We start from the raw sequence: 446,958 nt of genomic DNA, 5'->3' as shown, positions 1-446,958 counted from the left end.
CAGCGACGCGAGCGACATCGACGCGGCGGTCGAGGCCGCGGAGCGCGCGTTTCCCGCGTGGCGCGATCTGAACGCGACCGCACGAGCCGCACTGCTGTTCCGCTGGGCCGCCCTCATCGAGGAGCACTCCGCCGAGATCGACCAGCTCGAGTCGCAAGAGGTCGGGCGCCCGCACTGGGGGCCGCCGCCGATGGCGGGCCAGCTGCGCTTCATCGCCGGTCAGGCCGACAAGGTGCAGGGCGTGTCGCTCCCGACCTACTCGCCGGATGCTCTCGGGTTCACGCTGCGCGAGCCCTATGGCGTGGTCGGGGCCATCATCCCGTGGAACGCGCCCGGTCCGATGTTCGTGACCGAGGTGGGCGCCGCCATCGCGGCGGGCAACACGATCGTCATGAAGCCCGCCGAGGACGCACCGCTCACGCCGCTCGCGCTGGCGAAGCTGTCGATCGACGCCGGCATCCCCGCAGGCGTCATCAACGTCGTCACCGGCTATGGCCACGAGGCGGGCGCGGCGCTGCCCGCACACCCGCGGATCCGGCGCATGGGCTTCACCGGCTCGCCGTTCACCGGCTCGCTCATCATGGCCGCGTGCGCGAAGAACCTCACACCGCTGCACCTCGAGCTGGGTGGCAAATCGCCACAGGTGGTGTTCCCGGACGCCGACCTCGACGTGGCCGTGCCGGCCATGGTCTCGGGCATCACACTCAACACCGGCCAGATCTGCGCCGCCGGCTCGCGCGTCGTCGTGCTGCGCAGCGTCCACGACGAGCTCGTCGAGCGCTTGGCGACGCAGATGCAGAAGATCACGGTCGGTCCGTGGCATCAGCCGGTCAACATGGGGCCCCTCATCAACGAGAAGCAGCACGATCGCGTTCTCGGCTACATCGAGGCGGGCAAGGATGCCGGCGCCGACCTGGTCACCGGGGGAGGCGTCCCGCGCGGCGGCGACTACGGTGACGGCTTCTTCGTCGAGCCGACCCTGTTCGACGGGGTGTCACCCGACATGAAGATCGCTCGGGAGGAGATCTTCGGGCCGGTGCTCTCGGTCATCGCCGTCGACGACGAGCGCGAGGCGATCGAGGTCGCCAACGGCACCGACTACGGTCTGGTCGCCTCCGTGTGGACCAGCGATGTGGGAACCGCCATCCGCATGAGCAGGGCGCTGCAGGCCGGGCAGGTCGCGGTCAACAACGCTCTCGGCGCCGCTGTCATCGGCGGCCCGTTCGGCGGCTACAAGTCGAGCGGCTTCGGCCGCACCATGGGCGCCGACTCGGTGCTCGAGTGGACCCAGGTCAAGACCGTGTCGATGCGTCCCGCGACGCCGGCGCGCTGAGAGACAGGCAGTTCAGCCATGGCAACCATCACCACACGCGCGGCCGTCGCCCACAGCCCCCACGAGGAGTGGGAGCTCACCGAACTGCAGCTCGACGACCCGAAGGAGCACGAGGTCCGCGTCCGCCTCGTGGCCTCGGGCCTGTGCCATTCGGACCACCACATCACCGAGGGCGACGCACCGGTGCGCTTTCCGATCGTGGGCGGCCACGAAGGCGCCGGCATCGTCGAGTCGGTCGGACCGAACGTGCGCCGGGTGAAGCCGGGCGACCGGGTCGTGCTGTCGTACATCCCCGCGTGCGGCGCGTGCCGCCCGTGCTCCACCGGACACCAGAACATGTGCGTCAAGGGCCTCAACGCCGGGACCGGAATGTTCCTCGACGGCACCTACCGGTTCCACCGCGACGGCGAGGACTACGGCGGGTTCTGCTCGCTGGGCACGTTCTCGGAGTACGCCGTCGTGTCGGAGTGGGCCGTCGTGCCGCTGCCGGGGCACATCCCCTTCACCGTCGCGTCGCTGGTCGGCTGCGGCGTGCCCACCGGCTGGGGGTCGGCGGTCTACGCCGCCGGCGTGAGGGCCGGCGACACCGTGGTGATCTTCGGGGCGGGCGGCGTCGGCAGCAACGCGGTGCAGGGCGCCCGATTCGCCGGGGCCAAGGACGTCATCGTCGTCGACCCCGTCGAGTTCAAGCGCGAGAGCGCGCTCACGTTCGGCGCCACGCAGACGTTCGCGACCGCGCAGGAGGCGCACGACTTCGTCGTCTCCACCACGTGGGGGCAGCTCGCCGACCACGCCATCATGACGCCCAACGCCGTCACGGAGGAGATGGTCAACGCCGCGGTCATGATGACGGGCAAGGGCGGCAAGGTCACCATCACGGCCGTCGGCCACCTCACCGAGAAGGCCGTGCACGTGCACGCCGGCATGCTGATCGGCTACCAGCGGCAGATCCGCGGCGCGCTCTTCGGCGACTGCAACCCGCTGTACGACATCCCGCGCCTGCTGCGGCTGTACGACTCCGGAGACCTGAAGCTCGACGAGCTCGTCAGCCGTACCTACTCGCTCGACCAGGTGAACGAGGCCTACGACGACCTCGTCGCCGGTCGCAACATCCGGGGCGTCATCGTCCACGATCCCGCGCTGGCCTGAGCCGAGGCATCCGCCCGTCCCGCGCATCGCTGCCACTGAAGGAGTCCTCGATGTCCCACGCCATCCTCGATCCGACCGGTCGCGCCACGGCCACCGACGCGGTCTCGCTCAGCGGTCTCGCACCGCGGCGCGCCGACCTGCGCGGTGCGCGCGTCGGCCTGCTCGACAACACCAAGCACAACGCGATGCTCTTTCTCACCGAAGTCGGGCGGCTGCTGGTGTCGGAGCACGGCGCCGCCGACGTGTCCATCGTCGAGACCAAGGCCAGCTTCTCGGTGCCGGTCGGTGACGACATCGTCTCGCGGTATCGCGAGGCCTGCGACGTCGTGATCACCGGCGTCGGGGACTGCGGCTCGTGCAGCGCGGCGGCCGTCGCGGACGGGATCAACTTCGAGCGCGCGGGCATCCCGGCTGCCGTGGTGCTGACCGACGCCTTCCTCACGACGGGCCGCACCATGGCGCGCGTCCAGGGCGCGCCGGACTACGAGTGGATCACGACCGAGCATCCGATGGCGGTGCTCGATCCGGAACAGGTGAAGAGCAGGGCCCGGATGCTGCTGCCCGAGGTCGTCGGATCGCTCGTGGGGAGCGGCCGATGAGCGCCCCGGCCGTCGAGGCCGAGCTCGACGCCGACGCCGCGCAGCGGGCGATCGAGCACTGCTACGAGCAGGGCTGGAGCGACGGGCTGCCTCTCGTGCCGGCGACGCGTCCGCTCGTCGACCGGTTCCTGGAGGCCGCGGGACGACCCGCGGACGAGATCATCGGCCATATGCCGCAGGTCGACCGGACGGTCACCGTGGAGCTCGCCGCGATCAACGCGGCGATGGCGGGATGCCGGCCGGAGTACTTCCCGGTGGTGCTGGCGGCGTGGGAGGCGCTCATGCGCGAACGGGCGGCGAAGGGCGGCGGATGGCAGTCCACGAGCGGCCCGGCGCCCCTCATCATCCTGAACGGCCCGGTCCGCGAGCGCCTCGGGTTCAACAGCACCGGCGGCGTGTTCGGCCCCGGGTTCCGTCCGAACGCCACGGTCGCGCGGGCGATCGGACTCATCGTCCGCAACGCGTTCGGAGTCGTGCCTCACGAGCTGGAGCAGGCGACGCAGGGACTGCCGGGGCGATGGTCGATCTGCTTCGGCGAGAACGAGGAGGACAGCCCGTGGCCGCCGCTCGCCGCCGAGCTGGGAATCGCCGGGGATGCCGTGACCGCCACGCTGCTGCGCACATGCGAGTACGTCGACAACCGGCACACCAGTGACCCCGAACAGCTCCTCGGAGACTTCGCCGACACGATCGGGCGCTCCGGCTCGTGGATCTTCCAGCACGCCGGCGTAGGAGTGGTGCTGTGCCCCGAGCACGCCGACCTGCTCGCCGGTGCCGGCTACAGCCGGTCGGATGTGCAGCGCTGGCTGGCGGAGCACTCGGGCCGCTCGACCGAGGCGCTGGCTCGCGCCGGCAAGGACTACGCCGAGAAGGGCGTGCGCAGGCCGGGCGACGGCACCCCCGGCGACCGGTTCCAGCGCACGATCCCCGAGGGCGCGGAATCGAGCATCCTCGTCGCGGTCGCGGGATCGCGCACTGCGGGCATCTCGATGGTCGTGCGGTTCTTCGCCGACTGGTCGGGCACCGCCGTGCCGATCGTGGCCGCCGCGCCGGCGGATGCCGCATGAGCCGCTCTCGCACCCCATGTCAGGGCCGCATGCCGGCCGAACACCCAACGAAGGCGAGTCGCAGATGACCCAGATGGTGCGTGCCGCGGTCCAGACCGGACCGCGAGCGATCGAGATGCGCGAGTTCGCGCGACCGAGAGTGGGCGCCGACGACGGCCTGCTGCGCGTGGAGGCCAACGGCATCTGCGGCAGTGACATCGAGATCTATCGCGGTCACATCGGCACGAACCGCGATCCGTTCATCCCTGGCCACGAGCCCATGGGGATCATCGAGGAGCTCGGCGAACGGGCGGCCGAGCGGTGGGGCGTGCAGGTCGGCGATCGCGTCGCGCTCGAGGTCATCGTGCCGTGCCGTGCCTGCCACGACTGCCTCAGCGGCAGGTACCAGGCGTGCCGGTTCCGCAAGTACGGGCACGGCGTCACCGGCATCGATGTCGAGCCGAGCCTGTGGGGCGGATTCGCCGAATACCTCTACCTCTCTCCCAACACGGTGCTGCACAAGATCGACAAGACGCTGCCGGTGGAGATCGCCGCGATGTACAACCCGCTCGGCGCGGGTGTGCGCTGGGCCGTCGATCTGGGCGAGGTCGGCCTGGGCGATTCGCTCCTGGTGCTGGGCGCAGGGCAGCGGGGCCTCGCCGCCGTCATCGCGGCCAAGGCCGCAGGCGCCTCCCAGGTGTTCGTGACGGGCCTCGAGAGCGACGCGCACAAGCTCGCCGCGGCGCGAGAGCTCGGTGCCGACCACACGTTCGTCGTCGACGGCGACGATCCCGTCGACGTCGCCGCAGCGGTCCACGATCTCACCGACGGGCGCGGGGTCGACGTCGCCCTCGAAGTGACGCCGATGGCCGCGAAGCCCATCACCGATGCCATGCTCGCGACGCGCCACGGCGGCCGCGTCGTGCTGGCGGGACTCAAAGGGCACCGCGAGATCCCCATCACGACCGACCTCATCATCAATCGGGCTCTCACCATCAAGGGCGCGTTCGGGGTCGACTCCACCGCCAACAAGAAGGCCATCGCCCTCCTGGAGTCGGGCCGCTTCCCCCTCGAGAAGCTTCACACGCACACGTTCGGGCTCGACGAGGTGGGCGTCGCGATCGAGACGCTCGCCGGCGAGACCGACGACAAGACCGCCATCCACGTCTCGGTGCATCCGAGCTTCGCCTGACCGGAGGACGCCCAACGTGATCGTCGACGCCCACGCGCACCTGCTGCCCAAGGACTATCCGGCAGACGCCCCGTCCTGCTTCCCTCACATGGAGCCCATCGAGGACTCGACCGACCGCCTGCTGGTCTTCGGCAAGATGAGGTTCCCCGCGAAGGAGGTCTTCTTCGAGGCGGAGCGCCGCGTCGAGGCGATGGATGCCTCCGACATCGACGCCGAGGTCGTCAGCCCCATGCCGCCACTGCTGCGCTACGACCTGCCCGCCGCCGACGGTCTCGCCCTTGCGCGTCACGTCAACGACTTCGCGGCCGAACTGAGCAGCCACGCACCGGAGCGGATCGTGGCGCTCGGCATGGTTCCGATGCAGGATCCGGATGCCGCGACCGCGGAGCTGGCCGCCATGAAGGAGCAGGGTCTCGCGGGCGTCGAGATCGCCTCGAACATCCTCGGCAGCTCGATCGGGGACGAGAAGTTCCTGCCGTTCTTCCAGGAGGCGCAGCGCCTGGACTTCCCGGTGTTCGTGCACGCGATGCCCTCGCCGATGGACCGGCTGCCGATGTCGGCGATGGGAACCTATGTCGTGGGGATCGAGGGCATGTTCGCCGCGGCATCCCTCATCCTCGGCGGCACCGCCGCGGCGTGCCCCGACCTGCGCATCTCGTTCAGCCACGCAGCCGGAGGCCTTGCCATGATGCTGCCCCGCGCCAACTACTTCTGGGGCGGATCCTGGAACGAGGAGCCGCCTGACCGCGAGCGCGCGGTCATGCCCGACGACGGGCCGTCGCCGCTGGAGTACGCGCGGCGGTTCTACTACGACGCGATGGTGTTCGACCGGCGCACGATCCGCTACCTCATCGACCTCCTCGGGGCCGACCGGCTGCTGGTCGGCTCGGACTTCCCCGCGATGCTCCGCGAGGAGCCGGGAGCCAAGACGCTGCGCGACATGCAGCTGCCCGATGACGAGTGGGCGGACATCAGTCACCGCAACGTCTTCCGCTGGCTCGGTCGAGGCGACCTCGGCAGCGCGACGGTCGCGGCGGGAGCCGCTCGCACGGGCGCCCGCTGACCCACCGCAGCGCCCCGGCGTCACGAGCGCCGGGGCGCTTCGGCGTGCCCGCCGCACGGTGTCGTGCGGGCGCTCACGCCGCCGGCCCCGGGGTCTCTTTCGTCGGGTGGAAGTCGCATGGATCGGGCCCATCCCGTCGGGAAGACTCCCACCAAGTCCGGTCGCCCGAGGGCATAGCGGTCATGGCAGACCCACTCGCCGAACCGCACACCGGTCCACGATCAGGGAGCATCACATGAAGAGAAGTGCGAAAGGCGCACGGTCAGCAGCGCGGCTGATCGGGGTGCTCGCGGTCGTCGCGAGCATGAGCGTGTGGGCGACCGCATGCGGCGCGGGCGGAGCCGATCCCGACAGCGGATCGGTCGACGGAGGCGGCGAGCCGCAGGCCGGGGGAGACCTCACGGTCCTGGTGGACGCCGGCTTCGCAGGCGGGTGGGCCACCGGCCTCGACCCGGCCACCAGCAACACCACCGGCGCGAACCTGCCGCAGAACTCGGCCATCTTCGGCGGGCTGTTCACGCTCGAAGCGGACGAGGACGGCAGCAACGCCCGCATCGAGCCGAACCAGGCCGAGAGCTACGCGTGGAGCGACGACGAGCTGACGCTGACGGTCACGCTGCGCGGCGGAATCACCTTCTCGGACGGGACGCCGCTGAACGCCGAGGCGGTGGTGTGGAACTGGATCCGCGCCCTCAACTCGGGCAGCACCGGCGCACCCCGCATCGACCTCGATCTGACCCTCCCGGCGCCGCAGCTGAGCGAGGACTTCATGACGAGCCTGTGGGCCGCGCTTCCCGCGGATGTCGACCAGGCCGCGGTCCAGCAGCAGCTGGGTGCGATCCGCGCGGTCGACGACCTCACCGTCGAGCTGCAGCTGGCGACCGTCAACGGCTCGCTCGTCAACGGATTCCCCACGTCGAGCTTCAACCTCATCGCATCGCCCACCGCGTACGCGGAGCTCGGCGGCGAGGCCTTCAAGCAGACTCCGGTCGCGGCGGGTCCCTTCATCATCGAGAGCAACAAGCTCAGCGAGCGACTCGAGCTGTCGAAGAACCCGGAGTACTTCAAGGACGGACTTCCGTACCTCGACGCGCTGACCTTCCAGTCCGTGGCGGGCGACCAGGTCGCCTACCAGACGCTGCTGGCCGGACAGGGCGACGTGGTCGAGGGCCTCAGCGCCGTCACGCTGATCCAGCAGGCGCAGGGCAACCCCGATGTGAACGTGCTGCTGTCGCCGCCCACCTCGCCCTACGTCATCCAGCTCAACACCCGCACCGCGCCGTTCGACGACAAGCGGGCTCGCGAGGCGATCTACTACGCGACGGACTTCGCCGCCATCAACAAGGGACTGTTCCAGGACGAGGGCGACATGAGCCAGTCCTTCACGGCATCGGGGGGTCTGTTCTACAACCCCGACGTCGAGGGGTACCGCGAGTACGACCCCGAGAAGGCGAAGGAGCTCGTCGACGAGATGGGCGGGCTCACGGTGCAGCTGGGAACGACGGACATCGTGACGGCGCGCTCGGTGACCACGGCGCTGCAGACGCAGTGGCAGGAGGCGGGCATCGACGTCGAGATCAGCGCCGAGCCGCTCGGCGACGTCATCACGCGGTTCATCGCCGGCGACTGGCAGGCGCTGCTGCAGACGGCGGGTGCGTGGGATCCGTCGGTCGGCATCGGCGTCGCGGTGCGGTTCGGATCGACCTCGCCGTTCAGCGGAACGCCGCTGCCCGAAGGCGCTGCGACGGCGACGGATGCCCTCGCCCAGGGTCTCACCACCGAGCTCGACGATCTCCTCCAGGCGGCGGTCGCGACCACCGACGAGGCGGAGCGCAAGGAGGCGTACGACGCCGTGGCGAAGTACATCTCCGACGAGGCGTACGCACCGTTCGGCATGGCGTTCTCACCCGCTCAGGTCGTCCGCAAGGGCGTGCACGGGCCCGGTCTGACCACCCCCATCCCCGCGCTCGCGGTCAACAGCGGCGTGCTGTACGACCGCGTGTGGGTCGAGGGCGGCCAATGACAGCCACCGTCGAGACGACGTCCATCCGCGCCGAGAAGCCCCGCGGGCTTCTCGGCCGGGTGGCCGGCTCGCCGCTGGTCCGGCTGGTGGTGCGGCGCGTCCTCATCGCCATCCCGCTGCTGCTCGCGGTCAGCGTGCTCACGTTCGCCCTCATGGAGGCGATGCCCGGCGATCCCGCGCGGAACATGGCGGGAATGGATGCCACCGAGGCCGAGGTCGAGGCGGTCCGCGAGCAGCTGGGGCTGGACCGCCCGCCGGTCGAGCGGTATCTCACGTGGCTCGGCGGCTTCGTCACCGGCAACCTCGGCCGCTCGACCGTGAGCGGGCAGACCGTGGCCTCCATGCTCGACGAGCGGATGCCGGTCACGGTCGAGCTGGTGGCGTTCGCGTTCATCCTCTCGCTGGCGATCTCGGTGCCGGTCGCCCTCATGGCAGCCCGGCGCCCCGGCGGGATCTTCGACCGCATCGTGATGGTGATCTCGATGACGCTCCTCGCCGTGCCCAACTACGTGATGGCGCTGCTGCTCGTGCTGGTGTTCGCCGTCAGCCTGCGGGTGCTCCCGGCGATCGGCTACGTCCCGATCCAGGAGGATCTCCCCGGCAATCTGCGCTCGGTCACCCTCCCGGTGCTGGCGCTGGGTCTTCCGATCGCCTGCTTCTACGCGCGCTTCCTGCGGGGCGACCTCGTCGAGCAGATGAACTCCGCCGACTACGTCGAGACGGCGCGCGCCAAGGGCGTGGGCCCGTGGAAGGTGCTGTGGTCGCACGCCTTCCGCAACTCGTCGTTCGGACTGCTGACGCTCGTCGGACTCAACGTCGGGGGACTCATCGGCGGCACGGTGATCGTCGAGCAGATCTTCTCGATGCCGGGCCTGGGAGTCATGATGCTGCAGGGCGTCGGCTCGCAGGACATCGCCGTCGTGCAGGCCTGCGTCTTCATCTTCGCGGCGGTCGCCGTGTTCGCCAACCTGTTCGTCGACGTGATGTACGCCGTACTCGACCCGAGGATCCGCTATGGCAGTCGCTGACGCGGCGACCACCGCCGCCGCTCTCACCCCGATCGACGTCGTCGACCGGAGCATCGTCTGGGCGCGATGGCGCCGTCGGCTGGTGGTGTGGCTGCCGGCGGGATTCGTCGTGCTGCTGCTGCTGACGTGCTTCGTCGGCCCGTATGTGCTGCCGCTGCCCGCGCCCGTCGGAGGGAGCGTCCTGGAGAGCAGCCTCCCGCCGGGCTCGCCCGGTCATCCGCTCGGGACCGACATCAACGGCAATGACGTCCTCTCGAGGCTGATCTACGGCGGGCAGGCCTCGCTCACGGTCGCCATCGCGACGAACGTCATCGGGCTGCTGATCGGCGGCCTCGTCGGGGCGCTCTCGGGATACCTCGGCGGGCGAGCCGACACGTGGATCATGCGCGGGCTGGATGTGCTCATCGCGTTCCCGTCGCTCGTCCTGACGATCGCGATCGCGCAGGTGCTCGGACCCAGCCTCCCCAACACGGTGCTGGCACTCCTGGCGTTCAGCATCCCGGCCGTCGCCCGCATCGCGCGCTCCGCGACGCTCCGCGTGGTGAACATGCCGTTCGTACAGGCGGCGAGCCTCAGCGGCAGTCCGTGGTGGCGCGTGCTGCTGCGTCACATCGCGCCCAACATCACGCCGCAGATGCTCAACTTCGCGCTGCTGGGCATGGGCATCGTCATCGTCACCGAGGGTGCGCTGAGCTTCCTCGGGATGGGCATCCCGGCGCCCAGTCCGAGCTGGGGAAACATGATCTACGAGGGCCAGCAGTCGCTCTCGGCGACGCCGCTGCTGGTGCTGTGGCCGAGTCTCGCGCTGCTGGTGACCGTGCTGGCGTTCAACCTCCTGGGAGAGAACGTCCGAGACGAGATGAGCGGGCGATGAAGCTGGCAGAGCGAATGGATGCCGACACCACGACCGGCACGGACGACCGGCGGGTCGTGCTCGAGGTCGACGACCTGCGCGTGACGTTCTCACGTGCGGGGCGCCGCATCCATGCCGTCAACGGGCTGTCGTACCGGCTGTACGCCGGCCGCATGCTCGCGATCATCGGCGAGTCCGGCTCGGGCAAGTCGGTCAGCGTGCGCGCCCTCATGGGCCTGCTGCCGCCGAGCGCCTTCATCGCCGGCTCGGCACGGCTGGCGGGCACCGAGCTGGTGGGCATGAGCGAGAAGGAGATGCGGCGCATCCGCGGCGACGAGATCGCGATGGTCTTCCAGGACCCGGCACGCTCGCTCAACCCCACGATGAGCGTCGGCGCACAGATCACCGAGGCGATCCGCACGAAGAGCACGATCGACCGCAAGGCCGCCGCGGCGCGCGCCGTCGAGCTGCTCAAGCTGGTGCGGCTCCCCGCCGCCGAGCGGCGGTTCCACGAGTACCCGCACCAGCTGTCGGGCGGCATGCGGCAGCGCGTCATGATCGCGATCGCGCTGGCGTCCAACCCGAAGGTGCTGATCGCCGACGAGGCGACCACCGCCCTGGATGTCACGACGCAGGCGCAGATCATGGAGCTGCTGGTCGACCTGCAGGACCGGCTGGGCACGGCGGTCATCATGATCAGCCACGACCTCGGCCTCGCGGCCAGCTATGCCGACGAGGTGCTGGTGATGTACGGCGGGCGCGCTGTGGAGCACGCCGCGACCGACACGCTGTTCCGCAACGTCCGGATGCCGTACACCAAGGCGCTGCTCGGAGCGATCCCGCAGCTCACGACGCCCCCGCACTCCATGCTCACCGTGATCGGCGGACACCCGCCCGACCTGTCGGCGCTGCCTCCGGGCTGTGCGTTCGCGCCGCGCTGCCCGCGCGCGACGGCGCGATGCGCCGAACGGCCGCCGTTGGACGAGCACGAACCCGGTCACCGTTACGCGTGCTGGCACCCGGTGATGCCGGGGGTCGAGCTGGAGACGCCCGCCGACGGCGTGCCCGCCGAGGACGTCGAGCTGGACGATGCCGAGCAGCTGCGCACCGAGGGCCATGTGGCCGCACCGCCGACGCTGCTCACGGCAGGGGTCATTCCCAGCGAGGACCGCGTTCCGACCAAGAGGGAGCAGGCATGAGCGCCGCGCAGACCGCGACCCCCGAGACCGCGATCGCGGTGGCACAGCACGGCGACGCACTGCTGTCGGTGCGCCACCTCGTCCAGGAGTACGTCAGCAGGGGACCGGGCGGCGTCAAGGCCGGCGTCGTGCACGCCGTGTCGGATATCTCGTTCGAACTCGGCGTCGGTCAGACCCTCGGGATCGTCGGCGAGACCGGGTCGGGCAAGTCCACGCTCGCCCGCGCGATCATCCAGGTCGAGAAGCCGAAGTCGGGCGATGTGTACTTCCAGGGGCGCAACATCGTCGGCATCGGCAAGCGCGACCTGCGCCGCGCGCACGCGCAGATCCAGATGGTCTACCAGGATCCGTTCGGGTCGCTCAATCCGCGCTGGCGCGTCGAGGACGTGGTGGCCGAGCCGCTGCTCGGGCACACGTCGATGTCGCGGCAGGCGCGGCGCGCCCGTGTGCGCGAGCTGCTGGATCTGGTCGGCCTCGAGCCCGACGTGTATCTGCGACGTCGACCGCTCGAGCTCTCGGGCGGGCAGGCGCAGCGCGTCGCGATCGCCCGGGCCATCGCGCTGAACCCCGCGCTGATCATCTGCGACGAGGCGATCTCATCGCTGGACGTGCTGATCCAGGCGCAGGTGCTCAACCTCTTCGAGAAGCTGCGATCCGAGCTCGGACTGTCGTACCTGTTCATCGCCCATGATCTCGCCACGGTTCGTCAGATCAGCGACCAGGTGGCCGTGATGCACCTCGGCCAGCTCGCCGAGATCGGACCGGCCGAGTCGGTGTACCGAGCGCCCCGGCATCCGTATACCAAAGCGCTGCTCGACTCGATCCCGGGCCTGGATCCCGAGACGGGCATCGCCCGGCGGCCGGTCCCGCTCACCGGCGAGCCGCCGTCACCGCTCGCGCCGCCGAGCGGCTGCCGGTTCCGCACGCGCTGCCCCCGCGCGCAGGAGCTGTGCGCGGCCGAGACGCCCGCCCTCACCGAGCACGACCCCGGTCACTTCGCGGCGTGCCACTTTCCGCTCGAGGCCCCCGTCGTCGCATCTGAGGACGCACTGCGTGCCTCGATCCGCTCGACGCCGCAGACGGACACCGTGGCGACGCCGGTCACGACCCGCTGAGACCGAAGAGAGAGGGGATGCCGCGGCATCCCCTCTCTCTTCGTGCGCTGTCAGCGTGTGCCGCTGGCGGCGAGCACCGCCTGGGGACTCTCCGCCGGATCGACGTCGTCGCCGAGGCGGCGCCGGAAGTCCGGCGGTATCCAGAGGTCGGAGCGCCGGAGCTCGTGCACGCTCGATCGGCCCAGGCCGTAGACCGCCGAGTCGAGACCCGATCGCAGGATGTCGAGCACATTCTCGACGCCGGCCTGCCCGTTCGCGGCGAGCCCCCACAGATAGGCCCGGCCGATCAGCACGGCCTTCGCGCCCAGGGCGAGGGCCTTGGCGACATCACCGCCGCGACGGATGCCGCCATCCAGCAGCACCTCGACGTCCGAGCCGACGGCGTCGACGATGTCGGGGAGCAGACGGATGGAAGCCGGGGTGGAGTCGAGGTTGTTCCCGCCGTGGTTCGAGACCGAGATCGCGCTCATGCCGACGTCGACCGCGCGGCGTGCGTCGTCCAGCCGGGTGATGCCCTTGAGCATCATCGGGCCGTCCCACTGCGCGCGCAGCCACGCGAGGTCCTCCCAGGTCGGCGGGGGAGTGCTCATCCACTCGCCGTACGCACCGAAGAACGTCGGCGCCGGCTCGTCGCCGACGACCAGGTTGGGGGCGGACAGATCGGGGATGCCCTGGCGCAAGAAGCGATACGCCCAGCCCGGCCGCGTGATCGCGGCGGGGATGTACTCGACCATCGTCTTCAGCGTGATCCGCTCGGGGATGCGAGGGCTGCCCCAGTCGCGCCCGTTCGAGAACGACCAGTCCAGCGTGACGATGATGGCGCGCGCACCTGCTGCCCGGGCGCGCTCGAGCCGGCGCGCGATCGTCTCACGGCCGCCCTGCCAGTACACCTGGTAATGCAGTGGCGCACCGGCTGCGGCGACCTCCTCGACGGGCTTGCTCGCGAACGAGCTGAGCGACATCGCGATGCCGCGGGCGGCGGCGGCACGAGCGACGGCGACCTCGCCGTCCGGGTGCACCGCCTGGACTCCCGTCGGGCTGATGATCACCGGGAACGAGAGGTCGGTGCCGAGCACGCTCGTCGACAGATCCCGCCGGGCGGGCAGATCGGCGACGTGGGGCGACATTCCGAGCTCGCTGAAGGCCGCCATGTTGTCGGCGTAGGTGACGCCCTTCTCGGAGCCCGCGAGGAGTGCGCCATAGACCGACGCCGGCAGGCGCCTCTTGGCGCGCCGCTGCGCCTCGGCCACCGTCTCGAACCATTCGTTCTTCGCCATCACCGCTCCTCGAGTCGTGCCGCGAACCCGGCGACCGGGCTCGTGTTGCATGCCGACACGGGCGGGGCCACGGGTCGCCTGCGCTCGAGCGTGAGCGGCACGGCGCGGGATCCGGTCGATCGCACGCCGGTGTTTCGCGGTCGCGGCGGCGAGGTGCGATGCGAGCGGTCGACGCTGGGCTTCGGCCGCTCTCGTTCCGCGCTCGCGAGAGCCTCCTCGCCGAAGCCGCGCACGCATTCCGGGTCGGGACCGTCCAGCGGCAGGCCGGTGAAGAACTTGGCCGCCATGCAGCCGCCCTTGCACGTGTCGAAGAACTGGCAGCTCGAGCATGCCCCGCCGGACTGCGGCGAGCGCAGCCGGGCGAACAGCTCGGACTCCCGCCACACCTCGCCGAAGCCGCCCTCGCGGATGGAGCCGGCGAGGAACTCCTCGTGGATCGCGAACGGGCACGCGTAGACGTCGCCGATCGGGTCGATGAGGCACACCACCCGGCCTGCGCCGCACAGGTTCAGACCCGGCAGCGTCTCGCCGAGTGCCGACAGGTGGAAGAACGAGTCCCCGGTGAGGACGTTCTCGCCGTGGCGCAGCAGCCAGTCGTACAGCTCCCGCTGCTGCTCCTGCGTCGGATGCAGCTCGTTCCACACGTCGGCGCCACGTCCTGCCGGGCGCAGGCGCGTCAGCCGCAGCTGCGCGCCGAACCGGTCGGCGATGGCCTTGAACTCGTCGAGCTGCGGGATGTTGGTGCGGGTGCACACGACCGAGAGCTTCAGCCGGGTCATCCCGGCCGACGAGAGCCGTTCCAGCGCCCGCATCGCCAGGTCGAACGACCCGGGTCCGCGGATCGCGTCGTTGACCTCGGCGGTGGCGCCGTCGAGGGAGATCTGGATGTCGACGTAGTCGTTCAGCGCGAGCTTGGCGGCGATCTCCTCGGTGATGCGCACGCCGTTCGTCGAGAACTTGACTCCGACGTCGTGGCTGGTGGCGTAGTCGACGATCTCCCAGAAGTCGGAGCGGACCGTCGGCTCGCCACCGCCGATGTTGACGTAGAAGACCTTCATGCGCTGCAGCTCGTCGATGACGGCCTTGCACTCGTCGGTGGTGAGCTCGCGCGGGTCGCGACGACCGGATGCCGACAGGCAGTGGATGCACGACAGGTTGCACGCGTAGGTCAGCTCCCACGTCAGGCAGATCGGCGAGTTCAGCCCGCTCTCGAAATGGTCGACGAGGCGCTTCGGCCGCACGGGGGGCGCGCTTGCGAGGGCCGACGGTGGAGCCGGCGCGGGGGCGATCAGGGTCATGCGGCACGCTCCACGAGCATCTCGGATGCGCGCAGTGTGTCGAGCGCGCGCAGGTAGGCGGGGATCTCGGCGTCGCGGACGCCGGCCGTCGCGAGGGCTTCGCCGACGGTCGCATCGTCCATGTTCTCGACGACGGCGAGCAGCTGCGGCGACTTCAGGAACGACAGCTGACGCGTGCCGAAGTGATACAGCAGCGCGCCGAACGGCTCCGGCCGGATCGACACGCGAGGGTGCACGCGCAGCGTGCTGTGGAGCGTGAGATCGGACATCGGCGGCTCAGTAGACGCCGCACATGCCGTCGATCGAGACTTCTTCGACCAGCGACTCGGACTCGATCTCGGCGGCCTCGGGGGCGGGGGATGCGGTCGTGCGGTCCATCGTGACTTCCTCTCTGAAGCGGCGGCACCGCGTCGTCGCGGCGTGGCTGAGATATTACTGGCATCCAGTGCCAATTAAAAGACTCTCGAAGAGACGGCCTCTCACACCGCCGACGCGAACCGGCGCAGCCCGGGTCGAGCGTCGAGTACTTCGGCGAGTTCGGGCACCGCGCCGTCCGCCGTCCGCCAGTCCCGGTAGGCCTGCTCGTCTTCGGCGCTGCGCCACTCCTCATAGAGCGTCCACGCCCGCGGATCGTCGCGGTCGACGAGCCAGTCGATGCGCTCCGCGCCGGGGAAGGCGCGCGTCTGGTCGAGCATCGGCCCGAACAGCGCGCGAGCCTGTCCGATCCGGTCCTCGGCGATGTGGAACTCGACGATGGCGACGATCGGCATGAGTCCTCCGGGATCTGTGCCGCGCGCGGCGCGCGGATCGCGGCCACGCTATCGACGGCGACCACGACCCCCGGCGCCCATTCCGCACCGCGGAAGTCTTTGTCCAGCCGGCTCGGCCGGCGTTATCGTCGCTCCCAGGACGATTCGGACGACGTGACGGGGCGTCGGGACGCGGGGAGGCGACTGCGGATGACGGTGATGTCTCCGGACGATGAGTCCCGCGAGGGCCGGCTCACCGCGGCGGGTCGGATGCTCGCCGTCCTGGAGGTCTTCCGTACTCAGCCGTCTCCGCTGCGCATGGCTGAGATCAGCCGGCACTCGGGTCTGAGCACCACCACCACCCATCGCCTGATGCACGAGCTGCTCGACTGGGGTGCCGTCGAGATGGCCGAGAGCGGCGGGTACCAGCTGGGGACCAAGGTGCTCGAGCTCGCCGCGGCATCCGGCGACGCGCTGCGGCTGCGCGAACGAGCTCTCCCGGCGCTGCTGCGGCTGCACCGGATGCTGCGGGTGCTCGTCGTGCACCTGTCCATCCGCGACGGCTTCGACACCGTCTACGTCGAGTCGCTGCGCAGCGCGCACGGCGGGGTGAGCACGAACCGCATCGGGGGCCGGATGCCGCTGCACCTGACCGCGACCGGACGCGTGCTGCTCGCCTACGCCGATGAGGGCGTGCAGGAAGGGTTCCTCGCGCGACCGCTCGAGGTGCGCACGCGGTTCACGACGACCGATCCCGACGAGCTGCGCCGAACGTTCTCCGGCATCCGCGAGCATCAGGTCGTCATGACGGCGCGACAGGTGACGGAGAACACCGGCGCGGTCGCGGCACCCGTCTTCGACCACCAGGAGAGGGTCGTCGCCGCGGTCGGCATCGTGCTGAACCTGAAGGACCATCACCTCGAGGACTACCTGGAGCTGGTGCGAGCCGCCGCGTCGCAGGTGACCGCCTCGCTCGTGCCCCCGGCATCCGATTGATCGCCCTGTCTTCCGGATCTTCGGCCCCGATCTGAACGACTGTTCCGCAGTGCGGAAGTCGTGCCCCGGGACGTTTCGGAGCCGCCGATAGTGGGGGATGCGCGGCCCTCATCCCCGGCCCGCGCATCGCTTGCTCAGGAGGTTCCCCACCGATGACGATCCCCACCGTCGCGCCCGCAGAGGTGCTGTTCGACCCGGCGGTCGAGACCATGCCGTGGGACCGGCTCCAGCAGGCGCAACTGGGTGCGTTCACGGATCTGCTGGCCCGCCTGCGGACTCACGACGTCTGGCGCGCGCGTCTGCGCGACGCTCCCGCGTCCATCAAGGCGCTGACCGACCTCTCCGACGTGCGGATGACCATGAAGGAGGACCTGCGCGCCGCGCAGGCCGAGCAGCGCCCCGGACGGCCGCTCGGCGACTTCCAGCTGGTCGAGACGGAGGAGCTGATCCAGTTCACGAGCTCGTCCGGCACGACCGGCACGCCGGTGTTCTTCGGGCTGACACCGAACGATCTGGAACGCTGGACGTCGCGCATCGCGAACGCATACCGGACCGCGGGAGTCGCCGCCGGCGCGCGCGTGGCGCACACGACGGGCATGGCGATCGTGGCGGGCGGCATGCCGTACGCCGACGGCATCCGCGCAGCGGGCGGGGCGCTCGCATGGATCGGCGGCCAGACCAGCTCACGCATGACCCTGTCGCTCGAGCGGCTGCAGCTGAACGTCCTCGTCGGCACGGCATCGTTCGTGACCCACTTCGCACGGCGCTGCGAGGACGAGCTCGGCCGCCCGGCCACCGAACTCTCGGTGCGCACGATCATCGCGGGCGGCGAGCCCGGCGCCGGCGTCCCCCACATCCGTCAGGGGATGCTCGACGCGTGGGGCGCGACGCGGGTGAGCGAGCTCATGGGGCTGGGCGATGTGCTGCCCGCCATGTGGGCCGAGTGCCATGTCGGCCAGGGGATGCACTTCACCGCGGCGCCGGACGTCCTGGTGGAGCTGGTGGACCCCGAGACGCTCGCCCACGTGCCGTGGGAGCCGGGTGCGACGGGTGAGGCGGTGTATACGACGCTCACGCGCGAGGCATCCGCGGTCGTGAGGTTCCGCTCGCGCGATCAGCTCACGGTCACCGCGGTGGAATGCGCGTGCGGACGGACCTCGCCCACGGTGCGATGCGTCGGCCGCACCGACGACATGCTCATCTTCAAGGCGATGAACGTGTACCCGACGGCGATCCGAGACGTCGTGCTCGATGTCGCGTCCGACCACCTCTCTGGGGCCATGCGCATCCGCAAGGAGCGGGCGGACCAAGTGCGCTTCGACACGCCTCTCCCGCTCCAGGTCGAGCTTCGGGACGACACCGACGCGTCGCGCGCGGCCGAGAAGCTGGCCGCCGCCGAAGAGGCCGTCCGTCAGCTGCTGCGGGTGCGGATCGCGATCGAACCTGTGCCGATCGGCGTCATCCCGGTGGGCGAGTACAAGAACGCTCTCACCTACGTCGACGCGGAATGACGGCCGGTGCCTGCCGGATCGCCGAATGAGGAGGATGCCATGAGCTCATCGATCGCCGCCGCCGCCGCGGTGCGCGCGGACTCGCTCTACGTCGGTGGCGAGTGGATCCCCTCCACGACATCGGAGCGGCTCGAGGTGCGCAACCCGTACGACCTCGGTCTCGTCGGGAGCGCGCCGGACGGTTCGGCCGCTGACGTCGACGCCGCGGTGCGTGCCGCACGATCGGCGTTCGACCGCGGTCCGTGGCCGCGGCTCAGCCCGGCTGAACGTGCGGCGTGGCTGGAGCGGCTGGCCGATGAGCTCGAGCGGCGCGGGGCGGACACCGCCGCTCTGGTGACCGCCCAGAACGGTCAGCCGATCGGGATGTCCCGCGTGCTGAGCGGAATCGTGCCGGCGACGCACCTGCGGTACTACGCCGGTCTCGCCCGCGGCTTCGAATCGGAAGAGATCCGCGAGAACGTCTCGTTCCCGGGTAGCACGGTCGTGCGGCACGAGCCCGTGGGCGTGTGCGGGCTCATCGTGCCCTGGAACTATCCGCAGTCGCTGCTCTCGGCGAAGCTGGCACCGGCGCTCGCGGTCGGCTGCACGGTGGTCGTGAAGCCCGCGGGCGAGACGCCTCTCGATGCGCGGGCCTTCGCCGACGCGGCGGACGCGATCGGCATGCCCCCGGGCGTGATCAACATCGTGACCGGCGGCCGCGACACCGGCCGTGCCCTCGTGGACCACCCGGGCGTCGACAAGATCGCGTTCACGGGCTCGACCGCGGCGGGCCGGGCGATCGCCGCGCGCTGCGGTGAGCGGCTCATCCCCGTCACCCTCGAGCTCGGCGGCAAGTCGGCCGCGATCGTGCTGGACGACGCCGACGCCGCGCAGACCTTGGCGCAGCTGCAGAGCCTGTCGTTCATGAACAGCGGGCAGACCTGCTTCCTCCTCTCGCGTGTGCTTGTGCCGCACGCGCGACTGGACGAGTTCACCGAGGGTCTCGGCGACGTCGCGCGCGGACTCGTGCTGGGCGACCCGCTCGACGAGGCCACGCAGCAGGGGCCGCTGGTCTCCGAGCGCATCCGCTCGCGCGTGCGCTCCCTGGTCGACGCGGGAGCGGCCGCCGGCGCCCGGATCGTGACCGGTGGACGCGACGCGCCCGATCTGGACGGCTACTTCTACGAACCCACGGTCGTGACGGGCGTGGAGCCGCGTGACGCACTGGCGCAGGAGGAGGTGTTCGGCCCCGTCGTGACGATTTTGGGGTACGGCTCCGACCAGGAGGCGGTCGATCTCGCCAACGACACGGTCTACGGCCTGGGCGGTGCCGTGTTCAGCGGTGACGATGAGAGAGCACTCGACGTCGCGCGGCGGATCGAGACCGGCACGATCGGCATCAACGGGTACCGGCCCGACATCGGCTCGCCGTTCGGCGGATACCGGGCGTCCGGGCTCGGCAGGGAGCACGGCCCGGAGGCCCTCGCCAACTACGTGAAGATCAAGGCCGTCTACCGCTGACCGCGGTCAGGAGAACAGGCGCTGCAGGCGCTGCACGCCCTCTCGCAGCGCGTCGTCGCCGAGAGCGTACGACAGGCGCAGATAGCCGGACGGACCGAAGGCCTCGCCGGGAACGACGGCGACCTCGGCCTTCTCGAGGATCAGGTCGGCGAGCTCGAGCGACGTCGTCGGCGTGACCCCGGCCCACTCGCGGCCGAGGAGGCCTCGCACATCCGGGTACGCGTAGAACGCGCCCAGCGGGGTCGGCACCGTGACGCCGTCGATCTTCGACAGCTCCTCCACGATGATCCGACGTCGCCGATCGAAGGCGAGGCGCATCTGCTCGGCCTCGTCCTGCGGACCCGTGAGTGCGGCCAGCGCCGCGCGCTGAGCGATGTTGTTGACGTTCGAGCACAGGTGCGACTGCAGGTTGCCGGCGATCTTGATCGCGTCCTTCGGCCCCACCATCCAGCCCAGCCGCCACCCGGTCATCGCGTAGGTCTTGGCGACGCCGTTGACGAGGATCGTCTGGGCCGCGGCATCCGGAACCGCCTCCACGATCGAGACGGCGCGCGTGCCTTGGTAGACGAGGTTCTGGTAGATCTCGTCGGAGATGATCCAGATGCCGTGCTCGACGGCCCACTCGCCGATCTCGCGCGTCTCTTGCGCGGTGTACACCGAGCCGGTCGGGTTGGAGGGCGACACGAACACGAGGGCGGTCGTCTTGTCGGTGCGTGCCGCCTCGAGCTGCTCGACGGTCACCTTGTAGTCCTGATCGGCGCCGGCGAAGACCTCGACGGGGATGCCGTCGGCCAGCGCGATCGCCTCGGGATAGGTCGTCCAGAACGGCGCCGGCAGCAGCACCTCGTCGCCCGGGTTCAGCACGGTCTGGAACGCCTGGTAGACGGCCTGCTTGCCGCCGTTGGTGACGATGACCTGCGACGGGTCGATCTCGAGCCCGGAGTCGCGGAGCGTCTTGGCGGCGATCGCCTCGCGCAGCACTGGGAGGCCGGCCGCCGGCGTATAGCGGAAGTTCGCGGGGTCGCGCAGCGCCTCGGCGGCGGCGTCCACAATGAACGACGGCGTGGCGAAGTCGGGCTCGCCCGCCGCATAGGAGATGACGGGGCGGCCGGCGGCCTGCAGCGCCTTGGCCTTGGCGTCGACCTTGAGGGTCGCCGACTCCGCGATGGCACTGAGCTTTCGGGAGAGAGGGGACTTGCGGGAGAGCGGTGCGCGTTCGGTCACGCCTTCGAGCGTAGTCCGGGCGCGCGGCAGCGCGAGCATGCCGATTCCGGGCACGTGGTCCCGGTACGCGAGACGGATCAGGCGACTCCGGCATCCACCGAATGGGGGATGCCGCCTCCTGCGGACGACGGCTGGGCGCGGCGTCCCGCAACGGCAAGGCTGGAGGCATGCAGACACAGGCGGTGCGGGTGCAGAACCTGCGCAAGACGTACGGCGACCGGGCGGTCGTGGACGGAGTGACCTTCGACATCGAGCGCGGCGAGACGTTCGCGCTCCTCGGACCCAACGGCGCGGGCAAGTCCACCACCGTGGAGATCCTCGAGGGATACCGCCGCCGCACCGGCGGAGACGTCGAGGTGCTGGGAGTGGATCCCATGACGGCGGGGCTTGATCACAAGGCGCGGATCGGCATCGTGCTGCAGTCCACGGGCGAGGCAGGACCGGTGACCGTGCGCGAGCAGCTGCGCCAGTTCGCGGGGTTCTACCCGAATCCGCGCGACGTCGACGAGGTGATCGCCGCGGTAGGACTCGAGGCACAGGCGAGGACGCGAGTCTCGAAGCTCTCGGGCGGGCAGCAGCGGAGGGTCGACGTCGCATTGGGCATCATCGGGCGCCCCGAGCTGCTGTTCCTCGACGAGCCCACCACCGGGTTCGATCCACAGGCGCGACGGGAGTTCTGGGACCTCATCCGGCGCCTCAAGGCCGAGGGCACGACCATTCTTCTGACGACGCACTACCTCGACGAGGCCGCGCAGCTCGCCGACCGCGTCGCCGTCATCGCGGGCGGGCGCCTGCGTGCGATCGGCCCGATCGAGGGGTTCGGAGGCGAGGCTGCGCGCGTGCCGGTCGTGAGGTGGACCGAGGAAGGGATGCCGCGACACGAACGTGCGACGGATCCGTTCGCGTTCGCCACGGCGCTCGCGACGCGCCTGGGCGGCGCCCCCGCCGATCTCGAGATCGTGCGCCCGAGCCTCGAGGATGTCTATCTCGATCTGGTCAGCCGACCCGAAGCCAATGCCGTCACCGAAGGAGCAGCACGATGAGCGTCACCGACCCGCGCGTCCTGAGCCGAAGCGATACCCGGCCCGCGGCACCGCGCTCGCGGCGACGCAACGTCGTCGCCGTCGGGGTGTGGCGTGCCCGCTTCGAGCTGCTGCAGTACTTCCGATCGGGCGACACGCTGTTCTTCACATTCCTCTTCCCGATCTTCATGCTGGGCCTGTTCAGCGTCGCATTCGGCGCGGACGGCGACGTGCAGATCGCCCCTGATGTGCCCGCGGTCCCGATGGCGCAGATCTTCCTGCCGGGGATGGTCGCTGCCGGCATGCTGCTGTCGGGCTTCCAGAACCTGGCGATGGACATCGCCGTGGACCGGTCAGAGGGCGTGCTCAAGCGGCTCGGCGGCACGCCGCTGTCTCCGGTCAGCTACTTCCTGGGCAAGATCGGCCAGGTCGCTGTCACCGGCACCTTGCAGGCCGCCCTCCTGCTGGTCTTCGCCGCCACGGCGCTGGGAGTGCCGTTGCCGACCGATCCTGCCGCGTGGACGACGTTCGCGTGGGTGTTCGTGCTGGGCATCACGACGTCGGCCCTGCTGGGGGTCGCTTTGTCGTCGGTCCCGCGTTCGGCCAAGAGCGCGACCGCGGTGGTCGTGCCGATCGCCCTCGCCCTGCAGTTCATCTCGGGCGTCTATCTCACGTTCTCGCAGCTGCCGGAGTGGCTGCAGGACGTCGCGGGGATCTTCCCTCTCAAGTGGATGGCGCAGGGCATGCGGGCGGTGTTCCTGCCCGACGAGTTCGCGGTGCTCGAGCAGAACGGCGCGTGGGACCTCGCCGGCGTCGCCGTCGCGCTGGGAGCCTGGCTCGTGGTCGGACTCGTGCTCTCGCGCCTCACCTTCCGCTGGATCCGGCGCTCGGCATAGCTCGGCCGTCGCCGGGCCGCATACCCTGGCGGGAACGGTGAGGAGGACACATGCTCAGCAGACGCCGATGGGATACGGTCGTCGCGCTCGGCTCGCTCGTCATCCTGGCGGGACTGCTCCTTCCCTTCCGTACCGACGACGCGGTCCGCATGATGGTCGCCGTCGCAGCCGTCGCCCTGTTCCTGGTCGGCTACGCCGTGGCCGGCCGGCCCGCGATCGGACGCGTGGCTCTGGTCGACCTCGCGGCCGGCAGCGGATTCGGCGGAGGTGACGGCGTCGGCATCGGGCCCATCGCCGCGTGGCGCTTTCCTGTCTTCCTCGCGGTCTCGGCCGTCGCGGTCGGCGTCGGGGCCGCGGCGGTGCCGTTCATGGCGATGCTGCAGACCCTGGCCTATCCGCTGGTGTGGGTGGTCGGCGACACCCGCCGGCGGGGGATCGGAGGTTCTGCCGTCATCGCGGCGAGCGTGTTCACGGGCACGTGGCTCGGGCACGGTGCGAACGCCGACTCCGCGCTCGCGGGCGGGGCGACGGGGGTGTTCTCGCTCGTCTTCGCGATCGCGATCGGCCTGTGGATCGCGTCGATCGCCGAGTGGGGTGAGGAGAGGGAGCGGCTGCTCGCCGAGCTGACCGCCGCGCAGAACCAGGTCGAGGCACTCAGTCGCGAGCGGGGCGCGGCGGCCGAGCGCGAGCGTCTGGCCCGCGACATCCACGACACGCTGGCGCAGACCCTCGCGGGCCTCGTGATCTTCGCGGAGCGCGCCGGCCGGCAATCGCGTGAAGGGCAGCCGGATGCCGCGGCCACGACGATCGCGACGGTCGAGCAGGTCGCGCGCGACGCGCTCGCCGAGGCGCGTGCTCTCGTGGCGCGCACGGCTTCGGTGCCGCGCGAACCCGCGTTCGAGGCGGCGATCGAGCGGCTCGTCGAGCGCTTCCGGGCGCACGGCGCAGCACGCATCGACCTCGACGCGGCCGGCATCGTCGGCGATCTCGACCGCGAGGCGCAGGTCGTGCTGCTGCGGTGCCTGCAGGAGGCGCTGTCGAACGTGATGAAGCACGCCGCTGCCGGTCGCGTCGACGTTCGCGTGGCCGTGTCGGCCGAGGGATCCGCCGAGCTCTCGGTGGCCGACGACGGTCGCGGGTTCGACCCTGCGCAGCCGAATCGCGGATTCGGGCTCGAGGGGATGCGCGAGCGGGTGACGCTCGCCCGCGGCGAGTTCGCCGTCTCGTCCGCGCCGGAGGCCGGGACGAAGCTCGAGGTGCGTCTTCCCGCCGCGACGATCACCGATCGGGCCGAACCGCTGACCCCTGGAGGTACCGCATGATCCGGCTGCTCATCGCCGACGATCACCCCGTCGTGCGCGCCGGTCTTGCCGGGCTGCTCTCAGACGAACCGGGATTCGAGGTGGTGGGCGAGGCATCCGACGGCGGCGAAGCCGTGCGGCTCGCGGCCGCGACGCGCCCGGATGTCGTGCTGATGGACCTGCGGATGCCCGTCGTCGACGGGGTCGCCGCGACGGCCCGCATCACCGGCGGCGAAGCCGGTGACCCGCCGCCGCGCGTGCTGATCCTCACCACCTACGAGACCGACGACCAGATCCTCGCCGCCATCGAGGCCGGCGCATCCGGATACCTTCTCAAGGCCGCACCGCAGGCCGAGATCGTCGCCGGCATCCGGTCGGTCGCTGCCGGGCAGTCCGCCCTGTCACCGCAGGTCGCGGTGCGTCTCGTGGAGCGGATGCGGCGGCCGGAGGCATCCGCCGTGCTCACGGCCCGTGAGACCGACGTGCTGCGCCTCGTCGCCGCGGGGCATTCGAACAAGCAGGTGGCCACGGCGCTCGGGATCGGCGAGTCCACGGTCAAGACGCACCTGCTGAAGGTGTTCGAGAAGCTCGGCGTCGCCGACCGCACGCGCGCCGTCACCCTCGCGATGGAGCGCGGCCTGCTGCCGTGACCGACGGATGCCTCGGGCCGGCGTCGAAACGCGGGCCCGAGGCATCCGTTCTCTCGGGACTCAGCCGAACTGGTTCATCGTGTTGTGCTTGCCGCCGGCCTTGAGGGCCGCGTCCCCGGCGAAGTACTCCTTGTGGTTGTCGCCCAGGTCGCTTCCTGCCATGTTCTGGTGTTTGACCGTGGCGATGCCACCGCGGATCTCGCGGCGCTGAACGCCCTTGACGTAGGCCAGCATGCCGTCGTCGCCGAAGTAGCCCTTCGCGAGGTCATCGGTCGAGAGGGCGGCCGTGTGGTACGTCGGCAGCGTGATGAGGTGGTGGAAGATGCCCGCCCGCGCCGAACCGTCACGCTGGAACGTGCGGATCTTCTCGTCGGCCAGCCGGGCCAGCTCGGTGTCGTCGTATTCGACACTCATCAGGTCGCTGCGGTCGTACGTCGAGACGTCCTCGCCCTGCTCCACGAGCAGGTCGTAGGCCTGCTGGCGGAAGTTGAGGGTCCAGTTGAACGACGGGCTGTTGTTGTAGACGAGCTTCGCGTTCGGGATGACCTCGCGGATGCGGTCGACCATGCCCGCGATCTGCTCGACGTGCGGCTTCTCGGTCTCGATCCACAGCAGGTCGGCGCCGTTCTGCAGCGACGTGATGCAGTCGAGCACCACCCGGTCCTCGCCGGTGCCCGGACGGAACTGGTACAGATTGCTGGCGAGGCGGCGGGGGCGCAGCAGCTTGCCCTCGCGGCGGATCACCACGTCGCCGTCCTTCAGCTCGGACTCGGAGATCTGCTCGACGTCCAGGAACGCGTTGTACTGGTCGCCGAGGTCGCCGGGCTCGTTCGAGACGGCGAGCTTCTGCGTGAGTCCCGCACCGAGCGAGTCCGTCCGGGCGACGATGATGCCGTTGTCGATGCCGAGCTCGAGGAACGCGTACCGCACCGCGTTGATCTTGGCGAGGAAGTCCTCGTGCGGGACGGTGACCTTGCCGTCCTGATGGCCGCACTGCTTCTCATCCGAGACCTGGTTCTCGATCTGGATGGCGCAGGCCCCCGCCTCGATCATCTTCTTGGCGAGAAGATACGTGGCCTCGGGATTGCCGAAGCCCGCGTCGATGTCGGCGATGATCGGCACCACGTGGGTCTCGTAGTTGTCGATCTGGGACTGCACGAACTCGGCCGCGGTCTCGTCGCCCGCCGCGCGTGCCTGATCGAGCTGCGTGAACAGCAGATCGAGCTCGCGGGCGTCGGCCTGGCGGAGGAACGTGTACAGCTCTGCGATGAGAGCGGGCACCGACGTCTTCTCATGCATCGACTGATCGGGGAGCGGGCCGAACTCGGAGCGGAGCGCGGCGACCATCCACCCCGACAGGTACAGGTAGCGCTTGTCGGTGCTCTTGAGGTGCTTCTTGATCGAGATCAGCTTCTGCTGCCCGATGAAGCCGTGCCAGACACCCAGCGACTGGGTGTACACCGACGCGTCGGCGTCGTATTCGGCCATATCGCGGCGCATGATGTCGGCCGTGTACTGGGCGATCTCCAGTCCCGTGCGGAACCGGTTCTGCGCCCGCATGCGGGCGGCCGACTCGGGGTTGATGCCGGCCCAGCTGGAGCCGTGCTGCTCTCGGAGGGCGCGGATGGCTTCGATGTCGTCTTGGTAGGCAGTCATGTCAATCTTCCTTCTGGAGCCGGGTGCGGTCACGGGGTCTCGGTCAGGTGACGCGAGTAGGCCGAGAGCGTCAGGAACGCCGGGAAGTCGTTGCCCAGCGCCACGTCGCGGAACACGGCGGCGGCGTCGTCGTAGCGGTCGTCATCCCTGCGCTCCACCTCGGTCAGCACCTGCGTGATCAGTCCTTCGACGTACTCACGTGTGATCGGGGTCCCGTCCTCGGTGGTGCGGTCCTGGTGGATCCACTGCCACACCTGCGACCGAGAGATCTCGGCCGTGGCGGCATCCTCCATGAGGTTGTCGATGGCGACGGCGCCCAGACCGCGCAACCACGCCTCGATGTATCGGATGCCGACCGACACGTTGCCGTGGACGCCTGCTGCCGTGATCGGGCGGCCGATGTGCACGTCGATCAGGTCGGCGGCCCCGACCTCGACCTCGGGGCGCTGGCGGTCGAGCTGGTTCGGGCGCTCGCCGAGCACCGCGTCGAACTCGGCACGAGCCACGGGGATGAGGTCGGGGTGCGCGACCCACGTGCCGTCGAACCCGTCGCCGGCTTCCCGCTTCTTGTCGGCGGCGACCTTCTCGAAGGCCCGCTGCGTCACTTCGGGGTCACGGCGGTTCGGGATGAAGGCACTCATGCCGCCGATCGCGAAAGCCCCGCGCTTGTGGCACGTCTTCACGAGCAGCTCGGTGTAGGCGCGCATGAACGGCACTGTCATCGTCACCTCGCTCCGGTCGGGCAGCACGAAGCGCGCACCGCGGCCGCGGTAGTTCTTGATGATCGAGAAGATGTAGTCCCAGCGTCCGGCGTTCAGGCCGGCGCAGTGGTCCCGCAGCTCGAACAGGATCTCTTCCATCTCGAAGGCCGCCGGCAGCGTCTCGATGAGGACCGTGGCGCGGATCGTCCCGTGCGGGATCCCGATGTAGCGCTCGCTGAAGGTGAACACGTCGTCCCACAGCTTCGCCTCTTCGCTGGACTCGAGCTTGGCGATGTAGAAGTACGGTCCGCGCCCGTTCGCGATCAGCTGCTGCGCATTGTGGAAGAAGTACAGGCCGAAGTCCACGAGCGAGCCCGATGCGGCCATCGTGCGGCCGGCTCGATCGGTGAAGCCGATGTGCTGCTCGGGGAGGTGCCACCCCCGCGGCCGCATCACGATCGTGGGGGTCTCGGTCGCGGTGACCTCGTAGCGCTTCCCCTCCGGGCTCGTGAACTCCAGCTCGCCCCGGATCGCGTCGCGCAGGCTCAGCTGGCCCTCGATGACGTTCTTCCAGGTCGGGCTGGTGGCGTCCTCCTGGTCGGCCAGCCAGACCTTCGCACCTGAGTTCAGTGCGTTGATCGTCATCTTGGGGTCGGTCGGCCCCGTGATCTCGACGCGTCGATCCTCGAGGCCGGGTCCGGCTCCGGCGACCTTCCACTCCGCGTCCTCGCGGATGTGGCGGGTGTCGTCACGGAACTGCGGATCGTGGCCGTTGCCGATCTCGAACCGGCGGCGCATGCGGTCGGCGAGGCGGTCGTGGCGGCGGGCGCCGAAGCGGTGGTGCAGCGCCGTGAGGAAAGCGAGGGCCTCGGGGGTGAGGATCTCGTCGTAGCGGGGCCCGAGGCGCCCCGAGACCTCGATCGACGGCTCGTGGGTCTGCGTCGGGATGGGACCGGTGCGGATGCGCATCGGGGTGGCGGTTGCAGGTGTCATTTCTCTGTCTTCCTATGACCAGTGCTGGAGAGTCGGGGGATGCCGCGTCCCGGCGTGTGCGCTGGGTGGAGGCGTCCCGTGATCCGCGTTCTGGATCAATCGGCGGTTCGTCGTGTTCTCACTATCCGGTGAAGATTCCGGTCGATCACGACAGATTCCGCTGTGAAGTTTCGTGAAAGTTCTGCTTTCATGACAGAATCGCGCCATGACGACGACGTTCACCGGTCGGCCCGCGGCAGAACTCCCCGACGATGAGGGTGTGGACGCACTCACGATCGGCCGGCGCATCCGGCAGCTGCGCAGCGACCGCGGCATGCGGCTCGAAGAGCTGGCGGCGGCCGTCGATCGTGCTCCGAGCCAGCTGTCCATGATCGAGAACGGCCGGCGCGAGCCCAAGCTCACCCTTCTGCAGGCGATCGCTCGCGCCCTCGGAGCGTCGATCGACGCGCTGCTGGAGTCGGAGCCGCTCGACGAGCGCGCGACCCTCGAGATCTCGCTCGAGCGGGCCATGCGCGGTCAGACGTTCCAGGCGCTCGGCATCCCCCCGTTCCGCATCGGAAAGACCGTGCCGACCGAGGCGCTGAAGGCGATGCTCGCGCTGCAGGGCGAGATCGAACGGCTGCGCGACGAGCGCGCCGCCACGCCTGAGGAGGCCCGGCGCGCGAACGTCGCTCTTCGCAGGCTGATGCGGACCCAGAACAACTACTTCGCCGAACTCGAGGACCAGGCGCGCGCCCTGCTCGAAGCCGTCGACCACCCCGGTGGGCCACTGACCCAGCGCACCGCATCCGACATCGCTGCTCACCTGGGCTTCACACTGCACTACGTGCCCGATCTGCCGCAGACCACCCGGTCAGTCGCCGACATCAAGAACGGCAGGCTCTATCTCTCCAGCCGCCTCGCGTCGAAGGGCGACCCGCGCACGGCGGTACTGCAGGCGCTGTCGAGCCGGATCCTGGGGCATCGCGAGCCCACCTCGTATGCGGAGTTCCTGCGCCAGCGCGTGGAGACGAACTACCTCACGGGTGCGCTGCTCATTCCCGAATCGCACGCGGTGCCGTTCCTGCAGGAGGCGAAGAAGGATCGCGCCATCTCGATCGAAGACCTGCGCGACGCGTACTCGGTCTCGTACGAGACCGCCGCGCACCGCTTCACCAATCTCGCCACCGTGCACCTCGGCATCCCGGTGCACTTCCTCAAGGTGCACGAATCCGGCACGATCACGAAGGCGTACGAGAACGACGACGTGAACTTCCCGACCGACCGGCTCGGCTCGATCGAGGGGCAGATGTGCTGCCGTCGCTGGACCTCGCGCGTCGTGTTCGACGTCGACGACCACTTCAACCCGTACTACCAGTACACCGACACCGGGAACGGCACGTACTGGTGCACGGCCCGCGTCGAGCTGTCAAGCGAGGGGGCGCATTCGGTGTCGGTGGGGGTGCGCTTCGACGACACGAAGTGGTTCCTCGGGCGCGACACCCCGAACCGCGGGGTGTCGAAGCACTCCGTCGAGGTGTGCTGCCGCCGTGCGCCCGCCGAGCTCGAGGCCGCGTGGCGTGAGAACTCGTGGCCCAACGTCCGCACGCCGCGCACGCTGCTCGCGACGCTGCCGACGGGCGCCTTCCCCGGCGTCGACACGACGGACGTGTACGAATTCCTCGAGGCTCACGCCCCGCGCTGAGTCCCCGGCCCGTCCGGGGCAGCCTCATCGCTCGCCTGATCCGGTGGCGGGTGCTACCGGCTCGGCCTCCGTGAGAACAGCGTGAGAGAGCGGATGCGGCTCCTTTCGCCAATACCTGCCGCGTGTTAGGTTTTGCGCACCGACGGTTCCGCCCGGGCGGAACCGCTTTCGACGAGGAGAGCGCGATGAAGCGATGGGTGAGCGCGGTGGCCGTGGCCGGGATGATCGCCACAGGACTGACGATCGCAGTGCCTGCGGCAGCTGAGAACGGCCAGGGCAGACCGGGGAACGATCTGCTCGAGCGGTGGGCGATCGACACCTGGACCTCTCTGGACGCCATGACCGACGAGGAGACCGGGCTTCCGTCCGACAACATCACCGGTGATCTCGCGACCGTGGGCGCGTACACGTCGCCGACCAACATCGGCGGATACCTGTGGTCGACCGTCACCGCCCGTGACCTCGGCATCCTGTCTGCCGACGAGGCCCGAGACCGAATGGCGACGACGCTCGCGACACTCGGGACGCTCGAGCGCAACGGCGCCAGCGGCATGTTCTACAACTGGTACGACCCGGCCACCGGCGCCAAGCTGACGACGTGGCCGGACTCGGGCGACGCGGTGCACCCGTTCCTCAGCACCGTCGACAACGGCTGGCTCGCCGCGGCGCTCCGCATCGTCCGCGAGGCGGAGCCATCGCTCGCGGGGCAGGCCGATGCGCTCTACGACTCGATGGACTTCTCGGCGTTCTTCAACCCCGAAGGCGCACCGGGACTGCCCGCCGGCACGAACCGCGGAGGGTTCTGGGAGGCAGCGCCGCCAGACTGCAGCACCGCAGCGCCGATGTACAACGGGTCGGGCGAGACGGTCTACTACACGTGCCACCACTACGACACGACGGTCAGCGAGAGCCGCATCGCCACCTATCTCGGCATCGCGAACGGGCAGATCCCCGCGACGGCGCTGTACGGAACGCACCGCACCATGCCGCCGGGCTGCGACTGGGACTGGCAGGAGCAGCTGCCGACCGGCGAGTACCGCACGTACGACGGATTCGAGGTGTGGGAAGGCGTGTATTCCTACGCCGGCATGTCGTTCGTGCCGGCATGGGGAGGCAGCATGTTCGAGGCGCTCATGCCCGATCTGCTGGTGCCGGAGGAGAAGTGGGGGCCGCGGTCGTGGCGCCTCAACCACCCGATCACCGTCGCCGTGCACAAGCACCACGGCCTCGATGACGCCGGCTACGGCTACTGGGGCTTCTCGCCCGCCAGCAACCCGTTCGGGGGCTACTCCGAGTACGGCGTCGATCTCGCGGGCATGCGCTCGGACGGGTACTTCTCGGATGCCGAGCACACCGATGTGGACATCGACCACCCCGGCTGCAGCATGGGCGCGAACGCCGAGCCGGAGTTCGGCGACGGCGTGGTGACGCCGCATGCGGCGTTCCTCGCGCTGCCGTACGACCGGGAGGGCGTGCTCGACAACCTGAGCCGCATCGAGGACGAACTCGGTGCGTACGGGCCGGGTGGATTCTATGACTCGGTCGCCGTCCGCAGCGGGACCATCGCCGAGCGGTACCTGTCGCTCGACCAGTCGATGATCATGGCGGCGATCGGCAACGCGCTGACCGGGGATACTCTGAAGGACTACTTCGTCGACCGCGACATGGAGGACCGGCTGCGCCCCGCGATGCGGCAGCAGGACTTCGGATCGTCCTGGCGCGGACCGGCACACGGCGACGAGTGAGTGGACGGCGCCCCGGCGCGGACGGGAGGAAGCGGTGAGCGCGGAAGAGAGCGCGGCAGCGGCGCCTGCGCCGTCGACCGGGACCCCGCGCGGACCCCGCGGCAGCTATGCCAAGGGCCAGGCGCGCCGGCAGGCCATCGTCGACGAGGCGCTGGCGGTCTTCTCGCGCACCGGCTTCCACAGCGGGTCGTTGCGCGAGATCGCGAAGCGTGTCGGGCTCACTCCCGCGGGCCTCATGCACCATTTCGCCGACAAGGAGGAGCTCTTCGTGGAGGTCCTCCGCCAGCGCGACGAGAAGGTGCGGCAGGCCGCGGGGGATCCCGCCGAGCACACGCTCGTGCAGCAGGCCGAGAAGGTCGTGGCGTACAACCAGACCACGCGCGGTCTGACGTCGCTGTATGCGATCGTCTCGGCGGAGGCGACCGATTCGGAGCATCCATCCCACGCCGACTTCGCCGAGCGGTACCGGTCGGGCGCGCGGAACGCCGAAGAGCTGCTGCGCGCCGGTCAGGAGGCCGGCGAGGTGCGCGCCGACATCGATCCGGCGCTGGCCGCTCGCCTGATCAGCGCCGTCATGGACGGCATCCAGCTGCAATGGCTGCTCGACGAACAGGTCGACATGGTGCCGCTGTTCGAGGAGTTCGTGCGCGGGTACCTGCTGCCGCCGCCTCGTCGTTGAGCGAGGAGACGAAGGCCGTGGACCGCTTGGCGCGTTTCGTCTCGCTTTGCTCGCTCAACGACCGGGGGAGAGCGCGTTCGCGCGCGCCACGCGCCCCAGCCAGCCCAGGCTCGGCTTGGGGTGCCGTTCGAACGTCTCGGGATCCCAGCCGATGAGACCGAACGTCGGCCGGAAGCTGCCCCACTCGTAGTTGTCGAGCGCACTCCAGTGCAGATAGCCGCGCACGTCGACGCCGTCGGCGATGCACGAGAGCACGGCCTCCAGGGCACCGGTCGTGTAATCGATGCGCCGCTGGTCGTCGGCGGTGGCGATGCCGTTCTCGGTGACGTAGACCGGCGCCTTCGCGCGCTGCCACGCATGGCGGATGCCCTCGCCCACCGCGGGCGGGTAGTACTCCCATCCGGTGAGGGTTCGCTCGGCATCCTCCGGGATGGGCAGCGGTCCCTCGGGGCCGATCTTCGTGCGGGTGTACGCCTGCACGCCGATCCAGTCGTCGCCTTCGGCCGCATCGAGGAAGACGTCTTCGCGGGATGCCCCGTACTCGGCCGCGACCGCTTCGGCGCCCGGCTCCGGCTGATACGCCTGGGTCGCCACCGACCAGCCGGCGGCCGCTCCCGCCGAGCGCACCAGGTCGAGGGCTCCGCGGTGAGCGGCGATGAGCCGATCCGTGACCGCCGGCACGCCCGGAGGCAGCCCGATCGACGGGAAGCCCACGTCGGGGTCGGCGAGCACCGACACCATGTTCGGCTCGTTGATCGTGCACACCAGCGACACGTCCTCGAGGACAGGCAGGGCCGCCTCGACGTAGCGGCGGAACGCGTCGACCGCAGCATCCGTCAGCCATCCGCCGTCGCGGGCGAGCCAGATCGGATTCGTGAAGTGGTGCAGGGTCACCACCGGCTGCAGTCCGGCGTCGCGCGCGGTGTGCACCATACGCCGGTAATGGTCGATCGCCGCGCGTGAGAACCAGCCCCGCTCCGGCTCGATCCGCGCCCACTCGATGCTGAAGCGGTAGGCCGCGAGGCCGGCGTCCGCCAGCAGCGCCATGTCCTCGGGGTAGCGGTGGTAGCTGTCGGCCGCGTCGCCCGAGGGCGCCTCCACCGGTGCGCCGGGCAGGTGCCCCCACTCTCGCTGCCACCAGTCGGAGTTGACGTTGCCGCCTTCGATCTGGTGGGCGGCGGTCGACGCGCCCCACAGGAACCCTTCGGGGAAGCTCATCGTGGCGATGATCCTTTCGTTTCGAGGGACGGATGCCGCAGCATCCGGTCTCCGCTTCATTTGATGCCGGTGAGTGCGATGCCCTGCACGAAGTACCGCTGCAGGATCACGAAGACAGCGAGCACGGGCACGACCACGACGACGGCGCCGGCCATCATGAGGCCGTAGCGTGCGGCGTTCTGACCCACCGAGTAGAGGGCGAGCGCGACGGGCAGCGTGTACATGTCCTCGGTGGTGGCGACGACCAGCGGCCACAGGAAGTTGTTCCAGCTGGCGAGGAAGGTCAGGATCGCGAGCGTCGCGACAGCCGGACCGCAGAGGGGCATGATGACCCGGAGGAAGATGCGCCATTCGCTCGCTCCGTCGATGCGCGCCGCCTCGATGAGCTCGTCGGGGAGGCTCAGCATGAACTGCCGCATGAGGAACACCCCGAGCGGCGAGATGAGGAACGGCAGGATCAGCCCCGGGTACGAGTTGACGAGCCCGAGGTTCGCCGTGAGGACGAACAGCGGAACGAACGTCACGACTCCCGGGACCATGAGCGTGCCCAGCACGAGCGCGAACAGCAGCTTCTTGCCGCGGAACTCGAGTTTGGCCAGCGCGTACCCGATCATCGAGCAGAACACGATGTTGCCGAGGGTCACGAACACCGCCACCACGATGCTGTTGATGAAGAACGTCGTGAAATCCAGGCGCCCGAACAGGGTCTCGTAGTTCTCGACGGTGGGCTCGCGCGGCAGGAACTCCGTCGGGTACTGCCGGATCTCGGCATCCGTCTTGAACGACCCGAGGATCATCCAGATGAAGGGCATCACCATCGCGACGAGGCCGAGGAACAGCACGATGTAGAGCCACCAGCGGGTGTTGCCGCGGCGGCGCGTGCCCGCGGGCCGCGAATCCGTCTCGCGCGGCGTGGACACGGCGGTAGGGGCGACGGTTGCCACGTCAGTCCTTCCTTCCGAGGAAGCGGAACTGGATGAGCGACAGGATCACGATCGCGATGAACAGGACGTAGCTGGCCGCCGAGGCGTAGGCGTAGTTGCCGAAGCCGAACTGGTCGTACGTGTACATCGCCGTCGAGAGCGTCGCGTCGAGCGGTCCGCCCTGGGTCATGACGTACGGCTCCTCGAAGAACTGCAGGAAGCCGATGCCCGTGATCACCGCCGCGAACAGCAGCGCCGGCCGCATCGCGGGGATCGTGATGTTCGTGAATCGCTGCCAGACGTTCGCACCGTCGACCATCGCGGCCTCATGGTGCTCGCGAGGCACGCCCTGGAGCGCCGCGAGGAAGATCACCATGAGCGTGCCGATGTTGCGCCAGACCGCCATCATGATGAGCGACGGCAGTGCCCACGTCGTGCTCTGCAGCCAGTCCGGACCCTGGATGCCGAGAAGGGACAGGAAGCCGTTGAGGAGCCCGTCCGGCTGCAGGATGAACCGCCACACGATCGCGATCGCGACGATGCTGGTGACGACGGGGGCGTAATAGCCGACGCGGAACACCGTGCGGAACCGGCGGATGCCCTTGTCGAGGGCCAGCGCGACCGCCAGGGCGAGCGCCATCGTGAGCGGCACCGCGACGATGACGAACACGAAGGTGTTCAGGAGCGACCGCAGGAACCGCGGATCCTGGAACAGGCGCACGTAGTTGTCGAAGCCGACGAGGTTCACCTGGAACGGCGTCTCGAGGTCGCGCGTGGTCATGTCGGTGAAGCTCATGCCCAGCGAGGCCACGATCGGCCCCGCCATGAACACCAGGAACAGCACGACGAACGGCAGTGAGAACAACCATGCGGTGAGCGTCATGCGCCGGCTCCGCCGCGAGGCGCGCACCCGGGGGGTGCGGCCGCGCGACGGTGCCGATGCAGGAGGTGCCGATGCCGGCGCCGCCGGTGTCGAGAGCGTGGACATGGGTCGCGGTCCTACTGCCCGGTGCCGATCGACGTCGCCTGCTGCTGGATGGTCGCGACCGCGTCGGCGGGCGTCGTCTCACCCCGCGTGGCCTTCTCGAGCTCCTGATCGATGACGGCCGAGACCTGTGCCCACGTGGGGATGGCCGGCGGAGCCTTCGAGTCCTGCAGCTGATCGCCGAAGACGCTGAGGTAGGGGTCCTCGGCGAAGGTCGGGTCCTCCCACGCCGCCTGCACGCTCGGCAGGTCGGTGGAGATGTCGTACCACTGGATCTGGGTCTCAGGCTGGCTCAGCCACCGGACGAACTTCCACGAGGCATCCCGGTTGTCGGTGTCTTCGAACACCGCGAGGTTGCCACCGCCGGTGAAGCTCGTGCGACTGTCGGCACCGGGCACCATGGCCACTCCGAACTTGTCGGCGAACTCCTCGCCGCCCTGTTCGAGCAGCAGGCTCACGTGGAACGGCCCGCTGTAGAACGCGCCGACCTCGCCGTTGATGAACGCCTGCTCGATCTCGCCGCCCTCGAGACGCCGCGGTTCGGCGATGCCCTCCTCGAAGAAGCTCGTGTAGAACGAGAAGGCCTCCTCCCACTCCGGGGTGTCGAAGGTGAACTCCGCGCCGTCCTCGTTCAGGATGTCGCCGCCCTGCTGCCATGCGAGCGGAGTGATGTACTGCCACGAGTCGAAGCCGCCGGGCGGCAGCGAGACGCCCCACTGCGCGCCGGCCGACTGCAGCGCCTGCGTGAAGGACTTGTACTCGTCCCAGGTGGTCGGTGGCTCCAGGCCGGCCTGCTCGGCGAGGTCCGTGCGGTAGTAGAGCACGCGCGTGTCGACGTACCACGGCACGCCGTACGCGACGTCGTCCACGACGGTGGTGTCCCACGAGCCCTCGAAGAACGAGGACTCGTCGACGAGCCCGTCGGGCGTCGGCTCGAAGGCGCCGGTCGCGGCGAACTCGCCCACCCACGTCGTGCCGACCATCGTGACGTCCGGGGTCTCGCCGCCCGCGATGGCGGTGGCGATGCGGTCGTGGGCGCTCTCCCACGGAACGGCTGTGACCTCGATCGTGACGTCGGGGTTCTCCTCCTCGAACTGGGCGGCGAGCTCGTCGAGCACTTCGCCCTCGTTCCCCATCGCCCACACCTGGACGGTGCCGGACGCGGGGGAGTCGTCGATCGCCTCGCCCCCGCCGTTGTCGCCTCCGCCGGTGGGCCCGTCGGTGCGCCCGCATCCGGCGAGGACGAGTGCGCCGGCGAGCGCGGCCGCTCCGGCGGCCACCCAGCGCGATGCCCTGCGTGAGGTCTGACGTGCAATTGCTCGTGTCATCGGTCTGACGCCTCCATCGGTCGTCGCCGCGCCTGCGCGGCGTCCTTGCCTCGGCTGTGATCGGCGCACGAGGGCGCCGTGTGCACGAGTGTAGGCCAAAAACCTAACACCCGAAAGGTATTAGCGAATGAGAAACGCCTCATGCAGGGCATGCCGCGACCTGCACCGGGAGCTTCCTACGGCGAGATCACCCGATCCCGCGGCGGACGCCGCGGCGGGCAAGGAGGGGCGGGGCGGCGTCAGTGGCGGCCGGCGACGACGTCGGCGACGTGCGCGGGCCACGCCGTGCGCGAGGACGCACCGGATGCCTCGGCGCGGTCCGCCATCCGATAGGCGGTGTAGATCGCGTTCACGGCGATCCATCGCAGCGGCTCGGGCTCCCAGCGCCTCGCGCGGTGCCCGACCCACGGGAGTCGCACGAGCTCGGTGTCGCGTCCGAGCACGAGATCGGCGAGCGTGCGCCCGGCGAGGTTCGTCGCCGTCACGCCGGTGCCCACGTAGCCGCCCGCCCAGCCGAGACCGGTGCCCCGGTCATGGCCGACCGTCGCGGCCCAGTCCCGCGGCACGCCGAGCACTCCGGCCCAGGCGTGCGCGACGGGCACGCCTGCGGCATCCGGAAAGAAGTCGCGCAGCAGCCCCGCGAGGGACTCGACGGTGCGCTGCTGCGTCGAGCCGTCGGTGTCGACGCGCGAGCCGTAGCGGTAGGGCACGCCGCGTCCGCCGAACGCGATGCGATCGTCGGCGGTGCGCTGCGCGTACATGTAGACGTGGGCGAAGTCGCCGAGCGTCTCGCCGCCGTCCCAGCCGACGCCGTCCCAGAAGGCGCGGGGGAGCGGCTCGGTGACGATCATCGACGAGTTCATCGGCAGCCACGTGCGGTGCTGGCCGGCGAGGTCGGCGGTGAAGCCCTCCGTCGCCCGCAGCACGTGCGTCGCCCGCACCGTCCCGCGGTCGGTGACGGCTCGTCCCGGCGCGATCTCGCGCACCCTGGTCTGCTCGAGGATCCGCACGCCGAGCCGCTCGACGGCCGCCGTGAGTCCCCGGACGAGCTTCGCGGGATGCACACGTGCGCAGTGCGGATGCCATGTGCCGCCGAGCGCGCCGTCGATGCGGATGCGGGATGCCGTGGCCCTGGCATCCAGCAGCTCCACATCGGTGTGGGGCCAGGACTGCTCGGCGGTGACGGCGGCCTGAAGCCGTGCGAGCTGGGCGGGAGAGCGGGCGACCCCGAACTCGCCGCCTTTGACGATGTCGGCGTCGATGCCCTCTCGGGAGGCCACCGCGACGACCTCGTCGACGGTGTCGTTGAGCGCGCGCTGCTGGGCGATCGCCGCGTCTCGGCCGTGGCTCTCGGCGTATCGCTCGCGTCCGCCGGTCACCGTGTTGGTGAGCCACCCGCCGTTACGGCCGGATGCGCCGAAGCCGGCGAATCGCTGCTCGAGCATGACCACGCGCAGGTCGGGCTGCGCACGCTTGAGGTAGTACGCCGTCCACAGCCCGGTGTAGCCGGCGCCGACGATCGCGACGTCCGCGTCGAGATCGCCCGCGAGCGGTGGCCGCGGCGCCGGCGTGCCCCCGAGGTCGCGCCACCACCACGACACGTCGCCGTTCGGCACGGAGCCGGTGTCGATGCGTGTCCCTTTCATGCCGCCCATCCTGCCCGCACGCCCGCTGCGCGCGTGCCCGCAGCATCCGTCGATCCGTCCCGTTCCCCTGGTTCGTTCGTCACATGTGTACGCCAAGACGGCCGAAACGCGTACACAGGTGACGAACGAACCGTCGAGGGCGGGGTGCGCGGGGCGGCGGGCGGACGGGCGGGCGGGGGTGCGGGGTCAGGCGGGGGCGTCGAGGGCGCGCAGCGCGGCCCACAGCTCGGCGCGCGTCGCGAACGAGGACAGGTCGCGCCCGAGCACGCGCTCGACGAGCGCGAGGCGCGTGCGCACGGTGTGCCGGTGCACGCCGAGGGACTGAGCGGATGCCTCGTGCGAGCAGTCCTGGTCGAGCCACACGCGCAGCGTCTCGAGCAGGCGCGTGCCGTTGGCGCCGTCGTGATCGAGCAGCGGCGCGAGGTCGGCGCGGGCCAGCGTACGGGCGTCCGCGCCGAGCGCGGAGAGCACGCCGATGCGCGACACCTCCGCGAACGCCGAGACCGGCTCGCTGCCGCGGTCGCGCGCCACGCGAGCCTGGCCCAGCGCGCCGGCGATGTCGTCGTATCCGGCGGGATCCGAGAGTCCGATGTGCACGTCGAAGCGCTCGGCGAGCTCGCGCACGACGCCGATCTCCCCGGCCGGGACGACGAGCACGAGCCCGTCGTCGCCGCGGCCGAAGAACAGCCCGCCTCGGTTCTCCTCCACCCGCAGCTCGAGCAGCTCGGCGATCGCGTCGGCGCGGGCGGCCGCGGCATCCGTCACCGCCACGGTCACCGGCGCGGCCGGCAGCGGTCCCCACAGATCGCGCGAGATGCGGCGGGCCAGCCCCGGGTCGCCCGTCAGCAGCGTCTGCAGCAGTCCCGATCGCAGCGCGCCGCGAGCCCGGCTGAGGCCCTGCTGCTGCTCGAGCGCGAGGCCGGCCATCGCGATCACGGCCGTCACGACCCCGCGGCCCTCCTGGTCGAGGTCGCCCGCGGCGATCGCGATGACGCCGCGGAGGTGTCCGCCCCGGCCCAGGGTCTGCAGGGTGAAGGGGGTGCCTCCGAGGCGCAGCGACGAGCCGGCGCGCGCCCCGCGGTGCAGCACTCCCGTCACCTCGCGCTGCAGCGCGTCGGCGGTGTCGGGCTCGAGAGCGCCGACGGGATGCTCTCGCGAGAGCTCGCCGGCCGCGTCGAACATGCCCACCCAGGCGTCGAGCTGCCGCGCAAGCTCGGCGACGGTCGCGCCCAGCCCGTCCGGCCGCAGCGCCGCCAGGGCGATGGCGCGCTGGGCCGCGAGTGCCCAGCTGCGCCGCGCGTACGTCTCGGCCGCGATCGCCTCGGCGTTGGCGCGGGCGACGGCGATGAAGGGTGTGCGGTACGGCACCTCGAAGAGCGGCATCCGCTCCTCGCGGCACGCGGCCGCGAGGGCGGGCGGCATGCCCGTGCGGGCGACCTCGGTGCCGAAGCCGAGTCCGAGCACGCCGCGTGAGGCGAGCCGGTGCACGTACGCGCGGTAGGTCTCGGGCTCGTCGCCCTCGATGCCGGGCGGGAACTGCGTGCCGGTGGTCAGCAGGACGAGCCCCTCCGACAGGAACGGCGTCGGGTCGGCCAGATCCGTGCTGTGCACCCAGCGGATGGGCCGGTCCAGGGCACCGGGCTCGAGGCCGTGCTCGTCGGCGAGGGTCAATCCCAGGTCGCGTCGGGAGAGCAGTGCCCGCAGCGTGGGGGAGTCGGCGGCGTCCATGATCCCTCGGGTCCTCCGGTGTACGTCTCGTATAGCGGGCTATAGAGAATGTACAAGCAGGAAGGTGCGACCGTCCGCCTGGTCCACATACGCTCGCCGTCATGACCGCCACCGACACCGCCGTCCCCGCCGAGAACCGGGTCGACACGCCACTGGCCGGACCGACACTGGGCGGACCGACCCTGCCGCAGGAGCGGCGCCTGGTCACCAGCATCCCCGGTCCCCGCTCGCAGGAGCTCGTGGATCGCAAGGCCGCCGCCGTGGCCGCCGGCGTGGGCCACACCGCCCCCGTGCACGCCGTCGCCGCCGGCGGCGGAGTCATCGTCGACGCCGACGGCAACTCGCTCATCGACCTCGGGTCGGGCATCGCCGTCACGACGATCGGCAACGCGCACCCGAAGGTCGTCGCGGCGGTGCAGGAGCAGGTGGCGCAGTTCACGCACACGTGCTTCATGATCGCCCCGTACGAGTCCTACGTCGCCGTCGCCGAAGCGCTCAATCGCATCACCCCGGGCGACCACGCCAAGAAGAGCGCGCTGTTCAACTCCGGCGCCGAAGCCGTCGAGAACGCCGTCAAGATCGCCCGCAAGTTCACCGGCAAGCAGGCTGTCGTCGCGTTCGACCACGGCTACCACGGCCGCACCAACCTCACGATGGCGCTCACCGCGAAGTCGATGCCGTACAAGAGCGGGTTCGGCCCGTTCGCCTCGGAGATCTACCGCGCGCCGTTGTCATACCCGTTCCGCGACCGCCTCGACGGCGTCATGGCCGCCAAGAAGGCCATCTCGGTCATCGAGAAGCAGGTTGGCGCCGACAACCTCGCCGCCGTCATCATCGAGCCGATCCAGGGCGAGGGCGGCTTCATCGTCCCGGCCGACGGCTTCCTTCCGGCGATCGCGGAGTGGTGCCGCGCCAACGGTGTCGTCTTCATCGCCGACGAGATCCAGACCGGCTTCGCGCGTACTGGCGAGATGTTCGCGAGCGAGGTCTTCGGCGTCGTGCCCGACCTCATCACGACGGCCAAGGGCATCGCCGGCGGCCTGCCGCTGGCGGCGGTCACCGGACGTGCCGAGATCATGGATGCCGCGCACGCGGGCGGTCTCGGCGGCACCTACGGCGGCAACCCCATCGCGTGCGCGGCGGCGCTCGCGGCGATCGATGTGTTCGAGAACGACGGCATGATCGAACGCGCCCGCGAGATCGGAGTCATCCTCACCGAGCGGCTCGGTGCGCTGCAGGCGGCGGACCCCCGCATCGGCGACGTGCGCGGCCACGGCGCGATGATCGCGGCCGAGTTCGTCGACCCCGCGACGGGGGAGCCGGATGCCTCGCTCACGGCCGCGGTCGCCAAAGCCTGCATCGCACAGGGCGTCATCGTCCTGACCTGCGGCACCTACGGGAACGTGATCCGCTTCCTGCCGCCGCTGAGCATTCCCGACGACCTGCTCCACGAGGGCCTGGACGTCGTGGCCGCGGCGCTCGCCGCTGCCTGACCCCGAATTGCGGTTCGTCTCGCTTCGTTCGTTCAACGACCGGAGCACAACCGGTCGTTGAGCGAGCGAGGAACGAGCGAGACGAAACGCCCCCAGCGGCGCACACACATCATCGAAGGAGCTGAAATTGGTGGAGATCACCCGTGACGTCGTCATCGTCGGTGCCGGCGCCGCCGGCACGACCGCGGCCAACGAGCTGAAGAAGGCGGGACTCTCGGTCGTCGTCCTCGAGGCGCGCGACCGCGTCGGCGGCCGGCTGTGGACCGACGTCGTCGACGGCGCGATGCTCGAGATCGGCGGGCAGTGGGTCTCGCCCGACCAGGAGGCGCTCAAAGAGACGATCTCCGAGCTCGGGCTCGAGACCTACCGCCGCTACCGCGAGGGCGACTCCGTCTACATCGGGCGCGACGGCGAGCGCCGGCGGTTCACCGGCGAGATCTTCCCGGTCGCACCCGAGACCGAGAAGGAGATCGTGCGCCTCATCGACGTGCTCGACGACATGGTCGCCCAGGTCGACCCCGACCGGCCGTGGGAGCACCCGGATGCCGAGGCGCTCGACCGCGTCTCGTTCGAGGCGTGGCTGGAGGAGCAGACCGGCGACCAGGAGGCGCGCGACAACATCGCGCTCTTCATCGCCGGCGCGATGCTCACCAAGCCCGCGTACGCCTTCTCGGCGCTGCAGGCGCTGCTGATGGCCGCGAGCGCGGGCAGCTTCACGCACCTCGTCGACGCGGATTACATCCTCGACGAGCGCGTGGTGGGTGGACTGCAGCAGGTGCCGCTCCTGCTGGCCGAGCGCCTGGGCGACGACGTCATGCTCGAGCAGCCGGTGCACACGATCCTGTGGGATCAGGACGGGGTGACGGTGCTGACCGACGGCGGCCTGACCGTGCGGGCGCGCTTCGCGATCCTCGCGCACGCACCGATCCTGTACCCGTGGATCGACTTCACACCGGCGCTGCCGCGCCTGAAGCAGCAGATGCACCAGCACATCTCGATGGGCTTCGTGATCAAGGTGCACGCCGTCTACGACCGGCCGTTCTGGCGCGAGCAGGGCCTGTCGGGCACCGCCTTCAGCCCGTACGAGATCTCGCACGAGGCCTACGACAACACCAACCACGGCGACGAGCGGGGAACCCTCGTCGGGTTCGTCTCGGACCGCGACGCCGACGACCTGTTCCGCGTATCGGCCGAGGAGCGCAAGGCGCGCATCCTCGAATCGCTGTCGCACTACTACGGCCCCGAAGCGCTCGAGCCGCTCGTGTACTTCGAGAGCGACTGGGGCGCCGAGGAGTGGACCCGCGGCGCGTACGCCGCGAGCTTCGACCTCGGCGGCCTCGCCCGCTACGGTGCGGACCTGCGCACCCCGGTCGGCCCGATCCACTTCGCGTGCAGCGACATGGCTGGCGCCGGCTACCAGCACGTCGACGGCGCCATCCGGATGGGCCGCCTCGTCGCCGCCAACATCGTGGAAGCGGCCCACCGATGACCGGCCGTATCGTCGTCGGCTACACCGCCACCGACACCGGGGCCGATGCCGTGGCCGTCGGCGCTCGCCTGGCCGCAGCATCCGGATCCGCCCTCGATCTCGTCGTCGTGCTCCCCTCGGACCAGCGCAGCGTGATCACGCCGCCAGATGCGAGCTACGACCGCTACCTGCAGCAGCAGGCGCAGTCCTGGCTCGCCGAGGCCGCCAAGGGGATTCCGGATGCCACGGCCCGCGCTCTTCACGTGCGGTTCGCCGATTCGTTCGCCGAGGGCCTGATCGCGCTCGCCGACGAGCTGGGCGCGTCGCACATCGTCGTCGGCGCGGCCAACGGGGGACTGCGCGGCCGGCACCGCCTCGGCACCGTCGCGAACGAGCTGCTGCATTCTTCCGATGTGCCGGTCGTGCTTGCGCCGGAGGGCTCACGCCGGACGACGGCCACCGGTGTGACACGGATCACCGCGGCCATCGGCACGCGTCCCGGTGCCGACGCGCTGCTGCAGGAGAGCATCGCGCTCGCGGGGGCCACCGGTGCCGAGCTCCGCCTGCTGTCGCTCGTCTCGGTCGACCTGCCCGCGAGCGTCGACACCGGCGTGATCCGCATCGCGGGCGCCGCGCACGCCGATGACGTGCTGACGAAGGCGCTCGACGCCCTGCCGGACGGCATTCAGGCCGAGGTCGTCGTCGCGCGCGGCGACAGCATCGAAGACGCGGTCGCGCACCTCGGCTGGGAGCCCGGCGAGCTCGCGGTCGTGGGCTCCAGCCGCCTGGCTCAGCCCCGCCGGCTCTTTCTCGGCTCGACGGCGGCGAAGATGCTGCACGAGCTTCCGGTCCCGATGGTCGTCGTGCCCCGAACGCGCGATCACTCGGCCGGAACGAACACGGAAGGAGAGCGCGCATGAGCGCTCCTCAGAGTGCGGCGGCGCCGATCGCCCCCGCCGCCGGCAGTCACCCCGGCGAGCTGTCGAAGAAGGGCCTGAGCGCAGGGACGGTCGGCATGGTCGGCGCCGTCGTGATCGGCATCTCGACCATCGCGCCCGCGTACACGCTCACGGCGTCACTCGGGCCGACCGTCTCGGCCGTCGGCGTGCAGGTCCCCGCGATCATCCTCGTCGGGTTCATCCCGATGCTGCTCGTCGCCCTCGGCTATCGCGAGCTCAACCGCGCGATGCCCGACTCCGGCACCTCGTTCACGTGGGGCGTGCGCGCCTTCGGCCCCTGGATCGGCTGGATGACCGGGTGGGGCCTCGTGGCCGCGACAGTCATCGTGCTGTCGAATCTCGCCGGGATCGCGGTGGAGTTCCTGTTCCTGCTGATCGCACAGCTGACAGGCCGGCCCGAGATCGCAGACCTGGCGTTCAACCCCTTCATCAACGTCGCGGTGTGCCTGCTGTTCATGCTGGGCGCGACGCTCGTCTCGTACCGCGACATGCAGACCACGCAGAAGTTCCAGTACGTGCTGGTGGGCTTCCAGGTGATCGTGCTCGTGCTCTTCTCGGTGACGGCGATCGTCAAGGCCGTGAACGGCGAGGCGATCGAGCCGACGGCGTTCGACTGGTCGTGGCTGAACCCGTTCGCGGTGGACTCGTTCTCGTCGTTCGCAGCGGGACTGTCGCTGTCGATCTTCATCTTCTGGGGCTGGGACGTCGTCCTGACGATGAACGAGGAGACCAAGAACCCGGAGAAGACCCCGGGCCGTGCCGCCACCGTGACGATCGCGCTGATCGTGTGCCTGTACCTCATGATCTCGATCGGGCTCATCATGTTCGCCGGCGTCGGCACCGGCGAGTACGGCCTGGGCAACGAGGACATCTCGGCGAACGTCTTCTTCGCGCTCTCGGACCCCGTGCTCGGACCCCTGGCGTTCCTCGTCTCGCTCGCGGTGCTGTCGAGCTCGGCCGCATCGCTGCAGTCGACGGCGGTCGGCCCTGCGCGGACCCTGCTCGCGATGGGGCACTACGGAGCGCTCCCGCCGAAGTTCGCGACGGTGAGTCCGCGGTTCTTCACGCCGGGATACGCCACGATCGTGGCGGCCGTCGTGGCATCCGTCTTCTACGCGGTGATGCGGCTGGTCAGCGAGAACGTGCTCACCGACACGATCATCTCGCTCGGCATGATGATCTGCTTCTACTACGGGCTCACCGCGTTCGCGTGCGTCTGGTACTTCCGCAAGCAGTGGTTCGACTCGGTGCGCTCGTTCCTGCTCACCTTCCTGAGCCCCCTGGTCGGCGGCGCGATCCTCGCGGTGCTGTTCGTGACGACTCTGATCGACTCCATGGACCCCGCGTACGGCAGCGGTTCGAGCATCGGCGGCATCGGACTCGTGTTCGTACTCGGTGTGACTGTCATCCTCGTCGGCGTGGTCATCATGATCTGGCAGGCGATCAAGCGTCCGGCGTTCTTCCGGGGCGAGACACTCGGTATGGACGCCCCCGAAAGCCTTCGACGCCGACGCTCCTGAGGAGCAGACTGGCTGAGCGGCAGACTGTGAACACCCACCCCCGATCGGAGACAACACCATGAGCGACTACGCCGTCGTCAACCCCGCAACGGGCGAGACCCTGGCCACGTACCCGACCATCGCCGACGACGCGCTCGAGGGCGTGATCGCGGGGGCGGATGCCGCCTTCCGCACGTGGCGCGATGTGCCGGTCGCCGAGCGGGCCGCACGCATCCGCAAGGTCGCCGACCTGCACCGGGAGCGTCGCGACGAGCTCGCCGCGATCATCGTGCGTGAGATGGGCAAGCCGCTGTCGGCAGCCCTCGGCGAGGTCGACTTCGCCGCCGACATCACGGAGTACTACGCCGACAACGCCGACAGGATCACGGCCGATCAGCCGATCGACATCCTCGGCGAAGGCTCCGCGGTGATCCGCCGCTCGCCGCTGGGCGTGCTGCTGGGCATCATGCCGTGGAACTTCCCGTACTACCAGGTCGCGCGCTTCGCCGCCCCGAACGTCGTGGTGGGCAACACCATCCTGCTCAAGCACGCCCCGCAGTGCCCCGAGTCGGCGGCAGCCATCGAGAAGATGTACGCGGATGCCGGCCTCGGCGACGGCGTGTACACCAACGTGTACGCCACCAACGAGCAGGCGGCCACGATCATCGCCGACCGCCGCGTGCAGGGCGTCTCGGTGACCGGTTCGGAGCGTGCCGGATCGGCCGTCGCATCGCTGGCCGGTCAGCACCTCAAGAAGGTCGCGCTCGAGCTCGGCGGCTCCGATCCGTTCATCGTCCTGTCCACCGATGACCTCGACGCCACCGTGGCCGCTGCGGTCGAAGCCCGCATGGACAACAACGGCCAGTCTTGCAACGCGCCCAAGCGCTTCATCGTGCAGGAGGACCTGTACCAGGACTTCCTCGACAAGTTCACCGCCGCCATGACCGAGAGCAAGATGGGAGACCCGTTCGCGGAGGACACGATCCTCGGTCCGCTGTCGTCGGTCGCCGCCGCACAGCGCCTGCAGGAGCAGGTCGACCGTGCCGTGGCACAGGGTGCGCGCCTGGTGGCCGGGGGGACGCGCGACGGCGCGTTCTACGAGCCCACCGTGCTGACCGATGTCACGCCCGACATGGACGTCTACCGCGAGGAGCTGTTCGGACCCGCGGGCGTCGTCTACAAGGTGGCGGACGAGGACGAGGCGGTGAAGATCGCGAACGACACGACCTTCGGCCTCGGCTCTTACGTCTACACGACCGACCCGGAGCAGGCCGAGCGCATCGCCGACAAGATCGACGCCGGCATGGTCTACGTGAACATCGTGCTCGCCGACTCGCCCGAGCTGCCCTTCGGCGGCGTGAAGCGCTCCGGCACCTCGCGCGAGATGGGTCTGCTCGCGGCTGACGAGTTCGTGAACAAGAAGCTCATCCGCGTCGCCCCGTGATCGACCTGCCCCTCCCCGAGCCGTCGCGAGAGGCTGTTCGCGCTCGCGAGAACCGGCGTTCCGCGACGGTTCGGCGGGCGCCGCACGGCCGGGCGGGACAGCTGGGCCAGTTCGCGGGGTCTGCGGGCATGCCGTACACTGGATCGTGCAGTTGAAGTCTGCATTCTTTCGCCGTGCCCGTCGTTCGGGTAGGCCCCTCTCGCTCAGGTGAAGGGGAAGAGTGCGGGTTTCCCGAGACCTCCGGGTCTCTAGGGCGGTAGCTCAATTGGCAGAGCAGCGGTCTCCAAAACCGCAGGTTGCAGGTTCGATTCCTGTCCGCCCTGCGCGTCAGCGCAACGCCGGTGACATGCCGGTGGTTGACAACACAGTGTGTCGGCCCACGTCGACTCACGGAAGGTAATCAGGTGGCATCGATGGTTCAGGACGAGCCGAAGGGCGAGGTCGTCCCCGCAAACGGAACGACCGCTCCCCGCGAGAAGAAGCCGAACGTCTTCGCTCGCATCGCCCTGTTCATCCGCCAGGTCTTCGCCGAGCTCCGCAAGGTGGTCACACCGACGCGCCAGGAGCTGCTGAAGTACACGGCGGTGGTGCTCGGCTTCGTCGTCGTGATGATGGGCATCGTCTACGGCCTGGACGTGCTGTTCGTGTGGCTCACGTCGTACGTCTTCGGAGTGCCGGGCGCCTGATCGCCGAGCGCTCCCTGAGTGCATCGAGGAGCGCGTCGCGGACGGACCGCGGGTCCGAGCGCGGATGGAACGGAAGAGAATTCACGTGACTGAAAGACATGTCGACGACGCCGATTGGGCGACCGCCGCCGAGCAGTCCTCGGAGGACGACGAAGCCCAGGAGGGCAACGTGCTGGCCGCTGAAGAGCGGTCGGTCGAGGCGGCCGAGCACGTCGCGATCCACATCGTGGACGACAACGACGAAGGCGACGCCGACACCGACGACATCGACATCGACGACCCGGAGGCCGACGCGATCGTGAACGACGCACTGAACCTGGACGAGGCGGCCGAGACCGAGGCTGCTGCTGAAGTGATCAACGACTCCATCGCGGAGGAGGTCGCGGACCGCGAGGCCGAGGCCGCCGACGAGATCGCCCCCTACGACGGTCCTGACGTGAACGGCGACGAGGACGAGGCATCCGACTCGGACGAGTCCGACGACGAGGACGAGGACCCCTACGAGGCGTTCCGCGCCGAGCTGCGCAGCCTCCCGGGCAAGTGGTACGTCATCCACTCGTACGCGGGCTTCGAGCGCAAGGTCAAGGCCAACATCGAGCAGCGCAAGTCGACGCTCGAGGTCGAGGAGGAGATCTACCAGATCGAGGTCCCGATGGAGGACGTCGTCGAGATCAAGAACGGGCAGCGCAAGATGGTCACGCGCGTCCGGATCCCCGGCTACGTGCTCGTGCGCATGGAGCTCAACGAAGACACGTGGTCGGTCGTGCGTCACACGCCGGGTGTCACCGGCTTCGTGGGCAACGCGCACAACCCGACCCCGTTGCGCTTCGAAGAGGCCTTCAACATGCTGAAGAGCCTCGTCGAGGTCAAGGAGGTCGCCACCGCGAAGGGCGGTGCGGCCAAGAAGGGCCAGGCCGCTGCGGCGCGCGCCATCCCCGCCGAGGTCGACTTCGAGGTCGGCGAGACCATCACGATCAAGGAGGGCTCGTTCGCGGGTCTTCCCGGCACGATCAGCGAGATCAAGCCCGAGAGCGGCAAGCTCACCGTGCTCGTCTCCCTCTTCGAGCGCGAGACCCCGGTCGAGCTGTCGTTCGACCAGGTCACCAAGCTGTAGCGCGAGAGCGCCCCAAGACCACCGCGGTCCGGAACGGCCGGAACTGCGGGAGAACCGGATCAGATCTCTTTACCGCTTGTAAAGGGCACTGCATCCGGTTCGCACGAAAGGAAAACAAGAATGGCACCGAAGAAGAAGGTGACCGGCCTGATCAAGCTTCAGATCAATGCCGGTGCCGCCAACCCGGCGCCGCCGATCGGGCCCGCGCTCGGTCAGCATGGCGTCAACATCATGGAGTTCTGCAAGGCGTACAACGCCGCGACCGAGTCGCAGCGCGGCAACGTCATCCCCGTGGAGATCACCGTCTACGAGGACCGCAGCTTCACCTTCATCCTGAAGACCCCGCCCGCCGCCGAGCTCATCAAGAAGGCCGCCGGCGTGCAGAAGGGCTCGCAGACCCCGCACACGACCAAGGTGGGCAAGCTCACCAAGGAGCAGGTGCGCCAGATCGCCGAGACGAAGCAGCCCGACCTGAACGCGAACGACATCGAGGCCGCCTCGAAGATCATCGCCGGCACCGCCCGTTCCATGGGCATCACGGTCGAGGACTGAGGGGGATAGGAATCATGGCAACCAAGTCCAAGGCCTTCCAGGCCGCTGCCGCCAAGATCGAGGCGGACAAGTTCTACACCCCCACCGAGGCCGTCGCGCTGGCGAAGCAGACCGGTTCGGCGAAGTTCGACTCGACCGTCGAGGTCGCGCTGAAGCTCGCCGTCGACCCCCGCAAGGCCGACCAGATGGTGCGCGGCACCGTCATCCTTCCGCACGGCACGGGCAAGACCGCCCGCGTCATCGTGTTCGCGACGGGTCCGGCCGCTGAGGCCGCGATCGCCGCGGGTGCCGACGAGGTCGGCGGCGCCGAGCTCATCGAGCGCGTGGCCGGTGGCTGGACCGCCTTCGACGCGGCCGTCTCGACGCCCGAGCTCATGGGCCAGGTCGGTCGCCTGGGTAAGGTGCTGGGTCCCCGTGGCCTCATGCCCAACCCCAAGACCGGCACCGTGACCCCCAACCCGGCCAAGGCCGTCGAGGAGATCAAGGGCGGAAAGATCGAGTTCCGCGTCGACAAGCACGCCAACGTGCACTTCGTCGTCGGCAAGGCGTCGTTCTCGGCCGAGCAGCTCGACGAGAACATCAAGGCCGCCCTCGAAGAGATCGTGCGGCTGAAGCCGTCGAGCTCGAAGGGCCGTTACATCCAGAAGGGCGCCGTGTCGACCACGTTCGGCCCCGGCATCCCGCTGGACGTCAACGCGATCGCCTGAGTTCGCTCACGCACGAAGCCCCGCCGCTCTCCGGAGCGGCGGGGCTTCGTCGTTCCCGCCGCCCCGCCGGTCCGCAGCCTGCCCCGGCGGCCCCTCGGGTGTTTCGAATCACGCACTTTGCAGCTTTCAAGCCTGCCCGGCTGCAAAGTGCGCGATTCGAACGCTCACACGACGGCGGCCTCAGCGGCTTCGGGAGTAGCGTCGAGGCATGGCGGCGACACTCCAGGACCTGTTCAGCATCGACGCACCGATCGTGCTCGGCCCCTTCGGAGGGCTGTCGTCGGTCGAGCTGACGGCAGCGGTGAGCGATGCCGGCGGCCTCGGGTCATACGGCCTGTACGGGTACTCCGCCGATCGCATCAGCGACACGGTGGCGGCGCTGCGCTCGGCGACCGACCGCCCGTTCGCGGTGAACGTGTGGCTGCCGACGGGCGACGAGGTCGCCCCGGCGGACGTCGACCTCGCCCCGGTGATCGAGGCGCTCGCGCCGCTGTACGACGAACTGGGCCTGCCGCATCCGACCCCGCCGACCGAGTTCCTCCCCGACATCGACGCGCAGCTGACCGCCATCCTGGACGCGGCGCCGGCGGTGCTCAGCGTCGTCTACGGTGTGCCGTCCGAGCGTGTGGTGGCGGCGGCGCACAGCCGCGGCATCCGTGTCATCGGCACCGCGACGACGGTCGCCGAGGCGGTCGCGCTGGCAGAGAGCGGAGCGGATGCCGTCGTGGCGAGTGGCGCGGAGGCCGCGGGTCACCGGGTGTCGTTCCTGGCCCTGGCCGAGGATTCGCTCGTCGGCACGTTCGCTCTCGTGCCGCAGGTGGTCGACGCCGTCGACGTGCCCGTGATCGCGGCAGGCGGCATCGCCGACCGGCGCGGCGTCGCTGCCGCCTTCGCGCTCGGAGCCGTCGGGGTGCAGGTGGGCACCGCGTTCCTGCGCACCCGCCAGTCGGCCGCGACAGAGGCACACCGTCGGGCGATCGCGGAGGTGCCCGACACCGGCACGGTGCTCACCCGGGCGATGAGCGGGCGACTGGCGCGCGGCATCCCGAATCGCGCCATGCGCACGATCGAGACAGCCGGCGTCATCGCACCGTTCCCCGCCCAGAATTGGCTCACGGGCCAGTTCCGCGCCGAGGCGGGACGCCGCGGCGACGGCGACCTCGTCTCGCTGTGGGCGGGCCAGGCAGCAGGCCTCGCGAAGCACGACGACGCCACGGACGTGTTCGCCGAGCTCGCCGCCGGCCTTCCGGGCTGACACGGCCGGCGCGGTGCACCGCGCCACCGGGTCACGCCGTCGGGAGCACCTCGAAGCCGCTGCCACCGGCCGGAGTGGCATCCTCGACCGTCGCGGTGTCCACGCGGGACCCGGGCGGTCCCTCGGCCATCCACGCGAGCACCTCGTCGACCCTGTCGGAGTCGCCCTCGATCTCGGCCTCGACGCTTCCGTCGCGACGGTTGCGCACCCAGCCGACGACGCCGGCCCGTCGAGCGACCAGGCGCATCGTGTAGCGATAGCCGACGCCCTGCACCTCGCCCTGCACCACCACGTGGACCCGCCGCATACCTCCATCGTGCCGTGCACGGGTATCGCCCGCGAGGGTGGGATGGCAGGATGCCGGGATGGGAACCGTCGACGACTACCTCGAGAGCCTCGCACCCTCGGACCGCGACGCGATCTCGCACGTCTTCGATATCGCGCGCGCGACTGCGCCCGACCTCGAGCAGGGAACGAGCTACGGGATGCCTGCCCTGATGTACCGAGGCAAGGCGCTGATCGCCGTCATGCGGACGAGGAAGCACATCGGTGTCTACCCGTTCAGCGGTCGCGTGCCCGACGTCGTCGCCGACGCGCTGCCCGAGGACGAGCGCGCGGCGTTCGAGCACGACAAGGGGACGATCCGCTTCCAGTCCGATCGGCCGTTGACCGACGACACGATCCGCGCGATCGTGTCGGCGCGCATCGCCGAGATCGAGGATCCCTCGCTGCGCAAGAGCTGACAGGCGCCACAGCCGTGCGGTGAGCGCCACGGCGGCGAACGCTCAGTGCGGCAGCACGAGCGAGATGCCGAGCCCGACCATGACGACCGCGATCACGGCGTCGAGGATCCGCCAGGCCCGCGGCGTGGACAGCCACCGTCCCAGGAGTCGGGCTCCGTAGGCCAGACCGAAGAACCAGAGGACGCTCGAGAGCATCGCCCCGACGGCGAACAGCCAGCGCATGTCGCCGTGCGTGTTGGCGATCGAGCCGAGCAGGAACACCGTGTCGAGGTAGACGTGCGGGTTGAGCCACGTCAACGCGAGGCACGTGAGTACGACGGGGAGCAGCCGGGTCCGGGCAGCGGCAGGTGCGGCGGTGCGGATGCCAGTGGCTTGACGGCCCACGGAATCGAGCGACTCCGCACCGTCGCTGCCGGCGGCTTCCGGGACGCTCTCCGCGGTCAGAGCCTCGCCGGTCGGCCGCCAGGCTCGGCGCGCCGCCAGCACGCCGTAGGCGACGAGGAAGATCGCGCCCGCCCAGCGCACCACGTCGACGAGCCACGGCACCGCCTGCAGGACCAGTCCGATGCCCGAGACGCCCAGCAGGATGAGGACGGCATCGGATGCTGCGCAGATGGCTGCGACGGCGAACACGTGCTCACGACGCAGACCCTGTCGCAGGACGAAGAGGTTCTGAGCGCCGATCGCGATGATCAGCGAGAAGCCGAGGCCGAGGCCGGCGAGAAGGGAGGTGAGCACGGTTCGACGCTACGGACCATCGCTCCCGTAGTCCAGCTCATGATTCTTCAGTACCATTAGCCGAACTGATGAAGATTTCGTTCGAGCTCGCCGAGACCGTCGCGGCCGTCGTCGACGAGGGCACGCTGGATGCCGCGGCCCGGCGCCTGCACGTCACGCCGTCGGCGGTCAGCCAGCGCATCAAGGCGCTCGAAGAGCAGCTCGGCCGGCTGGTGCTGGTGCGCTCCAAACCCGTGCGGGCGACCGACGCGGGCCGCGCGATCATCCGCCTCGCGCGGCAGGCCGCGCTCCTCGAACACGACACGCTCGCCGAGCTCGGCGCCGATCCCGAGGACCGATCGCGTACGAGCGTGCCACTCGCGGTGAACGCCGATTCCCTCGCGACGTGGTTCCTCGGTCCTCTCTCACGGCTGTCGCAGCAGCATCCTGTCGTGTTCGACCTGCATCGCGACGATCAGGATTTCACCGCCGGGCTCCTCGAGTCGGGCACGGTCATGGGCGCTGTGACGTCGCGCTCTGCGCCGGTGGCGGGATGCCGCGTCGCCACACTGGGCGCGATGCGGTACGAGGCGGTCGCGACTCCCGCCTATGTCGAGCGCTGGCTGCGCGGCGACCGGGCCGCCGCGCTCGCGGACGCGCCACTGGTCGACTTCGACCGGCGCGACGACCTGCAGAAGACGTGGCTGGCGGGGGAGGGCGTGGATCCGGCGCGGCCGCCGCGGCACTACGTGCCGGCCTCGAACGATTTCGCCACCGCGGTCCGGCTCGGCCTGGGCTGGGCCTTGCTGCCCCTGCTCCAGTCGGCGGACGCGATCGAGCGCGGCGAGCTCGTGCCGCTCGGCGGCGCACCCGTGGACGTCGCGCTCTACTGGCAGCAGTGGAACCTGAGCTCGCCCCTGCTCGACGCGATCGCGGACGAGATCGTCGCGCATGGTCGCCGGGTGCTCGCACCCGTGTAGGGGTCAGTCGTCGCTGACCCGGAGCACGAGCTTGCCGCGGGTGTGGCCCTCCTCGATGCGGCGATGCGCGGCGGCGACGTCGGAGAGGTCGAAGACGGCGTCGACGTAGACCTGTACGGAGCCCGAGTCCAGCAGGCGCGCGATCGTCGCCAGTGACCCGCCGTCCGGGGCGACCTTGAACGACGTGGCACGCGCGCCGACCGCGGCTGCCGCCTCGGCGTAACCCGGCCAGGATCCGGTGGGCACGACGACGTAAAGGCCGCCGGGCCGCAGCACCTTCAAGGACCGAGTGCCGGTATCGCCGTTCACGTTGCCGACCAGGTCGATCACGACGTCGACGTCCGCCACGACCTCGTCGAAGCGCGTGGTGGTGTAGTCGATCACGACGGCCGCGCCGAGCTCGCGCAGCCACGACGCGTTGCGGCCCGATGCCGTCGCCGTCACGTGGGCACCGAAGTATGCGGCGAACTGCACGGCGAAGTGCCCCACGCCGCCACTGCCGGCGTGGATGAGGATGCGCTGTCCTTCATGGGCGTGCGCCGTCTCGACGACCAGACCCCAGGCGGTCAGGGCGGCCAGGGGAACGCCGGCGGCCTCGACGTGCGACAGCGCGTTCGGTTTGCGGGCGACCGACAGCGACGGCACCACGGTGTACTCGGCGTACGTTCCACCCGACCGCGGGAACGGCGCCATGCCGAAGACGGGCGTGCCGGGCGCGAGCGGGTGCGCCTCGTACGGACTCCTGACCACCACGCCGCTGAAGTCGTAGCCGAGCACCGCCGGCCGGTGATCGACGCCGCTCCACACGCCGCGACCGGCGCGGGTCTTGGCATCGATCGGGTTCACGCCGGCGGCGATCACGCGCACGAGCAGTTCGCTCATCACGGGGGACGGGACGGGGACGGATGCCGCGCGCAGTGCCGCCGCGTCACCCGGCGTCTCCACGACCATGGCACGCATCTGGTCGGGCGGTTCTGGCACGGCACCGTCATCGGTCACCGGAGCGGCGGCCGATCTCAGCGGTCGGAATCTCATGGGGTGCTCCTTCCGCGTGCGTGTCGTCGGCGACAGCACAGGTCGTGGTCAGGCCAGTCAACCGCGCGAATGTCTCGCCGGTGTTACGTCGCTGCTACCACTGGGCGAAGCGTGGCGGCGGTCAGGCGAAGCCGACCGCCAGCGCCTCGGGCGAGAGGGCGTGCTCGACGGCCAGCATGCTGGCGCCGAGGATGGCGGCGCGCTCGGCCGTGACCGACTGGACGATGGCCAGATGCTCGGTCGCCAGAGGCGTCGATCGGGTGTACACGATCTCGCGCACGCCGGCGATGAGGTGTTCGCCGACGCGGGCCATGGACCCGCCGATCGTGATCACGGACGGGTTGACCAGGCTCACGCATGTCGTGAGCACCTCGCCGATGTCGCGGCCCGCCTGCCGGACCGCCTGGATCGCTTCGATGTTGCCGCGCTTGACGAGGTCGATGACGTCCGAGCCGGTCTGCGCCTCGACGCCATGCTCGCGCAGGCTCCGGGCGATCGCCGGGCCGGAGGCGAGAGCCTCGAGGCAGCCTCGGTTGCCGCAGCGGCACGGCACCCCTGCACCACGGGCGACCTGCACGTGGCCGATGTCGCCGGCGACGCCCTGCGCTCCGCGCTGCAGCGCGGAACCCGAGATGAGGCCGGCGCCGATGCCGGTGGCGATCTTGACGAACATGAGGTGCTCCACCCCGGGCCACGCGACCGAGCGCTCGCCGAGCGCCATGATGTTCACGTCGTTGTCGACGAGCACCGGCACCTCGAGATGCTGGTGGAGCCAGCCGGGGATGTCGAACCGGTCCCATCCGGGCATGATCGGCGGATTCACCGGCTGTCCCGTGGAGTGCTCGACCGGGCCGGGCACCCCGATCCCGATCGCCGCGACATGGGTGTGGTCGCGTCCGACCTGTTCGAGCAGCCTCGTGGCCCCTTCGACCAGCCACGAGAGCACGGGGACGGGCCCGAGCGCGACGTCGAGTGGTTCGGAATGCTCCGCGAGCACGCTGCCGGTCAGATCGGTGACGGCGACCGTCGCATGCGAGGCGCCGATGTCGGCCGCGATCACGACCTTCGCCGCCGGGTTCAGCGCGAACTGAGAAGGCGGGCGTCCGCCCGTCGACACCGCTTCGGCGACCGGCGTGATCAGACCCATGCGCATGAGCTCGTCGACGCGCGCGGCGATCGTCGATCGCGCGAGACCGGTGGACTTCGCCAGTTCCGCGCGAGTGCGTGGCACGCCGTCTCGCAGGAGCTGGAACAACTGGCTGACGCCGGTCGCGTTCGTCGTCGTTTCGCTGCCCATATTCGTCACATCTCAGTATTGCCGCGGCGCAGGACGCCGACGTTCGCGGGAACGGCTGACAACGGGCCGCAGCCCGGTCGAGCGAACCTTGCAGAGGCGCGCTCGACCGGGCCGCAGCATCCGATCATGTCGCGCGACCCGTGGGCTTCGCGAACCGCTGCTGCAACAGCACCGCGACGACGATGATGACGCCCTTGACGACCGCCTGGACCGACGAGCTGAGGTTGTTCTGAACGAAGACGTTCGTGAGGGTCGCGAAGATCAGCACGCCGAAGACCGTGCCGGTGATCGTGCCTCGGCCACCGATCAGCAGCGTGCCGCCGACGACGACCGCGGCGATCGCGTCGAGTTCATAGAGCGTGCCGTTCGTCGAGCTGCCGGCCGTGGTGCGGCCGAGGATCATGACGCCGGCGATACCGGCGCACAGGCCCGAGATCGCGTACAGCCACATCGTGTGGCGCTTGACGTTGATGCCCGCGAGACGTGCGGCCTCGCGGTTGCCGCCGATGGCGATCGTGCGCCGCCCGAATGTGGTGCGGTTCAGGATGACCCAGCCGAGTGCGGCGACGATCGCGAAGATCCAGATGAGCATGTCGACGCCGATGATGTCGAGATTCATGAAGGTGATGAAGTCCCGGTCGCCGACCTGCAGCGTGCGCCGGTTGGCGAGGATCTCGGCCAGGCCGCGCGCCGCCACCAGCATCGCGAGCGTCGCCATGAACGCCACCACCTTGCCGTACGCGATGACGATGCCGTTGATGAGGCCTGCGCCGATGCCGACCGCGAGCGCGATGACGACCATGACGATCCAGTGCAGCTGGTCGGCGAGGTCCTGGATGGCCGCGAGAGCCGCGACGACCGAGGCCAGCCCCATGACGGACCCGACCGAGAGGTCGATCCCGCCCGCGATGATGACCAGGGTCATGCCGATGGAGATGACGCCGATGATCGAGGCCTGGCGGAGGATCGTCAGGATGTTGCTGACGCTCGTGAACGTGTCGGGCGCGGTGACGGCGCCGACGACCACGAGCACGAGGAGTGCGAGGACGAGGCCGAGGTTACGACCGACGGAGCCGGACATGAAGCGCTGGAACCCGGACTTGCCGGAGCCGTTGGCGGGCGCCGGGCCGGTGGGCGACGGCGCCTCGCCGGCGGTGGGGACCCCTGCGGTCCCGGTGGTCTGCTCGCTCACGCGGCGTTTCCTTTCATGACGAGATCGAGCACACCGTGCTCATCGATCTGGGACGCGGGAAGGGTGCGAAGCACGCGGCCGTCGGAGACGACGAGGACGGTGTCTGCCAGGCCGAGCACTTCTTCGATCTCACTGGAGACGATGACCACGGCGTTGCCCGCGGCCGCCAGCCGGCGGATCAGGGCGTAGATCTCGGCGCGGGCGCCGACATCCACGCCGCGGGTGGGCTCATCGAGGAGGAGTACGCGCGTGCCGTGGACGAGCCACCGGGCCAGGAGGATCTTCTGCTGGTTGCCGCCCGAGAGCGTCATGGCGGGACGGTCCGGATCGGCCGGACGCAGCTCGAGGGCATCGATCTGCTCGCTGGTCACTTTCCGCTCGGCGCGCTCGTTGAGGAAGCCGGCTTTGGCGAACCGGGACATCGACGACAGCGTGACGTTGACGTAGATGGGCTCGTCCAGGACGAGGCCCTGACTCTTTCGTTCCTCGGGGGAGAGCCCGATGCCGGCGGCGACGGCGTGGACGACGGAGCCGCGGCGCAGCTGCTTGCCGGCGACCTTGACTGAGCCGCTGGTGGATCGCCGTGCGCCGTACACGGTCTCGAGGATCTCGGAACGGCCGGAACCGACGAGGCCCGCAAGGCCGATGACCTCACCCGCGCGTACCGAGAACGAGACGTCCTCGAACACGCCCGCCACAGAGAGGCCTTCGACCTCGAGGACAGTGGGGGCGTCGTCGGGCACCGGCACGGCGGGAGGGAACACGTTCTCGACGGACCGCCCGGTCATGAGACGGATCAGATCGGGAGTGGGAGTGTCGGCGACCGACAGGCCGCTGGCCATCGAGCGCCCGTCCTTGAGCACCGTGATCCGGTCGCCGATCTGGCGGATCTCTTCGAGGCGGTGGGTGATGTAGATCACGGCGATGCCGGCCGAAGTCAGCTCGCGGACCACATGGAAGAGGTTCTTCACCTCTTCACCGTCGAGCACCGCCGACGGCTCGTCCATGATGATGAGCTTGATGTCGTGCGAGAGCGCGCGTGCCATGCTCACGATCTGCTTGTTCGCCGCGCTGAGCGACCCCACCTCGGCGTGCGGGGACAGGCCTTCGTGGCCCAGCCGGCGCAGCAGCTCGCGAGTCTGCTTGGCCGCCTCGGATCGCTTGGTGAATCCGCCGCGTGCGAGCTCATGGCCGAGGAAGATGTTCTCGGCGATCGTGAGCCCGTCTACGACGTCGAGCTCCTGGTACATCGTCGCGATGCCCAGTTCGATCGCCGCTTCGGGCGTCGGGATCTCGACCGGCTCTCCGAGCCATGAGATCTCGCCGCTGTCGGGGCGATGGACTCCGGCGAGGGTCTTGATCAACGTCGACTTGCCGGCGCCGTTCTGGCCCAGGACGCAGTGGACCTCGCCGGGAAGCACCTGCAGGTCGACGCCGCGCAAGGCATGGACGCCCGCGAAGGACTTCGTCACACCTCGGACGTCGAGTAATGCCGATGGATGGTCAACTTTGATCACGCGACGAACATAACACGCCAGAGCCTCGTGTGCCGAGCATCCGATCACGACCGCCGTGGCTGCGATTAACCGCCAACGGAAGCTGCCCGACGGCTCTTCCGGCCGAAGGGATTGCCGAAAAGAACTTCTGCCGAGGGAAAAACAAAAGATGACGGATGCTGCAACACTTCTGCTACGGTGGTCCCGTCAGCGTGGACCTCGAGTGCCGGCATACAGCATCCCTGCCCGGGACGGCGCGTTGTCACAGCTGCATCACATTTCAAGGAGGAAACAATGCGCTCACACCTGAAGGCGCGCACGCGACTGGTGCTCACCGGCACCGCCGTCGTCGCCGCCATCGGACTTCTCGCCGGATGTACGGGCGGAGGCGCCGAAGAAGGCGACGTCGTCGACCAGGGCACCACGACCGAGGAGAACGCGGAGTCGGGCGACACGGTCGTCATCGGCTTCTCGGGCCCCGCGGCCGACCACGGCTGGCTCGGCGCGATCAACTCGGGGGCACAGGCCGCCGCTGACAGCTTCGACGATGTCGAGCTGCGCGTCGCCGAGGGCACCAACGACCCGATCGCGCAGATCGCTGCCGTCGAGACGTTCGTGAACGAAGGCGTCGATGCGATCGTGCTGCTGCCGTCGGACGGCGCCGCTCTGACCGAGGCTGCCATCGCCGCCATGGAGGCCGGCATCCCGGTCATCAACGTCGACCGTGAGTTCTCGAGCCCGTTCGCGGCCCGCGCCACCGTGCTCGGCGACAACTACGGCATGGGCGTCAGCGCCGGCACGTACATCTGCGAACAGCTCGACGGCAACTCCGACGCCGTCGTCGCCGAGATCGCCGGCATCGACTCGCTGCCCCTCACGCAGGACCGCTCGCAGGGCTTCGCCGACGCGCTCGAGGACTGCGGCCTGGAGGTCTCGGCGCGCGTCGCCGCCGACTTCACCGTCGCCGGCGGTGAGTCCGCGGCCTCCCAGCTGCTGGCCGCCAACCCGCAGATCGACGCCATCTGGAACCACGACGACGACCAGGGCATCGGCGTCCTCGCGGCGATCGACTCCGCCGGACGCGACGAGTTCTTCATGGTCGGCGGCGCCGGAAGCCGCAGCGCCATGGAGGCCATCGAGGCCGACGACTCGGTGCTCAAGGCGACGATCATCTACCCGTCGACCCAGGCCGCTGACGGCGTCGCGCTGGCACGTCTGATCGCGCAGGGCAAGACCATGGGCGACCTGATCACGCCCGGCATCCCGAACCGGATCGTCCTCGACGCTCCGGTCGTGACGAAAGACAACGTCGACCAGTACATCGACCTCTCGTTCGAGTAAACCTGGAAGACGAGCGGGGCGTCCGCCGCACGGCGGGCGCCCCGTTCCTTGACTCCCGAGAGAGAGGACACGCGATGACAGACACGCTTCGCGTCGCCATGATCGGCCACGGCTTCATGGGCGCCGCACATTCCCAGGGGTGGCGCGTCGCCCCCCGATTCTTCGACCTCCCGCTCGAGCCCGAGATGGCCGTCGTCGTCGGCCGCAGCGCCGCCGGCGTCGAGGCATCCGCCCGCAAGTGGGGCTGGACCGAGAGCGCCACCGACTGGCGCGAGGTGGTGGCCCGGGACGACATCGACGTCGTCGATATCGTCACTCCCGGCGACACGCACGCCGAGATCGCGATCGCCGCGCTCGAGGCCGGCAAGCACGTCCTGTGCGAGAAGCCGCTCGCCAACACCGTCGCAGAGGCCGAGGCGATGAACCAGGCGGCGACCTCTGCCGCCGAGCGCGGAGTGCGCTCCATGGTCGGCTTCACCTACCGGCGCGTTCCCGCCGCCACCTTCGCGCGCGACCTCGTCGCGGCAGGGCGCATCGGCGAGGTCCGCCAGGTGCGCGCCGAGTACCTGCAGGACTGGCTGATGGATGCCGAGGCCCCGCTCACCTGGCGCCTGAAGAAGGAGCACGCCGGATCCGGCGCGCTCGGCGACATCGGGGCCCACGCCGTGGACCTCACCGAGTTCATCACGGGCCAGCACCTCACCTCCGTGTCGGGCATCATCGAGACACTCGTGAAGGAGCGTCCGCTGCTCGGCGAAGGCGTCGGGCTGTCGGGCACCGCGTCGGCCGAGCGCGGCGAGGTGACCGTCGACGACATCGCGCTGTTCACCGGCCGGCTCGACTCCGGCGCCCTCGCCTCGTTCGAGGCGACGCGGTTCCGCACCGGCCGCAAGAACGCCCTGCGCATCGAGATCGCCGGTTCCACCGGAGCGATCGCATTCGACCTCGAGCGCATGAACGAGCTCGAGTTCTACGACGCGACGCAGCCCGGACTGGAGCTCGGATTCCGCCGCATCCTGGTGACCGAGCACGACCACCCCTACCTCGCCCCGTGGTGGCCGACCGGGCATATGCTCGGCTACGAGCACGGGTTCTCACACCAGGTCCGCGACTTCGTCACCGCCATCGACGAGGGCTCGGCACCCCGTCCGTCGTTCGCCGACGGGCTGCATGTGCAGCGCGTGCTCGACAGCGTGGAGCGCAGCTCGGCCGCGGGCAGCGTCTGGACCCCCATCGCCGGCTGAGCTCCGGCATCCCTCAATGAAAGGTGCAACGCGATGACGCGACCGGTCACTCTGTTCACGGGCCAATGGGCCGACCTGCCGTTCGAGGAGGTGGCGCGCCTCGCCGGCGAGTGGGGCTACGACGGACTCGAGATCGCCTCGTGGGGCGACCACCTCGACGTATCGCGCTGGGATGACGACGCGTACGTGCAGTCCCGGCTCGACATCCTCGAGCGCAACGGGCTGAAGGTCTTCACGATCTCGAACCACCTCGCCGGACAGGGGGTGTGCGACGACCCGATCGATCAGCGGCACCGCGACATCCTGAATGACCGGGTGTGGGGCGACGGTGACCCGGAAGGCGTGCGGCAGCGTGCAGCCGAGGAGCTCAAGCTCACCGCGAGGATGGCCGCGGCGCTCGGCGTGAAGACGGTGACCGGCTTCACCGGGTCGTCGATCTGGAAGGCCGTCGCGATGTTCCCGCCCGCGTCCGACGAGTTCATCGAGGCCGGCTACCAGGACTTCGCCGACCGGTTCCACCCGATCCTGGATGTGTTCGACGAGGTGGGTGTGCGCTTCGCGCACGAAGTCCACCCGTCCGAGATCGCCTACGACTACTGGACGACCAAGCGCACCCTCGAGGCGATCGGCCACCGCGAGGCGTTCGGCCTCAACTGGGACCCGTCGCACATGGTGTGGCAGGACCTCGACCCGGTCGGATTCCTGTGGGACTTCCAGGACCGGATCTACCACGTGCACTGCAAGGACACGAAGAAGCGGACGGGCAACGGGCGCAACGGGCGGCTGTCGTCGCACTTGCCGTGGGCCGACCCCCGCCGCGGCTGGGACTTCATCTCGACCGGCCACGGCGATGTGCCGTGGGAGGACGCGTTCCGCATGCTCAACGCGATCGGCTACGACGGTCCGCTGTCGGTCGAGTGGGAGGATGCCGGCATGGATCGCCTCGTCGGCGCGCCCGAGGCGCTCGAATTCGTGCGCCGGCTGTCGACGTACGAGCCGTCGGCCGCGGCGTTCGACGCCGCGTTCTCGAACAAGTAGCACGCGGCCAGAGCACGAGAGGTGCCCGCGGCGATCATGCCGCGGGCACCTCTGCTGTCCGCCCGGCGGCCCGGGTCAGACTGCGGGCGCTTCGCCCGCAGTGAGAGCGTGCAGCAGCCGCGTCAGATTGTGGATGTCGTCGAGCGGCCACTCCTCGAGGGCATCCACCAGCGCGTTCTCCTGCGGTGCGCGCGCGGCCGTCAGGCGCTCCAGCCCTTCCGCCGTGGGGGAGAGCAGGCTCGAACGGCCGTCGTCGGGGTCGGGCGTGCGCTGGATCAGGCCGAGCTGCTCGAGCTCGCGGACCGTCCGGCTGATCTGCCCCTTGTCGGCCATGAGGCTCTCCGCCAGCGCTGAGAGCGTGATCGACTCACGCCGCACGATCGTCGTGAACACCTTGTAGGCGCCGGGCAGCATGCCCGGGCTGACCCTGTTGGCGTTCTCGGTGATGATGCGGCGGAAGCGGTTGATCAGCTCGCCGAACTCGGCCTCGAGGGCCCGCACCGCCTCGGTGCGCGCCTCTCGGGTCGTCTCGGCGGTCATCGTGCTCGACATTAGCGGGCGGATCCCGTCCCGGTGGCCCTCGTGACCTCGGGAGTCTCAGCGCCGGCGGGGGAGGCCGGTGCGGTACCGGTCGCCGTCAGCGCCTCCATGCCCTCAGCGGTCGAGACCGTCGCGAGGTCCGCCTCGCTCGCTGAGACGCGCTCGCTCGTCGTCATCCGGGTGAGCGGGTTGTTGGGGAGGAAGACGATCGCGATGAGGCTGATCACCGCGAGCGGGACCGCGATGAGGAACGAGTTCGCAATGGCCTGCGCGTAGATGTCCTCGAAGATGACGCGGACGGCCTCGGGCAGTTGCGCGACGTTCGGGATGGCGCCGGACTGCAGCTGCTCGGCGACCGATGCGCCCTTCTCTCCCAGCGACAAGACGGCCGCGGTGATGTCGTCCGTACGGGCGGCGACCAGGTTGGTCGCCGAGCTGGCAAGGGCGGCGCCCATCACCGACACGCCGATCGTGCCGCCCAGGCTGCGGAAGAACGTCACTCCCGAGCTGGCGACGCCGATCTCGGTCGGCTTCGCGGTGTTCTGCACGATGAGCACGAGGTTCTGCATCGTCATGCCGACGCCGGCACCGAGCAGGAACATGTACAGCGAGACGAGCACGAAGTTCGTGTCGTAGTGGATCGTCGACAGCAGGTACGAACCGGCGATGAGCAGGACGCCGCCGACCACGAGGTAGGGCTTCCAGTGCCCGTGCTTGGTGACGAGCCCACCGATCACGATCGACGCGATGAGCAGACCGGCGATCATCGGGATGGTCATGAGTCCCGCCTCGGTCGGGGTCGCGCCGCGTGCCATCTGCATGTACTGGCTGAGGAACACCGACGTGCCGAACATCGCGATGCCGATCGAGATCGACGCGATCACGGCGAGCGTGAAGGTGCGGTTGCGGAACATCGTGAGGGGGACGAGCGGCTCCTTCGAGCGCAGCTCGACGATCACGAACACCACCGCGGCCAGGAGGGCGCCACCCACCATGAGAATGGTCTGCGTGCTCCACCAGTCGTAGTCCGTGCCCGCGTTCGTGACCCAGATGAGCAGCAGCGAGACCGCCGTGGACAGCAGCACGATGCCGAAGTAGTCGATGCGCGCCTTCTGCTTGGGGCGGGCGGGCAGGTGCAGCGTGCGCTGCATCATGATGAGGGCGGCGACGGCGAACGGCAGGGCGATGAAGAAGTTCCAGCGCCAGTCGATGGTGTCCGTGATGAAGCCGCCGAGCAGCGGGCCGCCGACGGTCGCCACGGCCATCACCGCGCCGAACAGGCCCATGTAGCGGCCGCGCTCGCGCGGGCTGATGATGTCGGCCATGATGACCTGGCTCAGCGCCGCCAGTCCGCCGGCGCCGATGCCCTGCACGGCACGGAAGGCGATGAGCGTGCCGGGATCCTGCGAGAATCCGGCCGCGGCCGTCGCCAGCACGAAGATCACGATCGCGATCTGGATGAGCAGCTTGCGATTGAACAGGTCGGCGAGCTTGCCCCAGATCGGCGTCGAGATCGCGGTGGTCAGCAGCGTCGCCGTGACCACCCATGTGAACGCCGCCTGGTCGCCACCGAGGTCGTGGACGATGACCGGCAGGGAGGTCGAGACGACGGTGGATGCGAGCATCGAGACGAACATGCCCAGGAGCAGGCCGGTGAGCGCCTGCAGCACACGACGGTGCCGGCGCTGGTCTTCGGAGGAGGGAACCGTCTTGTCGGCGGCGGAGGTTGCCATGGAAATCCTTCGAACAGCGGTACGAGTGCGACGAACGCACGAAAGTCTTTGACTGGAGTCAACAGTTGTGAGAAGTCAACTATATACAAGTCGTTGATGTGTGTCAACTATTTGTTGCATCAAGATGGACTCGTGTTCAGTGTGGAACTGCTTCCGGACGGCCAGATCGATGCTGCCGTGCGCGAGGAATGGCGGCGCCTGCTGGACGCCGGTCTGCCGAGCGCCGGGATGCATGCCGCTCCGACGAATCGTCCCCACGTCACGGTGGCCGTTCGCGACGTGGTCGACGCTGCATCACTGGTTCCCCTTGCGGCCCTGCTTCCGATCCCACTGGAATTGGGAGGCGTCGTGCTGTTCGGCCGAGCGGAGAGATTCGTCCTGGCCCGCGCTGTGGTCGCCACGGAGCAGCTCCTCGAGTTCCACCGAGCCGTGGCCCATACGGTCGGCGCCCCCGAAGCGCGGTACGAGAACACCGCTCGCGACCGTTGGTCGCCGCACCTCACTCTGGCCCGACGGCTCCGCTCGGATCAGGTCGCGTCAGCCCTTCGTGCGCTCGCGATGCCGGCGCTGCAGGGCGCGCTCGACGGGCTTCGCGTGTGGGACTCGGCGGCCAAGCGCGTCACGGCCCTCCGCTGAAGCAGGCCCGTAACCTCGGGCCGCGAAGGGGGGAGGGGCAGCGAGGTTCAGTCGGCCAGGGCGAGGGCGCGGAACGGCTGCCGGGGTGCCGATGGCGGCTGCGGCGCGCGCTCCTCAGCTCGTCGTGATCGGGTCGTTCTCACGTAGAGCTCGTCGATCAGCGCCGTGGCCAGCCGTACCAGTTTGGCGATCTCGGCCTCGTCGCGGTCGACCCACGCGCACCGCGGCTCGTCGCCGACGGGGACGAAGCCGTTGTGCTGCTCCCACGCGACGAGCGTCCGCTCAGCGCCGAGAACGTGCTGCTGCCACCACACCTGGCGCAGGTAGGAGCGGGGGATGCTGCGCCACGACTTGTTGGTCGTCTTGATCTCGGCCAGGATCACACGCCCCGACGTATCGACGGCGATGCCGTCCGGCGTCGCGAGATGCCGCTTCTCGATGACGGCGTGGAAGAGGGCAGACGAGGGCTGGATGCCGTGGGTCGCCGCGACCCATGCGGCGATCTCGGGTTCACGCGCGCGCCCGTGGGCGGTGTAGGCATTGCCCGAGAACCCCGAGCCCATCAGCTTGGCGTCGGCGGCACGTGCGATCGCTCGCTCCGACGTGAGGGCTGCGACATCCGTCGCCGTGATGCCCCGTGACCTCGCACGGACCCAGGCCACACGGTCGCGGGAGTCCGCGACGATGCGGGCGGCGAGTTCGGGTGTCACGGATTCGAGCGTACGCCCGACCCGCGACGTCGCATGCCCGACATGCCTGCGCTCGCGGTAACCCCCTTGTTTTCGCGCGGTGTCGTGCCATCGTCGAATCATGGACACCATCACGAGCGAAGAGTTCCGTGCGCATCCGGGTGTCGAGGACTGGACTCCCGGCGCAGCCGGTGCCGTCGCCCACTTCCGTACCGGGAACTTCGCGACCGGGGCGCAGCTGTTCGCCGCCATCGCCGAACTCGCCGAGGAGGCCGATCACCACCCCGACGTGGACATCCGGTACGCATCGGTGCGTGTGACGCTCATGACGCACTCCGCCGGCGGACTGACCGCGAAGGACGCCGAGCTCGCGGCGCGCATCTCGGACGCCGCGCGGGAGCTCGACATCCCCGTCGAGCGGGCTACCTGATCCGACTCAGAAGGCGGCGGCGCCGGCCTCCGCGACGGTCTGGTCCTGTTCGCCGGAGCCGCCGCTGACGCCGACGGCGCCGATGACGACGCCGTCGCGGGAGAGTGGCACGCCGCCGGCGAAGATCGCGACCTTGCCGCCGTTGGTGGCGTGGATGCCGTAGAACTGCTGGTTCGGCTGGGCGTTGTCGCCGAGGTCCTTGGTCTGGATGTCGAAGGCCTTCGATGTCCACGCCTTGTTGATGGAGATGTTGACGCTCCCGATCCAGGCGCCGTCCTGACGGACGTGTGCGACGAGGTTGCCGCCGGCGTCCACGACGGCGATGTTCATGGGCTGGCCGATCTCGTCCGCGCGCTTCTCGGCGGCGGCGATGACGCGGCGGGCGTCTTCGAGGGTGACGGACATGTGGGTGTTCCTTTCGTGGGACGGATGCCTCGGGCCGAGGCATCCGGTGCCTGTCAGGTGGTCTGGATGTAGCCGTTGGGGTTGAGCACGTACTTCTTCGCCGCACCCTGGTCGAAGTCGGCGTAACCCCGCGGGGCATCCTCGAGCGGGAGAGAGGTGGCGCCGACGGCGTCGGCGATCGCGACCTTGTCGTGCAGGATCGCCATCATCAGCTGCCGGTTGTAGCGCATGACGGGGCATTGGCCGGTGGTGAACGAGAGCGACTTCGCCCACCCGAGTCCGAGGCGCAGCGAGAGCGATCCGACCTTGGCGGCCTCATCGATGCCGCCGGGGTCGCCGGTGACGTACAGACCAGGGATGCCGAGCGCACCGCCGGCCGCGGTGAGGTCCATGAGGGAGTTCAGCACGGTCGCTGGGGCCTCGTGGCTCGCGTCGGCGCCGTGGCCTCGGGCTTCGAAGCCGACCGCGTCCACGCCGGCATCGACCTCGGGAACGCCGAGGATCTGCTCGATCTGGTCCTTCGGGTCGCCCTGCGAGACGTTCACGGTCTCGCAGCCGAACGACCGCGCCCGGGCGAGCCGGTCCTCGTTGAGGTCGCCCACGATCACCACGGCGGCACCGAGGAGCTGCGCTCCGACGGCCGCAGCCAGCCCCACCGGTCCGGCGCCGGCGATGTACACCGTCGAGCCGGGACCCACGCCTGCGCTGTAGGCGCCGTGGAAGCCGGTGGGGAAGATGTCGGAGAGCATCGTCAGGTCGAGGATCTTCTCCAGCGCCTGGTCGCGGTCGGGGAACACCAGCAGGTTCCAGTCGGCGTAAGGCACGAGCACGTATTCGGCCTGGCCGCCCACCCAGCCGCCCATGTCGACGTACCCGTACGCGCTGCCGGGCCGGTCGGGATTGACGTTGAGGCAGATCCCGGTCTTGCCCTCCTTGCAGTTGCGGCACCGTCCGCACGCGATGTTGAACGGCACCGACACGATGTCGCCGACCTTGACGAACTCCACATCCGGACCGACCTCGACGACCTCGCCGGTGATCTCGTGACCGAGCACCAGCCCCGCGGGCGCCGTCGTGCGGCCGCGGACCATGTGCTGGTCCGAGCCGCAGATGTTCGTCGACACGGTGCGCAGGATCGCGCCATGCGGCACCTTCCTGCCGACGTTGGCCGGATTCACTCCGGGCCCGTCTTTCAGCTCGAAGGTCGGGTACTCCGTGTCGATGACCTCGACCTCGCCCGGGCCCTTGTAGGCCACCGCTCTGTTGGCGGACATCGTCGTCCCCTTCCGCCGCGCGACGGACATCATCGTGCGACTCTGTCGTGGTTGTGGCTCGATGCGAGCCTGTACCCAGAACAGCCGCGGCGCAACGGGGCGCGGTGCAGCAGCGGATGCCGCGATTTGGCCGTCGGCGCGGGATCACGTATCCTGGTGGAAGCCGAAGACCGCCGGTCATCGACGTGCGCGCAAGTGCACGAAGATCGAAGCTCTGCATCGCAGGGGCCCGCGCAGGTGTACGAACTTCATTGCTCCGTGCGCTTGCGCCGGAGCTTTTTCTTTGCCGTGAACCGATCGATGACCGGATGCCGAGGCCGACGCCCCGCCATCGTGGAGCGTCTCGTACACACAAGGAGTGGCCATGGCGCAGAAGGAAGCATCGGTCGCCGAGCTCACGAAGAATTTCGAGGACTCGACCGCCGTTCTGCTGACCGAGTACCGCGGTCTGACGGTTGCCCAGCTCAAGGAGCTGCGCAACAGCATTCGTCAGGACGCGGAGTACGCCGTGGTGAAGAACACGCTGACCAAGATCGCCGCGAACAACGCGGGGATCACGTCGCTGGACGACGACCTCAAGGGTCCGTCGGCCATCGCGTTCGTGCACGGCGACCCTGTCGCCGTCGCGAAGGGTCTGCGCGCCTTCGCCAAGGCACACCCTCTTCTCGTGATCAAGGGCGGCTACTTCGACGGTAACCCCCTGACCGCGGATGAGGTCACCAAGCTCGCCGACCTCGAAAGCCGTGAAGTCCTGCTGGCGAAGCTCGCCGGCGCGATGAAGGCCTCGCTGTTCGGCGCCGCCTATCTGTTCAACGCTCCGCTGTCGAAGGCCGTCCGTACGGTCGACGCGCTGCGTGAGAAGCAGGAGTCCGCGGCCTGACAACGGGCCACGGCATAGCAAATCCCCAAATCAAGGAGAAACATCATGGCTAAGCTCAGCACCGCAGAGCTGCTCGACGCGTTCAAGGAGCTCACGCTCATCGAGCTGTCGGAGTTCGTCAAGGCGTTCGAGGAGACCTTCGAGGTCACCGCTGCCGCTCCCGTCGCCGTTGCCGCCGCCGGCGCACCGGCCGGTGGCGCGCCCGCCGAAGAGGTCGAGGAGAAGGACTCGTTCGACGTCGTCCTCGAGGCTGCCGGCGACAAGAAGATCCAGGTCATCAAGGTCGTCCGCGAGCTCACCTCGCTCGGCCTCGGTGAGGCGAAGGCCGTCGTCGACGGTGCTCCCAAGGCCGTCCTCGAGGGCGCCAACAAGGAGACCGCCGACAAGGCGAAGGCCGCTCTCGAAGAGGCCGGCGCGACGGTTACCCTCAAGTAATCTCGCCCATTTCCACGAAGGCCCCGGATGCTGCGCATCCGGGGCCTTCGTCATGCCCGGGTACGATCCCAGAGATGAGATCGGACATGTTGCGAAATCCCTTTCTCACGGTTTGATCACGGCATAGGCCTGATTTTCCGGTCATGCTTGCGCTCCAGCATCCGGTGTGGTCATACTGAGAAAGCGCATTCCAGAATGCGCATTCTCACCCATCGACGACGATGACCGGAGGACACGGTGACGATGTCGCACCGCCCGAAAACGTGGCTGCCGCGCCGCGATCGCGGGGCCGCCGCATGAGCGCGATCAGCGAACTCGGAAAGCTGAAGTCGGCCAAGTCCGACGGCAAGAAGCAGAACAAGGCGGCCTATCTCTTCCTGGCTCCGTGGTTCGTCGGCCTGGTCCTGATCACGATCGGGCCGATGGTCGCCTCGTTCGGACTCTCGTTCACGCGGTACAACCTGCTGAGCCCGCCGAAGTGGATCGGGTTCGACAACTTCGCCCGGATGTGGGAGGACGAGCGTCTCCACAACGCCCTGCAGGTGACCTTCACCTATGTCTTCGTGTCGCTTCCTCTCCAGCTCGCCGTCGCGCTGTTCCTCGCGATCGTGCTGGACCGCGGGCTGCGCGGTCTGGCCTTCTACCGATCGGCGTTCTATCTGCCGTCGCTCCTCGGTGCGAGCGTCGCCATCGCCATCCTGTGGCGCCAGATCTTCGGGGTCGACGGACTGGTCAATCAGGTGCTGGCGTTCTTCGGCATCGAGGGTCAGGGGTGGATCTCGAGTCCCGACACGGCGCTGGGCACGCTCATGATCCTCAACGTCTGGACATTCGGCTCGCCGATGGTGATCTTCCTGGCGGGCCTCCGTCAGATCCCGACGATGTACTACGAGGCAGCCGACGTCGACGGGGCGAGCCGCCGGCAGCAGCTGTTCCGGATCACGGTGCCGCTGCTCACCCCGATCATCTTCTTCAACGCGGTGCTCCAGCTCATCGGCACGTTCCAGTCGTTCACCCAGGCCTACATCGTCTCGGGCGGCACCGGCGGCCCGGTCGACTCCACGCTCTTCTACACGCTGTACCTGTACCAGCAGGGCTTCACCAACTACAACATGGGCTACGCCTCGGCGATGGCGTGGCTGCTGCTGATCATCATCGGCATTCTGACCGTCCTGATGTTCTGGACCTCGAGGTTTTGGGTTTTCTACGATGACCAAGATTGACGACACCGCCACGACGGCCCCGCTCGCGACCGAGGCGATCGTGACCGGCCGCCCGCCGCGCTCGCGCCGCCGCAGCCCGTTCCGCAAGCCGGTCACGAGCGTCGTGCGCCACACGCTGCTCATCGCGCTGGCGCTGGTGATGCTCTATCCGGTGATCTGGATGGTGGTCAGCTCGCTGCGGCCGAACGCCGAGATCTTCCGCGACCCGACGATCTTCCCCGACAGCTTCGAGGTCTCCAACTACACCGACGGCTGGAACGCGCTGGCGTATCCCTTCAACGTCTACATGTGGAACTCGGCGATCATCGTGATCGGATGCATCGTCGGCAACCTGGTGTCCTGCTCGATGGCCGCGTACGCGTTCGCGCGGCTGCACTTCACCGCCAAGAGGTTCTGGTTCGCCGTGATGCTGCTGAGCATCATGCTCCCCATCCACGTGATCATCGTCCCGCAGTACGTGCTCTTCTCTCAGCTGGAATGGGTGAACACGTTCCTGCCGCTCATCGTGCCGAAGCTGCTGGCGACGGACGCGTTCTTCATCTTCCTGATGGTGCAGTTCATCCGCGGCATCCCGAAAGAGCTCGACGAGGCGGCCCGGATCGACGGCGCCGGCCACCCGCGCATCTTCCTGCAGATCATCCTGCCGCTGATGGTGCCGGCGCTCGCGACGACCGCAATCTTCACCTTCATCTGGACCTGGAACGACTTCTTCTCGCAGCTGATCTTCCTGACCAAGCCGGAGCTGTACACCGTCCCGCTGGCGCTGCGGTCGTTCGAAGACGCCCAGAGCTCGACCAACTATGCCCAGATGTTCGCGATGAGCGTCGTGTCGCTCATTCCGATCTTCCTGATCTTCCTGTTCGGCCAGAAGTTCCTCATCAAGGGGATCGCGACGACCGGGATCAAGTGACGCACGCGTCACGCACTGCTTCGCGGGCCGCCCGGCCCACCCTCATCACACGCACCAACACCCACTCACCGACTTCGGTCGAAAGGATGCAAGACATGCGACGCACCACAACCGCACCGCGCTGGTTGCTGCTGACCTCCGTCGGCGCAGCGACGATGCTGACGCTGACGGCATGCGCGGGGGCGACGGAGACGCCTGCCACCGGGCCGACGCTGTCCGACGAGCCCGTGACGCTCAGCTTCACATGGTGGGGCAACGACGTCCGCCACGGGATCACCGAGGAGCTCATCGCCGCCTTCGAGGCGGAGCACGAGAACATCACCATCGAGCCGCAGTACACCGACTGGGCCGGCTACTGGGACAAGCTGGCCACCACGGTGGCCGCCGGCGACGCCCCCGACATCATCCAGATGGACGAGAAGCAGCTGTCGACCTACGCGGCCAACGGCGTCCTGCTCGATCTCGGCACGCTCGGCGATTCGCTGCCGACCGACGACTTCCCCGAGTCGGTTCTGGGCACCGGCGCGCTGGACGGCACGCAGTACGGGATCCCGGTCGGCATCAACACCTACACCTACATGGCGAACGCCGACCTGCTCGAGAGCCTGGGCATCGAGATGCCCGACGACGAGACCTGGTCGTGGGAGGACTTCGCCGCGCTGGCGGAGGAGATCACCGCCGCCAGCGGCGGCGCGGTGATCGGCTCGCAGTCGTGGGGCTTCGAGGACGGCGGCCTGAACAACTGGCTGCGCCAGCACGGGGAGTCCCTGTACGCCGAGGACGGCTCGCCCGAGGTCACCGCGAGCGAGGAGACCCTGGCCGAGTGGTGGCAGCTCCTGCTCGACGTGACAGAGGCGGGCGGGACACCCGACCCGTCGGCCACCATCGAACGCGAGTCTGCGGGCCTCGCCGAGTCGTTCACGGCGACCAACCAGTCCGCCTTCGGCCCGTGGTGGTCGAACCAGGTCGCGGCGCTGCGCGACGCGAGCGGCCAGAATCTGGAGCCTCTCATGGTCCCGACCCCCGACGAGGGCGAGAGCGCAGCGGCCTACTACAAGCCGTCGATGTTCTGGTCGGCCTCGGCGAAGACCGAGCACCCGGGAGAGGTCGCCCTCTTCCTCGACTTCCTCGCGAACAGCGAGGAGGCGGCTGACCTGCTGCTGGCCGAGCGCGGTGTGCCCGCGAACGACAAGATCCGCGAGTACATCACGCCCAAGCTCGACGAGGTGAACCAGGAGGTCGTCGACTTCCTCGACAAGATCGCCCCGCGCGTCGGCGACGCGCCGCCGGCGACGCCCCCGGGCGGTGGCGCGATCGAGACGATCATCGATCAGCACACCCAGCGCGTGCTGTTCGGCGAGCTGACCCCGGAGGATGCGGCGGCGAGCTTCATCGAGGAGCTGCAGCGCGCGCTGGACGACGCCGCGATCTGACAAGGCCGGGTCGCGCCTGCCCGAGGCGCGACCCTCATACCCCGCACGGGGCCGGATCGAAGTGATGAGGGATCCGGCCCCGCGCGGCCCGCGCAGTGCGACGCGAATGCGCCGCATGCCGCCCCCGCACGCCCATGATGGAGACCAGGAGGAGGTCGCGTTGAGCGAGGTCACTTCGCGCCCGATCACGATGGCGCAGGTCGCGCAGTACGCCGGAGTGTCGCAGGCGTCGGTGTCGCGCGTCCTCAACGGCGTCGCGACGGTGGACCCCGCGATCGTGGCGAAGGTCAATCGCGCGGTCGCGGCGTTGAACTACTCGCCGAGCGAGGCGGCCCGCAGCCTGGTGCGCGGAAGCAGTCACACGATCGCGCTGCTGGTGCCCGATCTCGAGAACCCGCTCTTCCAAGGGGTCCTCAAAGGGCTGACCGTCGCCGCGGCACGCGACGGCTATCGCGTCCTGGTCGCCGACAGCGCCGAGGCGGTCGGTGTGGAAGCCGAGATCGCGAGCGAGGCGCGCAGCAAGTGCGATGCGCTCGTACTGGTGTCGCCCCGGATGCCGGATGCCGAGCTTCGCGACCTCATCCAGCGGACCACGCCCGTCGTGGTGGTCAACAGGCGCGTCGACGACAGCCCGGCCGCACAGCTCTCGGTCGACTACGTCTCGGCCGTCAAAGAGCTGGGCGTCCACCTGCGCGGCTTCGGCCACCGCCGGATCGCCTACGTCGCGGGACCCGCGCTCAGCTACGCCAACGAGCAGCGTGCCCAAGGGCTCGGCGAGCTCGCCCGCGAGCATCCGGATCTCGAGTTCCTCACCATCTCGGCCGGCTCGAGCATGGAGGCCGGCTACGACGCCGCCGACGCGGTGCTCGAGACGGGGGCCACTGCGGCGATCGCCTTCAACGACCTCGTCGCGCTCGGCCTGCTGTCGCGATTGCGCGAGGTCGGCGTCGAAGTCCCCGAGCAGTTGTCCATCGTCGGGATCGACGACATCCCGCAGTCCCGTTTCGCCGCCCCACCGCTGACGACCATGTCGGTCCCGCGGATCGAGATCGGGCGGCAGGCTTGGAATCGCATGCGTCAAGCGCTGGAAGGCGAGAGCGCCGACCACCCCCTCTTCTACCGTCCCGTCCTCGTGCCGCGCCGCAGCTCCGGCCCCGCCTCCCACGCCAGCGGCTGGGTGGGCCCGGCCCGTCCCGTGCTGCGCCTGGGGTCCACTGTGGTGGCTCAGTACGAGGAGGGCACCAGCGTGGACTCGGTGCTGTCGCCGCGCCCGTTCCTCGACCGCGTCGTCTCGCGTGCCGGCACGCCGTTGTCGGTCACCGAGCCCACCGACCACCCGCACCACCTGGGCGTGAGCCTGGCGATCCCCGATGTCAACGGCACCTCGTACTGGGGTGGGCGCACATACGTGCGCGGCGAAGGGTCGATCATGGTGCCCAACCACGGCCGGCAGCGCCGCGACAGGCTCCACATCGACGGGCATTCGCTCGACGAGCGCCTGAGCTGGGTCGACGAGCACGGCACGACGCAGCTCGTCGAGGTGCGCGAACTGCGCTCGGCCGAGCTCGCGAACGGCTGGGCGCTGCGCTGGCGCAGCCGGCTCAAGGCCACGCTCGACGCGATCACGTTCGGATCGCCGGCCACGAACGGTCGCGAGGGCGCCGGCTACGGCGGCATCTTCTGGCGATTCGCGCCGGAGATCGCGCGCGTGTTCAGCCCGGCGGGCGACACCGAACGCGACGTTCACGGTGCGACCACCCCGTGGCTGGCCTTCACCTTCCCGGACCGGGGCACGACGACCGTGCTGCTGCAGGGCGAGGAGCGGCTGCCGTGGTTCGTGCGCTTCGCGGAGTACCTCGGGGCAGGCCCTGCCGTGGCGTGGGATGCGCCGCGCATGATCCCCGAGGGCGGGGAGCTCGCCCTCGAGCTGACGGCGTTCGTCCTGGATGAGGAGCTCGCCGACGCGTCCGCCGTCGAGGCGGTGCTTCCCGGCCTGCGTGCCGAGGCGGGACTGTGACCGGTCGTCTGCGCGTGGGCGTCGCCGGTGTGCACGGGCACGGCCGGAGCCACGTGGACGCCGCGCTCGCGCTGCCCGCGGATGTGGAGCTCGTCGCCGTCGCCGACCCCCGGGGCGGCGGCGACGTTCCCACGTCGACGAGGGTCTTCGGCGACGCCGCGGACATGATCGACGAGGCCGGTCTCGACATCGTCGTCCTGAGCACGCCGATCCCTACGCATGCCGAACTCGCGCTGCGGGCTCTCGCCGGCGGTGCGCACGTGCTGCTCGAGAAGCCGCCGGTGCCGTCGGTCGCCGATCATGTGAGGCTGACGAGCGCAGCGGATGCCGCAGCCCGCGCGGTGCAGGTCGGCTTCCAGTCGCTGGGGAGCACCGGGGTGCCCGCGACGGCGGCGGCCGTGGCATCCGGAGCCATCGGCGACGTGCTGCACTACGGCGCGGTCGGGCTGTGGTCGAGGTCGGAGCAGTATTGGCGTCGCACGGCGTGGGCGGGTCACCGGGTGCGGGACGGCCGGCTGGTCGCCGACGGCGTGGTGACGAATCCTCTGGCGCATGCCGTGGCGACGGCGTTCGCGATCGCGGGTGCGCACGCGCCGGCCGACGTCGTGACCGTCGAGACCGATCTGCGTCGCGCGAACGACATCGAGACCGACGACACCTCTTCGCTCGTGGTCGAGCTGCGGGCCGGGTACCGCATGGCCGCCGGGCTCGCAGTGACAGCACCCCGGCGGCACGAGCCGTACGTGCTGGTGCGGGGCACGCGGGGGCACCTCGTCTACCACTACACAGCGGACACGCTGCACGTGTTCCGTGACGGTGCGCCGCTGCCCCGCACGTACGAGTTCACGCGCACCGGGCTTCTGGCCGATCTCGTGGCGCACGCTCGCGGGGGAGCGCCGCTCCTGGCACCACTGCATCGCACCGGCGCGTTCACCCGCGTTCTCGAGGAGATCGTCGGCTCTCCGGCGCCGGCTCGCATCGATCCGGCACTGGTGCGGGTCGCCACCGCGGGCGACGAGACCTTCCGCATCGTCGACGGGATCGAGGATGCCGCGGAGCGCGTGGCCTGGGAGGCCAAGACGTTCCGTGAGCTCGGCGCTCTCTGAGCGTGCCGGTCAGCGGCGCGGGCCCACGCCGACGATCGCGGAGGCGTCGTCGTCGACCGAGGCGGTGGAGTTGCGCACCACCAGGGGCGATGCCTCGTAGATGCGGTGCGTCGGCGCGGCGGGATCATCCAGCTGCCACATGAGCAGCTGCACGGCGGCGCGCCCTTGCTGGTGCGGTCGCTGCTGCAGCGTCGTCAGCGAGAACATGTCGGCGTAGGCGTGATCATCGATGCCCACGACGCTCAGCCGGTCGGGCACGCGGATTCCGAGCCGGCGCGCGGCGATGATCGCTCCGACGGCGACCTCGTCGCACACGCCGACGATGCCGGTGGGACGCGTCCGGCGGTCGCCGAGCAGTTCGACGGCCGCACCGTACCCGCCGGGCAGGGTGACCTCGGAACTCACATGGCGGGCGGATGCCTCGAGCCCGGCATCCCGCATCGCCGCCAGGTACCCCTCGCGGCGGCGTGCGTCGCCGAAGCTCGTCCGCCGCCCCTCCGGGTCGCCGCCGAGGAACGTGATGGACCGGTGCCCGAGCCCGATCAGGTGGTCGGTGGCGATACGTCCTGCCGCTTCGTCGTCGATCGAGATGGCATTGGTGCCGGCGTCGTAGCCGCCGACGCTCACGACGGGCTTGCCGAAGGCCACCAGTCGTTCCAGCTCCCGGGCGTTCGGTTCGATGCCCACCGCGATGAGGCCGTCGAACCTCTTGCGCGCGAGGAAGTGCTCGAACATCTGGCGTCGCGCGACCGATTCCGGCGGAGCGCCGTAGAGGGCGAGGTCGTACTGGCGCTCCAGCAGCGCATCCTGGATGCCCTCGAGTACCTGAGCGAAGAACCAGCGGTCGAGCGAAGGCATGACGACGCCGACGGTCTGGGTACGACCGGTCACGAGGCTCACCGCGCTGGTGGTGGGGACGTAGCCGAGGGCGGCCGCGGCATCCTGCACCCGGGACCGGGTCGCCTGCGAGACGTACCCCGCTCCGGTCAGTGCGCGGGACGCCGTCGACTTCGACACGCCTGCCAGACGCGCCACGTCGGCGATCCCCGCCATCGGGTCCTCCTCGCGGTCCCGCGGACGCCGCCGTCACGCGGGTGAATGGAACCGGTTCCAGCGACCATTGTGCCGCGTGCCCTGGTAGCGCGCCACCCTGATCCCGCTGTTTACCGAGTTGTGATCCTGAGAGATTGTGCCGTTCCCGCACATCCCCTAGCGTGAGCATGGAATCGGTTCCCGAAGGAACGCGCGGAGGCCGGCAAGGACGCTCCGCGATCTCGACGAGGAGGACGCATGAGGATTCACAGACGCGGTCGCGTGCTTGCGGCGGTGGCGGGCGTGGGCATCGCGACGCTCGCACTCGCCGGCTGCACGGGCGACATGGAAGAGGGCGGCGGCGAGGCCGACTGCTCCGATTACGAGGAGTACGGCACCTTCGAGGATGCCGCGGTCACGATCGGCGGCACGATCCTCGACCTCGAGGCTGACCGCCTGGTGGAGTCGTGGAGCGACTTCGCCGAGTGCACGGGCATCGAGATCGACTACCAGGGCTCGAGCGAGTTCGAAGCTCAGATCGCGGTGCTCGCCGAGGGCGGCAACGCGCCCGACATCGGCATCGTGCCGCAGCCCGGTCTGCTGGCGCGTCTCGCCCAGGGTGGCTGGCTGATCCCGGCGTCCGAAGCGGTCGAGGCCAACGTGGACGAGTTCTGGTCCGAGGACTGGAAGACCTACGGCACGTACGACGGCACGTTCTACGCGGCGCCGCTGATGGCGAGCATCAAGGGGTACATCTGGTACTCGCCGACGGAGTTCGAGGAGAACGGCTGGGAGATCCCCGCGACGCTGGACGACCTGTCGGCGCTGTCGCAGGAGATCGCTGACGCCGGCGACCACAAGCCGTGGTGCGTGGGCCTGGAGTCCGGTGAGGCCACCGGCTGGCCCGGCACCGACTGGATCGAGGACTACATGCTGCGCCTGCACGGCGCCGACGTGTACGACCAGTGGGTGACCCACGGGATCCCGTTCAACGACCCGCAGGTCGTCGAGGCGTTCGACGCCGTCGGGGAGTACCTCAAGAACGACGACATGGTGAACGGCGGCATCGGCGACGTGTCGACGCAGATCAGCGAGGCCTTCCAGACGGCTGGCTTGCCGATCCTCGACGGCGAGTGCTCGCTGCACCACCAGGCGTCGTTCTACGAGACGTTCTGGAACCCGGAGGGCGGCGACGAGGTCCAGGTGGCGTCGGACGGCGACATCTTCGGCTTCCTCCTGCCTCCGGCGAACGCCGAGGACCCGCTGTCCGTCACCGGCGGTGGCGAGTTCCCGGTCGCGTTCCGCGACGCCGAAGAGGTGGAGGCGGTGCGCGCCTACCTGTCGAGCGACACGTGGGCGAACAACCGCGTCAGCCTCGGCGGCGTGATCAGCGCCAACACGGGCGTCGACCCCGAGAACGCGTCGAGTGAACTGCTCGTGCAGTCGATCGAGATCCTGCAGGATCCCGAGACGACGTTCCGGTTCGACGGATCCGACCTGATGCCCGGTGCCGTCGGCGCCGCGTCGTTCTGGCAGGGCATCGTCGAATGGGTGGGTGGCGCAGACACCCAGTCGGTGGTCAACGAGATCGAGGCGAGCTGGCCCGCCAGCTAGCTCGCCGGTGAGATGTCCGAGGCGGGACGCTCCCGCCTCGGACATCTCCCACCCCTCGCGCGGCCGGCGGCCGTCGCGTGCTCCCTTCGAAGACGAAGCAAGAGAGGCGATCGATGACTACCGGCGATCTGCTGGGCAAGATCCTCCAGGTGGTGATGGGCCTCGCGGTGTTCGCCGCGATCGTGGGGGTGCTCATCCTGCTGATGGGTCGCTCACCCAAGAAGGGCCGGGACTACTGGCAGCTGCTGTGGTTCCTGCTCCCCGCTCTCGTCCTGCTCGCGATCGGGCTGGTGTGGCCGGCGATCCGCACGACGGGGCTGGCGTTCCTCGACTCATCGGGCAATTTCAGCTGGACGAACTTCGTGTGGATGTTCACCCAGCCGGCCGCGATCCGCACGCTGATCAACACGGTGGTGTGGGTGCTGCTGGTCCCGACGTTCTCCACCGCACTCGGCCTCGCATACGCGGTCTGGATCGACAAGTCCCGCGGTGAGCGCTATTACAAGGCGCTCGTCTTCATGCCGATGGCGATCTCGTTCGTGGGCGCCGGCATCATCTGGCGCTTCGTGTACGAATACCGCTCGGGCGAGCGCGAGCAGATCGGCCTTCTCAACGCCCTCGTGGTGGCGTTCGGCGGAGACCCGGTCCAGTGGATGCAGTCCGACCCGATCAACACCGTGCTGCTCATCGTCGTGATGATCTGGATCCAGACCGGATTCGCGATGGTGGTGCTCAGCGCCGCCATCAAGGGCATCCCGACCGAGCAGATCGAAGCGGCCATGCTCGACGGCACGAATCCCTGGCAGCGGTTCCGAAACGTCACGGTCCCCGGCATCCGCGGATCGCTGGTCGTGGTGCTGACTACCATCTCGATCGCGACGCTGAAGGTCTTCGACATCGTCCGCACCATGACCGGCGGAAACTTCAACACCAGCGTCGTGGCCAACGAGATGTACGTGCAGGCCTTCCGCGCGAGTGAGATCGGCCGAGGATCGGCGCTCGCGGTGATCCTGTTCATCCTCGTGCTGCCGATCGTCATCTACAACGTCAACGTGCTCCGCAAGCAGAGGGAGATCCGATGAGCAGCGTGGCCCCCGTCGACCTGCCCGTCGACAAGGATCAGGATGCCTACCAGGAGGCCATCGCCGGAACGAAGGGCGGGCGGGCCAAGAAGCGCCTGACGTCCCGCACGGCCACCGTCGCCGCGCTCATCATCGCGGTGCTGTGGACGATCCCGACGTTCGGGCTCCTCATCTCGTCGTTCCGGCCGGCCGAGCTCATCCAGACGACCGGCTGGTGGACGATCTTCCAGAACCCCGGCTTCACGCTCGACAACTACCGCGACGTGCTGCTCTCGCCGTCGCAGTCGTCGCCGCAGCTGGGCGCCTACTTCGTCAACTCGCTCGCGATCGCGATCCCGGCGACGATCTTCCCGCTGGTCTTCGCATCGATGGCCGCTTACGCGTTCGCCTGGATCCGGTTCCGCGGTTCGGGGTGGCTGTTCGTCTTCATCTTCGCGCTGCAGATCGTGCCCATCCAGATGGCGCTGGTGCCGTTGCTGCAGACCTTCTCGACCTGGCTGCGGCCGGGCCAGGAGTGGTTGCACGACATCATTCCCATCATCCCGGTGCAGAACTACCTTCCGCTGTGGATCGCGCACACGATCTTCGCGCTGCCGCTGACGATCTTCCTGCTGCACAACTTCATCTCCGAGATCCCCGGCGAGGTCATCGAGGCCGCGCGCGTGGACGGGGCCAGCCACACCCAGATCTTCCTGCGCATCATCCTCCCGCTGGCGACGCCGGCGATCGCGTCGGTGGCGATCTTCCAGTTCCTGTGGGTGTGGAACGACCTGCTGGTCGCGCTGATCTTCTCCGGCGGCACGCAGGACGTGGCGCCGCTCACGCAGCGGCTGGCCGAGATGGTCGGATCGCGAGGACAGGATTGGCAGCGCCTGACGGCGGGTGCGTTCGTCTCGCTGGTCGTGCCGCTGATCGTGTTCTTCTCGTTGCAGCGCTACTTCGTACGGGGCCTGCTGGCCGGCAGTACGAAGGGGTGACGTTCAGCCCGCGCAGCCCAGCCGCGCCTGGATCGACTGCATCGCGTCGATCTCGGCGGTCTGACCGGCGGCGATGCTCTCGGCGACGGTGAGCGCGCGGGCGTCGGTGCCCAGCTCGATGAGCGCCTCGGCCATCGGGATCGCTCCCTCGTGATGCCGGATCATCAGCGAGAGGAACAAGCAGTCCGCCTCCTGACCTGTCGCGTCCTCGAGCGCGTCGAGCTCGTCGTCCGACGCCATGCCCATGGCTTCGCGCGCCTCTTCGTCGGTCATCGGCTCGCCGGCGGGCACGCCATGTGCGTGGCCCGCGTCGGAGTCCGACATCCAGGCCATCATCGGTTCGGAGCCCGCTTGCGAGAGCCCCCACTGCACGAGCCAGTCGTACATCTCGCCGCGCTGGCCGGACTGGCCGGTGGCGATGTCGTACGCCAGGACGCGCACTTCCTCGTCGTCGGTCTTCCGGTAGATCTCCATCGCCATCTCGATGGCCTGCGAGTGGTGCACCTGCATGTCGCGCGCGAACCCCGCCTCGGGCGAACTGGTGCCGGGGGCGGCCGCCCCCTGCGCGCCGAAGGTCGAGAACCGGCCGACGGCGAACGCGATCGCGCCGATCGCGAGGAGCACGAGCGCGATCGCCCACCAGCGCAGCGGACGCTGCGCCGGCGTCGCGTCGTCGCTCACGCCGCTACTGCTTGCCGGGGGCGTCGAGCGCGCCGCTGCAGGACGCGTTCGGCTCGGGCACGTTCTGGCTGCGCCAGTACTCCTCGAAGAACTGGCCGACACGCTCGTCGTCCGCGGAGTCGAGCTTCAGCTGATGGTTCCAGGCGGACAGCACGATGGGCGAGTCGAGCCCCTCGTACGGTGAGAGGACGACATAGCTCGAGGGCAGTTCCGCCCTGAGCGTCGAGAGCTCGTCGTCCGACAGGGCGTCGGCGTCGTACGTGACCCAGATCGCGCCATGCTCCATGGAGTGCACGGCGTTCTCGTTGGGAACGGGCTGGTCGTAGATGCCGCAGTTGAGCCACATCGCGTTGTGCGGGCCGCCGGCGGGCGGCGACTGCTCGTAGTCGACCTCGCCGTCCACGTGCTCGGTCGTGTTCTCGAACGTCTCGACACCCTCGATCTCGACGCCGTCGCTGCCTGCCTCGTACTCCTTGGGCGGCGGCGGTGCGAAGACGATGGATGCCACGATGAGGCCGATGATCACGATGGCGGCCGTCGAGCCGACGATCCACCACACCAGCTTGCTGCGGCGGCGCTTGGCGAGCTGCCTCTGGTACTCGGCCAGCTTCTCCTGGCGCTTCTGCTCGCGCTGCTGCTTGACCGTCAGGTTGATCTGAGCCTGGGTCGCGGGGTTGCCGCTGTTGCGCTTGTCGGCGGGGGTCATGTGTGCGTGATCTCCACTATCGGCGAAGGGCTCGGGCGCCCGGCATGGCAGTCCGCGGGCAGGAGACGGACTGCCCTCATCCTATGCGAGCGCATGCGATGCCGACTGGGAGGCGACCGACAGTGCGATAGCATCGAACTTCGAATCGATTCGAACCCGCCGCCTCTCTCGAAACGACACACGTTGCTCGATACCGCCTCCGTTCCCGTTCAGCGCCCCGACGACCGCGCACCCATCGTCGACCGCCAGCCCACCTCGACCGGCGCCATCCGCACCCTGGGGAGCAACCCGGCCACCGCGCCGATCGTGCTCCACCCCGGCGACTCCATCTCGACGCGTCGCCGCGTGCTCTACATCATCCTGCTCGGAGCGCTCACGGCCCTCGGTCCCTTCACGATCGACCTCTACCTGCCGGCGTTCCCCGCGCTGGAGGAGGACTTCCAGACGACGGCCGCCGCGATCCAGCTGACGCTCACCGGGACGATGATCGGCTTCGCGCTCGGCCAGCTCATCGTGGGTCCGCTCAGCGACAAGGTCGGCCGGCGGCTGCCGCTTCTCGTGGTGACGGCGCTCCACGTGGTGGCGAGCGTCGCGGCGGCCCTCGCGCCGTCGCTCGAACTGCTCTCGGTCGCGCGCGTCTTCATGGGCGCCGGCGCTGCGGCCGGCGGGGTCGTCGCCGCGGCGATCGTGCGCGATCTGTTCGGCGGACGCCGGCTCGTCGTGATGCTCTCGCGCCTCGCGCTGGTCTCGGGCGTCGCGCCCGTCCTGGCGCCGCTCGTCGGCTCGGCCCTGCTGCTCGTGGTGTCATGGCGCGGAATCTTCGTCGTGCTCGCGATCTACGGGGCGGTGATGCTCGTCTCGGCGATCGTCTTCCTGCCCGAGACCCTGCCCAAGGCTCGCCGGCACGAGAGGGGCGCGACCACCATCTGGCAGCGCTACCGCAGCGTCTTCAGTGACCGCGTGTTCATCGGCGTGCTCATCATCGGCGGAATGACCTTCTCGGGACTGTTCTCGTATCTGTCGGCCTCGCCGTTCCTGTTCCAGGTGACCTACGCCTTCGACCCGCAGCAGTACGGCGTGCTGTTCGCCGTCAACTCGCTGGGCGTCGTGCTCGGCGTCCAGGCGGCGGCCCGCCTCGCGGCGCGGTTCGGGCCCCAGTGGGTTCTCGCCTGGTCGACCGCGGTGCTGCTGGTCGCGGCATCCGTCATCATCCTCGCCGACCAGCTCGGCCTCGGTCTGTGGGGCACGGTCGTGCCGCTGTTCGTCTTCATGACGGCGTGCGGGTTCTCGTTCCCGTGCGTGCAGGTGCTCGCCCTCGACCGGCACGGCAAGGCTGCCGGCACGGCCCAGTCGGTCGTGGGCGCGACGAACTTCGGCGTCGCGGGACTCATCTCGCCGCTCGTCGGCTGGATCGCGAGGGATGCCGGCATCACGGCGACCACGATGGCCACGGTGATGGTGGGGTGCGCAGTGATCGGCGTGCTGGCGCTGTGGCTCATCGTCCGGCCGCGTTCCGTCGCGCGGCTCACGCCGTGACTCAGGCCTGCGACTCCCGCACAGGCTGCAGCCGGAACAGGCGCACCTGCCGCCCGGATGACCGCTCGTAGTTGCGGTAGCCCGGCCACTGCGTCTCGATTCGCGCCCACACCGCATCGCGCTCGTCATCGGGCACGAGGCTGGCCCGCACCGGCATGCGGCGTCCGCGCACCGTGATCGCGGCATCCGGATTCGCGATGAGATTCGAGGTCCACGCGGGATGCCGGGCGCCGGCGAAGTTCGTGCCGGCCACGATGGCGCGTCCCTGACCGTCGGGCGTGTACATGAGCGGGGCGTCGCGCGGTTCGCCGGATCGCGCCCCGACGGTGTGGAGCACGAGCGAGGGCACGAGCAGCGCGCTCACCTGCACGCGTCCGCGCGAGACCCACGTGACGAATCGCTCGAGCGGCGGGAGCAGCGCGGGTCCGAGCACGCGGCGGAACAGCCGGGTGCGCGTGAGAGGCGCGATGGCGGCGCGCACGACATCGACGACGGAGGTCATGGCACTCATCATCACAGATGGTCTCGACCGGCCGCACTGCTGCGAAAACACGGGTCGGTGACCGCGACGCGCCGCTGGCGCGGCCCTGGCGCGGCGTGTCGCCGTGACGGACTGGTGTTTTCGCACGTGGGACGGGAAGGAAGCGAGGTCGAGGGGACCGGATGGCCGAGGTGGCGGGAGCGGATTGTGGGCCTGGACAGGCAGAATGGGGCGATGACGGAAGGGCAGCGGCGGATCGGGGGGACCGTTACGGCGCTCCTGGTGGTCGGCGGCGCGCTGACCGCGCTCGCCTGCCTGCTCGGATGGTGGATCCTCGCGCGCGGTGATCAGCCGTTCGGCATCGACGTGTCGTGGAACGCGCAGGTGACGGCGTGGTTCCACCCGGCGCTGCTGGGCTTCTCGCGCGTCATGAACTGGGTCGGGGGCGGCTGGTTCGGCGTGCTCGTGGTGCCGATCGGCGGCGCGATCGGGCTCGTCCTGCTGCGAAGGCCCTGGGCGGCGGCGTACTTCCTCGCCGCGGAGGCCGTCTCGGCCGGCGGGGTGCAGGTGCTCAAGCACCTGTTCGGCCGGGTGCGCCCCGAAGAGATCCTCGTCGTGTCGGACTACGGGTCGTATCCCTCGGGTCACGTCGCCAACGCCGCGACGCTCGCGGTGGCCGCGGTGGTGATCTTCCCTCGGATCTGGGTCGCCGTGGTCGGGGCCGCCTGGGTGGTGCTGATGGCGTTCAGCCGCACGTATCTGCACGCGCACTGGCTGAGCGACACCCTCGGCGGGGCCCTCATCGGGGCGGGAGCGGCCCTGCTGGTGGCTGCGGCATTCGCCGTGCCGATGGCGCGGGAGAGAACGGATGCCCCGGCTAAGAGCCCGTGGCTAGGCTGAGCGCATGATCCCCACGCCCCCACCAGCCGCCGCTGGCGCGTCGCCCGGAGCCTCCGGGCGCGTGGGCCCAGCGCCCGAGTCGCCCGCATCGTCCGATCCCGTCGCCCCCGCCGCCGACAGCGCTGTCGCCGCCGCCGAGGCTGAACTGGCCCGCCTGCGCGCCGAGGCCGAGGCGGCCGAGGCCCAGCTGAAGGCCGCCCAGGCCAAGGCCGCCCTCGCCGCCGCCGAGGCCGCCGCCGCCAAGTCCCGCGCCGCCACCCCCCAGCCCACCCAGCCCCCCTCGCCCGCCACCACTTCGACCCCCGCAGACGCCTCTGAAGCGCAAGCAGGGGGTCCAACCCCGGCCCCCACGACATCAGGGCCCGCGGGAGCGCCCGCCGGTCCCGAAGCAACGCAGGAACAATCTCCCCAACCAACCATTCCGGCTACTGAAGAAGCTGCTCCCGAATCAAAGCAGCAACAAACTCCCCAACCAACCACTTCTCAAACCGAACCCGGCCCACTGAACCAGGAGCAGATCCAGAAGATCACCAACGGGTACACGTTCGACTCAGAATCTGCCACCCTCGACCTCGGCGCCCTCGTCAACGGCGACCCCGTCCCGTCCGCGCAGATCCGCATCCCGCTGGGCATGATGAACCGGCACGGCCTCGTCGCGGGCGCGACGGGCACGGGCAAGACACGCACATTGCAGGGTCTCGCCGAGCAGCTGGCCGCGAAGGGCGTGCCGGTGTTCGCCGCCGACATCAAGGGCGACCTGTCCGGAGTGGCGACTCCTGGTGAGCCCAGTGAGAAGCTGCTGTCGCGCACGCAGGGCATCGGGCAGGACTGGAAGCCCGAGGCCTCGGTCACCGAGTACTTCGCTCTCGGCGGCATCGGCAAGGGCGTGCCGGTGCGGGCCACCGTCTCGGGATTCGGACCGCTGCTGCTGAGCAAGGTGCTCGGACTCAACGACACGCAGGAGTCGAGTCTGGGCCTGGTCTTCCACTACGCCGACGCCAACGGCCTCGCGCTCGTCGATCTGTCCGACCTGCGCGCGGTGCTGACCCATCTCACGAGCGACGAGGGCAAAGCCGAGCTGAAGGACCTCGGCGGCCTGTCGGCGGCGACGGCAGGCGTCATCCTGCGCGAGCTCATCACCTTCGCCGACCAGGGCGCCGACGTGTTCTTCGGCGAGCCCGAGTTCGAGGTGACCGACTTCCTGCGCACGGCGCCGGACGGCCGCGGAGTCATCAGTCTGCTCGAGGTGCCGGGTGTGATCGACAAGCCCGCGCTGTTCTCGACGTTCCTGATGTACCTGCTCGCCGAGCTGTTCGAGCTGCTGCCCGAGGTGGGCGATCCCGACAAGCCCAAGCTGGTGTTCTTCTTCGACGAGGCGCACCTGCTGTTCAAGGACGCGTCGAAGGACTTCCTCGCCGCGATCGTGCAGACGGTGCGGCTCATCCGCTCGAAGGGGGTCGGTGTGTTCTTCGTGACGCAGACTCCCAAGGACGTCCCATCGGATGTGCTGGCACAGCTCGGCTCGCGGGTGCAGCACGCGCTGCGGGCGTTCACCCCCGACGACGCGAAGGCGCTGAAGGCGACGGTGGGCACGTATCCGAAGTCCGGCTACGACCTGGAGCGCGTTCTGCAGGAACTCGGCACGGGCGAGGCGATCGTCACCGTGATGAGCGAGAAGGGCGCGCCGACCCCCGTCGCGTGGACGCGCCTGCGTGCGCCGCTCGGCCTGATGTCACCGACCCCCGACCCCGTGATCGAGGCCGCCGTGAAGGCGTCCCCGCTGCTGGCAAAGTACGGCACCGCGATCGACCGCGAATCGGCTCGTGAGATCCTGACGGCCAAGATGAAGGCGGCCGACGAGGCGGCCGCGGCCGAGGAGGCGGCGCTCGAGAAGGCCAGGATCGACGCCGAACTCGCCAAGCAGCAGGCTGCGATCGACAAGGCGAACGCCGCCGCGGAGAAGAAGGCGCAGCAGGAGTACGAACGCCTGCTCAAGAAGACCTCGGGCACCACCCGCACGTCGAGCCGCTCACGGGCGGCGGAGAAGTCGCCGATCGAGCAGATTCTGAACTCCAAGACGACCCAGACGATACTGGGCGGAGTGATCCGCGGGATGTTCGGCACCGGCAAGCGCTGAACCCACTCGCCCGTGGGCCGTTCCCGGAGGTCTTCGCGTGCGCCGAGCCGTCGCCGTCGTGGCGCTGTCGCTCGCCCTCGTGACGGCCGGCGCGGCCGTCGCGATCGCGATCGCGGCGGGGACGGATGCCGCGGGTCGGGCCGCATCCGAGCCCACCACGCCGGGCGGCGCCGAGTCGCTCGGCGGAGCGACGGCGACCGCACGGGTGACCGCCGACGACTACTGCTACGTCGAGGCGATGATCTACTACCGCGTCGAGGAGACGGAGCTCGCGCAGTCGCTTCTCGCGAAGGACGGCGTCGCCCCGGAGGCGCGGGCGTTCGCTGCAGAGACGGCGGAGCGGGATGCCGCCGAGCTCGAGCACCTGCGCGAATGGTACGTGTCGTGGGCCGATGCCCGGCCGCTCGAGCCGCCAGCCGACGGGCCGTGCGCGGGGCACGGTGCCGATCACGCCCAGATGCCCGGGATGCCGTCGTGGAGCCGGCAGCTCGCGCTCGCCGAGGCGGTCCCGCCCGTCGCCGAGCGCGAGTTCATCGGCATCCTTCAGGCGCAGACCACCGGCATGGTCGCGCTCGTGTCACTCATCCTCGATGGCGACCCGCATCCGGATGTGCGGGAATCGGCGGAAGGTGTCCTCGCGCGCGCGTCGGAGGACGCCGAGATGCTGGACGAACTGCTCGTGGGACTGCCCTGAGCGCAGCGCTCGGCAGCTCCACCGCACGATCGGATGCGTCGTGGCACGGATGCCCGGAGCCGCGGCATCTGTCACCACCGGCTGAGGGGAGCCGACTGCGCGAGCGCCGCCGCGGCCTCCCGCAGCGCACCGATATGGCGGGCGGCGACCGAGAGCCGGACGAGGGCGATGGAGAGGGTCACGGCGCCGAGCGGACGGGATCGCTCGTCGCGGATGGGGACCGCCAGGCAGCCCCGGTCCGGCGCGAGCGTCGCGACCTGCTCGGTATAGCCGCGCACCGCGAACGCGTCCTCGATCCCTTGGAGTTCGTCTGCGGAGGGGTGCACCCGCCAGTGCGGGGCGCCGGGGAGGTCACGCTCCGGATGCGCGAGGAGCCAGAGGTGCCCGCTCGCCGACCGGGCGGGGTCGGCGAGGAGCAGATCGCGATCGGCCAACGGCTGGGCGGGGTCCTCGTCGAGGATCGTCAGCCCGGTGCGGTGGAAGCCGAACAGATGCACCGCCTCACCCGTCTCGGCACGCAGCTTGTCCACGATCGGCGCGTAGTCGGGGCGTGCGTGGGCGCCCACCACGGCGGCGAGGTCGAGCACGCGCGCGCCCAGCATGAAGCCGGAGAAATCGGCCCGCCGCACCAGATACTCGTCGCGGACGAGCGAATTGACGACGCGGTACACGGTGGCGCGCGGTGCGCCCACGGCGCGTGCGATGTCGGCTGCCGTCGTGCCGTGGTCGTGCCGCGCCACCTGCTCGAGGATCTCGAGCGCGAGGCCCAGGCCCCTCTCCGGCAGCCGCCCCTGCTCGGGAAGCCGCGTGTCGCGCTCGATGGCCGGCCCGCTCATCCGCGGACCTGGCCGTCGATGCAATCGGAGTCCACGGGCCAGTCGTGCACGCCGATCCGCGCGGCGACGGCGGGATGGCGTGCGAGCCGCACCGCCCCGGCGACGACGAAGGCTGCGAGGACGCCGGTCGCCCACAGCAGACCGGCGGGATTGTCACGCAGCGTCGCGGCGAGGTAGAAGCCGAGCACCCCCGCGAGCCCTGTGAGCGGCAGCGTGCACAGCAGGGCCGTCCGCAGCGTCAGCTCACCGATGCGGGCGAGGAACACCGGCGCCGCGGCGCACACCAGGGCGTAGGCGAGGACGAAGCCGATGATCGAGGCCGGCGAGGTGACCAGGCGCAGGCCCTGCCGGCTGCCGCTCAGCGCGACGACGGCCACCGGCACGAGGGTCACGAGCGCCGCGAGGAGGATGCCGCCGAGCGCCGGCACGCCGCGCTCCGAGGCGCGTCCGAAGACCGGCGGCAGCAGTCCCTCGCGGCTCATCGCGAACGCGAGGCGGGCGGCGGCGTTCGTCATCGCGAGGGCGCACGCGAGGAACGAGACAGCGACGATCGCGTCGATGAGAGAGGCCAGGCCCGTCACCGCCGACAGTGATGCGGCGCCCGGCCGGTCGGCGACGATCGACAGCTGTGCCGCCGTGCCGACGAGCATGACCACGCCCGTCGCGCCGACGCTCACGAGGATCGCGCGCGGTACCGCAGCGAAGGGTCGTCGCGTCTCCGGTCCCAGCGCCGCACCGCTCTCGAAGCCCACGAAGCCGATGAGGGCGAAGGCGACACCGGTGAGGATCGCTTCGAGCGAGAAATCGGAGGGATGCGGAACGAGCAGGCCGAAGTCCCACCGGGTCAGGCTCAGGGCCGCGATCGACAGGCCGAGCACGGTGACCACGGCCACGGACTCCAGGACGAGCAGGATGCGCGTCGACATGCGCAGACCCCGCGCGACGACGAACGCGATGACCGCGCCGAAACCCACCATGAGCGCGCACATGAGCGACGCGGGCGGCTCGCCGCTGCCCGTCATCAGCTGTGCGACGCGGCTCGCTCCCGAGCTGAGGGTGTTCATCGCGACGGCGAGGTAGCCGATCCCGAGCGCCGTGCCGGTCAGGAGGCCGACGTGCGTGCCGAGGCCGCGCACCGCGAAGGTGTAGAGCGACCCGGTGCTCGCCACGCGGCGCGCGAACATGCCGATCACGAGCGCGACCCCGACGACCAGCGTGATCGTGATCGCGATATCGAGGAACGCGAAGGATCCGCTGCGCGCGTAGGCGGCCGCCGGGTGGATGAGCAGCACTCCGGCCGGCGCGGTCGCGGCGACGGACTGGGCCACGACATCGACGGTGCGGGCATGCCGGCGTCGCAGGCCGGCGAACGGCGAGCTCGGGCCGAGGTCCGTCCTCGTCCGTCCCTGCCTGATCGCATCCGCGAGTGCGCTCACGCGTCCTCCTCGAGCCGGTCGGCCTTGCTGCCGCGAGGCTATCCGCCGCGCGTTGCGGGCGACCGGCGCCCGTGTTTCGAGCGCGTGACGAGGCGTGAGATCGGATCGGCGGGGTGCGGCGGCACTGTCTCACCGGGATTTCGTTCCGCGTTCGCGTGCGCACACCGCGGCGAAACGGCGACCGCGAAGAATCGGCCCCGACGTGAGCGCGAGCCGCGTCCTGGCCATCGAAAGGAATCCTGTGACTGACACACAGCTCTCTCCCGAGGGGGACTCGCCACCCTCGTCGGGCCGGCGCCCCTCGAAGTTCCGGCGACTCATCACGCCGCGCACGCTCGGCATCGGATCGGCCGTCGCTGCCGGCGCAGCGGCGGTCGCTCTCGTCTTCGCCACCCAGACGGCGGTGCAGGCGACCTCCTCGCCCGAGGCGCCCGAGTCCACGCCGATCGCGGCCGACAGCACCGACGAAGGCGCACCCGAGAAGGCGGAAGAGGTCGCGAAGCCGGCGGCGATCGCCGCCGCGTACGACCAGCTGTCGGGCGCCGAAGTGGAGTACGTCCGCTTCGTCGGAGCTCAGGACCCGGCATTCGCCGCCGGGGTCGACCTCTTCGGCGAGCCGGGGCTGCAGTTCCTCTCGACCGACGTCGCCGACCCGCAGGCCTACGCCGACGGGCAGCGCCGGCTGCTGTCGCTCTACTACGACTACGGCACCAACGAGACCGTCAGCATGATCGTGAACGTCACGACGGGTGCCGTCGAAGCGGTCGACAGGGCGTCGGGCACCCAGCCCGCCCCGACCGACGCCGAGACCGCGCGGGCGTGGGAGCTGCTCCTGGATTCCGAGTCCTCCCAGCCGATCGTCGATGAGTTCGCAGCCCTGACCGGCGGTTCCGCCCTGACCCCGGCATCCGCCGAGGTCCTCCTCACCGCTCACTCGTTCATCACCGATGCCGGCTCCTTCGGCGCAGAGTCGTGCGGCGTCGACCGCTGCGTGCAGCTGCTGGCCCAGATCGACGGCGGCGCTTTCCTCACCACCAGCACGTTCGTCGTCAACCTGTCCACCCGTACCGTCCTGACCGTCTCATGACCAGAGAGAGAAACCGAATGAAGCGAACACTCAGCGCGGCCACCGCGGTCGCCCTGCTCGCGGGGGGCCTGGTGGTCCTGTCCGCTCCCACCGCGGCATCCGCCCAGACGATCACCGAGGCATCCTGCTCGGGCGACTCGCTCGTGTCCGAGACGCTCGAATCCGGCTCGGGCTGGCAGATGTGCTGGCGCATCGACTCGTATCGCGGCCTCGTGCTCGACAAGGTCGCGTATCAGCCGCGCGACGATGAAGCGCCGATGCTCGTGCTCGACTCCATCGCGCTCGCGCAGCTGAACGTGCCGTACGACACCGGAGCCACGGAGTACAACGACGTCACGACGTATCAGGTCGGTGGACGTCGCCTGCAGGCCATCGAAGCGGTCGACTGCCCCGTCGGCGAGGTGCGGACCTCATGGGTCGACGCGACGCGCGGTGAGATCCCGGCGATCTGCATCGGCGAGGAGGACTCCGGTCTCGCCTACCGCTCGAACATCGCGCGCGATGCGCTGTACGCGGCGCAGGGCACCGACCTGGTGCTGCACACCGTGTCGCGCATCGGCTGGTACGAGTACCAGACCGAGTACCGCTTCCACGACGACGGCGAGATCTCGGTGCGCCTGGGTGCGACCGGCGACCTGTCGCCGAACGACTACGTCAACGTCGTCAACCAGGGCTGGCCGCTCGCGCCGGGTCAGGAGGACTTCGCGGTCAACCACTACCACTCGGCGTTCTGGCGTGTGGACTTCGGCATCGACGCGGGTGAGAACCAGCTGGTCGAGAAGTTCGCGACGACACCGACGGGGGAGTACGGCACCACGGGTGACACCGGCCACACCGCGATCCTCGAGACGCAGATCTCGCAGGTCACGAACGAGACCAAGACCGTCGGAGCGAACCGCGAGGCGTACCGGGTCGTGAACCCCGAGAGCCTCAACGCGGACGGGCACGCCCGCTCGTACGAGATCATCGTGCCGCGTGACCAGGCGTACAACCTCAACCCCGAGACCGACTACGACATCGCGTTCACGTCGGCCAAGTCGGATGAGGTTCACGCGAGCCACAACCTGATCCCGTCCAAGGCGGGGCAGATGGTGACGGACTACATCGCCGACGGCGAGACGCTCGAAGACCCGGTGGCGTGGGTCAACGTCGGGTTCCATCACATCAACCGCGATGAGGACCAGAGCCCGATGCCGATCCACTGGCAGGGATTCACGCTGTACCCGCGTGACTTCGCCGCCCAGGCCCCGAACATCCCCGAGGGCCGCAAATGGGTCAACGGCGACATGCGCGGGGTGCCCAACCCGAACATCACGCCCACCCCGACGGCATCGCCGACCGCGACCCCGACTCCGACCACGGAGCCGACCGCCGAGCCCACGCCGACGCCGACCACGACGCCCGGAAACGGGAACGGGAACGGCAACGGGAACGGAAACGGCAACGGGAACGGAAACGGCAACGGGAACGGCGGAGAGACGCCGACGGCCGCGCCGGTGACGTTCGGCAGCGCCGAGGTCGCGCCGGGCGCGACGCAGACCGCGACCGCGGGCGGCTTCACACCCGGTGAGACCGTCAGCGCCGTGCTGCACTCCGACCCGGTCGACGTCGGCACGTTCGTCGCCGACGACGAGGGGACGGTGACCGCGCAGTTCATCGTGCCCTCGAGCACCCCGGCCGGCGAGCACACGCTCGTGCTGACCGGGCAGACGTCGTCGCTCGTCGCCGAAGGCACCTTCACGGTGGCGTCGGCCTCGCCGTCGGCGATCCTCGGGGCGCTCGCCAGCACGGGCACCGACGCGAACCGCTGGGCGCTGTCGGGCCTCGTGCTCCTGGTCGCCGGCGCGGGACTCGCCGCCACGGCGTGGAAGCTGCGGCGCCGGGACGTCAAGGTGCTCGCCTGATCCGACCGCGGGGCGGTGCGTCGAGGACGCGCCGCCCCGCGGCATCCCTTCGCCGTTCCATCGAAAGGACACCCGCATGCGCAGTCGCGTCGCCGGCATCGGGGTGGTGCTCGCCGCATCGATCGGACTCCTGGGAGCCGGCGTCGTGACGCTGGGGCTCACCTCGCCGCCCGCCTCGGCCCCGGTCGCGGCGGCGAATGTCGATCCGGCGGTGACGGATGCCGCGACCGCCGCCTATCCCACTGTCGAGGACCACTGCTACATCGAGGGCATGATCCCGCACCACGAGCAGGCGCTCGAGCTGAGCGCCCTGGTGCTGGACGCGAATGACGTCAGCGAGCGCACCCGGGCCCTGGCGGAGTTCATCGTCGCCGACCAGTCCGCCGAGATCCAGACGATGCGGGCCTGGCAGGACGCATGGCGGCAGGCGATCCCCGCGGGCGGCGTCAGCGAGGGCGGGCACGGCGACCATGCACCGGCATCCGGTGCCGTCCCGTCCGGATGCGGCGACCACGCGCACTCCGGCATGCGAGGCATGGCCACGCCCGAGCAGCTCGCCGCGCTCGATGCGGCGGAGTCCGTCGGCGCCGAGCGCCTCTTCCTCGAGCTGATGATCGTCCACCACGAGGGCGCCCTCGACATGGCGACCCGCGCCGTGACCGAGGCGTCCAACGCGTTCGTGCGTACGTCGGGCAAGCACGTCCTCGTCGAGCAGGCGCGAGAGATCGCGGCGATGACCGGTCTGCTCGAGGGCATGCCGTGAGGCGCATGTCGGCGGCGCGCCTGGTTCTGGCCGTCGTCGCGCCCGTCGTGGCGGCGGCGCTGACCGTGGCGGCGCTGGGCACCGCGACCGTCCGCAACGAGTCGATGAGCCCGACGCTCCACGGCGGCGACGTCGTCGTCTTCGACCGGTGGAGCACGCCGCAGCGGGGCGACATCGTGCTGTTCGCCGACCGCGAGGGCTGGTCGGGTCACGAAGACGCGGTGCTCGTCAAGCGCGTCGTCGGCGTGGCCGGAGACGTCGTGGTCTGCTGCGAAGCCGGCACGGGACGTCTGCTCGTCAACGGCGATCCCGTCGACGAGGCCTACGCCGGTGGCACGCGTCCGGGCGGCGACATCCCGTTCCGCGTCGAGGTTCCGGACGAGACCGTCTGGGTCATGGGCGACAATCGCGCCGAGTCCGCGGACTCGCGCCTCTCGGTCTCGCACCCCGGACGCGGAGCCGTAGCCCGCGCCGACGTGCGCGGCACCGTGCGCGCGTGGTGGGGCGGCTGACGCGCCGGATGCCGGTGCCCCGGCATCCGTTCACGACAGCCTGACTTCCACCCACTGAGAATCGCGGAGCCACCCCTCGCGGCGGAGGCTTAGCCTGGGACCATGGCGACGAAGCCCCCGAAAGCCGATATCGACGAGAGCCGAGTGCGCTCCACCCGACCCAAGAAGGTCGCGGTCGGCGTGCCCGCCGTGCTCCACGCCCTGCAGATCTCGCAGGAGCAGATGGGCATCGCGCGCTCGGTTCAGACGCTGCTGCGGGTGAACCAGAAGGACGGCTTCGACTGCCCCGGCTGCGCGTGGCCGGAGGAGGACAAGCGGCATATCGCGGAGTTCTGCGAGAACGGCGCGAAGGCGGTCGCCGAGGAGGCGACGCTGCGGCGCGTCGGGCCGGAGTTCTTCGCGGAGCACTCGATCGACGAGCTCCGCGGGCACGACGACTGGTGGCTGGGGCAGCAGGGCCGGCTGACGCATCCGATGATCCTCGAGGAGGGTGCGACGCACTACCGCCCGATCTCGTGGGACGACGCGCTGCGGACGATCGCCGACGAGCTGAAGACGCTCGACGACCCGAACGAGGCCGTGTTCTACACGTCCGGTCGCACCTCGAACGAGGCCGCCTTCCTGTACCAGCTGCTCGTGCGCGGCCTCGGGACCAACAACCTGCCCGACTGCTCGAACATGTGCCATGAATCCAGCGGATCCGCCCTGACCGAGACGATCGGCATCGGCAAGGGCACCGTCTCGATCGAGGACGTCCACGAGGCCGACCTGCTGATCGTGGCGGGCCAGAACCCGGGGACCAACCATCCGCGCATGCTGTCGGCGCTCGAGAAGGCCAAGCAGCGCGGCGCCACGATCATCGCGGTCAACCCGCTGCCCGAGGCCGGGCTCATGCGGTTCGAGAACCCGCAGACCATCCGCGGTGTCGCGTTCGGCGGCACCAAGCTGGCCGACGGGTTCGTCCAGATCCGTCTCGGCGGCGACCAGGCGCTGTTCCAGGCGATCGGCAAGCACCTGCTCGAGGCCGAGGCCGCCGACGGCGGTGTGCTCGATCACGACTTCATCGCCGAGCACACCAGCGGCTTCGACGCCTATCGGAAGGCGATGACGGATGCTCCGTGGCGCGACTTCGTCGTCGCCACCGGCCTTCCCGAGAAGGCGCTGCGCCGGGTCGGCGAGGCGGTGCGCACCTCGAAGGCGACGATCGTGTGCTGGGCCATGGGACTCACGCAGCACAAGCACTCGGTGGCGACGCTGCGCGATGTCGTGAACGTGCTGCTGCTGCAGGGCAACATCGGCCGGTCGGGCGCCGGCGTCTGCCCCGTGCGCGGGCACTCGAACGTCCAGGGCGACCGCACCGTCGGCATCTACGAGAAGCCGTCGACAGCATTCCTGGACGCGCTCGACGCCGAGTTCGCTTTCGCCGCACCGCGCGAGCACGGCTTCGACACCGTGCAGGCGATCCGCGCGATGCGCGACGGCGGCGTCCGCTTCTTCATGGGGATGGGCGGCAACTTCGTCTCGGCGACGCCCGACACCGCCGTCGTCGAGGCCGGCATGGCCCGCGTCGGACTCACCGTGCAGGTGTCGACCAAGCTCAACCGCTCGCACGTGGTGACGGGTCGACGGGCCCTGATCCTCCCCACGCTGGGCCGCACCGACCGCGACCGCCGTGGCGGTCGCGAGCAGCGCGTGACCGTCGAGGACTCGATGGGCGCGGTGCACGCCTCGCGCGGCCGGCTGGCGCCTCCCGCGGAGGATCTGCTCAGCGAGGTCGCGATCATCGCCCGGCTGTGCGGGCTCGTGTTCGATTCCCGGTCGTTGAGCGAGCGAGGAACGGGCGAGCCGAATCGCGCTGACCAGTCTCCGGGCGTCGCGTCTCGCGCACCGGTTGCTGAGCAAGGGGACGCCAGCGACCGCGACGAGAGGCGCTCGACGACCGAAGGCGCCGACCGCGGTCTGCCCGAGCACGGCGCCGTCGAGAGCGTGGACGCGCTGGCCTCGGCCGGGTCGCGGCATCCGTCCAACATCCCGCACGCCGATTGGGCCGAGCTCGAAGCCGACTACGCGCTCATCCGCGGCCACATCGCGCGGGTGATCCCCGGATTCGAGGACTACGACGAGCGCATCCAGAAGGGGCGCACGTTCTTCCTGCCGAACGGTCCGCGGGATGCCCGGCGTTTCGCCACCGCCGACGGCAAGGCGCGGTTCACGGTCAACCCGCTGGAGTACCCGGTGATCCCGAAGGGACGCCTGCTGCTGCAGACCCTGCGCTCGCACGACCAGTACAACACCACCATCTACGGCAAGGACGACCGTTATCGCGGCATCCACAACGGGCGTCGCGTCGTGCTGGTGAACGCCAAGGACATCACCGCCCTCGGATTCGTCGAGGACGAGATCGTCGACCTCATCTCGGAGTGGACGCGCGCCGACGGCACGATCGAGTACCGCCGGGCTGAGGAGTTCCGCATCGTCGCCTACCGGACGCCGCGGGGCAACGCTGCGGCGTACTACCCGGAGACGAACGTGCTCGTGCCGCTGGACTCGGTGGCCGACGTCTCGGGCACGCCGACCTCGAAGTCGGTCATGGTGAGGCTCGAGCATCGGCGCTGACTGCCGCGTGCCACCCCGTACCGGTCGGTCTTAGGCTGGTGCGGTGACCATGCGTGCCGCCGTCCTGACCGTCTCGGACCGCTCCGCCGCGGGCGAGCGCGAGGATGCGAGCGGCCCGATCGCCGTCGCGGCGCTGCGCGAGGCAGGGTTCGACTGCGCGGATGCCGTGGTCGTGCCGGACGGCGCCGACAACGTCGAACGTGCCCTGACCGCCGAGATCGTCGCGGGCGTCAAGCTCCTCGTCACCACCGGCGGCACGGGCGTCTCTCTCCGCGATCAGACGCCAGAGGGCACGGCCCGTGTCATCACGCGTGAGGTCCCGGGCATCGCCGAGGAGCTGCGTCGTCGCGGTGCCGCCGAGAAGCCCGCGGGCATGCTGACCCGGGGACGTGTCGGCGTCGTCGACCCGCACGGCGTGCTCGTGGTGAATCTTCCTGGCTCGCCGGGCGCCGTGGCATCCGGGATGCCGGTGATCCTGTCCGTCGCCCGACACGTGCTCGATCAGCTCGGCGGGGGCGATCACTGATGGCGGCCGTCCGCGTCGCCGCGATCAGCGCCGAGCCGCTCGACCTCGACGCGCATCTGCGGGCCGTCGACGACACGACAGCGGGCGCCGTCACCACGTTCGTCGGCCGCGTGCGCGATCACGATCCGGATGCCGCCACCGCCGTGGTCGCACTCGAGTACTCCGCCCATCCCGACGCCGAGGCCGCCCTGCAGCGCATCGCCGAGAGCGCCGTGGGGTCCTCGGGGGCAGTGGTCGCCGTGTCGCACCGGATCGGGCGCCTCGATGTCGGCGATGCCGCCGTCGTGATCGCGGTGGCCGCCGCGCACCGCGGCGAGGCCTTCGACGTGTGCCGCGCGATCATCGAGACGATCAAGACCGAGCTGCCGGTGTGGAAGCGGCAGGTCGAGGCCGACGGCACCGCCACGTGGCTCGGCCTCGGCGGCTGAGTCCGCCCGGCGCCCGGCCGCTCGGCACCTGTCTGCGCGGCGCCGCGCGCACAGAATCGGATCCGCAGGTGCGGATGGGAGTCGCGACACGCGGGCGTGAGGCATCCGTCACCGGCGTGTCGCCGTGGTGGTCCGCAGGTGCGGATCCGATGTTGTGGTCGCCTCGGCGCTGACCGACGCCGCGTTCCCGGGTCAGCCGCCGGCGAACGGCGGAAGCACGTCAACCAGATCGTCGTCGGCCAGGGGCGTGGCGTCGTCGACGCGCGCGCCGGCCACGAGCACCGCGCAACGCGGCAGGATGCCGCCGAGCTCGGGATACGCGTCCGACACGGCGCGCCGCAGGTCGCCCAGGGTCGATTCGGCACGCCGTTCGGTGTCACGGCCGGTGGCGTCCTGCGCGGCCGCGAAGTAGCGGACGACGGCCACTACTGCTCCCACCCGGCCGCCGCCTCGGCGACGGCGTCCAGGGCGGCGCGGATCTCGGCCGGATCGGTGCCCGCACGTCCGGCGACGAGACCGGCGACGAAGGCGCCCAGCGGCGCAGCGGGACGGGCGACGCCGTTCGCGACGTCGCGCGTGAGATCCAGCACCGCGGCGACCGGCACGTCGTCGTCGGCGAGGCCGAAGCGCTCGCGCAGCGCGGCGGCCCACGCGTCGAGGGCTTCGGGCGGAAGGGTACGGGACTGCTCGCTCATGACGGCTCCTCAGCTCTGCGGTCGGCTGTCTGTCCGGTATCGCGTGTTGCGCTGTACGGCGGCGCGGCGGATCGCGCCTGTTCCAGATCCTCCCACGTGTCGACGTCGCGGGTCAGGTCGTCGGCCATGGTGACCACCGTGATCGCGAGGTCGTCGACGAGTGCACGCACCGCTGCATCTCGTCCGTGATCAGGGAGAGCGGATGCTGCCGCCCGCAGCGCGCGCGTGCGATAGACGCCGGTCAGCCACTGTGGAGTGCTCGACACGTCGCCGAGGCACACCCCGTCGGCGTCGGCGGGGAGGAGCACGATGTCGTCGACCAGCCGCCGCACCGCCGCGTCGGCGCGGGGGAGGTCGCATGCGAGCACAAGTGTCCACTCGGGATCGGCGTCCGCCCACGACTCCAGTGCTGCGACGATCCCCGCGGCCGGTCCGGTGAACGGCGGGTCCTCGCGGACCCATGTGACGTCCAGGCTGTCGTCGAGCACCGGCGCAGCCACCGTGATCGGTCGGGCTCCTGCATCCGTCGCCGCCTCCACGGCGGTGCGCAGCAGCGTGCGTCCGCCGATCTCGAACAGCGGCTTGGTCGCGCCGTCGACGCGCGTGGCACGACCGCCGGCGAGCAGGATCGCGCCCAGGCCGCCGGGCACCACGGGCACGCGCGGGCCTGCCATCACGCCTCGTCGGGACGCAGCTCCCCACGGCTGCTCGGCTCGCCGCTGTCGCGTCGTGCCGAGCCTCCGGCCGCGGGGCCCCAGTCGCCGCTCTTGCCGCCGGTCTTCGCGACGATCCGCACGCTCTCGATCGACGTCCCCTTGTCGAGGGCTTTCACCATGTCGATGACCGCGAGGGCCGCGACCGTCACAGCGGTCAGTGCCTCCATCTCGACGCCGGTGCGGTCCGCCGTGCGCACGGTGGCCTCGATCGCGACGCCGTCGTCGTCGATGGCGAGGTCGACCGCGGCGCCGTGGACGCCGATGACGTGGGCGAGGGGGAGCAGGTCCGGCGTGCGCTTGGCCGCCTGGATGCCCGAGATGCGTGCGACGGCCAGCACATCGCCCTTCGGCACCGAGCCGTCGCGGAGGGCCGCCACGACGTGCGGAGCGCAGCGGACGAAGCCCCGCGCGGTGGCCGAGCGGACCGTCGGCTGCTTGTGCGTCACGTCGACCATGCGGGCGTGCCCGGCCTCGTCGAGATGCGTGAATCCGTGGGATGGTGCCGTGCTCATGAGATCAGCATGACATCGACGACGTCGCCCTCGGACACCGCTTCGACGTCGGCCGGGATGACGGCGTACGCCTCCGCCCTGCCGAGTCCGCCCGCGAGGTGCGATCCTCCGGAGGTCGCCGGAAGCGCCCGCCATCCACGGGGATCGGTTCGATCGATCGTGACGGGAAGGTACTGGCGACGCGCCGGGGGCGTGCGCCAGGCCGCACCGGCCCGAATCGCGATGATCGGGCGGTGCAGGACAGTCCGGCCCTGCATGCGCAAGAGAGCCGGCCGCACGAACGCCTCGAACGAGACGGCCGCGCTCACCGGGTTGCCGGGCAGACCGAAGAGCAGGGCACCGGCCGGCAGCCGGCCGAACCCCTGAGGCTTGCCCGGCTGCATCGCGATCTTCGAGAAGGCCATCGACTCGGCGAGGGTCGTCTTGACCACCTCGTACGCACCGGCGCTGACCCCGCCCGAGAACACCACGACGTCGGCGCGATCCGGGCCGGCGGCATCCGTCACCTGCGCCAGCACCTGTTCGAGGCCGCCGCCCTCGTCGCGCACGCTCGCCCGCCGCACCACGACGGCCCCCGCCTCGGCGACGAGACCCGCCAGCAGGTGACTGTTCGATTCGGGTATCTGCCCGCGGCGCAGCGGAGCGCCGGGCTCGACGAGCTCGCTGCCGGTCGAGATGACGGCCACGCGAGGCTGCGCCGCGACGACGACGTCCGCGACTCCGCACGCTGCCGCTGCGGCGATCTGGAGCGGCCCGAGCAGCATCCCCGCCGGCAGCACCTCGTCGCCGCGCCGGGTGTCCTCGCCTGCGCGCCGGATATGGGCGCCTGCCCGGCGGGGTGCTGCCAGCACGCGGATCGTGCCGAGGGAATCGGCCAGCCCGCCTGCGGTGTCTTCGAAGGGCACGATCGCGTCGGCGTCGGCCGGCACCGGCGATCCCGTCATGATGCGTGCGGCCTCCGTCGCGCCGAGGGCCGGATCGGCGTCGGTGCCGGCGGGCAGATCCGCGACGACCCTCAGCGACACGGGCGCCGACGGCGAGGCATCCGCAACATCCGCGAACCGCACCGCGAAGCCGTCCATCGCCGAGTTGTCGAACACCGGGATGTCGACCGCTGCCCGCACCGGCTGGTGCAGCGTGCGGCCATGGGCTCGGTCGAGCGGCACCGTCTCTGAGGGGAGGGCCGGGGTCGCGGCCAGAACACCGTCGAGGTGCTCCTCGACGGTGCGCAAGCCGCTCACGCGGGCACCACTGCGGCTTCGCCCGCACGGCTCCAGGCATCCATGCCGCCGGCGAGGACGGATGCCTCGACCCCGGCCGCGCGCAGAGCCCGCGCGGCGCGCTTGGCCCGCGCACCGACCTGACAGACGACCACCACCGGTCCGGCACCCGCCCGCGACGGATCGGCGAGCAGGTCGCCCAGCGGCACCAGCACCGACCCGGGGATCACGCCGAGGCCGGTCTCGAACGGTTCGCGCACGTCGACGAAGATCGCGCCTGCGGCCTGTGCGGCCCGCGCCTGGACGACGTCGACGTGCAGGATCGTCTCAGGCGCCGCATCCGTCGGTCCCGACGCCGCGTGGTCGCGTGTGCGTGCGCCGGACGCCGCTCCCGCCGCCCGCAACGGCACCTCGTCGGTACGACCGCGCAGCGCGTCGATCACGAGCACGCGCCCCAGCAGCGGCTCGCCCACGCCGGTGAGGAGCTTGATCGCCTCGGTCGCGAGCAGCGCTCCGACCTGCAGGCACAGCGAGCCGAGCACGCCGACCTGTGCACACGACGGGACCTCGCCGACGTCATCGGGGGGATACAGGTCGGCGAGGACGATCGGCGCCACACCGGCCGGCGGTGCGGACCAGAACACGGTCGCCTGTGCGTGGAACTCCTGCACGACCCCCCACACGAGGGGCACGCCGAGCCGCTCGCACGCCGCAGCGACGACGGCGCGCGTCTCGAAGGTGTCGGTGCCGTCGATCACGACGTGCGCGCCGGCGAGCAGCGACGACGCCGACTCCGGCGTGATCCGCGAGGCCACCGCCTGGACGACGGTCGTCGGCGACAGCTCGCCCGCGACGCGCACCGCAGAGGCGACCTTGGGAGCACCGACGTCCGACACGCGATGCATGACCTGGCGCTGGAGGTTGGATGCCTCGACCACGTCGTCGTCGATCACCGTGATGGTGCCCACCCCTGCGGCGGCGAGCGCCAGCACCGCCGGCGATCCGAGGCCGCCGGCGCCGACCACCGCGACGTGGGAGGCGGCAAGCCGGCGCTGAGCGGACTCGCCGAAGCCGGCCAGCGCACGGTGGCGTGCGGTGCGGGTGCGCTCGGCGTCCGCCAGCTCGGCGACCGGCTCCACAAGCGGGGGAAATGCCATGCCCACAGGCTACGCCGGGCGCGGGGGAGCCGGGCCGAGCGGTGAAGCCGTGCCCGGCTGCAGGCGGGGCTGCCTCCAGTGGCCGAGCGACCCCGTCCGCGCTTGCGGAGAAATGGCCGAGATTCAACCGCAGGTGCGGATGATAGATTGCCGCCATGCCCAGCTACAAGATCGCCGAGGCCGCCCGCCTGCTCGGTGTCAGCGATGACACCGTCCGGCGCTGGGTGGAGGCCGGTGCGCTGCCCACCACGGGCGCTTCGCCGGCCGAGGTCCCGGGCGAGGCGCTCGCAGCCCGCGCAGCCGAACTCGCGTCGGCGCCCGCCGATCCCGCCGATGTGCTCTCGAGCGCCCGCAACCGGTTCGTCGGGCTGGTCACCCGCATCCAGCGCGACGGACTCATGGCGCAGGTCGACATCCAGTCCGGGCCGCACCGCGTCGTCTCGCTCATGTCGGCCGAGGCCGCCGACGACCTCGAGCTGCAGGTGGGATCGCTCGCGGCGGCGGTGGTGAAGGCGACCCACGTCATCGTCGAGACGCCGAAGGGCTGACCGATGCCGCACGCTCGCATCGTCCTCACCTCGGCCGCGCTCGCCGCAGCGGTCGGTCTGACGCTGGGCGGCTGCGCGGCCGCCGGCCGCCCCGGGGGGACGTCCGCATCCGACCAGTCCGCTTCCGATGACGGCGGTGAGCTCGCCGGCGACCTGAGGATCTTCGCCGCGGCCTCGCTCGCGGCGGCGTTCGACGAGCTCGCCGCGCGGTTCGAGCAGCGGCATCCGGCTGTCGACGTCCTGCCCATCGCGTACGACGGTTCGGCCACGCTCGCGACCCAGCTGATCGAGGGGGCGCCTGCCGACGTCTTCGCGGCGGCCGATGAGCGGACCATGCAGCAGGTGGTCGATGCCGGACTCGCCGCAGCGCCCGTGCTGTTCGCGGGCAACACCCTCGTGATCGCCGTCCCGAGAGACAACCCCGGCGGAGTGAAGACGATCGAGGACCTCGGATGGTCCGACACGACCGTGGTGCTCTGCGCCCCCCAGGTGCCGTGCGGTGCCGCGACCGAGACGCTTCTCGCCGACAACGGCGTCTCGGTGACCCCCGTGAGCCTGGAGCAGAACGTCACCGCGGTGCTGACGAAGATCGCCGCGGGCGAGGCGGATGCCGGTCTCGTGTACGCGACGGACGCTCGGGCGAGCGACGAGGTCCGCGCGGTGCCCGCCGCCGGGGCGGAGCGTGTCGTCAACCGCTATCCGATAGCGGCGATGCGCGAGGCCGCCAACGCCGCGGCGGCCGAGGCGTTCGTCGCCTACGTACGCTCCGACGAGGCGCAGGCGCTGCTCGCATCCCTCGGGTTCGCATCGCCGTGACCGCATCGCAGACGGCGACGACAGCACCGCAGGGCGCGGCGAGGCGCTCCGCGCGGGGTCGCCGTGAGGATCGCGCCGGCTTCGTGCCGCGCCTGCTCGCGCTGCCCGCCCTGCTCGGACTGGCGCTGCTGGTCTTCCCCCTCGGGGCACTCGTGCTGCGCGTGCAGTGGGCGACGCTGTGGACGGATGTCACCTCACCCGAGGCGATGTCGGCGCTCGGGCTGTCCCTGACGACCGGTCTGATCGCCACGGCGGTGTGTGTCGTGCTCGGGGTGCCGCTCGCGCTCCTCATCGCCCGCAGCGCCGACCGCACGGCGGCCGTGCTGCGTGCCGTGGTGACGGTGCCCCTCGTGCTGCCGCCGATGGTCGGCGGAGTGGCCATGCTGTTCCTGTTCGGCCGGACGAGCCCCGTGGGCGGCATGCTCGCCGAGTGGGGCATCCGCGTGCCGTTCACCACAGGAGCAGTGGTGCTCGCGCAGACGTTCGTCGCGCTGCCGTTCCTCGTGCTCGCGCTCGAGGGATCGCTGCGGACGACCGGCGTCGGGTACGAGCAGACCGCCGCCGGTCTCGGCGCCGGGCGATGGACCATCCTGCGCCGTGTCACCCTGCCGTTGGCGGCTCCCGGCCTCATCGCGGGCATCGTGCTGTGCTTCGCGCGGGCCATCGGCGAGTTCGGGGCGACTGCGCTGTTCGCCGGCAACGCTCCCGGGGTGACGCAGACGATGCCGCTGGCGATCTACACCGCGTTCAACGGTGCCGGCGTCTCGCAGGGCACCGCGGTCGCGCTGTCGCTGCTGCTGCTCGTGACCGCGGTCGCCGTGCTGCTCCTGGTGCGCGCATGGCGCGCGGAGCCGCCCCGATGAGCGCGGCCGACTCGGCGGGGCTCGACGCCCGCATCGTGGTGCAGCGCCACGGGTTCCGGCTGGATGCCGGGGTGCGGGCGACGAGCGGAGAGGTGATCGCCGTGATGGGCCCGAGCGGGGCCGGCAAGTCGACGCTGCTCGGCGTGCTCGCCGGCTTGACGCCCCTCGACGACGGGCATGTGCGGCTGAGCGGGCGGACGCTGGATGCCGCCGGCACGCACATTGCTCCCTCGCGCCGGGGGATCGTGCTGCTCGGTCAGGACCCTCGGCTGTTCCCCCACCTCACGGCGCACGCGAATGTGGCCTTCGGCCTCCGCGTGCACGGCGCCACCAAGGCCGAGGCGGCGACGACCGCGCGCGAGTGGCTGCGGCGCGTCGGCCTCGCCGACATGGCCGACCGCCGGCCCGCACGGCTGTCGGGCGGCCAGCAGCAGCGGGTCGCGCTGGCCCGGGCGCTGGCCACGACGCCGGCCGTGCTGCTCCTCGACGAGCCCCTCACCTCGCTGGACGCCGAGACCTCGGCCGACGTGCGCGCGCTCGTGCACGAGCAGCTCGTCGCGACGCGCACGACCGCGATCGTCGCGACCCACGACGCCGTGGACGCCGTCTCGCTCGCCACCCGTCTGGTCGTGCTCGAGGCAGGGAGGGTCACGCAGGAAGGTCCGGTCCGCCAGGTGCTCGCGGCCCCCGCGACCCGCTTCGCGGCGGCCGTCGCCGGACTCAACCGTGTCGAGGTGCGTCTGGAGGGCGACGGCTGGCGCAGCGGTGCGCTGACGCTGGCGCGCGCGGTCGGGGACGCGCCATCCGCCCTGCCGCCGACCGGCTCGCGGGCCGCGGTCTTCGCTCCGGGTGCGGTCTCGCTGGCACCACTCGGCTCCGACGGGCCGCACGAGCGGCCGGGACGCGAGGGCGAATGGATCGCGCGCGTCACACGGCTCGAGCAGACGCCCGCCGGCGTGCGCGTGCGCACCGCCGAACCCGACGTCGCCGCCGACATCCCGGCGGACCGCGCGGCAGCGCTCGACCTGACTCCGGGCACTGCGGTACGGCTGTCGGTCGCACCCGGAGCGGTGCGCTTCGTGTGACGGACGTGCCCCCACGTCGCCGGGGACGCCACGCGGTCGTCGCAATAGACTCGCCCGGTGACCCGCATCCGTCCGTTCCATCCCGGCGACGAGCCGGCGCTCGCTGAGATCTGCGTGAAGACGGCGGATGCCGGAGCCGACGCGACCGGAGTCCTCGACGACGACGATCTCTGGGCCGAGATCTTCGTGCTGCCCTATGTCGCACGTCATCCCGACTTCGCATTCGTGGTCGAGGCCGAGGACGGGCGGGTCGTCGGCTACATCGTGTCGGCGCCCGACACCGCGGCGTTCGAGGCGTGGTTCGAGACGCAGTGGTGGCCTCGGCACGCGGTGCGGTGGCCCCAGCCCGGTGAGGAGGACTCGCGGCAAGCCGGCATCCTCCGCTACGCATATGCGCGGAGGGGTGCGGGCGAGCAGCCCTTCGGTGAGGCCTACCCCGCTCATCTGCACATCGATCTGCTCCCCGAGGCGCAGGGCATGGGGCTCGGCCGGCAGCTCATCGCGCGGCTCGAGCTGGCTCTGCGAAGTGCCGGCGTGAGGGGGCTGCACCTGGTCGCGTCCGCCGAGAACACCGGAGCGATCGCGTTCTACCCGAGAGTGGGTTTCGAGCCGCTGGCGTCACCGGAAGGCACTCAGGCGTTCGGCAAGGTGCTCTGACCGCTCACGTCCCGATCAGTGGTTCGTCCGACACCAGACGCTCCAGCACGGAACCCTGCGGGACGGCATCCGGGTCGTACTTGTAGCTGAGCTTCTGCACGATCGACGCGTCCGCCACGAACGCCATCGCTTCGGGGTTCCAGGGCTGCATCATGCCGAGCTGCAGCAGGTGACTGGCGGCGCTCGAGAGCGTCGGCACGGCGTCCCACTGCCCGCGGAACTCGGGTACGAGGTCCTGCAGCACATCGAAGACGCGGTGGTAGAGGAAGTAGTCCGGAATGCCCCCGTGCTCGGTCCACCACGCCCTCAGGGCCAAGCGCTGCAGCCTGATGAGCGGGGTGCCCGCCACGGCGGCGATGAACCAGTTGCCGATCTGGCGGTGAGTCCAGCGGGGATAGAGGGCGCCGGCCGACAACAGCGGCTCGACCGCCGGCGGAAGCGGCCGGGGCGCCCAGCAGGTGGCGTCCACCCAGATGCCGCCGTGCTCATCGAGCACGCTCACCCGCACGAAGTCGGAGAAGTGCGCGGGATGGTCCTCCTCGAGCGCTTGGGCGACGGCATCCGGAATCTCCACCAGCTCGCGTGCCGTGCGGCCGTCGAGCACACGCAGATCCGGATGATGCCGGCGCAGATCGGCGATGCAGGCCTGCACCAGAGGCGGCGCCTGGTCGAGCGGCGCGTTCCAGAATGTGTAGAGCCGCAGGGCCTCGCGGTCGACGCGGGCGCCGTCCCGCGCGGCGATGTCGCGTCCGCCGGCGCGCGTGCCGTGCTTCGGCAGGCCCGCGGCAGCGCGGAGGCCGCCGATCCGCGGAGCGAGGAAGTCCGACAGTGTGCGGCGTGCGGCGAGTGCGGCGACGGGATCGACGCTGTCACGGAAGCGGTCGGCTCGCCGCAGCTGCGCGTCGAGGCCCTCGAGAACGGGCTTGGCGTTCGACGGGGCCATGGGGCGAGCCTACGCCCGCCGTTCCGGACGCTCCGAGAGCGCTTCGGCGAGGTCACGCACACGGCGGCGTTCGTGCAGCGTGAACGCGGTGTGCCCTCCGATGACGCGCTCGTCCACCATCACGCCGCCGTCCTCACGCCAGGCATGGCGCTCGTAGAAGCCGGCGGCACGCTCGTTGCCCTCGAGCACCCAGAGGTGCGCGTGGCGGAATCCGGCTGCGCGCAGCATCTCCTCCGCCGCGAGCAGCAAGGCGTGGCCGACGCCTCGCGACCACTCTGAAGGGACCGCGTAGAGCGCGTAGAGCTGTCCGTCGTGCGGGCGCTCGCGATCGTCGGACGGGCCCGCGGCAGCCCAGCCGACCGGTGTGCCGTCGCGCTCTGCGATCAGGTCGAGCATGCGCGAGTCGGCATGTCGCCGGGTCCAGCTCACGATCCGCCGCTCGGACTCGCTCTCGGCATCGAGCTGATCGAGCACCTCCTGGGCGATCAGCCCGGCGTACGCGGCACGCCACGTCTCGACGCGGATGTGCGAGATCGCACGGGCATCGTCGCGCGTCGCCGTCCGCACGCGGATCTCACCCGTCATGCACTCAGCCTGCCAGCCACGATGAGCCGCAGGCTACGTCCGGATGCGCCCCTCGTCGATGCGCACGACGCGGTCGATGCGGCCCACCGGCGCGGCCACATGCGAGATCAGGACGACGGACTGATCGGGGCGCACCGCGTCGAGCAGATCGGCGAGGAGCAGGTTGGATGCCTCGGGGTCGACCCCCGCCGTCGGCTCGTCGAGCACGAGCACCGGGAAGCCCCGCAGCAGCGCCCGCGCGAGCGCGATGCGCTGCGCCTGACCACCCGAGACGAGAGCTCCGCGCTCACCGACGCGCGCGTCGAGTCCGCCGCGCTCGCGCAGCCAGCCGCCGAGTCCGACTCGATCGAGGACGGCTTCGAGTTCGGCATCCGTCGCCGTCTCGCGCGCGAAGAGCAGGTTCTGACGGATGGCCTCGTCGAAGAGCATCGGATGCTGCTCGCACAGACCGACCGTGAGCCGCACGTCGTCGCCGGCGAGCTCGTGCACCGGGCGTCCGCCGATCTCATACGTTCCGTCGGTCTCGAGGAAGCGGACGAGGGCGTGGGCGAGGGTGGTCTTGCCCGCGCCGCTGGAGCCGGCCACGAGGAGGCGCTCACCAGGGCGGATGTCGAGGTCGATGTCGCGCAGCGACGCAGACGTCGCGGCCGGCCACCGCACGGAAGCGCCCCGCAGGCGGATGCCGTCGCGGAGCGCGGGAGCGACCCCCGTCGCCGCGGCATCGCCTTGCACGAGTCCGCGAGGAAGCTTGGCGGGAAGCGCCGCCGCGATCCGTTCGGCCGAGGCGTGAACCTGACGCCATGCGGCTGCGGCCAGCGGCACGGCGCCGAACACCTCGAACACAGCCATCGGCACGAGCACGACGACCGCGAACGCCGGTCCGCTGAGCCCCGCGGTCGTGATGCCCGGAGCCGCGGCCAGCACGGCCCCGATCGACGCGGCACCCGCGAGCAGCGAGACCAGAGCAGTCGTCCCCGCCTGTGCGCCGGCGCGGCGGACCACAGCACGGCGCAGCAGCGCGTCGGCGTCGGCGATGCGGGTGCGGCTCTGCTCCTCCGCACCGAACGCGGCCAGCACGTCGAGGCTGCCCAGATGGTCGAGGATCGCGTCAGCGAGCCGCGCGCGCAGCGGCGCGATGGATCGCTCGGCACGCGCACCGGCGAGCCAGCCCCACAGTGTGGCGGTGCCGGCCGCGGCGACCAGGCAGACGAGCAGGGTCAGCGCCGCGGGCCACCACACGACGGCGACGAGCACGACGGCGGCGACTGCCACGAGCGCAGACGAGACGAGCGGCTGCACGACACGCAGCGGGAGGTTCTGCAGGTCGTCCACGTCGTCGACCAGCGCGCCGAGCACCGACCCCCGGCGCGTGCGTGCCAGTCCGTCGGGTGCGAGAGGAACGAGCCGACGGACGAGGTCGGCCCGCGTCGAAGCGAGACGGCGCAGCGCGGCGTCGTGACCGGTGAGGCGTTCGAGGTAGCGGAAGACGGCGCGCGAGAGCGCGAAGAAGCGCATCCCGACGACAGCGGCCGACAGGTAGAGCACCGGTGGCTGCTCGCTCGCGCGGACGATGAGCCACGCGCTCACGGCGAGCAGGGCGACCGCGGATGCCTCCGAGGCGAAGCCCGCAGCGAGCGCCCACCAGAACCGCCGCGCCGGCGGCATCGCCCCGCGCAGCACCGTCCGGGCTGTCACCGGGCTCGGCGCAGAAGTCCCGGCATCGGCCGTCCACCGGGCGGTCACGCGAGGACCTCGTTCGGTTCGAGGCGCACGACGGCGTCCGCGATGACGCGCGCCGACGCGCGGTGCGAGATGAGCAGCACTGTCGCGCCGGCGTCGGCGAGCTGACGGATGCCGCGCCACAGGCGTGCCTCGGTGTCTGGGTCCAGCGCCGAGCTCGGCTCGTCGAGTGCGATCACCCGTGCGCGACCGCGCAGGTACCGATAGAAAGCCCGGGCGACGGCGACCCGCTGCGCCTGCCCGCCCGAGAGACCGGCGCCCTGCACGCCGAGCTCGAAGTCGGGGTCCAGCCCTTCGCCGCAGGCCAGGTCCAGCGCGCGGCGGACGAGCGCGGCATCCGGTGCCGTGTCTCCCAGCGTGACGTTGCCGGCGATGCTGCCGGTGAGCAGGCCCGGCTGCTGGCCCGCCCACGCGAGCCAGTCCGACGGTGCGAGCTCGCGCACGTCGGTGTCGCCGACGAGCGCGGTCCCCTCGAACGCGGCCGCCCGGCGCAGCGCCGCGAACACACTCGACTTTCCGGCGCCGCTCGGCCCCTCGAGCAGGGTCACGGTGCCGGGATGCGCCGTGAAGCTCACGGCAGGCAGCTGGCGGTCTCCCCGCTGCACCCGCACGTCTCGCAGCTCCAGCTCCCCATCCCCGCGCTGAGCGGGTGCGGAGCCCTCCGCCGAACCAGCGGAGCGGGATCGTCCGGAGAGCGTGCGGCCGGCTGCTGGTGTCGTCGGCCGCGCGGCATCCAGCACCGCGAAGATGTCCTCGGTCGCCGCGACGCCCTCGGCGGCGGCGTGGAACTGCACGCCCACCTGACGCAGCGGCAGATACGCCTCGGGGGCGAGCAGAAGCACGAACAGACCGACCGCAAGCGTGAGTGCACCGTCGATCAGACGGAAGCCGATCGACACGGCCACGATCGCGACCGAGATGCTCGCGAGGAACTCCAGCGCGAAGCCCGAGAGGAACGAGACCCGCAGGACGCGCATCGTCTCGCGCCGGTACTCGTCGGTGACGCGTTCGATGGATGCGGCAGCCCGGTGCTGGCGTCCGAAGACCTTGAGAGTCGCCAGGCCCTGCACGGTGTCGGCGAAGCGCGCGGCCAGCCGTTGCAGTGTCTGCCACTGCCGCTGCTGCACCGCGCGGGTCGCCAGCCCGATGAGCACCATGAAGACCGGGATGAGGGGGAGGGTGAGCAGCACCGTCAGCCCTGAGATCCAGTCCTGCCACCACATCACGGCGAGGATCAGCGGGGTCGCGACGACCGTCTGCACGAGCTGCGGGAGGTACCGGCCGAAGTACGCCTCGAGCGCGTCGAGCCCGCGTCCCGCTGTGACGGCGAGCTGCGCCGAATTGCGGGAGCTCAGCCACTCCGGCCCGAGCATGCCGACGGCTTCGACGAGCGCCCCGCGCAACTGCGACTGCACGCGGGCGGCGGCACGGATCGCGACCGCTTCGCGCGCCCACACCAGCCCGGCGCGCAGCGCGACGACCACTGCCAGCGCTGCGAGCGTGCTCGCGAGCTCGGGTTCCGGCATCCCGTCGATCGCTCCGGTGATCGGGCGCGTCAGCAGCCACGCGAACGCCACGACCACCGCCGTCTGCGCGACGGCGATGGCGCCGATCGTCACGAAGAAGCCGCGGGAGGCGCGGGCGTATCGCAGCAGCCGGGGGTCGACCGGACGGATGCCGGTGGCGGGCGGTGCGCTCACACTCAATGCACCGCAGCCGACGCGGCCTCGATCCGAGCGCGGGTGATCCGCTTACGGAAGATCCAGTACGTCCAGCCCTGGTAGGCCAGCACGAGGGGCAGGAAGATGAGGGCGGCCCACGACATGATCGTGAGGGTGTAATCGGTGCTCGAGGCGTTCTCGATCGTGAGAGAGAACTCCGGGGCGGTCGCGGAAGGCATGACGTAGGGGAACAGCGCGAACCACAGCGCGAGCACGGCGGACACGATCGTGAAGGCGCCGAATCCGAATGCCCAGCCCTCGCGCCCGCGGGCGTTCGAGATCCACGACGCGATGAGCAGCACGGCGGCCACGGCCGCGAGGACCGCGGTCATCATGGCCAGCTCCCTGCCCTGCGCGAAGGCCATCACGACCGTCCATACCAGGAACGCGGCGCCCACGATGATCGTGAGGAGCCCTGCGCGACCGGCGAGCCGGCGGGCGTCGGCGGCGACCTGGCCGTCGGTCTTGAGCGCGACGAAGTACACCCCGTGCGTGAAGAAGAGCAGCAGCATCGTGACGCCGCCGAGGAGGCCGTACGGGTTGAGCAGCGTGAGGAACGAGCCCGTGAACTCCATGGCGTCGTCGATCGGCACGCCCTGCACGATGTTCGCGACGGCCACGCCCCACAGCAGCGCGGGCAGCGCCGAGCCGATCACGATCATCCTGTCGAAGCCGCGCTTCCACTTCGGGCTGTCGCGCTGGTGTCGGTACTCGAACGAGACGCCGCGCAGGATGAGAGCCAGCAGGATCATCAGCAGCGCGAGGTAGAAGCCGCTGAACAGCGTCGCGTACCAGTGCGGGAAGGCGGCGAACAGGCAGGCGCCGGCGACGATGATCCACGTCTCATTGAGATCCCACACGGGCCCGATGGTGTTGACCACCTGACGGCGGCTGACGTCGTCTTTGCCCAGGAACGGCAGCGACATGCCGACGCCGAAGTCGAATCCGTCGAGCACGAAGTACCCGACGAACAGGAATCCGACGATCCAGAACCACAGGTAGGCAAGGTCCATCTCGAGCTCCTAGTAGACCGTCGTCGGGGTGTGCTCGACCGCGAGGTCTCGCGGATCGGGATCGTCGGGACCGGGCAGCGGGTCGGGGCCCGTCTTGGCGGTCTTCACGATCAGGCCGAACTCGACCACGGCCAGCGCCGCGTAGATCGCGGTGAAGGCGAGCAGCGAGACCAGCACGCTCCAGCCGGGGACGCTCGGCGAGACGCCGTCCTCGGTGAGCATCAGGCTGAACACGATCCAGGGCTGTCGTCCCATCTCGGTGAAGACCCAGCCGACCAGGATCGCGAACAGTGACGCGGGCCAGGCCCACACCGCCAGCCTCCAGGCCCAGGCCGGCACGTCGCGCTTCGCGCGCTTGCGTGTGAGCCAGAGCCCGACCACGGCGGTGAGGGCAGCGACGCCGCCCAGGCCGATCATCCAGCGGAACGCCCAGTAGGTGACCCATACGATCGGGGCGAAGTTGCCGTCGACCTGGTCGGCGAACTGCGGGAACAGCTCCGTCGTGTATTGCATGTTGAGGTCGTTGATGCCCTCGACGCAACCGTCGATGCTGTGGGTCGACAGGAACGCCAGCAGGTACGGCACGCGGATCGAGAACAGCTCGCTCGTGCCGTCGGGCGTGCCCAGCGTGAAGATCGAGAACGACGCATCCGCCCCGCAGGCGCTGTCGAACATCGCCTCGGCCGCCGCCATCTTCATGGGCTGGGTGGCGACCATCACGAGGCTCAGCTGGTCGCCCGAGAGCGCGACGCCGGCGAAGGCGACGATCATGCCCCACAGCCCGTACTTCAGCGACGAGCGCATCATCTCGATGTTCTGCTTGCGCAGCAGATGCCAGGCCGAGATCGAGATGATGACGCCAGCCGTCATCATGAACGCCGCGAAGAGGGTGTGGGGGAGAGCGGCGAGGGCGACCGGATTCGACAGCACGGCAAAGAAGTCGGTCATCTCGGCGCGCGAGCCGTCTTCTGCCATGCGGAAGCCGACCGGGTTCTGCATGAACGCATTGGCCGCGAGGATGAAGTACGCCGAGAACCACGCGCCGATCGTCGCTATCCAGATGCTCGCGAGGTGCACAGCGCGCGGAAGCTTGTCCCACCCGAAGATCCACAGCCCGATGAAGGTTGCCTCGAAGAAGAAGGCCATGAGTCCTTCGAAGGCGAGCGGGGCGCCGAAGACGTCGCCCACGAAGCGCGAGTACGACGACCAGTTCATGCCGAACTGGAACTCCTGCACGATGCCCGTCACGACGCCCATTGCGAAGTTGATCAGGAAGATCTTGCCGAAGAACCGCGTGAGATGCAGCCACTTCACCCTGCCCGTGCGGAACCACGCGGTCTGGAAGATCGCGACCGTCAGCGCCATGCCGAGCGTCAGTGGGACGAACAGGAAGTGGTACAGCGTCGTGAGGCCGAACTGCCAGCGGGCGAGCAGCAGAGGGTCCAGCAGATCCACGATGCGTTCTCCGATCGCTTCTGAATGCCTGTGGTCTGACCACACTAACATGTGGTCGGACCACAGGCGAGCGCTATCGAGCCGGCTCGAGCATGGCGTCCGCAGAGCCCGGTGCCCGGTGGCACGACTACCCTCGAGAGCATGGCGAGCAACGCGGCGGCAGCGGCAGCGGGGCGGCGCGCATGAGCGCGATCCCGGTGACCATCGGGCGACGCCCCGCGGTGTCCGTTGACTCGACACCCGCGCGCGCGGGGTCACCGCTCATCGACACCCACGGGCGGGTGCACCGCGACCTGCGCATCTCGCTGACCGATCGCTGCTCGCTGCGCTGCACCTACTGCATGCCGGAGCAGGGCAACGAGTGGCTGGCGAAGACGAGCATCCTCACCCTCGACGAGATCGAGCTCATCGCGCGGATCGCCGCCGCCGACGGCATCACCACGTTCCGCCTCACCGGAGGTGAGCCGCTGCTGCGCACCGACATCGTGGAGATCGTGCGGCGCCTGGCGGCGATCGAAGGTCCGGACGGCCGACCGGTCGAGATCGCCATGACCACGAACGGGATCCGGCTGCCCGAGGTCCTTCCGGGGCTCGCCGCGGCAGGTCTCGGGCGCCTGAACATCTCGATCGACACCCTGCGCCGCGACCGGTTCCATGAGCTGACCCGCAGAGATCGGCTCGACGATGTGCTCGAGGGGATCGCGGCGGCCGCGGCATCCGGTCTTCGCCCTCTCAAGCTCAATGCCGTCGCGATGCGCGACGTCAACGACGACGAGCTGGTCGACCTCGTCGAGTTCGCGATCGCGCACGACGCGCAGATGCGGTTCATCGAGCAGATGCCGCTGGACGCGGGACACACATGGGATCGCTCGCGCATGGTCACCCAGGACGAGATCCTGCAAGCCCTCGCCCGGCGCTGGGAGCTGACGCCCGTCCCCGGTCGCGGGGGTGCGCCGGCGGCGCGGTGGACGCTCGACGGCGGCCCCTACACGGTGGGCGTGATCGCGTCGGTCACGGCGCCCTTCTGCGGCGACTGCGACCGGCTGCGCCTCACCGCCGACGGCCAGCTGCGCAACTGCCTGTTCTCCACCACGGAGTACGACCTGCTGCCGATCGTGCGAGGCGCCGCGGGAGAGCGGGAACAGGACATCGACGGGATGCTGCGCGCCTGCGTGCGCGGCAAGCTCCCGGGTCACGCGATCAACGACCCTTCGTTCCTGCAGCCGGCACGCGGCATGAACGCGATCGGAGGCTGACCATGGGACGCATCACCTCGCGCAGTCCCGTCACGCGCATCACGCTGGGCGACGGCGGTGCCGCGGTGCGGCGCCGCGCCGACACGCTCGCCGTGGAGGAGCCTCTCGAGATCCGGCTCGCGGGGGAGCCGCTCACGGTCACGATGCGCACGCCCGGTCACGACATCGAGCTGGCCGCCGGCTTCCTCGTGTCGGAGGGCGTCATCTCGGCGGGTGGGCACTTCCGCTCCGCCATCCACTGCGGCGGCCCGGGCACCGGCGCGGTCGGGATCACGTCGACCGAGAACACGTACAACGTCCTCGACGTGACGCTTGCGCCGGGCGTCGAGTCGCCCTCGACCGACATCGCGCGCAACTTCTACACGACGAGCTCGTGCGGCGTGTGCGGCACGGCGTCGATCGAGGCGATCGAGAAGCAGTCGCAGTACGACGTCGGCGCCGACGACGTCGTGGTCGACGCTGCGCTGGTCGCCGGCCTTCCCGACGCGCTGCGCGCGGGCCAGGCGGTCTTCGACAAGACCGGCGGACTGCATGCGGCGGCGCTGTTCGACGCCGTCAGCGGGGACCTGCTCGTCCTGCGCGAAGACGTCGGCCGGCACAACGCCGTCGACAAGGTGGTCGGATGGGCCGTGCTCGAGGACCGGCTGCCCCTCACCGGCACGGTGCTGCAGGTATCGGGTCGGGCAAGCTTCGAGCTCGTGCAGAAAGCCGTGATGGCCGGCATCCCGATCCTGTCGGCGGTGTCTGCACCGTCATCGCTGGCGGTCGAGCTCGCCACGGCATCCGGACTCACCCTCGCCGGGTTCGTGCGAGGCCCCTCGATGAACCTGTACTCACGTCCCGACCGGGTGCGAGAGCCCAGCCTCCAGGTCTGAGACCTCGAGACCGGCCATTCTCCCCGAGCCGGCTCCGGCTCAGAAGACGAAGAGCTGCCCGAGCACCATCGTCGCGATGAAGAACAGTCCGACGATCGCCGCGACGATCGCGAGAGTCCTTCCCGACAGCTTCGCCACCGCCCAGCCGACGAGGAAGGGGAGTGCGAGGAGGAAGATCGCCACGATCCACCAGAACGTGACGTAGCCGGCGGTCGTCGCCTCGGACAGGCGTCCGCCGAAGAGCTGCTGCGACAGCGGGTGGGTCGCATAGCGCACCGCTGCCGAGATCGGCACCGCGACGAACGCGAACACGATGAGTCCGACCAGGGAGCCCCACAGGGCTGGGCTGCCGTTACCGGAGAGGACGCCGCCGTGGAGCTGCGGCTCGTCCTTCTGCTGCTGCGAGCGTGATGACATGCGCCTGAGCCTAGTGGGCGCGCAATACGCCCGGTGCCGGACATGGCGCTGCCCGCCGGTCCGGGGGGAGGGCGGGCAGCGTCAGGGCGCCAGGGATCACCGTCTGGGGGTACGGTTCTCCGCGCTCACCATCCACGAGAGCTGCTCGACGCGTTCGAGGATCGCGTGGAGGATGTCGGCACTCGTGGGGTCTTCTTCGTCGACGGCGTCATGCACGTCGCGGCAGGTGCCGGCGACGGCATCCAGCCTCTCGGTCATGAGATCGATCACCTCAGTGGTCGCGATCTCACCCTGAGGGAATTCGGGGAGGGTCGTGGTCTGCGCGACCTGGTCGCTGCGCCCGTCCGGCAGGGCGTGAAGCGCGCGCATCCGCTCGGCGACATCGTCTGCGAACCCGCGTGCGGCCTCGATGATCTCGTCGAGCTGCAGGTGGGTGTCGCGGAAATTGCGGCCCACGACGTTCCAGTGGGCCTGCTTGCCCTGCAGCGACAGCTCGATCAGATCGACCAGCACCTTCTGAAGGTTCTCGCCGAGCGTCTCGGACGCCGTGAAGCCGCGCTCGGCGTTCTGCTCGCGAGTCAGCTCCGCTCCGGCGCCACCGCGGGCGGCGCGGCGCGTGCCGGAACTCGTCGCCGATGAACGCGCGCTGGTCTTCTTCGTCGCGGTGCTGCTGCTCGAGGCCGTGCTCTTCTTCGCCGTGGTGGGGGCCACTGTCGCTCCTTCGTGGGGTGCTTCAGAGGCTAGTGACGTCGGCCCTTTCGCGCCCGGGGATTGCCCTCCCGTCTTCGACGTGCTAGTCCGATGTGCTGTCGTGGGTGGATGCCGGTGCCGCGACCTGCTGTGCCGGGACGTGGTGGGATGGGACGGTCATGTCTGCCGACAGAACACCCCGCCACGAAGCCGCCGGGCGTCCCGCCGCCGTCGAGATCGCCACCGCGGTGCGGCGCGGTGAGACCACCGCCGCGGAGATGATCGACACCCACCTCGCGCGGATCGCGAGCGTCAATCCGACGGTCGACGCACTCACCGTGGTCTTCGCCGATCGTGCACGCGAGGCGGCGGAGCGCATCGACGCGACGGTCGCGGACGGCTGTGATCCCGGCCCTCTCGCGGGTGTGCCGATCTCGGTCAAGGAGAATATCGACCTGACCTGGTCGGCGACGACGAACGGCTGGCAGGGTCTGTCCGGCGCGATCCCCGGCCGTGACGCGACCATCGTGCGGCGCCTGCGCGATGCCGGGGCCGTGCCCATCGGCCGCGGCAACATGCCCGACTTCGGCATGCGCTGGGACACCGACAACGATCTGTTCGGACGCACCCTCAACCCGTGGGATCCGGCTCGCAGTGCGGGCGGGTCCAGCGGGGGTGACGCCGTCGCGGTGGCGACGGGCATGAGCGCGATCGGGCTCGGCAACGACTTCGGGGGGTCACTGCGGCTGCCCGCTTATGCGGTCGGCGCCCTTGGCCTGCGGCCGTCGCGGGGAAGGGTTCCGCGGGCGGCCGTGCAGCGGCATCCGGTCGCCCTCACGCTGCAGCAGTTCTCGGTCAACGGTCCTCTCGCGCGGAGCGTCGACGACCTCGCTCTCGCGCTGCGTGTGATGGCGGGGTGGGATGCCGACGATCCGGTGTCGATCGATGCTCCGCGCGTACGGCTCGAGGAGGTGCCGCGACGCGTCGGCGTGGTGCGCGACCCACTCGGCGGCGGCGTCGCTCCAGAGGTGGCGGCCGCGATCGTTCGCGCCCAGGCATCCCTCGTCGATGCCGGCTGGGAAGTCGTCGACCTCGACCCGCCCCTGCTCGAGGAGGCCGCCGTGCTGTGGCGGCGGCTGTCATGCACCGACATGCTCGTCTCGCTCGACCCGAAAACGCTGGGCCGGCCCCTCGGCCGATCGGCCACGAGGTTCCTGCGCGACAGCACGGCGGCCGCCAGACCATACGAGTCGGCGAGCGACTACGCGACGGCCTGGGCCCGGCATGCCGTCATCGCGGCCGAGTGGCGCCGGCTGCAGGTCGACGTCCCGCTGATCCTCGGACCTGTCTCGACGTCGCGTATGCGCGAGCCCGACTACGACCTGGGTGGGACGGATGCCGCGGACCGAGCCTGGCGCGACCTGCGGCTGACCGTCGTGGCGAACTTCCTGGGTCTGCCGGCCCTCGCCCTGCCCACCGGCCTGGCTGCCGACGGAATGCCCACGGGAGTGCAGCTGATCGGGCCGATGTTCGGCGAGGACATCGTCTTCGCGGCGGCCCGCGACGTCGAGTCGCGCGTGGAACGGATGCCTCTGCCCGCGGCGGCGTGCTGAACACGACGGCTAGGGGATCGGGGTCTCCGGCGCGGTCGGGAAGGTGGGCTCCTCGGGGTGGGGTGCGAGGGGCTCGTCGGGGTACGGTGCGAAAGGCTCGTCCGGGCCAGCAGGGCGCTCGGGGGTCGGCGTCGGGGCATCAGGCGTGCCGGGCGTGCCAGGCGCTCCAGGAGTTGCGGGTCCGGGAGGCATCTCGCCGGGTGAGGGCTGGGGCAGGGTGGGGTCGGTCATGCACGTCAGCTTGCGCTCGGTGGTGAGCGGTCGGGAGGCCCTTGACCCTCCGTCCGCGGTGCGGTAGCCGGGGCGGGAGGCGGCAGCCTGGTGCGCTTAGGCTGGAGGCCGTGGCATCCGTTCTCAACGTCTCGGCGTATCTGTTCACCCGCCTCGACGACGCTCACGGTCTGCGCCCCCTTCTGCGGGATCGCGCCGTCGCCGCGGGGCTGAAGGGGACGATCCTCCTCGCAGAGGAGGGCATCAACCTCTTTCTCGCCGGTGATCCGGCTGCGCTGCGCGGCTTCATCGACGACCTCCGTGACGACGCTCGATTCGCACAGCTGGCCACGAAAGAGAGCTGGTCGCCGCGTCAGCCGTTCGGACGCATGCTCGTGAAGGTCAAGCGCGAGATCATCCGCATGGACCACCCCATGATTCGCCCCGAGACCGGACGCGCTCCCGCCGTGGACCCGGTGACGCTGCGCCGCTGGCTCGATCAGGGAAGCGACGACGACGGCCGTGAGGTCGTGGTGCTCGACACGCGCAACGCCTTCGAAGTCGACTACGGCGCGTTCGCCGGTGCCCTCGACTGGCGTCTCGAGCGATTCACCCAGTTTCCGGATGCCGCGGCCGCAGCTGCTGCCGATCTTCGAGGCAAGACGGTCGTGAGCTACTGCACGGGCGGGATCCGGTGCGAGAAGGCCGCTCTCTACCTGCGTGAGGAGGGCGTCGACGCGTTCCAGTTGGACGGAGGGATCCTGGGCTACTTCGAACAGGTGGGCGGCGCCCATTGGAACGGCGAGTGCTTCGTGTTCGACGAGCGCGAGGCGCTCGCCCCCGACCTGTCGCCGCGGTCCGAGGCGGCATGACCCCCGCCCCTCTTCCGCGCACGTCGACCGGCGCGATCGTCGTCGCCATCGTCCTCGACGTCGCGCTGGTGGTCGGGTTCGCTGCGATCGGCCGCGCCAGCCACACCACCGACATCTGGACCGGACTCTGGCAGACGGCGTGGCCTTTCCTCGCGGGTCTGGCCGTCGGCTGGGCGGTGACCGTCGCGTGGCGCACTCCGCTGGCCCCGGTGCGCACCGGACTGGGCGTATGGGCGGCCACCGTGCTCGTCGGGATGCTTCTGCGGGTGGCGTCCGGCCAAGGGACCGCGATCCCGTTCGTCATCGTGGCGTCTGCGACCCTCTTCGCGGCGCTCGTGGGCTGGCGCCTCGTCGCCGCGCTCGCGCGCATGGGACGCGGGGCACGAGCAGAGAATCGGAGCGCCGACCCGACACGCGGCTGAACGGACGCGGCGACCGGCGTCCTACGCGGCAGCTCCGATCGGGTGCGCGGCACCCCGGTCGGGCGTGGACCGTACAAGCGCTCGTTGTCAACGCCCTGTCTGGTCGCGAGGGGAACGTCTAGCTTCGCGATGTGGACAGCATCCGGGCGATGACATGGAACGTGTGGTGGCGATTCGGGGGCAATTGGCGAGAGCGCGAGCCGGGACTGCTCGACGTCTTGCACCGCGCTGAGCCTGACGTTGTCGGCATCCAGGAGTGCTGGGGAACGGCGGATCGCACGCAGGCCGACGTGTTCGCAGAAGCGCTCGACGCTCACGCCGCTTTCATCGAGGTCGGACTGCCGCCGGCACCCGACCCCGTCGAGGAAGAGACGCAGAGTGGAGCGGTCATGGGTCTCGGGCTCGTGAGCCGCTGGCCGATCGAGTCCGCCGAGAGCGTAGAGCTGCCGTCCGACGGCCGGCGGAACGCCGCTCTTGTGGCGACCATCGCCCATCCGGTCGGAGCCGTGCGTGTGGTGGTCGGTGCGACGAGCTGGGAGCCGGAGCGGATCGAAGAGACCGCAGTCCAGGTCCAGGAGTTGCAGCGACTCACGAGGGATGGGCACTCGCTGCGTCCGGGGCCCAGCATCCTGCTCGCCGATCTGAACTACGACCCGACGCAGCCGCCGCTCGCCGGGCTGCACCTGCAGGACGCGTGGACCGCAGCGGCTGACAGCGCGGACCCCCGGACCCTCAGTGCGACGAACCGCTTCGCGCCCGCGGAGTGCCGCGACCAATACGACCGGCGCATCGACCACATCCTGTACTTGCCGGGGTCGGAGGGAGCGGCAGCCACTCGCGCGTGGATCGTGCGGGATGAGCCGAACGGCATGCCGCCGTCCGACCATTACCCGGTTCTCGCCGACATCGCGATCGGCGCCGGTCCTCACCCACGGGAGGACGATGCTCCGAGCGCCTCGTGGATGAAATGAGCGAGCCGGCCAGTCGGTCGGTGGGCTAAGCGGTATGACGCAGGCCGGTCTCGATCACGATCCGGTTGCCGTCGATGACGCCGGGGCCGTCTCCGGGAACGGGCGCAGGCGCCGGGACGATCTGCTCCGCGTCCCATACCGCACGCGCGTTCTCAGCGCTCGGATGCCAGATCTCATCCATCCCCAGCAGCCCGCCCGACGAATGGCTCACTTCCTCGCCACGGCGCCGCCTGCGGTGCGTGTCGAAGGCCATCCACAACATCGAGACCGGGAGCACGATGAGCATCGCGAGGAATCCCCACATCACGACTTCGCCGATCTCCATGGGCCCATGCTAAGTCGACCATCGTGACGACCACATCCTCCTGACGGCGGAGATCGCCCGCGCCCCGGATTACGCCGTACCGCGCACGGCTGCGCGGATCCGTTCGATTGGGATCTTCGGCGTGCGATCCGCGTAGAGCAGTCCGTTCGTCTCCTGGCCGGTGTCGGTGAGCTGCGTATAGCAGAATCCCGCGAGGGGACTCGCGGACCCGACGGCTCGGATGATGGCGGTTACGCGGGCTTCGAACGCCGCGGGGTCGGTTTCGGTGGAGTATCCCCAGTCACCCTCGCCCCCGGTGCTCAGGCTCACCCCGCCGAACTCGGTGACCATGACGGGCAGCCTTTCCGGCCGACCGGCGGCTGTCATGCGGCGGCCGGCGGGCCCGAATCCCTCGAGCATCGTTCGAAGGCGGCGATCGTCCCCATAGCGGTCCGCCAGGACCTGCGGGTCGGACTCGTAATCGTGGATCGTCCAGATGTCGGAGGCGGTGTGCTCCCAGCCATCGTTCGAGACGACTGGACGTGACCCGTCCAGGGCCCTGGTGAGATCGGCGATCGAACGGCTGAATGCCTGCTGCCGCTCATCGTGCGCGATGTGCTGAACACCCCAGCTCTCGTTGAGCGGCACCCACACGACGATGGACGGATGCGAAAGGTCCCGCTGCACGATGGTCGTCCACTCCTGCATGAGCGCGCTCACCGCGCGCGCGTCGAAGGCGTACGCGTTGGCGGTCTCGGCCCACACCATGAGGCCCAGCCGGTCGGCCCAGTACAGGAACCGAGGGTCTTCAGCCTTCTGGTGAACCCTTGCCGTGTTGAATCCGAGGTCGATGATCAGCTCGACCTCACGCCTGAGCATCTCGGCGGAGGCCGCGAGGTGGGTCTCTGGCCAATAGTTCTGGGCAAGAATCGCGCGCACCGCGATGGGACGGTCGTTCAGCAGCAGATGCTCCGTCGAAACGGCGACGGTGCGCAGACCGAGGTAGCTTCCGACGACATCGATCGGGGTTGCGTCGGTCTGCTCGAGGACAACCGTCGCTGCGATCAGCGTCGGATTCGACGGCGACCACAAGAGTTCCTCGTACTGCTGGCCGTTGAGCTGACGAGGGATCACGACGCGCATCAGACACGACCGTTCCCCCATCGTGCGCACACGACCCTCGACGAGCAGTCCGCCCTCGTGCTCGAGGACGACGCGTACCCACGAATTCCTGGGCACGTCGCCGTGTAGACGCACGGCGAGGTTCACTGTCGCCGACGTGATGTCGCTGCTCCAGGTGACGGACTCGATCGAGCAGCGAGGCACGCACTCCAGCCAGACCGGCTGCCAGATGCCCGTCGTGCGGTGGTACCAGATCGAGTGCGGCTCTTCGCGCCAGTCTTGCTTGCCGCGCGGTACCGACACGTCGTCGGGCAGATCGACCGCGCGGACGACGACGACGTTGTCAGATTCCGGACGTAGCGCGCTCGACACGTCGGCGGTGAACGGCGACTGGCCGCCCACGTGCGTGGCGACAAGCTCGCCGTTGACCCAGACCTGCGCGGCGTGGTCGACGGCCCCGAAGTGCAGGAGCGTGCGTGTGCGCTCCGAGTCGAACCCGGCGGCGCGGAGCTCCTCCACGCCGAAGGTCCGGCGGTACCAGACACACGGAAGGAAGCCCGCCTCATTGATGCCGGATGCCGGTGACTCGGGCGGGAAGGGCACCACGATGGATCGGTCGAAGTGGACGTCCGCGAGGGTCGCCGTCATGTCGTCGTCCCGGGCGAAGTCCCAGTCGCCCGACATGTCGTGCCACGCAGCACGCACCAACTGCGGACGCGGATAGCCACCATCTTGGCGAGTGGCGTCGACGGCTCCTTCGAGGGAGGTCATTGAGCGGGTCCTTTCGTGCTCGCGCGATGCGCGATGGTGAAGCCGACGGTGTGGATGCCGGGGGCAGGCGGTTGCTCGAATACGAGGTCGATCGCTTTGCGGGCCAGCGCTGCGGTGTCCGGCGAAACAGAACTCAGGGCCGGCGTGCTGTATCGCGCTTCCTCGATGTCGTCGAAGCCGATGACGGCCATGTCGTCCGGCACGTGCACCCCGGCCGTCACGAGCACATGCATCGCCCCGAGCGCGAGCAGATCGTTGAAGGCGAAGACAGCGTCGGGACGTATCCCGGACTCGAGGATCATCTCCGCTGCCCGTGCCCCGTCACCGCGATGGAACTCGTCCACCGAGAAGATCAGGCGCTCGTCCACCTCGATCCCGGCTTCCTCGAGCGCGGTGCGGTAGCCGGCGAGCCGGAGCTGCGATGTCTCATTGGGCCCGGAGTGCTGCGCCCCGATCGCGGCGATCCGGGTCCTGCCGAGCGACAGCAGGTGCTCGACGGCGCTCTTGGCGGCGGCAGTGTTGTCGACGGTGACGTGAGGGAACACTCCGTCGCCGATGTGCTCGCCGAGGAGAACCAGCGGGGTTGAGTCGAGTCGACCCTCGAGATCCCGTGCGCTCAAAGCCAACGGGCTGAGGATGAGGCCGTCCATCACCGGAGCGTCGATGCCGTCGCTGATACGACGCTCGGCGTCGGCACGACCGTCCGTCTGGTTGATCAGTACGGTGATCGACCGTTCCTGCGCCGCTCGCACGAGTTCCGACGCGAGCTCGGCGAAGTAGGGCTGGCTGAGCTCCGGGAGAGCGAGCGCGATCATCCCGCTTCGGCCGCTGCGCAGCTGCCGTGCCGCGGCGTTCGGCCGGTATCCGAGTTCGACCAGGGCTTCCCGTACGCGAGCCGCAAGCTCTTCGGTGACCCAGCCGGTGCCGTTGACCACGTTCGACACCGTCTTGGCCGAGACCCCGACGCGTGCCGCGACATCCTTCAACGTGGTGCGAGCCATCGTCGTCCTTCCCTCCGCGTCATCGCGTCGCTCACAATGTCACGACTTCGTGCCTTGTTCAACGATTACCGGTCATGTATAACAGTAATCGATCCGTTCGTTCAACGTTGAACGGTACTTCGAAGGGGAAAGATCGATGACGACACAGCATGGGCCCCGGGTCGCACGGCGCGGCCGCGCCCGCATTCTCTTGGAAACGACGGCGGGCCTTGTGCTCGTCGGATTGACGATCGCCGGCTGCGCCGGTCAGGGCGCCGGGGGCGGTGACGACACCAACGCCGACGGCAAGATCGTGCTCGACTTCTGGAACGGCTTCACCGGGCCTGACGGACCGGCGCTCCAGCAGGTGGTCGATGACTTCAACGCGTCTCAGGACGAGATCGAGGTCAAGACGAACATCATGCCGTGGGACACCCTGTACCAGAAGGTGCTCACCTCGGTGGCCAGCGACGGCGGGCCCGACATCATCGCGATGTCGGCATCGCGCATTCCGCAGTTCGCGGACGAGGGCCTGTTCATGCCCGTCGACGACTACTACGAGAACGCCGACAACGATTCGGCCGCTCTCGCAGAGGCTGCTGTCGAGGCATCGATCTATGACGGGCAGAACTACGGCGTCCCGGTGAACTACGCCCCGATGATGATGTACTACAACAAGGATCTGTTCACGGCCGCCGGGCTGGATCCGGAGGCGCCGCCTGCCACCTGGGACGAGTTCGCCGCGATGGTGCCGCAACTGTCGAAGGACGAGAACGGCGACGGCAAGCCTGAGCAGTACGCCATCGCGCTCGCCGATCACGAGACAGTTCCGATCTTCCCGTCGCTGCTGTGGGGCACTGGAGGCGGCATCGTGTCGGAGGACGGCTCGACATCCACCCTCGGAGACCCCGAGACGATCGAGGCACTGGAGTTCTGGGTTTCGCTCGTCACTGAGCAGCAGGCCAGCCCCATCGGGCTGTCGGGTGCGGACGCGGACAAGCTCTTCCAGACCGGGAAGGCCGCGATCGAGATCGTGGGCCCGTGGATGACAACCGGCTTCGACGAGGCGGGGCTCAACTACGGCCTCGCGAAGCCGTTCGCCGGCCCCAGCGACGATGCCGTGCTGGCAGACGTGGTCTCGATGGGAGTGCCGTCGAATGCGAGCGAAGATGTCAAGAGCGCTGCCTACGAGTTCTTCGCCTTCTGGAATTCGCCCGAGGGTCAGGTCACGTGGGCGAACGGCTCCGGATTCCCGCCCACGCGCGCGGACGTCGCGGACCAGGTGACCGAAAGCCCGTACCCCGCGATCTTCGGCGCTCCCGAGGTGGCGGACAGCGCCCGCGTGCTGATGCCGGGGATCGCCGCCGGCGGACCCATCCTTGAGACGGTGTTCACACCCGCGCTGCAGCGGGCGCTGAACGGAGAGGGCACCGTGGCGGACATCTTCTCCGAGGCATCCGCACAGGTTCAGGCTGAGCTCGACAAGTGACGCCGCCGACGGGCGGGTGACCCTATCGCCCGCCCGTCGGCCCGCGAAAGGGTCCCGATGACTACCGATACCGTCGCGGCCGCCGCACTGCCGGAGGTCGAACCACGCCGATCGCGCGGTCTGCGAGCGAACGGGCGCCGTGCGATGACAGCGTGGCTCTTCTTGACGCCGGCGCTGATCATCCTCGCCGCTTTCACGCTGTACCCGATGATCCAGGCGGTGTACCTGTCGCTCACCGACTACAACCTGATCCGGGCAGCCGAGTTCATCGGCTTCGAGAACTACGTCGAGCTGTTCCAGGACCCGTCGTTCTGGAACGCGTTCAGCAACACGGTCCTGTATGCCGCGGTCGTGACCCCGGCGACGGTGATCCTGGCGCTGCTGTTCGCCGTGATGCTCAATCAGGCTTTCGTCGGTCGGGCGTTTGCGCGGACAGCGATCTTCCTGCCGTTCATCGTGTCGCTCGGGATCATCGCGATCGCGTGGGCATTCCTGCTCGACCCGAACATCGGTTTGCTGTCGTACTGGCTCAGCTTCGTCGGGATCGTTCCCGAGCAGGGTTGGCTGAGCGACCCCCGCTACGCCATGGCAGCGGTGATGGTCGTCGGCGTGTGGAAGAACGTCGGCTTCTACATGGTGATCTACCTGGCGGGACTGCAATCCATCCCCGTCGACATGTACGAAGCGGCGCGCCTCGACGGCGCCGGTGCCTGGCAGCGATTCCGCAGCATCACGCTTCCGCTCCTGTCGAACCAGACGCTCCTGGTCACCGTGCTGGCGCTCATCGCGACACTGCAGGCGTTCGACCAGATCTACGTGATGACGCACGGCGGACCGTTCTTCCGTACGGAGACGCTCGTGATGCTCATCTACCGGGAGGGTTTCCAGGAGTTGCGCTTCGGCTACGCCTCGGCCATATCGTTCGTGCTGCTCGTCTTCGTCTTCATCCTCTCGATGATCCAATTCGGCTACCTCCGTCGGAAGCAGGTGACCTACTGATGGCCGTGACGACCCTTCCCGGAACCAGCAACGTCGAGGTGTCGGCCGGCAGCGCCCGGTCGGGGAGGCGGCCGCCGCGAGCCGCCGCCCACCGCGCCGCGTCCTGGCTCCTCGCCGTGACGGCGATCCTCGTCGGCCTGATGATGCTTCTGCCGATCATCTGGATGCTGTTCACGGCGTTCAAGCCCGAGGCCGACATCGTCACCTACCCGCCGACGCTGTGGCCGCGCGAGCTCACCATCGACCACTTCATCGACGTGTGGAACCGCATCCCGTTCGCGCGTCTCTACGTGAACACCATCATCTTCGCGGGCGGCGTGACGGTCATCTCGCTCCTCTTCGACTCGATGGCGGCCTACGCCCTGGCCCGCATCCCGTTCAAGGGGCGCGGGATCGTCTTCGTCGGAATCCTGCTCCTGCTCATGCTGCCGTTCCAGGTCACGCTGATCCCGCTCTACGACATGCTGAACGGGATGGGGCTGACGAACACGCTCCCGGGACTCATCGTCCCCAGAATGACGAACGCCTTCGGCATCTTCTTCCTGACACAGTTCTTCCTCTCGCTGCCGAAGGATCTGGAAGAGGCGGCCCGCGTCGACGGGGCTTCCGAATGGCGGATCTACTGGGGCATCATCATGCCCCTGGCGCGCCCCGCTCTGCTGACGCTCGGGCTCTTCCACTTCCAGTACAACTGGAACGATCTGCTGTGGCCCCTCGTGATGTCGTCGGAGGTCGAGACGTCGACGCTGCCGGCAGGACTCGCCTTGTTCATGGGGCAGCATGTCGTCGAGTACGGCCTGCTGATGGCCGGTTCGCTCCTCGCGTTGGTGCCCGTGATCCTGTTCTTCCTGCTGATCCAGCGAAGCTTCGTCGCCGGTATCGCGACCACAGGGCTGAAATGACTCCCCACGCCCGGGAACGAGGCGTATCCACACAGAACGGAGACGAGAACGCGTGAGCAGCAGCCGCTGGTACGGTGACGACCGATTGCACTACGGCGTCGGCATCGAAGACACATTCATCCCGCACGAGCGGGTCGGCCACCGCAAGCTCGACGAGTACGAACTGACGCAGCACTACTCCCACTGGGAGGAGGATCTCGACCTCGTCGCCGCGAGCGGCGCCGAGTTCCTGCGCTGGGGCATCCCGTGGTACCTCGTAGAACCCGCGCCCGGGCAGTTCGACTGGTCGTGGATCGATCGCGTCGCTGAGCGCATGCACGAGCTCGGGCTGCGCTGCATCGTCGATCTCATGCACTACGGGACGCCGCTATGGCTCGAGAACTCCTTCCTGAACGCCGAGTACCCGGAGCGTGTCGCGTCGTATGCACGCGCCGTCGCCGAGCGATACCAGGCGGTCTGGTCCGACTTCACGCCGCTCAACGAACCAGTCGTCAACGCCGAATGGTGCGGCCAGAACGCAGCGTGGCCGCCGTACCTGGAGGGCCAGGACGGCTTCGTCAAGGTCATCATGCAGCTTGGGCGGGGCATGGTGCGCACGCAGCAGGAGATCGCCGCGGTCCATCCCGACCCGACCTTCGTCCATGTGGATGCCGGCTTCCTCTTCGAGGGTGAGACGTCGCCGCTCAGCCGGGGACTGCTCGAAGAGCGGCGGTTCGTCGCGCTCGATCTGATCACGGGACGCGTGGACGCGGACTCGCCGATCACGGGATGGCTCACCGCGAACGGCGTGACGGACGCGGAGCTGCAGTGGTTCCGCGACAACGCCGTGACACCCGATGTCGTCGGGGTCAACTACTACCCGAGGTTCTCGAAGGCGAGGATCCGTGACGGTGTCGTCGACCCTGTCCGTGCGGATGCCGCGGGCTTACGGGAGCTCGTCGAGGCGTACTCGGCTCGGTATCAGCGGCCGATGGCAATCACCGAGTCCTCGCTCGTGGGCACACCGGAAGAGAAGATCGAGTGGCTGCAACAGTCTGCTGCCGAACTCGCGGCGCTGCGTTCCGAAGGACACGAGATCGTGGCCTTCACATGGTTCCCTTTCTTCACGCTCGTGGACTGGCTGTATCGCTTCGACAGTCAGTCACCGGACGCGTGGTTCCGCGAGTTCGGTCTGGTGGACCTGGTGCGGGGCGCCGATCAGTCGCTCGATCGAGTGCGCAACGCGTCGTTCGATGTCTTCCTAGAGCTGGCGCGGGAGGGTCGCGCCGACGACCAGTGATGGAGATGAGCGGATGCCCCGGCCCGGGGCATCCGCTCATCACATGTCGCGTGGATCGACCTCAGCGATCGACCTCGCCGCGCCAGGCGCCGGTCTCGCGATCGGTGTTCTCGATGAACTCCTTGAAGTTGCGCAGATCCTTCTTCACGGCATGGGTGCCGGCGCCGACGAGAGACCCGAGGTGCTCGAGCGCATCCGAGGGGGTCCAGTCGATCTGGACCGTGACGCGCGAACTGGTGTCGGAGAGCTTGTGGAACGTCACGACCCCGGCATGGGCGGTGTCGCCGCCGATGCTGCGCCACGCGACGCGTTCGTCGGGGTGCTGCTCGGTGATCTCGGCGTCGAACTCGCGCGTGAACATGCCGACCCGCACTTTCCACCGCAGGTGGGTGTCGTCGATCTGTGTGATCGACTCGACCTCATCGAGGAAGTTCGGGAAGCTCTCGAACTGAGTCCACTGGTTGTACGCCATCGTGACGGGAACGTCGACGTCGATGCTCTCGATGATCTGAGTCATGGCTCTCTCCTCTCGCCCGGACGCCGGGCGTCGGATGGGCTTCGTGCGTTGGCCTCCAGCATCTCCGGCGGCGCCGGCAGACCCCACCCCCTTGACCTCGGAGGGGTCTTCGGGATAACGGATGTCGCGGCCCGGAACATCCGATGACGTTTCAGGTCGCTGCGCCCGTTGCGCTCGGCTCGGCGCGGCGCGGTACATAGGGTGTCGGCATGTCCGCCATCGACGAGCCCCTCGCCGCGACCATCCGCGAACTGGAGCTGCCTCCCGTGATCGCCACGATCGCGACCGAGGGAGGCACGGCGGTGCACCCTGCCCTGCGGTATCGAGCGCAATCGGTGCACCCGGCGGCATGGTCGCTCGTCGAGCGGTCGCCGGGGCTCGTGCCGCTGTGGTCATGCGGCATCGACAGTGCGTTCGCCGACGAGGACGGCACGTTCCTGATGTGGTCGGCCGAGGAGGCCGGGCCGAGCAGCAGGTTCCCCGACTACGCCGGACTCGTGCGATCGTTGCTGACCGACTTGCGCGAGGATGACGAGGACGAGGACGACCTTCGTGTCATCGCCGGCCTGCTCCTGCCCGGCCGGAAGACCGGCAGGGGTCAGACGCGGCGGTAAGTGGCCTCGACGGGGCAGTCGAACGGATCGCGGGCGGCCAGGCCGACACGGTTGAGGTAGTCGATCACGATGCCGTAGGACTTCCACATCGTCGTCTCGACGTAAGGCACCTCGAGGGTCTCGCAGTGGTCGCGCACGATCTCACGCGCGCGGGCCAGGTGCGGGCGCGGCATGTTCGGGAACAGGTGGTGCTCGATCTGGTAGTTGAGCCCACCCATCATCCAGGTGGCCCACCAGCCACCCGAGACGTTGCGTGAGGTGCGCACCTGCTTGCTGAAGAAGTCGAGCTTGGCGTCCTTGGCGATGATGGGCATGCCCTTGTGGTTGGGAGCGAAGGAGGCTCCCATGTAGACGCCGAAGACCGCCAGCTGCACGCCGAGGAAGGCGAAGGCCATGCCGAGCGGAAGGAACAGGAAGACGGGGGTCCAGATCACTCCGAAGCGCACGGCCAGCATCGCCAGCTCGATCCAGCGGCCCTTGACGGGCTCACGGCTGAACAGGTGGCGGAAGGCGATGACGTGCAGGTTCAGGCCCTCGAGCGTCAGCAGTGGGAAGAACAACCACCCCTGGCGCTGCGTGATGAACCGTCGCAGTCCACGGGCGCTCGCGGCATCCGTCTCGAGGAATGAGATGGTGTCGATCTCGATGTCGGGGTCCTTCTCGACCCGGTTCGGGTTGGCGTGGTGCCGCGTGTGCTTCGTGGCCCACCACGAGTAGCTCATGCCGACGATGCCGTTGCCGAGGATGCGGGCGAGACGGTCGTTGGCCGGTCCTGATGACAGGATCTGCCGGTGCGCGGCCTCGTGCGAGAGGAAGGCGACCTGGGTGAACAGGATGCCGAGGGCCGCGGCGATGAGCAGCTGGAACCAGCTGTCGCCCAGCAGGATGAACCCGGCGATGCACCCGGCGAAGCCGAGGGCCAGGACGGTGCCCACCATGGCGTAGAACCAGGGGGTGCGCCGCAGCAGGCCGGTCTCGCGCACGATCTGCGAGACATCGGTGTACGCCCGGGCGATGGGGGGGAACTCCGCTGTTCCCGCGTAAGTCTGACGAACGGGGCCGAGCCGGGGCTCGAGGGTGGTGGAGGAGATGACGGGGACCTGGTTTCGATCGGGGACCGCGTTGGCCTCGGGAAGCCAAAGGCGGGTGCCGATCGCTGATGCCAGGCTACGCGCCCTCACATGGGGCGATCGGAATACGTCGTGACCTCCCAGGCATTGGTCAGGACTCGTACATCGTCCGGACACACGAAAGCCCGGGATGGCGGATGCCATCCCGGGCTGACGAGAGATCAGGGGATCAGAGCGGCCGGATGTTGGCTGCCTGCATGCCCTTCGGACCGCGCTCGGCGTCGAATTCGACCTTCTGGTCTTCGCGGAGCTCCTTGAAGCCCTCGCCGGTGATCGCGCTGAAGTGTGCGAAGAGATCGGCCGAGCCGTCATCGGGAGCGATGAAGCCGTAGCCCTTCTCGGAGTTGAACCATTTCACGGTGCCAGTGGCCATCGTGTCTTTCCTTTTACTTTTCGGGCCGCGTGAGCGACCAGGGGTGCCGTTCCAACGTGTTCGGAACGGACAGTGGGAGCACGCGTGCGGAAGGATGCGACGCGGCGAGTCTGGTGACGAAGGTCAAGAAGTCTTTCGGGGAGATGCGCCGGCTGCGAGATGCTCGTGCGCGGAAGTCGAGGGGATGGGAGCCGGTTCTGCTGCGGCGGTCGGGCGTCAGGCGGTCTGCTTCTCCACAGTGAGGCAGAGGCTTTTCGACGCGGTGACCCGATTGGGCAATCGCCAGCGTAGCATGCCGGGCTGTGCGCACGTCGACCTCTGCACCGCGAGGGTGCGGGGACGGGTCGTCCCTGCACCCTCGCGAGAGCGATTGCTGATCAGTCCAGGCCGTTCTCGGCCAGCCAGTCGGTCGCGATGTCCTCGGCGGAGCGCTCGTCGACGGTCGACTGCACGTTCAGCGCGACGAGACCCTCGGGGGTGAGGGCTGCACTGACGGCGTTGATGACATCGGCGATCTCGTCGGCGATGTCGGCGTTCACGACCGGCACCACGTTGGAGGCGAGGAAGAGCCCCTCCGGGTCTTCCAGCGTGACGAGGTCCTCGGTCTCGATGCGCGGGTCGGCGCTGTAGACGTTCGCCACCTGGATGTTGCCGGCGACGAGCTCGTCGACCGTGGTGTCGGCAGTCGCCTCGAATGCGACGGTGACACCGTAGACCTCCTCGAGGCCGGTCGGACCGTACGGGCGCTCCTCGAGCTCCGGGGCGCCGCCGAGCACCAGTCCTTCGATACCGGCGAGGTCGCCGATCGAGGTGAGGCCGTTCTGCTCGGCGAACTCGGCCGTGACGTTGTACGAGTCCTGGTCGGTGGCCGTCGACTGCTCGAGCACCGCGAGGCCCTCCGGGAGCGCCTCCTGAAGGGCGGCGTAGACGTCTTCGGAGGTGGTGGCGGTCGCGTCCTCATCGAAGTACTGCAGCAGGTTGCCGGTGTACTCGGGGAAGAGGTCGATCGAGCCGTCTTCGATGTCGGGCATGTAGACATCCCGCTGGCCGATGTTGAACTGGCGGTCGACCTCGAAGCCGGCCCCCTCGAGCGCCTGTGCATAGATCTCGGCGATGATCTCGTTCGAGTAGTAGGCCTGCGAGCCGATGACGATGGTCGACGAATCGCCGGTCTCGCCGCCGGGGTCGCCGCCCTGGAGCGGGTCGCTCGAGGCGCAGCCGGCGAGTGCCAGCGCTGCGACGGCGGTCGCGCTCAGCGCGAGCGACAGTCGTGTGCGTGTGGTGAGCATTTCGGATCCTCCGGTGTTGGGGTGGGGGTCAGGTGAACGAATCTGCGACGACGACGGGAGTGCGCGTGCTGGCCGTCAGGCGAACGCGTGGGCCGTCGGTGCGCGGGACGGCGAACCGAGCGAGGAGAGCGAAGATCCCATCGAGCACGAGGGCCAGCGCTACGACGATGATCGAGGCGCCCAAGACCTCGGGGAAGTCTCTCGTGTTAATGCCCTGGATCATGAAAAAGCCGAGTCCGCCGAGACCGACGTAGGCCGCGATGGTGACCGTCGCGACCACTTGCAGCGTGGCCGAACGGAATCCGCCGATGAGAAGAGAGAGTCCAAGAGGCACCTCTATCTTGAAGAGGATCTGCCACTCGGTCATTCCCATCGCACGCCCCGCGTCGATGACGGAACGATCGATGGCCTCGATGCCGGCGTACGCGCCGGCGAGGATCGAGGGGATTGCGAGCAGCACGAAGGCGACTATCGCCGCCTCCGTTTTGAGCGTCACGCCGATGAGCATCACGAGCAGAGTGACCAGACCGAGTGCGGGCAGCGCTCGAGCGGCGCCCGACAAGAACACCGCGATCTCGCGTCCGCGGCCGGTGTGCCCGATGAGCCAGCCGACGGGAACCGCGATCACGGCGGCGATGACGACGGAAAAGAATGTGAAGGCCAGATGCTGCAGGATCGCCTCGGGAAGAGGCAGCGATCCGGTCAGCCGCTCGGGGGAGAAGATCCACGCCAGAGCATCGGCGAAGATGTTCACGCGGTCACCGCCCTGGGCTGGCGCGCCGGCCGGACTTGCGTCTGCCGCACCCACGGCATGAGTGCGCGCCCGAGCAGGATCAGGAGCAGGTCGATGACCAGGGCGATGAGCACGACGGCGACGACGCCGGCGAGCACCTCGGCCAAGATGCGGCGCTGGTATCCATTGGTGAACAGGTAGCCCAAGTTCTGGACGCCAACCAGAACCCCCACCGTGGCGAGCGAGATCGTGGAGACTGCGGTCACACGCAGCCCCGAAAGGATCACGGGTCCGGCGAGCGGAAAATCGACGGTCCAGAACCGTCGCCACGGTCCGTAGCCGACCGCGATCGCGGCGCCCCGTGCTGTCTCTTCGACGGACGCAAGGCCTTCCGTGACGGACCGGGTCATGATCGCGACGGCGTAGATCGCGAGCGCGATGATGAGTGTGAGCTCTGCCCGGAGCGGGATGCCGATGACGGTGGCGACAAGGGGGAGCAGTGCAAAGGAAGGGATCGTGAAGAGGAGCCCCACGACCGCGAGCACGGGTCCCCGCAGCTTCGTGTAACGGAACGCTGCCCAGCCGATCGGCAGCGAGACGAGGAACCCCAGCACGATCGCGATGCTGCTCTGACGGAGGTGGTCCACCGTCAGCCCGCCGATCAGATCGAGGTTGTCGAGGACCCAGTTCACGCGGTGTCCTCGACGAGCACGCCCTGCGTACGCCCGACGCCGTCGACCAGCACGATTCCGTGGGCCGTCTGCTTGCGGTGCAGAGCCCGGGCGCCCCGTTCAGCGCCGATGAACTCCGCGACGAAGGCGCTCGCCGGGTTCTCGATGATCTCGCTCGGCGAGCCGACCTGGGCGATGCGCGCGCCCTTCTCGAGGATCACGACCTGGTCGCCCAGCAGGAACGCCTCGTCGATGTCGTGCGTGACGAAGACCACGGTCTTGTCGAGCTCCTCCTGAAGGCGCAGCGTCTCGGTCTGCAGCTCTTTGCGCACGATCGGATCGACGGCGCCGAACGGCTCGTCCATCAGGAGGATGTTGGGATCGACCGCGAGTGCGCGGGCGACGCCGACGCGCTGCTGCTGCCCGCCCGACAGCTGGCTCGGGTAGCGCGGGGCGAGCCCGCGGTCGAGGCCCACGACATCCATCAACTCGAGAGCGCGCTGGCGAGCCCGGGCGCGCGGCACGCCCGAGAGGACCGGAACGGTGGCGATGTTGTCGACCACCGAGAAGTGGGGCAGCAGTCCGGCGTTCTGCAGCACGTAGCCGATGCCCCGTCGAAGCTTGACCGGGTCGCGATCGGCGATGGGCTCGTCGTCGATCGTGATCTGGCCGCTCGTGGGCTCGACGAGCCGGTTGATCATGCGCAGGAGCGTCGTCTTGCCGCACCCGGACGAGCCGACGAAGACTGTCGTCTTGTGGGCGGGGATGACGAGGCTGAAATCGTCGACAGCGAGCGTTCCGTCGCCGAATCGCTTCGAGACCGCCCGGAATTCGATCGCCATGCTGTCCTTTCGGCGGGATTCCAGAAAACCACAGGTCGCCGACATCGGGCCGGAATCGACGCATCGTGACGCCCCTGAGATGGTTCGTGGCAGTCCGCGTGACGGACTGCGAGCGCCGCCCTCGGGATCCATCCGTCCCGCTACCGTGGGCGTATGAGCACTCGCGAGTACGACCTCGTCGTCATCGGAGCTGGCCCCGTCGGTGAGAACGTCGCCGACAGAGCAGTGCAGGGAGGTCTGTCGGTCGCGATCGTCGAGAGCGAGCTCGTCGGGGGCGAATGCTCGTACTGGGCGTGCATGCCGTCCAAGGCCCTGCTGCGAGCCGGGTCCGCGCTTCGCGCCGCGCGCGATGTCGGCGGCGCGGCGCAAGCGGTGACCGGCCAGGTCGATGTCGCGGCCACGCTGAAGCGGCGCGATGCGATCGTGCACGAGTGGAATGACGCATCGCAGGTCGAGTGGCTCCAGTCCGCGGGGATCGATCTGGTGCGCGGCCACGGCCGGCTCTCGGGGGAGCGGCAGGTCACGGTGACCGACGCCGACGGACGCGCGACGGTCCTGGTCGCCCGGCACGCGGTCGCCGTGAGCACCGGCACCGCCGCGCTTCTTCCGGACATCCCGGGCCTTCGCGATGCCCGGCCCTGGACGAGCCGCGAGGCGACGGGCGTGCGCGACGTGCCGGCATCCCTCGCCATCCTGGGCGGCGGCGTCGTGGGCAGCGAGATGGCGACGCTCTTCGCCTCGTTCGGCACCGCTGTGACCGTGATCGCCCGTTCGGGACTGCTGGGCGGTGTCGAGGCGTTCGCGGGTGAGGCCGTCAAGCAGGCGTTGACGGATGCCGGAGCCGACGTCCGTACGGGCGTCGAGGTCGAAAGCGTCGAGCGCATCGCCTCGGGCGATGTGGTGCTGTCATTGTCGGACGGATCCGAAGTGCGCGCGGCCGAGTTGCTCGTGGCGACCGGACGGGTGCCGCGCAGCCAGGACCTCGGCGTCGACGCGGTCGGCCTCGAGCCTGGTGCGTGGCTCGATGTCGACGACACACTGCGTGTACGCGGCTTCGACTGGCTCTACGCCGTCGGTGACGTCAACCATCGGGTACTGCTCACCCACCAAGGCAAATACCAGGCGCGGGCCGCGGGGGATGTCATCGCGGCACGGGCGCTCGGCCGGGCGGTCGACGAAGCGCCGTGGGGCGCCCACGTCGCCACGGCGGATCACTCCGCGGTGCCGCAAGTGGTGTTCACCGACCCCGAGGTGGCGGCGGTGGGCCACACCGAGGCGTCCGCCCGCGCCGCCGGTATCGGCATCCGCGTCCTCGACTACGACCTGTCGTGGGTCGCCGGGGCGAGCACGCACGCCGATCACTACCGCGGCCAGGCGCGCGCGATCGTCGACGAGGAGCGCCGGGTGCTGATCGGTGCCACTTTCGTCGGACCTGACGTCGCCGAGCTGCTGCACGCCGCGACCATCGCGATCGTCGGCGAGGTGCCGATCGACCGGCTGTGGCACGCCGTGCCCTCGTACCCGACGCTCAGCGAGGTCTGGCTGCGCTGGCTCGAAGCCTGGGGTCGCTGATCTGCGTCACGGGCTGGTCCGGCGACCCACGGCATCACGCTGCGGATCGGCCGGTGAGCTTGCCCCGCTCGGCCCGCGTGAGCGGCGGGATCGACGCGAGCAGGCGCTTGGTGTAGTCCTGCTGAGGGTCGTCGAAGATCTCCGCGACGTCGCCGGTCTCGACCTGCTCGCCCTGGTACATCACGAGCACGCGGTGCGCGAGATTTCGCACCACCGAGAGATCATGCGAGATGAACAGGATGCCGAGTCCCAGCCGGTCCTGGATGTCGGTGAGCAGATCCACGACCTGCGCCTGGATGGTCACATCCAGGGCCGAGACGGGCTCGTCGCAGACGAGGATGTCGGGATCGCGCATGAGCGATCGCGCGATGCCGATGCGCTGCCGCTGCCCACCGGAGAACTGGTGGGGGAATCGGTGCATCATGTCGGGCTTCATTCCGACCAGCTCGAGGAGATCCGCCACCCGATCCCGGCGTGAGGAGGGTGTTCCGGTCCTCGTCACCGTGAGCGGCTCGGCGATGACGTCGCGCACGCGCATGCGAGGGTCGAGCGACGTGTACGGATCCTGGAAGATCATCTGGATGCCCGGCTGCGACGGCGGACGCGGACCGCGCGCTCGACGTGTGATGTCCTGGCCGCGATAAAGGACCTGACCCTCGTCAGCGCTCTCGAGGCCCACGATCATCCGGGCGAGCGTCGACTTGCCGCTGCCGGACTCTCCGACTATCCCGAGCGTCTCGCCGGGTCGGAGCACGAGGTCGATGCCGTCCACCGCGACGACGGCGCGTCGCGCGAGCGCGTGCCCGGTCCGGAACCGCCGTCGCAGCCCCGTGACCTGGAGGATCGTGTCGTCGGTGGGTTCGAGTGCGGGCTCGGGTTCACTGAGCACGCGTGCCGGCTCGGGATGCGGCGCCGAGGCCAGCAGAGTGCGGGTATAAGGCTTCTCGGGGTTGGAGAAGACGCGATCGGCGTCGCCCGCCTCCACGATGCTTCCATCGCGCATGACGATGACACGGTCCGCGACCTCGGCCACGACGCCGATGTCGTGTGTGATGAGGAGAACGGCCATGTCGAGCCGCTCGCGCAGATCGTGCAGGAGCCGCAGGATCTGCGCCTGCACGGTCACGTCGAGCGCCGTCGTCGGCTCGTCCGCGATGAGCAGGTCGGGTTCCAGCGCGATGGCCATGGCGATGAGGATCCGCTGCCGCATTCCGCCGGAGAACTGATGGGGGTAGTCGTCGATGCGGGTCAGCGGCGATGAGATGCCGACGAGATCCAGCAGGTCGATCGCGCGAGCCCTCGCCTGGCGGCGGCCCATTCTCCGGTGCACGCGGAAGACCTCGCCGATCTGGTCGCCGATCGTCAGCACGGGGTTCAGGGCCGACAGCGCGTCCTGCATGACCATGCTCATCCGCTCCCCACGCAGGCGTCGTCTGCCCTCTTCGTCGAGATCCAGCAGTGCGATGTCGTCCAGGCGCATCTCGGCCGCGGCGATGACAGCCGCGGGATCCTGCACCCCCATGATGGCGCGCGCAGTGACGGTCTTTCCTGACCCGGACTCGCCCAGAAGCGCCACCAGCTCACCCGGCCGCACGTCGATGTCGATGTCGCTCACGGCGCGTGTATAGCCGTCCTGCGACTGGAACCCGACCTCGAGACCGCGCACGGTCAGGATGGGTGAGCGTTGAGCGGTGTCTGTCTCCACTGCTCCATTGTGCACCCACGCGAGCGCCGAAATGTTACATGTATGTAAAGAAAGTCGCCGGATCTGCTCACCGAAGTTGACATACATGCCGGATCGGCGAGAAGGTCTACACCAACCCGACGCGAGTATCCAATGTCTCGTTGCGTCGGGGGAGCCCGTTTCCACGAAGGGAGAAGCCCGTGCTCGAATCTGCCGAGCGATACACCGGTTACACCGCCTACGAGTACCTCGAGGCTGGCGTCGACTACCGCGCGTTCGAATACGCCAAGCAGATCGGCCGGGTGCCCGCGTACGCGGGTCTCGAGCTGACTGCCTCTCAGGCCGAGCGCGCCGAGCGACTGCTACGCGAAGAGACGGTGATCTCGCTCCACGAGCACGTCCAGGTGTTTCCCGAGAACATGGATCACCTCAGGGACCACATCCGCCAGGGCCGCGAACCCACGGGCTACGCAGGGCTGGCACGCTCGGGTCTGACCGCCGTCTTCGACAACGGCATGGACGGCACCTGCTGCATCTCCAGCGACGCCGGCTGGAAGTACCAGGACGTGCTCTTCGACCTCGGCGTGCGCATGGCCGACCTCGCCCACCAGGACTTCGTCATCAAGGGTGAGTCCTTGAAAGACATCAAGTACGCGAAAGATACCGGTCGCATTGCCCACATCTTCGCTCTCGAAGCGGCGACCATGATCGAGAACGAGGTCGACCGGCTCGACGTCCTCTATGGGTTCGGCGTGCGCCAGATGGGCATCGCGTACTCCGAGGCCAACACTCTGGGCAGCGGGCTCAAGGAGCGCGGAGACGGGGGATTGACTTACTTCGGCGAGCGAGCGGTCGCGCGCATGAACAAGCTCGGCATCGCGATCGACATATCGCACTCCGGCGACCGCACCTGCGTGGATGTCATCAAAGCTTCGACCAAGCCGGTGTTCATCACGCACGCCGGAGCGCGGACGGTCTGGCCGACCAACCGCATGAAGACGGACGAGACGATCGTCGAGTGCGCGAATCGGGGCGGGGTGATCGGCATCGAGGCTGCGCCTCACACGACGCTGTCACCGGCGCATCCCCGCCACTCGCTGGAGTCGGTCATGGACCACTTCGTCTATTGCGTCGACCTCGTGGGCATCGAGCACGTGAGCTTCGGCCCGGACACTCTCTTCGGCGACCATGTCGGCCTGCACCATGCGTTCGCAGCGCAGCTGTCACTGGGCCAGGCTCACGGGCAGGTCGAATTCGACGAGGTGCCTTACGTCGACGGGGTGGAGAACCCCGCTGAAGCGATGGGCAACATCATCGGCTGGCTGGTCAAGCACGACTATTCCGACGACGAGATCCGCGCCGTCGTCGGGGGCAACACGATGCGGGTCCTAGAGGAGGTATGGGTGTGAAACGTCACAGCAGATACGCCGTTCTCGGCGCCGCAGCCGCACTGGTCGCTCTCGCCTTGAGTGCCTGCGCCCCGCAGGCGCCCGAGGCAGCGAGCACCGGTTCGCCCGAAGCGGGCCAGGACACCTTGACGATCGCGACGACGACGGACGTCGTCAACTACAACCCGCTGATCGGCAACAGTCGCAGCGACTACTGGATCACCAACCTGATGTATCCGCATCTGCTGAGCATCGGCGACGACGGCTCGAAGGAGGCCCAGCTGGCCGTCGAGTGGGGCTATGTCGACGACACGACAGGGTTCTACGAGATCCGCGACGATCTGACCTGGAGCGACGGTGAGCCGCTGACCGCCGAGGACGTCGCCTTCACGATGAACGCCGTCAAGCGGGATGCCCCTGCCGGAACCTTCTACGGTCAGCTCGGCAACTTCGAGTCGGCCGAGGCCGTCTCCGACACGCGCGTAGAGATCACACTCACGCAGCCGGACTCCTCCATCGTCGAGGAGATCGGCTTCTGGGGCAACGTGGTGCCGCAGCACGTGTTCGAGCCGGCCGGTTCGGTCGCCGAGTTCGCCAACGACGGGTCGGACGGCGGATGGGTCAGCGCGGGTCCGTTCCTGCTGACGGACGTGCAGGTGGGCCAGTCCTACACGATGGAGCGCGTCGAGGACTATCCGCTCGTCGAGGGTGGCACGCCGATTCCCGCGAAGATCGTCTATCGCGTCTTCCCCGACGTGAACACCGAGATCCTGGCGCTGCAGAGCGGCGAGGTCGACGTGATCGCGAACTCGCTCCCGCCGTCACAGGTGCAGCAGCTGCAGAACGCCGAGGGCATCGAGGTCATGGAGGTCACCGGGCTGGGATATGCGCACATGACGTACAACATGCAGAATCCCGATCTCGCCAAGACGGAGGTGCGTCAGGCGCTCGCCCACGCGGCGGATTACGAGGCGATTCGCGACGTCGTCCTGCAGGGGCAGGCGGTCTCGACCGGTTCCAGTCCGCTGATGCCAGTGCTTTCGAAGTACTACGACGCATCCGTTTCGGAGTACGAGTACGACCCGGAGCTCTCACGCGAACTGATGCGGGAAGCCGGCTACACCGAGGGCGCCGACGGCATGTTCCCCGTGTCGTTCCGCCTGATCTACTCGCTCCAGGACCCTGTCACCAGCCAGTGGGCTCAGCTTGTGAAGGATGGGGCGGCAGAGGCCGGCATCCCGATCGAACTGCAGGGCATGGAGCGCAACACGTATCTCGCCAGGACGAACGAGGGCGACTACGACATCTACGCCGGCAACTTCGCGATCATGGACGACCCGGTGACGAACTTCACCCTGTCGTACCTGCCCGACGGAGCGATCAACTACACCTTCGTCGACGACCCTGAGCTGAATGCGCTCATCGCCGAGGCCTCGGCCACGTTCGACGAGGACGCGAAGATCGAGCTCATGCGGGAAGCGGCGAAGATCGTCCACGACGAGGTCTACGACAACGTGATGTACACGCAGAACCTCTACGTCGCTTACAGCTCGGATTGGGAGGGATTCATCTCCAAGCCCAGTGAGTTGCTGTCGATCGTCAATCCGGTCTCACTCGCCAGCGCCCGCAAGGTCTCCGAGTAAGCCCAAGGAGGGCCTCGCGCGTGTCCATCGCTCTGTTCATCCTGCGGCGTCTTGCCCGGGGAGTGTTCACGATCCTGTTCGCCGTGACCGTGACCTTCCTGCTGCTTCGACTGCTGCCGGGTGACCCCGCTCTCGCCGTGGCGAGTCCGAACATGACCGATCAGGCGCGCGAGGCCCTCCTTACCCAGTACGGACTGGATCGGCCGCTGTTCATCCAGTACTTCCTGTACCTCGGCCAGTTGCTTCAGGGCAATCTCGGCACGTCGTTCACCCAGTCGATCCCCGTGGTCGACGTGCTCATGCAGCGCCTGCCCTGGACCCTCCTGCTCACCGTCACCTCGCTCGTGTTGACGATCGTGATCGGCATACCGCTGGGCGTTCTCGCGGCCTCCCACAAGCACCGGTTCCTGGACCGGCTCGTACAGGTATTCGGGGTCACCGGACAGTCCCTGTTCGTGCCGTCGGTGGGCATCGTGCTGCTCTTCGTCTTCGGGCTGAACCTTCGGTGGTTCCCGATCGGCGGCGCCTACGACGAGGGCGCGTACGGCATGCAGTGGTACGGCTCGGTGCTGTCGCACCTGGTGCTTCCGGCCATCTCACTGACGCTCATCCAGCTCGGCTCGTACGTGCTGACCATGCGCGCGACGCTGATCGAGGCGTTGGGGGAGGACTACATCACCCTGGCGAAGGCGAAGGGCGTTCCACCGCGGACCATCCTGTGGAAGCACGCGGTGCGCAACGCGATGCTTCCGGCGATCACGTTGATCGGGTTGCAGCTCGGGTTCGTCGTCGGTGGCGCGGTGCTCACCGAGACGGTCTTCGCCTACCCCGGCATCGGCCGGGGCATCTACGAAGCCGTCACACAGCTGGACTTCCCGGTGCTGCAGGGTGCCTTCCTGCTGCTGGCCGTGACGGTCGTGATCGCGAACATGCTCACCGACATCGCCTATGGATTCCTCGACCCGAGAGTGCGGACCTCATGACCTCTCCCATTCCCGAGAGCGAGCTCGCGCCGGTCCTGGTCGACCCTGCGGCCGAGGACGGCCGTCGCGCGAGCCGCCAGACCTGGCTCGCGTTCCGCCGACAACCGCTGGGCATGATCTCGCTGGCCATTCTTGCGCTACTGATCCTGGTTGCGGTGATCGCGCCCCTGCTCGCGCCGTATCCGGCCAGCTACGGAACCGAGGTTCTGAGCCCGCCGAGCGCCGCTCACTGGTTCGGGACGGACTCGCTCGGCCGCGACGTGTACGCCGAGGTGATCTGGGGAACACAGCAGTCGGTCCTCGTCGCGCTGGCCGCCTCTGCGATCGCGATCGTGTTCGGAACGCTCGTCGCCGTGATCGGCGCTTATGTTCCGAAACTGGATGCCGTCGTCAGCGTCGTGGTCGATCTCACGCTCTCGCTGCCCGTGCTGCCCCTGATGATCCTGGTGGCGGCGCTGGTCGGGCCGAGCACGACGACGATCATCCTGGTGGTCGCGGCCTTCTCATGGCCGGAGGTCACGCGCCTTGTGCGTTCGCAGGCGCTCGCGGTGGTGAAGCTCCCGTACATCGACGCCGCGCGCCTCATGACGCGCCGGTCGTCCTGGATACTCGGGCGGCATGTCATCCCAGCGGTCACACCTGTCATCGTCGTGTCGGTCGTGGTGACTGCCTCGCGTGCCGTCCTCTCGGCAGCGGGACTGGCCTTCCTCGGCCTCGGCGATCCGACGACATGGTCGTGGGGCCGCATCCTTTACGAGGCGCAGCAATCAGGCGCGATGGTGAGCGCCTGGTGGCTCACGCTCTTCCCATCGCTGGCGATCCTCGCCCTCGTCCTGTCCGCGACACTGCTCTCCATCGCCTACAACGACGCACGTAACCCGAGGAGTCATGAACGCTGACACTGCACCGACGCTGTTCTCGCAGCGCTTGAGTCCCGACGTGTACGACCGCATCCAAGCCCGCGTGCGCGGCCGGATCGACGATGCCGGCTTCGACGGGATCTTGACCGATGACCCTGAGGACGTGTCGTACCTGACCGGCTTCTTCCATCATCCGGGCGAGCGGCCGGTGGCGGCCTACCTGGACGGCGAGCGTGCCCTCCTGATGGTGCCCGTACTGGAACGCCAGCACGCCGAGGAGCAGCACGCGCGGGCCGACATCGTCACCTACGCCGAGTACCCCGGCGTGGAGAATCCGTTCATGGCGCTCGCGCGGGCCATACCGGCCGCCGCCCGCCTGGGCGTGACGACGCTGGTGACCCAGCATCGTCTGGCGATGATGTCGCGCGCATTGCCCGATGCGGTTTTCGTCCCGACCGAGGTTGTCACGCTCGCTCGATACGTGAAACTGCCTGAAGAAGTCGCGCTGCACCGAGAGGCTGCCCGCATCACCGACCTCATGCTCGAGGCCGGCCTCGCACTGATCAGCGACGCGATCGCGGCCGGAGGAGAGCTGCCCTCCGAGGCTGAGCTCGCGTCGCACGTCGGCGGGGTGGGGGTCGGCCGCATGTACGCCGAGCATCGCGACGTCGTCGTCATCTCCTTCATGGCGGGCGGGTTGGTATACGCGGGCGCCAACTCCGCGATCCCGCACGGGTTGCCGTCGTCGTACCGGCTGCGGCCCGGCGACACGTTCATGCTTTCGCTCGGTGCCGCCGTCGGCGGCCGCTTCGTGGAGGGGGAGCGGACGTTCGTGCTCGGCGAGCCGACCGCGGAGCAGCGCCGGTATCACGACACGATCCGACTCGCTCAAGCCGTCGGCTCCGACGCGATCGCGCCGGGTGTGCGGTGCGCCGACAGCAACGCGCGCTGCCTCGATGTGATCCGAGAGGCCGGCTTCAGTCAGTACCTGCGTCATCGTCAGGGTCACGGCATCGGCCTCGGGATGCACGAGCCGCCGTGGCTCGAAGACGGAGATCCCACTCCGCTGGAGACAGGGATGATCGTCTCCAACGAGCCGGGCATCTACATCCCCGGCCACGCCGGTTATCGCATCAGCGACAGCATGCTCGTGACCCCGACGGGGTCCGAGCCGCTCACCAGTTTTCCGCGGTCGCTCGACGACTGCGTCGTGTCCTTCTGACCCATTCATCGAGAGGAGCCATCATGGCCCAGGACACCGTCTCGCCCGAGTTCGCGCGCGCCACCAGTACCGCGCAGCGCGTGCGCATCAACGACAACGAACTCGCCGTCGAGGTGCTGGGGCCCGAGGGGGCGCCGGTCATCATCACGCATCACGGTGCACCGGGGCTTGGCTCTCGTGCGGAACCACGTGCGAGCTTTGGGCGACTCGCCGACGAGTATCGCGTCGTGGTGTTCGATGCGCGCGGGAGCGGCGAGAGCGAAGGCTCGGGCGTTTTCAGCCACGAGCAGTGGGCAGCGGACATTGACGGGCTGCGTGAGTGGGTCGGAGCCGACTCGATCGCCATGGCGGGCGGGTCCTATGGCGGCTTCATGGCGATGGAGTATGCCATCCGCTACCCCCAGCGCGTGCGCGCACTGGTGCTTCGCGACACGTCTCCGGACAACTCGAACGCCCACTTGGCGCGCGAGAATGCGCTCGCAAGCGATCGCGTCACGATCGACATGGACAAATTCGACCGCATCGACGAGGGTCGCGTTCGCGACAATGAAGATCTCAAGGACTGCTGGCGCGAGATCCTTCCCCTCTACGACTTCGTCTACGACCCTGAGGCGACGGAAAGAAAGGTCCAGGCCACGCCTTACCGGTACGAGGCTCACAACTACGCCTTCTCGGTCAACCTGCCCGCCTATGACGTGAAGCCCCAGTTGCCCTCGATCGCCGTGCCGACACTCGTCACGGTAGGACGCACGGACTGGATCACGCCGGTATCGTGCAGTGAGACCATCGTGGAACTGATCCCCGGCGCACGGCTCACGATCTTCGAGGAGTCGGGACACTCGCCCCAGATCGAGCAGGCGGAGGAATGGACGAGTACGGTGAGAGGCTTCCTGAACGAGGTCTATCCGCCGAACGCGCGCGTATGACGGACAGCGCTCTCGACAGGCTCACCGACCTCGACAAGCGCATCATCGTCGCGCTACAACGCGACGGCCGCGCGAGCTGGCGCGCGATCGCCGAGGCGGTCTCGGCACCCGTTTCGACGGTGTCGCGCCGCGGTCAGCAGCTCATCGCCGAAGGCGTCGCGCGGATCGTCGCGGTGCCGGCGCTGGACGCTGACGGCCCGCATGCGCAGTTCTTCGTACGGATCAACTGCGCGCCCGGCACCCAGATGGCGGTCGCAGAACAGCTCATCCGCGATCCCGATGTACGCTTCTGCACCGTCGTGACGGGAAGCTACGACATCATGGCCGAACTCGTGGTGCGCGGCGGAGCCACGCACTATCCGCAGTTGGCCGTCGCCCTCCAGCCGATCGCGGGCGTGGAACGCTGGCGCAGTGACCTCGTCATGCACGTGTACAAAGTGAGCTTCGACTGGGGACGCCAGCTGTACGAGGAGCTCGTCGGGCCGTCGGAGGAGGCCGGGAGGCCGCATGCCGGGGAGCCTGAGACGTGCTCGCCCGATCACTTCGACCAGGCCGATCGCGACATCTTGGCGATGCTGAAAGAGGACGGTCGCGAAACCTTCCAGCGGATCGCCGATCGTCTGGGTCTCAACGAGTCGAGCGTGCGACGCCGCTTCGAGCGGTTACGGGCCTCGCGGTGCGTCGACATCGTCACGCTGGTGCAATCGGCGGCGCTGGGAATGGGGGCTGAGACCTTCCTCACCGTCAAGGTGAGTCCGGACCGCATCGATGCGGTCGCTCAGGAGCTGGCGCGCTATCCGTTCGTGAGGTATTTGGCGGCACTCCTGGATGACAACGCCCTCCTGTGCGAGGTGATCACCACCTCTGTCGACGATCTCTTCCGCTTCGTGACCGATTCGCTGGCGCACCTGGAGGGCGTGGAAGGGTGGACGGCCAACATGGAGCTCCTCTTCCTCAAGCGCGGATTCGTTGAAACGCCTTGGTGGCGGGCGCAGGTCGGAATGGCGTGATCGCCGACAGCACGCCTGCCGTCACGCCGGCGGCGCCGGATACGGGCGCTCCTTCAGCACGGTGGCCAGGTGCGCCGCGTTGCGCGCGAGGGTGGAGATGGTCGAAGCGACCTTCTCGGGTGTGCCTGGCAGGTCTTTGTAGTCGGTCGTCTGCATCGCCTCGCCGTTCCAATACACGCCGCCCTGGGACGGGATGCTGAAGCCGACATCGCCGAGCGCCTGGTACAGATCGGCTGTGATGGCGTGCGCGCCGTCCTCGTTGCCGAGCACGACGGTGACCGCGACCTTGCCGGCGAGGATCGCACGGCCCTCGGCATCCGTCTCCGAAAGCTCGGCATCGAGGCGCTCGAGCACTCGCTGAGCGACGCTGGACATGTGACCCATCCAGGTCGGCGTGGCGAAGACCAGGATGTCGGCTGCCATGACCTTGTCTCGGAGCTGCGGCCACTGGTCTCCGCCGCCCATGTCGGCCCTCACTCCCGGTTTCACGTCGAAGTCCACGACCCGCATCTGCTCGCCGGTGGCGCCGTGGCCGGCGAGTTCATCGAGAACCTGCTGTGCCATCAGCTCGCAGCTGGAGGCGTCGGGCGACGGCTTCAAAGTGCAGTTGAGGGCGAGTGCGCGGAGCATGGCAGTCCTTCCGTGTGCGAATGCTCCGCACGCTACGCAGTGATGGCGAGACGCGACACGGGCTTGACACAGTTGACGCGCTCGCCGCGGCCGTGGCGTTCACCCATGCGCTCGACGTGGATGGGAGAATGCGCGCATGTCGACTGCCGAGCCGTTCATGCCTGTTCATCTGCCCACATCTCGCGACACCGAGGCCGCCGAGATCGACCTCGATCACGATGTCGACATCCTCGAGCCCACCGGGCATGAGCCCGACGACATGGAAGCGCCCGAGTTCCCCGCGAACGGGGTCTTCCGTCCTCCGGTGCCCGGCGACGCCCTCAGCGAGGCGGAGCTCAACGACGACCTCGCTGCGGAATGACAGGGCGGACCACACGTGAAGATCGACTTCAAGAAGGAACTCGCCGCCTACTCCGCTCGTCGGGGCGTCTTCGACGTCATCGACGTCCCGCCGCTGCGTTATCTCATGATCGACGGTCACGGTGACCCGAACACGAAGGCCTACGGGGATGCCATCTCGACCATCTTCCCGGTGGCGTACAAGCTCAAGTTCCTCAGCAAGCGGGAACTCGAGCGCGACTACGTGGTGATGCCGCTGGAAGCGCTCTGGTGGTCCGCCGACATGTCGTCGTTCACGACTGATCGCGACAAATCGCAGTGGGACTGGACCGCGCTGAACATGGTGCCCGACTGGGTCACCGACGAGCTCTTCGACCGCGCCGTCGCCGCAGCCCCGGAGGCGCCGGCGATCGAGCGGATACGGCTCGGCACCCTCGATGAGGGTCGTTGCGTGCAGACCCTCCATCTCGGGTCGTTCGACGACGAGGGGCCCGTGCTCGCCGAGATGCACGATGAGTTCATTCCGTCGCGCGGGCTGCGCATGACCGGCAAGCACCACGAGATCTACCTCAGCGACATCCGGCGCACTGATCCCGCGAAGCTGCGGACGATCCTGCGGCAGCCGGTGGCGAGTGCCGGGACCTGACAGTTCGCCGAGATCCTTGCCGAACGATATATCGCTATGTATCGTCGGGGTATCGGCAGGCACTCGTTCGAGGAGGTTCTCATGAGCGGTTTCACAGGAGATCAGTTCGGTCCGCGACACAGGGGACAGGGATCCGGTCTGCCCGGTGGCCTGTGGGAGGCGATGGATCAGCTGCGCGAGACGTTCGAGCAGAAGTTCTCGCCCCGCATGGCCCGCGGCGATGTCCGGGCGGCGGTGCTGGCGATCCTCGCCGAGAAGCCCATGCACGGCTACCAGATCATCCAAGAGATCGAGACGCGCAGCGCGGGTGCATGGAAGCCGAGCCCCGGCTCGGTGTATCCGACTCTTCAGATGCTCGCCGACGAGGGACTCATCGTCGCCGAGGAGTCCGCCGGCAAGAAGACGTACTCGCTGACCGAGGCCGGGCGTGCGGAAGCCGCCGCGGCCGAGGGCACCTCCGCTCCGTGGGAGGCGGCCGGCGCGCGGGATTCGGCTCGCGCCACGGCACTGCCGAAGGCAGGTGCCAAGCTGGCGCAGGCCACCGCCCAGGTGGCGAGCAGCGGCAGCCCCGAGCAGGTGCAGCAGGCCGTCGACGTGCTGGACGAGGCCCGTCGTAAGCTCTACTCGATCCTCGCTCAGGACTGACCGGATGCGCCTGACTCGTCGGCGCGGTCCCCTGGGGATCTAGGAGATTCGATGCCCGACGTCGGCAGTTCGCGCGCGCGCTATCGCCGCATCCTGCGCTTCGCGGCGCTCTACATGGCGCAGGCCTGGTGGTTCGAGCTCTTCCTGCCGCGCATCGGACTCTCGGGACTCGCGGCGCGGGGCCGGGCCCGCCGGCTGCGTGGCGTCGCGCGCAGCTTCCATACCCTCGCGGTATCGCTCGGCGGTCTCATGATCAAGGTCGGCCAGTACATGTCGTCACGACTGGATGTGCTGCCTCCCGAGATCACGAAAGAGCTCGAGGGCCTGCAGGACGAGGTGCCCCCCGTCGAGTTCGGCGCGATCCGTACCCTCGCCGAGTCCGAGCTCGGCGTCCCGCTCGACGTCGCCTACGAGTGGGTCGACCCGACGCCGCTCGCCGCGGCATCCCTCGGTCAGGCCCACCGTGCCCGCCTTTCGGCCGCCGACGCAGCGGAGGCCGGATTCGCGGATGTCGTCGTGAAGGTGCAGCGACCGGGGATCGACGAGATCGTCGACGTCGACCTCGCCGCGTTGCGCAAAGTGGCGCGCTGGCTCAGCCGTGTCGCGGTGGTGCGCGAGCACGTCGATCTGCCGGCGCTCATCGAGGAGTTCGCGCACACGAGCATGCTCGAGATCGACTACCTCCACGAGGCGCGCAACGCGGAACGGTTCGCCGAGAACTTCGCGGACGACGCACGCGTGACTGTTCCCGAGATCGCGTGGGAGCGCACCACGCGGCGCGTGCTGACCCTCTCGGATGTGACCGCGATCAAGATCAACGACCAGGCCGGGCTGCGCGCCGCCGGCATCGACCCGTCCGAGGTGGCCGCCGAGTTCGCCAAGGTCATGTTCGACCAGCTCTTCGTCGACGGCTTCTTCCACGCCGATCCGCATCCCGGCAACATCTTCGTCACGCCGCGGCCTGCGAGGACGGATGCTGCGGCCCGGCCGTGGACCCTGACGTTCATCGACTTCGGGATGATGGGCGAGGTGCCCGACTCGCTGCGGCAGGGTCTGCGGCAGCTGATCATCGCGGTCGCGGCGCGCAACGGCCGCCAGCTCGTCGAGAGCATCCGCGAGGTGGGACTGCTGCTGCCCTCTGCCGACACCGTCGAGCTCGAGCGAGCGATGACGGCCCTGTTCGCCCGTTTCGGAGGCATGGGCTTCGCCGAGTTGCAGAAGGTGGATCCTCGGGAGTTCCGCGACTTCGCCGTCGAGTTCGGCGATGTGGTGCGGGCGATGCCGTTCCAGTTGCCCGACAACTTCCTCCTCATCGTGCGGACGGTGTCGTTGACGTCGGGCATGTGCAGTTCGCTCGACCCGGCATTCAACATGTGGGATGCCGTCGAGCCGTACGCCGATCAGCTGCTGCGCGACGAGAGCGGCAACACGGTCAAGGCGTTCGCGCGCGAAGCGCTCTCGATCGCGGGTGTGATGGTGCGGCTGCCGCGTCGTCTGGACGACGTGGTGACGCGCATCGAAGAGGGCCGGCTCACCGTCGACACTCCCCGGCTGGATCAGCGCATCCGCGGCCTGGAGCGCATCGGGCGCCGCGTGATCTCGGCCGTCCTCTTCGCGGGACTGCTGATCGGCGGGACGGTGCTGCGTGCCGATGAGCAGGTCCTGGGCACCGTGCTGATGGTCGGATCGGTGGTTCCGCTGCTGCACGCGCTGTTCGCGGGGTGGGCCGCACGCCGCGGTCCGCTCGGCTGAGCTCGATTCCGGACCGGACACGGGGGAAATCCCCCGTCGACCTTTCGGGTCAGCGGGCTGGGGCGTGGCCGGCGGGACTCCTAGCGTCGGAGGCATGTCTTCTCCGCAGCATCCCTCTGCGTCCGCGCCCGCAGTCCGCGCCACGGGACCTGCGCCGACGATCGGCGTGCGTCGCTCCTCGCGCGGGCTGGGCCTGCCGCTGGTCGTGATCATGGGTCTGGCGGCTCTCGCGGTGCCCCGCATCATCGCCCACGACCTCGGCCTGGTGGACCCCGGGTCGCTCGCGAACACGGCTCTCGCCGTGCTGCCGCTCGTCGTCTGGGTCGTCGTCGCGATGCTCTGGTCTCGCCGCCCGCTGCTGTCGCTCTTCGTCGCGGGCGGCCTGCTGGGCGTCGCCCTCGCCCTCATTCACAACCTCTCGTGGGGTGCCGTCTTCGGCGACGACCCGCCGAGTCTCGGTGGCGCGCTGCAAGGGGTGCTCGCTCCCGGTCTCGAAGAGGCCGTGCTGCGCGGTGCGGGCACGATCAGCAGTCTCGTGACCGGCCTTGCCACCGGCGTCGTGTGCGGCTTGATCGCGTGGGGCCTGCAGGCTCTTGTGCGCGCCTCGGGTGGGCGCCTCCCGGTCTGACACGTCTCGCGGCCGTCGCCGGGAGTCTGCCGCCGGGTTGCTCCCGCTCTCTAGACTGCGACCGTGAGCCTGCGCGACGACGTACGCGCAACGGAAGCTGAGCGAGACGAGGAGCGGGGCAGATGCAACTGGGAATGGTGGGACTCGGCCGGATGGGCGCGAACATCGTGCGGCGCCTGATGCGAGACGGTCACGAATGCGTCGTCTTCGACGTGAATCCGGATGCCGTGGACACCCTCGCCGGCGAGGGTGCGGTGGGCGCGACGAGCCTGGCCGACATGGTCGCGAAGCTCGAGGCGCCGCGGGCGATCTGGCTCATGATCCCGGCCGGACTCACCGGGACGGTGGTCGACGAGGTCTCGGCCGTCCTCGATCCCGGCGACATCCTCATCGACGGCGGCAACTCCAACTATCGCGACGACGTGCGGCGCGCAGCGAAGCTCAAGGACACCGGCATCCACTACGTCGACATCGGCACGAGTGGCGGCGTCTTCGGACTCGAACGCGGTTACTGCCTCATGGTCGGCGGACCGGACGAGGCGTTCGCGCGCATCGAGCCGATTCTCAAGACGATCGCACCGGGTGGCGGCGATGTGCCGCGCACGCCGGGTCGATCCGGCGATCCGGCGCCGGAAGAGCTCGGCTACCTCCACTGCGGCCCCTCGGGCGCTGGGCACTTCGTGAAGATGGTGCACAACGGCATCGAGTACGGCGTGATGGCTGCCCTCGCCGAGGGTTTCAACATCCTCGAGCATGCCGACGCCGGCATCACGCAGGCCGAGCACTCCGCCGAGATCGCTCCGCTGGAGGAACCCGAGTTCTACCAGTTCACGATCGACACGCCGAAGGTCGCCGAGCTCTGGCGGCGTGGGTCCGTCATCTCGTCGTGGCTGCTCGACCTCACCGCGGCCGCTCTTCACGGGAACCCGACGCTCGAGGGCCTCGCCGGTCGCGTGTCGGACTCGGGCGAGGGCCGGTGGACGGTCAAGGCAGCGGTCGACACCGGCGTGCCGGCGCCGGTGCTCGCGGCATCACTCTTCGAACGGTTCGCCTCGCGCGACGAGGACCAGTTCGCGAACCAGATCCTGTCGGCGATGCGCTTGCAGTTCGGCGGGCACCAGGAGCTCCCGGCGGGCGACGTGCTCGAGGCCGGCGGTGAGAAGGCCGAGTCGTCCTCGCGCGGACAGTCCGAGACGGCGGGGGAGTAGCGGCCGCCTCACTGAGAGGCCGCGACGGATGCGGCGGTCGGGATCGACCGATCGCCGGCATCCGTTCGCCTACGGGGTGGGTGCCGCGTCCCGGTCCCGGCCTGCGGCTGCTGAACGCTGTTCGGCCTCCAGACGCTCCGCCTCTTCGCCGCCGATCGCCTCGCCTCGGGCCACGAGGCCGGCGACGTCTGACAGCGGGATCTCCTTGAGGAACAGCGAGAGGACGAACGCGACCGCCATGAACGGCACGAGGTACCAGAAGACGGGTGCGAGCGCGTCGGCGTACGCCGTGACGATCGCGTCGCGCATCGGGCCGGGAAGCTCGTTGAGCGCCGCCGGGTCGATCGTGGCAGCCGCCTGCGAGGCCTGGTCGGCCGGAACACCGCCGCCGGTGAAGGCGGCGAGCAGGTTCTCGGTGAGGCGACTGGTGAAGATCGCGCCGAACACCGCGATGCCCAGCGCCGCACCCGCCTCGCGGAAGTAGTTGTTCGAGCTCGTCGCGGTACCCACCTGCGTCGCGGGCACCGAGTTCTGGGCGACGAGCACGACGACCTGCATGACCAGGCCCAGCCCGGCGCCGAACAGGAAGAGGTAGACGCAGATCAGCCAGATCGGGGTGTCGGCGGTGAGCGAGGTCATCAGCACCATCGTCAGACCCGTGATGAGGGTGCCGAGCACCGGGAAGATCCGGTATCGGCCCGTCTTCGTGATGAGCAGACCGGACACGATCGAGGTGCCCATCACGCCGATCATCATCGGGATCATGAGCAGACCGGATGCCGCGGCCGAGGTGCCCGACGACATCTGAAGGAACGTCGGCACGAACCCGATCGCGGCGAACATGCCGATGCCGATCACGAAGCCGATGAGCGTGGTGTTGACGAACACCGGGTTCTTGAACAGCGACAGCGGCATCACCGGATCCGCCGCGCGCGACTCGGTGAGGATGAACAGCCCCACCGCCACAACGAGGCCCGCGCCCCACATCCAGGTCGCCGGGGCGTCCCAGCCGTGCTCGCGGTCTCCGCCGAAGTCGGTGAAGAAGATGAGGCAGGTCGTGGCGGCGGAGAGGAAGACGACGCCCAGCCAGTCGATGGGCTTCGTCGCCTTCTTGCTCGGCAGCTTCAGCGCGAACACGGCGACGAGGAACGCCGCGATGCCGACGGGGATGTTGATGTAGAACGCCCACTGCCACGTGAGGTGGTCGACGAAGAACCCGCCGAGCAGCGGGCCGGCCACGGCCGAGAGGCCGAAGATCGCGCCGAGCGGGCCGAGATACTTTCCGCGTTCGGAGGCGGGGACGATGTCGGCGATGATCGCCTGCGAGAGAATCATGAGTCCGCCGCCGCCGAGGCCCTGCATGGCGCGGAAGACGACGAACATCCAGAAGTCCGACGCGAAGGCGCAGCCGATGGAGGCGAGTGTGAAGATGGCGATCGCGATGAGGAACAGGTTGCGCCGGCCCAGCACGTCGCCGAACTTGCCGTAGATCGGCATGACGATCGTGGTCGCCAGGATGTAGGCGCTCGTGATCCAGACCTGGTGCTCGACTCCGCCGAGCTCGCCGACGAGCGTCGGCATGGCCGTCGAGACGATCGTCTGGTCGAGACTCGACAGCAGCATGCCGGCGATGAGGGCGGAGAAGATGATCCAGATGCGCCGCTTCGTGAGGAGCATCGGGGCGTCGCCGGGCGCGGCGACGGGCGTGGGGGCGGTGGCGGTCATCGGGTGCTTTCCGGGGTCGTTCGGGAGGGGAATGGATTCAGGACGAAGGCGACTGCGTTGCGAACACCTCGCGAGCGGCGTCCAGCGACGCCTCGAGCACCTCCGCGAAGGTGCGGGGATCGTCGGGGTCGAGTGAGGCGGGCACGGCGAGGCGGGCGAGATGCCCGACGATCTGCACGGCGGCGGCGGCGCGCGGGTCGTCTTCGGAGAGGCCCTCGCGGCGGGCGACGAGGGCGACGTCCTTCTTCTCGTCCTCGTGGTGGCGCTCCAGCATGTGGGTCACGAGCCGGGGCTCACGTTCCGCGGCGGCCATGAGCTCGTGGGCGGACGCCTGATCGAACTCCAGCGCCGCCCAGCGGCCTTCGATGAGCGCGGCCAGGTCGGTCAGGAGCGATGCTGAGAGGGTTCCGGGCGCCGTGCGGGGACGCATCCCGACGAACAAGGCGTTCGCCTCTGCGTCGTCGGTGTGCAGCGGGATGCCAAGGACCGCATCCTCCTTGGATGCGAAGTAGTTGAAGAAGGTGCGACGCGAGATGCCGGCCTGCTCGCAGAGTTCCTCGATCGTGAAGCCGTTCAGGCCGGCGGCAGCCGTCGCCTGCCGAGCGAGGGACACCAGGATGCGCGTGGTCTCGGCGCGTCGACGTTCTCGCGTCGGTGTTGCACTTTCGGTCACGGAGTGCATTATTGCACTTTGTGCATTGAAGTGCACATACGACGAATGCCGCGACCCGGCGGGGTCGCGGCATCCGTTCTCTTGCGGTGTTATGCCGTCGCGGCGGCGTCCTCGCGCTTGGGCAGCACCCATCCCGCGCGCGGGAAGTGGCAGGTGTACCCGTTGGGGTAGGTGATCAGGTAGTCCTGGTGCTCGGGCTCTGCCTCCCAGAACGGGCCGGCGGGCTCGATCGTGGTGACGGCCTTGCCCGGCCACAGCCCCGAAGCGTCGACGTCGGCGATGGTGTCGCGCGCGACCCGCTCCTGCTCGGGTGAGAGCGGGAAGATCGCCGAGCGGTAGCTGGTGCCGATGTCGTTGCCCTGACGGTTCAGGGTCGACGGGTCGTGGATCTGGAAGAAGAACGCCAGGATGTCGCGGTACGACGTCTCGGTCGGGTCGAACACGATCTCCACGGCCTCGGCATGGCCGGGGTGGTTGCGGTAGGTCGCGTGGTCGTTCTCGCCACCGGTGTAGCCCACGCGCGTGTCGAGCACGCCGGGCTGGCGGCGGATCAGGTCCTCCATGCCCCAGAAACAGCCACCGGCGAGGACGGCGGTCTCGGTGTCGGGGTTCTGGGTGATGGCTCCGGTGTCGGTGGGTCCACTCGTCATGATGCGTGCTCCTGGTCGTTCGTGGTGGGCTCGAAGAGTCCGCGGTATTCACCGTATCCCTCGGTGACGAGGTCGGTGGCGGGGATGAAGCGCAGGGCGGCCGAGTTCATGCAGTAGCGCATTCCTCCGGCATCCCGCGGTCCGTCACGGAAGACGTGACCGAGATGGCTGTCGGCGCCCGACGACCGCACCTCGGTGCGGGGCATCAACAGCTTCCAGTCGGTCTTGGTCTTCACGGCGTCGGCATCGATCGGCTTGGTGAAGCTCGGCCATCCGGTGCCGCTGTCGTACTTGTCGTTCGACGAGAACAGGGGCTGCCCCGAGACGACGTCGACGTAGATGCCGGGCTCGTGGTTGTTCCAGTACGCGTTGCGGAAGGGCGGCTCGGTGCCGTCCTCCTGCGTGACGCTGAACTGCAGATCGGTGAGGCGACTCAGCGCCTCAGGGGTGGTGCGGTAGTCGGTGCTCTTCACTTCGGATTCCTCCTCGGGTGACGACGCTGGCTGCGGCGTCATAGGAGAGAACGGATGCCGGTTCCCATTTGGTCCCGCGAACCTGGGAGCGCGCTCTGAGTTCGGCGATCGGCAGTTCGCTAGATGTCGAGAAAGTCGCGGAGCCACATGCGCACTTCGCGTAGACAGCTCTCATCGACGCGCCCGGAGACGCGCGTGAGTCTCTCGCGAGCCAGCGTGCGCGGCTGCTCCGTCATCACCCAGGAGGGCCTGTCGAGCCCGCTCGGTCCGTCCACACGCACATGATTCGGCCAGCCCGCTTCGTCGGCGGTCACCACGACCGGCAGGTCGAGCGCACAGGCTTCGAGGTGTGCGCGCAGGCCGGTTCGTGCCAGGCGAGGGAGGTCGTTCACGACAGAGGCCAGGATCCCGGTCTCGCGCGCTGATGCTCGCTCGGTGACGAACGACTGCTCGAGGGAGCGCTGGGCGGCTCCGAGGTCGAACACGTCGGGATCATAGGAGCCCCACGGTCCGACGGTCTGCTGGATGCGCGTGCGCACAGCGTCGTGCCGCGGATGGCCCGGATCATTCAGCATGGCCGTCAGAACTTCGTGTTCGTAGGGTCCTCGGGCGCAGAAGAAGGGGGATCGCCCATCGCCGGAGACCACCCGGGCGCGCGGCTCGGACGCCATCGACAGGGCGATTCCGCTGTGCGCTGCGATCTGGGGATAGCGGGGCCCGGGCAGGGACTGGGGAGGAACGGCGGACCGTGACAGGTCTCGCCGCCGTGCGCAACCCCCTCCTCGATCTCGAGCCGGGCGGCGAAGGTGTCGGGGACACCTCTGGAGGCATGGATGAAAGCGATGACGTACCGCGGACCTTACAAGCTCCGCGTCGAGAGCAAGCCCGAGCCGAAGATCGAGCACCCGAATGACGCGGTCGTCCGAGTCGAGCTCGCGGCGATCTGCGGGTCTGACCTGCACCTGTACCACGGCATGATGCCCGACACGCGGATCGGGCACACGTTCGGTCACGAGTTCATCGGGACCGTCCAGGAGGTCGGCGGCTCGGTGCAGAACCTCAAGGTCGGCGATCGCGTGATGGTGCCGTTCAACATCTACTGCGGCTCGTGCTTCTTCTGCGCGCGCGGTCTGTTCTCCAACTGCCACAACGTGAACCCGAATGCGACGGCGATCGGCGGCATCTACGGCTATTCGCATTCGACAGGCGGCTACGACGGCGGGCAGGCAGAGATGGTGCGTGTGCCGTTCGCGGATGTCGGACCCGCGGTCATCCCCGACGACATCGCCGACGAGGATGCGCTGCTTCTCACCGATGCATTCTCGACCGGATACTTCGGTGCGCAACTGGCCGACATCACGGAGGGCGACACCGTGGTCGTCTTCGGGGCGGGCCCCGTCGGGCTTGCCGCGGCGCGGTCGTGCTGGCTGATGGGGGCCGGACGCGTGATCGTCGTCGACCACCTCGACTACCGCCTGCGCAAGGCCGAGCAGTTCGCTTTCGCAGAGACTGTCGCATTCGGGCAGGTCGACGACGTCGTGCGCGAGCTCAAGAAGCTGACGGACGGACTGGGTGCGGATGCCGCGATCGATGCGGTCGGCGCGGAGGCTGACGGGCACGTGCTCCAGCATGTGACTTCGGCGAAGCTCAAGATGCAGGGCGGTTCGCCGGTCGCGCTGAACTGGGCGATCGACTCGGTGCGCAAGGGCGGGACCGTGTCGGTGATGGGCGCGTACGGTCCGCTGTTCAGTGCCGTCAAGTTCGGGGATGCCATGAACAAGGGCTTGACGTTGCGTATGAATCAGGCACCGGTGAAGCGGCAGTGGCCGCGCCTGCTCGAGCACATCCGCGCCGGATACGTGAAGCCGAGCGAGCTGATCACCCACCGCTTCCCGCTCGACGAGATCGCGGAGGGCTACCACGTGTTCTCGTCGAAGCTCGACGACATCATCAAGCCGGTCATCACGCCGGCGGCCTGACGAACGCCCCTGACGATTCCGCGAAGGAGAACATCATGCCGTACACCGCTGACAAGCCCGAGCGAACCCCGACCGTCGATCAGCTGCGTTCCCGGATTCCGGGCTGGGGCGCCGACCTCGATCCCGCCGACCGTCCCGCGTTCCCCCGGGAGCAGCCCGGTCTGGTGACCGGTGCGCACTGGCACATGCCCGAGCAGCAGCCGTCGCGGGGTGGCGAGCGCGAGAAGTCGGTCGAGCACGAGCGCCTGACGCCCGTGTTCGGCACAGCCCAGCCGCTTCATGGCGTCGCCGGCAGGGTGCGCCGATTCGCGTACGACCGGTACAGCGAGGGCCAGATGGCTCATTGGCTGCTGCTCGTGGTGGGTGACCGGATCGATGCCGTGAGCGCGCACGCGAAATCGCTCTTCTCGAGGCATCCGGACGACCCGATCACGCAGTCCGGGATGCTCGGTGAGCGTGGTCGCCGTCCGTTCGCCTCGCGCTTCGGGCGCGGGCGGGTGGATCTCAAGCACACGTGGCTCGACCCGATCCTTGTGATCGGACCTTGGGTGCTTGCGACCGTGCTCGTGTTCAAGCTCGGCCGCGCGATCGTGCGGCCGCGGTCCGCACGAGGGTGAGTCCTGCCACTCCGCGCGTGGTGCGGGTGCGACGCGCGCCGTCCCGCCGACGGGCGTCCGCTATCGTGCTGAGGTGCTTCCCCGAGATACGGCAAGGCTTCGTTTTCGTCACATGAGGCCGGCGGACCTCGATGCGATGGCGGCCCTCTTGGGCGACCCCGACGTCATGCGGTTCTACCCCGCGCCGAAGACCCGCGAGCAGGCGGCGGCGTGGATCGCATGGAATCAACGCAACTATGCCGAGCACGGCTACGGACTCTGGATCATCGAGACGCACGCCGGGGAGTTCGTAGGAGACTGCGGCCTGACATGGCAGCAGGTCAACGGAGCGAGAAAACTCGAGGTGGGGTACCACGTCGTCCCGGCGTGGCAAGGTCGCGGCATCGCGACCGAGGCTGCCGCAGCGTGTCGCGACTTCGTACGTGAACACCTCGAGGTGCAGGAGCTGGTCGCCATCATCCACCCGGACAATCGCGCCTCCGAACGAGTGGCCGAGAAGATCGGCATGCACCGGGTCGCAGACGACCACGCCGGAAGCGACGCCCGCCGGATCGTTCTGAGCGCCGTTCTCTAGCAACGCGTCCTCGTGAACGGACTCCTGTCGGTCGGGCGCTGTCAGCGACGAGAATCGGGGCATGGCGACGCAGCTGCTGATGATCTCCGATACGCACATCCCCGGGCGCGCGCGGCGCCTTCCGGAGGCGCTGCTCCGCCAGGCGGATGCCGCGGATCTCATCATCCACGCCGGCGACTGGGTCGTGGCATCCGTACTCGATGAACTCGAGGAGCACGCGCCGGTCCTCGGCGTGTACGGCAACAACGACGGCGCCGATCTTCGCGCGCGGCTGCCCGAGATCGCTGAGCGCACGATCGGCGGCCTGCGGCTCGCGGTGATCCACGAGACCGGTCCCTCCCAGCGCAGGGAGATGAGGATGGATGCGGCGTTCCCCGGGATCGACGTGCTCGTGTTCGGCCACAGCCACATCCCGTGGGACACCACGACGCCGCGGGGCCTGCGACTGCTCAACCCGGGCTCGCCCACCGACCGCCGCCGGCAGCCCGTGCACACGATGATGACCGCGCTCGCCGACGATGGTGCCCTCCGGGATGTGCGCATGCTCCCGCTGTGAGCCCCGGCGAGTACGCCTCCCGTAGCCTGGAACCTCCGCCGACCCGAGGAGACTGCCCGAAAAGCTGGCGCCCGGGCTGACGTGTTCGTAGGGTGAACGCGTGCGAGCCGTTGTGTATGAGCGCTACGGCGGCACCGAGATGCTCGAGCTGCGCAACGTGCCGACACCCGTCGCGGGGCCCGGCGAGGTGCTTGTCGAGGTCGTCGCGACGTCGATCAATCTCTCGGACTGGGAGAACCTCCACGGCTCGCCCGCGTACGCGCGCATCGGCGGGCTTCGGCGACCGCGCCATCAGGTGCTGGGTTCCGACATCGCCGGCCGCGTCGTCGCACTCGGGCCAGGGACGAGGCGCTTCACGGTCGGTGACGAGGTTTTCGGCGACACGCTCTCGACCGGCAGCGGCGGATTCGCGGAGTTCGTCGTCGTGCCCGAGACCGCTCTCGCCGCCAAACCCGCTCGGCTGTCGTTCGCCGAGGCATCCGCGATCCCGCAGGCGGGCGCCATCGCCGAGCGCGCAGTCGCCCTCGCAGAGCCAGGATCGCGGATGCTGCTCAACGGCGCGGGCGGAGGCTCGGGCTCACTGGCGATCCAGCTGGCGGTGGCGAAGGGTGTGGCGGTCACGGCGGTCGACAACGCCGGCAAGCTCGACTATCTGCGCGAACTCGGTGCGCGGAGGGTCATCGACTATCGGCGCGAGGACTTCACTCGCACCGGCCCTTACGACGTGATCGTCGACCTGGTCGCGCGGCGTTCGATCTTCGCGTACCGGCGTGCGCTCGCGAAGCACGGGCGCTGCGTCATGGTGGGCGGAACGGCGCGGACCCTCGTGCGCATGCTCACGGCCGGTCCCCTGCTGGGAGCGGTGACGGGCACGCATCTCGGGGTGCTGTTCGTTCACCAAGGTCCGGCCCACTTCGCGACCATTGCGGAGAAGTGCGCGAGCGGTGAGATCACCGTGCGGATCGACCGTGTCTTCGGTCTGGACGAGGTGCCGGCCGCGCTCACCTGGCACGGCGAGGGCAGGGCGCTGGGCAAGGTCGTCGTCGCGGTGAGATCGCACTGAGCTTCGCCTCACCAGGACGGGCGGTGGAGCCGGTCCGCATACGCTGACGCAACATCGCCTCGCGTGGACTGGACCCAGGCCGGCTGTACCCGACGCCGGCCAGAAGGGCCTCTCATGACCGACATCACCACGACTCGCCGTCCCGGCATCCGGTTGCTCGTCGCCGGACTGGTCGCCGCCGTCATCACGATCCTCACCCTCGCCCCGCCGTCGATCGCCGCGCCCGCGCGCCGCGCATTCATGCAGGTGGCGGTGGCGGTCGCCGAGCCCGTCGTGCGGTGGATCCCGGCAGGTGACTCAGAGCAGGTGCTCAACACGCTGCTGTTCGTACCCCTCGGCGCCACGATCGCACTGCTGCTGAGCCGCCGGCTATGGCCGATCGCGATCCTCGCGGGGTTCGCGCTGTCGGCGTCGGTCGAGTACGCGCAGGCCTCCATCCCCGGGAGAGTGCCAGACCCCGCAGACGTGCTGTGGAACACCGTCGGCGGCGCCATCGGTGTCCTGCTGGTCACAGTGCCGCGTCTGATCGGCGCCGCCGTGCAGCGCGCACGCCGTCGATCGAGCGCACACGTCGATGCGCGCGTCAGCGCGGGAGTGTGACGCGCGCTTGAAGACCGCCCTCGGGAAGAGGGGTCAGGTCGAGCGATCCGCCATGGGCGCGCGTGATGGAGGCGACGATGGCCAGGCCCAGGCCTGCGCCGTCGCGGCCGTCGCCGCTGCGGGTACGCCCGGCGGCGCGCACGAAGGGCTCGGTCAGCGTCGCCACCACGCCCCGGTCGAGCAGTGCCCCGCTGTTCGCGACCACGAGTGCGGCGGGCGAGGCCGAGACCGAGACGCGCACCCACCCTCCCTCGAGGTTGTGCACCACCGCGTTGTGCACGAGGTTCGCCGCCAACTGCCCCAGCAGTGCGCGATTGCCGGTCACGACAGCGGGCGCCAGCGCCGTGTCGATGCGGATGTCGCGGGCCGCGGCATCCGCCCGCTCGTCGTCCACGCACTCGGCCACGACCGTCGCGAGATCCACCGAGTCGGTCTCCAGCGCCGACCCGCGGCCCACCCGGGCGAGCATGAGCAGGGCCTCGGTCATCGCGATCGCGCGATCGTTTGGTGGTGCCGATGCGCTGCAGCACGACATCGATGTCACGGCCCTCGGGGTCGGCCTGAGCCACCTCGACCATCGTGCGGATGATCGAGTGAGGGGTTCGCAGCTCGTGTGAGGCGTTCGCAGCGAAGCGCCGCTCCTCGTCGATGGTGTGCTGCACGCGCTCGAGCATCGCGTCGAACGTGTCGGCGAGTTCGGTGAGCTCGTTGCGCGGTCCGGGAAGATCGACCCGCTGCGCCAGCTGCCCGTCGCGGGCGCGGCGGGCGACATCCGTGATGCGGTCCAGCGGGCGCAGCATCACGCCGGCGAGCAGCCAGCCGCCGACGAGCCCGAACACGAGGAGTCCGCCGATCGCCCACCAGGTGTAGCGGATGAACACCTCGAGCAGGTTCGTGCGGTTGGGTGCCGCGCCGCCGCCGACCACGTAGACGGCGCCCTCGGGCACGAAGCGCAGCAGCAGGAACCCGACGGCGAAGAGGGCGAAGCCGGCGACCACCAGAAAGCCGGCGTAGCTCAGAGTGAGCTTGATCCGTACCGACAGACCCGGCTGGCGCTCCTGCCCGGGCGAGGTCACGTGCTCATCCGATATCCGACGCCCGGTACGGTCTCGATCACCCACGGTTCGCCGAGGCGCTTGCGCAGCGTCGAGATCGTGATGCGGACGGCGTTGGTGAACGGATCGGCGTTCTCGTCCCACGCGCGCTCCAGCAGGTCCTCGGCGCTCACGACGCCGCCACCGGCGGTCATGAGCACGTCGAGCACCGCGAACTGCTTGCGGGTGAGGGCGACGTAGCGACCGTCACGGAACACCTCGCGTCGAAAGCGGTCCAGGCGCACGCCGGCGACCTCGACGATCGGAGGCGTACCGGCCGCCGGCCTTCTGCCCAGCGCGCGCAGTCGCAGCACCAGCTCGCGCAGCGCAAACGGCTTGGTGAGATAGTCGTCGGCACCGCTCTCGAACCCGGTGGCCTTGTCGTCGAGTCGGTCGGCCGCGGTGAGCATGAGCACCCGGGGGCTTTCCGCTTCGCCCGCGAGGTGGCGGGCGATCGCATCCCCGTTCGGACCCGGGATGTCGCGATCGAGCACGACGACGTCGTAGCTGTTGATCGACAGCTGCTCCAGCGCCATATCGCCGTCGCCCGCGATATCGGCTGCGATCGCCTCGAGGCGCAGCCCGTCGCGGATCGCCTCGGCGAGGTAGAGCTCGTCCTCGACGATCAGCACGCGCATGCGCCCAGCCTAGGCGGCACGGCATATCGCCGAGATATGAGTTTTCGCGTACGGTGCGGCAACGCGCGCACGCGTGGGATGGGAAGCATGCCGCGTCCCGTCGTCGACTCGCCCGCACCCGTCCTGCCGGCCCGGCAGCCGTCACCGCGGGCTCGCCGCCTCACCGTTGCTGCTCTCGGCGTGTGCGTCGCCGCGCTTCTCGCGGCCCTGGTCACCGTGCTCGTGCACGTCAATGCCGCGTCGGCGGGAGCCACGTCGGCGCTCACCGCCGATGCCGGGCACATCCCCGAGGGGACGATCGTCACACTGCACGACAGCGACGTCCCGGCGATCGCACGACTGGATCCCGCGCTTCTGACAGCACTGCGCCAGGCGGAGGCGGACGCCGTGGCCGACGGCATCCCGTCCTTTCACGTGACCAGTGGCTGGCGCAGCCCGGGCTATCAGCAGTGGCTGCTCGAGGACGCCGTCGAGCGTTACGGGGACCACGACATCGCGAGCCAGTACGTGGCCACCCCCGACAAGTCGCAGCACGTCACCGGCGACGCCGTCGACATCGTGCCGCTCGACGCCCAGCTGTGGCTCATCGAGCACGGTGCACGGTACGGACTCTGCCAGACCTACGCGAACGAGCGCTGGCACTTCGAACTGGCCACCCCGCCGGGGGGAGTGTGCCCGGACATGAAGCCGGATGCCACGGCCTGACCTGCTGCCCATGGCGTCTCCGCGCCCGCTCGTCAAGGGGATCCCGGAATTAACCTTGCCCGCCTAGCCTGGCTGTCGTGGGAGAGCGAGTAGATGCCCAGCCCGACCACTCGGGCTTCCGGGCCGACATCCAGGGGCTGCGCGCGGTCGCGGTCGGGGCGGTGCTGCTCTACCACGCGGGAGTCCCGTTCCTGCCAGGCGGCTACGTGGGCGTGGACGTCTTCTTCGTCATCTCGGGCTTCCTGATCACGTCGCACCTGCTCGACCAGCTCCAACGGCACGGCAAGCTGCGGTTCGGGGAGTTCTACGCTCGCCGGGCCCGCCGCATCCTTCCTGCGTCGTTCGTGGTGCTGATCCTGTCGGTCATCGCGGCCCTCATCTGGTACCCGCCGCTGCTCATGCGCGACGTGTGGGCGGGGGCTGTGGCGACGGCGCTGTACGTGCCGAACTACTTCTTCGCGGCGGCGGACGCCGACTATCTCGCCGAGGTGTCGACGCCGTCGCTCTTCCAGCACTACTGGTCGCTCGGCGTCGAGGAGCAGTTCTACCTGCTGTGGCCGGCGCTGCTCGCGCTGACGTGGGCGCTGATCCGCACCCGGCGCGCCCTCACGGGCGTGCTGGTCGCCGTTGTGGTGACCTCGTTCGCCCTCTGCGTGGGGCTGACCTTCCAGTCGCAGCCATGGGCGTTCTTCTCGCTGCCGACCCGCGCGTGGGAGCTCGGCGTCGGAGGCATCGTCGCCGTCCTCCTGCAGCATCGGGCACGTGCGGTGCCCGAGCGGTTCGCGCCGCTGCTCGGGTGGGCGGGGATCACGGCGGTCGCCGCATCCGTCGTCTTCTTCTCGGGTGAGACCCTCTTCCCCGGGGCCGCCGCGGCGCTGCCCGTTCTCGGGACGGCGGCCGTCATCGTCGCAGGAGAGACGGCCGGCGGGCCCACGCGCATGCTGTCGACCCGCTCGATGGTCTTCGTCGGCGCGATCTCGTACTCGCTGTATCTCGTGCACTGGCCGGCACTCGTGCTGCCCGAGGCGGCGATGCCGGGCCGCCTGCCGCTGTGGGCGACGCTCCTCATCGCCGCTGTGTGCGTGCCGGCGGCGTGGCTGCTGTATCGGTACGTCGAAGATCCGGTGCGCAAGGCGCCCGTGCTCACGCGAGCCCGTGCGCGGCTGACACTCATCGGCGCCGCTGCCGGGTCGGTGGCGTGCCTGGGCATCGCGACCGGAGCCTACGCGCTCGCCGACACCCGGCCGCTGAACGTCGAGCGGGCGGCCTCCGAGACGGTCATCGTCGACTCGCCGCGCGGCACCGACTATGTGCCTGAGAACCTCGCGCCCGAGCTGCGCGAGGCGCGCGAGAGCCTTCCCGAGATCTATGACGACGGGTGCAACCGAGGCACGGGAGTGACGGATGCCGAAGGCTGCGTCTACGGCGATGTCGACGCTCCGCGCATCGTGCTGTTCGGCGATTCGCACGCGGCGCACTGGTTCCCCGCGGTCGAGGGCTTCGCGACGGACGCCGGGTTTGCCGTCGAGGTGCACACGAAGAGTTCGTGTCCGGCCGCCGACATCGAGACCCTCCGGCAGGGCAGTCCGTATCCGCAGTGCCCGGAATGGCGTGATGCGGTGATCGACCGCATCAACGATTCTCAGCCGGCGCTGGTGCTGCTCGCCACGTTCTCGGACGCGGAGCTCGCGCCGGACGTGGAGGATGAGCCGGCGATGTGGGATGCCGCGTGGGGGCGCACGATCGATGCGATCGACGCGCCGGTGGCCGTGCTCGCCGACACGCCCGACATGCTCGAAGATCCCGCGCCCTGCCTGTCGGCCAACCTGTCGGCGGCCGAAGCGTGCGGTCAGCCGCGCGATCGGGCGCTCGAGGGTGCGTCGCGCGAGGCCCAGATCTCGGCGACCGCGAGCAGAGGCATCCCGCTCATCGACCTGAACGAGTACCTGTGCGACGACGACTGGTGCCCGCCGATCATCGGCAACACGCTGGTCTACCGCGACTCGCACCATATGACGGCCGAGTTCAGCGCCGACCTCGCTGACGTGCTGGGCGAGGCTATGCGTCCGCTGCTGAAGCAGACGCAGTAGCCCGGCGCCGATCGCGCACCGCCCCGGCGACCGACACGGCTGCGTACAGGAAGAGTCCACCCGCGACGATCGCGAGGACGACGGTGCGGTTCGCGCCGTTGAGGATGCTGTTGACCCAGCCGAGCAGCGGCAGGCTGTACCAGAGCGTCCCGCGGATCTGCACCTCGCGTACCGGCTCGGGATCGACCGCGTCGTTGTTGTCGCCCTTCGTCACGAACGTCAGCTCGCCGTCGGTGTAGGTCTTGGCGGTGACGCGGTGACTGACGACAGCCGATTCACCGGAGCGGATCTGGTACGTGACGACGTCGCCCACGCGGATGTCCTCGACCGGGGTCGGACGGATGACGACGAGCGTGCCCGGCGGAAGCCCCGGCTCCATCGATTGCGTGAGCACGGTCATGGCGCTGCCACCCACGAGCGTGGGGAGCCCGATGACGGCCACCGCGATCGCGAGGAGCAGCACCAGCACCGATGCGCTGAGCGACACAGCGAGGTAGTGCAGGAGGCTCTGGCCCTCGTTCCTGCGGCGCAGCTCGGCACGAAGACGGGGCGCGGCGGGGATCCGAACGCCGGCGGTGGATGTCAGAGGAGTGGAGGCGGTCATGAGCAGTGGTATCCGGGGAAGAACTGGAGGGGATCGAGAAGACCGGTGGAGCGCGTCACACTGACCGTGGCGCTGGCCGGCGCGGTGGTGCCGGAGCCGGTCGTCTCCCTCGCCTCGACGGCGAGGGCGTGGCGACCGTTCGAGCTGATCGCATGGCCGCTCAGCACCGTCGACACGGTCGAGCCGGCGCTGTTCACGGTGGCGACGGTCGCCCCCGACGCGGTGTCGTACACGCGGTAAGACAGGGATGCCGCATCCGCCCGGTTGAGGGGAGCGCTCCATGTCAGCCTGACGTCATTCGTGAATGGCACCGGCGCGCACATCGGGGTGCCGGCTGCGGCCAGGCGATACACGGATTGGGTCACGGCAGCGGTGGTCGCCGACGTCGTCCAGCTGGTGCCGACGGCGCCCTTCACACCGAACGTCGCCGTGACGCTCTGGCCTTGCAGCGAGGCGTTGGAGGCTCCTTCGACCTGGGTCGACACGCACACGACGACAGAAGCGCCGGGAGCGAGCGTGCGGGCGGCTGCGGGCAGCGCCGGCGCCGCGTCGGCCAGAGTCGTGATGACCGCACCGAGTGGTGCGGTCGCGCCGCACATGCCGGTCCACAGACGGAGCATGGTCTTCTGAGCGAGTGTCGCGTGCCCGGTGACGCTGCTCGTGAGGCTGTACGACAGCGGGGCCCCGCCATTGTTCCGGATCGTCAACTGGCCGGCGGCAGCGGTGGACGTGGTGCCGGCGTAGCGGTAGCTCGTGCTGAGCGCACCGGTCTGCTCGATCGCGGTGGCGATCGTGGTCGACGAAGCCGACGCCGAGACCGAGGCGCTCGCCGTCCATCCGGCGACCGCGGCGCCCGAGCCGCCGAGCACAGCAAGGGTGACGAGGGCGGCCACCGCTGCGGGGATACGGGGGCGGATCACGGCCGGACCTGCGTTCCCGAGATCGTGAGGGCGAGACCGGATGCTGCGGCGCCGGCGGCCGTGGCGGGTGCGTCGTGCGGCATCCCGACGCCGATGCACAGGAGGGCGGACGCTCCGGGGCTCAGAGTCACACGAAGGTCGGCGGCTGCACTTGCGGCCACGCGCGTCGTGGCGCCGACGGGGACGCGTCCGGCGGTGCAGTCGCCGGCCGAGGCGATCTGTGCCGCCGAGATGACCAGCGACGTGGTGAACGGCGTGGGAGTCGCCGGTCCCTTGGCCGGCTCGAGTGCCAAGGCGAGGGGCGTGGTGCCGGTGTTGCGGACCGTCGTCGCGCCGTACGTGGTGAGGCCCGGATACAGCCCGGTCGCGTTCAACTGCAGGCCGGTCGTGGTGAGGCTCGCCGATCCGGTCTGCAGGGTGGTCGCCGCCGCGGCCGGTGCCGCCACGCTCCAGGCAGCGAAGGTTCCCCCGCCGGCAAGCACGCCCACGATGATCGCGCCGGCGGTGGCGAGCGCGCCGAGCAGCAGCCGAACCGGCGCCGATGTGCGGCGTGGTTCGCGCTGTGCAGCGTGGCGGCGGGCGCGGCGGCTCATGCGGGCTCCTCTTCGGTGGTCGCGCGGAGGAAGGGCTCGCCCCGTGGGGGCGAGCCCTTCGTCGTCACTTGGTGTTCTGCGTGAGGCTGACGGTGAGGGCGTCGAGCGTGACGGCGCCGTTCATCGCGTTGTTGTTGCCGCCCACGGTGTCGCCGTAGGGGAACGTGATCGTGACGGTCACGGTGACGTCCTGGCTCACCGCACCGGCGCCGGGGGCGACCGTGAAGGTGGGGCCCGTGCCGGTGATGCCGGTTCCCGACGCGGTGAGCACGGCGGACTCGGTCAGGTAGCCCGCCAGCGCGACGTCCGCAGGCTTGGTCGCGTCTGCCGGCGCGATCGACGCCTCACTCAGTGCGAGCGTCGCCTGCAGGCTGTCACCCTCCGCACCGACCTTCATGGTCTTGGTGTAGGTGAGGACGTCGCCGGGGGCGACGCGGTAGGAGGCGATCGAGACCGGCGCGCCGTTGGCCGTCCAGGTGGCCGGGGTAGCCGAGTTCTCGACGACGAGGTTGCCCGCGACGATGGACGCGCCCTCTGCGGTCGCGGAGGAGTTCCACGTGGCGAACGTCCCTGCGCCACCGAGGAGCAGAATGACGCCGGCGGTGGTGGCGATCGAGGCCTTGACGATCTTCTTCATGGTGATGTCCTTCTGCGGGCTCCGCCCGCCGTGATGGGGAGTATGAGGTGCCGACCAGGAGACTGCTGGGGCGGCTCCGGGCACGTTCACAGTCTCGGACTCCGACCGCAACGCTCCGTTGAGTCACGGCCAGGGCCGACGCAAGATCACGGCAAGATCGGGCCCGGGGTGGGAGCGGTTCCATTCGAAGCGCAAGGACAGCGCAAGATCTCGCTGAGACGCGGCGCGGCGGCGCCCGTGGCCCCTGTCAACCCCGCTCCCGACGAAGGCGCGCACGTGCAGGCTGGGCGGATGGACACAGATCGCGATCCGCGTCACCAGGGCGACGACGAGAATGACACCCTCGCCGGTGGTGACTTCACCGATGAGCTGACCGACGGGCAGGCTGAAGCCGACGACGAGAGCGGGAGCACCGGCGGCGCCGCAGAGCGCCGCGCACAAGGTACCTGAGACACCGGCGACCTCTCGGGCATACCCTCAGGGCATGGGTGTCATCGAGTTCGAGCTGTCGCGCGTCGTTCCCGCGGGCATCGCCGACGTCTTCGCTCGTCTCGCCGACATCGAACGCTACAGCGATTGGATGCCCGTGAAGGGGAGCATGCTTCGGCGCACCCGGCAGACATCCCCTGGCGCACCCGGACTCGGAACGACCTACCTCGACGACACGTCGTTCGGACCTACCCCTGGCGAGATCTCGGAGTTCGAGCCACCCCACACCCTCGTCTACCACTGGTGGGACAAGACCAAGAAGGGGACGCTCCAGCTCGAGGGCTGGCCGGCATACCGGCTCGAGGCCACGGACGAAGGGTCGACGCTCGTGCATCATCACGCCGAGGTGCGCACGTACGGCATGTATCGGCTCGCGACCCCTGTGCTGCGACGAATCGCGGTGAAGGAACGCACCGCGACGCTCGAGGCGCTGGCGATGTCCTTCGGGGCCGCGGAGCGGGCGACCGGCTGAAAGGGAACGCGCCCCGGATCGGCGGGAAAGGCGCCGGAGCGAGCGGTCGAGGCGACGTAATCGCCCCCCCGGCGGGTCAAGCCGACCCGCTCCACGGCGCCGGCACGATCACCCAGACCACCGTCGCCGGCTTGCCGCCCTCGACGTTCCACGTGTGGGGCTCCCGGCCGGGAAACGTGAGCGCGTCCCGGCGCTGAGCCCGACGGACCGGTCCGCGAAGCGCACGGTGAGGTCGCCGGCGAGCACGTGCACCACCTCGACGTCGCAGTTGATCGTGTAAAGGTCCGAACCGCCGTGGGCGTCGGGTTCGAGCTCGGAGCGCAGCAGCTGAACGCGGTGCTCGCTGCGAGGCGACATGAGGCGCTCCTCGGCGTGGATGCCGCCGAGATTGATCCGAGGCGCGTCCGAATACGACACGCGCTGGATGGCCGGCTCGGTGAACAACGCGCCGACCGGAAGCGACAGCACCTGGCACAACTGCACGAGAGTCGAGACACTCGGCGACGTCTCCTGCCAGCGTGCGTTGCGCTTGCTCGAAGCGCGAGTCGCGTTGATTTGCCATGTCGCCGCAGTCATCTTGCCCCGAGCCACTGGCGTGAGAAACGGGACCCCCGCGCGCAGGGGCGTCGTCCTGCTGGAAGCTAGGACCCGGTCGCGAATCACCACAATCCAGGTCAGGTAGTCTGCGAACATCAATCTCGGCGGCCTTGATCGCCAACACGATGGAGTCCCGGTTGCTGCTCAATACCGTTCAACCGCATAAATCGATCACTGCCACGCCCAGCGCTGACGACCTTCCTTCATTCACTCTGATCACGGGCTTGAATGGATCGGGCAAGTCTCACCTTCTAGAGTCCATTGACATCTTTCACACGCAGTGGCCGGGTATTGACGATCGAGGTCGCCGCCCCAAGCTGTTGACGACGGCGTCCCTCCAGCAAATCGACGCGCTGATGTCCGGTCCAGAGACACGTGAGCAAAAAGTCACACGCTTTCAGCAGCAGGTCTCTGGCATAGTCGAGGCCTTCCGTGGTCGACCCCAGTTCGAGGTTGAGTTACGCGCACGTCTCGTAAGCGACGGGGTTCTAACAGCGGCCGCTCTCGAGCGAGCCGAAGCAGCGGCCGGGCGCGCGGTGTTCGAATGGACACCTCAGGACTTCGGTCGGTACACGCCGCGCGAACTCGGGCACCTTGACCTGTTTGCGGTGTTAGTTGCAGACGTCTTTCACAACTATTCGTACCTCGAGACTATGAACTCGTTTCGTCAGTGGATGAGCGAGACGCGAGGTCAGGACGCGTCGTGGCTGCCACCCGATGAGTTTCAGACTCTGTACGGTCCACCTCCTTGGGACACCCTCAACTCGGTCCTTGAGGACGTTGAACTGAACTACCGGTAGGCGACACCGGAGCCTACGACGACGGAGCTTGTGACCGCGCCGCCTCGCCTCGTTGACGTCGGAAGCGGATTCGAAGTTGCCCCTTCTAACCTTTCCACAGGAGAGAAGACGCTGCTTACGATCGCCCTCTCCGCGTACTCGGCCTCAAGTCGGCGGGACGGCGTTCAGCTTCCAAGCGTGATTCTGCTTGACGAGCCTGACGCTGCGTTGCATCCGCGAATGGTCGCGAGCTTGCTTCGTCTCGTGCAGTCGCAATTGGTTGGCGACCTCGGAGTCCCCGTCATCATGACAACTCATTCCCCAGCGACCGTCGCGCTCGCGCCAGAGGAATCCCTGTACGTGATGCGGAGGACAGAGGAACCGCGCCTGACGAAGGCCAGCAAGGACTCTTCCCTCAAGTCGCTCCTGGTCGGCGTTCCCACCGTGAGCGTGGTTGCGGAGAACCGGCGCGTGGTCATTGTCGAGAGCCCCAACGACGAGCGAATCTATACTCGGGCGGCCGCGGTCCTCGGAACAGATATCTCGCCTTCTCGATCTCTACAGTTCATGGCCGCCGGCAGCACGAATCTTCCGAACGGGTCTGCTGCCGTGGTCGACCTTGTCACACGGCTGCGCACCAATGGAAACAATCAAGTGTGGGGTCTAATCGACCGTGACTATCGAACATCGACGCCGCATCCGGCGGTGACCTTCGACCCGAGCCGCCACTCCATCGAAAACCTCTTTCTAGATCCTCTCGCGGTCGCGATCCTTCTTGTGCGAGACGGCGATCCGCGAGCTATCGCGGCGGGACAGCAGCGATACACGGGACTGCAGTTCGGCTCGGCGCAATTGCTCATCGACTGGATAACCGGCGAGGTGGTTGAGCCTGGCGACGACACAGACACCGCCACCGTCGCGTACGCGGGCGGCTCGGCCACCGTCTGCAGATTCTGGTCTGAGTTACGCGGCCACGACCTGAGTGCTCGCTTGCTCAATAAGTTCCCGTCGCTTCGAGCTCACCGGGATCGGCTTCTTGACGATGTTGCTCAGCACGTTTGGGCGGACCATCCTTGGTGCGTACCAAATCCGTTCGTCGAGACACTTCGAAGACTTGCCCACGACTGACCACGTTCGATCAACGGTCGTTCACCGATCACTCGTGCAATCTCGCTAGATGAGGCAAACTCCCAGCTGGCTTTTGATCGTCGGATGCACGAATACCCCCCTCGGCTCCGTTGTTCGCTTAGGTGCCTTATACGGCCGACCCTCCCAGCAGCGTGCGGGAGGGCAACGACGACGGGGCGGGCCTGCGAGAGCGGCCGCCTGAGGTCGCGCGGGGCACGATCGAGGGCGTGCGGTTCGCGATGTTCGCGCATACCTATTCCGTGGAATACCGTAACGCCGGCGGGCGCGCGGGCTGCTTGGCGCCGGGGCGGACCGATCTGCGACGGCGGCCCCGTGCACAAGGATGACCGCAGGGGTGGATGCCGGGCAGCTGCGGGATGTCGAGTTGCGCACTTCGACCCCGGCCTGGGCAGTTTGAGCGACGCGATGCCTTGATCGTGTCGGTGGTCTGCGCAAGCCTCGGGGTATCCGCATCTGATCACAAGGAGGACGAGCGATGTCCAAGGTCGTCTGGTTCGACATCCCGGTAGCCGACATGACTCGAGCGATCGCATTCTATGAGGCGCTCACCGGCGATCAGCTCGTCCGGCTTCCGGTCGGTGAGGGGAGGGAGACCGCGATCTTCGCCGCCGAGGACGGGGGAGCAGCGGGCTGCCTGTTCGCGGCGCCGGAGGATGAGCCGTCGCACTTCGGATCGCGGGTGTACTTCGATGCCGGACCCTCGATCGACGGATGGCTGGAGCGGGTGGAGCCAGCGGGCGGCCGCATTCTCATCGGTAAGACTGAGATCAACGGCGGGCGCGGCGTCTTCGCATACATCGAAGACAGCGAGGGCAACCGAGTGGGGTTGAACGCGCCGTCCTGAGCGACGCTCTCGTCTCTGCCCGCGTGACCCGCGACGACGTACTCGCGCAGATCAGCTCAGGGCGCCGACGTCCAGCGTGAACCGGTGCGCGCGCAGACGCTCGGCCAGCGACGAACCCATCGCGACCATCGGCGTCAGCACGCCGGCGCGGTCGGGGAGGTCGTCGAACGCGAGGCTGAGGGCCGACTCGGCGAGCATGATGCCCGTGCCTCCGTAGCCGGGGTCGTACGGAGCCGCGACCCGCGTGCGAACCGGCTGACCCTCGACAGGGTAGACGTCCACGTCGATCACGAACCGGCCGCGCTCGATCGCCTCGGCGCTCGGTCCGGTGCCCGGTGCGGGCAGAACCCGGTCAAGGAGCGCCCGAGTCGGTGGGAACGCCAACCCGGCGACCAGGGCCGCAGCTCCGGTGTTGATCGCTCCCGCTCGTGCGAATCCGGCGAACCCGCGACCGGTCGCCACGACCTCGCGGTACTGCATCAGCTGGCCGTAGCCCCAGCCGGTCAGGTAGTTGCTGCGCTGCACGATCTGCTGGTTGTACGCGCCCATGACGAATGGCGCCTGCCACGCACCCCGCACTTTGCCCCAGCCGCTGCCGCCGCGGCGGGGCAGCCGGACCGACGGCCCCGGTGTGAAGGCGTAGGGGTTGCCGATGAAGCGGCGGGTCGAGGCATCCGTCTTCGCCTCTTTCATCTGCTGGCGCAGGGAGTCGATGGTTCCTCCGCTGACGCCGCCGCGCAGCGACCGCACGCGCAGCGTCGCGGCGACGATCGGCACGCTGCCGGCGGCCTCATGGGCGAGACCGAGGCCGAGGTCGGAGGGGATGGAGTCGAAGCCACACGAGTGGACGATCCTGGCGCCGCTGTTTTCGGCAGCGTCGTGATTTCGCTCGATGCTGCGCGCGACGAAGATGCTCTCGCCCGAGAGGTCGGCGTACGAGGTGCCCGCGCGAGCACACGCGGAGGCGACCCTCATGCCGTAGCGCAGGTACGGCCCGACGGTCGTCGCGACCACCGATGTCGAGGCCGCGAGCCGCGCGACGGCGTCGTCGGCAGCGGTGTCGACCTCGAGGATCGGCCAGTCGACGCCGAGTTCGCGTTTCACATCTTGCAGCCGTGCGTTGGAGCGGCCGGCGATCGCGATCCGCGCGCCGTCTGGTGCCGAGTGCGCCAAGTGCCGAGCGGTGAACCTGCCGACGAAGCCTGACGCGCCGAGGAGGACGATGTCGTAGTCGCGGTCGTTCGTGCTCATGCCATGGGAGCGTACGGGGAACGGGCCGCCCTGGAAGCCCTCTTGCTCCACGCGAGCGGGTCGTCTATGCGCTCAGGTGACGTTGACGACGAACAGCGCTCCCGTTCCCACCGCGCAGACGGCGACCGCGACCACTGACCACGCGGCGATGCGGGGGACATCGACGTAGCGTCGGGTCCGAATGCCCGGACCGAAGCCGGCGGCGTCGGCTTGACGCACGAATTCCTCGAACCGAAGCGTATGCCGCGGCGGGGGTGGCTTCGTGACCGTCGACGATTGCTGCGGGTGCGTCGACGCGCTTGCCGCAGGTCGTGCCTCGCGTCGCGTCGTGGGAGGTGTTGTCGAGAAGGGCGCGGGCCCGGGCCCGGGCGCAGCAGCCGCTGGGCGGCGGTGTGTCGTATCGGCCGGAGGCGATCCGCTCCCATCCGGTCCTGGTGGCGGTGTCGTGATCGGATCGAGGAGAAGGAGGATGTCTCGTGCCTTGCGAGTCTGGTCGAACTGGCGCGCGAGTCGCCTCTTCTGCGCCTCGTCGGCGTCGGGGTGCAGGTCAGGGTGTAGCTCTCGAGCGCGCAGACGGAACGCTTCGCGTATCGCCGCATGGGTCGTGCCGCGCTCGACATGCAGGATCGCTCGTGCTTCGTCGAGGGTCACGGCGCCTCCAGAAGGTACTTCTGATAATTGCGCACCAGACGCTTCTCGCGCTCTTCCAGGGCGACGCTCGCGATTCGTTTCATCGCGGAACGAGTCTGCCGCGCACGGAGCCCTTCAGCGATGATCAGGCACGCGAGCGCCGCGAGCGCGCACGTGATGCTCAGAACGTTCAGGGCCGCGAGTGGCGGCAGTGAAAGCCGAACGATCAGGAGGACGATCCATACGATCACCAGCCAATCGCCAACCCGGCGGAGCGCATTGACGCGGCCGAACAGCCGAGCGCTCATGCGGTTCCACGTCGGATTCGGCCTCCAGTACTTCCAGCCGGTAGGCGCGGGCCGCAGGTGGTCGAGAGGCACCCATCCTTCGGGCGGATTCCAGAACGCGTTGGCGCGGATCCAGGCGTTGGTCGGTGCCGGCCATCCCGGCGGAACGCGGAAATCCGCCGCGACGTTGGGTACCCGGATGACACGCACGCCGAGATGCTATCGGCGGCGTCGACGGTCGAGCCCAAGGGGACGGCGCCGCGTCCCCAAGTTTCATCCAAAGATTTGACCGACCAGGATCAGGCGTGCGTCAGGACTTCGCGGCAGGCTGACACTACTGAGCGTTGACGGCAGACGCAGGCTGAACCCAGCCGGATCAGCGCAGCGCGTCGGCCTTCGCCTCCAGCACCTTCCGTTGCGCGGCGTTCGCGGTGAGTCCCGCGGCGGTCAGCAGCTCCGATCGAGCCTCGTCCACACGCCCGAGCTGGGCGAGCAGCTCGCCGCGCACGCTCGGCACGAGATGCGAGCCCCGTAGTTCGCCGGATGCTTCGAGGGCATCGACCAGCGGCAGGGCATCGGCCGCGCCGTACGCCATCGACACCGCCACCGCGCGGTTGAGCTCCACGATGGGGCTCGGGGCCAGGCGTCCGAGCACCTCGTAGTGCAGCACGATGCGCTGCCAATCGGTCTCTTCGACGCTCGGCGCCACGGCGTGGCACTGCGCGATCGCGGCCTGCAGCGCGTAGGAGCCACGACCGATGCCTCGCGCTGCGGCAGCGGCATCCGCCTTCTTCAGGACGTCGACGCCCCGCAGGATCTGGCCGCGATCCCAGCGCGAGCGATCCTGGTCGGCGAGCAGCACGGGTTCGCCCGTCCGGGTCTCGCGCGCGGCGAAACGCGAACGCTGGAACTCCATGAGCGCCACGAGTGCGAGTGGCTCTGGCTCGCGGGGGAGGAGGCCTGCGACGATACGGCCGAGGCGCAGAGCCTCGTCGGCCAGGTCGGGGCGGACCCAGCGGTCGCCACCCGTGGCGGCATAGCCCTCGGTGAACACCAGGTACACGACGCCGAGCACCGCCGAGAGGCGAGCCTTCCACTCGGCAGGGTCGGGCGTCTCGAACGGCACGCGCGCTGCGGCGAGGGACTTCTTGGCCCGGGTGATGCGGGCCTGCACGGTGGGGACAGTGGTCAGCAGCATCCGGGCGATCTCTTCCGTCGACAGACCGGCGACGACCCGCAGCGTCAGCGCCACCTGAGATTCGCGCGACAGCGCCGGGTGACACGCAGTGAAGATCAGGCGCATCACATCGTCGTCGATCGGCTGCCACTCGTCGTCGGTGGCTTCGTCGAGCGTGTGCGCGATCGCCGCGTAGCGATCGTCCAGCCTCTCGCGGCGCCGCCACGCATCGATCACCCGCCGCTTGGCGACGGCGGTCAGCCACGCCCCCGGATTGGAGGGGATGCCGTCCCTCGGCCACGAGCCGAGGGCTTCGAGCAGCGCCTCTTGGGCGACATCCTCGGCGAGGCCGAGGTCGCCGGTCATCTTGGCGACGGATGCCACGATCCGAAGTCCTTCGATGCGCCAGACGGCCTCGACCGTGCGCCGGGTGTCGTTCATGATTGCTACGCGTTCCGGTCGGAGCTCACTCGGTGCCGAGCTCGGCCCGCCAGCCCTTCTCCTTCTCGACGTACTCGTTGTCTTCGAAGCCGGCGAAGTCGGTCTCGTCGGTCACGCGGCGCACCTCGAGCTTGCTGCCGGCGGTGAGCGGCGCGCGCTTCGCCCACTCGAGGGCCTCTTCGGGGGTCGCGGTCTGGATGATCCAGAACCCGTTGAACAGCTCGTGCACCTCGCCGTAGGGGCCGTCGCTGACGATCGGCGTCTCACCGGCGAAGTCGACGACGTAGCCGGCCTCCTGAGCGAGTCCCTCGCCGGCGACGAGCACGCCGGCCTTGATCATCGACTCGTTGTAGGCGCCCATCGCGTTGATGATGGCCTCGAAATCCATGTTCTCGTAGTCCTCAACGGCCTGCTCCGTCGCCCGCATGATCAGCATGTGCTTCATTGTTCGCTCCTTGTTCCGGTTCCCTCTGAAGGAACCGTTCGCTCCTTCTCACTATCGCGTCGAACGAGCGAGAACGAAATCGACATGCTCCGAGAATCTTTTTCGGGCGGTCTCACGATTCCGGTGCGAAGCGGTCCACGAGTCGCACGAGCGTCGGAAGGCCGCGGGAAGAGGCCCGCCCGCCGGTGAGCTGTTCGATGACCGGGGTGGCATTGCCCTCGCCCTCCCGCTGATTGCGCGTGAGGGTCCATCCGGGGCCCGAGCCGACGATCTCGCAGCGCCGGTACGCCGCGGCCTCGACAACGCCCGCATCCCCGATGTCGATCGTGCCGCCGCCGTGGACCGTGAACTCGAACCGGCGCGGATCGCTGGTCGCCCCGTGAGCGTCGACGACGCCCACGAGCTCCTCGAGCGGCAGCCAGAACCCGTCACGGTCCAATCCCGTCCGGGCGGCGATCGATGCCACCACGGTCTCGATCACGTCGTCGGGGTCGTCGGCCTCGAACACGACGGTGCCGTTGCTCTGGAACGGCACCGCGTCGGGGCATCCGGCGTCCGCGAACCCCGCCAGGATGTCGGCGGTCGACGGGTGACCCCGCTGACCCTGGTTGACGTTCCGGAGAAACGCGACACAGCGCATGCCTCGACGCTAGAGGACCGCCGCGATCGCGGCACCCCCTCGCGTCAGACTCAGTGCACGGGCGGGATCGTGAATCCGGCTATGCGGTCGCCGTCGAGTTCGAAGATCCCGTCGGACTCGCCGTTGAACACGTCGCTGCGCCAGTCGAAGTGGATGCGCACGGTGCTGCCGTCGACGGATGCCGAGAGTACGGTCATACGCGCGCCTGCGCCGATCGCATCCGAACCCGCCCAGCTCCGTACGCCGTCGTGGCCACGCAGCACGCGACCCCAGTCGTCGACGAAGCCGTCCTCGGTGAACGCCGCGACGAAGGCGTCGGTGTCGGCGGAGTTGATGGCATCCACGAACTGCTGGACGGGAGCCGGAAGAGAGAGCGTCGTCATGGTCTTTCCTTTCGTCTGCGCCTCATTGTGCCCTCACGCCGCGGCGTGAGGGTCGTGGGCATTGAGCGTCGCGACCACGTTCGCGTAGTCGCCGCGAGCCTCGCCGTAGCGCAGGAACTTGACGCGTTCCACCTGCACCTCGGTCGCGTCGGGCTCGTCGCGCAGGATCTGCATGACCTCGTCGGCGAACTCGTCGAGTGGCATCGCGAACGCGCTCTCGCGCTGACCGGCCATGAGATCGGTGGCCACCGACGGCGGCTCGAGCTCGACCACTCGCACCGACGTGCCGGCCAGTTGCAGCCGCATCGACTCGCTGAGCATGTGGATGGCGGCCTTCGTGGCGTTATACGTCGGCGTGACACGCAGCGGCGCGAAAGCGAGCCCCGACGAGACCGTCATGATCGTGGCATCCGGCTGTGCACGAAGGTGCTCGATGAATGCGCCGATCAGCCGGATCGGACCGAGCAGGTTCGTCGTCACCGTCGCCTCGGCGGTCTCGACGAAGCCGGCGGGAGTGGTCCAGTCCTCGAGGCGCATGATGCCCGCCATCGTCACGAGCACGTTGAGCTGGGGATGGCGGGCGATCACCTCGGCAGAGGCCGCCGCCATGGACGCGGCATCCGTCGTGTCGATCTGGATCGTGTCGATGCCGGGATGCTGCTGCGCGATCTCGGCGAGCAGTTCACGGCGACGGCCGCCGACGATGACGGTGTTGCCGGCATCGTGCAGGCGCTCGGCCAGCGCAAGGCCGATGCCGCTGGTGGCTCCCGGAATGAAGATGGTGTTTCCGTTGATTCGCATGCTTCGAGTGTTCGACGCCCGCGCGCCTCGTGGCAGAGAGCGCTTATCGGGGGAGCGGGAGTCCCTGGATGCCGCAGCCCGGCGCGGTCATGATGGACCCATGGATCGCGAAGCCCTCGCCGAGTTCTTGCGCACGCGCCGCGAACAGCTGCAGCCCGCCGATGTCGGACTCGCCGCAGGGCCGCGACGACGCGCGCCCGGCCTGCGCCGCGAGGAGGTGGCGCAACTGGCGCTCATGTCGACCGACTACTACACGCGACTCGAGCAGCAGCGCGGTCCTCAGCCGAGCACGCAAATGCTGGCGTCACTGGCCCGTGCGCTGCGGCTCACCGCCGACGAGCGTGACTACCTCTATCGCATGGCCGGCCACGCGGTGCCCGACCGCCTGAGCTCGACCGGCCACGTGGCACCGGCTCTGCAGCGCGTGTTCGATCGGCTCTCGGACACTCCGGCGCTCGTGATCTCGAACCTCGGCGAGACCCTCGTGCAGAACGCGCTCGCCGCGGCTCTGCTCGGCGACAACGCCGGTGCGTCCGGGTGGGACCGGTACGAGCCGTACCGCTGGTTCGTGCGGCCGGACGTCGAGCGCAGGCGCTACCCCGAGCAGGACCACGCGCGCCACAGCCGCGCGCAGGTCGCCGGCCTGCGAGCCGCCATCGGAGCGATGGGGTCGCAGTCGCGCGCGGGCGAACTCGTCGCCGAACTGATCCAACGCAGTGCCGAGTTCCGCGAGCTGTGGGACCGGCAGGAGGTCGCCCAGCGCTTCGCCGACCACAAGGTCCTGATCCACCCGGAGGTAGGCGCGATCGAGGTCGACTGTCAGGTGCTCTTCACCGAGGACCGCGCACAGGCGCTGCTCGTCCTCACGCCGGAGCCGCGCAGCGAAGACGAGGACAAGATCCGGCTCCTCAGCGTGCTCGGCGTGCAGCAGTTCACGGCAAGCGAGCGCTGAAACCCTGACAGCGGTGGGGCCCCTAGCAGTTCGCGCGGGTGCGAGTCAATGGTCCGACCGTTCCTGCGTCCCCTCCGTACGCTTGCAGAGCAACACACGCGGGACGGTCGAGCATCGGCGTTCGGGTCGCTGGCAGCCTCCTGTCACCGCGCGATGGTCCCGGTGGGCGGGCTTCCCACCGGGACCATCAACTCGATCGCCGCGGCCGTTGAGCCGGTCGGCCGGGCATCCGTCAACCCCTTGCGGGGCGGCGCTCAATCGGCCGACCCTGGATTATGGCCATCGACATCACCGAACTACTGCGCCTCGAGCAGGCAGGCTGGACGTCGTTGTGCGACGGCACCGGCGACGCCTTCTACGGCAGGATCATGACCGAGAACGGCGTGATGGTGCTCGCCGACGGCTCGGTCCGCGACCGCGAGGGCGTCGTGGCCTCGCTGCGCGACGCTCCCACGTGGAACAGCTTCGAGATGACGGACGAGCGCCTGGTCGAGATGGCGCCGGATGCCGCAGCCCTCGTCTACACGGGGCGCGCGTTCCGTGCGGCCGGCGGCCCCGCGTTCGTCGGCGCGATGACGAGCGTGTACGTGCGCCGGGGCGACCAGTGGCGGCTCGCGCTGTACCAGCAGACGCCCGTGCCCGAGGCGGAATGACGGGTGACGGCTGCGGTCACTCTGTCTTGCGCGGAGTCATGAACCACTCCACGAACTTCTTCGCGCGCCCGTCCGGGGCGAACCACACCTCCCACATGTTCGAGTAGTGCTCGTGCCCTGGGTAGTCGACGGTGCCCTTGATGACGGCGAGCTCTTCGTTCTCGATGAGCACATCGAGGTCGTGCACCGGGTCGGTCGGCTCGGGGTCGCGCCACATCTCGACGATCGCGTCGATGCCGATCACGGGGGAGTCGTCGTCAGGCCGGAACCAGCACTCCGCGTCGTCGGTGAAGATCGCACGGACATCGGTCTCGTCCTTCGAGGTCCAGGCGGTGAGGTAGCCGTTCAGCCAGTCGCTTGCCTTGGTCATTCCTCGGTTCTACTCCGGGGGTCGGACGCCCACCAGACCATCCTCTAGAATCGTGGGCATGGGAACTCTGTGCAGCGCGCCGACGGTGGCGTGCGACTGGTACATCCGCGACCGCCGCGCCTGACGGCGACCTCGCGGCCATCCGCGTAGCGCGCCGTCGTCCCGGGAGTCCTCGCACCCCGGTCGCGCGCCCCTCCGACATGGTCGGGATCCACGGTCCTTCTGACGATCGTCCTCCTCGAACCACAGCCGCACGCAGCGTGCGTCGGGGTGCTCCATCCTTCCTCTCTGGAGCGCCCTCATGCGTCACCGTTCCCTTCACGGCGGCCGACACGAACTCGGCCAGAACTTCCTCACCCACCGCCCGACGATCCACGGGATCGTCGACCTCGTCGCCGCGACCCGTGGGCCGATCCTCGAGATCGGCGCGGGCGACGGCGCGCTGACGATTCCGCTGGCCCGCCTCGGGCGCGAGCTCGAGGCGATCGACATCGACGAGCGCCGCGTACAGCGGCTTCGGCAGCGGCTCCCGCACGCTCGCGTGCAGCACGGCGATGCGCTGCGGCATCCGCTCGACCGCCCTGTTGTCGTCGGAAACGTGCCCTACCACCTCACCACGCCGATCATGCGGCGCCTGCTGTCGCACGGAGCCTGGTGTCACGCCGTCCTGCTGACGCAGTGGGAGGTGGCGCGCAAGCGCGCCGGCGTCGGCGGCGGCACGATGATGACCGCGCAGGCCGCGCCGTGGTTCGAGTTCGTCCTCCACGGACGCGTGCCCGCGCGGCACTTCAGCCCGATGCCGAGCGTGGACGGCGGCATCCTGAGCATCACGCGGCGGGGCTCGCCCCTGGTCGATCCGCACCAGCGGCGAGCCTATGACCGGTTCGTCCACGACATGTTCACCGGCCGGGGAAGCGGGCTCGCGTCGATCCTGCAGCAGCGAAACGGCATCAGCCGGGCACGGGCGCGGGCGGCGCTGCGTGAGATCGGAGTCCCCAACCACGCGTTGTCCCGTGATCTGCGGCCCGAGCAGTGGGCCGCGCTGTGGGCGACGGTCGGGGCGGGCGCGGGAACGAGGAAGGGCAGGTGAGATCGTCTGCGCTGCGAAGTACGCTTGCCGCGTGCACCGCATCTTCGGCATCAGCTTCGCCTCGGTCTACCCGCTCTACATCGAGAAGGTGGAACGGAAGGGACGCTCGAAGGAAGAGCTCGACCAGGTGATCGAGTGGCTGACGGGCTTCGACGAAGGCGAACTGCAGCGCCATATCGTCGAGCGGACCACGTTCGAGGACTTCTTCGCCGACGCGCACCTCAATCCGAACGCCTCGCTCATCACGGGCGTGGTGTGCGGGGTTCGCGTACAAGAGATCGAGGATCCGCTCATGCAGAAGATCCGCTACCTCGACAAGCTGGTCGACGAGCTCGCCAAGGGCAAGGCGATGGAGAAGGTGCTGCGCGCCGCCTGAACCCGTGCTGATACCGTCGTGAACGCGCCCGAGAGAGAGCCGGCGCGGAGCGAGGCGGAACATGGCGGAGCGCATCAGCTGGGTGCTGGTCGACGGCGAGAACATCGACGCGACCCTCGGCGGACAGATCCTCGGCCGGCGACCGCAGCCCGAGGAACGGCCCCGCTGGGACCGGCTGCTCAGCTTCGTCATCGACCGGTGGAACCAGCCGGCGCGTGGTCTGTTCTTCCTCAATGCCAGCTCGCACCTGCCGATGCCGTTCGTGCAGGCACTGCTCGCGCTCGGCTACCAGCCGGTGCCGCTGTCCGGCCCCGCCGACGAGAAGATCGTCGACATCGCCATCCAGCGCACCCTCCGCGAACTGGCAGCACGTGAGGGCGATGTCGTTCTCGTCAGCCACGATCGCGACTTCGTCGAGGACGTCGCGCGCCTCGCCGACGGCGAGCGGCGCGTCGGACTGATCGCGTTCCACGAGTTCCGCAGCAGCGAGTTCGCGGGACTGCCGGGTGTCGAGTTCTTCGACATCGAGTACGACGCCGAAGCGTTCGACGCGCCCCTGCCCCGCGTGCGTGTCATCCCGATCGACGAGTTCGATCCCGCCGACTTCCTGAGATGACGGATGCCCCGGCCATTGGTCGCCGCGCCGCCCGGGTGTCTGCGACCGGGGCTAGCCTGAACGGGTGCCCGCCGATGCTCGTTCGCAGACCGCCCGGGATCAACGGAGTGCCCGGGACCAGCTGGCGGCCGTGGTCGAGGCCGCGTCGGCGCCCGGCACCCACGGCTTCGAGGCGTTCGCTGGATTGCCCACGCCCACCGACGCCAGGCCGGCGGCGGTTCTCATCCTCTTCGGCGTGCTCGACTCGCTGCCGAGCGACCACGACGCGCAGGCCCGCGCGGTCTCACGTGACCTCGATGTGCTGCTGCTCGCTCGCGCGGCGACCCTGCGGTCCCACGCCGGTCAGGTCGCCTTCCCGGGCGGGCGGCTCGACCCCGGTGATGACGGGCCGGTCGCGGCCGCGCTGCGCGAAGCGTGGGAAGAGACCGGGCTCGACCCGTCCGGCGTGGATGTGCTCGGCACCCTCGAGAACATCCCCCTCGAGTACTCGCTGCACCTGGTCACTCCGGTGCTGGCCTGGTGGCGGCATCCGTCCCCCGTCCGCGTCGTCGACGAGGCCGAGTCCGCCGATGTGTTCCGCGCTCCTGTCGCCGACCTGCTGAACCCTGCGAATCGCGGTGCGACCGTGATCCGCAGGGACGGACAGGAATGGCGAGGTCCGGGATTCCTCGTGCCGCGCTTCGATGCGCAGGGCCACAGGGTGGGCGAGCACCTGGTGTGGGGATTCACCGGGATGGTGCTCGACGGCCTGTTCGACCGCCTCGGCTGGACCGAGCCGTGGGACGACACCCGCGAGCTGCCCCTCGCGCTGCCCGACTGACCCGCGAGCCACGGCAGGATGGGTCCATGCCTTCTGTCGACGAGATCGTCCCCGCCAACCGCCGCCATCTGCTCGACCTCGCTGTGTACGGGCACCTCGGCACCGTCCGCCCGAACGACACCGTCCAGGTGAACCCGATGTGGTTCGAGTTCGACGGTGAGCACGTCCGCTTCACGCACACGAACTATCGCCAGAAGTACCGCAACCTGCAGCACAACCCGTCCATGTCACTGTCGATCCTCGATCCCGACAACCCGTTCCACTACCTCGAGGTCGCTGGAAACCTGGTCGAGGTGATCCCCGATCCCGAGGGCGCCTTCTACGTCCGGCTGCAGAACCTCTACGGCAATCCGAGCACGACGCCGCCGCGCGACAAGGCCGACCGCGTCATCCTCGTGATGTCGATCGAGCGCGCGACCACGCAATAAGTCCAGAGAACGAACGAGCGGATGCCGCAACGCGGCATCCGCTCGATTCAGGGCGTCTGGGGTCAGTACCAGCCGACGGACTGGGAGTGCGACCAGGCACCGCACGGCGTGCCGTAGCGGCCCGAGATGTAGCCCAGGCCCCACGAGATCTGAGTGGCGGCGTTGGTCTGCCAGTCGGCACCGGCCGTGGCCATCTTGCTGCCGGGGAGCGCCTGCGGGATGCCGTACGCGCCGCTCGAGCGGTTGTGCGCGAGCGTGTTCCAGCCCGATTCCTTCTGCCACAGCGACACGAGGCACGCGAACTGGTCGTCGCCCCAGCCGTAGCCGGCGATCATCGTGCGTGCGATGGCCTGGGCGTCGGCGGCGCTCGTGCCGGCAGCGGCGTAGACGGGCGAAGGTGCGGACGAACCCGACGAACCCGACGACGTGGACTGCTTCGCTGCGGCTGCCTCGGCGGCAGCGGCAGCCGCAGCAGCTGCTTCGGCCTCGAGACGGGCCTTCTCGGCGGCCTCCTGCTCGGCCTTCAGCGCGATGGCGGCGTCGAGGCTGCCGCGAAGAGCCGCGACGTGCTCGTCGACCGACGCGATGAGCGTCGTCACATCCTCGGTCAGGTCGGGCACCAGGGGTGCAGGCAGAAGATCGCCCGCTTCGAGGCGCTCGGCGGCTGCTTCGAGCGCCGCGGTGTCGACCGAGGTGTCGGGCCGGCCGATGTCGAGGCCCGACGCGGCGATGTCGGCGGCGACGGTGGCGGCGGCCGTGACCGAGGCGTCTGCGGCGACCAGCGCGTCGCGTGCGGCGGTCGAGATGTCGTCGGCGCCGATGCCTGCGGCCGCTCCATCCGATGCGATGGGCGTGCTGAATGACGCGAGTGCGAAGTCGCCGAAGGATCCGGATGCCTCGGCCTGCGCGGTCGGTGCCGTCGCGGTCACGCCGGCAGTCACGAGAACGGCGAAAGCCAGACCCGTCGCGAGGATCGCGGGGCGTCGGCGGGAGCGGCGGGCGGCCTGTCGGCGCAGGCGGCGGATGGGGGCGGAGGACGTGATCGAGCGCATGAAAACCTGAGTTCCGTATAGATCCACGCCGTCGGGTACGGCGCCGTGCAACCGCTCCGGCGGGCACAAGTCAGCGAGTCTGCCGGGGTTGTCTGGACGGTTCCGGTGTGTTTCCTGAACGTCCGGTGAGAGCGCGGCCGCGGAAAAAGGGCCGATCAGCGGCTCAGGGCCGCCCGATCGGTCGTCAAATTCAGCGGTAGCGGTAGTGCTCGGCGCTCGTGTTGACCCAGCTTGCAAAGCGTCGGGCCGGAGCATCCTGCCTCTGAGGTACGGTCGTCACCCACACCTGTTCCGTGCCTGTGATGACGAGGTACAGCAGGGGCCGCTGGATGATGCGGTTCAGGGTTCGCGGAGTGATCGCGCCGGCCCGGCCGACCAGGCGACGATCCACGGCGCTGCGGGTGAACGCGGGCCGCCGCAGCAGCGCATCGCCCGTCTCGACGGATGCCTGCGCTCCGGCCACGGGCTGGCTCGACTCGCCGAAATGGATCCAGCGGCCGTCGATGATCACGTCGGCGAACTCCTGCTCTTCGCCGCTGTACCGCACCGCGGTCGTCCATTGCCGGCCGTCCCACCAGCGGAGCCGTCCGCGCTGGTCGTCGTACCAGCCGGCAGCGGCCGCGCCCGCGGCGGGAGCGGCATCACGGTGCAGCTCGATGTCGTGCTCGCGCAGGTCGATGTACTCCTCGGTCCAGCGCGTGCCGTCCCACCACCGCTGCTTGCCGGTGCCGTCGTCGTACCACCCAGGATCGGCGTGCGTGGTCATGGTCAGAGCGTAGTTCGATCCGCTCCGAACAGGTCAGCGCAGTTCGGCGAGCGTCTCGCGCACGTACCGGATATCGGAGAACGTCGCGGTCGCGGAATCGCCGAGCGGCGCCTGCGCCAGGAATCCGGCCTGTACCGGCTTGTCGGTGAGGAGTCGGAACAGCCGCACGAACCGCCAGACGCGGCCATCCGGTGACGAATGGAACGCGAACGCCGGACCGATCTTCGACACCCTCAGCCAGACCTCCTCCGTGTCGACGTCGATGGCGTTCGCATCGTCGGAGTACTGGTTGGTGACGACGCTCACCACCATCGCGGCGCCATGCGGTGACCATTCGAAGCACAGTTTCGCCCAATGGTCCTCGTCCGCCCAGAGCGAGAGCACTCCGGCATCGAATGTCGTGCGCGGGTGTCCGACGCGGACGCGTGCCGAGAGCTGGAAGTCGTCGTGCACGGTGAATGCCAGGCTCGTGGCCCTGTGCTGGGGTTCGGTGCCCGACGCGTCGTTCGTCCAGTCCACACCGGCCGCGGCCGTCAGCTGAAAGCCGCCGTCCGCAACTGCCGTGAACCCTCCGATTCCGTTCGTCCATTCGAGAGCGGGCAGACCGGGGAGGTGCGTCGTCATGGTGCCCGATCGTATCCGGCCGTCGGGCAGCCTCTGGCGACGAGCTCGTTCAGCCGAGCGCCCGCATCTTCTGCAGCAGAGGCTCTGCGACCTCGGCGAGGAAGCGGTCCTGCTGCTCGTCGCCGATCTGGACGATCGCGACGTCGGTGAATCCGGCGTCGATGTACGGCTGCACGCTCGCCGCGAGTTCGTCCAGGTCGGGGCCGCAGACGATCGAGCCTGCGACGTCTTCGGGCCGTACGAACTGGCTCGCGGCTTCGAATCCTGCCGGCGTCGGCAGCTCGGCGTTCACCGGCCACCCGCCTCCGAACCAGCGGAACTGGTCATGCGCGCGCTGGATCGCGGCATCCCGATCCGGATCCCACGAGATCGGCACCTGGCCGATCTTGCGCGAGGAAGCGCCCTCCGCGGCGGCCCCACGCGCCTCGTCCCATTTCTGCACCAGGTCGGGCTTGGGCTCGACGGCGATCAGATGGTCGCCCAGGGGCGCGAAAGACTCGATCGATTCATCACCCGAGACCGCCACGCCGATCTCGACCGGTGCGTCAGGGGCGTCCCACACGCGCGCAGAGTCGACGCGGAAGTACTGGCCGTCGTAGGTGACGAGGTCGCCCGAGTGAAGTTCGCGGATGATCTCGATCGCCTCGACGAGCATCGACTGACGAGTGTCGACGCTCGGCCAGCCCTCGCCGACGACGTGCTCATTGAGATTCTCGCCGGATCCCAGCCCGAGGAGGAAGCGACCTTCGCTGAGCAGCTGGAGTGTCGCCGCCTTCTGAGCCACGACGGCGGGGTGATATCGCATCGTCGGGCAGGTGACGTAGGTCATGAGCTCGACACGGGACGTCGCTTGTGCGACCGCACCGAGCACCGTCCAGGCGTAGGGGGAGTGCCCTTGGCTCACGAGCCACGGCGAGTAATGGTCGCTCGACACTTCGAAGTCGAAGCCTGCCTCTTCTGCAGACCGGGCGTAACGGACGAGTTCGCGAGGCCCGCTCTGCTCGCCCATCAGGGTGTAGCCGAATCGCGTCATGGGCGCGACGATACGCGCGGGCCGCCGGGACGACCCGGGGATTGCGGGCCCCGGGGCGCCGTGCTAATCCCGGCTCCGAACGCGATGGCGTGAACACGGGCGCCGCTGCTCCGGATAGCATCGTCCGGTGTCGACGAGGCAGAAACCGGAGCCGTTTCACCCCGACCTGCGCCTCGCGCGCTGGCTGCCGCTGGTGAGCGCGGGGCCGCGCACACTGTGGATGTTCCGGCTGTCGCCGCCCGGCATCCGTCCCGTCTCGGATACGAACGTCGACACGGTGCCCTTCGCCGGGCCCGCGGGCGACATGCCCTACCGCGTATTCCGCCCCCTCGATGCCGCGACCCCACGTCCCGCTCTGCTGTGGATCCACGGAGGCGGCCTGATCCTGGGCACGCCGCAGCAGGACGACGCCTCGAATCTCGCCCTCTCGCGCGAGCTCGGCATCCCGGTGTTCTCGGCGGCCTACCGGCTCGCCCCGGACCACCCTGCCCCGGCCGCGCTCGACGACCTCGTCGCCGGGTTCCGGGCGCTCGTCGAGCGCGCCGATGAGTTCGGCATCGACCCGTCCCGCATCGCGATCGGGGGAGCGAGCGCGGGCGGCGGGCTGGCGGCCGCGCTCGCCCAGCGGCTCCACGACGAAGGCGGCACCCAGCCGGTGTTCCAGCTGCTGGTCTACCCCATGCTCGACGACCGCACCGTCCTCCGTGACGACATCGACCGTCGGCACCTGCGCATGTGGTCTCCCGAGAGCAACCGCTACGGGTGGTCGGCATATCTGGGGACGGATGCCGGAGCCCCCGGCATCCCCTCATCCCTTGTTCCGGCACGTCGGGAAGACCTCAGCGGCCTGCCGCCGGCGTGGATCGGCGTGGGCACGCTCGACCTCTTCCACGACGAAGACCTCGAGTACGCACGCCGTCTGGAGGAGGCGGGCGTGCCGTGCGAGCTGCGGGTCGTGCCCGGCGCGTTCCACGGGTTCGACGCGGTGTTCCGCAACGCGGGCGTGACTCGCGCCTTCCATTCGGAATGGGCCCGCGTGCTGCGCGAGGCGTTCGCGCGCGCGGGCACTGCCTAGGGTGGAGTGAGCGCCCGGGAGGAGCACCCAGCGATGGCAGCGGCACAATCCGGGTCCGACGGGTCCTTCACCCGCTACTGGGTCGCAGCCACCATCAGCTCGTTCGGCACCGCCGTCACGGCGGTCGCGATGCCCGTGCTCGTGGTCCAGGTGCTGGGTGCGTCGCCGGTCGAGGTCGGGATCGTGAACGCGGCGCAGTTCGTTCCGTACGCGGTGCTCGGCCTTCTCGCCGGCGTCTATGTCGACCGGTGGCGCCGCCGCCGCGTACTGGTGTGGGCGAGCGTCGGCCGCGGCCTCGCTCTGGGGCTCATCCCGGTGCTGTGGCTCACCGGCGTCCTGGAGATCTGGTCGCTCGTGGTGCTGCTGCTGATCTTCGGGTCACTCGCGGTATTCGGGCTCGCGGCATCCCAATCGCTGCTTCCGCAGATCGTGCCGCGGGCGCGCCTGCTCTCTGCGAACTCGCGACTGGATCAGACGGATGCCGCGGCCCAGACCGCCGGCCCTGCCCTCGGTGGTGGGCTCGTCGGGCTGCTCGGTGCTCCGGTCACGATCGCGATCGACGCGGTGAGCTATCTCGTCGAGGCCGCCCTCATCGCGCGGCTGCGGCTGACCGAGCCCGCGCGTGCGTCAGCGGCGGACGGACCGCCGCAGCCGCGCAGCGTGCGGCGCGAGATCGGGCAGGGGCTGCGCTGGACCTACCGACACGTCTCTCTCGCGCCGCTCGCGATCTCGACTCACTTGTGGTTCTTCGCCAACGCGGGCGCGCTGACCGTCCTCGCGCTCTTCGCGCTGCGCGACCTCGCACTGTCGCCCGCTGCCTACGGACTGCTGTTCGCGGTCGCCGGAATCACGACGCTCGTCGGCGCAGCGGTGGCGCCCTGGGCCGGCCGCTCGATCGGCGCCGGTCGCTCGATCGTGATCGCGCGCGTGGTGTATCCGGTGGCCTGGCTGCTGATCGCCGCGACCGCTCTCGCGGGGGTCGGGGGAGCTGGAGCCCTCGTAGCGCTCTTCGTCGCATTGGCCCTGCAGGGCTTCGTCGCGGGCCTGGAGAATCCGAACGAGATGGCGTATCGCCAGGCGGTGACTCCCGACGCGCTCCTCGGACGGACGAATGCGACCATGCGCTCGGCGAACCGCACGATGGCCGCCCTCGGCGCGCTGGTCGCCGGAGTCGTCGTGGCGGCCACCGGGATCGCACCTGCCCTTGTCGGAGTGGTGGTCGTCTTCATCGCCGCCGGTGTCGTCGCCGTGGCATCCCCGCTGCGGCACGCCCGCCACGATGATGGAGACGCCGCGGCGTGACGACATCGCAAACGTCTGCGGGGCCGAGACCGCGAGCCGAGAGCTGATCCGTATCACGCGCGGCCCAGATCTCCTCGCTGCGCGCGATCCGTGGGTCCCAGCGCGTCCGCGAGCTCGGACCGCGAGCTGATCCCGAGCTTCGTGTACACCTTCCGCAGGTGATACTCGACGGTTTTGGGGCTCAGGAACAGCGCCGCGGCGGCTTCGCGCGTCGTCCTGCCCTCGGCGAGCAGCAGGCTCACCTGCAGTTCTTGCGGGGTGAGGGCGTCGAGCACGCTTGCGCCCGCCGCCCGGACATGCTCACCCGTCGCCCGCAACTCGGCCGCCGCTTCGTCGCGCCACACGACCGCGCCGAGTTCGTCGAAACTGTCGAGCGCCTCGCGCAACTGTGCGCGCGCGTCAACGCGCCGCCCGGCGCGACGCAGCCGCGACCCGAAGGCGAGGTGCGTGCGCGCCGTTTCGAACCTGTCGAGCGTCGCCTCGTGCGATTCGAGCGCCGAACGGAAGACCGCGTCGAAATCGCTCTCAGCGACCAGCCCGCGCGCGCGGTCTGCGCGGGCGAGTGCCCACGGCTGTCCTTTGCGCGCGGCGCGCTCGTGATAGTCCGCGGCCGCGGCGGCGGCATCGGGTCTTCGATTCATGCGAAGCAGCGCGTCGACCAGTTCAGGGGCCGGCGAGAGGTCGACGTCATCGAGGCCGAGTCGAGCCAGAAGCGCCACGAGGCCCGACAGGTGGTCGACCGCTGCCCGGGTATTTCCGAGCGATAGTTCGAGATCGCCCACGGCGTGAGCGACCCAGACCTCGCCGACGTGGATGTCGCGCGCGACGCAGAGCGCGCGTGCCTCGGCTGCGTGAGCGCGGCACTCCGCGGCGCGTCCGGCGCGCGAATCGAGCCAGGCGGCCCCAGCCAGCGACATCGCGAGTTCGGTCTGCTGACCCGTTTCGATCGCCAGCCGGATCGCCTCGGCGTAGTTCGCCTCGGCGCGAGCCCAAGACGCCCCGGTCGTCGACTGGTCGCGGGCCACGTGGAAGAGAACGGCCGGCAATGCGCCGACGCCGGCAGCGCCGCGCACCTCCTCGACGAGCCCGCGCAGGTGCGCGCCCCCTGTCGAGTCGCGCAGGAACAGCGGCGCCAGAAGCAGCCAGGACAGGCGACTCGGATCGTGTCGCAGTCCGGGGTCGGCTTCGAGAAGAGGAACGGCGGCTCGGATCTCGGCTGCGCCACCGAAGCCGGCGAGCGTGCGGGCCATGCCGGTCGCCATCAGCCCCAGAGCCTGGGCGCGGGAACCGACGATCCGCGGCTGAAGCGCATCGATCCGATCAGCGAGGCTCGCTGCGGTCCCCGCGTCCCCGAGGTAGTAGGTCGCGTGCACAGCGTCGGCGAGCGCGAGTGCCTCGGCATCCGTGGACGGTGCGTGGTCGGCAGCGGCGACGAGCAGCTCGAGCGCCTCGCGCAGCGAGCCGCTGCGTGCCGCGATCGACGCCCGCAGCTCGATCTCGCGGACGTCGCCGTCGTTCAGCGGAGACGATCCGACGGCGCCTCGCTGGTCGAGCAGGGCCAGCGCCCGCGCTCCGTCTCCGGCGGTCCAGGCTGCGTCCGCGGCGCGCAGCAGGCGGACGCGTCGCACCTGCGCGTCTGACGTCAGACTCGCCGACCGCTCGAACGCGCCTGCCGCGACAGAGTACGCGGCACGGGCGACGGCGTGATCGCCTGCCTGGGCGAGGAGGGCGGCGACGCCTTCGTCGGCATGCCAGACGGCCTCCGACAGATGCCACGCACGTCGGTCGACATCCGTTGCGGGTGTCGCGTCGGCCGCCGCACGATGCGCGGCCCGCCGTTCCTGGGCGGACGCGCTCGAATACACGGCGGATCGCACGAGCGGATGCCGGAACTCGACCCGCTCCCGGCTCAAGGTGACCAAACCCTCGTCCTCCGCTTCGCCGAGATGGCTCACATCGATTCCGAGGATCTGGCACGCGTCGGTGACGAGGCGGATGCCTCCGCCGCACACGGCCGCCACCAGCAGCGCTGCGCGGCACGGCGTACCCACTCGCTCGAGCCGACGGCCGAACGCGGTGACGAGTGCCGGTGGAACCCGCAGCGGAAGTCCGCTCTCGAGGCTCTCGACGAGGTCACGGTCGCTGCTGCCCAGCTCGAGGAGGGCGAGCGGGTTGCCCGCCGTTGCGCGGTGGAGAAGACGGACGTGTGCGTCGGACTCTTGACGCCCGGTTGCGCGCCCGATCAACACCCGGGCGGCTTCGAGGTCGAGACCGGTGACCCGCAACGTCCGTACACCCGCAACCAGCTCATCGCCGTCGGGACTGCGCACGCCGACGAGCACCACGACCGGATCGGCGGCCAATCGGCGGGCGGCGAACAAGAGCGCGTCGCTGGACGGCGTGTCGGCCAGATGCAGGTCGTCGACGACGACCGCGACTGGGCCGTCCTCCGCGTAGCGGCAGATCAGGCTCAGCACCGCCGCTCCGATGGTGAACCGGTCGCGTCCTGTCGGGAGGGCGCCGGCGGCGCGGCCCGGGAGCGCTAGTGCGGCCGCCAGCGCATCGGCCTGAACGGACGGGATGGCATCGAGCACACCGAGTGCGGGGCGGAGCAGTTGCAACAGCATCGCGAACGGGATCTCGCGCTCGGACTCGATTCCCGTCGCCCGCAACACGCGCGTCGCGGGGGCATGGTCCACGGCCGCATCCAGCAAGGCGGTCTTGCCGACACCGGCCTCGCCGGTGACCGCGAGCACCCCGCTGGTGCCCAGACGAGCGCCCGCCAAGACCTGATCGATCGCCTGCTGTTCGGCTCGCCGACCCACCAGCATGCCCTGATTCTAGGCACGTGGCCGGAAACGACCAGGGGGGTCTCCGGATGCGGCGTGCAGCGAGGACTTCCTACGGTCGAGTCATCCGGACATTCCACGAAGGAGACGATGATGTCCACCACCGAAACCGCCGCCGGCACATCGGCGGACGCTCCCGCGATCGACACCGACAAGCTCATGGCTTTCGTATTCCGGGCCGTCGACGAAGTAGGGGCCACTCTCAACGCGGCGCTCGTCGTCATGGGCGACAAGCTGGGCTACTACCGCGACCTCGCGGCGCATGGCCCGACGACGCCGGCCCAGCTCGCGGAGCGCACGCAGACTGCCGAACCGTACGCCCGCGAGTGGCTGAACGCACAGGCCGCGGGCTCCTACGTCGCGTACGACCCCACCACGAAGCGGTACACGCTGCCGCCCGAGCACGCCCTCGCGATGACGGATGCCGACAGCCCGGCGTTCCTGCCGGGCTTCTTCCAGATCGCGCTCGGCACCGTGCACGGCACGCAGCACATCGTCGACGCCGCGCGCAGCGGCGCAGGCTACGGCTGGCATCAGCACGACACCGACGTACACGTCGGCTGCGAGCGGTTCTTCCGCCCCAGCTACCACGCGAACCTCGTCGACGCCTGGATCCCCGCGTTGGAGGGCGTGCAGCACAAGCTCGAGGCAGGTGCGCTCGTCGCAGACGTCGGCTGCGGGCACGGGGCATCCACGATCCTCCTCGCGAAGGCATTCCCGAACTCGACGTTCGTCGGCTCGGACTACCACGCCGAGTCGATCGAGACTGCTCGGGCGCGCGCCACCGAGGCCGGCGTCGGCAACGTGCGCTTCGAGGTCGCGTCCGCTCAGGAGTTCGGGGCGGCGCCGGGCGGACGGCGGTACGACTTGGTCGCGATGTTCGATTGCCTTCACGACATGGGCGACCCCGTGGGGGCTGCGCGCCGCGTGCGAGAGGTCATCGCCGAGGACGGCACGTGGATGATCGTCGAGCCGATGGCAGGCGACCACGTCGAAGACAACCTCAACCCGGTCGGGCGCGCCTATTACGGGTTCTCGACGCTGCTGTGCACGCCTTCGTCGCTGTCACAGGAGGTCGGCCTCGCGCTCGGGACGCAAGCCGGGCCCGCGCGCATCCGCGATGTGACCGCCGCGGGAGGATTCACGCGATTCCGCAGTGTCGCCGAGACGCCGTTCAACCGGGTGATCGAAGCAAGGCCCTGACGCGACGGGGCCGAGGGGGCACACTGGGACGCGTCGGAGGAGTGAGGGATGGCGACCATGGGGACGAGCCATACCTGGGTGCGGGCGCAGCGCCGACCGAAGAAGGCCCTGTTCCTCTCCTCCCCGATCGGGCTCGGGCACGCGCGGCGTGACATCGCGATCGCCCGCGAGCTGCGTAGGATCCACCCCGATCTGCATATCGACTGGCTGGCGCAGCACCCGGTCACGCGCGTGCTGGCGGATGCCGGAGAACCTGTGCACCCGGCATCAGCGTTCCTCGCAAATGAGTCCGCGCACATCGAGGACGAGTCCGCCGACCACGACCTGCACGCGTTCCAGGCGATCCGGCGGATGGAAGAGATCCTGGTGAACAACTTCATGGTCTTCAACGACGTCGTCGACGAGACCTATTACGACCTCGTCATCGGAGACGAGGCATGGGACGTCGACTACTTCCTGCACGAGAACCCCGAGCTGAAACGCTTCGCGTTCGCATGGATGACCGACTTCGTGGGGTGGTTGCCGATGCCGGAAGGCGGGGATGCCGAAGCCGAACTCACTGCCGATTACAACGCCGAGATGATCGAGCAGCGAGCGCGCTACCGGCGTCTTCGCGATCGTTCGATCTTCGTCGGCAACGCCGATGACGTCGTCGGCGCCTCGTTCGGTCCCGGACTGCCGCGGATTCGGGAGTGGACGGAGGCGAACTACGACTTCGCAGGGTACGTGACCGGGTTCATACCGCCGTCCGAGGAGGAGCGCGAAGCAGTCCGCGCGCGCCTCGGAATCGAGCGAGGCGAGCTGCTGTGCGTTGTGACCGTCGGCGGATCGGGCGTCGGCGGCGCGCTCCTGCGGCGTGTGATGGATGCCGTGCCCATCGCACGACGGATGCTTCCGGCCCTACAGTTTCTCGTGGTCACCGGCCCGCGGATCGATCCGGCCTCGATGCCGCGCCGGCGTGCGGCATCCGTCCACGGCTTCGTTCCCGATCTGTACCGCACACTCGCCGCGTGCGACGTCGCCGTCGTACAGGGGGGATTGACGACCTGCATGGAACTCGCGGCCGCGCGGCGTCCGTTCCTCTACGTGCCGCTCGAGAATCACTTCGAGCAGAACTTCCACGTGCGCCATCGCTTGGAGCGTTACGGCGCGGGCACGTGCATCCGCTACGCGGAGGCGTGCGACCCCGACGCACTCGCCGCGGCACTCGTGACCGAGGTTTCGCGTGAGGTGCACTATCGCCCCGTCGAGACCGACGGGGCCGCTCGCGCCGCCGAACTGCTGGGGGAGCTGATCTGATGCGTGCCGCAGAGCCTCGCGAAACCGGCTTCGTCGATCGGGGCGATGTCTCGATTCATTACGAGGTGTACGGTGCCGGTACGCCGGCCGTGTACCTCCTCATGCCCGACACGATCGTGGAGAGCCGCGGCTGGAAGGCGCAGGTCCCCTTCCTGGCTCGCCAATTCCGCGTCATCGTGAGCGATCCGCGCGGAAACGGCGGGAGCGGCACGCCTACCGTGCACGAGGGATTCGCCGACCGGCTCATGATCGACGATGCGTGGGCCGTGATGGATGCGGTCGGCGTCGAGCAGGCGGTGCTGGTCGGGCTCTGCACCGGGGCCGGGTACGCGGTGCTCATGGCGGCAGAGAAGCCGGAACGGGTGCTCGGCGTGTGCGCGATCAACCCCGGACTGCAACTCGGTCCACCGCTGCCCCACAAGGTGGAGTTCGACTTCGACGAGCCACGCGAGCGCTACACCGGCTGGCAGAAGCTGAACCGCCATTACTGGATGGCGGACTGGCCGGACTTCGCGCGGTTCTTCTTCGCCGAGATGTTCCCTGAGCCCCATTCGACGAAGCAGCGCGAAGACTGCGTCGAGTGGGCGCTGCAGACCACACCCGAGGCCATGATCCTCGCCGGCTACGCGCCGCCGTATCCGGGCGACGAGGCGCAGACGGTGGCGATCGCGGAGGCCGTGCGCTGCCCGGTGCTCGTGATCACCGGTTCGCTCGACCGCTGCCAGAATCCGGAGCGCGGCGGTCGGCTGGCGCAGCTCACCGGCGGGAAGCATGTGATCATCGACGGGGGCGGGCACCTTCCGCAAGCGCGTGATCCAGTTCGGGTGAACCTCCTCCTCCGCGACTTCGTCCGTCGCGTGGCATAGCCTCGTCGGGATGAGCACCCCGCACCGGCTCACCCGCGACGACGCGCGACGGCTCGTCGTGCGCGCACAGCTGCTCGACGCCGACCGACCCGGCGACGTGGTCGAGGTCGCCGAGCAGCTGGGCTACATCAAGATCGACCCGACGGCCACGATCGCGCCGTGCGAGCAGACCGTGCTGTGGTCGCGGATCGGCTGGTCGTACGAGCCGGGTCAGCTCACCAAGGCCGTGGAATTCGATCGTCTGCTGTTCGAGTTCGAGGGCGCCTTCCGCCCGGCGAGCCTGCTGCCGCTCATGCTCCCCGGCATGCGGCGGTGGCCGCAGCGCGAGAGCAGCCGGCAATGGCTCGACGCGAACGCGCGATTCCGCGCCGACGTGCTCGCGCGCTTGCGCGCCGAAGGTCCGCTGCTGACGAGCGCGATCCCCGACACGGCACAGGTCAGTCGCGCGCCCGACGGCTGGTACGGCACGAACCAGGTGCCGCACATGCTCGAGTTCCTCATGCGGCAAGGCGAGGTCGCGGTGGCGCGCCGTGAGGGCCGCAACCGCATCTGGGATCTCGCCGAGCGCGTCTATCCGCAGAACCTGCCCGAGTACGACGAGGTGGAGACCGCACGCCTCCTCGATGAGCGACGACTCCAGGCGGCCGGCATCGTGAAGCAGAAGTCCCCGTGGACGCCCGTCGGCGAGGCCGGCGAGCCTGCGACGGTCGAGGGCAGCAAGTGGAAGTTCCGCGTCGACCCCGCCGCACTGGCAAGCCTCGGCCAGGAAGAGGGTGGGCGTGTGGCGCTCCTCAATCCGTACGACGGCATCCTCTTCGATCGCCCCCGCCTGTCGGAGATCTTCGAGTTCGACTACGTGCTCGAGCAGTTCAAGCCGAAGCCGCAGCGCAAGTACGGATACTTCGCGCACCCGATCCTGATGGGGGATCGGTTCGTCGGGATGCTGGACGCCCAGGTCGATCGCAAGCGCGACGTGCTGCAGATCGACGCGATCCACGAGTTCCTCCCGTTCGAGGAAGAGGAATCCGAGATGGTGCGTGCCGAGATCTCCGACCTGGCGGAGTGGCTCGGCGTCACCGTCACCGGACTGCCCTGAGCGAGGGCGGCTGACTCAGGGCACGTCGTTCGAGACCGTGAGGAGAACGACCGAGTCCTCGATCGCCAAGAGGCTGTGTCGCTGGGGCGGGATGGTGAGGTGATCTCCGGACGCTCCTTCCCATGCATCCGCGCCCGCGATCAGCCGCACTCGACCGCGCAGCACCTGCAGCGTCGCCTCGTGCGGCGCCGCGTGCTCGGCGAGTTCGTGCTCGGCGCGGAGAGCGATCACCGTCTCGCGGAGCGCGTGCTCGTGTCCGCCGCGGATCGTGCGCGCCGCGCGCCCGCTGGACGTCACGAGCGCTTTCGCCATGAGCTCTTCCATGAGATCGGCCAGATCGGTGCTGTTCATCCGTCCTCCGTCGGTCGGTGGCCGGAGTCTATCGCTGCGGCCCCGTCGCAGAGCCGAGCGCGCTTCTCAGAATCGCGGCTTGACAGATCGGCGCACTCCTTCGTACCCTTTATTCACGACTTAACAAAGGGGTGAAGTAATGACGCCAGCGCGACAGGCCGACGTGCATCGCACGGCGATCCTCGCCCACCTGGGGGCGCACGGGTCGGCGTCGCGGGCAGACCTGGCGCGAGCGCTCGACGTGTCGCCCGCACTGGTCACGCAACTGACGCGCGACCTCCTCGCCGACGGCCTGCTCGAAGAGCTCGAACAGACCAGCAGCAACGGCGGACGTCCGGCCCGCATGCTCGGGCTCGTCTCTCAGGACCTCACGGCGGTCGGCGTCAAAGTCGCCCCCGATCATGTCGCTCTGGTCGAGGTGGGCATCGACGGCACCGTCCGTCGCTCAGAGACCAGCCCGTTCGACGCTGTCTCTCCGCTGGCGACCTCCGCCCTCGTGGACCTCGTGCGGACCTTCGTCGATGCCCCGGGGGCAGGCAGCATCCTGGGCGTGGGCGTCGGGCTGCCCGGCACGGTCGCCGAGCGTGGAATCGGCATCGTCGACTCGACCCAGCTGAGCTGGAATCAGGTGCCGCTCGGTGAGCTGCTGCGCCGGGCTCTCGATCTGCCCGTCGTCGTCGAGAACAACGTCAACGCGCTCAGCGTGGCCGAGCAGCTCTTCGGCCAGGGCCGCTCGTTCCGGAACGTTCTCGTGGTCACGATCGGCAATGGCGTCGGCGCCGGCCTGGTGTCGGACGGGGCGATGGTGCGCGGACGAGCCGGTGGCGCGGGGGATCTCGGCCATGTCCCGGTGCGTGAGGACGGCCCGCTGTGCCAATGCGGCAATCGCGGATGCCTCGAAGCGATCATCGGCCAAGCCGCCCTGGTCAACGACGCCCGGTCGATCCGTCTCGTGGGTGCCGATGAGGGCATCGACGAGGTGCGCGCCCTCGCGGACGCCGGGAATGCCGACGCGCGCGAGATCTTCGCGCACGCCGGGCACCAGCTCGGCCGAGCGCTCGCCGGAGCGGTGAACCTTCTCGATCCCGAGATCGTCGTCCTCCTCGGCGAAGGCGTCGAAGCATGGAACCACTGGGCCGGGTCGTTCGACCGCGCGCTGCGCAGCGCCCTGGTCCCGGGTAAGCGGGGGACGCCCGTCGTCGTCGAGCGCTGGCAGGACGACCGGTGGGCCCAGGGTGCCGCGGCGCTCGTGCTCGCTACCCCGTTCGACGCGCAGGGCGTCGCGGGCGATCAGGGCCGCCTGGTGCGCGAGCGGCTCGTGGCCTCGATCGAGGCGAAGCCATGACGACCCTCGCCGTCGTGGCCGAGGCATCCGACTCCCCGCCCACCGACCTCGCCGCCGCACCTCGCCCTCGCTCGCGACGTCGCCGAACCGCTTATGCGCTCACGGTCGCGGTCTTCCTGCTTCCGAGCCTCATCCCACTGCTGGCGTTCGTGATCGGCCCGATGATCTCGGCGGCCTGGACGAGCCTGCACTCGTGGAACCTGATCGGTCCGATGCAGTGGGTCGGGCTCGACAACTACGTCCACCTGCTGACCGATCCCGCGACGCACCAGGCGTTCCTGCACACCGTGTACTACATCGTCGGCTATCTGCCGCTGGTGTACATCGGCGGACTCGCTCTCGCGCTGGCGCTGAACACGCGACTGCGCGGGCGCGCCTTCCTGCGGGGCGTGTACTTCCTTCCGGTGATCACGAGCTGGGTCGTGGTCGCCCTGGTCTGGCGCTGGCTGCTCAACCCGAGCACGGGCGTGGTCAATACGGTGCTCGCGTGGTTCGGGATCGAGGGGCCGGGCTGGTGGGCGGACCCCGCGTGGGCGATGCCCTCGATCATCCTGGCGTCGGCGTGGAAAGACCTCGGGTTCGTCATGGTGATCCTGCTCGCCGGGCTGCAGGCGATCAATCCCGACCTGTACGAGGCCGCCGAGATCGACGGTGCCGGATGGTGGCGGCGCCTGTTCGGCATCACGCTGCCGATGCTCTCACCGTCGACGTTCTTCGTCATCGTGCTGTCGCTCATCAACGGCTTCCAGGTGTTCGACCAGGTGTTCGTGATGACCGGCGGCGGTCCCAACAACTCCAGTCAGGTCGTCGTGCAGCAGGTGTACGACCTCACCTTCCGCTATGGGCAGGCGGGCATGGCGTCTGCGTTGTCGTGGCTGCTCTTCTTCGTGATCCTCGTCGTCACGCTCATCCAGTTCTACGGCCAGCGCAGGTGGGTGAACTATGACTGACACGCGCACCACGGCTGGCGCGGTCTCGCGCAGGCCGTCCCTCCGCCGCAGCGTCCTCTATGTGGTGCTGATCGTCGGCGCCCTCATCATGGTCTTCCCGTTCGTATGGACGATCGTCACGTCGATCACGCCTGGGGCGACGCTCACCACGACACCCAAGCTCATCCCAGACAACCCGTCGCTCGCCCCCTACCTCGAACTGTTCGATCGCGTGCCGTTCGGCCAGGTGATCGTCAACTCGCTGCTCATCGCGGTCGTGAGCACGATCCTGCAGCTGGTGACGAGCGCGATGGCGGCCTACGTCTTCTCGCGGATGCCGTTCCCCGGCCGCGGTGCGATCTTCGTCCTCTACCTGGCGACCATGATGATCCCGTTCCAGGTGCTCATCGTGCCGCTGTTCGCCGAGATGAAGGCGCTCGGGCTCATCAACACCTACCTCGGCGCGATCCTGCCCACGATCGCCTCGGCGTTCGGTGTCTTCCTGCTGCGGCAGGCGATGAACACCGTCCCGCGTGACCTCGACCAGGCAGCGACGCTGGACGGCGCCGGACACTTCCGCGTCTTCTTCCAGATCGTGCTTCCGCTGGTGCGCCCTGCGCTCGCCACGCTCGCGGTCTTCGCGTTCCTCAACACATGGAACAGCTTCCTGTGGCCGCTCATCATCCTGCGCGACCCGCTGATGCAGACCCTGCCCGTCGCCCTGTCGAGCCTGCAGGGCCAGTACTCGACCGAATGGGACGTGCTCATGGCGGGATCCGTCATCAGCATCATCCCGATGTTCGCCCTCTACGTCTTCGCACAGAAGTACATCGTGCAGGGCGTCGCGGGCACCGGACTCAAGTAGGACGCCCGGCATCCGCCCCTCATTCCACACCCGACCCCGCACCACACAGATCGAAGGAGATTGCACTCACATGAAGAAGACACTCATCGCGACGACGACCGTCGCGACCCTCGCGGCGATCGGCCTCACCGGCTGCTCGACCTCCGGAGGAGACGCCGGCGAGGGTGACGGCGTCACCATCACGTACTCGAACTTCATCGCCAACGGCGGGAACGAAGAGAACCTGCAGACGATCGTCGACGCATTCGAGAAGGAGAACCCCGACATCACCGTCGACGTGACGACGTCGGCCTACGCCGACTACTTCACGAAGCTGCAGACCGACCTCGCGGCGGGCACGGCGGCCGACGTCTTCGACGTGGACGCCGGGAGCTTCGCGAACATCCAGGCCAGCGGCGTTCTCGCCGAACTGGAAGGAGTGGATGCCGCGGCCTACCGCACCTCGGTGCTCGACGCGTACAACGTCGACGGCGCGCAGTACGGCCTGCCGACGTCGTTCTCGAACGTCGTGCTGTTCTACAACAAGGAGCTCTTCGACGCTGCGGGCGTCGAGTACCCGACCGCCGACTGGACGTGGGCCGAGGAGCAGGCCGCGGCCGACCAGCTGACGGATGCCGCAGCCGGCGTCTGGGGCGACTACCAGCCGATCTCGTACCACGAGTACTACAAGACGGTGCAGCAGGCCGGCGGCCAGTTCGTCGAGGACGGCGCCGTGGCCTTCGACTCCGAGGCGGGCATCGCGGCCGCTGACTGGCTCGCGGGCAAGTCGGGGACGGTCATGCCGACCGCCGCCGACGGTGCCGGCACGCCCGACTTCGACCTCAACCTGTTCAAGGACGGGAAGCTGGCGATGTGGCACACCGGCATCTGGATGATCGGTCTCGTCGGCGACCTGCCGTTCGAGTGGGACATCGCCGTCGAGCCTGGTGACTCCCAGAAGGCCAGCGCCACCTTCTCGAACGCCGTGGTGGTCTCGGGTGACTCCGAGCACAAGGAGGCCGCGCAGAAGTGGGCCGAGTACCTCAGCAGCTCCAAGGAGATGGTCGACGTGCGTCTCGAGGCGGGCTGGGAGCTTCCGGCGATCAGCGACGAGGCGCTGCTCGCCCCGTACCTCGAGAAGACGCCGCCGGCCAACCGGCAGGCAGTCTTCGACTCGCTCGACGCGGTGGCCGTGGCACCTGAGCTGGGCGCGAACGCGCAGCAGATCCAGGATGCCGTCACCAACGCGCTCGGCGAGATCGCGGCGGGACGCGCCACCACCGACGAGGCCATCGCCGCACTCGCCGAAGAGGTCGGCGCACTTCTCCCGTAACACCCACGGTCGCGTCCGCGGCGGCACTTCCGCCGCGGACGCGACCCGTTTCGAAGGACCCCCGTGACTGACACACTTCCCGCAGCGCCCTCTCCGGTGCCCTCCGCGCCTGCTGCCGTCGAGCAGCTCGCCGTGCGCAGCATCCGCCTCATCACCGAATTGCAGACACCCGAGGGCGCCTATCCCGCCAGCCCCACGTTCTCGGCGTACGTCGGGTACAGCTGGCTGCGTGACGGCGCGTTCATCGCGGACGCCGCGTCGGCTGCCGGTGAGGTCGACTCGGCGAGCCGGTTCTACGACTGGTGCGCTGAGGTGCTGGTGCGCCGGGCAGATCACATCCGCTGGATCGTCGCTGAGACGCGCGCAGGCCGGCCGCCCGGAGCCGAGCAGATGCTGCCGGCCCGCTTCACCTTCGCGGGCGAGGATGGTGCGGACGAGTGGTGGGACTTCCAGCTCGACGGCTACGGCACATGGCTGTGGGCGCTCGTGGAGCATCTCGAGCGGCACGGTGTGGAGGGCGACCGCTACCGCGAGGCGGTGGCGCTGACGGCCGACTACCTGCTCGCCTCCTGGCAGCGCCCCTGCTACGACTGGTGGGAGGAGCACGCCCAGCACGTGCACGTCTCGACCCTCGCCTGCATCGCGGCGGGCCTCGACGCGGTCGCGCGTGCGCGGCTGGTCGACGACGCGCGATCGGCGGCCATCGCGGCAGCCACCGATGAGATCCGCGATCTCGTCGCCGCCCGGGGGACGGCGGACGGGCACCTCATCAAGTGGCTCGGCAGCACGGCCGTCGACGGCAGCCTGGCCGCAGCGATCGCGCCGCTCGGGTTCGTGGGCGCCGCAACAGACCTCGGCAGGGCCACGATCGATGTGCTCGAATCGCACCTCGCGGTCGACGGGGGCGTGCACCGCTATCTGGGCGACACGTTCTTCGGCGGCGGCCAGTGGCCCCTGCTCACGTGCTTCCTCGGACTCGCGCACCTCGCTGCCGGTGATCGGGAGCGCGCGGAGGAGTACTTCGACTGGGTGGCCGGCACCGCGACGATCGACCTGCACCTGCCGGAGCAGGTCACGCACCACCTCATCGCTCCTCGCATGCAGCAGCCGTGGATCGACCGCTGGGGCACGGTGGCCACACCTCTGTTGTGGAGCCATGCCATGTTCTTGCGGCTCGGGCTGCAGCTCGGACGGCTCCGTCCCGAAGACCTCACGTCACCCGCCGCCCGCCCGCAGGAAGGCCTCAGTCGATGATCCGCCACCGGCCCGCCGGCTCCGGCCACCCGTACTCGGTCGACACGGAGCAGCGATGGCCCGTCGTCCCGCTCGAGGGCGAGACGGCGACGCTCGGCCTGCGTGCCGACGCCGATGTCGTCGCGGCGAGCTGCACCATCGAGTGGAGACCGGATGCCGCCCCCGCCGACGCCGAGACCGTCGAGCTGCCTCTCGCCCGGGTGGCGACGACCTCGCGCGGCCGTCTGTCCGACGGCGGCCACCTTGCGTCGGCGGCGAGCAGACTCGCGCGTGCCGTGGGCGGATGGCAGGCCACCACGCCGTCGCTGCGGTTCGGCGGCACGTACCGCTCCCGTTTCACCGCCACGCACGGCGACGGCAGGATCGAGCGCACGCGGTGGTTCGAGTTTCGCGCGGCCAGATGGGCCGCTGCTCCTGAGGCGCTCGTCGAACACGGCCGGGGCCGCGTCATCCCGGGCTCGGTCGAGCAGCTGCACGACGGCCGGCGCGCGTGGCGCGTGCGGTTCGCCCTGCCGCTGGGCGCGAACGAGCATGTGACCGGGTTCGGCGAGCGCTACGACGCCGTCGACCAGACCGGCGCCGAGCTGGACTCGGTCGTGTTCGAGCAGTACAAGAGTCAGGGCGCCGAGCGCAAGACGTACCTGCCGATGCCGTTCGCCCACGTGATCGGCGGCGACGGCTGGGGCTTCCACGTCGACACGTCCCGTCGCGTCTGGTTCGATGTCGGCCGGTCCGACCGTTCCCGGCTCGCCGTCGAGGCCGAGGTCGGAGAGCGCGAGCCGCTGGCTCTTCGAACGTTCGACGGCACGCCGGTCGAGGTGCTCGGGGCGTTCCTCGACCGCGCCGGTCGCGCGACCGAGCTGCCGGCGTGGGTGTTCCGGCTCTGGGCCAGCGGCAACGAGTGGAACACGCAGCAGGAGGTCTTGCGACAGGCCGAGCTGCACCGTCGCCACGACATCCCCGTCGGCTCGATCGTGATCGAGGCGTGGAGCGACGAGTCGACGTTCACCGTGTTCCGCGACGCGGAGTATGGCGTGAACGAGGACGGCGCGCCGCACCGCTTGTCAGACTTCACTTTCCCGCCCGACGGCGCCTGGCCCGACCCCAAGGGCATGACCGACGACCTGCATGCCCGCGGCATCCGTCTGCATCTGTGGCAGATCCCGCTCCTCAAGATGCGTCCGCACCCGCGGGGGCAGGTCGCCGCCGACGCCCGCGCGGCGATCCGGGAGGACGTGCTGATCCGCGAGCCCGATCCCAAGGGCGGCACACGTCCGTATCGCAATCGTGGCTGGTGGTTCCCGCTGGGCCTCATGCCGGACCTCACCGACGAGCGGGCGGCGGCCTGGTGGACCGAGAAACGCCGCTACCTCGTCGAGGAGATCGGCATCGACGGCTTCAAGACCGATGGCGGAGAGCACGCGTGGGGCTCCGAGCTGGTCTATCTCGACGGGCGCCGGGGAGACGAGAAGAACAACACCTTCCCCGTCGCCTACGCTCACGCCTACGGCCGGCTGCTCGAGTCCGCCGGCAAGGCGCCCGTGACCTTCAGCCGTGCCGGCTTCACCGGCTCGCAGGCGCACGGTGCGTTCTGGGCGGGTGACGAGAACTCGACGTGGGAGGCGTTCCGCTGGTCGATGAACGCCGGCCTCACCGCCGCGGCCTCGGGCATCGTCTACTGGGGCTGGGACATCGCGGGGTTCTCCGGCGAGATCCCGACGGCCGAGCTGTTCATCCGCGCGACGCAGGCGTCGGCGTTCGTGCCGATCATGCAGTACCACTCCGAGTTCAACCACCACCGTTCGCCGTCTCGCGACCGCACGCCGTGGAACATCGCCGAGCGCACCGGCGACGAGCGGGTGATCCCGCTGTTCCGCCGGTACACCAAGCTGCGCGAGCGCCTCGTGCCGTACCTCGAGCACTCCGCTGCCCGCGCGATTGCGACGGATGCGCCGCTCATGCGCCCGCTGTTCTTCGATTGGCCCGGCGATCCCGCCGTCTGGACCGGTGAGACGCAGTGGCTGCTCGGCGACGACCTGCTGATCGCACCGGTGCTCGCGCCCGACGCCGCGGAGCGTTCGGTGTACTTGCCGGACGGCGAGTGGACCGACGTGTGGACCGGCGAGAGCGTCGCGGGAGGTCGGACGATCACCGTGCCGACGCCCATCGATCGCATCCCGGTCTTCGCGCGTGGCGTCGAGGCGCAGAGTTATGTGGAGCTCTTCCGGCTCGAGGAGGGACGCGCCGGGCTCAGCCGGCCGTCGGTTCCCACCCCAGGCTGGGCGCCACGAGCTTCGCGAACGACTCCACGACGCGCAGGTTGAAGTCGACGCCCAGCTGGCTGGGGATCGTGAGCATGAGCGTGTCGGCGCTGGCGATCGCGGCGTCCTCCTTCAACTGCTCCACGAGTACGTCGGGCTCTGCCGCGTACGTCTTGCCGAAGGTCGAGCGGATGCCGTCGATCACGCCGATCTGATCGCCGTCCTGGCGGCCGCCGAAGTACATCGCGTCCTCGGCGGTCGTGATCGGGAAGATCGAGCGGCTCACCGACACGCGGGGCTCGCCCTCGTGACCGGCCTCGCGCCAGGCGGCGCGGAACGAGTCGATCTGCTGCGCCTGCAGCAGATCGAACGGCGTGCCGTCGGCCTCGGTGAGAAGTGTCGACGACATGAGGTTCACGCCGCGGCGACCGGCCCACTCGGCCGAGTCGCGGTTGCCGGCGCCCCACCAGATGCGCGAGCGCAGACCGGGGGAGTGCGGCTCCACGCGCTGCAGCCCGGTGCCGCCGCCGAACGGCGAAGCCGGGTCGCGCTCGGCCAGGCCCTCGCCCTCGACGGCGCGCAGAAACAGCTCGAAGTGCTCGCGGGCCAGGTCGGCGCCGCGGGGGTCGCGCGAACCGGTGTAGCCGAATGCCTCGAACCCGCGCACGACCGACTCGGGTGAGCCGCGGCTGACGCCGAGCGCGAGCCGTCCTCCCGAGAGGAGATCGACGGATGCCGCCTCCTCCGCCAGATACAGCGGGTTCTCGTAGCGCATGTCGATGACGCCGGTGCCGACCTCGATCCGCTTGGTCCGGGCCGCGATCGCCGCGAGCAGCGGCATCGGCGACGACTGCTGTCGCGCGAAGTGGTGCACGCGGAAGTACGCGCCGTTCACCCCGAGCTCGTCCATTCCCTGGGCCAGGTCGATGGCCTGGAGCATCGAATCGGCAGCGGTGAGCTGCCGGCCGCCGCCGAGGGGGCCGTAGTGTCCGAACGAGAGTGTTCCGAAGCGCTGCATACCTGCGTGCAACCGTACGCCTCCAGCATCCATTCCGGTGAATGAGTCGTCGGTGCGGACGGGCGTCGGCCATTAGTCTGACGCGGTGACGACGATGCGGCCCGCTGTGCCCGCCGACGTGCCGCGCATCGCGGAGGTGTGGGAGGCCGCGTGGCGCGACGGGCACCTCGGACACGTCCCCGACGAGCTGGTCCGCCATCGTGGCCCGGATTCCTTCCGCACTCGTGCGGCCGACATGATCGAGCGGACGGTGGTCGCCGAGATCGACGGTGTGATCATCGGGTTCGTCACGCTCAAAGGCGACGAGCTCGAACAGCTCTTCGTCGACGCGGCGGCACGGGGGACCGGGGTCGCGCGCGAGCTCCTTGCCGAGGGAGCACGGCGCCTTCTCGCGGACGGACACGCGCATCCATGGCTCGCCGTCGCGACGGGCAATGCGCGGGCGCGGCACTTCTACGAGCGCGAGGGCTGGCGTGATGCCGGGCACATCGCCTACGCCGCTCCGGTCGACGGCGGCGTCGTGACCGTATCGTGCCATCGCTACGAGCTCATCGTCCCGCGGTAGGCGCAACCCCTGTCCCGTGCCCGTGAGCCGTGCTTACGATGGCAGGAGAGGCAATCGCAGCACTGCGGTCGAGAGGAGCACGATGGTCCAGGTTCGCGTGGCCGGTGTCGCGCTCGACGCCACGGGGCAGCACGTGCTGCTCTTGAAGCCCGTGGACGAGATCCCCGGCGACGGAATGGTGCTGCCCATCTGGATCGGCCAGCTCGAGGCGACCTCGATCCTGGTCGCCGTCGAGAAGGCGCCCGTGCCGCGGCCGCTCGCGCACGACCTGATGCGCTCGCTCCTCGAGACCCTCGGAGCCGAGGCGACGCGGGTGGAAGTGACCCGCATCGACCAGGGCACGTTCTACGCCGAGATCACGCTCACCACCGCACTCGGCGATCGCGTGGTCGACGCGAGGCCATCGGATGCCGTCGCCCTCGCTTCGCGTGTGGGCGCGAGCATCTGGGTCGCTGAGGCCGTCATGGCCGAGGCGGGCGTGCCGGACGTGCTGACCGAGACCGATGCCGCCGAGAAGCTCGACGAGTTCAAGCGCTTCCTGGACGACGTCGAGCCCGAGGATTTCGAGCCCTGACGGCGGAGCGCCGAGCGCTCAGTCGAACTCGACGCTGGTGTGCCGCGGGTACGCACCGCCGGCGAGCTTGACCAGCTGAGCGTGGGCGTACTCGCACACCAGCGCGTGGCGATAGACCATGCGCGGCACGTCGACGTTCGAGTCCATCCACAGGCTCATGCCGGCGAGCTTCCAATGGCGGAACGTGTCGTCGTCGCACACGAGGGCGAGGATCTCGAGGAACGAGTCGTCGAACCGGATCGAGTGCACCGCGCGCCGGTACTCCTCGACGGTGAGGGCCATCGAGAACGGGATGTTCATGAAGCACAGCGCGGTCTGGATGTCGAGCCGCAGCAGCCTGCGCCGCCCGCGTTCGGCGTCCAGCCGTGGGATGTCGAGCTGCGCGAAGTCGAGCGTCTCGGGCGGAGTCAACGGCACGCCGTCCAGCGCGATGAGCACGTCGTACACGTTGACGTCGTGCTCGACGACCGCTTGGTCGCCGAGGCCCGCGAGCGTCTCGGGCCGCAGCGTCACCGGGTCCATCTCGACCTGCGTGTTGCGGATGATGAAGTTGACGAGGTTCGTCTCGACGACGAAGTGCCGGATCAGCAGCTCGACGGCATCGGGAGACACGAATCGCCGCAGGAACCACACGCACAGCCGGTCCATGACCGGCAGCGGCATCCAGCGGAACGGGAGCACGCGCTTGACGATCGAGATCAGCGCGACGAGCACGCGGGAGAGGACGCGGGCGATGGGGTACAGCCAGCGCCGCGACATCCGTCGCTGGTCGTCGATGATCTGCCGTACGAGTGCGCGGTCCAGCGGCACCGACGGATCGGCGTAGATCGCCTCCCACATGCTCGGGTCGGAGCGGACGAACTCCGGGACCGTCGGTCGCGGCGACGGCATGTCAGCGATCCAGTTCTTCCAGCTGCAGCGCATACAGCCGCGCCACCACCTGCGCGCAGCGCACGATCTCGTCCGCTGCGCCATCGTCGATCAGGCCCGAGGTGAGGATGGCCTCGAGGTCGCCGGTGTGCGCGCTGTCGGCCTCCTGGTGGTACGTCATGAAGTGGACCTGGCTGTCGGCGAGTCCCAGCACCTCCTGGAACCGGGCGGCCCATCCGGCCGCACGCTGAGCGCCCAGCCCCTCGATGATGAACATCGCCCCGAGCAGCCCGACCGGGTTGGGCCGGTCCGCGTAATGGAACATGTAGCCCGAGAGCGCTTCGGACCCGACGTTCTTGCGGCCGGAGCGCAGCTCGTCGAGCGAGCCGCCCACGGCGACGTAGTCGCGCTCGATCATGAGATAGTCGCGGTGCTCCTCCTCGGCGTGACGGATCGCTGCCGCGCGCAGCTCGAAGTGGTCGATGTCGAAGTTGGAGGCGGCCCGCGAGATCCAGGGCGAGCCGTCGACCACCTGCTGGCGCAGGTTGAACAGCAGGCGCTTGTAGTCGTCGAGGGTCACGGTGCCCTCGGCGAGCCGGCTCAGCACGGGCACGCGGTCCAGGTGCTCTTCGAGCTCGGTCCAGACCTCGGCGAGGCGTTCGAACAGCGTGTCGGTACCGGAGGTCGAAGCGTCGCCGGTGGTGGTGGTGTGGGTGTTCGTGGTCGAGCTGATCGTCACGTCGGGGCTCCTTGCGATGAGGGTGGCGCGACCACCGTCAGGTGGGCGAAGGCGAACGAGAACCGGCCGGACTCGGGAACTGCCAGCAGGACGGTGTCGCCGGGCGCGAAGCGGCCGCTGCTCCATGCCTCCTCGAGGGCGATGAAGATGCTCGCCGATCCGGTGTTTCCGCGCGTCTCGAGGTTGGAGAACCAGCGGTCGGTGTCGAGGGTGGGCACCCGACGGCGCAGTGCATCGAACGCGACGTCGCGGAACGCGTTCGTGCTGTAGTGACAGATGACGTGGTCGAGGTGACGGACGTCGACGAGTCCGATGTCGACGAGCTCCTCGAACTGACGGATGCCGGCATCCGCGAGATCGTCCAGGACGCTCACGTCCTGCCGCAGCAGGAACATGCCCTCAGCGTCCGCCTCGGCGATGTCGACGTCCTGCCACGTGCGGCCCACGACGGGATCGACGCCGCTCATCCCCGCCCGCATGCAGACGTCGTATTCGTGCGCGAGCGAGACCTGCCGCACCCAGTCGACGCGCAGCGATGGTCTCGTCGGGTGCGGCTGGAACTCCACGACGACGGCGCCTGCGCCGTCCGAGAGCATCCAACGCAGGAAGTGAGAGTCCATGCCGGCCCGGATGCCGTCATACCGGCGCTGACGCAGGCTGCGGCTGGCCAGTTCCGAGCCGACGACGGCGGCCCGCGGGTGGTCGCCGAGGCGGATCTTGCTGACCGCGGCGTCCAGTGCGGCAAGGCTTGAAGCGCACACTCCGGACGCTGACAGCAGCTGCATCGGCCCACCGCCGAGACGGCCATGCACCATGGAAGCGAAACCGGGCACGAGTACATCGCCCATCGTCGTGGCGCAGGCCAGCATCCGCAGATCCGCCGCGTCGATGCCTCGATCCGCCAGCGCCGCACGCAGCGCCTTGACCGCCAGTTCCTCGTTGAGCTCGGTCGGCTCGCCGTGCTCGTCGAGTGCATAGTGCCGCTGCCGGATGCCGTTGGCATCGAGCACACGGCGCCGGATCCGTTCCGTCACAGGGTCGTCGCCGCCGAGCCGCGACGCGATGCCGTCGTTGTCGACCGGATCGCCGGGGAGATATCGACCGAAGCCGGTGAGGTACGCCGTCGCGGTCGTCGCCATGACATGACACTAGGCCACGGACGCGCCGGCACCGCGACACAATGCACCGCGCGGATTTGACAGTCAGAGGACATGCGCCACAAGATGATTAATGAGAATGATTCTCACTCTCATCCACCTGATCTGAGATTCCGTGATGCCCCTCCCGTCTCGCCACGGCCGGCGCTTGTTCGCCGTCAGTTCCGCCCTCATCGTCGGCGCGCTCACGTGCGGCGCCGCCGCGCTCGGTGTGCCTCTGACCCCCGAGCCGACGCCGACCCTCACGCCAGAGTCGACGCACACGCCGGTTCCGACCCATACTCCGACCCCGACTCCCGAGCCCACCGCGACCCCGACTCGCGAGCCCACCGCGACGCCGACACCGAGCCCCACGCCGGCCCCCGGTCAATGGGATGTCCGAAACGGGACGATCAACGATCACGGGGCGGTCGTGCTCAACGACGGGCACGTCGACGTGGCGGCGACGCTGGAGGCGGACCGGCTCGTCTCGCGGATCAAGGACACCACCGAATCATCTGATCCGGTCTGGCGCGATCCCGGTGACACAGTGCTGCAGATCCTTCCACACGCCACGGCGACGGTTCCGACCGGTGCTGCGTGGGACTTCCTCGGACCTGCGGGCTCCTCCTTCTTCCAGGTCTCGCAGACCCAGCAAGAGGGCCTGCTGTGGCCGGGATGGTCGACGGAGTCCATTCCCAGCGGTGCGACGTCGGGCGGTGTCGCCTGGTCGCTGGCCGACATCGAAGGGCCAGGCGAGTTCGCGCTCTACGAGTCCGACTCGTTCGGTCAGCCGCGTGTGCTCCTGAACTCTCGCGATGGGGTCTCCAGTGCGGACGCGTTCACCATCCCGAAGAACACCCATGCCCATGGCTCATGGGCATTCTCGGCCGAAGGCGTCTACTGCCTCGCGATGCAGCGCGCCGCACAGCTCAGCGACGGACGGGCGGCATCCGAGTCGTTCGTCCTGACCGTCGCGGTCGGAACAGTTGACGTGGTGGATCTCGATCCTGTGGCGTGCGCGGACTCGGTCGAACCGGACCCCGGTACCGTGCCATCGCCGCCTCCTCCCGTCGATGGGACCCCAGGCGCCGTTGCCCCTCCCGTGCAGGAGGTGGCGGCGACGCAGTGCACCGCTGCCGCGACGATCCTCTCCGCGGGGCACATCGACTACGCGAGCCGCCTCGTCGACGGACGGCTGCAGTCGCTGATCGGTGACGACACGTCGGGGAGCAAGGTCTACCGCGAGCCCGCGGGCACGGTGCTGTGGCTGAAGCCGTCGGCACGGGTGGCGCTTCCCGCCGGCTTCGGTCAGATCGGCGCGCCCGGTCAGACCGTGTGGCAGGTTCCGCAGACGCAGAACGCCGAGCTGATCTGGCTGGGGTGGAATACCGAGTCGCTCAACGCCGGCAACGCCCGCGGCCCGGTGCGCTGGACCATCGATGCTGTCAACGGCCCCGGCGCCGTCAAGGTGTACCTGTCCGGCTCATTCGGTGGCGTGCAGCAGATGGTGTTCGACGGGGGCGGGACCTACGGCATCCCCCTCGGGGTCCATGCGCATGCCAACTGGGCCTTCACGGCCGAGGGCGTGTACCGCATCACCTCGACCCAGACGATGACCCTCGCCGACGGGAGCGTCAGCTCCGACACCGAGACCATGACGATCGTGGTCGGCGACGTCGATCCCCGCTCGGCGACCGGCGGTGTCTGTGGAGCCCCGGCAGTGCTGGCTCTCACCGACGACGACAGCGGGCAGCTGCAATCGGCGGTGCAGTCACCGGTCGGCCTCGCCGCGTGGGCCGTCGACCCTTCGGATTCCGGATCCGGACCGCAGGCCGACGGCGCGGACCCCGAGGCGGTCATTGCCGCCTCGCGCGGCGCCGCGACGCCGACTCTGCTCGGCGTCCTCGGAGCGCTGCTGCTGCTGGCCGCCGCGGCGTGCGGCTTCGCCTGGCGGCGTGCGCTGATCCAGCCGTCGGGCAGGACCTCGTGAGACGGTACCGGTCCGCGGCCGTCGCGGTATCGGCGGCAGCGGCCCTGATCCTGAGCGGCTGCGGGGCGAAGCCCGTGCTCGCTGCGGACGGCCGAAACCTCCAAGTGCTCACCACGACCGGGTTGCTGCGCGACATGGCCGAGCAGGTCGGCGGCGCTCATGTCGACGTCGCGTCGCTGGTTCCGGATGGCGCCGACCCGCACACGTATGAACCGACTCTGCGGGACGCCCGAAACGCGGTCTACGCCGACGTGGCTTTCAGCAACTACGCGTTGCTGGAGGAGCACAACATCATAAAGACGCTCGACGCGAATCTCCGGCCCGAGGCTGTATCCGTTTCGCTGGCCGAGGAAGCGGTGAAGTACGCAGCGGAGATCATCCCGCTCGTCGAGAACGTGAACCTCGACACGCTCTGGCTCGGCATGCGGTCGGACGGCACCGGGGAGCGCTTCGGAGCGACCCGGTCGTCGAGCGTGATGGTGTCGATGACGGACGCCGAGGGCCCGGGCGATGTCTTCGCGTATCTGACGGGCACGTTCGGTGACACCGACGTGTATTTCGACTCGAGCGACGGCTTCGACGCCGCCGACGGGTACCGCCACGACACGATGACCCTCCCGACGGACGCCCACACCCACATGTCGTGGGCATTCTCCGCGCCGGGGATCTACCGTCTCACCTTCTCCTCCCGGATCCAGGTGGACGATCTGTCGCGCCCGCACGACCTCGCGACCTCGACGTTCACCTTCGCTGTCGGCGTCGATCCTGCGGAAGCGGGCGTTCCCGACGCGGTCGTGCTGGACGACGGGCACGCCGACATGACGGTCGACCTCGATCGTGAGGCTCTCGTCGTCCGCCACGATCCCGCCGGGGGAGACGATCACAGTCAGCGAACGCTCGACGCGGCCGACGTCGTGATCGACGTGCCGCCGCGAGCGCTCGCCGAGGTTCCCGTCGGGGCGGCGTTCGGCTTCCTCGGGCGACCGGGCGCGCAGATCTATCAGCTCCCTCAGGCGGTGCTCGGAAAGCACGTCCACGGCGAGATCGATCCTCACCTGTGGCAGAACGCTCGCAACGGAATGGCGTACGTGCAGCTCATCCGCGACACGCTTATCGACGCCGATCCGCCGAATGCCGCGGCCTACCGCGACAACGCTGCTGCGTACCTCTCGGAGCTGGAGGAGGTCGACGCCTATGTGCGCGCCACGATCGCCGACATCCCGTCCTCCCGCCGGTACCTCGTCACCTCTCACGATGCATTCGGCTATCTCGCCGAGGCCTACGACGTCGAGATCGCCGGGTTCGTCACACCGAACCCGGCAACCGAGCCGTCGATCGCCGACCGGAGGAAGCTCACCGAGACCCTCCAGACGCTGCGCATTCCCGCCGTCTTCCTCGAGCCCAACCACGCGGCGCGCGCGTCCGCGCTGACGGAACTGGCCGCCGAGCAGGACGTGGAGGTGTGTCTGATCTACGGCGACGCCTTCGACGACACCGTCACCAGCTACACGCAGCTCCTGCGCTTCAACGCCGACTCCCTGCACCGATGCCTCGCCGGATGACGTCGGCCGCAGCATCCTCTCACCGAAAGATCGATACCCACCCGACATGAACGCATCATTGCTGCCCAGGCTGTCGTCCCCGTCGGTCCGCGTCGCGGCCGTCCTCGCCCTCACCGCCGTGCTGACCGTCTCAGGGGCCGCGACCGACGACGACGGGCTGGATCAAACGCTCGACGCCGATATGGCTGTCGTGGAGGGTGCCCACGTCCTGGACGCCGGCCATGTCGACATGGGCCCGAAATTCGTCGACGGTCGATGGTCGTTCCTCATCCACGACGACGCCGCGAGGGCGGATGCGAACGCTGCCAGCGTGTGGCGGCACCCCGAGCAGACCGTTCTTCATGTGCTGGACGCGGGGCAGCTCACGGTTCCCGATGACAGCGCCTATGAATTCGTCGGGGCCGGCCCCGGCGAGACGGTGTGGGTCGTGCCGCAGACGCAGCACCCGGATGTGGTCTGGCTCGGGTGGAACACGCAGGATCCGGAGGTCATGCAGGCGATCGACCGAGGAGTGACGCTCTCGCTCACCGGCGTGCAGGGACCGGGGATCATGACGACGTACCTTCAGTCCGGCTCGTTCGGCGAGCCCCAGGTGCTCTTCGACTCCCGCGTCACGGACTCCCAGGAAGCCTGGGTCGACGTCAACACGCACACGCACGCGAACTGGGTGTTCACCGAGCCGGGCGTCTACCTCGTCCGGGTCCAGTCCTCCGCCGACCTCATCGACGGAACGACGGTCAGTGACAGTCGAGTGCTTCGTTTCGCCGTCGGATCCGCCACCGATCCGGCCGAGGCACTCGCGGCCCCGTGGCAGGGCGACGGCGCGGACCCGTCACCGACCGCGACCCCGCCTGCCGCGGAAGCCGCCGGCACCGCCGTTGCAGACTCTTCCGAAACTGCGAGAGATCCCCTCGTGCCGCTCCTGCTCGGCGCCATCGGCGTCGTCGCAGCGGGCCTCATCGTCGGGATCGCCGTGGCCGTGCTTCGGAGTCGCGGCGCTCGCCGCCGCGCGCTCGCTTCGGCGCCGGCATCCGGAGCAGACGGCACGCACGAGGAGACGGCGCGATGACCGCGGCGACACTCGAGGTGACCGACGTCGACGTCGAGCTCGCGGGACGACCCGTCCTGCATGACGTGAGCCTCATGGTCGAGCGAGGCGAACTCGTGGGACTTCTCGGTCCGAACGGGGCCGGGAAGACCACCCTGCTGCGCACGATCCTCGGGCTCGTGCGCCCGTCCAGCGGGCAGGTTCTCGTCGAAGGCCGCCCATCGAAACCCGGGCGGTCCTCGCTGGGCTACGTGCCGCAGCGCCACGACTTCGCGTGGGACTTTCCGATCAGCGTCGCCGAGGTCGTCGCCACCGGGCTGACCGGGCGTCTCGGGGTACTGCGGCGCACCGGCGCCGCCGAATGGGAAGCGGTCGCCGACGCCCTGCACCGCGTGCGCATGACGGACCTCGCCGAGAGACCGGTCGGACAGCTGTCGGGCGGGCAGCGGCAGCGGGTGCTCGTGGCACGCGCGCTCGTGCTGCAGCCGGCGGTGCTGCTGCTGGACGAGCCGTTCACCGGCCTCGATATGCCGACGCAGGATCTGCTGTCGGAGCTCTTCGCCCAGCTCGCGCGCGAAGGCCGAGCCGTGCTCATGACCACGCACGACATCCCCTCCGCGCTGTACACGTGCGACCGGATCGCCCTGCTCAACCGCACCGTTGTCGCCACGGACAGCCCGCAGAAGCTCGCAGCCGATCCTGCCCTGTGGATGTCGGCGTTCGGGGTCGCCGCCGATTCGGCTCTGCTGCGCATGCTGAAGGCGGCGTGACGATGAACCCGCTGGACTTCCTCGCCGACCTCTTCAATCCCGACCTCGCCTTCCTCCCCAAGGCGCTCGCCGTCGCCGTCATGTCGGCGATCGTGTGCGGCGTCGTCGGCACTTACGTCGTCCTGCGCGGCATGGCCTTCATCGGCGATGCCGTGGCCCACGCGGTGTTCCCGGGTCTGGCGGTGGCCTTCGTCGTCTCGGGCAACCTCATCCTGGGCGGCACGCTCGCGGGCATTCTCACGGCGGTACTCATCGCGGTGTTCTCGCAGAACAGGCGCCTGAAGGAGGACTCCGTCATCGGCGTGTTCTTCGTCGCCGCCTTCGCCCTCGGCATCGTCATCATCTCGCAAGCGCCCGGTTACGCCGGGTCGCTGCAGCAGTTCCTGTTCGGGGCGATCACCGGCATCCCCGACTCCGACCTGTATGTCGTCGCCGCGACCGGCGTCCTCGTCCTCGGTGTGGTCTTCGCGCTCCACAAGGAGCTCGTGACCATCAGTCTCGACCGCGAGTCGGCGCTCGCGATGGGAGTACGGGTGTTCTGGCTGGATCTCGTGCTGTACGTGCTGGTGACGCTCGCGGTCGTGATCAGCGTGCAGACGATCGGCAACATCCTCGTGCTCGCGCTGCTCATCACCCCGGCAGCCACGGCGAGGCTGCTGACGGATCGCCTCGGCATGATGATGTTCCTCTCGCCGCTCGTCGGCGGACTCTCGGCCCTCGTCGGTCTGTATCTGTCGTGGTCTTGGGATCTTCCCACCGGCGGCACGATCGTGCTGGTGCTGACCGCGGCGTTCCTCCTCGCGTGGTTCTTCGCGCCGCGACAGGGGCTGGTGTTCAAGGCGCGTGTGCGTCCGGCCAGACTCCGCGTCACCACGGCTGCGAGACGGGACGAGGCACTCGCCGACGAAGAGCCGGTCGATCAGGCGCTGACGGGAGTCGCGCGATGACCGATACGAATGAGAGCTTCGACGATCTCGTCGACGCCGGGCCGGCTCAGGCATCCGTCGAGCCTCCGCCGCCGCGTCGTTTCCCGTGGATGTGGGCGACGACGACGATCGTCCTCGCGGTGCTGGGAATGGGTGCGCTGACCGCCGCGGTCTGGCCGACCGGGCCGGCCGACGCGAACTCGAGTGCGGCCGCGCCGACGCCGTCGACCGCCCCCTCGTCGACCGCGCGTGCGACAGAGGCGCACCCGACCCAACGACGGCAGACGGATGCCGCCACCGCACGCCCCGACGAGCGCTGGGTGGAGCGGATCTCACGCGACGCCGGGATTCCCGAGCGCGCTCTGCTCGCGTATGCCGGCGCGGCCTTGTCGGTGGCCGACACGCACCCGGGATGCGGTCTCGGTTGGAACACCCTCGCGGGCATCGGGCTCGTCGAATCTGAGCACGGCACCATCGACGGCTCGGCGATCGGCACGGACGGTGTGGCGCGGCCCTCGATCATCGGCATCCCGCTCGACGGCAACGGCACGGAGGCGATCAGCGATACCGACGACGGGCGCCTCGACGGTGACGTCACGTGGGATCGCGCGGTCGGGCCGATGCAATTCATCCCCGAGACGTGGGCGGCGTATGCCCAGGACGGCGATCGCGACGGTGAGACCGACATCCACCAGATCGACGACGCCGCGCTCGCTGCGGCTGTCTACCTGTGCGACGTCGGGGGCGATCTGACCGCTCCCGACCGCTGGATCGCCGCCATCTCGGCGTACAACCCCAGCGTCGAGTACAACAACCGCGTCGCTGCAGCCGCGGAACAGTACGCCGCGATCCCGTGAGCCGAGAAACCCGGACATGACACCAGAAGAAAGGACGATCCCCGTGATCACCGATTCCCCACCCCGACGCAGATCGGCGGCAGTGCTGACGGCACTGGCCGTCGCCGCCGCCGCCGTCGTGCTGCCGACCGGCGCGGCCGTCGCCGCGGAAGGCCCAGCACCGGCACCAGACGACAACCGAGTCATCGCCGGCATCCACACCGACGCCGTCTCGACGTTCCTCGACGACGGCCGGCTCACGCTGGGCAGCAAGGCCGACGTTCCCGAGGGCAACGGCACGCGCTTCGAGCCTGACGACATCTGGTTCCATCTCGAGAACGCGGCACAGATGGAACTGCCGGCCGGTGGCTTCGAGTTCATCGCGCCGGGCGGCTCGACGGTCTGGATCGCACCGGAATCGAACCCAAACGCAACGGGACGACTCTGGCCCGGATTCTCCACCGAGTCGATCGCCCCGAGCGGGGTGGACGGCGACAAGACGTCGTTCACGCTCGTGGATGTGCAGGGACCGGGCGATCTCGAGCTGTTCACAATCGGCGGATTCGGCACTCCGAACCGGCTCTGGTCGTCGGACGAAGAGTTCAAGACGTTCGATGTCGGTCGCACCCACATGCACGCCAACTGGGCTTTCACCGCTGCCGGCACGTACGAGATTACGGTCGAGGGTGCGGTCACGGTCGGCGGTCAGTCCCAGACCGACCGGGCGACGTACACGTTCGTCGTCGGGGATGCTCCCGAGGCGGTGGCCACCGCGACGTCCCTGAGCGCGAGCACAGCGACGGCGGTGCTCGGTGAAGCAGTCGCGCTCGACGCCACCGTGTCGCCGGCCGGTGCGGTCGGATACGTCGAGTTCCTCGACGGTGAGACCGTCCTCGGACACGAGCCTGTCGTGGACGGCACGGCATCCTTCGTCACGAGTTCGCTCGGTCTCGGAACGCGCGCGCTGACGGCGCGCTTCGTTCCCGAGGTTGCGAACCTCGCGTCGGTGTCGACGTCGGCGGCGGTGACCGTCACCGTGACGGAGGAGGGAGCCGAAGAGGAGTTCGGTGTCTACGGCCTGGCCGATAGCTACCGCGCCGGCGAGATCATCGACCTCCGCGTCGGTGGCGCGACCCTCGCCGAGGGTCAGCAGTGGCGATGGTTGGTTCGTTCGGGCGAGGGTCTGACGGAGTACACCAGCGCCGCCCTCACCGGCACCGAGCGCATCACCAGAGACGCCACGGTGGCCTTCGACGGGACACAGGTCTCGGTGAGGATCGTCGATGCCGACCGCAAGACGGTCCAGCAGACGGGCTGGTACACGGTGAATGTGGAGGGTCCGAACGTCGGTGAGGGAGAAGCCATCGCCGTGACCCCTCTCGCGGAGTCGTACTACCGCGGCGACGACATCGAGGTGACCGTCGACCATCGTCCGCTCGCGGACGGCGAGATCGGCCGCTGGGTCGCACGTCCGACACCGTACGTCATGACCTGGAGTGCGACGTCCGAGTGGAACACCCCGCTCGGGGGGAACCCGTATCTCATCGACCCCGCGGTCTTCGGCTACAGCGAGTTCGCGTACGAGATCATCGACGCCGACGGCGCACTCGTCGGGCGCTCGGCGGCGATGTCGACGACCATCCAGGACCGCGAGCTGCAGGTCTCGGGCATCCAGTCGGTCTACCGCGTCGGCGACACGGTAGAGGCGAGTTCCGATCTGCATCCCGCCCGCGACGGGCTGGCGTACCAGTGGTACCTCCAGCTCGGTGGCGGATGGGAGGCGATCGAGGGCGCCACGTCGCCGGCGGTCTCAGTGCCCATCACCGAGGGAATGGACAACTCCTACCTGATCCTCGAGGTGGCCGATGCGTCGACCGGATACGCGGTCGCCTCGTCCACGCAGACACTGCGGGTGACGGATGCCGCCCCGGGCGAGCAGCTCGTGCTCATGGACTCCCTCTCCGGGCACTATCACCAGGGCGGCACGATTCGCCTCAACGCGACGGCCGATCCGGTCGCCAGCGACACCGACACGTGGCGTTGGCTCTGGCAGCGACCCGATCAGGCCGAGTTCGTCCCGATCGAAGGTGCCACCGGCTCGAGCCATGAGGTGCGAGCCCAGCAGGCGCTCGACGGCACTCTCGTCAAGGCCGAGCTGCGATCGGCCGCGGGCGAACTGCTCGCGACCAGTGGGACGGCCACCATCCACGTCGACGACCACGGAGCGGCGCCGCAGGAGAAGGCGACGATCAGTGGTCTGGCCGAGCAGTACCAGGAGGGCGACGAGGTCACGTTGACGGCATCCGCTTCGCCCGACTCCGTGCTCAGTCGATGGGAATGGTACGTCCAGAAGCCGGGCGACGACGTGGCGATGCTGGTCGAGGGTCAGCACGACGCGGAGCTGTCGTTCGCTGCGACGACCGAATACGACGGGGCGGCGATCTTCGCGCGTCTCACGTTCGAGGATGGGCGTTCGTATATCGAGGCGCCGCCGGTGCTGCTGAAGGTCGTCGAAGATGGCGATCAACCGGGAACCGGTGGGCCGCAGGACCCCCAGAAGCCGGGCGAGGCGCCTCAGCCGCGCACGGGAGACGAGCTCGACGGTGCGGCCGAGACGGGCTTCGGGCTAAGCAACACCACCCTCACCCAGGGGCAGGTCGTCACACTGCAGTTGGGTGGGGACTACGCGGGTCAGTGGACGGCTGCGTGGCTGTTCTCAACGCCGACGCTGCTCGGGGGCGATTGGACGCAGGTGAACGCCGCCGGCGCCGTGGCCGTGCGGGTGCCGCTTGACGCCGCCCCCGGAGAGCACCGTCTCGCGGTGTTCGCCGCAGACGGCACCGTGATCGGATGGACGCCGGTCACCATCGTCGCGGCAACGGGCGAGACTCCGGTCGGGGCGCTTCCTGCGACCGGCGGCTCGCTGAGTCCGCTCTGGATCGGCGGTGGAATGCTGTTCGTCGCCGCCGGTGCCGCAGCGGTGCTGATCGGTCGTCGTCGAGCAGTCGCGGCGCGACGCTGACCCACAGGGGGCCCGGGCGCACACGCGCCCGGGCCCTCACCCTCCGGCGACGACGGGCTCGGGCGCCGCGACCGGGAACAAGAAGCGGACCGCGGCCCAGCCCAGTGCCGCGCCCACCAGCTGGGCGGCGATGAACGGCAGGACGGATGCCGGGGCGATGCCGGCGAACGTGTCGCTGAACATGCGCCCGATCGTGATCGCCGGGTTGGCGAAGCTCGTCGACGACGTGAAGAAGTACGCGGCGCCGATATAGGCCCCGACGGCCGGCGCGGCGAGGTGTGAGCGGCCGGTGCGGACCAGGGCGAAGATGACCAGGACGAGACCCGCGGTCGCGACCACCTCCGACAGCAGCAGCGGCCACGACAAGCGATCCGTCGTGCTCCACGCCACGGCGGGCTCGGCGAACATGGCGTTCGCCAGCATCGCGCCCGCGATGCACCCGACCACCTGGACGGGCAGGTAGATCGCCGCCGTCGACCACCGGCGGCGATGCAGCGCGATGTCTGCGAGGGTCACTACGGGATTGAAATGCGCGCCCGAGACGGTGGCGAAGACCAGGATCAGGACGGCCAGACCGAGCGCCGTGGCGAAGGCGTTCTCGAACAACTGAAGTCCGGTGTCGGCAGGGGAGAGGCGCTGTGCGGCGATCCCGGAGCCGATGACGACCGCAGCAAGGCCCGCGCTGCCGACGAATTCCCCCGCCGCAGCCCGCGCGGGGCGGTTCACGAGCCGACGAAGAGCTGCGAGACCCGGTCCAGCGCACCGGGCACGAGCTTGAAGTATGCCCACGTCCCGCGCTTGCTGCGCGTGAGGAAGCCGGCGTTCATCAGGATCTTCAGGTGATGCGACACGGTCGGCTGGCTCAATCCGACGGGCTCGATCAGATCGCACACGCAGGCCTCCGCGCCCTCCGACGCCGCCACGATCGACAGCAGCCGCAAGCGCGCCGGGTCCGCGAGTGCTTTCATGGTCGTTGCGAGCTGGTCCGCCTCGGCAGCGCTCAGCGGCTCGCGAACGAGCGGTGCGCAGCAGGTGCCGGCAGAGATGTCGGTCACGTCGAGCATCGTGGTCATATATCGATGCTAATAGATATTGACAGGCATCAATAGACCGTTGCAGAATCGGGCATCGAAGTTCATCGATATCTTTCGGAGGATGCTGTGACCCTGCTCGACCTGACGCCCCGCGGCGTGACCACCGACCGTCTGTCGACGCTTCCCGTCGCGATCATCGGCGCCGGTCCGATCGGGCTGGCCGCCGCCGCGCACCTGACTGAGCGCGGCATCGACTTCGTCGTCTTCGAGGCGGGAGGCGAGGTGGCGGCGAGTGTCCGGGCGTGGGGTCACACGCGGCTGTTCTCGCCGTGGAAGCACCTCGTCGACCCGGCATCCCGTCGGCTTCTGGAACAGCATGGCTGGACGCTGCCCGAACCCGAGCGTGCACCGACGGGGGCCGAGCTCGTCGAGCAGTACGTCGCGCCTCTCGCTGACGTGGAGGAGATCGCTACGCGGGTCCGGCTCGGAGTCCAGGTCATCGGCGTGACGCGCGAGGGGATGGATCGCACGCGCACCCGGGCTCGCGCCACGACGCCGTTCGCCGTGAGGATCCGCACCGCCGCGGGCGAGGTCGAAGAGATCGCCGCGCGCGCCGTGATCGACGCCTCGGGAACGTACACCTCACCCAACTCGCTCTCTTCGAGCGGGCTGGAGCTCTTGGGAATGAGTGAGGTCGCGGATGCCGTCGCGCCCGCCCTTCCGGATGTACTCGGCCGCGACCGTGCCCGGTTCGCCGGGCGCCACACGACCGTCGTCGGTGCCGGTCACTCGGCGGCGAACACCCTGCTGGGACTCGTCGAGCTGGCCCGTCAGGAGCCCGGCACCACGGTCACGTGGCTGATCCGCAACGCCCAGGCGGTGCGCGTCTCGTCCTCCGCCGACGACGAGCTGGCCGATCGCGCCCGTCTGGGCAGCCGCGTGGACAACGCCGTGGCCGATGGTCGGATCACGGTCCTCGACGGATTCGAGATCATTCGCGGCCGCCGCGCCGCGGAAGGCGTCGAACTGATCGGTCACCGCGATGGCGACGTCGTCATGCACCGCACCGACATCGTCGTCAATGCGACGGGCTTCCGTCCTGACCTCGACATGCTGCGAGAGATCCGCCTCGAACTCGACGAGATCGTCGAAGCGCCCAAGAGGCTGGCCCCGCTCATCGACCCGAACGTGCACTCGTGCGGCACCGTCGAGCCTCATGGGTTCCGTGAGCTGCAGCATCCTGAACAGGGGTTCTTCATCGTCGGCATGAAATCGTACGGACGCGCGCCGACGTTCCTCCTCGCGACCGGCTACGAGCAGGTCCGGTCGGTCACGGCCTGGCTTGCGGGCGACGCGGCGTCGGCGTCGAACGTCGAGCTCGTCCTCCCGGCGACGGGAGTGTGCTCGACGAACATCGGCCAGGGCGGCGGCTGTTGCTCATGATCCGTCTCCGCGCCATGGCCTCGGAAGACTGGCCCTCCGTCGAGCGAATCTACGCGCAGGGCATCGAGGACGGTGAGGCGACTTTCGAGGTGGCGACGCCGTCGTGGGAGGCGTTCGACGCGGGGAGGCTGTCGGTGGGCCGAATCGTCGCCGTGGATGAATCGGATGCCGTGCGGGGCTGGGTCGCGGCATCCCCGGTGTCGTCCCGCCCTGCCTACCGGGGCGTCGTCGAGCATTCGGTGTACATCGACAGAGAAGTGCGGGGCCGAGGCGTCGGCAGGCTCCTCCTGGACGCGTTCCTCGCCGCGGCCGACTCGGAGGGCATCTGGACCATCCAGTCCAGCATCTTCCCCGAGAACGCCGCCAGCCTGCGGCTGCATGAAGCGGCCGGCTTCCGCGTCGTCGGTCGGCGCGAGCGCATTGCTCAGGCTCAGATCGGTCCTCACGCGGGCCAGTGGCGGGACACGATTCTGATCGAGCGCCGCACGCCGTCAGGGGAGGCATAGACTTTCGTCTATGGATCGGACGGCTCGTGCGCGGGATCTCACGACGCTCGCAGATCCGACGCGCGCCCGCATCCTGCGCCTGATCCGCGAGTCAGACAGTGGGCGGATGCTTGTCGGCCGACTTGCGGAGACCCTCGAGCTGCGGCAGCCGACCGTCAGCCATCACATGAAGGCGCTGCACGACGAGGGACTCGTAGTGCGTGAGCCGGATGGCCGGAAGGTCTGGTATTCGATAGCGCCGGACCACTTCGAGCGGATCGATGCGCTCTTGGGGGGAGCGCCGACCTCGGCCGCGAAGCCCGACCTGGATCGGATCACCAAGGATCTCGTCGTCCGCTTTCGAGGGACGTTCAGTCCGGAGTCGATTCGCGCCAAGGTGGTCGAGAGCTACGAACTCCTCGCGGGAGGCTCGCAGTCGCCCATGCTCGCGAGCCGGACCGCGGCGTTCGTGGCCACGCGGCTCGCCGCCATGAGCCGCGCCGCGGCACTGCCCGACGGCATCCCGACAGTGCTGTTCGTATGCGTGCAGAATGCCGGGCGATCACAACTCGCCGCGGGGATCCTGCGCCAGCTCGCCGGCGAGCGCGTCAGAGTGCTGACCGCCGGCTCGCAGCCGGCGAGCGATGTGCGCCACACGGTCACCTCAGCGCTGGATGAGATCGGGGTGCCGTTGGGTGGTGAGTTCCCGAAGCCGCTCACGGACGAAGCAGTACGGGCGGCGGATGTCGTCGTCACAATGGGCTGCGGCGACGCGTGCCCCATCTATGCAGGGCGGCGGTACCTCGACTGGGATCTCGAAGATCCCGTCGGCAAGCCGATCGAGCAGGTGCGCGCCATTCGGGACGACATCGAAGCGCGCGTCCGTCGTCTGCTGAGCGAACTCGTCACCGAGGGTTCAGCCGCCGTTCCCTCCAATTGATAGATCATGGTCTATGCTTTCTCTCAGAGAGAAAGCGAGGCCATCATGGCTGACAACCCGACTGCGGTGAAGCCCACCGTCCTGTTCGTCTGCGTGCACAACGCGGGCCGTTCGCAGATGGCCGCCGGGTATCTCCGCGCCCTCGGCGGTGACTCCGTCGAGGTTCTCTCCGCCGGGTCGGCACCGAGAGACACGATCAATCCGGTCGCGGTCGAGGCGATGGCTGAAGAGGGGATCGACATCAGCGACAACACCCCCAAGGTGCTGACCGTCGACGCGGTCCGCGAGTCGGATGTCGTCATCACGATGGGCTGCGGTGACGCGTGCCCGATCTTTCCGGGCAAGCGCTACGAGGACTGGGAGCTGGACGACCCCGCCGGTCTGGGCATCGAAGCCGTCCGCCCGATCCGCGACGAGATCCGCACGCGCATCGAGGCGCTCGTCGCCGAGCTGCTGCCCGCACGCGGTGCAGCGTGACCAGCTACACCGGGCAGGGTGCGCTGCTCTCGCCGGACTCCGTCCTGCATCGCGCCGCCGAGCGACTGGCGCATCAGTTCGCCGGCATGGTCAACGAAGAGACGGTGGAGCGGGTTGTGTTCGAGTCCTATACGGCCCTTGCGCGCACGGCGGCGGTGCAGACCCATGTCGCCAGCCTGGCCGAGAAATTCGCACGAGATCGGCTGACGGCCCTCGCTCAGTCGAGGGGCCTGATCGTGAAGCAGGTGCCCGAGGTCCTCTTCGTGTGCGTGCAGAACTCGGGCAGGTCTCAGATGGCGGCCGCACTCACACGCCAGATCGCCGGCGACCAGGTGCACGTGAGGTCGGCCGGGTCGCAGCCGGGTGAATGGATCCTCCCGGAGGTCGCCCTCGTGCTCGCCGAGATCGGTCTGGACGTCACCGACGAGTTCCCGAAGCCGCTCACCGATGACGTGGTGCGTGCCGCGGATGCCGTCGTCACGATGGGCTGCGGTGACGCCTGCCCTCTCTATCCGGGCAAGCGCTACGTGGACTGGCAGCTGGACGATCCGGCCGATCTCGACCTCGACGGAGTGCGGCGCGTGCGCGACGATATCCGCGACCGCGTCGAGCAGCTCCTCGGTGAATTGACCTCCGCCTGACCGTACGCGGCTGACACGGACTCCACGGCAAGCCTGTACCTGGGTATCGGTTGCAAGCGCGAGTCCGGCTGTTCAGGGTTCGCTTAATTCAGCATGGCATGTATTGTCGCAGTCATGACGTCGGCGACCGCAACCCACACTGGTGCACTCGCGCGGCTCGGCTACGCACTGTCGGACGCCACGCGCACCGGCGTGCTGCTCGAACTGCGCAACGGGCCCGCGTACCCCTCTGACCTTGCCGAAGCGCTCGGTGTGTCCCGCCAGGTGATGTCGAACCAGCTGGCCTGTCTGCGTGGCTGCGGGCTTGTCGAGGCCGTCCGGGAAGGCCGCCGGTCCTCCTACCGCCTCGCCGACGAGCACCTGGCGCCAGCCCTGAACGAGCTCCTTCAGGTCGTTCTGTCGGTCGATCCCGAATGCTGCACGGGCGAGAGCTGCCGTTGCACATGACCACGACACTCGCTCCGCAACGCCGGGAGATATTGCAGCGTCGGGTTCGCTGGATAGTGGCCGCCACCATCGGCTACAACCTCGTCGAAGCTATCGTCGCCATCACCGCCGGCACCATCGCTTCCTCGGGTGCGCTGGTCGCCTTCGGATTGGACTCCACGATCGAAGTCCTGTCCGCGGCCGCGGTCGCCTGGCAGTTCACGCGCCGCGACCCAGAGCGCTGGGAGAAGGGGACGCTGCGGGTCATCGCGGTCGCGTTCTTCGCCCTTGCTGTCTACGTCGTCGCCACCTCGTTGCTGACCCTCGCTGGACGCGTGGAGGCTGAGCACAGTCCCCTGGGCATCGTCATCACGGCGCTCAGCGTGATCGTGATGCCGTTCCTTTCGCTCGCCGAGCGCCGCGCCGGGCGAGAACTCGGCTCGGCCACGGCTGTCGCCGATTCCAAGCAGACACTGATCTGCACGTACCTGTCCGCGGCCGTCCTGATCGGACTGCTCCTCAACACGTGGTTCGGCTGGTGGTGGGCCGATGCGGTCGCCGGCCAGGTGATCGCAGCATTCGCGATCCGTGAAGGAATCGAAGCCTGGCGAGGCGACGCCTGCGCCACGTCCGTCGGGATGCTTCTCGACGACGAGGGCGACCATGACGAGCACCGGCACGACGCCGGCTGAGTCGCCGCGGAGTATCGCCGACAACAAGACGGTCGGGTCGTCACCCACGGTCTGCGGAGTCAGCCGCGCCGTGCATCGTCAGCCGCAGTCACATGGCTGTGGACGCATCGCCACCCCGCATCGTCGCGGACGAAGACGTCAGTCGTCCATTCGTCCGCTTCGAACACTTCGCCGTCGAAGCGTGCGGTGTTGACGACGCGCGCGAGGACCACGGCGGTCGATCCGTAGACCTGGACGTCGATCTCACCCGAGGCACGCATTTCTGAATGGGTGAGCCGCCCGCTGGCCACTACCTCGAGGAAGTCCTGCCGCGTCGTTATTCCGTCGGCGTCGACGAGGCGCCATTTCTCGGCGAGGTACGCGCCGATCCGTGCCGGATCGTTGGAGACGATCGCGTCGCTCAGGGCGACCGCGGTCGCGCGCACCTCGGCCTCGCCCCGGGGAGCATCGGGTGTTCCGGCGCGCCGGACCGCAGACTCTGCATCGATGTCCGGCATGGGGCGACGGTATCGCGCCGCGTCAGTGCGCAACAGACGTGGCCCTGCAGTGGCGGTGGCGGCGCTAGATGTACTCGAGGTCGGCGATGGTGTCGAAGGGGTTCTCGACGTCTCCGGTGTCGCGGTGATCCTCTTCGTCTGCGTCGAGAAGCTCGGAGGTGAAGATCACCGGCACGCCCGGTGAGACGAGCACCGAGACTTCCTTGTTCCCGAAAACCACCAGGTTCACCAGGTCCCCGTTCGCGCGCATCGCGGCGACGGTGGCGGCCTTCACGTCGTCGATGCTATGGCCCTGTGCGAGCACGAATCTTTCGTTGCCGATCCTGACAATGTCTTGTCGCATGCGTTCTCCACCCTGGATGCTCGAGTCCACCCGGGTGTGCCCCCAGAGCAAACCGATTCTGGAAATTTACGCCCGATCGTCACGAGATGCGAACGCCCGGCGGCTGGAAATCGGCCGTGAAACAGTAAGCGAAGATTTCGGACGCAGTTCAGATTTCGTGCGCCTAGCGCCTAGTGCCCGTCGCCGTGTCCTGTGGATGATGGAACGATGAGTTCGATGCGTGATCCGGAGGACGCTGCGACGCACTTGTGGGGTCTCGCGAGCGAACGCGAAACTCTTGCCGCTTCGATACTGGTTACGCGGGCTGCAGCCCCGGACCTCCTGCTGGCGTCGTACCTCTGCGCCGTGAGACCTGCAGATCTGGCCACGTTCGACTCCGACCTGGGTATCGCCAGGGCGCGTGGCATCCGGAGAGTCGTGTTGGAGCGAGACACTCCGAAGTGGGTGGAGGCCGAGCTACGGCTGCGGGGATGGACGGTCGAGGACGAACTGCGCCTGGAGCTTGCCGGCGACGCACAGCTCGCAGGTTCGCCGCCGCAGGTCGACGTTCGCGCGGGAAGCCAGGTAGACCCCGACTGGCGCGCCCGCGGCGAGTTGCTGCGCGCGGACCATATCGAAGAAGACACACGGCACGGGGTCCCGGCGCGTGCTCCGGCGCAGACCGCCGCGATCGTGGAGCACCGGCGCGCCCTCGAGGGATTTGCACCGTACCTGTGCGCGATGGAGGATGACGAAATCGCCGGGTTCCTGTGCACCTGGACATCACCCACCGGCGTGGGTGTGATCGAAGACGTCTACGTGCGGCCGAGCAGCCGCGGCGCCGGGATCGCGACCGCGCTCCTGCACGCCGCAGTCACCGCGCTGCGGACTGCCGGTGCCGGCCGCATCGTGATCGCGGCCGAGATCGGAGACACCCCCGCACAGCGCTACGCTCGGGTCGGATTCCGCCCCGATCACGTCGTCCGCTCCTGCGTACTCGCCGGCAGCTGAGCGGGACGACTCAGGGCGGATCGACCTGCCGAGCGACAGCGTTCAACGCTGGTTCAGCACCTCGCGGAGTTTGGCGGCGAAAGCCTCGGGCTGGCCGGCGTAGCCGAATTCGCCACCCATGAAGCCGCCGTGGTGGCTGGGGAACACGGTCGCCTGCTGGCCGAGGCGTTCGGCCAGAGCGATCGCGGTTCGACCGGTGTACACGCGCACCGACTCCTCGCCGACGGCGATCACGATCCGAGTAGGCGCCGACTTCAGAGCCTCGAGATCGGGCTCGTAGTGGGGCACCGCCCAAGAACGGTCCGACAGCAACGGGTCGCCGCGAGTACCGTCGTCGTGGGTCGGCATCCCGAATGCGGCGGGGTCGGGAGCCGGCCGGGCGAGGTATTCATCCGTGATCTCACCCTCCCACGAGGTCATCGCGATGAACGCGGCCATTCCCGCGCCCCAGCCCTTCTCCTCGTACATCTGGGTGTACGCAACCCGGGCGCGCTGGACGGCCTCCGCATCCGGCAGCACACAGTCGATCGGCGGCTCGTGTGCGACCAGGGTCGACACGTCTTCCGGATGGGACGTGACCAACGCGAGCGCGGTCACCGCGCCGCCGCTGCTGGCGAACATCTCGACTGGTCCGCTGCCGAGCGCCTGGATGATGGCGTGGACATCCTCGGCCTGAGTCTCCGGCTCGTTCGTGACGCCGCCGTCCTTGCGCTTGCTCCTGCCTAAACCGCGAGGGTCATAGGTCACGACGGTACGGTCCTGGAACAGCTTGACCTGTGCCTGAAACCCGCTCGCGTCCATCGGCTGCCCGATCATGACCAGGGGCGGTCGGCCGTCCGCGGTCGGAAGCGGCCCGTGGACGTCGTAGACCAGGTCGACGTCCGGCAGATCGAGGGTGTGTTGAGTCACTGAGGGCCTCCTGCATCGCGAACGGGCACACCGGATGCTACGACGAGCGATCTGCGGTGCGCTAGCGATCGCCGGAGGATCTTGAAGGGCCGATAGCGTCGAGCTATGAGCGACGTGCTGCCTTTGACCCCCGACGAGTTGCTGACGACAACCCGCTCCGTGCGGCGTCGGCTCGACCTCGAACGGCCGGTCCCGGTCGACGTCGTCCGCGAGGCGCTCGAGGTCGCGCTCCAGGCGCCGACGGGGAGCAATGCTCAGACGTGGCACTGGATCGTCGTCACCGATTCGGAGAAGCGTGCGGCGATCGCCGGGCTGTATGCGCGATCGTTCGCCCGGTATCGCGCCTCGGGGCGCCGGACCTACGCCGACCCGACGCGCCAGGCGGTCCAGCAGCGGGTGTCGTCTAGCGCCGACTACCTGGCCGAGCACATGGGAGAGGTTCCGGTCCTCGTGATCGGCGCGATCTTCACGGGTGCCGAGGAGTTCGAGACAGGAAGTCAGGCCGGTCTGTGGGGGTCACTTCTGCCAGCCGCATGGAGCCTGCAGCTCGCACTGCGGGCACGCGGCCTCGGCAGCGCGTGGACGACCCCGCATCTCGCGTACGAGCGTGAGATCGCCGAGCTCCTCGGCATCCCTCCCACCGTGCGCCAGGGCGTGCTGCTGCCCGTCGCGTACACGGTCGGGACGGACTTCCGCCCCGCGCATCGCGCGCCCCTCGATGAGGTCCTGCACGTCGACGGCTGGTGAGCCGCCGATCTACAATCGCGCCGAACACTCGTGGAGTGAGGTTCGCCGTCACGGTGGACCTTGTGACTTACCGCCCGATGGGGTGACGTCGGCCGAGGAGGAATCCCGCGATCACGCCCAGCCCGACAAGACCGGCGACACCGATTGCGATCCCGACCGCGGACGGTTGTGTCAACACGATGAGCGAGCCTGGGAAGAAGGCAGCGCCTGAGAGTGGCTGATATGCGAACCAGCCGAAGGACGCCGTGCTCGTTGGACTGTTTGCGATGAACAAGGCGACACCGCCGAGAACGAGCAAGCCCGAAACGATCGAGGCGATGACAAGGCCGACCGGCTTCGGACGCATGACACCACGATATAGACGGAAGCGGATCGACTATTGGTCCACGCGAACAGGCTCGCCGGCCGGATGGTGCTTCGGCGCGGTCATGGCCTCAGGTCATCGGACGGGGCGCAACAGCGTGACAGCTCGAGTGCCGACTTTGAAGCTCGCGAGTCGTGGTATCCGTTCATCCAGCAGCACCTTGCGGCCGCGGGTCGCGATTGCGATCACCACGTCGTCGTCCAGCACCGATGAGATGGAACGAAGCATGCCGGTCAGCCCCTGATCTGCCCTTGGGCCTGCCCACGTCGTCTGTTCGCCGTAGGGAACGTCGGTGATCACCATCTTGGGTCGCTGGCCGTCGAGTGCCCTTCTGAGCTGCTGAGGGTCGAACGCGTCTGCTCTGGCGAACGAATAGGGCAATGGTCCACCTCGTGCGGTCAGCTGGTGGGCGAGTCGTTGAGCCGCCTCGGCAGCCCGGGTATAGGAGGGTTTGTCGAACTCCGCCGCCCGTTCGCGAAGCTCTGCTGACCTCTGCATCAATCCGCTTTCGCTCAGAAGATCCAGATTCTGCTTTGCCAGGTCCAATGCTGCATCGTCCACGTCCGAGCCGATGATCCCGGCGATCTCGTCTCGGTGCAAGAGCGAGAGGACAGTCAACAGGTAGCCGCTGCCGCAACAGGGATCCCACACGATCAGGGGGCCATCCGATACCGCGGTCATCGCACGGCGAAAAGTCTCGCTGGCCAATCGCACGGGAAATGCAGGGAATCCCGGTGCGGAGAACAGCACCCGGCCGGCTGACAGGTCCTCGTGATTTTCACGGCTGAGCGCGAAGCGGTAGCCCACGGAAGCTCACCGGGCGCCGCCGCGCTGGCGTGCGGCCTCATAGAGAGTGACAGTCGCCGCACTGGCAGCGTTCAGCGAACTGGCCGCACCGCCCATCGGGATGCGCGCGATCAGGTCGCATCCCGCTCTCCACCCCGAACTCAAGCCGGACGTCTCATTGCCGACGACGAGGAGCGTCGGGCCGGTCAGATCGAGATCCGAAAGATCGACGGCGCCGTTTTCGTCGGTACCGATGATGGTGAGGTCAAGCCCCGCCGATCGATTCGATTGCACCCATGCCAAGACATCCTGATGTGAGCGCACTCGGACCGTCGGCACGGCGAACAGCGACCCAGTGGATGCGCGCACGGCCTTGGGATCGTACGGGTCTGCGGCATGTCCGGTGATGATCAGCCCCGCGCCGCCGAACGCATCCACCGACCGCACGATCGAGCCGATGTTCCCAGGCACAGCGGGGCGGTCGAAAACCACCCCCAGGAATCCCGGCGCGACCGCTATGCGCGACAGGTCGTCTGCCGGAAGGGCGACGACTGCAACGAGCTCTGGCGCGTCATCTTCTTTCTCGCCCAGCTCGCGGACCAGATCCGTTGCCATCGCGACGCGCTCGCCCCCGGCGTGGCTCAGCATCCGCGCGGCCCAAGGTGAGAGTGATCGCTCGGCGTCGAAGATCAGGGCGTTTATCCGCCAGCCATGCTCGATCGCGAGGCTGATGGGGCGGACGCCCTGAACCAGAAACTCTCCCGCTCTCTGGCGCTTGTTCCGATTGCGTAGCAGCGCCTCCCACTGCTGGAATCGCGCGTTACGGCGTGAGATGCGCGTGTCAGTACTCAATCGCAGCCTCCTCTCTTCCGAAGCAAGCGGGTTCAGGCTCTCACTGTGCGGCGCAGGCCTTCCCGATCAGATCGGACGGAAATTGTCGGGTGAGCGTGAGGATCGATCCGCGACAGTGGGCGCTCCGACTTCGCATCCTGACCGGAAGGACGACGCAATGGACATCCGCATCGCAGACCGCCCGGCTTTTCGATTGATCGGCTACTCGACCCGCGTGACTGTGGTCTCTGGACTCCTCAATCCGGGCGTGCAGGCGCATATCGAGTCGGTGCCTCGGACCAAGTACATGGAGTTGCTCAGGCTGGGTGGAAGCGAGCCGGCGGGCGTGCTCAATGTGAGCTCCGGCGTCGACGCCGACTATGCCGTGGGCACCGAATTCGAGTTCATGTGCGGTGTCGCGGCAAGCGCTCGGACACGGGCTCCCGACGGCCTCGGACTGCTGGATGTTCCCAGGGGCGACTGGGTGATCGTCCGTGAGACGCCGCCTCACCCCGTCGGCGCCATCCCTGAGTGGATGGCCGCGGTGTGGTTCCCCTCACATCCCTGGCGGCTGCGACCGGGCCCCTCCATCGTGGCAAGCCGCGCCGAAGGCCGCGGTCCCGCGATGCACGATCTATGGCTCCCTGTCGAGCCCGCTTAGTCATCCTGGCGGGCGGTTGCGTTCATCGATGCGTCGTGGCCGGCGCCCCGCCGCATTCCGCTCGGAGACGACCGAGCGAATCGCGAGGTATTGCCGGACGCGCTGAGAGTCTGCGGATCGTCGTCGCCTCGTGCTAGTTCGCACACCTTCGTCGGGGCCGTCTGATGCAGATCAGGCGAAGAGCTCGTCGAACGCGTCCGTGCGCACCCGCGGCGCCGTGGCGGCACGTTTGATCGCGGGCTCGGGGTTGACGGCGGCGGTGTGGACCGGCTCCATGAGAGCGCGGGCCGGCTCGGTCAGGAACCTGCTGGGCTTGGCGGCGACGTGCCTTGCCAGGAACGCGGTGGGGTGCGTGGGCAGTTGCGAGGGCACGTATACGTCGAGGGTGTCGCGTGCGCGGGTGAGCGCAACGTAGAAGAGGCGCTCCTCCTCAGCCAGCCCGGCGCGAGAAGCGAGTGCCATGTCTGAGGGCATTGCGCCGTCGTTCACGCGCAGGAGGTGCACGATGTCCCATTCCAGGCCCTTCGCGGAATGGATCGTGGACAGGGTGAGCCAGTCCTCGTCCAGATGTGGTTGCTTGGCCCAGTCGCTGGTGACGTTCACCGGGTCGATGGCCTGCTCGCTCACGAACGTGCGGAGGTCGCTGTGCCCAGCGGCGGCCTGCGCGATGGAGTCCACGTCCGTCACCCGCCGCTGCCAATCCGGGTAGTGCGCGCGCAGCAGCGGATCCACCGCGCCTCGGCATGCCTCGACCAGCTCCGGTACCGCGGTCGTGGAGTCCACGGCGCCGAGCAGCGACAGGGTGTTGGCAAGCCCGGTGCGCGCCTTTGCCGGTGCCGCCGCCACCGCGTCGGCCGCGCGATCGACGCCTCCGCCCGCGAGGATCCTGGCCAGTACGCGCGCGCTCGCTTTGCCGATCGCGCGATGCCGGGTGAGCAGGCGGTACCAGGACACCTCGTCTGTCGGGTTGAGCACCACTCGGAAGCCTGCCAGCAGGTCGCGCACATGCGACGTCTCCAGGTAGCCGATCCCGCCGAACTTGTGGAACGGGATCGCCCGCACCTTGAGCTCCACCTCCAGCTGCGCGCTGTGGGATCCGGTGCGCATCAGCACCGCCTGCGAACGCAATGGCGTGCCATCGATGTGCGCGGCGAGGATGCGGTCCGCGATCGTGCGGGCCTCGTCGTCGGCGTTGCGGCAGCTGACCAGGGTCGGCCGGGCGCCCGGCTGCGAGCGGTCGGCGACGAGCCGTAGCCTCAGTTCGCCGGGGCGCACCTGGTTCGCAACATCCAGAATCTGCTGCGTCGATCGGAAGTTGCGTTCCAGGCGCACCAGCGTCGCGTCGGGGTACGCCTCGACGAGCTCGAGCAGGTGCCCGGCGCTCGCCCCCCGGAACGCGTAGATCGCCTGTGCGTCATCGCCGACGACGGTCAGCCCGCGGCCGTCGGGACTGAGCCCGCGCACGATGTCGACCTGGAGCTGGTTGACGTCTTGATACTCATCCACCAGCACCCAGTCCCAGCGCGCCCGCAACCGTGCGCCGACATCGGGATCGGTGACCAGCGCCCGCCAGGCGATGAGCAGATCATCCAGGTCGAGCAGGCCGCGCTCGCGCTTGCGGTCGCGGTAGTGACGCAAGAGACCGGCGACCTGGTCGGCGTGCTCAAGCGCCCACGGAAACTGCTCTTCGATGACGATGCGGGCCGGGGTCGCGGTGTTCATCGCGCGGGAGGCGATGTCCGCGATGGTGCGTGTCGTGGGCAGCCGCACCTCCGTGCCGTCCAGGCCGTGCTCGGCGCGCAGCAGGTCGATCAGGTCGATGACGTCGTCGGGATCGATGACAGTCACGTCCTGCAATCCCAGGTGCTGTGCGTACTCGGCGACGATGCGGTGCGCGACGGCATGGAACGTGCCCCCGGCGATGCGCTGCGCAGCCTGCGCGTCGCCGCACATCACCGCAGCGCGGGAGAGCATCGCGGATGCCGCGCGCCGCGTGAACGTCAGCAACAGGATCCGTTCCGGTGCGACCCCCGCCTCCAGCAGCCGCGCAACACGTGCCGTGAGTACACGCGTCTTCCCTGTGCCGGCCCCCGCCGCGACAACCAGCGGCCCGTCGCCATGCTCGACGGCCTTGAGCTGCGCCGGATCCAGCCCGGCGAGCGCATCAGAAGTTGCCACAGAGGGGACGGTAACCAGACCCCCCGACATCCAGCCGCCATCGCGAGCGTGCGGACATGCCAAAGAGGTCCGCGGGATCACCCTCGAGCGGTACGCGAACTGCGCCCACGCTGAGACGGCTCACTCCGAGGGGTGGGCGTGCCAGCGGCGGCTCGGCCTCGGTTTCGCTCAGTCGACGAGCGCGGCTCGCGCACAGCACGCGCCAGTGGGGCATGCTCAAAGCTATGGCGGGTGCTCCGAGTGGATTCGAGTTCACGGTGATGGGCGACCGTATCGAGATACGCCACCACGGTCGCCTGGCGGCGACGCTTCGCAAGTCAGCGGCGGTCAAGTTCCTCGCCGATGTGGACCGCGGCGATCCTCAGCAGTTGATGGCGCGAGTCACCGGCAACTACAGGCGCGGCAACGAACGATCAGGCATTCACCGGCCGTAACTCCGGCGACGCGATGACCTTGCCTGAGCGGCAGGATGTCGCTCTTCGCGGCATCGGCGGACCGACGCCGGCACACGAAGGTCCTGGGCCGCGACACGGTCGCGGATGATGTCGCGACTGAGGACAGTGGCGGAGGATAAGGGGGTTTCGAATCGTACTCGGATGCGAGTGCGTCTCGCTTGGCGCTCGAGGTGCTTTGTCTCGGTCGAGTGGTACCATATCTTGTACAACTCTGGAGGCATGATGGCAATCACCACGAGCGAGGCCCGTCGCGACCTGTTCGGTCTCATTGAGCGCGTCAACCTTGATCACACCGAGGTGGAGATCACGTCGAGACGGGGCTCGGCTGTACTCATGTCGAAGGACGAGTACGACTCCCTGGTGGAGACCAGCTACCTGCTGCGCTCGCCCGAGAACGCCCGCCGGTTGCTGAGCGCGATGGAGAGCGCGCGAGCGGGTGCGGTCACGGAGCGCGAACTGCTGGAGCCGTGACGGACCGAAAGCTTGCGTGGACCGCTGAAGCCTGGGAGGACTACGTCTACTGGCAGACGCAGGATCGCAAGACGCTCAAGCGCATCAACGCACTCATCGAAGACATTCTCCGAGGCGATCCTTTCGAGGGGATCGGCAAGCCTGAACCCCTCAAGCACGCCCTGGCCGGAGCGTGGTCGCGACGAATCGATGAGAGCAACCGCCTCGTCTATGTCGCTGACGTTCAACACGTGACGATCGTGCAAGCTCGATATCACTATTAACCACACTGTGAGCTATCTCATTGCGCCGGTAGACCGCCGGACGACGGCACGAGGCTGAGTGCGCGTCAGATAGACCGAGCGGTGAGGCGGCCGGAGGCGATGGCCGCGACGAAAGCTGCGTGGTCCTTCTCGTTCTGATCGGCGTATGCCTCGGCGAAGGCAACGATCGCGTTGTCGAATGCCTGAGAACGACCGAGATAGGCCGCGATCTGTACTCTGTCTCCGGTGCGTGCGTGACCACGCGCCAACGTCTCGCCGCAGAGCCGGGCGTAGAGCATGGCACCTCGCGGGACCATGACCTCTGGGTCGACGGAACCCTTCCAATCGTGCAGTTGGCGCAGATAGAAGTCGCGCTCACCGCCGCCTACCTCAGTTGTTCGATGCCATCCGAGAAAGATGTCGCTGGCGGCCTGGAGGAGACGCTGCCCGCGCACTACCCGTTCACCATGATGGGAGTGCTTGCTCGGGGGCAGAAACCTCTCAAGCACGGATGCCTGCGCTTCCTTCGCCTGCAGGATCAGCGGGTCGGTGTCGTCCTTACCTGTGAGGAGGAGTATCCAGCAGCGGGTTCCGACACTCCCGATCCCACCGACGCTGCGCGCCATGTGTACGTATCGGTACTCCGCGAGCGGGTGGCGCTCGGCGGGAAGCGTCTGCCTGTAACCCTCAAGGAAGTCACGCATCCATACCTCCGTGGCGTGAATTCGCTCGTCATCAGGGAAGAGTTCTTCGACCGGCACGACCAGGGGAGGGTCGGACATAATCCGCAGCCGCCCGCCCTCCGTCACGACAAGCCTCGAGAAGGCCCGATTCCGGTCCTTCGTCTGCGCCTTGGCAACGATCGAGTCCCAACCCTTGATCTGGCTCTTTCCGGCGCGCTCGGCCTTGCGTTCATCTCGCAACCAGGAGGCGATCTTGCCGGCATCAAGCCGGTCGTACCAGGCATCCAGTACCGATGATTTCGCCAGATCGATCATCCGCTCGCGGTACGCGAGAGCCGCCGCACGGAGGATCGGCCTCCTCTCGTTCTCGGAGAATCCGCGGTGGCGCCCGGCGATCTCGAAGCTGGTGACAAGGCGTTTGAGGTCCCATTCGAACGGCCCGGGGAGAGTCTCGTCGAAGTCGTTGATATCGAAGACGAGTTGCCGCTCAGGTGAGGCGAACAGCCCGAAATTCGACAGGTGCGCGTCGCCGCACAGCTGGGCGTTCAACCCGCTGCTCGGCGCCGTGGCCAGGTCCGCCGCCATCAGCAACGCTGCGCCGCGGAAGAACGCGAAGGGCGATGCCGTCATTCGGTCGTAGCGGAGGGGGACGAGCTCACGCACCCGCGACGCGGATTGCTGTTCGAGCAACGAAACCGGATCGAAGCGGTCTGCCATGACTGCCCCGGCGCCGTGGCCAGATCGGGGGCTTCGGCTTCTAGCCGCCCGGCCGGCTCTGCGCCGCTCCTCGAAGGCGCCGGCCCCAGGCGTCGATGAAAGGCTGGCATCGTCTACGGTGGCGCTCATCTGTTTGGTCATGACACGTCCTCAACGGTCGCCACTGCTCGACGATCATCGAGGCGAGCGTCACGAATCGGGATCGACTGTCTCGAGCCGAGTACGCGGGCGAGTAATCACGAACGGTACGCCGGTGCAGACTCATCCGACAAGAGATCGGGACCGCCGGGCCGGCATCCGGCGCACTCGGCATCGACGCCGCGACCGTGCGCGATTGCTCGTGGAGCATCCGAGGTATTGAATGTGAGCAGTCAGGTCCACGCCTCCCTCATCGAGAGCCGGTTCAATGAAGAAGTGGTCCGTCCTCGTAATCCTGGGATGCGCGCAGTTCGTCATGGTGCTCGATGGCACGGTGATGAACGTCTCCATCTCTGCCGTGGTCGAAGATCTTGACAGCACGGTTGCTGCGATGCAGACCGCCATAACGTTCTACACCCTCACAATGGCCTCGCTCATGCTGCTGGGCGCCAAACTGGGCGACGTGTGGGGCCGCCGCCGGGCGCTGGTCATCGGATCGATCGTCTACGCCCTCGGGTCGCTACTGACGGCGATAGCCCCGAACATGCCGGTGCTCTTCCTCGGCTGGTCCGTCATCGAGGGCCTTGGCGCGGTTCTTGTGATCCCGGCCATCGCGGCGCTCATCGCCGACAACTACCAAGGCAAGGACCGCATCACGGCCTTCGCGATGATCGGGGCTCTTTCGGGCGCGGCGGTCGCCGCCGGCCCGCTCATCGGTGGATTCGTGACGACCTACTTCAGTTGGCGTTACGTCTTCGTCGCCGAAGTCGTCATCATGGCCGGCGTTGTCCTCTTCGCCCGGGGAATCGCTGACCGCGCAGATCGCCGGCCCATCCGCATCGATGTGCTGAGCGTCCTGTTGTCGGCTGCTGGGCTGCTTCTCGTCGTCTATGGGATGCTGCAGAGTAAGGTCTGGGGTTGGATCCGGCCGCTCAACTTTCCTGAGATCAACGGGGTACCTATTGCGCCGTTGGGCATCTCCTTGACGGCGTGGTTCATGGTCATCGGCATCGCCTTGCTGGCCCTGTTCTTCTCCCGGCAGCGCCGCCTGCTCGGGCAGGGCAAGGAGCCCCTGGTGCACGTGTCTATGCTCGCGATCCGGCAACTGCGGAGCGGTCTCACCGTGCTGGGCGCGCAGTACGCGATGACCGCCGGCCTCTTCTTCATGGTGCCGGTCTACCTGCAGATGACGCTCGGGCTCGACGCCCTCGAGACCGGCATCCGGATCTTTCCGCTTTCCGTCTCGCTCATCGTCTTCTCCATCGCGGGCACCCGGCTGACGAGGGTGTGGTCGCCGCGACGTATCGTGCGCGTCGGCCAGTGGATCCTCGTGGTCAGTGCGGTGGTGCTCCTCTCGGCGATCGACCCCGAACTCTCTGGCTGGGTCTTCGGGATCGGGATGTTCTGCGCCGGCGCTGCTCTGGGACTGCTCGCTTCGCAATTGGGGAACGTCAACATGTCGGCGGTGACCGAGAAGGACACCAGCGAGGTGGGCGGACTGCAGGGAGTGTTCCAGAACCTGGGGTCATCGTTGGGCACGGCGCTGATCGGCTCGATCATGATCGGGGCCCTCGCAACATCCTTCTCTGCCGGTGTCTCGAGCAGTACGTTGCCCGCCGAAGTGCAGCAGATCATCGCCGAGCGTACAGCGGGCGGCGTCGAAACGGTCCCGGCTTCGACGGTCGAGCAGATCGGGATCGACGCCGGACTCGAAGCCGCCGAGGCCGAGACGTTGGCAAGGCTCTATGTCGAGTCGCAACTGTCATCGCTGCGCGTTGCGTTCTTCGCGCTCGTCGTCATCGCGCTGTTCTCCCTCTTCTTCTCGCGAGGGATCCCGAACGAGGTCGTGGGAGGACGCGCCACACTAGCCGCGACCAGAAGACCCCAATGACCATCAGAGGGTCCAGCACCTCTACAGGCACCGAGTGCGAGTAGGCGCCCAACCGGGCGCCGAGCGATTAGTCCGTCTGGACTGCCGGAGTGCCTGTCCAGGCTTCCTATGGGGGAGTCAGAGGCGTCCCCGCGGCAGCCCGGAACGATTGCAGCATGTATCGCCCAGCTTCTTCCACGCGACTTTCGACGGACGAGAAGCGCCGATAGATCGTGTCGACGCCGATGCCCGCGACCTCAGTGATGTGTTCAAGAGCGACGCCGGTCCTCTCCCGGCGAAGACGTCGACGTAGGAAAATCCCTTGAAAACACTGGGATCTGACTGGCGGAGGGTAGGGTGTCTGGTTTCAGGACATCGTTGACAGTTGATCCCGCTGATGACCCTGAAACGCTTCCTCGCCGCCCGCCCCCACCCGGACACCATCGACGACCTCCAGGCCCTGCTGACCCAGTTCCAGACCTGGTACAACACCCAACGCCCGCACCGTTCCACCGGCCGCAGAACACCACTCCAGGCCTACACCGCGCTCCCGAAAGCGACCCCGACCGGCGCGCACCGCTCAGAGTGGCGCTCCCGCACCGACAGAGTCGACAAGCACGGGAAAGTCACCCTCCGCTACGCCGGACAACTCCGCCACCTCGGCATCGGCAAAGCCCACGCCGGCACCCCCCGTGCTCCTACTCATCCACGACCGCCACGTCGTCCACCAGCAACGCGAACACCGGCGAGATCATCGCCGCGAGCACACCATCGACCCCACCCGGAACTACCAACCCCAGAAGCGATGATCCGGGTGTCAACGATGACGCGACTCACCGCCACGGCGTCACCGTCAACCCACCGAACCCACAAAAAAGTCCTGAGCCGCGACACGCTCGTAAGCGATGTCGCGACTCAGGACGGCGGCGGAGGATAGGGGATTCGAACCCCTGAGGGCTTGCACCCAACACGCTTTCCAAGCGTGCGCCATAGGCCACTAGGCGAATCCTCCAGCAGCCCCGGAGGGCCAGCGACCATCCTACCCGACGCGACTACTGCGCCTTCACGGGCGCATTGCCCGCGTACACGCTGCCCGGCCGGATCACGAGCGAGCGCGGCGCGAGCAGCGCGAGCACCCGGCGTGCGGGCGGGACCGACGCGAGCAGGGCGACCCGGACGGATGCCGCGGCCTCGGCCGCGGTATCCCCGATCCAATACGACCGAGTGCCCGCACGCGAATAGCTGACGCGCTCGATGGCGATGAGCACCACGTTCATGTCGGACGCGGGCACGCCGTGCTCGGTGATCAAACGCTGGGCGAACGCGCGCGGCGACTCGCTCGACGGGACCGGGATGCCCACGTCGATCGCGGCATCCTGAACCGACTGCCAAGCCGCTGCGGCATCGCCGCGCCGCGCGGCCGTGTCGAGCTGGCGGCGGCGCAACTCGCGGAACAGCAGCGGGAGCGACAGCACGAGGAGGACCAGCAGGGCCACGCCGGCCAGCGGCAGGGCGTCGGCCGGGGAGCCGTTCTGCCCGCTCGCCGTGCCGCCGCGCTGTGCCTCGGGGCTCTCTTCCTCGAGTCCGGCGGGCGTCGACGGCGTGGGCGTGGACTGCGGCGACGTGGCACCCGGGTTGTCGGCCTGACCGGGAACCGAGGCGGCGGGGGAGAAGGATGTCGGAACGCCGAGCCCCGACGTCGGCTCGAACGCGACCCACCCGATGCCGTTGAAGTGCACCTCCGGCCACGCGTGCAGCTGCGAACTGCCGACCGAGTAGACCGGCTGCGAGTCGACCGCGTCGGTCGTCGGCTCGCCCGGGAGATAGCCGACGACGATCCGCGACGGCATGTTCAGCGTCCGCGCCATGAGGGCGAACGCGGAGGCGAAGTGGACGCAGTATCCCTCCCGCTGCTCGAGGAACCGGGCGACCGCCTCGGCGCCGCTGCCGTCGAACCCGTCCTCGACCGGCGCCTCGAGCGAGTACGCGAAGTCGCTGCCACGGAACCACCGCTGCAGCGCGGTGAGACGGTCGTAGTCGTTCGTCGCCCCTGCGGTCACCTGTGCGGCGAGCTCGGCGATGATCGGGGGTGTGTCGGGGGGCAGCTCGGTGGTCTCGTCCCGCACCTGGTCGCCGCCGCCGGCGGAGCGCGACCGGATCTGCTCGAGCGTGGGTCGCGGAAGGGTCGAGACCACGTCGTACGACTGGCCTTGCGTCGAGCTCGCCCGTGCGACGACGGTGCGGTTGTAGGGCACAGCGCTCCACGCGCCGTCGAGGCCCGAGATGGTCACCGCGGGGAACGGAACCGGCGCCCACGGCGACTCGAGGTTCACGACGTCGACCGAGGTGGTGTACTCCGCGATGCGGATGTCGGGGTCGGCGGCGACATCGCCCAGAGCACGGTCGCTGTCGAGGGCGACGGTCTGACCGCCGTCGGGCTCCCACGTGCCGCCGTCGAACCGCGACAGGGTCGTCGCCCGCAGGTAGGGCACCGTGGGCGAGTCGGTGCGCAGCCTCAGCACCTCGACCTCTTGCGGGCGGCGCAGGTCGTCGCCGAGCTGGAGCGTCGCATCGATGCCCGGGCCCGGGCCCACACCCGAGCCCGCCCGGGCGACGGGCTGCGGCAGCAGGGGAGTCGCCACGACGGCCACGACGATCGCGATCGCGGCGATGCCGAGAGCGGTCGCCGGCACGCCGGCACTGCGCTCCGCCTCCTGTTCGATGGGCTTCTCGCGCGAGCGGGTCTCGGCGCGGATGAGGAAGAGGATCGTGATGGCCAGGAACACGAATCCCATGAGGTCCACTTCGCTGGGCACCGCGATCGCCGGGATGAGTGACACGGCGACGATGCCGACCGACGCGAGCAACGGCATCCGCGCGGTCACGACCACGTGGTCGATGACGATCGTGAGGAGGCCCATCGCCCCCACCACGACGAACGCGAGAGACGTCGACGGCTCGAGCGGGGCGGCTCCGAGTGTGATCTCCTGCATCGCGCCTTCGACCAGCAGCGGGACGGTGCGGAAGGTGTCAAGGCTCGGGATGATCCACAGCAGCGCGGTGTCACGCAGGAACACCACCGTCATGAACACGACCCAGATGGCCGCCTCGATGAGGGTGACGGCGACCGCGGGCAGACGGAACCGGCGTGCGTTGTACCCGGCCACGAGCACGAGCACCGAGAGGATGAGGGCACCGACGAGCCACGCGCCGGACTCCACGACGCGAGCGACCGGGAGCAGTGCGGCCAGGAGCGCCGCGAGCACCGCCGACGCGAGCAGGCGCTCGCCGCCGCGTCGCGGCGCGGCAGGTCCACGTCGACCGAAACGGTCGGCGCGGACGGCTGCGGCGCTAGGCGAGGACATGACGCGTTCCTCGTCCGACGGCGTTCGCCCACGCGACGCCGAGGTCGGCGTCCGCGTCGATCGCAGCGATGTTCCAGCCGTGGTCCGCCGCTCGATCCAGCGCGTCGCCGACCGGCGCCGCGGCGAGCACCAGCGGGAGCGTGCTGTGGTGGGCGACGGGGCCGATGGCGTCGGCGTCGGCCGGGTCGAGTCGCCCGACCACGAGCACGACCGGGCCCGTGGACACCCCCGCGAACAGGCGTGACAGGCGCGGCAGGCTGTCGTCGCGCCGCGCCGTCACGGTCGCGAACTGCACCAGCATCGCCTCGACCTCGGTCATGTCGCCGCCGTCGATGCGCTCGGCGATCCCGGGCGCGCCGTACAGGTGGGTTCCGTCACTGTCGATCACCTCGACGGCGTACCCGTCCCGCACCAGCCGCGAGACGGCCGACACGCACGCCGAGACACCCGCCTCGAACCCAGGGTCGGCCCCGGGGGTCTGCAGAGCGTCGATCGACCACCGCAGCGCCGCCCGGTCGAGGATCACCGTCGCCTCAGGTGTGGACTCCTGCTCCTCCTGACGCACCATGAGCGCGTCGCGGTGCGCCGTCGCCCGCCAATGGATGCGTCGCATCGAGTCGCCCGGGGCGTAGGGCCGGGCCACGAGATTGTCGGCGCCCTGTCCGAGATGATTCGTGGTGGCGTGCAGCGTGCCGCCCGTCGCGCCGGCGTAGTCGATCAGCGGCGACAGCTCGGCGACGGCCGGCGCCACCGTCACCGGAGTCCGCCGCCCGAACACCATCGTGCGCCGTGCGAGGCCGAACGGGTCGGTGGAGCGCACCGTCAACGGGCCGAGCGGGTGCACCCCGCGTCGTGCTCCCGTGACCGAGTACGTGAGATCGACCACGCGTTCCCCGCCACGAAGCCCCGAGCCCAGCGCCGGGAACGCGCCCTCGGCCTTTCCTCGGAGGCCCGCCGGAAGCGTGTCCTGCCACAGGCCGGGCGGGGTGGGAACCGCCGTGCGCACGCCGACGCGCACCGACACGGTCGTCTCGCGACCCACGGCCACGACGTCGGGCACAAGCGAGCGGGTCACCACGTCGGAGCGGCGTCCGACATACAGTGAGCAGACACTCGCGGCCACGACGGCGAGCAGCAGGATGCCGAAGTACATCAGCTCGCCGATTCCCACCTCGTTCGCCACGATGAAGCAGAGCACCGCGAGCACGACCGCGCCCGTTCCCCGGACGGTCAGCGGCCACAGTCGTCTCATCGCAGTCTCACTGACGGGCGGCGATGGGCACGCGGACGCTCGCCGCGATGCGTTCAAGGATCGTCGTGATGGCGTCGGCCGCGGTGCGGGCCCTGGCGCCTCCTGCTGATCGTGTCGGGATGAGCCGATGGGCGAAGACCGGCACGAGCAACGCGGTCACGTCGTCGGGGATGACGAACGCGCGGCCGTCGAGCGCGGCCCAGACTTTGGCTGCCCGCACCAGCTGGAGCGTCGCCCGGGGGCTCGCCCCGAGCCGCAGGTCGGTGTGCACGCGGGTGGCCTGTGACAGTGCCACGGCGTAGTCCTCGATGGCCGGGGCGACGTGCACGGCACGTGCCCACGCGATGAGTCCGGAGACCTGTTCGGCCGAGACCACGGCAGCGAGCTGATCGAGCGGGTTCACCGTGTCGCGCTGGCGCAGCATGAGCGCTTCGGAACGGGCATCCGGATAGCCCATCGAGATGCGCATCATGAACCGGTCGCGCTGGGCCTCGGGCAGCGCGTACGTGCCCTCCATCTCGAGCGGGTTCTGCGTCGCGACCACGAGGAACGGCTCCGGCACGAAGTGGGTGCGCCCGTCGACGGTGACCTGGCGCTCCTCCATGGCCTCCAGCAGCGCCGACTGCGTCTTGGGGGAGGACCGGTTGATCTCGTCGGCGATGACGATGTTCGCGAAGATCGCGCCCGGCTTGAACTCGAATTCCCGCTCGACAGGGTTGAACACACTCACGCCGGTGACATCGCCCGGCAGCAGGTCGGGGGTGAACTGGATGCGACGCACCGTCGCGTCGACGGAGGTGGCCAGCGCCCGCGCGAGCATCGTCTTGCCCACGCCCGGAACGTCCTCGATCAGCAGATGCCCCTCTGCCAGCAGGCACACCAGGGCGCTGCGTACTGCTTCGGGCTTGCCGTCGATGACCTTGCCGACCGAGTCGAGGATCGCATCGGTGACGCGGGCGAAGCTCTCGGCTGTGAGCGCCCTGGACGTCTCGGGAACGCCGGGCTCGGCATCCGTCATCGCTGTATCGACCATCGAGGCCTCCTGTTCCGCCCGCTCGCGCGGATGGGTGGCGGGTGGCGGGGGCATCCTCGCCCCACGGCTCGATCCTAACCGCGGCGGTGCGAGGGCGGCACTGGGAGAACCCTGGGGACGACGCGCCTGCGCGAGCGGGTTAGAATGGACGCAGCTCTCCGCGAGGCGGCATCCAGGCCAAATCCCCCAGGACGGAAACGTAGCAAGGGTAACCGGGCTCTGCCGGGTTCGCGGAGAGTCTTAATTTCTCTGTGCGGAATCGGCGAAGGGGCCGTCCAGCACCGCCCACTGCAGCAGCATGATCGTCTTGGCATCCTGGATGCGGCCGTCCCGCACCATCGCGAGGGCCTCTTCTATCCCGAGTTCGAGCAACTCGATGTGCTCGCCCTCTTCTGCCAGGCCGCCACGGTCGGCGCGCAGCGTGGAGCCGTCGAACGGCGCCGCGAAGAAGTGGATCCGCTCGGTCACCGAGCCCGGACTCATGTAGACGTCCCACACGTGCTCGAGCTCGCCGATGTCGACGCCGGTCTCTTCGGCCGCTTCGCGCCGGATCGCCGTGGCGGGGTCGTCGTCGTCCAGCAGGCCGGCGGCGGTCTCGATCAGCATGCCGTCGGGGTGGTCGTTGACGTAGACCGGGTAGCGGAACTGGCGCGTGAGCAGCACCGTCCGGCGTCGCGGGTCGTAGAGGAGGACGGTCGCGCCGTTGCCGCGATCGTAGGTCTCGCGCTGCTGCGTCTCCCACTCGCCGGACGGCCCCCGGACCTGCAGCGTCGTGCGGCGCAGCACGTGCCAGCCGGCCGCGAGCAGTTCGACGTCGGCGACCCGCACATCGGGATTGCGGTCGAGATCGCGCCCTGCGCGATCGAGGCCGGTACGGCCGCGGTGGTCGGGAACGTCGATGCCGGGGCGAGGGGCTGTCATGGACCGGAGTGTACCGACGCGGTTCCCATGGATCTGCTGTGCAGCATCGGCGGCCTGGTGACGGTGTCGGGCGCGCCCATAGGCTGGGTGCGTGGCTCGGAGCATCTACATCACGTCGGCAGAAGGCCACTCGGGCAAGTCCACGGTCGCGCTGGGCGTGCTCGACGCGCTGAGCCATGCGGCAGCGCGTGTCGGAGTGTTCCGCGCGATCGCCCGCTCGACGGTCGAGCCCGACTACGTCCTCGAGATGCTGCTGGATCATGACGGCGTCGACCTGCCCTACGACGAATGCATCGGCGTCACCTACGACGACGTGCGGCGCGATCCGGATGCCGCGCTCGCGACGATCGTCGAACGGTACAAGGCCGTCGAAGCCCAGTGCGACGCGGTCGTCATCGTCGGGAGCGACTACACGGATGTCGGCAGCCCGGCGGAGCTGGCGTACAACGCCCGCATCGCGGCCAACCTCGGGGCGCCCGTGCTGCTCGTGCTCGGCGGTCGCTCCGCCCAGGGTCAGACGCAGCCGGAGCAGCTCGGATCGTCGCTGGCCCGTACGCCGGCCGAGATGGGACAGATCGCAGATCTCGCTCTGACCGAGCTGGAGCACGGCCGCGCGCAGCTGTTCGCGGTGGTCGCCAACCGTGCCGACCCCGATCGCGCCGACGAGACGATCGCGGCGGTCCGCGCCTCGGTGCAGTCGGCGCTCGCCCGCGCCGCCGTCGTGGCCGCCGCCGGCCCGCAGACCACGGTCCCGGTCTGGGCGATCCCCGAGGACCGTTACCTCGTCGCGCCGTCCATCCGCGGCATCATGCGCTCGGTCGGCGGCAGGCTCCTCGCAGGCGACCCCGACCGGCTCACGCGCGAGGCCCTGGCGATCGTCGTCGCAGGAATGTCGATGGTCAACGTGCTGCCGCGCCTGCTCGAGGGTGCCGTCGTGGTGATCCCGGCCGACCGGTCCGAAGTGCTGCTCGCGACGCTCATGGCCAACGCCTCGGGGACGTTCCCGTCGATCTCGGGCATCGTGCTCAACGGCGGGTTCGAGCTTCCCGAGCCCGTCACGCGGCTCCTAGACGGTCTCGGCTCGAATGTTCCCATCATCACGACCGATCTGGGCACCTTCGAGACGGCCGTGCGTGTCATGGGCACACGCGGGCGCCTCGCCGCCGACTCGCAGCGCCGCTATGACACCGCGCTCGCCCTCTTCGAGCAGAGCGTCGACACCGACGAGCTGCTCCAGGCGTTCGGAGTCGCGCGGGCGACGGTGGTGACACCGCTCATGTTCGAGTTCCAGCTCATCGAACGGGCGCGTGCCGAGCGCAAGAAGATCGTCCTGCCCGAAGGGGACGACGACCGGGTGCTGCGTGCCGCCGCCACCGTGCTCAAGCGTGGAATCGCCGACCTGGTGATCCTGGGCGAGCCGTTCGAGGTGCGTGCCCGCGCGATCGAGCTCGGCATCGACATCCAGGCCGCCGAGGTGCTCTCGCCGCTGGATGCCGTCCACGTCGCCAAGTTCGCCGAGGAGTACGCGCGCCTGCGGGTGCACAAGGGTGTGACCCTCGCTCAGGCAGCCGACACCGTCACCGACGTCTCGTACTTCGGCACGCTCATGGTGCACCTCGGGCTGGCGGACGGCATGGTGTCGGGAGCGGCGCACACGACCGCTCACACGATCCGGCCGGCCTTCGAGATCATCAAGACCAAGCCCGGCGTCTCGGTCGTCTCGAGCGTGTTCCTCATGGCGCTCGCCGACCGCGTGCTGGTCTACGGCGACTGCGCCGTGATCCCCGACCCGACGAGCGACCAGCTCGCCGACATCGCCGTCTCGTCGGCGGCGACGGCGGCGCAGTTCGGCATCGAACCGCGCATCGCGATGCTGTCGTATTCGACCGGCGAGTCCGGATCCGGCGCCGATGTCGAGAAGGTGCGGGATGCCACGGCTCTCGTCCGCTCGCGCGCACCAGAGCTGCTCGTCGAGGGGCCGATCCAGTACGACGCGGCCGCGGACGCCGCGGTGGCCGCGGCGAAGATGCCGGGGTCGGAGGTCGCCGGACGCGCGACGGTGTTCGTGTTCCCCGACCTCAACACCGGCAACAACACGTACAAGGCGGTGCAGCGTTCGGCGGGAGCCGTGGCGATCGGTCCCGTCCTGCAGGGCCTCAACAAGCCCATCAACGACCTGTCGCGCGGCGCTCTCGTCGACGACATCGTCAACACGATCGCCATCACGGCGATCCAGGCGCAGGGGGAGTGACCGTCGCATGACACCGGTCCTGGTGATCAACAGCGGGTCGTCGTCGTTCAAGTATCAGCTGCTCGACATGGACACCGCGTCCACCCTCGCGTCGGGACTCGTCGAGCGCATCGGCGCCCCGGACGGCGTCGCCAGCCACACCGTGTACGCGCAGCCCACCGACGGTCCGGCGCCGACCTTCCTCGACGCGACGCGCTCGCGCGAGCTGCCGATCCCCGACCACACTGCCGGCTTTCAGGTGATGCTCGACGCCTTCGCCTCCGACGGTCCGTCCCTCACCGAGCACGCTCCCATCGCCGTGGGCCACCGCGTGGTGCACGGCGGCGCGCGGTTCTTCGAGCCGACGCTCATCACCCCGCTCGTCGAGATCAACATCGACGAGCTGTCGGTGCTGGCGCCGCTGCATAATCCGGCGAACCTCGCCGGCATCGTTGCCGCGAAGAAGGCGTTCCCCGACGTTCCCCACGTCGCGGTGTTCGACACGGCCTACCACCAGACCCTGCCTCCGGCGGCGTACACGTATGCGATCGATCGCGAGGTGGCGGCAGCCCACCGCATCCGCCGCTACGGCTTCCACGGCACGTCGCACAAGTTCGTCGCAGAAGAGGCGGCGGCGTTCCTCGGTCGCCCGCTCGACGAGCTGAAGCAGATCGTCTTCCACCTCGGCAACGGGGCGTCGGTGACCGCCGTCGACGGTGGCCGATCGGTGGACACCTCGATGGGTTTCACCCCGCTCGAAGGCCTCGTGATGGGCACGCGATCGGGCGACATCGATCCGGCAGCGCTCTTCCACCTCGCGCGGCGGGCCGGCATGTCGATCGACGAACTCGACGATCTGCTCAACAAGCGCAGCGGACTGCTCGGGCTCGCCGGCTCCAACGATCTGCGCGACATCCAGGCCGGCATCGAACGAGGCGACGAGGACGCGCGGCTCGCGTTCGACGTGTACGTCCACCGGCTGCGCGCCTATGCGGGCGCCTATCTCGCGCAGCTCGGCGGTGCCGACGTCATCTCGTTCACCGCCGGCGTCGGCGAGAATGCACCGCTGGTGCGTGCCGCCGCGCTCGAGACGCTCGGCTTCGCCGGCGTGCAGATCGACCCCGAGCGCAACGAGGCGCGCGCACGCGGCATCCGGATCATTTCGACGGATGCCTCGACCGTGACGGTGCTCGTGGTCCCGACCGATGAGGAGCTCGAGATCGCGCGTCAGACGCTGAGCGTCGCACGCCCGTAACCGGCTGCGGGGTGTCGGCCCGGCGCCCCATGACATTACGCTTGCCTGGCGGCACGAAGGCGAGCCGACCCACGACCCGTACTCGTTCCCCGGAGGTTCTGTGGCACCCGACGCCCTGCCCGATCTCAGCTCATACGACGCTGTGCTGTTCGACCTCGACGGCGTCCTGACCCCGACCGCCGAAGTGCACATGCACGCGTGGCAGTCGATGTTCGAAGAGCTCTTCGCGGCGTGGGACATCACGCCGCCCTACACCGAGCGCGACTACTTCGACTATCTCGACGGCAAGAAGCGCTACGACGGTGTCGCGAGCCTGCTGCGCTCACGCGATGTCGAGGTGCCCTGGGGTAACCCGTCCGACCCCGTCACCGCAGACACGGTCTGCGGCATCGGCAATCGCAAGAACGCGGTGTTCGAGCGCGTGCTGCGGGCCGAGGGGATCGCGCCGTATCCCGGATCGCTCCGTCTGCTCGACGCGCTCGCCGCGGCAGGGACCCCCGTCGCGGTCGTGTCGAGTTCGAAGAACGCCGAGGAGGTGCTCGCGGCGGCCGGCATCCGGGACCGCTTCACGGTCGTGATGGACGGAGTGATCGCCGAGCGCGACCATCTGGCGTCCAAACCGGCGCCCGACGTGTTCGTCGAGGCGGCGCGCATGCTGCAGGTGGATCCGGCGGCCAGCGCGGCGGTGGAGGATGCCATCAGCGGCGTGCGCTCCGCGGCCGCCGGTGGTTTCGGGCTCGTCGTGGGCGTCGACCGCGGAGTCGGCGAACAGGATCTCGTGGACGCGGGAGCCCATGTGGTGGTGCAGGACCTGGAGGACTTCGTACGATGATCGATCGCGACCGATTCCCCGTCGACCCGTGGCGCCTCGTCGAGACGTCGTTCGGTCTGGACGACGCCGGCGTCACTGAGACGCTGTTCGCCGTCGGCAACGGCTATCTCGGGCTGCGCGGCAATCACCCGGAAGGGCGGTTCGCGCACGAGCACGGCACGTTCATCAACGGGTTCCATGAGACCTTCCCGATCCGTCACGCCGAACAGGCGTACGGATTCGCCGAGGTCGGGCAGACGATCATCAACGCGCCCGACGCGAAGGTCATGCGCGTGTACGTCGACGACGAGCCGCTGTCGCTGGACGTCGCGGACGTGCGCGAGTACGAGCGCGTCCTCGACATGCGTGAGGGCGTGCTGCGCCGCCGCATCGTGTGGGTCACTCCGTCGGGCAAGCACGTGCGCATCGATTTCGAGCGGCTGGTGTCGTTCGAGGAGAAGCACCTCGCGCTGATGTCGGTGGAGGTGACGGTGCTCAATGCCGACGCCCCGGTCACCATCAACTGTCAGATCATCAACCGGCAGGACGGCGAGGACGTCTACGGCGGCACGCCGACCGTGCCGCGCAAGGCCGGCTTCGATCCGCGCAAGAGGGAGAAGCTGGAAGAGCGGGTCCTGCAGGCTCAGGAGTACTGGCAGGACAAGCTGCGTTCGGCGTTGTCGTACCGGGTGACCGAATCGGGGATGACGCTCGCGGTGGTCGCCGATCACATCGTCGAGACCGAGAACGAGTACACCGCGCGCACCCTCGTCGAGCCCGACATCGCCAAGAACGTGTTCCGCGTGCAGGCGAAGTCCGGGGTGCCCGTCCGCGTCACGAAGCTGGTGAGCTACCACACCTCGCGCGGCGTGCCCGCTCGCGAGCTCGTCGATCGGGGTCGTCGCACCCTCGATCGCGCGATGAGCGAGGGCGTGGCACGTCTCTACGAGCGGCAGCGGGTGTGGCTGGACGGCTTCTGGAACCGCTCCGACGTGCGCATCGGCGGCCACGACGACCTCCAGCAGGCGACGCGCTGGTGCCTCTTCCAGCTCGCGCAGGCGACTGCCCGCGCCGACGGCCTGGGCGTCCCGGCGAAGGGCATGACGGGGTCGGGATACTCGGGCCACTACTTCTGGGACACCGAGATCTACGTGCTCCCGTTCCTCGCGTACACGACGCCGCTGTGGGCGCGGAACGCGCTGCGGATGCGGTACCTCATGCTGCCCGCCGCCCGGCGTCGCGCGTTCCAGCTGAACGAGGCCGGCGCGCTGTTCCCGTGGCGCACGATCAACGGCGAGGAAGCATCCGCCTACTACGCCGCCGGCACGGCGCAGTACCACATCAACGCCGACGTCAGCTATGCGCTCGCGAAGTACGTGCGCGCCACCGGCGATGACGAGTTCCTCTTCCGGGAGGGGGTCGACATCGCCGTCGAGACGGCCCGGCTGTGGGCGACGCTGGGATTCTGGCGCTCCAGCGACGGCGTGGTCGACGGCGAAGGCGAGTCGTTCCACATCCATGGCGTCACCGGCCCCGACGAGTACACCACCGTCGTCAACGACAACCTGTTCACCAACGTGATGGCCCGGTTCAACCTGCGCTTCGCGGCGCGGACCGTCCGGGACATGGCGGAGGCCGACGGCGAGGCCTACCGCGAGATGGTGGACCGGCTGGGCCTCGAGCCGGGTGAGGAAGAGGGGTGGGAGCGCGCCGCGGAGGCGATGCACATCCCCTTCAGTCCGGCCCTCGGCATCCATCCGCAGGATCACGTGTTCCTCGAGCGCGAGATCTGGGATCTGGAGAACACCCCGCCCGACAAGCGCCCGCTGCTGCTGCATTTCCACCCGCTGGTCATCTACCGCTATCAGGTGCTCAAGCAGGCCGACGTCGTGCTGGCCCTGTTCCTGCAGGGCAACCACTTCTCGGACGAGGACAAGCTCGCCGACTTCGAGTACTACGACGCGCTGACGACGGGCGACTCGACGCTCTCGGCCGTGGTCCAGGCGATCCTCGCCGCGGAGGTGGGATACCAGGACCTCGCGCTGGAGTACTTCCGTCAGTCGATCTTCGTGGACCTCGCCGACCTGCACCACAATGCCGCCGACGGCGTCCACGTCGCATCGGCCGGTGGGGTGTGGACGGCGCTGGTCTCGGGCTTCGGCGGTATGCGGGATCACTTCGGCGAGCTGTCCTTCGACCCGCGTCTGCCGGTCTCGTGGCCGTCACTCGAGTACGTGCTGCACTGGCACGGGACCAGGCTCGAGATCACGATCACGCGCGACCAGTTGCGGCTGAGGGCCGATGCCGACGGCGACCCCGTGGGCTTCAGCGTGCGCGGCACCGGGTACATCGTCGGCCCGGGCGAGGAGGTCGTGGTCGCCCTCGACGGGCAGGGTCCCGTCATCGCAGGGAGACCCAGCCTGCAGGAGCTGGGCGAGGCCCGCCGCGAGGACGGATCGCTGCTGTCCGCTTCGGTGCCGACGGTCACTTCGTCGATCCCGATCATCGCGGGCGTGGCGGATACTGAGCACGGCGCCGATGCGTAGCGAGTGCCATGCCGGTGGTCATCGCGGACGACTCCGGCGGCCGGCCGGATGCCCGAGTCTGATGTCACAGCCACGCCGTAGGCTGTGGGGGTGACCACCGCCCTCTATCGCCGCTACCGGCCCGAGTCGTTCGGCGAGATGATCGGCCAGTCGCAGGTCACCGAGCCGCTCATGACCGCATTGCGGAGCGATCGCGTCGGCCACGCGTACCTGTTCTCAGGTCCGCGTGGATGCGGAAAGACCACGTCAGCGCGGATTCTCGCCCGTTGCCTCAACTGCGCCGAAGGACCGACCGACACCCCGTGCGGAAAATGCGACAGCTGCATCGAGCTCGGGCGCGGCGGCGGCGGATCGCTCGACGTCGTCGAGATCGACGCGGCGAGCCACAACGGCGTCGACGACGCCCGCGACCTGCGCGAGCGAGCCGTGTTCGCCCCCGCACGCGACCGCTTCAAGATCTTCATCCTCGACGAGGCGCACATGGTGACGCCCCAGGGGTTCAACGCCCTGCTCAAGCTGGTCGAAGAGCCGCCCGAGCACGTCAAGTTCATCTTCGCCACGACCGAGCCCGAGAAGGTCATCGGCACGATCCGCTCGCGCACCCACCACTATCCGTTCCGGCTGGTACCTCCCGCGGCGATGCTCGAGTACGTCGAGCAGCTGTGTGAGCAGGAGCGCGTCGAGGTCGAGCCCGGCGTGCTTCCGCTCGTGGTGCGCGCGGGTGGGGGCTCGCCCCGAGACACGCTGTCGCTCCTCGACCAGCTGATCGCCGGCTCCGACTCGGCCGCCGTGCCCGACGACGGGACGACGGGCACCGTCATCGTTCGATACGCGCGCGCCGTCGCGCTTCTGGGGTACACGCACGCCGAGCTGCTCGACGAGGTGATCGACGCCTTCGCCGCGACCGACGCGGCAGCGGCTTTCGCGGCCGTCGACCGCGTGGTGCAGACCGGCCAGGATCCGCGCCGCTTCGTCGACGACCTGCTCGAGCGGCTGCGCGACCTCATCGTCGTGTCGGCCACGGGTCAGGGTGCGGCAGCGGTGCTGCGCGGCATCTCGGCCGAAGACCTCGCGCGCATGCAGGGTCAGGCAGACCTGTTCGGCACCGCACGGCTCTCGCGCATCGCGGACCTCGTGATCGCGACGCTCGACGATATGACCGGCGCGACGTCGCCGCGGCTGCAGCTCGAGCTCATGGTCGCTCGCGTGCTGGCGCGAGGGACGGTCCCGTCCTCGCACGGTGCGGCGCCTTCGCAAGACGCGCCCGCGGCGACCCGGCCCGCGTCCGCTCCTGCCCAGCCCGCCCCGGTCCCGGCCCCGGCCGCAGCCGCTGCGTCGACTCCGTCCGAGGCCCCGAGCCCGGTCACCGAACGCGCGACCGCCCCCGACACAGGCGTGCCACGCCGTGACGAGTCGCCCGCGGCCGAGGAACCGGCATCCCCATCGGTACCCGTGCCGTCGGGTCCGATCACGCTCGAGCGCATGCACGAGGCGTGGCAGCAGATCCTCGGAAGGCTCGAGGACATCAGTCGGTCGTCGTGGATGCTCGCGTCGGGCGCGCGCATCGTGTCGCTCGAGGGCGACGTGCTCACACTCGCGTTCGCAAGCCAGGGCGATGTCGCCAAGTTCAAGCAGCTGGCCGCCGGAAAGGGCCCGAGCGAAGACCTGCGCCAGGCGATCCTGGCCGTGCTCGGCATCCGCGTGAAGTACATCGCGCGCCACGACGCCGGCGGCGGGCCGAGCGGAGGCGCCCCCGGCGTCGACGGAGGACCCGGCCCCGGCAACAGCGGTGCGGGCGCGCGACCGGCACCGGCGAAGACCATGGCGGACGCGGCGGGGGCCGCATCCGCCCCCGGCGCGTCGCCCGCTGCCTCGACTGCGGGGTCGTCGACGCGTGCCGGAGGCACCTCAGCGGCTCCCGCATCCGCGGCACCGCGGGCAACCACCTCGGCCTCGCGGCCGCCGGCGCCGACGTCAGCCGCCTCGGCCGCGCCCGTGACGGAGTGGGCAGTCGCACGCATCCCGTCGGATGCCGATGCTCCGCCTCCCGACCCTGGCCCCGCGGCGGTGCCCGACGATCCGAGCGGGCCTGCGACACCGCCCGCGCCCAGCCAGTTCGCCGTGGACGACGAACCGGAGGATGCCGCTTCGTCGGCTTCCGTCCGCGTGGCCACTCTCGCGCCCGTCCGCGAAGGCGAGGTGCTGAGCGAGGCCGACATCGCACCGTCGCTCACGCCGGACAGCGATGAAGAGGATGACCTCGATGTGCCCGCGGATATCGCGCGCGATGCGCCGGTGCCCCCGACCGTCGCTCCGCCGCTGAACCCGATCACCGCGACCGCCGCGGATCCGGCGTCTCGCCCGGGGCCGGCTGCACGGACCAACGGCGTGCAGCGGTACGGCGAGGCGGTGGTGCGCCAGATGCTCCACGCGACCTTCGTGCGTGAAGAGCCGTACGAGCCGCCGACGAGGTTCAACTGAGCATGTACGACGGCATCGTTCAGGACCTCATCGACGAGTTCGGCCGCCTTCCGGGCATCGGCCCGAAGTCGGCGCAGCGCATCGCGTTCCACATCCTGCAGACCCCGAATTTCGACGTGTCCCATCTCGCCGAGCTGCTCAGCGTCGTGCGCGAGAAGGTGCGCTTCTGCGAGGTGTGCGGCAACGTCACCGAGCAGGACCGGTGCTCCATCTGCCGCGATCCCCGGCGCAATCAGACCGTCATCTGCGTCGTGGAGGACGCCAAGGACGTTGCCGCCATTGAGCGGACGCGGGAGTTCCGGGGGCTCTACCATGTCCTCGGCGGCGCCATCAGCCCGATCGCGGGCGTCGGCCCCGACGATCTGCGCATCACGCAGCTCATGCAGCGCCTCGCCGACGGCACCGTGCAGGAGGTGATCCTCGCGACGAACCCCAATCTGGAGGGCGAGGCCACCGCGACCTACCTGAGCAGGCTCCTGCACTCGCTCGAGATCTCGGTCACCCGCCTCGCGTCCGGTCTCCCGGTGGGCGGTGACCTCGAGTATGCCGACGAGGTCACGCTCGGCCGCGCCTTCGAAGGCCGACGGTCGGTATGAGGGCCCGGGCATGAACCCCTTGCAGCGTTTCGACGCCCGCGCGTGGCTGCTCTTCGCGGCGATGGCGCTGTTGTGGGGCATCCCGTATCTGTTCATCAAGCAGGCGGTCGACTCGTACTCGCCGGCGGCCGTGGTGGCAGGACGCACGCTGCTGGGTGCTGTGATCCTGCTGCCGTTCGCGCTGCGCAGCAAGGCGCTCCGACCGGCGTTCGCGAAGATCGGCTGGGTGCTCGCGTTCGGTGCGATCGAGATGGCGGGGCCGTTCCTGCTGCTCAGCCACGCTGAGCAGACGCTGCCGTCGGGGCTGACGGGTCTGCTGGTGGCGACCGTGCCGCTGTTCGCGGCTCTCATCGCGTTCGGCGGCGGCGATCGTTCGGTGCTCAAGCCCTCCAGGGCGATCGGGCTCTTCGTCGGTTTTGCCGGCGTCGCCATCATCGTCGCGGGTCCGGGCCTCGCCATTGAAGGCGGCGGCGGGATCATCGCGGCCGCCGAGGTGCTTCTCGTCGCTCTGCTCTATGCGATCGCGCCGTTCGTGATCGCGACCAAACTGCGCGATGTGCCCGCCCTCGGCTCGATCACGCTGGCGCTGTTCGCGGTCGGGATCTTCTACACCCCGATCGCCTTCCTGACGCAGCACGAGGTGCCGACGGTGTCGAGCACGGTCGCCTTGGTGGCGCTGGCCGTGCTGTGCACCGCCCTCGCGTTCATCGTGTTCTTCGCGCTCATCGCCCGCGTCGGGCCGGTTCGCGCACCGTTGTTCACGTACGTCAATCCCGTGGTCGCGATCGTGCTCGGCCTGATCGTGCTCGGTGAGCCGCTCACGCCGGGCCTGCTGGTGGGCTTCCCTCTCGTGATCGCGGGCTGCTGGCTAGCCGCGACAGGTGGCACTCTCCGTGAGCGCAAGCCGGCCGAGTCCGAGCTGCCTCCCGTCGCCCCGGGCTGACCCCCGCCACCCGCGGCTGCCGGCCCGCGCCCGCCGTGCCCTGGACACAGAATCGGATCCGCACGTGCGGCGTTTCCGGGCGACACGCCGTTGTCAGTCGCCTCCCGCCGGCGTGTCGCAGTTCGCGTCCGCACCTGCGGATCCGAGGTTGTGTCCGCCCGCCCGCCCGCCCGCCCGCCCGCCCGGCTGGCAGGCCAGGGGTCAGCGGAGCACCTCGACGAGGACGATCCACGACATCACCAGCGCAGTGATGATCGCGATGACACAGCCCGCCGCGACCCACATCAACCCGTCCGGGCTTCCCGCCGCGAGGAGCGCGCCTCCCGCGACGTAGGCCAGAGGTGCGACGAACCCTACCGCGGACTTACCGAACCTGAGGCGGTCCGGAGGGTGGCGGTGCTGGTAGATCCGGCGCGTCGCCTGCACCTGGAACGCCGCCGCGCACAGCGCGAGCGCGATCAGCGTGACGCCGTAGGGCAGTGCGCCGATGCCGGGGACGAGGCCGAGCGCTGAGCCGGCGAGAGCGAGCACGAGGCTCGCGATACCGGCGGCCAGGCGGGCCGTGAGGGATGCGGATTTGATGATGTCGCCGATGTTCACACTCGCCGCGACGATCACGAGTCCCGCGAGCGCCGCCGTCGCGCCGACCATCGCGACGTTGAACTCCGACCACGCTTCGATCTGCTCCACGCTCGGATGCTAGCGGTGCCCCGCCCCGCGGCACACGTCACATGGCCGGGCGCGCATGAGCGCATCCGTAAGATGGAGCGTCGGGTGCGGCATCCGTTCTCGCCCGCCCTCACAGACACGCGTGCCGCACGCGCGGCACCTCCGGGAGTTTGATCGTGGCGCTGATCGTCCAGAAATACGGTGGGTCGTCGGTCGCGGACGCCGAGAGCATCAAGCGGGTCGCGAAGCGCATCGTCGACACGCGCCGTGCCGGCCACGACGTCGTCGTCGCCGTGAGCGCGATGGGCGACACCACCGATGAGCTGCTCGATCTCGCCGCGCAGGTCGCGCCGATCCCCGCCCCGCGCGAACTCGACATGCTGCTCTCGAGCGGCGAGCGCATCTCGATGGCGCTCCTCGCGATGGCGATCCACTCGATGGGCTTCGAGGCTCGGTCGTTCACCGGCAGTCAGGCCGGCATGATCACCACCGCCGACCACGGCTCCGCGCGCATCGTGGACGTGACGCCGGTGCGTCTTCGTGAGGCGCTCGACGAGGGTGCGATCGTGATCGTCGCCGGTTTCCAGGGCTTCAACCGCGATACCCGAGACATCACCACACTCGGCCGCGGTGGCTCCGACACGACCGCGGTCGCGCTGGCCGCCGCGCTCGACGCCGACGTGTGCGAGATCTACAGCGACGTCGACGGCATCTTCACCGCCGACCCGCGCGTCGTGCCGAAGGCCCGCAAGCTGAGTGTCGTATCGGCCGAGGAGATGCTCGAACTCGCTGCGAACGGTGCGAAGGTGCTGTACATCCGTGCGGTCGAGTACGCGCGCCGCCACGGTGTGCTGATCCACGCCCGTTCCACGTTCAGCTCGGGAGTGGGTACCTACGTGCTCGGCCCCGGCATGAGCGTTCCCGACGGCCAAGAGGGAGAACAGATGGAAGAGCCGATCGTCGCCGGAGTCGCCACCGACCTCGGCCAGGCCAAGATCACCGTCACGGGCGTCCCCGACGTTCCCGGCAAGGCGGCCGAGATCTTCAAGGTCGTCGCCAAGTCGGGCGCGAACGTCGACATGATCGTGCAGAACGTGTCGGCCGCGACCACCGGGCGCACCGACATCTCCTTCACGCTGCCGAAGACCGATGCTGCGATCGCACTCAAAGCCCTCGCCGGCGACCAGCCCGAGATCGGGTTCGAGAACCTGGTCCACGACGACCAGATCGGCAAGCTGTCGGTCGTGGGCGCGGGCATGCGCACGCACTCGGGGGTCTCGGCGACCCTGTTCGAGGCGCTCAGCATCGCCGGCATCAACATCGAGATGATCTCGACGTCTGAGATCCGCATCTCGGTGGTCGTGCGCGGCGACGACCTCGCCGACGCCGCGCGGGTCGTCCACCGCGCCTACGGCCTCGACGGCGATGCGGAAGCCACCGTGTACGCCGGCACCGGCCGCTGACCCGCACAACTGGAGCGGACGGATGCTGCCGGCTCCGGCAATCCGTCATCGTCCTGAACCGCGGCGCCAGAAGGCGTTTTGGCAGAGAATGCCGCATCACTGCCGCTGTAACGCGGGCCGGACCGCCATACCGCGGCGGTAGAATCGGGCAGATCCCGCGCGTCCGACGGTGCCCGCGCGTCCGTTCCACGCATGTGCCCACGCTGAGGACTCACCCATGACCCGCATCTCCGATTCAGGAATCTCCGTCGCCGTCGTCGGCGCCACCGGCCAGGTCGGCACGGTGATGCGCGAGATTCTCGCGGAGCGCAACTTCCCGATCGGCGAGCTGCGCCTCTTCGCGACCGCTCGCTCGGCGGGCACGGCTGTCGAGTTCGCCGGCCAGACGGTGATCATCGAGGATGTCGCCACCGCCGATCCGTCCGGGATCGACATTGCGCTGTTCTCCGCCGGGGCGACCGGCAGCCGCGCGCACGCGCCGCGATTCGCCGAGGCCGGCGCGATCGTCATCGACAACTCGAGCGCGTGGCGCATGGACCCCGACGTTCCGCTCGTCGTGAGTGAGGTCAACCCGCACGCCATCGCCGAGGCGAAGAAGGGCATCATCGCCAACCCCAACTGCACCACGATGGCCGCGATGCCGGTGCTGAAGGTGCTCGATGCCGAAGCCGGCCTGGAGCGTCTGATCGTCTCGACCTACCAGGCCGTGTCGGGCTCGGGTCTGGCGGGCGCCCAGGAGCTCCTCGGCCAGGTCGAGGGCGTGATCGCACAGGGCCACACGCTCGATCTCGTCCACGACGGCGCCGCCGTCGACTTCCCGCAGCCCGAGAAGTACGTCGCCCCGATCGCGTTCGACGTGATCCCGTTCGCGGGCAACCTCGTCGACGACGGCTGGAACGAGACCGACGAAGAGAAGAAGCTTCGCAACGAGAGCCGCAAGATCCTCGAGCTGCCCGACCTCCGCGTCGCGGGCACCTGCGTGCGCGTGCCGGTCTTCACCGGTCATTCCCTGTCGATCAACGTGGAGTTCTCGCGCGACATCACTCCCGAGCGCGCACGTGACCTCCTGGCGTCGGCTCCGGGTGTGTCGCTCGAAGAGGTTCCGACGCCTCTGCAGGCTGCCGGCAACGACCCGAGCTATGTCGGCCGCATCCGCGCCGACCAGTCCGCACCCGAGGGCAAGGGTCTCGTCCTGTTCATCTCGAACGACAACCTCCGCAAGGGCGCGGCCCTCAATGCCGTGCAGATCGCGGAGGTCGTCGCGGCCAGCCTCGGCGCAGGTGCTGTTCAGAAGAGTGCCTGACGCAGACCGCAGAGCGCAGAATCGAGCGGATGCCCCGGCCCGGGGCATCCGCTCGATTCATTCCGCCGGGGGAGTCCCGGTCAGGCTCTCGATAGCGGCCTGGGCGGCCGGCCCGAGGTAGCCGGAACGACGGGTCACGAGATGCACCGCTGCGCCGACCGGTTCGCCGGCCCACGCGATGGTGCGCAGCTGCCCCGCCTCCACAGCGTCCGCCGCGGCCTCGGGCGGGAGGAACGCGAGCCCGTACCCCGCCGCGGCCAGCGCCCGCTGCGCGCTGAGGCTGTCGATCGGCCGGATCCGGTGCTCGGGTACCGCATGCGCGCGCAGCAGCCGGCGGGCGGCCGCGTCCGAACTCTCGGACTGGTCGGCACGCTCGGGGAACAGCAGCCACTGCTCGTGTTTCACCTGCTCGAGATCGGTGAGGCGCTCACCCGCCAGCGGATGCGAGGGGTGACACACCAGGACCAGGCGTTCGTCGAAGAGGGAGCAGCTGCGAAGGTCGTCGTCGACCGGACGCACGTACGAGATGCCGGCGACGGCATCCCCGCGGGCGACCTGGGCGATCACCTGGCGAGAGGTCCCCGTCGACACGATGAGCTCGACTGCCGGGTGCGCCGCCCGTACGTTGGCGAGGACTGTGCTGAACCATCGTCCGGCCAGTGAACCCACGATGCTGAGCCGCACTGCGCCTCCCGGTTCGCCGAGGTGATCGGCGAGCGCCTGCGTCGCGTCGCGGTGAGCGGCCCGCACGCGCTCGGCGTGCGGCAGGAGCACCTCTCCCGCCGACGTGAGGCGCAAGCCGCGCCGGGTGCGTTCGAACAGCGGGGCGCCGACCTCTGCCTCGAGGGTCTGCAGCCGCCGCGAGACGGCGGGCTGCGACAGGTGAAGTGCGTGCGCGGCACCGCCGATGGTCCCCGCCTCGTGAACAGCCAGGAACGTCGAGTATGCGTCACTGATCATGTGTATGCGTTTCATGCATGGGTGGGGTCAGGGAGTTGCGCTTTCATTATGCCCGCGGTTCGCGTTGGCTGGAGGGCATGACTCCTTCTGACATCGACGATCGCGCCCGGACCTTCCGCCGGCTGCACGACGGCCCGCGCGCGTTCGTCATGCCCAACCCGTGGGATGCGGGCACGGCCCGGCTCGTGGAGCGCGCCGGCTTCGCCGCGATCGCGACGACATCCGCCGGGCACGCGTTCTCGAGCGGGATGCCCGACGGTCACGCGTCGCTCGATGCCCTGCTCCTGCACGTCTCAGAGCTGGCGACGGCCACCGCGCTGCCGCTCAGCGTCGATCTCGAGGACGGGTTCGCCGCGACCGTCGACACGCTCGGCCAGGTGGTGGAGGCGGTGGCGGCTGCGGGAGCCGTCGGGGCATCGATCGAGGACCGGAAGCGATCCGGTGAGTTGTACCCGATCGGCGAGGCGGTCGAGCGGGTGGAGGTCTTCGTCGCCGCGGCGCGGGCACTCCCGTTCCCGTTCACCGTGACCGCACGGTGCGAGTGTTTCCTCGCCGGGCATCCCGATCTCGACGAGACGATCCGACGGCTGCGGGCGTACGAGTCGGCCGGAGCCGACGTGGTCTACGCGCCCGGGCTGGCCACACGGGATCAGATCCGAAGCGTGGTCGATGCGGTCGAGCGCCCTGTCAACGTGGTCGCCGGCCTCGGCGGCGCGACACCGTCGGTCGCCGAGCTGGACCGCCTGGGCGTTCGGCGCATCTCGCTCGGCAGCGCCCTCGCTCGCGCCGCGTTCGGTGCGGTGCAGCGCGCTCTCGACGAGGTGCAGACCCGGGGCACCTTCGGCTTCGAGGCCGACGCGGCACCCTACGCCGAGATCAACGCGGCGATGGCGCGATGAGCGTCGTGATCCGGGATGCCGCGGCCATCATCGCCGCGCTCGAAGATCCCGCACTCGTCCCCCCGCCGCGGCCGGGTGCCGGATCCACGCTGCAGCTGCGGGCGGCGATGGCGCGATTCAGCTCTCCGGCGGATCACCCCGTGCGCCGGGCTGCGGTCGTGGACGCGATCGAGCGGATCGATCCGGATGCCGTCGCCCGCGCAGCGACGACGCTCACTTGCATGCTGCTGGACGGCGAAGAGGTCGACGCCGTCGCAGACATCGCCGCGATCGTGCCGACGAGGGCTCTGGCGTCGTGCCTCCCCGTCGCGGACGGCCGGCTGCTGGGTGATTTCGATGTCGTGGCGGCCGTCGCCGCGATGGTCGGGGTCATCGGTCACGGCGGACCGGTCACGCCCGAGGCTGACGACGCCGTGTCGAACCTCGTCGCGCGACACGGCGTGGAAGGCGCGTCTGCGCTCTACCAGAATCACGACGCCACCGGTGCGCTCATCACGACGCGGCTGATGGCTCAGGCGAGCGGCCGGACTCCGGCATCCGCTGTTCCCCGCACCAAGCGGCTCGCGGCGCTACCCCACGGTGCGGCGGTGGGAGAGGAGGTCATCCTCGAGATCGGGGCTGCCGGGCTGCCCTTCGGAGCGGGCCCGCACCGCTGCCCGGGGGAGCGGCTGGCAGAGGCCCTCGCGAACGCGGTTCTCGAGGCCATCTCGTCGGCCGGTTACCTGCCGGATCTGGCCGGCGCCCGATACGACTCCGACCGACGCCCGACCCGGCTGCCGCTGCGCCGCACCGCCCAGTCGGGGTCGCCGCGCTTGCGCACGGCTTAAGAACCCTGGGACTTTCCGCCGGGTGCCTCGCTCCCGGTCAGGGGTGGTTTCGGGCGCGAATAGAATCGATACGTGACCGACACGCTCTCCGACGCCCTGCCCCACCCCGACGACAGCGACCTTCCCACCGGCACGGTCGACGTGCTGCTGATCGGCGGCGGCATCATGAGCGCGACCCTCGGAACCCTGCTGCACGAGCTGCAGCCCGACCTCAAGATCGCGGTGTTCGAGCGGCTGAGCGACGTCGCCCTGGAGAGCTCGAACGCGTGGAACAACGCCGGCACCGGCCACGCCGCGCTCTGCGAGCTGAATTACACGCCCGAAGGTAAAGACGGCACCGTCGACCCGTCGAAGGCGATCTCGATCAATGAGCAGTTCCAGCAGAGCCGCCAGCTGTGGTCGTCGCTCGTCGAGGCGGGCGTCCTCGACGCTCCGTCGACGTTCATCAACTCCACGCCGCACATGACCTTCGTGCGCGGCGAGAAAGATGTCGCATTCCTCAAGAAGCGCTACGAAGCGCTGAAGGACCAGCCGCTGTTCGCCGGCATCGAGTACAGCGAGGACTCCCGCGTCATCAACCAGTGGGCACCGCTGCTGATGCAGAAGCGCCGCAAGGGCGAGCCGTTCGCCGCCACTCGCGTGCCGGCCGGCACCGACGTCGATTTCGGCGCCCTGACCCGTCAGCTGTTCGCCCATCTCGCTGAGAACGGCGCCGACGTGCGCACCAACACGGAGGTGCGCAAGCTCAAGCGCCTTCCCGACGGCACATGGCGCGTGAAGTATCGCCGCACCGTCGGCCGCACTCCCGGAGAGATCCGTGCGAAGTTCGTGTTCGTCGGTGCGGGCGGCTGGGCCCTCAAGCTGCTGCAGCGTTCCGGCATCCCCGAGATCTCGGGTTACGGTGTCTTCCCCATCGGCGGTCAGTTCCTCAAGACCACCAACCCGGCGATCGTCGCGCAGCACAAGGCCAAGGTGTACTCGCAGGCCTCTGTCGGCGCGCCGCCGATGTCGGTGCCGCACCTCGACACCCGCGTCGTCGACGGCGAGGCATCCCTGCTGTTCGGTCCCTTCGCGACGTTCAGCCCCAAGTTCCTGAAGAACGGCTCGATGCTCGACATCGTGACGCAGGTCCGCGCGCACAATCTCGGCCCGATGCTGAAGGTCGCGATCGACAACCCGAGCCTCATCACGTACCTCGTGGGCGAGCTCCTGAAGAACCACAAGAGGAAGGTCGACAGCCTGCGCACCTTCGTGCCCACCGCGAAGGACGGGGACTGGGAGCTCATCCAGGCCGGCCAGCGCGCACAGGTGATGAAGAAGGACCCGGAGAAGGGCGGCATTCTCCAGTTCGGGACCGAGGTCGTGACGGGTGCAGACGGCACCATCGCGGGTCTGCTGGGTGCATCGCCCGGCGCCTCGACGGCGGCGTCGATCATGCTCGGCCTGTTGAAGACCTGCTTCCCCGACCGCATCGGAGCGTGGGAGCCGCGGCTGCGCGAGCTGATTCCCAGCTACGGCGAGACCCTCAACGCGCGTCCGGATGCCGCACTGGACGTGCTCTCCGAGACCGCCGACGCGCTCGCGCTGACGGCGTAGACCCCGTTCAGATCCGCGGTCGATGAGTCGGAACCTCCGATGAGGCTGTGGTCGCTGCATCCGTCGGTCCTGGACCGCGTCGCGCTCGTCGCCTGCTGGCGCGAGGGCCTGCTCGCCCAGCGCGTGCTCACCGGCACCACGCGCGGCTACACGCGACATCCGCAGCTGGAGCGATTCCGGGCGGTCGATGAACCGCTCGACGCGATCGGTCACTACCTCATGAGCGTGCGCGCCGAGGCGACGGCGCGTGGCTACCGGTTCGACGCCTCCCGCGTCTTGAGAACGGATGCCCCGGCCGCTGGCATCCCCGTCACCACCGGCCAGCTCGCGCTCGAGCTGGAGCACCTGCGGCGCAAGGTCGTCGTACGCGATCCGCTGTGGCTGCCGCGGCTCCCGGAGATCGCGCACGCGTCGCCGAGCCTGATCGAGGTGCCCGGCGGCGTCGAGTCGTGGGAGCGCGCTGCGCCGTAGACTCGCGGGGTGGCCAAGCTCTACTTCCGCTACGGAGCGATGAATTCCGGCAAGTCGACGTCGCTCCTGCAGGCCGCCTACAACTACGAGGAGCGTGGCCAGCACGTGCTGCTGGCCAAGCCCGAGATCGACACCAAGGGTGCCGAGCAGATCGACAGCCGGCTGGGAATGAAGCGCTCCGTCGACTTCCTGATCGGGCCAGACGACGACCTTCGTGCGCTGTTCGCCGAGCATCGAGCACGGGTGAAGAGGGATGCCGCGACCGCGCTCGTGCCCGAGTCGGACGAGCACGAGGTCGATGTCGCCTGCCTCCTCATCGACGAGGCGCAGTTCCTCACGCCCGAGCAGGTGGACGACCTGCTGCGGATCGTCGTGCTCGACGGCGTGCCCGTCCTCGCATACGGGATCCGCACCGACTTCCAGACCCAGGCGTTCCCCGGATCTGCGCGTCTCATGGAACTCGCGCACAGCCTCGAGGAGCTCAAGACGATCTGCCGATGCGGGCGCAAGGCGATCTTCAACGCCCGGCTGGTCGGCGGGCGATTCGTCTTCGAGGGCGACCAGGTCGCGATCGACGAGCTGAGCACCGAGCGGGTCACCTACGAGGCGCTGTGCGCGGAGGATTACCTGCGAGAATCGGGCGGCCGGCTGCGGTGACGACGGCGCTCGGACACTGACTTCCGTCGGGGCGATCCAGGCGCGCGCTCTAGGCTGGAGGCATGCGTGTTCTCCTCGCCGGCGGTGCCGGATACATCGGTGCCCACACTGCTGTCGCCCTCGTCGAAGCCGGGCATGACGTGCTCGTCGTCGACGATCTGTCGAACTCATCGGCCGAGGCCGTTGCCCGCGTCGAGCAGATCACCGGCGCTGCCGTCCCCCTGCTGAGTGCCGACGCACGAGATGTTGAGGCGCTGACCGCGTTCGTCCGCGAGCACGCCCCCGTCGACGCGGTGATCCACCTCGCCGGGCTGAAGGCCGTCGGCGAATCGGTGGCGGAGCCGGTGCGCTACTACGACGTCAACCTCGGCTCGTCGTTGGCGATTCTCAAGTTGATGGCGGCCGAGGGAATTCCGACGATCGTCTTCTCGAGCTCGGCCACGGTGTACGGCGAGCCCGAGTCGCTGCCGCTCTCGGAGGAGTCGCCGACCGGCATCGACCTGGCGAATCCCTACGGCAAGACCAAGCGCATCATCGAAGAGATCCTGAAGGATGCCGCGGCCGCCGATCCGCGTCTGCGCGCGGTGAGCCTGCGCTACTTCAACCCCGTGGGGGCGCACTCCAGTGGCCTCATCGGCGAGGACCCCACCGGCATCCCGAACAATCTCATGCCCTATGTCGCACGCGTCGCGGTCGGGACGCTCGATCGGGTAGGCGTGTTCGGCGACGATTACGACACCCCCGACGGCACCGGTCAGCGCGACTACATCCACGTCGTCGATCTCGCCGCCGGGCACGTCGCCGCGCTCGAGCGCGCCCGCGAGGGCTACGAGGTGTACAACCTCGGAACCGGCACTCCGGTCAGCGTGCTCGAACTGATCGCCGCATTCGAGCGTGCCTCGGGCAAGCAGATCCCTCGCGAGATCCTGCCGCGGCGAGCGGGAGACGTCGCGGCGTCGTACTGCGACCCGGGCAAGGCCGAGCGCGACCTCGGCTGGACCGCGACCCGCACGATCGACGACGCGTGCCGTGACTCGTGGGACTGGCAGTCCAAGAACCCGAACGGCTACGCCACCGTTTGACACACGTCGGTTCAGGCCGTCTCGGGAGCCTTCGTGCGGCGCCGGTGGGGCAGCGGCACGAGCATCGAGGTGGTGCGCTGATACTCGGCGTAGGCGGGGTACTTGGACGCCGTGATCGATTCGGTGAAGATCGTGGACCCGATGAAGAGAAGCGTCAGCAGCGCGGCCCCGACGATCGTCCAATTGAGCCAGCTGCCTCCGTCGGCGACCAGAGCGACCGCCCCGATCGCGTAGAAGGCCCACCACTGAGCCTGCTCGAAGAAGAAGTTGGGGTGCCGGCTGTACGCGAACAGCCCCGACGTGAGGAAGCCGGGTTCGAGCGTCCCGCCCGCGGCCTTCTTGGCCTGGTGGAACCACCACTGCTGCTGATCGGCGACGGTCTCGCCCACCAGGAATGCGGCGAACAGGACGGCGAACGCGGCATCCCAGCCGTTGAAGGCGGTGGGATGCTGCCACGCGATGTACGCGGGCAGGCTGATGAGGAGGAGCAAGGCGTTCTGGTACAGCACGATGAACAGCAGATTGAAGATCTGGAACTGCCACCGGGTCATGCGGCCGCGCAGAATCGCCCAGCGGTAGTCCTCCATGCCGGTGTAGCCGCCCTTGCGGGCGAAGTTGTACGTGAGCCGCGCGCCCCACGCAGTCACCAGCACTGCCATCACGACCAGGCGCGTCGCGTCCTCACGCGCGATGAGTGCCGCGATCGCGAAGATCCACACGTAGACGACGGGCACGATCGACCACAGCCGGTCGACCCAGGACGTCTCGTTCGTGATCAGCGATGTGATCCAGCAGAAGGCGCTCGCGGCGCCCGCGACGATGAGGACGAGGACGAGTGGATCCATGTCGCCAGAGTAGCGTTTGATTGTGGTCAGACCACAGAGTATCGTGGTCTGACCACACATCGATGAGGAGAACAGTGGCCGAGAACACGCCGGCGCCCGCAGTAGCCGCGTCGTCCGCGCGCGCGTGGCGCGTCGTTCTGGAGAAGATCGAGACCGATCTGCTCGACGGCGCCTTGCAGCCTGGCGACCGGCTGCCGCCCGAACGGGAACTGGCCGCGACTCTCGGCGTCGGACGATCGAGCGTGCGTGAGGCGCTGCGCGTGCTCGAGGTGATGGGCCTCATCCGCACCGGCACAGGCTCGGGGCCGACCTCCGGGGCGATCATCATCGCGACTCCGCGAGGCGGAATGTCGGCGCTGCTGCGCCTGCAGGTGGCCGCGCAGGGTTTCCCGCTCGACGACGTCGTGGCGACCCGTCTCGTGCTCGAGTCGGCGGTGGTCGAGGCGCTCGCCGCCGACCCCGATCGCGCCACGGCTGATGCCCGTGCCGTGCTCGAGGCGATGGAATTGTCCGACCTCACGCCGGCCGAGTTCCTGTCGCTCGACGCACAGCTGCACCTCGCGCTGGCCGAGGCATCCGGCAACGTCGTGATCGCGTCGACGATGGCGGGGCTTCGGACCGCGATCGAGTCGTACGTGCAGGCGGGCGCGGAGCGCATCGCCGATTGGGACGCCACCGCTCTCCGACTGCGCCAGGAGCACCGCGCGATCCTCGACGCCGTCGATGCCGGTGAGGTCGACCGCGCCCGCACCCTCGTGCGCGCCCATATCACCGGCTACTACGCACACGCGGGCCTCGCCCGCACCCAGATCTGAAACCGAAAGGCACCACCCATGGTCACGCGTCAGCTGCCCAAGCCCGCAGAGCTTCTGGAGCTCATGCAGTTCAAGAAGCCAGAGCTGAACGCCAAGAAGCGGCGCCTCGAGTCGGCACTCACGATCTACGACCTGCGCGCGATCGCCAAGCGCCGCACGCCCAAGGCCGCGTTCGACTACACCGACGGTGCCGCCGAGGGCGAGTTGTCGCTCGCGCGTGCCCGCCAGGCGTTCGAGGACGTCGAGTTCCACCCCAGCATCCTGCGTCCGGCCGAGCGCGTCGACATGTCGACCGAGATCCTCGGGGGTCCCTCGGCGCTGCCGTTCGGCATCGCGCCGACAGGCTTCACGCGGCTGATGCAGACCGAGGGTGAGAGCGCGGGGGCAGCCGCGGCCGGTGCCGCCGGCATCCCGTTCACGCTCTCGACGCTCGGCACGACCTCGATCGAGGACGTCAAGAAGGCCAACCCGAACGGGCGCAACTGGTTCCAGCTGTACGTCATGCGCGATCGCGAGATCTCGTACGGCCTCGCGCGCCGCGCGGCTGAGGCCGGCTTCGACACGCTGCAGTTCACCGTCGACACACCGGTCGCGGGCGCGCGGCTGCGCGACAAGCGCAACGGGTTCTCGATCCCGCCGCAGCTGACGCTCGGCACGATCATCAACGCGATCCCGCGGCCGTGGTGGTGGTACGACTTCCTCACGACGCCCAAGCTCGAGTTCGCATCGCTGTCCACCACCGGCGGCACCGTCGGCGAGCTGCTCAATGCGGCGATGGATCCGACGATCAGCTACGACGATCTCGCGATCATCCGCGACATCTGGCCGGGCAAGATCGTCGTCAAGGGCGTGCAGAACATCGAGGACTCGAAGCGGCTGATCGACGCCGGTGTCGACGGGATCATCCTGTCGAACCACGGCGGACGTCAGCTCGACCGCGCCCCGATCCCGTTCCGGCTGCTGCCCGAAGTGGTGCGCGAGGTCGGCAAGGACGCGACTGTCATGGTCGACACCGGCATCATGAACGGCGCCGACATCGTCGCCTCGATCGCGCTGGGCGCGAAGTTCACGCTCATCGGTCGTGCGTACCTCTACGGCCTCATGGCCGGCGGCCGGGAAGGTGTCGATCGCACGATCGCGATCCTCCGCAGCGAGATCGAGCGCACCATGCAGCTGCTCGGGGTGGCCTCGCTTGCCGAGCTCGAGCCGAAGCACGTGACGCAGCTCACGCGGCTCATGCCCCTTGCCGGCGCGCCGGCGGAGGCTGCGGGCGGGGGAGCGCCGCGCGTGCGAGCCATGTCGGGTTCGTCGGCGCGGGCTCCGAAGGCCTCGGCCACGGCATCCGCCAAGACGGATGCGGCACCCCGCTCGACCAAGCCCGCGGCCTCGCGCGCCAAGGCACCCGCGAAGGGCTGATCCGCGGGGCCGCCTCCGGTCGTTGAGCGAGGAGCGCAGCGGCGAGACGAAACGCCATGGCCGCGGTCGACGCGTGGTCTCAGTGCGTTTCGTCTCGCTTCGCTCGCTCGACGAGCGCCTCGCGTCAGACGCGGACGGGGAGGGTGGGGATGAGCTGCTCGAGGTACGCGGCGGTGTCTTCCCAGCCCTCGACGGCGTGGCAGGCCACACCCATGGCGAGCACGGGGTAATCGTTGCCGTCGGGGTCGAGACGGTCGCCGACGAACAGCATGTCATCGAGAGCGATGCCGGTCTGCTCCGACAGCCGGCGCATGCCGTAGGCCTTGTCGATGCCCTGCTCAGTGATGTCGACGGACGTGGAGCCGCCGGAGCGCACCTCGAGGTCGGGGAGGAGCGCGGCGACGGCGGCTCGGAGCGTGTTCTTCTTCTCGCCCGTCGGGTCCCACGCGCTCTTGGCTGAGACGGGGGCCTTCTGACCGAGGGCGGAGAAGGTGATCTGCGAGCCACGGTCCTCGAGGATGTCGCCCCAGGTCTCGGACTCCCACAGGCCCAGGCGCCGCGCTTCGCCCTCGACGGCGGCCAGTGCGCGGGACTTCTGGTCGTCGGTCAGCGAGCGCTTGTAGACCGTGACGACGCCGTCTTCTGACAGTCGGTAGTACTGGGTGCCGCAGGTGGGCAGCAGGTGCATGCGTTCGAGAACCGCGGCCGAGGCATCCGGAAGCCGGTCGACGACCTGCGCGGTGAACTGGGCCAGCTGCCCGCCCGAGATGATCGCGACCTCGACCCGCTCCGCCAGCGCGATCAGCAGCTCGCCGATACGCGGATCGATCGGGCTCTTCGAGGGAGCGAGGGTGTCGTCGAGATCGAACGCCACGAGGCGGGGCGGGATGCTGCCTGTCATCGTCTGGAATCCTTCGGTCATTCGATGCGAAAGGCTCCGCCGATGTGGCGGAGCCTCTCTGTGGTCGGGGTGACAGGATTTGAACCTGCGGCCTCTTCGTCCCGAACGAAGCGCGCTACCAAGCTGCGCCACACCCCGATGACAACCCCACGAGTCTACCTGATGCTGGGGCGTACTCCGAACCGGGATCGCCTCGTCGCGAGGAGCGATGCCCCGGCCGTGAGGAGTCCGATCGCGATGCCCGCGGGCCCGCGGAGCGCACCGATGCTCGTTCCGGTGGCCGCGAGTGCCGGCGCCGGCTCGGTCGGCAGCGGCGTGGGCGCGGTGACCCGCGACGTCTCGTTCGCGATCCCGCAGATGCCGGTGTGGACGGGGACGCCGGCCGCGTCGACGGCATGCTCCTGCCAGTAGTAGGTGCCCGGGACTTCGATCGGGGGCGATGTCACCGTGTAGCGCCCCACTGCCGTCACCGCGATCGGCTCGCTCTGCCACACCAGGTTCTCGGGCACGCACGTGTCGGCGGCAGGGATGCCCTCGACCGCGCGATAGAGCGACGAGCTGACCAGGAGTCCGTCGGCGGGGATGCCTCCTGCGACGTCGATCGTGTCGGAGAGGCTGCCGCCGGCGGCCGCGGTGGGCTGCGCCGTCGTGGCGATAGCCGGCACGACCGCGACCTGACCGTGCTCGCCGAACGCCTCCGTCCAGACGTACTCGTCCCCGGTGTGCGCCGCCACCTCGCGCGATTGGTTCGCACCGCGGACGGTCCACACCGCCGTGTAGAAGCCGGGACGTGCCATCTCCCACGTGGAGGTCGCCGTGTACGGCGCGTCCGGACCGGTGGCCGCGTCCGTCACGAGAGAGAGCTCGCCGATCCGCTCCGCGTCCGGCGGGATCGCCTGGTTCGGCTGTGGCTCGGCATCCGTGCGATACACCGTCGCGCTCGCCGTGACGGGCAGGAACGCACCATCGTCGCCGCGCGGCCATTCTCCTGCGGCGAGCCCGAACGTGACCTCGTCGATGTAGGGACCGCCCGACACGTAGCGGCTGGCGACGCGAGTCGAGATGGTGGGAGCGAACGGGGGGACGCGGGGCGCAGCATCCGCACCGGCGACGTCGAACTCGAGTGGTCCCGCCGGACCGGCGGTGTCTTGTCCACCCGCTGTCGTGTAGTGGCGGACGGCGGCGGCATGGCCCGCCGAGAACCGGCCGGTCGCACTCACGGTGTAGGAGCGACCCTCGGCAGGCGGGCGTGTCGCGATCGCGTAGGCCGTGCCCGCCGTCACCCCCGCGCGGGTCGCCGCGCCCGTGTCGGCGAAGACCGCGCCGGTGAGGGTCAGCGAGCCGGTGGCCGCCGTGGTGGCGTCGACCCTGACCGTGCCCGAGCGGTGATCGGCCGGATCCGTCGTGAACACGACGGATCCGCTCGCGGAGGCGACGCCGGCTGCGGTGTGGATCGCCTCGTCGTAGTACGCGACGGCGCGATCCTGTACGGCACGACTGTGTTCGGGTGCGAGGGCCGAGAAGGTCCAGTGGATCGCACCCGCCAGCGAATCGCCGGGATAGCCGAAGGCGTGGAGGGTCTCATCCCAGTTCGCGATGGCCTTCACCGCCCACCCGACGGCTGCGGCTTGGACGGGGTCGGAGGTCTGACCGTACTTCGTGACGAGAAGATTGATGCGTGTGAGCTGTTCGGGACTCAGGCCCGCAGCAGAACCGCTGAAGCCGTGGTCTGTGCTCGCGCCGGTGGGCGCAGGTGCGCCCGGCGTGATGCAGTAGGTATGCACGCCGTCGATGAGCATCGAGCCGTGCCAGCCGTATCTCGAGATCGGCGCCCACGTGCCGAAGCCGGCTCCCTGGGCCGCGGCGTGCGCCGGCGCTGCCACCGCGACTCCGCCGATGAGTGCGGCGAGAAAGATGGCGAGCGTCGTCACCAGCGCGAGAATGCGGCGGCGGAAGGGATGCGGGGGAGTGGCTTGTCGGATCGGCACGGCTCGATCCTGACCGCCCCCGACGTCCCACCCCGGGCGATGCCGGCGATCTGTGGACGGAGATGCGCAGAACGGCTCCTGTGGAGGAGCCGGGATGGCCGCCTACGCCCGGGCGGTGAGGGTGAGGAGGGATGCCTCCGGCCGGCACGCGAAGCGAACGGGGGCGTAGATCGAGTGCCCGAGCCCCGCGCTGACGTTCAGCGGCACCGTCCGAGCGGCGTGAGTCCAGGTGCTGAGGCCGCGTGCCTGCCGGAGCGGGATGTCGCAGTTGGCCACCAGCGCGCCGAAACCCGGTACGCGCACCTGGCCGCCGTGCGTGTGCCCGCCGAAGATGGCGTCCGCTCCGAGGTCCGTGAACTCGTCGAGTACGCGCCGATACGGCGCATGCGTGACGCCGATCGTGAGGTCCGCCGTGCGGTCCCGGCGCATGGCTTCGACGAGATCTGGAAGGACCTCGAGCCGATCCCAGTCGCGGTGCGCGTCGCTGACGCCGAATGCGTCGATGTGCAGGCCACCGGCATCCAGCGTTCCGACCGCGTTGTTGAGGTCGATCCAGCCGAGCTCGTCGCGGAGGTAGCCGTCTAGCGCGTCCGTGTCGAGCGGTTCCGCGGTGTGCTTCACGTTCGAAGGGCCCATGAAGTACTTCAGCGGATTGCGCGGCGACGGGGCGGTGTGGTCGTTCGATCCGTGCACGAAGACTCCGGGGATGCCTCGCAGCGGGTCGAAAGCCGCGCGAAGGCCGCGCAAACCCTCGGCGTGGCCGAGGTTGTCGCCCGTGTTCACCACGAGATCGGCCTGGAGTTCAGCGAGAGCGGCGATCCACTGCTGCTTGCGGCGCTGCCACGGCGCCATGTGAGCATCAGACAGGTGCAGCACGCGGATGGGCGCGGAGCCGGCCGGAAGCACCGGCACCTCGTGGAAGCGCACGGTGAAGAGGTACCGCTCGATGCCGATGCCCCAGATGGCCGCGGCGGCGCCGACCGCCCCCACCGCGCCGAGCGCGGTGAGGGCGGTGCGGGAACTTCCGGGTGTGCGTGGCGGCACTAGTCGTCGTCGCCGTTGTTGCCGCGGCCGCCGCCGCCACCGCAGTTCGCCGCGGCATAGTCCACCGTGATCGGGGAGTTGCGGTTCACGACGGTACCGGCTGCGGGACTCGTGCCTGTCGCTCGCGGTTGAGGTGCGTCGGCGCTCTGCGTGCAGGTGCCGTCGGTGACGTTTCCGAAGCCGGCGCTGCGCAGGGAGTTCTTGGCGTCGTCGAGCGACTGGCCGCCGACGTTGGGAACGGCCAGGCCTTGTCCGTTGCTCGGGTTGATGGTCACGTTGGTGCCGCCTGCGACCTTCCCGGCGCCCGGGTTTTGCGCGGCGACGAGACCCTCGGCCTGATCGGAATCGACCGGCTCGCCGACGGAAACCTCGAAGCCAGCGTCCGTGAGGGTCTGGCTAGCTTGATCGACCGGCATCCCAACGACGTTGGGAAGATCTGTCAGGACCTGGCGCGACAGATTGGGGTCGCGATCTGGGAACCGCTCACCGGGGTAGAACTCGTTAGCTGCGCGCTGCACGCGCTTGGCGAGTTCGTAGCGCTTGTTGCTCTGACCGAAGTCGAAGACGCTTTGCTGCCCGTCGTAATTTCCCACCCACGCGGCAGTCGCCACCTTGGTGCTCGACTCAATCATCCACGTCTGCAATTCCTGGTGGGTGCCGGTCTTTCCGAGGAGGGGCGTTCCGTCGAAGGGATTGCCAGCGCGTCCTGTGCCGCCACCCGTCATGACGCCCTGTAGAGCGAATGCGGCCGTCGCCGCGACTTCGGGAGAGATCACCTGGGAGCAGGTGCGCTCGGGACGCGGAAGTTCGACGCCTTCCGAGTCGGTGACGCGATCGATTGCCTGCGGCTGACAGTACACGCCCTTGTTCGCGACGGTCGCGTATGCGCTGGCCATCGCGAGGGGCGAAACTTCCGATGAGCCGATGACCTCGTTGGGACCCTTCATGACGATCTCTCCACCGTTACCGTACGTAACGCCCATACGCGTGGCCACCTTGCCGATATCGCAGAGGTCGAGCTCGGCCGCCATGGCGATGAAGCCAGAGTTCAATGACGAAGCGGTAAACGTAGCGGGAGTGCCGTTGCCACCGGCGACACGTCCGAAGTTCCCAGGCTTCCAGTTATCGACGTTGACATAGGTGCCGCCGTTGAAGCAGCTGTCAGTGAAGCGCTTGATGACACGGTCCCGTCCGTTCAGCACCTGGTTGACCGACTTGCCCTTCTCAAGCCAATCGATCAGGGTGAACAGCTTGAACGTCGAACCGGCATTGAATCCGTCGGAGCGGCCGAACTTGCGGTCGCCGGCGAAGACGAGCGACGAGTAGCCCGGCACACCAGACACGGCCGCGTCTTCGCTGAACGTAGTGTTCTGCGCGATGGCCAGGATTCGCCCGCTGGTGGCTTCGACGCTCACCACCGTCGAACCCAGATCCATGCCATCGATGGCCGTGGGCACATTGTCGGCCATGGCGGCCTGCGCCTCGCCTTGTACCCGAGGATCGAGAGTCGTGTAGACGTTGAGCCCGCCACGGCGCAGGGTATCGGCGCGCTCGTCCGGAGTCTCGCCGAAGGCCGGGTCGTTGAGGATGACATCCTTCACGTACTGGCAGAAGTACGCGGCACCGCCGGCGTTGATGCAGCCGGTCTTCGGTTCGGTGAGGACTGGTGTGATCGGCCAGACCGCGGCCTCGACGAACTGCTCGCGGGTGATCTTGCCGTCCTCCAGCATGCGGCTGATCACGTACAGCTGCCGCACCTTGGTGGAGGTGAAGCCATCTGCGGCGGCTAAGTGCTGCTCAGGGGTGATCTCGCCCGACGCCAGCAGGTCGTCGAGCACCGAGATGTTCGCGCCCTCGTCGATGACGCCGTCCGGAAGCTTGTTGAACGTGGTCCCGTCCGCGTTCACGATCGAGCCCTCGAACTTGTCGATGCGGTACCTGTTGGGGTTCTGCACCATTCCGGCCAGGGTTGCGGCCTGCGCGACGGTGAGGTTCGCGGCGGTCGTGCTGAAATACCGACGAGCTGCTGCTTCGACGCCGTAGGTGATGCCGCCGAAGTTGCCGATGTTCAGGTAGCCGAGCAGGATGTCGTTCTTGGAGTACTTCTGCTCGAGCGAAATGGCGTAGCGCATCTCCTGGAGCTTGCGCATGTAACCGTCGGGGCCCTCCGCCGTGGTGGCGTCCTCCCAGCAGTTGCGCAGAACCTCGTTACGCGGGATGACCTTGTCGCTGCCATCCTCGTTCTTGATCGGCTCGCCGTTTTCGTCGGTGGCGATCGTGTCTTCGGCGTTCTGCTCGCATTTCTGGATGAGAACGTTCTTGACGTACTGCTGGCTGATGGTCGATCCGCCCTGCGTGTTCGCGTTGCTCTGGGCATTCGAGAGAAGCGCACGAGTCGTCCCGATGAGGTCGACGCCGCCGTGCTGGAAGTAGCGCGGGTCCTCGCTCGACAGGAGAGCGTCGTACATGACGGGGGAGATCTGCTCGAATTCGACCGGCGTACGGTCCTGCTCGAGGAACTGCGTCAGCAGAACAGGTTGGCCGGTGGCCGGATCGGTAGCGTAGAAGTTGCTCGGCAGCATGAGCTTCTCGATCTCGAGCACGCTGGGCAGATTGTCGAACATCGTGATCGCCCGCTCGGCTGCGGTGCCGGTGATGGCGACAGCGGGGGTCACCGTCGCGGCGATGAGGACTCCCGCGACTGCGCTGAGGCCGACGAGGCCGGCGAGACCGCCGAGCACACCGCTAGCCGTCCGATTCTTATCAGGCATAGGCTTGATCGTAGGGGAGATACCTGGGCGATTCCCTGACGGACGTGCGCCCACCAAGGTGTTTCCCAGCATCCACCTGCCCTAATCCACGCGCGGATCCACGCCGATCCGAGCCCATTTCGAGGAGTCTCGATGACGACGTGGGAGTACCTCACCACGCCCCTGCTGATCCACAACACCGCCGCGATCCTCAACAACTGGGGCAAGCAGGGGTGGGAGCTCGTTCAGGTGGTTCCCGGTCCCGAAGGCGGGCTGGTCGCGTACTTCAAGCGGCCGTCCGGTGGCGGGCAGGCGAACGCGGGACTGGATGCCGCGGCCCAGGCCGCTCAGCAGTTCGGCGAGGGCTGACCCCCATGACTGTGACTGAGCGACTGGCCGAACTCGGCATCCGTCTTCCCGAAGTCGTGCCGCCCGTCGCCGCCTACGTGCCGGCGAAGGCGCACGGCGACCTCGTCTACACCGCCGGACAGCTGCCGATGGTCTCCGGCGCGCTGCCGGCGACCGGCAAGGTGGGCGACGGCGAGGGACTGGTGCCCGCAAGCGACGCCAAGGACTACGCGCGCCAGTGCGCGCTCAACGCGATCGCCGCGGCCGCAGCCGCAGCCGGCGGGGTGGACCGGCTCACCGGTGTGCTGAAGGTGACCGGGTTCGTGGCATCCGTACCCGAATTCACCGGGCAGCCCGGCGTGATCAACGGCGCGAGCGACGTGCTCGGCGAGATCTTCGGCGACGTGGGCCGGCACGCCCGGTCCGCTGTCGGCGTGCCGGTGCTGCCGCTGGACGCCCCGGTCGAGGTCGAGGTCGTCTTCACCACCTCCTGACACCACCGGTCGTTGAGCGGCGAGCGCAGCGACGCGACGAAACGCCCTGGACCTGCGGGTGAGGTTCGGGGCGTTTCGTCTCGCGTCGCTCGCTCAACGAGCGATCGGCCTACTTGACCTGTGCCGAGATGACGCTCATGACGGCCGTGTCGGCGAGCGTCGTCGTATCGCCGACCTCGCGGCCCTCGGCGACATCCCGCAGCAGACGGCGCATGATCTTGCCGGAGCGCGTCTTGGGCAGCTCGCCGACGATGTAGACGTCGCGGGGGCGGGCGATCGGGCCGATCTGCTCGCCGACCCACAGTCGCAGCGTGTTGGAGAGACCTTCCGCGGAGTTCTCGTTCAGATACGACTGCTTGATGATGACGAAGGCGACGACGGCCTGACCGGTCGTCTCATCGGATGCGCCGACCACGGCGGCCTCAGCGGTGGCTTCGTGAGCGACGAGCGCCGACTCGATCTCGGTCGTCGACAGCCGGTGCCCCGACACGTTCATCACGTCGTCGACCCGGCCGAGGAACCACACATCGCCGTCGTCGTCGAGGCGGGCACCGTCACCGGCGAAGTAGTAGCCCTGCGCGCGGAACTTGTCCCAGTAGGTCTCGACGAAACGGTCGGGGTCGCCCCAGATGCCGCGCAGCATCGACGGCCACGGCTCGGTGACGACCAGAAGACCGCCGTTGCCGCTGCCGACGTGCGTGCCGTCCTCGTCGACGACGTCGATCGAGATACCCGGAAGCGGCACCTGCGCCGAGCCCGGCTTGGTCTCGGTGACTCCCGGCAGCGCCGACACCATGATCGCGCCCGTCTCGGTCTGCCACCACGTGTCGACGATCGGAGCCGTCTTGCCGCCGATCACCTTGCGGTACCACATCCACGCCTCGGGGTTGATGGGCTCGCCCACCGACCCGAGCAGCCGCAGCGACGACAGATCGAACTGCTTCGGCACCGAGCGGCCGATCTTCATGAAGGATCGGATGGCCGTGGGCGCGGTGTAGAGGATGGTGACGCCGTACTTCTGCACGATCTCCCACCAGCGTCCCGGGTGCGGCGTGTCGGGCGTGCCCTCGTAGAGCACCTGCGTGGCGCCGTTGGCGAGAGGGCCGTACGTGACGTAGGTGTGGCCGGTGATCCAGCCGATGTCGGCGGTGCACCAGTACACGTCGGTCTCGGGGTGGATGTCGTGCACGATCTTGTTCGTGAACGCCGACTGGGTCAGATAGCCGCCGGAGGTGTGCAGGATGCCCTTGGGTTTTCCGGTCGTGCCGGACGTGTAGAGGATGAACAGCGGGTTCTCGGCGGGGAAGGCCTTCGCCGCGTGATCCGCGGACGCCTGCGGCACCACGTCGTGCCACCAGATGTCGCGGCCGTCGGTCCACTCGACCTCGTTCTCGCCGCGCTTGACGACGAGCACGTGCTCGACGGTCTCCTGCACTCCGGAGCCGTTGCGGTCGCTCAGGGCCATGTCGACGGCGGGCTTGAGCGGCGACACCTTGCCCTTGCGGTAGCCGCCGTCGGCCGTGATGACGAGCTTCGCCCCGGCGTCGTCGATGCGCGCGCGCAGGCTGTCGGCCGAGAACCCGCCGAAGACGACGGAGTGGATCGCGCCGATCCGCACGACCGCGAGCATGGCGGCGACGGCCTCGGGGATCATCGGCATGTAGATCGCGACGCGGTCGCCCTCGCCGATACCCAGCCCCTGCAGGACGTTCGCGAGCCGCTTGACCTCGTCGGTCAGCTCGGCATACGTCACGCGGCGCTCGTCGCCGGGTTCACCCTCCCACAGCAACGCGACGCGGTCGCCGTTGCCGGCCTCGACATGCCGGTCCAGGCAGTTGTACGCGACGTTCAGCTCGCCGTCGGCAAACCACTGCGCGAACGGCGGGTTCGACCAGTCCAGCACCTCGGTGAACGGCTTGTGCCAGTGCAGCGCGCGAGCCTGCTCGGCCCAGAAGGCTTCGCGATCAGCGGATGCCTCGGCATAGAGCTCCTCCGTGGCGATGGCGTTCGCGGCGAACTCGGGCGGCGGTGCGAAACGACGGTCCTCGTTCAGGAGGTGGTCGATCTGGCTGCGCGGTGTCTGATTGCTGGTGGGGGTCTGGTCGCTCATCTGAGCGCGCTCCTTTGCGGGCTGGCGGAGGGCCGGAGGGTGGCCGGCGAGTCTGTCACGAAATGTACCTACGGCGCCGAAGGCTCACTACCCCCGATAGTAGGTGGCGCCGTGTTGTTCGACTCGAGCGATATATCAGTGAGAATCCTCTCCTTTTCGCTCATTTTTGTTTTGGGAGGGATCCTTCCTCGCATATGCTGTCCCCCGGCCGAACATTCGATTCTGGCATTGCGGCACCCGACATCACCCCCCGACATCGGGTTCCGCGCACGGCGGCATCCCATTCCCCCCATGGGATGCCGCCTTCCTTTTGTGGGAGCGGTCCCGAGTTACTCAGAGGCTCCTCCACAGGGGCACCTGCGAGGCGTTCATCCACGGATCGCGCCGGCAGCACGTCGCGCCTCGCGCCGCGCTCTTAGCGTCGGAGCATGTCCGCACCATTCGTCGTCCAGCCCCGTCCGGATGCGGTCGCGCGGACAGATGCCCGGCATCCGGTTCCGCCCGGGGTCCGCCGAGCCACCGCGCCGCCGCCCGACATCCCGCTTCCGGCGCGCCTGCCGACGGCGTGGCTCCCGGAGCAGCGGGAGCCCGATGCTCGCCCGAGCCGGACGGCGGTACCGGCTGCCGACGCGCCGGCGCCCCGGCATCCGGTGCTCGTTCCGCTCGCGCCATACCTGGAAGACGGCGGGGTCACGGACCTGTTCATCAACGGATCGGCCGGACTCTTCGTCGATCGCGGCTCAGGAGCGAAGGCGGCTCCGGAGTGGCGTGCGACGGAGGACGACGTGCGTGACCTCGCAGTGGCGCTCATCGGGGCGGGCGGACGCCACATCGACGACGCGTCGCCGTGCGTCGACGTCCGGCTGGAGGGCGGGATCAGGGTGCACGCCGTGCTCCCGCCGATCGCGGCGGGCGGCACGGCCATCTCGATACGCGTTCCGCGGCTGAGCGACGCGGGGCTCGGTGACCTGCAGACGAACGGCATGTTCGACGATGCCGTTCGCGAGGTCCTCGACGACGCGATCGCGCGCCGTTCCAATCTGCTCGTATCCGGCGCCGCCGGGGCGGGCAAGACGACGCTGCTGGCCGCGATGCTGGGCGAGGCGCCCCGGCATGAGCGCATCGTGACGATCGAGGACGTCGCGGAGCTGCGGATCGATCACCCGCACCACGTGCGGCTGGAGGCGCGTCAGCCGAACCTCGAGGGGGCCGGCGGCGTCGGTCTCGCGCGGCTCGTGCGGGAAGCCCTGCGAATGCGTCCGGATCGGCTCGTGGTCGGGGAGTGCCGTGGCGAGGAGGTGCGCGAGCTGCTCTCGGCCCTGAACACCGGGCACGACGGCGGAGCCGGCACGGTCCACGCCAACGGGCTCGGCGACGTGCCGGCTCGTCTGGAGGCACTGGGTTCGCTCGCGGGACTCGACGACTTCGCGCTCGCACGACAGGTCGCCAGCGCGATCGATCTCGTCCTGCATGTCGAGCGGCGGCCCGACGGCTCGCGCCGGATCGCCGGCATCGGAACGCCGGTCGTCGACGAGCGCGGCCGGCTTGCCATCGAGGAGCGGCCATGCGACGGGCCGTGACGGGCAGGGCGCCGGGGAGCCCGACGGCAGCGGGGAACTCCGCGGCGGAGAGTTCCCCGGCCGAGACCGTGCTGCGGCTCGCGGTGCTGCTGCAGGCGGGTGTCGCACCGGCGCGGGCGTGGGCTCATCTCGCGGACGCCGGCGATGCGAGCGCGAAGCGCGTCGGCCAGGCGATGGCGAATGGGATGCCGCTGGCGGCGGCGATCGCCGCCGCCGCGGACCCTGGAGTTGTGGCCGCTCGTGCACCGGCGGTGCCCGGCGGTGCGGTGCCGAGCCGGACCGTGCCGGGGAAGCACTCGTTCCCGCTCCGACGCCTGCTCTCGCGTCGGCGGCGTCCAGAGGCACGGGACGACGCCGAGGCGTGGCGTGACATCGCAGCGGCATGGCGCGTGGCGACGACAGTCGGTGCCCCGCTCGCCGAGAGCCTGCGCGGGCTCGCGTCGGCGCTGCGCGACGCTCGGGAGGCCGCGGACGACGTCCGGGTGGCGCTTGCCGAGCCCGCTGCGACCGCCCGCCTGATGGGTTGGCTGCCACTCGTGGCGGTCGGCCTCGGTGCCGTCCTGGGCTTCGACACATTCGGCGTACTGCTCGGCCAGCCGCTCGGGATCGCCTGCCTGCTCACCGGGGCGGTCCTGATCGTCGCCGCGCAGCGCTGGAGCTCGAGCCTGGTCCGCCGCGCTCGCGCCGACGGGGCGGTACCCGGATTGGAGGCCGAGCTGCTTGCGATCGCCCTGAGCGGCGGCGTCTCGATCGACCGCGCGACGAGCATCGTGCGGCAGGCGGGCGTCGTCGGAGACGGCGGCGCGGATGTGCTCGCCCTGTCGCGCTCCGCCGGCATTCCCGCTGTCGAACTGCTGCGAGCGTCAGCCGCGCACGCCCGGCATCGCGCACGGGTCGACGGCAGGCTTCGCGCCGCGCGGCTGTCGACACGGCTGCTGCTGCCGCTCGGCGTGTGCACCCTGCCCGCGTTCCTGCTGCTGGGCGTCGCACCGATGCTCCTCAGCGTGATGTCGGCCGTACCTCTCTCTATATGAGGCGGCCACGCACCAGGCTCCGCCGGGTCCACAGCCGGCGCCCGAATCCACGGCGGACACGCCTCCGCCGCGCCGCACGTGCCCCTGATCCGAATGGAGATCCCATGTCACACCCTGTCCGCACTCCCTCCCTCCCGCGCCTCACGCGTCGTCGCGCGGCCAGGCTGTTCGCCGCGCCCCGCACCGGCGGGCCCGACGACACCGGCGCGGCCACCGCCGAGTACGCGATCGCGACGATGGCCGCGGTGGCCTTTGCAGGCTTGCTGGTCGTCATCATGCGGTCCGATGAGGTTCGTGGCATCCTCACCGATCTGGTGCGTCGCGCGCTCACGGTGGCATGACTCGGCCGCGGCTGGGCGGCGACCGCGGGTCGGTCGTCGCCGAGTTCGCGGTCGCCCTGCCCGCGGTCGTGCTCGTGCTCGTGGTGGGCATCGGTGCCCTTGCGGCCGGATCGCGGCACGTGCGCCTGCAGGACGCGGTGGCGGATGCCGCGCGCCTGAGTGCGCGCGGCGAACCGGCCGGGCGGGTGCACGCAGCTGTGTCGGCAGCCGTCCCCGGAGCCACGGTCGAGATCGCCGAGCGCGGCGATCTCGTCTGCGTGACAGCATCCACTCCCTCGCTGCTGGGAATGCGCATCACGGCTGACGGGTGCGCGCTCGCCGGAGGCCTGTGATGGCAGGCGTCCTCGCCGCGGTCGGGCTCGTCGCCGGCGTCGCCGTGCTGACCGTGGGACTCTCCGCGGCCGGCTCGGCCGCCGTGGTCGGCCAGCGCCTGGCCTCGGCCGCCGACGCCGCGGCGCTCGCCGCCGCTGACGCGGCATCGGGAGCCTCGACGGGGTCGCCCTGCGAGCGTGCGGGGGAGCTGGCGGGAACGTTCGGCGCCCGCATCGCGTTGTGCGAGGTGGAGGGGCTCATCGCCACGATCACGGTCGTCACCCGACTCGGCCCGATCGAGGCGACGGCGTCGGCGCGGGCCGGACCGCCGTCGTGAACGGAGCCTCACAGCGACCACACCGACGACCGACGTGTATGGTTTGCGTCGAAGAAAGGACGCCCCCACGTGTCAAAGGCAGCGTCACAAGGCAAGAAGCTCGTCATCGTCGAGTCCCCGACCAAGATGAGGTCGATCCAGGGCTATCTCGGCGATGGCTACGAGGTGCTCAGCTCGGTCGGCCACATCCGCGACCTCGCGGACAAGCGCGATATCCCGGCCGACAAGAAGCAGGCCTACGGGAAGTACTCGATCGACATCGAGAACGGCTTCGACCCCTACTACGTCGAGAGCGAGCGCGGCAAGAAGACCGTCGCCGAACTCAAGCGCGCCCTCAAGGGCGCGGACGAACTCCTGCTCGCGACGGATGAGGACCGCGAGGGCGAGGCCATCGCGTGGCACCTTCTCCAGACGTTGAAGCCCAAGGTCCCCGTCAAGCGCATGGTGTTCCACGAGATCACCAAGGACGCCATCCGCGCCGCCGTCGACAACACGCGCGAGCTCGACCTCGCTCTCGTCGACGCGCAGGAGACCCGCCGCATCCTCGACCGGCTCTACGGCTGGGATGTGAGCCCCGTGCTGTGGTTCAAGGTGCAGCAGGGCACGTCGGCCGGTCGCGTGCAGTCCGCGGCCACCCGGCTCGTGGTCGATCGTGAGCGCGAGCGCATGGCTTTCGTCTCGGCGTCGTACTGGGACATCGAGGCGCTCGCCGCCCCGAACCGGCCGCAGGGCATCGACGAGGCCTTTGCCACGCGCCTCGCCAGAGTCGACGGTGCAGCGCTGGCCAGGGGCACGGACTTCGACGACCGCGGTGAGCTGAAGAAGGCCGTGCTCGTTCTCGACGAGGCCCAGGTGCGCGAACTCGCGACCGCCATCGAGGCTGCGGGCGAGGCATCCGTCTCGGCTCTCGAATCCAAGCCGGGCACGCGCAGCCCCAAGCCCCCGTTCACGACGTCCACGCTCCAGCAGGAGGCCGGACGCAAGCTCTCGATGAGCGCGAAGCACGCCATGAGCGTCGCCCAGCGGCTCTACGAGAAGGGCTTCATCACGTATATGCGCACCGACTCGACGGCGCTGAGCACGCAGGCCGTGCACGCGGCGCGCGAGCAGGCCGTGGCGATGTACGGCGACAAGGCGGTGCCGCCGAACCCCCGCACGTACCGCAACAACAGCAAGAACGCGCAGGAGGCGCACGAGGCGATCCGGCCGTCGGGCGAGACCTTCCGCACTCCGGCCGACGTGTCGAACGAACTCGACCGCGACGAGCTGCGCCTGTACGACCTCATCTGGAAGCGCACGATGGCCAGCCAGATGTCGGACGCCAAGTACGAGACGACCACCGTGACCCTCGCGGTGAACGCGGGCGGCCGCCGCGTCGAGTTCACGGCATCCGGAACCGTCTACACGTTCAAGGGCTTCCTCGAGGCGTACGAAGAGGGCCGGGACGAGAAGCGCGGCGACTCCGACAAGGCGGACGACCAGTCGCTGCCGACGATGGCGGTCGGCGACGTGCTGCGCCTGAAGGACATCGAGCCGAAGGGCCACTCGACGAGCCCCAAGCCGCGTTACACCGAGGCGAGCCTGGTCAAGGCGCTCGAGGAGAAGGGCATCGGCCGTCCGTCGACGTTCGCGAGCATCATCGACGTGATCCTCAACCGCGGGTACGTCACGAAGCGAGGCCAGGCGCTCATCCCGAGCTGGCTGGCGTTCAGCGTCGTGCGACTGCTCGAGCAGCACTTCGCCGACCTCGTCGACTACGACTTCACCGCCGCTCTCGAGGACGACCTCGACGCGATCGCCCGCGGCGAGCAGAAGCGCGAGGACTGGCTCAAGGAGTTCTACTTCGGCTCCGACCAGCAGGTGGGCCTGCGCAACATCGTCGACAACCTCGGCGAGATCGACGCGCGGGCGCTGAACTCCACCCCGATCGGCGACGTCGCGACGCTGCGCTTCGGCAAGTACGGGCCCTACCTCGAGGTGGCCGACAAGGAGAATCCGGATGCCGAGCCCCGGCGCGTCAACATCCCCGAGGACCTCGCTCCCGATGAGCTGACCCCCGAGCGCGCGCAGGAGCTCATCGACGCGCCCGTCGCGGGCGACCGGGTGCTGGGCGAGAACCCGGCCAACGGCAAGCTCGTGGTCGTCAAGGACGGCCGCTTTGGACCGTACGTGCAGGAGACCGATCCGCCCGCGGAAGAAGCGGTCGACGAGGCCACCGGCGAGGTCGTGCCTGTGGAGCCCGAGCCCGAGGCCGCCGCGCCGAAGAAGCGCGCCGCGAAGAAGGCCCCCGCCGCGCCGAAGCCCCGCACCGCGTCGCTGTTCAAGTCGATGTCGGTCGACACCCTCGACCTCGAGACGGCGCTGCGCCTGCTCGACCTTCCGCGAGTCGTGGGCACTGACCCCGAGACCGGCGCCGAGATCACGGCGCAGAACGGCCGCTACGGTCCCTACCTCAAGAAGGGCACGGACTCGCGCACGCTGCAGAGCGAGCAGCAGATCTTCGACATCACGCTCGAGGAGGCGCTCGCCATCTACGCGCAGCCCAAGTACGGGGCGCGCGGCGCGAGCTCGGCGCTGAAGGAGTTCGAGAACGACCCGACCAGCGGCAAGCCGATCAAGCTGAAGGACGGCCGCTTCGGCCCGTACGTGACCGACGGCGAGACCAACGCCACGATCCCGCGCGGCGAAGAGGCGACCGAGATCACCTTCGAACGGGCCGTGCAGCTGCTGGCCGACAAGCGTGCGAAGGGACCGGCCAAGCGTCCCGCGCGCAAGACCGCGACCCGCAAGCCCGCGGCGAAGAAGTGACCGGGACCGCCCCACCATCCGATCGACCCGGTCGGGGCATCTTCGTCACGTTCGAGGGCGGTGACGGCGTCGGCAAGACGACACAGGCGAGCCTGCTCGAGGCGTGGCTGACGGATGCCGGACGCACGGTCGTGCGCACGCGCGAACCGGGCGGCACCGAAGTGGGCGTGCTCATCCGCGACATCGTGCTGCACCACCGCGGCGAGGTGTCGCCGCGCGCCGAGGCCCTCTTGTACGCGGCCGACCGCGCGCACCACATCGAGACGGTCGTGCGTCCCGCGCTCGCGCGCGGCGACGTCGTGATCCAGGACCGTTACCTCGACTCGTCGGTGGCGTATCAGGGTGCGGGGCGCGTGCTGGGCCGGGACGAGGTCCGCCAGCTGTCGCTGTGGGCGACTGAGGGGCTGCTTCCCGATCTGACGGTGCTGCTCGACCTCGACCCGGTGACCGCCCGCGCGCGCCTCGACGCCGACGACAAGCCGTTCGACCGGCTCGAGGCCGAGAAGGAGTCGTTCCACGCGCGCGTGCGTGAGGAGTTCCTGGCCCTCGCCGCGGCCGAGCCGGCGCGGTTCCTCGTCCTCGACGCGGCGCAGCCTCCCACCGAGCTCGCCGCCGCCGTGCGGGATCGCGTCGCGGCGCTGCTCGCCTGAGCTCCCGCGTCACGCACGCGCCGAATCCTCGGCGTGCCCGGTCCTGGGGGAGCGGGAGGGCGCGGATGGGGGACGCCGGCGTGACGCAGGCGTCTGGGGCCGCGGTTAGGCTGGGCGGCATGGATCCGGTCGCGGCTGTCGCTCAGGCCTCGGGCGCGGCGATCGACGCCGGCGCCCTGCCGTGGGGTGCCGTGTGGGGGCAGGACGAGGCGGTCGCGACGCTGCGGGATGCGGCATCCGACCCGGCATCGCTCACTCACGCGTGGCTCATCACCGGCCCGCCCGGCTCTGGTCGCTCCACGCTCGCTTACGCCTTCGCTGCAGCGCTCATCGCCGACCCGGCCGACGGCGCCGGCGCGACGCAGACCATGCGTCAAGTGCTCGCCGGCACGCACCCCGACCTGACGGCGCTGCGCACGGAGGGCGTGATCATCTCGATCAAGGACGCCCGCGCCCTCGTCGAGCGGTCGTATTTCTCGCCCTCGCTGGGCCGGTACCGCGTGATCGTCATGGAAGACGCCGACCGCATGGCCGAGCGCACGTCGAACGTTCTGCTCAAGGCGCTCGAAGAGCCGCCGGAGCGCACCGTATGGGTGCTGTGCGCCCCGAGTGACGCCGACCTGCTGCCCACGATCCGCTCGCGGGTGCGCACGCTGCGCCTGCGCGAGCCCGACGTCGACGACGTCGCGAGCCTGATCGTGCAGCGCACCGGGGCCGACCCCGCGGTCGCCGAGCAGTCCGCCCGCCACGCGCAGCGTCACATCGGCATGGCGCAGAGACTCGCGACGGATGCCGCGGCCCGCGCCCGCCGCGACGCGACGCTGCGTGCTGTGCTCGGGGTGCGCGGCGTCGGCGACGCTGTCGAAGTCGCGGGCGCGATCGTGGCGGCGGCGACCGAAGACGCCAAGGCCCTGACCGCCGAACGCGACGAGGCCGAGCGATCGAGCCTGCTCCACACGCTCGGGATCGCCGAGGGGGCCGCCGTGCCGCCTGCGGTGCGCTCGCAGCTCTCGGCGCTCGAGGACGAGCAGAAGCGCCGCGCCACACGGAGCCTGCGCGACGGCATCGACCGCGTGCTCACGGATCTCGAATCGATGTTCCGCGACGTCCTCATGCTGCAGTTCGGTCGCGACGACACGATCATCAACCGAGAGCTCGAGGCCGACCTGCGCGCACTCGCGTCCGCGTGGAGCCCCGAGCGCACGCTCACCGTCGTGGACCGCATCGGCGAGACGCGCGAGAACGTCGAACTCAATGCCGCGCCCATCCTCGCGCTCGAGAGCATGCTCATCACCGTCGCCAGCGGAAGGACCCCGTGAACCCGACCCGTCCTCGCCGAAACACCCGTGCCCGCCGATTCGGGCGGCTCGGCGCCCTCATCGCGGGCCTCGCCGCGGCATCCCTCGTCCTCAGCGGGTGCCTGTACACGTTGATTCCCGAGTCATCGCCGCGGCCGACGAGCAGCAAATCCCCGCAGACCGACGGCGTGGCCGCCGAGCTGCTGCCCTTCTACGAGCAGCGCCTGGACTGGACCGAGTGCGGCGGCTTCGAATGCACGACGGTGGCGGCACCCCTCGACTGGGCCGACCCCGGGGCCGGCGAGATCGAGCTCTCTGTCATCCGCAGCCGCGCCGAGGGGACGGGTGAGCCGATCGGCTCGCTCCTCACCAACCCGGGCGGACCCGGCGCGAGCGGCGTCGGGTTGATCCGCGACTCGCTGTCGTTCGCCGTCGGCGATGCCGTGCGCGAGCGCTTCGACGTCATCGGGTTCGACCCCCGCGGTGTCGGCGAGTCCTCGGCCGTGCACTGCTACGAAGCGCCCGACATGGATGCGTATCTGTTCGACATTCCCGAAGGCGAGCGGGGGTCGGATGCCTGGACGGATGAGCTGCTCGACCGTCACGCCGACTTCGCCGAGACCTGTGACGCGGGAAGCGACGGGATCCTGCCGTACATCACGACGGAGAACGCGGCGCGCGACATGGACCTGCTGCGGGCCGTCCTGGGCGACTCGCAGCTGAACTACCTCGGCTATTCGTATGGCACTTTCCTCGGGGCGACGTACGCGAAGCTGTACCCGGAGCGGGTCGGCCGCCTCGTGCTCGACGGCGCGATCGACCCTTCGGTGCCCGGACTCGACGTCGGCATCACGCAGGGCATCGGCTTCGAATCTGCGCTGCGCGCCTACATGGCGTCCTGCCTGGAGGACGACGAATGTCCGTTCCGCGGATCGGTCGACGACGCGATGGCCGACCTCGGCACGCTGCTTGCTGCGGTGGACCGTGATCCCATCGAGAACGCCGACGGTCGCATGCTCGGCGCTGATTCGCTCATGACCGCGATCATCTCGGCCCTGTACTCGCAGGACAGCTGGAGCTACTTGACCGCCGCGCTCACCGATGTGCTCGCCGGCGACCCGGCCGTGGCGTTCCAGCTCGCCGACTTCTACTACAACCGTCAGGACGGCGTCTACCTCGACAACTCCACCGAGGCGTTCCGCGCGTACAACTGCATGGACTACCCGCTGGATTCGACACCCGAGGAGGAGGCCGCGGCCGAGGCGCTGCTGGCCGCCGAGGCGCCGACGGTCGCGCCGTACTGGATCGGGCCCGATCCGTGCGAGGTATGGCCGTACCCGGCGACCGGCGTGCGCGAGCCCATCGCGGCCGAGGGTGCGGCGCCGATCGTCGTGGTCGGCACCACCAACGATCCCGCCACGCCGTACGAGTGGTCGGTGTCGCTCGCGGAGCAGCTCGCGTCGGGCGTCCTCGTGACGCGCGTCGGCGAGGGACACACCGGTTACAACAAGGGCAACGCGTGCGTCGACGGTGCCGTCGAGTCCTACCTCATCGACGGCACCGTGCCCGAGGACGGCCTGCGCTGCGAGTAGGCATGACGGAGGCGAGGGCGGATGCCGCGGCATCCGCCCTCGCCTCCGTCACATGATCAGCGGCGCAGCACGCGACGCGCGAGGGCGTTGCCCAGGAACTGCACGGCCTGCACGAGCACGATGATGACGAGCACCGCGGCCCACGTGACCCACGGGTTGAACTGTTTGAACCCGTAGACGATCGCGAACTCGCCGAGGCCGCCGGCCGCGACGGCACCGGCGATCGCGGTCATGTCGACCAGCGCGACCACGATGAACGTGTAGCCGAGGATCAGCGGGCCGAGGGCCTCGCGGGGGAGCAGCCGGAAGAGGATGCGGCTGCGGCTCGCGCCGGTCGCGCGTGCGGCCTCGATGACGCCCGGTCGCACGGTCAGCAGATTCTGCTCGACGATGCGGCTGATGGCGAACAGCGAGGCGATGGTGATGGCGAAGATTCCGAACTCCGGGCCGATTCCGGGGATGCCGAGAGCACGCGCGAGCGGCTGGACCGCTGCGAGCAGGATCACGAAAGGGATCGGGCGGAAGAAGTTGACGACCACGTTCAGCGCGGCGAACAGCACCCGGTTCGGGAAGAGACTGCCGGCGCGCGTGGCGTAGAGCGCGAGCCCGACCAGGAGGCCTGCGAGACCGCCGAGGAGAAGGCTGAACGACACGACGTACAACGTCTCGGCCGTGGCCGCCCACAGCTCCGGCAGCAGGTCGACGAGCCTATCCACGGATGTCCTCCTCGCTCAGGGGCGCGAACGCCGAGGCCGCCTCGATCGCCCGCTGGACGGCATCCGCGTCTCCGGTCAGGGCCAGCGTCAGATGCCCGAAGACCCTCCCGCGGATGTCGTTGATCCCGCCGTGGATCAGCTCGAACCGCGCGCCGTGCGACGAGAGGGCGGCGAAGATGTCGCTCTGCGTGACGTCGCCGTCCCTGACGGTGAAGGTGACGATCCGGCCCGGGTGCCGGTCATGCAGCGTGCGCAGCTGTTCGCCGGCCGGCACGTCCTCGATGATGCTCGCGACGAAACGGCGGGTGGCGGCGTGCTGCGGGGTCGACAGCACGTCGAACACCTCGCCGCTCTCGATGATGCGGCCGTTCTCCATCACGACGACCCGGTCGGCGAGGGTGCGGATGACGTCCATCTCGTGCGTGATGACGAGGATCGTGATGCCCAGCTCCTGGTTGACGCGCTTCAGGAGGGTCAGCACCTCCTGCGTCGTATCGGGATCCAGTGCGCTCGTGGCCTCGTCCGCCAGCAGGATGCGAGGGCTCGTCGCGAGTGCTCGCGCGATGCCGACGCGCTGCTTCTGGCCGCCGGACAGCTGTTCGGGGTAGCTGCGCGCCTTGTCGGCGAGACCGACGAAGCGCAGCAGTTCGTCGACGCGCGCCGCGATCTCGGCTCGAGGGTGCCCGGCGACCTCGAGCGGGTAGGCGACGTTCCCGGCGACCGTGCGTGAGTCGAACAGGTTGAACTGCTGGAAGATCATGCCGATGTCGCTGCGCAGCGTCCTCAGCTCCCGCTCGCGCAGCCGGGTGATGTCGACGCCGTCGATCTCGACGGTGCCCGCCGTCGGCGACTCGAGGGCGTTGACCAGGCGCAGGACGGTGCTCTTGCCCGCGCCGGAGTAGCCGACGACGCCGCAGACCTCGCCGGCCTCGACCGACAGCGACACGTCGTCGACGGCGATCACGGGGTCGGCGCCCTTCGCGGGCGGGGGATAGGCCTTGCTGACGCCGGTGAGGCGGATGAGGCTCATGCTGCTGCTCCTCGGCAGGACGCGCGTGTGCGGCCCGCTCGCGAGAATCGCCGATCGGGCCGCACACGGATGGGATCACTGGTGGTCGCGCGTGGCTTCCTCGACCTCGGCGAGCGAAGTGACGAGATCTTCGACCGGAGTCTGGACGAGAACGGCGGTCCCCCCGGATGCCTCGACCACGCCATCGAGGATCTCCTGGGTCTCCTGGTAGATCTCGACGAGCTTGAGGTAGGTGGGGTTGTCGGCGTCCTCGGCCTTCGCGGCGAAGATGTTGATGTACGGGATCGCCGCCGGGTCGGCGGGGTCGTCCTGCGCGATCGCGTCGTCGGCGGTCAGCCCGGCGTCCGCGAGGAAGTCGTTGTTGACGATCGCGGCCGCGACATCGGGCAGCGACGTCGCGGTGAACGAGGCCTCGAGAGCCTCGACCTTCACCTTCGACTCCGGCAGCACGTCGGCCACCGTGGAGAAGATCGAGCCGCCGTCCGCCAGTTCGATGAGACCCGCCGACTGCAGCACGAGGAGCCCGCGCGCCTGGTTGGACTCGTCGTTGGGCACGGCGACGGTCGAGCCCTCGGGGATGTCGTCGACCGACTCGTACTGCGTCGAGTAGAGGCCGAGCGGATAGATGGCCGTGGAGCCGATGGGCTGCAGGTCGTCGTCGCTCTGGACGTTGTACGTCGCCAGGTAGATGACGTGCTGGAACTGGTTGAGGTCGAGCTCGCCGGCCGCGAGGGCGGGGTTCGGCTGCGTGTACTCGGTGAAGTTCACGATCTCGACCTCGATGCCTTCGTCGGCGGCCGTCTCGGTGAAGGTCTCCCAGTACGCGTCGCCCGAGTTGACGACGCCGATGCGCACGACCTCGCCGGGTTCCGAACCCGCTTCTGCGCTGCCGCCGGCGCACCCGGCGAGCAGGAGGGCGAGGGGGAGGGCGAGTGCTGCGGCGGATACGAACTTCTTGGACATGTCTGCTCCTGTGGATCGATGGCCCGGCGACGATGGGCGGTCGACCGCCGGCGCGATCCTCGGACCGCGCTCGCTGCATCGCGGACCGGATACGAACCTATGACCGCCGGCGAGCGGCTCCGAATTCGCACGTAACACGTCGACACCGAGTGCCGTCGCCGCAGAGACGGCGTCCGCCGTCGTGCGCTGGTCTGTTGCGGTTCGCGAGCGCCTTCCCGAGCCTGTAAGATCGTTGATCGTGCATCGCGCAAGCGAAGCGCGCCACCTTAGCTCAGTCGGCAGAGCGATTCACTCGTAATGAATAGGTCAAGGGTTCGATTCCCTTAGGTGGCTCTGAACCGGAAGCGGCCGCGCAGTTCTCAGGGACGGCAGCGTGGCCGTTTTCCGTATCGCAAGGACGGTGGTGACCAGTGCCGGAGCACGCGATCGACGCCATCGCCGAGATCTTCTCGTGGGTCGGCTTCGGCGTGGGCGCTCTCGTCGCCGGCATCGCCCTGGTCATGTACCTGCTCGACGGCACGTGGGTTCCCACGCGCGCCGTGGTGGAGGACGCCGAGCATGGCCACATCGTGCGCTGGTTCGATGAGGACGGCGGAGTCAACGAGTCGGCCCTCACACACGAGCAGGAGCTTGCGATCGGCGAGAAGGACATGGCAGATGTCTTCTACCGGCGCGGAGCCCGCAACCGCATGCGTCTGACCCAGGGCTCGCCTGCAGTCCGGGCGGTGGCGCTGCTCGCCGGTGGGCTCATCGCTGTCGGCGCACTCTCGCTCGCCGTGTCTCTCGTCCTGCTCTTCCTGCGCGGCTGAGCCGGGGCTCCCTGGCTCCCTGGATCACGCGAGCGCGAGCATCCCGCCTGCCACGAGAGCGAGCCCCAGGCCCGCCCACTGCACGCGCGCGACGCGCTCGCGCAGAACGATGGCCGCCAGGATGATCGTCCCTGCCGGGTACAGGGCTGTCAGCGCCGACACGATCGACAGGTCGCCCGCCCGCAGCGCGACCAGCATGAGGGCGTTCGCCGCGGCATCCGTCACTCCGCATACGATCGCGAGCCACCACGCCTGCCGCGTGCTGACGCGGGGGGCGGATGCCGCGCTCCCGGCTCCCGCCAGATCTTCGACGTGGTCGAGATCCGCGTGGCCGCTCGGCGTCGCACCGAGGCGGGGCCCGGCGACGTCGAACACCGACCGGGCGGGAGTGCCGCGTCGCAGGGCGGCGAGGATCAGAATCCCGACCACGATCGCGGTGACGAGACTGCTCGTCGCTCGGCTCGTCACGAGCGGAATGAGGCCGCTGCCCTCGCTCGTCTGGTCGATCACGATGAGGAAGGCGCCGATCGCGACGCCGGCGCCGACCGCCATCACGACACCCCTGAGCCGCGGCCGGACGACGGCTTCGCCCGGCAGGAAGCCGACGAGCACGACCGCCACCAGCGCCACGCCGAGGCCGGCGTAGCCGATCGGCGCGAGGGTGTCCCCGTTGACCAGAAGCCCCCACAGCATCGGGGCGATCGCCGAGACGACGGCCGTCAACGGCGAGAGGATGCTCATCGGCCCGATCGCGAGGCACGCGTAGAGCAGCGCCACGGCCACCACGCCGATCACGCCCGCCAGCGCGCCCCATGCCACGTCCTGCGCGGTCCAGACGCCGCCGAGGAGCGGCTGCGTCACCGCGAGCGCGACGAGGCCCGACAGGGCGGACACCGCGGTCACGACGATCGAGCGCAGGCGCGTGGCGGCACGCCCGCCGAAGAAGTCGGCAGAGCCGTAGACGAGGGCGCCGAGGAGCGCGAGAGCCGCGGAGATCATCGTGCGTCAGCCTAGGGTGTCGTCGCGACAGGCTATCGCTAGATAAGCTAGCAATATGACATCGCCTCACCATGCCCGCCGTGGGCCCTCCCGATGGCTCCGGATCGGCATCCCCGTGCTCCTGGTTCTGGTCTGGCTGACGGTGGGTTCGATCGGTGGGCCGTACTTCGGCAAGGTCGACGAGGTCTCGACGAACGACCGCTCATCGTTCCTTCCCGAGAATGCCGACGCGACGCGCGCGGGCGAGCGGCTCGCCGATTTCCAGGGCGAAGAGAGCATTCCCGCCGTCATCGTCGTGACCGGCGACGGCGAACTGTCGGAGTCCGACGTTGCCGAGGTGCAGGCGCTCGCCGACGACATCGCCGAGCTCGACGGGGTTCAAGACGACGTGTCGCCCCCGGTCCCGTCGGAGGACGGCGAGGGGCTGCAGCTGTTCGTCCCGATCGACTCGTCGGCGGACGTCGGCGAGGTGATCGCTGCGATGCGAGCCCTCGTCGCCGAAGACCTGGAGCAGGGGCTCGAGGGGTGGGTGACCGGCCCGGCAGGTTTCACCGCCGACCTCGTCGAGGGGTTCCTCGGCATCGACGGGCTTCTGCTGGCCGTCGCGCTCATCGCGGTGTTCGTGATCCTCGTGATCGTCTACCGGTCGCCGCTGCTGCCGGTGCTGGTGCTCACGACATCGGTCTTCGCGCTGTGCGTCGCCCTGCTCACGGTGTGGTGGCTCGCGAAGGCCGGCATCGTCGTGCTCAACGGGCAGGTGCAGGGCATCCTCTTCATCCTGGTGATCGGCGCCGCGACCGACTACGCCCTGCTGTACGTGGCGCGGTTCCGCGAGGCGATCGCGGCGGGTGCGCAGCGGTGGGATGCCGTCACCCAGGCGTGGCGCGGCGCCTTCGAGCCGATCCTCGCATCCGGCGGCACCGTGATCGCCGGCCTGCTGTGCCTGCTGCTGTCCGATCTCGCGACCAATCGCGCCCTCGGACCCATCGCGTCCATCGGCATCGCGTTCTCGGTGCTGTCGGCGTTGACGTTCCTGCCCGCTCTGCTGGCGCTGTGCGGGCGCGCCGCCTTCTGGCCGTTCATCCCCAAGGCGCCGATGGCGACGATCCCCGATGATCTGACGCAGCCGGTCACCGGCGTCTGGCCGCGAGTGGCCCGGCTGGTCGCCCGTCGTGCGCGCACCGTGTGGATCGTCTGCACCGTGGTGCTGCTCGCCGGCGCGGTCGGCGTCACGCAGCTCAACGCCGACGGCGTGCCCACGAGCGAGCTCGTGCTCGGAGCATCCGAGGCCCGTGAGGGCCAGGAGGTGCTCGCGGAGCACTTCCCCGCCGGCTCGGGGTCTCCCGTCTACGTCATCGTGCCCGAGGACGATCTGGCGGCGGCGGCCGAAGTGCTGATCGAGGCAGACGGCGTCGAGTCGGTGGCCGTCGCGTCGGCGGACTCGCCGACCGGCCAGGCGACGGTCGAACTCGACGGCGGCGAGCCCGTGCTCACGGCCCTCGGTCCGCCGGGAACCCCGGCACCGGAGCCCACCGTCGCGGACGGCGACGTGCTCGTGATCGGGACGCTGACGGATGCCGCCGACTCCGTCGCCGCCGAAGACACGGTTCGGGCACTGCGGGCCGAACTCGACGAGACACTGGGCGCCGGTGCTGCGATCGTCGGGGGCGAGACGGCGACCGACATCGACACGAACGACACCTCGACGCGCGATCGCACCGTGATCATCCCCGTGATCCTCGTCGTCATCCTGCTGATCCTGATGGTGCTGCTGCGGTCGATCGTCGCGCCGGTGCTCCTCATCGCGACGGTCATCCTGTCGTTCGGCACCGCGCTGGGTGTGAGCGCGATCGTCTTCAACGAGGTGTTCGGCTTTCCCGGTGCCGATCCCGCCGTTCCGCTGTACGGCTTCGTCTTCCTCGTCGCACTGGGTGTGGATTACAACATCTTCCTCATGTCGCGTGTGCGGGAGGAGTCGCTCGTCCACGGGACGCGGCGCGGCATTCTGCGGGGTCTCGTCGCGACCGGCGGCGTCATCACCTCCGCGGGACTGGTGCTCGCGGCCACGTTCGCGGCTCTCGGCGTCATCCCGATCCTGTTCCTCGCGCAGATCGCGTTCATCGTGGCGTTCGGGGTGCTGCTCGACACGTTCGTCGTGCGCTCCCTTCTCGTCCCGGCGCTTTCGTACGACATCGGACGGGCGATCTGGTGGCCGTCGAAGCTGTGGCGTCGGGACGGCCCGGCGAGCGCCCCCGGCTCCCCGGTTCCCGAACGCATCGCAGCGGCAGGCGCAACCTCCTCCGAACTCGTCGCCGATGACGGTCACCCCCTCACACGCGAGGAGTACCGGCGTACGCTCGAATCATGAGCAAGGCACTGTTCATCGTCGACGTGCAGAACGATTTCACCGAGCGCGGCGCGCTGGGCGTCGAGGGCGGTGATGCGGTCGCCGAGCGCATCACCGCGTACCTCCAGGCACACGCTGACGAATACGAGATCATCGTCGCCTCGCGGGACTGGCATGACGGCGATAACGACAACGGCGGTCACTTCGCCACCGGCGAGCCCGACTTCGTCGACACCTGGCCGCCGCACTGCGTCGGCGGCAGCTACGGCGCCGAGTACGACGACGTGTTCGACACTTCCGCCGTCACGCATCACCTCAAGAAGGGCCAGGGCAAGCCCGCATACTCGCTGTTCGAGGGCACCGCCGACGACGGCACGACCGCGCTGCAGCTCCTCGAACAGCACGGCATCCTCGACATCGACATCGTCGGCCTCGCCACCGACTACTGCGTCCGCGCCTCCGCGCTGGACGCGATCGGCGCGGGCCGCCACGTCCGGGTTCTCACCGACCTCGTCGCCGGAGTACATGCGGACTCCAGCGAGAAGGCGCTCGCCGAGATCGCACATGCCGGCGCGGTACTCGTCGAATCGGGCGACGCATCCCAGCGGCACGGCGAGTGAGCGACGCGACGGCCGAGAGCATCCGCGCGGCGCTCGAGGCAGAGGCATCCGCCGACGAACGCGTCAAGATCCAGCGGCGCATGACCGACACACGCACCGAGGTCATCGGCGTACGCATGGGAACGGTCTTCGATATCGCGAGAACGAACTTGCGGATGCCGCTGGCCGAGGTCGACCGGCTGCTCGACTCTGACGCGTACGAGATGCGAATGGCCGCCGTTTCGATCCTGGACTTCAAGGCCAGAGCCAAGGACGCCGACCGCAAAGCGCTCTATGAGCTCTGGATGCGCCGGCTCGACCGCCTCGACACGTGGGACTACATCGATCGGGCGGCGCCTCGGGTCGTCGGCTGGTACCTGCTCGACAAGCCGCGGGACGTGCTTTTCGACCTCGCGCGTTCGCCTGACCGCTGGCATCGGCGCCTCGCCGTCACCGCCGCCTTCTGGATCATCCGCTCGGGCGATCTGGACGATGCACTTGCGTTGTGCGAAATCCTCGCCGACGACCCCGAGCACCTGGTGCAGACGAACGTTGGCGTGGCCTTGCGCGAGATCGGCCGGGTCGACCAGCACAGGCTCGAGCAGTTCCTGGCGAGACGGGGCGCGGACCTCGGCGCGCACGCGCGGCGTACTGCCCGCAGCGCGCTGAGGTGACGCGCTAGCCTCGGGAGGCATGACGCAGATCCGCCCGCTGACAGCTGCCGACCACGACGCCTGGCTTCCGCTGTGGCGCGGCTACCTCGAGTTCTACGAGGCAGACCTCTCTGCTGAGCAGACGGCGCTCACGTGGAGCAGGCTCGTCGACCCCGACTTCCCGATGTGGGGTGCGATCGCGACGAATGACGCCCGTGCGGATGGGGCTGCCCGCGGTGCCGGACTCGTCCACTGGCTCACGCACCCGGCGACATGGTCGCATGGCCCCTACTGCTACCTCGAGGATCTTTTCGTGGCCCCGGACACGCGCGGTTCCGGCGCCGGGCGGGCGCTCATCGCCCACGTGACCGACTGGGCCCGCGAGAACGGCGGCGCGAAGGTGTACTGGCTGACGCACGAGACGAACACCACTGCGCGTGCGCTCTACGACCGCGTGGCGAAGAACACCGGATTCGTCCACTACGAGATCGGGCTCGAAGCGTCCTGACTCGCGCGGTGGGTGCTCGCTGCGCCACGTCGTCGTCGTCACGGAGTCTCAGCCAGACCGACGGCCCGCCGCGAAGAGTGCGGGGAGGAGGATGTCGAGCGTGCGGGCGAATTGACGAGGCGGCGGCCCCGACGACGCACTTGGGTGGGCCCCGTGGGGCTCGAACCCACGACCCGCGGATTAAAAGTCCGATGCTCTACCGACTGAGCTAGAGGCCCTCATGGTCTAGCCTACCGGGCGCGGTGAGTCGCGGTTCTACGCTGGCTTCCCGCGGTGGCCGCGATCTCCGCGGTTGTCCTCGCCGCCATTTCCCTGGTTGCCGCCGCCCCCGCGGTGACTCACCCCGCGGGCGACGTCTCGGTCGGGTTCGGAGCCGTACTGGGGGCTGGGGATTCACCGGGGCCGTTTCCGTTGCCGGGCTCGGTCTCGGTGTCCGTCTCCGTCTCAGACCCATCGGTCTCGGTCTGGGTGCCGTTGCCCTGGGTGCCGTTGCCCTGGTTGCCGGTTCCGTTGCCGTTCCCCTGGTTGCCCGTTCCGTTGCCGTTCCCCTGGTTGCCGTTCCCGGTGTCGCCGTTCCCCTGGTCGCCGTTTCCGCTGTTCCCGTCATCGCCGCCGCTGTCCTCTTGCTCCACCGGGGGCGGCGGAGCCTGCTGGGTGGGCGTCTGGCTCGGCTGCTGCTGCGTGGGCTCGACGACGGGTGCAGACGGCCCCGGGTCGGGAGTGCCGGCCGACAGGTTCATGGCCCACACCAACCCCGCGATCGCGACGATCATCACCGCTGCGGCGACGAGACCGGCGATGAGTCTTCGCCGGCCGCGCGCGGTGTCACGCTCCCGCGGCTCGGGCGGCGCCCCGGTTCCGGTTCCTACCGAGGGCGGAGCGGATGTCTCCAGCGGGGGTGGCGGCTCCTCCACGACGGGGACGATCGCGGTCGGTTTGGTCGACGGGCTCGGTGCATCATCCTCCTGCCCCACGACTGCGCCCTCCATGGCGCCCCCGGCCGCGCCAGCCGCTGCGACGGGCGGGAGGGCCGACGTCGGGAGGGGAGCGGCCTGCGTCGGCAGGTCGACCGACGCGACGGCGGACGCGGCGGCGAGACGTGCCGCCGACGTGGCGACCTCCAAGGCAGTGGGGCGGTCGTCGGGGCGGGTGGCCGTCATTCCCCGAAGAAGACCTTGCCACTCCGGGCTCAGCGAGTCGGGGATCTCGGGGGACGTGATCAGTCGCGCCACCAGCGCGCCGATGCCCTCGGCGCCCTCATATGGACGCGTTCCCGTCAAAGCCTCGATGAGCATGAGACCGAAGGCGTAGACGTCCGACGGGGGAGCCGGCGCAGCACCCTGCGCCTGCTCGGGGGCGATGTACGCCGGCGTGCCCACGACCATGCCCGGCGTCGTCACGCGGGTCGTGTCGAGGAGGAATGCGATGCCGAAGTCGGCGAGCTTGGCCCGCCATGTCGGTCCTGGTAGCGGGGACGGACCGAGCAGCACGTTGGACGGCTTGATGTCCCGATGGACGATCCCCGCCGAGTGGGCGACGTGCAGAGCCTCTGCGATGTCGACCGCGATGGTGGCCACGTCACATTCGTCGATGGGTCCTTGGCGGATGCGGTCGCGCAGGGTATCGCCCTGGACGCATTCCATCACGATGTAGCTGCCGGCCGACTCCGAGATGCGGGCGTCGAACACGGTCACGATCGAGTGGTGGTTGAGTGAGGCGAGGAGACGGGTCTCGGCTTGTGCGCGCTCGAGGACCTCCGGTGCATCGATCGCGCCACGCAGCACCTTGATCGCCACCGTGCGATTCAGGTGCGTGTCGAGGGCACGGTACACGCGCGCCATCCCGCCCTCGCCGATGCGATGCTCGAGCCGATACCGGCCGTCGAGCAGCTCGCCCGTCGAGATGTCTCCCGCCTCGCGCAGGTCTGTCATGGTCCTCCCCGTCGGAGCGCCGTTAAAGGGGGGCGGGGCGCTCCGAGCTTCTTTGAACCTAGGTGGCGGTCCGCGAGGCTGACACGCCCTTGACGCCGCGCACGATCAGTGCAAAGGGAGGCACGACGAAGCCGCCGGCACCAACTCGCAGGTGCCGGCGGCTGCGCCGCTCCCATCGCCGGCAGCGCCGGCAGGTGGTCACTGAGCCGGAGGCATCAGGACCGAGTCGATCAGGTACACCGTGGCGTTGGCGGTCTGCACGCCGCCGCAGATGACGTTGGCGTCGTTGACCATCAGCGCGTCGCCGCTTCCGGTGACCTCGACGTCGGCGCCCTGTACCGTCGTGTGGGTGCCGGCGATGTCGTCGGGCGCGACCTGCCCCGGAACGACGTGGTACGTCAGGATCGTCGTGAGCGTGGCCGAGTCGGTCTTCAGCGCCTCGATCGTGGCGGGATCGATCTTCGCGAACGCGTCGTCGACGGGCGCGAAGACGGTGAACTCGTCACCGTTGAGCGTGTCGACGAGGTCGACCTCGGGGTTCAGCTGTCCGCTGACAGCGGCGACCAGTGTCGTGAGGATCGGGTTGTTGGATGCTGCGACCGCGACCGGCTCGGTCGACATGCCTTCGATCGATCCCGCGCCGTCCGGGACGGCCTCCGCGTAGCCCGCGCAGCCGGGGCCGACGAGGTTGGCGGCAGGATCCATGGCCGTGGGCTCCTCGGCTTCTTCCGTTTCCATAGGTGCGGCCGAGGGCTCGTCCGACGGCTCGGCGGTCGAGCCCCCCATGGAACAGGCGGACAGCGCGAAGGTGGCTGCGACGGCGAGGGCGAGACCGGCCGAGACACGCGTGCGGCGTGAAGCGAACGTGCGAGTGAGTGACATGACTTCCTCCTCTGTGAGGTCCGTGCGGACCGTGATGTGCAGGTCCCGCATCGCGGGAGCCGGCCGCAGGAGCGGCTGTACTGGGGTGTTCGGAGGCGCGCGGGAATCGGATGGGAACCGGATGCCGCTCCCCGAGGACCGGCATCCGCTGGTCTGTTCACTCGGGCCGGCGACGCAATCCGATTCCGCCTCCAGCGCGAACGACCGGCGATGCTTCGGGAGCCAACGGGCGACGCGAACGACCCGCCGGGGCTGGTCGCGAACGGGCGGCACGTCATGCCCGAATGTCGAGCGGGAGGGGGATGAGGCATGCTGGTGGACATGGTCATCGACGGTGTGGACGTGCCCGAGGACGGCACGACGCGCATCGACCGCATCGCGGTGCTGCTGCAGCGCGTGGCGGCGGGAGATCAGGATGCCTTCGCCCGGCTCTACGACCTGCTGTCACCGCGCGTATTCGGCCTCATCCTGCGAGTTCTCGTCGACCGAGCCCAGAGCGAGGAGGTCCTGCAGGAGGTGTTCCTCGAGGTCTGGCAATCCGCCGCGCGGTTCACTCCGAACAGAGGTCAGGGAAGATCGTGGGTCCTCACGATCGCTCATCGCCGGGCCGTCGACCGCGTGCGGGCGTCGCAGGCGAGCAGTGATCGCGACGTGCGGGCGGGGCTGCGCGACCTGGACGTCGCGCACGACGGCGTCGCCGAACAGGTCGAGTTGCGCCTCGCGAGCCAAGAACTCACCGCGGCGCTGTCGACGCTTCCCGAAGTACAGCAGGAAGCCCTGACCCTCGCCTATTACGGCGGTTACAGTCAGAGCGAGATCGCGGCGCTGGTGGGAGCGCCGCTGGGGACGATCAAGACGAGGATGCGAGACGGATTGTCTCGCCTGAGAAACGCGATGGGGGTGACGGCGTGAACGAGCACGAGTTCGCCGAACTGGCGGCGGGGTACGCGCTGAACTCCCTCTCGCCGCATGACCGCTCGGTCTTCGAAGCGGAGCGGGTGAAGCATCCGGAATGGGAGCACTGGGTGAGGATGGATGCCGCCACCGCGGCCGCTCTCGCCGACGGCGTCGCCGAGGCCGCGCCGCCCCTGACGATGCGTTCCAGCCTGCTCTCGCGAATCGCGACGACGCCGCAGGTCCCGGCGATCGGTGCGGCCGAGGCTGCCGCCGCGATCGAGGCGGGCGAGCCGCTGACTCCGGAGCCCGCGGACGAGCGCTTGAGCGCCGAGCCGCCGCCCAACACGTCGACCATCCAGGCCGTGAGCCGGCGCAACTGGAGCCGCGGGCTGCTCGCCCTGGCCGCGTGCCTTGTGGTGCTCACCGTGCTCGGCTTCGGCGCGGCGTCGATCAACGAACTGGTCAACCGGCCACCCGCCGTTGTCGCGCTCGACGAGATCGAGTCGGCGCCCGACGCCGCGTCGGCCACCGTCGAAGTGACCGGCGGCGGCACCGCGACGGCGCACTGGGCGCCGTCGGTGGGCAAGGTCGTGCTCGTGACCAACGGGATGCCCGAGATCCCGGAAGACGAGACGTTCGAGCTGTGGTGGGTCCGCGACGGCGACCCGATCTCGGCGGGAACGTTCGAAGCGGGCGCCGACGGTGACACGACGGTGCTGCTCGACGGCGCATGGTCGGAGGAGGACACCGTCGCGGTCACGGTCGAACCCGAGGGCGGCGCGCCTGACGGCGTGCCGACCACCGACCCCATCGTGGCCATCCCCACCGCGTGAGACCAGCGGGGCATCCCGGTATCCTGAGGCCGTGGCATCCGCCCTCCAGTCCCCGCAGACGCTCGTCCACCTGCGACGCGCGCGCGACCTGATGGACCGCGATTACGCGCAGCCGCTCGACGTGCCCACGATGGCGGCGAAGGCGCTCATGTCACCCGCGCACTTCTCGCGCGAGTTCAAGACCGCGTACGGCGAGACGCCCTACTCGTACCTGATGACCCGGCGCATCGAACGCGCGATGGCGCTGCTGCGCGGCGGCATGTCGGTGACGGATGCCTGCATCGCGGTGGGTGCGACCTCTCTCGGCTCGTTCAGCTCGACGTTCACCTCCATCGTCGGCGAGACGCCCAGCTCGTACCGCTCGCGCTCGCACGACGCGGCTGAGGCCATGCCGCTGTGCATCGCGAAGATCCTGACGAGGCCCGCCCGGTACGTGTGAACCGACGCCGGCCGACCGAGCAGGATCGGAGAAGCGGAGCGCTGGATGCCGCCGCTAGCGTGGCATCCATGACCACCATCTCCCTTGCATACAGCCCCATCACCGTCGACGATGTCGACGCCGCCGTCGAGTTCTATCGCGATGGACTCGGCCTCGAGATCGTCAACGATGTGTCGTATGACGGCCACCGCTGGGCGAGCTTCGGATTCGCCGGTCAGCCGGGTCTCGCCCTCGTGGTGTCGGACCCCACCGCGGGCCGCTCGCCCGAGGACGGCGAGGCGCTCGAGCGGCTCATCGTGAAGGGGATCGGGCCCGGGCCGTACGTGTTCTCGACGGACGACCTCGACGCCACGTTCGAGCGGCTGCGGGCCTCGGGCGCCGAAGTGCTGCAGGAGCCGATCTCGCAGGACTGGGGAGCACGGGACTGCGCGTTCCGCGACCCGGCCGGCAACCACATCCGCATCAACCAGGCCTGACCTGGTACGCCGGACGGGAAGCTTCGACATGTGCCTGCCGTGGATGCAGCACCTGCCGCAGCGCGCCCCCGCGCTCGTCGCGGCGGGTAGCCTGGACCAGGTGAGTGACGAGTCCCGGGAGTTCCACAAGCCCGTCCGGCGGCCGGCCGAACTGTTCGACCGGCTCTTCTCAGCCGAGGATCCGGCGGAGGTGTCGCGAATCGCCCACTCCACCGCCCACGCGCTGCTCGCGCGCGTGCGCGCAGACCCCGAGAGCGCGATCGTCGACCGGCTCGTGGCGTTCACCGACGAGCACGGGCTGGACGATCTCGCCGAGCTGTGGTCGCGCTCGCCGGCCAGGACCCTTCCCGGCACGCTGTGGCGGCTCTACCTGCTGCAGCTCATGATCCACGACGATCCGCACACCGCGGCCCTGCTCTACGAACGCGGCCGGGCCGAACTCGGCTCGGTCGACGAGCTCGTGGCGGGTGCGCCGTCGCCGGCCGGTCCCGATGAGCTCGTCGCCCTGATCGACACGATCATGCGCGGTCTCTTCGAAGGGGACTTCGCGGTCGCGCTCGACCGGGCCGCCGCATTCGCGCGAGTGCAGGCATCCGGCGCCACCCACGTCGCCGACGACTACGAGGCCACGGAGCCTGAGCGCGCCTCGGCCTTCACGACGCGCGCGCTGCGCCTGTCGGACTATGCCGCCGATCTCACGGCGTGCGCCGGCCTGTGGCGTCGCGACGCCCTGAGCTGAAAGTACCTCCCGCAACAGCCGGCAGAAGACGCACGTGCTGCACGAGCGGGCGACGACGCTGCGGGAAAAGTAAGTGCCGGGCCGCAGAACGCCTCTCGGCGCAAGGCCGCTCGCAGCGGCAGAAGATGGAGCCCGGGGTTACTGCGGCCCGGCCGATCTAGTGTAACCGAGGCGAGGGGCAGGGCATTCCCGACGTCCTAGGCTCGAGGTATGACCTGGCGTTTCGCGCTCGTGATCGAGCCCGTGGCATCCGATGACTCCCGCACCGACTTTTCGGCGACATTCCGCGAGATCGACCCGTCTGCGCCGGCGCTCAGCGTCGGCGAGCTGAGCACGCAGCGCGGCGACGGGATCTTCGAGTCGATCGGCGTCGTCGACCGTCACCCGCAGGAGACGCAGGCGCATCTGGACCGCCTGGTGCACTCGGCCGGACTGTGCGATCTGCCGTCCCCGCACCTCGAGCAGTGGCGCCAGGCGGTCGATGTGGCCGCCGCGCACTGCCCGCCCGAGGGGGAGGGCGTCATCAAGCTCATCCTCAGCCGCGGGGTGGAGCACGGGCCCACGCCGACGGCCTGGGTCACGGCTGCTCAGGCCGCCGACAACACGGCGGTGCGCAAGCGGGGCGTCCGCGTGGTGACGCTCGACCGCGGCTACGGGATCGACACGCCCGCGCGGGCGCCGTGGCTGCTCCTGGGCGCGAAGACCCTGTCGTACGCCGTCAACATGGCGGCGATCCGTGAGGCCAAGCGGCGAGACGCAGACGACGCGATCTTCGTCTCGTCCGACGGGTTCGTCCTCGAGGCGCCGACCGCGTCGTTGATCCTGCGCCTCGGCGACCGGTACGTCACTCCCGCCCCGAACGGCGGGATCCTGCACGGCACCACCCAGCTGAGCCTGTTCGAGCACCTCGCTGCTCAGGGGCTGCAGACCGGGTACGAGGTGATCCCGGTCGCGTCGCTGGCGCGAGCGGATGCTGCGTGGCTGGTGTCGAGCGTGCGGCTGGCCGCGCCGATCCGGGCGATCGACGGCGTCGACGTGGCGGTCGACGAAGAGCTCACGGCATCCTTCAACCGCTACCTGCTGAGTCCACGCGACTGATGCCGTCGCGGAGCATCAGCCGTGGCTCGATACGCGCTGGCGCTCGCTACTCGACAACGGCCTTCGGTCGTCCGCCTGCGGCGGTCATCCGAAGCGACCGGAGACGTAGTCCTCGGTCGCCTGCACGGACGGGGTCGTGAAGATCGTGCGGGTGTCGTCGTACTCGATGAGCTTGCCCGGCTTGCCGGTGCCGGCGATGTTGAAGAACGCCGTCTTGTCGCTCACACGCGATGCCTGCTGCATGTTGTGCGTGACGATGACGACCGTGTAGTCGTTCTTCAGCTCGCCGATCAGCTCTTCGATCGCGTACGTCGAGATCGGGTCCAGGGCCGAGCATGGCTCGTCCATCAGGATGACCTCGGGCGAGACCGCGATGGCGCGCGCGATGCAGAGGCGCTGCTGCTGCCCACCGGACAGCCCCGAGCCCGGCTTGTCGAGCCGGTCCTTGACCTCGTTCCAGAGGTTCGCGCCCTTGAGCGACTTCTCGACGAGCGCGTCGGCGTCCGACTTCGAGATGCGCTTGTTGTTGAGCTTGACCCCCGCCAGCACGTTCTCCCTGATCGACATCGTCGGGAAGGGGTTGGGGCGCTGGAACACCATGCCGACCTGACGGCGCACCAGCACCGGGTCGACGTTCGGGGCGTACAGATCGTCGCCGTCCAGCAGCACGCTTCCCTCGACGCGGGCGCCGGGGATCACCTCATGCATGCGGTTCAGCGTGCGCAGGAAGGTGGACTTGCCGCAACCGGACGGGCCGATGAACGCCGTCACGCTGCGCGGTTCGATGTCGAGCGAGACGCCCTCGACGGCGCGGAAGTCGCCGTAGTAGACGTTGAGATCGTTGACTTCGATGCTCTTGGACACGATTCCTCAGGTTCTTTTCGGGTAGTTGGGGATGCCTCAGCGGCCCAGCTTGGGCGAGAACAGCTTCGCGACCAGGCGCGCGACGAGGTTCAGGAGCATCACGATGACGATGAGCACGAGCGCACAGGCCCACGCGCGGTCGATGAAGGCCTGCGCCGGAATGCCCTGGTTCATGTACTGGGAGTAGGACATCACGGGGAGGGTCATCATGCGACCCTCGAACAGGTTGTAGTTCATGGACGTCGCGACACCTGCCGTGAGCAGAAGGGGCGCGGTCTCGCCGATGACACGGGAGATCGAGAGCATGACACCCGTGGTGATGCCCGCGATCGAGGTGGGCAGCACGACCTTCGAGATCGTGAGCCACTTCGGCACGCCGAGCGCGTACGCCGCCTCGCGCAGCTCGTTGGGCACGAGCCGCAGCATCTCTTCGCTGGAGCGGACCACGACAGGGATCATGAGCACCGACAGCGCGACGGCACCCATGAAGCCCATCCGGATGCCGGGACCGAAGAACAGCGCGAACAGCGCGTACGCGAACAGGCCGGCGACGATCGAGGGGATGCCGGTCATGACGTCCACGAGGAACGTGATGCCCCGTGCGAGTCGCTTGCCGGCGCCGTACTCGACGAGATAGATGGCGGTGAACAGCCCGATCGGGATCGAGATGATCGCGGCGGCGAGGGTGATCAGCAGCGTGCCGACGATCGCATGGAGCGCGCCGCCGCCCTCGCCGACGACGTTGCGCATCGACATCGTGAAGAAGTCGGCCGAGATGCCGGCCACTCCGTTGACGACGACGGTCACCGCGACGGAGACGAGGGGCACCATGGCGATCGCGAAGGCCGCCGTGACGACGCCGGTCACCAGGCGGTCGACGCCCTTGCGACGCCCCTCGACGAGGCTCGAGATGACGGTGATCAGCACGAGGTAGAGGATCGCGCTGACGACGGCCCAGCCGGCGATGTTGAACGTGGTGGCCTCGGCGATCGAGACGATCGCGAACAGCAGTGCGCCGATCGCGGCGCTCGCGGCGAGCAGCGCCCACGGTACCCACGGCGACAGGTGCCCGCTGGTCAGGCGCGGCGACTCGTGCAGTGACACGTCGGTCGGGGACTGGGGTGGAGCGGTCGTCACGGTCATGTCAGTTCGCTCCCGAGAATTCCTTGCGCCGGCTCACGATCCAGCGAGCGAGAGCGTTGACGGCGAAGGTGACGATGAAGAGGATGAGGCCCGTCGCGATGAGCACGTTGATGTTCGTGCCGTACGCCTCGGGGAAGGTCAGCGCGATGTTGGCCGGGATGGTGCTGGGGTTCTCCGACGTGAACAGCTGGAAGGTCACGACGCCGGTGGCCGAGAGCACCATGGCCACCGCCATCGTCTCGCCGAGGGCGCGGCCGAGTCCCAGCATCGAGGCCGAGACGATGCCGCTGCGGCCGAACGGGAAGACAGCCATGCGGATCATCTCCCAGCGCGTCGCGCCGAGGGCGAGAGCCGCCTCTTCGTGCAGCACCGGGGTCTGGAGGAAGATCTCGCGGCAGATGGCGGTGATGATCGGCACCACCATGACGGCGAGCACGATGGCGGCGGTGAAGATCGTGCGTCCGGTGGCGGAGGCGGTGCCGCCGAAGAGCGGGAACCACCCGGCGTTGGCGTTCAGCCACGAGTAGACGGGCTGCACGGCAGGAGCGAGGACCAGGATGCCCCACAGGCCGAAGACGACGGACGGGACGGCGGCGAGCAGGTCGACGATGTAGCCGAGCCCCTGCGCGAGCCGACGCGGCGCGTAGTGGGAGATGAACAGGGCGACCGCCACCGAGAGGGGCACCGCCATGAGGAGAGCGAGGAAGGACGCCCACACCGTGCCGAAGGCGAGCGGCCAGACGTATCCCCAGAAGTTGCCGCTGAGCAGCGACGCCGTCTCGCTGTTCGCCGTCATCCCGGGGATCGACTGGACGATGAGGAAGATCGCGACGGCGGCGAGCGTCACGAGGATCATCGACCCGGCGAACAGCGCGGTGCCCGAGAACCAGCGGTCTCCCGGCCGCTGCTTGGGCTGGGCCTTGACGGCCGGTGCGGTCGTCGTCGTCATGGTGTCCTTCGGGTCTGGGTTTTCAGGGCGATACCCGGCCCGGCGCTGAAGGCCGGACCGGGTATCTGGGGTCTTACTCCGTGACGATCGAGGCGATCGCCGCGTCGACCTGCTCGCGCAGGGTGTCCGAGATCGGCGCGCTGCCGGCGGCCTCGGCCGCGGCGTCCTGGCCCTCGGGGCTGGCGATGTACTCCAGGTAGCCCTTGACCAGCGGGGCGACCGAGGCGTCGGCGTACTCCTGGCACGCGATCATGTAGCTGATCAGGACGATCGGGTACACGCCGGCCTCGCCCGAGGTGCGGTCGAGCTGGATGGCGAGGTCGCCCTCGCCGCGGCCCTCTTCGAACGGCGACGCGTCGACGATGGCGGCTGCAGCCTCCGGCGAGTACTCCACGAACTCCTCGCCGACCTGGACGGCGACGGTCGACAGTCCCTCTTCGGCGGCGCGCGACGCGTCGGCGTAGCCGACCGTGCCCTCGCCACCGGCGACGGCCGAGACGACGCCCGAGGTGCCCTGGGCGGCCTCGCCGGTCGACAGCGGCCACACGCCGTCGGGCTCCGAGGTCCACACGTCAGGCGCGGCCTGGAAGAGGTAGTCGGTGAAGTTCTCGGTGGTGCCCGAGTCGTCTGCGCGGTGAACCGGCGTGACGGCGAGGTCGGGGAGCGTCGCGTCGGGGTTGAGCGCGGCGATCGCCGGGTCGTTCCAGTTGGTGATCGTGCCGGCGAACAGGCCTGCGATCGTGGCGGCATCGAGGTTCAGCGAGTCGACGCCCTCGATGTTGAAGATGACGGCGATCGGCGAGATGTAGGTGGGCAGCTCGATGATGCCCGAGCCGTCGACGCAGGCGTCGAACGGACCCGCCTCGATCTCTTCGACCGTGAATGCGCGGTCCGAGCCGGCGAACGGGAACGCGCCCGCCTGGAACGACTCGCGACCGGCGCCCGAGCCCGCGGCGTCGTACGAGATGGTCGCTTCGGGGTTCGCGGTCTGGAAGCCGGCGGTCCACGCCTGGACCGCGACCTCCTGCGACGAGGCGCCGCCACCGGCGATCTCGCCGGACAGCCCGCCCGCGGCGGGGCCGTCCGAGGAGTTGCCCGTAGGCTCGTTGGAAGCGCAGCCGGCGAGGGCGAGGGCCGCGACTGCGGCGACAGCGCCCACCTGGGCGATGCGGGAGATCTTCACTGTGTGAATCCTTCACGTGTCAGGGAATGAGGCCCGGGTAAGGCCTTCGGGTGGGAGCCCGGTGCGGGGCTCGCTCTGAAACGTAGGCTCGGACTCTTAAGAGAGTGCGCTGCGCGGGTGAACGGAAGGTGAACGGAATGTCGCCATCCATGCACCCGGATGGACGCTTCCTGAGCGACATCCTGCGACTTTTCGGGACATCGCGACGCGTGCTGTTAACCCCGACCCGCTAGGGTTCCTGGCCATGGCCAAGACGACGAAGGCGGAGCGCAAGGCGCTCGACGCGATGGAGACAGCCGCCGACGCGGCGAAGCAGGCGCGGAAGGCGGCGAAGGCTCTTCCCGACAAGACCGCCCGCAAGATCCGGGATCTCGCCGACGATGCCCGTGAGGCGGCGGATGCCTCGAAGCGGTCGCTTCGGAAGGATCCGGCCAAGATCGCCAAGCGGGCCGTGCGCGCGGCCGACAGGCTCATCGCGGCGACGACCAAGGCGGTCGCGAAGGCGGAGCAGAAGGCGCGCCTGCGCGCCGAGGCCGACCGTGCCGCCGCCGAGGCGGAGCGTGTGGCGGCCGAGGCCGCTCGCCAGGCCGCTGAGGCCAAGGCGCTCAAGAAGGCCGCCGCAAAGGCGGCGAAGGCAGCCGAACGCGCCGACCGCGAGGCCGCGCAGGCGCGGACGGCCCTGGAAGAGCAGATCGCGGCGCCTGACGGCGAGCCCGAGACCGGTGCGGTGTCCGGGGCGGCGTCGACGTCGGAGGCTGCAGAGACCCCCGTCGCGGTTCGGAAGCCGACGTCTCGGCCTGCCGTCGCGAAGCCTCGTTCGGCACCGAAGCGCCCTGCCGCGACGACTCGCACACGGTCGACGGCCGCTGCGCCGTCCGATCTGTCGAGCCTGACAGTCTCGGCCTTGCGTGACCGCGCCCGCGCAGCCGGCAAGACCGGGTACTCGCGACTGACCAAGGTGCAGCTGATCGCCCTGCTGTCCTGACGTGCGCACCGTGGACGAGCGGCAGGCGGAGCTCGATCGATCCGGCTCCGTCACCGCCGCGCGCACGCTGATCGACATCCTGCGCGACACGACCGCCCGTCACCCCGAGGCCTCGGCGTTGGACGACGGCTCCGGCGCGCTGAGCTACCGCGACCTGATGGCCCGCGTAGGCCGCACGGCAGCTCGCCTGCACGAGGCCGGTGTGCGCCGCGGAGACCGGGTCGGCGTGCGGGTGCCCTCGGGCTCGAAGGACCTCTACGTCGCGATCCTCGGCGTCCTGGCGGCGGGGGCGGCCTACGTCCCCGTGGATGCCGACGATCCCGACGAGCGCGCGAGACTGGTCTTCGGCGAAGCGCGCGTCGTCGGCGAGATCGGCGCGGGAGGCGTGTATACACCGAGCGAGTTCGCGCCGGGCGGTCCTGATCGAGGACCCGAGACATCCGCCGCTCTCTTCTCCGGGGGAGCGCCCCACCCGAGCACGCACGCGACCGTCGCGGTGCCGCCGCCGGACCCGACGGATGATGCGTGGATCATCTTCACCTCCGGCTCGACGGGCGTGCCGAAGGGCGTGGCCGTCTCGCACCGGTCGGCCGCGGCCTTCGTCGACGCGGAGGCGAATCTCTTCTTGCAGTCCGCTCCGCTGGGCCCGCACGACCGGGTGCTCGCCGGGCTCTCCGTCGCATTCGATGCTTCGTGCGAGGAGATGTGGCTGGCATGGCGGCACGGCGCTTGCCTTGTTCCGGCGCCCCGCGCCCTGGTGCGCTCCGGCGAAGATCTCGCGCCGTGGCTCATCCGTCAAGGGATCACCATCGTCTCGACGGTGCCGACCCTCGCCGCGATGTGGCCGGAGGACGCGATCGAGAACGTGCGGCTGCTCATCTTCGGCGGCGAGGCGTGTCCTCCGGAGCTCGCTGCGAGACTCGCCGCCGAAGGCCGTGAAGTGTGGAACACCTACGGCCCGACCGAGGCGACAGTGGTGGCGTGCGCCGCGCCGCTCGGCGCCGGACCCGTACGCATCGGCCTGCCGCTGGACGGATGGGAGCTCGCCGTCGTGGACGGCGCGGGAGAGCGCGTGGCCGAGGGCGAGGTCGGCGAGCTCATCATCGGAGGCGTGGGACTGGCCCGCTACCTCGACCCCGTGAAGGACGTCGAGAAGTATGGCCCGATGCCCACGCTCGGCTGGGATCGTGCGTACCGCTCGGGGGATCTGGTCCGCTACGAAGCCGAGGGCCTCGTCTTCATGGGACGCGCCGATGACCAGGTCAAGGTCGGCGGTCGCCGCATCGAGCTGGGCGAGGTGGAGTCGACGCTGCAGGATCTTCCGGGGGTCACCGCCGCGGCCGCCGCCGTACGTTCGACTGATGCCGGCGTGCCCGTGCTCGTGGGATATCTGGTCAGCGGCGCCGGCGAGAACTTCGACCGGGCGCACGCACGCGCACTCCTGGCCGAGCGATTGCCCACGGCACTCGTCCCGCTCCTGGCGCTGGTGGAAGAGCTGCCCGTGCGGACCTCGGGCAAGGTCGATCGCGCCGCGCTGCCCTGGCCGCTGCCGGGGGTGCATACGCCGCTCGAGGGGCTGTCGCCGGCCGAGGCCTGGCTGGCCGAGCAGTGGCATGACGTGCTCGGGATGCCGGTGCCTGGCCGCTCCGCGGACTTCTTCGATCTTGGCGGCGGTTCGCTCGCCGCGGCACAGCTCGTCTCGAGGATTCGCGCACGGGTGCCGGAGTTCTCGGTCGCCGACATCTACGATGTGCCTCGGCTGAGCGCGATGGCCAAAGCACTCGGCCCGCTCGAAGAGGAGTCCCCGGCGGACTTCCACAAGCCGGTGCCCACACCGCGCACGACCCAATGGGTTCAGACTCTGCTCGGAGTGCCGCTGTTCATCCTGAGCGGCATCCGCTGGCTGCTCTACCTGCTGACCGCGGGCGCATTCCTTCAGATCGTCCCGGGTTTCGAGGCGCTTCCCACAGTGCCGTGGTGGGTGCTCGTGCTCGGCCTCGTGATCTTCGCGACCCCCTTCGGGCGCATGTCGATCGCCGTCGTGGCCGCACGAGTGCTGCTGGCCGGGCTGCGACCGGGCGACTATCCGCGCGGCGGCGGAGTTCATCTGCGTCTGTGGCTGGCGGAGCAGATCGCCGACCAGATCGATGCCGTCGGCCTCGCCGGTGCGCCGTGGGTGACGTACTACGCCCGCGCACTCGGTGCGAAGATCGGTCGCGGCGTCGACATGCACACGCTGCCGCCGATCACAGGAATGCTCGATGTCGGCGACGGGGCGGCCATCGAACCCGAAGTCGATCTGACCGGCACCTGGATCGACGGCGACGTGGTCCGCGTGGGCGAAGTCCGCATCGGCGCCGATGCCACCATCGGCGCGCGCAGCACCCTCGCCCCCGGCACGCGCGTCGGGCAGCGCGCCGATATCGCGCCCGGTTCCGCGGTGTTCGGACGGGTGCGCGCCGACCAGTCGTGGGCGGGCTCACCGGCTGAACGCGTCGGCGGCATCGAGACCGACTGGCCAGACCATGCGCCCACACCGTCCCCGCAATGGCTGTGGGCGTATGCCGCCTCGTCGGTGGCCCTGGGTGTGCTCCCGATCGCGGCGTTCGCCGTCGGCGGTCTCGTGCTCGCGCAGGGGATGCGGGATGCCGCCGACCTGGGCGCCGCGTTCCTCGGCGCGCTGGCGTGGCTGGTGCCGGCCGTGATCGCGGTCGGCATCGTCTTCGCCGGAGCGGTCGTCGTCCTGGTGCGTCTGCTGTCGATCGGCCTGCGTGAGGGGACTCACCCGGTGCGGAGCCGGATCGGGTGGCAGGCGTGGTGCATCGAACGACTGCTCGACTCCGCGCGAACCGTCCTGTTCCCGCTGTACTCGAGCCTGTTCACGCCGGTCTGGCTCCGCCTGCTCGGAGCACGCGTCGGTCGTGAGGTCGAGGCATCCACCGTCCTGCTCATCCCCTCGATGACACGCATCGACGACGGGGCATTCCTGGCCGATGACACCATGGTCGGCTCGTACGAACTGCGGGGCGGGTGGATGCGCCTCGGCCCGGTCCGGATCGGCAAGCGCGCTTTCCTGGGCAACTCGGGCATGGCCGCCCCCGGGCATCGCGTGCCGCGTGACGGACTCGTCGCCGTGCTCTCTTCGGCACCCTTGAAGGCGAAGCCCGGCTCTTCGTGGCTCGGCTCTCCCGCGGTGCGCCTGCGGCGCCTGTCGGCCGAAGGGGACGAGAGCCGGACGTACCGTCCGACCCCGGGCATGCGGATCGCTCGGACCCTGTGGGAGGTGTGCCGCTTCGTGCCGGTCGTCGTCACCTGCGCGATCGGGCTCGGGGTGCTCTTCACTCTTGCGGCGCTCTGGCAGGCTGTCGGGCCGGTATGGACCCTGCTCGCCTCGGGGATCGTGCTGCTGACGGCGGGCGCTGTCGCCGCCGGCGTCTCGAGCGCGGCCAAGTGGCTGATCGTCGGCGCGATCCGGCCCGGCGAGCAGCCGCTGTGGTCGAGCTTCGTGTGGCGGACCGAGGTGTCGGACACCTTCACCGAGATGGTGGCCGCACCGTGGTTCGCCCGTGCCGCAGCCGGCACCCCGGCGCTGGCCGTGTGGTTGCGATCGCTCGGCTCGCAGATCGGGCGCGGCGTCTGGTGCGAGAGCTATTGGCTTCCCGAACCCGACCTCGTGACCCTGGGCGACGGATCGACGGTGAATCGCGGGTGCGTCGTACAGACCCACCTCTTCCATGATCGAATCATGAGCATGGATGCAGTCGTCTTGGAGGCCGGCGCGACGCTGGGCCCGCACAGCGTCGTGCTGCCCGGGGCGACCCTCGGCGCGCACGCGACGGTGGGTCCGGCATCCCTCGTCATGCGCGGCGAACTGGTGCCGGTCGGCTCCCGGTGGAGCGGCAACCCGATCGGGCCGTGGCGGGCGGTCAAGGCCCGCGCGTACCAATCGACATCGTGATCGATCACGACAGCTACGCTCCGCAGAGCGGAGACCCCGCATTCGACGTCGAGTCGTACGAACTCGACGTGTCGTACCGGGTGAGGACGAATCGCCTCGAGGGCAGGGCGGTGGTCAACGCCGTCGCCGCCGTCGCGACGTCCTCGGTGGGGTTGGACCTCATCGGCCTGCGGGCCTCGCGCGTCCGGGTGGACGGAGACCGGCGCACGCGGTTCACGCAAGGCCCTCGCAAGCTCCGGGTGACGCTCCCTCGGCGCATGGAAGCGGGGGAGCGGTTCTCGGTCGAGATCACGTATGCCGGGACGCCGGCTCCGCGCCGGACGCGATGGGGCACCATCGGTTTCGAAGAACTCGAGGACGGCGCGCTGGTGGCGTCGCAGCCGACCGGTGCACCCACGTGGTTCCCGTGCAACGATCGTCCCGACGATCGGGCACGCTACACGATCACGATCGCCACGGATGCCGGCTACAGCGCGGTGGCGACCGGCGCTCTGATCGGCTCGGCGCGCCGGGGGCAGTTCGAGGCGAGGACCTTCCGATCGGATGATCCGACCGCGACCTATCTGACCGCCGTCCATGTGGGCCGGTACGAGACGCGCCTGCTCCCCTCCACTGTCGGCCGAGCGGGGGTGCCGGTGTCGACTGTGCACCCGCCGGCGCTCCGCGCGGACGTCGATGCGGCGTTCGAGCCCGTGCCGCGCATGCTCCGGTTGTTCGAGTCCACGTTCGGCCCCTATCCGCTGGAGTCCTGCACGCTCGTGGTGACCCCCGACGAGCTGGAGATCCCGCTCGAGGCTCAGGGGATGGCGGTGTTCGGGGCCAACCACCTCGACGCCGACTCCGAGCGGCTCGTGGCCCACGAGCTCGCGCATCAGTGGTTCGGCAACAGCATCGGCGTGGCGCGCTGGCGCGACATCTGGCTCAACGAGGGGTTCGCGTGCTACGCCGAGTGGCTGTGGGCCGAGGCATCGGGCGGCGCGAGCGCCGACGAGTGCGCGCGGCGCCACTACGAGGGACTCGCGGTCCTCGCGCACGACCTCGTGGTGTCCGATCCCGGCCCGGAGCTTATGTTCGACGACCGCCTGTACAAGCGGGGCGCTCTCGCGCTGCATGCGCTGCGCGCGGTGGCCGGGGACACCGCGTTCTTCGCGATGCTGCGCAGCTGGATCGCCTCGCGTGTCCACCACACCGTGACCACCGAGGAGTTTCGGTCCTTCGTTGCCGCGGAGCTGGGAGGCGCGGCTGAGGCATTGCTCACCCGCTGGATCGATGTCGCGGCTCTGCCGCCCTTCCCGCACGGCCGGTGAGGGCGCCGATCGAACGCCCGCCGGGGAGGATCGCCGCGCTCAGCAGGACGGCCGGCGGACCAGCCAGGTCCCAGCCGAGCAGGGGATGCGGCAGGCCGGGCACCGTCGCGGTCCACGAGCCGTCCTGATCCGGCGACACGACGACGGTGGACGGGTCGATCCGAAGACCGCGTCCCGTCGCCTTCAGCGCTGCCTCGACGCGAACCCAATCCCGGACCGACGGCTCGGATCCGGGTCCCAGCACACCCCGCAGTCCTGCGGCATCGCGCCGCGAGTCGACCGCGGCCTCCGCGTCGATTCCGAATCCCGACCCGGGGAGGTCGGTCACCGCGGCGACGGCGATCGTGCCGGCGTACGCGACGGCACCGCGCAGACCGGCTGTCGACAGTCGTACCGGGCCGTGCGGACCGCCGCACTCCGGGCACACCTGCCAGATCCGGACGTCGGGCCCGGTCAGGTCTCTCAGCAGCCGCCGCGCGATGTCGCGCCGCGGCTCTCCGGCGGGAACGAGGGCCCACGCGGTGCGAATCGGCGGGGGCGGATTCGCGCCGTCCGCGGGCTCGGTCACACCTTCGGCTCGTGCGTCTCGATCGCCACGATGCCGGAGCCGGGGTTGTCGGTCGACAGATGCACGACCGAGAACGCTGCGGGCTCCAGTGCGGAGGCGCTGCCCAGGTACGACCCGCGCAGCGTGCCGGTCGCGAGGGCGATCTCACTGAGGATGTCGGGCAGGACGGGCCCGTGGCTGCAGAGCACCACCGGCTTGCGGGCGCGGACGCGATCGCCGACGACGGCACGCGCATCCGAAGCGCCCTTCTCCCACGCAGCCTGGCCGATGAGCTTGGACGTCTCGATCTTGCGTCCGAGCACCGCCGCGAGCGGCGTCAGCGTCGCCACACAGCGCTCTGCCGGGCTCGAGATCAGCTTGCGGGCGCCGAAGGCCTGCAGCGGGCCGACGATCGAGCCGGCCTGCCTCACTCCGCGGGGCGACAGCGGGCGGGCGGCATCCTTCCCCTGCCATTCGTCGCGGCCGACCGCCTTGGCATGCCGGAGGACGATGATGGGGAAGGTGCCGAGCACACCCTCTTCGACGAGCCGCACGAAGTATTCGAGGATCTCGATGTCGACGGGGTAGCTCAGCCGCGAGAGCGCCTTCTTGGGCGACATCCATTCCAGCGCGGCGATCTCTTTGTTGGGCACGAATGTGGAGGCGCGGATCGCGTCATCCGTCGCGTGTGCCGACCAGTAGTGCACGATCTTGGTGCGCTTGCTCGGCAGGTGATAGCGCGAGACTCCCACGGGCACGCCGAGCGAGACCCGGATGCCGGTCTCTTCGTGGATCTCGCGGGCCGCCGTCTCGGCGAGCATCTCGCCGGGATCGACCTTGCCCTTGGGCAGCGTGACGTCGCGGTACTTCGTGCGGTGGATCAGGAGCACGCGGAGCTTGCCGTCGACGATGCGCCAGACAACTCCACCGGCCGCGTACACCGCGGTCTCGGTCATCGCACCGCCCGTGCACGGCGCCGCCGCTGCACATTGGCCATGGTGCGATCCTGCAGGTCGGTCAGGGGCTTGCCGTCCTCGCCGATGTTGTGACGCACCCACTCGCCGTCCGGTCCGAGATGCCACGAACTGGTGGTGTCGCTCATTGCGAGCGTGAACAGCTCGTCGAGCTCTCGCAGGTGCGCCGGCGCGTTCACGCGCACGAGGGCCTCCACCCGCCGGTCGAGATTGCGGTGCATCATGTCGGCGCTGCCGATGTAGATCTGCGGGTCGCCGTCGTTGTGGAACGCGAAGATGCGCGAATGCTCGAGATAGCGGCCCAGGATGCTGCGGACCGTGATGTTCTCGCTCAGCCCCGGCACGCCGGGCTTGAGCGAGCAGATGCCGCGCACCCACACCTCGATCTTCACGCCGTCCTGGCTCGCACGGTAGAGCGCGTCGATGATGAGCTCGTCGACCATCGAGTTGACCTTGATGCGCACGCTCGCGGGCTTGCCGGCGAGGGCGTTGCGCCGCTCCTTCTCGATGAGCCGCAGCAGTCCCTTGCGCAGGTGCAGCGGTGCCACGAGCAGGCGCTTGAACTTCTTCTCGATCGCGTACCCGCTCAGCTCGTTGAAGAGGCGGGTGAGGTCGCGGCCCACCTGGTCGTCGGCGGTGAACAGCCCGAAGTCCTCGTAGATGCGACTCGTCTTGGGGTTGTAGTTGCCGGTGCCGATGTGGCTGTAGCTGCGCAGCACGCCGCCCTCCTGGCGGATGACCAGCGCGAGCTTGCAGTGGGTCTTCAGACCGACCAGGCCGTAGACGACGTGGACGCCGGCCTTCTCGAGCTTGCGGGCCCACACGATGTTGTTCGCCTCGTCGAAGCGGGCTTTGATCTCGACGAGCGCCAGCACCTGCTTGCCGGCCTCGGCGGCATCGATGAGCGCTTCGACGATCGGGCTGTCACCCGACGTGCGGTACAGCGTCTGCTTGATGGCCAGCACGTGCGGGTCCTTCGCGGCCTGCTCGAGGAAGGCCTGCACGCTCGTCGCGAACGACTCGTACGGGTGGTGCACCATGACGTCGCCCTTGCGGATGGCGGCGAAGACGTCGGGGCGCTCGTTGTTGTCACCGGGCTGGAAGGCCAGTGCCGTCGTCGGCACGTGCGGCTTGTAGCGCAGATCCGGCCGATCGATGCGCGAGAGATCGAAGAGACCCCGCAGGTCGAGCGGGCCGGGGAGGCGGTAGACCTCCTGCTGCGTGATGTCGAGTTCCTTGAGCAGCAGGTCGAGGGTGACCTCGTCCATGTCGTCGGTGATCTCGAGCCGGATCGGCGGCCCGAAGCGGCGGCGCAGCAGCTCGGCCTCGAGCGCCTGGATGAGGTTCTCGGTCTCGTCCTCCTCGATCACGACGTCTTCGTTGCGGGTGAGGCGGAACGCGTGGTGGTCGAGCACCTCCATCCCGGGGAAGAGGTCGTCGAGGTGACTGGAGATGAGGTCTTCGAGCGGCAGGTAGCGCGCGACCCCGTCAGCCGGAGGCAGCTCGACGAACCGGGGCAGCATCGGCGGCACCTTGAGGCGGGCGAACTCCTGCCGCCCGGTCCGGGCGTTGCGGATGCGGATCGCGAGGTTGAGCGAGAGCCCGGAGATGTAGGGGAAGGGGTGGGCGGGGTCCACGGCAAGCGGCATCAGCACCGGGAAGACCTGCGACTGGAAGTAGTCGTACAGGCGCTGCCGCTCATCGCCATCGAGGGCGTCGTACGACACGACCTCGATGCCGGCATCCGCCATCGCCGGCCTGACGCCCTTCATCCACGCGTCCGCGTGCCGCAGCTGGAGCCGGTGGGCTTCGGCCGAGATGTCGGCGAGGACGTCGACGGGCACACGGCCGACGTTCGTCGGGACGGCGAGCCCGGTGACGATGCGGCGCTTGAGACCGGCCACCCTCACCATGAAGAACTCGTCGAGGTTGCTGGCGAAGATCGCAAGGAAGTTCGCCCGCTCGAGCACCGGCAGGTTGGGGTCCTCCGCGAGCTCGAGCACGCGCTGGTTGAAGGCGAGCCAGCTCACTTCCCGGTCGAGATAGCGGTGGTCGGGCAGCTGCGAGTCGAACGCCTCCGTCATGTCGAAGTCGTCGTCGTCCGCGTCGCCCAGACCCGCGTCGAGCACCTCGGGTTCGATCATTCCCTCATCATTGCAGGGTCGCGTGACGAGAGTGTGAACAAGACGCCGCGGTCAGGTCTGGCTGCGCTCGCGGGGTGCGGGGATCTGGTCGTCCTCGTACACGTTGAACCGGTAGCCGACATTGCGCACCGTGCCGATGAGCTGCTCGAGATCGCCCAGCTTGGCGCGCAGGCGCCGCACGTGCACGTCGACGGTGCGCGTGCCGCCGAAGTAGTCGTAGCCCCACACTTCGCTGAGCAGCTGCTCGCGCGTGAACACGCGGGAGGGGTGCGTCGCGAAGAAGTGGAGGAGCTGGAACTCCTTGTACGTCAGGTCCAGCGGTTTGCCGTGCACCTTGGCCGAGTACGACGACTCGTCGATCGTGATGCCGGAGGTCTGGATGCGGGTCGACACCTGTTCTGCCGACTGGCGTCCGACTGCGAGCCGGATCCGGGCGTCCACCTCGGCCGGTCCGGCGGTGACGAGGATGACGTCGTCGACGCCCCAGTCCGTCGAGACGGCGGTGAGCCCGCCCTCGGTGACCACCAGCAGCAGCGGGGCGTCCAGGCCCGTCGTGTTGAGGATCTTGCAGAGAGACTTCGCGCCGACGAGGTCGACGCGGGCATCCACGAAGATGATGTCGGCGCTCGGGGCGTTGACCAGCTGCGCGGGTTCGGCCGGGATCTGGCGCACACGGTGGCTCAGCAACTCGAGAGACGGCAGGACGGGGCCGCCTCCCTGTGCGGAACTGAGGACCAGGAGCTGTGCCAATGCGTCGCCTTCCCGGCGCGTGGGCGAGCGCCGTGCCCCCAGTGTAGGGCGTGCGCGGCGCGGCCAATCCGCCGTGGAGACGCGCCGCGACATCCGGTCTGGTGCGCGCGGGTCCCTCGTGCGCGAAGATAGGCGTGTGGCTGTGCCGGAACTCGCTCCCCGTCGAACGCTCGGCGGCGTCATCGCCGTGTGGGTCCTCGCGGCTCTCATCGGCGTGGTGGTCGGTGTGTTCGCGGCGGCGCAATGGCGCGGCGCATGGCTCGCGGTCGGGCTCGGCGGATGCCTCGTCGCGGCGTTCGCGATCCAGCTGTGGTCCGGCCGTTCGCAGGGCTTCACCGAGCGGGTCGCAGCCAGCGTCCTCGGGGCCGCCCTGGTGATGGGCGTCATCAGCCTGGGATTCGGTCTCGCATCGATCGTTCCCGGCTAGACTCGTTCGCATGGATCTCGTCGCGCTCGAACTGTTCTTCGTGGGCCTGCTCGGCCTCGCGTCGCTCGCGATCGTCTTCGTGTCCGCGGTGGTCGTGAAGAACCTGTACCGCGGCCAGCGCTGACGGGTCGCGTCGTGATCGAGCTGCCGACCGACCTTCCCGCCGACCTCGTGCCCCTGTCGTGGCTCGTGGGAGTGTGGGACGGCACCGGCGTGATCGACTACGGCGATCACGAGTTCACCGGCGAGTTCACGCACCGCGTGAGCTTCAGCCATGACGGCGGCGACTATCTGAACTACTCGGCCGAGGCCTGGCTGCACGACGACGGCACCCCTGACGGCTCGCGCACCCGCCTCGTCGCAGAGATGGGCTACTGGCGACTCTCGCGCCCTGCGGGGGACTCGGATGCCGGTCCGGGCCTGCTGCCGCCGGCAGCGCCCTCGGTGTCTCGCACCGCCGACGACGTGGAGCTGCTGCGCAACCCGGAGGGCGGGTTCGACATCGAGGCCGTCATCGTCCACGCCGACGGGGTGAGCGAGCTGTATCTCGGCCAGATCCGCGGACCCCGCATCGATATCGCGACCGACGCGGTCGTGCGTCCTGCCGGCGCGAAGGCGTACGCGGCGGCCACTCGGATGTACGGCCTCGTCGACGGCCACCTGCTGTGGGCGTGGGACATCGCCGCCCTCGGCCACGAACTGGGCGCCCACGCGTCGGCGCGTCTCGCGCGGGCCGAGTGATGGGCGCCGCGTACTCGGAGCTGCCCGGCGCCGTCATCGACGAGGCCGGCCTGCAGCACCTCGGCAACCCGGTCGTGGAGCAGCGTCGCCTGGCCTCCGGCGAGGCGCTGGCCCCCCTCGGCGACCGAGCCGTGCTCGCGGTGTCGGGTGAGGACCGGCTCTCGTGGCTGGATTCGCTGTCGTCGCAGTCCCTCGCGCATCTGGCGCCCGGTGTCAGCACCGAGATGCTCGTGCTCGACCCGCAGGGACGCGTGGAGCACGCGGCATCCGTCCTCGACGACGGCGAGACGACCTGGCTCATCGTCGACCGGGGCGACGCCGAGGGGCTGCTCGGCTGGCTCCGCAAGATGCGCTTCCGGCTGCGCGTGGATCCTCGCGAAGCCGATGACCACGCTGTCGTCGGCGGGACTCCTGCGGCGCTCGCGAACATCAGCCCGGCAGCGCCGGCCGGGCTGCCGCTGGTGTGGACCGACCCGTGGCCGGCCGTCGCGGTCGGCGGGCACGCGTACGCGGCGGTCGAGCCGCACCCCGGCGCCGACCGTGCGTGGGCCGAGGCGATCGTCACGCACGAGGAAGAGACCCGGATGCTGCAGGCCGCCGTCGCCGGTGACCTCGCGCTGGCGGGGCTCGTGGCCGCCGACGCGCTGCGCGTGGCGGCTTGGCGCCCGCGCTGGGCGAGCGAGGTCGACGAGCGCGCACTGCCGCACGAGGTGGACTGGCTGCGCACCGCCGTGCACCTCGAGAAGGGCTGCTACCGCGGCCAGGAGACCGTCGCGAAGGTGCACAACCTCGGACACCCGCCTCGGCGCCTCGTGGCGCTGCAGCTGGACGGCAGCAACAGCGTTCTTCCCGTCCGCGGCGCCGCGGTGCGGGTGAACGGCGACGAGGTGGGAGCGGTGACCTCCGCCGCGTTCCACCACGAGGAAGGCCCCATCGCCCTCGCCGTGGTGCGGCGCTCGGTCGCCGTCGACGCCGAGCTCACGGTCGACACCGAGGACGGCGTGATCGCGGCGGCGCAGGAGGTCGTGGTGCCACCGGACGCGGGAGCGACGGCCAACGTGCCGCGTCTGACCAGGCTCTCGCGCCGGCCGGCGGCCCAGTAGGCGCCGTGAGCGGCGACGCCGACTCGGCTCCGGTCACCCGGGCGGTGCCGACGGGGTGGCGGGCACGCCTGGACCTGCGACCGAACATCGGGCGTGTGCGGGACTCGGCGATCGCGATCGTTCAGATCACCGTCGCCGCCACCGCCGCGTGGGCGTTCTCGCTGTACGTGCTCGGGCATCCAGCGCCGCTGCTGGCGGCGACGGTGACGATCTCGAGCCTGGGGCTGGTGCGCGACGCGCGACCGCGGCGCGTGCTCGAGACGGTGATCGGGATGCTGGTGGGCATCGTGGTCGCGGACGCGTTCGTGCTCGTCGTCGGCCCCGGCTGGTGGCAGCTCGCCCTCGCGCTGGGTGCGACCTTGTTCGTCGCCCGATTCCTCTCGCCCTACCCGCCGTTCGCCATCATGGCCGCCGTGCAGGCGGTCATCGTCATGTCGCTGCCGGCCGCCCAGCCCTTCGATCGCCTGATCGACGGCGCGGTCGGCGGGGTCGCGGCGCTCGCGGCGACCGCGCTCATCCCGCGAAACCCGCGTCGCGAAGAGGTGCGCGACGGGCGCACCGTCTTCGCCGCGGCCGCCGACGCCGCGCGCACGATCGTCCAGGCCCTTCGTCGCGGCGACGGTCTGCGGGCGGCGCGGGGCCTGGAGAAGGCGCGCGCGATCGCACCGCACGTCGACAACTGGCGGGCATCATTGGAGTCGAGCATCGCCGTCTCGTCCTTCTCGCCGTGGCTGCGTCCGCAGCGCGCCGAGCTGAGGCGCCATCGCGCCGTGCTGGACGCGATGGATCTGGCCACGCGCAATCTCCGGGTCGTCGCCCGTCGCGCGGTCTACCTGTGCGACGACGGGCAGCGACGGCCCGTTCTGGCCGAGGTGCTGGCCGACCTCATGCGCGCAGCGACGCTGGTGGAGGAGAGCCTCGACGACATCTCGCTGCAGCCCGTCGCGCGCGAGGCCGTCCGCGTCGTGGCAGCCCGGCTCGACCCGCGCGCGATCCTGCCGGACGGATCGATGAGCGAGCAGAATCTCATCACCGCGCTGCGCCCACTGGCGGTCGACCTGCTCACCGCGACGGGGATGACCTCGGTCGACGCGCGCGCCGTGCTGCCGCGCCTCTAGTCCGCCGCACGCGGGGCGACGGCATCCCACGGCACCGTCAGCTCGCCGAGCCGCCAGCGCGAACGTTCCTGCAGCGGCCATCCGGATGCCTCCATCGCGGCCAGGCTCGTCCGCCACCGGTGCTCGGCTCCGAACGGGGACACCGACGCGGCGCGCTCCCACTCTGCGTCCAGCGCGGTCAGCAGAGCATGCACGCGCTCGCCGGGCACATTGCGATGGATGAGAGCCTTGGGCAGGCGCTCTGCGGCGATCGAGGGATGCTCCAGTCCGGCGAGCCGGAGCGAGATCGTGAGTGTCAGCGGCACGGCGTCCGGGCCGACAGCGACCCACGTGACGATGCGGCCGAGCTCGTCGCACGTGCCCTCGACGAGCAGCCCGTCCGCGGCGAGGCGCACGGCCATCGACGCCCATGCCGGGCCGACCTCGTGCTCGTCGTACTGGCGCAGGACATTGAAGGCGCGGATGACCGATGGCCGCCGGTCGCCCGGCAGCGGGATCTCGAAGCCGCCGCGCGCGAACGACACGCGCGCATCCGGTGCGAACGACGTGCGCCCTGCACGCACCTCGGCGAGCTGCTCGCGGGCGCGCGCCACTCGCGCCGGGTCGATCTCGAGCCCGAGCACCTCGACCTCGGGCCGCGCACGGGCCAGGCGCGCGTGCAGCTCGAGCGCGGTGACTCCGCTCGCGCCGTAGCCGAGGTCGATCACGAGCGGGTCCGGCGCACGCCGCAGCGCCGGATGCCGGGCGATCCAGCGGTCCACGCGGCGCAGCCGGTTGGTGCCCGTCGTCCCGCGCGTGATCTGTCCGATCACGGCCGGTGACGAGCGGGCGGAAGGCATGATCCCATCGTCCCACCGCGAGCTGTCGCCCGACCGTCACCGGCCGGGGGAGTGTGCCCGGCGCGGATATCATGGGGGCCATGACCGCGCCCTACACGCTGATCCTCCTCCGACACGGCCAGAGCGAGTGGAACAAGACCAACCAGTTCACGGGCTGGGTCGATGTCCGCCTCACCGAGCAGGGCAAGGCCGAGGCCGCGCGCGGCGGTCAGCTGCTCGCCGAGTCGGGCATCCTGCCGGACGTCCTCCACACATCGCTGCTCAGCCGTGCGATCCAGACCGCCGACATCGCGCTAGACACCGCGGATCGGCTCTGGATCCCGGTCAAGCGCACGTGGCGTCTGAACGAGCGCCACTACGGTGCCCTGCAGGGCAAAGACAAGGCGCAGACGCTCGAGGAGTTCGGTCAGGAGCAGTTCATGCTGTGGCGGCGCTCGTTCGACGTTCCGCCGCCGCCGCTGCCCGCCGACGACCAGTACAGCCAGGCGGGTGACCCGCGCTACATCGGCATCGACGGCGAGGTGCCCGACACCGAGTCGCTCAAGCTCGTGATCGACCGCATGCTGCCGTACTGGCACAGCGACATCGTCCCCGACCTGCGGGCGGGCAAGACGGTGCTCGTGACCGCGCACGGCAACTCGCTGCGCGGCCTCGTGAAGCACCTCGACGGCATCAGCGACGCCGACATCGCGGAGCTGAACATCCCTACCGGCATCCCGCTGGTGTACCGCCTCGACGAGGACCTCACGCCGATCGGCGCCGGGGAGTACCTCGACCCCGAGGCCGCGGCCGCCGGTGCTGCCGCGGTCGCCAACCAGGGCAAGGCCTGACCCGTCGCCCGTTGAGCGAGCGAGACGAAACGCCCCGGACGCATCCAGGGCGTTTCGTCTCGCTCCGCTCGCTCAACGAACGGCGTAGAGACCTACCGGCCTACTCCTGCGGCGCGACGATGTCGATCGCGTCGGTCGACGTGGTCCAGTCGCCTGTCGAGAGGTAGGCGACCTTCTTCGCGACCGACACGGCGTGATCGGCGAATCGCTCGTGGTAGCGGCTGGCCAGCGTCGCGTCGACGGTCGCCGACGCCTCGCCCTGCCAGCTGTCGCTGAGGACCTTCTCGAAGACCGACAGGTGCAGCTCGTCGAGCTTGTCGTCGGCGTTGCGGATCGCCTCGGTCATCGCGAGATCCTGCGTGCGCAGCAGCTCCGCCAGCTGGCGGGCCACCTCGACATCGAGCTCGCCCATCTTGAGGAACGTGGACTTCAGGCCCTTGGGGATCGCGCGCTCGGGGAACCGCATGCGCGTCAGCTGCGCGATGTGCTCGGCGATGTCGCCCATGCGCTCGAGCGAGGCGCTCATGCGCAGCGCGCTCACGACGATGCGCAGGTCGCGCGCGACCGGCTGCTGGCGGGCGAGGATCTCGATCGCGAGCTCGTCCAGCGCGATCGCCTTCTCGTCGATGACGGCGTCGGCCTCGATGACCTCCTCGGCGAGCGCGACATCGCTCGTGCCGAAGGCCCGTGTCGCCTTGTCGATCGCCACCGTCACGAGTTCGGCGATCTCGACGAGACGTCCCTGGACGTCTTCGAGCGACTGGTGGAACACTTCGCGCATGCGAGCACCTTTCTGATTCCGGGCACGCACCTGCCCCGCGCCTCGGCGATTCTCGTCAGCGAAGGTTAACGGATGGTGCCGCCGTGGTGAATAGTAGTCGGCGCCCCTCGGTGCTCCCCGGCGCCCGGACGGAAGCCCGTCCGGCATGCCCCTACGCTGTTTGCATGCACACCACGCAGCTCGCGCTGCTGGCCCTCCTGGCGGGCATCGTCATCGGGGCTTCGATCTCGGCGGTCATCGTCGTCTCGCTGCGTGCACGCGATCGCGCGCGCGCCGAGACCTCGCTGGACATCCCCGACGGCGTCCGTGAAGTGCTGCACGGCATGGACGACGCGGCCGTCGTGGTGGACGCCTCGTCGACAGTGCTCGCGGCGTCGGCCGCTGCTGTGCCGTTCGAGCTGATCGAGGGCAGAGCGCTGCCCTCGGACGAGTTGCGTGCCGTCGCACGGGGCGTGCGCAACAGCGACTCGACGGCGACCGAGACCCTGCGGCTGCGCCGCGGCGCGCCCCCGGCAGAGCCGCGCCTGGTGGTGGTGCGCGCGAGCCGCATCTCGCCTCGACTCACCCTCCTCGTGCTGCGCGACATCACCGAGCGTGAGCGGGTCGAAGAGATGCGACGCGACTTCGTCGCCAACACCAGCCACGAGCTCAAGACCCCGGTCGGCGCGGTCAGCCTGCTCGCCGAGGCGATCGAGTCGGCCGCCGACGATCCGCCGCAGGTGCGCATCTTCGCCGCACGGCTGTCGGCCGAGGCATCCCGTCTCGCGCTGCTCACGTCGCGCATCATGAACCTCTCGCGACTGCAGGCCTCGGACGAGCTGACCCAGCAGGACGTGTCGGTCGACGAGGTCGTCGCCTCCGCGCTGGACGCCCACGCCATCCAGGCGGACTCGGCCGGGGTGGAGGTGGTGCGCGGCGGATCCCGCGGCGTGTACGTGCGCGGGGATGCGCAGGTGCTCAGCGAGGCGGTCGGCAATCTGATCGCGAACGCCATCGCCTACTCGCCGCGCGGCTCGAGCGTCGGGATCGGCGTGAAGGCCGCAGAAGGCATCGTCGAGATCGCCGTGACCGACCGAGGCATCGGCATCGCCGAAGGTGACCAGGACCGCGTGTTCGAGCGCTTCTACCGTGCCGACCCGGCACGCGCCCGTCGCACCGGCGGAAGCGGTCTGGGCCTGTCGATCGTCAAGCACGCGGTGCAGCGCCACGGCGGTGAGGTGCGGCTGTGGTCCCGCCCGGGCCGCGGCTCGACCTTCACCATCCGCCTTCCCCAGATCGAGGCGCCCGCCGCCGATTCCTCGCCCAAGCGGGGCCGCAAGAAGAAGCGGCCGACCGCCGGTGCGACCTCACGCCCGCTTTCCACGAACGGAGACCCTGCATGACCCGCGTTCTGATCGTCGAGGACGAGCCCGACCTCTCGGACCCGCTCGCCTACCTGCTGCGGCGCGAAGGGTACGACGTCGAGATCGCCGAAGACGGCCCCGCCGCGCTCACGGCGTTCCGCGAGCGCGGTGCCGACATCGTGCTCCTCGACCTCATGCTGCCCGGGATGCCGGGAACCGAAGTGTGCCGGCAGATCCGCACGACCTCGGCCGTTCCCATCATCATGCTGACGGCCAAGGACTCCGAGGTCGACATCGTGGTGGGGCTCGAGCTCGGTGCCGACGACTACGTCACCAAGCCGTACTCGGCGCGGGAACTGCTGGCACGCATGCGGGCCGTTCTGCGGCGGTTCTCGCAGCTCGAGACCGATCTCGAGGACCGCGTGCTGGAGGGCGGCCGCGTCGTACTCGACATCGACCGCCACACGGTGGCCGTCGAGGGCGCCGAGATCAACATGCCCCTCAAGGAATTCGAGCTGCTCGAGGTGCTCATGCGCAATGCCGGCCGAGTGCTCACGCGCGGGCAGCTGATCGACCGTGTGTGGGGGAGCGACTACTTCGGCGACACCAAGACGCTCGACGTGCACATCAAGCGCATCCGCTCCCGCATCGAGCAGAACCCCAGCTCGCCGGAGATGCTGGTCACCGTTCGCGGGCTGGGCTACCGCTTCGAAGGCTGACGGACCGAGCTCCGCCCCGTGTCGGGCGGGGCGGTTCAGGGGGCCAGCGGCGCCAGGTAGTCCAGGCTGCCGTCGAGCACGGGCACTGAGACCAGGACGCCCTCGGCGTCGCCGGACTGGAAGTATCCGTCGATGTCCTGACCGGGCAGGGTGTCGAGGTCTTCCAGCAGGATCGGATCCTCGTCCTCGGTGCCGAGGCTCACCGTCGTGTTCGCGGGCACGCGCACCGACAGGGTGATCTCGGACTCCGCGCCGCGGAACTCGATGTTCAGCGTCTGGGATTCCTCGGTGTCATTGACCAGCGCGGCGACGAAGTTGCCCTCGGAGCCGTCCTCGGTGGCGACGATCTGCGCGTTCCGGACCTCGACCGGGCCGGCGCCGTAGACGTTCGTGCCCTCGGCGCCGGAGTATTCGATCGTGGTCGCCTGCGGCGAGATCATGCTGCATCCGGTGGCGGTGAGGACGAGCGCGGCTCCGATGGCGAGCGACGCGATGGGGCGCGAGTACACAGATCCTCCCGGGACGGATGACGGCTTCCCATGCATTCTATGGGCACGCCGTCGGCGGCGTGGTGAACGGCTCCGCGGGCGGTCCCCACCCCGGGGGCGGAGAACCTTAGCGTATTTCTCCTGTGGTATCCTGGAGGTTGCCGAAAGGACATAACTCCATGCTTTTTGAGGTTGGCGAGACGGTCGTTTACCCCCACCACGGCGCGGCAACGATCATCGAGGTCAAAGACCGAATCATCAAGGGCGAGACGAAGAAGTACCTGAAGCTCAACGTCACGCAGGGCGACCTGATCATCGAGGTCCCCGCTGAGAACGTCGACCTCGTCGGCGTCCGCGATGTCATCGGCAAGGAGGGCCTCGACAAGGTCTTCGAGGTGCTGCGCGCTCCCTTCACGGAGGAGCCGACCAACTGGTCGCGCCGCTACAAGGCCAACCTCGAGAAGCTCGCCTCCGGTGACGTCATCAAGGTCAGCGAGGTCGTGCGCGACCTGTGGCGTCGCGACCAGGATCGCGGCCTGTCGGCGGGTGAGAAGCGCATGCTCGCCAAGGCGAAGCAGATCCTGATCTCCGAGCTCGCGCTCGCCGAGAAGACCGACGAGGAGCAGGCCAGCGTGATCCTCGACGAGGTGCTCGCTTCCTGACGCGGCTGTCGCCCGCACGCACACCACGCCGGTAGCGTGGACGTGTGAGCCTGCCTTCCGTCCCGCGCGTGGGTGTCGTCGTCGTCGCGGCCGGATCGGGCACCCGCCTCGGTGCGGGTGGACCCAAGGCATTCGTCGCGATCGACGACCGCAGCATCCTGCGCCACGCGCTGAGCGGTGTTCTCGCCGCGCCCCGCGCGGATGTGGTCGTCGTCGCGCCCCCCGGTCGTGAGGACGACGCGCTCGCCGACGTGCGTGCCGCGGCGGGTGATCGGGCCGGAACGGTCGCGGTCGTCGCCGGTGGCGCGACTCGTCAGCAGTCCGTCGCGGCGGGGCTGGCAGCGCTGTCGCCCGAGGTCGAGATCGTGCTCGTGCACGATGCGGCGCGCGCACTCACGCCGCCCGAGGTCTTCGATCGGGTCGTCGCGGCGCTCCGGAGCGGGGCGGTGGGCGCGATCCCCGTGCTCCCGGTGATCGACACCCTCAAGCGGGTGGCCGGCGACGAGATCGTCGCCGCCGTGGACCGCTCCGAGCTGTCGGCCGCACAGACGCCGCAGGGATTCCGTCGAGACGTTCTCGACGGGGCATATGCCGCAGCCACCGAGGACTTCACGGACGACGCGGCGCTGGTCGCGGCGGCCGGGCATGCCGTCATGGCCGTGCCGGGGCATCCGCTCGCCTTCAAGATCACGACCGCCGCCGACCTCGATCGTGCACGCCACCTCGTCGCGCCACTTCCTGCGGCGGGTCCCACCGTCGCGGCTGTGCCTCGCGTGGGCATGGGAACGGATGTGCATGCATTCGGGGGCGACGGTGACCTGTGGCTCGCGGGCCTGCACTGGCCCGGCGAGCCTGCTCTGTCGGGTCATTCGGACGGGGATGCCCTCGCGCATGCGATCGTCGATGCACTGCTGGCCGCTGCCGGCCTCGGCGACATCGGAACGCATTTCGGCACCGATCACCCGGAGTATGCGGGGGCCCATGCCGACGTCTTCCTGGGCAGGACGCTGACTCTCCTGCGCGAAGCCGGCTGGAGCGTCGGGAACGTCTCGGTGCAGGTGCAGGCGAACCGTCCGCGGTTCGCCGCTCGCCGTGACGAGGCCGAGCGCACGCTGTCAGCGGCGCTCGGGGGTGCGGCGGTGTCGATCTCGGCGACGACGACCGACGGCCTCGGCTTCACCGGCCGTGGCGAGGGCGTCGCGGCGTTCGCGGTCGCCGTCGTCGTCCCGGCGTGACACGCGCTGTGGTCAGAGCTCGCGCGTCATGAACACCGAGAACGGGTCGAGCGCGTAGTCCGCGAACGGACCGCAGGTCGCGAACCCCTCGCTCTCGTACAGTCGCTGGGCGGCGAGGAATTCCGCCGTCGCGCCCGTCTCGAGCCAGAGACTGGTCATGCCCCGCTCGCGGGCGGTGGCCATGATGTGCCGCAGCAGCGCTCGCCCGACCCCGGCGCCCCGGAACCGGTCGCTCACCCGCATGGACTTCACTTCGCCGCGTGCCTCGTCGAGCGTCTTCAGTGCGCCGATGCCGGCGATCTCGCCCTCGATCCACGCCGACCAGATGGAGACGGACGGATGCTGCAGAGCGTCGATGTCGAGAGCGTGCACGCTCTCCGCCGGCGAGGTGTCGTGCATGCCGGAGAGGTGGAAGGCGACCAGGCGCCTCGTCTCGTCGCCGGAGAGGTCGTCGGTGCGGATCTCGATGGTGCGCTGCATGTCGCGCCCAGTGTGCCACGGCCGCGTTGCCGCGATGTTTCGCGCCCCTCACGCCTCGACGGCGTAGGGAGCGGGATCGCGTGGACTGCGCGAGCCCCACGCGAGCAGGGCGAGGCCTGCGGCGAGGACGACGAGCCCCACGATCGCGAGCGTCGAGAGCCGTTCGCCGAGCACGGCGATCCCGAGCACGCTGGCGGTGAGCGGCTCGCCGAGCGTGAGGGTTGCGGCGGTCGCCGCGGTGAGGCCGCTGAGCCCCCACGTGAACATCACGTACGCGATGGCGATGGTGGCAAGGCCCAGCCACATTGCCATGACGAGGCCGCGGGTCGTGCCCAGCCATGCGAGGTCGACGAACGGCAGCGCCAGCGCGCTCAGCGCCGCGGAGCTCGCACCCATGCCGCCCACGACGGTGAACGGATCCCAGCCTTCGTCGAGCAGGCGTCGCTGCGCGTTGGCGATGACGGCGAACGACGCGCCGGCGCCGACCGAGCCGAGCAGGCCGACCGCGTCGGTGCCTCCGGCGCCTCCGGCATCGCCCCCGAAGCCGAGGAGCACGACGCCGATCGTGGCGAGGGCGGTGGCGCCCATCCACGTAGGCGACGGCATCCGTCGCGTGAGCGCCCATTCCAGCAGACCGGCGAGGATCGGAGCGGAGCCCAGTGCGACGACGGTGCCGACCGCGACGCCGTTACGGGCCGTGCCGAGGAAGAACAGCGGCTGGTACACCGCCAGGCAGACACCGGTGAGCACCATGAGCGCGATCGGGCGCAGGCCCGGAGCCGGACGGCTCGCTTCGGCGGGGCGCCTGCGGGCGTGGCGGGCGGCGAGCGCGAAGGCGAACACGGCGAGGCCGGTTCCGCCGATGACCATCCTCATGACGCCGATGGACAGCGGCGTCGTGCCCTCGGGACCCAGCGCCTGGGACGTGCCGGTGGTGCCGAACAGCACGGCGGCGGCGAGGACGGCGAGCACGTGCACGCTCCCATTTCTAGCGGATACGCGGCCGGTAGGCTGGTGCGGTGACGGTTCAGCTGTATGACACCAAGGCGCAGGTCCTGCGCGACTTCGTGCCACTCGACCCCGGAAACGTCACGATCTACGTGTGCGGGCCGACGGTGCAGTCCGCACCGCACATCGGCCACCTGCGGGGCGCGCTGAGCTTCGACATCCTTCGTCGTTGGCTGACGCACCGCTTCGGCCGCGTCACCTTCGTGCGCAACGTGACAGACATCGACGACAAGGTGCTCGCCAACGCCACCGACGGCGAGCCGTGGTGGGCCCTGGCCTATCGCATGGAACTCGCCTTCACGCGCGCCTACACGGCGATCGGCATCCTTCCCCCGACCTACGAACCTCGCGCCACGGCATCGATCCCGCAGATGCAGGAGCTCATCGATCGGCTCATCGCGGCCGGCCACGCCTATGCCGCGCCGGCGGATTCGGATGCCGCGGGCGACGTGTACTTCGACGTGAAGTCCTGGCGCGACTACGGGGAGCTGACCCGGCAGAGTCTGGACGCGATGGAGCCGGCCGCCGACGCCGATCCGCGTGGCAAACGCGACCCGCGGGACTTCGCCCTGTGGAAGGGTGCCAAGTCCGAGGAGCCCGCGTCGGCGACGTGGGAGTCGCCGTGGGGTGCCGGGCGGCCCGGCTGGCACATCGAGTGCTCGGCGATGTCGCGGCGCTACCTCGGCCCGGAGTTCGACATCCACGGCGGCGGCCTCGACCTGCGCTTCCCGCATCACGAGAACGAGCTGGCCCAGTCGGCGGCCGCGGGCGACCGCTTCGCGCGTTACTGGGTGCACAACGGCCTGGTCACGGTCGGGTCGCAGAAGATGTCGAAGTCGCTGTTCAACTTCGTGCTGGCCGAGGACGTGCTGCGCGAGCGCGATCCGCTGGTCGTGCGTTACGCACTCGCGGCCGCCCACTACCGGTCGAGCCTGGACGTGACCGACTCGTCGTTCGACGAGGCGGAGGCGGCCGTCGACCGGATCCGGGGCTTCCTCGAGCGTGCGCTCCGCACGCTGCGCGAGGAAGAGGCCGACGTCCGCGTGGACGCCGAGGTCCCGCCCCGGTTCGCCGCTGCGCTCGACGACGACCTCGGCGTGCCGCAGGCGCTCGCCGTACTGCATGAGACGGTGCGCGACGGCAACACCGCCCTGGACGCCGGCGACCGCGAGGCGGCGCTGCGCGCCTTCTCGGAGGTCGCGGTGATGACGGGCATCCTCGGCATCGACCCGCTCGACCCCCAGTGGGCGTCGACGGATGCCTCGGCCGAGGCATCCGCTCTGGACACCCTCGTGCAGACCATGATCACGCAGCGCGCCGACGCGCGCGCAGCAAAGGACTGGGCGACGGCCGACCGCATCCGCGACGCGATCGCGGCGGCCGGCATCGCCCTCGAAGACACGGCGGAGGGTACTCACTGGACGCTGTCCGGTGAGCGTCCGCCCACGAAGGAGAACTCATGAACAAGGCAGGACGCCCCGGCGCGAGCAGGGGCAAGAAGAAGGGGCCCACGAAGGGCACCGGCGGCAAGAACAAGCGCTCGCTCGAGGGTCGTGGCCCGACCCCGAAGGCCGAGGATCGCGCGTGGCACCCGGCGGGCAAGCGCAAGGCCGCTGCTGAGCGCTACGCCGCAGCCGGTGGCAAGGGCGCGCCGGGCACGTCGTCGGCGCGCTCGTCGCGTCCGGCGAAGAAGGACGACGACACCGAGACCGTCACCGGACGCAACTCGGTGCTCGAGGCGCTGCGCGCCAAGATCCCGGCGACGGCTTTCTACATCGCGCAGCGCGTCGAGATGGACGACCGCGTCAAAGAGATGCTGTCGATCGCGACCCACCGCGAGATCCCGGTGCTCGAGGTCACGCGCCCCGAACTCGATCGCATGGCGGGCTTCGACGGCGTGCACCAGGGCGTCGCGCTCAAGGTGCCGCCGTACGAGTACGCGCACCCGCAGGACCTGCTGGAGCAGATCATCGATCGCGGCCAGACGCCGCTGCTGGTCGCGCTAGACGGCGTGACCGATCCGCGCAACCTCGGGGCCATCATCCGGTCCACGGCAGCCTTCGGCGGGCAGGGCGTGATCCTGCCGCAGCGCCGGTCGGCCAGCGTCAACTCGGCAGCCTGGAAGACCAGCGCCGGCGCAGCCGCGCGCATCCCCGTCGCGATCGCCGCGAATCTGACCTCGATGCTCAAGGAGTTCAAGAAGCAAGGGGTGTTCGTCCTCGGCCTCGACGGCGGCGGAGACGTGTCGCTCCCCGCGCTCGAGCTCGCCGACCGTCCCGTCGTGATCGTGGTCGGCTCGGAGGGCAAGGGCCTGTCGCGGCTGGTGACCGAGACGTGCGACCAGATCGTGTCGATCCCGATCTCGGCCTCCACCGAGTCGCTCAACGCCGGGATCGCAGCATCCGTCGCCCTGTATCAGGTCGCCACCACGCGGGCACAGGGCGGGAACTGAGCGGACGCCGTCGGCGGCGGTCGCGGAATCAGACGGCAGCGATCGCGTCCACCTCGATCTGGGCGCCGCCGACCAGTGACTGAACGCCGATGAGCGTGCTCGCCGGCAGCTCGTGCGTGCCCACGATGCGGTCTCGAGCCGACCGCCAGACCGCGAGGCGCCGCTCGTCGAGCCCGACGATGTAGACGTTCACACGCACGAGGTCCGCGAATGACGCGCCACCGGCCTCGAGCGCCCGGCGCAGCTGTGCGTAGGTCAGCTGGACCGCGCGCTCGAAATCCGCAGGTGCGGATCCGTCGTCCTCGTAGCCGACGGCTCCGGAGACGAACAGCAGGTCACCGGATGAGACGCGGACGCTGTCGGAGATTCCCGGGAAGACCGGTGCCGGGTTGCGGACGAGTCTGTCGGGGGCCATGTCAGTCCTTGTACTGGTAGGGGTTGTACAGCACCTCCGGCTCGGGGATGTCGGGGAACTGTCCCGCCTTCCAGTCGTCGCCCACCTCGCGTTCGAGGTATGCCACGGTCTCATCGAGCTTCGCGCGGACTCCCGCCAGGTCTCCGGCGACCACACGGCCCTCGCGCTTGACGACCTTGCCGCCGACCAGCACGGTGTGCACGTCGCCGCGCTGCGCCTGATAGACGATCTGCCCCCAGGGATTGATCAGCGGGGCCCACGTGGGGGAGTGCTCGTTCTTGAGCAGCACGACGTCCGCGAGCTTGCCGACCTCGAGCGAGCCGATGAGGTCGTCCTTGCCGATCGCCTTGGCACCGCCCCTCGTCGCCATCTCGACGACCTCCTGTGCGCGCAGCTTGACGTGGGTGACCGTCTCGGCGGGCTCCAGCTGATGCGCCAGGAAGTGCTCGAGAGCACGGTCCGCGTTGACGGTGGCCCGCATGGCGGAGAAGAGATCGGCGCTGAACCACACGCTCGTGTCCACCGAGAGCGAGGCCGGGATGCCGTAGCGCCGAAGGTGGTGAAGGGGCGGGTATCCCTGTCCGCAGGTGTCCTCCGACTCGGTGGCCAGCGACACGTTGCCTCCCGTCGCGGCGATCTTCTGGTAGCTCTCGGCAGAGAGCGAGGCGGCATGGACGTAGGTGAAGCCCTCCTCCATGACGCCGGCGTCGTAGGCGTTGCGGATGCCCCAGTCATTGGTCGCGCCCCACACTCCGGCGTGGGTGGTCACGCGCAGCCCCAGATCCTTGGCGACACGGTAGGCCGCGAGCTCGGGGAACTCCTCGTTCTGATTCGGGACGTCGAACGCGATCTGGGTGCCGAACATCCGCGAGTCGTCTCGCGACTTCTCCAGGAGCGCCCGCACGGCGGGGTCAGCCGTCCATTCCCACGGCGACTGGTGGATGTTGCCGTAGGCGAAGACGAAGCGCCCCGGTGAGGACACGAGCGCGTCGAATGCGGCTTCGCCGTGCTCGACGGTGCGCAGCCCGTGCGACCAGTCGACGCTCGTCGTCACTCCCGACTCGACGGCGTCCAGCGCCGAGATCAGATTGCCCGCGGCGTAGTCCTGAGGGCGGAACTTCGCCCCGTGCTGCAGGTAGTACCAGACGAAGTACTGCGTCAACGTCCAGTCGGCGCCGTACGCGCGCATCGCCGTCTGCCACATGTGCCGGTGCGTGTCGACCATGCCGGGCATCACGATGCCGCCGCCGGCATCGATCTCGAAGGCGTCGTCCGGCGCCGCCACCTCGACGCCGACCTCGGCGATCCTGCCGTCTTTGACCAGCACGTCGCCGCGAGGCAGCACAGTGCGGGAATCATCCATCGTGAGGACGATCCCATTGCGGAACACGATCGGCTGGCCGTCGCGCGGGGACGGTGAATCTGTCATCGGTGATCTCCTTCGATCAGCGGGCTGAGCCAGATGAGGTGCGTTGCGGGCCGGGGTCGTTCAGTCACTGTGGCGTTAAGCGGCTGTGCAGTGACGACGAACGTCGCAACGGGACCAGCATGACGCATTCATGCGCATATGGGTAGGGGCAGATGTCACTCGTTTCGCGAGCGAGAAGGGTCTTCCCTGCTTGACAACCGCCGCCCGTGGGCGTTTACATGGGTTCAGTGTGACTGAACAGTGGATGAAGCGGGATTCTCCCGTCATCCCGGTGTCACACCGCGGTGCGATGGCGCGCCGTGAAGGGCCGATGCAAGGAGGCAGCGCATGGCGCGGTTCGTCGTCCGACGGGCACGAGAGGCCGAGTACACCGATCCGGGGGCGCTCGCCCCGGGCGCCGAGGGCGTGACCCGTTGGCGGGCCGTCGGCGAAGCCGACGGTGCCGCGCACACGGACTTCGGCATCACGCGATTGGACGTCGGCGGTCGCATCCCGACGCACGTGCATTCGTTCGAGGAGAGCTTCCACGTCCTCGACGGCGAGGTGATCCTCGCCACCCCGGAAGCCACGGTCCACCTGGTCGCCGGCGACTACGGCGTGATACCCATCGGCGTGCCCCACGCCTGGCGGGCGGTGGGTGAGCATCGGGCGGAGTGGTCGGACCTGTTCACGCCTCCCGCTCGCGCACGGCATGGCTCTGACACCTACCGCGTGGCCGACCTCGCCGACGTCACGCCCGTCGCCGTCGATCCGCGCGATCCGCGCACGCGTTCGTTCGGCAACATCACGGCCGATCACATGAATCCCGGGCGGCAGTCGCAGGAGCTGCTGGCGGTGTCGGCGAGTATGCGCACCGCTCTGCTCGTCTACAGCGGGATCACGCTCAAGATGATGGTCGACTCCGACCTCGGCGCGACGCTCGGAACGATGTTCATGGTGCAGTACGAGCCCGACGGCAAGGCCGGCACGCACGACCACCCCCTCGAAGAGGCGTACCTGATCACCGAAGGCCAGGTGGCGGCGACGTTCGACGGTGAGGAGTTCCTCCTCGAGACGGGCGACATCGCGTGGGCGGGTGTGGGCTGCGAGCACTCGTTCGCCGCCACCGGTGCGCCGGTGCGCTGGCTCGAGACGCAGGCCCCCCAGATGCCGCCGCGCCACGCTTACCGCTTCGCACGGGATTGGCAGTACCTGGAAGAACGACTGGAGGAGGAACTGTGAGCGGACGGACGATACTCGTCGCCGGCGGGTCGTCGGGCATCGGGCTCGAGCTGGCCAAGGACCTGGTGGCCGGAGGCGATCGCGTGATCGTGACCAGCCGGAGCCGCGAAACGGCCGACGAGGTCGCCGCGGGGCTGGGCGCGAACGCGACGGGCGTGGCGCTGGACGTCTCAGAACCGGAAGGCATCGCGGATCAGCTGCGGGACGTCCCTGCCCTCGACGGCGTCGTGATGGCGGCGATCGAGCGAGACGCCAACACCATCCGCGACTACGACATCGCCCGCGCCCGGCGGCTCATCACCCTCAAGCTCATCGGCTACACCGAGACGGTCCACACGCTGCTGGATCGGCTGACGTCGAGCGTCGAGACGGGGATCGTGCTGTTCGGCGGTCGCGCGAAGGATGCTCCATACCCCGGGTCGACCACGGTGTCGACCATCAACGGCGGCGTGGACGGGCTCATGAACACCCTCGCCCACGAGCTCGCACCGATCCGCGTGAACTCGCTCCATCCCGGAATCATCGGCGACAGCCCATTCTGGGCGGGCAAGCCCGACGGGGTGCTCGCGGGGTACGAGAGCCGTACGCCGGGCGGCAGCCTGGCGACCATGGCCGACGTCGTCGACGCCGTGCGGTTCCTGCTGTTCAACAGGGGCGTCTCGGCTCACAGCCTGAATGTGGACCGCGGCTGGCGGATCACGTGATCGGCCGGACCACGACGGGACCCCACACGAGAAGGAGCGGATCATGAGCATCGCCACACGCGGCACGATGGGCGTCGACTGGGAGGCCCGCGTCGATTTCGAGCGGCTGCGCGACGAGCGCCTGGCGCGCCTGCACGCCGAGCTGGAGCGTTCGTCGCTGGGCGCCGTGCTCGCGTTCGACTTCAGCAACATCCGGTACGCGTCGGCGACGCACATCGGCACGTGGGCGATGGACAAGCTCATCCGCTTCTGCCTCGTCACGCGCAAGACCGACCCGATCGTCTGGGACTTCGGCTCTGCCGCCAAGCACCATGATCTGCTCAATCCGTGGCTGCACGAGACCCACATGGAGGCGGATGCCGATCCGCACGCACCGCATCATGGTGCGAAGCGACCGCGCCTGGAGTCGGGCGCGCGAGCGGGGATCTCCACTCTTCGCGGTGCCTTCCCGCCGGGAGCCGGCATCGCGGAGGAAGTTGCGCGCAAGATCCGGCGTGAGCTCGAGCGATTCGGGCTGCTCGGCGAGCCGCTCGGTGTGGACGTGGTCGAGCTGCCGATCCTGTTCGCACTGCAGAAGGAGGGGATCGACGTCGTCGACGGCCAGCAGGTCTTCATGGAGGCACGCCGGATCAAGACGCCCGACGAGATCACGCTCCTCACGACTGCCGCATCGATGGTCGACGCGGCATACGACCAGCTCTACGAGTTCCTGCGTCCGGGTGTGCGTGAGAACCAGGCTGTGGGACTCGTCGCGAAGTCGCTGTACGACCAGGGCTCGGAGTACGTCGAAGGCGTCAACGCCATCTCGGGGGAGCGCTGCGCGCCGCACCCGCACGTGTACTCCGATCGCGCCGTGCGGCCGGGCGACCCGGCGTTCTTCGACATCCTCCACTCGTTCAACGGGTATCGCACGTGCTACTACCGCACGTTCGCCGTCGGGTCGGCCAGCCCGGCGCAGGTCGACGCGTACAGGCGGGCGAGGGAGTACATGGATGTCGCGATCGCCGCCGTGCGGCCCGGCGCGACGACCGCTGACATCGTGAAGCTGTGGCCCAAGGCCGAAGAGTTCGGATTCCCGGACGAGGAGGCCGCCTTCGCTCTGCAGTACGGGCACGGGGTAGGTCTCTCCATCTGGGAGAAGCCGATCTTCTCCCGGCTCACCTCGCTCGACCACCCCGAGGTGCTCGAGGAGGGGATGGTCTTCGCCCTCGAGACGTACTGGCCGGCCGCCGACGGGTGGGGCGCCGCTCGCATCGAGGAGGAGGTCGTCGTCACCGCCGACGGCTGCGAGGTCATCACGAAGTTCCCCGCCGAGACCCTGCTCGTCGCCGGCGGCGGACGGTACTTCACCGTGAGCGGCGCGCTTCCCGGCATCCGTGATTCGCAGTCCCACCTCAACACTCCCGAGGGCCGGGGCGAGTCCCAGGCCTGACAGAGGCGGGGCCTGTCGTCACGGCCCCGCCTCTTTCCAGCGGTGTGCCCACAGACTGATCGTTTGCCACCGGTACTGTGCACTCACAATTGATCAATTGTGCAGTGACACTTGACAGAGGTGAGAAGCATTGGTTCACTGGGGGGCACCAGCGGTCCCGCAGGCACTCCCCGACGACGTGGAAGGTCCGATACATCGGTGTTCGAACCCGTCTTCCTGGCACAACAGGTGCTCAACGGATTGAGCTTCGGCGCTCTCCTCTTTCTGCTCGCGAGCGGTCTGACGCTCGTGTTCGGTCTCATGCGGATCGTCAACATGGCGCACGGCGCGTTCTACATGCTGGGCGGGTACATCGGCGTCGTCATCGCGACGCTGACCGGAAACCTGCTGCTCGCCGTGATCGTCGCGATCATCGTGGTCGCGGGGACGGCCTTCATCGTGGAGGTCGTGCTGCTCCGGTTCGTGCGTGGCCAGGAGATGCCCGAAGTCCTGCTGACCATCGGCGTCTCGTTCGTGATCGCCGATCTCTGTCTCGCCGTCTTCGGCGGTGACCCGCAGAATCTGCCGGCTTCGGTGAAGATCCCCGGCGCCCTGATGATCGGCGAGTTCATCTACCCCTGGTACCGCATCTTCGTGATCGCCGTCGCGGTGGTCATCGGGCTGGCGCTCGCGCTGGTGCAGTACAAGACGCGTGTCGGTGCGATCGTGCGGGCCGGCGTGGACGACCGCGAGATCATCACCGCGATGGGCATCAACATCAAGTGGGTGTTCACCGGCATGTTCGTCGTCGGGGCAGCTCTCGCCGCCATCGGCGGCACGATCGGAGCGGGAGTGCAGAGCATCCTCCCGGGTGTTCAGAACGAAGTCCTGCTGTACGCGCTTGTCGTCATCATCATCGGCGGCCTCGGCAGCATCCCCGGCGCCGCCATCGGAAGCATCCTCATCGGGCTCATCGACGCCTTCGCGAAGGCGTGGATACCCGAGCTGGCGTACTTCACGATCTTCCTGCCGATGGCGCTCGTGCTGGTGCTGCGCCCGACCGGCCTGTTCGGAAAGGCAGCTTGATGAGCAACCGCATCGTCGAGACCAAGACGGTCCGGACCTTCGGCATCCCGCGCAACTCCCGGGCCATGACGATCAACCTCGTGCTGCTGGGCGCACTGCTGGTCCTCGCGATCGCCTTGCCCTACCTGGGCGTCTCGGGATTCGCGGTCTCGCTGACCTCGACGATCCTCATCGCGGCGACGCTGGCCTCCAGCGTCAACTTCCTGGCCGGTCAGGGCGGGATGGTGTCGCTCGGTCACGCCGGAATCGCCGCGGCAGCCGCCTACGGCGCGGGCTGGGCCTCCCGGCAGGGGTTCGATCCGGGGATGCAGGTCGTCTTCGCACTCGGTCTGACCCTCTTCGTCTCGCTCGTCTACGGACTGCTGTCGATGCGGACCAACGGCATCTACTTCCTCATGGTGACGCTGGCCGTCGGGATGCTCATCTACGGCCTGGCCTTCCGGCTGTCGTCGGTGACCGGCGGAGAGAACGGGATCTCGGGCATCCAGCGCCCTGAGTGGATGGCGTCGTACTGGATGTTCTATTACGTGGTGCTGGGTGCCTTCGTCGTGCTGACCGCGGCGCTCTGGGTGGTCGGCAACTCGCCGTTCGGCGCGAGTCTGCGCGGCGTCCGCGACAGCGAGAGCCGCATGCGGAGCCTCGGCTACAGCGTCGCCTCCTACAAGCTGAGCGCTTTCATGATCTCGGGCACGGTAGCGGGCCTGGCCGGACTCCTGTCGGTGTGGCACACGCATTTCGTGAGCCCGTCGTCGGCAGGCGTCGACCGCTCCGTCCACCTCATCGTCATGGTGATCCTGGGCGGCATCGGCACGCTCCTCGGCCCGCTCATCGGCGCCGCCGTCGTCGTCCTGGTCGAGACCGTGCTGTCGAGTTACGTCGACCGCTGGCCGACGGTCCTGGGGCTCATCTTCATCCTCGTCATCCTCTTCGCGCGCGCCGGCATCGCCGGGAGCACGCGCAAGCTCGTCAATCGCCTTCGCAGGCGTCCCACCTCCGCACCACCGGGTGACGGAGGACCACCACCGGAACCACCCGGGTCCGATGCATCACACACACAGCAAGCACGTCGAGAGGATCTGTCATGAAGTCAACGTCGACCTTCCTGCGCCGCCGAGCCGTGGCCGCCGCGGGAATCGCCGCCGCCGCTGCGCTCGCCCTGACGGCCTGCGCACCGCCCGGAGCCGCCGAGCCGTCGGGGGACGCGTCCGCGCCCGCCGGTGAGACCGGAGCCCTCAAGGTGGGCTACATCTCGCCGACGACCGGCAACTTCGCCGTCGCCGGCCAGGAGATGGTGGACGGCTGGAACCTGTACTGGGAGACCCAGGGCAACGAGGTGAACGGCGTCACGATCGAGACCATCGTCGAGGATGATGCGGGCAACCCGGAGACCTCCCTCACGAAGGCGCGCAAGCTGGTCGAGCAGGACGAGGTCGACGTGATCGTCGGCCCCCTGATCGCCAACACCGCGCTCGCCGTCGCCGAGTACACGGCAAGTGTCGGGGTGCCGAACCTCCATCCGGTGGCGGCATCCGACGACCTCACGCAGCGCAACGCCAACGACCTCACCGTTCGCACCGGCTCGATGGGTGGATCGCAGGCGAACTACCCCGGCGGCGAGTGGGCGGCCACCGAGGGCGGATTCGACACGGCGGTCACGCTCTGCGCCGACTACGCATTCGGCTGGGAGTCGTGCGCAGGATTCGTGCAGGGCTTCGTCGAGAATGGCGGAGAGGTCGTCGAGCAGATCTGGTTCCCGAACTCGACGACGGACTTCTCGACCTATGCGTCGCAGATCCAGGCGGCGGATGCCGATGTCGTGTATGTCGCGACCGCCGGTGGCGCACCCGGTCCGAACTTCCTCAACGCGTACCTCGGCCTCGGTCTCGACATGGACAAGCTCCTGGTGAACTGCTGCGCCGCCGACCAGGGGACGCTGCGCACGATGGGCGACTCGATCATCGGCCTGAAGTCCATCAGCTACTGGGCGGAGGGACGTGACAGCGAGGTCGTCACCGAGTTCATCGAGGCCTACAAGGAGTTCTCGGATGGCAAGGTTCCTGGCGCCTATGTGGCCGGCGGCTACATCACGGCGTCGCTCGTGGCATCGGTGCTGGAGGAGAACGGTCTGGTGACGGGCGAGGAGCTGGTGTCGGCCATCACCGAGTACACCTTCGAGGACAGCATCTTCGGCCGCGTCCAGTGGGACGAGTACAACAACACGGTCGGTCCGGTCTACATCCGCGAGGTGGAGAAGCTCGACGACGGGAACCTGTACAACGTCCCGATCGCCACCTTCGAGGACGTCGACCAGTGGCTCGGGCGCACGCCCGAAGAGGCGCTCGCGCAGCCGACGTACTCGCAGACCTTCCAGGGGCTCGAGTGACAGAAGCGACGACGGCGAAGGCCCCGGATCCGGCAGGGTCCGGGGCCCCAGCCCCCGCGCTCGTCGTCGCGGGCCTCGGCAAGCGGTACGGCGGCGTGCAGGCGGTCGACGACATCTCGCTCGACCTGGCCCCCGGTGAGCGGATGGGGGTCATCGGGCCGAACGGTGCCGGCAAGACCACGCTGTTCAAGATGATCGCGGGCGACGTCGGTCCCACGACGGGCACCATCGAGCTGTTCGGCCGCGACGTCACCAAGCTGTCGACGGCGCGCCGAGCCCGCCTGGGTGTCGGCCGCACCTTCCAGGTCTCCAACCTGTTCCGCGAGATGACCGTTCTCGACAACGTCCGCGTCGCGGCGCGGGGCGGATCCCCGAAGGCGCGGGTGTTCTGGCGCGTGCAGGGCCGGCGCGACGAGGTGACCCAGGAGTCGACCATGATGCTGGAGTCGGTGGGGCTTCACGCACGCCGCGACGACACGGTCGCGGATCTGTCCCACGGCGAGCAGCGCCAGCTCGAGATCGCGATGGCGCTGGTGAGTCGCCCGACGATCCTGCTGCTCGACGAGCCCGCCGCCGGTTTGAGCGCCGTGGAGCGGACCACCCTCCGCCGCCTCATCGAGGAGCTCCCTCGCACGCTCCCCATCCTCCTCATCGAGCACGACATGACCCTCGCCCTCGGCCTCACCGATCGCGTCATGTGCATGGAGAACGGCAAGCACGTCGTCACCGGCACCCCGGACGAGGTCCGCGACCACCCGACGGTGAAGGAGATCTATCTGGGAAGGCGCGACAAGAAGTGACTCTTCAGGTCAAGGGACTGCACGCGGGGTACGCGACCGCGGGCGTGCTGCACGGCGTGGACTTCGCGGTCGCCGACGGTCAGTCCGTGGCATTGCTGGGGCGCAACGGGATGGGCAAGACGACACTGGTGCGCACGATCTGCGGACTTCGGCCACCGACCGTGCAGCACGGCACGATCGAGTACGACGGCGTCGACATCACGCGCAAGCCGAGTCATCTGATCTCGAGGGCCGGAATCGCCATCGTCCCTCAGGGGCGTCGCGTGTTCGGCTCCCTCACGACGCTGGAGAATCTCACCGTGGTCCGGCGGTCGAAGCCGTCGCGGGGCGAGACGTGGACCGTCGAGCGCGTGTTCGAGTTCTTTCCGCGCCTCGCCGAGCGCTCCGGCTCGATGGCGCGGTCGCTGTCGGGAGGCGAGCAGCAGATGCTCGCGATCGGCCGAGCCCTCATGACGAATCCGACGCTTCTCATCATGGATGAACCGAGCGAGGGGCTCGCCCCCAGCGTGCTCGACGTCATCCAGGACCGGCTCGCGGGCCTGCGCACCTCTGGCCTCTCGATCCTGATCGCCGAGCAGAACGTCGACCTCGCGCTCGACATCGCGGAGCATGTCATCGTGATCGACGACTCGGGCACCATCGCGTGGTCGGGTTCTCCCGCAGAGCTGCGCGCCGACGGCCGGGTGCTCGAGAAGCACCTGAGCATCTGAGGCGGAGGACGACGTGCACACCGACGCCGCGCCGCGGTCTCTTCCCGTGGTGGATCTGCTGCTGCATCACGGACGCGTGACGACGTTCGCCGGCACGGATGAGTCCGCCGCTGAGGCGCAGTCCGTCGCCGTCGCAGGCGGGCGCATCATCGCCGTGGGATCCGACGACGACCTGGCGCCGTTGCGCCCTCTCAGCGCGCGCACGATCGACCTGGGCGGACGCCGGCTGCTGCCCGGGCTGAACGACTCCCATATCCACGCCGTGCGTGGCGGGGTCTCGTGGACGCGCACGATGCACTGGGAAGATGTCCGCTCCATCGCCGAGGCGCTCGCCCGGGTTCGCGACGACGCCAGGGACCGCGGACCCGGCGCATGGGTGTCGGTGGTCGGCGGATGGCATTCGTCTCAGCTCGCCGAGGGCCGGGCGCCCACCCGCGCCGAGCTCGACGCGGCGGCCCCGGACAATCCCGTCTACGTCCAGGAGCTGTACGACCGCGGCGTCCTGAACTCGGCGGGCCTGCGGGCCTGTGGCCTCGACGACGATTCGACCGACCCCGATCGCGGAACGCTCGTGCGAGACGCATCCGGTTCGCTCACCGGTGAGCTTCGCGGAGTCGGTGCGTTCGCGGTGCCGCTCGCGCTCGCGCTGCGCGTGGACGCACCGGAGTCCGAGGCGGGTGTGCGAGCGATGTGCTCCGTCTTCGCGCGGCACGGCCTCACCGGCTTCGTCGACGGGGGAGGGCTCCTCGTCACGCCGCGCGACTACGATCCCCTGTACGCGGTGTGGCGCAACGGCGGACTCGACGTTCGCGCACGCCTCTTCCACTCGGCGTGGACGCGCGGCGGCGAGGTGGCCGATGTCGAGTCTCTGACCACGCTCCTGCAGCCCGACATGGGTGACAGCATGCTGCGAGTGGCGGGCATCGGCGAGATCCCTCACCTGGGCTGCCATGACATGGAGGGGTTCGAACCGTTCGCCATCGAGGACGGGGCCTTCGCCGAACTGGTCGAGGTGGTTCGGCTGTGCGCGACGAGGGGATGGCGGATGAGCATCCACGCGGTGCTCGAGACCACTCTCCGGCGGATCCTGGATGCCTGGGAGCGCGTCGAGCATGAGACCGGCCTCGTCGCCGGCCGTGGCTGGTCGATCGTGCACGCCGACGAGGCCTCGCGTGGGAGCCTGGAACGCGTCGCGCGTCTCGGCGCCGGCATCCTCGTGCAGAACCGCCTGCTGCTCAAGGGCGGCGACTACGTCTCGGCGTGGGGAGCAGCGGCGACGGCCTCAGCGCCCCCCATCGGCGACATGCGCGAGCTCGGGATCCCGATCGGCGGCGGCACCGACGCGACGCGTGCGAACTGGTTCTCGCCGTGGGCGTCGATCTGGTGGCTGGTGACCGGCGGCACGCTGAACGGCCGGGGTGAGCGCGCGGCCGCGCACCGGCTGTCGCGCTCGGCCGCGATCGCGACCTACACGCGGGACGCCGCGTGGTTCACCGGCGAGCAGGGGCACCGTGGGCGGATCCTGCCCGGTTATGACGCCGACCTCTGCGTGCCCGACCGCGACCCGTTCGCGTGCGCGGACGACGACCTCCGCGACATCCTCAGCGAACTGACCATCATGAACGGCCGCGTCACCCACGACGCGGGAGGGCTCGGCGGCTGAGCCGCCCGACGAGAGGAACGACGAGCATGAGCCAGATCCCCGAACCCCGCCGCGTCGGAAACGCCGACATCATCCACCACGAGGGCTTCGACGATTCCATCGTGAGTCCGTTCGTGCCCGCCATCCGCACGGTGTCGAACGCCCGCCTGGTCTTCATCAGCGGCGTGACCGGGGCGCCCGTCTATCACGACCACCCCCACGTGCCCGAGGTGTTCGATTCGATGCCGACGGATGCCGCTGGGCAGGTGCGCAACGCCTTCGAGCATCTGGACCAGGCGTTGATCGCGGCCGGCTGCCGGCGACACGACGTGGTGAACATGATCCGCTTCTTCACCGATGTCGAGGCCGACCAGGACGTCGTGAACGCGCACCAGGCGGAGTGGTTCGGAGGCCACATCCCCACCAGCACGACTGTTCAGGTCACCCGCCTGGCGACGGATCGCCGCCTGCGGTTCGAATTCCACGTCGTCGCGGCCGCGCCGGCGTAGACGGCAGTCCTCGCTTTCACCACTGACACAACAAGGAGACGCTCATGACGGATGCCAAGCCCACGGTGGGATGGATCGGCGCGGGACGGATGGGCTTCCAGCTCGCCAAGCGCCTGCTCGACGCCGGATACCCGGTCGCTGTGTACAACCGCACACGAGCCAAGGCGGAGCCGCTCACGGAGTACGGCGCCACCATCGTCGACCGTCCCGTCGACCTCGCCGACCGGGACATCGTGTTCAGCATGGTGTCCGCGTCGAAGGACCTCGAGACCGTGATGCTCGGTGCGGACGGGCTCTTGAGCGACCCGTCGCGCGCACCGCGGATCATCGGGGACGCGTCGACCGTGTCGGTCGAAGCCTCCGAGACGGTGCGTTCGGTGGCGGAGGGGCGCGGTGTCGGGTTTCTCGCCACACCGGTCTCGGGCAACCCGAAGGTGATCGCCGCGGGAAAGCTCACCGTCGCCGCATCCGGCCCCCGGCAGGCCTACGACGAGGTCGAACCTCTGCTGCGCACATGGGGACGCGGGGTGACGTATGTGGGCGATGCGGAGCTCGCGCGTGTCGTCAAGATCGCGCACAACGTCTTCCTCGGTGTCGTCATCCAGTCGCTCGCAGAGATCACGGTGCTCGCCGAGAAGGCCGGCGTCACGCGCGAGGCCTTCCTGGCGTTCCTGAACGACTCGGTCATGGGGTCGGTCTTCACGCAGTACAAGACGCCGGCGCTGGTGAACCTCGACTTCACGCCGACGTTCACGAACGTGCTGCTGCAGAAGGACTTCGACCTCGGTCTCGCCGCGGCCAAGGAGCTGGGCGTCGTCATGCCGCTCGCGAGCGTGACGCGAAATCTCGTCGCTCAGGAGGTCGGCAACGGCAACGTCGACCAGGACTTCGCGTCGCTGATCCTCACGATCGCGCACGGTTCCGGGCTGGACATCGCATCGGAGAACGCCGAGGTCACCGACGGTCTCGGGGACTCCTGATGGGGGCAGGTCATGGGCACCCGAGGAGCGGACGCTTCGAGCGTCCCGTCTCCCGCCCGCCCGGTGTGCGACCGCTCGGAGCGCCGGGGCAGAACGCGGTGGACTACGAGCACCGCGTGGACTTCGAACGACTGCGCGCGTACCGGCTCGACCGCGCGAAGGCTGCCCTCGAGGCATCCGAGTGCGGCGCCTTCCTGCTGTTCGACTTCTACAACATCCGTTACACGACCCAGACCTGGATCGGCGGCGCCCTCGGCGACAAGATGATCCGGTACGCCCTGCTGATGCGCGGGCGGGATCCGATCCTGTGGGACTTCGGGTCGGCGGTGCGTCACCACAAGCTCTACTCCGACTGGGTGCCCGACGAGAACTACCGCGCCGGCTTCCTCGGCTTCCGAGGGGCAGTCGATCCCGACGGCGCCGGGCTGATGCGCGACGCGGTGGCCGAGATCGTCTCGCTGCTTCGCGCCGAAGGACTCGCGGACGCACCTGTCGGGGTCGACATCATCGAGCCGCCGTTCCTGTTCGAGATGCAGCGGCAGGGACTTCGCGTCGCGGATGCACAGCAGGCGATGCTCGACGCCCGCGTGATCAAGAACACCGATGAGATCATGCTGCTCAACCAGGCCGCGGCGATGGTCGACGGCGTCTATCAGGACATCGCCGAGGCGCTGAAGCCGGGCGTGCGCGAGAACGAGATCGTCGCACTGGCCAACAAGCGGCTCTACGAGTACGGCAGTGATCAGGTCGAGGCCGTCAACGCGATCTCGGGTGAACGGTGCAACCCGCATCCGCACAACTTCACCGACCGCATCGTGCGCCCGGGTGATCAGGCGTTCTTCGACATCATCCACTCGTTCAACGGCTATCGCACGTGCTACTACCGCACGTTCGGTGTGGGATGGGCGACGGAGAGCCAGCGCGATGCGTACAAACAGGCGAGGGAGTGGATGGATGCCGCACTGGACGCGATCCGGCCAGGCGTGGGCAGCGATGTCGTCGCGGCCGTGCTTCCACGCGCGGAGGACTTCGGCTTCGAGAACGAGCTGGCGGCCTTCGGACTGCAGTTCGCACACGGACTCGGGCTCGGACTGCACGAGCGGCCGATCATCTCGCGCCTGAACTCGATGAAGGACCCCGTCGAGCTGAAGACCGGCATGGTGTTCGCGATGGAGACGTACTGCCCCGCATCGGACGGGTTCTCGGCCGCGCGCATCGAGGAGGAGGTGGTGGTGACCGACTACGGCATCGAGGTGCTCACGAGGTTCCCCGCGCAGGATCTCTTCGTCGCGAGCCCGTACCGGGATTGACGTGCGGAGCGTCGCGTTCAGTGTGACGGTACAGGGCGATAGTGTCGATCATCGGAAGGGAGCGGCATGACCGAGGACCTCGGTGCGAGGATCAGGCAGGCCCGCATGGCTCGCGGCCTGAGCCTGCGCGCGACGGCCGCTGAAGCGGCGATCTCACCGAGTCTCCTGTCGCAGGTCGAGACCGGCAAGGTCCAGCCCTCGGTGAGCACGCTCTACGCCATCGTCAACTGCCTCGGCCTGTCGGTCGATGAGGTTCTCGGCACCCCGTCGGCACAGGGAAGCCCGCGACGGCGTCTGCGGGCCGATCCGGTCCAGCGCTGGGAAGCAGCGCCCGAGATCCTGATGGAGAACGGCGTCTCGTGGCGCGGCCTGGCGGTCTCGGGCGGAGGGGACGTCGATGCGCTCCATGTGACGTACGACCCCGGCGCCGCCAGCTCGCTGGACGGCACGCACATGCGGCACGACGGCGTCGAGTACGGCTACATCATCCGGGGCGAGATCACGTTGAAGATCGACTTCGACAGCTACGTGCTCCGTGCGGGCGATTCGTTCTGCTTCGACTCCATGCGCCCGCATTTCTTCTTCAATCACACGGATGCCGTCGCCGAGGGTGTCTGGTTCGTGACCGGGCAGGGGCGCCGTGACGCCGTACCCGACGAGAGGCCCGATGTCATGCGCAGCGCGGTCGACGTTCTGGACGCGATGAGCCGCATCCCCGGACGCTCGGAAGACTGAGCGCACAGGAGCCGCCATGCCCGATCTCGACACCCCGTGGGACCTCGTCGGACACCGCGTGCGCGCCGCGCGGACGGCGGCGGGCCTCACCGTGCGTGAGCTCGCACGACGGATCGGCGTCTCGGCGAGTCACGTGTCGCAGGTCGAGCGCGGTTTGGGCGCGTTCAGCGTGCCTGCGCTGTACTCGGTCGCGAGCGAGCTCGGCGTCTCGATGAACGACCTGCTGGCGCCGGCCGTCGAGGCGGAAGCGGCGGTCGCCCCCCGCGCGGAGGGCGTCACCGATCTCGTGGCGGCCGGCATCGTGCAGCGCGTGGCGGATCATCCGACCATCAAGCTCAGCTCGGGTCCGCAGTGGAGTCGGCTCACGGCCGTGGGGGAGTCGGATGCGGAGTTCCTCGAGGTCGTGTACGCCCCGCACACGCGCTCCCCGGTGGAGCACATCCACCACCTGGGCAGGGAGTACGGCGTCGTCATCGCGGGCGCGCTCAATGTCGAGGTCGACGGCGCCTCGGCCGTCCTCGAGGTGGGGGACTCGATCGTCTTCGACTCGCAGCTCCCGCACCGCTTCTGGAACGAGGGCGATGTCGAGGTGCGCGCGGTCTGGTTCGTGCGGGACCGCGACGCGCACGACCCGTTGCCTCACGGATGAGCTGAGCGGACGCGGCTCGACCTCAGCGGCCGCGGATCGGCCGACGGGCGCTCAGGCCTTCCACACCGACTTCAGGTTGCAGAACTCGCGAATGCCCTCGGCTGAGAGCTCGCGGCCGACACCGGAGTCCTTGATGCCCCCGAAAGGCAGTTCGGGGTACGAGATCGACATCCCGTTGACGAACACCGCGCCCGCCTGCAGCCCGTTGACGAGCAACTCCTCCTCGGCGGGATCCTGCGTCCACACCGCCGAACTCAGTCCGAAGGTCGTGTCGTTCGCGATGCGGAGTGCCTCTTCGGCGTCGGCGACGCGGAACACGGTCGCGACGGGGCCGAAGGCCTCTTCGGCGTACAGCCGCATCCCGGCGTCGACGTCGGTCAGCACGGTCGGTCGATAGAACCAGCCGCTCCCCGGTGCGGTGCTGCCTCCGACCCGCGCCGTCGCGCCCTTGGCGAGCGCGTCGTCGACCAGCGCGGCCAGCTCGTCGCGTCCGGATGCGGTCGCGAGGGGCCCGATGTCGGTCGCCGCGTCCAGCGGGTCTCCCACGGTCAGAGCCTCCATCGCCGCGGAGAAGCGCTCGACGAAGGCGTCGTAGACCTCGTCGTGCACGATGAAGCGCTTGGCGTTGATGCACGCCTGGCCGTTGTTGGTCGTGCGCGAGGTGACCGCGGTGGCGACCGCGCTGTCGAGATCGGCGCTGGGCATCACCACGAAAGGGTCCGAGCCGCCGAGTTCGAGGACCACGTGCTTGACTTCGGAGCCGGCGATGGCGGCGACCGAACGCCCCGCGGGCTCCGAGCCGGTGAGCGTAGCCGCCGCGACCCGCCGATCACGCAGCACCCCTTCGACGGCGGAAGCGGGGATGAGCAGTGAGCGGAACGACCCGGGCGGGAAGCCGCCGCGCTCGAACAGCGAGTCGAGGTAGAGGGCTGCCTGCGGCACGTTCGACGCGTGCTTGAGCAGCCCGGTGTTCCCCGCCATCAGAGCGGGCGCCGCGAAACGGACGACCTGCCAGATCGGGTAGTTCCACGGCATCACGGCGAGCACGACGCCGAGCGGCTGGTATCGCGTGGTGGCCGCGGAGGCATTGACCGCTGAGGGGTCCTCCAGGGATCGTCCCGACAGGAACTCCTCGGCACGATCGGCGTAGAAGTGCATGGCGGTGGCCGACTTCCGGGCCTCGGCGCGCGCCTGGACGAGCGGCTTGCCCATCTCCTCGGTGATCATGGACGCCACCTGCTCGACCTCCTCCTCGAGGAGGTCGGCGGCGGCGCGCATCCAGCGAGCGCGCGTCGCGAAGTCGGTCTCCTGCAGCCGGCCGAATGCCGCGTGCGCGGAGGCGATGCGCTCTTCCACCTCGTCGGCGGTGTGGGCAGGGAATTCACGGATGATCTCGCCCGTCGCCGGGTTGATCGATGCGATCGCCATAGGGCTGCCTTTCGTCGGGGTCACACGCTGCCGGCGGCGGCGGCGTCGAAGACGTGCGGATGCTTCGCGAGCTGACGTCGAGTGCGGCGGATGTGAGCGGCGAGCACACGTTCTGCCTCCTCGACATCGCCGTCGCGGAGAGCCGCGACCATCAGGTGGTGCTCCTCGTGGGCGATGCGTCGCGCCTCTGCGCTCCAGCTCGCGACGTAGGCCCGGCGGTACGGTGCTGTCGTGTTCCAGAGCTTGAGGACGAGGTCGTCCAGCTGCGCCGTCTGCGCGGCGGCGTAGCTCGCGAGGTGGAACTCGCGGTCGAGGGTCAGGAAGGCCTCGGTGTCGTCGCCGGCGTCGCTGATGCGCTGCGCGAGCTCGCCGAGGTGCCCGAGTCGATCGTCGTCGAGTCCGGGAGCGCTGTAGCGCAGAAGGAGGGGCTCGAGGCGCTCCCTCATCTGGTAGACCTCCTCGCACTCCGCGAGGGTGAGTCGCGACACCCAGGCCCCGGCATTCGGGACGACCGTGACGAGGCCCTCGTATTCGAGCTGGCGGATGGCTTCGCGCACCGGAACCCGGCTGGCCCCGAACTCGGCGGCGACGTCCTCCTGCCGGATCCGTGTGCCGGGCGGGTAGGCGCCGGCGATGATCGCTGCCCGGATGCCGTCGGCGATGCGAGCGCCGGCGTCCCCGTCGCGGCTGCGTGCCGCGTCGATCGCGGTCGATTCGCTGTGGCCGCTCATGCGGCGGGATTCGCGGGATGCCACAGAAGCGTCGTCGCTTCCGCCTCGTAGGCCTTCCCGGCCGGAAAGCTGACGAGCTCGAACTGCATGCCCCAAGGGCTCCGGAAGTAGAGCCATCGCTGGCCCGCGGAGGCTCCGGCGCTCGTCACGGGCTCACCCATCACGTCCACGCCCTTGTCGCGGAGGAACCGCGCCGCCTCGTCCATATCGTCCACGTAGATCGCGATATGGTGCCCGCCGATGTCGCTGTTGCGCGGCTGCGGTGCCTGTCCATCGGCGCTGTCGTAGGCGAAGACCTCGAGGTTCGTCCCGTTGCCCAGGCGATAGAACCGGATCTCGTCGATGACGGTCCTCGGGTGCACTCCGAGGTGCACGGTCATCCAGTCGTCGTCCGCGCGCTTGGCGCCCAGGGTGTACACCGGCACTGCCCCGAGGATGTCGACGAGCCAGCGTTCCGCTTCGTCGAGGTCGGGCACGGTGAATCCGATGTGGTCGGCACCCTGCATGCCTGGCAGCGGCATTCCTGTTCCCTTCGTCGCGTCCTCGCGGATGATCTCGATTGTATCCACGAGCGACGATTCGGCAAGCATTTCGCCGACTTTGCTGCGGCGGCTCTTGTGATTGGATGCAATCGCGGCCTACCATGCTCATGACCGGATATCGGTCCAGGACATCGACGGAGACGAAATGGCGCGACGACGCGTGCTGGAGACGGAGGTGCCGTGGATCGAGCTCACGACGACGGCATCCGATTGGAAGCGGGCTGACCCGGCGCTGCTGGCGACGATGCTCGGCGAGATGCATCTGATCCGCGCCTTCGAAGAGAGCGTCCTCGATCTCGCGGGAGCCAACCTCGTGCACGGCCCGGCTCACTCGAGCATCGGGCAGGAGGGCGGCGCCGTCGGATCGATCGTGTCGCTGCGCTCGCAGGACGCCGTCAACGGCTCGCATCGGGGGCATCACCAGTTCCTCGCGAAGGCGATCACGCATGTCAGCGGCGGATCGCTCGCACTGGACGCGCTCGTGACGGCCGACATGCAGACCCTGCTGCAGAGGACGCTCGCCGAGATCCTCGGGCTGGCGCAGGGGTTCTCGGGCGGCCGCGGAGGATCGATGCACCTGCAGTGGCTCGAGGCAGGCGCTCTCGGCACCAATGCCATCGTCGGCGGGGGAGCCCCCATCGCCACCGGCACGGCGTGGGCGCAGAAGCACTCGGGCACCACCGACGTGTCGATCAACTACTTCGGCGACGGCGCCAGCCAGATCGGGTCGGTGCTCGAGTCGATGAATCTCGCGGCGGCATGGAAGCTGCCCGTCATGTACTTCATCGAGAACAACCTCTACGCCGTCTCGACCCACGCCGACGAGGTCACCGCCGATCCGAGGTTCTCGGTGCGCGGGCAGGGCTTCGGCATCCCGTCGTGGCGGGTCGACGGCATGGACCCGCTCGCGGTGCACCTCGCGACACAGGAGGCGCTCGAGCGCATGCGCGCGGGCGAGGGCGCGGCGATCATCGAAGCGCAGGTGTATCGCTTCTTCCATCAGAACGGCCCGTACCCCGGTTCCGCATTCGGGTACCGCACGAAGGACGAGGAAGCGTCCTGGCGCGCGCGCGATCCGCTGGAGCGCGTCGCGACGGAGATGAAGAAGCTGTCGTTGCTGTCGGAGACCGAGACAGCGGCGGTGCGTGAGCAGGCGCAGGCGGCGATGGCGGATGCTGTCGGCGCGCTGACCGAGGACGATCCCGACAATCCCGGGCGCCGCCGCATCCGCCCCGAGCTGTGGCCGGATCCGAGCGTCGTCGACACCGGGATCCGCGGGGATGCGTCGGAGCTGGCAGGGTCCGACACGCGGGACCCGGCCGAGCACGGCGGCGCGTGGCGCGAGACGAAGTTCGTCGACGCCGTGGCCGCGACCATGGACAGGCGCATGGAGACCGATTCCCGCATCGTGGTGCTGGGCGAGGACGTGCACCGGCTCAACGGCGGGACGAACGGCGCCACCAAGGGACTTGCGAAGAAGTACGGTCCCGAGCGCGTCGTCGGCACGCCGATCAGCGAGAACGGTTTCTTCGGGCTCGCGGGCGGCATGGCGCTGGACGGCCGCTTCCGTCCGATCGTCGAGTTCATGTACCCCGACTTCATGTGGGTCGCCGCCGATCAGGTCTTCAACCAGATCGGGAAGGCGCGGCACATGTTCGGAGACAACAACACCGTGCCTCTCGTGCTGCGGACCAAGGTGGCGATGGGGTCGGGTTACGGGTCGCAGCACCTCATGGACCCCGCCGGCATCTTCGCGACATCGGCGGGCTGGCGGATTGTGGCCCCGTCGAATGCCGCCGACTATGTCGGACTGATGAACGCCGCGCTTGCCCTCGAGGATCCCGTGCTCGTCATCGAGCACGTCGACCTCTACGGCCTGCCCGACCGTGTGCCCGACGGCGACCTCGACTACGTGATCCCACCGGGCTCCGCGGCGATCCGCCGAGAGGGGGCGGGGGTCACCGTGCTCGCCTATCTGTCCATGGTCGGTCACGCGCTCGAGGCCGTCGAGCAGACGGACGTCGACGCCGAGGTCATCGATCTGCGCTGGCTCGATCGCGCCTCGATCGACTGGGAGACGATCGGCGAGAGCATCAAGAAGACGAACAACGTGCTGATCGTCGAGCAGGGCGCGCGCGGGACGTCCTATGGAGCGTGGCTGTCCGACGAGATCCAACGCCGGTACTTCGACTGGCTCGACCAGCCGATCGAGCGCGTGACGGGCGGCGAGGCCAGCCCCAGCATCTCGAAGGTGCTCGAGCGCGCCGCCATCGCCCGCACCGAGGAGGTCGTCGCAGGCCTCGAACGGGTGCGCGCCGCGTGGGGAGGACGCTGATGGCCGCCGTCGTCCGGATGCCCGCGCTCGCCGCCGGCGCCGCGGAGGCTGCCATCCAGTCCTGGCTCGTCGGTGTCGGCGAGCCTGTCGCGCAGGGTCAGGCGATCGTCGAGATCGAGACCGAGAAGGCGGTGGTCGAGTACGAGGCCGAGCAGGACGGCGTGCTCGCGGGAATCCTCGTCCCCGACGGCGACTCGGCTGCCGTCGGATCGCCGATCGCCGTTCTGGCCGAGGCGGGAGAGTCGTCGGAGCAGGCGCTCGCCGCGGCTGCCGCGGAAGGAGCACGACCGGCCGCGGTGACGGCGGCCGCGCCGGGAGCCGTCGAGCCCACGAGCACAGAGCCCACGACCCCAGCGCCCGCGAGCCCGGAGCTCGCGAGCCCAGAGCTCGCGAGCCCAGTGCCCGCGACGCCCGCGCCGGCGTCGCCGACCGAGTCGTCCGAAGACGGCCTGCTTCCTGCACCCGCCCCGGTCGATGCCGGCGAGCCGTCGGCCGGTGACACGGCGCGTGCTCCCTCGGCGCGACGGCTGTTCGCGAGTCCGCTCGTCCGGCGCCTCGCGCGCGAGCGCGGGATCGACCTGGACACGATTCGAGGCTCAGGTCCGCAGGGACGCATCGTCCGGCGGGACCTCGACGACCTCGCGCGGCCCTCGGCCGAACACGTTGCGGCTCCGATCAGCGGCGGCGTGCCGGTCGCAGCGGAGGGGGCTCCGGCATCCGTTCCGTCGTCGCCGGCCCCGGAACCCCCCGCCCACGAAGACGTCCCGCATACCGGCATGCGGCGAGCCATCGCCCGGCGGCTCACCGAGAGCGTGACGACCGTGCCCCACTTCTTCGTCGTGGCCGATTGCCGGGTCGACGAGTTGCTCTCGCTGCGGGCGCGGATCAACGAGCAGCTCGAGCTCAAGGTGTCGGTCAACGATTTCGTGCTGAAGGCGGTCGCGTGGGCGATGCGCGACGTGCCCGAGGCCAACGCGATCTGGACCGACGCGGCCACCCGGCGCTTCACGGGCGTCGACATCGCGATCGCCGTGGCCGTCCCCGCCGGACTCGTGACGCCCGTCCTGCGGGGAGTCGAGCGCATGACGCTCGGCGAGCTGAGCGGCGCCTCGCGCGAACTGGCCCAGAGGGCGAGGGAGGGCCGCATCAAGCAGCACGAACTCGAAGGCGGCTCCTTCTCGGTGTCGAACCTCGGCATGTACGGCACGAAGGAGTTCTCGGCCATCATCAACCCGCCGCACTCCGGAATCCTGGCCGTCGGCGCCGCTTCCCCTCGCCCCGTGGTCGGTGCGGACGGCGAGCTGACGGTGGCGAACGTCATGACGGTCACGCTCTCGGCCGACCATCGGGTGCTCGACGGCGCACTCGCCGCGCAGTGGCTCGCCGCATTCGTGCGCCGTATCGAGAATCCGCTGAGCCTGCTCGTCTGACCACGCACCACGGGCCGGGGGTTCCCTTCGGGTCCCCGGCCCTCGTTCGCGTCCGGCGGCGTCCGGCTACTGCCACCAGCTCTCATCGAACACATGGTCGCTGTCGTGCTGCCAGTCGCGCCGGCCGCGGACGACTCCGGTGTCGTGCACGATCGAGCCGTCGATGAGGGTCATCACCGGACGGATGTCCCGCATCTCGGCATCGCTCACCGTGAAGTAGTCCTTGTCGAGCACCACGAGGTCCGCGTGCTTGCCGGCCTCGATCGAGCCAAGCCGATCGTCGACGCCGGTGAACCACGCGGCACCACGGGTGTACGCCCGCAGCGCCTCGTGGCGGGTGATCTGCTGGCCCGGGTTGATCTGCTGCCCGAGCACGTTCAGGCCGGTGGTCGCATAGTGCAACGCGAACCACGGGTTGTGCGGCGCGATATGGACCCCGTCTTCGTGGATGGCGAACGGGATGCCGCTGTCCTGCGTCCGCTTGAACGCAGGGCCGAACGGCAGGCCGTCGGCGCGCGGTGTGCCGCTGAGCCAGCGGAAACCCGACAGCGAGACTCCCGAGCCGAGCGCCTTGAGTCGTGCGAGCTGGTCGGCGGTGGCGTGGTCGGCGTGCTGGAGTCCCCATCGAAGATGCTGGATGCCGTACTGGGCGTCGAGCGACTCCCACGTGGAGACGACCTGCTCGATCTGGCTCTGGTCGGTCGCCGTGCCGGGGATGGCGTTCTCGTTGTGCCAGCCCGCCTCCGCGACCAGGCGCTGCGCCTCGAGCCACACGGCGTAGCCGTTGGGGTTGGACGGGGCGGCGAACGGCGCGGCCCACTCCCCGATACCGCGGACGTGCACCATGTCGTCGCCGAACTCCGGGAAGGCGTTCTTCAGACGTTCCCGCAGTTCGGGCAGCTGCTTGTCGAGCGGGCCCAGCGCCGCGATATGGCCCTGCTGGTGCAGATAGTTGATCCACAGTCGCACGTAGGCCGCACCGTCGCGGTTGAGCGACAGGTACGGGTCGTACATGCGGTAATGGTTCAGCTTGCGCAGGCCGTCGTTCGGCTGCGTCTCGTACGCGGAGGGGTCCAGCGTGCCGTTCGGCGTCGCGAAGAGGACCTGGTCGTAGTTGAGGGTGATCCCGATCTTCGCCGAGAACGCCATGGCGTCCAGCGCGCTGCGGCGCTTGTCCTGCTCGGTCTGTCGGATGCGCAGGTGGTAGAGGGCGAAGTTCGCGGCGTCTCCGGTGATCGAGCCGTCATCGGCGACCGCGACGGAGGGATCCGCGACCGACTGGAAGAACTGCCTGCCGAGGGTGTTCACCCGTGCCGGACCGTTGAAGTTCTGGTACAGGAACACCGGTCGGTCCGGGACCGCCGCGTCGATCTCTGCCAGCGTGGGCAGCCGGCCCTCCGCGAACATGCGCGGCGTCCCGGCTCCCATCGCGGTGAGGAACTCGCCCTCGGGCACTTCGGGCCGTCGCGCGACGAGTGCCGCGAGCACCCCGGCGATGTCTTTGGCGAGCTCCCACTCGGCGACATGGTAGCCGGGGCGGTTGGCAAGACTCACGAAGTGGGTATGGCTCTCGATGAGGCCCGGGATGACGGTGCGCCCTCCCAGGTCGACGCGGTTCGAGGAGTTCCCGGCACGCTGCGCCTCCTTGCCGACCGCCGTGATGCGTCCGCCCGCGATGCGCACGGCGTCGACGACGGTGCCCGCGTCGTCCATCGTGTGAATCCGACCGTTCACGAGCAGGATGTCTTGATCGCCACCCGCCCGGGCGGCGCGAGCGTTCGTGTACGCCGGTCCCGCCCCCGCGACGACGGCACCCGCTCCGGGAGCGGCGGCAGCCTGTCCGCCGCTGAGGACGGCGGCAGCAGCGGCGGTACCGCTGCCGATGAGAAGGCCCCGCCGGGATATCCCGCCCCGATCTTCGTTCTGTGGATCCTGCGACGACTTCTTGCCCATGGAGTGCTCCCACTCGGTGTCGACGGTGACAGCGCGCAAGCATCGGTGCATGCGCGCGACGCCTCGCCCTGGCAGGTGAGACGGATACTCTGACCACGGGTGACGGATTTGCGTCCAGTGCTGCTGGACAGAGTGTTCAGGCTCGGACAGTAGCAGTATGCAGTCGCGTGCGGAAGAGTGACTTCTGGCGCGAATCCGAAGGCTTTCCGAGTTTCCCTGTCGCTCGCGGCGCGAACCTGCTATCGTCCGGCTGAACAGGTGTGCAGTCTGGCTGGACACTGCCGCCCGGGGGCCGAGATCGTCAACGTCGACCATCAGCAGGAGCACTCATGGGAAAGAAGTCAGAGCACGTCCCCGACCCGGGCGAGAAGAGCGGGATCTCGCGCCGCGGCCTCATCGTCGGGAGCGGGACCGCGGCCGTCGCCGCCGTCCTGAGCGGTGGAGGAGCCGCGTCCGCGGCCACGCCGCGCGCCGCCGCCGGCCGCGGCCACACGGCCGCACGATCCGCGCAGCCCGGAGGCGCCGGCGAGGACATCCTCTTCGTCAACGGCAGGATCCACACCTTCGACGACAACGACTCGGTGGCCGAAGCCGTGCGCGTCCGTGGTGGACGCTTCGTCGCCGTCGGCCAGGACGCGATCCGTGAGGGCAACGCGCGGAACCGGATCGACCTGGGCGGTCGCACCGTGATCCCGGGCATCATCGACTCGCACAACCACATCGCCCTCGTCGCCAACCGCCCCGGCCACTGGGTGGGGCTGGAGGACGTCTTCACGCACGAGGACGCCGTCGCGCGACTCACGGCGAAGGCGGTCGCGGTGCCGGCAGGCGAGCTCGTGACATCGCTCGGCCCCATCGTGGCGATGCAGTTCCCGAGCAACACGCTGCCGAATCTGACGATGCTGAACGCGGTGCCGCGGCCGGTCATGATCATGGCCGAGCAGGGTGGGAACGCGGTGAACCAGGCCGCCGTGGACTACTTCGCCGCGAAGGGCATCACGATCACGATCAATGCCGCCGGCTACCCGACAGGAGCGGGCGTCGGACTGGCGCTGCAGCGACTTCGTCAGGAGATGACACCCGAGGAACGCGAGCGCAACGCGCTCGCCGCGCTCGAGTACTACGCCGGCCTCGGAATCACGACGCACCTGGATGAGGGCGCGTTCCACGTCGACACCCCTGGAACGGCGATCTGGAACGAGAACGCCTACACGCTTCACAACGGCTTTCTCGCACTGAACCGTGCGGAGAGGCTGCCCGCCCGCATCCGGTTCGACTATCTCGAAGAGGACTCGACGGCGGAGCTGCCGCGACTGACGGCGCGCCTGAAGAACTCCTTCCCTTTCTACGGCAGCGACATGATGCGTTCGGGCGGCATCGGCGAGTTCACCGTCAACGGGTTCGGCGGCGGTGCCGTCGCGATCGGCGGAGAGATCTGGATCGCCGGCGCGAAGGCGGTCGCCCGCGCCGGATGGCGCAACGAGAACCATTCGCTCTCCGCTGGGGACATCGCGCAGATCGTCGCCGGCTGGGAGGCGGTGCACGCCGAGGTGCCGATCAGCGACCTGCGCTGGGTCGTGTCGCACGTACCGAATATCACCGCCGACCAGGTCGGCCGCCTCAAGGCGATGGGCGTCGGTCTGAAGGTCGGCTGGGGCCCCACCCGCAACGGGACGAACCTCGGACCCCGGCACCGCATGATCATCGACAGCGGCATACCGGTCGGCTATCACTCGGACGGGGGTGACATCACCGCGATCAATCCCTGGCTGAACTTCTACACGATGATCACGGGCAAGAACCTGCGCGGGAACTTCGTATGGGAGCCCGGCCAGCAGGTGACGCGTGAAGAGGCCATCCGGCTCGCGACCAAGGACAACAGGTGGTTCATCCGCGAGGACGACCTCGGGGGCATCCAGCCGGGCAACCACGCCGATCTGGTGGTGCTCGACCGCGACTTCTTCTCGGTGCCCGAGGAGCAGATCGCCGCCACCCGGTCCGTCCTGACGATGGTCGGCGGCGACGTGGTCCACACCACAGGGGACGTCGCGGGCGCTCCCGCGCCGGGAACCGGCCACCGCTACGCCGAGGCATGAGCCTGAACGGGATGCCGTCGCCCGAGGCGGACGCGGCCACGATGGCCGCGGCGGTGCTCCACGGGCGGCATGACCTCCGCTTCGAGCGCGTGCCGGTGCCCCGCGCGTCGCGCGGCGAGCTGCTGGTCGAGGTGACGACCGTCGGCGTATGCGGGACGGATGCCGCCGAGTGGGAGCACGGTCCGAAGCTCATGCCGCTCGAGTCGCGGCATCCCGTCACGGGTCACCTCGGCCCGCTCGTGATGGGGCACGAGTTCGCCGGGCGCGTGGTCGCGGTCGGCGAAGGCGTCGACGAGACCATCCTCGGCACGCTTGTGGCATCATGCGGCGCAGCGCCGTGCGGGGACTGCGCCGAATGCGCGGGCGGAAGATCCAACGTCTGCCGCCGCTATGCCGCCGTGGGCCTGCACCGCGACGGTGCGCTCGCACGCTACGTGACGGTGCCCGCCGCGAGCTGCGTGGATGTCGGCGCCCTCGGCATCGACGACGTCGACGCCGCACTCGTGCAGCCGATGTCGATCGCCGTCCACGCCGCCCGCCGATCCGGCGTCGCCGCGGGCGACATCGCGATCGTGCAGGGCGTGGGAGGCGTCGGCGCCTTCCTGATCCATGTGCTCGCGTCACAGGGCGTGCGCGTCGTGGCCGTGGATCTCGCCGCCGATCGGCTGCGGGTCGCCCGCGAACTCGGCGCCGCGACCACCGTCGTCGGGGGGACGGACGACACCGCCGCGGTCCTGGCGGCGACGTGGGCGGACCGGATCCCGGTCTTCTTCGAGGTCACGGGCACCCCGCGCGGTGTCGCGCTCGCGCTCGACGTCGTGCCGATGGGCACGACGATCGTGCAGGTCGGCATCGCGAAGGCCCCGTTCCCCCTCGACCTCGCACGCGTGACCGTGCGCGAGCTGTCGCTCATCGGCACGAACGCCATGGTGCGAGAGACCGATCTGTCCGACGCCGCGCGCCTGGTGGCCGCCCGGGCCGGAAGGTGGGGGCTGGTGGCACCGGCGCCCATCGCGGCCGAGCGGATCGTCGATGACGCGCTGCGTCCGATGGCGGAGGGCCGTCCACCGGCCATCAAGACACTCGTGCTGCCTCCGTCCGGCTGACGCCGGCGGCTGGCAGGCTCGGTGCGTGCATGAACGCCGTCTGGCGAAGTGCCGCACGCCGGGAATGCGCTGTACCGGCCCGGCCTTGCACCACAGGAACCCGTACCCCACCGGAAGGAACGTCATGGCCCGTATCGCCGTCATCGGAGGAACCGGCTACGCCGGCAGCAACATCGTCGCCGAGGCGGTGCGTCGCGGTCACACCGTCGTGTCCGTCGCGCGCAAGGTCGCGGACGAGCGCGTCGAGGGTGCCACGTACATCGAGGGGAGCCTCCTCGACGTCCCGAGCCTCGTCACCGAGCTCGAGGGCGTCGACGTCGTCGTGTGCACGGTACCGGCTCGTGGCGACATGCTCGGCAACGTGCGCAACAACGTCGCCGAGCTCGTATCGGAGCTGCCGGCGACCGTCCGGATCGGCATCATCGGCGGCGCGGGCGGGAGCCTCGTCGCACCCGGCGGCGGGCGTCTCATCGACCAGCCGTCGTTCACGGAGGAGTACAAGCCGGAGGCGCTCGAGGCCATCGGAATCCTCGAGGACCTGCAGGCGGACGACAAGGGTCACGACTGGTTCTACATCCACCCGGCCGGCGGCTTCGGGGTATGGGCTCCCGGCGAGCGGACGGGTCGGTACCGCGACGGCGGCGAGGTGCTGGTCACCGACGAGAAGGGCGACTCGTACATCTCAGGCCCGGACCTCGGTGTCGCCGTCATCGACGAGATCGAGACGCCGAAGCACTCGCGCGCGCGCTTCACCGTCGGATACTGACGCCCGCGGGAGGGGGCGGGTCCGCTCGAAGCGCCGGCCGGCTCTACCCCTGCGGCGCCCGGAACGACCCGGCGTCGAGCGGCAGCTGGGCGGCGCTGCGCTGGGCGATCATGCGGCCCAGGTAGCGCTCGTAGACGGATTGGTGGCCGGGTGAGTCGAGATACGCGGCCAGCCCCTCCTCGTCCTCGACGATCGCCGCCACGGCGTAATCGCCTCCAGGACGCAACTGCAGGTTCGGCCCCGCGGTGTAGGAGTGCAGCTCCGGGATGCCGCGGGCCATCGTGGTGAGCGCGTCGGTGAGCTGCTCGACGTCGGCGTCGGTGACGGAGTCGTTCCAGGTGAACACGGCCAGGTGCAGGATCATCGGTCTCCTCGGGGCGGGCGGCTGCTAGACCAGGTCGCGCCAGTCGACCTCGTCGTCGTCGACGACGGGATTGGCGGACGTGATGACCGAGAGAGACATCGTCTCGGTCGGCGGACCCATGAGCGTGGCTTCGTCCCGGCGATGCCGAAGCACGTCGTCGATGTAGCTCGACAGCGCTTCTGCGAGAGGCACGGACTTGCCCTTCGCCTGTGACAGGTACCAGCGGTGCTCGAGCAGCTGATGGAACACCTCGGCGGGCTCGAGCTTGGCGCGCAGATCCCACGGGATGGCCTTCACGACCGGCTCGAACACGCGCGTCAGCCACTCGTGCGCGACCATCTCCTCGTCGTCGCCGAGCCGCGAGATCCGCGCACGGAACTCATCCAGGTCATTGAGCAGCCGACGAGCCTGGTTCTCTTCGACGTCCAGGCCGGTCAGGCGCAGCAGACGGCGCTGATGATGCCCGGCGTCGACGACCTTGGGCTGGATCGACACCTTCGCGCCGTCGGTGGTGGTCTGAATCGACATCTCACCGATATCGAAGCCGAGGTCGTTCAGTCGCTGCACGCGCTCGGTCAGCCGCCACGCCTCGTCGGCGCGGAAGGTCTCGGTGTCGGTGAGCGCGGCCCACAGCGAGTGGTACGACGAGACGATGCCGTCGGCGATCGCGACGGCATCGACGCCGCCCTCGAGCCTGCCGCCGGCCTCGAGGTCCATGATCTCGCCGGCGATGTTGGTGCGCGCCACGTCGAGGTCGTGCGCTCGCTGGCCAGGCGTCAGTCCGCTCTCATGCAGCTCACCGGTCTCGGCGTCGACGAGGTAGGCCGCGAACGCGCCCGCGTCCCGTCGGAAGAGTGTGTTCGACAGCGAGACGTCGCCCCAGAAGAACCCCACGTTGTGCAGGCGCACCAGGAGCACGGCGAGCGCGTCGACCAGGCGGTTCGCGGTGTCGGGTCGCAGGACCTGCGTGAACAGCGCACGGTAGGGGAGCGAGAACTTCAGATGCGCCGTCACCAGCACCGCCGGGAGCGGATCGCCCGAGGCATCCGTCCGTCCCGCGATCACGGCGACGCGGTCAACGCACGGGACATCGAGGCGCGTGAGGTTCCCGAGCATGTCGTACTCGCGGCGCGCCATCGCCTCGGTCGTCTCTTTGACGGCCACCACACGGCCGGAGAGATTGGCGAAGCGCACCAGGTGCCGCGAGATGCCCTTGGGCAGGTAGACGATGTTGCTCGATGGCCAGTCGGCGAGCGGGGTCGACCACGGCAGCGTCAGCAGCCCGGGATCGACGCTGCTGGCCGTGATGCTCAATGCGTCGGGCACGTCACCCCCTGGAGAATGCGCAACGGCGCGGGGGAGTGAATCCACCCGCGCCGTTGCGACGTTGCTGTCAGGCCGAGACGACCGGCTTGTCGCTGAGGCGCTCGCCCGACTCGATGTCGAAGGCGTGCACGTGACCGGCCGACGCCGCCAGCGTGACGGTGTCACCGGCGATCGGGTGGCTGCGGCCGTCGACGCGCGCGACGATGTCGGTGCGCTTGCCCGCGATGTCGGTGTGCCCGTAGAGGTAGCCGTCCGCGCCGAGCTCCTCGACGAGGTCGACGACCACCGAGAGGCCCTTGCCGTCGGCGGGGCCGACCACGATGTCCTCGGGACGCACGCCGACGGTGACCTGGCTGCCGTGTGCACGGCCGACGGTGTCGCGCTCGAGCGGGACGACCTCGGAACCGAAGCGGACGCCGCCCTCGGCGAGGTCCGCCGGGAACAGGTTCATCGCCGGCGAGCCGATGAAGCCGGCGACGAAGACGTTGTTCGGCTTCTCGTACAGGTCGCGCGGCGTGCCGACCTGCTGGAGCAGACCGTCCTTGAGCACCGCGATGCGGTCACCCATGGTGAGGGCCTCGGTCTGGTCGTGCGTGACGTAGACGGTGGTGACGCCCAGGCGGCGCTGCAGCGACGCGATCTGGGTGCGGGTCTGGACGCGGAGCTTGGCGTCGAGGTTCGACAGCGGCTCGTCCATGAGGAACACCTGCGGCTGGCGGACGATCGCGCGGCCCATCGCGACGCGCTGACGCTGACCACCCGAGAGCGCCTTCGGCTTGCGCGTCAGGTACTCCTCGAGGTCGAGCAGCTTCGCGGCCTCGAGCACGCGAGCGGCGCGCTCCTCCTTGCCGACGCCGGCGATCTTGAGCGCGAAGCCCATGTTCTCGGCGACCGTCATGTGGGGGTACAGCGCGTAGTTCTGGAACACCATCGCGATGTCGCGGTCCTTCGGCGGGACGTCGGTGACGTCGCGGTCGCCGATGAGGATGCGGCCCGAGTTGACCTCTTCGAGGCCGGCCAGCATTCGCAGCGAGGTGGACTTACCGCAGCCCGAGGGGCCGACGAGAACCAGGAACTCGCCATCTGCGACTTCGAGGTTGAGCTTGTCCACGGCGGGACGGGTGCCCCCGGGGTACAGGCGGGTTGCGTTGTCGAACGTGACGGACGCCATGCTTTCTTCTCCTTCACCGGCAGGTACGTGCCGGACGATCCGTTGTGATGGATGAGCGGGAGCTATCCCGCGCGCCCGCCATCGGGCGCATGGAACAGTATGACATGGGCTCCGCGGAGGTTGCGTCTGGGCATTTCCCAGGGTGGCTGACTACCATCGATCTCGGTCGCCTTCCCCTGCGACCCTGGCCGAATTCACGGCCCCGTCCGTTCCGAGAGGTTCCATGTCGAGCGACGAGTCATCGAACGCCGCGACCAGCGAGCGCCGCGACGCAGTGCGCGAAAAGGCGCAGCAGGTGCAGGCGCGTCAGTCCCGTCTGCGTGTGCTCCGCCGCACGTCGCTGGCTGCAGGCATCCTCGCGGTCGTCGCCGTCACCGCGCTCGTCGTGACCTGGACGGTCTCGTCGAGCGCGTCGCGGCCCACCATGAGCCCGGCCAACGTGGTCGACGACGGCTTCATGGTCACCGGTGTCACCGGTGTCGGCCTCACCACGGATGACCCCGGCGCGAACGGCGCCGTGCAGGACGCGCAGACGCCCACCCCCACCCCTGAGCCGCCGGCCGAGACCGAGCCGACACCGACCGCGACTCCCGCCGAGACCGCTTCGGTCGACATCCGTGTGTACGTCGACTACCTGTCGACGGGCTCGCGCGACTTCCAGGTGTCCAACGTGCAGCAGCTGTCGGACTGGGTCGACGAGGGTGCCGCGACGCTGACCTACTACCCGGTCGCGATGCTGACCGCGAAGTCCAACGGCACCAAGTACTCCCTGCGCGCGGCGGCTGCCGCGGCATGCGTCGCCCAGCACTCCCCGGATTACTTCTTCGCGTTCAACAACGCACTGCTCAAGGAGCAGCCGGACGTCGACTCCGACGGCTTCACCGACACCGAGCTCGCCGACCTCGCGATCGCGACCGGCCTGGACGGACCCAAGGTGGTGCGCTCCTGCATCGAGAAGCAGTCCTACGCGTCGTGGGCCAAGACGGCGACCGAGCGGGCGCTCAAGGAGCTTCCCGGCACGGACGGCGTCGCGCTGACCGGCACTCCGATGGTGCTCGTCAACGGCACCCAGTACGTGGGCGCCCTCGACGACCCCAAGGAGTTCGCGCAGTTCGTGCTGACGGTCGCGAGCGACACCTATTACGAAGAGACGCCCACCCCGACCCCGACGGTGACGCCCACCCCCTGATCGGGAGCCGCGCCTCACGTCGGTAGACTGGGCGCTCTGCCGGCTTGGCGCAATTGGTAGCGCACCGTACTTGTAATACGGGGGTTGCAGGTTCAAGTCCTGTAGCCGGCACCAGCAATACCAGGTCAGCAGCAGAAAAGGCCCCGGCGCTCCACGTGAGGACCGGGGCCTTTCGCTGTTTACTCGGGGTTTTCGTATCCGCCTAAGCACTAGAGGGGTACGGGAAGGCTGCCGCCGAGCAGCTGCCAGTGGCTGGTGAGCTCGGGCTTGACCTCACCGGCGAGCTCTTGGGCGGCGTCCCGCTCGGCCTCGCGGATCGAGTCCCGCAGTGATGCCTCGACTCCCGCATCGGTGGTTCGGCCCTGCGCCTTCCATCCGGGCATCATCTGCTCGAGGTACTCGTCCACCATCTTGACCTGCGGGCTGGCGTTGTAGGCAGCGGTGCGTACCGAGTTCTCGGCGGCAAGCACCCGTAGCGAGCCCGGGCGCTGGACGGTGACGACGTGACCGGCGTCGACCACGATGCCGCCCGTCGCGGCGATGCCATAGCGAAGCGCGACACGGACGTCGTCGTCATTGGCCGCTCGTTCGGATGGCTTCCACCACTCGCTTACCTGCGCGAGGTCCTTGTTGTGGGCGCGGGCGAGGTCGATTAGCGTCTGATCGACGTTTTCAGTCCAGCTGAGCTGGCCGAACGGCTTGACGAAATAGAGCAAGGGCGGTTCCTCTCGAGACGGTCCCTGCGAGGTTATCGCCCGCGCCCGACATCAGTAGCTCAGAGCAGACCGGGGCGAGGGCATCAGTCCGTTGCCGCTGTGGAATCAAGCTGGGTGAGCTTCTTCCGCATCCGCCATCGATGGGTGGGCCAGGCGAGGAGGCGGGCTCGGAACCAGGCCTGCAGCACCTCCTGCTCGACGACGCGCACACGCTGCCCGTCGCGCTCTTCCCAGCCCATCGGCATGCCCTGCTGCCGCCAATGCCGGATCGTGCGCGGAGACCGCTTCACGAGGGCCGCGGCCTGCCGATAGGTGAGAAGGTCGCTCATGCGTCGTCGCGGCGGGCAGCGGCCCGCTGTGTCGGGATGAGGGTGTCGATCCCGCGGCCGTCGTTTCGCACCGGTGGGATCGCGAGCAGCGCCTGCAGGTCGATGAGCCGCGCCTGCTTGCTCGCGGCATCCGCCGCCCGCTGACGGGCCGCCCGCTCTGACGCGCTCACGTCGCCACCTCGGTCTCGGTCTCGCAGGACGGGCACCCGCGCTTCATCGTGCCGTCAGGCACGATGTGCAGCACGGTCTCCGGCCAGCCGCAGGGGCAGGGGTCGTCGGTGATCGCGGCGACGATGCCTGTCTCTTCGTCGCGGTGGGTGACGTAGAGGATGCTCATCGGTCGCACACGCCCGGCGTGCCAGGTCCTGGATGCCGCCGCCCGCAGAGGTCGCGCGGCGTGCTCCGATCCGTGTGGCTGGGCAGGATGCAGGCCAGGTGCACCGCGCCCCGCTCTGTCGTCTTCAAGTCGGCGTTGCGGGTGAACCAGGACACTCGGCGCTCGCCCGGTCCGATCGGCTTCTCGCACGCCGGACAGATCAGCGGCTCGTTCATGGCAAGGCTCCTTCGGTGTAGGTCTGGCCGCAGACTTTGCAGCCCTTCGTGAGGATCGGTTCGCCGTCGGGGCCGTCGATCCAGTCGACGAGCACGCCTTCCTCGCCACAGGTGGTGCACCACTCGGGGCGGGCGCGGCGCACGGTGCCGGTGTCGAGGCGGGTACGTGCTCTGCGGATGAGGCGGAACAGCTCCGCCTCGAGCGCGGTGAGGTCCGGCCAGTCCCGAATGTCGTACACGGCCGCGGCGAGCCACTCGTTCGCCGAGTAGGCCCACAGGCGTGCGAGCTCGATGTCGTCGGGCAGCCCGGGCGGGAGGATAGGTGCCTCCACGCCGACCCGGGAGGACGCGACCGTGAGGTAGGAGCGGAGAACCTGCCAGACGGCGGCCGCGTTGCGGGACTCGGGTCCGTCGACGACGGGCATGTTGTCGATGTACCCGCCGCCCGAGACCCGCTCGCGGAGCTGCGCGGCGCGGAGGCGGCGCGGGGCCATAGCGACGGTCCCGGTCGCCTGGACCACGTTCGGCAGCTGGTCGACGTGCCACAGGTACTGGTCGACCCACTCCCGGTACGCGGCATCCGGGTCGATCGCGTCGACCGGAGCGAGTTCGACGTTCACGACACGCCGCCTCGCGGGTGACAGGTGCACTCCGGCCGGGGGATGTGGCCGTAGGGAGACCAGCAGCACGACCGCTTGCACCGGGTGGTGGGCGCTGGGCGGGGCCGCGGTTCAGGGGAGAAGGCGGGCCGGAACGGCTTCGGGCTCATGCTGCCCCTCTCGCGCGCAGCTCGGTCTGGTCGAACGCCCCAAGGCCGAGCTCCTCGCGGATGCGCATCACCGTCTTGGAGGTGCAGCGGATTGCCTCGGCGATCCGGCCGTCGCTCCATCGCTCGGCGTGGAGGCGGCGCACGCACTCGCGGCGCTCTGCGGGCCGGAGTCGGACGCCTTCGCCGGCGATCGCCAGCTCGATCGCGACCTCGTCGACGGCACCTTCCTCGTCGGGGACAGGTGGTTCCTCGTCGGTGTCGATGTCGTCCCAGGCGAGCGGGGGCAGCCAGCGACGCTGCTTCGCGAAGTTCAGCGACCGGGTGTAGGCGATCTTGTCGCGGTGCGTCTCGCGCGGAGGGGCGACGTCCCAGAGCTCCTCGTAGAGCGCAGCGACCTCGCGGTGGGTGGCGGCGCCGACCATGTCGCGGCGCATCATCGTGTGGAAGTTCTCGACCGTCCACCCGAGGAGACGCGCGACCTTGGAGAGCGACCAACCGCGGGCGACGAGCGCCTGCACGCGCCGGTGCGTGGCACGTGCAGGGACGGACTGGCGGGCGCCGAGGTTCTCGATGGTCGCCTGCACGGCGAGGATCTTCTCCGCCTTCTCGCGGGCAACCCGCTTCGGGATCTCGCCGTACCGATCGCCGGGGTCCTGGCGACCCCAGATCAGCGTGCGCACACCGGTAGTGCCGACGCCAGCGAGCTCGGCGACCCGCTTGTACCCGATGCCGAACTCACCGAGCTTCAGGATGTGCTCTCGGACCGGGCCGGCGTCGACGAGACCGGTGTCGAACCGGCCATACGCCTTCTGCTTGCTCCGGTTCCGCTCACGCGCGTTGTGCGCCTCGACGCATGGCGTGCACCGGCACTGGTGCTGGATGAAGCAGGTTGACGCGGCCGCGTGCTTGTGGTCGTCGGGGCACACGTGGTCGTTCTTCTTCTCGCGAGGCGGGAGCTTCACGTGCTGCCCGAGCTCGCCGGCCTTCCACGCGGCCTGGTAGTGCGCGTGGCAGAGGCGCCGTGCGACGGACCGCTTCTCGCAGCCGTCGTGCGTGCAGACGAGCTTGATGCCGGGTGTCGTGCTCATGCGCATTCTGCTCGCGCGGTCGCGGCCCATGTGCACGTGACCTCGGAATCCGTGCTGGTGATGCGGTCGATCGAGGGAAGGTGCCACGGGAGGACGCCACAGCAGGCGGTGACGTCTGCGGTGCCGATGGGCGCCGCGTGCACCGTGACGGCGATCGCCGCGGCCGCGGTCTCGGCGAAGTACTTCTCGGACTCGTCGGCGAGCTCGAGCAGCCCGGCCGCGAGCTGACGCGCCTGCTCGGCGGTGAGCGTCTCGCGGTAGCCCGAGCTGCCGCCGGTGCGGATCTCGATCGACCCGTCGTCCTCGAGGTCGACGGCGACGATCGTGCGCTCGGTGACGCGCGTGATGCTGGTGCTCATTGTGATCTCCTTCAGAAGGGGCAGGTGTCGGGGATGGATGCGGGGTCAGGTGCGAGCTCGAGCGGGAACGCATCCCACACGCGGCCGCACCCGTGCTCAGGGGCGACGTGGCCGGGGACCTTGCGCTTGGGCCAGTAGGCGGTTCGGTGGCTCGTGACGGTGCGGCCGGCGTGCTCGTGGACCTGCCACAGCGGGATGCCGGCGATCACGCAAGCGGTGATCTGCTGGTAGTCGAGCGACACCGGCTCGAGCTGCGGGTCGCCGATCAGCACGTCCTGGTGCCAGTCCCAGCGCACCTCGAGGACGCGGCCGCCGCAGCGCGTGCAGGCGGCGTAGAGAGGCGTGGTGGCGGTCATCGCTGATCCCACCGGAGCTCGGCGTCGCCGTCGTCGACTGTCTCGGGCGCGTAGAGGCTGACGTTCGTGTAGAACCGGCGACCGTTGGACTTCGCTGTGCCGATGTCGAACCGCTGCTTCAGCTGCCGGCCGAATGCGGTGGTCGTCACGGCGTCCTCGTGCTGCTCCTTGCACCACGCGTCGTACGCGCGGCGCAGCTCGCTCATCTCCACCCGCACCATGTCGCCGCCGCCGACGCGGCACCGGTCCTCCACGAACCGGCCGAGGTGGTCCTCTTCGGCCCGGTACGTGTCGGTCGCGGCGAGGACCACGTCAGGCGTGCGGAGGCCGTCTGTGGCGTAGTCGACGGCGCCCTGGATGATCCACGCGAGGATCCCCGGCCCTTCCTCGTCGACGAGCCGCTGCTGCAGGTTCTCGATCTTGTCGGCCTCGGGCACCGAGTGCGTGAAAGGGATCAGACGGAGGCGGCGCCACACCGAGTCGCCGCCCGTCTCGACCTTCGGCTGGCTGTTGCCGAGGAGGAGGAACGTGTGCGACGGGTTGAAGTCGAAGAAGTCCTTCCCCATGAAGCGGGCAGTGATCGTGTCACCACCGGTGAGGGCCTTCATCTTCGCCTCGTCGAACTTCGTGTCCTCGTTGATCTCGGACGTGACGACGAGACGTCGACCCTGCAACATCGCGAGCTCGGTTGGGTGCTTGGTGGGGCCCACGACGAGAAACCCCTGCGGTGCCGACGTGCCGTAGTCGCCCGCGACACCGAGCATCACCTCGGCGAACACGCCCTTGCCGTTGCCCCCGGCGCCATGCGCGAACGGGAGAACATGCTCGATCACTTCGCCGATGAACATCAGCCCGGCGAGGCGCTGCATGTACCGCTCGAGCGGCGCGTTCGACTGGAACGTGGTCTGCAGGAACTTGTTCCACAGCGGCGTCGGCATCGACGCATCCGGGGCGACGGATGTCTGCTTCGAGTGGAACAGTGCCGGCGTCGCCGCGGCGATCGCCCCCGTGCGGAGGTCGACCACCCCACCAGGGGTGTTCAGCTGCCACGGGTGCCGGTCGAACTGCGAGGCCGGGACCCGCATCGCCGGCGTCGCACGCGCCAGGCGCACGGCATCGGCGATCGCCCGTGCCCGCATCGACTTCAGCCGCCACGCCTTCAACTGGACGTTGTCGGTCGGGATGCGGCGGATCACGTCACGCGCCGCCTCGATCGCGGGTCCGTCGTCCGGATGCCACGCCCAGCGGGTGCCGTCCCACGTGACCCACTTCCCGGCATCCGGGACGTAGCGGAGCTCGCCGGAGTACTCGGCGACCAGGAGGCGTGCGTTCCCGTCGTCGGTGAGGTCTGCACTGTCGGAGCCGATCGACACGGCCGGTGCTGTCGCGGCCACCGGGTTGCCGAGCGCGGAGATCTGCGTGCCCGTGGACGTCGTCCGAGACCCGGGCGCCAGTTCCCGCGGCGCCCGGTACCCGTGGCCGGCGTCGACGAGGGCCTTGGCCGCGGCCGCGTGATCGCCACGGTGGTTGAGCAGCGCGTACGCCCCGAACTTCGTGTACGGGATCTCCGGCTCGAACGCCGTCGACGACGTGAACACGTACAGGCGATCGCGGTCCGAAGCGTGCCCGGTGGTCGCGCTGAACCCGTCGTTCTTGCCCGGGCGCCGCCAGTACTTCGTCGTGCCGCGGGTCATGACGAGGGTCCAGCCGACGAGGATCTCCGACCAGTCCGTCTTCGCCTCGAAGTCATCACCGGGTGTGATGTCGCCAGCGGCCGCGTGGTACGTCGTCGACCACTTCGCGTCGACCGGGCCGGCCGCGGCTTCCTCGGGCGGCATGGTGTCGAGCGCGGCGTGCACGACGGCGTGCAGCTGGTCCCGTTCCTCGCGGGTGATCGTCGGCAGCGACGCTGGGCCACCTGCGAGGCGGATCCAGGCGCGGCCAGTCGGGTGCACCTTCCCGGCCGACGGGGCGAGCACGACGAACCCGCCTGTGCCGCGCGTCTCGGCGAGCGTGTCACGGTAGGGCGGTTCGTCTTTCGGCTGCTGCGCGACCTTCGTGTTCCCGGGGACCTCGCCGCCGTCGAGCCGGTAGAACAGGTGCAGCCCGCCGGACGGTGACTGCTCGGACCAGCCGGAGACGAGCCGGTCATAGACGGGGCGGAGGCCTGTCCCGTCGAGCAGCTCGACGACGTCGCCCATCGACCCCATCGCCTTGCCTTCGACCTCGAGCATCTCGACGTCGCCGTACCCGGTGACGAGGCCGATGCCCTGCTCGACGACGTCGCCGAACCAGGACTGCAGCTGGTCTGTGTCGGCCGGCTTCGAGGTGTAGTTCTTCCACGAGACACGCGGCCGCTTCGTCCCGTCGGCAGCGACGGGAACAACAGACAGCCCTGCGGCGTGGAGCTCGTGTGCCGTAGCGAGGAGGGCAGTCATGCTGAGACTTTCTGGTGATGGATGGTCCGCGCTCGATCGCGCCGCTTACACTTCGAGGCATGGCGAAGAACGTGGCGCACCTCTACATCGGCGAGGGCGAATCGCAGTCCCGGTTCGACTTCTCGGATCCGCACAAGTGGGAGGCCGTGAGGAGTCAGCTGGAGAACATCGCGACGGGCAAGCTGCCCGCTCCGCTGCGGCTCGAGCGCGCTGGCACCGGGGGCACCGTGACCTTCCTGATCACTCACGCCTCGACAGTCAGCTGGGTGGAACTGCCTGACTGATCCCATCACTCTGCGCACGCGCACGCTCCGCTGCTGGCGCGGACCGTGAAGCACGAGGGGCACACAGCCGCGGCGTCGAAGTCGAACTTCGTGAGAGGGCATCGGAGATGCCGCCATTCGCTGAAGGCGTTGCCGCGGGTGATCTGGTCGCCCGGCTGGATGAAGCTGAAGCAGTCTGGGCAGCGGGCAGGGTGTGTGGCGATGCTCGGTTCGAAGGTGTGTTGTGTCATGTGCCCTGGCCTGGCTCGAACAGGCTGCACACCGCGTGGCAGGGCTGGTGGGGCTCGGGAGGCCCCTGCAGGCCGCGCGGCGGTGGCGGCGCGGCTGGTCGGGTCAGAACGGGGTGGCGTCGAGGACCGCGATCTGTTGCGCGGTCGCACCGATTGCGGTGGCGATCGTCGCCTCCGGGATCTGTGCGGCACGCAGCTGCTGCAGTTGCGCGATCTGGTCCTGAGTGAGCCCGCTCGGGTGGGGCGGCTGCTGAGCCGGAGCCGCGAACGGCGCCTGCTGTTGGGGGACCGGCTGCTGCACGGCCTGCTGCGGCGCGACATTCGCCGTCGTGGGCACGAACGTCGGCGACTGCTGCACCGGCTGAGCCGCGGGTGCCGCGGCCGCAGGCTGCACGAACGCCGACGTTGGAGCCGTGTACTGGACGGCGTACAGCTTCGCCGGGTTCGCCGGGTTCGCCGACGCCGGGTCGTTGCCCACGTACTGCACGGTCAGCACCCCGCCAGGCAGGATGTCGGACGCGCCCGCAGCGCGGATCGCGTCGCTGATCGCGCGCTTCATGTTCTTCGAGGCGACGTAGAGGGTGCGGGTGCCGTCGTCGTTCGGGTCCTCGCGCTCGTTCGTCTGCAGGTCGACGAGGATCTGCATCTTCGGGTCACCGTTGGGCCAGAAGTCCGGCTCCTGGCTACCGAACTTCGTCTGCTGCCGCTCGCGCGGCGCCGACTTCACGGTGCCGCTATGCGACACCCCGATCTGGTCGAACTTGAGGCCCTTGTTGCTGGAATCGAAAAGGGACATGTCTTCTCCTTGGTTGGTCTTGTCAGCGGTCGAACAGGTTGGTGACGGGTGCGAGCACCGCTGGCTGCGGTGTCGCGGGAACCGGCGTCGGGGCCGGGGTCTCGGGGTCGCACGTCGGGTGGGTGGTGAAGCCGCCCATCGCGGCGATCGGGGAGAGCGGCTCACCGCAGGCGGTGCACCGCGCAGGGGCCGTGGGGAGCGCGGCGAGCGGCCGCGGCGCAACCTCGGGCTCGGGCACGACGCGGAGCTCGCCGATGTCGAACAGCGACCCGCCGGCCGCCCGCTGCTGGGCGCGTTTCTCCGTCTTGCACCAGGTGCACCACTCGTCATCGCACAGCGGCGACGCGGCGAGCGCCGCCTCGATGCCGACAACGGTGAGCATCGTCCACAGTCGGTTCGCGCGGAGCATCGCCTCGGCCGCGAGGTGCGCGTCGTACGGCTCCGACCAGAAGTAGGTGTTGTGGAGCTCGCCGTCGCGGGGGAGGAACGCGATCGCCACGTTGCGGCACGGGCCCCATCCGCCGTCGGCGGTGAACCCCTTGCCGTAGAGGTGTGCCTGTACCCGGTACTGCTGGCTGGGTCCGTGGAGCCGGTACTTGGAGAGCTGCTTCGGGCCGACGATCTTGTGGTCGATGACGGTCCCGGTCGGAACGTGGAACAGGTCAGAGTGGCCGTCGATGTCCTGGCCGCCGATCTGCCCGACTGTCACCTGCCACTCGGTCACCCACTCGGTGCGGTCGACCTCGCCGCCGCCACGGTTCGCGGCGTCGAACCACTGCTCGAGCTGGTCGTGGACCGCGGTGCCGACCGCCGGCTTCCAGGCGGGACCGCGGTCGGGCTCGCCGTCGCCGTTGAGCTTGTGGAGGATCCACCTGTCGCAGGGTCGGCCGATCTCGCTGGGACCGATGCGCTTCTGCAGCGACCGCGGATGCCGTGCGATGCCGTCCTTGATGACCCCGAGGTAGAGGTCCTCCACCGAGCTCATGCCTGCGACTCGTTCGCGTCTTCGGCCTCCACGGTGACCGGGTGGGGCTGGGTGAGCGACTCGGGGATCACGACGATCGCCTCCGGGCGCAGCGGCAGGAACGCGCCCTTGGGCAGCTCGACCATGATCTTCACCTCAACCGTTCCCGGCTTCGGCTTCTGCGACTTGCCCTGCGTCGAGCCGACTACCTTCGCGCCCTGGATGGCGCTCGGCGTATCGAACTGTCGGTACTGCTTGGCCTGCCACGAGTACTCGGGCTGCACTTGCAGGTAGACGGTCGCGCGGACCGTGTCCTGGCCGCTGCTCACTTCACCACCACCGACTTCTTGCCGCGCACCTTGAACGCGTCGAGCGCGGCCGGTGCGAACTGCCTCTTCACGACGTCCTGGTTGAGCGACGCCTTGGTGGTGTACAGCTGCGGGTACTCAGCGGCGGGGTACTTCTTCTCGAGCGCGGCGTAGTCGGTGCGCGAGTACTCGCGGATCTCGACCTTCGTGCCGGCGATCTCATGGGTGCCGACTTCGCCGCCGAGCAGCTCGATCAGCTGCCCGTCGATCGCCTCGAGCTCGCCGGCGAGGATCTCCTGATCGGCCTTGATCGTCGCGCGCCGTTCGATCAGACGCTGCATGATCGCGTCGGACTGACGCGCGGGCTGGTCGGGGCGAATGGGCGTGATGGGTGCGGGCGTGCTCATGGGTCAGTCCTCCTCAGTGGTGGTGGTCTCGTCGACGAGCTCGGCGTCCACAACGACGTCGTCCTCGCTGACGGCGAAGCCCTGCTCGTACTCGCCAATCAGCTGCCGCACTAGCTCCCCGAGCGCAGGCTCGAGCAGATGCAGGGTGTGCGCACCGGGCAGGATCTCCCCGTACTCGGCACGAGGTAGGGCGTGACGGTCGAGCACGTGGGCGCCTGACGCCGCAACGAGCGAGAGGCCGAACACCCCGGGCGCTTCGTCGGAGATCTCGATCGAGTACTCGCCGACGCTCGCCTCCAGTTCGAGCGGTGTCGCGGGCTCCGGGTCGGTGTCGGGCAGATCCAGGGGTTGCTTGATGTGCTGCACACGACCGTCGTGGAGTCGCTGGATGAGGTCGCGCACGTCCTCTTGGTCGTCGGCGTCGACCGCGATCTCGATGTGGACGATCTCCACCTTCGGGACGCGCTCGAAGTTCTCGGTCTGCGTGATTTCCTTCGTGCGCACGAGCGCGACGACGGGCACGTACTCCTGCTTCGGATAGATGTTGAGCAGGTGACGAGTGTTGGACTCGAGGCCGTTGTCGTCGTACTCCTTCGGGAGCGACGGGGCGAGCTTGACCATGTGGGTGATTCCTCTCAGTGGGTGGTTCCGGCGGGCCAGGCGAGGCGCGCGTGCGCCTCCTCTTGGCCGGGGAGATAGGCGGGTGTGGGGATGCCGGCCCAGCGGGCGCCGGCCCACGCGAGGCCGAGAGCGTCCGCGACGTTGTCGTCGGGGATGTGGGCATTCGGGAATGCGGCGCGGAGGGACGCGACGACGTCGCCCTTCTTCGCGCGGCCGTTGCCGGTCGAGAGCTTCGCGCGGCTCGGAGGGGCAACCTCGACGACGGGGCCGCGGGCGAACATCTGGTCGACGAGCCACCAGTAGAGGGCCATCCGCTCGCCGTGCGCGCCGTGCTGCTTTGTCGAGTTCGGGACCTCGATGAGCGTCACGTCGACGCGAGCGGGCACCGAGTTGAGGACGCCGGCGATCGCGCGGCGGAGACGCTCACGGCGAGCGAGCAGCGTGGTCCCGAGGTTTGGCGACACGATGCGCCGAGTGAGAGCGCCGCCCTCGGTGTCGATCACCGCGACGCCGGTGCAGGTCAGCGACGGGTCCAGGCCCACCGCGATCATGCGAGCACCGCCAGACCGATGAGGATCTCGACGAGGACGCCGGCGCCGAGGATGCCGGTACCGATCACGAGCCAGCGGGGCGCGACCGGCTTCGTCGAGTACTCCATGGGTGCGTCGTGAGCGACGGCGCGCCGTGCGTGGAACGGGCGGCGGCGGAGCACCGCCGGTGTGCGCAGCTGCAGCCGGCTCACGCGTCCGCTCCCGCGGCGTCGACGATCGCCTGCTCGATCTCGCTAAGGCCGTAGCCCCACTCGGCGAGCAGCCGCAGATAGACGGGCGAGACCTTCGACCAGCCGCCCTTCACACCGAGCTCCGCCTCGTGACGAGCGATTACCGAAGCCAGAGCGGCGCGGGCCGCGTTGATTGGCTTCTCGGCCGCCCACGCCGCGAGGGTGCGCGCGGGATACCAGTCGTCCTCGGCTGCGGGGCGCTGCAACAGCTCGAGCGCCAGCTTCTGCCACTGCCCCCAGGCTCGTGCGTGCGTCTCGGTGAGGTCGTGTAGCAGGAACAGGTCCCACCCGGTCGGCATCGTGCGGCGGGTGAGGAGCTGCTCGCGGACCCACGTCGTGCGCACCGTCGTGACTGAGAGCCACTGCTCGGCACGGGCCTTCTCGAGCTGCTTCTGCTCACGCTCGGCCGGAGTGAGCTTCGTCGGGGCGGCGCGGTTCTTATCGCGGTGGCCGTTCTTGGCAGGGTCGGTGCAGAGGTAGTGGACCTCGACCTTTCCGTTGTAGCCGCGCACGCCGACGTAGGCAGCGTGGCCAGGGCAGTCGGCGTGCTCCGCGAGGGCGATCGGTTTGTCGGTGGCCCTGTCAACGAGCTGGTCGAGGAACAGGTGCTTGTTCTTCTCCTTGGCGTAGTAGTCGCCCGTCGACGGCTTTGCCGCGATTGCGACACCGGCGGCCTTCGTCTCCTTCTCGAGCTCCTTCGTACGTGCCGCGGCCGCGCGCTCGTCCAGGATCTGCTGCAACGCGTGGTCCTTGTTCCACCGCGCCTCGATGACCCGCTTCGTGTCGGCTTTGCTGAGCCCCGCCTCGGCGATCTTGGCGGCGAGCTCAAGCGTCACGCCTTCCTGGCCGATCGCGGCGGTAGCGTGCGGGGACTTCGAGGCCGTGACGACCGCGGCCACCTGAGTCTTCGTCGCACCCGTGCGCTTCGCGATCTCGGCAGCAGGCAGCTTGAAGTCGAGAGCGAGCTGCGCGATCGCCGCAACGTGATCGGTCGTGGTCAGGCCCGCCCGGTCCTCGTTGACGACGATCTGCTCGACAATGCGGGACGCCTCGTCGACGATCGCCGGCTGCACGAACACCGGGACTTCGGTGAGGTCAGCGTCGACGGCAGCGAGAGTGCGCATCTGCCCGTCGACAACCTCAAGACCGTCAGCGGTCTGCTGGGCGATGATCGGCACGAGGATGCCGTGCTGCTGGACGGATGCCACGAACTCCTTGCGGAGCGTGACCTCCTTGCGAACGTTGGGACCGATGAGCAGTGTCTTCGGATCGACGCGCACGATGGCGGTGGTGGACATGCTGACTCCTGTTAGATCGGTGATTCGGTGAGGTGGTGGGGGATGGGGTCTGGGTGAGGCCCGCCGGAGACGCGGCGACGGTCGGGATTACGTCGCGGTGTCGGGGGAGTTGGCGTCCCCGGCGGGAGCGGATACGTCGGGACGGCGGACGCCGTGACGCTCGAGTAAGTCGAGGGACCCGAGCGCGTCGGGGTGCGATCCGTCGATCGGGGCGATCCAGAAGCTGGCCCGGAAGGCGTCGATGCCCCAGGCCCAGACGACTAGCAGCACGACGCCGAGCAGGAACAGGCCCGTGATGCTGAGGCGGACGACGTCGACGACGATGAACAGGACGCCGGCGACGAACGCGATCCAGGCGAGCAGCGCGCGCATCAGGCCACCGCCTCGAACGTCTGCTGCCACTCGGCGACGGCGTCCGAGTCGTAGCGGATGAGTGCACCGGCCTTCACGAACGCGGGACCGGTCGGCTCACCCGCCCGAGTCTTCGACCGCCAGTTCGCGAGCGTCTTGACCGAGAACCCGGTCCGCTCCGACACCTGAACAGGCGTCAGCCACCGACCGGACATCACGCCACCGCCGCGACCGGCTTGTTGGCGGTGACCTCGAACAGCACCTCGAACGACGCGTGAGGAAACGCGATCAGGGCACGAGCGATGAAGTCGCCCGAGGCCGGCTGCTTACGCGTCGAGACGCGCCAGAGCGTCTCAGGAGAGACGCCGATAATCCGCGCAAGCTCGGCCTCGGTCTGGATGCCATTGGCCTTCCGGAGGTCGTTCAGCTTGTCGCGGCGCAGCCAGGTCTTGGGCTCTCCTGCATTGGTGTCAAGTTCCTGCATGCGAGTAACCATACGCAGAACCTGCGGCATTGCAACTCTCCTGCAATCGTGTCTAACCGGGAATCCGCGGAATCTTGCGGCAACGCGGATGCAAAGTCATTGCAGACATGCAATACTCGGGGGTGTGGCTACATCACCGACACCATGGAGTGAGTACCTGAAGCGCGCAGCGCCGGACCTCTCACAGGCAGACCTCGCCGTCGCACTCGGCCAGAACGATGCCACTGTGAGCAGGTGGCTCAGCGGGAAAACTCAGCGCCCCGACGCGGACACGATCGTGGCCGTCGCTCGGAAGCTGGGGCAGAGCCCGGTATTCGCTCTCATCGCGACGGGCTACCTCACCACCGACGACCTCGCCAGCACGAGCGTGCCCAAGGCGTACGGGTTGGATGAGTACACCGACCTCGAGCTCTCCAAGGAGATCGTCCGGCGTATCGAAGCAGGCAGCGCCACCGAGGCGCTCACCGAGCCGATCAGTTCCGAGCTGATCCAGGAGGTGCTCGACGAGAAGGCCGCCCCGAAGCCCGAGGACGAGATCCCCTACATCGGTCGCATCGCCAAGAAAGACCTGCCGGAGAAGCGTGCCGCAGACAAGAAGCCGCGCGTCGGCGGGGACCCTGCCGACTGAATGTCGGCGGTCTCGCGGAGGCTGGTGCGCGTTGCACATTCGAGGGGGATCGATTGCGTGAGCTGATTGCGTACGCCGCGCGGCAGGGGGTGACCGTGCACGTCGCACATCTGCCGGCTCCGTACCGCGGCTACTACGACGCCGAACGCCGCCAGGTGGTCTATGACTTCAACCTCACCCCGATCGAGCGTCGCGTCGTCCTCGCCCACGAGCTCGGCCACGACCACCACGGCCACAACTGCGAGGAAGACCCGCGCAGCGAGCGCGCAGCCGACGCCTTCGCAGCCCGCCTCCTGATCGACCCCGCCCGGTACGCCGAGCTCGAGCGAATCACGCACGACGTCGCGTCGATCGCCGAGGAGCTGCGCGTCACCCCCGACCTGGTCGTCGTCTACCAGGAGCACTGCCTCACCCGGCTCCGCGGCGTCACTTACGTCCGCCCCCGCATGGGCATCAACCAATGGCACTACAGGAGCTCCTATGCCTAGGCCGCCACTCGAGCTCGAGACGTGGGGCAAGATCCGCCGCACCACCGTCGACGGGAAGCCCACCGCGATCGCCAACTACCGCGGCTCCGACGGCCGCACCCGTCCGATGCAGCGGCAAGGCAAGACGCCCGCCGAAGCCGAACGCAACCTCATCAAGGCGCTGAAGCAGCAGCTCGCGCCAGCCAGCGACGACCTCTCACCCGACTCCACCGTCGAGCAGCTCGCAGAGAAGTGGATCGACTCGAAGGGCAAGCTCGCCGAGGGGTCCCTGCGCATCTACGGCAAGGCGATCCAGAACCACATCAAACCCGGCCTCGGCTCCGTGCGACTCAAGGAAGTCACCGTCCCACGCCTCGACCGGTTCATCACCGCCGTCACCAAGGCATCCGGGCCAGGCACCGCCACCACCGCTCACGTCGTCCTGCGCGGCATGTTCGCCCTCGCCTCACGACACGGCGCCGTCAAACCGAACCCCATGGTCGACGTGCCCGCGCCGGAGAAGCCGAAGCGACGCGGCCGCGCAGCAGCCCCCGACGCCGACGTGATCCGCGGCATCCGTACCCGCTTCGAGATGTGGGACGCCGGCACCGAACCGCGCGAGGAAGGCGACCGCCGCCGCCGACAACCGCGCGCCAGCGACCTCCTCGACAGCACCGACATGATCATCGGATCCGGCGTCCGTACCGGCGAGCTCCTCGCACTGCAGTGGGACGTCCTCGACCTCACCGCCCAGGTCGTCACCATCCGCCGCACCATCGCACAAGACCGCGACGAGAAGTTCTTCGTCCAGGAGTTCACCAAGTCAGACGCCGGCTACCGCGAGCTCGAGCTCCCAGACCCCATCGTCGAGATGCTCCTCCGTCGCCGCGTCGCATCCTTCTCCGAATTCGTGTTCCCCTCCGCCGTCGGCACCTTCCGCCACCCGAACAACTACCGCACCGTCTGGCGCGCCGCCCTCCGAGACACCCCATTCGCGGGCGTGACGCCGAAGAGCTTCCGCAAGACCGTCGCCACCGTCATCCGCAACGAGCTCGGCATCGCAGCAGCCAAAGACCAACTCGGACACGAAGACGAGAAGACCACCAAGGCGCACTACGCCGACGAAGTGCACCGTGGCCCCGCAGCCGGCCCAGTACTCGCGAAGCTCCTCAGTTAAGACACGCCGAAACGAATCAGCGCGTCGCAGTTGACGCAGGAGTACTTGCCGCCCCTAACGTCATGGTTGTACAGGTGTCGGCAACAACACCAAGCACGAGAGCCCTGACCGAGCGACCACCGCTCCCGGGGCTCTCGTCATTCCCCACAGCAACCCCGGCCGGGAGTACGAGCAGCACCCCGCAGGCTCCTCCCGGCCGGGACGCCAGCCGGTGTCAACGCGGGCACGATGCACGCCGCGAAGGACTCCCACGACGCCCGCCGATTCCTCGGGCGAGGAGCACCTGCACCGCCCCGCGGGGCGCCGACCGGCCAACACCGCCGGCGCCCCGCACACAGCCCACCGCGACCGAGGAGACGAATGAGCGACGGACTGAGCGCATCCCGCATGTCGCTGGAAAGCGAACGCAAGAAAGCCATCGCCGACGTCACCCAGCTCGACACCGACATCGCCACCGCCGACGCCCAACGACAACTCCTGCAGGAGCGCCGCGCCTTCCTTCAGGCCAAGATCGCGCAGCTCACCGAAGGCATCGACGCCCTACGCACAGCAGAACAGAGCAGCCAGGTATAGCCACCGGAACCGCTCGCACGAGCCGTCCGCAAACTGCGCCCTGAAACTGCGCCCTGCCCCCGATCAGCCAGGGCGCAGTTTCAACGACAGGGCGCAGTTAGGGCGCAGTTCAAAACAGCAACCTGACCCTCTGATTCCCGCGTAATTCCGCGGGTTTCACCCCTACAGGGCGCCGTAGGGCGCAGTTTTCTCAATCGTCACAGCTCTTTGATTAGTTACTAAGGGACCGAGTTATACGCGCGCAGGGCACGCACAACCTGAAATCGCCGCAAACTGCGCCCTGCCAGCCCCGACGGAGACCCCATGGGAGCCAGAACCAACACCCGCCGGCAGCACAAGCAGCGTGTCGACTTCCGCGCCCAGTGCGAGGCGAACGACGAGCCCTGCTGGATCTGCGACCTCCCGATCGACTACGCGGCCGCATGGGACGACTACGGCAACGACGACCGCTTCCAGGAAGACCACTTCTGGCCCGTCTCCACACACCCCCACCTGCAGGAAGACCCGGAGAACAAGCGACCATCGCACGCCGGATGCAACCGCGAACGCGGCAACGGATCACCCGTCGTCGACCTCGGCATCCCGTCCCGCCAGTGGGCATGACCGGGGGAGGTCATAGAGTGCCGCTGTGGATTGTACGATCGCCTGCCAGCTCGACCGCATTGCCGACGCCATGTCAGGGTTCGACTGGAACGCGTTCTGGGCAACCCTCATTGCAACGATCATCGGCGCGCTCGTCGCGTCTCTGATCGGGCTCGCCGTCGCCCGGGCAGAACGTCCGCAGCCGTTCTTCAGGGTGGAGGCGTCACAGCCCAGCGGCAACTGGTGGACGAACCGCGATGGTGAGGTTGGGCTGCCCGTCGAGCTCTGGAACATCGGAGATGGCCCTGCGTACAACGTACGTCTCACCATTACAGGAGCCCCGAACGCCTCACGCGAGATCGTGACTGCGAAGCTCGAGCCGGGCGAGTCCCTCAGGAGCTCCATCACGGTCCCCGGACACGGCGAGCTTGAGTCCAATCCTCTAACCGGTCATTACAACGACACTCGAAGCGTCACCTGGCCGGCTCACGCCGATGCCCTCATCACGTGGCAGCAGCCACCCCAGAGGCACCGCGTGCGGCGCCTCCGCCTCGCCCTCACGAACCCATTCGCGTAGCCCGCAGAAAATTCAGACATCGACCCTGGGGGCGGACCACTCACCGGGGGAGTGATCCTCTCCCCCCGCGTCTGATCGGCGGATTCCACCCCCTCCGAGGAGGTCTGATGGCGTCTCGTGCGTGCCTGGTGGCGGTGAATCGGACCATTCGGGCGGGCGGGCTGGCGGAGGACGGTGTGCACGCCGCGCTTATCGACATGGCGCGGAATCTTGCGCGGCGCATGGACAAGGCCGGCCCCGAAGAGGCGCCGCTGAATCTGCTGCGGCTATACGACTCGGCGGTGACGAAGCTCGAGCGCGCGGCCGCGCCGAGGCCGGCACCGAAACCGGTGCGAGCTGCAGGCGAGACGGAGGCGACGGATCCCGTCGGACCGACGTCGCCGCCGAAGCTCGAGATCGTGGAGGAGTCGCCCCTTGATCGCATCCGGAGGGACAAGGCTCGCGCCGCAGGCTGACGCGTACGAGCGTGCGGTGTACGCCGACGCGAAGCAGTACGGGCAGCACGTCGGGGCAACGGAGCCGCGGCTGTGCACGAAGCCGCTACGGGACCTGACGCCGGAGACGTCCCACGGGTTCTCGGTCATCGACTTCGCCCGCGACGTGCTCGGTGTGACGCTGTACCCGTGGCAGAAGGCGCTGCTGATCCGGGCGCTCGAGCTGAACGAGGACGGGACCTACCGGTTCCGGAAGGTGTTCGTTCTCGTCGGCCGGCAGAACGGGAAGACGACGCTGCTGACGGTGCTCGCGCTGTGGTGGTTGTTCGTCGACGCGGACAGCTTCCCGGAGCATCTGCCGGCGCGTGACTTCCTGATCCTCGGCACGGCGCAGAACCTCGACATCGCCGAAGAGGCGTGGGATGCCGCGCTGAAGCGGTGCGACCCGACGCCCGATGAGGACGATGAGGAGTACGTCGTCGAGTGGCTGGCGACGGAGACCCGGAAGCCGGTCAAGACGAACGGCAAGAAGTCGCTGCGGCTGCGGAACAACGCGAAGTATGAGCCGCGCGCGGCGTCGCGCATGGGCGGCCGCGGCAAGTCCGCGGCGCGCGTGATCATGGACGAGATGCGGGAGCAGCAGACGTGGGACGTCTGGGGCTCGGTGTCGAAGACGAAGAACGCGATCTTCAACTCGCAGCTGTGGGGCATCTCCTCGGCCGGCGACATCAAGTCGGTGGTGTTGCGGACGCTCCGCGACGGTGCGATCAAGACCATCCGCGAGTACGAGCAGTACGTCGAGTCCGGCATCCAGACGCTCGAGGAGTTCGCGAATACCCACGACGTCGCGACCGCTCTGTTCGAGTGGTCGGCGGAGCCGGGGAAGCCGCTGCTCGACATTCCCGGCATCCTGCAGGCGAACCCGTCCGTTGGCTACAAGCCGATGTTCTTCGAGTCGATCTGGTCGGACCTTCTCGGCGACGAGCCCGAGGCAACGAAGCGCACCGAGATCCTGTGCGACTGGGTGACGTCTCGCGTCGAACCGTTCATCAAGGGCGACGGGTGGTCGTCATCCGCCGATGGCCCGGTGCTCGACGACGACGACAACGTGATCGAGCTCGGCTCGCAGATCGCCGACGGCTCTCGGATGACGATGGGCATCGACGTGATGTCGTCGGCGCGCAGCACGTCGAGCGTGATCTGCGTAGCCGGCTACCGGACTGACGGTCGGGTTCACCTCGAGCTGATCGCGCAGCGGACCGGTATGTCGTGGGTTGTGAAGCACGCGAAGGCGGTCCGCGCCAAGACCGGTATCAACCAGGTGGCGCTGCAGACGCGGGGATGCCCGGCGGCCGATCTTGTCGAGGACCTCAAGGAGGCCGGCTTCGACGTCGTGTCGATCTCGGGTTCGACACTGCTGACGTCGGCGGACCGGCTGAACAAGCGCATCCAGGCCGACAAGGTCCGGCACCGGTCGCAGGGCCCGCTGGATCTGGCGATCGCGAACGGCACCACGAAGGACCTCTCCGGGATGCCGGTGTGGGACCGCTACGGATCACCGGTCGACACGTCGCCGGCCGTGGCAGCCACGAACGCGCTCGTCGCGCTCGAGGCATTCGTGCCGCCGCCGAAGAAGCCGCCCCCACCGCCGCCGCCCGCGGCACAGATTCTCACCCGTGACGACGTCGAGAGCACCGCGGAAGCGAGCCTCGCTGTCGCCGCGTTCTGACAGGAGGCCCGCCTTGACCGAGATCGGATACCAGACGGGAGCTCTCGCGGGCTGGGCGGGGATGCTCGCCGAGGTCAACGAGACGAACCCGGAGCTCGTCTGGCCGCTCTCGCTCGACGTGTTCGATCGGATGCGCCGCGAGGACCCGCAGGTCATGTCGGTGCTGCGCGCCGTGATCCTCCCGCTCCTCGAGTCGGAGTGGCGGCTCGATTCGGTCGGCGTCCGCGACGAGGTTGCCGAGCACATCGCGAACGACCTCGACCTCGGGATCGTCGGGGTAGAGCGGAAGGCGCCGCTGCGCACGAAGGGCCGGTTCTCGTGGGACGAGTTCCTGCGGCTCGCGCTACTCGAGCTGGTGTTCGGTCACTCGGTGTTCGAGCAGGTGTATTCGGTCGACGCGTTCGGCCTCGCGCACCTGCAGAAGCTGGCATGGCGGCCGCCGCGCACGATCGCTGAATTCAAGACCGAACGCGACGGCGGGCTCACCGCGATCGTGCAGCACGGCGTCGGAACCATGGCCCCGTCCAACGTGGGCGTGCGAATCCAGCCCGGCGTCGCCGGTGGCGTGACGATCCCGATCGACCGTCTCGTGGTGTTCGTGAACGAACGCGAGGGCGCGAACTGGATCGGTGTCTCGCTGCTCCGCGCGGCGTACAAGATGTGGCTCCTGAAGGACCGCACGCTGCGGGTGCAGGCGCTCGCCGCCGAGCGCAACGGGCTCGGGCTGCCGAGCTACACGAGCGCACCGCCGCCGGACTTCGACGACGACGTGCTCGTGAAGGAATGGCTCGACGCCGAGATCGCACGTGGCCTCGACATCGCGAAGAACGCCCGGGCCGGAGACGCTGCAGGCGTGTCGATGCCGCACGGTGCGTCGTTCGACTTCAAGGGCGTCACCGGCAAGGTGCCCGATCTCGACAAGCAGATCCGGTACTACGACGAGCAGATCGCGCGCGCCGTGCTCGCGAACTTCCTCAACCTCGGCGGCGACAACTCGACCGGTTCCTACGCGCTCGGCGACACCTTCGAGAACTTCTTCACGAAGTCGCTCAACTCGCTGGCCCGACACATCGCCACGACCGTGCAGCAGCACGTGATCGAGGATCTCGTCGACGCGAACTGGGGACCGAACGAGCCGGCGCCGCGACTCGTACCGCCGAAGATCGGCGCCGAGCACCCGGCCACCGCCGAAGCAATCCGAGCCCTCCTGGACTCGGGCGCGATCCGCTGGAACCCCGCGCTCGAGGCACACCTCCGCGCCCTCTACGGGCTGCCGGTCATGGACGCGGTCGACGACTCGGCGGCCGACCCTGAGCAGACCGACGCTGACAAGGCGCGGGACGTGGCCGAGACCGTGCAGAAGGTCTACCTCGGAGTGGGCCCGGTCCTGACGAAGAAGGAAGCGCGCGACATCGTGCGCCAGGCCGGCGCCGATCTCGGCCCGGACAACGAACCCGAGCAGCCTGAGGAGGCAGCATGACCCGCCGCGACAACCGCTACTGGGGCAAGGAGCCGCTCCCGCAGTCGAAGGCCGAGTTCTTCAACGCCGTCACCACGCCGGCCCCCTCGGGGGATGGCACCGTCGCGACGATCCGGCTCTACGGTCCGATCGACTCGTGGGGCGGGTTCTGGGGTGTCTCGGCCAAGGACGTCAGCGCCGTGCTCGATGCGCTTCCGAAGTCCGTCGACCAGATCGTGCTGCGCATCAACTCGCCCGGTGGCGAGGTGTTCGAGGGCGTGTCGATCCTCAACATGCTGCGCGCCCACAAGGCGACCGTGACCGCAGTCGTCGACGGTCGCGCGGCATCCGCCGCTTCGGTCGTCGCCGCTGGCTGCAACGAGTGCGTGATGTCGCCCGGGACGCAGATGATGATCCACTCACCGTCGGTCATCGCGTGGGGCAACGCGACCGTGCTGCGCAAGCAGGCAGAGATCCTCGACGGGATCGAGAAGTCCATCGTCGAGATCTACACGGCGAAGGCCGGCGAGAAGGACTGGGCGACGCTGCTCGCTGACGAGACCTGGATGACCGCGAGCGAAGCGGTCGAGGAAGGGCTCGCCGATCGGGTGGCCGTCGTGCCGGATGCCGGCGAGGCCGAGACGGTTGGCGCCGACGACGAGGCGCTCCTGATTCCTGACGAGGACGAGCCGGAAGACTCCGCCGCCCGCCTCGTCGTCTTCGCGTCCGAGGTCCGAGCCTCGGCCCCCAAACTCCCGGTCTCGACCGAGTCGGGTGACCCCAACCGAAAGGAGAGCGTCGTGGCACACGACGACTTCAAGGCTGGCATCGTGAAGCGGCTCGGTGTGACCGACGCCGAAGCTTCGGACGAGAGCGTGTTCGCGGCTCTCGACGAGGCGCTCGCGGGCAAGGCCGACAACCCCGCGGCGAACGCCGCAACCCCGCCGCTGCCGAAGGGTGCGGTCGTCATGGACGGCGCCGCGCTCGAGGATCTGAAGGCGCAGGCCGCCCTCGGTGCTCAGGCACGCGAGGAGCAGATCAGCGCTCGCCGCGATGCGATCGTGGCGAGCGCCCTCAAGGAGGGCCGCATCACGGCCGAGTCGAAGGACTCGTGGCGCGAGCAGCTCGACAAGGACGAGGAGGGCATCACCGCCCTGCTCGAGAAGTTCCCCAAGAACACCGCGCTGCCGGTGGCCGAGCTGGGGCACTCCGATGAGGTCACCGACTCGGAGTCCGCGCTCTACGCCCGCGTCTACGGCGGCGCCGCGAAGGAAGGTGCCTGATCATGGCCAACTCCTACCTCCCGCTGTTCCGCCCGGGTGACACCGTCACCTTCGGCGTCACGACCGCCGTCACGGCTGGCCAGGTCGTCGAGGTCGGCACCGCTGACATGACGGTCGCGCCGGCCGCCGCCGCGTCCGCCAAGGTCGTCGGCGTCGCCGGGCACGACGCTGCCGTCGGTGACAAGGCCACCGTCGAGGTCGGCAAGCCCATCCACGAGCTCAAGGCGTCGGGTGCCATCACCCGCGGCCAGCGGCTCGAGACCGCTGCTGCGGGTGCCGTGCGCACGCTCGCGGCAGGTACCGCGGTCTACGTCGCGCTCACGTCGGCCGTCGACGGCGCCACCGTCCGCGCCATCCAGCTCTGAGAAAGGAGACGAACATGCAGACCTACCCGCTCACTCCGAGCCAGTTCGCCAACGTCTCGGCCGCTGACCTCGTCGCGTTCCTCAAGTCGCCCACGCTCGTCGCTCGTCGACTCGCGGAGATCCTCTCAGCACAGCAGTTCCTCGGACTGTTCCTGCTGCAGAAGCGCTTCACGATCACGGGCGGCGCGATCGGCGTCCCGAAGAACGAGGTCATTCGTGCCGTGCGCGGTGCCGAGATCGTCGCGCCCGGCGCCGAGTACAAGCTCACGCCCATGTCGGCCGAGGAGTACGAGTTCTATCAGGCGATGAAGGAGGGCCTCGGCACCGAGGTCACCGACGAGCAGATCGGCCGACTCCTCGGCGCGATCGTCGACGACGCCTTCACCTTCCTGCAGACGGAACTCGTGTTCTCGGCAAACGACGCAGCGCTCGGCGCCGTGATGTCGTCCGTCACGAACACGATGGCAGCCGGCGCGACCTGGACCACCGGCAAGCAGGTGTACAAGGACGCGCTCCGCATCAAGGCCGCGGTCCGCAAGCAGAAGCTCGGGTACAACATCGACACCGTCGTGCTGCCCGGCGAGCAGTACGCCGAAGTCATCCCCGAGCTGCTCGACATCCTGCCGAAGGACAGCGGCCAGGCGCTCACGGACGGATTCCCGACCGTGGCCGGCATCACCTGGATCTCGGACGACGGCGACGACCTGCCCGACCCGCTGTTCCTGGACCGTCGCCGCCTCGGCGGCATCGCCCGGGAACAGATCCCGTCGCCCGAATACCGCCACATCGGCGGCGACACCGGCGTCGAGATCGCCCCCATCCGCGAGCCGAAGGCCGACAAGACGCGGCTGCAGGCCCGCAACGTGCACGTGCCGATCGTCACCGATCCGCTCGCCGCGTTCTACCTCACCGGAACGGAGGCCCCGTGATGAGCAACCGTCACGTCGCAACCGCCGCCGTCGTGAAGGTGTCGATCGGCTCGCCGTCGGGCAACAGCGTTGCCCAGTTCGTGCGCCGCGGCGACATCCTCCCCGAGGGCGTCGACAAGGAGCAGATCAAGCGGCTCACCAAGCAGGGCTTCATCGCCGTGCTCGAGGAGCCCGACCCGGAGCCGGAGCCGACCGTCTTCTCTCAGGCCGATGTCGACGCAGCGGTGAAGGCCGCGACCGACGCGCAGGCGGCCGAGCTGAAGCAGGCTCAGGCAGACCTCGACGCCGCGAAGGCGGAGATCGAGAAGAAGAACGCGCCGGCAGCGAAGGCTCCCGCCGCGAAGCAGCCCTGACCGCTACGGGTCGGTGTGCTTGACCGGTCCCCGGTGCTTCTCGCCGGGGGCCGGTCCTCTCTTGCACCTCGCGCTGGTGCTGTGCGCCCGAATCGCGGCGTAGAAGCGCGAACTCGCCCGAGCACTCGATCTCGGGTTTCTCGACCGCTCTACGGAGCGCAGGCCGTCGAAGGGAACTTTCATGGCGATCACTCCTGCCGACCTCGGTGGCGACGAGGACCTCGCGCGGCGCATCCTCGTCCGCGCTCGAGCAGTCGCCCCGTGCATCACCACGTTCGAGCTCGACTCCGACGAGGGCAAGGATGCGCTCGCAATCCTCAAGGGCGTCGTCGCGCGCGCCACGATCGTCGGCACAGGCGCGGTCGCATCGCAGGGTCGCAACGGCACCACGATCTCGTTCCGCGACATCCGATCCTCATTCGCTCAGGAGGACCTCACTGGCCTCCGCTCGCTGTGCGGCGTCGACGAGGCCGCGGCACCGGGGCTCCCGCGCGGGTCGTTCCCGAAGGACCGGCCGCTCGCGAAGGTCTGGCCGGAGGGCGAGTACTCATGAGTTGGGACAGCTCGTTCTGGTGGCCGCACACGGTCCGTATCCAGTCGATCGGTGGCGGCGGCCTCGGCCCGGCGCCCGGCGCAACGCGCAGCTCCGTCGCCGAGGTAAAGGACGAGCGTCGCCTCGTCCGCACGACGGATGGCGACCAGGTCGTCTCGTCCTCGACCGTCACCGTCCCGCTTGCCGCGAACGTCCGAGAGGGCGAGCTCGTCACCGTGTGGCTTGGCACCACCGCTGAGCGCACCGCGAGGGTGCTCGCCGTCGGACGTGACGAGAACGACCCGCCGCTGCCGTCCCACCTGGTGCTCTCCCTCGAGTAGCGCCCGAGCCGAGAGGAGCGATCCGATGCGCATGCACCTCCCGATCCTGACGACGACCGAGAAGGCCACGCAGGAGGGCATCCGGGACTGGAACAAGGCGACCCTCAAGCGGGCCCGCGAGCTCAGCCCGACCGACACCGGCGACTCCGACAAGTCGGGCTTCTCCGTCGTCGACGACCTCACTGGCCAGGTCGGGTTCACGTCGCTCGTGTCGAAGCTGCAGCACGAGAACCTCGACTACGTGCACGCCGGCGGCGGGCAGGCGAAGTTTCTCGAGACCGCCGTCGACGAGACCGACCCCGAACCGTTCATCGCGGCGCGGATCCGGAAAGCGTTCGGCGGGTGAGCCGTGGATGACGCCACCCTGACTCTCCGCCTGTGCCGCCTCCTCGCCCGGCTGCCCGGCTGGGCGTTCCGCGAAGACGGCACCGACTACACCGCCAACGAGGTCGGGATCTTCTACGGCGCGATCGGCGCCGACCCGGACCGTGCGATCGGCGTCCGGGTCTACGGGACCACCGACGAAGACATCTCGACCCGCCGCGCGCAGCTGCGCATCCGCGGCGCCAAGTACCAGCGCGTCAGCGCAGACCGCCTCGCGGATCTTGCGAAGACGGTGCTCCACGGACTCTCCCGGGTGGGAGGGATCAACGACATCCGTCGTATCTCCATGACCCCGCTTGGGGCCGACAACAACGGTCGCGAAGAGCGCACCGAGAACTACGAAATCATCCTCGACAACCCGGAGGCCTCATCATGAGCACCCACGTCCCGCTCCCCGCCGGCACCACGCTCGGCAAGAGCTTCGAGTACGGACTCGACCTGAACCTCGGCAGCTACGGCGACCCCGTCTGGCAGCCGGTCCGCCGCATGAGCGGGTTCAATCCCACGTTCCCCGCCATCACCTCGGACGTCGGCACCTACGACGACCGCGGCGGAACGAACGAGGACGTCGACTCCCGCGGCTTCGCAACGAGCTTCACCGTGCTCGGCAACCGTTCTCTCGCAACCGGGCTGTACCTGCCCGAGCTCGAGCGGATAGTTGCCGCCAGCCGCGACTCCCGCGACGGCGCAGTCATCGACGGCCGGTTCTACCACAAGCCCGACGTCGGTGTCGCGAACCCGAACGACGCCGGCCGGTTCCTCGCCCGCGTCGACGCGAACCGTGAGAACACCGGCAACACCGGCGCCGAGCGGTGGGCAGTCACCCTGACCGGCAAGGGCGCGTACGAGAAGATCGCGAACCCGTTCACCGGCTGGGGCTCGACCGCGCCGACCGTGTCGTTCGTGTCGCCGGAGGGTGCGCTCGACGGCGAGCTGATCACGATCAGCGGCAGCGGCTTCCTCGACGCCACCGCGGTGACCGTCGACGGGGCTCCCGTGTCGGAGTTCATCATCATCAACGCGAGCTCGCTCGTGGCGGTGCTGCCCGTCGGTGACGCCGGCGCGGTGCCCGTCGTCGTGACCACGCCGGGTGGCTCGGCGGCGCCGTACACCTTCGTGCGCGGAGCCTGATCCTCGGATGTCCTTCACCGACTTCGAGGAATGGGTCACGCCGAGCCTCGAACTCACGCTGCGCGGGTGCACCTACGTGGTGCGCCCGCCCAGCGTGGAGGCGGGAAAGAAGATCGCCGCGGCCGCGGTCCGCGGCGAGATCCGACTCGGCATGATCAAGGGCGTCACCGAGGTGCCGGAGGAAATCCAGCGAGTGCTGGACACCATCGGCGCCGACGAGCATCCGGCGCTCGGCGAGACGTGGGCGCAGATGCACGAGGCTGGCCTCGACCGCGTCACGATCGACCGGGCGGCGTACTACGCGGTGTTCTACTGGGCGCGCGGCAAGGATTACGCCGACTCGCTGGCGAAGATCCTGTGGGCCAAGCGCGACGTCGACGAGCCCGCGGATGCCGGTGATGCCGACCCAAAAGCGTGAAGGCCCCGGAAGACGTCACACCGGAAGATCTCGCACCGTACGGGATCGGTGCGCCGGACGCCGAGGGCTGGTACACCGACTACCGGCCGCTGCCGCCACACCTGCGCCCGTCGCCACCCGCAGCGCCCGTGCGCCCGGGGTCGAGCGACAAGCCGGCGGTGGAGGTCGACGGGTCCTGGTACGCGCTGCTGTCGAACTGGCGGCTCGTCGTCGCTGACCTGAAGGACCGCGGCATCGACCTGTACGACCCGGTCGTTCTCGCCGGGCCGTGGCTCAGCATCCGCGCCGCGATCTTCTCGCTCATCGACTCCAACTCTCGGCTCCGAGCCGCGCTCACCAGGAGGTGATCCATGGCTGCGCTCCGTGCCGCAGAGGTCGAGGTGCTGATCACCGCCGACGACAAGGACGTGGCCCGGGCCGAGAAGAACGTCAAGGCCTCCGGCGAACGCATCGAGAAGAAGCCGATCGTCGCGAAGGTCAACGCTGACGAGAAGGATGCCCTCGCCGGCATGGACCGGGTCGAGACCGCCGCGAAGCGGATCGTCACAGCCAAGACCATGGCGACCGTCGACGCGAACATCGAGCGCGCCGAGAAGTCGTTCATGCGCGTCTACGAGCGGCTCGACTACCTCAAGTCGGTGTCGCCGAACGTCGAGGTCACCGCCGAGATCAGCCGTGCCGAGGCGAACCTGTCGAGGGTGCAGCGCAGCCTCGACGGTCTGCGCGCCGCGAAGGCCGTCATGGAGGTCGACGCCAACACGGTCCCGGCCGAGGAAGCGCTCGACGCCGTCGCCGACAAGGCCGGCCAGGCTGGCGAGAAGGGTGGGCTCGACGCCGGGTCCGCGATCGTCGGCGGCATCCTCGGCGCGCTCGCCAGCATCCCGATCGCCGGTGCACTCGCACCGCTCGCTGAGGGCGTCGGCAGTGCCGTGCGCTCGGGGTTCGAGGAAGGCCTCGCGATCGAGGCGCGCTTCGACCGTCTCGCCGCGCTCACCGGCCTGCAGGAAGCCGACGCGCTGCGCCTGGGCCGCGCTGCCGGCGAGGCCTACGCGAACGTCTTCGGTGAGTCGATCGAAGCGAACATGGACACTGCGCGGCTCGCGCTGCAATTCAACATCATCGACGCCGACGCCAGCACCCGCGACGCACAGCGCGTCGTGCAGGGACTCTCGGGGATCGCCGACGTTCTCGGCGAAGACATCCGACCGATCGCTCAGGCCGTCACCGTCATGCTGTCGTCTGGCGTCGCCCGCTCGGCAGACCACGCGTTCGACATCCTCGCCACCGGCGCACGTGAAGGCGTCAACCGCAGCGAGGACCTCCTCGACACCTTCACCGAGTACCCGGCGCTGTTCGCCCGGCTCGGTCTCACTGGCGACGAAGCTCTCGGTCTCATCAACCAGGGCCTCGACGCCGGCGCGTTCAACAGCGACAAGGTCGCCGACGCGCTCAAGGAGCTGCAGATTCGCGCGACCGACGCGTCGGAGAGCAGCGCCGAGGGCTACCGCCTCATCGGTCTGAACGCCGAAGAGATGACAGCCAAGATGGCCGCCGGCGGATCATCCGCCCGTGAGGGACTGGACCAGATCCTCGACGGCCTCCGCGGCATCGAGGACCCGGTCGCTCGGAACGCTGCCGGCGTCGCGCTGATCGGCGCCCAGTGGGAGGACCTCGGCGACTCCATCCTCGCCCTCGACCTGTCCACCGCCGTCGACCAGCTCAACGGCGTCGACGGCGCCGCGCAGCGCATGTTCGACACCCTCGCCGCGAACGACGCGACCCGCATCCAGCAGGCGCAGCGGAACATCGAGGTCGCCGCGCAGGGCATCCAGGGTGCGCTCGCGGCCGCGTTCTCCGAGCCGCTCGGGGATCTCGCGAACTTCGTGTCGCAGAACCGTGGCCCGGTCATGCAGTTCATCCTCGACCTCGCGAACGCCGGCCTCGACTTCGGGGTGGGCGTCGTCGAGGGTGTCGCCACCGGCACGGAAGCGCTCGGCGGTTTCGTGTCGGGCCCGCTCGCGGACTTCGTCTACTCGATCGCGGACGTGCTCGGCAAGCTGCCGTGGCCGTTCAACCAGGACACGAGCGAGCTGAAGGCCGCTGTCGAGGAGATGCGCGGCTTCGAGGACGCGACCACGGCCGCCGCCGACATCATGCGAGAGAACTGGATCGGCACCATCGAGGACGCCCGCGACCGACTCAACGAGTTCGGCGAGGGTGCCGTCGCGATGGGCTACCTGAACGACGCATCCCTCGTCCTGGCCGAGAACCTCTCGGCCGTGGGCTACGCGGCTGACGGGTCGAGGCTCTCCCTCGAGGGCGTCGACCTCGCCAACCTCGCGGCGTCGTCCTCCGGCGCGATCCTCGAGGGCCAGATCCGGAACTCGGTGGCGGCGTTGGAGGCGGAGCTCGCTGCGGCCGCGGCTGCCGGTGAGGGGCAGGACGCGCTGAAGGGTCGGTACGACGCGGCGACGGGCGCGCTTGTCGGGCAGCTCACTCAGATGGGGCTCACCGAGCAGCAGGCGCGTGACCTGATTGCGACGTACGGTGCGGTGCCGGGCATGGTGTCGACCGTGATGACGGCGGACACGTCGCCGGCGCAGAACTCCGTTGAGGCGTTCATCCGCAAGAACGCGGGTCGCCGCTTCAACATGTACATCGACGCGATCAACGCGGGTGGCGGGGGTGGGCGCGGTGCGCTCTCCAACGCTCGAGGCAACCTCGTCGAGTTCATGGCGGGCGGTGGGCTGCGCTCTGGTCTGACGCCGATGCAGTCGATCGCGCAGATGGTCCCGCCGAACACCTGGCGGGTCACTGGCGATCGCGGGGATGTCGATGAGTCGTTCATCCCCGTCGACGGATCCGCGCGCTCCTGGGCGATCCTCATGGAGACCATGCAGCGGATGCTGTCGGTCAGCGACGGCCCGGGAGGGACAGGCGGGGCACCGCCGACAGGGCGGCGACCAGGTCCACCGCCGGTCCAGATCATCCACAACGGCAACAACTACGCGTTCGACCCGCGGGAGCAGGCGCGCGAGCAGAAGCTCCAGTTCACCCGCGCGCTGGACGTGCTGCCGCCAACATAGGGGGTTCGTATGCCGATCGTGTTCGCAGCTCCGGCCGCGTCGCCGGGCGAGAGCCTCGGGGACTTCCGGCCTCGCCGCATGACGTGGACGGGGTTCGACGGATCGGTGTGGCCGCTCACCCGGCCGCTGGCCGAGAATCCTCGGCTGGCGCCGGGTGTGCAAGGCCTCCACATGCCCCGCATGGACGTGCAGAAATCATCGTCGCCGCTCGTCGCCGGCGTGGAGCTGCTCGGCTACGCGCTGCCGGAACGGGAGGTGTACTGGCCACTGCTGTTCCGCGCGTCGAGCATCGACGACTGGCAGTCCGCGCACGGTGCGTTCTTCGACTCGTTCCACCCGGTTGAGACCGGCACGTGGACGGTCGGGGAAGGGAAGGACACGCGCACGCTCCCGCTGACGGGTGTGTTCGACGGGTCGTATTCGTTCCACCGAGACCCGTTCGTCACCGGGTTCGCGGTCATCGGGATCCAGCTCGAGGCACCGCGGCCGCTGTGGCGGGGACGGCCAGTCGCGCAGGAGTTCGGTGCAGACGAAGGACAGGACTTCATCCCGCCCGCGGGCGCACCGAGCTTCTACGTCTCGCCGTCGGCGACCTTCCAGCAGGCGACGATCCAGAACCCCGGCAACGAGCCAGCGTACCTGGTGTGGACGGTGCAGGGCCCAGCATCCGAGGTGCAGCTCGGTGTCGGCGGGGCAATCATCGAGGTACCGTTCCCGATCCCGGACGGGTCGACGCTCATCATCGACACCGATCCGGCCGGGCAGTACGCGACCCTCAACGGGATCGACGTCACCCGAGATCTCGGGTTCCAGATGTTCGCCCCGGTCCCCGCTCGTGGCACGTCACCGCTGGTGATTGCCGCGGCCGGCGCGGGCAGGGTGCGGGCGGAGCTCGTGCCGCTGTACTGGAGGGCGTTCTGATGGCACGCCGCCGGTTCATCGTCGCGCAGTTCCTCGACTCATCGAACGCGTTCGTCCGCCAGGTCGCACCCGCCAAGACGAGGGCGACGCTGCGGTGGAACGCGGCATCGTCGGCGTATCTGACGTTGCCTGACAATCACGCCATCGTGCCGACGCTGGTCGGCGAGGACGGCATCCGGTGCGCGGTGTGGATGGTCACCATCGACAACCTCGTGCTCAGCCGGCGTCGACTGGTGCTCGGTCGCGTCGGGTCGGTTACGGGGGACGATGCCCCGTTCGGGACGGTGACCGTGCCGGTGCAGGACGACTGGCAGGACCTCGCGAACATGCTCGGCTGGCAGGTGCCGGGCGCGCCGATCACCGGGCAGAACGCCTCCGAGTACGCCCGGTACACGGGCACATCGGAGGACAACGCGAAGGCCGCGATCGCCGCCAACGCAACCCGGCTCGGACGTCCCTGGGACGTCGCCCCGTCGCTCGGCCGCGGCGACCCGGCGACGGCTCCGCTCGAGCTGCGCATGCACGAGCTCGGCGACAAGATCATGCCTCCGCTGATCAACGACCGACTGCAGCTCACCCACGAGTACGACGACACGACGGGCCGCTGGCTCGTCGACGTCCGCGAGGGTGAGGTCTTCCCGCGCCCGATCACCCCTCAGTCCGGGGTGCTGGGACGGTGGTCGTGGGTGCATCAGCCACCGACCGCAACCCGTGCCATCGTCGGCGGCCGCGGCGACGGCACCGCACGCGAGTTCGCGCTCGTCATCGACACGGCTCTCGAAGCGGAGCTCGGCGTCGCGCTCGAGATCTACGTCGACGCCCGCAACGCGGAGGCCGGCGCCGACCTCGCCCCGTACGGGTGGGCGGAGCTCGCGAAGCACCGCGGCAAGGCCGGCCTCACGGCGACGCTGCGGGAGACGTCATGGTTCCGGTTCGCGGACGGCTACGAGCTCGGCGACAAGGTGCGCGTGCAGGTCGGCGCGCTCGACGTCGAGGACGTCATCAGCCAGGTCGACATCACTCACGACACCAACGGCGGGTTCGACACCGTCCCGAAAGTGGGCCTCGCGATCGAGGACCCGACGGAGCGTCTCGTCGGATTCGTCAGGCACGTTGCGACCGCCGTGCGCGGTCTGGAGAAGAGGTAACTGTGGCCATCATCTCGAAGGGGTACGAGGGGACCGTCAACTACGCCGACTGGGCGGTGCTGACGTCGCACCTCGGCGCGCAGTACTCGGTGTTCGGACCGGATGCCTACGCCGTGTCGTTCGGCTCCGGCGATCGCGAGGTCCTCGTCGCACCCGGGCGCGCAGCCGGCCAGGGCATCCTCGACGACTCCGACGCTCCGGTGTCGCTCGTCGGCGCGACGGTCGGGTCTGGCTCCCGCTGGGACTTAATCGCACTGCGCCGCGACTGGACGACCTCGGAGACGATCCCCGTCCTCGTCCAGGGCGCGTCGACGGCTGCCATCCCTGCCGGTCGTGAGGACTCGCCAGGGTCGCAGGACGACCAGCCTCTCGCGCTCGTCAGGTTCGCGGCTGGACAGACCGCGCCGCAGGAGGTCATCGACCTCCGCTGTTGGCACGGCGACGGCGGGATGGCGGCGAAGAGCCTGCTCGTTCGCGACTACCTGACACGCATCGGCACCCGGGTGTGGGTGCAAGGCATTACCTGGGTACTCGGCTTCAACGCCCTGGGGCTGCCGACATGGGTTCCGGACTCGGTGTACGTCGGGGCGACCGCTCCTCCGTACTCCGAGAACCTGCTCTGGGCGAAGCCGTAGGACGGAGGCGAGCATGGGCACCGTACGCATCGGTGGCATTGTGAAGTCCTCTCCGTCGACGCAGTTCTGGCTCGAGGCGGACTGGGTCGCGCAAGAGGTCGGGAACAATCGCTCTCTCATGCGCGTCTGGCTCCGCGCGGCGAACGGTCCGGCGGGGTCGACCGGGTCGAGCTTCGGCGGCTATGGCATCCAGGAGGCGTACGCCGACGGGCACGGCCGTGTCGGCTGGCACGAGGGCAACCCGTTCCTTCCGGGCGGCTATGGGCAGAACGCGCAGCGGTGGCACGACCACGTCGCGGACCGCTGGTACGGCCACGACGCGAACGGCTTCGGGCCGTCCGTAGGCCTCTCGATGCATCTTGCATACGGGACCATCGACGAGTGGCACGGTGGCTCCATCGGCGCGCCGGGCCGGATCCCGAAGCCTCCAGGTGCGCCCGTCCCGATCGGCCTAGACCAGATCGGCCCGACTTCGATGCGGTACATGTTCTCCGGAACAACCGACGGTGGCTCTCCGATCCGTGAATGGCGGATCGGGTACGGCACGAGCCCGGCCGGCCCGCAGTTCTACGTCGGCTCAAGCGGCACGAGCGTCGTCGGCGGACTGACTCCCGCGACCGAGTGGTTCTTCTGGTCGCAGGGCCGCAACGACTACGGCTGGGGCCCGCTCTCCGCCCGCCTAAGCGCGCGCACGCTCGCGAGCCTGTACGTCGGCAAGGGTGGTGCCTTCCCCGCGGCCGCAGCCGTGAACGTCGGCAAGGCCGGGGCGTTCCCCGCCATCGCCGAGCTGAGGGTCGGGCGCGGCGGATCCTTCGTCACCCCCGGCAGCTGACCCTCACCCTCGCAACCTCCCCGCCCTCGGCATCCGCCGGGGGCTTCGTCATGAAAGGACACGGCCATGGCCGAAAGCAGCACCCCGCAGCCGGACCTCGGCGCGATGGACGAAGCCGGCGAGACCGGCTACGGCGAAACACCCGACCAATACACGCCCACCGCGGCGGACTTCGAGAGGGAGGGCTGAGCCATGACACGCATGCCCATGCCGTTCTCGAACCCGTCGACGTACCCGGGTCACACCGGCATCGACTTCGGCAAAGCCCGCGGCGTCCAGGTGCCCGCGATCACGCCAGGCGTCATCACCTTCGTCGGCACCTGGGGCAACGGCGGTCTCACCAAGACCATCACCCGCGCCGACGGATTGAAGGTGATGAACTGCCACCTCGACAGCCTCGCGGGCGTTGGGCTGGGTGCGCACGTCTCGCTCGGCCAACACATCGGCCCGGTTGGCAGCACCGGCCGGTCGACGGGGCCGCACCTGCATACCGAATTCTGGCTCAACGGCGTCGCGCAAGACGAGTGGAAGTGGATGGATCCAGGCAACTGGATCGGCAAGCCCGGCAACGTGGCAGGCCTCCCGCCCTACTCGAAGACGGTCGAGCAGGAACAGGCGTTCCTCAACGCGACCCGCGGCGAGCACCTCCTCGTCGACGGTCGCCGCGGCCCCGCCACCATCGCGGCGTACAAGCGCTACCAGGCATTCCTGCAGTCGCGTGGCTGGTACTCCGGGAAGATCGACGGCATCTGGGGCGGCGGCACGCAGGCAGGGCACGAGAAGTACTACGCCGAGCTCCACCGGCCCGCTGCGCAGTCCGTCTACCCGAGCGTGTCCGTCGACACCATCGCCATGATCGGCGACGTCCGAGGGCTCCAGAAGATCGCACGCCTCGGCGGATACAAGGGCCGCATCGACAACGACTGGGGTCCCGGCTCCAAGGCCGGCTTCGCCCGGTGGATCGCGAACTCCGGCTACGGGTCGATCGGGAACTGGCTGCGCAAGCGCTGGGGCTACGTCGGCAACGACCAGCAGGGGCCCGTGATGACGGCCGCGCTGCAGCGAGCGAACGCCGAGAACTACCGAGCGCTCTGATGCGACCGAACTACCAGCACACCGGTCCGCGCCGCCGCACGTCGTGGTGGCGCGGACCGTGGCCGCCGTCCATCCTGCTCGCCCTGCTCGTGCCGCTCGTGATCTGGGAGCTGACGTGGGCCTGGCCGCTGCTGACAGGAGAGTGATCGTGGACAAGTACCCCGTGCCGACGACGCGCCGCCGGCGTTTTGAGGCCATCATCCGAATCATCGACCTCGTTGTGTACGCCGCGGTCTTCGCGGGCGGCGTGTACGCCCTCACCGCCACACCAGCGACCGTCGTTGACGAACTCGATTCCGCACCGTGGCTCGTCGGCGTGTGGGCCTTCCTGCTCCTCGCCGGGGGCGGTGTCGGCTTCACAGGTCGGTTACTCCGCCGATGGATGGTCGAGGTCCCCGCCACCGTGCTCGCCGCGTTCGGGATCCTGATCTACTTCGTCGTCCTCGGCCGGTTCGCTTTCGCCAGCATCACTTCATCTGTCGCAGTCGCCCTCGTCCTTGTCGCGATGGGCCTGATGATCCGCCGATGGGCTGAATTGCAGATCTTCGCCACCGACCCCGACCACAACGACTTCCGGTCACGCATGGCCGAAGCACTACGGAGGAAGACGCCGAACTTCGTCCAACGTCACGAGTGACCCGGGGAGCAACACAGTGGAACTCAACTGGATCGCTGTACTCGTCGCTGTGCTCGGCGCTGGCGGCATCGGAGCCGCGATCCGAGAGATCGCATCCGTCGTGTCCCTCGCCCGCAAGGGCGTCTCCGGCAAGGAAGACAAGCGGCGCGAAGACATCATCGCGCAGCGCGACCACGCCCTCGCCCTGCAGGCCGAAGCCGAGGCGGGGGAGCGGGCAGCGGATGCCCGCGCCGACCGAGAACGAGACCGCCGCATCGCGTGGCAGGAGCACGCCGCGCACCTGCGGTATCAGCTGCGCTCGCTGGGCGTCGAGCCTGGCCGCCACCCGTCCATCGAAGACACCGAAAACCCTCTGACCTGAGGAGGTCATCATGAAGAACATCGCCACTTGGTTCACCCCTGAGCGTCGCCAGTTGATCCAGGCGTTCCTGGTCACGATCGCGCCGCTAGCCATCATGTTCGGCTACGGCACCGAAGGCACGTGGGAGCAGGTGCTCATTATCTCTGGCGCGATCCTCGGAGCAGTCGCGTCGCTGCTGAACCTCGTCAACGTCCGCATCGCGGACTGGGCAACACAAGGCTGGGCGATCGTGCGGGGTGCGGTCTACTCGCTCGGCACCGTGGTCTCGCCGGCGCTCGTGATCCTCGGGTTCTACAGCGAGGACGTGAACACGCAGATCGTCACGGGCCTCTCGATCGGGCTCACTGCGTTGTCGAGCGCGATCGCGATCTTCGCGAACGGTCAGCAGCAGAAGTACGCCCTGGCCGCCTGATGCCCAGCTGGGCCGCGGCCGCCGCCGTGCTGGCCGCGGCCCTCACGATCACGTTCGCCCCTTCCGAGAGGAGCCGCTGAGATGCCCATCCAGGATCAGTTCGACTCGCAGATCGCATACAACCCGGACGCCGACGAACTCGTGACCGGTGCGACGTTCCAGGTGTTCGCGAGCGACGATTCAGCGTTCGCGACACCCCTTCCGATCACGGATCCGGCGTCGGGCGCCGGCATCCCGACCCTGCGCTCGAGCAGCATCGGCGTGCTGCCCGACTTCCGTGTCCCAGGCGACCCGCCCCAGGTCATCCTCAAGTCCGGCGCGTTCGTCACACTCCTGACGTCGAAGTTCGGCGCGGTCCTCGCGGCGGGCCTTGACCCCGACACGGTCGCCGCCGCGATCGCCGCGGCCGCCGCCGCACAGGCATCGGCGTCCCAAGCACAGACCGTCGTGGAGCAGACTGCTCCCGCTGCAGCTGCAGCCGCGGTCGACGAGATGTTGGCGACGCGCGACGTGTCGACCTCGCTGCCTGTCGCGCCGGAGTTTCCCGACGACGAAGGGTTCCTCGGGGACGCCGACGGTCGCCCGTCGAAGGTCGGGTTCGACGTCGACGGCGAGATCGCCGAAGCAACTATGCGATCGGCGCACGGTAAGGGCATGCCGCGGCTGACGGTGATCGATGACGGCGATGGCGGGTTCTACCTCGCCGACGCGGAAGGCAACCGCTACGCGCTCGGCTTCGACAGCACCGGCCAGTTCGACACCACCACGAAGTGGGCGCTCGCGAATCTCCTGCACTCCTACACCGGCCCCGACCAGCCGTTCGTCTGGCCGGGCAACTTCATCCTCTGGCAGCGCGTCGACCTGGCGAGCGGTCACATCGAGACCCTGATGGGAGAGAACTGATGACGACATGGACTCGTGTCAGGGAGAACGCCGGCTCACTGCTGGACATCGGCACCGCCCGCTCGCTCGAGCGTGACCAGCAGGTGCTCGACGGGAAGATCCTCGCGTTCGACAACTTCGAGGAGGGCTTCGGCCGGTGGGCCGACCACATCGCCGGTAACGACACCACCTCGACCGTGCGGAACCCGATGTCGCTGACGTCGGAGCGTGCGCTGTCGGGCGCACGGTCGCTGCTCATGTCGGCGAGGACGGTACCCGCTCACATCACCGACCCGGGTGTCCGGTCGAACTGGCGGCACGGCGGCACAGGGTCGTACAACCGGCTCTCCCGTGACTTTCCGATCACCGAGGATGGCTTCCGCTACCTCGATATCTCGTGGCACATGGCGCTCGGTGGTACGTCGGCGCGGGCGTTCGGCAGCTTCAACGTCTACCTCGACACGCAGGAGTGGGTACTCCCGAGCGATTGGGAGACGAACCCGAACTACAAAGGCCGCTCGTACTTCAATGCCCGTGTCGGGATCGACCCGGCGACGGGGTTCCAGCGGTGGGGGATCGGGAATCAGTCTCTCTCGGTTCATCAGTGGCTCGACAGCACCGTCGGTGGGGCGGCTGCTCCCGGGTTCAACGAGGACAAGCGCAACGCGACATACTGCCGTCTCACGCTTGATCTGTGGGCGAACGACGGATGGGGCAGGTACGACTCGCTGCAGGTCGCGGACCAGCTCATCGACCTCGTCCCGTTCGGGTATCGCCCGTGGGCGGAGCCGCCGCAGTACAGCGCAACCGACCCGCAGCGGTCGTTCGGGGGCGGGCTGAACCCCGGCTTCAACATCACCGCGGGTGACCCCACGGTCACCGGGTATGAGGCCGGCGACGTGTGGGCGATCCTCGATGACGTGGTCGTCTCGATCCGAAAGGCGGCGTGAGCATGGCTGGTCGCACGCAAGTATTCCTCGCAGCCGACTCGACGATGGCACTGCGCGCGGACGCGTCGACGTCGGCGGTTGTCGCGAACGAGTTCCCGGTCTCACAGTTCGACTGGGGATTCTCCGACGAGTGCAGGTGGACCGTCGGTGTGGAGCAGGTCCTCGGCGCCCCAACGTCGTGGCAGCTCAAGCCCGTTCTGCAGTTCGCCGTCATGCACACCACTGGTCAGCGGCTCACGAAGCCGCGGTGGTACGACGTGCCGCTCGATCAGGTCGAAGCGCTGACACGGGAGGGTGCCGACTTCGCCATGATGTCGGCCGCACCGTCCGCGCAGTCCCGTTCCCTCGTCGGCTACGGCAAGTGGATGCGGATCGTCCTCAAGCCCACATTCGAGGGCGGCACAGATCCGCGCCTGCTTGTGGCACTGATCGCCGAGACGAAGTAGGAGGAACCATGCCATCCGTTCTGAGGATCCCCGGCACCCTGATCCAGGGCGTGCCGACCCCGAAGGCGTCGACGCTGCTTCAGGACGTGAGCGCCGGTCCGCTGGTGCTCATCTACCCCGGCAGTCCGTTCGCGCCGCTCGAGTCGCTCCCTGCCGTCAGCGGCCCGGTGGCGAACCTTGCCGCAGAGCTCGCGGCGGCAACCATCGGGGGCGACCCGGGGTCGCCGACAATCACGAACGCCATCGCGCCGGGATCGGTCAAGATGAAGGCCGAGCTGACGGCCAAGGGTGGCATCCATGTGATGAACTCCCTCTCTGCGCAGGCGTCGCCGTACGAGCCCGTCGACATCAGTCTCGGCAGCGCGGAGCTGCTGGCCTTCATCAACGCGAACCCGACGCACGACTACTACCTCGGCGCCTGGTATCGCGTTACCCGGATCGGCCCGTACGCGTCGAACCCACACCACTTCGCGGGGCTGCAAAAGGGCAACCCGGTCGGCACCGCCGGCGACCGCTGGCTGACAGTTGGGCCCACGTCGACGAGCAGCCAGGCGTACGCGCCGACCTCGGCGTCAGGCCTTCGGCTGGGCCCGGTCGAACGACGCGACGGAAGTGGCGGCGCGTACACGTTCTTCGCCGGCATCGGCACCACCGATGCGCCGGCATCGTTCGTCGCCCTCAACAGGCTCGTGCGTCTCGGGGCCGCATCGATCGGGCAAGTCAACGGTCTCTCGTCGATCGTCGTCTACCGGCTCTACCTCGAGGATCTGACTGCGTCGGGCAGGTCATTCGCGGATGTCGCCGCCGAGGATCACGACGAGTACGTGGCCGAGATCCTCACACCCGGTGGCGTCTACTACGGCGACAGTTGGAGCAACCCGGCGACGGTGCTCCCGTGAGCGCCGAGATCGCCTACGTCTGGATCTTCGGGCTGGGCATGATTCTCGGCATGGTCCTCACCCTCTTGGGCGTAGCGATCGCCGGCGCGGTATCCTCCGGCGATGGAAGCGGATCATCTGTCGGCACTGGCTGCGAGCCTTGCGGCTGTAGCAGCCGGAGCCTCAATCGTGGTCACCTTTGTGGTTTCTGCGCAGGGGCGGAAGCTGCAGCGGGAGCTCGACGCGAAGAACCGACGACACCAGGTGGAGCTGGATCGCGGCAACCGCGAGCACCAGGAGCAGCTGGCGAACCTTGCCCACGATCACGAGTCAGCCTCGTGGTTGCGAGAGCAGAGAACCGTTCGAGCTGCTGAGTACTTCGATGCCGCCAACGAGTTCATGCGGTTTCTCGGCAACGAGATCTTCCGCGCGGTCGGCAAAGGCGAGCTTACGCAGCAGCATCTCTCCGAGCTTCGAGCGAGACAGGAAACGGTACAGAGCCTGACCAACAAGCTCTATATCGTGTCCTCTCTCGAGCTCGGCGAGGCGGCCTCAGCATTCCAGGACTGGATGGACTCGGGGATCGAGGGGCTGCCGAAGCCCGGTTCCCCCGCGGACCCCTTGCTGGAGTCGCATCCCCTAGTCGGGTCGACGCTCGTCGGAAACGAGCTTCTCTGCGAACTCATCAACCCCATCCGCCGCGCGATGGGTTTGGCCGACGGCCTTCCCATCGGGCTCAGCTCGACACCGAACAACTATGGCGCGTAGCCGTAGACGCCCCTCGATCAACGTCCACGGACGTTGATCGAGGGGCGTCTTTTCGTTCGCGGACGCTGTCTGGGGCGCCCTCGACCTCTCTCACGGACGCGAGCGTGACCTGCGCACCGCGACGGCCTGCTGGATCTCGGCTGCCGCGCGCTCCGCGTCGAACTCGTCGAGCCATTCCTCGATCAATCGTTGACGTACTGCAGGGGTTCTGCCCTCTTTCCACACCCGATGCTGCCGCTCGTCGCGCGCCAGCGCCTCCGGCGATTCACCCGAGACGGCTATCCCGACGACGCAGGACTCGAACCATGACGACGCGATTTGGTGGCCCTGGATCGGCTTGAAGACACGATCTTCGTGGAAGCGGATCCTTCCTTCTTGAGCTACGTCGGTGATCGTGACGAAGGTTGACGGGTAGGAGAGGCCTCGCAGCTTGTGCCGAGGACCCACGCGCGGGAAACGCCGAATGGCATCTTCGGCAGTCTCGGCTGCGTAGAACTCCACCTTGAAGATGTCCCCGTTGGTGTAGCGGACCTCGAGCGTTCGGGCGCCTGGTGGACAGATGACTTCGTCAATATCGCCCTGATCAACATCCCAAACGTTGTTGATAATCGTCGTCCGCGGCGACACAGAGGGCATCCGGTAGTTGACCATCACCTCGCCGTTCTCGTTTCGACGAAACCAGATCACTGGGATGCCGTCGAAGGAAAGGAGCACAGGCGTGTCAACGAAGACGTTGGATCCGAGGATTGCTACGAGATCTCGCCGCATCCACTCGAATCGGCCTCTGACCTCTGTCTCGTTCAATGCGCCCGAACGCTTGAATCGGCGGAGTTGGTCGTCCGTGTACGAGCCGTTGTCCGCTTTGTCGGCGTGCTCCCGGCAAAGCGCGATCATTCCCTCTGGCCGATGATGTTTCTCAACTCGCCACGGCGGATCGAAGTGATGCCAGGTGAGGTACGGGCTACCACACGAGCCTGATGCGGTCGCGGCGGGACAGTGAAAGCGGACCTCCCTGCGCAGTTCCGTGAGTACCGCTGCTGGGGGACGGCGTGGAGGTTCGGTCATGCCACGCACGATACCGGTGACTTCCGATGTAGCAGGCGAGCTCATGTCCGGGGTTCGCCATGCTGCTCACGCCTTGTGACTGCGTTCCGCCAGACGACGGTGTTGCGCGCGCCGGCCGCGCTGTACCACTCCACGATGACGACGCGGTCGTTCCAGCCTGTGGCGACCGCGGCGAGACGCTCAGCGGGTTTCCCTTCCCACTGGATCCAGGCCCACACCGCGGGCCGATCGCGCGGCGTTGCCCAGTGGATGGGTTCGGGGCCGTAGGCGAGATTGGGCAGCGTCACGGAGGTGGCAGCCTCGGCGATGCGCTGGTCATTAAGCGCGTCGTAGTGCGCTTCGTAGCGGCGGTTCTTGGTCACGGGTAGCCGGAATCCTTCCTCCGGCCGAGAGGGTACAGGGTACCAATCATCGAATGTGTGTTCTATTGTCTTAACCCATGACGGTGACACATCTCGAACACAAAGCAACCTTATGGATGGTCAACGACGTCCCCACCCGGATGGTCTACGCCGGCCGCCGATGGCGCATCACCGACACCCCCACACGCCTCCGCCAGTCCATCTGAACCGCGCCCCTTGAGAACCATCACGGCCTCTACGGGTGGCGCTTCCAAGCCACCAACACTGACGGTGAGTCGCTCGTCTTCGACGTGTTCCGCACCGGCGAGGACTGGCATGTCCACCACGCGTACACGTAGCCTGCGAGCATGTGCGGACGTTTCGCGATGAACAAGGAGACCAACGACCTCATCACCGAGTTCGTGGCCCAGGGCGGGCGCGCTGAGGACTGGACCGGTTCCTACTCGATCGCACCGACACAGAACGCACCTATCGTTCGGGAACGCGCAGACGACGCGGGCACCATCGAACGGTCGATCACGTTGGCACGGTGGGATTGGCCCAAGCCCCCGAACCGGCCGAAGGGCGCACCGATCATCAACGCGCGGATCGAGAAGCTCGCCACCGGTTTCTGGACCGGCGCGTTCTCCAACGCCCGCTGCATCGTCCCGATGATCGGCTACTACGAATGGACCGGTCCGAAGGGTGACAAGCAGCCACACTTCATCCACGGCGACGGCGTCCTGGCCGCCGCCGGCCTCACCTGGACCGCCGAGGTCGACGGGGAACCGCAGCGGGTGTTCGTGGTCGTCACCCGTGAGGCGCGCGACGCGTCCGGGGAGGTCCACGACCGGATGCCAGCGTTCCTGACCGAGGATCTCTGGCAGGACTGGCTGAACATCGAGTCCCTCACCGTCGCAGGCGACACGGCCGCCTCGAAGCACAACCGACTCGAGATGCTCGACGCACTCACCGCGAGCTCCGAATCGATCGCCAGGACCATCCGCACCTACGAGGTGGACCGCCGCGTGAACAACTCACGCACCGTAAACCCCACCGACCCCGACCTGATCAGGCCGCTCGCCTAGGCCTGGGTCATCCGCCGTGGATCGACGGACCCCGGAACCGTGGCGGCACGTCGACGGGCATCGCGGGAAGCACTGTATGACCGCAGGCGGGGCATTCCCACCCGCCCGGGATGTCACGCATGAGGACACTGCAGCGTGCGCACCGCAGCTGCGCGCCGTCGTCGATCGCGTCGCTCACAACTGCCTCACGTAGATCGTGATCCCATCGTCATCCTCGGCGTCGAGTTCGAACTCCTCGCCGTTGAACCACGCGCGTGCAGGGATCGAGCCGTCCGCCTCCCGCTCGCGGAGTTCCGTGGCCACCATGAAGCGGCGCCGGCCGTTGTCGCTCACCTCATCAAACTGAGCGGTGAACAAGTCTGCTCGTTCCATGCCAGCCAGGCTACGCGGAGCGGAGGAGCGCGGAAGGGGCTCGTCATAGGATCAGGTCCATGCGTCGTAGCCTGTTCACGGTTCTGGCCCTCGCGGTGACATTCGGGATCACAAGCTGCGCGGCGCCGCAGGCAGAGCCTGAAGCCTCAGAGAGCGCGGACGCCACCCCGAGCCAATCTCCGACGGCGAGCCCGACCACGGAGCCGGCTGAAGAGGCGGGCCACGCGCCCGACGAATGCACTACAGATGTGAGCTCGCCGGCGCCGGACGAGACTGGGGCGCAGATCCAGGCGGCCGCCAACGGCGCCCCCCTTCCACCCGGTGTCGTGCAGCTCGGGCCCCCACAGATCATCGCGTCCGTAGATGAGCCGGGAACCTACGAAGCCGTCGTCCGTATCTGCTCCGAGCCGATCGACCGCGAGCAGCTCGTCGTGGTCGGCAACATCATTGCGAAGACGATCTACAGCGATCCTTCACACGAGTCGCTCAGCGTCCTCGTCGTCACGTCATGGGTGCCGGACGGTGCGGGTTCGGTCGAGACGGCCGACAGCATCCGCACCCGCGATTACAGCGTCATCCTCTGGGACTCCGAGACGGCGCCGCCGAACGCCTCGGCGTGGGAGTAAACCTTCTGCGCCGATGTCGGAGGCGTCCAGCAGGATCGTCTCTCGATGCGACCCGACGCACTGCTCGACTTTGAACGCGCCCACCCACGCCACACCGGCGCCAAGGAAGTGGCGATCATCCGCGATCTCGGCCTGAAGCCTGCGAGGTACTACCAGCTGCTCGCGCGCGCTGCAGCGTCACACGAGGGCCAGGCCCACGACCCGTTCACCGCTCACCGGATCATCCGCCGTATCGCCGCGTGACGCCGGCAGCGGCTCGACGGTCGCGATCTGGGAGAGCGGAAGGCCGAGCCGCACGGCGAGCGCGGCGAGGTGCGCGATCGTCGGATGGGCACGGTCGACCGCCGGTGCCGTAAGCCGGAGAATGCCGTGCTGCTCGTGGTGCTTGTCGAGCACGGCCTGGTTGATGATGATGCGCACTGTGATCGAGTCCCCCGACTCATTTGCTTGAGCGCCCCCAGCTCCGCGTGTCGGATCGCGCTTTCCTTGGAGGATGCTAGTTCAAATGAACTAGGCCGAGCGTCGAGGGATCGAACCGAGACGGGAACGATACCTTCGGCACCGTGCCAGCCGGGGGTAGCCAGACGGCCGAGCTCTCTCAGCTCGTCGCCAAGATCCTCGACGACGCCTGGCTTGAGTCAGGTCTCACCCAAGGCCAACTCGGCGCAGCGGCCGGCATCTCACAGTCGCAGGTGTCGAAGTATCTACGCGGCACTCGGGTCCCCGACATCGACAAGCTCGACGCGCTCTGCGATGCGCTGGGACTCGACGTCGCAGCTGTGGTGGCCGGCGCTCAAGCGCGCCGAGGAACCCGGTAGGTATCCGCGGTTTACTCGCTGTTTTTGGCGGGACACGCCGGGAACTGGTGGGCACTCGATAGCGCCTCGACGAGTCGATAAGGCCTGATCACGGGCACGATAGGGAAGTGATGGGCAGCGGCATCCCGAAAACGGGGGTTGCAGGTTCAAGTCCTGTAGCCGGCACAACGCACGGCGTCGACCCGAACTTGTCACACGGGGGTTGGCAGGTTCAAGTCCTGTAGCCGGCACAACGCAGGGCGTCGACCCGAACTTGTCACACGGGGGTTGGCAGGTTCAAGTCCTGTAGCCGGCACAACGCAGGATCAGCTCCAGCCAGGCGCCGGCCGGCCAGTTCACTCCGGCGCGGGCTCGAACGTGATCGTGAGGGGCGTCGCGCCCGTCGCCCGATCGAATTCGAGGGTTGCAGAGGCGATGGCCGCGCCGCCCGAGGACGGACCGATCGTCGCCGTGAAGGTCTCGCCCTCGCCGGACCGGTTGAACTCGGCGAGGTCCTCCTCGAGCGAGTCCAGCTGGGCGGCATCCCACCCGAACTCGGCACCGAGCGCCCGCAGGTAGCCGACTGCTCCGGCCCAGCCGCGCACCACATCGGGAGTCAGCGTCACCGCGACCAGGCGATCGCCCTGCGAGCTCGCGCTGAGCGCCGCGATGTCGTCCAGGATGTGCACCTCTTCGCCCGCCGCCACGATCGCCCGTACCGGACGACGGAACTCCGCCGACTTCTCGCCGTCGGCGGCAAGCCCCAGCTCGGTCGCCGACAGGCCGCCGTCACCGACCCGCACGCGCACGACCCCCTCGACGTTGACGTAGTCGAAGCCCGCGTCGGTGAGCATGCTCGATCCGTCCGACGCCTTCTGGTCCTCGGACGCCGCGGGATGCTCCTCGGTCCACCACGAGCCCTGGATGGCGAGGGATGCCAGGACCACGCCGCCGATGATCAGCACCAGCACCGCGGCCGGCAGCCAGGTGAGCAGCGTGCGTGTGCGAGCGGAGAGGGCCACGCTCCAGCGTAACCGGGGCACACGGGTTCGCCCGAGCCGAGGGAGGCGGGCAAGATGGGACGAGTGACCGCTCGCCGAATGCCCGCCTGGCTGGCGCTGGCCGCAGCCGCGGGCATCGGCGTCATGACGGCGGTCCAGGCGCGCATCAACGGTCAGCTCGGGGTGCGGCTCGAAGACGGCTTCGTGGCGGCGCTGGTGTCGTTCGGGTCCGGGTTGGTGGTGCTGATCGCGCTGTCGGGCCTGCTGCCGTCGGGCAGGGCCGGATTCGGCAGACTGATCGCAGGCGTGCGCACCCGCGGCATTCCCTGGTGGATGCTGGCAGGCGGCGCGGCCGGGGCCCTCACGGTCGCGACACAGGGTCTCGCGGTGGGCATCATCGGCGTCTCGCTGTTCACCGTCGGAGTGGTGGCGGGGCAGACCGTCAGCGGGCTGCTGCTGGACCGCGCCGGATTCGGCCCGGCCGGCGTGGTGGCGGTGACGGTGCCGCGGCTCGTCGGCGGTGCGCTGGCGCTGATCGCGGTCAGCATCGCGCTGGCCGGCGACGGACTGGCCGGCATCCCGATCTGGATGGCACTGCTGCCCGTGCTCGCCGGCGCCGGCATCGCGTGGCAGCAGGCGACGAACGGGCGCCTGCGGCAGCGCGTCGGCACGCCGCTCATCGCGACGCTCGTGAACTTCACCGGCGGCACGTTGCTGCTGGCACTGGGGACAGTCGTGCACGTCGCAGTGACCGGGCCACCGGCCCCGTTCCCGGCCGACCCGTGGCTGTACGCCGGCGGCGTCATCGGCGTGGTCTACATCGCGGTGGGCGCGGTCGTGGTGCAGCACACCGGCGTGCTGCTGCTGGGACTCGGCACCGTCGTCGGGCAGCTCGTGACCTCGCTGGTCCTCGACGTCGTCTGGCCCGCTCCGGCGGGTCCCGGTCTCATGCAGGCGCTCGCGATGGTCGTCGTGGCTCTCGTTTCGGTCGTGGTCGCCGCCGTTCCGTGGCGGCGGTGGCGCAGGCCCTGAGCCTCAGTCCTTCGCGGGTTTCGGCATCCGCGTCAGCAGTTTGCGGGCGTCGACGGCTTTGCGTCGCCCCGCCCCGCTGCGTGGGGGCTTGCCGCCCACGTACAGCCACCCCAGCAGCTCCTCGTCCTTCTTCAGGCCGTGCGCCTTCGCGACGGCCTTGGACCGGGTGTAGTGGCCGGTGCGCCAGATGACGCCCCATCCGGCTTCGTCCAGCAGCAGGCTCAGTGCGTGTGCGACGCCTGAGGCCACGGCCTCCTGCTCCCAGCGCGGCACCTTGTCGCTCTTGCGGTAGCTCGCGACGATGGCGATCAGGAGAGGGGCGCGCAACGGCTTGGTCGAGGATCCCTTGTCGCCCTCAGCCTTGCTGATCGCTCGGCCGAGCCGCTCGCGGTCGGTGCCGCGCAGCTCGATCAGGCGCCAGGGCTGCAGCGACGAGTGATCGGCGACGCGTCCGGCCACCGAGACGAGCCGCAGCAGCTCCGCGTGGGTGGGTGCGTCGTCGGTGACCTTCGACCACGAGCGCCGCGCTCTCATCGCCTCGAGCGCGGGGGCAACCCGCACGGAGACTCCGTTCGACGGCTCCGAGGAGCCCGGATGGGGCGACGGGGCGGTCACTCCGCGGCGCCGGGGGAGAAGTTGAGCGAGATCGAGTTCATGCAGTACCGGTCGCCGGTCGGCGTGCCGAACCCGTCCGGGAACACGTGGCCCAGATGCGAGCCGCAGTTCGCGCACCGCACCTCGGTGCGCACCATGCCGTGGCTGTTGTCTTCGATGAGCTCTACCGCCTCGGGCCGGATCGACTCGTAGAAGCTCGGCCACCCGCAGTGCGAGTCGAACTTCGTGCCGCTGCGGAACAGTTCGGCGCCGCACGCCGCGCAGGTGTACAGGCCGGCGCGTTCCTCATCGAGCAGCTCGCCCGTCCATGGGCGCTCGGTGCCCGCCTCTCGCAGCACCGCGTACTGCTCGGGCGTCAGTTCGCTGCGCCACTGCTCATCGCTCTTGTCGACGGCGTACGTCATGGGCCCTCCTCGGTGCATCCGGATGCTTCCATTCAACCTCAGCCGCGACGGGCTCGCTCCGTCGCGACTGGGCGTTCGCCGCGAAGCCGGCCGTGAGAGAGGATGACTGCGTGGGAACGGATGCCGCAGCCGCCGCCGCAGCCGAGTCCGCTGCGGTCACGGCTGCGGTCATGGAGCGGTACGCCCGGTTCGCCCGGGATGAGGCTCCCGGGCGCTCGGAGCTGTACGCCGAGTGGGCGGCCGGCGTCGCCGCCGACTCCGACGCTGCCGCCATCCTGGCAAGGGTCCCGGCCACGAGTCGCCAGCCTCCGCTCGTCTTCGCGGTGAGCCGCATGCTGGGTGCGCCCGAACGGAGCTACCCGGCGTGGGCGCAGTGGGTCGCCGCGCATGCCGACGAGCTGGTGGCCGAGGCATCCCGCCGCCGACTTCAGACGAACGAGCCGCAGCGCTGCGCCGCCCTGCTGCCGGTTCTCGCCGGCGTCGAGGGACCGGTCGCGCTGCTCGAGATCGGTGCGAGTGCGGGGCTCTGCCTGTATCCCGACCGCTACTCGTACCGCTACCGTGACCGCGGATCGGGGCGCGTCGTCAGTCTCGACCCGCATGACGGGCCGGCACCGGTCGTGCTCGAATGCGACTTCGCCGGCACACCCCCGTTGCACATGCCGCACGTGGTCTGGCGCGCCGGGATCGACGTGGCTCCTCTCGACGCCGCCGCGGTCGACGATCGGCGATTCCTCACGAGTCTCGTCTGGCCGGGGGAGCAGGGTCGCGTCGATCGGATCCGCGCCGCGCTCGACATCGCCGCCGCGGATCCGCCACGGCTCGTCGCCGCCGATGCGACCGAACCCGCTGCGCTCGCCGCGCTCGCGGCCGATGCGCCCGGCGACGCCACACTGGTCGTCACGACACCCGGCGTGCTGCCGCACATCCCGCGGGCAGGTCGCGACCGGCTGATCGCGGCGGTACGGGCGATGGGCGCCGTCTGGATCTCGATCGACCCGCCGGGACTGCACGACGCGTGGCGACCGCCGGTGGATTCTGCGACATGGGGCGGGTTCGTGCTCGGTCGCGACGGCGCGCCGCTCGCGGCGGTGGACCCTCTCGGCGCTTTCGTGGAGTGGCGCGCAGGAGGAACGGATGCCGCGGGCTAGCGTGGCAGCGTGCCCCTGACCGATCGCGATCGCGCCATCCTCGACTTCGAGGCCGAATGGCGCCGTCATGCGGGTGCGAAGGAAGAGGCGATCCGGGCGGAGCTCGGTCTCTCACCGGCACGCTATTACCAGCTCCTGGGCCGCCTGATCGACACGGCCGAGGCGCAGGAGCATGACCCGATGCTCGTCAAGCGGCTGCGCAGACTGCGCGACGCGCGCACGGCCGCGCACATCGGGCGCGCAGCCGACATGCGCTGAACGGACCGTCGCGCACGGTCCTCACCGGTTCGGCGGGTAGCATCGACGGGTGCCGAGATCGACCTTCCCCCGGGATCGCTTCGACGATCTTCCCGAGACGGACCGGGTCGGCGCCCATCGAGCCGAGAATCCTCGCATGCGCGGATGGGTCGTGCTGCTCTGGGCCGCACTGGCGACCGTCGTGCTCATCGCGGTCGGGATCTTCGGCACGCTGCTGGCCTCGGGTCGCATCGAGCTCTTCCCCGAGCCGACGCCGACGGTCCAGCCCGAGCCCGAGGTCACGCCGGTCGTCGACGTCAGCTACAAGGTGCAGATCCTCAACGCGACGCCCGAGCAGGGCCTCGCGACGCAGATGAAGGACGTGATCGTCACCGCCGGATGGGCCGATGGCGACGTCCTGGCAGGCGGCGCGGGATCGGAGGACTTCCCCGAGACCACCGTCTTCTACGTCAACCCCGAGGACGAGGCCGCGGCCGCGGGACTGGCCGATGTCATCGGCGGGGCCAACATCGAGCAGAGCGATGCCTACCCGCCGGCCGACCCCGCGATGAAGCAGCTCACGGTGGTCATCGGCCTGGACCGCACCGCGGCCGGCGCGCCCACGCCTACCCCCTGAGCCCCTCGCCTGCGCCACTCATGGCGGAGTGTGTTTCGAGCCGGTAAACAGTTGCGTTCGCTCATGTCAACAAGTGACGATCCGGGGCGGCGGCGCTGTCGTGGATGCATACGATGAAGCCCAGTACCGCCGGCAACAGGAGATTTCGCATGACCCAGGGCACCGTCAAATGGTTCAACGCCGAGAAGGGATTCGGCTTCATCACCGTCGCCGACGGCCAGGACGTCTTCGTCCACTACTCGAACATCGACATGACCGGATTCCGCGTCCTCGAAGAGGGTCAGACGGTCGAGTTCACCGTCGGCAGCGGTCAGAAGGGCCCCCAGGCCGAGGCGGTCCGCGTCGTCGCCTGACCCCGCCCAGCCTCGATCACACGAAACGGGATGCCGCGAGGCATCCCGTTTCTTCGCGTTTCGGAACCGGTCCGGCAGCTTGCACTCGATAGGTGCGAGTGCCAGAATGATTTAGCACTCGTGATTGTGGAGTGCTAATACCCAAAGCCTACGTTCCGGAGGGACGACACACACATGGCAAAGATCATCGCTTTCGACGAGGAGGCCCGCCGTGGCCTCGAGCGCGGCCTCAACATCCTGGCCGACGCCGTCAAGGTGACGCTCGGCCCGCGCGGTCGCAACGTCGTGCTTGAGAAGAAGTGGGGCGCCCCCACGATCACGAACGACGGCGTCTCGATCGCCAAGGAGATCGAGCTCGACGACCCGTACGAGAAGATCGGCGCGGAGCTCGTCAAGGAGGTCGCCAAGAAGACCGACGACGTCGCCGGTGACGGCACCACCACCGCGACCGTGCTCGCCCAGGCGCTCGTGCGCGAGGGCCTGCGCAACGTCGCGGCCGGCGCCGACCCCATCTCGCTCAAGAAGGGCATCGAGAAGGCCGTCGCGGCCATCACCGCCGAGCTTCTGTCCAGCGCCAAGGAGGTCGAGTCCAAGGAGCAGATCGCTGCGACCGCCTCGATCTCGGCCGCTGACCCCGAGATCGGCGCGCTCATCGCCGAGGCCATCGACAAGGTGGGCAAGGAGGGCGTCGTCACCGTCGAGGAGTCGCAGACCTTCGGCACCGAGCTCGAGCTCACCGAGGGCATGCGCTTCGACAAGGGCTACATCAACCCTTACTTCGTCACCGACCCGGAGCGCCAGGAGGCGGTCTTCGAGGACGCCTACATCCTCATCGCGAACCAGAAGATCTCGAACATCAAGGACCTTCTGCCCATCGTCGACAAGGTGATCCAGGACGGCAAGGAGCTCGTCATCATCGCCGAGGACGTCGAGGGCGAAGCGCTCGCGACCCTGGTGCTGAACAAGATCCGCGGCATCTTCAAGTCGGTCGCCGTCAAGGCTCCCGGCTTCGGTGACCGCCGCAAGGCGCAGCTGCAGGACATCGCGATCCTCACGGGTGGCCAGGTCATCACCGAGGAGGTCGGTCTCAAGCTCGAGAACGCCACCCTCGACCTGCTCGGCCGTGCGCGCAAGGTCATCGTCACCAAGGACGAGACCACGATCGTCGAGGGTGCCGGCGACGCCGCTGCCATCGAGGGTCGCGTGACCCAGATCCGTCGCGAGATCGACAACACCGACAGCGACTACGACCGCGAGAAGCTCCAGGAGCGCCTCGCCAAGCTCGCCGGCGGCGTGGCCGTCATCAAGGCGGGTGCGGCGACCGAGGTCGAGCTCAAGGAGCGCAAGCACCGCATCGAGGACGCCGTTCGCAACGCGAAGGCGGCCGTCGAGGAGGGCATCGTCCCCGGTGGCGGCGTCGCGCTCATCCAGGCCGGCAAGGTCGCGTTCGAGGGCCTCGAGCTCACGGGCGACGAGGCGACCGGTGCGAACATCGTTCGCGTCGCGATCGAGGCGCCGCTCAAGCAGATCGCGCTGAACGCCGGTCTCGAGCCGGGTGTCGTCGCGAACAAGGTCGCCGAGCTCGAGCCGGGCTTCGGTCTCAACGCCGCGACCGGCGAGTACGGTGACCTGTTCGCACAGGGCATCATCGACCCGGCCAAGGTGACCCGCTCGGCCCTGCAGAACGCCGCGTCGATCGCCGCGCTGTTCCTCACGACCGAGGCCGTCGTCGCCGACAAGCCCGAGAAGGCTGCGGCTCCGGCCGGTGGCGACCCGACCGGTGGCATGGACTTCTGATCCAGAAGCCGCCTCGCGTCTAGCGTCATAACGATGGGCCCCTCCTTCGGGAGGGGCCCATCGTCGTTGCGCGATGTCAGCGGAAGAGGCTCGTCGTCGACAGCTCGGTGTCGGCGTACTGACGGCCTGCTGCCGCCAGTGCGGCGCTGATGCCGGTGAGCGACTCCTCGACCTGGCGCTGCGTGGCGCGCCACTGGTCGACGACGCCGTGGAAGGCGATCGACGCCGAGCCCGTCCACGACGACTGCAGCTGGGTGAGTTGCGCCATCATCGCGTTGGACTCGGCCTGCAGCCGCTCGATCGTGCCGCGCACGGTCGCGGTGCCGGCGAGGACGGCGTCGCTGTCGACGGAGAAGACGGCCATGATGCTCCCTTCGAAGGGCGGGACGGATGCCGCGCCTCCTTCGCCTGCCACGCTAGGAGCCGCGAGCGGCGCATCGTCGCCGGTGCGGCGAAGCTGTGGAGAGGCCCGCGGAGCGGGTGCTTGGGGAGGAGCCGGTCTCAGTCCGGGATGCCGGGATCTGCGGGCCGGGGACGGGCGAGTGGCTGCGTCTGGATGTCGAGGTGCTCCGCAGCGTCCCGAGGGTCGGCCAGGGGGAACGACACGCGGAAGGTCGCGCCGCCCCCCGGCGTGTCGACGACGTCGACCGAGCCGTGCAGCGCTTCCACGATGGACGCGACGATCGACAGGCCGAGCCCGGATCCGCCGGTCTCTCGCGTGCGTGATGTGTCGGCCCGCCAGAAGCGCTGGAAGATCTTCTCCTTGATCTGATCGGGCACGCCCTCGCCGTGGTCGACGACTTCGACCCATCCCATGCGGGAGGTGTGATCGACGCCGACCCGCAGCTCGATCGGCGAGTCGTCCGCCGTGAACCGGCGGGCGTTGCCGAGCAGATTCGTGACGATCTGACGGATGCGGTTCTCGTCGCCCAGCACGATGGGCTGCAGCGGTGCCGCAGCCGGTCCGCCGTGCAGCGTCGGCAGCACGGTGGGCAGGGTGTCTGCGCTCACTCCGTTGGCCTCCGCAGCCGGAAGGGGCTTGGGTCGGCGGCGAAGCAGCGACAGGGTCGCCCCGGCACGGGCGATGGCCGAGGTGGATCCGGTGCGGCGCTTCACTTCGGGCTCGTCGACGCCGATCGGTGCCGCGGGCAGAGCCTCGCCGTCGGTCGTGTCGATGACCGCGACGGGGCGCATCGGCGAGGCGGCGCGCACGTCGAGCGCGGCGTCCCGGGCGATCGGGCGAAGGTCGACGGGGGCGATGACGACGTCGCGCTTCTCGTCCAGGCGGGCCAGCGCGAGCAGGTCCTCGACGAGGAGACCCATGCGGATGGCTTCCTTCTCGATGCGATCCATCGACTGTGCGACGTCCTCGTCGCCGCGCACGGCGCCCATCCGGTACAGCTCGGCGTACCCGCGAACTGTCACGAGGGGAGTGCGCAGTTCGTGGCTGGCGTCGCCGATGAAACGGCGCATCTGTCGCACGGTCGCGTCGCGCTGCGAGATCGCGGCGTCCACGTGGTTGAGCATCGCGTTGATCGCGGTCTTGAGGCGGCCCACCTCGGTGGTGGTCGGCTCGATGTCGGTCATGCGCTGGCTGAAGTCACCGGCGGCGATCGCGTCCGCAGTGGATTCCACCTGGCCGAGACTGCGGAAGGTCAGTGTGACCAGGAACCTGGTCGCGAAGGCACCGACCAGCAGGATGAGAATCGCAAGGATGCTGTAGATGCCGATGTAGGAGGCCACCACCTGATTGATCGGCGCCACCGGAAGGGCGACCATCTGCGTGTAGTTGTCGCGGGCGTCCTCGAGCTCGAGCAGATTCACGCTGGCGTGGAACGGTGCTCCGCCTTCGCTGCTCTCCAACGGGAACGGCTCGAGACCCTTCGTCACCGTCTGTTCGACGGTGAACGTCTCGGGGAAAGCTGGAGGATCCTGCCCTCCGCCCCCCGCCGTCCCGAGCAGGGTACCGTCAGGGCCGTACACCGCCACGAAGTACTGTGTGGGGGCGGCAGTGCGGTTGCGGTCGATGTCGGCCACGCCGTCCTTGACCTCGATCTCGAACAGCGGACTGGTCACGTCTGTGCGCGCGTAGGCGACCAGCTGAGCATCGAGATTCGTGATGAGCGTGTTGCGGAGAAACGCCAGCGTCCCGATCCCTGCCGCGAACAGCCCGACGGCCAGGAGCACGACAGTGACCCCGGTGACCTTCGCGCGCAGGCTCGTGCCGCGCCACCACCGGGTGACCACGTCGGGCTTGTGCGCCAGGTCGCCCCCTTCGAACGCCGCCGGGTCAGGCGGTCTTGCCGGCCTTCAGCATGTAGCCGAAGCCGCGCTTGGTCTGGATGAGCGGCTCGGTCGAGTGCGGGTCGATCTTGCGACGCAGGTATGAGATGTAGCTCTCGACGATGCCGGCGTCGCCGTTGAAGTCGTACTCCCACACATGGTCGAGGATCTGCGCCTTCGACAGCACGCGGTTCGGGTTGAGCATCAGGTAGCGCAGCAGCTTGAACTCGGTGGGGCTGAGGTCGATCGAGACCTCGCCCACCTGGACGTCGTGGGTGTCCTGGTCCATCGTCAGTTCGCCGGCGCGGATCACCGACTCCTCGTCGGCCTGCATGGTGCGCCGCAGGATCGCCTGGATGCGCGCGACGATCTCGTCGAGGCTGAACGGCTTGGTGACGTAGTCGTCGCCGCCTGCGTTGAGCCCGGCGATCTTGTCCTCTGTCTCATCCTTGGCGGTGAGGAAGAGGATGGGGGCGGTGTAGCCGGCCCCCCGCAGGCGCTTGGTGACGCTGAACCCGTTCATGTCGGGGAGCATGACGTCGAGGATGATGAGATCCGGCTCCTCCTCCAGCACGGCCGAGATCGTCTGGGCTCCGTTGGAGACGGCCCGGACCTGGAACCCGGCGAATCGCAGGCTGGTGATCAGCAGATCGCGGATGTTCGGTTCGTCGTCCACGACGAGGATGCGCGGTGCGGTCATGGGCCCATTATGTCGGCGTAACCGCCGGGCTCGCTGGATATCGGCGACACGGGAGGCAAATCGTCAGGAGGACGCGGAGCGCACTTCGACGCAGCAGCGGCCCGCCGCAGGGGCGAGAACGGCGGTGCGCTCATCGCCCGTCGCGGCCGCAAGGCCTCCCACGAGTTCGACGTTGGCACCGCAGATGAGAGACGTGTGGCGGCTGGCCAGGGCGTGGAACGGGCAGTTCTCCAGCACGAGGTCGCCGGTCCCCACGTCTCTGGGCTCGTAGCCGCACGCGGTGAGCGCCGACTCGAGGTCGGGCCGGGTGGCGCCGATCGCCGAGCCCGCCGCGAAGGCCTCGGCGGCCAACGCGTCGCGGATGGGCACACCGTGGGCATCGGCGCGGTCTGCGGCGGCGGCGAGGACGTCGCCGACGAGTTCGTAGTGACGTTCCGGAACGGTGAGCGCGAGCTCGGTCTGAGTCGCGAGATAGAGCTTGGCGGGCCGGCCGGCGCCTGGTCCGGTGCGCCCGCTGCGGCGTTCGTACGAGACGGCGAGCAGTCCGGCATCCGCCAGCCGATCCAGGTGGAAGGCCGCGGTGGTGCGGGGGATGCCGAGAGCCTCGGCGGCCTCGTCCCGGCCGATGGCGTGGTCGGCGGCGAGGCGGTACAGCTCACGACGGACCGGGTCTGCCAGCGCGGCCATCGCGCCGGCGCCTTGGGGAACCAATGCGCTCACGAGGCGAGTCTAACTCTAAAAACAAACATGTTGACAAAAGAGTGGATCAGATCTAGCGTCAGGGCCAGGACGAAGGGGGATGCGATGACGATCACTGCCGGGGCAGCACCGCTTCATGCGGTGCCCGACGACGCACCGTTCGACCGCGAGCGCGCGATGAACGCTGTGGCCGATCTGCTGATCGCCCTGGGCCGAGACCTCGACGATGAAGACCTCGCCGACACGCCGCGCCGCGTGGCCGACGGCTTCATCGAGATGCTCACCCCGGTGCCGTTCGAGATGACGACCTTTCCGAACGACGACGGCTACGACGAACCCGTGCTGGTCCGCGGCATCTCGTTCGCTTCGCTCTGCCGGCACCACCTGCTGCCGTTCCGGGGCACGGCGACGGTCGGGTATCTTCCCGGTGCCCGGCTGGTCGGGCTGTCCAAGCTCGCGCGTGTCGTCGACTACCACGCGCGCGGCCTGCAGGTGCAGGAGTCGCTCACGGCACAGATCGCCCGCACGCTCGAGTCGACGCTCGCGCCACGCGCGGTCGGCGTCGTGATCGAGGCCGAGCATCTGTGCATGTCGGTGCGTGGCATCCGCTCCGAAGGCGCCACCACCGTCACGACGGCGTTCCGCGGCGAGTTCGCGGGCGATCCCGCGGCGCAGGCGCGCTTCGCGCCCGCGGCGTCTTCGACCTGAGCCACGTTCCACTCGAGAGGAGTCGTCATGACGCACATGCTGATCATCGGGGGCGGTCTCGCCGGCGGCACCGCAGCCGAGGCGCTGCGAGAGAACGGGCACGACGGCGATATCACCGTCGTCGCCGCCGAGCCCTACCCGCCCTACCAGCGCCCGCCGCTGTCGAAGGGATTCCTCGCAGGCAAGGAAGGGACGGATGCCGCGATCCTGCACGAGCCGCACTGGTACGACGAGCACGGCATCGCGTTGCGCACGTCGACGTCGGTGACCGCGCTCGACGCGTCGGCGCGGCGCGCGACGCTCTCGGACGGAAGCGACGTGACCTACGATGCCGTGCTGCTCGCGACCGGCGCGCAGCCACGGTCGCTGCCGCTGCCTGGCGCCGGCCTGGACGGCGTCGTCATGCTGAGACGACTGGATCAGTCCGAGGCGCTTCGTGCCGCACTCAGCGAGGGCGGCCGCCGTCTGGTCGTCATCGGGGCGGGGTGGATCGGCATGGAGGTCGCCGCGACTGCGCGGGAGTTCGGCAACGAGGTGACGGTGCTCGAGCGCGATCCGGTCCCGCTCGCCGCGGCGCTCGGACCGGATATGGGCGCGGTGTTCGCCTCGCTGCACCGCGACCACGGGGTGGATCTGCGCACGTCGATCGGCATCGAGCGGATCACTGGGACGCAGCAGGCGGATGGTGTGGTCGCCGGTGGCGAGACATTCCCCGCCGACCTCGTGCTGATCGGCGTGGGCGCGGCCCCCGATACCGCGCTCGCCGAGCAGGCGGGCCTGCGGATCCTCAACGGCGTGCTGACCGACTCCGGGCTGCGCACGAGCGCGCCCGATGTCTTCGCCGCCGGTGACGTGGCGAACGCCTTCCACCCGGTGCTGCAGCGTCACCTGCGCAGCGAGCACTGGGCGAACGCGCTCGGTGCCGGCAAGGTCGCCGCGAGGTCGATGCTGGGCATGCCCGCCTCGTTCGACGACATCCCCTATTTCTATACCGATCAGTACGATCTGGGCATGGAGCTGTCGGGCTACGCCCCGCTGATGGCGGACGCCGACGTCGTCGTGCGCGGTGACCTCGATGCTCGCGAGTTCATCGCGTTCTGGGTCGACCATGATCGCGTCGTGGCAGGTATGAACGTCAACGTGTGGGACGTCAACGAGACGGTGCAGGAGCTCATCCGCTCCGGCGCGCGGGTGGGGGCCGACCGGCTCGCCGATGCTGACGTGCCGTTGGAGAGTCTGCTCCCGTGACGGCGGGAGGGCTGGTCGCGACATCCGCGAGGTCGCAGACGTCGAGAGGATCGGCGCCGGATGAGACGCCGCTGCTGCTGGATCTGCCGGGTGGCGCCCTGGACCTCACTCGTCATCTCGCGGTGATGGCGATCGTGAACCGCACCCCGGACTCGTTCTACGACCGTGGCGCCACCTTCGCGCTCGATGCGGCGGTCGCCGCCGGACTGGCCGCCGCCGAGGCGGGCGCCGAGATCGTCGACGTCGGCGGTGTGAAGTTCGCCCCCGGACCGCCGGTGCCCGTCCACGACGAGATCGCCCGTGTCGTTCCGGTGGTGCGTGAGCTGGCCCCGTTCGTGCGCGTGAGCGTCGACACGTTCCAGCCCGAAGTGGCGCGCGCCGCGATCGAGGCCGGCGCCGCGATGGTGAACGACACCACGGGGCTGCGCGATCCTCGCATGGCGGAGGTCGTCGCTGGCGGCGGCGCGGGGGTGGTGATCGCCCACAGTCTCGCCGAGCCGCGCACCCAGCATCCGCTCCCGCAATACGACGATGTGGTGGAGGACGTCGCTGCCTTCCTCGAGCATCGCCGCGATGTGGCGCGGGAGCACGGCGTGCCCGATTCGCGCATCGTCCTCGATCCCGGGCATGACCTCAACAAGAGCACCCGGCAGACGCTGGAGCTCACGCGTCGGCTGGGGGAGCTGAACGGGCTGGGCTCGCCGCTGCTGGTGGCGCTGTCGAACAAGGACTTCGTCGGCGAGAGCCTGGACCGCGAACGGGACGACCGCGTGGCCGGATCGCTCGCCGCCGCCGTCTTCTGCGTGCTTCAGGGTGCCCGCATCGTGCGCGCCCATAACGTGCGCGAGACCGTCGACGCCATGCGCATGGTCGAGGCGATCCTCGGCTGGCGCGAGCCGGCCTACGAACGGCACAACGCCCTCCCCGAGGGGAACGCCTGATGCCCAGTCGCGACGAGCTGTTCGCCGCCTATGCGCTGCCTGACCGCGAACGCACTCGCGTGCGGATGAACTTCGTCGAGAGCGCCGACGGGGCGGTGACGATCCGGGGGCGCAGCGGTGGGCTCGGGGGCGACACCGACCGCTCCGCGATGCAGGTGCTGCGCACGATGGCCGACGTCGTGCTGGTGGGCGCCGGCACCGTCCGCGCCGAAGGCTACGGCGACATCCGCGTGGGCGACGAGGACGTCGCGTGGCGCCGCGAGTACGGGCTCCGCGATCAGCCCGCTCTCGCCATCGTGAGCGGCGGGCTGCGGCTCGAGCCCGGCGACTCCGTCTTCGCCGACGCGGTGGCCCGGCCGGTGGTGGTGACGACGGATGCCTCGGCCCGCGCGCGCGGCCAGTCCTTCGCCGCCGTCGCCGATGTCGTGACCGCGGGCGCGGACGGGCCCGTCGACCTCGCGGCGATGCTGGAGGCCTTCGCCGCGCGGGGGTGGACGCAGGTGCTGTGCGAGGGCGGACCGCACCTGTTCGGCTCGCTGCTGGACGCCGGTCTCGTCGACGAGGTGTGCGTCACACTGGCGCCCCGATTCGTCGGTGGAGCCGCCGGCCGGATCGTGCAGGGCGCGCGCGAGTCGGACCGCCGGTTCGCCCTCGCCGGCGTGGTCACCGACGACGAGGGCTTCGCGCTCCTTCGCTACGTCGTGGACTGATCCGCCTGCCGAAACACCAGTCGGTGACGGCGACACGCCGGCCGAGTCCGGCCAGAGTCGGCGTGTCGCGTTACCGGCTGGTGTTTTCGCAGAGGGGGTCGGGTGGAGGGGGAGGCCCCTGTCAGGCCGCGAGGCAGCCGCGCACGGCGACGGCGACACTCTCGCGCACCGGCGCATCGGGGTCGACGCTCAGCCGGTGCAGGACGATGCCGTCGCCGAACGCCATGAAGGCGCGAAGGGCGGTATCGGGATGCTTCGCCCCGAGGCTGACGAGCAGGCTCCGCGACCACGCGGCCATGCCTTCGCGCTGGGCATGCAGCGGCGCGAACAGCTCGGGGTCGGATGCCGCTTCGAGGAAGAGCGCGTAGCGCGCGCGGGTGCGCACGGCGAAGGGCCCGGTCAGCAGCTCGATCGCCGCGCTGAAGACGTCGATGAAGCCCTCGAGGTCGTCGAACTGCCGCGTGAGCACCGCGCCGAGGTCGCGCGTCTCCTGTTCGGCGATCCACTGCGTGACGCCCGAGAGCAGGGCGGCACGCGTGCGGAAGTGGTTCGACGTGGAGCCGCGAGGGAGCCCAGCATGGGCGTCGACGCGGGAGTGGGTGAGGGCCCGGATGCCCTGCGTCCCGACGAGCTCGGTCGCGGCTTCGAGGGCACGTTCGCGGATCGGCGTCACGGGGCGAGCCTAACAGTCAGACTATGGTCGTAGTGACAGAGCACTATGATCGTAGTAGCATCGCGAACATGGACGCGTCGACACCCCGTTTGGACCCGACCGCGAAGGCCTGGTCGCCGCCTCTTCCGGAAGCCCCCGGCTTCGAGCATCTCGTGGTCGAGACTCCCGGAGTCCGCCGTCACGTCGCCACCATGGGCGCGGGCGAGCCGGTCCTTCTGCTGCACGGCTTTCCCGGTCACTGGTGGCAATGGCATGCGATCGCCCCGTTGCTGGCCGAGCACGGCTACCGCGCGATCTGCCCCGATCTGAGAGGGTCCGGCTGGACCGAGTCCGACGATCCCGCCTTCCACCGCGAGACGCAGCTGAGCGACGTGCTCGCCGTCCTCGACGGGATGGGCATCGAGCGCGCACACGTGATCGCGCACGACATGGGTGCGATCTCGGCGATGCAGCTGTCGTATGGCCGGCCCCACCGGGTTCGTGCCGTGGTGCAGCTCGCCGTCCCACCAGGGTTCATGGAGTTCAGCCCGAGGCTGATCCCGGCTTTCCGCCATCTGCCGAAGCTGCTCCTGCACCGGCCGCCGGCATCTGTCGGCTATCTGTTCAACCCGGCCTACCAGTATCGGCCCTTCACGGAAGACGAGACGGCCGCGTACCTCGCTCCTGAGCAGCGTCCCGAGGTGCTCGCGTCCGTGCACAGGATGTACCGCGGCATGGTCGTTCCGGTCTCCATGCAGCTGATGCGCGGCGACTTCAAGCGGGTGCGGCTCCAGCCGCCGACCCTCTTCGTCTTCGGGCGGGAGGATTCGACGTTCTCGGAGGATGTCGTGCGCACGATCAGCCGCAACCACGAGCGTCGTGCGGCGCGCGCCGAGTTCGCGTTCGTCGAGAAGGCCTCGCACTTCATCCCGGAGGACGCCCCCACGGCTGTCGCCGAGCTTGCGCTCGACTGGTTCCGCCGGGCAGGGTGACGCGGAGCCGCCCGGGACTGAGCTCGCCCGTTCAGGCGGATTCGGCGTGCGAAGCCGCCGGACCGTCCGACCACGCCGCGAGCTCGTTGCCGGCGGGATCCACGAAGTGGAAGCGCCGTCCGCCGGGGAACGAATAGATGTCGTGATGGATCACGCCACCGGCATCCGTCACCGCCGCCCTCGCTGCTTCGAGGTCGGCGACGTACAGCACCGTCAGCGGTGCCCGCTGCTGGGTTGCGTCGGCAGAGCCGTTGACGCCGAGCGTGACACCGCTGTCGGGGGTGTCGACGTAGGCGTCGCCGTAGGAGACGAAGCTCCAGCCGAACGCGGATTCGTAGAAGGTGCGCGCAGCACTCAGCGCGGCGGGGTCGGCGGCAGGCAGCTCGACGAGGTCGATGCGATTGTTCTCCGGCATGCCACCGGTCTACTCGCCGCCTGCGACATCCACCAGTGCTCAGGCGGCGAGCGAGTGGGCGTCCAGGATGGTGTACGCGTAGCCCTGCTCGGCGAGGAACCGCTGGCGGTTCTGTGCGAAGTCCTGATCCACCGTGTCGCGGGCGATGAGCGTGTAGAAGCTGGCGGTGTTGCCGGACTTCTTCGGGCGCAGCAGGCGTCCCAGCCGCTGCGCCTCTTCCTGCCGCGAGCCGAACGAACCCGAGACCTGGATGGCGACGGATGCCTCGGGCAGATCGATCGAGAAGTTCGCGACCTTCGACACCACGAGCACCGAGATCTCGCCCACGCGGAACGCCTGGTACAGCTCCTCCCGTTCGTCCACCGGCGTCTGGCCCGTGATCTTGGGAGCGTTCAGCGCCTCGGCCAGGACGTCGATCTGGTCGAGGTACTGCCCGATGATGAGGATGCGCTCACCCTCGTGGCGCTCCACGAGCTGACGGACGACCCCGATCTTGGCCTGCGCGGTCGCGGCGAGCCGGTAGCGCTCGTCGTCGGCCGCCGCGGCGTACTCGAGCCGGTCGCCGGTGGGCAGATCCACGCGCACCTCGTAGCAGACGGCGGGCGAGATGAAGCCCTGCGCCTCGATCTCCTTCCAGGGTGCGTCGAAGCGCTTGGGGCCGATGAGGCTGAACACGTCCCCCTCCCGGCCGTCCTCGCGCACGAGAGTCGCGGTCAGGCCCAGCCGGCGACGCGCCTGCAGGTCGGCGGTCAGCTTGAACACGGGCGCGGGGAGCAGATGCACCTCGTCGTAGACGATGAGGCCCCAGTCGAGGGCGTCGAGCAGCGCGAGATGCGCGTACTCGCCCTTCCGCTTGGCGGTGAGGATCTGGTACGTCGCGATGGTGACCGGCTTGATCTCCTTCGCCTGCCCGGAGTACTCGCCGATCTCCTCGGGCGTCAGCGAAGTGCGCCGCAGCAGCTCGTCGCGCCACTGCCGCGCGCTCACCGTGTTGGTCACGAGGATGAGGGTGGTCGTCTTGGTCTCGGCCATTGCCGCCGCTCCCACGAGCGTCTTGCCGGCGCCGCACGGCAGCACGACGACACCCGAGCCGCCCTCGGTGAAGATGTCGACGGCCTGTCGCTGATAGGGGCGCAGGGTCCATTCGGCACCCTCGCCCTCGTCGGCGAGATCGATCGGGTGCGGCGTGCCGGGTGTGTAGCCCGCGAGGTCTTCGGCCGGCCAGCCGATCTTGAGCAGCTCCTGCTTGATGTGGCCGCGCGCCCACGCGTCGACCACGAAGGTGTCGGGCGACGGGTGGCCGATCAGCAGGGGCTGGATGCGCTTGTTCTTCGAGACCTCGGCCAGCACCGCGGCATCCGTCGATTTCAGGATCAGCTCGCCCTCGCCGCCGTCCTCGACGCGGTTGCGGTCGATGACGAGGCGGCCGTAACGGCCGACGGTCTCGGCGATGTCGATCGACACCGACGGCGGAACGGGGAAGCGGGACCACCGCTCGAGGGTGGCGAGCATGTCCTCGGCGTCGTGTCCGGCGGCGCGGGCGTTCCACAGGCCCAGCCGAGTGATGCGGTAGGTGTGGATGTGCTCGGGCGCGCGCTCGAGCTCGGCGAAGATCGCCAGTTCGTGCCGGGCGCTCTCAGCGTCGGGGTGTGCGACTTCGAGCAGCACGGTGCGATCGCTCTGGACGATGAGGGGGCCGTCAGCCATAACGTGCCAGTCTACCCGGGCGCCGGGCGACGGGCGTCTGCGGGGTCCCGATCAGGGAGCCCTCACGCTCACGATGCTCGAGACCGGGAGCGTGCGCTCGATGTCGGCGGCCCGATCGCGGCCGCGCAGTCTGCCTCCGCCGAGCCCGGATGCCTCGAGCGTCAGCGATCGCTCCGACCCGTCGGGCATGCGCACGACCACGACGATCTCGGCGCGGCCTCGGACGGCCTGCTCCAGCTCGCGCTCGAGCCAGCCTGTCTCTCCCTCGGTGCCGTGCCCGCCGCGCAGGGTCGCGATGAGCCGCGCGTAGGTCTGCAGGGGAGTGGCGCGCGGCTCGACCGGTGCGACCGTGGCTCGTCGATGCACGGACTCGGGCGCGCCCGATGCGTCGAGCGCGACGACGGGGTACCGGGCGTCCGCGAGCGTCCAGTACACGGCGTCACGCGCAACCCTCGAAGTCAGGGCGTCGCCCGTCTCGATGAGCCCGAGCGGACGCAGCGACTGGTCGACGGCGATCGCGGCCAGCAGCGCGTGGTCGGGACTCTCGACTCGCGTGCGCCCCCGCTCCTCGTCGCCGCGCACCCGCACCAGGCCGTGACGGGCGGCTGTGCTCTCGATGAGGTAGTCGAGGGGCTGGGGGATGCCCGTCAGCGACAGTGCCGCCAGGAACTGCCGGATCGACTCGGCGGTCTCGCCGTCGGTCATGCCCGCCCCGAGCGACTCGGCCGTGAAGCGGTAGGTCGAGGCCTGCGCGCGGGATTCGCGCAGGGCCAGCGAGCGCAGGCGCAGATCCAGCGCGGGGGCGAGCGGGCCCGGGGCGATCGCGGTCAGGTCGGCCTGCAGATAGACCCGATCGATCTCGGAGGGCAGATGCGACGCCAGGGCTGCGGCATCCGTCGGCGCGCCTTCGCGCAGTGCCCGCGTCCACGGGAACTCCTCGCCGTCCGCACCCAGCAGGCCCCAGCGGGCGCCGATCCGGTGCAGACGCTCGGACTCGGCCGGCCACGCGGGGTCGAGGGGGTACGCCGACGACCACGAACCGGAGGCGACGAAGCCGCCGTCGGGGGTGCGCAGGCCCTGCGGCAGGCTCGCCCGGAACCCCTCGGCGATCTGCGCCCACCGTTCCGGGGTGGGTGTCTCCAGCCATCGTTCCCCGGCCGCGGTCACGGCCCAGTCCCGCTCGCGCGCCACGGCGAGGCCGGCGGCGGCAGCGGACGCGAGCAGATCGTCGAGGTCTTCGGGTGCGGCGATCGCTCCGGCATCCGCGAGCCGCCGGCGGTCCGCCGCACTGACCGCGCCGGCGCCGGTGCGTCCGAGCGGTGCGTGCAGACAGGCCAGCAGCACATCGGCGAGTGCTCCCGCCGTCGTGAACGCGCGTTCCGCCGCGGCGGCGACCGCGCGGGCGTCCGCGACAGCCGGCACGTCCTCGTGTCGGACGGGTGCGAACGCCTCGGGATGCGCGGCCGCGGCTGCTTCGACCCGCGTCGTCACCGGAGAGAACGCCCGTCCGGCGTCGTCGACGAGAGCCAGGCGGGCCGCGTGCCCGCCGGCGACGGATCCACGGGATGCCAGGGCGATCAGTTCGCCGCGGTCCAGGCGCGTCAGCGCCCGGTCGACGGAGGCGGGCTCGAGCAGCCCTTCGGCCGCATCGAAGAAGTCGTGCCACCCGATCGACGGCGAGACGGCGCGTGCGGCCAGCGCGTCAGCGAGCACGCCGTCGTCGCGAGCCGCGAGCCAGGTCGCGAGAGCGCGCGCATCGGAGGCCACGTCGTCAGCTGCCTCGGTTGGCCCGAGCCCTCCGCACGAAGCTCATGATGAGCACGGCCAGCAGCAGCGCGAACGCCACGATCGGCGCGATGTACACCAGGACGCCGACCAGCGGCCAGATCCCCGAGGCGAAGTCCGCGCCGGCGGACGAGCCGATCATGATCGCGAAGAAACTGATGATCGACAGCACGAGCAGTCCGAGCGACATGAACGCAAGAATGCGGTCGATGCGGCGGATCGGAACGTCCTCGCCCGGAGACTTCGTGCTCATCCGCTCCAGCCTAACCGTTCGGCCCCGCCACTGGATGCCCCGGCTCCCGGGGAAGGGGCATGCGGGTAGGCTGAAGGAGTGGGGATCGCAGGGTTCCCGCATTCGTCATGCTCTGTTCCGCCCGCGCCCCGATCGCGAGGCGCCGTCACCCAGCGAGGTCTTGAATGCCCACCGGCAAGGTCAGGTTCTACGACGAGGAGAAGGGGTTCGGCTTCATCGCATCCGATGACGGCCAGGACGTCTTCCTGCACGCCACCGCCCTGCCCGCCGGCGCGCCCGCGCCGAAGGCGGGGACGCGGCTCGAGTTCGGCGTTGCCGAGGGCAAGCGTGGACCGCAGGCCCTTTCGGTGCGCGTCCTCGAGGCGCCGGTCAGCCTGGCCAAGCGCTCGCGCAAGCCGGCGGACGACATGGCGATCATCGTCGAAGATCTCGTGAAGCTGCTCGACGGCATCGGCGGAGACCTTCGCCGTGGCCGCTACCCGAGCGGCGCCCACGCCAAGAAGGTCGCCGCGGTACTCCGCAAGGTGGCCGAGGAGCTTGATGCCTGAGCAGGCCGAGCACACCCCGGAGTCCGGCCCCGACGCAGACGTCGAGGCGGGCGACGAGACTCAGACGTCCGTCGAGACGGTTGCCGAAGAGTCCACCGGGGAGCCTGAGCCTGTGGCGGACTCCGCTGACGAGGCGGAGCCTGTCGAGCCCGATGCCGCGCTGCTGGACTCCCGTGACCTCGCGCTCGCGGCGCTGCGTGAGATCACGCCGGAGTGGACCATCGGCGAGCCGGCCGACTACCGGCTCGAGGCCGGCGGCGTCGTGTCGCTGCGCTTCGGCAACCGACTGCCCGGCTACCCCGGCTGGTTCTGGACCGTGAGCCTGGCTCGCGTCGAAGGTGCGGAGCCCACCGTGCTCGAGGTCGAACTGCTCCCCGGCGACGGCGCCCTCCTCGCGCCGGACTGGGTGCCGTGGGCCGTCCGCCTGGCCGATTACCACGCCACGCAGGCGGCGCTCGCCGAGGCCGCGCACGCCGCGGGCGAGGAGGTCGAGTCCGATGAGGACCTCGACGACGACGATCTCGACGACGACGAACTCGAAGACGTCGACGATCTCGACGCGGTCGACTTCGACCACGACGGCTCGTCGATCCTCCACGCCGGCGACGTCGACGGGGTCGACATCGACGAGCTCGCGGACGACGAGGACTCGGACGACGACGATTCGGACGACGAGGATGACTCGGACGACGACGATAACTCGGACGACGACGACTCGGACGACGACGATAACTCGGACGACGACGACTCGGACGACGACGACGACGAGTACTCGGATGACGATGACTCGGACGACTCCGAGGACTCGGACGACTCCGAGGACTCGGACGACGAGGACTCGGACGACGAGGACGAATCCGACGAGGACGAGGACGAGGACGAGGACGACTCCGACGACTGACCACCGACGCGCCTCGCGGCGCGCGGTGTCACGCTCGTCCGGCGGCCTCCGCCTCGGCCGGCGTCCGGCCGGCAGAGGCCTCCGCGACGCGGAAGACCGCGCTCTGCAGCACGTCGTCGCGTGAGGACGGCCCCACGAGCAGCTCGAACTCGCCCGGTTCGACGATGCGCCGGCCGGCGGCGTCCACGATCGTGCACTCGGCCACCGGCAGCGTGATCTCGACCGTCTCGGATGTACCCGGCGCGACGTCGACGTGACGGTACGCCTTGAGCTCCTTGTCGGCCCAGCTGACGGAGGTCACGCTGTCGCGCACGTAGACCTGGACGATCTCGTGAGCGGGCCGGTCGCCGGTGTTGCGCACCGTGACGCGCGCGGTCACGACATCGTCCGATCCGAGCTCGTCATCGACCAGGCGCAGGTCGGTGTACTCGACCGAGGTGTAGCTCAGACCCTCGCCGAAGGCGAAGGCCGGGCTCTGGGTGAGATCGGCGTAGCGGTCGCCGTGCTGCCCGCGGATCTGGTTGTAATAGATCGGCAGCTGCCCGACGTGGCGTGCGAACGACACCGGCAGCCTGCCCTGTGGCTCGATCAGTCCGAGCAGCAGTTCGGCGACCGCGCGTCCGCCCTGCATGCCCGGGTTGGCGGTCCATACGAGCGCCGCATCCGCCACGGCCGCAGGCAGCACGTGCGGCTTGGACGCCTGCAGCACCACGACCAGCGGCGTGCCTGTCGCGGCGACCGCCTCGAGCAGGGCCCGCTGCCCGCCGATCAGCTCGAGCGTGGCCGTCGATCGGCCCTCGCCGACGAGCTCGATGCGGTCGCCCACCACGACGACCGCATAGTCGGCGTCCTTCGCCGTCGCGACCGCCTCGGCGATCAACGTCTCGTCGGGTTCGGTGGGCACCACGATCCGGGGGCGAGGCTGGCCGTCAGGGAAGAACGATCCCGCGGGGTCGTCCTCGAGGGTCAGGATGCCGTAGCCCGGCGCGTACTCGATGCTCCAGTCGTCGGGGGCGTGCGTGCGCAGCCCGTCGAGCACGGTGGTGATCGTCGCGCGCGGGTGGCCGTCGGGCAGCCAGTCGACCTGTCCGGATGACCCGGCCCAGTCGCCGAGCTGCGTCTGCGCGTCGTCGGCGAGGGTGCCGATGACCGCGACGCGTCGCGCACCGGCAGGCGAGGGCGCAGCGCGCCCGGACGCGTCGGCGGTGAGACCGCCCGCGAACGGGAGGACGCCGTCGTTGCGCAGCAGCACGAGCGAACGGCGTGCGACCTCGAGGTTGAGGCGGGTGTGTGCGCCGGAGGCGATCTGCTCGCGGATGCGCCCGGCATCGGGCAGCCGGGGGTCCTCGAACAGCCCGAACTCGAACTTCAGCAGCAGCACGCGAGCCACGGCACGGTCGAGCGCGTCCTCGGTGAGCAGGCCCCGGTCGATCGCGTCCAGCGCGCCGCGGAAGAAGCCGGGCGTCGTCATGATCATGTCGTTCCCGGCGCGCACGGCCGCGGCCGCGGCGTGGGCGTAGTCGGGCTGCACGCGCTGCTCCCAGACCATGCGGCCCACGTTGTCCCAGTCCGTGATGAGCGTGCCCGTGTATCCCCACTCGCCGCGCAGCACATCGTTCAGCAGCCAGTCGTTCACGGTGATGGGCACGCCGTCGATGGACTGGTAGCCCAGCATGAAGGTGCGGCACCCCTCCCTCGCCACGCGCTCGAAGGGCGGCAGGAACCACGATCGGAGCTTGCGCTGCGAGATGTCGGCCTCGCTCGCGTCGCGCCCGCCCTGCGTCTCGGAGTAGCCGGCGAAGTGCTTCGCGGTGGCGAGGATGGCTGTCGGGTCGCCCAGCCCGCCGCCCTGGTACCCGCGCACCATCGCCGAGGCCAGCTCGCCGATCAGGAACGGGTCTTCACCGAAGGTCTCGTCGACCCGGCCCCAGCGCAGGTCGCGCGTGATGCACAGCACGGGCGAGAAGGTCCAGTGGATGCCGGTGGCCGACACCTCGACGGCGGTCGCGCGGGCGACCTGCTCGAGCAGCTGCGGGTCCCACGTCGCCGCCATGCCGAGCTGCGTGGGGAAGACGGTGGCGCCCTCCCAGAACGAGTGGCCGTGGATGCAGTCCTCCGCCACGAGCAGCGGAATCCGCAGACGGGTCTGCAGCGTGAGCGCGCGCGCGCGCAGCACCTTCTCGGGGGAGCCGTGCAGGATCGAGCCGGCGTGCATGCCCAGCACCTGCTCGTCGAGGTCGTCGCGCGCGTCGAGCTGCAGCATCTGCCCGACCTTCTCCTCGACGGTCATGCGCGCGAGCAGGTCCGCGATCCGGTCGGCGACCGGGAGTGAGGGATCCAGGTACGGCGTTCGCGAGCGCTCGGCGGTCGAGGCGGCGTCGGTCACGGGTTCTCCTGTCGGGGCGCGGCGGGCGCGGTCGTGTCGTTGCGGACGGCGGTGACGCCGCCTGCCGGCTTGATGTCCTTCTTGCGCAGGGCGCGCGCCCGCTCGCCGGCGGAGCGGAGACGGGGGTTGACGTACTCGTCGATGCCGAAGTTGATCAGCGACAGCGCCATGCCGAGCACGGCGATGCACAGTCCCGCCGGGATGTACCACCACCAGTAGTCGGGGAAGGCGCCGTTCTGCTGCGCCCAGAAGAGGATCGTGCCCCAGTTGAGGTTGTTGATCGGGATGACCCCGATGAAGGCGAGGGTCGTCAGACCCAGCACGGCGGCGGTCACGGTGCCGACGAAGCTGGACGCGATGATCGCCATCAGGTTCGGCAGCATCTCGACCGTGATGATGCGCCCGAGCGGCTCGCCATTGGCGCGCGCGGCCTGCACGAAGTCGCGGTTGCGCAGCGACATCGTCTGAGCTCGGAGCACCCGGGCACCCCACGCCCACCCGGTGAGCGCGAGCACAGCGGCGATCAGTAGCAGGCTGGGGTCGTCGAACTGCGACGCGATGATGATCATGAGCGGCAGGCCCGGAAGCACCAGGAAGACGTTGGTCAGTGCCGACAGCGATTCGCTCTTCCACCCCGTGACGACGCCGGCCGTCACGCCGATGGCCACGGCCAGCGCCGTTGCGAGGACGCCGGCGAGCAGGCCCACGATCAGCACGCCCCGCGTGCCGTAGATGAGCTGGCTCAGGATGTCCTCGCCCATGTGACTCGTGCCCAGGATGTGCTGCCACGAGGGCGGCTGCTTGAGGGCGGTGTAGTCCTTCTCGAGCGGTCCGTAGGGCGCGATCAGGTCGCCGAACACCGCGATCAGCACGAAGAAGCCAAGGATCGCGAGTCCGGTGATCGACTTGCGGTTGCGGAACATCGCGAACGACGAGCCGAGGCGGGCGAGGGTCGAGCGCCCGGCGGGCGCGGGCGATGCCGGCGGCGCCGGCACCGGTCCCGCAGCGGGGGCGGCGGACTCCGCCTCGAGCGCGGTCGTGGTCGGGACGGTCATGTCAGGCCTCCATCTGACGGGCGCGCGGATCGAGGATGACGTACGCGATGTCGGCGAGGATGTTCGCTGCCAGCACCGCGAGCGTGATCACCAGGAAGATGCCCTGCATGAGCGGGTAGTCCTTGGCGTTGGTCGCGTCCAGCAGCAGCTTGCCGATGCCGGGATACGAGAAGACGAGCTCCATCACGAGCGTGCCGCCGACGATGAATCCCAGTGCGAGGGCGAAGCTCGACAGCTGCGGCAGCATCGCGTTGCGTGCCGCGTACGTGCGCACCACGACGCGATCGGGCAGACCTTTGGCCTGCGCGACGGTGATGTAGTCCTCGTCGAGGACGGTGATCATCATGTTGCGCATGCCGAGGATCCAGCCGCCGAGCGACGCGATGACGATCGTGATGGCGGGCAGGGCGCCGTGGTAGACGACCTCGCCGATGAACTCGGGCGTCAGTCCGGGCTGCGTCCCCTTGCCATAGGCGTGGGATGCCGGGAACCAGCCGAGTGCCGACGAGAAGACAGCGATCGCGATGAGGCCCATCCAGAAGTAGGGAACAGTCGAGAAGAACGTGGCGACCGGGATGACAGCATCCGATCCCCGTCCGCGGCGCCAGCCGATGACGGCGCCGACGACGGTGCCCAGGATGAACGAGACGACGGTCGCGAGCCCGACGAGCCCGACCGTCCAGGGCAGCGCGGTGCCGATGATGTCGGTCACCGGTGAGAAGCCGTGCGAGAACGAGCGGCCCAGGTCGCCGCTGAACAGCAGCTTCCAGTAGTCGATGTACTGCTCCCACAGCGTGCGCTCGGTGTCGAGCCCGAAGAGGGTCCGCAGCGCGGCGACCGCCTCGGGGCTGATCTTGCCCTGGTTCTTCTGCAGGTACGCAGAGATCGGGTCGCCCTTCATCATGCGGGGCAGGAGGAAGTTGATCGTGATGGCCGCCCAGGCCGTGAACAGGTAGAAGGCGGCGCGTCGCAGCGCGAATCTCATGCGAACGCTCCTTGCTGGTCGAGCGCGGTCGAATCCGGACGGGCGAAGTGGCGGTCGGGGTCGGGGGAGGCGTCCCGCAGCCGGCGCGTGTACTCGTCCTGGGGGTGCAGGATGACGTCGTCGGCGCGGCCCCGCTCGACCACGCGACCGCGGTTGAGCACCATGATCTCGTCGCTGAAGTGGCGGGCCGTCGCGAGGTCGTGCGTGATGTAGAGCACGCCGAGGTCGGACTCGCGCTGCAGATCGGCGAGCAGATTGAGCACGCCGAGCCGGATGGACACGTCGAGCATCGACACCGGCTCGTCGGCGATCAGCAGGCGCGGGCGGGATGCCAGAGCCCGGGCGATCGCGACGCGCTGGCGCTGCCCGCCCGAGAGCTCGTGCGGGCGGCGGTCGATGGTGCTGCCGGGGTTCAATCGCACTCGCTCCAGCAGACGCCGGACCTCGGCCTCGACGTCGTCGCCCGGCACGACACGGTCCAGACGGAGCGGCCGCTCGATGTGGTGGCGGATGGTGTGGTACGGATTCAGCGAGGCGAAGGGGTCCTGGAACACCATCCGCACCTGCTGCCGGTAACGCCGCAGTCCGCGGCCGCGCCGGGGGATCGGGGCGTCGTCGAGCAGGACCTGTCCTGCGCTCTGCCTCTCGAGCTGCGTGATGATCTTGGCGATCGTGGACTTGCCGCTGCCGCTCTGACCCACCAGGGCGATGATCTGGCCGCTGGTCAGCGTGAAGCTCACGTCGTCGAGCGCGAGCATGTGTCCGGCGCCGCGCACGCGGTAGCGCTTGGAGACGCTGCGGAACTCGAGGGTCGTCATGCCGGCACCTCCGTCGCGGCGGCGCCGGTGCGGACGAAGTCGCCCCGCTCGCCGGTGAGGCTCGGGAACGACGACAGCAGCGTGCGGGTGTATTCGTGCTGCGCGTCGCGATAGATGTTCTCGGCGGTGTCGAGCTCGACGATGCGCCCCTCCCGCATGATCGCGATGCGGTCCGAGATCTCCAGGAGCAGCGGCAGGTCGTGGGTGATGAAGATGACCGAGAAGCCGAACTCGCGACGCAGATCCGAGATCTGGCGCAGGATCTCGCGCTGCACCAGCACGTCGAGGGCCGTCGTGGGCTCGTCCATGATCATCAGCTGCGGATGCAGCGCGAGCGCCATGGCGATCATGACGCGCTGTCGCATCCCGCCCGAGAGTTCGTGGGCGTAGGACTTCAGCCGCTCGCGGCCGACGCCGACGAGGTCGAGCAGGTCGCCGCATGCACGGGTGCGCTCGCGGCGGGACAGCTCGGGGCGGTGGGTCGTGAAGACGTCGGCGAGCTGCCGGCCGATCGTGATGACGGGATTGAGCGCGTTCATCGCGCCCTGGAAGACGATCGACGCCTTGTCCCAGCGGAACTGCCGCATGTCGTCGTCCGACAGCGCGCCGATGTCGACTCGCTCACCGCTCGCGTCATGGAAGAGCACGTCGCCGCCGGTGATGACGGCCGGGGGCTTGAGCAGGCGCTGGATGCCGTAGGCCAGCGTGGTCTTGCCGCAGCCGGATTCTCCGGCCAGGCCGAGGATCTCGCCGCGCCGCAGCTGCAGGCTCACGTCGCGGACCGCCTCGACCGGCGGATCGACGTCGTAGGTGACGCTGAAGTCGGAGATCGTCAGCAGAACGTCTTCGGTCATGTCTCGATTTCGTGTGGGAAGGGTCGTCGTCTCGCGGACGCGGTGTCACGGAACGGGGGCCGGGCCGTGGGCCCGGCCCCCGCACCGGATCCCGCTCAGCCGGACGGCTGCAGCTTCGTGAGGATGTAGACCGCGGTCGGCTGCGTGGGGTCGGCGTTGACGTACGGGTCCTCGTCGCTCGGCCAGCCCACGTAGTTGCGGGTGTTGTACTGGCTGATGAACGGGCGCGTGCCGATCGGCATGGTCGGCACGTCCTCGACGAAGATCCGCTGGATCGTCTCGAGCGCGGTCGCGCGGGCGGCCTCGTCCGTCGTGGTGGCGTACTCGTTGAGCGCGGCCGTCGCCTCCGGGCTGTCGTAACGCCCGAAGTTGAAGTCCGCCGCCTCGCCCAGAGGCTTGAGGAACCGGCCGTCCATCATGTCGCTGTACAGGTCGTACGGCGTGGCACCGGAGTCGGTCCAGTGCAGGATCGCCTGGAAGTCGCCGGCGCCCTTGGCCTCCCACCAGCTGTCGGAGTCCGGGGTGTCGACCGCGGCGTCCACGCCGAGCTCCTTCACCGCGTCCGAGATCAGGCTGATGCCCGTGACGTAGTCGTTCCAGCCCTGCGGCACCGTCAGCGTGAAGGTGACCGGCTCGCCGTCGGGGTCGACGAGGGTGTCGCCGTCCCACGTGTACCCCGCGCCCTCGAGCACGGCCTTGGCGCCCTCGACGTCGACGGCGAAGTCCTGCCCGGCGAACTCCGCCGAGATGTAGTCGTCACCGGCCGGCGTCGGCAGTCCGGTCACCGACGTGAGCTCGGGCACCCCGCCTTCGCGTGCGATCTCGGCGTGCTTGGCGCGATCGATGACCATGTTCACGGCCTGGCGGAACGCGACGTCGTCGAACGGCTTCTCCAGGGTGTTCACGAACATCGTGTCGATGCCGAAGCCCGCCGGTGCCCAGTACACGTTGTCCTCGCCCTTGTCGAGGTACGCCGACTGCACGTTGGGGATGAACGACTGCGCCCAGTCGGCGTCGCCGTTCGCCAACGCCGTGGTCAGTGCGGTGTTGTCGGCGTAGGAGACGTAGTACAGCGTCGGCACAGCGAGCTCGCCGCCCCAGTAGTCGTCGCGCGCGGTCAGCTCGACGGACTGCGTGCTGAAGCTCTCGAGCGTGTACGGGCCGGTGCCGACGGGCTCCTCGTTGGTGAAGGTCGTGGGGTCGTCGACCTCCGCCCAGACGTGCTCGGGCACGATGAGCTTGTGCAGGACCTTGTCCTGCTTGATGTACATCGGGTTCTCGAACGACACCGTCACGGTCGCGCCGTCGACCGCGACATCCGTGATGCCCAGCGCGGTGGTGTCCAGCGCCGGGTTGTCCTTGATGAGCTCGAACGTGAACGCGATGTCTTCAGCGGTGAAGTCCTCGCCGTCGTTCCAGGTGACGCCGTCACGAGCGGTCAGCTGCACCGAGCGGTAGTCCTCGGCCCACGTGATCTCGGACGCGAGCCACGGCACGACCTCGGCGCTGGGGTCGACGAGGTTGACGATGCCCAGCGGTTCGAAGATCGCGTTGGCGTAGCCCAGACGCAGGGCCGACGAGTCGCCGACCCAGGGGTTGTTGCCTTCGGTCGTGATCGGTCCGTCGGGCTTGGCGATCGTGAGTGCTGCGCCGGCCTCGGGCTCGGCGGGGTCGTTGCCGCCGCCGGCGCAGCCGGTCAGCGTGATCGCCGCGGCGAGGCCCACGGCGACGAGGGAGGTTCTGAGCCTCATTGCTACTCCTTCGTGATGGGTGCACGGCGCCGTGTATCCAGGTGTGACCACGGCGTCGCGAGTGATTGCGGCATCAACTTACAATCAAGTAAGTAACTATTGCAAGTGCGTGTCGGCGAGCCAGTTCCGCCGGCGTGCGTAGACTCTGGAAACGCAGCGAAGAAGGGGGTGCCGACCGTGGCGACTCAGCGGCGGCAACCGCGCTCGAGACCCGAGACACTCGCGCGGCGCCGAGACATCCTCGACGCCGCGGTCGAGATCTTCGGGAGCAAGGGCTTCACCGGCGGCACCCTGCAGGAGATCGCCGATCAGGTCGGCATGACCCACGCCGGGATCCTGCATCACTTCGGATCCAAGGATCAGCTGCTGCTCGAGGTGCTGCGTCACCGCGACGAGACGGACGTGGCCGATCTCGAAGAGCAGCACATCCCCGACGGCATGCCGCTGTTCCGTCACCTCGTGCGCACCGCGTTCGTCAACGCGCACCGCGCGGGCATCGTGCAGGCGTACGTCGTGCTCTCGGCGGAGTCGGTGACCGACGACCACCCGGGCCGGGACTTCTTCCAGAAGCGCTACGAGACGCTGCGCGCCGAGGTCGCCCACGCCTTCGCCGTCGTGTGCGCCGAGCGCGGCGTCACCGCACCCGAGACCGTGGCCGCGGCATCCGCCAGCATCCTGGCCGTCATGGACGGGCTGCAGGTGCAATGGCTGCTCGACCCCGACGCGGTCGACCTCGCGGCCGCATCGGAGTTCGCCATCGAGGCGATCGTCGGCGCGGTGCTCTCGCCCGCGCCCTCACCGCTGTCCTGACGCCGGCCGTCAGCCCAGGCGCTCGACCGTGTAGTCGATGCAGCGAATGAGCTGACGCACGTCGTCGGGCTCGATGGACACGAACGTCGCGACGCGCAGCTGGTTGCGCCCCAGCTTGCGGTACGGCTCGGTGTCGACGATGCCGTTGGCGCGGAGGCTCTTGGCCACGGCCGCGGCATCCACCTTCTCGTCGAAGTCGACCGTTACGACCACGGGGGAGCGGTCCGCAGGGTCGGCCACGAAGGGCGTCGCGAACGCGGATGCCTCGGCCCAGTCGTACAGCGCCTGCGACGACTCGCGGGTGCGGGCATCGGCCCAGGCGAGACCTCCGTTGCCGTTGATCCACGTCAGCTGCTCGTTGAGCAGGAACAGCGTGGCCAGGGCGGGGGTGTTGAGGGTCTGGTTCAGGCGGGAGTTGTCGAGTGCCTGCTTGAGGTTCAGGAACTCCGGGATGTAGCGACCCGACGCGGCGATGCGCTCGATCCGCTCGATCGCAGCAGGCGACACGAGGGCGAACCACAGTCCGCCGTCCGAGCCAAGGTTCTTCTGCGGTGCGAAGTAGTACACGTCGGCGTCGGCCGCGGCGAAGTCGATGCCGCCGGCGGCGCTGGTCGCGTCGACCACGGTCAGCGCGCCCTCATCGCCGTGCACGCGCGCGACCGGAGCCGCGACGCCCGTGGAGGTCTCGTTGTGCGGCCACGCGTACACGTCGATGCCCTCCACCGCCTCGGGGGCTGTGCGGGTGCCGGCAGTGACTTCGCGCACGTCCGGCGCTTCGAGCCAGGGAGTCTTCGCGGCCTTGGCGAACTTGCCGCCGAACTCACCGAACACCAGGTGCTGACTGCGCGACTGGATCAGTCCGAACGCCGCGGCATCCCAGAACGCCGTCGAGCCGCCGTTGCCGAGGATCACCTCGTACCCGTCCGGGATGCGGAAGAGCTCCTGCAGACCGGCACGCACTTCGCCCACCAGGTTCTTCACCGGAGCCTGCCGGTGCGAGGTGCCCATGAGCGCTGCCCCGCGCCCGGCGAGCGCCTCGAGGTGGGCGGGGATGACCTTCGACGGGCCGCAGCCGAATCGTCCGTCGGCGGGCAGGATCTCTCGCGGAAGCTCGATGTGGGGCATGCGTCGATTCTAGAGAGCGCGCCGAACCCGCCCCTTCCGCGTGACGCGGCATGACTGACAGCATCCGCCGCCCGCACACCCAGCATCCGGTGCCCGCCCTCGCCGGTGCCCGCCCTCCCGGGCCAGTCCATCACCTCGTCCCTCGCCGCTCAACAGGTCAACCAGGCTTCTACAGGACGAATCTGCCTGCGAACGTCCTGCAGAGGTCCGGTCGACCTGTCGAGCAGCCTCCTCCACAGGAAAGCCGCAGGTGAATCTGTCCACGGATGAACGGATGCTGCAGCAGCTCGCTGCGGCGCGGGCGCACAGTTGCGGCATGCGACAGCTCTTGGACGCCGCCAGGAAGAGGGGCGGGGTTCTCCGTGCCACGGTGCTCATCGACGCCGGGTTCAGTCGGCTCAGCATCGCCGCGGCTGTCGAGAGCGGCCAACTCACCGTGCCGAGACGCGGATGGATCGCGACAACGGATGCCGACCCGTATCTCGTCGCCGCTGCCAGGGCGGGAGTCGTACTGACGTGTGTCACCCAGGCCAAGCGGCTGGGCCTCTGGGTGTGGGAGGAGGATCGTCCGCACGTCGGCGTTCCTTCCACGGCCTCTCGCCTCGCACTGCCGAGCGTCAAGGTTCACTGGAACGCTCCCGTCGTGCCGCGGGCATCGGGACAGCTCGAGGACGGCATCCTGAACACGCTGGTCACGGTTGCCGCGTGCCAGCCGTACGAAGCTGCGCTCGCGACATGGGAGTCTGGTCTGAACGGCGGACTCGTGACCAAGGAGGAGCTGGGGCGGCTGCCCCTCCGGCCGCGCGCTCGTCGGGTGCTTGCGGATGCGATGCCGTTCTCGGATTCGGGCCTGGAGACGCTCGTCGTGGTGCGGTTGAAGTGGCTGCGGCTTCCGATCCGGGTGCAGATCTGGATCGCCGGCCACCGGGTGGACTTTCTGATCGGAGACCGTCTCGTGCTGCAGGTCGACGGAGGGCACCACGTGGGCCTGCAGCGCGCGGAGGATGTGGCGCACGACGCCGCGCTGACCTTGCTGGGGTACCACGTGATCCGTGTGACCTATGTGCAGGTGGTCGAGCGCTGGCACGAAGTCCAGGACCTCGTTCAGCGCGCGGTCGCCCAGGGTCTGCACACGAGCGGCCGCTAGGCAACCCGCTGGTCTGTCCGGTATCCCACCCCGTAGCCGACCTACAACAGGTCAACCGGGCTTCCACAGGAGGAATCTGCGGTCGAACGTCCTGTGGAGGCCTGGTTGACCTGTGGAGCGGCATCGGGGCGTGCTGCGGGCAGGGTCGTCTCGGGGCACTCGGACTGCCCGGCCGAGCGGACGGAGCCTGCAGCAGCTGCGGCGCGGTCCGCTGCCTCGTCCACCTACAACAGGTCAACCGGGCTTCCACAGGAGGAATCTGCGGTCGAACGTCCTGTACAGGCCTGGTTGACCTGTGGAGCGGCATCGGGGCGTACGTGCGGGGGATGGCTCGGGCAGGCCGACTGCGGCCCACGCCTCGAGGCCCGCGTGTCGCGGCGGAAGATAGGCTGTCCTTACCCACTTCGAGCATCGAGGAATCGCGACATGACCGACCTGATCGACACCACCGAGATGTACCTGCGCACGATCCTCGAACTCGAAGAGGAGAACATCGTGCCGCTGCGCGCCCGCATCTCGGAGCGCCTGGGCCACTCGGGTCCGACCGTCTCGCAGACGATCGGACGCATGGAGCGCGATGGGCTGGTCGTGGTGTCGGAGGACCGCACGCTCGAGCTGACCGCCGCGGGCCGGCAGAAGGCCGTCGACGTCATGCGCAAGCACCGGCTCGCCGAGCGCCTGCTGTCCGACGTGATCGGCCTCGACTGGGCATACGTGCACGACGAGGCCTGCCGCTGGGAGCACGTCATGAGCGAGCAGGTCGAGCGCCGCCTCGTCGAGCTGCTGGGGCATCCGACCGAGTCGCCGTACGGCAACCCGATCCCGGGACTCGACCAGCTCGGCGACGTTCCGGCCAACGAGTTCGAGCAGGGGGTCGTGGGACTCGTGCGCCGCCTCAACGACGCCGGCGAGCCGATCACCGGCACGGTGCGGCGCCTGGCCGAGCCGGCACAGGTCGACCCCGAACTGCTGCAGCAGCTGAAGGGCGCCGGCGTCATCCCGGGAGCCAGCGGCGACTACCGCTACAGCGAGGGATACGTGCTCGTGCAGATGCACGGGAACGACGAGGGCCTGGAGCTTCCGGTCGAGGTCGCGTCGCACATCTTCCTGGTCGACGAGGCCCGCTGAACAGAGGTCTGTCCGCACCGGTCCAGCAACCTGCCAGGCGCGGAGCGTGACAGATTCGTTACCTTCAGGTAGCCTCGAACAGTCCACCAGGCGAGAAGCCCGCCGACCGGACCCCGCGTGGATTGCCTCTCCGGCTCGTCGTTCACGTGGTGAAGCCCGCACATCGTGCCCCGACATCGAGTGCTGACGAGCCAGGCGCCCTCGGCGCAGAGGCGCCGGAGGACAAGTTTGGCTGAAGAGATCGAGTCGCCCGCGAACGAGCCCGACCGTGACGCGACGAGTGTGACTCGTCGCGTGCGACACCGGAAGACCCCCGCGCGACCCACCCGACCCGTCGCGCCCGTCAAGACCACCCCCGCACCGTCGTCGGTACGCCCCGCCGTGACGGCGCCCAAGAAGCCGAACCGGGTGATGAAGCCGCTGCGCAGCCTGGTGATCCTCAGCATGGTCGGGGGCATGGTGGCCACCGTCGCGATCCCCGCGTTCGCCGCCGCGCGCCCGAGCGACGAGGCCGTCACCCTGCAGCAGATGGCGGTCGACGACGCGCAGACGTTCGTCGCCGCGTCGGACGCGAACGCCACCGAGCTCTCGCGCGAGAGCTATTCGGCGACGACGTCCGAAGAGATCGAGAAGAAGAAGGCCGCCGAGGCCGCCGCCGAGCGAGCGCGACTCGCCGCGCAGGTGGCGTCGTCACAGACTCAGACCCGCTTCAGCGTCGACCTCAACATGGTCGCGCCCGGTTCCGGCGAGGTGCGGTGGCCGCTGGCCAACTACACCCTCGGCGAGGGCTTCGGCACGCGCGGCGGCGCCCACATGGGCGTCGACATGCTCGCGCCCGCCGGCACCCCGATCTTCGCCGCCGCCGCGGGCGTGGTGAAAGTGTCGCAGGAGAGCTACGGCGGCTACGGCGTCGCGGTCACGATCGACCACGTCATCGGTGGCCAGCGTGTCGGAACCCTGTACGGCCACATGACGTACGGCAGCCGCACGGTCGTTCCCGGTCAGACGGTCGAGGCGGGCCAGCTCATCGGGCTGGTCGGCAGCACCGGCCGCTCGACCGCGAACCACCTGCACTTCGAGACCTACATCAACGGCTCGAACGTCGACCCGTACGCCTGGCTGCAGTCCAACGCCGGCTGACACTGATTTCAGACGAGAACGGATGCCGTGACCCGCACCGGGTCGCGGCATCCGTTCGTCGTTGCGCAACGCGCCGTTCACGGGCGCTGCCGCCCCCATGTCTCCAGCGTGCGTTAGCCTGAGATCCGACGCTGAGAGAGCGGAGGGAGCCGATGGGCCGCATACCACGCATCCGAACCACGGATGCGCTCGGACGCCTCGTCCTTCGGCATTGCACGAGCGGATGCCACGGTCTCGCCGTGGCGCCAAGGCGCTGTCTGTAGACAGCGCCTTTTTTCGTGCCCCTGCGCACTCGATCGTCACGAATTCGAATAACCGAGAAGCCGTCCCGGCCATTCGAGAGGATGATCAATGCGCACTCTGGTGCTGAATGCGGGCTATGAGCCGCTCGCGGTCGTGTCGTTCAAACGCGCTCTCGTGCTCGTGATGAACGAGAAGGCGACCGTCATCGAGCACACCGAGACCGAACCGGTGTGGGGGACGAGACGTTCGTACGAGCGCCCGGCGGTGATCATCCTGACGCGCTACGTGCGCGTTCCCGGTGGTCGCCGTGTTCCGGTGACCCGGCGCGGGGTGCTCCGGCGCGACAACCATCGCTGCGGGTACTGCGGCAAGGCCGCGTCGACGATCGATCACGTGCTGCCGCGTTCGCGCGGGGGTGCGGACTCGTGGGAGAACCTCGTCGCGTGCTGCCTGCGCTGCAACAACACCAAGGGCGATCGCACGCCGCAGGAGATGAACTGGGAGCTGCGCTTCACGCCGCACCCGCCGCGCGGTGCGCAGTGGACCGTTCGCGGCACGGAGCGCACCGACCCGCGGTGGGAGCCGTATCTCGCGCTCGCCGCGTGATTCGCTGCGCCCGATCGGGACTGTCAGGATCGGTGGATGAC

Annotated in this window: 460 protein-coding genes, 6 tRNA genes, 1 other RNA gene and 2 pseudogenes (2 of these 469 cut by a window edge); 282 read left to right on the top strand and 187 right to left on the bottom strand. The window is 69.2% G+C overall.

Features of this window, described 5'->3' with window-relative positions; all coding sequences use genetic code 11:
• From HF576_RS03890 to HF576_RS03840, 11 genes are all read left to right on the top strand, one after another.
• Positions 1-1,333, top strand: partial view of an aldehyde dehydrogenase family protein gene (locus HF576_RS03890; RefSeq protein ID WP_168911436.1) — the 3' portion only. 152 nt of this gene lie to the left of the window's left edge; only the last 1,333 of its 1,485 coding nucleotides appear in the window; its start codon lies beyond the left edge, outside the window; it ends in the stop codon at positions 1,331-1,333.
• Positions 1,334-1,351: 18 nt separating this feature from the next.
• Positions 1,352-2,482, top strand: coding sequence for an NDMA-dependent alcohol dehydrogenase (locus HF576_RS03885; protein ID WP_168911435.1), 1,131 nt, complete (start codon positions 1,352-1,354; stop codon positions 2,480-2,482).
• A 50-nt stretch (positions 2,483-2,532) separates the two neighbouring features.
• Positions 2,533-3,081, top strand: a complete 549-nt coding sequence (locus HF576_RS03880) for a UGSC family (seleno)protein (protein ID WP_168911434.1) — start codon at positions 2,533-2,535, stop codon at positions 3,079-3,081.
• Positions 3,078-4,148: a hypothetical protein gene (locus HF576_RS03875; RefSeq protein ID WP_168911433.1), complete on the top strand. Its 1,071-nt coding sequence runs from the start codon at positions 3,078-3,080 to the stop codon at positions 4,146-4,148. Before HF576_RS03880 ends, HF576_RS03875 begins: the two co-directional genes overlap by 4 nt.
• 64 nt (positions 4,149-4,212) lie before the next feature.
• Positions 4,213-5,319: a zinc-dependent alcohol dehydrogenase gene (locus HF576_RS03870; RefSeq protein WP_168911432.1), complete on the top strand. Its 1,107-nt coding sequence runs from the start codon at positions 4,213-4,215 to the stop codon at positions 5,317-5,319.
• Between the two features lie 16 nt (positions 5,320-5,335).
• Positions 5,336-6,382, top strand: coding sequence for an amidohydrolase family protein (locus HF576_RS03865; protein WP_168911431.1), 1,047 nt, complete (start codon positions 5,336-5,338; stop codon positions 6,380-6,382).
• A gap of 235 nt (positions 6,383-6,617) precedes the next feature.
• On the top strand, positions 6,618-8,405 hold the full coding sequence (locus HF576_RS03860) for an ABC transporter substrate-binding protein (protein ID WP_168911430.1): 1,788 nt from the start codon (positions 6,618-6,620) through the stop codon (positions 8,403-8,405).
• Positions 8,402-9,433, top strand: a complete 1,032-nt coding sequence (locus HF576_RS03855) for an ABC transporter permease (RefSeq protein ID WP_168911429.1) — start codon at positions 8,402-8,404, stop codon at positions 9,431-9,433. Before HF576_RS03860 ends, HF576_RS03855 begins: the two co-directional genes overlap by 4 nt.
• Positions 9,420-10,307, top strand: a complete 888-nt coding sequence (locus tag HF576_RS03850) for an ABC transporter permease (protein ID WP_168911428.1) — start codon at positions 9,420-9,422, stop codon at positions 10,305-10,307. Before HF576_RS03855 ends, HF576_RS03850 begins: the two co-directional genes overlap by 14 nt.
• The gene (locus HF576_RS03845; RefSeq protein ID WP_205834674.1) at positions 10,304-11,485 is read left to right on the top strand and encodes an ABC transporter ATP-binding protein; all 1,182 of its coding nucleotides are present in this window, start codon (positions 10,304-10,306) and stop codon (positions 11,483-11,485) included. The genes HF576_RS03850 and HF576_RS03845 overlap by 4 nt, the downstream gene beginning before the upstream one ends.
• The gene (locus HF576_RS03840) at positions 11,482-12,600 is read left to right on the top strand and encodes an ABC transporter ATP-binding protein (protein WP_168911427.1); all 1,119 of its coding nucleotides are present in this window, start codon (positions 11,482-11,484) and stop codon (positions 12,598-12,600) included. The genes HF576_RS03845 and HF576_RS03840 overlap by 4 nt, the downstream gene beginning before the upstream one ends.
• Positions 12,601-12,650: 50 nt before the next feature.
• Here the strand turns inward: HF576_RS03840 and mftD are convergent, their stop codons facing one another.
• The 5 genes from mftD to HF576_RS03815 form a co-directional block, all read right to left on the bottom strand.
• Positions 12,651-13,877 carry a pre-mycofactocin synthase MftD gene (mftD, locus tag HF576_RS03835; RefSeq protein ID WP_168911426.1) on the bottom strand — a complete coding sequence of 409 codons (1,227 nt, stop codon included), beginning with the start codon at positions 13,875-13,877 and terminating at the stop codon, positions 12,651-12,653.
• On the bottom strand, positions 13,877-15,175 hold the full coding sequence (gene mftC, locus HF576_RS03830; RefSeq protein WP_168911425.1) for a mycofactocin radical SAM maturase: 1,299 nt from the start codon (positions 15,173-15,175) through the stop codon (positions 13,877-13,879). The genes mftD and mftC overlap by 1 nt, the downstream gene beginning before the upstream one ends.
• On the bottom strand, positions 15,172-15,444 hold the full coding sequence (gene mftB, locus HF576_RS03825; protein WP_168911424.1) for a mycofactocin biosynthesis chaperone MftB: 273 nt from the start codon (positions 15,442-15,444) through the stop codon (positions 15,172-15,174). The genes mftC and mftB overlap by 4 nt, the downstream gene beginning before the upstream one ends.
• Before the next feature lie 7 nt (positions 15,445-15,451).
• Positions 15,452-15,553 carry a mycofactocin precursor MftA gene (gene mftA / locus HF576_RS03820; protein ID WP_168911423.1) on the bottom strand — a complete coding sequence of 34 codons (102 nt, stop codon included), beginning with the start codon at positions 15,551-15,553 and terminating at the stop codon, positions 15,452-15,454.
• 101 nt (positions 15,554-15,654) lie between these two features.
• A complete protein-coding gene (locus HF576_RS03815) occupies positions 15,655-15,945 on the bottom strand; it encodes a putative quinol monooxygenase (protein WP_168911422.1) in 291 nt (96 codons plus the stop codon).
• Positions 15,946-16,134: 189 nt separating this feature from the next.
• Between HF576_RS03815 and HF576_RS03810 the strand changes: the two genes are divergently transcribed.
• The 3 genes from HF576_RS03810 (at position 16,135) to HF576_RS03800 (ending at position 19,931) form a co-directional block, all read left to right on the top strand.
• Entirely contained in the window at positions 16,135-16,920 is a 786-nt protein-coding gene (locus HF576_RS03810) for an IclR family transcriptional regulator (RefSeq protein ID WP_168911421.1), read from the top strand.
• 152 nt (positions 16,921-17,072) lie between these two features.
• Positions 17,073-18,431, top strand: a complete 1,359-nt coding sequence (locus tag HF576_RS03805) for a phenylacetate--CoA ligase family protein (RefSeq protein ID WP_168911420.1) — start codon at positions 17,073-17,075, stop codon at positions 18,429-18,431.
• A 39-nt stretch (positions 18,432-18,470) separates the two neighbouring features.
• Complete coding sequence (locus HF576_RS03800) at positions 18,471-19,931, top strand: aldehyde dehydrogenase (RefSeq protein ID WP_205834672.1); 1,461 nt, start codon at positions 18,471-18,473, stop codon at positions 19,929-19,931.
• A 6-nt stretch (positions 19,932-19,937) separates the two neighbouring features.
• Here HF576_RS03800 and HF576_RS03795 read toward each other — a convergent pair whose 3' ends face one another.
• Entirely contained in the window at positions 19,938-21,155 is a 1,218-nt protein-coding gene (locus HF576_RS03795; RefSeq protein ID WP_168911419.1) for a pyridoxal phosphate-dependent aminotransferase, read from the bottom strand.
• A 167-nt stretch (positions 21,156-21,322) separates the two neighbouring features.
• On the opposite strand from HF576_RS03795, the gene HF576_RS03790 reads away from it, so the two are divergent.
• The 4 genes from HF576_RS03790 to HF576_RS03775 are packed head-to-tail and all read left to right on the top strand — an operon-like array spanning position 21,323 to position 25,024.
• Positions 21,323-22,198: an ABC transporter ATP-binding protein gene (locus HF576_RS03790; RefSeq protein ID WP_168911418.1), complete on the top strand. Its 876-nt coding sequence runs from the start codon at positions 21,323-21,325 to the stop codon at positions 22,196-22,198.
• The gene (locus tag HF576_RS03785) at positions 22,195-23,073 is read left to right on the top strand and encodes an ABC transporter permease (protein ID WP_168911417.1); all 879 of its coding nucleotides are present in this window, start codon (positions 22,195-22,197) and stop codon (positions 23,071-23,073) included. Before HF576_RS03790 ends, HF576_RS03785 begins: the two co-directional genes overlap by 4 nt.
• Positions 23,074-23,123: 50 nt before the next feature.
• Positions 23,124-24,395: a sensor histidine kinase gene (locus HF576_RS03780; RefSeq protein ID WP_168911416.1), complete on the top strand. Its 1,272-nt coding sequence runs from the start codon at positions 23,124-23,126 to the stop codon at positions 24,393-24,395.
• A complete protein-coding gene (locus HF576_RS03775; protein WP_168911415.1) occupies positions 24,392-25,024 on the top strand; it encodes a response regulator in 633 nt (210 codons plus the stop codon). The genes HF576_RS03780 and HF576_RS03775 overlap by 4 nt, the downstream gene beginning before the upstream one ends.
• Before the next feature lie 60 nt (positions 25,025-25,084).
• Here HF576_RS03775 and HF576_RS03770 read toward each other — a convergent pair whose 3' ends face one another.
• Entirely contained in the window at positions 25,085-26,680 is a 1,596-nt protein-coding gene (locus HF576_RS03770; protein WP_168911414.1) for an isocitrate lyase, read from the bottom strand.
• 29 nt (positions 26,681-26,709) lie between these two features.
• Positions 26,710-28,350: a malate synthase A gene (gene aceB / locus HF576_RS03765; protein ID WP_168912059.1), complete on the bottom strand. Its 1,641-nt coding sequence runs from the start codon at positions 28,348-28,350 to the stop codon at positions 26,710-26,712.
• Between the two features lie 229 nt (positions 28,351-28,579).
• Between aceB and HF576_RS03760 the strand changes: the two genes are divergently transcribed.
• From HF576_RS03760 to HF576_RS20700, 3 genes are all read left to right on the top strand, one after another.
• Positions 28,580-30,058: a helix-turn-helix transcriptional regulator gene (locus HF576_RS03760; RefSeq protein WP_168911413.1), complete on the top strand. Its 1,479-nt coding sequence runs from the start codon at positions 28,580-28,582 to the stop codon at positions 30,056-30,058.
• A 185-nt stretch (positions 30,059-30,243) separates the two neighbouring features.
• A complete protein-coding gene (locus HF576_RS03755) occupies positions 30,244-31,803 on the top strand; it encodes a glucoamylase family protein (protein WP_168911412.1) in 1,560 nt (519 codons plus the stop codon).
• A 34-nt stretch (positions 31,804-31,837) separates the two neighbouring features.
• Positions 31,838-32,482, top strand: a complete 645-nt coding sequence (locus HF576_RS20700) for a TetR family transcriptional regulator (RefSeq protein WP_168911411.1) — start codon at positions 31,838-31,840, stop codon at positions 32,480-32,482.
• Positions 32,483-32,536: 54 nt separating this feature from the next.
• Here HF576_RS20700 and HF576_RS03745 read toward each other — a convergent pair whose 3' ends face one another.
• The 6 genes from HF576_RS03745 to HF576_RS03720 all read right to left on the bottom strand — a co-directional run bounded on the left by HF576_RS03745 (position 32,537) and on the right by HF576_RS03720 (position 40,310).
• Positions 32,537-33,700 carry a glycoside hydrolase family 1 protein gene (locus HF576_RS03745; protein ID WP_168911410.1) on the bottom strand — a complete coding sequence of 388 codons (1,164 nt, stop codon included), beginning with the start codon at positions 33,698-33,700 and terminating at the stop codon, positions 32,537-32,539.
• Between the two features lie 56 nt (positions 33,701-33,756).
• Positions 33,757-34,644: a carbohydrate ABC transporter permease gene (locus tag HF576_RS03740; RefSeq protein WP_425522973.1), complete on the bottom strand. Its 888-nt coding sequence runs from the start codon at positions 34,642-34,644 to the stop codon at positions 33,757-33,759.
• Between the two features lies 1 nt (position 34,645).
• Complete coding sequence (locus HF576_RS03735; RefSeq protein ID WP_168911409.1) at positions 34,646-35,611, bottom strand: carbohydrate ABC transporter permease; 966 nt, start codon at positions 35,609-35,611, stop codon at positions 34,646-34,648.
• An 11-nt stretch (positions 35,612-35,622) separates the two neighbouring features.
• A complete protein-coding gene (locus tag HF576_RS03730) occupies positions 35,623-36,936 on the bottom strand; it encodes a sugar ABC transporter substrate-binding protein (RefSeq protein WP_168911408.1) in 1,314 nt (437 codons plus the stop codon).
• Between the two features lie 239 nt (positions 36,937-37,175).
• Entirely contained in the window at positions 37,176-38,582 is a 1,407-nt protein-coding gene (locus tag HF576_RS03725; RefSeq protein ID WP_205834670.1) for an NAD(P)/FAD-dependent oxidoreductase, read from the bottom strand.
• Positions 38,583-38,768: 186 nt separating this feature from the next.
• Complete coding sequence (locus HF576_RS03720; protein WP_168911407.1) at positions 38,769-40,310, bottom strand: PucR family transcriptional regulator; 1,542 nt, start codon at positions 40,308-40,310, stop codon at positions 38,769-38,771.
• 101 nt (positions 40,311-40,411) lie between these two features.
• Between HF576_RS03720 and gabT the strand changes: the two genes are divergently transcribed.
• From gabT to HF576_RS03665, 11 genes are all read left to right on the top strand, one after another.
• Positions 40,412-41,803, top strand: a complete 1,392-nt coding sequence (gene gabT / locus HF576_RS03715; RefSeq protein WP_240948628.1) for a 4-aminobutyrate--2-oxoglutarate transaminase — start codon at positions 40,412-40,414, stop codon at positions 41,801-41,803.
• Between the two features lie 127 nt (positions 41,804-41,930).
• Positions 41,931-43,292, top strand: a complete 1,362-nt coding sequence (locus tag HF576_RS03710; protein WP_168911406.1) for a flavin monoamine oxidase family protein — start codon at positions 41,931-41,933, stop codon at positions 43,290-43,292.
• Positions 43,289-44,191: a universal stress protein gene (locus HF576_RS03705; RefSeq protein ID WP_168911405.1), complete on the top strand. Its 903-nt coding sequence runs from the start codon at positions 43,289-43,291 to the stop codon at positions 44,189-44,191. Before HF576_RS03710 ends, HF576_RS03705 begins: the two co-directional genes overlap by 4 nt.
• Complete coding sequence (locus HF576_RS03700; protein WP_168911404.1) at positions 44,188-45,750, top strand: APC family permease; 1,563 nt, start codon at positions 44,188-44,190, stop codon at positions 45,748-45,750. Before HF576_RS03705 ends, HF576_RS03700 begins: the two co-directional genes overlap by 4 nt.
• A gap of 58 nt (positions 45,751-45,808) precedes the next feature.
• The gene (locus HF576_RS03695; RefSeq protein WP_168911403.1) at positions 45,809-47,173 is read left to right on the top strand and encodes an NAD-dependent succinate-semialdehyde dehydrogenase; all 1,365 of its coding nucleotides are present in this window, start codon (positions 45,809-45,811) and stop codon (positions 47,171-47,173) included.
• Between the two features lie 250 nt (positions 47,174-47,423).
• A tRNA-Trp gene (locus HF576_RS03690) sits at positions 47,424-47,496 on the top strand.
• 90 nt (positions 47,497-47,586) lie between these two features.
• Entirely contained in the window at positions 47,587-47,859 is a 273-nt protein-coding gene (gene secE / locus HF576_RS03685) for a preprotein translocase subunit SecE (protein ID WP_168912055.1), read from the top strand.
• A gap of 85 nt (positions 47,860-47,944) precedes the next feature.
• On the top strand, positions 47,945-48,973 hold the full coding sequence (gene nusG / locus HF576_RS03680) for a transcription termination/antitermination protein NusG (RefSeq protein WP_343234157.1): 1,029 nt from the start codon (positions 47,945-47,947) through the stop codon (positions 48,971-48,973).
• 120 nt (positions 48,974-49,093) lie between these two features.
• Positions 49,094-49,525 carry a 50S ribosomal protein L11 gene (gene rplK, locus HF576_RS03675; protein ID WP_168911401.1) on the top strand — a complete coding sequence of 144 codons (432 nt, stop codon included), beginning with the start codon at positions 49,094-49,096 and terminating at the stop codon, positions 49,523-49,525.
• 14 nt (positions 49,526-49,539) lie between these two features.
• A complete protein-coding gene (gene rplA, locus HF576_RS03670) occupies positions 49,540-50,232 on the top strand; it encodes a 50S ribosomal protein L1 (protein WP_168911400.1) in 693 nt (230 codons plus the stop codon).
• A 208-nt stretch (positions 50,233-50,440) separates the two neighbouring features.
• Positions 50,441-51,487 (top strand): NAD(P)H-dependent flavin oxidoreductase, encoded by a 1,047-nt coding sequence (locus HF576_RS03665; RefSeq protein WP_168911399.1) that lies wholly within the window; start codon positions 50,441-50,443, stop codon positions 51,485-51,487.
• A 31-nt stretch (positions 51,488-51,518) separates the two neighbouring features.
• On the opposite strand, the gene HF576_RS03660 is transcribed toward HF576_RS03665, so the two are convergent.
• Positions 51,519-51,794 carry an acylphosphatase gene (locus tag HF576_RS03660; RefSeq protein WP_168911398.1) on the bottom strand — a complete coding sequence of 92 codons (276 nt, stop codon included), beginning with the start codon at positions 51,792-51,794 and terminating at the stop codon, positions 51,519-51,521.
• Positions 51,795-51,852: 58 nt separating this feature from the next.
• Between HF576_RS03660 and HF576_RS03655 the strand changes: the two genes are divergently transcribed.
• Positions 51,853-52,230: an iron chaperone gene (locus tag HF576_RS03655; RefSeq protein ID WP_168911397.1), complete on the top strand. Its 378-nt coding sequence runs from the start codon at positions 51,853-51,855 to the stop codon at positions 52,228-52,230.
• Positions 52,231-52,272: 42 nt separating this feature from the next.
• On the opposite strand, the gene HF576_RS03650 is transcribed toward HF576_RS03655, so the two are convergent.
• Positions 52,273-52,968, bottom strand: coding sequence for a LysE family transporter (locus HF576_RS03650; protein ID WP_168911396.1), 696 nt, complete (start codon positions 52,966-52,968; stop codon positions 52,273-52,275).
• Positions 52,969-53,036: 68 nt separating this feature from the next.
• On the opposite strand from HF576_RS03650, the gene HF576_RS03645 reads away from it, so the two are divergent.
• Complete coding sequence (locus HF576_RS03645) at positions 53,037-53,927, top strand: LysR family transcriptional regulator ArgP (RefSeq protein ID WP_205834668.1); 891 nt, start codon at positions 53,037-53,039, stop codon at positions 53,925-53,927.
• 3 nt (positions 53,928-53,930) lie between these two features.
• On the opposite strand, the gene HF576_RS03640 is transcribed toward HF576_RS03645, so the two are convergent.
• The 4 genes from HF576_RS03640 to HF576_RS03625 all read right to left on the bottom strand — a co-directional run bounded on the left by HF576_RS03640 (position 53,931) and on the right by HF576_RS03625 (position 58,923).
• The gene (locus HF576_RS03640; RefSeq protein ID WP_168911395.1) at positions 53,931-54,962 is read right to left on the bottom strand and encodes an NADP-dependent oxidoreductase; all 1,032 of its coding nucleotides are present in this window, start codon (positions 54,960-54,962) and stop codon (positions 53,931-53,933) included.
• A 121-nt stretch (positions 54,963-55,083) separates the two neighbouring features.
• Complete coding sequence (locus tag HF576_RS03635; protein ID WP_168911394.1) at positions 55,084-56,259, bottom strand: ROK family transcriptional regulator; 1,176 nt, start codon at positions 56,257-56,259, stop codon at positions 55,084-55,086.
• 124 nt (positions 56,260-56,383) lie between these two features.
• Positions 56,384-57,451, bottom strand: coding sequence for an ABC transporter permease subunit (locus HF576_RS03630; RefSeq protein ID WP_168911393.1), 1,068 nt, complete (start codon positions 57,449-57,451; stop codon positions 56,384-56,386).
• The gene (locus HF576_RS03625) at positions 57,448-58,923 is read right to left on the bottom strand and encodes an ATP-binding cassette domain-containing protein (RefSeq protein ID WP_168911392.1); all 1,476 of its coding nucleotides are present in this window, start codon (positions 58,921-58,923) and stop codon (positions 57,448-57,450) included. Before HF576_RS03625 ends, HF576_RS03630 begins: the two co-directional genes overlap by 4 nt.
• 318 nt (positions 58,924-59,241) lie before the next feature.
• Between HF576_RS03625 and HF576_RS03620 the strand changes: the two genes are divergently transcribed.
• The 3 genes from HF576_RS03620 to HF576_RS03610 all read left to right on the top strand — a co-directional run bounded on the left by HF576_RS03620 (position 59,242) and on the right by HF576_RS03610 (position 62,570).
• The gene (locus tag HF576_RS03620; RefSeq protein ID WP_168911391.1) at positions 59,242-60,288 is read left to right on the top strand and encodes a substrate-binding domain-containing protein; all 1,047 of its coding nucleotides are present in this window, start codon (positions 59,242-59,244) and stop codon (positions 60,286-60,288) included.
• A 74-nt stretch (positions 60,289-60,362) separates the two neighbouring features.
• On the top strand, positions 60,363-61,532 hold the full coding sequence (locus HF576_RS03615) for a Gfo/Idh/MocA family protein (RefSeq protein WP_240948627.1): 1,170 nt from the start codon (positions 60,363-60,365) through the stop codon (positions 61,530-61,532).
• A gap of 33 nt (positions 61,533-61,565) precedes the next feature.
• Complete coding sequence (locus HF576_RS03610; protein ID WP_168911390.1) at positions 61,566-62,570, top strand: sugar phosphate isomerase/epimerase family protein; 1,005 nt, start codon at positions 61,566-61,568, stop codon at positions 62,568-62,570.
• A 75-nt stretch (positions 62,571-62,645) separates the two neighbouring features.
• On the opposite strand, the gene HF576_RS03605 is transcribed toward HF576_RS03610, so the two are convergent.
• Both HF576_RS03605 and HF576_RS03600 read right to left on the bottom strand, forming a co-directional pair.
• On the bottom strand, positions 62,646-63,110 hold the full coding sequence (locus HF576_RS03605; RefSeq protein WP_168911389.1) for a MarR family winged helix-turn-helix transcriptional regulator: 465 nt from the start codon (positions 63,108-63,110) through the stop codon (positions 62,646-62,648).
• Between the two features lie 11 nt (positions 63,111-63,121).
• Entirely contained in the window at positions 63,122-64,843 is a 1,722-nt protein-coding gene (locus HF576_RS03600; RefSeq protein ID WP_168911388.1) for an MDR family MFS transporter, read from the bottom strand.
• Between the two features lie 132 nt (positions 64,844-64,975).
• Here HF576_RS03600 and HF576_RS03595 point away from each other — a divergent pair, with 132 nt between their 5' ends.
• Positions 64,976-65,479, top strand: a complete 504-nt coding sequence (locus HF576_RS03595) for a 2'-5' RNA ligase family protein (RefSeq protein WP_168911387.1) — start codon at positions 64,976-64,978, stop codon at positions 65,477-65,479.
• A gap of 47 nt (positions 65,480-65,526) precedes the next feature.
• On the opposite strand, the gene HF576_RS03590 is transcribed toward HF576_RS03595, so the two are convergent.
• Positions 65,527-66,189 carry a YqaJ viral recombinase family protein gene (locus HF576_RS03590; RefSeq protein ID WP_168911386.1) on the bottom strand — a complete coding sequence of 221 codons (663 nt, stop codon included), beginning with the start codon at positions 66,187-66,189 and terminating at the stop codon, positions 65,527-65,529.
• Positions 66,190-66,289: 100 nt separating this feature from the next.
• Between HF576_RS03590 and HF576_RS03585 the strand changes: the two genes are divergently transcribed.
• A complete protein-coding gene (locus tag HF576_RS03585) occupies positions 66,290-66,598 on the top strand; it encodes a 4a-hydroxytetrahydrobiopterin dehydratase (protein WP_168911385.1) in 309 nt (102 codons plus the stop codon).
• Between the two features lie 6 nt (positions 66,599-66,604).
• Here the strand turns inward: HF576_RS03585 and HF576_RS03580 are convergent, their stop codons facing one another.
• Both HF576_RS03580 and fdhA read right to left on the bottom strand, forming a co-directional pair.
• A complete protein-coding gene (locus tag HF576_RS03580; RefSeq protein WP_168911384.1) occupies positions 66,605-67,003 on the bottom strand; it encodes a GlcG/HbpS family heme-binding protein in 399 nt (132 codons plus the stop codon).
• A gap of 53 nt (positions 67,004-67,056) precedes the next feature.
• Positions 67,057-68,277 (bottom strand): formaldehyde dehydrogenase, glutathione-independent, encoded by a 1,221-nt coding sequence (gene fdhA, locus HF576_RS03575; RefSeq protein ID WP_168911383.1) that lies wholly within the window; start codon positions 68,275-68,277, stop codon positions 67,057-67,059.
• Positions 68,278-68,641: 364 nt separating this feature from the next.
• Here fdhA and rplJ point away from each other — a divergent pair, with 364 nt between their 5' ends.
• The 7 genes from rplJ to HF576_RS03540 all read left to right on the top strand — a co-directional run bounded on the left by rplJ (position 68,642) and on the right by HF576_RS03540 (position 76,281).
• Positions 68,642-69,157: a 50S ribosomal protein L10 gene (gene rplJ / locus HF576_RS03570; RefSeq protein WP_168911382.1), complete on the top strand. Its 516-nt coding sequence runs from the start codon at positions 68,642-68,644 to the stop codon at positions 69,155-69,157.
• Between the two features lie 45 nt (positions 69,158-69,202).
• Complete coding sequence (gene rplL / locus HF576_RS03565) at positions 69,203-69,592, top strand: 50S ribosomal protein L7/L12 (protein WP_168911381.1); 390 nt, start codon at positions 69,203-69,205, stop codon at positions 69,590-69,592.
• Positions 69,593-69,888: 296 nt separating this feature from the next.
• On the top strand, positions 69,889-70,815 hold the full coding sequence (locus HF576_RS03560; protein ID WP_168911380.1) for a carbohydrate ABC transporter permease: 927 nt from the start codon (positions 69,889-69,891) through the stop codon (positions 70,813-70,815).
• Entirely contained in the window at positions 70,802-71,725 is a 924-nt protein-coding gene (locus HF576_RS03555) for a carbohydrate ABC transporter permease (RefSeq protein ID WP_168911379.1), read from the top strand. The genes HF576_RS03560 and HF576_RS03555 overlap by 14 nt, the downstream gene beginning before the upstream one ends.
• Before the next feature lie 95 nt (positions 71,726-71,820).
• The gene (locus HF576_RS03550; RefSeq protein WP_168911378.1) at positions 71,821-73,158 is read left to right on the top strand and encodes an ABC transporter substrate-binding protein; all 1,338 of its coding nucleotides are present in this window, start codon (positions 71,821-71,823) and stop codon (positions 73,156-73,158) included.
• Between the two features lie 160 nt (positions 73,159-73,318).
• Positions 73,319-75,175: a DUF6807 family protein gene (locus tag HF576_RS03545; RefSeq protein ID WP_168911377.1), complete on the top strand. Its 1,857-nt coding sequence runs from the start codon at positions 73,319-73,321 to the stop codon at positions 75,173-75,175.
• Positions 75,172-76,281 carry a Gfo/Idh/MocA family oxidoreductase gene (locus tag HF576_RS03540; RefSeq protein ID WP_168911376.1) on the top strand — a complete coding sequence of 370 codons (1,110 nt, stop codon included), beginning with the start codon at positions 75,172-75,174 and terminating at the stop codon, positions 76,279-76,281. The genes HF576_RS03545 and HF576_RS03540 overlap by 4 nt, the downstream gene beginning before the upstream one ends.
• Positions 76,282-76,290: 9 nt before the next feature.
• On the opposite strand, the gene HF576_RS03535 is transcribed toward HF576_RS03540, so the two are convergent.
• Positions 76,291-77,334, bottom strand: coding sequence for a LacI family DNA-binding transcriptional regulator (locus HF576_RS03535; protein ID WP_168911375.1), 1,044 nt, complete (start codon positions 77,332-77,334; stop codon positions 76,291-76,293).
• A 237-nt stretch (positions 77,335-77,571) separates the two neighbouring features.
• Here HF576_RS03535 and HF576_RS03530 point away from each other — a divergent pair, with 237 nt between their 5' ends.
• From HF576_RS03530 to HF576_RS03520, 3 genes are all read left to right on the top strand, one after another.
• Complete coding sequence (locus tag HF576_RS03530) at positions 77,572-78,927, top strand: ABC transporter substrate-binding protein (RefSeq protein WP_168911374.1); 1,356 nt, start codon at positions 77,572-77,574, stop codon at positions 78,925-78,927.
• A 113-nt stretch (positions 78,928-79,040) separates the two neighbouring features.
• Positions 79,041-80,009, top strand: a complete 969-nt coding sequence (locus HF576_RS03525; protein WP_168911373.1) for a carbohydrate ABC transporter permease — start codon at positions 79,041-79,043, stop codon at positions 80,007-80,009.
• Positions 80,006-80,986, top strand: a complete 981-nt coding sequence (locus tag HF576_RS03520; protein ID WP_168911372.1) for a carbohydrate ABC transporter permease — start codon at positions 80,006-80,008, stop codon at positions 80,984-80,986. Before HF576_RS03525 ends, HF576_RS03520 begins: the two co-directional genes overlap by 4 nt.
• 3 nt (positions 80,987-80,989) lie before the next feature.
• Here the strand turns inward: HF576_RS03520 and HF576_RS03515 are convergent, their stop codons facing one another.
• Both HF576_RS03515 and HF576_RS03510 read right to left on the bottom strand, forming a co-directional pair.
• Positions 80,990-81,667 (bottom strand): DUF305 domain-containing protein, encoded by a 678-nt coding sequence (locus HF576_RS03515; RefSeq protein WP_168911371.1) that lies wholly within the window; start codon positions 81,665-81,667, stop codon positions 80,990-80,992.
• A gap of 4 nt (positions 81,668-81,671) precedes the next feature.
• Positions 81,672-82,373: a thioredoxin-like domain-containing protein gene (locus HF576_RS03510; protein ID WP_168911370.1), complete on the bottom strand. Its 702-nt coding sequence runs from the start codon at positions 82,371-82,373 to the stop codon at positions 81,672-81,674.
• A 183-nt stretch (positions 82,374-82,556) separates the two neighbouring features.
• Here HF576_RS03510 and HF576_RS03505 point away from each other — a divergent pair, with 183 nt between their 5' ends.
• On the top strand, positions 82,557-83,909 hold the full coding sequence (locus HF576_RS03505) for a multidrug effflux MFS transporter (protein WP_205834664.1): 1,353 nt from the start codon (positions 82,557-82,559) through the stop codon (positions 83,907-83,909).
• A gap of 1 nt (position 83,910) precedes the next feature.
• Here HF576_RS03505 and HF576_RS03500 read toward each other — a convergent pair whose 3' ends face one another.
• Positions 83,911-84,411 (bottom strand): nitroreductase family deazaflavin-dependent oxidoreductase, encoded by a 501-nt coding sequence (locus HF576_RS03500; RefSeq protein ID WP_168911369.1) that lies wholly within the window; start codon positions 84,409-84,411, stop codon positions 83,911-83,913.
• A gap of 213 nt (positions 84,412-84,624) precedes the next feature.
• On the opposite strand from HF576_RS03500, the gene HF576_RS03495 reads away from it, so the two are divergent.
• The 3 genes from HF576_RS03495 to HF576_RS03485 are packed head-to-tail and all read left to right on the top strand — an operon-like array spanning position 84,625 to position 88,121.
• Positions 84,625-85,290 carry a phosphatase PAP2 family protein gene (locus tag HF576_RS03495; protein ID WP_168911368.1) on the top strand — a complete coding sequence of 222 codons (666 nt, stop codon included), beginning with the start codon at positions 84,625-84,627 and terminating at the stop codon, positions 85,288-85,290.
• A 4-nt stretch (positions 85,291-85,294) separates the two neighbouring features.
• Complete coding sequence (locus tag HF576_RS03490) at positions 85,295-87,427, top strand: helicase HerA-like domain-containing protein (RefSeq protein WP_168911367.1); 2,133 nt, start codon at positions 85,295-85,297, stop codon at positions 87,425-87,427.
• A gap of 37 nt (positions 87,428-87,464) precedes the next feature.
• Positions 87,465-88,121 (top strand): DUF305 domain-containing protein, encoded by a 657-nt coding sequence (locus HF576_RS03485; protein WP_168911366.1) that lies wholly within the window; start codon positions 87,465-87,467, stop codon positions 88,119-88,121.
• A 71-nt stretch (positions 88,122-88,192) separates the two neighbouring features.
• On the opposite strand, the gene HF576_RS03480 is transcribed toward HF576_RS03485, so the two are convergent.
• Together HF576_RS03480 and HF576_RS03475 are read right to left on the bottom strand one after the other, a co-directional pair.
• The gene (locus HF576_RS03480) at positions 88,193-88,957 is read right to left on the bottom strand and encodes a helix-turn-helix domain-containing protein (RefSeq protein WP_168911365.1); all 765 of its coding nucleotides are present in this window, start codon (positions 88,955-88,957) and stop codon (positions 88,193-88,195) included.
• The gene (locus HF576_RS03475; protein ID WP_168911364.1) at positions 88,954-90,393 is read right to left on the bottom strand and encodes an amino acid permease; all 1,440 of its coding nucleotides are present in this window, start codon (positions 90,391-90,393) and stop codon (positions 88,954-88,956) included. The genes HF576_RS03480 and HF576_RS03475 overlap by 4 nt, the downstream gene beginning before the upstream one ends.
• A 241-nt stretch (positions 90,394-90,634) precedes the next feature.
• Between HF576_RS03475 and HF576_RS03470 the strand changes: the two genes are divergently transcribed.
• The 7 genes from HF576_RS03470 (at position 90,635) to HF576_RS03440 (ending at position 98,229) form a co-directional block, all read left to right on the top strand.
• On the top strand, positions 90,635-91,480 hold the full coding sequence (locus HF576_RS03470; protein ID WP_168911363.1) for a hypothetical protein: 846 nt from the start codon (positions 90,635-90,637) through the stop codon (positions 91,478-91,480).
• Positions 91,481-91,497: 17 nt separating this feature from the next.
• Positions 91,498-93,384, top strand: a complete 1,887-nt coding sequence (locus tag HF576_RS03465) for a copper amine oxidase (RefSeq protein WP_168911362.1) — start codon at positions 91,498-91,500, stop codon at positions 93,382-93,384.
• Positions 93,385-93,460: 76 nt separating this feature from the next.
• On the top strand, positions 93,461-94,147 hold the full coding sequence (locus HF576_RS03460; RefSeq protein WP_168911361.1) for a DUF305 domain-containing protein: 687 nt from the start codon (positions 93,461-93,463) through the stop codon (positions 94,145-94,147).
• A gap of 5 nt (positions 94,148-94,152) precedes the next feature.
• Positions 94,153-94,659 carry a signal peptidase I gene (gene lepB, locus HF576_RS03455; RefSeq protein WP_240948718.1) on the top strand — a complete coding sequence of 169 codons (507 nt, stop codon included), beginning with the start codon at positions 94,153-94,155 and terminating at the stop codon, positions 94,657-94,659.
• A gap of 102 nt (positions 94,660-94,761) precedes the next feature.
• Positions 94,762-97,275 (top strand): FdhF/YdeP family oxidoreductase, encoded by a 2,514-nt coding sequence (locus tag HF576_RS03450; RefSeq protein ID WP_168911359.1) that lies wholly within the window; start codon positions 94,762-94,764, stop codon positions 97,273-97,275.
• Positions 97,276-97,324: 49 nt separating this feature from the next.
• Positions 97,325-97,801, top strand: coding sequence for a MogA/MoaB family molybdenum cofactor biosynthesis protein (locus HF576_RS03445; protein ID WP_168912051.1), 477 nt, complete (start codon positions 97,325-97,327; stop codon positions 97,799-97,801).
• Complete coding sequence (locus tag HF576_RS03440; RefSeq protein ID WP_168911358.1) at positions 97,801-98,229, top strand: molybdenum cofactor biosynthesis protein MoaE; 429 nt, start codon at positions 97,801-97,803, stop codon at positions 98,227-98,229. The genes HF576_RS03445 and HF576_RS03440 overlap by 1 nt, the downstream gene beginning before the upstream one ends.
• Positions 98,230-98,421: 192 nt before the next feature.
• On the opposite strand, the gene HF576_RS03435 is transcribed toward HF576_RS03440, so the two are convergent.
• The 6 genes from HF576_RS03435 to HF576_RS03410 are packed head-to-tail and all read right to left on the bottom strand — an operon-like array spanning position 98,422 to position 102,529.
• Positions 98,422-98,655 carry a MoaD/ThiS family protein gene (locus HF576_RS03435; RefSeq protein ID WP_168911357.1) on the bottom strand — a complete coding sequence of 78 codons (234 nt, stop codon included), beginning with the start codon at positions 98,653-98,655 and terminating at the stop codon, positions 98,422-98,424.
• Positions 98,655-98,924 (bottom strand): DUF6457 domain-containing protein, encoded by a 270-nt coding sequence (locus HF576_RS03430; RefSeq protein WP_168911356.1) that lies wholly within the window; start codon positions 98,922-98,924, stop codon positions 98,655-98,657. Before HF576_RS03430 ends, HF576_RS03435 begins: the two co-directional genes overlap by 1 nt.
• Positions 98,921-99,598, bottom strand: a complete 678-nt coding sequence (gene mobA, locus HF576_RS03425) for a molybdenum cofactor guanylyltransferase (protein WP_168911355.1) — start codon at positions 99,596-99,598, stop codon at positions 98,921-98,923. The genes HF576_RS03430 and mobA overlap by 4 nt, the downstream gene beginning before the upstream one ends.
• The gene (gene moaC / locus HF576_RS03420) at positions 99,598-100,152 is read right to left on the bottom strand and encodes a cyclic pyranopterin monophosphate synthase MoaC (RefSeq protein ID WP_240948626.1); all 555 of its coding nucleotides are present in this window, start codon (positions 100,150-100,152) and stop codon (positions 99,598-99,600) included. The genes mobA and moaC overlap by 1 nt, the downstream gene beginning before the upstream one ends.
• A complete protein-coding gene (locus HF576_RS03415; RefSeq protein ID WP_168911354.1) occupies positions 100,149-101,393 on the bottom strand; it encodes a molybdenum cofactor synthesis domain-containing protein in 1,245 nt (414 codons plus the stop codon). Before HF576_RS03415 ends, moaC begins: the two co-directional genes overlap by 4 nt.
• A complete protein-coding gene (locus HF576_RS03410; protein ID WP_168911353.1) occupies positions 101,390-102,529 on the bottom strand; it encodes a ThiF family adenylyltransferase in 1,140 nt (379 codons plus the stop codon). Before HF576_RS03410 ends, HF576_RS03415 begins: the two co-directional genes overlap by 4 nt.
• A 155-nt stretch (positions 102,530-102,684) precedes the next feature.
• Here HF576_RS03410 and HF576_RS03405 point away from each other — a divergent pair, with 155 nt between their 5' ends.
• The 5 genes from HF576_RS03405 (at position 102,685) to HF576_RS03385 (ending at position 106,498) form a co-directional block, all read left to right on the top strand.
• Complete coding sequence (locus HF576_RS03405; protein ID WP_168911352.1) at positions 102,685-103,077, top strand: TOBE domain-containing protein; 393 nt, start codon at positions 102,685-102,687, stop codon at positions 103,075-103,077.
• A gap of 3 nt (positions 103,078-103,080) precedes the next feature.
• A complete protein-coding gene (modA, locus tag HF576_RS03400; RefSeq protein ID WP_168911351.1) occupies positions 103,081-103,893 on the top strand; it encodes a molybdate ABC transporter substrate-binding protein in 813 nt (270 codons plus the stop codon).
• 83 nt (positions 103,894-103,976) lie between these two features.
• Positions 103,977-104,756 carry an ABC transporter permease gene (locus tag HF576_RS03395; protein WP_343234190.1) on the top strand — a complete coding sequence of 260 codons (780 nt, stop codon included), beginning with the start codon at positions 103,977-103,979 and terminating at the stop codon, positions 104,754-104,756.
• Positions 104,753-105,841, top strand: a complete 1,089-nt coding sequence (locus HF576_RS03390) for a sulfate/molybdate ABC transporter ATP-binding protein (RefSeq protein WP_240948625.1) — start codon at positions 104,753-104,755, stop codon at positions 105,839-105,841. The genes HF576_RS03395 and HF576_RS03390 overlap by 4 nt, the downstream gene beginning before the upstream one ends.
• 57 nt (positions 105,842-105,898) lie before the next feature.
• The gene (locus HF576_RS03385) at positions 105,899-106,498 is read left to right on the top strand and encodes a GNAT family N-acetyltransferase (protein ID WP_168911348.1); all 600 of its coding nucleotides are present in this window, start codon (positions 105,899-105,901) and stop codon (positions 106,496-106,498) included.
• A gap of 4 nt (positions 106,499-106,502) precedes the next feature.
• On the opposite strand, the gene HF576_RS03380 is transcribed toward HF576_RS03385, so the two are convergent.
• The 6 genes from HF576_RS03380 to HF576_RS03355 are packed head-to-tail and all read right to left on the bottom strand — an operon-like array spanning position 106,503 to position 113,955.
• Positions 106,503-107,441 (bottom strand): capsular polysaccharide synthesis protein, encoded by a 939-nt coding sequence (locus HF576_RS03380; RefSeq protein ID WP_168911347.1) that lies wholly within the window; start codon positions 107,439-107,441, stop codon positions 106,503-106,505.
• Between the two features lie 9 nt (positions 107,442-107,450).
• Positions 107,451-108,026: a GNAT family N-acetyltransferase gene (locus HF576_RS03375; protein ID WP_168911346.1), complete on the bottom strand. Its 576-nt coding sequence runs from the start codon at positions 108,024-108,026 to the stop codon at positions 107,451-107,453.
• Between the two features lie 33 nt (positions 108,027-108,059).
• Positions 108,060-109,769 (bottom strand): thiol reductant ABC exporter subunit CydC, encoded by a 1,710-nt coding sequence (cydC, locus tag HF576_RS03370; protein ID WP_425522972.1) that lies wholly within the window; start codon positions 109,767-109,769, stop codon positions 108,060-108,062.
• Positions 109,766-111,466, bottom strand: coding sequence for a thiol reductant ABC exporter subunit CydD (gene cydD / locus HF576_RS03365; RefSeq protein WP_168911345.1), 1,701 nt, complete (start codon positions 111,464-111,466; stop codon positions 109,766-109,768). Before cydD ends, cydC begins: the two co-directional genes overlap by 4 nt.
• A gap of 2 nt (positions 111,467-111,468) precedes the next feature.
• The gene (gene cydB / locus HF576_RS03360) at positions 111,469-112,500 is read right to left on the bottom strand and encodes a cytochrome d ubiquinol oxidase subunit II (RefSeq protein ID WP_168911344.1); all 1,032 of its coding nucleotides are present in this window, start codon (positions 112,498-112,500) and stop codon (positions 111,469-111,471) included.
• Between the two features lie 9 nt (positions 112,501-112,509).
• The gene (locus tag HF576_RS03355) at positions 112,510-113,955 is read right to left on the bottom strand and encodes a cytochrome ubiquinol oxidase subunit I (protein WP_168911343.1); all 1,446 of its coding nucleotides are present in this window, start codon (positions 113,953-113,955) and stop codon (positions 112,510-112,512) included.
• Positions 113,956-114,137: 182 nt separating this feature from the next.
• On the opposite strand from HF576_RS03355, the gene moaA reads away from it, so the two are divergent.
• A complete protein-coding gene (gene moaA / locus HF576_RS03350) occupies positions 114,138-115,211 on the top strand; it encodes a GTP 3',8-cyclase MoaA (protein WP_168911342.1) in 1,074 nt (357 codons plus the stop codon).
• Between the two features lie 2 nt (positions 115,212-115,213).
• Entirely contained in the window at positions 115,214-116,086 is an 873-nt protein-coding gene (fdhD, locus tag HF576_RS03345; protein WP_168911341.1) for a formate dehydrogenase accessory sulfurtransferase FdhD, read from the top strand.
• A 39-nt stretch (positions 116,087-116,125) separates the two neighbouring features.
• Here fdhD and HF576_RS03340 read toward each other — a convergent pair whose 3' ends face one another.
• Both HF576_RS03340 and HF576_RS03335 read right to left on the bottom strand, forming a co-directional pair.
• On the bottom strand, positions 116,126-116,503 hold the full coding sequence (locus HF576_RS03340; protein WP_168911340.1) for a hypothetical protein: 378 nt from the start codon (positions 116,501-116,503) through the stop codon (positions 116,126-116,128).
• 96 nt (positions 116,504-116,599) lie between these two features.
• Complete coding sequence (locus HF576_RS03335) at positions 116,600-117,214, bottom strand: ferritin-like domain-containing protein (RefSeq protein WP_168911339.1); 615 nt, start codon at positions 117,212-117,214, stop codon at positions 116,600-116,602.
• Between the two features lie 158 nt (positions 117,215-117,372).
• Between HF576_RS03335 and HF576_RS03330 the strand changes: the two genes are divergently transcribed.
• Positions 117,373-118,806: an amidase gene (locus tag HF576_RS03330; protein ID WP_168911338.1), complete on the top strand. Its 1,434-nt coding sequence runs from the start codon at positions 117,373-117,375 to the stop codon at positions 118,804-118,806.
• A 9-nt stretch (positions 118,807-118,815) separates the two neighbouring features.
• Here the strand turns inward: HF576_RS03330 and HF576_RS03325 are convergent, their stop codons facing one another.
• Positions 118,816-119,037 (bottom strand): hypothetical protein, encoded by a 222-nt coding sequence (locus tag HF576_RS03325; RefSeq protein ID WP_168910752.1) that lies wholly within the window; start codon positions 119,035-119,037, stop codon positions 118,816-118,818.
• Between the two features lie 110 nt (positions 119,038-119,147).
• Here HF576_RS03325 and HF576_RS03320 point away from each other — a divergent pair, with 110 nt between their 5' ends.
• The 3 genes from HF576_RS03320 to HF576_RS03310 all read left to right on the top strand — a co-directional run bounded on the left by HF576_RS03320 (position 119,148) and on the right by HF576_RS03310 (position 121,281).
• Positions 119,148-119,888 (top strand): sulfurtransferase, encoded by a 741-nt coding sequence (locus HF576_RS03320; protein ID WP_168911337.1) that lies wholly within the window; start codon positions 119,148-119,150, stop codon positions 119,886-119,888.
• Positions 119,885-120,310, top strand: coding sequence for a DUF3054 domain-containing protein (locus HF576_RS03315; protein ID WP_168911336.1), 426 nt, complete (start codon positions 119,885-119,887; stop codon positions 120,308-120,310). The genes HF576_RS03320 and HF576_RS03315 overlap by 4 nt, the downstream gene beginning before the upstream one ends.
• A 131-nt stretch (positions 120,311-120,441) precedes the next feature.
• Complete coding sequence (locus tag HF576_RS03310) at positions 120,442-121,281, top strand: endonuclease/exonuclease/phosphatase family protein (RefSeq protein ID WP_168911335.1); 840 nt, start codon at positions 120,442-120,444, stop codon at positions 121,279-121,281.
• A gap of 25 nt (positions 121,282-121,306) precedes the next feature.
• Here HF576_RS03310 and HF576_RS03305 read toward each other — a convergent pair whose 3' ends face one another.
• From HF576_RS03305 to HF576_RS03295, 3 genes are all read right to left on the bottom strand, one after another.
• Positions 121,307-121,606: a hypothetical protein gene (locus HF576_RS03305; RefSeq protein ID WP_168911334.1), complete on the bottom strand. Its 300-nt coding sequence runs from the start codon at positions 121,604-121,606 to the stop codon at positions 121,307-121,309.
• 69 nt (positions 121,607-121,675) lie between these two features.
• Positions 121,676-123,478, bottom strand: a complete 1,803-nt coding sequence (locus tag HF576_RS03300; RefSeq protein WP_168911333.1) for a glycoside hydrolase family 2 protein — start codon at positions 123,476-123,478, stop codon at positions 121,676-121,678.
• Positions 123,475-124,479: a LacI family DNA-binding transcriptional regulator gene (locus HF576_RS03295; RefSeq protein WP_168911332.1), complete on the bottom strand. Its 1,005-nt coding sequence runs from the start codon at positions 124,477-124,479 to the stop codon at positions 123,475-123,477. The genes HF576_RS03300 and HF576_RS03295 overlap by 4 nt, the downstream gene beginning before the upstream one ends.
• A 136-nt stretch (positions 124,480-124,615) precedes the next feature.
• Here HF576_RS03295 and HF576_RS03290 point away from each other — a divergent pair, with 136 nt between their 5' ends.
• The 4 genes from HF576_RS03290 to HF576_RS03275 are packed head-to-tail and all read left to right on the top strand — an operon-like array spanning position 124,616 to position 129,127.
• Entirely contained in the window at positions 124,616-125,947 is a 1,332-nt protein-coding gene (locus HF576_RS03290; RefSeq protein WP_168911331.1) for an ABC transporter substrate-binding protein, read from the top strand.
• Between the two features lie 57 nt (positions 125,948-126,004).
• On the top strand, positions 126,005-126,946 hold the full coding sequence (locus tag HF576_RS03285) for a carbohydrate ABC transporter permease (protein ID WP_168911330.1): 942 nt from the start codon (positions 126,005-126,007) through the stop codon (positions 126,944-126,946).
• Complete coding sequence (locus tag HF576_RS03280; RefSeq protein ID WP_240948624.1) at positions 126,946-127,848, top strand: carbohydrate ABC transporter permease; 903 nt, start codon at positions 126,946-126,948, stop codon at positions 127,846-127,848. The genes HF576_RS03285 and HF576_RS03280 overlap by 1 nt, the downstream gene beginning before the upstream one ends.
• Before the next feature lie 52 nt (positions 127,849-127,900).
• Entirely contained in the window at positions 127,901-129,127 is a 1,227-nt protein-coding gene (locus tag HF576_RS03275) for a family 1 glycosylhydrolase (RefSeq protein WP_168911329.1), read from the top strand.
• A gap of 61 nt (positions 129,128-129,188) precedes the next feature.
• On the opposite strand, the gene HF576_RS03270 is transcribed toward HF576_RS03275, so the two are convergent.
• Positions 129,189-129,644 carry an SRPBCC family protein gene (locus tag HF576_RS03270; RefSeq protein WP_168911328.1) on the bottom strand — a complete coding sequence of 152 codons (456 nt, stop codon included), beginning with the start codon at positions 129,642-129,644 and terminating at the stop codon, positions 129,189-129,191.
• A gap of 209 nt (positions 129,645-129,853) precedes the next feature.
• On the opposite strand from HF576_RS03270, the gene HF576_RS03265 reads away from it, so the two are divergent.
• Positions 129,854-130,258 carry a hypothetical protein gene (locus HF576_RS03265; protein WP_168911327.1) on the top strand — a complete coding sequence of 135 codons (405 nt, stop codon included), beginning with the start codon at positions 129,854-129,856 and terminating at the stop codon, positions 130,256-130,258.
• Here the strand turns inward: HF576_RS03265 and HF576_RS03260 are convergent.
• The 6 genes from HF576_RS03260 to HF576_RS03235 form a co-directional block, all read right to left on the bottom strand.
• The gene (locus tag HF576_RS03260) at positions 130,243-131,349 is read right to left on the bottom strand and encodes a fatty acid desaturase (RefSeq protein ID WP_168912048.1); all 1,107 of its coding nucleotides are present in this window, start codon (positions 131,347-131,349) and stop codon (positions 130,243-130,245) included. The genes HF576_RS03265 and HF576_RS03260 overlap by 16 nt on opposite strands.
• A gap of 208 nt (positions 131,350-131,557) precedes the next feature.
• A complete protein-coding gene (locus HF576_RS03255) occupies positions 131,558-131,761 on the bottom strand; it encodes a cold-shock protein (protein WP_026059428.1) in 204 nt (67 codons plus the stop codon).
• Positions 131,762-132,138: 377 nt separating this feature from the next.
• Positions 132,139-133,050: an ABC transporter substrate-binding protein gene (locus HF576_RS03250; RefSeq protein ID WP_168911326.1), complete on the bottom strand. Its 912-nt coding sequence runs from the start codon at positions 133,048-133,050 to the stop codon at positions 132,139-132,141.
• A gap of 28 nt (positions 133,051-133,078) precedes the next feature.
• Positions 133,079-133,804: an ABC transporter permease subunit gene (locus tag HF576_RS03245; protein WP_168911325.1), complete on the bottom strand. Its 726-nt coding sequence runs from the start codon at positions 133,802-133,804 to the stop codon at positions 133,079-133,081.
• Positions 133,801-134,475 carry an ABC transporter permease subunit gene (locus tag HF576_RS03240; RefSeq protein WP_168911324.1) on the bottom strand — a complete coding sequence of 225 codons (675 nt, stop codon included), beginning with the start codon at positions 134,473-134,475 and terminating at the stop codon, positions 133,801-133,803. The genes HF576_RS03245 and HF576_RS03240 overlap by 4 nt, the downstream gene beginning before the upstream one ends.
• The gene (locus tag HF576_RS03235; RefSeq protein WP_168911323.1) at positions 134,472-135,296 is read right to left on the bottom strand and encodes an ABC transporter ATP-binding protein; all 825 of its coding nucleotides are present in this window, start codon (positions 135,294-135,296) and stop codon (positions 134,472-134,474) included. Before HF576_RS03235 ends, HF576_RS03240 begins: the two co-directional genes overlap by 4 nt.
• A 153-nt stretch (positions 135,297-135,449) precedes the next feature.
• On the opposite strand from HF576_RS03235, the gene HF576_RS03230 reads away from it, so the two are divergent.
• Entirely contained in the window at positions 135,450-136,868 is a 1,419-nt protein-coding gene (locus HF576_RS03230) for a dihydrolipoyl dehydrogenase family protein (RefSeq protein ID WP_168911322.1), read from the top strand.
• A 34-nt stretch (positions 136,869-136,902) separates the two neighbouring features.
• On the opposite strand, the gene HF576_RS03225 is transcribed toward HF576_RS03230, so the two are convergent.
• Positions 136,903-138,573: a dipeptide ABC transporter ATP-binding protein gene (locus HF576_RS03225; protein WP_205834652.1), complete on the bottom strand. Its 1,671-nt coding sequence runs from the start codon at positions 138,571-138,573 to the stop codon at positions 136,903-136,905.
• 179 nt (positions 138,574-138,752) lie between these two features.
• Here HF576_RS03225 and HF576_RS03220 point away from each other — a divergent pair, with 179 nt between their 5' ends.
• The 7 genes from HF576_RS03220 to HF576_RS03190 are packed head-to-tail and all read left to right on the top strand — an operon-like array spanning position 138,753 to position 146,584.
• Positions 138,753-139,961 (top strand): membrane dipeptidase, encoded by a 1,209-nt coding sequence (locus HF576_RS03220; protein WP_168911320.1) that lies wholly within the window; start codon positions 138,753-138,755, stop codon positions 139,959-139,961.
• Entirely contained in the window at positions 139,958-141,583 is a 1,626-nt protein-coding gene (locus tag HF576_RS03215) for an ABC transporter substrate-binding protein (protein WP_343234156.1), read from the top strand. The genes HF576_RS03220 and HF576_RS03215 overlap by 4 nt, the downstream gene beginning before the upstream one ends.
• A gap of 20 nt (positions 141,584-141,603) precedes the next feature.
• Positions 141,604-142,566, top strand: a complete 963-nt coding sequence (locus tag HF576_RS03210) for an ABC transporter permease subunit (protein ID WP_168911318.1) — start codon at positions 141,604-141,606, stop codon at positions 142,564-142,566.
• Complete coding sequence (locus HF576_RS03205; RefSeq protein WP_168911317.1) at positions 142,563-143,465, top strand: ABC transporter permease; 903 nt, start codon at positions 142,563-142,565, stop codon at positions 143,463-143,465. Before HF576_RS03210 ends, HF576_RS03205 begins: the two co-directional genes overlap by 4 nt.
• On the top strand, positions 143,455-144,648 hold the full coding sequence (locus HF576_RS03200) for a M24 family metallopeptidase (RefSeq protein ID WP_240948623.1): 1,194 nt from the start codon (positions 143,455-143,457) through the stop codon (positions 144,646-144,648). The genes HF576_RS03205 and HF576_RS03200 overlap by 11 nt, the downstream gene beginning before the upstream one ends.
• 23 nt (positions 144,649-144,671) lie before the next feature.
• The gene (locus HF576_RS03195) at positions 144,672-145,574 is read left to right on the top strand and encodes an alpha/beta fold hydrolase (RefSeq protein WP_168911316.1); all 903 of its coding nucleotides are present in this window, start codon (positions 144,672-144,674) and stop codon (positions 145,572-145,574) included.
• Complete coding sequence (locus tag HF576_RS03190) at positions 145,571-146,584, top strand: Lrp/AsnC family transcriptional regulator (RefSeq protein WP_168911315.1); 1,014 nt, start codon at positions 145,571-145,573, stop codon at positions 146,582-146,584. Before HF576_RS03195 ends, HF576_RS03190 begins: the two co-directional genes overlap by 4 nt.
• A gap of 21 nt (positions 146,585-146,605) precedes the next feature.
• Here the strand turns inward: HF576_RS03190 and HF576_RS03185 are convergent, their stop codons facing one another.
• On the bottom strand, positions 146,606-147,214 hold the full coding sequence (locus HF576_RS03185) for a flavodoxin family protein (RefSeq protein WP_168911314.1): 609 nt from the start codon (positions 147,212-147,214) through the stop codon (positions 146,606-146,608).
• A 136-nt stretch (positions 147,215-147,350) separates the two neighbouring features.
• Here HF576_RS03185 and HF576_RS03180 point away from each other — a divergent pair, with 136 nt between their 5' ends.
• From HF576_RS03180 to gnd, 6 genes are all read left to right on the top strand, one after another.
• Positions 147,351-147,575, top strand: coding sequence for a hypothetical protein (locus tag HF576_RS03180; protein WP_168911313.1), 225 nt, complete (start codon positions 147,351-147,353; stop codon positions 147,573-147,575).
• 15 nt (positions 147,576-147,590) lie between these two features.
• On the top strand, positions 147,591-148,199 hold the full coding sequence (locus HF576_RS03175; RefSeq protein ID WP_168911312.1) for a GyrI-like domain-containing protein: 609 nt from the start codon (positions 147,591-147,593) through the stop codon (positions 148,197-148,199).
• An 81-nt stretch (positions 148,200-148,280) separates the two neighbouring features.
• Positions 148,281-148,844 carry a PadR family transcriptional regulator gene (locus HF576_RS03170; RefSeq protein WP_168911311.1) on the top strand — a complete coding sequence of 188 codons (564 nt, stop codon included), beginning with the start codon at positions 148,281-148,283 and terminating at the stop codon, positions 148,842-148,844.
• 51 nt (positions 148,845-148,895) lie between these two features.
• Positions 148,896-150,596 carry an ABC1 kinase family protein gene (locus HF576_RS03165; RefSeq protein WP_168911310.1) on the top strand — a complete coding sequence of 567 codons (1,701 nt, stop codon included), beginning with the start codon at positions 148,896-148,898 and terminating at the stop codon, positions 150,594-150,596.
• Positions 150,597-150,690: 94 nt separating this feature from the next.
• The gene (locus HF576_RS03160) at positions 150,691-151,224 is read left to right on the top strand and encodes a hypothetical protein (protein ID WP_205834650.1); all 534 of its coding nucleotides are present in this window, start codon (positions 150,691-150,693) and stop codon (positions 151,222-151,224) included.
• A gap of 122 nt (positions 151,225-151,346) precedes the next feature.
• Complete coding sequence (gene gnd / locus HF576_RS03155; protein WP_168911309.1) at positions 151,347-152,432, top strand: phosphogluconate dehydrogenase (NAD(+)-dependent, decarboxylating); 1,086 nt, start codon at positions 151,347-151,349, stop codon at positions 152,430-152,432.
• Between the two features lie 69 nt (positions 152,433-152,501).
• Here the strand turns inward: gnd and HF576_RS03150 are convergent, their stop codons facing one another.
• The 5 genes from HF576_RS03150 to HF576_RS03130 all read right to left on the bottom strand — a co-directional run bounded on the left by HF576_RS03150 (position 152,502) and on the right by HF576_RS03130 (position 156,528).
• Positions 152,502-154,157 (bottom strand): MDR family MFS transporter, encoded by a 1,656-nt coding sequence (locus HF576_RS03150; RefSeq protein ID WP_168911308.1) that lies wholly within the window; start codon positions 154,155-154,157, stop codon positions 152,502-152,504.
• 37 nt (positions 154,158-154,194) lie between these two features.
• The gene (locus HF576_RS03145; protein WP_168911307.1) at positions 154,195-154,839 is read right to left on the bottom strand and encodes a TetR/AcrR family transcriptional regulator; all 645 of its coding nucleotides are present in this window, start codon (positions 154,837-154,839) and stop codon (positions 154,195-154,197) included.
• Between the two features lie 80 nt (positions 154,840-154,919).
• Positions 154,920-155,480, bottom strand: coding sequence for a peptide-methionine (S)-S-oxide reductase MsrA (gene msrA / locus HF576_RS03140; protein ID WP_168911306.1), 561 nt, complete (start codon positions 155,478-155,480; stop codon positions 154,920-154,922).
• Positions 155,477-155,995 carry a peptide-methionine (R)-S-oxide reductase MsrB gene (gene msrB / locus HF576_RS03135; RefSeq protein ID WP_168911305.1) on the bottom strand — a complete coding sequence of 173 codons (519 nt, stop codon included), beginning with the start codon at positions 155,993-155,995 and terminating at the stop codon, positions 155,477-155,479. The genes msrA and msrB (HF576_RS03135) overlap by 4 nt, the downstream gene beginning before the upstream one ends.
• Before the next feature lie 77 nt (positions 155,996-156,072).
• The gene (locus tag HF576_RS03130; RefSeq protein WP_168911304.1) at positions 156,073-156,528 is read right to left on the bottom strand and encodes a type II toxin-antitoxin system PemK/MazF family toxin; all 456 of its coding nucleotides are present in this window, start codon (positions 156,526-156,528) and stop codon (positions 156,073-156,075) included.
• Positions 156,529-156,786: 258 nt separating this feature from the next.
• On the opposite strand from HF576_RS03130, the gene HF576_RS03125 reads away from it, so the two are divergent.
• From HF576_RS03125 to HF576_RS03100, 6 genes are all read left to right on the top strand, one after another.
• Entirely contained in the window at positions 156,787-157,932 is a 1,146-nt protein-coding gene (locus tag HF576_RS03125) for a zinc-dependent alcohol dehydrogenase (RefSeq protein ID WP_168911303.1), read from the top strand.
• 35 nt (positions 157,933-157,967) lie between these two features.
• Positions 157,968-158,549: a hypothetical protein gene (locus HF576_RS03120; RefSeq protein WP_168911302.1), complete on the top strand. Its 582-nt coding sequence runs from the start codon at positions 157,968-157,970 to the stop codon at positions 158,547-158,549.
• Between the two features lie 73 nt (positions 158,550-158,622).
• Positions 158,623-159,123, top strand: coding sequence for a GNAT family N-acetyltransferase (locus HF576_RS03115; protein WP_168911301.1), 501 nt, complete (start codon positions 158,623-158,625; stop codon positions 159,121-159,123).
• 61 nt (positions 159,124-159,184) lie between these two features.
• Complete coding sequence (locus HF576_RS03110; RefSeq protein WP_168911300.1) at positions 159,185-159,679, top strand: metallophosphoesterase family protein; 495 nt, start codon at positions 159,185-159,187, stop codon at positions 159,677-159,679.
• Between the two features lie 100 nt (positions 159,680-159,779).
• Entirely contained in the window at positions 159,780-160,742 is a 963-nt protein-coding gene (locus HF576_RS03105) for a zinc-binding dehydrogenase (RefSeq protein ID WP_168911299.1), read from the top strand.
• Positions 160,743-160,856: 114 nt separating this feature from the next.
• Positions 160,857-161,342 (top strand): VanZ family protein, encoded by a 486-nt coding sequence (locus HF576_RS03100; protein WP_168911298.1) that lies wholly within the window; start codon positions 160,857-160,859, stop codon positions 161,340-161,342.
• Here the strand turns inward: HF576_RS03100 and HF576_RS20695 are convergent.
• From HF576_RS20695 to HF576_RS03090, 3 genes and pseudogenes are all read right to left on the bottom strand, one after another.
• Entirely contained in the window at positions 161,326-161,829 is a 504-nt protein-coding gene (locus HF576_RS20695) for a sensor histidine kinase (RefSeq protein WP_343234154.1), read from the bottom strand. The genes HF576_RS03100 and HF576_RS20695 overlap by 17 nt on opposite strands.
• A gap of 229 nt (positions 161,830-162,058) precedes the next feature.
• A pseudogene (locus tag HF576_RS20690) lies at positions 162,059-162,142 on the bottom strand (hypothetical protein); the annotation flags it as partial.
• A gap of 272 nt (positions 162,143-162,414) precedes the next feature.
• On the bottom strand, positions 162,415-163,074 hold the full coding sequence (locus HF576_RS03090) for a response regulator transcription factor (RefSeq protein WP_168911297.1): 660 nt from the start codon (positions 163,072-163,074) through the stop codon (positions 162,415-162,417).
• An 87-nt stretch (positions 163,075-163,161) separates the two neighbouring features.
• On the opposite strand from HF576_RS03090, the gene HF576_RS03085 reads away from it, so the two are divergent.
• Both HF576_RS03085 and HF576_RS03080 read left to right on the top strand, forming a co-directional pair.
• The gene (locus tag HF576_RS03085) at positions 163,162-163,779 is read left to right on the top strand and encodes a M15 family metallopeptidase (RefSeq protein WP_168911296.1); all 618 of its coding nucleotides are present in this window, start codon (positions 163,162-163,164) and stop codon (positions 163,777-163,779) included.
• 77 nt (positions 163,780-163,856) lie between these two features.
• Positions 163,857-165,869, top strand: coding sequence for an SGNH hydrolase domain-containing protein (locus HF576_RS03080; protein WP_168911295.1), 2,013 nt, complete (start codon positions 163,857-163,859; stop codon positions 165,867-165,869).
• Here the strand turns inward: HF576_RS03080 and HF576_RS03075 are convergent.
• From HF576_RS03075 to HF576_RS03060, 4 genes are all read right to left on the bottom strand, one after another.
• Entirely contained in the window at positions 165,838-166,473 is a 636-nt protein-coding gene (locus HF576_RS03075) for a signal peptidase I (protein ID WP_168911294.1), read from the bottom strand. The two genes, HF576_RS03080 and HF576_RS03075, sit on opposite strands and share 32 nt — an antisense overlap.
• Positions 166,470-167,393 (bottom strand): hypothetical protein, encoded by a 924-nt coding sequence (locus tag HF576_RS03070; RefSeq protein ID WP_168911293.1) that lies wholly within the window; start codon positions 167,391-167,393, stop codon positions 166,470-166,472. The genes HF576_RS03075 and HF576_RS03070 overlap by 4 nt, the downstream gene beginning before the upstream one ends.
• Positions 167,390-167,986, bottom strand: a complete 597-nt coding sequence (locus HF576_RS03065; RefSeq protein WP_168911292.1) for a hypothetical protein — start codon at positions 167,984-167,986, stop codon at positions 167,390-167,392. Before HF576_RS03065 ends, HF576_RS03070 begins: the two co-directional genes overlap by 4 nt.
• Before the next feature lie 64 nt (positions 167,987-168,050).
• Positions 168,051-168,623, bottom strand: coding sequence for an alternate-type signal peptide domain-containing protein (locus tag HF576_RS03060; protein WP_168911291.1), 573 nt, complete (start codon positions 168,621-168,623; stop codon positions 168,051-168,053).
• A gap of 291 nt (positions 168,624-168,914) precedes the next feature.
• On the opposite strand from HF576_RS03060, the gene HF576_RS03055 reads away from it, so the two are divergent.
• The gene (locus HF576_RS03055) at positions 168,915-169,073 is read left to right on the top strand and encodes a hypothetical protein (RefSeq protein ID WP_168911290.1); all 159 of its coding nucleotides are present in this window, start codon (positions 168,915-168,917) and stop codon (positions 169,071-169,073) included.
• A gap of 34 nt (positions 169,074-169,107) precedes the next feature.
• Entirely contained in the window at positions 169,108-169,584 is a 477-nt protein-coding gene (locus HF576_RS03050; protein ID WP_168911289.1) for an SRPBCC family protein, read from the top strand.
• 108 nt (positions 169,585-169,692) lie between these two features.
• Here the strand turns inward: HF576_RS03050 and HF576_RS03045 are convergent, their stop codons facing one another.
• The gene (locus HF576_RS03045) at positions 169,693-170,160 is read right to left on the bottom strand and encodes an XRE family transcriptional regulator (RefSeq protein WP_205834648.1); all 468 of its coding nucleotides are present in this window, start codon (positions 170,158-170,160) and stop codon (positions 169,693-169,695) included.
• A 131-nt stretch (positions 170,161-170,291) separates the two neighbouring features.
• On the opposite strand from HF576_RS03045, the gene HF576_RS03040 reads away from it, so the two are divergent.
• The 3 genes from HF576_RS03040 (at position 170,292) to HF576_RS03030 (ending at position 172,953) form a co-directional block, all read left to right on the top strand.
• Positions 170,292-170,981: a hypothetical protein gene (locus HF576_RS03040; protein ID WP_168911288.1), complete on the top strand. Its 690-nt coding sequence runs from the start codon at positions 170,292-170,294 to the stop codon at positions 170,979-170,981.
• Between the two features lie 30 nt (positions 170,982-171,011).
• Positions 171,012-172,088 carry an AAA family ATPase gene (locus tag HF576_RS03035; RefSeq protein WP_168911287.1) on the top strand — a complete coding sequence of 359 codons (1,077 nt, stop codon included), beginning with the start codon at positions 171,012-171,014 and terminating at the stop codon, positions 172,086-172,088.
• A gap of 496 nt (positions 172,089-172,584) precedes the next feature.
• Entirely contained in the window at positions 172,585-172,953 is a 369-nt protein-coding gene (locus HF576_RS03030) for a VOC family protein (protein WP_168911286.1), read from the top strand.
• Positions 172,954-173,004: 51 nt separating this feature from the next.
• On the opposite strand, the gene HF576_RS03025 is transcribed toward HF576_RS03030, so the two are convergent.
• The 9 genes and pseudogenes from HF576_RS03025 to HF576_RS02990 form a co-directional block, all read right to left on the bottom strand.
• Positions 173,005-174,204 carry a saccharopine dehydrogenase family protein gene (locus tag HF576_RS03025; RefSeq protein WP_168911285.1) on the bottom strand — a complete coding sequence of 400 codons (1,200 nt, stop codon included), beginning with the start codon at positions 174,202-174,204 and terminating at the stop codon, positions 173,005-173,007.
• Positions 174,205-174,276: 72 nt separating this feature from the next.
• Positions 174,277-174,423 (bottom strand): hypothetical protein, encoded by a 147-nt coding sequence (locus tag HF576_RS20235; protein WP_240948622.1) that lies wholly within the window; start codon positions 174,421-174,423, stop codon positions 174,277-174,279.
• A gap of 258 nt (positions 174,424-174,681) precedes the next feature.
• A pseudogene (locus tag HF576_RS20845) lies at positions 174,682-174,855 on the bottom strand (DnaJ domain-containing protein); the annotation flags it as partial.
• A complete protein-coding gene (locus HF576_RS03015; protein WP_168911283.1) occupies positions 174,852-175,331 on the bottom strand; it encodes a hypothetical protein in 480 nt (159 codons plus the stop codon). The pseudogene HF576_RS20845 and the gene HF576_RS03015, both read right to left, overlap by 4 nt.
• A gap of 166 nt (positions 175,332-175,497) precedes the next feature.
• Complete coding sequence (locus tag HF576_RS03010) at positions 175,498-176,739, bottom strand: RNA polymerase sigma factor (RefSeq protein WP_168911282.1); 1,242 nt, start codon at positions 176,737-176,739, stop codon at positions 175,498-175,500.
• Between the two features lie 25 nt (positions 176,740-176,764).
• On the bottom strand, positions 176,765-177,184 hold the full coding sequence (locus HF576_RS03005; protein ID WP_168911281.1) for a YciI family protein: 420 nt from the start codon (positions 177,182-177,184) through the stop codon (positions 176,765-176,767).
• 112 nt (positions 177,185-177,296) lie between these two features.
• Complete coding sequence (locus tag HF576_RS03000; protein WP_168911280.1) at positions 177,297-177,824, bottom strand: DUF1697 domain-containing protein; 528 nt, start codon at positions 177,822-177,824, stop codon at positions 177,297-177,299.
• Positions 177,825-177,874: 50 nt separating this feature from the next.
• Entirely contained in the window at positions 177,875-178,207 is a 333-nt protein-coding gene (locus HF576_RS02995) for a nuclear transport factor 2 family protein (protein WP_168911279.1), read from the bottom strand.
• A gap of 33 nt (positions 178,208-178,240) precedes the next feature.
• Entirely contained in the window at positions 178,241-179,008 is a 768-nt protein-coding gene (locus tag HF576_RS02990) for an SDR family oxidoreductase (protein ID WP_168911278.1), read from the bottom strand.
• A 100-nt stretch (positions 179,009-179,108) separates the two neighbouring features.
• Between HF576_RS02990 and HF576_RS02985 the strand changes: the two genes are divergently transcribed.
• Together HF576_RS02985 and HF576_RS02980 are read left to right on the top strand one after the other, a co-directional pair.
• Positions 179,109-179,960, top strand: a complete 852-nt coding sequence (locus HF576_RS02985; protein ID WP_168911277.1) for a helix-turn-helix transcriptional regulator — start codon at positions 179,109-179,111, stop codon at positions 179,958-179,960.
• A gap of 275 nt (positions 179,961-180,235) precedes the next feature.
• Positions 180,236-180,613: a nuclear transport factor 2 family protein gene (locus HF576_RS02980; RefSeq protein ID WP_168911276.1), complete on the top strand. Its 378-nt coding sequence runs from the start codon at positions 180,236-180,238 to the stop codon at positions 180,611-180,613.
• A 16-nt stretch (positions 180,614-180,629) separates the two neighbouring features.
• Here the strand turns inward: HF576_RS02980 and HF576_RS02975 are convergent, their stop codons facing one another.
• Entirely contained in the window at positions 180,630-180,983 is a 354-nt protein-coding gene (locus HF576_RS02975) for a nuclear transport factor 2 family protein (RefSeq protein WP_168911275.1), read from the bottom strand.
• A 301-nt stretch (positions 180,984-181,284) separates the two neighbouring features.
• Here HF576_RS02975 and erm point away from each other — a divergent pair, with 301 nt between their 5' ends.
• The 5 genes from erm to HF576_RS02950 all read left to right on the top strand — a co-directional run bounded on the left by erm (position 181,285) and on the right by HF576_RS02950 (position 184,313).
• A complete protein-coding gene (gene erm, locus HF576_RS02970; RefSeq protein ID WP_168911274.1) occupies positions 181,285-182,073 on the top strand; it encodes a 23S ribosomal RNA methyltransferase Erm in 789 nt (262 codons plus the stop codon).
• Positions 182,074-182,104: 31 nt separating this feature from the next.
• Positions 182,105-182,449, top strand: a complete 345-nt coding sequence (locus HF576_RS02965; RefSeq protein WP_168911273.1) for a DUF2200 family protein — start codon at positions 182,105-182,107, stop codon at positions 182,447-182,449.
• A gap of 61 nt (positions 182,450-182,510) precedes the next feature.
• On the top strand, positions 182,511-183,065 hold the full coding sequence (locus tag HF576_RS02960; protein WP_168911272.1) for an NYN domain-containing protein: 555 nt from the start codon (positions 182,511-182,513) through the stop codon (positions 183,063-183,065).
• A gap of 64 nt (positions 183,066-183,129) precedes the next feature.
• Positions 183,130-183,885: an NUDIX hydrolase gene (locus HF576_RS02955; RefSeq protein ID WP_425522971.1), complete on the top strand. Its 756-nt coding sequence runs from the start codon at positions 183,130-183,132 to the stop codon at positions 183,883-183,885.
• A 26-nt stretch (positions 183,886-183,911) separates the two neighbouring features.
• Positions 183,912-184,313 (top strand): PPOX class F420-dependent oxidoreductase, encoded by a 402-nt coding sequence (locus HF576_RS02950; protein ID WP_168911271.1) that lies wholly within the window; start codon positions 183,912-183,914, stop codon positions 184,311-184,313.
• Positions 184,314-184,375: 62 nt separating this feature from the next.
• Here HF576_RS02950 and HF576_RS02945 read toward each other — a convergent pair whose 3' ends face one another.
• The 4 genes from HF576_RS02945 to HF576_RS02930 all read right to left on the bottom strand — a co-directional run bounded on the left by HF576_RS02945 (position 184,376) and on the right by HF576_RS02930 (position 187,788).
• A complete protein-coding gene (locus HF576_RS02945; protein WP_168911270.1) occupies positions 184,376-185,365 on the bottom strand; it encodes an aggregation-promoting factor C-terminal-like domain-containing protein in 990 nt (329 codons plus the stop codon).
• Between the two features lie 190 nt (positions 185,366-185,555).
• Positions 185,556-186,131 (bottom strand): DUF2510 domain-containing protein, encoded by a 576-nt coding sequence (locus HF576_RS02940; RefSeq protein ID WP_168911269.1) that lies wholly within the window; start codon positions 186,129-186,131, stop codon positions 185,556-185,558.
• 33 nt (positions 186,132-186,164) lie between these two features.
• Positions 186,165-186,755 (bottom strand): DUF1349 domain-containing protein, encoded by a 591-nt coding sequence (locus HF576_RS02935; RefSeq protein WP_168911268.1) that lies wholly within the window; start codon positions 186,753-186,755, stop codon positions 186,165-186,167.
• A 49-nt stretch (positions 186,756-186,804) separates the two neighbouring features.
• Complete coding sequence (locus HF576_RS02930; protein ID WP_168911267.1) at positions 186,805-187,788, bottom strand: LLM class F420-dependent oxidoreductase; 984 nt, start codon at positions 187,786-187,788, stop codon at positions 186,805-186,807.
• A gap of 127 nt (positions 187,789-187,915) precedes the next feature.
• On the opposite strand from HF576_RS02930, the gene HF576_RS02925 reads away from it, so the two are divergent.
• Both HF576_RS02925 and HF576_RS02920 read left to right on the top strand, forming a co-directional pair.
• Positions 187,916-188,863, top strand: a complete 948-nt coding sequence (locus HF576_RS02925) for an alpha/beta hydrolase fold domain-containing protein (protein ID WP_168911266.1) — start codon at positions 187,916-187,918, stop codon at positions 188,861-188,863.
• Between the two features lie 33 nt (positions 188,864-188,896).
• Positions 188,897-190,165 (top strand): MFS transporter, encoded by a 1,269-nt coding sequence (locus HF576_RS02920; RefSeq protein WP_168911265.1) that lies wholly within the window; start codon positions 188,897-188,899, stop codon positions 190,163-190,165.
• A gap of 53 nt (positions 190,166-190,218) precedes the next feature.
• Here the strand turns inward: HF576_RS02920 and HF576_RS02915 are convergent, their stop codons facing one another.
• Positions 190,219-192,996 (bottom strand): helix-turn-helix transcriptional regulator, encoded by a 2,778-nt coding sequence (locus HF576_RS02915; RefSeq protein WP_168911264.1) that lies wholly within the window; start codon positions 192,994-192,996, stop codon positions 190,219-190,221.
• Between the two features lie 111 nt (positions 192,997-193,107).
• Between HF576_RS02915 and HF576_RS02910 the strand changes: the two genes are divergently transcribed.
• The 4 genes from HF576_RS02910 to HF576_RS02895 are packed head-to-tail and all read left to right on the top strand — an operon-like array spanning position 193,108 to position 197,478.
• Positions 193,108-194,217 carry a class I SAM-dependent methyltransferase gene (locus tag HF576_RS02910; RefSeq protein ID WP_168911263.1) on the top strand — a complete coding sequence of 370 codons (1,110 nt, stop codon included), beginning with the start codon at positions 193,108-193,110 and terminating at the stop codon, positions 194,215-194,217.
• A gap of 48 nt (positions 194,218-194,265) precedes the next feature.
• The gene (locus HF576_RS02905; protein ID WP_168911262.1) at positions 194,266-195,516 is read left to right on the top strand and encodes a glycosyltransferase; all 1,251 of its coding nucleotides are present in this window, start codon (positions 194,266-194,268) and stop codon (positions 195,514-195,516) included.
• Complete coding sequence (locus tag HF576_RS02900; RefSeq protein ID WP_168911261.1) at positions 195,516-196,382, top strand: alpha/beta fold hydrolase; 867 nt, start codon at positions 195,516-195,518, stop codon at positions 196,380-196,382. The genes HF576_RS02905 and HF576_RS02900 overlap by 1 nt, the downstream gene beginning before the upstream one ends.
• Positions 196,383-196,392: 10 nt before the next feature.
• Positions 196,393-197,478 carry a DNA glycosylase AlkZ-like family protein gene (locus HF576_RS02895; protein ID WP_168911260.1) on the top strand — a complete coding sequence of 362 codons (1,086 nt, stop codon included), beginning with the start codon at positions 196,393-196,395 and terminating at the stop codon, positions 197,476-197,478.
• A gap of 15 nt (positions 197,479-197,493) precedes the next feature.
• Here the strand turns inward: HF576_RS02895 and HF576_RS02890 are convergent, their stop codons facing one another.
• On the bottom strand, positions 197,494-197,829 hold the full coding sequence (locus HF576_RS02890; RefSeq protein WP_168911259.1) for a cupin domain-containing protein: 336 nt from the start codon (positions 197,827-197,829) through the stop codon (positions 197,494-197,496).
• Positions 197,830-197,968: 139 nt separating this feature from the next.
• Here HF576_RS02890 and HF576_RS02885 point away from each other — a divergent pair, with 139 nt between their 5' ends.
• The 6 genes from HF576_RS02885 (at position 197,969) to HF576_RS02860 (ending at position 205,858) form a co-directional block, all read left to right on the top strand.
• On the top strand, positions 197,969-199,174 hold the full coding sequence (locus HF576_RS02885; RefSeq protein WP_168911258.1) for an ROK family transcriptional regulator: 1,206 nt from the start codon (positions 197,969-197,971) through the stop codon (positions 199,172-199,174).
• Positions 199,171-200,124, top strand: a complete 954-nt coding sequence (locus tag HF576_RS02880; RefSeq protein ID WP_168911257.1) for a carbohydrate ABC transporter permease — start codon at positions 199,171-199,173, stop codon at positions 200,122-200,124. The genes HF576_RS02885 and HF576_RS02880 overlap by 4 nt, the downstream gene beginning before the upstream one ends.
• On the top strand, positions 200,117-200,968 hold the full coding sequence (locus HF576_RS02875; protein WP_168911256.1) for a carbohydrate ABC transporter permease: 852 nt from the start codon (positions 200,117-200,119) through the stop codon (positions 200,966-200,968). The genes HF576_RS02880 and HF576_RS02875 overlap by 8 nt, the downstream gene beginning before the upstream one ends.
• A gap of 70 nt (positions 200,969-201,038) precedes the next feature.
• On the top strand, positions 201,039-202,280 hold the full coding sequence (locus tag HF576_RS02870; RefSeq protein ID WP_168911255.1) for an ABC transporter substrate-binding protein: 1,242 nt from the start codon (positions 201,039-201,041) through the stop codon (positions 202,278-202,280).
• 63 nt (positions 202,281-202,343) lie between these two features.
• Positions 202,344-203,534, top strand: coding sequence for a glycoside hydrolase family 15 protein (locus tag HF576_RS02865; RefSeq protein ID WP_205834647.1), 1,191 nt, complete (start codon positions 202,344-202,346; stop codon positions 203,532-203,534).
• The gene (locus tag HF576_RS02860) at positions 203,531-205,858 is read left to right on the top strand and encodes a glycoside hydrolase family 31 protein (RefSeq protein ID WP_168911254.1); all 2,328 of its coding nucleotides are present in this window, start codon (positions 203,531-203,533) and stop codon (positions 205,856-205,858) included. Before HF576_RS02865 ends, HF576_RS02860 begins: the two co-directional genes overlap by 4 nt.
• Here HF576_RS02860 and HF576_RS02855 read toward each other — a convergent pair.
• Positions 205,785-206,813, bottom strand: coding sequence for an LLM class flavin-dependent oxidoreductase (locus HF576_RS02855; RefSeq protein ID WP_168911253.1), 1,029 nt, complete (start codon positions 206,811-206,813; stop codon positions 205,785-205,787). The two genes, HF576_RS02860 and HF576_RS02855, sit on opposite strands and share 74 nt — an antisense overlap.
• Positions 206,814-206,907: 94 nt before the next feature.
• On the opposite strand from HF576_RS02855, the gene HF576_RS02850 reads away from it, so the two are divergent.
• Together HF576_RS02850 and HF576_RS02845 are read left to right on the top strand one after the other, a co-directional pair.
• Positions 206,908-207,378: a GNAT family N-acetyltransferase gene (locus tag HF576_RS02850; RefSeq protein ID WP_168912043.1), complete on the top strand. Its 471-nt coding sequence runs from the start codon at positions 206,908-206,910 to the stop codon at positions 207,376-207,378.
• 82 nt (positions 207,379-207,460) lie between these two features.
• Positions 207,461-207,952: a bifunctional nuclease family protein gene (locus HF576_RS02845; protein WP_168911252.1), complete on the top strand. Its 492-nt coding sequence runs from the start codon at positions 207,461-207,463 to the stop codon at positions 207,950-207,952.
• A gap of 18 nt (positions 207,953-207,970) precedes the next feature.
• Here HF576_RS02845 and HF576_RS02840 read toward each other — a convergent pair whose 3' ends face one another.
• Genes HF576_RS02840 through HF576_RS02830 form a run of 3 tightly spaced genes read right to left on the bottom strand, consistent with a single transcriptional unit; the run spans position 207,971 to position 210,700 of the window.
• The gene (locus tag HF576_RS02840) at positions 207,971-208,843 is read right to left on the bottom strand and encodes a DUF6999 family protein (protein WP_168911251.1); all 873 of its coding nucleotides are present in this window, start codon (positions 208,841-208,843) and stop codon (positions 207,971-207,973) included.
• A gap of 1 nt (position 208,844) precedes the next feature.
• Entirely contained in the window at positions 208,845-209,561 is a 717-nt protein-coding gene (locus HF576_RS20685) for an iron-containing redox enzyme family protein (protein WP_168911250.1), read from the bottom strand.
• Positions 209,558-210,700, bottom strand: coding sequence for a 3-oxoacyl-[acyl-carrier-protein] synthase III C-terminal domain-containing protein (locus HF576_RS02830; RefSeq protein WP_168911249.1), 1,143 nt, complete (start codon positions 210,698-210,700; stop codon positions 209,558-209,560). The genes HF576_RS20685 and HF576_RS02830 overlap by 4 nt, the downstream gene beginning before the upstream one ends.
• Positions 210,701-210,836: 136 nt before the next feature.
• On the opposite strand from HF576_RS02830, the gene HF576_RS02825 reads away from it, so the two are divergent.
• From HF576_RS02825 to HF576_RS02795, 7 genes are read left to right on the top strand one after another with little or no spacing between them, the layout of a single operon-like run.
• Positions 210,837-212,690 (top strand): TIGR03773 family transporter-associated surface protein, encoded by a 1,854-nt coding sequence (locus tag HF576_RS02825; protein WP_168911248.1) that lies wholly within the window; start codon positions 210,837-210,839, stop codon positions 212,688-212,690.
• Positions 212,687-214,252 (top strand): anchored repeat ABC transporter, substrate-binding protein, encoded by a 1,566-nt coding sequence (locus tag HF576_RS02820; RefSeq protein ID WP_343234152.1) that lies wholly within the window; start codon positions 212,687-212,689, stop codon positions 214,250-214,252. The genes HF576_RS02825 and HF576_RS02820 overlap by 4 nt, the downstream gene beginning before the upstream one ends.
• A gap of 46 nt (positions 214,253-214,298) precedes the next feature.
• Positions 214,299-215,321: a choice-of-anchor M domain-containing protein gene (locus HF576_RS02815; RefSeq protein WP_168911247.1), complete on the top strand. Its 1,023-nt coding sequence runs from the start codon at positions 214,299-214,301 to the stop codon at positions 215,319-215,321.
• On the top strand, positions 215,318-216,070 hold the full coding sequence (locus HF576_RS02810; protein WP_168911246.1) for an anchored repeat-type ABC transporter ATP-binding subunit: 753 nt from the start codon (positions 215,318-215,320) through the stop codon (positions 216,068-216,070). The genes HF576_RS02815 and HF576_RS02810 overlap by 4 nt, the downstream gene beginning before the upstream one ends.
• A gap of 2 nt (positions 216,071-216,072) precedes the next feature.
• Positions 216,073-217,017, top strand: a complete 945-nt coding sequence (locus HF576_RS02805) for an anchored repeat-type ABC transporter permease subunit (protein WP_168912041.1) — start codon at positions 216,073-216,075, stop codon at positions 217,015-217,017.
• On the top strand, positions 217,014-217,853 hold the full coding sequence (locus tag HF576_RS02800) for a lytic murein transglycosylase (protein ID WP_240948621.1): 840 nt from the start codon (positions 217,014-217,016) through the stop codon (positions 217,851-217,853). The genes HF576_RS02805 and HF576_RS02800 overlap by 4 nt, the downstream gene beginning before the upstream one ends.
• A 16-nt stretch (positions 217,854-217,869) precedes the next feature.
• Positions 217,870-220,854, top strand: coding sequence for a choice-of-anchor M domain-containing protein (locus HF576_RS02795; protein WP_168911245.1), 2,985 nt, complete (start codon positions 217,870-217,872; stop codon positions 220,852-220,854).
• 36 nt (positions 220,855-220,890) lie between these two features.
• On the opposite strand, the gene HF576_RS02790 is transcribed toward HF576_RS02795, so the two are convergent.
• Positions 220,891-221,580: an aquaporin gene (locus HF576_RS02790; RefSeq protein ID WP_168911244.1), complete on the bottom strand. Its 690-nt coding sequence runs from the start codon at positions 221,578-221,580 to the stop codon at positions 220,891-220,893.
• A complete protein-coding gene (locus HF576_RS02785; protein WP_168911243.1) occupies positions 221,577-221,927 on the bottom strand; it encodes an ArsR/SmtB family transcription factor in 351 nt (116 codons plus the stop codon). Before HF576_RS02785 ends, HF576_RS02790 begins: the two co-directional genes overlap by 4 nt.
• A gap of 87 nt (positions 221,928-222,014) precedes the next feature.
• On the opposite strand from HF576_RS02785, the gene HF576_RS02780 reads away from it, so the two are divergent.
• From HF576_RS02780 to HF576_RS02750, 7 genes are all read left to right on the top strand, one after another.
• On the top strand, positions 222,015-223,331 hold the full coding sequence (locus HF576_RS02780; protein ID WP_168911242.1) for an FAD-dependent oxidoreductase: 1,317 nt from the start codon (positions 222,015-222,017) through the stop codon (positions 223,329-223,331).
• A complete protein-coding gene (locus tag HF576_RS02775; protein ID WP_168911241.1) occupies positions 223,328-223,837 on the top strand; it encodes a GNAT family N-acetyltransferase in 510 nt (169 codons plus the stop codon). The genes HF576_RS02780 and HF576_RS02775 overlap by 4 nt, the downstream gene beginning before the upstream one ends.
• A gap of 10 nt (positions 223,838-223,847) precedes the next feature.
• Positions 223,848-224,756, top strand: coding sequence for a metalloregulator ArsR/SmtB family transcription factor (locus HF576_RS02770; protein WP_168911240.1), 909 nt, complete (start codon positions 223,848-223,850; stop codon positions 224,754-224,756).
• A 45-nt stretch (positions 224,757-224,801) separates the two neighbouring features.
• On the top strand, positions 224,802-225,233 hold the full coding sequence (locus HF576_RS02765; protein WP_168911239.1) for an arsenate reductase ArsC: 432 nt from the start codon (positions 224,802-224,804) through the stop codon (positions 225,231-225,233).
• Positions 225,230-225,874, top strand: a complete 645-nt coding sequence (locus tag HF576_RS02760) for an arsenate reductase/protein-tyrosine-phosphatase family protein (RefSeq protein WP_343234151.1) — start codon at positions 225,230-225,232, stop codon at positions 225,872-225,874. Before HF576_RS02765 ends, HF576_RS02760 begins: the two co-directional genes overlap by 4 nt.
• 114 nt (positions 225,875-225,988) lie before the next feature.
• Positions 225,989-226,321 carry an ArsR/SmtB family transcription factor gene (locus tag HF576_RS02755; RefSeq protein ID WP_168911238.1) on the top strand — a complete coding sequence of 111 codons (333 nt, stop codon included), beginning with the start codon at positions 225,989-225,991 and terminating at the stop codon, positions 226,319-226,321.
• Positions 226,318-226,992, top strand: a complete 675-nt coding sequence (locus HF576_RS02750; RefSeq protein ID WP_168911237.1) for a cation diffusion facilitator family transporter — start codon at positions 226,318-226,320, stop codon at positions 226,990-226,992. The genes HF576_RS02755 and HF576_RS02750 overlap by 4 nt, the downstream gene beginning before the upstream one ends.
• A 59-nt stretch (positions 226,993-227,051) precedes the next feature.
• On the opposite strand, the gene HF576_RS02745 is transcribed toward HF576_RS02750, so the two are convergent.
• Positions 227,052-227,489 (bottom strand): nuclear transport factor 2 family protein, encoded by a 438-nt coding sequence (locus tag HF576_RS02745; RefSeq protein WP_168911236.1) that lies wholly within the window; start codon positions 227,487-227,489, stop codon positions 227,052-227,054.
• A 64-nt stretch (positions 227,490-227,553) separates the two neighbouring features.
• Entirely contained in the window at positions 227,554-227,832 is a 279-nt protein-coding gene (locus HF576_RS02740) for a hypothetical protein (protein WP_168911235.1), read from the bottom strand.
• A gap of 345 nt (positions 227,833-228,177) precedes the next feature.
• Between HF576_RS02740 and HF576_RS20545 the strand changes: the two genes are divergently transcribed.
• A complete protein-coding gene (locus tag HF576_RS20545) occupies positions 228,178-228,822 on the top strand; it encodes a GNAT family N-acetyltransferase (protein WP_168911234.1) in 645 nt (214 codons plus the stop codon).
• Positions 228,823-228,864: 42 nt separating this feature from the next.
• Here the strand turns inward: HF576_RS20545 and HF576_RS02730 are convergent, their stop codons facing one another.
• Positions 228,865-229,731 carry an alpha/beta fold hydrolase gene (locus HF576_RS02730; RefSeq protein ID WP_168911233.1) on the bottom strand — a complete coding sequence of 289 codons (867 nt, stop codon included), beginning with the start codon at positions 229,729-229,731 and terminating at the stop codon, positions 228,865-228,867.
• 105 nt (positions 229,732-229,836) lie between these two features.
• On the opposite strand from HF576_RS02730, the gene HF576_RS02725 reads away from it, so the two are divergent.
• Positions 229,837-230,478 (top strand): nitroreductase family protein, encoded by a 642-nt coding sequence (locus HF576_RS02725; RefSeq protein WP_168911232.1) that lies wholly within the window; start codon positions 229,837-229,839, stop codon positions 230,476-230,478.
• Between the two features lie 67 nt (positions 230,479-230,545).
• Here HF576_RS02725 and HF576_RS02720 read toward each other — a convergent pair whose 3' ends face one another.
• From HF576_RS02720 to HF576_RS02710, 3 genes are all read right to left on the bottom strand, one after another.
• Entirely contained in the window at positions 230,546-230,824 is a 279-nt protein-coding gene (locus tag HF576_RS02720; RefSeq protein WP_168911231.1) for a hypothetical protein, read from the bottom strand.
• 93 nt (positions 230,825-230,917) lie between these two features.
• Positions 230,918-231,649 carry an rRNA methyltransferase gene (locus tag HF576_RS02715; protein ID WP_168911230.1) on the bottom strand — a complete coding sequence of 244 codons (732 nt, stop codon included), beginning with the start codon at positions 231,647-231,649 and terminating at the stop codon, positions 230,918-230,920.
• Positions 231,650-231,655: 6 nt separating this feature from the next.
• Positions 231,656-232,480: an RNA methyltransferase gene (locus HF576_RS02710; protein ID WP_168911229.1), complete on the bottom strand. Its 825-nt coding sequence runs from the start codon at positions 232,478-232,480 to the stop codon at positions 231,656-231,658.
• A 157-nt stretch (positions 232,481-232,637) separates the two neighbouring features.
• Between HF576_RS02710 and HF576_RS02705 the strand changes: the two genes are divergently transcribed.
• Entirely contained in the window at positions 232,638-233,120 is a 483-nt protein-coding gene (locus tag HF576_RS02705; RefSeq protein WP_168911228.1) for a GyrI-like domain-containing protein, read from the top strand.
• A gap of 171 nt (positions 233,121-233,291) precedes the next feature.
• Here HF576_RS02705 and HF576_RS02700 read toward each other — a convergent pair whose 3' ends face one another.
• Entirely contained in the window at positions 233,292-235,298 is a 2,007-nt protein-coding gene (locus tag HF576_RS02700) for a UvrD-helicase domain-containing protein (protein ID WP_168911227.1), read from the bottom strand.
• A gap of 260 nt (positions 235,299-235,558) precedes the next feature.
• Between HF576_RS02700 and HF576_RS02695 the strand changes: the two genes are divergently transcribed.
• From HF576_RS02695 to HF576_RS02685, 3 genes are all read left to right on the top strand, one after another.
• On the top strand, positions 235,559-235,732 hold the full coding sequence (locus HF576_RS02695; RefSeq protein WP_240948619.1) for a hypothetical protein: 174 nt from the start codon (positions 235,559-235,561) through the stop codon (positions 235,730-235,732).
• 240 nt (positions 235,733-235,972) lie between these two features.
• Positions 235,973-236,224, top strand: coding sequence for a type II toxin-antitoxin system Phd/YefM family antitoxin (locus HF576_RS02690; protein ID WP_343234150.1), 252 nt, complete (start codon positions 235,973-235,975; stop codon positions 236,222-236,224).
• Positions 236,221-236,487: a Txe/YoeB family addiction module toxin gene (locus HF576_RS02685; RefSeq protein WP_168911225.1), complete on the top strand. Its 267-nt coding sequence runs from the start codon at positions 236,221-236,223 to the stop codon at positions 236,485-236,487. Before HF576_RS02690 ends, HF576_RS02685 begins: the two co-directional genes overlap by 4 nt.
• 65 nt (positions 236,488-236,552) lie before the next feature.
• Here the strand turns inward: HF576_RS02685 and HF576_RS02680 are convergent, their stop codons facing one another.
• Positions 236,553-238,007: a DUF2252 domain-containing protein gene (locus HF576_RS02680; RefSeq protein WP_168911224.1), complete on the bottom strand. Its 1,455-nt coding sequence runs from the start codon at positions 238,005-238,007 to the stop codon at positions 236,553-236,555.
• A 265-nt stretch (positions 238,008-238,272) separates the two neighbouring features.
• Between HF576_RS02680 and HF576_RS02675 the strand changes: the two genes are divergently transcribed.
• Positions 238,273-239,895 (top strand): MFS transporter, encoded by a 1,623-nt coding sequence (locus HF576_RS02675; RefSeq protein WP_168911223.1) that lies wholly within the window; start codon positions 238,273-238,275, stop codon positions 239,893-239,895.
• A gap of 376 nt (positions 239,896-240,271) precedes the next feature.
• On the top strand, positions 240,272-240,811 hold the full coding sequence (locus tag HF576_RS20840) for an integrase core domain-containing protein (RefSeq protein WP_168911222.1): 540 nt from the start codon (positions 240,272-240,274) through the stop codon (positions 240,809-240,811).
• Here the strand turns inward: HF576_RS20840 and HF576_RS02665 are convergent.
• The 4 genes from HF576_RS02665 to HF576_RS02650 form a co-directional block, all read right to left on the bottom strand.
• Positions 240,802-240,886 (bottom strand) — tRNA-Ser (locus HF576_RS02665). The two genes, HF576_RS20840 and HF576_RS02665, sit on opposite strands and share 10 nt — an antisense overlap.
• Before the next feature lie 40 nt (positions 240,887-240,926).
• Positions 240,927-243,239, bottom strand: a complete 2,313-nt coding sequence (locus tag HF576_RS02660) for a transglutaminase TgpA family protein (RefSeq protein WP_168911221.1) — start codon at positions 243,237-243,239, stop codon at positions 240,927-240,929.
• On the bottom strand, positions 243,226-244,491 hold the full coding sequence (locus HF576_RS02655; RefSeq protein WP_168911220.1) for a DUF58 domain-containing protein: 1,266 nt from the start codon (positions 244,489-244,491) through the stop codon (positions 243,226-243,228). Before HF576_RS02655 ends, HF576_RS02660 begins: the two co-directional genes overlap by 14 nt.
• A gap of 7 nt (positions 244,492-244,498) precedes the next feature.
• Positions 244,499-245,524, bottom strand: a complete 1,026-nt coding sequence (locus HF576_RS02650; RefSeq protein ID WP_205834639.1) for an AAA family ATPase — start codon at positions 245,522-245,524, stop codon at positions 244,499-244,501.
• Between the two features lie 149 nt (positions 245,525-245,673).
• Between HF576_RS02650 and ffs the strand changes: the two genes are divergently transcribed.
• An RNA gene (ffs, locus tag HF576_RS02645) (signal recognition particle sRNA small type) lies at positions 245,674-245,770 on the top strand.
• On the opposite strand, the gene HF576_RS02640 is transcribed toward ffs, so the two are convergent.
• Positions 245,765-246,445 (bottom strand): NUDIX domain-containing protein, encoded by a 681-nt coding sequence (locus HF576_RS02640; RefSeq protein WP_168911219.1) that lies wholly within the window; start codon positions 246,443-246,445, stop codon positions 245,765-245,767. The two genes, ffs and HF576_RS02640, sit on opposite strands and share 6 nt — an antisense overlap.
• Before the next feature lie 91 nt (positions 246,446-246,536).
• Here HF576_RS02640 and pta point away from each other — a divergent pair, with 91 nt between their 5' ends.
• From pta to HF576_RS02605, 7 genes are all read left to right on the top strand, one after another.
• On the top strand, positions 246,537-248,696 hold the full coding sequence (gene pta / locus HF576_RS02635) for a phosphate acetyltransferase (RefSeq protein WP_168911218.1): 2,160 nt from the start codon (positions 246,537-246,539) through the stop codon (positions 248,694-248,696).
• A 7-nt stretch (positions 248,697-248,703) separates the two neighbouring features.
• A complete protein-coding gene (locus tag HF576_RS02630; RefSeq protein WP_168911217.1) occupies positions 248,704-249,930 on the top strand; it encodes an acetate/propionate family kinase in 1,227 nt (408 codons plus the stop codon).
• A gap of 100 nt (positions 249,931-250,030) precedes the next feature.
• On the top strand, positions 250,031-250,762 hold the full coding sequence (locus HF576_RS02625) for a beta-phosphoglucomutase family hydrolase (protein ID WP_168911216.1): 732 nt from the start codon (positions 250,031-250,033) through the stop codon (positions 250,760-250,762).
• Positions 250,759-253,287 carry a glycoside hydrolase family 65 protein gene (locus tag HF576_RS02620; RefSeq protein ID WP_168911215.1) on the top strand — a complete coding sequence of 843 codons (2,529 nt, stop codon included), beginning with the start codon at positions 250,759-250,761 and terminating at the stop codon, positions 253,285-253,287. The genes HF576_RS02625 and HF576_RS02620 overlap by 4 nt, the downstream gene beginning before the upstream one ends.
• Positions 253,288-253,377: 90 nt before the next feature.
• Positions 253,378-255,768 carry a DNA polymerase III subunit gamma and tau gene (locus tag HF576_RS02615; protein ID WP_168911214.1) on the top strand — a complete coding sequence of 797 codons (2,391 nt, stop codon included), beginning with the start codon at positions 253,378-253,380 and terminating at the stop codon, positions 255,766-255,768.
• A gap of 2 nt (positions 255,769-255,770) precedes the next feature.
• Positions 255,771-256,364: a recombination mediator RecR gene (recR, locus tag HF576_RS02610; protein ID WP_168911213.1), complete on the top strand. Its 594-nt coding sequence runs from the start codon at positions 255,771-255,773 to the stop codon at positions 256,362-256,364.
• A 10-nt stretch (positions 256,365-256,374) separates the two neighbouring features.
• Entirely contained in the window at positions 256,375-257,307 is a 933-nt protein-coding gene (locus HF576_RS02605) for a DMT family transporter (RefSeq protein WP_168911212.1), read from the top strand.
• A 201-nt stretch (positions 257,308-257,508) separates the two neighbouring features.
• Here the strand turns inward: HF576_RS02605 and HF576_RS02600 are convergent, their stop codons facing one another.
• Entirely contained in the window at positions 257,509-257,997 is a 489-nt protein-coding gene (locus tag HF576_RS02600) for a hypothetical protein (RefSeq protein ID WP_168911211.1), read from the bottom strand.
• 155 nt (positions 257,998-258,152) lie between these two features.
• Here HF576_RS02600 and HF576_RS02595 point away from each other — a divergent pair, with 155 nt between their 5' ends.
• Together HF576_RS02595 and HF576_RS02590 are read left to right on the top strand one after the other, a co-directional pair.
• On the top strand, positions 258,153-259,439 hold the full coding sequence (locus HF576_RS02595; protein WP_168911210.1) for an aspartate kinase: 1,287 nt from the start codon (positions 258,153-258,155) through the stop codon (positions 259,437-259,439).
• Positions 259,440-259,656: 217 nt separating this feature from the next.
• Positions 259,657-260,742 carry an aspartate-semialdehyde dehydrogenase gene (locus tag HF576_RS02590; protein WP_168911209.1) on the top strand — a complete coding sequence of 362 codons (1,086 nt, stop codon included), beginning with the start codon at positions 259,657-259,659 and terminating at the stop codon, positions 260,740-260,742.
• Positions 260,743-260,799: 57 nt separating this feature from the next.
• On the opposite strand, the gene HF576_RS02585 is transcribed toward HF576_RS02590, so the two are convergent.
• Positions 260,800-261,702, bottom strand: coding sequence for a LysR family transcriptional regulator (locus HF576_RS02585; protein ID WP_168911208.1), 903 nt, complete (start codon positions 261,700-261,702; stop codon positions 260,800-260,802).
• Positions 261,703-261,779: 77 nt separating this feature from the next.
• Here HF576_RS02585 and HF576_RS02580 point away from each other — a divergent pair, with 77 nt between their 5' ends.
• The 6 genes from HF576_RS02580 to galE all read left to right on the top strand — a co-directional run bounded on the left by HF576_RS02580 (position 261,780) and on the right by galE (position 267,234).
• Complete coding sequence (locus HF576_RS02580) at positions 261,780-262,601, top strand: isocitrate lyase/PEP mutase family protein (protein ID WP_168911207.1); 822 nt, start codon at positions 261,780-261,782, stop codon at positions 262,599-262,601.
• Positions 262,598-263,428, top strand: coding sequence for a cytochrome P450 (locus HF576_RS02575; protein ID WP_168911206.1), 831 nt, complete (start codon positions 262,598-262,600; stop codon positions 263,426-263,428). The genes HF576_RS02580 and HF576_RS02575 overlap by 4 nt, the downstream gene beginning before the upstream one ends.
• A 96-nt stretch (positions 263,429-263,524) precedes the next feature.
• The gene (locus HF576_RS02570; protein WP_205834895.1) at positions 263,525-265,024 is read left to right on the top strand and encodes a malate:quinone oxidoreductase; all 1,500 of its coding nucleotides are present in this window, start codon (positions 263,525-263,527) and stop codon (positions 265,022-265,024) included.
• A gap of 39 nt (positions 265,025-265,063) precedes the next feature.
• Positions 265,064-265,495 carry a pyrimidine dimer DNA glycosylase/endonuclease V gene (locus tag HF576_RS02565; protein ID WP_168911204.1) on the top strand — a complete coding sequence of 144 codons (432 nt, stop codon included), beginning with the start codon at positions 265,064-265,066 and terminating at the stop codon, positions 265,493-265,495.
• 9 nt (positions 265,496-265,504) lie between these two features.
• Positions 265,505-266,152 (top strand): thymidine kinase, encoded by a 648-nt coding sequence (locus HF576_RS02560; protein ID WP_168911203.1) that lies wholly within the window; start codon positions 265,505-265,507, stop codon positions 266,150-266,152.
• A 62-nt stretch (positions 266,153-266,214) separates the two neighbouring features.
• Entirely contained in the window at positions 266,215-267,234 is a 1,020-nt protein-coding gene (gene galE / locus HF576_RS02555; RefSeq protein ID WP_168911202.1) for a UDP-glucose 4-epimerase GalE, read from the top strand.
• An 11-nt stretch (positions 267,235-267,245) separates the two neighbouring features.
• On the opposite strand, the gene HF576_RS02550 is transcribed toward galE, so the two are convergent.
• Complete coding sequence (locus HF576_RS02550; RefSeq protein WP_168911201.1) at positions 267,246-268,079, bottom strand: DUF1295 domain-containing protein; 834 nt, start codon at positions 268,077-268,079, stop codon at positions 267,246-267,248.
• 74 nt (positions 268,080-268,153) lie between these two features.
• Between HF576_RS02550 and HF576_RS02545 the strand changes: the two genes are divergently transcribed.
• Positions 268,154-268,894 (top strand): FadR/GntR family transcriptional regulator, encoded by a 741-nt coding sequence (locus tag HF576_RS02545; protein ID WP_343234149.1) that lies wholly within the window; start codon positions 268,154-268,156, stop codon positions 268,892-268,894.
• Positions 268,895-268,912: 18 nt separating this feature from the next.
• Entirely contained in the window at positions 268,913-270,310 is a 1,398-nt protein-coding gene (locus HF576_RS02540; RefSeq protein WP_168911199.1) for an alpha-hydroxy acid oxidase, read from the top strand.
• Between the two features lie 124 nt (positions 270,311-270,434).
• On the opposite strand, the gene HF576_RS02535 is transcribed toward HF576_RS02540, so the two are convergent.
• The 5 genes from HF576_RS02535 to HF576_RS02515 form a co-directional block, all read right to left on the bottom strand.
• On the bottom strand, positions 270,435-271,211 hold the full coding sequence (locus HF576_RS02535; RefSeq protein ID WP_168911198.1) for an HAD-IIB family hydrolase: 777 nt from the start codon (positions 271,209-271,211) through the stop codon (positions 270,435-270,437).
• Between the two features lie 61 nt (positions 271,212-271,272).
• A tRNA-Pro gene (locus HF576_RS02530) sits at positions 271,273-271,349 on the bottom strand.
• 17 nt (positions 271,350-271,366) lie between these two features.
• The gene (locus tag HF576_RS02525) at positions 271,367-273,199 is read right to left on the bottom strand and encodes a hypothetical protein (RefSeq protein ID WP_168911197.1); all 1,833 of its coding nucleotides are present in this window, start codon (positions 273,197-273,199) and stop codon (positions 271,367-271,369) included.
• A 102-nt stretch (positions 273,200-273,301) separates the two neighbouring features.
• Positions 273,302-274,243: a metallophosphoesterase gene (locus HF576_RS02520; RefSeq protein ID WP_168911196.1), complete on the bottom strand. Its 942-nt coding sequence runs from the start codon at positions 274,241-274,243 to the stop codon at positions 273,302-273,304.
• Entirely contained in the window at positions 274,243-277,014 is a 2,772-nt protein-coding gene (locus HF576_RS02515) for a transglycosylase domain-containing protein (protein WP_168911195.1), read from the bottom strand. Before HF576_RS02515 ends, HF576_RS02520 begins: the two co-directional genes overlap by 1 nt.
• Before the next feature lie 132 nt (positions 277,015-277,146).
• On the opposite strand from HF576_RS02515, the gene sp36 reads away from it, so the two are divergent.
• Together sp36 and HF576_RS02505 are read left to right on the top strand one after the other, a co-directional pair.
• Positions 277,147-277,362: a Sp36 family protein gene (gene sp36, locus HF576_RS02510; protein ID WP_168911194.1), complete on the top strand. Its 216-nt coding sequence runs from the start codon at positions 277,147-277,149 to the stop codon at positions 277,360-277,362.
• Between the two features lie 5 nt (positions 277,363-277,367).
• Complete coding sequence (locus HF576_RS02505; protein WP_168911193.1) at positions 277,368-277,835, top strand: RidA family protein; 468 nt, start codon at positions 277,368-277,370, stop codon at positions 277,833-277,835.
• A 109-nt stretch (positions 277,836-277,944) separates the two neighbouring features.
• Here HF576_RS02505 and acs read toward each other — a convergent pair whose 3' ends face one another.
• The gene (gene acs, locus HF576_RS02500; RefSeq protein WP_168911192.1) at positions 277,945-279,945 is read right to left on the bottom strand and encodes an acetate--CoA ligase; all 2,001 of its coding nucleotides are present in this window, start codon (positions 279,943-279,945) and stop codon (positions 277,945-277,947) included.
• A gap of 428 nt (positions 279,946-280,373) precedes the next feature.
• Between acs and HF576_RS02495 the strand changes: the two genes are divergently transcribed.
• The 9 genes from HF576_RS02495 to HF576_RS02455 all read left to right on the top strand — a co-directional run bounded on the left by HF576_RS02495 (position 280,374) and on the right by HF576_RS02455 (position 289,897).
• A complete protein-coding gene (locus tag HF576_RS02495) occupies positions 280,374-281,525 on the top strand; it encodes a TadA family conjugal transfer-associated ATPase (RefSeq protein WP_240948618.1) in 1,152 nt (383 codons plus the stop codon).
• Positions 281,510-282,559 carry a type II secretion system F family protein gene (locus HF576_RS02490; RefSeq protein WP_240948617.1) on the top strand — a complete coding sequence of 350 codons (1,050 nt, stop codon included), beginning with the start codon at positions 281,510-281,512 and terminating at the stop codon, positions 282,557-282,559. Before HF576_RS02495 ends, HF576_RS02490 begins: the two co-directional genes overlap by 16 nt.
• A 104-nt stretch (positions 282,560-282,663) precedes the next feature.
• Positions 282,664-282,900 carry a DUF4244 domain-containing protein gene (locus HF576_RS02485; protein WP_168911191.1) on the top strand — a complete coding sequence of 79 codons (237 nt, stop codon included), beginning with the start codon at positions 282,664-282,666 and terminating at the stop codon, positions 282,898-282,900.
• Positions 282,897-283,232, top strand: a complete 336-nt coding sequence (locus HF576_RS02480) for a TadE family type IV pilus minor pilin (RefSeq protein WP_168911190.1) — start codon at positions 282,897-282,899, stop codon at positions 283,230-283,232. Before HF576_RS02485 ends, HF576_RS02480 begins: the two co-directional genes overlap by 4 nt.
• Complete coding sequence (locus tag HF576_RS02475; RefSeq protein WP_168911189.1) at positions 283,232-283,549, top strand: Rv3654c family TadE-like protein; 318 nt, start codon at positions 283,232-283,234, stop codon at positions 283,547-283,549. Before HF576_RS02480 ends, HF576_RS02475 begins: the two co-directional genes overlap by 1 nt.
• A gap of 69 nt (positions 283,550-283,618) precedes the next feature.
• Positions 283,619-286,357: a type I DNA topoisomerase gene (gene topA / locus HF576_RS02470; RefSeq protein WP_168911188.1), complete on the top strand. Its 2,739-nt coding sequence runs from the start codon at positions 283,619-283,621 to the stop codon at positions 286,355-286,357.
• On the top strand, positions 286,354-287,007 hold the full coding sequence (gene tmk / locus HF576_RS02465; protein ID WP_168911187.1) for a dTMP kinase: 654 nt from the start codon (positions 286,354-286,356) through the stop codon (positions 287,005-287,007). The genes topA and tmk overlap by 4 nt, the downstream gene beginning before the upstream one ends.
• A 119-nt stretch (positions 287,008-287,126) precedes the next feature.
• The gene (locus HF576_RS02460; RefSeq protein ID WP_168911186.1) at positions 287,127-288,326 is read left to right on the top strand and encodes a DNA polymerase III subunit delta'; all 1,200 of its coding nucleotides are present in this window, start codon (positions 287,127-287,129) and stop codon (positions 288,324-288,326) included.
• Positions 288,323-289,897, top strand: a complete 1,575-nt coding sequence (locus tag HF576_RS02455; RefSeq protein WP_168911185.1) for an alpha/beta fold hydrolase — start codon at positions 288,323-288,325, stop codon at positions 289,895-289,897. Before HF576_RS02460 ends, HF576_RS02455 begins: the two co-directional genes overlap by 4 nt.
• A gap of 56 nt (positions 289,898-289,953) precedes the next feature.
• Here the strand turns inward: HF576_RS02455 and HF576_RS02450 are convergent, their stop codons facing one another.
• From HF576_RS02450 to HF576_RS02440, 3 genes are all read right to left on the bottom strand, one after another.
• The gene (locus tag HF576_RS02450) at positions 289,954-290,613 is read right to left on the bottom strand and encodes an ABC transporter permease subunit (protein ID WP_168911184.1); all 660 of its coding nucleotides are present in this window, start codon (positions 290,611-290,613) and stop codon (positions 289,954-289,956) included.
• Positions 290,606-291,643: a methionine ABC transporter ATP-binding protein gene (locus tag HF576_RS02445; RefSeq protein WP_168911183.1), complete on the bottom strand. Its 1,038-nt coding sequence runs from the start codon at positions 291,641-291,643 to the stop codon at positions 290,606-290,608. The genes HF576_RS02450 and HF576_RS02445 overlap by 8 nt, the downstream gene beginning before the upstream one ends.
• A gap of 75 nt (positions 291,644-291,718) precedes the next feature.
• Positions 291,719-292,606, bottom strand: a complete 888-nt coding sequence (locus HF576_RS02440; protein WP_168911182.1) for a MetQ/NlpA family ABC transporter substrate-binding protein — start codon at positions 292,604-292,606, stop codon at positions 291,719-291,721.
• Positions 292,607-292,866: 260 nt separating this feature from the next.
• Here HF576_RS02440 and HF576_RS02435 point away from each other — a divergent pair.
• Positions 292,867-292,939: transfer RNA gene (locus tag HF576_RS02435), tRNA-Thr, on the top strand.
• A 77-nt stretch (positions 292,940-293,016) separates the two neighbouring features.
• Positions 293,017-293,415: a hypothetical protein gene (locus HF576_RS02430; protein ID WP_168911181.1), complete on the top strand. Its 399-nt coding sequence runs from the start codon at positions 293,017-293,019 to the stop codon at positions 293,413-293,415.
• A gap of 24 nt (positions 293,416-293,439) precedes the next feature.
• Here the strand turns inward: HF576_RS02430 and HF576_RS02425 are convergent, their stop codons facing one another.
• Positions 293,440-294,414: an EamA family transporter gene (locus HF576_RS02425; protein ID WP_168911180.1), complete on the bottom strand. Its 975-nt coding sequence runs from the start codon at positions 294,412-294,414 to the stop codon at positions 293,440-293,442.
• Between the two features lie 55 nt (positions 294,415-294,469).
• Here HF576_RS02425 and HF576_RS02420 point away from each other — a divergent pair, with 55 nt between their 5' ends.
• From HF576_RS02420 to HF576_RS02405, 4 genes are read left to right on the top strand one after another with little or no spacing between them, the layout of a single operon-like run.
• Complete coding sequence (locus tag HF576_RS02420) at positions 294,470-296,782, top strand: MMPL family transporter (protein ID WP_168911179.1); 2,313 nt, start codon at positions 294,470-294,472, stop codon at positions 296,780-296,782.
• On the top strand, positions 296,779-297,381 hold the full coding sequence (locus HF576_RS02415) for an isochorismatase family protein (RefSeq protein ID WP_168911178.1): 603 nt from the start codon (positions 296,779-296,781) through the stop codon (positions 297,379-297,381). Before HF576_RS02420 ends, HF576_RS02415 begins: the two co-directional genes overlap by 4 nt.
• Positions 297,378-298,034, top strand: a complete 657-nt coding sequence (locus HF576_RS02410; RefSeq protein WP_168911177.1) for a DNA alkylation repair protein — start codon at positions 297,378-297,380, stop codon at positions 298,032-298,034. Before HF576_RS02415 ends, HF576_RS02410 begins: the two co-directional genes overlap by 4 nt.
• A 19-nt stretch (positions 298,035-298,053) precedes the next feature.
• The gene (locus HF576_RS02405) at positions 298,054-298,521 is read left to right on the top strand and encodes a GNAT family N-acetyltransferase (RefSeq protein WP_168911176.1); all 468 of its coding nucleotides are present in this window, start codon (positions 298,054-298,056) and stop codon (positions 298,519-298,521) included.
• Between the two features lie 145 nt (positions 298,522-298,666).
• Here the strand turns inward: HF576_RS02405 and HF576_RS02400 are convergent.
• From HF576_RS02400 to HF576_RS02390, 3 genes are all read right to left on the bottom strand, one after another.
• A tRNA-Lys gene (locus HF576_RS02400) sits at positions 298,667-298,739 on the bottom strand.
• Positions 298,740-298,859: 120 nt separating this feature from the next.
• Positions 298,860-300,452 carry a serine/threonine-protein kinase gene (locus HF576_RS02395; protein ID WP_168911175.1) on the bottom strand — a complete coding sequence of 531 codons (1,593 nt, stop codon included), beginning with the start codon at positions 300,450-300,452 and terminating at the stop codon, positions 298,860-298,862.
• Positions 300,453-300,650: 198 nt separating this feature from the next.
• On the bottom strand, positions 300,651-301,334 hold the full coding sequence (locus tag HF576_RS02390) for a fasciclin domain-containing protein (RefSeq protein ID WP_168911174.1): 684 nt from the start codon (positions 301,332-301,334) through the stop codon (positions 300,651-300,653).
• 309 nt (positions 301,335-301,643) lie between these two features.
• Between HF576_RS02390 and sigK the strand changes: the two genes are divergently transcribed.
• The 6 genes from sigK to HF576_RS02360 all read left to right on the top strand — a co-directional run bounded on the left by sigK (position 301,644) and on the right by HF576_RS02360 (position 305,816).
• Positions 301,644-302,246, top strand: a complete 603-nt coding sequence (gene sigK / locus HF576_RS02385; RefSeq protein WP_205834636.1) for an ECF RNA polymerase sigma factor SigK — start codon at positions 301,644-301,646, stop codon at positions 302,244-302,246.
• Entirely contained in the window at positions 302,243-303,064 is an 822-nt protein-coding gene (locus tag HF576_RS02380; RefSeq protein ID WP_168911173.1) for an anti-sigma factor, read from the top strand. The genes sigK and HF576_RS02380 overlap by 4 nt, the downstream gene beginning before the upstream one ends.
• A 91-nt stretch (positions 303,065-303,155) precedes the next feature.
• On the top strand, positions 303,156-303,503 hold the full coding sequence (locus HF576_RS02375) for a helix-turn-helix transcriptional regulator (RefSeq protein ID WP_168912033.1): 348 nt from the start codon (positions 303,156-303,158) through the stop codon (positions 303,501-303,503).
• A 68-nt stretch (positions 303,504-303,571) separates the two neighbouring features.
• Positions 303,572-303,979, top strand: a complete 408-nt coding sequence (locus HF576_RS02370) for a VOC family protein (protein ID WP_168911172.1) — start codon at positions 303,572-303,574, stop codon at positions 303,977-303,979.
• A 100-nt stretch (positions 303,980-304,079) separates the two neighbouring features.
• Positions 304,080-304,718: a DNA-directed RNA polymerase subunit beta gene (locus tag HF576_RS02365; protein WP_168911171.1), complete on the top strand. Its 639-nt coding sequence runs from the start codon at positions 304,080-304,082 to the stop codon at positions 304,716-304,718.
• 210 nt (positions 304,719-304,928) lie between these two features.
• Positions 304,929-305,816 carry an aminodeoxychorismate lyase gene (locus HF576_RS02360; RefSeq protein ID WP_168911170.1) on the top strand — a complete coding sequence of 296 codons (888 nt, stop codon included), beginning with the start codon at positions 304,929-304,931 and terminating at the stop codon, positions 305,814-305,816.
• 84 nt (positions 305,817-305,900) lie between these two features.
• Here HF576_RS02360 and pstB read toward each other — a convergent pair whose 3' ends face one another.
• The 4 genes from pstB to pstS form a co-directional block, all read right to left on the bottom strand.
• Positions 305,901-306,680 (bottom strand): phosphate ABC transporter ATP-binding protein PstB, encoded by a 780-nt coding sequence (gene pstB / locus HF576_RS02355; protein ID WP_168911169.1) that lies wholly within the window; start codon positions 306,678-306,680, stop codon positions 305,901-305,903.
• A 36-nt stretch (positions 306,681-306,716) separates the two neighbouring features.
• Complete coding sequence (pstA, locus tag HF576_RS02350) at positions 306,717-307,823, bottom strand: phosphate ABC transporter permease PstA (protein WP_168911168.1); 1,107 nt, start codon at positions 307,821-307,823, stop codon at positions 306,717-306,719.
• Position 307,824: 1 nt separating this feature from the next.
• Complete coding sequence (gene pstC, locus HF576_RS02345; protein ID WP_168911167.1) at positions 307,825-308,772, bottom strand: phosphate ABC transporter permease subunit PstC; 948 nt, start codon at positions 308,770-308,772, stop codon at positions 307,825-307,827.
• Positions 308,773-308,845: 73 nt separating this feature from the next.
• Positions 308,846-309,955, bottom strand: a complete 1,110-nt coding sequence (pstS, locus tag HF576_RS02340; protein WP_168911166.1) for a phosphate ABC transporter substrate-binding protein PstS — start codon at positions 309,953-309,955, stop codon at positions 308,846-308,848.
• A gap of 244 nt (positions 309,956-310,199) precedes the next feature.
• Between pstS and HF576_RS02335 the strand changes: the two genes are divergently transcribed.
• Genes HF576_RS02335 through HF576_RS20680 form a run of 3 tightly spaced genes read left to right on the top strand, consistent with a single transcriptional unit; the run spans position 310,200 to position 316,205 of the window.
• A complete protein-coding gene (locus tag HF576_RS02335; protein WP_168911165.1) occupies positions 310,200-310,940 on the top strand; it encodes a hypothetical protein in 741 nt (246 codons plus the stop codon).
• A gap of 1 nt (position 310,941) precedes the next feature.
• Positions 310,942-314,898, top strand: coding sequence for a Pls/PosA family non-ribosomal peptide synthetase (locus tag HF576_RS02330; protein WP_343234148.1), 3,957 nt, complete (start codon positions 310,942-310,944; stop codon positions 314,896-314,898).
• The gene (locus HF576_RS20680) at positions 314,895-316,205 is read left to right on the top strand and encodes a M1 family aminopeptidase (protein WP_168911164.1); all 1,311 of its coding nucleotides are present in this window, start codon (positions 314,895-314,897) and stop codon (positions 316,203-316,205) included. The genes HF576_RS02330 and HF576_RS20680 overlap by 4 nt, the downstream gene beginning before the upstream one ends.
• On the opposite strand, the gene HF576_RS02320 is transcribed toward HF576_RS20680, so the two are convergent.
• The 4 genes from HF576_RS02320 to HF576_RS02305 are packed head-to-tail and all read right to left on the bottom strand — an operon-like array spanning position 316,153 to position 320,620.
• Complete coding sequence (locus HF576_RS02320; protein WP_205834631.1) at positions 316,153-316,773, bottom strand: 4'-phosphopantetheinyl transferase family protein; 621 nt, start codon at positions 316,771-316,773, stop codon at positions 316,153-316,155. The two genes, HF576_RS20680 and HF576_RS02320, sit on opposite strands and share 53 nt — an antisense overlap.
• Complete coding sequence (locus HF576_RS02315; RefSeq protein ID WP_168911163.1) at positions 316,770-317,708, bottom strand: NUDIX hydrolase; 939 nt, start codon at positions 317,706-317,708, stop codon at positions 316,770-316,772. Before HF576_RS02315 ends, HF576_RS02320 begins: the two co-directional genes overlap by 4 nt.
• Positions 317,705-319,870 (bottom strand): RNA degradosome polyphosphate kinase, encoded by a 2,166-nt coding sequence (locus HF576_RS02310; RefSeq protein ID WP_168911162.1) that lies wholly within the window; start codon positions 319,868-319,870, stop codon positions 317,705-317,707. Before HF576_RS02310 ends, HF576_RS02315 begins: the two co-directional genes overlap by 4 nt.
• A 51-nt stretch (positions 319,871-319,921) precedes the next feature.
• Positions 319,922-320,620 carry a winged helix-turn-helix domain-containing protein gene (locus HF576_RS02305; protein ID WP_168911161.1) on the bottom strand — a complete coding sequence of 233 codons (699 nt, stop codon included), beginning with the start codon at positions 320,618-320,620 and terminating at the stop codon, positions 319,922-319,924.
• Positions 320,621-320,756: 136 nt separating this feature from the next.
• Between HF576_RS02305 and HF576_RS02300 the strand changes: the two genes are divergently transcribed.
• The 4 genes from HF576_RS02300 to HF576_RS02285 all read left to right on the top strand — a co-directional run bounded on the left by HF576_RS02300 (position 320,757) and on the right by HF576_RS02285 (position 324,009).
• The gene (locus HF576_RS02300) at positions 320,757-321,047 is read left to right on the top strand and encodes a hypothetical protein (protein WP_168911160.1); all 291 of its coding nucleotides are present in this window, start codon (positions 320,757-320,759) and stop codon (positions 321,045-321,047) included.
• A gap of 135 nt (positions 321,048-321,182) precedes the next feature.
• Positions 321,183-321,788: a heme-binding beta-barrel domain-containing protein gene (locus tag HF576_RS02295; RefSeq protein ID WP_168911159.1), complete on the top strand. Its 606-nt coding sequence runs from the start codon at positions 321,183-321,185 to the stop codon at positions 321,786-321,788.
• Complete coding sequence (gene ygfZ, locus HF576_RS02290; RefSeq protein ID WP_168911158.1) at positions 321,788-322,891, top strand: CAF17-like 4Fe-4S cluster assembly/insertion protein YgfZ; 1,104 nt, start codon at positions 321,788-321,790, stop codon at positions 322,889-322,891. The genes HF576_RS02295 and ygfZ overlap by 1 nt, the downstream gene beginning before the upstream one ends.
• 5 nt (positions 322,892-322,896) lie before the next feature.
• Positions 322,897-324,009: an FUSC family protein gene (locus HF576_RS02285; protein ID WP_168911157.1), complete on the top strand. Its 1,113-nt coding sequence runs from the start codon at positions 322,897-322,899 to the stop codon at positions 324,007-324,009.
• Here the strand turns inward: HF576_RS02285 and HF576_RS02280 are convergent.
• Complete coding sequence (locus HF576_RS02280) at positions 324,006-324,848, bottom strand: class I SAM-dependent methyltransferase (RefSeq protein ID WP_168911156.1); 843 nt, start codon at positions 324,846-324,848, stop codon at positions 324,006-324,008. The two genes, HF576_RS02285 and HF576_RS02280, sit on opposite strands and share 4 nt — an antisense overlap.
• A gap of 80 nt (positions 324,849-324,928) precedes the next feature.
• Here HF576_RS02280 and HF576_RS02275 point away from each other — a divergent pair, with 80 nt between their 5' ends.
• Positions 324,929-325,678: a phosphoglyceromutase gene (locus tag HF576_RS02275; protein WP_168911155.1), complete on the top strand. Its 750-nt coding sequence runs from the start codon at positions 324,929-324,931 to the stop codon at positions 325,676-325,678.
• Between the two features lie 100 nt (positions 325,679-325,778).
• Here HF576_RS02275 and phoU read toward each other — a convergent pair whose 3' ends face one another.
• Complete coding sequence (gene phoU / locus HF576_RS02270) at positions 325,779-326,459, bottom strand: phosphate signaling complex protein PhoU (RefSeq protein WP_168911154.1); 681 nt, start codon at positions 326,457-326,459, stop codon at positions 325,779-325,781.
• Positions 326,460-326,623: 164 nt separating this feature from the next.
• Here phoU and HF576_RS02265 point away from each other — a divergent pair, with 164 nt between their 5' ends.
• On the top strand, positions 326,624-327,841 hold the full coding sequence (locus HF576_RS02265; protein ID WP_168911153.1) for a sensor histidine kinase: 1,218 nt from the start codon (positions 326,624-326,626) through the stop codon (positions 327,839-327,841).
• The gene (locus HF576_RS02260; RefSeq protein ID WP_168911152.1) at positions 327,838-328,521 is read left to right on the top strand and encodes a response regulator transcription factor; all 684 of its coding nucleotides are present in this window, start codon (positions 327,838-327,840) and stop codon (positions 328,519-328,521) included. Before HF576_RS02265 ends, HF576_RS02260 begins: the two co-directional genes overlap by 4 nt.
• Positions 328,522-328,556: 35 nt before the next feature.
• Here HF576_RS02260 and HF576_RS02255 read toward each other — a convergent pair whose 3' ends face one another.
• A complete protein-coding gene (locus tag HF576_RS02255; RefSeq protein WP_168911151.1) occupies positions 328,557-329,030 on the bottom strand; it encodes a DNA modification methylase in 474 nt (157 codons plus the stop codon).
• Positions 329,031-329,188: 158 nt separating this feature from the next.
• Here HF576_RS02255 and HF576_RS02250 point away from each other — a divergent pair, with 158 nt between their 5' ends.
• Positions 329,189-329,671, top strand: a complete 483-nt coding sequence (locus tag HF576_RS02250; RefSeq protein WP_127820162.1) for a CarD family transcriptional regulator — start codon at positions 329,189-329,191, stop codon at positions 329,669-329,671.
• Positions 329,672-329,715: 44 nt separating this feature from the next.
• A complete protein-coding gene (gene ispD, locus HF576_RS02245; RefSeq protein WP_168911150.1) occupies positions 329,716-330,906 on the top strand; it encodes a 2-C-methyl-D-erythritol 4-phosphate cytidylyltransferase in 1,191 nt (396 codons plus the stop codon).
• A gap of 12 nt (positions 330,907-330,918) precedes the next feature.
• Here ispD and HF576_RS02240 read toward each other — a convergent pair whose 3' ends face one another.
• Both HF576_RS02240 and HF576_RS20675 read right to left on the bottom strand, forming a co-directional pair.
• A complete protein-coding gene (locus HF576_RS02240) occupies positions 330,919-331,386 on the bottom strand; it encodes a GNAT family N-acetyltransferase (RefSeq protein WP_168911149.1) in 468 nt (155 codons plus the stop codon).
• Positions 331,387-331,434: 48 nt separating this feature from the next.
• Positions 331,435-332,364 (bottom strand): EamA family transporter, encoded by a 930-nt coding sequence (locus HF576_RS20675; RefSeq protein WP_168911148.1) that lies wholly within the window; start codon positions 332,362-332,364, stop codon positions 331,435-331,437.
• A 41-nt stretch (positions 332,365-332,405) separates the two neighbouring features.
• Between HF576_RS20675 and cysS the strand changes: the two genes are divergently transcribed.
• Both cysS and rlmB read left to right on the top strand, forming a co-directional pair.
• Positions 332,406-333,857: a cysteine--tRNA ligase gene (gene cysS, locus HF576_RS02230; RefSeq protein ID WP_168911147.1), complete on the top strand. Its 1,452-nt coding sequence runs from the start codon at positions 332,406-332,408 to the stop codon at positions 333,855-333,857.
• Positions 333,854-334,846 carry a 23S rRNA (guanosine(2251)-2'-O)-methyltransferase RlmB gene (rlmB, locus tag HF576_RS02225; RefSeq protein WP_168911146.1) on the top strand — a complete coding sequence of 331 codons (993 nt, stop codon included), beginning with the start codon at positions 333,854-333,856 and terminating at the stop codon, positions 334,844-334,846. The genes cysS and rlmB overlap by 4 nt, the downstream gene beginning before the upstream one ends.
• Before the next feature lie 28 nt (positions 334,847-334,874).
• Here rlmB and HF576_RS02220 read toward each other — a convergent pair whose 3' ends face one another.
• Together HF576_RS02220 and HF576_RS02215 are read right to left on the bottom strand one after the other, a co-directional pair.
• On the bottom strand, positions 334,875-335,261 hold the full coding sequence (locus HF576_RS02220) for a RidA family protein (protein WP_168911145.1): 387 nt from the start codon (positions 335,259-335,261) through the stop codon (positions 334,875-334,877).
• Between the two features lies 1 nt (position 335,262).
• Positions 335,263-336,690: an amidohydrolase family protein gene (locus tag HF576_RS02215; protein WP_168911144.1), complete on the bottom strand. Its 1,428-nt coding sequence runs from the start codon at positions 336,688-336,690 to the stop codon at positions 335,263-335,265.
• A 327-nt stretch (positions 336,691-337,017) separates the two neighbouring features.
• On the opposite strand from HF576_RS02215, the gene HF576_RS02210 reads away from it, so the two are divergent.
• The 14 genes from HF576_RS02210 (at position 337,018) to HF576_RS02145 (ending at position 350,830) form a co-directional block, all read left to right on the top strand.
• Positions 337,018-337,911, top strand: a complete 894-nt coding sequence (locus HF576_RS02210) for a cupin domain-containing protein (protein ID WP_168911143.1) — start codon at positions 337,018-337,020, stop codon at positions 337,909-337,911.
• Positions 337,908-338,615: an SDR family NAD(P)-dependent oxidoreductase gene (locus tag HF576_RS02205; protein ID WP_168911142.1), complete on the top strand. Its 708-nt coding sequence runs from the start codon at positions 337,908-337,910 to the stop codon at positions 338,613-338,615. The genes HF576_RS02210 and HF576_RS02205 overlap by 4 nt, the downstream gene beginning before the upstream one ends.
• 43 nt (positions 338,616-338,658) lie before the next feature.
• A complete protein-coding gene (locus tag HF576_RS02200) occupies positions 338,659-340,047 on the top strand; it encodes a M24 family metallopeptidase (RefSeq protein ID WP_168911141.1) in 1,389 nt (462 codons plus the stop codon).
• 198 nt (positions 340,048-340,245) lie between these two features.
• Positions 340,246-341,112 (top strand): ABC transporter permease subunit, encoded by an 867-nt coding sequence (locus tag HF576_RS02195; RefSeq protein ID WP_168911140.1) that lies wholly within the window; start codon positions 340,246-340,248, stop codon positions 341,110-341,112.
• On the top strand, positions 341,112-342,197 hold the full coding sequence (locus HF576_RS02190; RefSeq protein WP_168911139.1) for a branched-chain amino acid ABC transporter permease: 1,086 nt from the start codon (positions 341,112-341,114) through the stop codon (positions 342,195-342,197). Before HF576_RS02195 ends, HF576_RS02190 begins: the two co-directional genes overlap by 1 nt.
• Positions 342,194-343,495, top strand: a complete 1,302-nt coding sequence (locus HF576_RS02185) for an ABC transporter substrate-binding protein (protein ID WP_168911138.1) — start codon at positions 342,194-342,196, stop codon at positions 343,493-343,495. Before HF576_RS02190 ends, HF576_RS02185 begins: the two co-directional genes overlap by 4 nt.
• On the top strand, positions 343,492-344,295 hold the full coding sequence (locus HF576_RS02180; protein WP_168911137.1) for an ATP-binding cassette domain-containing protein: 804 nt from the start codon (positions 343,492-343,494) through the stop codon (positions 344,293-344,295). The genes HF576_RS02185 and HF576_RS02180 overlap by 4 nt, the downstream gene beginning before the upstream one ends.
• Complete coding sequence (locus HF576_RS02175; protein WP_168911136.1) at positions 344,292-345,005, top strand: ATP-binding cassette domain-containing protein; 714 nt, start codon at positions 344,292-344,294, stop codon at positions 345,003-345,005. The genes HF576_RS02180 and HF576_RS02175 overlap by 4 nt, the downstream gene beginning before the upstream one ends.
• A gap of 13 nt (positions 345,006-345,018) precedes the next feature.
• Complete coding sequence (locus HF576_RS02170) at positions 345,019-346,668, top strand: amidohydrolase family protein (RefSeq protein WP_168911135.1); 1,650 nt, start codon at positions 345,019-345,021, stop codon at positions 346,666-346,668.
• Between the two features lie 26 nt (positions 346,669-346,694).
• Positions 346,695-347,156, top strand: a complete 462-nt coding sequence (locus HF576_RS02165) for a RidA family protein (RefSeq protein WP_168911134.1) — start codon at positions 346,695-346,697, stop codon at positions 347,154-347,156.
• A 44-nt stretch (positions 347,157-347,200) separates the two neighbouring features.
• Positions 347,201-348,136, top strand: coding sequence for an NAD(P)-dependent oxidoreductase (locus HF576_RS02160; RefSeq protein ID WP_168911133.1), 936 nt, complete (start codon positions 347,201-347,203; stop codon positions 348,134-348,136).
• Positions 348,137-348,252: 116 nt separating this feature from the next.
• Positions 348,253-349,446, top strand: coding sequence for a M24 family metallopeptidase (locus HF576_RS02155; RefSeq protein ID WP_343234147.1), 1,194 nt, complete (start codon positions 348,253-348,255; stop codon positions 349,444-349,446).
• Positions 349,447-349,512: 66 nt separating this feature from the next.
• The gene (locus tag HF576_RS02150; protein WP_168911131.1) at positions 349,513-350,181 is read left to right on the top strand and encodes a cupin domain-containing protein; all 669 of its coding nucleotides are present in this window, start codon (positions 349,513-349,515) and stop codon (positions 350,179-350,181) included.
• 16 nt (positions 350,182-350,197) lie between these two features.
• The gene (locus tag HF576_RS02145; protein WP_168911130.1) at positions 350,198-350,830 is read left to right on the top strand and encodes a helix-turn-helix domain-containing protein; all 633 of its coding nucleotides are present in this window, start codon (positions 350,198-350,200) and stop codon (positions 350,828-350,830) included.
• 51 nt (positions 350,831-350,881) lie between these two features.
• Here HF576_RS02145 and HF576_RS02140 read toward each other — a convergent pair whose 3' ends face one another.
• Genes HF576_RS02140 through HF576_RS02130 form a run of 3 tightly spaced genes read right to left on the bottom strand, consistent with a single transcriptional unit; the run spans position 350,882 to position 353,579 of the window.
• Positions 350,882-352,258 (bottom strand): NADP-dependent succinic semialdehyde dehydrogenase, encoded by a 1,377-nt coding sequence (locus HF576_RS02140; protein ID WP_168911129.1) that lies wholly within the window; start codon positions 352,256-352,258, stop codon positions 350,882-350,884.
• 20 nt (positions 352,259-352,278) lie between these two features.
• Positions 352,279-352,989: a GntR family transcriptional regulator gene (locus HF576_RS02135; RefSeq protein ID WP_168911128.1), complete on the bottom strand. Its 711-nt coding sequence runs from the start codon at positions 352,987-352,989 to the stop codon at positions 352,279-352,281.
• Entirely contained in the window at positions 352,986-353,579 is a 594-nt protein-coding gene (locus HF576_RS02130; RefSeq protein WP_240948614.1) for a VOC family protein, read from the bottom strand. Before HF576_RS02130 ends, HF576_RS02135 begins: the two co-directional genes overlap by 4 nt.
• Before the next feature lie 97 nt (positions 353,580-353,676).
• Here HF576_RS02130 and HF576_RS02125 point away from each other — a divergent pair, with 97 nt between their 5' ends.
• Together HF576_RS02125 and HF576_RS02120 are read left to right on the top strand one after the other, a co-directional pair.
• Positions 353,677-355,866: an alpha-ketoacid dehydrogenase subunit alpha/beta gene (locus HF576_RS02125; protein WP_168911127.1), complete on the top strand. Its 2,190-nt coding sequence runs from the start codon at positions 353,677-353,679 to the stop codon at positions 355,864-355,866.
• A complete protein-coding gene (locus HF576_RS02120) occupies positions 355,866-357,296 on the top strand; it encodes a dihydrolipoamide acetyltransferase family protein (protein WP_168911126.1) in 1,431 nt (476 codons plus the stop codon). Before HF576_RS02125 ends, HF576_RS02120 begins: the two co-directional genes overlap by 1 nt.
• Before the next feature lie 66 nt (positions 357,297-357,362).
• On the opposite strand, the gene HF576_RS02115 is transcribed toward HF576_RS02120, so the two are convergent.
• The gene (locus tag HF576_RS02115; protein ID WP_168911125.1) at positions 357,363-359,300 is read right to left on the bottom strand and encodes an amidohydrolase; all 1,938 of its coding nucleotides are present in this window, start codon (positions 359,298-359,300) and stop codon (positions 357,363-357,365) included.
• 278 nt (positions 359,301-359,578) lie between these two features.
• Between HF576_RS02115 and HF576_RS02110 the strand changes: the two genes are divergently transcribed.
• From HF576_RS02110 to HF576_RS02100, 3 genes are all read left to right on the top strand, one after another.
• On the top strand, positions 359,579-361,345 hold the full coding sequence (locus tag HF576_RS02110) for an amidohydrolase (protein WP_168911124.1): 1,767 nt from the start codon (positions 359,579-359,581) through the stop codon (positions 361,343-361,345).
• On the top strand, positions 361,342-362,451 hold the full coding sequence (locus HF576_RS02105) for a zinc-dependent alcohol dehydrogenase (RefSeq protein WP_168911123.1): 1,110 nt from the start codon (positions 361,342-361,344) through the stop codon (positions 362,449-362,451). Before HF576_RS02110 ends, HF576_RS02105 begins: the two co-directional genes overlap by 4 nt.
• Positions 362,452-362,575: 124 nt before the next feature.
• The gene (locus HF576_RS02100; protein ID WP_168911122.1) at positions 362,576-363,217 is read left to right on the top strand and encodes an NAD(P)-dependent oxidoreductase; all 642 of its coding nucleotides are present in this window, start codon (positions 362,576-362,578) and stop codon (positions 363,215-363,217) included.
• Between the two features lie 43 nt (positions 363,218-363,260).
• Here the strand turns inward: HF576_RS02100 and HF576_RS02095 are convergent, their stop codons facing one another.
• The 3 genes from HF576_RS02095 to HF576_RS02085 form a co-directional block, all read right to left on the bottom strand.
• Entirely contained in the window at positions 363,261-363,581 is a 321-nt protein-coding gene (locus HF576_RS02095) for a Dabb family protein (RefSeq protein ID WP_168911121.1), read from the bottom strand.
• A 24-nt stretch (positions 363,582-363,605) separates the two neighbouring features.
• On the bottom strand, positions 363,606-364,907 hold the full coding sequence (locus HF576_RS02090) for a DUF4032 domain-containing protein (RefSeq protein WP_168911120.1): 1,302 nt from the start codon (positions 364,905-364,907) through the stop codon (positions 363,606-363,608).
• Positions 364,908-364,974: 67 nt separating this feature from the next.
• On the bottom strand, positions 364,975-366,078 hold the full coding sequence (locus tag HF576_RS02085; RefSeq protein ID WP_168911119.1) for an ABC transporter ATP-binding protein: 1,104 nt from the start codon (positions 366,076-366,078) through the stop codon (positions 364,975-364,977).
• Between the two features lie 223 nt (positions 366,079-366,301).
• Between HF576_RS02085 and HF576_RS02080 the strand changes: the two genes are divergently transcribed.
• Together HF576_RS02080 and HF576_RS02075 are read left to right on the top strand one after the other, a co-directional pair.
• A complete protein-coding gene (locus tag HF576_RS02080) occupies positions 366,302-367,267 on the top strand; it encodes a DsbA family protein (protein ID WP_168911118.1) in 966 nt (321 codons plus the stop codon).
• A gap of 38 nt (positions 367,268-367,305) precedes the next feature.
• Positions 367,306-367,381, top strand: a tRNA-Thr gene (locus HF576_RS02075).
• 95 nt (positions 367,382-367,476) lie between these two features.
• Here the strand turns inward: HF576_RS02075 and HF576_RS02070 are convergent.
• The 9 genes from HF576_RS02070 to HF576_RS02030 form a co-directional block, all read right to left on the bottom strand.
• Positions 367,477-367,983 (bottom strand): hypothetical protein, encoded by a 507-nt coding sequence (locus HF576_RS02070; protein ID WP_168911117.1) that lies wholly within the window; start codon positions 367,981-367,983, stop codon positions 367,477-367,479.
• An 83-nt stretch (positions 367,984-368,066) separates the two neighbouring features.
• Positions 368,067-368,312 (bottom strand): hypothetical protein, encoded by a 246-nt coding sequence (locus HF576_RS02065; RefSeq protein WP_168911116.1) that lies wholly within the window; start codon positions 368,310-368,312, stop codon positions 368,067-368,069.
• The gene (locus tag HF576_RS02060) at positions 368,309-368,482 is read right to left on the bottom strand and encodes a hypothetical protein (RefSeq protein WP_168911115.1); all 174 of its coding nucleotides are present in this window, start codon (positions 368,480-368,482) and stop codon (positions 368,309-368,311) included. Before HF576_RS02060 ends, HF576_RS02065 begins: the two co-directional genes overlap by 4 nt.
• Positions 368,479-368,649 carry a hypothetical protein gene (locus HF576_RS02055; RefSeq protein WP_168911114.1) on the bottom strand — a complete coding sequence of 57 codons (171 nt, stop codon included), beginning with the start codon at positions 368,647-368,649 and terminating at the stop codon, positions 368,479-368,481. The genes HF576_RS02060 and HF576_RS02055 overlap by 4 nt, the downstream gene beginning before the upstream one ends.
• Before the next feature lie 211 nt (positions 368,650-368,860).
• Positions 368,861-369,484: a hypothetical protein gene (locus tag HF576_RS02050; RefSeq protein WP_168911113.1), complete on the bottom strand. Its 624-nt coding sequence runs from the start codon at positions 369,482-369,484 to the stop codon at positions 368,861-368,863.
• A 145-nt stretch (positions 369,485-369,629) separates the two neighbouring features.
• Positions 369,630-370,721 carry a hypothetical protein gene (locus tag HF576_RS02045; protein ID WP_168911112.1) on the bottom strand — a complete coding sequence of 364 codons (1,092 nt, stop codon included), beginning with the start codon at positions 370,719-370,721 and terminating at the stop codon, positions 369,630-369,632.
• Positions 370,718-371,080: a hypothetical protein gene (locus HF576_RS02040; RefSeq protein WP_168911111.1), complete on the bottom strand. Its 363-nt coding sequence runs from the start codon at positions 371,078-371,080 to the stop codon at positions 370,718-370,720. The genes HF576_RS02045 and HF576_RS02040 overlap by 4 nt, the downstream gene beginning before the upstream one ends.
• Positions 371,081-371,091: 11 nt before the next feature.
• Complete coding sequence (locus HF576_RS02035; RefSeq protein ID WP_168911110.1) at positions 371,092-371,436, bottom strand: hypothetical protein; 345 nt, start codon at positions 371,434-371,436, stop codon at positions 371,092-371,094.
• The gene (locus tag HF576_RS02030) at positions 371,433-373,874 is read right to left on the bottom strand and encodes a phage/plasmid primase, P4 family (RefSeq protein ID WP_168911109.1); all 2,442 of its coding nucleotides are present in this window, start codon (positions 373,872-373,874) and stop codon (positions 371,433-371,435) included. The genes HF576_RS02035 and HF576_RS02030 overlap by 4 nt, the downstream gene beginning before the upstream one ends.
• A gap of 59 nt (positions 373,875-373,933) precedes the next feature.
• On the opposite strand from HF576_RS02030, the gene HF576_RS02025 reads away from it, so the two are divergent.
• A complete protein-coding gene (locus tag HF576_RS02025; RefSeq protein ID WP_168911108.1) occupies positions 373,934-374,158 on the top strand; it encodes a hypothetical protein in 225 nt (74 codons plus the stop codon).
• A gap of 333 nt (positions 374,159-374,491) precedes the next feature.
• On the opposite strand, the gene HF576_RS02020 is transcribed toward HF576_RS02025, so the two are convergent.
• The 11 genes from HF576_RS02020 to HF576_RS01970 all read right to left on the bottom strand — a co-directional run bounded on the left by HF576_RS02020 (position 374,492) and on the right by HF576_RS01970 (position 380,398).
• Positions 374,492-375,184, bottom strand: coding sequence for a hypothetical protein (locus HF576_RS02020; protein ID WP_168911107.1), 693 nt, complete (start codon positions 375,182-375,184; stop codon positions 374,492-374,494).
• A 22-nt stretch (positions 375,185-375,206) separates the two neighbouring features.
• Complete coding sequence (locus tag HF576_RS02015; RefSeq protein WP_168911106.1) at positions 375,207-376,169, bottom strand: hypothetical protein; 963 nt, start codon at positions 376,167-376,169, stop codon at positions 375,207-375,209.
• Positions 376,166-376,477, bottom strand: coding sequence for a hypothetical protein (locus tag HF576_RS02010; RefSeq protein WP_168911105.1), 312 nt, complete (start codon positions 376,475-376,477; stop codon positions 376,166-376,168). The genes HF576_RS02015 and HF576_RS02010 overlap by 4 nt, the downstream gene beginning before the upstream one ends.
• Positions 376,474-376,863 (bottom strand): hypothetical protein, encoded by a 390-nt coding sequence (locus tag HF576_RS02005; RefSeq protein ID WP_168911104.1) that lies wholly within the window; start codon positions 376,861-376,863, stop codon positions 376,474-376,476. Before HF576_RS02005 ends, HF576_RS02010 begins: the two co-directional genes overlap by 4 nt.
• Positions 376,864-376,866: 3 nt before the next feature.
• A complete protein-coding gene (locus HF576_RS02000) occupies positions 376,867-377,484 on the bottom strand; it encodes a hypothetical protein (protein ID WP_168911103.1) in 618 nt (205 codons plus the stop codon).
• A gap of 14 nt (positions 377,485-377,498) precedes the next feature.
• The gene (locus tag HF576_RS01995; RefSeq protein WP_168911102.1) at positions 377,499-378,035 is read right to left on the bottom strand and encodes a crossover junction endodeoxyribonuclease RuvC; all 537 of its coding nucleotides are present in this window, start codon (positions 378,033-378,035) and stop codon (positions 377,499-377,501) included.
• The gene (locus tag HF576_RS01990; protein WP_168911101.1) at positions 378,032-378,226 is read right to left on the bottom strand and encodes a hypothetical protein; all 195 of its coding nucleotides are present in this window, start codon (positions 378,224-378,226) and stop codon (positions 378,032-378,034) included. The genes HF576_RS01995 and HF576_RS01990 overlap by 4 nt, the downstream gene beginning before the upstream one ends.
• Positions 378,223-379,563 (bottom strand): ParB/RepB/Spo0J family partition protein, encoded by a 1,341-nt coding sequence (locus HF576_RS01985; protein WP_168911100.1) that lies wholly within the window; start codon positions 379,561-379,563, stop codon positions 378,223-378,225. Before HF576_RS01985 ends, HF576_RS01990 begins: the two co-directional genes overlap by 4 nt.
• An 87-nt stretch (positions 379,564-379,650) precedes the next feature.
• The gene (locus HF576_RS01980; RefSeq protein WP_168911099.1) at positions 379,651-379,935 is read right to left on the bottom strand and encodes a hypothetical protein; all 285 of its coding nucleotides are present in this window, start codon (positions 379,933-379,935) and stop codon (positions 379,651-379,653) included.
• Positions 379,935-380,099 carry an excisionase gene (locus HF576_RS01975; RefSeq protein ID WP_168911098.1) on the bottom strand — a complete coding sequence of 55 codons (165 nt, stop codon included), beginning with the start codon at positions 380,097-380,099 and terminating at the stop codon, positions 379,935-379,937. Before HF576_RS01975 ends, HF576_RS01980 begins: the two co-directional genes overlap by 1 nt.
• Before the next feature lie 29 nt (positions 380,100-380,128).
• On the bottom strand, positions 380,129-380,398 hold the full coding sequence (locus HF576_RS01970) for a helix-turn-helix domain-containing protein (RefSeq protein WP_168911097.1): 270 nt from the start codon (positions 380,396-380,398) through the stop codon (positions 380,129-380,131).
• Positions 380,399-380,522: 124 nt separating this feature from the next.
• On the opposite strand from HF576_RS01970, the gene HF576_RS01965 reads away from it, so the two are divergent.
• The 36 genes from HF576_RS01965 to HF576_RS01795 all read left to right on the top strand — a co-directional run bounded on the left by HF576_RS01965 (position 380,523) and on the right by HF576_RS01795 (position 406,811).
• Positions 380,523-381,026 (top strand): helix-turn-helix domain-containing protein, encoded by a 504-nt coding sequence (locus HF576_RS01965; RefSeq protein ID WP_168911096.1) that lies wholly within the window; start codon positions 380,523-380,525, stop codon positions 381,024-381,026.
• Positions 381,027-381,079: 53 nt separating this feature from the next.
• A complete protein-coding gene (locus HF576_RS01960; protein ID WP_168911095.1) occupies positions 381,080-381,514 on the top strand; it encodes an ImmA/IrrE family metallo-endopeptidase in 435 nt (144 codons plus the stop codon).
• Positions 381,507-382,670, top strand: coding sequence for a tyrosine-type recombinase/integrase (locus tag HF576_RS01955; protein WP_168911094.1), 1,164 nt, complete (start codon positions 381,507-381,509; stop codon positions 382,668-382,670). Before HF576_RS01960 ends, HF576_RS01955 begins: the two co-directional genes overlap by 8 nt.
• A 360-nt stretch (positions 382,671-383,030) precedes the next feature.
• Positions 383,031-383,243: a hypothetical protein gene (locus HF576_RS01950; protein WP_168911093.1), complete on the top strand. Its 213-nt coding sequence runs from the start codon at positions 383,031-383,033 to the stop codon at positions 383,241-383,243.
• A gap of 303 nt (positions 383,244-383,546) precedes the next feature.
• Positions 383,547-383,846, top strand: a complete 300-nt coding sequence (locus tag HF576_RS01945; protein ID WP_168911092.1) for a hypothetical protein — start codon at positions 383,547-383,549, stop codon at positions 383,844-383,846.
• A 25-nt stretch (positions 383,847-383,871) separates the two neighbouring features.
• Positions 383,872-384,402, top strand: a complete 531-nt coding sequence (locus HF576_RS01940; RefSeq protein ID WP_168911091.1) for a BatD family protein — start codon at positions 383,872-383,874, stop codon at positions 384,400-384,402.
• Positions 384,403-384,509: 107 nt separating this feature from the next.
• The gene (locus HF576_RS01935; protein WP_168911090.1) at positions 384,510-384,857 is read left to right on the top strand and encodes a hypothetical protein; all 348 of its coding nucleotides are present in this window, start codon (positions 384,510-384,512) and stop codon (positions 384,855-384,857) included.
• A complete protein-coding gene (locus HF576_RS01930) occupies positions 384,817-386,565 on the top strand; it encodes a terminase (RefSeq protein WP_168911089.1) in 1,749 nt (582 codons plus the stop codon). Before HF576_RS01935 ends, HF576_RS01930 begins: the two co-directional genes overlap by 41 nt.
• Before the next feature lie 13 nt (positions 386,566-386,578).
• Entirely contained in the window at positions 386,579-388,045 is a 1,467-nt protein-coding gene (locus HF576_RS01925; RefSeq protein WP_205834627.1) for a phage portal protein family protein, read from the top strand.
• The gene (locus tag HF576_RS01920) at positions 388,042-389,307 is read left to right on the top strand and encodes a head maturation protease, ClpP-related (protein ID WP_168911088.1); all 1,266 of its coding nucleotides are present in this window, start codon (positions 388,042-388,044) and stop codon (positions 389,305-389,307) included. Before HF576_RS01925 ends, HF576_RS01920 begins: the two co-directional genes overlap by 4 nt.
• Positions 389,308-389,309: 2 nt before the next feature.
• Positions 389,310-389,672 (top strand): capsid cement protein, encoded by a 363-nt coding sequence (locus tag HF576_RS01915; protein WP_168911087.1) that lies wholly within the window; start codon positions 389,310-389,312, stop codon positions 389,670-389,672.
• 14 nt (positions 389,673-389,686) lie between these two features.
• Positions 389,687-390,601, top strand: a complete 915-nt coding sequence (locus HF576_RS01910; protein ID WP_168911086.1) for a phage major capsid protein — start codon at positions 389,687-389,689, stop codon at positions 390,599-390,601.
• Positions 390,601-390,954 carry a hypothetical protein gene (locus HF576_RS01905; RefSeq protein WP_168911085.1) on the top strand — a complete coding sequence of 118 codons (354 nt, stop codon included), beginning with the start codon at positions 390,601-390,603 and terminating at the stop codon, positions 390,952-390,954. The genes HF576_RS01910 and HF576_RS01905 overlap by 1 nt, the downstream gene beginning before the upstream one ends.
• A 181-nt stretch (positions 390,955-391,135) precedes the next feature.
• Positions 391,136-391,507 (top strand): hypothetical protein, encoded by a 372-nt coding sequence (locus HF576_RS01900; protein WP_168911084.1) that lies wholly within the window; start codon positions 391,136-391,138, stop codon positions 391,505-391,507.
• Complete coding sequence (locus HF576_RS01895; RefSeq protein WP_168911083.1) at positions 391,504-391,827, top strand: hypothetical protein; 324 nt, start codon at positions 391,504-391,506, stop codon at positions 391,825-391,827. Before HF576_RS01900 ends, HF576_RS01895 begins: the two co-directional genes overlap by 4 nt.
• Before the next feature lie 25 nt (positions 391,828-391,852).
• Positions 391,853-392,173 (top strand): hypothetical protein, encoded by a 321-nt coding sequence (locus HF576_RS01890; protein ID WP_168911082.1) that lies wholly within the window; start codon positions 391,853-391,855, stop codon positions 392,171-392,173.
• Positions 392,174-392,176: 3 nt separating this feature from the next.
• Positions 392,177-392,587 (top strand): phage tail terminator protein, encoded by a 411-nt coding sequence (locus HF576_RS01885; RefSeq protein ID WP_168911081.1) that lies wholly within the window; start codon positions 392,177-392,179, stop codon positions 392,585-392,587.
• A complete protein-coding gene (locus tag HF576_RS01880; protein ID WP_168911080.1) occupies positions 392,584-393,342 on the top strand; it encodes an IPT/TIG domain-containing protein in 759 nt (252 codons plus the stop codon). The genes HF576_RS01885 and HF576_RS01880 overlap by 4 nt, the downstream gene beginning before the upstream one ends.
• A 7-nt stretch (positions 393,343-393,349) precedes the next feature.
• The gene (locus tag HF576_RS01875) at positions 393,350-393,760 is read left to right on the top strand and encodes a DUF7426 family protein (protein ID WP_168911079.1); all 411 of its coding nucleotides are present in this window, start codon (positions 393,350-393,352) and stop codon (positions 393,758-393,760) included.
• Positions 393,757-394,107, top strand: a complete 351-nt coding sequence (locus tag HF576_RS01870) for a hypothetical protein (RefSeq protein ID WP_168911078.1) — start codon at positions 393,757-393,759, stop codon at positions 394,105-394,107. The genes HF576_RS01875 and HF576_RS01870 overlap by 4 nt, the downstream gene beginning before the upstream one ends.
• A 3-nt stretch (positions 394,108-394,110) precedes the next feature.
• Positions 394,111-396,846, top strand: a complete 2,736-nt coding sequence (locus tag HF576_RS01865; protein WP_168911077.1) for a phage tail tape measure protein — start codon at positions 394,111-394,113, stop codon at positions 396,844-396,846.
• Between the two features lie 9 nt (positions 396,847-396,855).
• On the top strand, positions 396,856-397,767 hold the full coding sequence (locus tag HF576_RS01860; protein WP_168911076.1) for a hypothetical protein: 912 nt from the start codon (positions 396,856-396,858) through the stop codon (positions 397,765-397,767).
• The gene (locus tag HF576_RS01855; protein WP_168911075.1) at positions 397,767-398,915 is read left to right on the top strand and encodes a Gp37-like protein; all 1,149 of its coding nucleotides are present in this window, start codon (positions 397,767-397,769) and stop codon (positions 398,913-398,915) included. The genes HF576_RS01860 and HF576_RS01855 overlap by 1 nt, the downstream gene beginning before the upstream one ends.
• A gap of 2 nt (positions 398,916-398,917) precedes the next feature.
• On the top strand, positions 398,918-399,550 hold the full coding sequence (locus tag HF576_RS01850; RefSeq protein WP_168911074.1) for a hypothetical protein: 633 nt from the start codon (positions 398,918-398,920) through the stop codon (positions 399,548-399,550).
• 13 nt (positions 399,551-399,563) lie between these two features.
• Positions 399,564-400,382, top strand: a complete 819-nt coding sequence (locus HF576_RS01845) for a fibronectin type III domain-containing protein (protein ID WP_168911073.1) — start codon at positions 399,564-399,566, stop codon at positions 400,380-400,382.
• 66 nt (positions 400,383-400,448) lie between these two features.
• Entirely contained in the window at positions 400,449-400,571 is a 123-nt protein-coding gene (locus HF576_RS20530) for a hypothetical protein (protein ID WP_277348800.1), read from the top strand.
• A 3-nt stretch (positions 400,572-400,574) separates the two neighbouring features.
• The gene (locus HF576_RS01840) at positions 400,575-401,477 is read left to right on the top strand and encodes a M23 family metallopeptidase (RefSeq protein ID WP_168911072.1); all 903 of its coding nucleotides are present in this window, start codon (positions 400,575-400,577) and stop codon (positions 401,475-401,477) included.
• Positions 401,477-401,623, top strand: coding sequence for a hypothetical protein (locus HF576_RS01835; protein WP_168911071.1), 147 nt, complete (start codon positions 401,477-401,479; stop codon positions 401,621-401,623). The genes HF576_RS01840 and HF576_RS01835 overlap by 1 nt, the downstream gene beginning before the upstream one ends.
• 2 nt (positions 401,624-401,625) lie before the next feature.
• Positions 401,626-402,114 carry a hypothetical protein gene (locus HF576_RS01830; protein ID WP_168911070.1) on the top strand — a complete coding sequence of 163 codons (489 nt, stop codon included), beginning with the start codon at positions 401,626-401,628 and terminating at the stop codon, positions 402,112-402,114.
• A gap of 16 nt (positions 402,115-402,130) precedes the next feature.
• On the top strand, positions 402,131-402,475 hold the full coding sequence (locus tag HF576_RS01825) for a hypothetical protein (RefSeq protein WP_168911069.1): 345 nt from the start codon (positions 402,131-402,133) through the stop codon (positions 402,473-402,475).
• A gap of 10 nt (positions 402,476-402,485) precedes the next feature.
• Positions 402,486-402,887 carry a hypothetical protein gene (locus tag HF576_RS01820; protein WP_168911068.1) on the top strand — a complete coding sequence of 134 codons (402 nt, stop codon included), beginning with the start codon at positions 402,486-402,488 and terminating at the stop codon, positions 402,885-402,887.
• Positions 402,888-402,968: 81 nt separating this feature from the next.
• The gene (locus HF576_RS01815; protein WP_168911067.1) at positions 402,969-403,790 is read left to right on the top strand and encodes a hypothetical protein; all 822 of its coding nucleotides are present in this window, start codon (positions 402,969-402,971) and stop codon (positions 403,788-403,790) included.
• Entirely contained in the window at positions 403,790-404,719 is a 930-nt protein-coding gene (locus tag HF576_RS01810) for a hypothetical protein (protein WP_168911066.1), read from the top strand. The genes HF576_RS01815 and HF576_RS01810 overlap by 1 nt, the downstream gene beginning before the upstream one ends.
• A 2-nt stretch (positions 404,720-404,721) precedes the next feature.
• The gene (locus HF576_RS01805) at positions 404,722-405,165 is read left to right on the top strand and encodes a hypothetical protein (protein WP_168911065.1); all 444 of its coding nucleotides are present in this window, start codon (positions 404,722-404,724) and stop codon (positions 405,163-405,165) included.
• 8 nt (positions 405,166-405,173) lie between these two features.
• Positions 405,174-406,064: a hypothetical protein gene (locus HF576_RS01800; protein ID WP_168911064.1), complete on the top strand. Its 891-nt coding sequence runs from the start codon at positions 405,174-405,176 to the stop codon at positions 406,062-406,064.
• 102 nt (positions 406,065-406,166) lie between these two features.
• Positions 406,167-406,811 carry a hypothetical protein gene (locus HF576_RS01795; protein ID WP_168911063.1) on the top strand — a complete coding sequence of 215 codons (645 nt, stop codon included), beginning with the start codon at positions 406,167-406,169 and terminating at the stop codon, positions 406,809-406,811.
• Positions 406,812-406,901: 90 nt separating this feature from the next.
• On the opposite strand, the gene HF576_RS01790 is transcribed toward HF576_RS01795, so the two are convergent.
• Together HF576_RS01790 and HF576_RS01785 are read right to left on the bottom strand one after the other, a co-directional pair.
• The gene (locus HF576_RS01790) at positions 406,902-407,876 is read right to left on the bottom strand and encodes a hypothetical protein (protein WP_168911062.1); all 975 of its coding nucleotides are present in this window, start codon (positions 407,874-407,876) and stop codon (positions 406,902-406,904) included.
• A 41-nt stretch (positions 407,877-407,917) separates the two neighbouring features.
• Positions 407,918-408,238, bottom strand: coding sequence for a hypothetical protein (locus tag HF576_RS01785; RefSeq protein WP_168911061.1), 321 nt, complete (start codon positions 408,236-408,238; stop codon positions 407,918-407,920).
• A 347-nt stretch (positions 408,239-408,585) separates the two neighbouring features.
• On the opposite strand from HF576_RS01785, the gene HF576_RS01775 reads away from it, so the two are divergent.
• A complete protein-coding gene (locus HF576_RS01775; protein ID WP_168911060.1) occupies positions 408,586-409,305 on the top strand; it encodes an SOS response-associated peptidase in 720 nt (239 codons plus the stop codon).
• A 174-nt stretch (positions 409,306-409,479) separates the two neighbouring features.
• On the opposite strand, the gene HF576_RS01770 is transcribed toward HF576_RS01775, so the two are convergent.
• Positions 409,480-409,677 (bottom strand): hypothetical protein, encoded by a 198-nt coding sequence (locus HF576_RS01770; protein ID WP_168911059.1) that lies wholly within the window; start codon positions 409,675-409,677, stop codon positions 409,480-409,482.
• A 248-nt stretch (positions 409,678-409,925) separates the two neighbouring features.
• Here HF576_RS01770 and HF576_RS01765 point away from each other — a divergent pair, with 248 nt between their 5' ends.
• Together HF576_RS01765 and HF576_RS01760 are read left to right on the top strand one after the other, a co-directional pair.
• Positions 409,926-410,303 (top strand): hypothetical protein, encoded by a 378-nt coding sequence (locus HF576_RS01765; protein WP_168911058.1) that lies wholly within the window; start codon positions 409,926-409,928, stop codon positions 410,301-410,303.
• A 45-nt stretch (positions 410,304-410,348) separates the two neighbouring features.
• A complete protein-coding gene (locus HF576_RS01760) occupies positions 410,349-410,546 on the top strand; it encodes a DUF3263 domain-containing protein (protein WP_168911057.1) in 198 nt (65 codons plus the stop codon).
• Here the strand turns inward: HF576_RS01760 and HF576_RS01755 are convergent.
• Positions 410,481-410,723, bottom strand: coding sequence for a hypothetical protein (locus HF576_RS01755; protein ID WP_168910751.1), 243 nt, complete (start codon positions 410,721-410,723; stop codon positions 410,481-410,483). The genes HF576_RS01760 and HF576_RS01755 overlap by 66 nt on opposite strands.
• 143 nt (positions 410,724-410,866) lie before the next feature.
• On the opposite strand from HF576_RS01755, the gene HF576_RS20210 reads away from it, so the two are divergent.
• Positions 410,867-411,121: a helix-turn-helix domain-containing protein gene (locus tag HF576_RS20210; protein ID WP_168911056.1), complete on the top strand. Its 255-nt coding sequence runs from the start codon at positions 410,867-410,869 to the stop codon at positions 411,119-411,121.
• A 335-nt stretch (positions 411,122-411,456) separates the two neighbouring features.
• Here the strand turns inward: HF576_RS20210 and HF576_RS01745 are convergent, their stop codons facing one another.
• Positions 411,457-412,122, bottom strand: a complete 666-nt coding sequence (locus HF576_RS01745; protein ID WP_168911055.1) for a hypothetical protein — start codon at positions 412,120-412,122, stop codon at positions 411,457-411,459.
• 78 nt (positions 412,123-412,200) lie between these two features.
• On the opposite strand from HF576_RS01745, the gene HF576_RS01740 reads away from it, so the two are divergent.
• Positions 412,201-413,133 carry a DMT family transporter gene (locus tag HF576_RS01740; protein ID WP_240948688.1) on the top strand — a complete coding sequence of 311 codons (933 nt, stop codon included), beginning with the start codon at positions 412,201-412,203 and terminating at the stop codon, positions 413,131-413,133.
• A 3-nt stretch (positions 413,134-413,136) separates the two neighbouring features.
• On the opposite strand, the gene HF576_RS01735 is transcribed toward HF576_RS01740, so the two are convergent.
• Together HF576_RS01735 and msrB (HF576_RS01730) are read right to left on the bottom strand one after the other, a co-directional pair.
• On the bottom strand, positions 413,137-413,667 hold the full coding sequence (locus HF576_RS01735; RefSeq protein ID WP_168912029.1) for a nitroreductase family protein: 531 nt from the start codon (positions 413,665-413,667) through the stop codon (positions 413,137-413,139).
• Between the two features lie 77 nt (positions 413,668-413,744).
• Entirely contained in the window at positions 413,745-414,152 is a 408-nt protein-coding gene (gene msrB / locus HF576_RS01730; protein WP_168911053.1) for a peptide-methionine (R)-S-oxide reductase MsrB, read from the bottom strand.
• Positions 414,153-414,262: 110 nt separating this feature from the next.
• Between msrB (HF576_RS01730) and HF576_RS01725 the strand changes: the two genes are divergently transcribed.
• From HF576_RS01725 to groL, 5 genes are all read left to right on the top strand, one after another.
• A complete protein-coding gene (locus HF576_RS01725) occupies positions 414,263-415,303 on the top strand; it encodes a DUF2332 family protein (protein ID WP_343234146.1) in 1,041 nt (346 codons plus the stop codon).
• A 9-nt stretch (positions 415,304-415,312) separates the two neighbouring features.
• Complete coding sequence (locus tag HF576_RS01720; RefSeq protein WP_168911052.1) at positions 415,313-415,561, top strand: DUF3263 domain-containing protein; 249 nt, start codon at positions 415,313-415,315, stop codon at positions 415,559-415,561.
• 49 nt (positions 415,562-415,610) lie between these two features.
• Entirely contained in the window at positions 415,611-416,177 is a 567-nt protein-coding gene (locus tag HF576_RS01715) for a LytR C-terminal domain-containing protein (protein ID WP_168911051.1), read from the top strand.
• Between the two features lie 149 nt (positions 416,178-416,326).
• On the top strand, positions 416,327-416,530 hold the full coding sequence (locus HF576_RS01710) for a cold-shock protein (RefSeq protein WP_168911050.1): 204 nt from the start codon (positions 416,327-416,329) through the stop codon (positions 416,528-416,530).
• 174 nt (positions 416,531-416,704) lie between these two features.
• Positions 416,705-418,327 carry a chaperonin GroEL gene (groL, locus tag HF576_RS01705; protein WP_168911049.1) on the top strand — a complete coding sequence of 541 codons (1,623 nt, stop codon included), beginning with the start codon at positions 416,705-416,707 and terminating at the stop codon, positions 418,325-418,327.
• Positions 418,328-418,403: 76 nt separating this feature from the next.
• Here the strand turns inward: groL and HF576_RS01700 are convergent, their stop codons facing one another.
• The 4 genes from HF576_RS01700 to HF576_RS01685 all read right to left on the bottom strand — a co-directional run bounded on the left by HF576_RS01700 (position 418,404) and on the right by HF576_RS01685 (position 422,030).
• On the bottom strand, positions 418,404-418,691 hold the full coding sequence (locus tag HF576_RS01700) for a WXG100 family type VII secretion target (protein ID WP_168912027.1): 288 nt from the start codon (positions 418,689-418,691) through the stop codon (positions 418,404-418,406).
• 137 nt (positions 418,692-418,828) lie between these two features.
• Positions 418,829-420,574, bottom strand: coding sequence for a sensor histidine kinase (locus HF576_RS01695; protein ID WP_343234145.1), 1,746 nt, complete (start codon positions 420,572-420,574; stop codon positions 418,829-418,831).
• Positions 420,575-420,617: 43 nt separating this feature from the next.
• The gene (locus tag HF576_RS01690) at positions 420,618-421,310 is read right to left on the bottom strand and encodes a response regulator transcription factor (RefSeq protein WP_168911048.1); all 693 of its coding nucleotides are present in this window, start codon (positions 421,308-421,310) and stop codon (positions 420,618-420,620) included.
• A gap of 63 nt (positions 421,311-421,373) precedes the next feature.
• On the bottom strand, positions 421,374-422,030 hold the full coding sequence (locus HF576_RS01685; protein ID WP_343234144.1) for a helix-turn-helix transcriptional regulator: 657 nt from the start codon (positions 422,028-422,030) through the stop codon (positions 421,374-421,376).
• An 84-nt stretch (positions 422,031-422,114) separates the two neighbouring features.
• Here HF576_RS01685 and folE point away from each other — a divergent pair, with 84 nt between their 5' ends.
• The 4 genes from folE to HF576_RS01665 all read left to right on the top strand — a co-directional run bounded on the left by folE (position 422,115) and on the right by HF576_RS01665 (position 425,616).
• On the top strand, positions 422,115-422,717 hold the full coding sequence (folE, locus tag HF576_RS01680) for a GTP cyclohydrolase I (RefSeq protein WP_168911047.1): 603 nt from the start codon (positions 422,115-422,117) through the stop codon (positions 422,715-422,717).
• A gap of 27 nt (positions 422,718-422,744) precedes the next feature.
• The gene (locus HF576_RS01675) at positions 422,745-423,965 is read left to right on the top strand and encodes an NAD(P)/FAD-dependent oxidoreductase (RefSeq protein WP_168911046.1); all 1,221 of its coding nucleotides are present in this window, start codon (positions 422,745-422,747) and stop codon (positions 423,963-423,965) included.
• Between the two features lie 125 nt (positions 423,966-424,090).
• The gene (folP, locus tag HF576_RS01670; protein WP_168912024.1) at positions 424,091-424,906 is read left to right on the top strand and encodes a dihydropteroate synthase; all 816 of its coding nucleotides are present in this window, start codon (positions 424,091-424,093) and stop codon (positions 424,904-424,906) included.
• A complete protein-coding gene (locus HF576_RS01665) occupies positions 424,906-425,616 on the top strand; it encodes a pyrimidine reductase family protein (protein ID WP_168911045.1) in 711 nt (236 codons plus the stop codon). The genes folP and HF576_RS01665 overlap by 1 nt, the downstream gene beginning before the upstream one ends.
• Before the next feature lie 121 nt (positions 425,617-425,737).
• On the opposite strand, the gene HF576_RS20205 is transcribed toward HF576_RS01665, so the two are convergent.
• A complete protein-coding gene (locus HF576_RS20205; protein ID WP_168911044.1) occupies positions 425,738-426,289 on the bottom strand; it encodes a TetR family transcriptional regulator in 552 nt (183 codons plus the stop codon).
• Positions 426,290-426,357: 68 nt separating this feature from the next.
• On the opposite strand from HF576_RS20205, the gene HF576_RS01655 reads away from it, so the two are divergent.
• Complete coding sequence (locus HF576_RS01655) at positions 426,358-427,260, top strand: alpha/beta fold hydrolase (protein ID WP_168911043.1); 903 nt, start codon at positions 426,358-426,360, stop codon at positions 427,258-427,260.
• 31 nt (positions 427,261-427,291) lie between these two features.
• Here the strand turns inward: HF576_RS01655 and HF576_RS01650 are convergent, their stop codons facing one another.
• The 4 genes from HF576_RS01650 to HF576_RS01635 are packed head-to-tail and all read right to left on the bottom strand — an operon-like array spanning position 427,292 to position 431,420.
• Entirely contained in the window at positions 427,292-427,675 is a 384-nt protein-coding gene (locus tag HF576_RS01650; RefSeq protein WP_168911042.1) for a VOC family protein, read from the bottom strand.
• A 39-nt stretch (positions 427,676-427,714) separates the two neighbouring features.
• Positions 427,715-429,382, bottom strand: a complete 1,668-nt coding sequence (locus tag HF576_RS01645; protein WP_168911041.1) for a DNA repair helicase XPB — start codon at positions 429,380-429,382, stop codon at positions 427,715-427,717.
• Positions 429,383-429,433: 51 nt separating this feature from the next.
• The gene (locus HF576_RS20670; RefSeq protein WP_168911040.1) at positions 429,434-431,149 is read right to left on the bottom strand and encodes a helicase-associated domain-containing protein; all 1,716 of its coding nucleotides are present in this window, start codon (positions 431,147-431,149) and stop codon (positions 429,434-429,436) included.
• Positions 431,150-431,153: 4 nt separating this feature from the next.
• Positions 431,154-431,420, bottom strand: coding sequence for a multidrug ABC transporter ATPase (locus HF576_RS01635; protein ID WP_168911039.1), 267 nt, complete (start codon positions 431,418-431,420; stop codon positions 431,154-431,156).
• A 164-nt stretch (positions 431,421-431,584) separates the two neighbouring features.
• On the opposite strand from HF576_RS01635, the gene HF576_RS01630 reads away from it, so the two are divergent.
• Together HF576_RS01630 and HF576_RS01625 are read left to right on the top strand one after the other, a co-directional pair.
• The gene (locus HF576_RS01630) at positions 431,585-431,968 is read left to right on the top strand and encodes a cold-shock protein (RefSeq protein WP_168911038.1); all 384 of its coding nucleotides are present in this window, start codon (positions 431,585-431,587) and stop codon (positions 431,966-431,968) included.
• The gene (locus HF576_RS01625; RefSeq protein ID WP_168911037.1) at positions 431,961-432,869 is read left to right on the top strand and encodes a DUF3027 domain-containing protein; all 909 of its coding nucleotides are present in this window, start codon (positions 431,961-431,963) and stop codon (positions 432,867-432,869) included. The genes HF576_RS01630 and HF576_RS01625 overlap by 8 nt, the downstream gene beginning before the upstream one ends.
• Before the next feature lie 28 nt (positions 432,870-432,897).
• Here HF576_RS01625 and HF576_RS01620 read toward each other — a convergent pair whose 3' ends face one another.
• From HF576_RS01620 to HF576_RS01595, 6 genes are all read right to left on the bottom strand, one after another.
• Complete coding sequence (locus HF576_RS01620) at positions 432,898-435,255, bottom strand: exo-beta-d-1,3/1,6-glucosidase (protein ID WP_343234143.1); 2,358 nt, start codon at positions 435,253-435,255, stop codon at positions 432,898-432,900.
• Positions 435,252-436,310 carry an ABC transporter permease gene (locus tag HF576_RS01615; RefSeq protein WP_168911036.1) on the bottom strand — a complete coding sequence of 353 codons (1,059 nt, stop codon included), beginning with the start codon at positions 436,308-436,310 and terminating at the stop codon, positions 435,252-435,254. Before HF576_RS01615 ends, HF576_RS01620 begins: the two co-directional genes overlap by 4 nt.
• A gap of 1 nt (position 436,311) precedes the next feature.
• A complete protein-coding gene (locus HF576_RS01610) occupies positions 436,312-437,295 on the bottom strand; it encodes an ABC transporter permease (RefSeq protein ID WP_168911035.1) in 984 nt (327 codons plus the stop codon).
• Positions 437,292-438,113, bottom strand: a complete 822-nt coding sequence (locus tag HF576_RS01605; RefSeq protein WP_168911034.1) for an ABC transporter ATP-binding protein — start codon at positions 438,111-438,113, stop codon at positions 437,292-437,294. The genes HF576_RS01610 and HF576_RS01605 overlap by 4 nt, the downstream gene beginning before the upstream one ends.
• Entirely contained in the window at positions 438,110-438,967 is an 858-nt protein-coding gene (locus tag HF576_RS01600) for an ABC transporter ATP-binding protein (RefSeq protein ID WP_168911033.1), read from the bottom strand. Before HF576_RS01600 ends, HF576_RS01605 begins: the two co-directional genes overlap by 4 nt.
• Positions 438,968-439,062: 95 nt before the next feature.
• Complete coding sequence (locus tag HF576_RS01595; RefSeq protein WP_168911032.1) at positions 439,063-440,718, bottom strand: ABC transporter substrate-binding protein; 1,656 nt, start codon at positions 440,716-440,718, stop codon at positions 439,063-439,065.
• A gap of 177 nt (positions 440,719-440,895) precedes the next feature.
• Between HF576_RS01595 and HF576_RS01590 the strand changes: the two genes are divergently transcribed.
• Positions 440,896-441,528, top strand: a complete 633-nt coding sequence (locus tag HF576_RS01590; protein ID WP_168911031.1) for a TetR family transcriptional regulator — start codon at positions 440,896-440,898, stop codon at positions 441,526-441,528.
• Positions 441,529-441,537: 9 nt separating this feature from the next.
• Here the strand turns inward: HF576_RS01590 and serC are convergent, their stop codons facing one another.
• Positions 441,538-442,653 carry a phosphoserine transaminase gene (gene serC / locus HF576_RS01585; protein ID WP_168911030.1) on the bottom strand — a complete coding sequence of 372 codons (1,116 nt, stop codon included), beginning with the start codon at positions 442,651-442,653 and terminating at the stop codon, positions 441,538-441,540.
• A 316-nt stretch (positions 442,654-442,969) separates the two neighbouring features.
• Here serC and HF576_RS01580 point away from each other — a divergent pair, with 316 nt between their 5' ends.
• From HF576_RS01580 to HF576_RS01560, 5 genes are all read left to right on the top strand, one after another.
• Positions 442,970-443,800, top strand: coding sequence for a type IV toxin-antitoxin system AbiEi family antitoxin domain-containing protein (locus HF576_RS01580; protein ID WP_168911029.1), 831 nt, complete (start codon positions 442,970-442,972; stop codon positions 443,798-443,800).
• Between the two features lie 426 nt (positions 443,801-444,226).
• Positions 444,227-444,928, top strand: coding sequence for an iron-dependent transcriptional repressor DtxR (locus HF576_RS01575; RefSeq protein WP_168911028.1), 702 nt, complete (start codon positions 444,227-444,229; stop codon positions 444,926-444,928).
• Between the two features lie 228 nt (positions 444,929-445,156).
• Entirely contained in the window at positions 445,157-446,068 is a 912-nt protein-coding gene (locus HF576_RS01570; protein WP_168911027.1) for a M23 family metallopeptidase, read from the top strand.
• Positions 446,069-446,419: 351 nt separating this feature from the next.
• Entirely contained in the window at positions 446,420-446,917 is a 498-nt protein-coding gene (locus HF576_RS01565) for an HNH endonuclease (protein ID WP_168911026.1), read from the top strand.
• Between the two features lie 36 nt (positions 446,918-446,953).
• A protein-coding gene (locus tag HF576_RS01560; protein ID WP_168911025.1) for a GNAT family N-acetyltransferase crosses the window boundary here: on the top strand, positions 446,954-446,958 show its beginning. Its footprint extends 415 nt past the window's final position; 5 of the gene's 420 nt are visible here — the first part of the coding sequence; it begins with the start codon at positions 446,954-446,956; its stop codon lies off the right edge, out of view.

Origin of the sequence: Microbacterium salsuginis (assembly GCF_012524205.1) — a bacterium.
GTDB lineage: Bacteria > Actinomycetota > Actinomycetes > Actinomycetales > Microbacteriaceae > Microbacterium > Microbacterium salsuginis.
The sequence above is the reverse complement of the archived record's forward strand: the minus strand, read 5'-3'. Positions and strand labels throughout refer to the sequence as shown.

Coding starts and splice junctions, on each gene's coding strand:
- HF576_RS03885 (WP_168911435.1), top strand. CDS start 1,352: ATGGCAACCATCACCACACGCGCGGCCGTCGCCCACAGCCCCCACGAG.
- HF576_RS03880 (WP_168911434.1), top strand. CDS start 2,533: ATGTCCCACGCCATCCTCGATCCGACCGGTCGCGCCACGGCCACCGAC.
- HF576_RS03875 (WP_168911433.1), top strand. CDS start 3,078: ATGAGCGCCCCGGCCGTCGAGGCCGAGCTCGACGCCGACGCCGCGCAG.
- HF576_RS03870 (WP_168911432.1), top strand. CDS start 4,213: ATGACCCAGATGGTGCGTGCCGCGGTCCAGACCGGACCGCGAGCGATC.
- HF576_RS03860 (WP_168911430.1), top strand. CDS start 6,618: ATGAAGAGAAGTGCGAAAGGCGCACGGTCAGCAGCGCGGCTGATCGGG.
- HF576_RS03855 (WP_168911429.1), top strand. CDS start 8,402: ATGACAGCCACCGTCGAGACGACGTCCATCCGCGCCGAGAAGCCCCGC.
- HF576_RS03850 (WP_168911428.1), top strand. CDS start 9,420: ATGGCAGTCGCTGACGCGGCGACCACCGCCGCCGCTCTCACCCCGATC.
- HF576_RS03845 (WP_205834674.1), top strand. CDS start 10,304: ATGAAGCTGGCAGAGCGAATGGATGCCGACACCACGACCGGCACGGAC.
- HF576_RS03840 (WP_168911427.1), top strand. CDS start 11,482: ATGAGCGCCGCGCAGACCGCGACCCCCGAGACCGCGATCGCGGTGGCA.
- mftD (WP_168911426.1), bottom strand. CDS start 13,877: ATGGCGAAGAACGAATGGTTCGAGACGGTGGCCGAGGCGCAGCGGCGC.
- mftC (WP_168911425.1), bottom strand. CDS start 15,175: ATGACCCTGATCGCCCCCGCGCCGGCTCCACCGTCGGCCCTCGCAAGC.
- mftB (WP_168911424.1), bottom strand. CDS start 15,444: ATGTCCGATCTCACGCTCCACAGCACGCTGCGCGTGCACCCTCGCGTG.
- mftA (WP_168911423.1), bottom strand. CDS start 15,553: ATGGACCGCACGACCGCATCCCCCGCCCCCGAGGCCGCCGAGATCGAG.
- HF576_RS03815 (WP_168911422.1), bottom strand. CDS start 15,945: ATGCCGATCGTCGCCATCGTCGAGTTCCACATCGCCGAGGACCGGATC.
- HF576_RS03810 (WP_168911421.1), top strand. CDS start 16,135: ATGACGGTGATGTCTCCGGACGATGAGTCCCGCGAGGGCCGGCTCACC.
- HF576_RS03805 (WP_168911420.1), top strand. CDS start 17,073: ATGACGATCCCCACCGTCGCGCCCGCAGAGGTGCTGTTCGACCCGGCG.
- HF576_RS03800 (WP_205834672.1), top strand. CDS start 18,471: ATGAGCTCATCGATCGCCGCCGCCGCCGCGGTGCGCGCGGACTCGCTC.
- HF576_RS03790 (WP_168911418.1), top strand. CDS start 21,323: ATGCAGACACAGGCGGTGCGGGTGCAGAACCTGCGCAAGACGTACGGC.
- HF576_RS03785 (WP_168911417.1), top strand. CDS start 22,195: ATGAGCGTCACCGACCCGCGCGTCCTGAGCCGAAGCGATACCCGGCCC.
- HF576_RS03780 (WP_168911416.1), top strand. CDS start 23,124: ATGCTCAGCAGACGCCGATGGGATACGGTCGTCGCGCTCGGCTCGCTC.
- HF576_RS03775 (WP_168911415.1), top strand. CDS start 24,392: ATGATCCGGCTGCTCATCGCCGACGATCACCCCGTCGTGCGCGCCGGT.
- HF576_RS03770 (WP_168911414.1), bottom strand. CDS start 26,680: ATGACTGCCTACCAAGACGACATCGAAGCCATCCGCGCCCTCCGAGAG.
- aceB (WP_168912059.1), bottom strand. CDS start 28,350: ATGCGCATCCGCACCGGTCCCATCCCGACGCAGACCCACGAGCCGTCG.
- HF576_RS03760 (WP_168911413.1), top strand. CDS start 28,580: ATGACGACGACGTTCACCGGTCGGCCCGCGGCAGAACTCCCCGACGAT.
- HF576_RS03755 (WP_168911412.1), top strand. CDS start 30,244: ATGAAGCGATGGGTGAGCGCGGTGGCCGTGGCCGGGATGATCGCCACA.
- HF576_RS03745 (WP_168911410.1), bottom strand. CDS start 33,700: ATGAGCTTCCCCGAAGGGTTCCTGTGGGGCGCGTCGACCGCCGCCCAC.
- HF576_RS03735 (WP_168911409.1), bottom strand. CDS start 35,611: ATGTCCACGCTCTCGACACCGGCGGCGCCGGCATCGGCACCTCCTGCA.
- HF576_RS03730 (WP_168911408.1), bottom strand. CDS start 36,936: ATGACACGAGCAATTGCACGTCAGACCTCACGCAGGGCATCGCGCTGG.
- HF576_RS03725 (WP_205834670.1), bottom strand. CDS start 38,582: ATGAAAGGGACACGCATCGACACCGGCTCCGTGCCGAACGGCGACGTG.
- HF576_RS03720 (WP_168911407.1), bottom strand. CDS start 40,310: ATGGACGCCGCCGACTCCCCCACGCTGCGGGCACTGCTCTCCCGACGC.
- gabT (WP_240948628.1), top strand. CDS start 40,412: ATGACCGCCACCGACACCGCCGTCCCCGCCGAGAACCGGGTCGACACG.
- HF576_RS03705 (WP_168911405.1), top strand. CDS start 43,289: ATGACCGGCCGTATCGTCGTCGGCTACACCGCCACCGACACCGGGGCC.
- HF576_RS03700 (WP_168911404.1), top strand. CDS start 44,188: ATGAGCGCTCCTCAGAGTGCGGCGGCGCCGATCGCCCCCGCCGCCGGC.
- HF576_RS03695 (WP_168911403.1), top strand. CDS start 45,809: ATGAGCGACTACGCCGTCGTCAACCCCGCAACGGGCGAGACCCTGGCC.
- secE (WP_168912055.1), top strand. CDS start 47,587: ATGGTTCAGGACGAGCCGAAGGGCGAGGTCGTCCCCGCAAACGGAACG.
- rplK (WP_168911401.1), top strand. CDS start 49,094: ATGGCACCGAAGAAGAAGGTGACCGGCCTGATCAAGCTTCAGATCAAT.
- rplA (WP_168911400.1), top strand. CDS start 49,540: ATGGCAACCAAGTCCAAGGCCTTCCAGGCCGCTGCCGCCAAGATCGAG.
- HF576_RS03665 (WP_168911399.1), top strand. CDS start 50,441: ATGGCGGCGACACTCCAGGACCTGTTCAGCATCGACGCACCGATCGTG.
- HF576_RS03660 (WP_168911398.1), bottom strand. CDS start 51,794: ATGCGGCGGGTCCACGTGGTGGTGCAGGGCGAGGTGCAGGGCGTCGGC.
- HF576_RS03655 (WP_168911397.1), top strand. CDS start 51,853: ATGGGAACCGTCGACGACTACCTCGAGAGCCTCGCACCCTCGGACCGC.
- HF576_RS03645 (WP_205834668.1), top strand. CDS start 53,037: ATGAAGATTTCGTTCGAGCTCGCCGAGACCGTCGCGGCCGTCGTCGAC.
- HF576_RS03640 (WP_168911395.1), bottom strand. CDS start 54,962: ATGAGATTCCGACCGCTGAGATCGGCCGCCGCTCCGGTGACCGATGAC.
- HF576_RS03635 (WP_168911394.1), bottom strand. CDS start 56,259: ATGGGCAGCGAAACGACGACGAACGCGACCGGCGTCAGCCAGTTGTTC.
- HF576_RS03620 (WP_168911391.1), top strand. CDS start 59,242: ATGCGCTCACACCTGAAGGCGCGCACGCGACTGGTGCTCACCGGCACC.
- HF576_RS03615 (WP_240948627.1), top strand. CDS start 60,363: ATGACAGACACGCTTCGCGTCGCCATGATCGGCCACGGCTTCATGGGC.
- HF576_RS03610 (WP_168911390.1), top strand. CDS start 61,566: ATGACGCGACCGGTCACTCTGTTCACGGGCCAATGGGCCGACCTGCCG.
- HF576_RS03605 (WP_168911389.1), bottom strand. CDS start 63,110: ATGACCGCCGAGACGACCCGAGAGGCGCGCACCGAGGCGGTGCGGGCC.
- HF576_RS03600 (WP_168911388.1), bottom strand. CDS start 64,843: ATGGCAACCTCCGCCGCCGACAAGACGGTTCCCTCCTCCGAAGACCAG.
- HF576_RS03585 (WP_168911385.1), top strand. CDS start 66,290: ATGGACACCATCACGAGCGAAGAGTTCCGTGCGCATCCGGGTGTCGAG.
- HF576_RS03580 (WP_168911384.1), bottom strand. CDS start 67,003: ATGTCCGTCACCCTCGAAGACGCCCGCCGCGTCATCGCCGCCGCCGAG.
- fdhA (WP_168911383.1), bottom strand. CDS start 68,277: ATGTCCGCCAACAGAGCGGTGGCCTACAAGGGCCCGGGCGAGGTCGAG.
- rplJ (WP_168911382.1), top strand. CDS start 68,642: ATGGCGCAGAAGGAAGCATCGGTCGCCGAGCTCACGAAGAATTTCGAG.
- rplL (WP_168911381.1), top strand. CDS start 69,203: ATGGCTAAGCTCAGCACCGCAGAGCTGCTCGACGCGTTCAAGGAGCTC.
- HF576_RS03560 (WP_168911380.1), top strand. CDS start 69,889: ATGAGCGCGATCAGCGAACTCGGAAAGCTGAAGTCGGCCAAGTCCGAC.
- HF576_RS03555 (WP_168911379.1), top strand. CDS start 70,802: ATGACCAAGATTGACGACACCGCCACGACGGCCCCGCTCGCGACCGAG.
- HF576_RS03550 (WP_168911378.1), top strand. CDS start 71,821: ATGCGACGCACCACAACCGCACCGCGCTGGTTGCTGCTGACCTCCGTC.
- HF576_RS03535 (WP_168911375.1), bottom strand. CDS start 77,334: ATGGCGGGGATCGCCGACGTGGCGCGTCTGGCAGGCGTGTCGAAGTCG.
- HF576_RS03530 (WP_168911374.1), top strand. CDS start 77,572: ATGAGGATTCACAGACGCGGTCGCGTGCTTGCGGCGGTGGCGGGCGTG.
- HF576_RS03525 (WP_168911373.1), top strand. CDS start 79,041: ATGACTACCGGCGATCTGCTGGGCAAGATCCTCCAGGTGGTGATGGGC.
- HF576_RS03520 (WP_168911372.1), top strand. CDS start 80,006: ATGAGCAGCGTGGCCCCCGTCGACCTGCCCGTCGACAAGGATCAGGAT.
- HF576_RS03510 (WP_168911370.1), bottom strand. CDS start 82,373: ATGACCCCCGCCGACAAGCGCAACAGCGGCAACCCCGCGACCCAGGCT.
- HF576_RS03500 (WP_168911369.1), bottom strand. CDS start 84,411: ATGACCTCCGTCGTCGATGTCGTGCGCGCCGCCATCGCGCCTCTCACG.
- HF576_RS03495 (WP_168911368.1), top strand. CDS start 84,625: ATGACGGAAGGGCAGCGGCGGATCGGGGGGACCGTTACGGCGCTCCTG.
- HF576_RS03490 (WP_168911367.1), top strand. CDS start 85,295: ATGATCCCCACGCCCCCACCAGCCGCCGCTGGCGCGTCGCCCGGAGCC.
- HF576_RS03480 (WP_168911365.1), bottom strand. CDS start 88,957: ATGAGCGGGCCGGCCATCGAGCGCGACACGCGGCTTCCCGAGCAGGGG.
- HF576_RS03465 (WP_168911362.1), top strand. CDS start 91,498: ATGAAGCGAACACTCAGCGCGGCCACCGCGGTCGCCCTGCTCGCGGGG.
- HF576_RS03460 (WP_168911361.1), top strand. CDS start 93,461: ATGCGCAGTCGCGTCGCCGGCATCGGGGTGGTGCTCGCCGCATCGATC.
- lepB (WP_240948718.1), top strand. CDS start 94,153: ATGTCGGCGGCGCGCCTGGTTCTGGCCGTCGTCGCGCCCGTCGTGGCG.
- HF576_RS03450 (WP_168911359.1), top strand. CDS start 94,762: ATGGCGACGAAGCCCCCGAAAGCCGATATCGACGAGAGCCGAGTGCGC.
- HF576_RS03445 (WP_168912051.1), top strand. CDS start 97,325: ATGCGTGCCGCCGTCCTGACCGTCTCGGACCGCTCCGCCGCGGGCGAG.
- HF576_RS03440 (WP_168911358.1), top strand. CDS start 97,801: ATGGCGGCCGTCCGCGTCGCCGCGATCAGCGCCGAGCCGCTCGACCTC.
- HF576_RS03430 (WP_168911356.1), bottom strand. CDS start 98,924: ATGAGCGAGCAGTCCCGTACCCTTCCGCCCGAAGCCCTCGACGCGTGG.
- mobA (WP_168911355.1), bottom strand. CDS start 99,598: ATGGCAGGCCCGCGCGTGCCCGTGGTGCCCGGCGGCCTGGGCGCGATC.
- moaC (WP_240948626.1), bottom strand. CDS start 100,152: ATGAGCACGGCACCATCCCACGGATTCACGCATCTCGACGAGGCCGGG.
- HF576_RS03410 (WP_168911353.1), bottom strand. CDS start 102,529: ATGGCATTTCCCCCGCTTGTGGAGCCGGTCGCCGAGCTGGCGGACGCC.
- HF576_RS03405 (WP_168911352.1), top strand. CDS start 102,685: ATGCCCAGCTACAAGATCGCCGAGGCCGCCCGCCTGCTCGGTGTCAGC.
- modA (WP_168911351.1), top strand. CDS start 103,081: ATGCCGCACGCTCGCATCGTCCTCACCTCGGCCGCGCTCGCCGCAGCG.
- HF576_RS03390 (WP_240948625.1), top strand. CDS start 104,753: ATGAGCGCGGCCGACTCGGCGGGGCTCGACGCCCGCATCGTGGTGCAG.
- HF576_RS03380 (WP_168911347.1), bottom strand. CDS start 107,441: ATGGCCCCGTCGAACGCCAAGCCCGTTCTCGAGGGCCTCGACGCGCAG.
- HF576_RS03375 (WP_168911346.1), bottom strand. CDS start 108,026: ATGACGGGTGAGATCCGCGTGCGGACGGCGACGCGCGACGATGCCCGT.
- cydB (WP_168911344.1), bottom strand. CDS start 112,500: ATGGACCTTGCCTACCTGTGGTTCTGGATCGTCGGATTCCTGTTCGTC.
- moaA (WP_168911342.1), top strand. CDS start 114,138: ATGAGCGCGATCCCGGTGACCATCGGGCGACGCCCCGCGGTGTCCGTT.
- fdhD (WP_168911341.1), top strand. CDS start 115,214: ATGGGACGCATCACCTCGCGCAGTCCCGTCACGCGCATCACGCTGGGC.
- HF576_RS03340 (WP_168911340.1), bottom strand. CDS start 116,503: ATGTCATCACGCTCGCAGCAGCAGAAGGACGAGCCGCAGCTCCACGGC.
- HF576_RS03330 (WP_168911338.1), top strand. CDS start 117,373: ATGTCTGCCGACAGAACACCCCGCCACGAAGCCGCCGGGCGTCCCGCC.
- HF576_RS03325 (WP_168910752.1), bottom strand. CDS start 119,037: ATGACCGACCCCACCCTGCCCCAGCCCTCACCCGGCGAGATGCCTCCC.
- HF576_RS03315 (WP_168911336.1), top strand. CDS start 119,885: ATGACCCCCGCCCCTCTTCCGCGCACGTCGACCGGCGCGATCGTCGTC.
- HF576_RS03305 (WP_168911334.1), bottom strand. CDS start 121,606: ATGGAGATCGGCGAAGTCGTGATGTGGGGATTCCTCGCGATGCTCATC.
- HF576_RS03300 (WP_168911333.1), bottom strand. CDS start 123,478: ATGACCTCCCTCGAAGGAGCCGTCGACGCCACTCGCCAAGATGGTGGC.
- HF576_RS03295 (WP_168911332.1), bottom strand. CDS start 124,479: ATGGCTCGCACCACGTTGAAGGATGTCGCGGCACGCGTCGGGGTCTCG.
- HF576_RS03290 (WP_168911331.1), top strand. CDS start 124,616: ATGACGACACAGCATGGGCCCCGGGTCGCACGGCGCGGCCGCGCCCGC.
- HF576_RS03285 (WP_168911330.1), top strand. CDS start 126,005: ATGACTACCGATACCGTCGCGGCCGCCGCACTGCCGGAGGTCGAACCA.
- HF576_RS03280 (WP_240948624.1), top strand. CDS start 126,946: ATGGCCGTGACGACCCTTCCCGGAACCAGCAACGTCGAGGTGTCGGCC.
- HF576_RS03270 (WP_168911328.1), bottom strand. CDS start 129,644: ATGACTCAGATCATCGAGAGCATCGACGTCGACGTTCCCGTCACGATG.
- HF576_RS03265 (WP_168911327.1), top strand. CDS start 129,854: ATGTCCGCCATCGACGAGCCCCTCGCCGCGACCATCCGCGAACTGGAG.
- HF576_RS03255 (WP_026059428.1), bottom strand. CDS start 131,761: ATGGCCACTGGCACCGTGAAATGGTTCAACTCCGAGAAGGGCTACGGC.
- HF576_RS03250 (WP_168911326.1), bottom strand. CDS start 133,050: ATGCTCACCACACGCACACGACTGTCGCTCGCGCTGAGCGCGACCGCC.
- HF576_RS03235 (WP_168911323.1), bottom strand. CDS start 135,296: ATGGCGATCGAATTCCGGGCGGTCTCGAAGCGATTCGGCGACGGAACG.
- HF576_RS03230 (WP_168911322.1), top strand. CDS start 135,450: ATGAGCACTCGCGAGTACGACCTCGTCGTCATCGGAGCTGGCCCCGTC.
- HF576_RS03205 (WP_168911317.1), top strand. CDS start 142,563: ATGACCTCTCCCATTCCCGAGAGCGAGCTCGCGCCGGTCCTGGTCGAC.
- HF576_RS03200 (WP_240948623.1), top strand. CDS start 143,455: ATGAACGCTGACACTGCACCGACGCTGTTCTCGCAGCGCTTGAGTCCC.
- HF576_RS03195 (WP_168911316.1), top strand. CDS start 144,672: ATGGCCCAGGACACCGTCTCGCCCGAGTTCGCGCGCGCCACCAGTACC.
- HF576_RS03190 (WP_168911315.1), top strand. CDS start 145,571: ATGACGGACAGCGCTCTCGACAGGCTCACCGACCTCGACAAGCGCATC.
- HF576_RS03185 (WP_168911314.1), bottom strand. CDS start 147,214: ATGCTCCGCGCACTCGCCCTCAACTGCACTTTGAAGCCGTCGCCCGAC.
- HF576_RS03180 (WP_168911313.1), top strand. CDS start 147,351: ATGTCGACTGCCGAGCCGTTCATGCCTGTTCATCTGCCCACATCTCGC.
- HF576_RS03170 (WP_168911311.1), top strand. CDS start 148,281: ATGAGCGGTTTCACAGGAGATCAGTTCGGTCCGCGACACAGGGGACAG.
- HF576_RS03165 (WP_168911310.1), top strand. CDS start 148,896: ATGCCCGACGTCGGCAGTTCGCGCGCGCGCTATCGCCGCATCCTGCGC.
- HF576_RS03160 (WP_205834650.1), top strand. CDS start 150,691: ATGTCTTCTCCGCAGCATCCCTCTGCGTCCGCGCCCGCAGTCCGCGCC.
- gnd (WP_168911309.1), top strand. CDS start 151,347: ATGCAACTGGGAATGGTGGGACTCGGCCGGATGGGCGCGAACATCGTG.
- HF576_RS03150 (WP_168911308.1), bottom strand. CDS start 154,157: ATGACCGCCACCGCCCCCACGCCCGTCGCCGCGCCCGGCGACGCCCCG.
- HF576_RS03145 (WP_168911307.1), bottom strand. CDS start 154,839: ATGCACTCCGTGACCGAAAGTGCAACACCGACGCGAGAACGTCGACGC.
- msrA (WP_168911306.1), bottom strand. CDS start 155,480: ATGACGAGTGGACCCACCGACACCGGAGCCATCACCCAGAACCCCGAC.
- msrB (WP_168911305.1), bottom strand. CDS start 155,995: ATGACGCCGCAGCCAGCGTCGTCACCCGAGGAGGAATCCGAAGTGAAG.
- HF576_RS03130 (WP_168911304.1), bottom strand. CDS start 156,528: ATGCTGAATGATCCGGGCCATCCGCGGCACGACGCTGTGCGCACGCGC.
- HF576_RS03125 (WP_168911303.1), top strand. CDS start 156,787: ATGAAAGCGATGACGTACCGCGGACCTTACAAGCTCCGCGTCGAGAGC.
- HF576_RS03120 (WP_168911302.1), top strand. CDS start 157,968: ATGCCGTACACCGCTGACAAGCCCGAGCGAACCCCGACCGTCGATCAG.
- HF576_RS03110 (WP_168911300.1), top strand. CDS start 159,185: ATGGCGACGCAGCTGCTGATGATCTCCGATACGCACATCCCCGGGCGC.
- HF576_RS03100 (WP_168911298.1), top strand. CDS start 160,857: ATGACCGACATCACCACGACTCGCCGTCCCGGCATCCGGTTGCTCGTC.
- HF576_RS20695 (WP_343234154.1), bottom strand. CDS start 161,829: ATGACCGAGGCCCTGCTCATGCTCGCCCGGGTGGGCCGCGGGTCGGCG.
- HF576_RS03090 (WP_168911297.1), bottom strand. CDS start 163,074: ATGCGCGTGCTGATCGTCGAGGACGAGCTCTACCTCGCCGAGGCGATC.
- HF576_RS03085 (WP_168911296.1), top strand. CDS start 163,162: ATGCCGCGTCCCGTCGTCGACTCGCCCGCACCCGTCCTGCCGGCCCGG.
- HF576_RS03075 (WP_168911294.1), bottom strand. CDS start 166,473: ATGACCGCCTCCACTCCTCTGACATCCACCGCCGGCGTTCGGATCCCC.
- HF576_RS03065 (WP_168911292.1), bottom strand. CDS start 167,986: ATGAGCCGCCGCGCCCGCCGCCACGCTGCACAGCGCGAACCACGCCGC.
- HF576_RS03060 (WP_168911291.1), bottom strand. CDS start 168,623: ATGAAGAAGATCGTCAAGGCCTCGATCGCCACCACCGCCGGCGTCATT.
- HF576_RS03055 (WP_168911290.1), top strand. CDS start 168,915: ATGGACACAGATCGCGATCCGCGTCACCAGGGCGACGACGAGAATGAC.
- HF576_RS03050 (WP_168911289.1), top strand. CDS start 169,108: ATGGGTGTCATCGAGTTCGAGCTGTCGCGCGTCGTTCCCGCGGGCATC.
- HF576_RS03045 (WP_205834648.1), bottom strand. CDS start 170,160: ATGACTGCGGCGACATGGCAAATCAACGCGACTCGCGCTTCGAGCAAG.
- HF576_RS03030 (WP_168911286.1), top strand. CDS start 172,585: ATGTCCAAGGTCGTCTGGTTCGACATCCCGGTAGCCGACATGACTCGA.
- HF576_RS03025 (WP_168911285.1), bottom strand. CDS start 174,204: ATGAGCACGAACGACCGCGACTACGACATCGTCCTCCTCGGCGCGTCA.
- HF576_RS03010 (WP_168911282.1), bottom strand. CDS start 176,739: ATGAACGACACCCGGCGCACGGTCGAGGCCGTCTGGCGCATCGAAGGA.
- HF576_RS03005 (WP_168911281.1), bottom strand. CDS start 177,184: ATGAAGCACATGCTGATCATGCGGGCGACGGAGCAGGCCGTTGAGGAC.
- HF576_RS03000 (WP_168911280.1), bottom strand. CDS start 177,824: ATGCGCTGTGTCGCGTTTCTCCGGAACGTCAACCAGGGTCAGCGGGGT.
- HF576_RS02995 (WP_168911279.1), bottom strand. CDS start 178,207: ATGACGACGCTCTCTCTTCCGGCTCCCGTCCAGCAGTTCGTGGATGCC.
- HF576_RS02990 (WP_168911278.1), bottom strand. CDS start 179,008: ATGCGAATCAACGGAAACACCATCTTCATTCCGGGAGCCACCAGCGGC.
- HF576_RS02985 (WP_168911277.1), top strand. CDS start 179,109: ATGGATCGCGAAGCCCTCGCCGAGTTCTTGCGCACGCGCCGCGAACAG.
- HF576_RS02980 (WP_168911276.1), top strand. CDS start 180,236: ATGGCCATCGACATCACCGAACTACTGCGCCTCGAGCAGGCAGGCTGG.
- HF576_RS02975 (WP_168911275.1), bottom strand. CDS start 180,983: ATGACCAAGGCAAGCGACTGGCTGAACGGCTACCTCACCGCCTGGACC.
- erm (WP_168911274.1), top strand. CDS start 181,285: ATGCGTCACCGTTCCCTTCACGGCGGCCGACACGAACTCGGCCAGAAC.
- HF576_RS02960 (WP_168911272.1), top strand. CDS start 182,511: ATGGCGGAGCGCATCAGCTGGGTGCTGGTCGACGGCGAGAACATCGAC.
- HF576_RS02950 (WP_168911271.1), top strand. CDS start 183,912: ATGCCTTCTGTCGACGAGATCGTCCCCGCCAACCGCCGCCATCTGCTC.
- HF576_RS02945 (WP_168911270.1), bottom strand. CDS start 185,365: ATGCGCTCGATCACGTCCTCCGCCCCCATCCGCCGCCTGCGCCGACAG.
- HF576_RS02940 (WP_168911269.1), bottom strand. CDS start 186,131: ATGACCACGCACGCCGATCCTGGGTGGTACGACGACGGCACCGGCAAG.
- HF576_RS02935 (WP_168911268.1), bottom strand. CDS start 186,755: ATGACGACGCACCTCCCCGGTCTGCCCGCTCTCGAATGGACGAACGGA.
- HF576_RS02930 (WP_168911267.1), bottom strand. CDS start 187,788: ATGACGCGATTCGGCTACACCCTGATGGGCGAGCAGAGCGGGCCTCGC.
- HF576_RS02920 (WP_168911265.1), top strand. CDS start 188,897: ATGGCAGCGGCACAATCCGGGTCCGACGGGTCCTTCACCCGCTACTGG.
- HF576_RS02915 (WP_168911264.1), bottom strand. CDS start 192,996: ATGCTGGTGGGTCGGCGAGCCGAACAGCAGGCGATCGATCAGGTCTTG.
- HF576_RS02910 (WP_168911263.1), top strand. CDS start 193,108: ATGTCCACCACCGAAACCGCCGCCGGCACATCGGCGGACGCTCCCGCG.
- HF576_RS02905 (WP_168911262.1), top strand. CDS start 194,266: ATGGCGACCATGGGGACGAGCCATACCTGGGTGCGGGCGCAGCGCCGA.
- HF576_RS02900 (WP_168911261.1), top strand. CDS start 195,516: ATGCGTGCCGCAGAGCCTCGCGAAACCGGCTTCGTCGATCGGGGCGAT.
- HF576_RS02895 (WP_168911260.1), top strand. CDS start 196,393: ATGAGCACCCCGCACCGGCTCACCCGCGACGACGCGCGACGGCTCGTC.
- HF576_RS02890 (WP_168911259.1), bottom strand. CDS start 197,829: ATGAACAGCACCGATCTGGCCGATCTCATGGAAGAGCTCATGGCGAAA.
- HF576_RS02885 (WP_168911258.1), top strand. CDS start 197,969: ATGACGCCAGCGCGACAGGCCGACGTGCATCGCACGGCGATCCTCGCC.
- HF576_RS02880 (WP_168911257.1), top strand. CDS start 199,171: ATGACGACCCTCGCCGTCGTGGCCGAGGCATCCGACTCCCCGCCCACC.
- HF576_RS02875 (WP_168911256.1), top strand. CDS start 200,117: ATGACTGACACGCGCACCACGGCTGGCGCGGTCTCGCGCAGGCCGTCC.
- HF576_RS02870 (WP_168911255.1), top strand. CDS start 201,039: ATGAAGAAGACACTCATCGCGACGACGACCGTCGCGACCCTCGCGGCG.
- HF576_RS02860 (WP_168911254.1), top strand. CDS start 203,531: ATGATCCGCCACCGGCCCGCCGGCTCCGGCCACCCGTACTCGGTCGAC.
- HF576_RS02855 (WP_168911253.1), bottom strand. CDS start 206,813: ATGCAGCGCTTCGGAACACTCTCGTTCGGACACTACGGCCCCCTCGGC.
- HF576_RS02850 (WP_168912043.1), top strand. CDS start 206,908: ATGCGGCCCGCTGTGCCCGCCGACGTGCCGCGCATCGCGGAGGTGTGG.
- HF576_RS02845 (WP_168911252.1), top strand. CDS start 207,461: ATGGTCCAGGTTCGCGTGGCCGGTGTCGCGCTCGACGCCACGGGGCAG.
- HF576_RS02840 (WP_168911251.1), bottom strand. CDS start 208,843: ATGCCGTCGCCGCGACCGACGGTCCCGGAGTTCGTCCGCTCCGACCCG.
- HF576_RS02830 (WP_168911249.1), bottom strand. CDS start 210,700: ATGGCGACGACCGCGACGGCGTACCTCACCGGCTTCGGTCGATATCTC.
- HF576_RS02825 (WP_168911248.1), top strand. CDS start 210,837: ATGCCCCTCCCGTCTCGCCACGGCCGGCGCTTGTTCGCCGTCAGTTCC.
- HF576_RS02815 (WP_168911247.1), top strand. CDS start 214,299: ATGAACGCATCATTGCTGCCCAGGCTGTCGTCCCCGTCGGTCCGCGTC.
- HF576_RS02810 (WP_168911246.1), top strand. CDS start 215,318: ATGACCGCGGCGACACTCGAGGTGACCGACGTCGACGTCGAGCTCGCG.
- HF576_RS02805 (WP_168912041.1), top strand. CDS start 216,073: ATGAACCCGCTGGACTTCCTCGCCGACCTCTTCAATCCCGACCTCGCC.
- HF576_RS02800 (WP_240948621.1), top strand. CDS start 217,014: ATGACCGATACGAATGAGAGCTTCGACGATCTCGTCGACGCCGGGCCG.
- HF576_RS02795 (WP_168911245.1), top strand. CDS start 217,870: ATGACACCAGAAGAAAGGACGATCCCCGTGATCACCGATTCCCCACCC.
- HF576_RS02785 (WP_168911243.1), bottom strand. CDS start 221,927: ATGACCACGATGCTCGACGTGACCGACATCTCTGCCGGCACCTGCTGC.
- HF576_RS02775 (WP_168911241.1), top strand. CDS start 223,328: ATGATCCGTCTCCGCGCCATGGCCTCGGAAGACTGGCCCTCCGTCGAG.
- HF576_RS02770 (WP_168911240.1), top strand. CDS start 223,848: ATGGATCGGACGGCTCGTGCGCGGGATCTCACGACGCTCGCAGATCCG.
- HF576_RS02765 (WP_168911239.1), top strand. CDS start 224,802: ATGGCTGACAACCCGACTGCGGTGAAGCCCACCGTCCTGTTCGTCTGC.
- HF576_RS02755 (WP_168911238.1), top strand. CDS start 225,989: ATGACGTCGGCGACCGCAACCCACACTGGTGCACTCGCGCGGCTCGGC.
- HF576_RS02750 (WP_168911237.1), top strand. CDS start 226,318: ATGACCACGACACTCGCTCCGCAACGCCGGGAGATATTGCAGCGTCGG.
- HF576_RS02745 (WP_168911236.1), bottom strand. CDS start 227,489: ATGCCGGACATCGATGCAGAGTCTGCGGTCCGGCGCGCCGGAACACCC.
- HF576_RS02740 (WP_168911235.1), bottom strand. CDS start 227,832: ATGCGACAAGACATTGTCAGGATCGGCAACGAAAGATTCGTGCTCGCA.
- HF576_RS02725 (WP_168911232.1), top strand. CDS start 229,837: ATGAGCGACGTGCTGCCTTTGACCCCCGACGAGTTGCTGACGACAACC.
- HF576_RS02720 (WP_168911231.1), bottom strand. CDS start 230,824: ATGCGTCCGAAGCCGGTCGGCCTTGTCATCGCCTCGATCGTTTCGGGC.
- HF576_RS02705 (WP_168911228.1), top strand. CDS start 232,638: ATGGACATCCGCATCGCAGACCGCCCGGCTTTTCGATTGATCGGCTAC.
- HF576_RS02695 (WP_240948619.1), top strand. CDS start 235,559: ATGGGCGACCGTATCGAGATACGCCACCACGGTCGCCTGGCGGCGACG.
- HF576_RS02690 (WP_343234150.1), top strand. CDS start 235,973: ATGATGGCAATCACCACGAGCGAGGCCCGTCGCGACCTGTTCGGTCTC.
- HF576_RS02680 (WP_168911224.1), bottom strand. CDS start 238,007: ATGACCAAACAGATGAGCGCCACCGTAGACGATGCCAGCCTTTCATCG.
- HF576_RS02675 (WP_168911223.1), top strand. CDS start 238,273: ATGAAGAAGTGGTCCGTCCTCGTAATCCTGGGATGCGCGCAGTTCGTC.
- HF576_RS20840 (WP_168911222.1), top strand. CDS start 240,272: ATGACCCTGAAACGCTTCCTCGCCGCCCGCCCCCACCCGGACACCATC.
- HF576_RS02660 (WP_168911221.1), bottom strand. CDS start 243,239: ATGTCCTCGCCTAGCGCCGCAGCCGTCCGCGCCGACCGTTTCGGTCGA.
- HF576_RS02655 (WP_168911220.1), bottom strand. CDS start 244,491: ATGAGACGACTGTGGCCGCTGACCGTCCGGGGAACGGGCGCGGTCGTG.
- HF576_RS02650 (WP_205834639.1), bottom strand. CDS start 245,524: ATGGTCGATACAGCGATGACGGATGCCGAGCCCGGCGTTCCCGAGACG.
- HF576_RS02640 (WP_168911219.1), bottom strand. CDS start 246,445: ATGACAGCCCCTCGCCCCGGCATCGACGTTCCCGACCACCGCGGCCGT.
- HF576_RS02630 (WP_168911217.1), top strand. CDS start 248,704: ATGACACCGGTCCTGGTGATCAACAGCGGGTCGTCGTCGTTCAAGTAT.
- HF576_RS02620 (WP_168911215.1), top strand. CDS start 250,759: ATGATCGATCGCGACCGATTCCCCGTCGACCCGTGGCGCCTCGTCGAG.
- recR (WP_168911213.1), top strand. CDS start 255,771: ATGTACGACGGCATCGTTCAGGACCTCATCGACGAGTTCGGCCGCCTT.
- HF576_RS02605 (WP_168911212.1), top strand. CDS start 256,375: ATGAACCCCTTGCAGCGTTTCGACGCCCGCGCGTGGCTGCTCTTCGCG.
- HF576_RS02590 (WP_168911209.1), top strand. CDS start 259,657: ATGACCCGCATCTCCGATTCAGGAATCTCCGTCGCCGTCGTCGGCGCC.
- HF576_RS02585 (WP_168911208.1), bottom strand. CDS start 261,702: ATGATCAGTGACGCATACTCGACGTTCCTGGCTGTTCACGAGGCGGGG.
- HF576_RS02580 (WP_168911207.1), top strand. CDS start 261,780: ATGACTCCTTCTGACATCGACGATCGCGCCCGGACCTTCCGCCGGCTG.
- HF576_RS02575 (WP_168911206.1), top strand. CDS start 262,598: ATGAGCGTCGTGATCCGGGATGCCGCGGCCATCATCGCCGCGCTCGAA.
- HF576_RS02565 (WP_168911204.1), top strand. CDS start 265,064: ATGAGGCTGTGGTCGCTGCATCCGTCGGTCCTGGACCGCGTCGCGCTC.
- galE (WP_168911202.1), top strand. CDS start 266,215: ATGCGTGTTCTCCTCGCCGGCGGTGCCGGATACATCGGTGCCCACACT.
- HF576_RS02550 (WP_168911201.1), bottom strand. CDS start 268,079: ATGGATCCACTCGTCCTCGTCCTCATCGTCGCGGGCGCCGCGAGCGCC.
- HF576_RS02540 (WP_168911199.1), top strand. CDS start 268,913: ATGGTCACGCGTCAGCTGCCCAAGCCCGCAGAGCTTCTGGAGCTCATG.
- HF576_RS02535 (WP_168911198.1), bottom strand. CDS start 271,211: ATGACAGGCAGCATCCCGCCCCGCCTCGTGGCGTTCGATCTCGACGAC.
- HF576_RS02515 (WP_168911195.1), bottom strand. CDS start 277,014: ATGCCTGATAAGAATCGGACGGCTAGCGGTGTGCTCGGCGGTCTCGCC.
- sp36 (WP_168911194.1), top strand. CDS start 277,147: ATGACGACGTGGGAGTACCTCACCACGCCCCTGCTGATCCACAACACC.
- HF576_RS02505 (WP_168911193.1), top strand. CDS start 277,368: ATGACTGTGACTGAGCGACTGGCCGAACTCGGCATCCGTCTTCCCGAA.
- acs (WP_168911192.1), bottom strand. CDS start 279,945: ATGAGCGACCAGACCCCCACCAGCAATCAGACACCGCGCAGCCAGATC.
- HF576_RS02495 (WP_240948618.1), top strand. CDS start 280,374: ATGTCCGCACCATTCGTCGTCCAGCCCCGTCCGGATGCGGTCGCGCGG.
- HF576_RS02490 (WP_240948617.1), top strand. CDS start 281,510: ATGCGACGGGCCGTGACGGGCAGGGCGCCGGGGAGCCCGACGGCAGCG.
- HF576_RS02485 (WP_168911191.1), top strand. CDS start 282,664: ATGTCACACCCTGTCCGCACTCCCTCCCTCCCGCGCCTCACGCGTCGT.
- HF576_RS02480 (WP_168911190.1), top strand. CDS start 282,897: ATGACTCGGCCGCGGCTGGGCGGCGACCGCGGGTCGGTCGTCGCCGAG.
- HF576_RS02475 (WP_168911189.1), top strand. CDS start 283,232: ATGGCAGGCGTCCTCGCCGCGGTCGGGCTCGTCGCCGGCGTCGCCGTG.
- HF576_RS02460 (WP_168911186.1), top strand. CDS start 287,127: ATGGATCCGGTCGCGGCTGTCGCTCAGGCCTCGGGCGCGGCGATCGAC.
- HF576_RS02445 (WP_168911183.1), bottom strand. CDS start 291,643: ATGAGCCTCATCCGCCTCACCGGCGTCAGCAAGGCCTATCCCCCGCCC.
- HF576_RS02440 (WP_168911182.1), bottom strand. CDS start 292,606: ATGTCCAAGAAGTTCGTATCCGCCGCAGCACTCGCCCTCCCCCTCGCC.
- HF576_RS02425 (WP_168911180.1), bottom strand. CDS start 294,414: ATGATCTCCGCGGCTCTCGCGCTCCTCGGCGCCCTCGTCTACGGCTCT.
- HF576_RS02420 (WP_168911179.1), top strand. CDS start 294,470: ATGACATCGCCTCACCATGCCCGCCGTGGGCCCTCCCGATGGCTCCGG.
- HF576_RS02415 (WP_168911178.1), top strand. CDS start 296,779: ATGAGCAAGGCACTGTTCATCGTCGACGTGCAGAACGATTTCACCGAG.
- HF576_RS02405 (WP_168911176.1), top strand. CDS start 298,054: ATGACGCAGATCCGCCCGCTGACAGCTGCCGACCACGACGCCTGGCTT.
- HF576_RS02395 (WP_168911175.1), bottom strand. CDS start 300,452: ATGACAGACCTGCGCGAGGCGGGAGACATCTCGACGGGCGAGCTGCTC.
- HF576_RS02390 (WP_168911174.1), bottom strand. CDS start 301,334: ATGTCACTCACTCGCACGTTCGCTTCACGCCGCACGCGTGTCTCGGCC.
- sigK (WP_205834636.1), top strand. CDS start 301,644: ATGCTGGTGGACATGGTCATCGACGGTGTGGACGTGCCCGAGGACGGC.
- HF576_RS02375 (WP_168912033.1), top strand. CDS start 303,156: ATGGACCGCGATTACGCGCAGCCGCTCGACGTGCCCACGATGGCGGCG.
- HF576_RS02370 (WP_168911172.1), top strand. CDS start 303,572: ATGACCACCATCTCCCTTGCATACAGCCCCATCACCGTCGACGATGTC.
- HF576_RS02360 (WP_168911170.1), top strand. CDS start 304,929: ATGACCTGGCGTTTCGCGCTCGTGATCGAGCCCGTGGCATCCGATGAC.
- pstA (WP_168911168.1), bottom strand. CDS start 307,823: ATGACCGTGACGACCGCTCCACCCCAGTCCCCGACCGACGTGTCACTG.
- pstC (WP_168911167.1), bottom strand. CDS start 308,772: ATGACGACGACGACCGCACCGGCCGTCAAGGCCCAGCCCAAGCAGCGG.
- HF576_RS02335 (WP_168911165.1), top strand. CDS start 310,200: ATGGCCAAGACGACGAAGGCGGAGCGCAAGGCGCTCGACGCGATGGAG.
- HF576_RS02315 (WP_168911163.1), bottom strand. CDS start 317,708: ATGACCGAGACCGCGGTGTACGCGGCCGGTGGAGTTGTCTGGCGCATC.
- HF576_RS02310 (WP_168911162.1), bottom strand. CDS start 319,870: ATGATCGAACCCGAGGTGCTCGACGCGGGTCTGGGCGACGCGGACGAC.
- ygfZ (WP_168911158.1), top strand. CDS start 321,788: ATGGGCGCCGCGTACTCGGAGCTGCCCGGCGCCGTCATCGACGAGGCC.
- HF576_RS02280 (WP_168911156.1), bottom strand. CDS start 324,848: ATGCCTTCCGCCCGCTCGTCACCGGCCGTGATCGGACAGATCACGCGC.
- HF576_RS02275 (WP_168911155.1), top strand. CDS start 324,929: ATGACCGCGCCCTACACGCTGATCCTCCTCCGACACGGCCAGAGCGAG.
- phoU (WP_168911154.1), bottom strand. CDS start 326,459: ATGCGCGAAGTGTTCCACCAGTCGCTCGAAGACGTCCAGGGACGTCTC.
- HF576_RS02265 (WP_168911153.1), top strand. CDS start 326,624: ATGCACACCACGCAGCTCGCGCTGCTGGCCCTCCTGGCGGGCATCGTC.
- HF576_RS02260 (WP_168911152.1), top strand. CDS start 327,838: ATGACCCGCGTTCTGATCGTCGAGGACGAGCCCGACCTCTCGGACCCG.
- HF576_RS02250 (WP_127820162.1), top strand. CDS start 329,189: ATGCTTTTTGAGGTTGGCGAGACGGTCGTTTACCCCCACCACGGCGCG.
- HF576_RS02240 (WP_168911149.1), bottom strand. CDS start 331,386: ATGCAGCGCACCATCGAGATCCGCACCGACGACCTCTCCGGCGACGAG.
- rlmB (WP_168911146.1), top strand. CDS start 333,854: ATGAACAAGGCAGGACGCCCCGGCGCGAGCAGGGGCAAGAAGAAGGGG.
- HF576_RS02220 (WP_168911145.1), bottom strand. CDS start 335,261: ATGGCCCCCGACAGACTCGTCCGCAACCCGGCACCGGTCTTCCCGGGA.
- HF576_RS02215 (WP_168911144.1), bottom strand. CDS start 336,690: ATGACAGATTCACCGTCCCCGCGCGACGGCCAGCCGATCGTGTTCCGC.
- HF576_RS02210 (WP_168911143.1), top strand. CDS start 337,018: ATGGCGCGGTTCGTCGTCCGACGGGCACGAGAGGCCGAGTACACCGAT.
- HF576_RS02200 (WP_168911141.1), top strand. CDS start 338,659: ATGAGCATCGCCACACGCGGCACGATGGGCGTCGACTGGGAGGCCCGC.
- HF576_RS02190 (WP_168911139.1), top strand. CDS start 341,112: ATGAGCAACCGCATCGTCGAGACCAAGACGGTCCGGACCTTCGGCATC.
- HF576_RS02185 (WP_168911138.1), top strand. CDS start 342,194: ATGAAGTCAACGTCGACCTTCCTGCGCCGCCGAGCCGTGGCCGCCGCG.
- HF576_RS02165 (WP_168911134.1), top strand. CDS start 346,695: ATGAGCCAGATCCCCGAACCCCGCCGCGTCGGAAACGCCGACATCATC.
- HF576_RS02160 (WP_168911133.1), top strand. CDS start 347,201: ATGACGGATGCCAAGCCCACGGTGGGATGGATCGGCGCGGGACGGATG.
- HF576_RS02150 (WP_168911131.1), top strand. CDS start 349,513: ATGACCGAGGACCTCGGTGCGAGGATCAGGCAGGCCCGCATGGCTCGC.
- HF576_RS02145 (WP_168911130.1), top strand. CDS start 350,198: ATGCCCGATCTCGACACCCCGTGGGACCTCGTCGGACACCGCGTGCGC.
- HF576_RS02140 (WP_168911129.1), bottom strand. CDS start 352,258: ATGGCGATCGCATCGATCAACCCGGCGACGGGCGAGATCATCCGTGAA.
- HF576_RS02135 (WP_168911128.1), bottom strand. CDS start 352,989: ATGAGCGGCCACAGCGAATCGACCGCGATCGACGCGGCACGCAGCCGC.
- HF576_RS02130 (WP_240948614.1), bottom strand. CDS start 353,579: ATGCTTGCCGAATCGTCGCTCGTGGATACAATCGAGATCATCCGCGAG.
- HF576_RS02125 (WP_168911127.1), top strand. CDS start 353,677: ATGGCGCGACGACGCGTGCTGGAGACGGAGGTGCCGTGGATCGAGCTC.
- HF576_RS02120 (WP_168911126.1), top strand. CDS start 355,866: ATGGCCGCCGTCGTCCGGATGCCCGCGCTCGCCGCCGGCGCCGCGGAG.
- HF576_RS02115 (WP_168911125.1), bottom strand. CDS start 359,300: ATGCACCGATGCTTGCGCGCTGTCACCGTCGACACCGAGTGGGAGCAC.
- HF576_RS02110 (WP_168911124.1), top strand. CDS start 359,579: ATGGGAAAGAAGTCAGAGCACGTCCCCGACCCGGGCGAGAAGAGCGGG.
- HF576_RS02105 (WP_168911123.1), top strand. CDS start 361,342: ATGAGCCTGAACGGGATGCCGTCGCCCGAGGCGGACGCGGCCACGATG.
- HF576_RS02100 (WP_168911122.1), top strand. CDS start 362,576: ATGGCCCGTATCGCCGTCATCGGAGGAACCGGCTACGCCGGCAGCAAC.
- HF576_RS02095 (WP_168911121.1), bottom strand. CDS start 363,581: ATGATCCTGCACCTGGCCGTGTTCACCTGGAACGACTCCGTCACCGAC.
- HF576_RS02085 (WP_168911119.1), bottom strand. CDS start 366,078: ATGGCGTCCGTCACGTTCGACAACGCAACCCGCCTGTACCCCGGGGGC.
- HF576_RS02080 (WP_168911118.1), top strand. CDS start 366,302: ATGTCGAGCGACGAGTCATCGAACGCCGCGACCAGCGAGCGCCGCGAC.
- HF576_RS02065 (WP_168911116.1), bottom strand. CDS start 368,312: ATGAGCGACCTTCTCACCTATCGGCAGGCCGCGGCCCTCGTGAAGCGG.
- HF576_RS02055 (WP_168911114.1), bottom strand. CDS start 368,649: ATGAGCATCCTCTACGTCACCCACCGCGACGAAGAGACAGGCATCGTC.
- HF576_RS02045 (WP_168911112.1), bottom strand. CDS start 370,721: ATGAGCACGACACCCGGCATCAAGCTCGTCTGCACGCACGACGGCTGC.
- HF576_RS02040 (WP_168911111.1), bottom strand. CDS start 371,080: ATGAGCACCAGCATCACGCGCGTCACCGAGCGCACGATCGTCGCCGTC.
- HF576_RS02035 (WP_168911110.1), bottom strand. CDS start 371,436: ATGACCGCCACCACGCCTCTCTACGCCGCCTGCACGCGCTGCGGCGGC.
- HF576_RS02030 (WP_168911109.1), bottom strand. CDS start 373,874: ATGACTGCCCTCCTCGCTACGGCACACGAGCTCCACGCCGCAGGGCTG.
- HF576_RS02025 (WP_168911108.1), top strand. CDS start 373,934: ATGGCGAAGAACGTGGCGCACCTCTACATCGGCGAGGGCGAATCGCAG.
- HF576_RS02020 (WP_168911107.1), bottom strand. CDS start 375,184: ATGTCCCTTTTCGATTCCAGCAACAAGGGCCTCAAGTTCGACCAGATC.
- HF576_RS02015 (WP_168911106.1), bottom strand. CDS start 376,169: ATGAGCTCGGTGGAGGACCTCTACCTCGGGGTCATCAAGGACGGCATC.
- HF576_RS02005 (WP_168911104.1), bottom strand. CDS start 376,863: ATGAGCACGCCCGCACCCATCACGCCCATTCGCCCCGACCAGCCCGCG.
- HF576_RS02000 (WP_168911103.1), bottom strand. CDS start 377,484: ATGGTCAAGCTCGCCCCGTCGCTCCCGAAGGAGTACGACGACAACGGC.
- HF576_RS01995 (WP_168911102.1), bottom strand. CDS start 378,035: ATGATCGCGGTGGGCCTGGACCCGTCGCTGACCTGCACCGGCGTCGCG.
- HF576_RS01985 (WP_168911100.1), bottom strand. CDS start 379,563: ATGTCCACCACCGCCATCGTGCGCGTCGATCCGAAGACACTGCTCATC.
- HF576_RS01980 (WP_168911099.1), bottom strand. CDS start 379,935: ATGCGCGCGCTGCTCGCCTGGATCGCGTTCGTCGCCGGCGTCCTGTTC.
- HF576_RS01970 (WP_168911097.1), bottom strand. CDS start 380,398: ATGCAGGAACTTGACACCAATGCAGGAGAGCCCAAGACCTGGCTGCGC.
- HF576_RS01955 (WP_168911094.1), top strand. CDS start 381,507: ATGCCTAGGCCGCCACTCGAGCTCGAGACGTGGGGCAAGATCCGCCGC.
- HF576_RS01950 (WP_168911093.1), top strand. CDS start 383,031: ATGAGCGACGGACTGAGCGCATCCCGCATGTCGCTGGAAAGCGAACGC.
- HF576_RS01945 (WP_168911092.1), top strand. CDS start 383,547: ATGGGAGCCAGAACCAACACCCGCCGGCAGCACAAGCAGCGTGTCGAC.
- HF576_RS01935 (WP_168911090.1), top strand. CDS start 384,510: ATGGCGTCTCGTGCGTGCCTGGTGGCGGTGAATCGGACCATTCGGGCG.
- HF576_RS01920 (WP_168911088.1), top strand. CDS start 388,042: ATGACCCGCCGCGACAACCGCTACTGGGGCAAGGAGCCGCTCCCGCAG.
- HF576_RS01915 (WP_168911087.1), top strand. CDS start 389,310: ATGGCCAACTCCTACCTCCCGCTGTTCCGCCCGGGTGACACCGTCACC.
- HF576_RS01910 (WP_168911086.1), top strand. CDS start 389,687: ATGCAGACCTACCCGCTCACTCCGAGCCAGTTCGCCAACGTCTCGGCC.
- HF576_RS01905 (WP_168911085.1), top strand. CDS start 390,601: ATGAGCAACCGTCACGTCGCAACCGCCGCCGTCGTGAAGGTGTCGATC.
- HF576_RS01900 (WP_168911084.1), top strand. CDS start 391,136: ATGGCGATCACTCCTGCCGACCTCGGTGGCGACGAGGACCTCGCGCGG.
- HF576_RS01895 (WP_168911083.1), top strand. CDS start 391,504: ATGAGTTGGGACAGCTCGTTCTGGTGGCCGCACACGGTCCGTATCCAG.
- HF576_RS01890 (WP_168911082.1), top strand. CDS start 391,853: ATGCGCATGCACCTCCCGATCCTGACGACGACCGAGAAGGCCACGCAG.
- HF576_RS01880 (WP_168911080.1), top strand. CDS start 392,584: ATGAGCACCCACGTCCCGCTCCCCGCCGGCACCACGCTCGGCAAGAGC.
- HF576_RS01875 (WP_168911079.1), top strand. CDS start 393,350: ATGTCCTTCACCGACTTCGAGGAATGGGTCACGCCGAGCCTCGAACTC.
- HF576_RS01865 (WP_168911077.1), top strand. CDS start 394,111: ATGGCTGCGCTCCGTGCCGCAGAGGTCGAGGTGCTGATCACCGCCGAC.
- HF576_RS01860 (WP_168911076.1), top strand. CDS start 396,856: ATGCCGATCGTGTTCGCAGCTCCGGCCGCGTCGCCGGGCGAGAGCCTC.
- HF576_RS01855 (WP_168911075.1), top strand. CDS start 397,767: ATGGCACGCCGCCGGTTCATCGTCGCGCAGTTCCTCGACTCATCGAAC.
- HF576_RS01845 (WP_168911073.1), top strand. CDS start 399,564: ATGGGCACCGTACGCATCGGTGGCATTGTGAAGTCCTCTCCGTCGACG.
- HF576_RS20530 (WP_277348800.1), top strand. CDS start 400,449: ATGGCCGAAAGCAGCACCCCGCAGCCGGACCTCGGCGCGATGGACGAA.
- HF576_RS01840 (WP_168911072.1), top strand. CDS start 400,575: ATGACACGCATGCCCATGCCGTTCTCGAACCCGTCGACGTACCCGGGT.
- HF576_RS01835 (WP_168911071.1), top strand. CDS start 401,477: ATGCGACCGAACTACCAGCACACCGGTCCGCGCCGCCGCACGTCGTGG.
- HF576_RS01820 (WP_168911068.1), top strand. CDS start 402,486: ATGAAGAACATCGCCACTTGGTTCACCCCTGAGCGTCGCCAGTTGATC.
- HF576_RS01815 (WP_168911067.1), top strand. CDS start 402,969: ATGCCCATCCAGGATCAGTTCGACTCGCAGATCGCATACAACCCGGAC.
- HF576_RS01810 (WP_168911066.1), top strand. CDS start 403,790: ATGACGACATGGACTCGTGTCAGGGAGAACGCCGGCTCACTGCTGGAC.
- HF576_RS01805 (WP_168911065.1), top strand. CDS start 404,722: ATGGCTGGTCGCACGCAAGTATTCCTCGCAGCCGACTCGACGATGGCA.
- HF576_RS01800 (WP_168911064.1), top strand. CDS start 405,174: ATGCCATCCGTTCTGAGGATCCCCGGCACCCTGATCCAGGGCGTGCCG.
- HF576_RS01795 (WP_168911063.1), top strand. CDS start 406,167: ATGGAAGCGGATCATCTGTCGGCACTGGCTGCGAGCCTTGCGGCTGTA.
- HF576_RS01790 (WP_168911062.1), bottom strand. CDS start 407,876: ATGACCGAACCTCCACGCCGTCCCCCAGCAGCGGTACTCACGGAACTG.
- HF576_RS01775 (WP_168911060.1), top strand. CDS start 408,586: ATGTGCGGACGTTTCGCGATGAACAAGGAGACCAACGACCTCATCACC.
- HF576_RS01770 (WP_168911059.1), bottom strand. CDS start 409,677: ATGGAACGAGCAGACTTGTTCACCGCTCAGTTTGATGAGGTGAGCGAC.
- HF576_RS01760 (WP_168911057.1), top strand. CDS start 410,349: ATGCGACCCGACGCACTGCTCGACTTTGAACGCGCCCACCCACGCCAC.
- HF576_RS01740 (WP_240948688.1), top strand. CDS start 412,201: ATGCCCGCCTGGCTGGCGCTGGCCGCAGCCGCGGGCATCGGCGTCATG.
- HF576_RS01735 (WP_168912029.1), bottom strand. CDS start 413,667: ATGAGAGCGCGGCGCTCGTGGTCGAAGGTCACCGACGACGCACCCACC.
- msrB (WP_168911053.1), bottom strand. CDS start 414,152: ATGACGTACGCCGTCGACAAGAGCGATGAGCAGTGGCGCAGCGAACTG.
- HF576_RS01710 (WP_168911050.1), top strand. CDS start 416,327: ATGACCCAGGGCACCGTCAAATGGTTCAACGCCGAGAAGGGATTCGGC.
- groL (WP_168911049.1), top strand. CDS start 416,705: ATGGCAAAGATCATCGCTTTCGACGAGGAGGCCCGCCGTGGCCTCGAG.
- HF576_RS01700 (WP_168912027.1), bottom strand. CDS start 418,691: ATGGCCGTCTTCTCCGTCGACAGCGACGCCGTCCTCGCCGGCACCGCG.
- HF576_RS01690 (WP_168911048.1), bottom strand. CDS start 421,310: ATGACCGCACCGCGCATCCTCGTCGTGGACGACGAACCGAACATCCGC.
- folE (WP_168911047.1), top strand. CDS start 422,115: ATGACGATCACTGCCGGGGCAGCACCGCTTCATGCGGTGCCCGACGAC.
- HF576_RS01675 (WP_168911046.1), top strand. CDS start 422,745: ATGACGCACATGCTGATCATCGGGGGCGGTCTCGCCGGCGGCACCGCA.
- folP (WP_168912024.1), top strand. CDS start 424,091: ATGGCGATCGTGAACCGCACCCCGGACTCGTTCTACGACCGTGGCGCC.
- HF576_RS01665 (WP_168911045.1), top strand. CDS start 424,906: ATGCCCAGTCGCGACGAGCTGTTCGCCGCCTATGCGCTGCCTGACCGC.
- HF576_RS01655 (WP_168911043.1), top strand. CDS start 426,358: ATGGACGCGTCGACACCCCGTTTGGACCCGACCGCGAAGGCCTGGTCG.
- HF576_RS01650 (WP_168911042.1), bottom strand. CDS start 427,675: ATGCCGGAGAACAATCGCATCGACCTCGTCGAGCTGCCTGCCGCCGAC.
- HF576_RS01645 (WP_168911041.1), bottom strand. CDS start 429,382: ATGGCTGACGGCCCCCTCATCGTCCAGAGCGATCGCACCGTGCTGCTC.
- HF576_RS01635 (WP_168911039.1), bottom strand. CDS start 431,420: ATGAGCACGAAGTCTCCGGGCGAGGACGTTCCGATCCGCCGCATCGAC.
- HF576_RS01630 (WP_168911038.1), top strand. CDS start 431,585: ATGCCCACCGGCAAGGTCAGGTTCTACGACGAGGAGAAGGGGTTCGGC.
- HF576_RS01625 (WP_168911037.1), top strand. CDS start 431,961: ATGCCTGAGCAGGCCGAGCACACCCCGGAGTCCGGCCCCGACGCAGAC.
- HF576_RS01615 (WP_168911036.1), bottom strand. CDS start 436,310: ATGACCGTCCCGACCACGACCGCGCTCGAGGCGGAGTCCGCCGCCCCC.
- HF576_RS01610 (WP_168911035.1), bottom strand. CDS start 437,295: ATGAGATTCGCGCTGCGACGCGCCGCCTTCTACCTGTTCACGGCCTGG.
- HF576_RS01605 (WP_168911034.1), bottom strand. CDS start 438,113: ATGACGACCCTCGAGTTCCGCAGCGTCTCCAAGCGCTACCGCGTGCGC.
- HF576_RS01600 (WP_168911033.1), bottom strand. CDS start 438,967: ATGACCGAAGACGTTCTGCTGACGATCTCCGACTTCAGCGTCACCTAC.
- HF576_RS01595 (WP_168911032.1), bottom strand. CDS start 440,718: ATGAGGCTCAGAACCTCCCTCGTCGCCGTGGGCCTCGCCGCGGCGATC.
- serC (WP_168911030.1), bottom strand. CDS start 442,653: ATGCCCCACATCGAGCTTCCGCGAGAGATCCTGCCCGCCGACGGACGA.
- HF576_RS01580 (WP_168911029.1), top strand. CDS start 442,970: ATGCGACAGCTCTTGGACGCCGCCAGGAAGAGGGGCGGGGTTCTCCGT.
- HF576_RS01575 (WP_168911028.1), top strand. CDS start 444,227: ATGACCGACCTGATCGACACCACCGAGATGTACCTGCGCACGATCCTC.
- HF576_RS01565 (WP_168911026.1), top strand. CDS start 446,420: ATGCGCACTCTGGTGCTGAATGCGGGCTATGAGCCGCTCGCGGTCGTG.